Annotated in this window: 393 protein-coding genes, 4 tRNA genes, 1 other RNA gene, 3 pseudogenes and 3 riboswitches (1 of these 404 only partly in view); of the genes and pseudogenes, 206 read left to right on the forward strand and 195 right to left on the reverse strand. The window is 71.8% G+C overall.

Features of this window, described 5'->3' with window-relative positions:
* The 5 genes from CP975_RS08995 to CP975_RS09015 form a co-directional block, all read right to left on the reverse strand.
* On the reverse strand, nt 1–1,513 hold the 5' portion of the coding sequence (locus CP975_RS08995) for a Na+/H+ antiporter (protein WP_055528657.1). The gene continues 74 nt to the left of window position 1, outside the view; the window shows 1,513 of its 1,587 coding nt (coding positions 1–1,513); the start codon lies at nt 1,511–1,513; its stop codon lies beyond the left edge, outside the window.
* A gap of 71 nt (nt 1,514–1,584) precedes the next feature.
* Nucleotides 1,585–2,052 carry a GNAT family N-acetyltransferase gene (locus CP975_RS09000; RefSeq protein ID WP_055528656.1) on the reverse strand — a complete coding sequence of 156 codons (468 nt, stop codon included), beginning with the start codon at nt 2,050–2,052 and terminating at the stop codon, nt 1,585–1,587.
* Complete coding sequence (locus CP975_RS09005; protein WP_030783904.1) at nt 2,049–2,990, reverse strand: RluA family pseudouridine synthase; 942 nt, start codon at nt 2,988–2,990, stop codon at nt 2,049–2,051. The genes CP975_RS09000 and CP975_RS09005 overlap by 4 nt, the downstream gene beginning before the upstream one ends.
* Nucleotides 2,991–3,052: 62 nt before the next feature.
* Nucleotides 3,053–3,646, reverse strand: a complete 594-nt coding sequence (lspA, locus tag CP975_RS09010) for a signal peptidase II (RefSeq protein WP_030783896.1) — start codon at nt 3,644–3,646, stop codon at nt 3,053–3,055.
* A gap of 78 nt (nt 3,647–3,724) precedes the next feature.
* Nucleotides 3,725–4,960: a TraR/DksA family transcriptional regulator gene (locus CP975_RS09015; RefSeq protein WP_055528655.1), complete on the reverse strand. Its 1,236-nt coding sequence runs from the start codon at nt 4,958–4,960 to the stop codon at nt 3,725–3,727.
* Nucleotides 4,961–5,553: 593 nt separating this feature from the next.
* Between CP975_RS09015 and ileS the strand changes: the two genes are divergently transcribed.
* Complete coding sequence (gene ileS / locus CP975_RS09025; RefSeq protein WP_150476738.1) at nt 5,554–8,700, forward strand: isoleucine--tRNA ligase; 3,147 nt, start codon at nt 5,554–5,556, stop codon at nt 8,698–8,700.
* 171 nt (nt 8,701–8,871) lie between these two features.
* Here the strand turns inward: ileS and CP975_RS09030 are convergent, their stop codons facing one another.
* The 16 genes from CP975_RS09030 to rsmH form a co-directional block, all read right to left on the reverse strand.
* Entirely contained in the window at nt 8,872–9,978 is a 1,107-nt protein-coding gene (locus CP975_RS09030; protein WP_030783887.1) for a DivIVA domain-containing protein, read from the reverse strand.
* A gap of 55 nt (nt 9,979–10,033) precedes the next feature.
* A complete protein-coding gene (locus CP975_RS09035; RefSeq protein ID WP_055528652.1) occupies nt 10,034–10,318 on the reverse strand; it encodes a YggT family protein in 285 nt (94 codons plus the stop codon).
* A gap of 81 nt (nt 10,319–10,399) precedes the next feature.
* The gene (locus CP975_RS09040; protein ID WP_030783880.1) at nt 10,400–11,026 is read right to left on the reverse strand and encodes a cell division protein SepF; all 627 of its coding nucleotides are present in this window, start codon (nt 11,024–11,026) and stop codon (nt 10,400–10,402) included.
* Between the two features lie 124 nt (nt 11,027–11,150).
* Nucleotides 11,151–11,870, reverse strand: a complete 720-nt coding sequence (locus CP975_RS09045; RefSeq protein ID WP_030783878.1) for a YggS family pyridoxal phosphate-dependent enzyme — start codon at nt 11,868–11,870, stop codon at nt 11,151–11,153.
* A 6-nt stretch (nt 11,871–11,876) separates the two neighbouring features.
* The gene (gene pgeF / locus CP975_RS09050) at nt 11,877–12,587 is read right to left on the reverse strand and encodes a peptidoglycan editing factor PgeF (RefSeq protein WP_167532676.1); all 711 of its coding nucleotides are present in this window, start codon (nt 12,585–12,587) and stop codon (nt 11,877–11,879) included.
* 37 nt (nt 12,588–12,624) lie between these two features.
* Nucleotides 12,625–13,872: a cell division protein FtsZ gene (ftsZ, locus tag CP975_RS09055; RefSeq protein WP_055528650.1), complete on the reverse strand. Its 1,248-nt coding sequence runs from the start codon at nt 13,870–13,872 to the stop codon at nt 12,625–12,627.
* A gap of 275 nt (nt 13,873–14,147) precedes the next feature.
* On the reverse strand, nt 14,148–14,939 hold the full coding sequence (locus CP975_RS09065; protein ID WP_055528671.1) for a cell division protein FtsQ/DivIB: 792 nt from the start codon (nt 14,937–14,939) through the stop codon (nt 14,148–14,150).
* A gap of 14 nt (nt 14,940–14,953) precedes the next feature.
* Nucleotides 14,954–16,048 (reverse strand): undecaprenyldiphospho-muramoylpentapeptide beta-N-acetylglucosaminyltransferase, encoded by a 1,095-nt coding sequence (gene murG / locus CP975_RS09070; RefSeq protein ID WP_055528648.1) that lies wholly within the window; start codon nt 16,046–16,048, stop codon nt 14,954–14,956.
* Nucleotides 16,049–16,054: 6 nt separating this feature from the next.
* Nucleotides 16,055–17,365: a putative lipid II flippase FtsW gene (gene ftsW / locus CP975_RS09075; protein WP_055528647.1), complete on the reverse strand. Its 1,311-nt coding sequence runs from the start codon at nt 17,363–17,365 to the stop codon at nt 16,055–16,057.
* Nucleotides 17,366–17,413: 48 nt separating this feature from the next.
* Nucleotides 17,414–18,838 carry a UDP-N-acetylmuramoyl-L-alanine--D-glutamate ligase gene (gene murD, locus CP975_RS09080; RefSeq protein ID WP_246201439.1) on the reverse strand — a complete coding sequence of 475 codons (1,425 nt, stop codon included), beginning with the start codon at nt 18,836–18,838 and terminating at the stop codon, nt 17,414–17,416.
* Nucleotides 18,835–19,905: a phospho-N-acetylmuramoyl-pentapeptide-transferase gene (gene mraY / locus CP975_RS09085; protein WP_030783859.1), complete on the reverse strand. Its 1,071-nt coding sequence runs from the start codon at nt 19,903–19,905 to the stop codon at nt 18,835–18,837. The genes murD and mraY overlap by 4 nt, the downstream gene beginning before the upstream one ends.
* On the reverse strand, nt 19,902–21,317 hold the full coding sequence (locus CP975_RS09090) for a UDP-N-acetylmuramoyl-tripeptide--D-alanyl-D-alanine ligase (RefSeq protein WP_055528645.1): 1,416 nt from the start codon (nt 21,315–21,317) through the stop codon (nt 19,902–19,904). The genes mraY and CP975_RS09090 overlap by 4 nt, the downstream gene beginning before the upstream one ends.
* A 4-nt stretch (nt 21,318–21,321) precedes the next feature.
* Nucleotides 21,322–22,983 (reverse strand): UDP-N-acetylmuramoyl-L-alanyl-D-glutamate--2,6-diaminopimelate ligase, encoded by a 1,662-nt coding sequence (locus tag CP975_RS09095; RefSeq protein ID WP_150476739.1) that lies wholly within the window; start codon nt 22,981–22,983, stop codon nt 21,322–21,324.
* Nucleotides 22,984–23,002: 19 nt separating this feature from the next.
* Nucleotides 23,003–24,955, reverse strand: coding sequence for a peptidoglycan D,D-transpeptidase FtsI family protein (locus CP975_RS09100; RefSeq protein ID WP_150476740.1), 1,953 nt, complete (start codon nt 24,953–24,955; stop codon nt 23,003–23,005).
* 6 nt (nt 24,956–24,961) lie between these two features.
* A complete protein-coding gene (ftsL, locus tag CP975_RS09105; protein WP_150476741.1) occupies nt 24,962–25,597 on the reverse strand; it encodes a cell division protein FtsL in 636 nt (211 codons plus the stop codon).
* 70 nt (nt 25,598–25,667) lie between these two features.
* Entirely contained in the window at nt 25,668–26,627 is a 960-nt protein-coding gene (gene rsmH / locus CP975_RS09110) for a 16S rRNA (cytosine(1402)-N(4))-methyltransferase RsmH (RefSeq protein ID WP_150476742.1), read from the reverse strand.
* Nucleotides 26,628–26,983: 356 nt separating this feature from the next.
* On the opposite strand from rsmH, the gene CP975_RS09115 reads away from it, so the two are divergent.
* From CP975_RS09115 to CP975_RS09130, 4 genes are all read left to right on the forward strand, one after another.
* The gene (locus tag CP975_RS09115; RefSeq protein WP_150476743.1) at nt 26,984–27,604 is read left to right on the forward strand and encodes a beta-class carbonic anhydrase; all 621 of its coding nucleotides are present in this window, start codon (nt 26,984–26,986) and stop codon (nt 27,602–27,604) included.
* Between the two features lie 221 nt (nt 27,605–27,825).
* Complete coding sequence (locus CP975_RS09120; RefSeq protein WP_055534049.1) at nt 27,826–28,845, forward strand: AAA family ATPase; 1,020 nt, start codon at nt 27,826–27,828, stop codon at nt 28,843–28,845.
* Nucleotides 28,845–30,212 (forward strand): DUF58 domain-containing protein, encoded by a 1,368-nt coding sequence (locus tag CP975_RS09125; protein ID WP_055534047.1) that lies wholly within the window; start codon nt 28,845–28,847, stop codon nt 30,210–30,212. Before CP975_RS09120 ends, CP975_RS09125 begins: the two co-directional genes overlap by 1 nt.
* Nucleotides 30,213–30,279: 67 nt before the next feature.
* Nucleotides 30,280–32,712, forward strand: a complete 2,433-nt coding sequence (locus tag CP975_RS09130) for a transglutaminase TgpA family protein (protein ID WP_055534045.1) — start codon at nt 30,280–30,282, stop codon at nt 32,710–32,712.
* A gap of 119 nt (nt 32,713–32,831) precedes the next feature.
* Here the strand turns inward: CP975_RS09130 and CP975_RS09135 are convergent, their stop codons facing one another.
* The 3 genes from CP975_RS09135 to CP975_RS09145 all read right to left on the reverse strand — a co-directional run bounded on the left by CP975_RS09135 (nt 32,832) and on the right by CP975_RS09145 (nt 35,004).
* The gene (locus CP975_RS09135; RefSeq protein WP_055534043.1) at nt 32,832–33,245 is read right to left on the reverse strand and encodes a DUF3040 domain-containing protein; all 414 of its coding nucleotides are present in this window, start codon (nt 33,243–33,245) and stop codon (nt 32,832–32,834) included.
* Nucleotides 33,246–33,521: 276 nt separating this feature from the next.
* Nucleotides 33,522–34,358 (reverse strand): class I SAM-dependent methyltransferase, encoded by an 837-nt coding sequence (locus CP975_RS09140; protein WP_055534041.1) that lies wholly within the window; start codon nt 34,356–34,358, stop codon nt 33,522–33,524.
* A gap of 97 nt (nt 34,359–34,455) precedes the next feature.
* Nucleotides 34,456–35,004 (reverse strand): SAV_6107 family HEPN domain-containing protein, encoded by a 549-nt coding sequence (locus tag CP975_RS09145; protein ID WP_055534040.1) that lies wholly within the window; start codon nt 35,002–35,004, stop codon nt 34,456–34,458.
* A gap of 159 nt (nt 35,005–35,163) precedes the next feature.
* On the opposite strand from CP975_RS09145, the gene CP975_RS09150 reads away from it, so the two are divergent.
* The 5 genes from CP975_RS09150 to CP975_RS09170 all read left to right on the forward strand — a co-directional run bounded on the left by CP975_RS09150 (nt 35,164) and on the right by CP975_RS09170 (nt 41,232).
* Nucleotides 35,164–35,961 carry an ATP-binding cassette domain-containing protein gene (locus tag CP975_RS09150; protein ID WP_246201440.1) on the forward strand — a complete coding sequence of 266 codons (798 nt, stop codon included), beginning with the start codon at nt 35,164–35,166 and terminating at the stop codon, nt 35,959–35,961.
* A complete protein-coding gene (locus CP975_RS09155) occupies nt 35,933–38,017 on the forward strand; it encodes a YhgE/Pip family protein (RefSeq protein WP_055534038.1) in 2,085 nt (694 codons plus the stop codon). The genes CP975_RS09150 and CP975_RS09155 overlap by 29 nt, the downstream gene beginning before the upstream one ends.
* Nucleotides 38,018–38,064: 47 nt before the next feature.
* Complete coding sequence (locus CP975_RS09160) at nt 38,065–38,685, forward strand: TetR/AcrR family transcriptional regulator (protein WP_055534036.1); 621 nt, start codon at nt 38,065–38,067, stop codon at nt 38,683–38,685.
* 373 nt (nt 38,686–39,058) lie between these two features.
* On the forward strand, nt 39,059–39,673 hold the full coding sequence (locus CP975_RS09165) for a DUF4126 domain-containing protein (protein WP_150476744.1): 615 nt from the start codon (nt 39,059–39,061) through the stop codon (nt 39,671–39,673).
* A 59-nt stretch (nt 39,674–39,732) separates the two neighbouring features.
* Nucleotides 39,733–41,232, forward strand: coding sequence for a phytoene desaturase family protein (locus tag CP975_RS09170; RefSeq protein WP_055536322.1), 1,500 nt, complete (start codon nt 39,733–39,735; stop codon nt 41,230–41,232).
* Nucleotides 41,233–41,248: 16 nt separating this feature from the next.
* Here the strand turns inward: CP975_RS09170 and CP975_RS09175 are convergent, their stop codons facing one another.
* The 5 genes from CP975_RS09175 to CP975_RS09195 all read right to left on the reverse strand — a co-directional run bounded on the left by CP975_RS09175 (nt 41,249) and on the right by CP975_RS09195 (nt 45,782).
* Nucleotides 41,249–42,094: a hypothetical protein gene (locus tag CP975_RS09175; RefSeq protein WP_055536321.1), complete on the reverse strand. Its 846-nt coding sequence runs from the start codon at nt 42,092–42,094 to the stop codon at nt 41,249–41,251.
* A gap of 52 nt (nt 42,095–42,146) precedes the next feature.
* Nucleotides 42,147–43,064 carry a methylenetetrahydrofolate reductase [NAD(P)H] gene (metF, locus tag CP975_RS09180; protein WP_055536320.1) on the reverse strand — a complete coding sequence of 306 codons (918 nt, stop codon included), beginning with the start codon at nt 43,062–43,064 and terminating at the stop codon, nt 42,147–42,149.
* Nucleotides 43,065–43,245: 181 nt separating this feature from the next.
* Entirely contained in the window at nt 43,246–43,914 is a 669-nt protein-coding gene (gene thiE / locus CP975_RS09185; RefSeq protein WP_055536319.1) for a thiamine phosphate synthase, read from the reverse strand.
* A gap of 93 nt (nt 43,915–44,007) precedes the next feature.
* The gene (locus CP975_RS09190) at nt 44,008–44,373 is read right to left on the reverse strand and encodes an Rv2175c family DNA-binding protein (RefSeq protein WP_030783794.1); all 366 of its coding nucleotides are present in this window, start codon (nt 44,371–44,373) and stop codon (nt 44,008–44,010) included.
* 158 nt (nt 44,374–44,531) lie between these two features.
* Entirely contained in the window at nt 44,532–45,782 is a 1,251-nt protein-coding gene (locus CP975_RS09195) for an NAD(P)/FAD-dependent oxidoreductase (RefSeq protein WP_055536318.1), read from the reverse strand.
* A gap of 53 nt (nt 45,783–45,835) precedes the next feature.
* A riboswitch (TPP riboswitch) is annotated at nt 45,836–45,948 on the forward strand.
* On the opposite strand from CP975_RS09195, the gene thiO reads away from it, so the two are divergent.
* The 6 genes from thiO to CP975_RS09225 all read left to right on the forward strand — a co-directional run bounded on the left by thiO (nt 45,946) and on the right by CP975_RS09225 (nt 51,968).
* Entirely contained in the window at nt 45,946–47,181 is a 1,236-nt protein-coding gene (gene thiO / locus CP975_RS09200; RefSeq protein WP_150476745.1) for a glycine oxidase ThiO, read from the forward strand. It overlaps the preceding riboswitch by 3 nt.
* On the forward strand, nt 47,178–47,402 hold the full coding sequence (gene thiS, locus CP975_RS09205; RefSeq protein ID WP_055527395.1) for a sulfur carrier protein ThiS: 225 nt from the start codon (nt 47,178–47,180) through the stop codon (nt 47,400–47,402). The genes thiO and thiS overlap by 4 nt, the downstream gene beginning before the upstream one ends.
* 7 nt (nt 47,403–47,409) lie before the next feature.
* Nucleotides 47,410–48,204, forward strand: coding sequence for a thiazole synthase (locus tag CP975_RS09210; RefSeq protein WP_055527394.1), 795 nt, complete (start codon nt 47,410–47,412; stop codon nt 48,202–48,204).
* 120 nt (nt 48,205–48,324) lie between these two features.
* Complete coding sequence (pknB, locus tag CP975_RS09215) at nt 48,325–50,283, forward strand: Stk1 family PASTA domain-containing Ser/Thr kinase (protein WP_055527392.1); 1,959 nt, start codon at nt 48,325–48,327, stop codon at nt 50,281–50,283.
* Between the two features lie 149 nt (nt 50,284–50,432).
* Nucleotides 50,433–51,311, forward strand: a complete 879-nt coding sequence (locus CP975_RS09220; RefSeq protein ID WP_150477828.1) for a deoxyribonuclease IV — start codon at nt 50,433–50,435, stop codon at nt 51,309–51,311.
* Between the two features lie 78 nt (nt 51,312–51,389).
* A complete protein-coding gene (locus CP975_RS09225) occupies nt 51,390–51,968 on the forward strand; it encodes a DUF4396 domain-containing protein (RefSeq protein ID WP_055527390.1) in 579 nt (192 codons plus the stop codon).
* Between the two features lie 29 nt (nt 51,969–51,997).
* Here CP975_RS09225 and CP975_RS09230 read toward each other — a convergent pair whose 3' ends face one another.
* A complete protein-coding gene (locus tag CP975_RS09230; protein ID WP_055527389.1) occupies nt 51,998–52,630 on the reverse strand; it encodes a sulfite oxidase-like oxidoreductase in 633 nt (210 codons plus the stop codon).
* A gap of 165 nt (nt 52,631–52,795) precedes the next feature.
* Between CP975_RS09230 and bfr the strand changes: the two genes are divergently transcribed.
* Nucleotides 52,796–53,275 carry a bacterioferritin gene (bfr, locus tag CP975_RS09235; RefSeq protein WP_055527388.1) on the forward strand — a complete coding sequence of 160 codons (480 nt, stop codon included), beginning with the start codon at nt 52,796–52,798 and terminating at the stop codon, nt 53,273–53,275.
* On the opposite strand, the gene CP975_RS09240 is transcribed toward bfr, so the two are convergent.
* From CP975_RS09240 to CP975_RS09250, 3 genes are all read right to left on the reverse strand, one after another.
* On the reverse strand, nt 53,272–53,517 hold the full coding sequence (locus tag CP975_RS09240) for a (2Fe-2S)-binding protein (protein ID WP_150476746.1): 246 nt from the start codon (nt 53,515–53,517) through the stop codon (nt 53,272–53,274). The two genes, bfr and CP975_RS09240, sit on opposite strands and share 4 nt — an antisense overlap.
* Before the next feature lie 169 nt (nt 53,518–53,686).
* Complete coding sequence (locus CP975_RS09245; RefSeq protein ID WP_055527384.1) at nt 53,687–55,039, reverse strand: class II 3-deoxy-7-phosphoheptulonate synthase; 1,353 nt, start codon at nt 55,037–55,039, stop codon at nt 53,687–53,689.
* A gap of 35 nt (nt 55,040–55,074) precedes the next feature.
* Nucleotides 55,075–56,004: an SRPBCC family protein gene (locus tag CP975_RS09250; protein WP_055527382.1), complete on the reverse strand. Its 930-nt coding sequence runs from the start codon at nt 56,002–56,004 to the stop codon at nt 55,075–55,077.
* A gap of 45 nt (nt 56,005–56,049) precedes the next feature.
* Here CP975_RS09250 and CP975_RS09255 point away from each other — a divergent pair, with 45 nt between their 5' ends.
* The 3 genes from CP975_RS09255 to CP975_RS09265 all read left to right on the forward strand — a co-directional run bounded on the left by CP975_RS09255 (nt 56,050) and on the right by CP975_RS09265 (nt 58,742).
* A complete protein-coding gene (locus CP975_RS09255; protein WP_055527381.1) occupies nt 56,050–56,643 on the forward strand; it encodes a TetR/AcrR family transcriptional regulator in 594 nt (197 codons plus the stop codon).
* A 10-nt stretch (nt 56,644–56,653) separates the two neighbouring features.
* A complete protein-coding gene (locus tag CP975_RS36580; RefSeq protein WP_106977022.1) occupies nt 56,654–56,713 on the forward strand; it encodes a trp operon leader peptide in 60 nt (19 codons plus the stop codon).
* Nucleotides 56,714–56,819: 106 nt separating this feature from the next.
* Nucleotides 56,820–58,742, forward strand: coding sequence for an anthranilate synthase family protein (locus tag CP975_RS09265; protein ID WP_055527379.1), 1,923 nt, complete (start codon nt 56,820–56,822; stop codon nt 58,740–58,742).
* Here the strand turns inward: CP975_RS09265 and CP975_RS09270 are convergent.
* The 5 genes from CP975_RS09270 to CP975_RS09290 form a co-directional block, all read right to left on the reverse strand.
* The gene (locus CP975_RS09270; protein ID WP_055527378.1) at nt 58,685–59,689 is read right to left on the reverse strand and encodes a 2-hydroxyacid dehydrogenase; all 1,005 of its coding nucleotides are present in this window, start codon (nt 59,687–59,689) and stop codon (nt 58,685–58,687) included. The two genes, CP975_RS09265 and CP975_RS09270, sit on opposite strands and share 58 nt — an antisense overlap.
* Before the next feature lie 131 nt (nt 59,690–59,820).
* Nucleotides 59,821–60,858, reverse strand: a complete 1,038-nt coding sequence (locus tag CP975_RS09275; RefSeq protein WP_055527377.1) for a 6-phosphofructokinase — start codon at nt 60,856–60,858, stop codon at nt 59,821–59,823.
* 134 nt (nt 60,859–60,992) lie between these two features.
* A complete protein-coding gene (locus CP975_RS09280; protein ID WP_055527376.1) occupies nt 60,993–61,751 on the reverse strand; it encodes a response regulator in 759 nt (252 codons plus the stop codon).
* A complete protein-coding gene (gene macS / locus CP975_RS09285; RefSeq protein WP_055527398.1) occupies nt 61,748–62,995 on the reverse strand; it encodes a MacS family sensor histidine kinase in 1,248 nt (415 codons plus the stop codon). Before macS ends, CP975_RS09280 begins: the two co-directional genes overlap by 4 nt.
* A gap of 39 nt (nt 62,996–63,034) precedes the next feature.
* Nucleotides 63,035–63,796: a lysophospholipid acyltransferase family protein gene (locus CP975_RS09290; RefSeq protein WP_055527374.1), complete on the reverse strand. Its 762-nt coding sequence runs from the start codon at nt 63,794–63,796 to the stop codon at nt 63,035–63,037.
* 210 nt (nt 63,797–64,006) lie between these two features.
* Here CP975_RS09290 and CP975_RS09295 point away from each other — a divergent pair, with 210 nt between their 5' ends.
* On the forward strand, nt 64,007–64,786 hold the full coding sequence (locus CP975_RS09295) for an alpha/beta hydrolase (protein WP_055527372.1): 780 nt from the start codon (nt 64,007–64,009) through the stop codon (nt 64,784–64,786).
* Nucleotides 64,779–65,468 (forward strand): hypothetical protein, encoded by a 690-nt coding sequence (locus CP975_RS09300; protein ID WP_055527370.1) that lies wholly within the window; start codon nt 64,779–64,781, stop codon nt 65,466–65,468. The genes CP975_RS09295 and CP975_RS09300 overlap by 8 nt, the downstream gene beginning before the upstream one ends.
* 54 nt (nt 65,469–65,522) lie before the next feature.
* Here CP975_RS09300 and CP975_RS09305 read toward each other — a convergent pair whose 3' ends face one another.
* The 6 genes from CP975_RS09305 to CP975_RS09330 all read right to left on the reverse strand — a co-directional run bounded on the left by CP975_RS09305 (nt 65,523) and on the right by CP975_RS09330 (nt 70,404).
* Nucleotides 65,523–66,287 carry an endonuclease/exonuclease/phosphatase family protein gene (locus CP975_RS09305; protein WP_055527368.1) on the reverse strand — a complete coding sequence of 255 codons (765 nt, stop codon included), beginning with the start codon at nt 66,285–66,287 and terminating at the stop codon, nt 65,523–65,525.
* Nucleotides 66,288–66,408: 121 nt separating this feature from the next.
* Nucleotides 66,409–67,362: an ROK family glucokinase gene (locus tag CP975_RS09310; protein ID WP_030783713.1), complete on the reverse strand. Its 954-nt coding sequence runs from the start codon at nt 67,360–67,362 to the stop codon at nt 66,409–66,411.
* 53 nt (nt 67,363–67,415) lie between these two features.
* A complete protein-coding gene (locus tag CP975_RS09315) occupies nt 67,416–67,880 on the reverse strand; it encodes a DUF5304 domain-containing protein (RefSeq protein ID WP_055527366.1) in 465 nt (154 codons plus the stop codon).
* A gap of 34 nt (nt 67,881–67,914) precedes the next feature.
* Nucleotides 67,915–69,075 carry an ArsA family ATPase gene (locus CP975_RS09320; RefSeq protein WP_055527364.1) on the reverse strand — a complete coding sequence of 387 codons (1,161 nt, stop codon included), beginning with the start codon at nt 69,073–69,075 and terminating at the stop codon, nt 67,915–67,917.
* Between the two features lie 50 nt (nt 69,076–69,125).
* Nucleotides 69,126–69,566, reverse strand: a complete 441-nt coding sequence (locus tag CP975_RS09325) for an SRPBCC family protein (RefSeq protein ID WP_055527363.1) — start codon at nt 69,564–69,566, stop codon at nt 69,126–69,128.
* Nucleotides 69,567–69,633: 67 nt separating this feature from the next.
* Nucleotides 69,634–70,404: a metallophosphoesterase family protein gene (locus CP975_RS09330; protein ID WP_055527397.1), complete on the reverse strand. Its 771-nt coding sequence runs from the start codon at nt 70,402–70,404 to the stop codon at nt 69,634–69,636.
* Nucleotides 70,405–70,701: 297 nt separating this feature from the next.
* Between CP975_RS09330 and CP975_RS09335 the strand changes: the two genes are divergently transcribed.
* Nucleotides 70,702–72,498: an AMP-dependent synthetase/ligase gene (locus CP975_RS09335; protein WP_055527361.1), complete on the forward strand. Its 1,797-nt coding sequence runs from the start codon at nt 70,702–70,704 to the stop codon at nt 72,496–72,498.
* A gap of 214 nt (nt 72,499–72,712) precedes the next feature.
* On the opposite strand, the gene CP975_RS09340 is transcribed toward CP975_RS09335, so the two are convergent.
* On the reverse strand, nt 72,713–73,855 hold the full coding sequence (locus CP975_RS09340) for a glycosyltransferase family 4 protein (RefSeq protein ID WP_055527359.1): 1,143 nt from the start codon (nt 73,853–73,855) through the stop codon (nt 72,713–72,715).
* A gap of 146 nt (nt 73,856–74,001) precedes the next feature.
* On the opposite strand from CP975_RS09340, the gene CP975_RS09345 reads away from it, so the two are divergent.
* Nucleotides 74,002–75,240, forward strand: coding sequence for a glycosyltransferase family 87 protein (locus tag CP975_RS09345; protein ID WP_150476747.1), 1,239 nt, complete (start codon nt 74,002–74,004; stop codon nt 75,238–75,240).
* Here the strand turns inward: CP975_RS09345 and CP975_RS09350 are convergent.
* The 5 genes from CP975_RS09350 to CP975_RS09370 all read right to left on the reverse strand — a co-directional run bounded on the left by CP975_RS09350 (nt 75,197) and on the right by CP975_RS09370 (nt 80,651).
* Nucleotides 75,197–76,399: a hypothetical protein gene (locus tag CP975_RS09350; RefSeq protein WP_199782870.1), complete on the reverse strand. Its 1,203-nt coding sequence runs from the start codon at nt 76,397–76,399 to the stop codon at nt 75,197–75,199. The two genes, CP975_RS09345 and CP975_RS09350, sit on opposite strands and share 44 nt — an antisense overlap.
* Before the next feature lie 47 nt (nt 76,400–76,446).
* Nucleotides 76,447–77,478 (reverse strand): C40 family peptidase, encoded by a 1,032-nt coding sequence (locus CP975_RS09355; protein WP_055527354.1) that lies wholly within the window; start codon nt 77,476–77,478, stop codon nt 76,447–76,449.
* A gap of 209 nt (nt 77,479–77,687) precedes the next feature.
* The gene (locus CP975_RS09360; RefSeq protein WP_150476748.1) at nt 77,688–78,734 is read right to left on the reverse strand and encodes a C40 family peptidase; all 1,047 of its coding nucleotides are present in this window, start codon (nt 78,732–78,734) and stop codon (nt 77,688–77,690) included.
* A 293-nt stretch (nt 78,735–79,027) separates the two neighbouring features.
* A complete protein-coding gene (locus tag CP975_RS09365) occupies nt 79,028–80,377 on the reverse strand; it encodes an NYN domain-containing protein (protein ID WP_055527352.1) in 1,350 nt (449 codons plus the stop codon).
* A gap of 34 nt (nt 80,378–80,411) precedes the next feature.
* The gene (locus tag CP975_RS09370) at nt 80,412–80,651 is read right to left on the reverse strand and encodes a hypothetical protein (protein ID WP_055527351.1); all 240 of its coding nucleotides are present in this window, start codon (nt 80,649–80,651) and stop codon (nt 80,412–80,414) included.
* Between the two features lie 157 nt (nt 80,652–80,808).
* Here CP975_RS09370 and CP975_RS09375 point away from each other — a divergent pair, with 157 nt between their 5' ends.
* The gene (locus tag CP975_RS09375; RefSeq protein WP_055527349.1) at nt 80,809–81,543 is read left to right on the forward strand and encodes a rhomboid family intramembrane serine protease; all 735 of its coding nucleotides are present in this window, start codon (nt 80,809–80,811) and stop codon (nt 81,541–81,543) included.
* Nucleotides 81,540–81,821, forward strand: a complete 282-nt coding sequence (locus CP975_RS09380; protein ID WP_030787022.1) for an Lrp/AsnC family transcriptional regulator — start codon at nt 81,540–81,542, stop codon at nt 81,819–81,821. Before CP975_RS09375 ends, CP975_RS09380 begins: the two co-directional genes overlap by 4 nt.
* A gap of 47 nt (nt 81,822–81,868) precedes the next feature.
* Here the strand turns inward: CP975_RS09380 and CP975_RS09385 are convergent, their stop codons facing one another.
* The 6 genes from CP975_RS09385 to ctaE all read right to left on the reverse strand — a co-directional run bounded on the left by CP975_RS09385 (nt 81,869) and on the right by ctaE (nt 89,063).
* Nucleotides 81,869–83,251 carry an aminotransferase class V-fold PLP-dependent enzyme gene (locus tag CP975_RS09385; RefSeq protein ID WP_055527347.1) on the reverse strand — a complete coding sequence of 461 codons (1,383 nt, stop codon included), beginning with the start codon at nt 83,249–83,251 and terminating at the stop codon, nt 81,869–81,871.
* Between the two features lie 186 nt (nt 83,252–83,437).
* Nucleotides 83,438–83,555: riboswitch (SAM riboswitch) on the reverse strand.
* A 100-nt stretch (nt 83,556–83,655) separates the two neighbouring features.
* Nucleotides 83,656–84,720 carry an anthranilate phosphoribosyltransferase gene (gene trpD / locus CP975_RS09390; protein ID WP_055527343.1) on the reverse strand — a complete coding sequence of 355 codons (1,065 nt, stop codon included), beginning with the start codon at nt 84,718–84,720 and terminating at the stop codon, nt 83,656–83,658.
* A 152-nt stretch (nt 84,721–84,872) separates the two neighbouring features.
* Nucleotides 84,873–86,492 carry a cytochrome bc1 complex cytochrome b subunit gene (gene qcrB, locus CP975_RS09395; protein ID WP_055527342.1) on the reverse strand — a complete coding sequence of 540 codons (1,620 nt, stop codon included), beginning with the start codon at nt 86,490–86,492 and terminating at the stop codon, nt 84,873–84,875.
* A 4-nt stretch (nt 86,493–86,496) separates the two neighbouring features.
* Nucleotides 86,497–87,558 carry a cytochrome bc1 complex Rieske iron-sulfur subunit gene (gene qcrA / locus CP975_RS09400; protein WP_055527340.1) on the reverse strand — a complete coding sequence of 354 codons (1,062 nt, stop codon included), beginning with the start codon at nt 87,556–87,558 and terminating at the stop codon, nt 86,497–86,499.
* Nucleotides 87,555–88,364 (reverse strand): cytochrome bc1 complex diheme cytochrome c subunit, encoded by an 810-nt coding sequence (gene qcrC / locus CP975_RS09405; RefSeq protein ID WP_030787007.1) that lies wholly within the window; start codon nt 88,362–88,364, stop codon nt 87,555–87,557. Before qcrC ends, qcrA begins: the two co-directional genes overlap by 4 nt.
* Before the next feature lie 78 nt (nt 88,365–88,442).
* Nucleotides 88,443–89,063, reverse strand: a complete 621-nt coding sequence (gene ctaE, locus CP975_RS09410; RefSeq protein ID WP_030787003.1) for an aa3-type cytochrome oxidase subunit III — start codon at nt 89,061–89,063, stop codon at nt 88,443–88,445.
* 200 nt (nt 89,064–89,263) lie between these two features.
* On the opposite strand from ctaE, the gene CP975_RS09415 reads away from it, so the two are divergent.
* Nucleotides 89,264–89,665 (forward strand): hypothetical protein, encoded by a 402-nt coding sequence (locus tag CP975_RS09415; RefSeq protein WP_055527339.1) that lies wholly within the window; start codon nt 89,264–89,266, stop codon nt 89,663–89,665.
* Nucleotides 89,666–89,738: 73 nt separating this feature from the next.
* Here the strand turns inward: CP975_RS09415 and CP975_RS09420 are convergent, their stop codons facing one another.
* The 4 genes from CP975_RS09420 to ctaC form a co-directional block, all read right to left on the reverse strand.
* Complete coding sequence (locus tag CP975_RS09420) at nt 89,739–90,986, reverse strand: L,D-transpeptidase (RefSeq protein ID WP_055527396.1); 1,248 nt, start codon at nt 90,984–90,986, stop codon at nt 89,739–89,741.
* Between the two features lie 135 nt (nt 90,987–91,121).
* A complete protein-coding gene (locus tag CP975_RS09425; protein WP_030786995.1) occupies nt 91,122–91,520 on the reverse strand; it encodes a cytochrome c oxidase subunit 4 in 399 nt (132 codons plus the stop codon).
* On the reverse strand, nt 91,517–93,256 hold the full coding sequence (gene ctaD, locus CP975_RS09430) for an aa3-type cytochrome oxidase subunit I (protein WP_030786992.1): 1,740 nt from the start codon (nt 93,254–93,256) through the stop codon (nt 91,517–91,519). The genes CP975_RS09425 and ctaD overlap by 4 nt, the downstream gene beginning before the upstream one ends.
* Nucleotides 93,253–94,215 (reverse strand): aa3-type cytochrome oxidase subunit II, encoded by a 963-nt coding sequence (ctaC, locus tag CP975_RS09435; protein WP_030786989.1) that lies wholly within the window; start codon nt 94,213–94,215, stop codon nt 93,253–93,255. The genes ctaD and ctaC overlap by 4 nt, the downstream gene beginning before the upstream one ends.
* A 326-nt stretch (nt 94,216–94,541) precedes the next feature.
* Between ctaC and CP975_RS09440 the strand changes: the two genes are divergently transcribed.
* Complete coding sequence (locus CP975_RS09440; RefSeq protein ID WP_150476749.1) at nt 94,542–95,921, forward strand: cysteine desulfurase/sulfurtransferase TusA family protein; 1,380 nt, start codon at nt 94,542–94,544, stop codon at nt 95,919–95,921.
* Between the two features lie 3 nt (nt 95,922–95,924).
* Here the strand turns inward: CP975_RS09440 and CP975_RS09445 are convergent, their stop codons facing one another.
* Nucleotides 95,925–96,899, reverse strand: coding sequence for a carbohydrate kinase family protein (locus tag CP975_RS09445; RefSeq protein WP_055528414.1), 975 nt, complete (start codon nt 96,897–96,899; stop codon nt 95,925–95,927).
* A 162-nt stretch (nt 96,900–97,061) separates the two neighbouring features.
* On the opposite strand from CP975_RS09445, the gene CP975_RS09450 reads away from it, so the two are divergent.
* Together CP975_RS09450 and CP975_RS09455 are read left to right on the forward strand one after the other, a co-directional pair.
* Nucleotides 97,062–97,271 carry a hypothetical protein gene (locus CP975_RS09450; RefSeq protein WP_055528413.1) on the forward strand — a complete coding sequence of 70 codons (210 nt, stop codon included), beginning with the start codon at nt 97,062–97,064 and terminating at the stop codon, nt 97,269–97,271.
* 149 nt (nt 97,272–97,420) lie between these two features.
* Nucleotides 97,421–98,959, forward strand: coding sequence for a hypothetical protein (locus CP975_RS09455; RefSeq protein ID WP_055528412.1), 1,539 nt, complete (start codon nt 97,421–97,423; stop codon nt 98,957–98,959).
* A 118-nt stretch (nt 98,960–99,077) separates the two neighbouring features.
* On the opposite strand, the gene CP975_RS09460 is transcribed toward CP975_RS09455, so the two are convergent.
* On the reverse strand, nt 99,078–99,434 hold the full coding sequence (locus CP975_RS09460) for a HesB/IscA family protein (protein WP_030786960.1): 357 nt from the start codon (nt 99,432–99,434) through the stop codon (nt 99,078–99,080).
* A gap of 247 nt (nt 99,435–99,681) precedes the next feature.
* On the opposite strand from CP975_RS09460, the gene nadA reads away from it, so the two are divergent.
* Nucleotides 99,682–100,899 carry a quinolinate synthase NadA gene (gene nadA, locus CP975_RS09470; RefSeq protein ID WP_425474235.1) on the forward strand — a complete coding sequence of 406 codons (1,218 nt, stop codon included), beginning with the start codon at nt 99,682–99,684 and terminating at the stop codon, nt 100,897–100,899.
* 82 nt (nt 100,900–100,981) lie between these two features.
* Here nadA and CP975_RS09475 read toward each other — a convergent pair whose 3' ends face one another.
* The 5 genes from CP975_RS09475 to CP975_RS09495 form a co-directional block, all read right to left on the reverse strand.
* Complete coding sequence (locus tag CP975_RS09475; protein ID WP_055528411.1) at nt 100,982–104,131, reverse strand: efflux RND transporter permease subunit; 3,150 nt, start codon at nt 104,129–104,131, stop codon at nt 100,982–100,984.
* 205 nt (nt 104,132–104,336) lie between these two features.
* Nucleotides 104,337–105,017: a response regulator gene (locus CP975_RS09480; protein ID WP_055528409.1), complete on the reverse strand. Its 681-nt coding sequence runs from the start codon at nt 105,015–105,017 to the stop codon at nt 104,337–104,339.
* Nucleotides 105,014–106,279, reverse strand: a complete 1,266-nt coding sequence (locus tag CP975_RS09485; RefSeq protein ID WP_055528408.1) for a sensor histidine kinase — start codon at nt 106,277–106,279, stop codon at nt 105,014–105,016. Before CP975_RS09485 ends, CP975_RS09480 begins: the two co-directional genes overlap by 4 nt.
* 51 nt (nt 106,280–106,330) lie before the next feature.
* On the reverse strand, nt 106,331–106,609 hold the full coding sequence (gene pspAA / locus CP975_RS09490) for a PspA-associated protein PspAA (protein ID WP_055528406.1): 279 nt from the start codon (nt 106,607–106,609) through the stop codon (nt 106,331–106,333).
* Between the two features lie 46 nt (nt 106,610–106,655).
* Nucleotides 106,656–107,453 carry a PspA/IM30 family protein gene (locus CP975_RS09495; protein ID WP_055528405.1) on the reverse strand — a complete coding sequence of 266 codons (798 nt, stop codon included), beginning with the start codon at nt 107,451–107,453 and terminating at the stop codon, nt 106,656–106,658.
* Nucleotides 107,454–107,744: 291 nt separating this feature from the next.
* On the opposite strand from CP975_RS09495, the gene CP975_RS09500 reads away from it, so the two are divergent.
* Nucleotides 107,745–108,371, forward strand: a complete 627-nt coding sequence (locus CP975_RS09500; RefSeq protein ID WP_150476751.1) for a DUF3043 domain-containing protein — start codon at nt 107,745–107,747, stop codon at nt 108,369–108,371.
* Nucleotides 108,372–108,445: 74 nt separating this feature from the next.
* Nucleotides 108,446–109,153: a class I SAM-dependent methyltransferase gene (locus CP975_RS09505; protein WP_030786938.1), complete on the forward strand. Its 708-nt coding sequence runs from the start codon at nt 108,446–108,448 to the stop codon at nt 109,151–109,153.
* 88 nt (nt 109,154–109,241) lie between these two features.
* Here the strand turns inward: CP975_RS09505 and CP975_RS09510 are convergent, their stop codons facing one another.
* On the reverse strand, nt 109,242–109,466 hold the full coding sequence (locus CP975_RS09510; RefSeq protein WP_055528403.1) for a hypothetical protein: 225 nt from the start codon (nt 109,464–109,466) through the stop codon (nt 109,242–109,244).
* A 111-nt stretch (nt 109,467–109,577) separates the two neighbouring features.
* Between CP975_RS09510 and CP975_RS09515 the strand changes: the two genes are divergently transcribed.
* Nucleotides 109,578–110,831 carry a bifunctional adenosylcobinamide kinase/adenosylcobinamide-phosphate guanylyltransferase gene (locus tag CP975_RS09515; protein WP_055528401.1) on the forward strand — a complete coding sequence of 418 codons (1,254 nt, stop codon included), beginning with the start codon at nt 109,578–109,580 and terminating at the stop codon, nt 110,829–110,831.
* Between the two features lie 25 nt (nt 110,832–110,856).
* On the opposite strand, the gene CP975_RS09520 is transcribed toward CP975_RS09515, so the two are convergent.
* Nucleotides 110,857–111,921, reverse strand: coding sequence for a class I SAM-dependent methyltransferase (locus CP975_RS09520; RefSeq protein ID WP_150476752.1), 1,065 nt, complete (start codon nt 111,919–111,921; stop codon nt 110,857–110,859).
* A 175-nt stretch (nt 111,922–112,096) separates the two neighbouring features.
* Between CP975_RS09520 and cobT the strand changes: the two genes are divergently transcribed.
* Genes cobT through CP975_RS35395 form a run of 3 tightly spaced genes read left to right on the forward strand, consistent with a single transcriptional unit; the run spans nt 112,097 to nt 115,784 of the window.
* Nucleotides 112,097–113,206 carry a nicotinate-nucleotide--dimethylbenzimidazole phosphoribosyltransferase gene (gene cobT, locus CP975_RS09525; RefSeq protein WP_055528400.1) on the forward strand — a complete coding sequence of 370 codons (1,110 nt, stop codon included), beginning with the start codon at nt 112,097–112,099 and terminating at the stop codon, nt 113,204–113,206.
* A 53-nt stretch (nt 113,207–113,259) separates the two neighbouring features.
* A complete protein-coding gene (locus tag CP975_RS09530; RefSeq protein ID WP_055528399.1) occupies nt 113,260–115,050 on the forward strand; it encodes a phosphatidylglycerol lysyltransferase domain-containing protein in 1,791 nt (596 codons plus the stop codon).
* On the forward strand, nt 115,047–115,784 hold the full coding sequence (locus CP975_RS35395; RefSeq protein ID WP_055528398.1) for a hypothetical protein: 738 nt from the start codon (nt 115,047–115,049) through the stop codon (nt 115,782–115,784). The genes CP975_RS09530 and CP975_RS35395 overlap by 4 nt, the downstream gene beginning before the upstream one ends.
* On the opposite strand, the gene CP975_RS09540 is transcribed toward CP975_RS35395, so the two are convergent.
* Nucleotides 115,703–116,488: a hypothetical protein gene (locus tag CP975_RS09540; RefSeq protein WP_055528416.1), complete on the reverse strand. Its 786-nt coding sequence runs from the start codon at nt 116,486–116,488 to the stop codon at nt 115,703–115,705. The two genes, CP975_RS35395 and CP975_RS09540, sit on opposite strands and share 82 nt — an antisense overlap.
* Before the next feature lie 87 nt (nt 116,489–116,575).
* On the opposite strand from CP975_RS09540, the gene CP975_RS09545 reads away from it, so the two are divergent.
* From CP975_RS09545 to CP975_RS09575, 7 genes are all read left to right on the forward strand, one after another.
* Nucleotides 116,576–117,358: an adenosylcobinamide-GDP ribazoletransferase gene (locus CP975_RS09545; protein ID WP_055528397.1), complete on the forward strand. Its 783-nt coding sequence runs from the start codon at nt 116,576–116,578 to the stop codon at nt 117,356–117,358.
* A 147-nt stretch (nt 117,359–117,505) separates the two neighbouring features.
* Nucleotides 117,506–119,053, forward strand: a complete 1,548-nt coding sequence (locus CP975_RS09550) for a leucyl aminopeptidase (protein WP_055528396.1) — start codon at nt 117,506–117,508, stop codon at nt 119,051–119,053.
* A gap of 296 nt (nt 119,054–119,349) precedes the next feature.
* Nucleotides 119,350–120,738, forward strand: coding sequence for a dihydrolipoyl dehydrogenase (lpdA, locus tag CP975_RS09555; RefSeq protein WP_055528395.1), 1,389 nt, complete (start codon nt 119,350–119,352; stop codon nt 120,736–120,738).
* A gap of 63 nt (nt 120,739–120,801) precedes the next feature.
* Entirely contained in the window at nt 120,802–122,565 is a 1,764-nt protein-coding gene (gene sucB / locus CP975_RS09560) for a 2-oxoglutarate dehydrogenase, E2 component, dihydrolipoamide succinyltransferase (RefSeq protein WP_150476753.1), read from the forward strand.
* A 139-nt stretch (nt 122,566–122,704) separates the two neighbouring features.
* A complete protein-coding gene (locus CP975_RS09565; protein ID WP_055533433.1) occupies nt 122,705–123,328 on the forward strand; it encodes a GntR family transcriptional regulator in 624 nt (207 codons plus the stop codon).
* A gap of 301 nt (nt 123,329–123,629) precedes the next feature.
* Entirely contained in the window at nt 123,630–126,335 is a 2,706-nt protein-coding gene (aceE, locus tag CP975_RS09570) for a pyruvate dehydrogenase (acetyl-transferring), homodimeric type (protein WP_055533434.1), read from the forward strand.
* 81 nt (nt 126,336–126,416) lie between these two features.
* Nucleotides 126,417–127,388, forward strand: coding sequence for a helix-turn-helix transcriptional regulator (locus tag CP975_RS09575; protein WP_055533435.1), 972 nt, complete (start codon nt 126,417–126,419; stop codon nt 127,386–127,388).
* Here CP975_RS09575 and CP975_RS09580 read toward each other — a convergent pair.
* A complete protein-coding gene (locus CP975_RS09580; protein WP_199783114.1) occupies nt 127,379–128,329 on the reverse strand; it encodes an SDR family oxidoreductase in 951 nt (316 codons plus the stop codon). The genes CP975_RS09575 and CP975_RS09580 overlap by 10 nt on opposite strands.
* 141 nt (nt 128,330–128,470) lie before the next feature.
* On the opposite strand from CP975_RS09580, the gene CP975_RS09585 reads away from it, so the two are divergent.
* Entirely contained in the window at nt 128,471–128,992 is a 522-nt protein-coding gene (locus CP975_RS09585; protein WP_030786900.1) for a DUF4240 domain-containing protein, read from the forward strand.
* A 38-nt stretch (nt 128,993–129,030) separates the two neighbouring features.
* On the opposite strand, the gene CP975_RS09590 is transcribed toward CP975_RS09585, so the two are convergent.
* Both CP975_RS09590 and CP975_RS09595 read right to left on the reverse strand, forming a co-directional pair.
* Complete coding sequence (locus CP975_RS09590; RefSeq protein ID WP_055533436.1) at nt 129,031–130,182, reverse strand: PP2C family protein-serine/threonine phosphatase; 1,152 nt, start codon at nt 130,180–130,182, stop codon at nt 129,031–129,033.
* Between the two features lie 105 nt (nt 130,183–130,287).
* Nucleotides 130,288–130,776, reverse strand: coding sequence for a GNAT family N-acetyltransferase (locus tag CP975_RS09595; protein WP_055533438.1), 489 nt, complete (start codon nt 130,774–130,776; stop codon nt 130,288–130,290).
* A gap of 108 nt (nt 130,777–130,884) precedes the next feature.
* Between CP975_RS09595 and CP975_RS09600 the strand changes: the two genes are divergently transcribed.
* Nucleotides 130,885–131,811: a TIGR01777 family oxidoreductase gene (locus CP975_RS09600; protein WP_055533441.1), complete on the forward strand. Its 927-nt coding sequence runs from the start codon at nt 130,885–130,887 to the stop codon at nt 131,809–131,811.
* Nucleotides 131,812–132,043: 232 nt separating this feature from the next.
* The gene (locus CP975_RS09605) at nt 132,044–133,399 is read left to right on the forward strand and encodes an NAD(P)/FAD-dependent oxidoreductase (protein WP_150476754.1); all 1,356 of its coding nucleotides are present in this window, start codon (nt 132,044–132,046) and stop codon (nt 133,397–133,399) included.
* Between the two features lie 132 nt (nt 133,400–133,531).
* Here CP975_RS09605 and CP975_RS09610 read toward each other — a convergent pair whose 3' ends face one another.
* Complete coding sequence (locus CP975_RS09610; RefSeq protein WP_055536210.1) at nt 133,532–134,977, reverse strand: NsdA family TPR-like regulatory protein; 1,446 nt, start codon at nt 134,975–134,977, stop codon at nt 133,532–133,534.
* Between the two features lie 217 nt (nt 134,978–135,194).
* Between CP975_RS09610 and lipB the strand changes: the two genes are divergently transcribed.
* From lipB to CP975_RS09630, 4 genes are all read left to right on the forward strand, one after another.
* The gene (lipB, locus tag CP975_RS09615) at nt 135,195–135,992 is read left to right on the forward strand and encodes a lipoyl(octanoyl) transferase LipB (RefSeq protein WP_055536211.1); all 798 of its coding nucleotides are present in this window, start codon (nt 135,195–135,197) and stop codon (nt 135,990–135,992) included.
* Between the two features lie 203 nt (nt 135,993–136,195).
* Nucleotides 136,196–137,161, forward strand: coding sequence for a lipoyl synthase (locus tag CP975_RS09620; protein WP_055536212.1), 966 nt, complete (start codon nt 136,196–136,198; stop codon nt 137,159–137,161).
* 376 nt (nt 137,162–137,537) lie between these two features.
* On the forward strand, nt 137,538–137,741 hold the full coding sequence (locus tag CP975_RS09625) for an SCO2195 family GlnR-regulated protein (protein WP_030786878.1): 204 nt from the start codon (nt 137,538–137,540) through the stop codon (nt 137,739–137,741).
* Nucleotides 137,742–137,771: 30 nt separating this feature from the next.
* Nucleotides 137,772–138,479, forward strand: coding sequence for a DUF4191 domain-containing protein (locus CP975_RS09630; protein WP_055536213.1), 708 nt, complete (start codon nt 137,772–137,774; stop codon nt 138,477–138,479).
* Nucleotides 138,480–138,580: 101 nt separating this feature from the next.
* On the opposite strand, the gene CP975_RS09635 is transcribed toward CP975_RS09630, so the two are convergent.
* A complete protein-coding gene (locus CP975_RS09635) occupies nt 138,581–139,048 on the reverse strand; it encodes an RDD family protein (protein WP_055535646.1) in 468 nt (155 codons plus the stop codon).
* 258 nt (nt 139,049–139,306) lie between these two features.
* Here CP975_RS09635 and glnA point away from each other — a divergent pair, with 258 nt between their 5' ends.
* Nucleotides 139,307–140,716, forward strand: coding sequence for a type I glutamate--ammonia ligase (glnA, locus tag CP975_RS09640; protein ID WP_030786871.1), 1,410 nt, complete (start codon nt 139,307–139,309; stop codon nt 140,714–140,716).
* A gap of 597 nt (nt 140,717–141,313) precedes the next feature.
* Here the strand turns inward: glnA and CP975_RS09645 are convergent.
* From CP975_RS09645 to CP975_RS09670, 6 genes are all read right to left on the reverse strand, one after another.
* On the reverse strand, nt 141,314–142,150 hold the full coding sequence (locus tag CP975_RS09645; protein ID WP_055535650.1) for a metallophosphoesterase: 837 nt from the start codon (nt 142,148–142,150) through the stop codon (nt 141,314–141,316).
* 100 nt (nt 142,151–142,250) lie between these two features.
* On the reverse strand, nt 142,251–143,075 hold the full coding sequence (locus CP975_RS09650) for an ABC transporter ATP-binding protein (protein WP_246201441.1): 825 nt from the start codon (nt 143,073–143,075) through the stop codon (nt 142,251–142,253).
* Nucleotides 143,072–144,094, reverse strand: a complete 1,023-nt coding sequence (locus CP975_RS09655) for a FecCD family ABC transporter permease (protein ID WP_150476755.1) — start codon at nt 144,092–144,094, stop codon at nt 143,072–143,074. The genes CP975_RS09650 and CP975_RS09655 overlap by 4 nt, the downstream gene beginning before the upstream one ends.
* A gap of 2 nt (nt 144,095–144,096) precedes the next feature.
* Nucleotides 144,097–145,083, reverse strand: a complete 987-nt coding sequence (locus CP975_RS09660; protein ID WP_150477833.1) for an ABC transporter substrate-binding protein — start codon at nt 145,081–145,083, stop codon at nt 144,097–144,099.
* Between the two features lie 123 nt (nt 145,084–145,206).
* Nucleotides 145,207–145,391, reverse strand: a riboswitch (cobalamin riboswitch).
* 7 nt (nt 145,392–145,398) lie between these two features.
* A complete protein-coding gene (locus CP975_RS09665) occupies nt 145,399–145,884 on the reverse strand; it encodes a VOC family protein (RefSeq protein ID WP_150476756.1) in 486 nt (161 codons plus the stop codon).
* The gene (locus tag CP975_RS09670; RefSeq protein WP_246201442.1) at nt 145,881–146,747 is read right to left on the reverse strand and encodes an AraC family transcriptional regulator; all 867 of its coding nucleotides are present in this window, start codon (nt 146,745–146,747) and stop codon (nt 145,881–145,883) included. The genes CP975_RS09665 and CP975_RS09670 overlap by 4 nt, the downstream gene beginning before the upstream one ends.
* Nucleotides 146,748–146,952: 205 nt before the next feature.
* Here CP975_RS09670 and CP975_RS09675 point away from each other — a divergent pair, with 205 nt between their 5' ends.
* Complete coding sequence (locus tag CP975_RS09675) at nt 146,953–148,137, forward strand: HAD family hydrolase (RefSeq protein WP_199783297.1); 1,185 nt, start codon at nt 146,953–146,955, stop codon at nt 148,135–148,137.
* A gap of 25 nt (nt 148,138–148,162) precedes the next feature.
* On the opposite strand, the gene CP975_RS09680 is transcribed toward CP975_RS09675, so the two are convergent.
* On the reverse strand, nt 148,163–149,170 hold the full coding sequence (locus tag CP975_RS09680; protein ID WP_150476758.1) for an alpha/beta hydrolase family protein: 1,008 nt from the start codon (nt 149,168–149,170) through the stop codon (nt 148,163–148,165).
* Nucleotides 149,171–149,269: 99 nt separating this feature from the next.
* Complete coding sequence (locus tag CP975_RS09685; RefSeq protein ID WP_425474236.1) at nt 149,270–149,566, reverse strand: hypothetical protein; 297 nt, start codon at nt 149,564–149,566, stop codon at nt 149,270–149,272.
* Nucleotides 149,567–149,733: 167 nt separating this feature from the next.
* On the opposite strand from CP975_RS09685, the gene CP975_RS09690 reads away from it, so the two are divergent.
* From CP975_RS09690 to CP975_RS09705, 4 genes are all read left to right on the forward strand, one after another.
* The gene (locus tag CP975_RS09690) at nt 149,734–150,102 is read left to right on the forward strand and encodes an arsenate reductase family protein (RefSeq protein WP_055532070.1); all 369 of its coding nucleotides are present in this window, start codon (nt 149,734–149,736) and stop codon (nt 150,100–150,102) included.
* A 200-nt stretch (nt 150,103–150,302) separates the two neighbouring features.
* Complete coding sequence (glnII, locus tag CP975_RS09695; RefSeq protein WP_055532062.1) at nt 150,303–151,340, forward strand: glutamine synthetase; 1,038 nt, start codon at nt 150,303–150,305, stop codon at nt 151,338–151,340.
* A gap of 295 nt (nt 151,341–151,635) precedes the next feature.
* Complete coding sequence (locus tag CP975_RS09700) at nt 151,636–152,211, forward strand: winged helix-turn-helix domain-containing protein (RefSeq protein ID WP_055532064.1); 576 nt, start codon at nt 151,636–151,638, stop codon at nt 152,209–152,211.
* 69 nt (nt 152,212–152,280) lie between these two features.
* Nucleotides 152,281–153,267 carry an NAD-dependent epimerase/dehydratase family protein gene (locus CP975_RS09705; RefSeq protein ID WP_055532065.1) on the forward strand — a complete coding sequence of 329 codons (987 nt, stop codon included), beginning with the start codon at nt 152,281–152,283 and terminating at the stop codon, nt 153,265–153,267.
* A gap of 61 nt (nt 153,268–153,328) precedes the next feature.
* Here the strand turns inward: CP975_RS09705 and CP975_RS09710 are convergent, their stop codons facing one another.
* Nucleotides 153,329–155,512 carry an MMPL family transporter gene (locus CP975_RS09710; RefSeq protein ID WP_199783063.1) on the reverse strand — a complete coding sequence of 728 codons (2,184 nt, stop codon included), beginning with the start codon at nt 155,510–155,512 and terminating at the stop codon, nt 153,329–153,331.
* 249 nt (nt 155,513–155,761) lie between these two features.
* Between CP975_RS09710 and CP975_RS09715 the strand changes: the two genes are divergently transcribed.
* From CP975_RS09715 to CP975_RS09725, 3 genes are read left to right on the forward strand one after another with little or no spacing between them, the layout of a single operon-like run.
* Nucleotides 155,762–157,042: a sensor histidine kinase gene (locus CP975_RS09715; RefSeq protein WP_055532067.1), complete on the forward strand. Its 1,281-nt coding sequence runs from the start codon at nt 155,762–155,764 to the stop codon at nt 157,040–157,042.
* Nucleotides 157,027–157,677, forward strand: coding sequence for a LuxR C-terminal-related transcriptional regulator (locus tag CP975_RS09720; protein ID WP_055532068.1), 651 nt, complete (start codon nt 157,027–157,029; stop codon nt 157,675–157,677). The genes CP975_RS09715 and CP975_RS09720 overlap by 16 nt, the downstream gene beginning before the upstream one ends.
* Before the next feature lie 32 nt (nt 157,678–157,709).
* Nucleotides 157,710–159,119, forward strand: coding sequence for a DUF1996 domain-containing protein (locus CP975_RS09725; protein ID WP_150476759.1), 1,410 nt, complete (start codon nt 157,710–157,712; stop codon nt 159,117–159,119).
* 37 nt (nt 159,120–159,156) lie between these two features.
* On the opposite strand, the gene CP975_RS09730 is transcribed toward CP975_RS09725, so the two are convergent.
* Nucleotides 159,157–159,621 (reverse strand): hypothetical protein, encoded by a 465-nt coding sequence (locus CP975_RS09730; RefSeq protein WP_342787930.1) that lies wholly within the window; start codon nt 159,619–159,621, stop codon nt 159,157–159,159.
* A 111-nt stretch (nt 159,622–159,732) separates the two neighbouring features.
* Between CP975_RS09730 and CP975_RS09735 the strand changes: the two genes are divergently transcribed.
* From CP975_RS09735 to CP975_RS09765, 7 genes are read left to right on the forward strand one after another with little or no spacing between them, the layout of a single operon-like run.
* Entirely contained in the window at nt 159,733–162,855 is a 3,123-nt protein-coding gene (locus tag CP975_RS09735) for an alpha-N-acetylglucosaminidase (protein ID WP_150476760.1), read from the forward strand.
* Nucleotides 162,856–162,895: 40 nt separating this feature from the next.
* Nucleotides 162,896–163,399, forward strand: a complete 504-nt coding sequence (locus CP975_RS09740; protein WP_199783065.1) for a tetratricopeptide repeat protein — start codon at nt 162,896–162,898, stop codon at nt 163,397–163,399.
* Nucleotides 163,400–163,446: 47 nt separating this feature from the next.
* Nucleotides 163,447–165,357: a hypothetical protein gene (locus CP975_RS09745; protein WP_055532195.1), complete on the forward strand. Its 1,911-nt coding sequence runs from the start codon at nt 163,447–163,449 to the stop codon at nt 165,355–165,357.
* A gap of 54 nt (nt 165,358–165,411) precedes the next feature.
* A complete protein-coding gene (locus CP975_RS09750; protein ID WP_055532162.1) occupies nt 165,412–166,314 on the forward strand; it encodes a metal-dependent hydrolase in 903 nt (300 codons plus the stop codon).
* A gap of 1 nt (nt 166,315) precedes the next feature.
* On the forward strand, nt 166,316–167,383 hold the full coding sequence (locus CP975_RS09755; protein ID WP_055532164.1) for a PDR/VanB family oxidoreductase: 1,068 nt from the start codon (nt 166,316–166,318) through the stop codon (nt 167,381–167,383).
* 56 nt (nt 167,384–167,439) lie between these two features.
* Nucleotides 167,440–168,162: a TetR/AcrR family transcriptional regulator gene (locus CP975_RS09760; protein ID WP_150476761.1), complete on the forward strand. Its 723-nt coding sequence runs from the start codon at nt 167,440–167,442 to the stop codon at nt 168,160–168,162.
* Entirely contained in the window at nt 168,159–168,683 is a 525-nt protein-coding gene (locus CP975_RS09765) for a GNAT family N-acetyltransferase (RefSeq protein ID WP_055532168.1), read from the forward strand. Before CP975_RS09760 ends, CP975_RS09765 begins: the two co-directional genes overlap by 4 nt.
* Here CP975_RS09765 and CP975_RS09770 read toward each other — a convergent pair.
* Together CP975_RS09770 and pulA are read right to left on the reverse strand one after the other, a co-directional pair.
* Nucleotides 168,680–170,314, reverse strand: coding sequence for a fused response regulator/phosphatase (locus tag CP975_RS09770; RefSeq protein ID WP_055532170.1), 1,635 nt, complete (start codon nt 170,312–170,314; stop codon nt 168,680–168,682). The genes CP975_RS09765 and CP975_RS09770 overlap by 4 nt on opposite strands.
* Before the next feature lie 66 nt (nt 170,315–170,380).
* Nucleotides 170,381–173,005, reverse strand: a pseudogene (gene pulA, locus CP975_RS09775) (pullulanase-type alpha-1,6-glucosidase); the annotation flags it as partial.
* 368 nt (nt 173,006–173,373) lie between these two features.
* Between pulA and CP975_RS09780 the strand changes: the two are divergent.
* The 6 genes from CP975_RS09780 (at nt 173,374) to CP975_RS09805 (ending at nt 180,255) form a co-directional block, all read left to right on the forward strand.
* Nucleotides 173,374–174,669 (forward strand): extracellular solute-binding protein, encoded by a 1,296-nt coding sequence (locus tag CP975_RS09780; protein WP_055532172.1) that lies wholly within the window; start codon nt 173,374–173,376, stop codon nt 174,667–174,669.
* Between the two features lie 62 nt (nt 174,670–174,731).
* The gene (locus CP975_RS09785; protein ID WP_051819795.1) at nt 174,732–175,610 is read left to right on the forward strand and encodes a carbohydrate ABC transporter permease; all 879 of its coding nucleotides are present in this window, start codon (nt 174,732–174,734) and stop codon (nt 175,608–175,610) included.
* Between the two features lie 14 nt (nt 175,611–175,624).
* Entirely contained in the window at nt 175,625–176,536 is a 912-nt protein-coding gene (locus tag CP975_RS09790; RefSeq protein WP_055532180.1) for a sugar ABC transporter permease, read from the forward strand.
* 43 nt (nt 176,537–176,579) lie between these two features.
* Complete coding sequence (locus CP975_RS09795; RefSeq protein ID WP_055532182.1) at nt 176,580–178,232, forward strand: glycoside hydrolase family 13 protein; 1,653 nt, start codon at nt 176,580–176,582, stop codon at nt 178,230–178,232.
* 25 nt (nt 178,233–178,257) lie between these two features.
* Nucleotides 178,258–179,283: a LacI family DNA-binding transcriptional regulator gene (locus CP975_RS09800; RefSeq protein WP_281292820.1), complete on the forward strand. Its 1,026-nt coding sequence runs from the start codon at nt 178,258–178,260 to the stop codon at nt 179,281–179,283.
* Nucleotides 179,284–179,388: 105 nt separating this feature from the next.
* Nucleotides 179,389–180,255, forward strand: a complete 867-nt coding sequence (locus CP975_RS09805) for a phosphatase PAP2 family protein (RefSeq protein ID WP_055532184.1) — start codon at nt 179,389–179,391, stop codon at nt 180,253–180,255.
* Here the strand turns inward: CP975_RS09805 and CP975_RS09810 are convergent.
* Nucleotides 180,243–183,245: a bifunctional [glutamine synthetase] adenylyltransferase/[glutamine synthetase]-adenylyl-L-tyrosine phosphorylase gene (locus CP975_RS09810; protein ID WP_055532186.1), complete on the reverse strand. Its 3,003-nt coding sequence runs from the start codon at nt 183,243–183,245 to the stop codon at nt 180,243–180,245. The genes CP975_RS09805 and CP975_RS09810 overlap by 13 nt on opposite strands.
* A 98-nt stretch (nt 183,246–183,343) precedes the next feature.
* Here CP975_RS09810 and CP975_RS09815 point away from each other — a divergent pair, with 98 nt between their 5' ends.
* Complete coding sequence (locus CP975_RS09815) at nt 183,344–183,781, forward strand: VOC family protein (protein ID WP_055532188.1); 438 nt, start codon at nt 183,344–183,346, stop codon at nt 183,779–183,781.
* Between the two features lie 28 nt (nt 183,782–183,809).
* On the opposite strand, the gene CP975_RS09820 is transcribed toward CP975_RS09815, so the two are convergent.
* The 4 genes from CP975_RS09820 to CP975_RS09835 form a co-directional block, all read right to left on the reverse strand.
* Nucleotides 183,810–184,577, reverse strand: a complete 768-nt coding sequence (locus CP975_RS09820) for a helix-turn-helix domain-containing protein (protein WP_150476764.1) — start codon at nt 184,575–184,577, stop codon at nt 183,810–183,812.
* A 12-nt stretch (nt 184,578–184,589) separates the two neighbouring features.
* Nucleotides 184,590–184,862 (reverse strand): hypothetical protein, encoded by a 273-nt coding sequence (locus CP975_RS09825; RefSeq protein ID WP_055532191.1) that lies wholly within the window; start codon nt 184,860–184,862, stop codon nt 184,590–184,592.
* A gap of 223 nt (nt 184,863–185,085) precedes the next feature.
* On the reverse strand, nt 185,086–186,447 hold the full coding sequence (locus CP975_RS09830; protein WP_030786766.1) for a glutamine synthetase family protein: 1,362 nt from the start codon (nt 186,445–186,447) through the stop codon (nt 185,086–185,088).
* Nucleotides 186,448–186,631: 184 nt separating this feature from the next.
* Nucleotides 186,632–187,603 carry a hydroxyacid dehydrogenase gene (locus tag CP975_RS09835; RefSeq protein ID WP_055532196.1) on the reverse strand — a complete coding sequence of 324 codons (972 nt, stop codon included), beginning with the start codon at nt 187,601–187,603 and terminating at the stop codon, nt 186,632–186,634.
* 377 nt (nt 187,604–187,980) lie between these two features.
* Here CP975_RS09835 and CP975_RS09840 point away from each other — a divergent pair, with 377 nt between their 5' ends.
* The 4 genes from CP975_RS09840 (at nt 187,981) to CP975_RS09855 (ending at nt 192,572) form a co-directional block, all read left to right on the forward strand.
* Nucleotides 187,981–188,835, forward strand: coding sequence for an ABC transporter permease (locus tag CP975_RS09840; RefSeq protein ID WP_055532192.1), 855 nt, complete (start codon nt 187,981–187,983; stop codon nt 188,833–188,835).
* 29 nt (nt 188,836–188,864) lie between these two features.
* The gene (locus CP975_RS09845; RefSeq protein ID WP_150477836.1) at nt 188,865–189,728 is read left to right on the forward strand and encodes a carbohydrate ABC transporter permease; all 864 of its coding nucleotides are present in this window, start codon (nt 188,865–188,867) and stop codon (nt 189,726–189,728) included.
* A gap of 32 nt (nt 189,729–189,760) precedes the next feature.
* Nucleotides 189,761–191,413, forward strand: coding sequence for an extracellular solute-binding protein (locus CP975_RS09850; protein WP_342787931.1), 1,653 nt, complete (start codon nt 189,761–189,763; stop codon nt 191,411–191,413).
* A gap of 76 nt (nt 191,414–191,489) precedes the next feature.
* On the forward strand, nt 191,490–192,572 hold the full coding sequence (locus CP975_RS09855; RefSeq protein WP_150476765.1) for a LacI family DNA-binding transcriptional regulator: 1,083 nt from the start codon (nt 191,490–191,492) through the stop codon (nt 192,570–192,572).
* A gap of 450 nt (nt 192,573–193,022) precedes the next feature.
* Here the strand turns inward: CP975_RS09855 and CP975_RS09860 are convergent, their stop codons facing one another.
* The 3 genes from CP975_RS09860 to gadC are packed head-to-tail and all read right to left on the reverse strand — an operon-like array spanning nt 193,023 to nt 196,085.
* Complete coding sequence (locus CP975_RS09860) at nt 193,023–193,829, reverse strand: alpha/beta fold hydrolase (protein WP_150477837.1); 807 nt, start codon at nt 193,827–193,829, stop codon at nt 193,023–193,025.
* Entirely contained in the window at nt 193,826–194,575 is a 750-nt protein-coding gene (locus tag CP975_RS09865) for a DUF998 domain-containing protein (RefSeq protein ID WP_150476766.1), read from the reverse strand. Before CP975_RS09865 ends, CP975_RS09860 begins: the two co-directional genes overlap by 4 nt.
* Before the next feature lie 43 nt (nt 194,576–194,618).
* Nucleotides 194,619–196,085 (reverse strand): glutamate/gamma-aminobutyrate antiporter GadC, encoded by a 1,467-nt coding sequence (gadC, locus tag CP975_RS09870; protein ID WP_055532723.1) that lies wholly within the window; start codon nt 196,083–196,085, stop codon nt 194,619–194,621.
* 70 nt (nt 196,086–196,155) lie between these two features.
* Here gadC and CP975_RS09875 point away from each other — a divergent pair, with 70 nt between their 5' ends.
* The 3 genes from CP975_RS09875 to CP975_RS09885 all read left to right on the forward strand — a co-directional run bounded on the left by CP975_RS09875 (nt 196,156) and on the right by CP975_RS09885 (nt 200,518).
* Nucleotides 196,156–196,824 carry a hypothetical protein gene (locus tag CP975_RS09875; RefSeq protein WP_055532721.1) on the forward strand — a complete coding sequence of 223 codons (669 nt, stop codon included), beginning with the start codon at nt 196,156–196,158 and terminating at the stop codon, nt 196,822–196,824.
* Between the two features lie 260 nt (nt 196,825–197,084).
* Nucleotides 197,085–198,659 (forward strand): multicopper oxidase family protein, encoded by a 1,575-nt coding sequence (locus CP975_RS09880; RefSeq protein WP_055532725.1) that lies wholly within the window; start codon nt 197,085–197,087, stop codon nt 198,657–198,659.
* Nucleotides 198,660–198,757: 98 nt separating this feature from the next.
* Nucleotides 198,758–200,518 carry an NAD+ synthase gene (locus tag CP975_RS09885; protein ID WP_055532719.1) on the forward strand — a complete coding sequence of 587 codons (1,761 nt, stop codon included), beginning with the start codon at nt 198,758–198,760 and terminating at the stop codon, nt 200,516–200,518.
* An 834-nt stretch (nt 200,519–201,352) separates the two neighbouring features.
* On the opposite strand, the gene CP975_RS09890 is transcribed toward CP975_RS09885, so the two are convergent.
* The 4 genes from CP975_RS09890 to CP975_RS09905 form a co-directional block, all read right to left on the reverse strand.
* Complete coding sequence (locus CP975_RS09890) at nt 201,353–202,588, reverse strand: MFS transporter (RefSeq protein ID WP_150476768.1); 1,236 nt, start codon at nt 202,586–202,588, stop codon at nt 201,353–201,355.
* Between the two features lie 170 nt (nt 202,589–202,758).
* Nucleotides 202,759–203,787, reverse strand: coding sequence for an endonuclease/exonuclease/phosphatase family protein (locus tag CP975_RS09895; RefSeq protein WP_055529164.1), 1,029 nt, complete (start codon nt 203,785–203,787; stop codon nt 202,759–202,761).
* Between the two features lie 259 nt (nt 203,788–204,046).
* Nucleotides 204,047–204,646 (reverse strand): TetR/AcrR family transcriptional regulator, encoded by a 600-nt coding sequence (locus CP975_RS09900; protein WP_055529162.1) that lies wholly within the window; start codon nt 204,644–204,646, stop codon nt 204,047–204,049.
* 86 nt (nt 204,647–204,732) lie between these two features.
* A complete protein-coding gene (locus CP975_RS09905) occupies nt 204,733–206,328 on the reverse strand; it encodes an MFS transporter (RefSeq protein ID WP_150476769.1) in 1,596 nt (531 codons plus the stop codon).
* Nucleotides 206,329–206,512: 184 nt separating this feature from the next.
* Between CP975_RS09905 and panB the strand changes: the two genes are divergently transcribed.
* The 3 genes from panB to CP975_RS09920 all read left to right on the forward strand — a co-directional run bounded on the left by panB (nt 206,513) and on the right by CP975_RS09920 (nt 209,419).
* Nucleotides 206,513–207,394 carry a 3-methyl-2-oxobutanoate hydroxymethyltransferase gene (gene panB / locus CP975_RS09910; RefSeq protein WP_055529158.1) on the forward strand — a complete coding sequence of 294 codons (882 nt, stop codon included), beginning with the start codon at nt 206,513–206,515 and terminating at the stop codon, nt 207,392–207,394.
* 178 nt (nt 207,395–207,572) lie between these two features.
* Complete coding sequence (locus CP975_RS09915) at nt 207,573–208,592, forward strand: ATP-binding cassette domain-containing protein (protein ID WP_055529156.1); 1,020 nt, start codon at nt 207,573–207,575, stop codon at nt 208,590–208,592.
* Nucleotides 208,589–209,419, forward strand: coding sequence for an ABC transporter permease (locus CP975_RS09920; RefSeq protein WP_055529154.1), 831 nt, complete (start codon nt 208,589–208,591; stop codon nt 209,417–209,419). The genes CP975_RS09915 and CP975_RS09920 overlap by 4 nt, the downstream gene beginning before the upstream one ends.
* A gap of 27 nt (nt 209,420–209,446) precedes the next feature.
* On the opposite strand, the gene CP975_RS09925 is transcribed toward CP975_RS09920, so the two are convergent.
* Nucleotides 209,447–212,770 carry an AfsR/SARP family transcriptional regulator gene (locus CP975_RS09925; protein WP_150476770.1) on the reverse strand — a complete coding sequence of 1,108 codons (3,324 nt, stop codon included), beginning with the start codon at nt 212,768–212,770 and terminating at the stop codon, nt 209,447–209,449.
* Between the two features lie 159 nt (nt 212,771–212,929).
* On the opposite strand from CP975_RS09925, the gene CP975_RS09930 reads away from it, so the two are divergent.
* Nucleotides 212,930–213,733: a site-2 protease family protein gene (locus tag CP975_RS09930; protein WP_055528094.1), complete on the forward strand. Its 804-nt coding sequence runs from the start codon at nt 212,930–212,932 to the stop codon at nt 213,731–213,733.
* Here the strand turns inward: CP975_RS09930 and CP975_RS09935 are convergent.
* From CP975_RS09935 to CP975_RS09945, 3 genes are read right to left on the reverse strand one after another with little or no spacing between them, the layout of a single operon-like run.
* Nucleotides 213,723–213,998, reverse strand: coding sequence for a hypothetical protein (locus CP975_RS09935; protein ID WP_246201443.1), 276 nt, complete (start codon nt 213,996–213,998; stop codon nt 213,723–213,725). The two genes, CP975_RS09930 and CP975_RS09935, sit on opposite strands and share 11 nt — an antisense overlap.
* A 13-nt stretch (nt 213,999–214,011) precedes the next feature.
* The gene (gene npdG, locus CP975_RS09940; RefSeq protein WP_030780520.1) at nt 214,012–214,728 is read right to left on the reverse strand and encodes an NADPH-dependent F420 reductase; all 717 of its coding nucleotides are present in this window, start codon (nt 214,726–214,728) and stop codon (nt 214,012–214,014) included.
* A 20-nt stretch (nt 214,729–214,748) separates the two neighbouring features.
* Nucleotides 214,749–215,843, reverse strand: a complete 1,095-nt coding sequence (locus tag CP975_RS09945) for a sialidase family protein (protein WP_055528098.1) — start codon at nt 215,841–215,843, stop codon at nt 214,749–214,751.
* A gap of 79 nt (nt 215,844–215,922) precedes the next feature.
* Here CP975_RS09945 and CP975_RS09950 point away from each other — a divergent pair, with 79 nt between their 5' ends.
* Together CP975_RS09950 and CP975_RS09955 are read left to right on the forward strand one after the other, a co-directional pair.
* Nucleotides 215,923–216,552 carry a hypothetical protein gene (locus CP975_RS09950; RefSeq protein ID WP_055528100.1) on the forward strand — a complete coding sequence of 210 codons (630 nt, stop codon included), beginning with the start codon at nt 215,923–215,925 and terminating at the stop codon, nt 216,550–216,552.
* A gap of 69 nt (nt 216,553–216,621) precedes the next feature.
* A complete protein-coding gene (locus tag CP975_RS09955; RefSeq protein WP_070321152.1) occupies nt 216,622–217,899 on the forward strand; it encodes an MFS transporter in 1,278 nt (425 codons plus the stop codon).
* A 46-nt stretch (nt 217,900–217,945) separates the two neighbouring features.
* On the opposite strand, the gene CP975_RS09960 is transcribed toward CP975_RS09955, so the two are convergent.
* Together CP975_RS09960 and CP975_RS09965 are read right to left on the reverse strand one after the other, a co-directional pair.
* Nucleotides 217,946–219,019, reverse strand: a complete 1,074-nt coding sequence (locus CP975_RS09960; protein ID WP_150476771.1) for an RICIN domain-containing protein — start codon at nt 219,017–219,019, stop codon at nt 217,946–217,948.
* Between the two features lie 185 nt (nt 219,020–219,204).
* Nucleotides 219,205–219,432, reverse strand: coding sequence for a hypothetical protein (locus CP975_RS09965; protein WP_055528102.1), 228 nt, complete (start codon nt 219,430–219,432; stop codon nt 219,205–219,207).
* Between the two features lie 61 nt (nt 219,433–219,493).
* Here CP975_RS09965 and map point away from each other — a divergent pair, with 61 nt between their 5' ends.
* The gene (gene map / locus CP975_RS09970) at nt 219,494–220,351 is read left to right on the forward strand and encodes a type I methionyl aminopeptidase (RefSeq protein ID WP_055528104.1); all 858 of its coding nucleotides are present in this window, start codon (nt 219,494–219,496) and stop codon (nt 220,349–220,351) included.
* 169 nt (nt 220,352–220,520) lie between these two features.
* Nucleotides 220,521–221,189, forward strand: a complete 669-nt coding sequence (locus CP975_RS09975) for a biliverdin-producing heme oxygenase (protein WP_055528105.1) — start codon at nt 220,521–220,523, stop codon at nt 221,187–221,189.
* Here the strand turns inward: CP975_RS09975 and CP975_RS09980 are convergent.
* Genes CP975_RS09980 through CP975_RS09990 form a run of 3 tightly spaced genes read right to left on the reverse strand, consistent with a single transcriptional unit; the run spans nt 221,153 to nt 224,967 of the window.
* Nucleotides 221,153–221,890, reverse strand: a complete 738-nt coding sequence (locus tag CP975_RS09980) for a PhzF family phenazine biosynthesis protein (RefSeq protein ID WP_150476772.1) — start codon at nt 221,888–221,890, stop codon at nt 221,153–221,155. The two genes, CP975_RS09975 and CP975_RS09980, sit on opposite strands and share 37 nt — an antisense overlap.
* Before the next feature lie 15 nt (nt 221,891–221,905).
* Complete coding sequence (locus tag CP975_RS09985; RefSeq protein ID WP_055528106.1) at nt 221,906–223,417, reverse strand: HtaA domain-containing protein; 1,512 nt, start codon at nt 223,415–223,417, stop codon at nt 221,906–221,908.
* Nucleotides 223,418–223,473: 56 nt separating this feature from the next.
* Complete coding sequence (locus CP975_RS09990) at nt 223,474–224,967, reverse strand: HtaA domain-containing protein (protein ID WP_055528107.1); 1,494 nt, start codon at nt 224,965–224,967, stop codon at nt 223,474–223,476.
* 92 nt (nt 224,968–225,059) lie between these two features.
* On the opposite strand from CP975_RS09990, the gene CP975_RS09995 reads away from it, so the two are divergent.
* From CP975_RS09995 to CP975_RS10025, 7 genes are all read left to right on the forward strand, one after another.
* A complete protein-coding gene (locus tag CP975_RS09995) occupies nt 225,060–226,091 on the forward strand; it encodes a heme/hemin ABC transporter substrate-binding protein (protein ID WP_055528108.1) in 1,032 nt (343 codons plus the stop codon).
* A gap of 38 nt (nt 226,092–226,129) precedes the next feature.
* Nucleotides 226,130–227,185 carry a FecCD family ABC transporter permease gene (locus CP975_RS10000; RefSeq protein WP_055528128.1) on the forward strand — a complete coding sequence of 352 codons (1,056 nt, stop codon included), beginning with the start codon at nt 226,130–226,132 and terminating at the stop codon, nt 227,183–227,185.
* Nucleotides 227,185–228,087, forward strand: coding sequence for a heme ABC transporter ATP-binding protein (locus CP975_RS10005; RefSeq protein WP_425474314.1), 903 nt, complete (start codon nt 227,185–227,187; stop codon nt 228,085–228,087). The genes CP975_RS10000 and CP975_RS10005 overlap by 1 nt, the downstream gene beginning before the upstream one ends.
* Before the next feature lie 76 nt (nt 228,088–228,163).
* Nucleotides 228,164–229,327 (forward strand): iron uptake system protein EfeO, encoded by a 1,164-nt coding sequence (efeO, locus tag CP975_RS10010; protein ID WP_055528110.1) that lies wholly within the window; start codon nt 228,164–228,166, stop codon nt 229,325–229,327.
* Nucleotides 229,328–229,341: 14 nt separating this feature from the next.
* Nucleotides 229,342–230,589, forward strand: a complete 1,248-nt coding sequence (efeB, locus tag CP975_RS10015) for an iron uptake transporter deferrochelatase/peroxidase subunit (protein ID WP_055528111.1) — start codon at nt 229,342–229,344, stop codon at nt 230,587–230,589.
* Nucleotides 230,590–230,592: 3 nt separating this feature from the next.
* Nucleotides 230,593–231,441 (forward strand): iron uptake transporter permease EfeU, encoded by an 849-nt coding sequence (gene efeU / locus CP975_RS10020; RefSeq protein ID WP_055528112.1) that lies wholly within the window; start codon nt 230,593–230,595, stop codon nt 231,439–231,441.
* 37 nt (nt 231,442–231,478) lie between these two features.
* Nucleotides 231,479–232,480: an SCO2278 family lipoprotein gene (locus CP975_RS10025; protein ID WP_055528113.1), complete on the forward strand. Its 1,002-nt coding sequence runs from the start codon at nt 231,479–231,481 to the stop codon at nt 232,478–232,480.
* 21 nt (nt 232,481–232,501) lie between these two features.
* On the opposite strand, the gene CP975_RS10030 is transcribed toward CP975_RS10025, so the two are convergent.
* Nucleotides 232,502–233,227: a bifunctional DNA primase/polymerase gene (locus CP975_RS10030; protein WP_055528114.1), complete on the reverse strand. Its 726-nt coding sequence runs from the start codon at nt 233,225–233,227 to the stop codon at nt 232,502–232,504.
* Between the two features lie 175 nt (nt 233,228–233,402).
* On the opposite strand from CP975_RS10030, the gene CP975_RS10035 reads away from it, so the two are divergent.
* Nucleotides 233,403–234,251, forward strand: coding sequence for a glycerophosphodiester phosphodiesterase (locus CP975_RS10035; RefSeq protein ID WP_055528115.1), 849 nt, complete (start codon nt 233,403–233,405; stop codon nt 234,249–234,251).
* A 21-nt stretch (nt 234,252–234,272) separates the two neighbouring features.
* Here the strand turns inward: CP975_RS10035 and CP975_RS10040 are convergent, their stop codons facing one another.
* Complete coding sequence (locus tag CP975_RS10040; RefSeq protein ID WP_055528117.1) at nt 234,273–234,917, reverse strand: TetR/AcrR family transcriptional regulator; 645 nt, start codon at nt 234,915–234,917, stop codon at nt 234,273–234,275.
* Between the two features lie 120 nt (nt 234,918–235,037).
* Here CP975_RS10040 and CP975_RS10045 point away from each other — a divergent pair, with 120 nt between their 5' ends.
* Together CP975_RS10045 and ddaH are read left to right on the forward strand one after the other, a co-directional pair.
* Nucleotides 235,038–235,220 (forward strand): DUF6243 family protein, encoded by a 183-nt coding sequence (locus tag CP975_RS10045; RefSeq protein ID WP_055528118.1) that lies wholly within the window; start codon nt 235,038–235,040, stop codon nt 235,218–235,220.
* Between the two features lie 155 nt (nt 235,221–235,375).
* Nucleotides 235,376–236,209, forward strand: coding sequence for a dimethylargininase (gene ddaH / locus CP975_RS10050; RefSeq protein WP_342787934.1), 834 nt, complete (start codon nt 235,376–235,378; stop codon nt 236,207–236,209).
* A 16-nt stretch (nt 236,210–236,225) separates the two neighbouring features.
* Here ddaH and CP975_RS10055 read toward each other — a convergent pair whose 3' ends face one another.
* A complete protein-coding gene (locus CP975_RS10055; RefSeq protein ID WP_055528120.1) occupies nt 236,226–238,187 on the reverse strand; it encodes a glycoside hydrolase in 1,962 nt (653 codons plus the stop codon).
* 194 nt (nt 238,188–238,381) lie between these two features.
* On the opposite strand from CP975_RS10055, the gene CP975_RS10060 reads away from it, so the two are divergent.
* Complete coding sequence (locus CP975_RS10060; protein ID WP_246201444.1) at nt 238,382–238,882, forward strand: hypothetical protein; 501 nt, start codon at nt 238,382–238,384, stop codon at nt 238,880–238,882.
* A 1-nt stretch (nt 238,883) separates the two neighbouring features.
* Here CP975_RS10060 and CP975_RS10065 read toward each other — a convergent pair whose 3' ends face one another.
* The 3 genes from CP975_RS10065 to CP975_RS10075 form a co-directional block, all read right to left on the reverse strand.
* Nucleotides 238,884–239,891, reverse strand: coding sequence for a small ribosomal subunit Rsm22 family protein (locus tag CP975_RS10065; RefSeq protein ID WP_055528122.1), 1,008 nt, complete (start codon nt 239,889–239,891; stop codon nt 238,884–238,886).
* A 179-nt stretch (nt 239,892–240,070) separates the two neighbouring features.
* Nucleotides 240,071–241,246, reverse strand: a complete 1,176-nt coding sequence (locus CP975_RS10070) for a serine hydrolase domain-containing protein (RefSeq protein ID WP_055528124.1) — start codon at nt 241,244–241,246, stop codon at nt 240,071–240,073.
* Nucleotides 241,201–242,490: a Bcr/CflA family multidrug efflux MFS transporter gene (locus CP975_RS10075; protein ID WP_055528125.1), complete on the reverse strand. Its 1,290-nt coding sequence runs from the start codon at nt 242,488–242,490 to the stop codon at nt 241,201–241,203. The genes CP975_RS10070 and CP975_RS10075 overlap by 46 nt, the downstream gene beginning before the upstream one ends.
* 157 nt (nt 242,491–242,647) lie before the next feature.
* Here CP975_RS10075 and CP975_RS10080 point away from each other — a divergent pair, with 157 nt between their 5' ends.
* Together CP975_RS10080 and CP975_RS35710 are read left to right on the forward strand one after the other, a co-directional pair.
* Nucleotides 242,648–243,967, forward strand: a complete 1,320-nt coding sequence (locus tag CP975_RS10080; RefSeq protein ID WP_055528126.1) for a ricin-type beta-trefoil lectin domain protein — start codon at nt 242,648–242,650, stop codon at nt 243,965–243,967.
* 156 nt (nt 243,968–244,123) lie between these two features.
* Nucleotides 244,124–245,224: pseudogene (locus CP975_RS35710) on the forward strand (glycosyltransferase family 4 protein); the annotation flags it as partial.
* 1,019 nt (nt 245,225–246,243) lie between these two features.
* Here the strand turns inward: CP975_RS35710 and CP975_RS35400 are convergent.
* Nucleotides 246,244–247,878, reverse strand: a complete 1,635-nt coding sequence (locus CP975_RS35400) for an alkaline phosphatase D family protein (protein WP_150476776.1) — start codon at nt 247,876–247,878, stop codon at nt 246,244–246,246.
* 409 nt (nt 247,879–248,287) lie between these two features.
* Between CP975_RS35400 and CP975_RS10095 the strand changes: the two genes are divergently transcribed.
* Entirely contained in the window at nt 248,288–249,061 is a 774-nt protein-coding gene (locus CP975_RS10095) for an SDR family oxidoreductase (protein ID WP_150477841.1), read from the forward strand.
* A gap of 139 nt (nt 249,062–249,200) precedes the next feature.
* Complete coding sequence (locus CP975_RS10100) at nt 249,201–249,671, forward strand: lamin tail domain-containing protein (RefSeq protein ID WP_055536303.1); 471 nt, start codon at nt 249,201–249,203, stop codon at nt 249,669–249,671.
* 3 nt (nt 249,672–249,674) lie between these two features.
* Here the strand turns inward: CP975_RS10100 and CP975_RS10105 are convergent, their stop codons facing one another.
* Complete coding sequence (locus CP975_RS10105; protein WP_055536298.1) at nt 249,675–250,001, reverse strand: hypothetical protein; 327 nt, start codon at nt 249,999–250,001, stop codon at nt 249,675–249,677.
* A 174-nt stretch (nt 250,002–250,175) separates the two neighbouring features.
* On the opposite strand from CP975_RS10105, the gene CP975_RS10110 reads away from it, so the two are divergent.
* From CP975_RS10110 to CP975_RS10120, 3 genes are all read left to right on the forward strand, one after another.
* Nucleotides 250,176–250,721 (forward strand): DoxX family protein, encoded by a 546-nt coding sequence (locus CP975_RS10110; protein ID WP_055536299.1) that lies wholly within the window; start codon nt 250,176–250,178, stop codon nt 250,719–250,721.
* A gap of 112 nt (nt 250,722–250,833) precedes the next feature.
* Entirely contained in the window at nt 250,834–251,637 is an 804-nt protein-coding gene (locus CP975_RS10115; protein ID WP_055536300.1) for an SAM-dependent methyltransferase, read from the forward strand.
* Nucleotides 251,638–251,697: 60 nt separating this feature from the next.
* Nucleotides 251,698–252,240, forward strand: a complete 543-nt coding sequence (locus tag CP975_RS10120; RefSeq protein WP_055536301.1) for an MOSC domain-containing protein — start codon at nt 251,698–251,700, stop codon at nt 252,238–252,240.
* A 70-nt stretch (nt 252,241–252,310) separates the two neighbouring features.
* On the opposite strand, the gene CP975_RS10125 is transcribed toward CP975_RS10120, so the two are convergent.
* Nucleotides 252,311–252,817: a MarR family winged helix-turn-helix transcriptional regulator gene (locus tag CP975_RS10125; protein WP_150476777.1), complete on the reverse strand. Its 507-nt coding sequence runs from the start codon at nt 252,815–252,817 to the stop codon at nt 252,311–252,313.
* A 160-nt stretch (nt 252,818–252,977) separates the two neighbouring features.
* Between CP975_RS10125 and CP975_RS10130 the strand changes: the two genes are divergently transcribed.
* Together CP975_RS10130 and CP975_RS10135 are read left to right on the forward strand one after the other, a co-directional pair.
* Nucleotides 252,978–253,571: a malonic semialdehyde reductase gene (locus CP975_RS10130; RefSeq protein ID WP_150476778.1), complete on the forward strand. Its 594-nt coding sequence runs from the start codon at nt 252,978–252,980 to the stop codon at nt 253,569–253,571.
* A gap of 75 nt (nt 253,572–253,646) precedes the next feature.
* The gene (locus tag CP975_RS10135; protein ID WP_055535897.1) at nt 253,647–254,891 is read left to right on the forward strand and encodes an MFS transporter; all 1,245 of its coding nucleotides are present in this window, start codon (nt 253,647–253,649) and stop codon (nt 254,889–254,891) included.
* Here CP975_RS10135 and CP975_RS10140 read toward each other — a convergent pair.
* The 5 genes from CP975_RS10140 to CP975_RS10160 form a co-directional block, all read right to left on the reverse strand.
* On the reverse strand, nt 254,879–255,832 hold the full coding sequence (locus CP975_RS10140) for an aminoglycoside phosphotransferase family protein (protein WP_055535895.1): 954 nt from the start codon (nt 255,830–255,832) through the stop codon (nt 254,879–254,881). The two genes, CP975_RS10135 and CP975_RS10140, sit on opposite strands and share 13 nt — an antisense overlap.
* Nucleotides 255,833–255,924: 92 nt before the next feature.
* Nucleotides 255,925–256,482, reverse strand: a complete 558-nt coding sequence (locus CP975_RS10145; RefSeq protein ID WP_246201445.1) for a hypothetical protein — start codon at nt 256,480–256,482, stop codon at nt 255,925–255,927.
* 168 nt (nt 256,483–256,650) lie between these two features.
* Nucleotides 256,651–264,138 (reverse strand): non-ribosomal peptide synthetase, encoded by a 7,488-nt coding sequence (locus CP975_RS10150; RefSeq protein ID WP_150476779.1) that lies wholly within the window; start codon nt 264,136–264,138, stop codon nt 256,651–256,653.
* A complete protein-coding gene (locus CP975_RS10155; protein ID WP_150476780.1) occupies nt 264,135–267,602 on the reverse strand; it encodes a type I polyketide synthase in 3,468 nt (1,155 codons plus the stop codon). The genes CP975_RS10150 and CP975_RS10155 overlap by 4 nt, the downstream gene beginning before the upstream one ends.
* Nucleotides 267,599–268,951 carry an MFS transporter gene (locus CP975_RS10160; RefSeq protein WP_150476781.1) on the reverse strand — a complete coding sequence of 451 codons (1,353 nt, stop codon included), beginning with the start codon at nt 268,949–268,951 and terminating at the stop codon, nt 267,599–267,601. The genes CP975_RS10155 and CP975_RS10160 overlap by 4 nt, the downstream gene beginning before the upstream one ends.
* Nucleotides 268,952–269,208: 257 nt before the next feature.
* Between CP975_RS10160 and CP975_RS10165 the strand changes: the two genes are divergently transcribed.
* The 12 genes from CP975_RS10165 to CP975_RS10220 all read left to right on the forward strand — a co-directional run bounded on the left by CP975_RS10165 (nt 269,209) and on the right by CP975_RS10220 (nt 282,634).
* Complete coding sequence (locus CP975_RS10165) at nt 269,209–269,448, forward strand: response regulator transcription factor (protein WP_055533960.1); 240 nt, start codon at nt 269,209–269,211, stop codon at nt 269,446–269,448.
* Between the two features lie 66 nt (nt 269,449–269,514).
* Nucleotides 269,515–270,120, forward strand: coding sequence for a GNAT family N-acetyltransferase (locus CP975_RS10170; protein WP_150476783.1), 606 nt, complete (start codon nt 269,515–269,517; stop codon nt 270,118–270,120).
* A 195-nt stretch (nt 270,121–270,315) separates the two neighbouring features.
* Nucleotides 270,316–270,645, forward strand: a complete 330-nt coding sequence (locus tag CP975_RS10175; protein ID WP_055532072.1) for a hypothetical protein — start codon at nt 270,316–270,318, stop codon at nt 270,643–270,645.
* 45 nt (nt 270,646–270,690) lie between these two features.
* Complete coding sequence (locus CP975_RS10180) at nt 270,691–271,002, forward strand: pore-forming ESAT-6 family protein (protein ID WP_030780634.1); 312 nt, start codon at nt 270,691–270,693, stop codon at nt 271,000–271,002.
* A 60-nt stretch (nt 271,003–271,062) separates the two neighbouring features.
* Entirely contained in the window at nt 271,063–271,464 is a 402-nt protein-coding gene (locus CP975_RS10185; RefSeq protein WP_070321242.1) for a DUF6507 family protein, read from the forward strand.
* A 104-nt stretch (nt 271,465–271,568) separates the two neighbouring features.
* Nucleotides 271,569–273,581 carry a hypothetical protein gene (locus CP975_RS10190; protein ID WP_150476785.1) on the forward strand — a complete coding sequence of 671 codons (2,013 nt, stop codon included), beginning with the start codon at nt 271,569–271,571 and terminating at the stop codon, nt 273,579–273,581.
* Nucleotides 273,582–273,642: 61 nt separating this feature from the next.
* Nucleotides 273,643–274,215 (forward strand): pentapeptide repeat-containing protein, encoded by a 573-nt coding sequence (locus CP975_RS10195; RefSeq protein WP_246201446.1) that lies wholly within the window; start codon nt 273,643–273,645, stop codon nt 274,213–274,215.
* Nucleotides 274,216–274,328: 113 nt separating this feature from the next.
* On the forward strand, nt 274,329–274,649 hold the full coding sequence (locus tag CP975_RS35715; RefSeq protein WP_150476787.1) for a hypothetical protein: 321 nt from the start codon (nt 274,329–274,331) through the stop codon (nt 274,647–274,649).
* 31 nt (nt 274,650–274,680) lie between these two features.
* Complete coding sequence (gene eccD / locus CP975_RS10205) at nt 274,681–276,045, forward strand: type VII secretion integral membrane protein EccD (RefSeq protein ID WP_055527806.1); 1,365 nt, start codon at nt 274,681–274,683, stop codon at nt 276,043–276,045.
* Nucleotides 276,046–276,054: 9 nt separating this feature from the next.
* Nucleotides 276,055–277,167 carry a CpaE/TadZ family protein gene (locus CP975_RS10210; RefSeq protein ID WP_055527808.1) on the forward strand — a complete coding sequence of 371 codons (1,113 nt, stop codon included), beginning with the start codon at nt 276,055–276,057 and terminating at the stop codon, nt 277,165–277,167.
* Nucleotides 277,164–281,183 (forward strand): type VII secretion protein EccCb, encoded by a 4,020-nt coding sequence (gene eccCb, locus CP975_RS10215; protein WP_150476788.1) that lies wholly within the window; start codon nt 277,164–277,166, stop codon nt 281,181–281,183. Before CP975_RS10210 ends, eccCb begins: the two co-directional genes overlap by 4 nt.
* Nucleotides 281,180–282,634 (forward strand): DUF6177 family protein, encoded by a 1,455-nt coding sequence (locus CP975_RS10220; protein ID WP_208835552.1) that lies wholly within the window; start codon nt 281,180–281,182, stop codon nt 282,632–282,634. The genes eccCb and CP975_RS10220 overlap by 4 nt, the downstream gene beginning before the upstream one ends.
* A 133-nt stretch (nt 282,635–282,767) precedes the next feature.
* Here the strand turns inward: CP975_RS10220 and rnpB are convergent.
* Both rnpB and CP975_RS10230 read right to left on the reverse strand, forming a co-directional pair.
* Nucleotides 282,768–283,180: RNase P RNA component class A (gene rnpB, locus CP975_RS10225), an RNA gene on the reverse strand.
* 72 nt (nt 283,181–283,252) lie between these two features.
* Entirely contained in the window at nt 283,253–284,695 is a 1,443-nt protein-coding gene (locus CP975_RS10230) for an RNB domain-containing ribonuclease (protein ID WP_055533966.1), read from the reverse strand.
* 139 nt (nt 284,696–284,834) lie between these two features.
* Between CP975_RS10230 and yaaA the strand changes: the two genes are divergently transcribed.
* Together yaaA and eda are read left to right on the forward strand one after the other, a co-directional pair.
* A complete protein-coding gene (gene yaaA, locus CP975_RS10235; RefSeq protein ID WP_055533968.1) occupies nt 284,835–285,635 on the forward strand; it encodes a peroxide stress protein YaaA in 801 nt (266 codons plus the stop codon).
* A gap of 75 nt (nt 285,636–285,710) precedes the next feature.
* On the forward strand, nt 285,711–286,352 hold the full coding sequence (gene eda, locus CP975_RS10240; protein ID WP_150476789.1) for a bifunctional 4-hydroxy-2-oxoglutarate aldolase/2-dehydro-3-deoxy-phosphogluconate aldolase: 642 nt from the start codon (nt 285,711–285,713) through the stop codon (nt 286,350–286,352).
* Here eda and CP975_RS10245 read toward each other — a convergent pair.
* From CP975_RS10245 to CP975_RS10260, 4 genes are all read right to left on the reverse strand, one after another.
* Complete coding sequence (locus tag CP975_RS10245) at nt 286,338–287,642, reverse strand: bifunctional RNase H/acid phosphatase (RefSeq protein ID WP_055533970.1); 1,305 nt, start codon at nt 287,640–287,642, stop codon at nt 286,338–286,340. The two genes, eda and CP975_RS10245, sit on opposite strands and share 15 nt — an antisense overlap.
* 11 nt (nt 287,643–287,653) lie before the next feature.
* Nucleotides 287,654–288,397 (reverse strand): zinc ribbon domain-containing protein, encoded by a 744-nt coding sequence (locus tag CP975_RS10250; protein WP_199783138.1) that lies wholly within the window; start codon nt 288,395–288,397, stop codon nt 287,654–287,656.
* Nucleotides 288,394–289,245, reverse strand: a complete 852-nt coding sequence (locus tag CP975_RS10255; protein ID WP_055533972.1) for a Nif3-like dinuclear metal center hexameric protein — start codon at nt 289,243–289,245, stop codon at nt 288,394–288,396. Before CP975_RS10255 ends, CP975_RS10250 begins: the two co-directional genes overlap by 4 nt.
* Before the next feature lie 172 nt (nt 289,246–289,417).
* The gene (locus CP975_RS10260) at nt 289,418–290,419 is read right to left on the reverse strand and encodes an ABC transporter substrate-binding protein (RefSeq protein ID WP_246201447.1); all 1,002 of its coding nucleotides are present in this window, start codon (nt 290,417–290,419) and stop codon (nt 289,418–289,420) included.
* 316 nt (nt 290,420–290,735) lie between these two features.
* On the opposite strand from CP975_RS10260, the gene CP975_RS10265 reads away from it, so the two are divergent.
* A complete protein-coding gene (locus CP975_RS10265; protein WP_246201448.1) occupies nt 290,736–291,794 on the forward strand; it encodes a hypothetical protein in 1,059 nt (352 codons plus the stop codon).
* A gap of 46 nt (nt 291,795–291,840) precedes the next feature.
* Nucleotides 291,841–292,011 carry a hypothetical protein gene (locus CP975_RS34985; RefSeq protein WP_167532678.1) on the forward strand — a complete coding sequence of 57 codons (171 nt, stop codon included), beginning with the start codon at nt 291,841–291,843 and terminating at the stop codon, nt 292,009–292,011.
* A gap of 133 nt (nt 292,012–292,144) precedes the next feature.
* On the opposite strand, the gene CP975_RS10270 is transcribed toward CP975_RS34985, so the two are convergent.
* The 4 genes from CP975_RS10270 to CP975_RS34990 all read right to left on the reverse strand — a co-directional run bounded on the left by CP975_RS10270 (nt 292,145) and on the right by CP975_RS34990 (nt 295,729).
* Nucleotides 292,145–293,086, reverse strand: coding sequence for a 3-oxoacyl-ACP reductase (locus CP975_RS10270; RefSeq protein WP_150476791.1), 942 nt, complete (start codon nt 293,084–293,086; stop codon nt 292,145–292,147).
* Nucleotides 293,087–293,115: 29 nt separating this feature from the next.
* Nucleotides 293,116–294,192 carry a Zn-dependent alcohol dehydrogenase gene (locus CP975_RS10275; RefSeq protein ID WP_055535903.1) on the reverse strand — a complete coding sequence of 359 codons (1,077 nt, stop codon included), beginning with the start codon at nt 294,190–294,192 and terminating at the stop codon, nt 293,116–293,118.
* 94 nt (nt 294,193–294,286) lie between these two features.
* The gene (locus CP975_RS10280; RefSeq protein WP_055535901.1) at nt 294,287–295,141 is read right to left on the reverse strand and encodes a MaoC/PaaZ C-terminal domain-containing protein; all 855 of its coding nucleotides are present in this window, start codon (nt 295,139–295,141) and stop codon (nt 294,287–294,289) included.
* Nucleotides 295,142–295,579: 438 nt separating this feature from the next.
* Nucleotides 295,580–295,729, reverse strand: a complete 150-nt coding sequence (locus tag CP975_RS34990; RefSeq protein WP_167532679.1) for a hypothetical protein — start codon at nt 295,727–295,729, stop codon at nt 295,580–295,582.
* A 602-nt stretch (nt 295,730–296,331) separates the two neighbouring features.
* On the opposite strand from CP975_RS34990, the gene CP975_RS10285 reads away from it, so the two are divergent.
* Complete coding sequence (locus tag CP975_RS10285; RefSeq protein WP_208835554.1) at nt 296,332–296,973, forward strand: response regulator transcription factor; 642 nt, start codon at nt 296,332–296,334, stop codon at nt 296,971–296,973.
* Between the two features lie 11 nt (nt 296,974–296,984).
* On the opposite strand, the gene CP975_RS10290 is transcribed toward CP975_RS10285, so the two are convergent.
* Nucleotides 296,985–298,427, reverse strand: a complete 1,443-nt coding sequence (locus CP975_RS10290) for an MFS transporter (protein WP_055535114.1) — start codon at nt 298,425–298,427, stop codon at nt 296,985–296,987.
* 149 nt (nt 298,428–298,576) lie between these two features.
* Nucleotides 298,577–299,779, reverse strand: coding sequence for a lipid-transfer protein (locus tag CP975_RS10295; protein WP_055535107.1), 1,203 nt, complete (start codon nt 299,777–299,779; stop codon nt 298,577–298,579).
* A gap of 284 nt (nt 299,780–300,063) precedes the next feature.
* Here CP975_RS10295 and CP975_RS10300 point away from each other — a divergent pair, with 284 nt between their 5' ends.
* The 5 genes from CP975_RS10300 (at nt 300,064) to CP975_RS10320 (ending at nt 305,785) form a co-directional block, all read left to right on the forward strand.
* Nucleotides 300,064–301,806, forward strand: a complete 1,743-nt coding sequence (locus tag CP975_RS10300) for an MFS transporter (protein WP_055535110.1) — start codon at nt 300,064–300,066, stop codon at nt 301,804–301,806.
* Between the two features lie 92 nt (nt 301,807–301,898).
* Nucleotides 301,899–302,561, forward strand: a complete 663-nt coding sequence (locus tag CP975_RS10305; protein ID WP_055535112.1) for a class I SAM-dependent methyltransferase — start codon at nt 301,899–301,901, stop codon at nt 302,559–302,561.
* Between the two features lie 22 nt (nt 302,562–302,583).
* Nucleotides 302,584–303,612: an N-acetylmuramoyl-L-alanine amidase gene (locus CP975_RS10310; protein ID WP_150476792.1), complete on the forward strand. Its 1,029-nt coding sequence runs from the start codon at nt 302,584–302,586 to the stop codon at nt 303,610–303,612.
* A 182-nt stretch (nt 303,613–303,794) separates the two neighbouring features.
* Nucleotides 303,795–304,667 (forward strand): hypothetical protein, encoded by an 873-nt coding sequence (locus CP975_RS10315; protein ID WP_055529928.1) that lies wholly within the window; start codon nt 303,795–303,797, stop codon nt 304,665–304,667.
* Between the two features lie 107 nt (nt 304,668–304,774).
* The gene (locus CP975_RS10320; RefSeq protein WP_055529926.1) at nt 304,775–305,785 is read left to right on the forward strand and encodes an LLM class F420-dependent oxidoreductase; all 1,011 of its coding nucleotides are present in this window, start codon (nt 304,775–304,777) and stop codon (nt 305,783–305,785) included.
* Between the two features lie 7 nt (nt 305,786–305,792).
* On the opposite strand, the gene CP975_RS10325 is transcribed toward CP975_RS10320, so the two are convergent.
* Nucleotides 305,793–306,341, reverse strand: coding sequence for a hypothetical protein (locus CP975_RS10325; protein ID WP_055529924.1), 549 nt, complete (start codon nt 306,339–306,341; stop codon nt 305,793–305,795).
* A gap of 118 nt (nt 306,342–306,459) precedes the next feature.
* Here CP975_RS10325 and CP975_RS10330 point away from each other — a divergent pair, with 118 nt between their 5' ends.
* Entirely contained in the window at nt 306,460–306,753 is a 294-nt protein-coding gene (locus tag CP975_RS10330) for a hypothetical protein (RefSeq protein ID WP_030777776.1), read from the forward strand.
* A gap of 108 nt (nt 306,754–306,861) precedes the next feature.
* Here the strand turns inward: CP975_RS10330 and CP975_RS10335 are convergent, their stop codons facing one another.
* Genes CP975_RS10335 through CP975_RS10345 form a run of 3 tightly spaced genes read right to left on the reverse strand, consistent with a single transcriptional unit; the run spans nt 306,862 to nt 310,057 of the window.
* A complete protein-coding gene (locus tag CP975_RS10335; protein WP_055529922.1) occupies nt 306,862–307,935 on the reverse strand; it encodes a prenyltransferase/squalene oxidase repeat-containing protein in 1,074 nt (357 codons plus the stop codon).
* Nucleotides 307,932–308,693, reverse strand: a complete 762-nt coding sequence (locus tag CP975_RS10340) for a class I SAM-dependent methyltransferase (RefSeq protein WP_055529920.1) — start codon at nt 308,691–308,693, stop codon at nt 307,932–307,934. Before CP975_RS10340 ends, CP975_RS10335 begins: the two co-directional genes overlap by 4 nt.
* Entirely contained in the window at nt 308,693–310,057 is a 1,365-nt protein-coding gene (locus CP975_RS10345; RefSeq protein WP_055529918.1) for a glycosyltransferase family 4 protein, read from the reverse strand. The genes CP975_RS10340 and CP975_RS10345 overlap by 1 nt, the downstream gene beginning before the upstream one ends.
* A gap of 202 nt (nt 310,058–310,259) precedes the next feature.
* On the opposite strand from CP975_RS10345, the gene CP975_RS10350 reads away from it, so the two are divergent.
* Nucleotides 310,260–310,880, forward strand: coding sequence for a TetR family transcriptional regulator (locus tag CP975_RS10350; RefSeq protein WP_055529916.1), 621 nt, complete (start codon nt 310,260–310,262; stop codon nt 310,878–310,880).
* 12 nt (nt 310,881–310,892) lie between these two features.
* On the opposite strand, the gene CP975_RS10355 is transcribed toward CP975_RS10350, so the two are convergent.
* Both CP975_RS10355 and CP975_RS10360 read right to left on the reverse strand, forming a co-directional pair.
* The gene (locus tag CP975_RS10355) at nt 310,893–311,126 is read right to left on the reverse strand and encodes a ferredoxin (RefSeq protein WP_055529914.1); all 234 of its coding nucleotides are present in this window, start codon (nt 311,124–311,126) and stop codon (nt 310,893–310,895) included.
* A complete protein-coding gene (locus tag CP975_RS10360; protein WP_055529912.1) occupies nt 311,126–312,592 on the reverse strand; it encodes an aldehyde dehydrogenase in 1,467 nt (488 codons plus the stop codon). The genes CP975_RS10355 and CP975_RS10360 overlap by 1 nt, the downstream gene beginning before the upstream one ends.
* Before the next feature lie 196 nt (nt 312,593–312,788).
* Here CP975_RS10360 and CP975_RS10365 point away from each other — a divergent pair, with 196 nt between their 5' ends.
* From CP975_RS10365 to CP975_RS10395, 7 genes are all read left to right on the forward strand, one after another.
* Nucleotides 312,789–313,844 (forward strand): Strvi_7410 family MBL fold metallo-hydrolase, encoded by a 1,056-nt coding sequence (locus CP975_RS10365; RefSeq protein WP_055529909.1) that lies wholly within the window; start codon nt 312,789–312,791, stop codon nt 313,842–313,844.
* Nucleotides 313,845–314,143: 299 nt separating this feature from the next.
* Nucleotides 314,144–315,403 (forward strand): SCO2321 family membrane protein, encoded by a 1,260-nt coding sequence (locus CP975_RS10370; protein ID WP_055529907.1) that lies wholly within the window; start codon nt 314,144–314,146, stop codon nt 315,401–315,403.
* Nucleotides 315,400–316,083, forward strand: coding sequence for an SCO2322 family protein (locus CP975_RS10375; protein ID WP_425474237.1), 684 nt, complete (start codon nt 315,400–315,402; stop codon nt 316,081–316,083). The genes CP975_RS10370 and CP975_RS10375 overlap by 4 nt, the downstream gene beginning before the upstream one ends.
* Before the next feature lie 26 nt (nt 316,084–316,109).
* The gene (locus tag CP975_RS10380; RefSeq protein WP_055529903.1) at nt 316,110–317,285 is read left to right on the forward strand and encodes an energy-coupling factor transporter transmembrane component T; all 1,176 of its coding nucleotides are present in this window, start codon (nt 316,110–316,112) and stop codon (nt 317,283–317,285) included.
* Nucleotides 317,282–318,982, forward strand: coding sequence for an ABC transporter ATP-binding protein (locus CP975_RS10385; protein WP_055529901.1), 1,701 nt, complete (start codon nt 317,282–317,284; stop codon nt 318,980–318,982). Before CP975_RS10380 ends, CP975_RS10385 begins: the two co-directional genes overlap by 4 nt.
* Nucleotides 318,979–319,827 carry an ECF transporter S component gene (locus CP975_RS10390; protein WP_246201449.1) on the forward strand — a complete coding sequence of 283 codons (849 nt, stop codon included), beginning with the start codon at nt 318,979–318,981 and terminating at the stop codon, nt 319,825–319,827. The genes CP975_RS10385 and CP975_RS10390 overlap by 4 nt, the downstream gene beginning before the upstream one ends.
* A gap of 337 nt (nt 319,828–320,164) precedes the next feature.
* Complete coding sequence (locus tag CP975_RS10395; protein WP_246201450.1) at nt 320,165–320,620, forward strand: aggregation-promoting factor C-terminal-like domain-containing protein; 456 nt, start codon at nt 320,165–320,167, stop codon at nt 320,618–320,620.
* A 188-nt stretch (nt 320,621–320,808) separates the two neighbouring features.
* Here CP975_RS10395 and CP975_RS10400 read toward each other — a convergent pair whose 3' ends face one another.
* On the reverse strand, nt 320,809–321,978 hold the full coding sequence (locus CP975_RS10400; RefSeq protein WP_055534563.1) for a steroid 3-ketoacyl-CoA thiolase: 1,170 nt from the start codon (nt 321,976–321,978) through the stop codon (nt 320,809–320,811).
* Nucleotides 321,979–322,231: 253 nt separating this feature from the next.
* Between CP975_RS10400 and CP975_RS10405 the strand changes: the two genes are divergently transcribed.
* Both CP975_RS10405 and CP975_RS10410 read left to right on the forward strand, forming a co-directional pair.
* Nucleotides 322,232–323,476 (forward strand): cytochrome P450, encoded by a 1,245-nt coding sequence (locus CP975_RS10405; protein WP_055534564.1) that lies wholly within the window; start codon nt 322,232–322,234, stop codon nt 323,474–323,476.
* A 118-nt stretch (nt 323,477–323,594) separates the two neighbouring features.
* The gene (locus CP975_RS10410; protein WP_167532804.1) at nt 323,595–325,199 is read left to right on the forward strand and encodes a hypothetical protein; all 1,605 of its coding nucleotides are present in this window, start codon (nt 323,595–323,597) and stop codon (nt 325,197–325,199) included.
* Here the strand turns inward: CP975_RS10410 and CP975_RS10415 are convergent.
* Nucleotides 325,153–327,258 (reverse strand): bifunctional glycosyltransferase 87/phosphatase PAP2 family protein, encoded by a 2,106-nt coding sequence (locus CP975_RS10415; protein ID WP_055534574.1) that lies wholly within the window; start codon nt 327,256–327,258, stop codon nt 325,153–325,155. The two genes, CP975_RS10410 and CP975_RS10415, sit on opposite strands and share 47 nt — an antisense overlap.
* A gap of 391 nt (nt 327,259–327,649) precedes the next feature.
* Here CP975_RS10415 and proP point away from each other — a divergent pair, with 391 nt between their 5' ends.
* Nucleotides 327,650–329,158 (forward strand): glycine betaine/L-proline transporter ProP, encoded by a 1,509-nt coding sequence (gene proP / locus CP975_RS10420; protein ID WP_246201454.1) that lies wholly within the window; start codon nt 327,650–327,652, stop codon nt 329,156–329,158.
* Between the two features lie 190 nt (nt 329,159–329,348).
* Here the strand turns inward: proP and CP975_RS10425 are convergent, their stop codons facing one another.
* On the reverse strand, nt 329,349–330,557 hold the full coding sequence (locus tag CP975_RS10425) for a serpin family protein (protein ID WP_425474238.1): 1,209 nt from the start codon (nt 330,555–330,557) through the stop codon (nt 329,349–329,351).
* Between the two features lie 125 nt (nt 330,558–330,682).
* Between CP975_RS10425 and CP975_RS10430 the strand changes: the two genes are divergently transcribed.
* On the forward strand, nt 330,683–331,360 hold the full coding sequence (locus CP975_RS10430; protein ID WP_150476795.1) for an O-methyltransferase: 678 nt from the start codon (nt 330,683–330,685) through the stop codon (nt 331,358–331,360).
* A 43-nt stretch (nt 331,361–331,403) separates the two neighbouring features.
* On the opposite strand, the gene CP975_RS10435 is transcribed toward CP975_RS10430, so the two are convergent.
* Nucleotides 331,404–331,796, reverse strand: a complete 393-nt coding sequence (locus tag CP975_RS10435) for an FHA domain-containing protein (RefSeq protein ID WP_055536267.1) — start codon at nt 331,794–331,796, stop codon at nt 331,404–331,406.
* Nucleotides 331,797–331,988: 192 nt separating this feature from the next.
* Between CP975_RS10435 and CP975_RS10440 the strand changes: the two genes are divergently transcribed.
* The 4 genes from CP975_RS10440 (at nt 331,989) to CP975_RS10455 (ending at nt 333,969) form a co-directional block, all read left to right on the forward strand.
* Complete coding sequence (locus CP975_RS10440) at nt 331,989–332,633, forward strand: hypothetical protein (protein WP_055536266.1); 645 nt, start codon at nt 331,989–331,991, stop codon at nt 332,631–332,633.
* Nucleotides 332,626–333,000, forward strand: coding sequence for a hypothetical protein (locus tag CP975_RS10445; RefSeq protein WP_055536265.1), 375 nt, complete (start codon nt 332,626–332,628; stop codon nt 332,998–333,000). The genes CP975_RS10440 and CP975_RS10445 overlap by 8 nt, the downstream gene beginning before the upstream one ends.
* 31 nt (nt 333,001–333,031) lie before the next feature.
* Nucleotides 333,032–333,358, forward strand: a complete 327-nt coding sequence (locus CP975_RS10450; RefSeq protein ID WP_055536264.1) for an antibiotic biosynthesis monooxygenase family protein — start codon at nt 333,032–333,034, stop codon at nt 333,356–333,358.
* 71 nt (nt 333,359–333,429) lie between these two features.
* Nucleotides 333,430–333,969 (forward strand): GNAT family N-acetyltransferase, encoded by a 540-nt coding sequence (locus tag CP975_RS10455; protein ID WP_055536263.1) that lies wholly within the window; start codon nt 333,430–333,432, stop codon nt 333,967–333,969.
* A gap of 2 nt (nt 333,970–333,971) precedes the next feature.
* On the opposite strand, the gene CP975_RS10460 is transcribed toward CP975_RS10455, so the two are convergent.
* On the reverse strand, nt 333,972–336,038 hold the full coding sequence (locus tag CP975_RS10460; RefSeq protein WP_150476796.1) for an MFS transporter: 2,067 nt from the start codon (nt 336,036–336,038) through the stop codon (nt 333,972–333,974).
* A gap of 149 nt (nt 336,039–336,187) precedes the next feature.
* Between CP975_RS10460 and CP975_RS10465 the strand changes: the two genes are divergently transcribed.
* Together CP975_RS10465 and CP975_RS10470 are read left to right on the forward strand one after the other, a co-directional pair.
* Entirely contained in the window at nt 336,188–337,150 is a 963-nt protein-coding gene (locus tag CP975_RS10465) for a peptidoglycan-binding domain-containing protein (protein ID WP_150476797.1), read from the forward strand.
* 41 nt (nt 337,151–337,191) lie between these two features.
* Nucleotides 337,192–338,520, forward strand: a complete 1,329-nt coding sequence (locus CP975_RS10470) for an APC family permease (protein ID WP_055529850.1) — start codon at nt 337,192–337,194, stop codon at nt 338,518–338,520.
* Nucleotides 338,521–338,850: 330 nt separating this feature from the next.
* Here the strand turns inward: CP975_RS10470 and CP975_RS10475 are convergent, their stop codons facing one another.
* Together CP975_RS10475 and CP975_RS10480 are read right to left on the reverse strand one after the other, a co-directional pair.
* Nucleotides 338,851–339,525 carry an HAD family hydrolase gene (locus CP975_RS10475; RefSeq protein ID WP_150476798.1) on the reverse strand — a complete coding sequence of 225 codons (675 nt, stop codon included), beginning with the start codon at nt 339,523–339,525 and terminating at the stop codon, nt 338,851–338,853.
* Nucleotides 339,526–339,715: 190 nt separating this feature from the next.
* Nucleotides 339,716–340,294: a TMEM165/GDT1 family protein gene (locus tag CP975_RS10480; RefSeq protein ID WP_150476799.1), complete on the reverse strand. Its 579-nt coding sequence runs from the start codon at nt 340,292–340,294 to the stop codon at nt 339,716–339,718.
* Nucleotides 340,295–340,757: 463 nt separating this feature from the next.
* On the opposite strand from CP975_RS10480, the gene CP975_RS10485 reads away from it, so the two are divergent.
* The 4 genes from CP975_RS10485 (at nt 340,758) to CP975_RS10500 (ending at nt 345,839) form a co-directional block, all read left to right on the forward strand.
* Nucleotides 340,758–341,423 (forward strand): HNH endonuclease family protein, encoded by a 666-nt coding sequence (locus tag CP975_RS10485; RefSeq protein ID WP_150476800.1) that lies wholly within the window; start codon nt 340,758–340,760, stop codon nt 341,421–341,423.
* A 112-nt stretch (nt 341,424–341,535) separates the two neighbouring features.
* A complete protein-coding gene (locus tag CP975_RS10490) occupies nt 341,536–343,194 on the forward strand; it encodes an alkaline phosphatase D family protein (RefSeq protein WP_055535922.1) in 1,659 nt (552 codons plus the stop codon).
* Nucleotides 343,195–343,404: 210 nt separating this feature from the next.
* Nucleotides 343,405–345,336: an FAD/NAD(P)-binding protein gene (locus CP975_RS10495; RefSeq protein ID WP_246201456.1), complete on the forward strand. Its 1,932-nt coding sequence runs from the start codon at nt 343,405–343,407 to the stop codon at nt 345,334–345,336.
* Between the two features lie 50 nt (nt 345,337–345,386).
* Nucleotides 345,387–345,839, forward strand: a complete 453-nt coding sequence (locus CP975_RS10500) for a DoxX family protein (RefSeq protein WP_055535921.1) — start codon at nt 345,387–345,389, stop codon at nt 345,837–345,839.
* A 92-nt stretch (nt 345,840–345,931) separates the two neighbouring features.
* On the opposite strand, the gene CP975_RS10505 is transcribed toward CP975_RS10500, so the two are convergent.
* A complete protein-coding gene (locus CP975_RS10505; protein WP_246201457.1) occupies nt 345,932–346,480 on the reverse strand; it encodes a superoxide dismutase family protein in 549 nt (182 codons plus the stop codon).
* A 245-nt stretch (nt 346,481–346,725) separates the two neighbouring features.
* Between CP975_RS10505 and CP975_RS10510 the strand changes: the two genes are divergently transcribed.
* The gene (locus tag CP975_RS10510; protein ID WP_055535919.1) at nt 346,726–347,334 is read left to right on the forward strand and encodes a DedA family protein; all 609 of its coding nucleotides are present in this window, start codon (nt 346,726–346,728) and stop codon (nt 347,332–347,334) included.
* A 35-nt stretch (nt 347,335–347,369) separates the two neighbouring features.
* Here the strand turns inward: CP975_RS10510 and CP975_RS10515 are convergent, their stop codons facing one another.
* A complete protein-coding gene (locus CP975_RS10515) occupies nt 347,370–347,591 on the reverse strand; it encodes a DUF2277 domain-containing protein (RefSeq protein WP_055535918.1) in 222 nt (73 codons plus the stop codon).
* A gap of 267 nt (nt 347,592–347,858) precedes the next feature.
* Here CP975_RS10515 and CP975_RS10520 point away from each other — a divergent pair, with 267 nt between their 5' ends.
* Nucleotides 347,859–348,152 carry a hypothetical protein gene (locus CP975_RS10520; protein WP_055535917.1) on the forward strand — a complete coding sequence of 98 codons (294 nt, stop codon included), beginning with the start codon at nt 347,859–347,861 and terminating at the stop codon, nt 348,150–348,152.
* A 90-nt stretch (nt 348,153–348,242) separates the two neighbouring features.
* Here the strand turns inward: CP975_RS10520 and CP975_RS10525 are convergent.
* A tRNA-Val gene (locus tag CP975_RS10525) sits at nt 348,243–348,314 on the reverse strand.
* A 190-nt stretch (nt 348,315–348,504) separates the two neighbouring features.
* Here CP975_RS10525 and CP975_RS10530 point away from each other — a divergent pair.
* Nucleotides 348,505–349,968, forward strand: coding sequence for a coiled-coil domain-containing protein (locus CP975_RS10530; protein WP_425474240.1), 1,464 nt, complete (start codon nt 348,505–348,507; stop codon nt 349,966–349,968).
* Nucleotides 349,969–350,119: 151 nt separating this feature from the next.
* Here the strand turns inward: CP975_RS10530 and CP975_RS10535 are convergent, their stop codons facing one another.
* The 4 genes from CP975_RS10535 to CP975_RS10550 are packed head-to-tail and all read right to left on the reverse strand — an operon-like array spanning nt 350,120 to nt 354,809.
* On the reverse strand, nt 350,120–350,338 hold the full coding sequence (locus tag CP975_RS10535) for an FmdB family zinc ribbon protein (RefSeq protein ID WP_150476803.1): 219 nt from the start codon (nt 350,336–350,338) through the stop codon (nt 350,120–350,122).
* 9 nt (nt 350,339–350,347) lie between these two features.
* Nucleotides 350,348–351,157 (reverse strand): HAD family hydrolase, encoded by an 810-nt coding sequence (locus CP975_RS10540; RefSeq protein WP_055536387.1) that lies wholly within the window; start codon nt 351,155–351,157, stop codon nt 350,348–350,350.
* Nucleotides 351,154–353,616, reverse strand: coding sequence for a phosphoribosyltransferase (locus CP975_RS10545; RefSeq protein WP_425474241.1), 2,463 nt, complete (start codon nt 353,614–353,616; stop codon nt 351,154–351,156). Before CP975_RS10545 ends, CP975_RS10540 begins: the two co-directional genes overlap by 4 nt.
* A gap of 14 nt (nt 353,617–353,630) precedes the next feature.
* Nucleotides 353,631–354,809 carry an HpcH/HpaI aldolase/citrate lyase family protein gene (locus CP975_RS10550; protein ID WP_150476804.1) on the reverse strand — a complete coding sequence of 393 codons (1,179 nt, stop codon included), beginning with the start codon at nt 354,807–354,809 and terminating at the stop codon, nt 353,631–353,633.
* A 265-nt stretch (nt 354,810–355,074) separates the two neighbouring features.
* Between CP975_RS10550 and CP975_RS10555 the strand changes: the two genes are divergently transcribed.
* The gene (locus tag CP975_RS10555; protein ID WP_150476805.1) at nt 355,075–356,031 is read left to right on the forward strand and encodes a TerD family protein; all 957 of its coding nucleotides are present in this window, start codon (nt 355,075–355,077) and stop codon (nt 356,029–356,031) included.
* Nucleotides 356,032–356,083: 52 nt separating this feature from the next.
* Here CP975_RS10555 and CP975_RS10560 read toward each other — a convergent pair whose 3' ends face one another.
* The 6 genes from CP975_RS10560 to CP975_RS10585 all read right to left on the reverse strand — a co-directional run bounded on the left by CP975_RS10560 (nt 356,084) and on the right by CP975_RS10585 (nt 360,705).
* The gene (locus CP975_RS10560) at nt 356,084–356,824 is read right to left on the reverse strand and encodes a TerD family protein (protein WP_150476806.1); all 741 of its coding nucleotides are present in this window, start codon (nt 356,822–356,824) and stop codon (nt 356,084–356,086) included.
* A gap of 158 nt (nt 356,825–356,982) precedes the next feature.
* Nucleotides 356,983–358,128 carry a DUF475 domain-containing protein gene (locus CP975_RS10565; RefSeq protein WP_055534541.1) on the reverse strand — a complete coding sequence of 382 codons (1,146 nt, stop codon included), beginning with the start codon at nt 358,126–358,128 and terminating at the stop codon, nt 356,983–356,985.
* Nucleotides 358,129–358,192: 64 nt separating this feature from the next.
* Complete coding sequence (locus tag CP975_RS10570) at nt 358,193–358,768, reverse strand: TerD family protein (protein WP_055534542.1); 576 nt, start codon at nt 358,766–358,768, stop codon at nt 358,193–358,195.
* Nucleotides 358,769–358,910: 142 nt separating this feature from the next.
* Complete coding sequence (locus tag CP975_RS10575) at nt 358,911–359,486, reverse strand: TerD family protein (protein WP_055534543.1); 576 nt, start codon at nt 359,484–359,486, stop codon at nt 358,911–358,913.
* 115 nt (nt 359,487–359,601) lie between these two features.
* Entirely contained in the window at nt 359,602–360,069 is a 468-nt protein-coding gene (locus CP975_RS10580) for a peroxiredoxin (RefSeq protein WP_055534544.1), read from the reverse strand.
* Nucleotides 360,070–360,273: 204 nt separating this feature from the next.
* Nucleotides 360,274–360,705, reverse strand: a complete 432-nt coding sequence (locus CP975_RS10585) for a DUF3052 domain-containing protein (protein WP_030777894.1) — start codon at nt 360,703–360,705, stop codon at nt 360,274–360,276.
* A 367-nt stretch (nt 360,706–361,072) separates the two neighbouring features.
* Here CP975_RS10585 and aceE (CP975_RS10590) point away from each other — a divergent pair, with 367 nt between their 5' ends.
* Both aceE (CP975_RS10590) and CP975_RS10595 read left to right on the forward strand, forming a co-directional pair.
* On the forward strand, nt 361,073–363,805 hold the full coding sequence (gene aceE / locus CP975_RS10590; protein ID WP_055534545.1) for a pyruvate dehydrogenase (acetyl-transferring), homodimeric type: 2,733 nt from the start codon (nt 361,073–361,075) through the stop codon (nt 363,803–363,805).
* A gap of 127 nt (nt 363,806–363,932) precedes the next feature.
* Entirely contained in the window at nt 363,933–364,748 is an 816-nt protein-coding gene (locus CP975_RS10595; RefSeq protein WP_055534546.1) for a potassium channel family protein, read from the forward strand.
* Between the two features lie 129 nt (nt 364,749–364,877).
* Here CP975_RS10595 and CP975_RS35720 read toward each other — a convergent pair.
* Both CP975_RS35720 and CP975_RS10605 read right to left on the reverse strand, forming a co-directional pair.
* Nucleotides 364,878–364,958: pseudogene (locus CP975_RS35720) on the reverse strand (small hydrophobic protein); the annotation flags it as partial.
* Nucleotides 364,959–365,029: 71 nt separating this feature from the next.
* Nucleotides 365,030–365,413, reverse strand: a complete 384-nt coding sequence (locus CP975_RS10605; protein WP_055534548.1) for a peptidase inhibitor family I36 protein — start codon at nt 365,411–365,413, stop codon at nt 365,030–365,032.
* 404 nt (nt 365,414–365,817) lie between these two features.
* Here CP975_RS10605 and CP975_RS10610 point away from each other — a divergent pair, with 404 nt between their 5' ends.
* From CP975_RS10610 to CP975_RS10635, 6 genes are all read left to right on the forward strand, one after another.
* Nucleotides 365,818–367,038 carry an alpha/beta hydrolase gene (locus CP975_RS10610; RefSeq protein ID WP_055534550.1) on the forward strand — a complete coding sequence of 407 codons (1,221 nt, stop codon included), beginning with the start codon at nt 365,818–365,820 and terminating at the stop codon, nt 367,036–367,038.
* Between the two features lie 66 nt (nt 367,039–367,104).
* Complete coding sequence (locus CP975_RS10615; protein WP_199783154.1) at nt 367,105–367,980, forward strand: DUF4429 domain-containing protein; 876 nt, start codon at nt 367,105–367,107, stop codon at nt 367,978–367,980.
* 112 nt (nt 367,981–368,092) lie between these two features.
* Nucleotides 368,093–369,457: a sensor histidine kinase gene (locus CP975_RS10620; RefSeq protein ID WP_246201459.1), complete on the forward strand. Its 1,365-nt coding sequence runs from the start codon at nt 368,093–368,095 to the stop codon at nt 369,455–369,457.
* Nucleotides 369,454–370,131, forward strand: a complete 678-nt coding sequence (locus tag CP975_RS10625; protein WP_055534554.1) for a response regulator — start codon at nt 369,454–369,456, stop codon at nt 370,129–370,131. The genes CP975_RS10620 and CP975_RS10625 overlap by 4 nt, the downstream gene beginning before the upstream one ends.
* A gap of 146 nt (nt 370,132–370,277) precedes the next feature.
* The gene (locus tag CP975_RS10630) at nt 370,278–371,441 is read left to right on the forward strand and encodes an alpha/beta hydrolase (protein ID WP_055534556.1); all 1,164 of its coding nucleotides are present in this window, start codon (nt 370,278–370,280) and stop codon (nt 371,439–371,441) included.
* Entirely contained in the window at nt 371,438–372,664 is a 1,227-nt protein-coding gene (locus CP975_RS10635; RefSeq protein WP_055534558.1) for an acyltransferase family protein, read from the forward strand. Before CP975_RS10630 ends, CP975_RS10635 begins: the two co-directional genes overlap by 4 nt.
* Nucleotides 372,665–372,896: 232 nt before the next feature.
* Here the strand turns inward: CP975_RS10635 and CP975_RS10640 are convergent, their stop codons facing one another.
* Both CP975_RS10640 and CP975_RS10645 read right to left on the reverse strand, forming a co-directional pair.
* The gene (locus CP975_RS10640) at nt 372,897–373,925 is read right to left on the reverse strand and encodes an aldo/keto reductase (RefSeq protein ID WP_055534559.1); all 1,029 of its coding nucleotides are present in this window, start codon (nt 373,923–373,925) and stop codon (nt 372,897–372,899) included.
* 6 nt (nt 373,926–373,931) lie between these two features.
* Complete coding sequence (locus CP975_RS10645; RefSeq protein ID WP_055534560.1) at nt 373,932–374,405, reverse strand: MerR family transcriptional regulator; 474 nt, start codon at nt 374,403–374,405, stop codon at nt 373,932–373,934.
* Nucleotides 374,406–374,545: 140 nt separating this feature from the next.
* On the opposite strand from CP975_RS10645, the gene CP975_RS10650 reads away from it, so the two are divergent.
* Nucleotides 374,546–375,367 (forward strand): serine hydrolase domain-containing protein, encoded by an 822-nt coding sequence (locus tag CP975_RS10650; RefSeq protein ID WP_055534561.1) that lies wholly within the window; start codon nt 374,546–374,548, stop codon nt 375,365–375,367.
* Nucleotides 375,368–375,445: 78 nt separating this feature from the next.
* Here CP975_RS10650 and CP975_RS10655 read toward each other — a convergent pair whose 3' ends face one another.
* The gene (locus tag CP975_RS10655; protein WP_150476807.1) at nt 375,446–376,189 is read right to left on the reverse strand and encodes a pirin family protein; all 744 of its coding nucleotides are present in this window, start codon (nt 376,187–376,189) and stop codon (nt 375,446–375,448) included.
* A 221-nt stretch (nt 376,190–376,410) separates the two neighbouring features.
* On the opposite strand from CP975_RS10655, the gene CP975_RS10660 reads away from it, so the two are divergent.
* The 5 genes from CP975_RS10660 to fabF all read left to right on the forward strand — a co-directional run bounded on the left by CP975_RS10660 (nt 376,411) and on the right by fabF (nt 381,311).
* Complete coding sequence (locus CP975_RS10660) at nt 376,411–377,628, forward strand: PucR family transcriptional regulator (RefSeq protein ID WP_055531559.1); 1,218 nt, start codon at nt 376,411–376,413, stop codon at nt 377,626–377,628.
* Nucleotides 377,629–377,718: 90 nt separating this feature from the next.
* Nucleotides 377,719–378,630 carry an ACP S-malonyltransferase gene (locus tag CP975_RS10665; protein ID WP_055531555.1) on the forward strand — a complete coding sequence of 304 codons (912 nt, stop codon included), beginning with the start codon at nt 377,719–377,721 and terminating at the stop codon, nt 378,628–378,630.
* Between the two features lie 28 nt (nt 378,631–378,658).
* The gene (locus CP975_RS10670; RefSeq protein ID WP_055531553.1) at nt 378,659–379,660 is read left to right on the forward strand and encodes a ketoacyl-ACP synthase III; all 1,002 of its coding nucleotides are present in this window, start codon (nt 378,659–378,661) and stop codon (nt 379,658–379,660) included.
* A 69-nt stretch (nt 379,661–379,729) separates the two neighbouring features.
* On the forward strand, nt 379,730–379,978 hold the full coding sequence (locus CP975_RS10675) for an acyl carrier protein (protein ID WP_055531551.1): 249 nt from the start codon (nt 379,730–379,732) through the stop codon (nt 379,976–379,978).
* Nucleotides 379,979–380,048: 70 nt separating this feature from the next.
* Entirely contained in the window at nt 380,049–381,311 is a 1,263-nt protein-coding gene (gene fabF / locus CP975_RS10680; RefSeq protein WP_055531548.1) for a beta-ketoacyl-ACP synthase II, read from the forward strand.
* Nucleotides 381,312–381,381: 70 nt separating this feature from the next.
* Here the strand turns inward: fabF and CP975_RS10685 are convergent, their stop codons facing one another.
* Nucleotides 381,382–381,876, reverse strand: a complete 495-nt coding sequence (locus tag CP975_RS10685; RefSeq protein ID WP_030777937.1) for a DUF3145 domain-containing protein — start codon at nt 381,874–381,876, stop codon at nt 381,382–381,384.
* A 341-nt stretch (nt 381,877–382,217) separates the two neighbouring features.
* On the opposite strand from CP975_RS10685, the gene CP975_RS10690 reads away from it, so the two are divergent.
* A complete protein-coding gene (locus CP975_RS10690; RefSeq protein ID WP_150476808.1) occupies nt 382,218–383,123 on the forward strand; it encodes an SGNH/GDSL hydrolase family protein in 906 nt (301 codons plus the stop codon).
* 20 nt (nt 383,124–383,143) lie between these two features.
* Here CP975_RS10690 and CP975_RS10695 read toward each other — a convergent pair whose 3' ends face one another.
* The gene (locus CP975_RS10695) at nt 383,144–385,633 is read right to left on the reverse strand and encodes a beta-glucosidase H (RefSeq protein WP_055530309.1); all 2,490 of its coding nucleotides are present in this window, start codon (nt 385,631–385,633) and stop codon (nt 383,144–383,146) included.
* Between the two features lie 198 nt (nt 385,634–385,831).
* Here CP975_RS10695 and CP975_RS10700 point away from each other — a divergent pair, with 198 nt between their 5' ends.
* A complete protein-coding gene (locus CP975_RS10700) occupies nt 385,832–386,416 on the forward strand; it encodes a TetR/AcrR family transcriptional regulator (protein ID WP_055530310.1) in 585 nt (194 codons plus the stop codon).
* A 9-nt stretch (nt 386,417–386,425) separates the two neighbouring features.
* Here CP975_RS10700 and CP975_RS10705 read toward each other — a convergent pair whose 3' ends face one another.
* A complete protein-coding gene (locus CP975_RS10705; protein ID WP_246201460.1) occupies nt 386,426–387,658 on the reverse strand; it encodes an agmatine deiminase family protein in 1,233 nt (410 codons plus the stop codon).
* A gap of 93 nt (nt 387,659–387,751) precedes the next feature.
* Here CP975_RS10705 and CP975_RS10710 point away from each other — a divergent pair, with 93 nt between their 5' ends.
* Together CP975_RS10710 and CP975_RS10715 are read left to right on the forward strand one after the other, a co-directional pair.
* Nucleotides 387,752–388,327, forward strand: a complete 576-nt coding sequence (locus CP975_RS10710; protein WP_055530311.1) for a TetR/AcrR family transcriptional regulator — start codon at nt 387,752–387,754, stop codon at nt 388,325–388,327.
* 128 nt (nt 388,328–388,455) lie between these two features.
* Complete coding sequence (locus CP975_RS10715) at nt 388,456–389,346, forward strand: aminoglycoside phosphotransferase family protein (RefSeq protein ID WP_055530331.1); 891 nt, start codon at nt 388,456–388,458, stop codon at nt 389,344–389,346.
* Here the strand turns inward: CP975_RS10715 and CP975_RS10720 are convergent.
* Nucleotides 389,312–389,965 carry a TetR/AcrR family transcriptional regulator gene (locus tag CP975_RS10720; protein WP_070321191.1) on the reverse strand — a complete coding sequence of 218 codons (654 nt, stop codon included), beginning with the start codon at nt 389,963–389,965 and terminating at the stop codon, nt 389,312–389,314. The genes CP975_RS10715 and CP975_RS10720 overlap by 35 nt on opposite strands.
* A gap of 181 nt (nt 389,966–390,146) precedes the next feature.
* On the opposite strand from CP975_RS10720, the gene CP975_RS10725 reads away from it, so the two are divergent.
* Both CP975_RS10725 and CP975_RS10730 read left to right on the forward strand, forming a co-directional pair.
* Entirely contained in the window at nt 390,147–390,383 is a 237-nt protein-coding gene (locus tag CP975_RS10725) for a hypothetical protein (RefSeq protein ID WP_055530312.1), read from the forward strand.
* A gap of 77 nt (nt 390,384–390,460) precedes the next feature.
* Nucleotides 390,461–391,750, forward strand: coding sequence for a pyroglutamyl-peptidase I (locus tag CP975_RS10730; RefSeq protein WP_150476809.1), 1,290 nt, complete (start codon nt 390,461–390,463; stop codon nt 391,748–391,750).
* Here CP975_RS10730 and CP975_RS10735 read toward each other — a convergent pair.
* Nucleotides 391,708–392,523 (reverse strand): EI24 domain-containing protein, encoded by an 816-nt coding sequence (locus CP975_RS10735; RefSeq protein ID WP_055530316.1) that lies wholly within the window; start codon nt 392,521–392,523, stop codon nt 391,708–391,710. The genes CP975_RS10730 and CP975_RS10735 overlap by 43 nt on opposite strands.
* Nucleotides 392,524–392,661: 138 nt before the next feature.
* On the opposite strand from CP975_RS10735, the gene CP975_RS10740 reads away from it, so the two are divergent.
* The gene (locus tag CP975_RS10740) at nt 392,662–395,247 is read left to right on the forward strand and encodes a M14 family zinc carboxypeptidase (protein ID WP_055530319.1); all 2,586 of its coding nucleotides are present in this window, start codon (nt 392,662–392,664) and stop codon (nt 395,245–395,247) included.
* A gap of 86 nt (nt 395,248–395,333) precedes the next feature.
* On the opposite strand, the gene CP975_RS10745 is transcribed toward CP975_RS10740, so the two are convergent.
* Nucleotides 395,334–395,762, reverse strand: coding sequence for an organic hydroperoxide resistance protein (locus tag CP975_RS10745; RefSeq protein ID WP_055530320.1), 429 nt, complete (start codon nt 395,760–395,762; stop codon nt 395,334–395,336).
* Between the two features lie 124 nt (nt 395,763–395,886).
* Nucleotides 395,887–396,918: an NADP-dependent oxidoreductase gene (locus CP975_RS10750; protein WP_055530323.1), complete on the reverse strand. Its 1,032-nt coding sequence runs from the start codon at nt 396,916–396,918 to the stop codon at nt 395,887–395,889.
* Nucleotides 396,919–397,092: 174 nt separating this feature from the next.
* On the opposite strand from CP975_RS10750, the gene CP975_RS10755 reads away from it, so the two are divergent.
* Together CP975_RS10755 and CP975_RS10760 are read left to right on the forward strand one after the other, a co-directional pair.
* Nucleotides 397,093–397,545, forward strand: coding sequence for a MarR family winged helix-turn-helix transcriptional regulator (locus CP975_RS10755; protein ID WP_055530325.1), 453 nt, complete (start codon nt 397,093–397,095; stop codon nt 397,543–397,545).
* Nucleotides 397,546–397,762: 217 nt separating this feature from the next.
* Entirely contained in the window at nt 397,763–398,299 is a 537-nt protein-coding gene (locus CP975_RS10760; RefSeq protein WP_150476810.1) for a DUF4232 domain-containing protein, read from the forward strand.
* 21 nt (nt 398,300–398,320) lie between these two features.
* Here the strand turns inward: CP975_RS10760 and CP975_RS34995 are convergent, their stop codons facing one another.
* Nucleotides 398,321–399,100, reverse strand: coding sequence for an SCO2400 family protein (locus tag CP975_RS34995; RefSeq protein WP_167532632.1), 780 nt, complete (start codon nt 399,098–399,100; stop codon nt 398,321–398,323).
* Between the two features lie 121 nt (nt 399,101–399,221).
* Here CP975_RS34995 and CP975_RS10775 point away from each other — a divergent pair, with 121 nt between their 5' ends.
* Nucleotides 399,222–400,088, forward strand: coding sequence for a YwqG family protein (locus CP975_RS10775; protein ID WP_150476813.1), 867 nt, complete (start codon nt 399,222–399,224; stop codon nt 400,086–400,088).
* 722 nt (nt 400,089–400,810) lie between these two features.
* Here CP975_RS10775 and CP975_RS10780 read toward each other — a convergent pair.
* Both CP975_RS10780 and CP975_RS35000 read right to left on the reverse strand, forming a co-directional pair.
* Entirely contained in the window at nt 400,811–402,040 is a 1,230-nt protein-coding gene (locus CP975_RS10780; RefSeq protein ID WP_055535990.1) for a PucR-like N-terminal domain-containing protein, read from the reverse strand.
* A gap of 129 nt (nt 402,041–402,169) precedes the next feature.
* The gene (locus tag CP975_RS35000; protein ID WP_167532680.1) at nt 402,170–402,322 is read right to left on the reverse strand and encodes a hypothetical protein; all 153 of its coding nucleotides are present in this window, start codon (nt 402,320–402,322) and stop codon (nt 402,170–402,172) included.
* Nucleotides 402,323–402,550: 228 nt separating this feature from the next.
* Here CP975_RS35000 and pgfA point away from each other — a divergent pair, with 228 nt between their 5' ends.
* The 10 genes from pgfA to CP975_RS10830 all read left to right on the forward strand — a co-directional run bounded on the left by pgfA (nt 402,551) and on the right by CP975_RS10830 (nt 414,812).
* Entirely contained in the window at nt 402,551–403,603 is a 1,053-nt protein-coding gene (gene pgfA / locus CP975_RS10785) for a cell envelope lipid trafficking protein PgfA (RefSeq protein ID WP_055535988.1), read from the forward strand.
* 266 nt (nt 403,604–403,869) lie between these two features.
* The gene (locus CP975_RS10790; protein WP_055535989.1) at nt 403,870–405,078 is read left to right on the forward strand and encodes a glycosyltransferase family 4 protein; all 1,209 of its coding nucleotides are present in this window, start codon (nt 403,870–403,872) and stop codon (nt 405,076–405,078) included.
* On the forward strand, nt 405,075–405,803 hold the full coding sequence (locus CP975_RS10795) for a class I SAM-dependent methyltransferase (RefSeq protein ID WP_246201462.1): 729 nt from the start codon (nt 405,075–405,077) through the stop codon (nt 405,801–405,803). Before CP975_RS10790 ends, CP975_RS10795 begins: the two co-directional genes overlap by 4 nt.
* The gene (locus CP975_RS10800) at nt 405,800–410,086 is read left to right on the forward strand and encodes an alpha-(1->3)-arabinofuranosyltransferase (protein ID WP_150476814.1); all 4,287 of its coding nucleotides are present in this window, start codon (nt 405,800–405,802) and stop codon (nt 410,084–410,086) included. Before CP975_RS10795 ends, CP975_RS10800 begins: the two co-directional genes overlap by 4 nt.
* Nucleotides 410,083–411,513 carry a condensation protein gene (locus CP975_RS10805; protein ID WP_150476815.1) on the forward strand — a complete coding sequence of 477 codons (1,431 nt, stop codon included), beginning with the start codon at nt 410,083–410,085 and terminating at the stop codon, nt 411,511–411,513. The genes CP975_RS10800 and CP975_RS10805 overlap by 4 nt, the downstream gene beginning before the upstream one ends.
* Nucleotides 411,510–412,247 carry a class I SAM-dependent methyltransferase gene (locus CP975_RS10810; protein WP_030793610.1) on the forward strand — a complete coding sequence of 246 codons (738 nt, stop codon included), beginning with the start codon at nt 411,510–411,512 and terminating at the stop codon, nt 412,245–412,247. Before CP975_RS10805 ends, CP975_RS10810 begins: the two co-directional genes overlap by 4 nt.
* A 17-nt stretch (nt 412,248–412,264) precedes the next feature.
* Nucleotides 412,265–413,173 (forward strand): hypothetical protein, encoded by a 909-nt coding sequence (locus CP975_RS10815; RefSeq protein WP_055528914.1) that lies wholly within the window; start codon nt 412,265–412,267, stop codon nt 413,171–413,173.
* Nucleotides 413,170–413,397, forward strand: a complete 228-nt coding sequence (locus CP975_RS10820) for a Trm112 family protein (protein WP_055528901.1) — start codon at nt 413,170–413,172, stop codon at nt 413,395–413,397. The genes CP975_RS10815 and CP975_RS10820 overlap by 4 nt, the downstream gene beginning before the upstream one ends.
* 13 nt (nt 413,398–413,410) lie before the next feature.
* Nucleotides 413,411–414,214, forward strand: coding sequence for an FkbM family methyltransferase (locus CP975_RS10825; protein ID WP_055528902.1), 804 nt, complete (start codon nt 413,411–413,413; stop codon nt 414,212–414,214).
* Complete coding sequence (locus CP975_RS10830; protein ID WP_055528903.1) at nt 414,195–414,812, forward strand: hypothetical protein; 618 nt, start codon at nt 414,195–414,197, stop codon at nt 414,810–414,812. The genes CP975_RS10825 and CP975_RS10830 overlap by 20 nt, the downstream gene beginning before the upstream one ends.
* On the opposite strand, the gene CP975_RS10835 is transcribed toward CP975_RS10830, so the two are convergent.
* A complete protein-coding gene (locus CP975_RS10835; RefSeq protein WP_055528905.1) occupies nt 414,796–415,674 on the reverse strand; it encodes an ATP-grasp domain-containing protein in 879 nt (292 codons plus the stop codon). The genes CP975_RS10830 and CP975_RS10835 overlap by 17 nt on opposite strands.
* A 180-nt stretch (nt 415,675–415,854) precedes the next feature.
* On the opposite strand from CP975_RS10835, the gene CP975_RS10840 reads away from it, so the two are divergent.
* The 3 genes from CP975_RS10840 (at nt 415,855) to CP975_RS10850 (ending at nt 418,528) form a co-directional block, all read left to right on the forward strand.
* Nucleotides 415,855–416,760, forward strand: coding sequence for a LysR family transcriptional regulator (locus tag CP975_RS10840; RefSeq protein ID WP_055528906.1), 906 nt, complete (start codon nt 415,855–415,857; stop codon nt 416,758–416,760).
* Between the two features lie 113 nt (nt 416,761–416,873).
* The gene (locus CP975_RS10845) at nt 416,874–417,443 is read left to right on the forward strand and encodes a cysteine dioxygenase family protein (RefSeq protein ID WP_055528907.1); all 570 of its coding nucleotides are present in this window, start codon (nt 416,874–416,876) and stop codon (nt 417,441–417,443) included.
* Entirely contained in the window at nt 417,443–418,528 is a 1,086-nt protein-coding gene (locus tag CP975_RS10850) for a YeiH family protein (protein ID WP_055528908.1), read from the forward strand. The genes CP975_RS10845 and CP975_RS10850 overlap by 1 nt, the downstream gene beginning before the upstream one ends.
* Nucleotides 418,529–418,630: 102 nt before the next feature.
* Here CP975_RS10850 and CP975_RS10855 read toward each other — a convergent pair whose 3' ends face one another.
* Nucleotides 418,631–419,869: an acyltransferase family protein gene (locus tag CP975_RS10855; protein ID WP_150476817.1), complete on the reverse strand. Its 1,239-nt coding sequence runs from the start codon at nt 419,867–419,869 to the stop codon at nt 418,631–418,633.
* Nucleotides 419,866–422,277 (reverse strand): glycosyltransferase, encoded by a 2,412-nt coding sequence (locus CP975_RS10860; RefSeq protein WP_246201463.1) that lies wholly within the window; start codon nt 422,275–422,277, stop codon nt 419,866–419,868. The genes CP975_RS10855 and CP975_RS10860 overlap by 4 nt, the downstream gene beginning before the upstream one ends.
* A gap of 192 nt (nt 422,278–422,469) precedes the next feature.
* On the opposite strand from CP975_RS10860, the gene CP975_RS10865 reads away from it, so the two are divergent.
* Nucleotides 422,470–423,966 (forward strand): acyl-CoA synthetase, encoded by a 1,497-nt coding sequence (locus tag CP975_RS10865; protein WP_425474242.1) that lies wholly within the window; start codon nt 422,470–422,472, stop codon nt 423,964–423,966.
* Nucleotides 423,967–423,998: 32 nt separating this feature from the next.
* On the opposite strand, the gene CP975_RS10870 is transcribed toward CP975_RS10865, so the two are convergent.
* Complete coding sequence (locus CP975_RS10870) at nt 423,999–427,694, reverse strand: S8 family serine peptidase (RefSeq protein ID WP_150476818.1); 3,696 nt, start codon at nt 427,692–427,694, stop codon at nt 423,999–424,001.
* A gap of 292 nt (nt 427,695–427,986) precedes the next feature.
* On the opposite strand from CP975_RS10870, the gene CP975_RS10875 reads away from it, so the two are divergent.
* Complete coding sequence (locus CP975_RS10875) at nt 427,987–429,024, forward strand: rod shape-determining protein (RefSeq protein ID WP_055536473.1); 1,038 nt, start codon at nt 427,987–427,989, stop codon at nt 429,022–429,024.
* Between the two features lie 52 nt (nt 429,025–429,076).
* Nucleotides 429,077–430,984 (forward strand): GAF domain-containing protein, encoded by a 1,908-nt coding sequence (locus CP975_RS10880; protein WP_150476819.1) that lies wholly within the window; start codon nt 429,077–429,079, stop codon nt 430,982–430,984.
* Nucleotides 430,985–431,027: 43 nt separating this feature from the next.
* Here the strand turns inward: CP975_RS10880 and CP975_RS10885 are convergent, their stop codons facing one another.
* The 3 genes from CP975_RS10885 to CP975_RS10895 form a co-directional block, all read right to left on the reverse strand.
* Entirely contained in the window at nt 431,028–433,010 is a 1,983-nt protein-coding gene (locus tag CP975_RS10885; RefSeq protein WP_150476820.1) for an ABC transporter permease, read from the reverse strand.
* Nucleotides 433,011–433,174: 164 nt separating this feature from the next.
* Nucleotides 433,175–433,981, reverse strand: a complete 807-nt coding sequence (modA, locus tag CP975_RS10890) for a molybdate ABC transporter substrate-binding protein (protein WP_055527578.1) — start codon at nt 433,979–433,981, stop codon at nt 433,175–433,177.
* Between the two features lie 15 nt (nt 433,982–433,996).
* Complete coding sequence (locus CP975_RS10895; RefSeq protein ID WP_030794085.1) at nt 433,997–434,395, reverse strand: TOBE domain-containing protein; 399 nt, start codon at nt 434,393–434,395, stop codon at nt 433,997–433,999.
* Nucleotides 434,396–434,514: 119 nt separating this feature from the next.
* On the opposite strand from CP975_RS10895, the gene CP975_RS10900 reads away from it, so the two are divergent.
* From CP975_RS10900 to CP975_RS10910, 3 genes are all read left to right on the forward strand, one after another.
* Nucleotides 434,515–435,588, forward strand: a complete 1,074-nt coding sequence (locus CP975_RS10900) for a YihY/virulence factor BrkB family protein (RefSeq protein ID WP_246201465.1) — start codon at nt 434,515–434,517, stop codon at nt 435,586–435,588.
* Nucleotides 435,589–435,873: 285 nt separating this feature from the next.
* Nucleotides 435,874–436,413 (forward strand): sensor histidine kinase, encoded by a 540-nt coding sequence (locus tag CP975_RS10905; RefSeq protein ID WP_055527585.1) that lies wholly within the window; start codon nt 435,874–435,876, stop codon nt 436,411–436,413.
* Complete coding sequence (locus CP975_RS10910) at nt 436,410–437,078, forward strand: response regulator (RefSeq protein WP_055527590.1); 669 nt, start codon at nt 436,410–436,412, stop codon at nt 437,076–437,078. Before CP975_RS10905 ends, CP975_RS10910 begins: the two co-directional genes overlap by 4 nt.
* Nucleotides 437,079–437,107: 29 nt before the next feature.
* Here CP975_RS10910 and CP975_RS10915 read toward each other — a convergent pair whose 3' ends face one another.
* Genes CP975_RS10915 through CP975_RS10955 form a run of 9 tightly spaced genes read right to left on the reverse strand, consistent with a single transcriptional unit; the run spans nt 437,108 to nt 449,155 of the window.
* Complete coding sequence (locus CP975_RS10915) at nt 437,108–438,343, reverse strand: ATP-grasp domain-containing protein (RefSeq protein WP_055527592.1); 1,236 nt, start codon at nt 438,341–438,343, stop codon at nt 437,108–437,110.
* Between the two features lie 4 nt (nt 438,344–438,347).
* Nucleotides 438,348–438,845, reverse strand: coding sequence for a flavin reductase family protein (locus CP975_RS10920; RefSeq protein WP_055527594.1), 498 nt, complete (start codon nt 438,843–438,845; stop codon nt 438,348–438,350).
* The gene (locus CP975_RS10925; protein ID WP_055527596.1) at nt 438,842–440,194 is read right to left on the reverse strand and encodes an LLM class flavin-dependent oxidoreductase; all 1,353 of its coding nucleotides are present in this window, start codon (nt 440,192–440,194) and stop codon (nt 438,842–438,844) included. The genes CP975_RS10920 and CP975_RS10925 overlap by 4 nt, the downstream gene beginning before the upstream one ends.
* A gap of 38 nt (nt 440,195–440,232) precedes the next feature.
* On the reverse strand, nt 440,233–441,192 hold the full coding sequence (locus CP975_RS10930; protein ID WP_055527598.1) for a D-2-hydroxyacid dehydrogenase family protein: 960 nt from the start codon (nt 441,190–441,192) through the stop codon (nt 440,233–440,235).
* Between the two features lies 1 nt (nt 441,193).
* Complete coding sequence (locus tag CP975_RS10935; RefSeq protein ID WP_055527600.1) at nt 441,194–442,201, reverse strand: dipeptide epimerase; 1,008 nt, start codon at nt 442,199–442,201, stop codon at nt 441,194–441,196.
* Nucleotides 442,198–443,580 (reverse strand): DUF6025 family protein, encoded by a 1,383-nt coding sequence (locus CP975_RS10940; protein WP_055527601.1) that lies wholly within the window; start codon nt 443,578–443,580, stop codon nt 442,198–442,200. Before CP975_RS10940 ends, CP975_RS10935 begins: the two co-directional genes overlap by 4 nt.
* Nucleotides 443,577–446,129: an aconitate hydratase AcnA gene (gene acnA / locus CP975_RS10945; protein ID WP_055527602.1), complete on the reverse strand. Its 2,553-nt coding sequence runs from the start codon at nt 446,127–446,129 to the stop codon at nt 443,577–443,579. Before acnA ends, CP975_RS10940 begins: the two co-directional genes overlap by 4 nt.
* Entirely contained in the window at nt 446,126–447,523 is a 1,398-nt protein-coding gene (locus CP975_RS10950) for a citrate/2-methylcitrate synthase (RefSeq protein WP_055527604.1), read from the reverse strand. Before CP975_RS10950 ends, acnA begins: the two co-directional genes overlap by 4 nt.
* Before the next feature lie 57 nt (nt 447,524–447,580).
* Nucleotides 447,581–449,155, reverse strand: a complete 1,575-nt coding sequence (locus CP975_RS10955; RefSeq protein WP_055527606.1) for an amino acid adenylation domain-containing protein — start codon at nt 449,153–449,155, stop codon at nt 447,581–447,583.
* A 260-nt stretch (nt 449,156–449,415) separates the two neighbouring features.
* On the opposite strand from CP975_RS10955, the gene CP975_RS10960 reads away from it, so the two are divergent.
* Nucleotides 449,416–450,654, forward strand: a complete 1,239-nt coding sequence (locus CP975_RS10960; RefSeq protein ID WP_055527608.1) for an MFS transporter — start codon at nt 449,416–449,418, stop codon at nt 450,652–450,654.
* Nucleotides 450,655–450,687: 33 nt separating this feature from the next.
* On the opposite strand, the gene CP975_RS10965 is transcribed toward CP975_RS10960, so the two are convergent.
* The 3 genes from CP975_RS10965 to CP975_RS10975 form a co-directional block, all read right to left on the reverse strand.
* A tRNA-Ile gene (locus CP975_RS10965) sits at nt 450,688–450,764 on the reverse strand.
* A 176-nt stretch (nt 450,765–450,940) separates the two neighbouring features.
* Nucleotides 450,941–451,013, reverse strand: a tRNA-Asn gene (locus CP975_RS10970).
* Nucleotides 451,014–451,018: 5 nt separating this feature from the next.
* Nucleotides 451,019–451,091 (reverse strand) — tRNA-Asn (locus tag CP975_RS10975).
* 161 nt (nt 451,092–451,252) lie between these two features.
* Here CP975_RS10975 and CP975_RS10980 point away from each other — a divergent pair.
* The 4 genes from CP975_RS10980 (at nt 451,253) to CP975_RS10995 (ending at nt 456,923) form a co-directional block, all read left to right on the forward strand.
* A complete protein-coding gene (locus CP975_RS10980) occupies nt 451,253–451,555 on the forward strand; it encodes a YtxH domain-containing protein (RefSeq protein WP_055527610.1) in 303 nt (100 codons plus the stop codon).
* Between the two features lie 102 nt (nt 451,556–451,657).
* Nucleotides 451,658–453,085, forward strand: coding sequence for an FGGY family carbohydrate kinase (locus CP975_RS10985; RefSeq protein WP_055527611.1), 1,428 nt, complete (start codon nt 451,658–451,660; stop codon nt 453,083–453,085).
* A 185-nt stretch (nt 453,086–453,270) separates the two neighbouring features.
* Nucleotides 453,271–455,004 (forward strand): ABC transporter ATP-binding protein, encoded by a 1,734-nt coding sequence (locus CP975_RS10990; protein ID WP_055527613.1) that lies wholly within the window; start codon nt 453,271–453,273, stop codon nt 455,002–455,004.
* Entirely contained in the window at nt 455,004–456,923 is a 1,920-nt protein-coding gene (locus tag CP975_RS10995) for an ABC transporter ATP-binding protein (protein WP_055527614.1), read from the forward strand. The genes CP975_RS10990 and CP975_RS10995 overlap by 1 nt, the downstream gene beginning before the upstream one ends.
* Before the next feature lie 13 nt (nt 456,924–456,936).
* Here the strand turns inward: CP975_RS10995 and CP975_RS11000 are convergent, their stop codons facing one another.
* Nucleotides 456,937–458,274, reverse strand: coding sequence for an RNA polymerase sigma factor (locus CP975_RS11000; protein WP_055527616.1), 1,338 nt, complete (start codon nt 458,272–458,274; stop codon nt 456,937–456,939).
* Nucleotides 458,275–458,300: the final 26 nt, after the last annotated feature.

Below are 458,300 nucleotides of genomic sequence, written 5' to 3' on the forward strand. Positions count from 1 at the left end.
GCGCCGCGAGGACCTCATGGCGCGCGGCCGACATCATCTCGCGCTGGATGCGCTGGACGGCCTTCATCCGGTCCACGCGCTTGGCGTACCGCTCGCGCCGCTCCTCGTCGACCACGTCCGGGCTGATCCTGGCCCCGATGTCGAACGCGCCGCGCAGCAGCCGCTCGGAGACCTCCTCCGGAAGCTCCTCGACCGCCTCGATCTCCTTGAGGCGGCGCTTGGCGGCCTTGGCGGCGCGTACGGCGAGCGCCCGCTCCAGCTCCCGCTCCGCGTCGGTGTCGGCGCGCACCCCGAGCTTCCGCACCAGCCAGGGCAGCGTGAGTCCCTGAACGACCAGCGTCGCCATGATCACGCAGAACGCGATGAAGATGATCTCGTCACGGGCCGGGAACGGAGCCCCGTCGTCGGTCTTGAGCGGGATGGCGAGCGCGAGCGCCACGGAGGCCACGCCGCGCATACCGGCCCACCACATGACGACGGTCTCGCGCCAGGTCGTCGGGATCTCCTCGTCGTAGTCCCGGCGCTTGTGCAGCCGCTTGGCGAGCCAGGTCGCGGGCAGCAGCCACAGCAGCCGCCCGCCGACGACGACGCCGACGACCGCCGCGCCCCAGCCGAACATCTCCCACTCACGGCCGCTCGCGATGCCGAACACGTTGTGCAGTTCGAGACCGATGAGCCCGAAGGCGGCGCCGGTCACCAGGGTGTCGACGATCTGCCAGAAGGTCTGCCCGGTGATGCGCCCGAGCACGTCGTCGGCGTCGACCGCGTTCTCCGCGAGGTAGAGCGCGGTGGTGAGGACGGCGAGCACACCGGAGCCGAGGAGTTCCTCGGCCAGCACATAGCTGACGAACGGCACGAGCAGCGTCAGGCCGGTCTGGAGGATGGCGTCGCCGAGCAGCCCCATCAGCTTGTTCGTCAGCCAGCCGAGCGCGAGCCCGACGAGCACGGCCACCACGGCGGAGAGCACCAGACGGCCCGCGGCGGACGGCCAGGAGAAGGTGCCGCTCACCGCCGCCGCGATCGCCACGTGGTAGAGCACGATCGCCGTGACGTCGTTGAAGAGCCCCTCGCCCTCCAGGATCGACACGAGTCTGCGGGGCAGCCCGAGCGAGCCCGCCACGGCGGTCGCGGCGACCGGGTCCGGCGGCGCGACGAGCGCCCCGAGCGCCACGGCCGCGGCGATCGGCAGCCCGGGGACGATGGCGTTGGCCATCGCGGCGACCGCCGCCGTCGTCACGAACACCAGTGCTACGGCGAGCAGGAAGATGGGCCGCCGGTTGGCCGCGAACTGCCGCCACGACGTGCGCTGCACGGACGCGTAGAGCAGCGGCGGCAGCACCAGCGGAAGGATGTAGTCCGGCGGGATCTCGACATTGGGCACGAACGGCAGCAGGGCCATGCCGATCCCCGCGAGCGTCATCAGGACGGGCGCGGGCAGCCCGAGCCGGTCCCCCAACGGCACCGTGACCACGGCCCCCAGCAACAAGACGAGCAGCAGCGCCAGTTGATCCACGGTGCGCCCTCCGGGCGGTCGAGACTTCAACGATCAAGACTCAACCCTGCCACGCGGCGGCGCTCACCGCGTCAGTGCAGCGCCTTGCGCATCGCCTGATGCGGAATCCCGGCGTCCGGGAACTCCGGGCCGTACGCCTCGTACCCCAGGCGTTCGTAGAAGCCCAGGGCGTGCGTCTGGGCGTGCAGGTCGACGGCCGTCAGGCCACGCGCGCGTGCCGCGTCCTCTATGGCCCGGACCAGGGCCGCCCCGACGCCCGCGCCGCGGGCCGCCCCCGTCACCGCGAGCCGGCCGAGCGCGCCCACGCCGGCGTCCCCGCCGTTCTTGGCGGCCGCCGCGGCGCCGGTCAGGAGCCGGCCCGTGCCCAGCGGCACGCCGTCCTCGCGCACGGCCAGGACGTGCACCGCCCCGGCGTCGTACGCGTCGTACTCAAGCTCTTCGGGCACCTGCTGCTCGGCCACGAAGACGTCCTTGCGGACCGCGAAACAGGCCGCGAGGTCCTCCGGGTCCCGCGCGACCCGGATCGTCACACCGGTCACGCGCTCTCCGCCCGCACCCGGTCGAGCGCCTGCTGGAGGTCCTCGGGGTACTGGCTCTCGAACTCCACCCACTGTCCGTCGCCCGGGTGCTCGAAGCCGAGCCGGACCGCGTGCAGCCACTGGCGCGTCAGGCCGAGGCGCTTGCCGAGCGTCGGGTCCGCGCCGTACGTCAGGTCGCCCACGCAGGGGTGCCGGTGGGCCGCCATGTGGACGCGGATCTGGTGGGTGCGCCCCGTCTCCAGCTTGATGTCGAGCAGGGAGGCGGCCCGGAAGGCCTCGATGAGGTCGTAGTGCGTGACGGAGGGCTTGCCCTCGGCCGTGACCGCCCACTTGTAGTCGTGGTTCGGGTGGCGGCCGATGGGGGCGTCGATCGTGCCGCTCATCGGGTCGGGGTGGCCCTGCACCAGCGCGTTGTAGCGCTTGTCGACCGTGCGCTCCTTGAACTGGCGCTTCAGCGAGGTGTACGCACGCTCGGACTTGGCGACCACCATCAGGCCGGAGGTGCCGACGTCCAGGCGGTGCACGATGCCCTGGCGCTCGGCGGCACCGGAGGTCGAGATGCGGTAACCGGCGGCGGCGAGGCCGCCGATCACGGTCGTCCCGGTCCAGCCCGGGCTCGGGTGCGCGGCGACGCCGACCGGCTTGACGATCACGACGATGTCGTCGTCGTCATGCACGATCTCCATGCCCTCGACGGGCTCGGCCACGATCTGCACCGGAGCGGGCGCCTGCGGCATCTCCACTTCCAGCCAGGCGCCGCCGTGCACCCGCTCGGATTTGCCGACCACCGAGCCGTCGACCGAGACCTTCCCCGCCGCGGCGAGCTCGGCGGCCTTCGTGCGGGAGAAACCGAACATGCGAGAGATGGCGGCGTCGACGCGCTCGCCCTCCAGGCCGTCCGGCACGGGCAGGGTACGGATCTCGGGAATCGTGCTCACCCATTGAGTATGCAGGAGCCCACCGACACTCCCCGACCACAGGTCTCCTGCCGGGCCCGGCCTCAGTCCTTGTGGACCGTGCCGTCCGGGTCGAGCCCCTTGAAGGACAGCAGCACGATCAGGATGCCGCCGCAGACGATCGCCGAGTCCGCGAGGTTGAAGACCGCGAAGCCCTTGGGAGCGATGAAGTCGACCACCGCGCCCTCGAAGACGCCGGGCGCGCGGAAGATCCGGTCGGTGAGATTGCCGAGCGCGCCGCCGAGGAGCAGGCCGAGCGCGATCGCCCACGGCAGGCTGTAGAGCTTGCGGGCGAGCCGGGCGATCACCACGATGACCGCCGCGGCGATGCACGTGAAGATGATCGTGAAGGCCTCGCCGAACCCGAACGCGGCGCCCGCGTTGCGGATCGCGTTGAAGCGGAGCCACTCGCCGAAGACCTCGATCGCGTCGTGATGCTCCAGCTTCGCGACCACGATCATCTTGCTGACCAGGTCGAAGGCGTACGCGACGGCGGCCACGGCGAACAGCACGGCGATCTTGCGCCTGCCCTTGGGCCGCTGCTCGTCCTCGCCCACGACGTCGCCGGGCCGCTCCGGCTCGCCCCCGACCGCCTCAGGGTTCTCCGGCGTACCGATGATGCGCTCCGCCTCTGCCACGTGAGTCCCTCAACCTAGGTACCTGACTGGGGACGAGGGTACGGCACACACGTACGGGCCCAGGCGTCCAGGCCGCGCTCAGGAGCGTCGTTCCTGCTTCTGCTTGCACTCCACGCACAGGGTCGCGCGCGGGAAGGCCTGCATCCGCGCCTTGCCGATCGGATTCCCGCAGTTCTCACAGAGGCCGTACGTCCCCGCGTCGAGGCGTTCCAGGGCGCGCTCGGTCTGGAGGAGCATCTCGCGCGCGTTGGCGGCCAGCGCCATCTCGTGCTCGCGCGTGATGTTCTTCGTACCGGTGTCCGCGTCGTCGTCGCCCGCCCCGTCACCGGAGTCCCGCATCAGCCCCGCCAGGGCCTCCTCGGAGGACGAGATCTCGCTGCCGAGGCGCAGCGCCTCGCTCTGTAGCTCCGTACGGGCCTCCTCGACCTCTGCCGGAGTCCAGGGGTCCTCACCCGGCCGGACCGCCAGCTCACCGGGTTCCGCCGCGGCGGCACGCGCCTTGGGCACCGCCGTCGGCTGCGCCGCTGCGGTCGCCGTGCCCGGAGTCTTCTTCGCAACCACTGTCGTGGCTCCCGTCGTCTCCGCGGCCTCAGCCGCATCTTCGGCCGCGGTCGCGACCGTCTCGTTGTCCGTACCCTGCGTGCCCTGCGTGCCCTGCCCTGCCGCGCTCTCCGCGTCCGCCTTCTTGGCGGCGCGCTTCGAGGCGGCACTCTTCTTTGCGGTGCTCTTCTTTGCGGTGCTCTTCTCGGGGGCCGTGCTCTCCCCGACCGCGTTCTCCCTTGCGGCGCCCTCCTCGGCGTCGCTTTCCTTGGCGGCCCTCTCCTTGGCAGCGCTCTCAGGGCCCGCCTGGGGCGCCCCCTCGTGCTCCGCCTCGTGAGCGGCCTTCTCCTTCGACGCGGCCTTGTGGGGCGCCGCCTTCTTGGACGCGGTCTTCTTCGCCGGCGCCTGCTCAGCCGCGGTCGCCTTCTTGGCAACGGCCTTCTTCGCGACGGCCTTTTTCGCCGCGGCCTTCTTCGCCGGGGCCTTCTTCGCGGGAACCTCCCCCACCGGAGCCTCGGAGCCCTCCGGTGACGCGGCCGCCCCCGCCCGCACCGGCTCCCCCATCACGGCCTTCTTCGCCACCGCCTTCTTCGCGGCGACCTTCTTCGCGACCGCCTTCTTCACCGCAGCCTTCTTGGCGGCGGCCTTCTTCGCCACCGTCTTCTTCACCGCGGTCTTCTCCCCCGCCGCCTTCCCCTCTGCTTCGGACGCCGCCCCCGCGCCGGTGGATCTGCCGGACGCCGACTGCTGTACGGCGGTCTTCTTCGCCACCATGGCCGCGGCCCCTTCACATATTGTGATCTTGCACGCGAATCGTGCTGGGACGATAAATCGACTCCAGGCTCGCGGCAACGGGGCACGCCGCCCGATTCGCCCGCCCCGCGGCTCCCGCACGGCGAGTCTGCAAGCGTTGTGCCCAACTCCCTGCCGGGTAATCCGCCGGCCGACGCGCGCGGCGGATCCGCTCACCCCGCCTCTCGCCATTCGGGTCACTCCCCGCCCCGCCCCGGCGGCCACCGGGAGTCCCGGAAAACCGGTCGGCCGTCCCACCCCGGGCGCCGTACACTGGGCGGCAGCGAGAAGCGTGGATGGGGACGAGTAGCGGCGTACGCAGCCATGAGCGACCCGGGGACGGTGAGAGCCCGGGGGCGAGCGCGACGTGAAGATCACCCCGGAGCCGCCGGAAGAAAGCCGAAGCCTCAAGCACAGGCGAGTAGACCCGGTATCGCGACCCCAATGAGGGGGCTCACCGGCACGGACCCCGTTCCGGAGAGCCAAGGAGGGTGGTACCGCGGGAGCGCGCCGCACCAGGCGCACACGGCTCTCGTCCCTCCGACGGAACGCAGCACATCCGCCGGAGGAGCTCGTTGAATACGCCGCCGCAGTACCGCCAGGTGCCCGCCCAGGTCGACCTGCCCGCCCTTGAGCACGCCGTGCTCGACTTCTGGCGCGAGCAGAAGATCTTCGCCAAGAGCCTCGACCAGTCCGAGGGCCGCCCCGAATGGGTGTTCTACGAGGGCCCGCCCACCGCCAACGGCATGCCGGGCGCCCACCACATCGAGGCCCGCGTCTTCAAGGACGTCTTCCCGCGCTTCCGCACCATGCGGGGCTACCACGTGGCCCGCAAGGCCGGCTGGGACTGCCACGGCCTCCCCGTGGAGCTGGCGGTCGAGAAGGAGCTGGGGTTCAACGGCAAGAAGGACATCGAGGCGTTCGGCATCTCCGAGTTCAACGCCAAGTGCCGCGAGTCCGTCACCCGCCACACCGACGCCTTCGCCGAGCTGACGACCCGCATGGGCTACTGGGTCGACCTCGACGACGCGTACCGCACGATGGACCCCGAGTACGTCGACTCCGTCTGGTGGTCCCTCAAGGAGATCTTCAACAAGGACCTCCTCGTCCAGGACCACCGCGTCGCCCCCTGGTGTCCCCGCTGCGGCACGGGCCTCTCGGACCACGAGCTGGCGCAGGGCTACGAGACGGTCGTCGACCCGTCCGTCTACGTCCGCTTCCCGCTCACCTCCGGCCCCCTCGCGGGCGAGGCCGCCCTCCTGGTCTGGACGACGACGCCCTGGACCCTCGTCTCCAACACCGCCGTCGCCGCGCACCCCGACGTCACCTACGTCGTCGCGACGAACGGCACGGAGAAGCTGGTCGTGGCCCAGCCGCTCGTCGAGAAGGCCCTCGGCGAGGAGTGGACGGTGACCGGTGAGACCTTCACCGGCGCCGAGATGGAGCGCTGGACCTACCAACGCCCCTTCGACCTCGTCGAGTTCCCGGCACCCGCGCACTACGTCGTGAACGCCGAGTACGTGACGACGGAGGACGGCACCGGTCTCGTCCACCAGTCCCCCGCCTTCGGTGAGGACGACCTCAAGGTCTGCCGCGCCTACGGCCTCCCGGTCGTGAACCCGGTCCGCCCCGACGGCACCTTCGAAGAGGACCTTCCGCTCGTGGGCGGTGTCTTCTTCAAGAAGGCCGACGAAAGCCTCACCAAGGACCTCGAAGACCGCGGCCTGCTCTTCAAGCACATCGCGTACGAGCACAGCTACCCGCACTGCTGGCGCTGCCACACGGCACTGCTCTACTACGCGCAGCCGTCCTGGTACATCCGCACCACGGCCCTCAAGGACCGTCTCCTCCAGGAGAACGAGAAGACCAACTGGTTCCCGGACTCGGTCAAGCACGGCCGCTTCGGCGACTGGCTGAACAACAACGTCGACTGGGCGCTCTCCCGCAACCGCTACTGGGGCACCCCGCTGCCCATCTGGCGCTGTGAGGAGGACCACCTCACCTGCGTCGGCTCACGCGCGGAGCTGTCCGACCTGACCGGCACCGACCAGTCGGACCTGGACCCGCACCGCCCCTTCATCGACGAGATCACCTTCACGTGCCCCCAGGAGGGCTGCGCCGCCACGGCCACGCGCGTGCCCGAGGTCATCGACGCCTGGTACGACTCGGGCTCGATGCCGTTCGCGCAGTGGGGCTACCCGTACAAGAACAAGGAACTCTTCGAGAGCCGCTACCCCGCGCAGTTCATCTCGGAGGCCATCGACCAGACCCGCGGCTGGTTCTACACGCTCATGGCCGTGGGCACCCTGGTCTTCGACAAGTCGTCCTACGAGAACGTGGTCTGCCTCGGCCACATCCTCGCCGAGGACGGCCGCAAGATGTCCAAGCACCTGGGCAACATCCTCCAGCCCATCCCGCTCATGGACCAGCACGGCGCCGACGCGGTGCGCTGGTTCATGGCCGCCGGCGGCTCCCCGTGGGCGGCGCGCCGCGTGGGCCACGGCACCATCCAGGAAGTCGTCCGCAAGACCCTCCTCACGTACTGGAACACGGTCGCCTTCCAGGCCCTGTACGCCCGTACGTCGAAGTGGGCCCCCAGCGACGCCGACCCGGCGCCCGCGGACCGCCCGCTCCTGGACCGCTGGCTGCTCAGCGAGCTGCACGCACTGACCGACCAGGTCACGCAGGCCCTGGAGGGCTACGACACCCAGCGCGCCGGCAAACTCCTGTCCGTCTTCGTCGACAACCTCTCCAACTGGTACGTACGCCGCTCGCGCCGCCGCTTCTGGCAGGGCGACAAGGCGGCCCTGCGCACCCTGCACGAGGTCGTCGAGACGGTCACGCGCCTGATGGCCCCGCTGACGCCGTTCATCACCGAGCGCGTCTGGCAGGACCTAATCGCCCCGGTCACCCCGGACGCCCCGGAGTCGGTCCACCTCTCCTCCTGGCCCGAAGCCGATCTGTCGATGATCGACCCGGAGCTGTCCCGGCAGATGGTCCTCGTACGTCGCCTGGTGGAGCTGGGCCGTGCCACGCGCGCGGAGTCGGGCGTCAAGACGCGTCAGCCGCTGTCCCGCGCGCTCATCGCGGCGACCGGCTTCGAGTCGCTCAACCCCGAGCTGCACACCCAGATCACCGAGGAGCTGAACGTCTCCTCGCTGGCGTCGCTCTCCGAGGTCGGCGGCTCGCTGGTCGACACCACCGCCAAGGCGAACTTCCGCGCCCTCGGCAAGCGCTTCGGCAAGGGTGTCCAGGCGGTCGCCAAGGCCGTCGCCGACGCCGACGCGGCCGCGCTGTCCCTGGCCCTGCGCGAGGGGACGGCCTCCGTCGAGGTCGACGGCGAGACGGTGACACTCGCCCCGGACGAGGTCATCATCACGGAGACCCCGCGCGAGGGCTGGTCGGTGGCGTCCGACTCCGGTGCCACGGTCGCCCTTGACCTGGAGATCACGGAGGAGCTGCGCCGGGCGGGCCTGGCCCGTGACGCGATCCGCCTGATCCAGGAAGCCCGCAAGAACAGCGGCCTGGACGTCGCGGACCGGATCGCCCTGTGCTGGACCTCCACGGACCCAGAGGTGACCACGGCCCTCTCCGAGCACGCCGGGCTCATCTCCGACGAGGTCCTCGCCACCGCCTACACGGAGGGTGACGCGGACGACACCTTCGGGCAGCCGTTCACCGACGACTCCCTGAAGCTGACGTTCCGCCTCCGCAAGGCGTAACGCTCGTACGAAGGCCCGGTTCCGCCAGATCTCTCTGGCGGAACCGGGCCTTCGGCGTCTGCACCCCACCTCCAGGGAGCCGCACACCGCCCGCACAAAAGGGCCGGGCCCCCAGAAACTCTGGGGGCCCGGCCCTGAACGCTGCCGACGCCTAAGGCGTGATCGCGCCCGTCAGTTGTCGTCCTCGTCGATGAGGAAGCCACGCATCGGCGACGGAGCCTGCTGCATCGGCTGCTGGCCCTGCGGCCGCACCGGCGCCATCGGCTGGGTCATCGCCGGGGACATCTGCTGCTGGCCGCCGTAGGACGGGCCGCTGCCCGGCTGGTTTCCGCCACCCATCGACTGGTTGCCGCCGTAGGACGGGGCACCGGCGCCGGCCGGGGCCATCGACGGCGCCGGGGACGGCGGCAGCGAGGCGGTGGCCGGAGTGCGCGGCGGGGCCAGCGAGTCGTCGGCCTGGGTCTCCAGCTGGCGCAGCTGCGACTCCAGGTAGGACTTCAGACGCGTGCGGTACTCGCGCTCGAAGCCGCGCAGGTCCTCGACCTTGCGCTCCAGCGTGGCGCGGGCGGACTCCAGGGAGCCCATCGCGACGCGGTGCTTCTCCTGCGCGTCCCGCTCCAGGGCGTCGGCCTTGGCACGGGCGTCACGCTCGAGACCCTCGGCGCGCGAACGGGCCTCGCCGACGATCTTGTTGGCCTCGGAACGGGCCTCCGCGATCGCCTGGTCGGCGGTCTGCTGCGCGAGGGACAGCACGCGAGCGGCGCTGTCGCCACCGGGGCCCTGACCGGGCTGCGGCATCTGCGGACCGTGGCCACCCATGGGACCGCCCATGGGGCCGCCCATGGGACCCTGACCCATCGGGCCGGGACCCTGCGGACCGCCCTGCTGGCCATGTCCCTGACCGTGGCCGCTGGGACCTGCGGGCAGCTGCGGAGCGCCACCGGGCAGCTGCGGCGGGCCACCCATCGGGCCACCCATCTGCTGCTGCGGCGGGACCGGCTGCGGACCCGATATAGCGGCGGGCACGGGGGCGCCGGGACCGCGCTGGTCCTGCGGGCCGTCGGGACCCTTGCGCATACCGCCCTGCTGCTGGTTCTGAGCAGCGGCGCGGGTGGCGGCGGCCAGCTTGGCGCGCAGGTCCTCGTTCTCGCGGAGCAGGCGGGTCAGTTCGGCTTCGACCTCATCGAGGAAGGCATCGACCTCGTCCTCGTCATAGCCTTCTCGGAGGCGGACGGTCGTGAACTGCTTGTTCCGCACGTCCTCGGGGGTCAACGGCATCTCTTCACCTCAACGTAGTCGTCGGCATTCGGCAAGAACGTAGTTGACATCGCGCTCACAGCCGGCTCACGACGGAGATCAGGATGTAGACGATGATCATCAGCACGAAGAAGGACAAGTCGAGCGCCACGCCCCCGAGACGCAGCGGCGGAATGAACCGCCGCAGAAGCTTGAGCGGTGGATCAGTGACAGTGTAGGTGGCCTCCAGAACGACCACCATCGCCTTGCCGGGTTGCCATGAGCGGGCGAACTGGAAGACGTAGTCCATGACCAACCGGAAGATCAGCACGATGAGGAAGCACATCAGCGCGATGTAAAGCACCTGCAAGACCACGCTCATGTTCGCGCTTCCCTCTCCCCTGATACTCGTACTGCGTCGTTCCGATACTGCGTCTAAGGCAACTACTTCATCTACTGCGTCTCAGCTCTGGTTGAAGAACCCGCCCTCTGCGATGCGAGCCTTGTCCTCCGCCGTTACATCGACGTTAGCAGGCGACAACAGGAACACCTTCTGCGTCACTCGCTCAATGCTGCCATGCAGCCCGAAGACCAGACCGGCGGCAAAGTCGACAAGTCGCTTCGCGTCGGTGTCGTCCATCTCGGTCAGATTCATGATCACCGGAGTGCCCTCGCGGAAGTGTTCCCCGATGGTACGGGCCTCGTTGTAGGTCCGCGGGTGCAATGTGGTGATGCGGTAGGGCTCCCGCTCGGACACGACCTTGGGCATGATCACCGGTGCGTTCTTCTCCAGGCTCTGGCGTTCAGGTGTGATGGATGCCACGGGGGCGATTCGTGCCGGACGTCCGGATTCCGCGGCCAGCGAAGCGGAATGGGCCGCCGGTTCACGGGGGGCGGGTGGCTGCACCACTCGTACCGATTCGTCCCGTTGGGACTGATGGGACTGGTGCGGCGGTTCGTGCCGCCTGCGGTCGCGCTCGGGTTCCGGCTCGGGTTCGAACTCGTCATCGGGGTCGAACCCCGGACCGTCGTACCCGTCGTCCTCCACGAGGCCGAGGTAGACCGCCATCTTGCGCATCGCGCCGGCCATGCTCTGAGTCCTCCGCTCTGTGGTGGATCGGCTGTCGTCACCAACTGCCCGCGATCCACGAGGTATCCCCGCCCAACAGCGAGAATGACCATATTTTCTGCTGTGGTCCGACTTCTTGGCGACGTTACCCGAGCCCGGGTCGGACTCCGAGTACCGCCGTACCGACGCGCACATGTGTCGCCCCGGCCGCAACGGCCTGTTCGAGGTCCGCACTCATCCCTGCTGACACCATGTTCGCAGCCGGATGAGTCGCGCGCATGAGGGTTGCGAATTCCATCAACCGCTCGAACGCCGCCTGTTGCCGTCCCGCGTACGGTCCGGTGAGCGGGGCCACGGTCATCAGACCGTCGAGCCGCAGCCCGGGCGCCCCGGCGACGAGGTCGGCCAACTCTTCGATTCCGCCCGGGCCCACGCCGCCGCGCTCCCCCCGGCCGTTCTCCTCGGCGTCGAGCGCGACCTGGATCAGGCAGCCCAGCTCCCGCTCCGCGCGCACCGCGGCCGTCGAGAGGGCCGTGACGAGCTTGGGCCGGTCCACGGACTGCACCAGATCGGCATAACTGACCACGGAACGGACCTTGTTGGTCTGCAACTGACCGACAAAGTGCCAGGTGAGGGGGAGATCCGCGCACGCGGCGGCCTTAGGTGCCGCGTCCTGGTCGCGGTTCTCCGCGACGTGGCGCACGCCGAGTTCCGACAGGATGCGCACATCGCTCGCCGGATAGGTCTTGGTGACCACGATCAGGGTCACTTCTTCCCGCTTGCGCCCGGCCGCGTCGCAGGCGGCGGCGATGCGCTCCTCGACCTTCGAGAGATTCGCCGCGAGTTCGGTCCTACGGTCCGTCATGCGTTATCAGTCCAGCCAGACATAGCCCGCGAGGCGACCGGTCGTGCGGTCGCGGCGGTACGAGAAGTGGTCAGCGGATTCCAGCGTGCACACCGGCGACTGCTCCCGGTCGCGCACCCCGAGCCGCTCCAGCTGTGCGTGCACCCCCGCGGTCACGTCGACCGCCGGCGTACCCCAGCTCGTCTCGGCGTACGCCGCGGGCTCGACGGCGGCCACGTCGTCGCGCATCGCCCCCGGCACTTCGTAACAACGCCCGCAGACGGCGGGACCGGTGCGGGCGGTGATGCGCCCCGGCTCCGCGCCGAGCTTCACCATGGCCTCGACGGCGGCAGGAACGACGCCCGCCACCATCCCGGGGCGCCCGGCGTGCGCCGCCGCCACGACCCCGGCGGCCGGATCGGCGAGCAGGACGGGCGTGCAGTCGGCGGTCAGTACGGCGAGGGCGAGGCCCCTGCGGGCGGTCACCACCGCGTCGACGGAAGGGATCTCGGCCCCGGCGCCCCAGGGCCCGTCGACCACGGCGACATCGCGGCCGTGCACCTGGTTCATCCAGACGACCCGGGCGGGGTCGACGCCGAGGGACGTGGCGGCCAGCGTCCGGTTCTCCCGGACGGCGTCGGCGTCGTCGCCGACCGCGCCGCCGAGATTCAGCTCCTCGTACGGAACGGCGCTCACCCCGCCCCACCTGTCGGTGAAGGCGAAGTGCGCGCCGCTCACGGTGCTGTGCTTGCTTATCACTTCGAGAGGTCCGGTATCACTTCAAGAAGTCCGGCACGTCCAGCTCTTCGGCCTGGCTGTCCTGGTACGGACGGGCCGGCGGGACCTGCGGCGGGGTCGCGGACGTGGACGGGGCCTCGCTCGCCGGGGCCGCCTCGGCGGGCTCCGGGGTCGAGGGCTCGTCACGCGTCGTGACGCTGCCGAGGCCGCTGAAGGCCGGGCGGGACGGTTCGGCGGGACGCGAGGGCCCGGCCGGGGGCGGCGTCGGCTCGTCCCGCTTGGCGGCGGATCCGGAGCCGGCGGCCGAGCCGAGGACGGTGTCCCGCTTGGACGGCGGCTGCCCGCCGTCGAAGCCGGCCGCGATGACGGTGACTCTGACCTCGTCGCCGAGCGCGTCGTCGATGACCGCGCCGAAGATGATGTTGGCCTCGGGGTGCGCGGCCTCGCTGACCAGCTGGGCCGCTTCGTTGATCTCGAAGAGGCCGAGGTCCGAGCCGCCGGAGATGGAGAGCAGCACACCGCGGGCGCCGTCGATGGACGCCTCCAGGAGCGGCGAGGAGATCGCCATCTCGGCCGCCGCCACCGCACGGTCGTCGCCGCGGGCCGAGCCGATGCCCATGAGCGCCGAACCGGCCTCGGACATGACCGACTTGACGTCGGCGAAGTCGAGGTTGATCAGGCCGGGCGTGGTGATGAGGTCGGTGATGCCCTGGACACCGGAGAGCAGGACCTGGTCCGCCGACTTGAAGGCGTCGAGGACGGAGACCTGGCGGTCCGAGATGGACAGCAGTCGGTCGTTGGGGATGACGATGAGGGTGTCGACCTCTTCGCGCAGCTCCGCGATGCCGTCCTCGGCCTGGTTGGCGCGGCGGCGGCCCTCGAAGGTGAACGGCCGGGTGACCACGCCGATGGTGAGGGCGCCGAGCGAGCGCGCGATGTTGGCGACGACGGGTGCGCCGCCGGTGCCGGTGCCACCGCCCTCGCCGGCGGTGACGAAGACCATGTCGGCCCCCTTGAGGACCTCCTCGATCTCCTCGCGGTGGTCCTCTGCGGCCTTGCGGCCGACGGCCGGGTTGGCGCCGGCGCCGAGGCCGCGGGTGAGTTCACGGCCGACGTCGAGCTTGACGTCGGCGTCGCTCATCAACAGGGCTTGCGCGTCGGTGTTGATGGCGATGAACTCGACGCCCTTGAGACCGACCTCGATCATCCGGTTGATGGCATTGACACCACCGCCGCCGACACCGATGACTTTGATGACTGCGAGGTAGTTCTGCGGTGCTGCCACGTCGAAGGCCTCTCGCCTCGAGTTACGTGTCGCCGCATCGCATCGATGCGAAGCGGCGACTGATGCCGAATGGGACGGTCCGAACGCCGACCCGAACCCTAACGCTGAAGTTTAGGGTTACCAGTGTGTCTGTTCCCTGGACTCTTCCGAACAGGACACTAAGTCGACAAGTGGCGCACGTTCAACGAACACGCCGAACCTCCCGTTTTTCTTTTCACCCTATGTGATCAGCCGTAGCGATGCCGAACCAGGGTGCTGGCCTGCACAGATACGCGTCAACTCCCAGATGACGCAGGGGCCGTGGGGACGCTCACATCGAAGTGCCGTGCCTCAGGGGCCGCTTTCATCAGCGCGGTGAGGGTAGTGGCTTTCGTACGCCCCTTCTCGCCACTGCCCCAGACGACCGTACGGCCATGGCTCAACTCCAGCGAGATGGAGTCGTACGAGCGGACCTTGACGCTCCGAGTATCCCGGGCGACGGCTTCGGGCAGGTCACCGGCGACCCGCACCGCTTCCCGCAGCAGCCGGTCGGTGCCGAAGCGGCGCAGGCTGGCCGCCCCGCTCTCCTGATCCGGCGTCAATTCGAGCCGCGGGATACCCTTGGGCGCGTGCTCGACCGTGGCGAATCGCACTCCCTCGGCGTCCACTTCGACGAACTTTTCGCCCTTTTCGATGAGGAGAACCGGCTTGCGTTCCGTCACTTTGAGCCCGATTCCGTGCGGCCATGACCGGACGGCCTCAACCGAGGCAATTCGGGGCAATTTCGAGCGCAGTCGGCTCTCAAGAGCGTCCGTGTCGACCGAAATCAGCGGTGCCCCGAGGGGGGCCTCCGCCGCTTCGACGACCGCTTGAGGCGTCAGTATCCGGGTGCCGGAGGCCTGCACGCTCTCCAGGCGCAGCCACGGCGAGCCGTAGAGCACCCAGCCGCCCCCGGCCGCGAGGAGCGCGGCGAGGACCAGGCCCAGGATCAGGGCGCGGGAACGCGGCAGCCCGGCGCGGCGGGTGCGCTGCGGGCGGGGCGGGCCGGACTTCTTCTGCTGCCGTTCGGCGGTGGTCGGTCCGGCCACGGTCCCCTGCCTTCTCACGCGTTGCGGCGTGACGCAATCGCCTCGTACACCATGCCGACGAGCAGCTCGTCGGCGTCCCTGCGGCCGAACTCCGAGGCGGCGCGGGACATCTCGTACAACCGGTGCGGATCCGCCAGGACGGGCAGGACGTTGCCCTGGACCCACTCGGGCGTCAGTTCCGCGTCGTCGACCAGCAGTCCACCGCCCGCCTTGACCACCGGCTGGGCGTTCAGCCGCTGTTCGCCGTTGCCGATCGGCAGCGGGACGTAGGCGGCGGGGAGCCCGACGGCGGAGAGTTCGGCGACGGTCATCGCGCCCGCGCGGCAGAGCATCATGTCGGCAGCGGCGTACGCGAGGTCCATCCGGTCCACGTACGGTACCGGGATGTACGGGGGCATTCCCGGCATCTGCTGCACATGCGGCAATTCGTTCTTGGGTCCGACCGCGTGCAGGATCTGGATGCCCGCGCGCTGGAGCACCGGCGCGACCTGCTGGACCACCTCGTTGAGCCGCCGGGCGCCCTGGGAGCCGCCGGAGACCAGCAGCGTCGGCAGGTTGGGGTCGAGGCCGAAGGCGGCGCGCGCCTCCGGGCGGACCCGGGCCCGGTCGAGCGTGGCGATCGTGTGGCGCAGCGGGATGCCGATGTAGCGGGAGTTGCGCAGCTTGCTGTCGGGGGTGGCGACGGCCACCCCGTGGGCGTACCGCGAACCGATCTTGTTGGCGAGTCCGGGGCGCGCGTTGGCCTCGTGCACGACGATCGGCACCCCGGCCCGCTTGGCCGCGAGATAGCCGGGCAGGGCGACGTAGCCGCCGAAGCCGACGACACAGTCCGCCTTGGTGCGCTCCAGGATCTGCTCGGCCGCCTTGATGGTGCCGCGCAGCCGCCCCGGGACGGTGATCAGTTCAGGGGTGGGCTTGCGTGGCAGCGGGACGGCCGGGATCAGCGCGAGTTCGTAGCCCCGCTCGGGTACGAGCCGGGTCTCGAGTCCGCGCTCCGTGCCCAGGGCCGTGATGCCCACGGTCGGGTCCTGCCTCCGCAGGGCGTCCGCGAGGGCGAGCGCGGGCTCGATGTGGCCGGCGGTCCCCCCACCGGCGAGTACGACATGCACCGAAATTCACCGCTCTCCGGACGAACGCGCCTTGGCGCGCCGTCGCATCGTGTTCCATCTCACCCGAGGTTGCCGCATGGCCAGGGCCGCCTTCGCAGCGGGGTCCGATCGCGCGAAGGCGATGAGGAGCCCGATGGCGAACATGGTCGGCAGCAGGGCCGAACCCCCGTAGGAGAACAGCGGGAGCGGGACTCCGGCGATCGGCAGCAGACCGAGCACCGCACCGACATTGATCACGGCCTGGGCCGTGATCCAGGTGGTCACGCCTCCCGCGGCATACCTCACGAAGGGGTCCTCCGTGCGTCCGGCCACGCGGATACCCGCATAGCCTAGAGCCGCGAAGAGGGCGAGCACCGACAGTGTCCCCGCCAGACCGAGTTCCTCCCCGGTGATGGCGAAGATGAAGTCGGTGTGCGGTTCCGGCAGTTGACCCCATTTTTCCACACTGGCGCCCAGTCCGGAACCGAAGAATCCGCCGGAGGCCAGGGCGTAGATGCCGTGTACGGCCTGCCAGCACTGGTCGCCGGGGCCCGGATCGGTGGCGCCGATGCAGGCGAGCCTCGCCATGCGGTTGGGGCTCGTCTTGATGAGGATCACACCGAGCAGGGCCGCGATGCCGAGCACGCCCGCGAAGAGCCGGGTGGGCGCGCCGGCGAGCCACAGCAGGCCGAAGAGGATCGCGGTGAGAATGATCGCGGTGCCCATGTCGCCGCCGAGCATGATGAGCCCGAGCAGCATGAAGGCGACCGGGACGAGCGGCACCAGCATGTGTTTCCACTGGGTCAGAAGCCGCTTGTCGTGTTTACGGGCGAGCAGATCGGCGCCCCACAGGACCAGGGCGAGCTTGCCGAACTCGCTGGGCTGGAGCTGGAACGGACCGCCCAGGTAGATCCAGTTCTGGTTGCCGTTGACGCTGCGCCCTATCCCCGGGATCTGGACGAGGACCATGAGGAAGACGGTCACCGCGAGCATCGGGTAGGCGAGCGCCCGGTGGAGTTTGACGGGCATCCGCATCGCGAGGAGCAGCAGGACCGTGCCGAGCACGGCGGCGACGAACTGCTTGCGGAAGAAGTACGAGGCGGGCAGGTCCAGCTGGAGCGCCTGGATCATCGACGCGGAGTAGACCATCACGAGGCCGAGCACGGTGATCAGCAGGCTGCTGCCGAAGATCAGGTAATACGCCGTGAGCGGCCGGTCCCAGGCCTTGCGGACCCTGGTGCGCAGCCGCCGCAGTCCGCTCTCGCCCGGAGGGTGGGAGGTACCTCTGGCGCGTACCGGAGCCGGTCGTCTGGGGACCCGCACGGAAGACCTGGCCACGTTCCCCTCCCAAGGGTGTGCCCGGCGCCTGCCGGGCGGAAGACCCGGTCAGGCGCGCGTGGAGCCGAGTTCGCGGACGGCGTCCGCGAAGGCTTCCCCACGCTTGTTGTAGTTGGTGAACATGTCCATCGACGCACAGGCCGGGGCCATCAGCACGGTGTCCCCCGGCTGAGCCAGCTCCGCCGCCCGCCGTACCGCCTCGGACATCGCCCCAGTGTCGGTCCGGTCGAGGTCGACGACCGGGACCTCGGGGGCGTGTCGCGCGAGGGCTTCACGGATCAGCGCGCGGTCGGCGCCGATGAGGACGACGCCGCGCAGCCGCTTGGCGGCACCCGTGACGAGTTCGTCGAAGGTGGCGCCCTTGGCGAGTCCGCCGGCGATCCAGACGATCGACTCGTACGCCGCCAACGAGGCCTGTGCCGCGTGGGTGTTGGTGGCCTTGGAGTCGTCGATGTAGGCGACCTCGGCGACCTCGGCGACGTGCTCGATGCGGTGGGCGTCCGGGCGGAAGGCGCGCAGGCCGTCGCGTACGGCCGTCGCCGGGACCCCGAAGGCGCGCGCGAGGGCCGCCGCGGCCAGCGCGTTGGCGATGTTGTGCGGCGCGGGCGGCTTGACGTCGGAGATCTCGGCGAGCTCCTGGGCCTGCTTCTGGCGGTCCGGCACGAACGCACGGTCGACCAGGATGCCGTCCACGACGCCCAGTTGCGAGGGCGCGGGCGCGTTCAGCGTGAAACCGATGGCGCGGCAGCCCTCTTCCACGTCGGCCTCGCGGACCAGTTCCTCGGTCGCCCCGTCGGCCACGTTGTAGACGCAGGCGATGTGGTTGCCCTCGTAGATACGTCCCTTGTCGGCGGCGTACGCCTCCATGGAGCCGTGCCAGTCGAGGTGGTCGGGCGCGAGGTTCAGGACCGCCGCGGAGTGGGCGCGCAGGGAGGGCGCCCAGTGCAGCTGGTACGAGGACAGTTCGACGGCCAGTACGTCGTACGCGTCGTCGCCTTCCAGGACGACGTCCACGATCGGGGTGCCGATGTTGCCGACGGCCACCGTGCGCAGGCCCGCCGCCTCCAGGATCGAGGCGAGCATCTGCGTGGTCGTGGTCTTGCCGTTGGTGCCGGTGATGGCGAGCCAGGGCGCCGCGTCGGGCCCGCGCAGCCGCCAGGCGACCTCCACGTCGCCGATGACGTCCACGCCCGCCTCCGCGGCCGCCGCGAACAGCGGCGACGACGGCTTCCAGCCGGGCGAGGTGACGACGAGGTCCGTGCCGGGCGGCAGGCTCGAAGCGTCTCCCAGGCGTACGGCGATGCCCTCGCCCCGGAGCGAGGCGGCGCGTTCCTCGTGCGCCGCTCCGGAGCCGCCGTCCACCACGGTCACCGACGCGCCGAGGCCGGCCAGGGCGCGGGCGGCGCTGATGCCGCTCACGCCGAGACCGGCGACGGTGATGCTCTTGCCCTGCCAGTCGTGCGCAGTGGTCACTTTTCGGCTGCCCATCCCGCGTAGAAGAGACCGAGGCCGACGATCACGCACATGCCCTGGATGATCCAGAAGCGGACCACCACAAGGACCTCGGACCACCCCTTGAGTTCGAAGTGGTGCTGGAGTGGCGCCATGCGGAAGACGCGCTTGCCGGTCAGCTTGAACGAGCCGACCTGGATGACGACCGACATGGTGATCATCACGAAGAGGCCGCCGAGCAGCGCGAGGAGCAGCTCCGTGCGGGAGCAGATCGCGAGGCCCGCGAGCGCGCCGCCGAGGGCGAGCGAACCGGTGTCACCCATGAAGATCTTGGCGGGCGAGGTGTTCCACCACAGGAAGCCGAAGCAGGCACCCATCAGGGCGGACGCCACGACCGCGAGGTCGAGCGGGTCTCTGACCTCGAAGCACGCCTGGGGGTTGGTCAGCGTCGTCGCGTTGGCGCAGGACTCCTGGTACTGCCAGACACCGATGAAGGTGTACGCGCCGAAGACCATCACGGAGGCGCCGGTGGCGAGGCCGTCCAGACCGTCCGTGAGGTTCACGCCGTTCGACATCGCGAGGATCATGAACAGCGCCCACACCACGAACAGGACCGGGCCGATCGACCAGCCGAAGTCCGTGACGAACGACAGCTTGGTGGAGGCCGGCGTCTGGTTGCGGTTGTCCGGCCAGTTCAGCGCGAGCACGGCGAAGCCGATGCCGACGATCAGCTGGCCGGCCATCTTCGCCTTGGCGCGCAGACCGAGCGAACGCTGCTTGACGATCTTGATGTAGTCGTCGAGGAAGCCGACGAGGCCCATGCCCGCCATCAGGAAGAGCACCAGCAGACCGGAGAGCGTGGTCTCCGTGCCCGTGATGATCTTCGTGAGGAAGTAGGCGATGAGCGTGGCCAGGATGAACGCGATGCCACCCATGGTCGGCGTACCGCGCTTGCTGTGGTGCTCGCGCGGGCCGTCGTCCCGGATGAACTGGCCGTAACCCTTGCGGGCCAGGAGTTTGATCAGCAGCGGGGTGCCGACCAGGGTCAGGAAGAGCCCGATCACACCCGCGAAGAGGATCTGCCTCATCGGCCGGAGACCTGCCCCTCAGAAGACACCGCGGCGTCGTCGAGCAGCGCCGTGGCGACCCGCTCGAGACCGACCGATCTGGACGCCTTCACCAGTACGACGTCTCCCGCGCGCAGCTCGCTGCGCAGCAGGTCGATCGCCGCCTGTGCGTCGGACACGTGCACCGACTCCTCACCCCACGAACCCTCGTTGTATGCGCCCAGTTGGAGCCAGGACGCTTCCCTGCCCCCGACTGCCACGAGCTTGCTCACGTTGAGCCGGACGGCAAGGCGTCCGACCGCGTCGTGCTCGGTGAGACTCTCGTCCCCCAGCTCGGCCATCTGACCGAGCACCGCCCACGTCCTGCGCCCCTTGCCCATGGCCGCGAGCGCGCGCAGAGCGGCTCGCATGGACTCGGGGTTCGCGTTGTAGGCGTCGTTGACGACCGTCACACCGTCCGGGCGCTCGGTGACCTCCATCCGCCAGCGGGACAGCGTGCCCGCCTCGGAGAGCGCGAGGGCGATCTCGTCGACGGACATGCCCAGCTCATGGGCGACGGCGGCCGCGGCAAGCGCGTTCGACACGTGGTGCTCACCGTACAGCCGCAAGGTCACGTCGCTGCACCCGGAGGGTGTGTGCAGCGTAAAAGCAGGCTGTCCGTTCTTCGTGAGACGGACATTCTCGGCACGTACGTCGGCGTCCTCGGCCTCTCCGAAGAGCAGCACGCGCGCCTTCGTACGCGACGCCATGGCGCGTACGAGCGGGTCGTCGGCGTTGAGGACCGCGGCGCCGTCCTCGGGCAGCGCCTCGACCAGCTCGCCCTTCGCTTGTGCGATCTGCTCGCGGCCGCCGAACTCGCCGATGTGGGCGGTGCCGACGTTCAGGACGAGGCCGATCTTCGGCGGCGTGAGCCCGGCGAGGTACCGGATATGGCCGATTCCGCGCGCCCCCATCTCCAGGACGAGGAACCTCGTGTCGTCGGTGGCGCTGAGCGCGGTCAGCGGCAGGCCGATCTCGTTGTTGAGGGAGCCCGGCGTGAAGACCGTGGGCGCCTTGCGGCGCAGCACCTGGGCGAGCAGGTCCTTGGAGCTGGTCTTGCCGACCGAGCCGGTCAGTGCCACCAACGTGGCGCCGAGGCGCTCGACGACGTGCCGTGCAAGGGCGCCGAGCGCCGCCTGTACGTCGTCGACGACGATGGCGGGCACCCCGACGGGCCGCGACGCGAGGACGGCCGCGGCACCCGCCGCGACGACGTCCGCCGCGTAGTCGTGGCCGTCGACGCGCTCGCCGACGAAGGCGACGAAGAGGCTGCCGGGCTCCACCTCACGGGAGTCCCGGACGACGGGTCCGGTGACCTGGATGGCCGGATCCGGTATGTCGTACGTCTGCCCGCCGACGACGGTGGCGATCTCGGCGAGGGAGAGGGCGATCACAACTTCATCCCTGGGTTTGCTGGATAGCTTCGCGAAGCACCTGGCGGTCGTCGAAGGGACGCACCACCCCGGCGATGTCCTGTCCCTGCTCGTGGCCCTTGCCCGCGACCAGGACGGTGTCGCCCGGTTCCGCGCGGACGACGGCCGCGCGGATGGCGGCGGCACGGTCCTCGAACACGGCGACGTCGCCGCGCTCGTGGATCGGCACCTCGGCGGCGCCGGCGAGCATCGTGGCGAGGATCGCGAGGGGGTCCTCGCCACGGGGGTTGTCGGAGGTCAGTACGGCGGTGTCGGCGAGGCGGGCCGCGGCCGCGCCCATCGGCATCCGCTTGGTCTTGTCGCGGTCGCCGCCGCAGCCGAGCACGATGTGCAGCTTGCCCTCGGTGACCTTGCGCAGCGCGCGCAGGACCGATTCGACGGCGTCCGTCTTGTGGGCGTAGTCGACGACCGCGAGGTAGGGCTGGCCCGCGTCGACGCGCTCCAGGCGGCCCGGCACACCGGGCACCGCGGCGATGCCGTCGGCGGCCTGCTGCGGGTCGATGCCCGCGGCGGCCAGCGAGACGATCGCGGCGAGGGTGTTGGCGACGTTGAAGGGCCCGGCCAGCGGCGACTTGGCGGTGATCCGCTCGCCCTTGGGGCCGACGGCGACGAACGTCGAGTCGAGCGGCCCGACCACGACGTCCTCGGCGCGCCAGTCGGCGTCCGGGTGCCCCTCGGCGGAGAAGGTGATGACGGGCACCTCGGACTCGGTGATGAGCCGACGCCCGTACTCGTCGTCGAAGTTGACCACGCCGAGCCGCGAGCGCCGCTTGGTGAACAGCTGCGCCTTGGCCTGGAAGTAGTCCTCCATGCCGGAGTGGAACTCCATGTGCTCCGGGCTGAGGTTGTTGAAGACGGCGACGTCGAAGACGCAGCCGTCCACCCGCCCGAGCACCAGGGCGTGGCTGGAGACCTCCATGGCGACCGCCTCGACGCCGCGCTCGCGCATCACCGCGAACAGGGCCTGGAGGTCGGTGGCTTCGGGGGTCGTGCGTTCCGACTTGATGCGCGTCTCGCCGATGCGCATCTCGACCGTGCCGATGAGGCCGGTCGCGCGCAGGCCCTTGAGGCCGCCCTCGACGAGGTACGCGGTCGTGGTCTTGCCGGACGTGCCGGTGATGCCGATCTGTAGGAGGTCGCGGCCCGGGTGGCCGTAGACCGTCGCCGCGAGTTCGCCCATCTCGTCGCGCGGGCTTTCGACGACCAGGACCGGGAGGCCGGTCGCGGCCGCGCGCTCGGCGCCGGTCGGGTCGGTGAGGATCGCCGCGGCGCCGAGGTCGGCGGCCTGCGCGACGAAGTCGGCGCCGTGCATCCGGGCGCCGGGCAGCGCGGCGTAGATGTCACCGGGGCGCACCGCGCGGGAGTCGTGCGTGATGCCCGTGATCTCCGTGCTGGCCGCGTCTGCCTCGACCGCGACGTCCAGCTGGCCCGCGAGCTCCGTCAGTGAGGCCGCGAAGACCTGTTCCGGCCGCGGCGGTCCCGGATATGTCACGGGAGCGCCCTTCTGGGTGGTTTGGGACTGATCAGCGTGTGGCACGGCGGTGAGCGTACCGGGCGTACCCCTCTCGGGGCGAAGCGGGCGGTGTGGCGAGGGGTGGTTCCCCGGGCCGGGGGTGATCGTTGTCACGGGCGGTTCCTGGTCGGTCTCAGGGCTCGAAGGTCACGGGGAGGCGGGCCGGGCCGCTTCCCGTGGGCGGGACTTGGAGGGTCTTCAGGGCGAACTCCATCACTTCCTTGTAGATGGGTCCGCAGATCTGACCGCCGAAGTAGCTGCCCTTGGTGGCGTTCTGGATCGCGCAGTAGACCGTGACACGCGGCTTGTCTGCGGGCGCGAAGCCGGCGAAGGACGAGGTGTAGCCCTTGTAACGGCCGGTCGCGGGATCGACCCGGTTGGCCGTACCGGTCTTGCCGGCGACGCGGTAGCCGGGAATGCGGGCCTTGGTGCCGGTGCCCTCCTCGTCGTCGACCACGGATTCGAGCATCTGCGAGACGGTCTTGGCCGTCCTGTCGCTCACCACCCGGGTCTTCTTGGGCTTCGGCGCGGGCGTGAAGCGGCCGTCGGGGCCCTTCGCGCCGCGGACCAGGGTGGGCTCGACGCGTACGCCGCCGTTGGCGATCGTCGAGTAGACCGAGGTGGCCTGCATGGCGTTGATCGAGACGCCCTGGCCGAACGGGATCGTGAACTGCTGCGAGGTGGACCACTTGGCTGCGGGCGCGAGGATGCCGGACGTCTCGCCCGGGAAGCCGAGCCCGGTCTCCTTGCCGAGGCCGAACTTGCGCAGGTACGAATAGAGGACCTTGTTGGCCTCCTGCTGCGTCCTGCCCAGCTGTCCGGTGGCGAGGATCGTGCCGATGTTCGAGGACTTGGCGAGCACGCCGTTGAGCGTCAGGTGCCAGGTGGGGTGGTCGATGTCGTCCTGGAAGAGGCGGTCGCCGCGGTGCAGGCGGTTGGGCACCGTGACGTGGGTGCCGGGGGTGGCCACGTTCTCCTCGAGGACCGCCGCCATCGACATGACCTTGGCGGTGGAGCCGGGCTCGAAGGCGTCCTGAAGCGCGGCGTTGCCGAGCGCCGCGCCGTTGGCCTTCGAGAGGTCGTTCGGGTCGAAGCCGGGGGCGTTGGCCATCGCGAGGACCTCGCCGGTCCTGGTGTCCTGCACTATCACGTAGCCGCGGTCGGCCTTGGACTTCCTGACCTGCTCGGTGATGGCGTTCTGCGCGGCCCACTGGATGTCGCGGTCGATGGTGAGTTCGACGTCGGAGCCGGGCACGGCGGGCGTCTCCGTGGAGCCCGCGGTCGGTACCTGACGGCCGCCGGACTGGGCGTAGCGGATCTTGCCGTCCTCGCCCGCCAGCTGCTTGTCGAGCTGCCGTTCGAGGCCGCCGCCGCCCTCGCCGTCGGCGTTGACCCAGCCCAGTATCCCGGCGGCCAGATCGTGGTTCGGGTAGACCCGCTTGCTGCTCGGGTCCGCGAGGACGCCGGCCAGGACGTTCGGGGAGCCGGGGTCGACGCTCGCCTTCTCGGCGAGCGCGCCGCGCAAGTCTTTGATCTGCTTCCACACCTGGGGGGTCTGGCGGCGCGCGAGCAGGACGTAGCGCGTGTTCGGCTTCTTGAGCTTCTTGGTCAGCTCGGCGACGTCCTTGTCGAGGATGGGGGCCAGGAGCGCCGCCGCCTGCTCGGGGGCGTCCTTGGTCCTCGCCTCCTTCGGCGTGAACAGCGTGGGGTCCGCCGTGATGTCGTACGCGTCCACACTGGCGGCCAGTTCGACGCCGCCGCGGTCGGTGATGCGCCCGCGCTCGGCGGCCAGGGTGTGCGTGAAGTAGCGGTTCTTCTCGGCCTTGGCCGCGTACACGTCCGCGTCCACCGCCTGCACCTGGAGCAGCCGCACGACGAAGGCCAGCATCACCAGCGTCAGGCCCAGACTGACCATGCGAAGGCGCGGGCGGGGGCTGCCCAGGCGGATGGTGCGGGGCTTGGCCTTCGCGGCGGGGCGACGGGTGGCGGGGCGGCGTCCCGCGGCTGCCGGGCGGCGGGGCGCGCCGGGGCGCGCGGGCCTCGCGGGCCCTGGCACCCGGCGCCGCGGGGGTTCCCTGTCGGACACTTAACGTCACCTGCCGGAGGTCGTCGTGGGGCCGGGGTTCGTGGGCTCGGGGTTCGTGGGCTGGGGGGCCGCGGTGCGCGCGGCGGTGGGCGCCGGGGCGGAGGGCCGGGCCGAGAGGGAGGCCTGGACGGAGGGCCGGGCCGGGGCGGAGGCCTGCGCCGGGAGGGAAGCCTGGGCGGAGGCCTCGGCCGGGGACCGGACCGGGATCGGGACGGAGGCCGCGGGAGACGCCACCTCTTGGGGGCGCGGCGCGGACGGGCGCAGCGCCGAGGGGCGGGCGGGAGCGGCGCCGGGCACGCCGCGCACGCTCCCGTCGGGGTTCAGGAAGGCGGGATCGCCGCCGGGGACCATGCCGAGTTCGTCGGCGCGCCGCTTGAGGGCGTCGGGGGCCGAGTAGCTGTCCACGTCGCGCTGGAGCTGCTGCTCCTCCTCGGTGAGGTCCTTCGTCTCCTTCTTCAGCTCGCTCACCTGGAACGAGCCTTCGTTGAGGGAGGAGTTCAGGATGAGCAGCGTGATCAGTCCGCCGCCGAGGAGCAGGACCACCAGGAGGACGAAGGGCGTGCGCGCGGCCTGGTTGGGGCCCTGCGGAAGCAGTCGCGCGAGGCGGGCGGCCCTCCCCCGCAGCTCGGGCTTCTTGCTCATGGAGCCTCCTCGCGGACTCAGCTCGGCGGACGTAAGCTCACGGGCCTCTCGGTGTTCCGGGGGCCCGGCCTCAGCCGACGTCCTCCCGGACACGCTGGGCGCCCCGCAGTCGCGCCGGGGCCGCCCTGCGGTTCTCGGCGACCTCTTCCTCCGTGGGCAGTTCGGCGCCGCGGGTCAGGAGCTTGAGGCGCGGCTGGTAGCGCTCGGGGACGATGGGCAGGCCGGGCGGCGCGGTGTTGGTGGCGCCTGCCGCGAACACCTGCTTGACCAGGCGGTCTTCGAGCGAGTGATACGACAGGACGGCGATCCGGCCACCGACTGCGAGCGCCTTCACCGCGGCCGGGATCGCCCGCTCCAGGACGCTCAGTTCGCCGTTGACCTCGATGCGCAGGGCCTGGAAGGTGCGCTTGGCGGGGTTGCCGCCGGTGCGCTTGGCGGCCTGCGGCAGGGAGTCGCGGATGAGTTCGACGAGCCGCGCGCTGTTGCTGAACGGCTCCTTCTCGCGCTCGCGCACGACGGCGCTCACGATGCGCTTGGCCTGCTTCTCCTCGCCGTACTGGCGCAGGATCCGCACCAGTTCGCCGGGCGCGTACGTGTTGAGGACCTCGGCGGCGCTGATGCCGGTCGTCTGGTCCATGCGCATGTCCAGGGGCGCGTCCTGGGCGTACGCGAAGCCGCGGTCGGCCTCGTCGAGCTGCATGGAGGAGACGCCGAGGTCGAACAGGACGCCCTGGACGCGCGGGACGTCCAGGCGGTCGAGGACCTCGGGGAGTTCGTCGTAGACGGCGTGCACCAGGGTGGCCCGGTCGCCGTAGGGAGCGAGTCGCTCGCCGGACAGGCGCAGCGCTTCCTTGTCGCGGTCCAGGGCGATGAGGCGGGCCGCGGGGAAGGTCGCCAGGAGGGCCTCGCTGTGGCCGCCGAGGCCGAGGGTGCAGTCGACGACGACCGCGCCGGGCTCGGCGAGAGCGGGGGCCAACATGTCCAGGCACCGCTGGAGCATCACCGGGACGTGTCGGCTGTTGTCGGTCAAGGGGCCCTCTCAGGTCCGGCGCGGCGTTCGTACGCACTGCCGGGTCCCCGCCCGCTCCGGGAAGGGGAATGGCCTGCCGGCGCCGGGGAAGTGGCGTCAGCCGACCGGGAGCGGGAGGAGGCCGAGCCGTACGTACGCGCCGCGCACGTGGGGATTCAGGGAATCTCCGGGATGTGCGGTCCAGTGGGGAGCAGGTCACGTCTCCCGCTTCGCGTCACTTTAGTCCACGGTGTCGCCCGGTCAATCAACCGGCCTGCGCGTCGCGGACGGGTCGGGAACGGAGTCGTGAATCGGGCGAAGTCACCCATTCGGCCGCGCCCTCCGCAGCCCTGTGGTTTACCTCACAACAAGAGTCTTTGACGTTCTTTGTCCCCTCCCACAGCGGGCCGAGTCGATCAATGACCACTAACGTCTTCCCCATGTCGACTTCCGCATCCCCCTCGGGCCACAGCCCCGCAGAGCCGATCGGCGACATAGCCGTCGGCACGGTCACCGACCGCCTGGTCGCAGCGAACGAGCGGTACGCCGCCGGCTTCACCGATCCGGGCATGGACGCCCGCCCCGTGGGGCGCGTCGCCATCGTGGCCTGTATGGACGCCCGTCTCGACCTGCACGGCGCGCTCGGTCTGAACCTGGGCGACTGCCACACCATCCGCAACGCGGGCGGCGTGGTCACCGACGACGTGATCCGCTCCCTGACCATCAGCCAGCGCGCGCTCGGCACCCGCAGCGTGGTCCTCATCCACCACACCGGTTGCGGCCTGGAGTCCCTCACCGAGGAGTTCCGGCAGGACCTGGAGAACGAGGTCGGGCAGCGGCCGACGTGGGCGGTGGAGTCCTTCCGCGACGTCGAGCAGGACGTACGTCAGTCGATACAGCGCGTGCGGACCTCGCCGTTCCTGCTGCACACGGACGACATCCGCGGATTCGTGTTCGACGTGAAGACGGGTCTGCTGCGGGAGATCGACCCTGCGTGACTAACAAAAGGTCGTAAGGCCCTACAAATCGCCGCCAGTTATCCACAGGCGAGTGACACGACCCGTCATGCCCAACAACAATGCGGGGGTGACACCACGCGGAACCATCACGCGTGGTGTCGGTGAATTCGGGGTGGCCCGGGCCGCGCACACGATGAGCGGCCCGGAATTGGGGTATCCCTGCTCCTTCGCGAGCTTGGGTAAGGGCCGAGGAGGGCCGGGTGACGACGTATGACGATCGAGCGAGCCTCACAGATCTGACCACGACAGCGGAGCGTGTCCGCAGGTCGGTGGAGGGTGTGATCGAGGGCAAGCCGGAGGTCGTACGGCTCTCGCTGACCGTGCTCCTCGCCGAGGGGCACCTGCTCATCGAGGATGTGCCGGGCGTGGGCAAGACCATGCTCGCCAAGGCGCTCGCACGGTCCATCGACTGCTCGGTGCGCCGGATCCAGTTCACGCCCGACCTGCTGCCCTCGGACATCACCGGTGTGTCCATCTTCGACCAGCAGCGCAGGGACTTCGAGTTCAAGCCTGGCGCGATCTTCGCGCAGATCGTGATCGGCGACGAGATCAACCGCGCCTCTCCGAAGACGCAGTCCGCGCTCCTGGAGTCCATGGAGGAGCGTCAGGTCACCATCGACGGGCAGACGTACGAACTGCCCAGCCCGTTCATGGTGGTGGCCACGCAGAACCCCGTGGAGATGGAGGGGACCTATCCCCTGCCCGAGGCGCAGCGCGACCGTTTCATGGCGCGCGTCTCGATCGGCTATCCGGGCCCTGAGGCCGAGTTGCAGATGCTCGACGTGCACGGCGGTGTCTCGCCCCTGGACGACCTCCAGCCGGTGGCGCACGCGCACGACATCGTGAAGCTCATCGACGCGGTCCGCACGGTCCACGTCGCCGAGAGCGTGCGGCGGTACGCGGTCGACCTCGTCGCCGCGACGCGCAACCACCCGGACCTCAGACTCGGGGCCTCCCCGCGCGCGACGCTGCATCTGCTGCGCGCCGCCAAGGCCTCCGCGGCGCTCAGCGGCCGGGAGTTCGCCCTCCCGGACGACGTGCAGGCCCTGGCCGTAGCGGTCCTCGCGCACCGCCTGCTGCCCACCGCACAGGCCCAGCTGAACAGGCGTACGGCCGAATCGGTCGTCCTCGAAATCCTCCACCACACCCCGGTCCCCGCCGCCGCCCAGCCGGGCGGCGGCTTCTTCGACCAGCAGCCGCCCGGCACGCGGAGGCTGTGATGGCAGCCGGGGGGAGGCCGGCGGGCCCCGCCGAGGACGGCAGGGGCGGGGTGCGCACGGCTCTCGCGGGCCTGACCACCCGCGGGCGTTCCTTCCTCGCGGCCGGCGTCGCCGCCGCCGTCTGTGCCTACGTCCTCGGCCAGAGTGACCTGCTGCGCGTCGGGCTGCTGCTCGCCGTGCTGCCGCTGGTCTGCGCCGCCGTCCTCTTCCGAACCCGCTACCGCGTCGCGGGCAGCCGCAGGCTCTCCCCCTCGCGCGTGCCGGCCGGTTCGGAGGCCCGCGTGCACCTGCGCATGGACAACGTCTCGCGGCTGCCCACGGGCCTGCTGATGCTCCAGGACCGGGTGCCGTACGTCCTCGGGCCCCGGCCCCGCTTCGTGCTCGACCGCGTCGAGGCGGGCGGGCGCCGCGAGGTGTCCTACCGCGTCCGCTCCGACCTGCGCGGCCGCTACCCGCTGGGTCCGCTGCAACTGCGCCTCGCGGACCCCTTCGGGATGTGCGAACTGACCCGCTCCTTCTCGACGTACGACACCCTGACGGTCATCCCGCGCGTGGAGTCGCTGCCGCCGGTGCGGCTCACGGGCGAGGCCAAAGGGTACGGCGACGGGCGCAACCGCTCCCTCGCGCTCGCCGGTGAGGACGACGTCATCCCGCGCGGGTACCGCCACGGCGACGATCTGCGCCGGGTGCACTGGCGCTCCACCGCGCGCTACGGCGAGCTGATGGTGCGCCGCGAGGAGCAGCCGCAGCGGGCCCGCTGCACGGTGCTCCTGGACACCCGGGGCGCCGGCTTCCGGGGCGCGGGCCCCGACTCGGCGTTCGAGTGGGCGGTGTCGGGCGCCGCGTCCACGCTGGTGCACATGCTCGAACGGGGCTTCTCGGTAAGACTGTTGACCGACACCGGCACCTCCGTGCCGGGCGAGGGCTCCGACGGCTTCGCGGGCGCGAGCCAGGAGTCGGCGGACGCGGCCGGGCTGATGATGGACACCCTCGCGGTGATCGACCACTCCGCCGAGGCGGGGCTCTCTCGCGCGTACGACGTGCTGCGCGGTGGCAACGAAGGCCTCCTCGTCGCCTTCCTCGGCGACCTCGACGAGGCGCAGGCGGCGGTGGCCGCCAAGATGCGCCAGCGCAGCGGCTCCGCGGTCGCCTTCGTCCTGGACAGCGCGGCCTGGGCGCTGGGGCCCGGCGGTGTGCCGTCCGGCGCCGGTGACGCGCGGGTGCGGATGCTGCGCGAGGCGGGCTGGACCGCCCTCCCCGTGCTCCCGGGGGCGAGCCTGACGGAGCTGTGGCGCCAGGCCGACCACGCGCGCACGAGCGCGGGCCCCGCGCCCGCCGCGGGGACGACGACCGGGGGCTGGGCATGACGACCGGGGCTGGGCACGAGGGCCGGGGGCCGCACATGCGGACGCGTACGACAGTGGGGGGACGGTCATGAGTGGACGCGCGCGGCTCGCGCTGTGTGCCACCGCGGCGACGCTGATGGCCTCGGGCGCGCTGCTGCCGCTGGTCGATCCGGCGACGTGGTTCCTCCAGGCGGTGATCCTGCTGGCGGTGCAGAGCGGGGCGGGCGCGCTGGCCCGGCGGGTGCCGCTGGCCAGGGTGCTCACGGTGGCGGTGCAGGCGCTGGTGTCGCTGCTGCTGCTCACCCTGGTCTTCGCCCGCGAGCAGGCCGTCGCGGGGATCCTGCCGGGACCCGAGGTGTTCCGTCGCTTCGGCATGCTCCTCGAAGCGGGCGGCGACGACGTCGGGCGGTACGCGATCCCGGCGCCGCTCAGCGACGGCATCAGGCTGATGCTGGTCGGCGGGGTCCTGGTGATCGGCCTCGCGGTGGACGCGCTGGCGGTGACGTTCCGTACGGCGGCGCCCGCGGGGCTGCCGCTGCTCGCGCTGTACTCGGTCGCGGCGGGGCTCTCCGGTGACGGCGCCGGATGGCTGTGGTTCCTGCTCGCCGCCGCCGGGTATCTGCTGCTGCTCCTCGCGGAGGGGCGGGACCGGATCTCCGCGTGGGGCCGGGTGTTCGGCGGCGCGGCGCGCGCTCCGGGGCGGGTCTCCGGAGGCCTGGAGAGCAACACCGGAGCGATCGCCCCGGTCCGCACGGGGCGGCGCATCGGCGCCCTCGCCCTGGGCATCGCCCTCGTGGTGCCGCTCGCGCTGCCGGCTCTGGACGGCGGCCTCCTGGGCGGCTCCGGCGGCCCTGGTGGAAGCGGCTCGGGCGGCGGCGGGACGATCTCCGCCGTGAACCCCCTGGTCGCGCTCCAGGACAGTCTGAACCAGCCGGAGGACCGCGAGGTCCTCTCGTACCGCACGAACGCCGAGCGCACCGACGAGCTGTACCTGCGGATCGTCTCGCTCGACCAGTTCGACGGCACCACGTGGAAGACCACCGTCCGGCGCATCGAGGACGTGCCGTCCCCCCTGCCGGACCCCCGGGGGCTGTTCCCCGAGGTCCGCAGGACCGAGGTCCGGACGACCATCTCGGCCGCCGACGGCTACGCGCAGAACTGGCTGCCCATGCCCTTCCCCGCCAGCCAGGTCGAGATCGACGGCCGCTGGCGGTACGAGCCGGTGGGCCGCGCGCTCGTCGGTGACCGGGGGCAGACCACGCGCGGCGCCGAGTACCAGGTCAGGAGCCTGGTCGTGGAGCCCACGGCCGAGCAGCTGGCGAACGCGTCCTCGCCCCCCTCGGACCTGCGGCGCGAGTTCACGAAGGTGCCGGACTCCCTGCCGGGAATGGTCGCGGACACCGCGCGCCAGGTCACCAAGGGCGCCTCGAACCCGTACGAGCAGGCGGTCAAGCTCCAGGACTACTTCGCCTCGGACGGCGGCTTCACGTACAACACGCAGGTGCGGGCGGGCAGTGGTCCTGCCGCGATCGAGAAGTTCCTGAAGCAGAAGGAGGGCTTCTGCGTCCACTTCTCCTTCGCGATGGCCTCCATGGCGCGCACGCTGGGCATACCGGCGCGTGTCGCGGTGGGCTTCACGCCGGGCTCCGCGCGGGCCGACGGCTCCATGTCGGTCGGGCTGCGCGACGCCCACGCCTGGCCCGAGCTGTACTTCGAGGGGGTGGGCTGGACCCGTTTCGAACCGACCCCGAGCCGCGGTTCGGTGCCCGAGTACACCCGCTCGGACGTCCCCTCCGATGACGCGAGCGACCCGGACAGCCCCGCGCCGTCCCGCGCGGCGGAGCCGTCCACGGCGCCCTCGGCGTCCGACAGCTGCCCGCCCGACATGAGGAAGCAGGGCGGCTGCGAGAGCGCCGCCCCGCAGATCGCGGCCGGTTCGGGCGGCGACGGACCGCCCGTCGGGACGATCGTCCTGGTGGCCCTGGCGGCGCTGCTCGTCATCACGGTTCCGCTGCTGCCCCTGCTGTGGCGGACCCGCGTCCGGACGGCGCGACTGGGTTCCGGCGGCCGTACGCCCTCGGACACCGCCGCGCGGACCCTCGCGGCCTGGCGGGAGGTGACGGATACGGCCTGGGACCACGGCATTGAGCCGGACGAGTCACAGACGCCCCGGAAGGCCGCCGCGCGGATCGTCCGCATCGGGCAGCTGCCCGCGGGGCCCGCTGAGGCGGTCCACCGGGTGGCGACCTCGGTGGAACAGGTGCTCTACGCTCCGGACCCGCGGCTTCCCGTGGCGGGGCTCTCCGATGACGTACGGCGCGTACGGGAGGGGCTGCACGCCTCGTCGACCCGTTCCGCCCGGCTGCGGGCGGCACTCGCGCCGCGTTCGGCCGCACGGGTGGTGTGGGCGGTCTCGGACCGCTGGACGGCGTTCAGCGCACGCTGGAGCGAGCGGGTCGCGAAGCGGTGGACGGCACTGACGCGGAGGCTGCCGCGAAGGGCTTCGCAGCAGGAGGGATGAGGTGCGGGGGTCCCCCTGTGGGCCCCCGCCGCCGAGACACACGTGAGGGGTGACCGCCGAGCCGGCGGTCACCCCTCACACACGCTCACATCTGTTGGGTCAGCCTTGCGGGGCCGAACTCACTGACCACCCTGCTGTTCGTCGCGGCGGCGCTGCCACCGCTGCTCGATGCGGTCCATGACGGAACGGCGCTGTCGCGTCTGCCGACGGGCCTGGGGCCCGCCCTGCGCCGCGGCCGCGCCCGAGGGCTGTTCACCCGGCTTCGGCGCCTTGCGCCAACCGGTGACGGCGAGCACCGCGCAGCCCAGCATGACGAGGAATCCCACCACGCTGATCCAGATCTGCTGGGCGACCATTCCGGCCATGAGAAGGGCGATACCCACCAGGAAGCCGACGACCGCTTGGTAGACCCGCTTCCGGGTGTACGTACGCAGCCCGCTTCCCTCAAGCGCTGTCGCGAACTTGGGATCTTCGGCGTACAGCGCTCGCTCCATCTGCTCGAGCATGCGCTGCTCGTGCTCCGAGAGCGGCACGGAGTCCTCCTCATCGTGCAGTCGCCGGGGGCGACCGGGGGTCCCCTTCAGGATAGGCAGGGAATCGCCCCCGTGAAACCCGCCCCTCTGCGCCAACTTCGCCAAACCGGACCTTCACATCGCTCCGGCTCACTGAAGCGTGCATTCCCCAGTGGCCGAACCGTCATGCAGGACGGTGTCCCTCGATCATACGGCGCCTGTAGCCCGTTCGGGGGGCCTGTGGCGTACTCCATCTGCGGCTGCGTCGCTGATCAGCAGGGCAGCCCCGGCCGCATCTCAGGCCTCGGTGGTACCGCGCGCCTCACCGAGTACGTGCAGCTGGGTGGCCACCGAGTGGAAGGCGGGCAGCTCGGCGGCGGCGGCCTCCAGCTGGAGGAGGGCCTCCATGGCGCCCGGCTCGGTGTCCACCAGGACGCCGGGGACCAGGTCGGCGAAGACCCGCACGCCGTGCACCGCGTCCACGCGCACGCCCGCGGCCTCCACCAGCTCGGTGAGCTGCTCGGCGGTGAAGCGGCGCGGCACGGGGTCGCCCGCGCCCCAGCGGCCCGCCGGGTCGGTGAGCGCCGCCTGGGCCTCCTTGAAGTGCCCGGCGAGGGCGCGCGCCAGCACGGCTCCGCCGAGGCCCGCGCCGAGCAGGCTGAGCACTCCGGAGGGCCGCAGCGCGTCGACGGCCAGGCGGACGCCTTCGGCGGGGTCGTCCACGTACTCCAGGACGCCGTGGCACAGAACGGCGTCGAAGCCGCCGCGCTCGACCACGTCGAAGAGGCCGAGCACATCGCCCTGGACTCCGCGCACCCGCTCGGCGACGCCGGCCTCGGCGGCCCTGCGCTCCAGTGCGAACAGGGCGTTCGGGCTGGGGTCAACGACCGTGACCCGGTGGCCCAGTCCGGCGACGGGCACCGCGAAGTTGCCGCTGCCGCCTCCGGTGTCGAGCACGTCGAGTGCGGTGCGCGACTCCCGGGCGGTGACCTCCGCGCGGCGGTCGAGGGCGTCCTTCAGGACGTCCCAGACCACGGCGGTACGCAGAGACGCACGGGGGCGGGAGGGGTCGGAGCGCACCGACGCCGCGTGAGGGCGGTGGTGGGAGACGGGCGGGCGCATCGGGTCCGACACGGCAGTTGACTCCTCGGCGCGTGGGGTTGCGATCAACCCCACCTTATTGCCTGCCGTGCGGTGCCCCGGTCACCCGTCCCGCGGGCGCACGCGCCGGTCAGCCCGCGTCCGGCCGCTCCTCTCCGCGGTCCGGCCGCTCCTGCCTCGCCTGGGGCAGAACGGGCTGGAGCACCAGCATCCGCTCGACCAGGCGCAGGAACATCGCCACGTCACGGAGCAGGTCGTCGGCGTCGCGGGCGGTGGCGGCGCCCTGGATGCCCGCCTCCGCGCGGGCCCGGCGGGCGGCGCCGGAGGCGAACAGGGCGCTCCATTCGGTCAGTTCGGGGGCTATCTCGGGGAGGACTTCCCAGGCGCTGCGGATGCGCTGCCTGCGGCGCGGGCTCGTCTCGGGGCGGCCGCGCGCGGCCAGCACGGCGGCGGCGGTGCGCAGGGCGGCGAGGTGGGCGGTGGCGTAGCGCTCGTTCGGAGTGTCCAGGCGGGCGGCCTCGTCGATTCCGGCGCGGGCCTGGGCGAGCAGTTCGAGGGCGGCGGGCGGGGCGGTCGCGCGGCGCAGGACGGGGTGGACATCGCTCGCCGGGCCGGTCAGTGAGGGCGCGGGGCGCACGGCGCGGTGCCGGTGTGCGGCTGCTGCGGAAGTGCTGGCCATGACGAACCTCCTGTCGTCTGTGACGGCGCGGTGGCCGTATGTGCCCATCGTGGAGTACCCCACTGACAATCGGCCTTGACCTGCTCCTTTGCCCCGGGCGGGGGTGCAGGCTTACTTTTGTACTGACCAGTCAGTTCAAAAGAAGGGTCTGGGGGGACTGTGGACGATCCGACCGACGGCGTGCACGCGGCCGCCGTCACCGCCGAGGGCCTCGGCCTCGAAGGGCCGCGCGGCTGGGCGTTCCGCGGCATCGACATCGACGCGCAGCCCGGGTCACTGATCGCGCTGGAGGGCCCCTCGGGCTCGGGCCGTACGTGTCTCCTGCTCGCTCTCACGGGACGTATGCGCGCCACCGAGGGGCACGCGCGCGTGGGGCGCTTCCGGCTGCCCAAGCAACTGGCCGCGGTGCGCCGGATCAGCGGGCTCGGGCCGGTGCCCGGCGTCACCGACCTCGACCCGGCCCTGACCGTCGCCGAGCACCTGCACGAACGGGCGCTCCTGGAGCGGCGGTTCGGCGGCCCGTTGCGGGGGCTTCTGCGCCCGCGCGCCGAGCGCAGGAACGAGACGCGGCTGCGCGTCGACACCGCGCTGACCGCCGCGGGCCTCGACATGGAGTCGCTGCCCAAGGGGCGGCGGACGTCCGTACGCGATCTGGAGCGGCTCGAAGCCCTGCGCCTGTCCATAGCCCTCGCGTTGATCGGCCGGCCGCGCGTACTCGGCGTCGACGACACCGACCTCAAGCTCTCGGACGCCGAACGGGCCGAGGCCTGGGACCTGTTGAAGTCCATCACCGAGAACGGGACGACCGTCGTGGCGGTGTGCAGCGAGGCGCCCGAGGGCGCGGTCGTGGTGCGCACCCGCGCCCAGGAGACGGACAGCGCCACCGAGCCGGAACGGCACGGCACCGACGACGACAAGGAGACGGCGGATGCGCTCCCCGAAGCTGGCCGCGCTTGAGCTGAGGCGCTTCGGCAGGGGGAAGCTGCCGCGCCTCGCGCTGGTCGCGCTCCTGCTGCTGCCCCTGCTGTACGGCGCGTTGTACCTGTGCTCCTTCTGGGATCCGTACGGCCGTCTCGACCGCATCCCCGTGGCGCTGGTCAACGAGGACGACGGCGCCACCGCGCAGGGCAAGAAGCTGGAGGCGGGCGACTCCATCGTCGAGCGGCTGCGTGACAGCAAGACCTTCGAGTGGCACGAGGTGACGGACGCCGAGGCCCGCGAGGGCGTCGAGGACGGGACGTACTACCTGTCGCTGACGATGCCGTCGGACTTCAGCAAGCGCATCGCGTCGAGTTCGGGGGACTCTCCGGAGACGGGCGCTCTGCGGGTGCGTACGAACGACGCCAACAACTACATCGTCGGGCAGATCTCGCGGACGGTCTTCTCCGAGGTGCGCAGGGCGGCGTCCACCAAGGCCTCGCGCTCCTTCCTCGACAAGATCTTCATCTCGTTCTCCGACATCCACGACGAGACCCAGAAGGCCGCCGAGGGCGCCGACAAGCTCGACGGCGGCATCGGCAAGGCGAAGAAGGGGTCCAAGGACCTCGTGAACGGCCTGGGGAACGCCAAGAAGGGCAGCGGTGACCTGGCCGCGGGCATCAAGAAGCTCCACAAGGGCGCGGGTGACATCAAGAGCGGTTCGAGGCGGGTCGCGGACGGTACGCACAAGCTCGCCGGAAAGGTCAACGGCACCGCCGACAAGGGGCGGCCCTTCCTGAAGGACAACGGCAAGACGATCGGTGACACGGCCCAGTTGGTCGCCGACTCCTCCAAGGCGATGCGCCGCAACCTCGACGACTGGGTCAAGCACGCCCCCGGGGCCGCCAGGGGGGCCAAGGAGGGCTCCAGGATCATCGGCGGCTTCTACACGAAGCACTGCGAGACGGCTCCGGTGCCCGACCCCGGCTGCGCCGAGTTCAAGAAGGTCAAGAAGGCCGCCGAGAACGTGTCGACCATCGCCGACGACATGAACACGGTGATCAAGGACCAGCGCAGCGACGCCGAGAAGCTCGACAAGCACCTGGCCGCGCTCCAGAAGAAGTCGCAGGCGCTCGCCGACCGTGCCCCGCACCTCGACGAGGACCTGGAGAAGGCCGTCACCCAGATCAACGACCTCGACAAGGGCGCGGGCAAGGTGGCCGACGGCGCCAGGAAGCTGCACACGGGCCTCGGCGACGCCAAGACCGGGGCGAAGGACCTCGACGCGGGCATCGGCAAGCTGGAGACGGGCGCGAGCGACCTCAAGAGCGGTCTGTTCAAGCTGGCCGACGGCTCGGCGAAGCTGTCCGGCGGGCTGCACGACGGCGTCAAGAAGATCCCCGACTACGGCAAGAAGGACCGTGACGAGCGCACCGACGTCATGGCCGACCCCGTACAGCTCGCCTCGCGGTCGATGCACAATGCGCCCAACTACGGCACGGGCTTCGCGCCCTACTTCATCCCGCTGTCCCTCTGGGTCGGCGCGATGGTGGCGTACATGCTGATCCAACCGCTCAACCGGCGCGCGCTCGCCGCGGGCGCCTCCGCGTGGCGCATCGCGCTGGCCGGCTGGCTGCCGGTGGCGGCCCTCGGCGTACTCCAGACGGCGGCCCTCATGTCCGTGCTGCACTGGGGCCTCGGCCTCCAGATGGCCAGGGCGGCCGGCACCATCGGCTTCCTCTGCCTGGTCACGGCGTGCTTCGCGGCCATCGTGCAGTGGCTCAACGCCCGCTTCGGAGCGGCCGGGCGGATCCTCGTCCTCGCCGCGCTCATGCTCCAGCTGACGTCGGCGGGCGGCACCTACCCCGTACAGACGAGCCCCGGCTTCTTCGGCGCGATCCACCCCTTCCTGCCGATGAGCCACGTGGTCGACGCTCTCCGTAGGCTGATCACGGGCGGCGGCCTCGGCCCCGTCTGGCAGGCGTGCGCGGTCCTGACGGCGTTCACGCTGGGCGCCCTCGCGCTCACCGCGCTCTCCGCGCACCGCAAGCAGGTGTGGACCATGGACCGACTGCACCCGGAGCTGAGCCTGTGAGTGCGGCACTGCCGGGGAGCCCGGCGAGACCTGTGAGAATCAGGACCATGGACAGCAGTGCAGGCAGCACCCGCCGCGAGGCCACCCGGCAGAAGCTCTACGAGGCGGCCGTCACCCTCATCGCGGAGCAGGGTTTCTCCGCCACGACGGTTGACGAGATCGCCGAGCGGGCCGGGGTCGCGAAGGGCACCGTCTACTACAACTTCGCGAGCAAATCGGTCCTCTTCGAAGAGCTGCTGCGGCACGGCGTCGGCCTGTTGACCGCCTCCCTGAAGGAGGCGGCCGAGCAGACGGACAAGAGCGGCGGCAGCAAGGTCGACGCCCTCGACGCGATGATCAGGGCCGGTCTCGTCTTCATCAACCGCTACCCCGCCTTCACCCAGCTGTACGTGGCCGAGCTGTGGCGCACCAACCGGGCCTGGCAGTCCACGCTCCTGGTCGTCAGGCAGCAGGCCGTCGCCGTGGTCGAGGACGTGCTGCGCGGCGGCGTCGAGAACGGCGAGCTGGCCGACGAGATCGACATCCCGCTGACGGCCGCCGCGCTCGTCGGCATGGTGCTGGTGGCGGCCCTCGACTGGCAGGCCTTCCAGCCGGAGCGCTCCCTCGACGATGTGCACGCGGCGCTGTCGCGGCTGTTGCAGGGCCGGGTCAGCGGCACGCGCGCGTAGCGGCCCGGCAGCTCGTACGAGAGCGTGTACGACAGCGCCGGTCCGGTGCCCCCTGTCTCTCAGGCGGCACCGGACCGGCGCTTTCCTCGTGTCCCCCCGAACCCCCGTTCGGCCCCCCGTATGGTCTCCCCCGAGTCACCCCCGTACCTCGCTCCCGCCTCACGGCGGAAGGAGCGGCCAAGGGCCCGGCGCCGTTCCGCCGCCCCGTGTCGGCGGTACCGGCACCGTGCCCTTCTCCGTGCCCCACACTCTTCCGTCTCCGCAGGTGGAGGCCCATCCGCGCGCGTACTCATCTCAGCGTCTAGGTACAAGTACTCACGCATGCGCACGGGACCCCAGGCCGCCTGGCCCCGGACTGGTTACGATCACGTCCGTGTCCGTACTCCCCCTGGTGTTCACCAGCGGCTGGGCGAGCGGGATCAACGCGTACGCCGTTGTCCTGCTGCTCGGCGTCTTCGGCGCGACCGGGATCAGTGACGAGGTCCCTGAGGCGCTTCAGCGGCCGGACGTGCTGATCGCCGCCGGTGTGCTCTTCGTCTGTGAGGCCGTCGCCGACAAGATCCCGTACGTCGACTCGGTCTGGGACTCGGTGCACACCGTGATCCGGCCGGTGTCCGGGGCCGTGGTGGGGGCGCTCCTCGCGGGGCAGAGCGGTTCCCTGTCGGACCTCGCCGCGGGGGCCGTCGGCGGATCGACGGCGCTGGCGAGCCACGCGGTGAAGGCCGGGACGCGGATGGCGGTCAACACCTCGCCCGAACCGTTCAGCAACGTCGTGATGAGCACGGCCGAGGACCTCGGTGTCGGCGGGCTCATCTCCTTCGCGATGTTCTATCCGGAGGCCGCCGCGATCATCGCGGCGGTGCTCCTGCTGCTCGGCCTGTTCGTGCTGGTCTTCCTCGTCTCGCGCATCCGGCGGTTCCTGCGGCGCAGGGCGCAGCGGCGCGAGGAGAGGCGGCTCGCGGCCCGGACGGGGCCGCCGCCGCCCTGAGAGCCGGTGTGCACGGGGCCGCGGCGTGACTGTCAGTGGTGGCCGATAAAGTCCCTGGCATGGCACGGATTGTGGTGATCGGCGCCGGGATGGGCGCCATGACGGCCGCCGCCCGGCTGGCCGTCGCGGGCCACCGGGTGGTGGTGTACGAACGCGGGCGGACGTACGGCGGTTCGCTCGGCGTGGTCGAGCGGGACGGCTTCGTCTTCGACACCGGCCCTAGCCTGCTCCAGCTCCCCGCGGTCTACCGGGACGTGTTCGTCAAGACCGGCAAGGAGTCCCTGGAGCAGTGCGTCCAGCTCTCCCAGGTGGAGCCCGCCGTGCGCCATGTCTTCGCCGACGGCACCACGACCGACCTGCCGAACGCCTCGCGCGCGGGCGTCGGCGAGGCCCTGGACGCGGCGCTCGGCAGCGGCGCGGGCGCTCGCTGGGCGGCGTTCATGAACCGCGCGCGGGAGACGTGGGACCGCACCCGCCGCCCGCTCCTGGAAGAGCCCCTGTATCCGAACTGGCAGGTGCTCGGCGCCCGCGAGCCGTACCCCGCGGTGCCCCACAAGCGCCTGCTGCGCCGCGAGCGCCGGGCCGCCACGCTCAGTGAGATCGGCGGGCTGGAGCTGGGCGGCGACGCCCGGCTGCTCGCGCTCCTGGAGCAGTTCGCCCTCGCGCAGGGCCTCGACCCCCGGACGGCCCCGGCGAGCGCGGCCGTCCTGCCGTACATGGAGCAGACCTTCGGCACCTGGTCGGTGCGGGGCGGTCTGCGCGCGCTGGCCACGGCGGTGTACGAGCGGTGCCTGGCCCGCCGGGTCGAGTTCGTGTTCGACGCGGCGGTGGTCCGGATCGTCGAGAAGGACGGCCGGGCGGCGGGCGTGGAGCTAGCGGACGGCCGGACGGCCGACGCGGACTTCGTGGTCGCCGGTGTGGCCCCCACGGCCCTGGACGCGATGCTGTCCGGTGTGAACATACGGGCGGAGGGTGACGCCCCCGCGCGCTCCGGGCTCCCCAGCCGCCTGACGGTCCTCCTGGCCCTGTCGGGCGCCCGCCCCGAGGGCACTGCGCACCGGACCGTGCTGCACTCGGCCGACCGCCTCGACGAGCTCGACCGCCTCTTCGGAGAGCGGCCCGGACTCCCCGCCTCCCCCACCGTCACGGTCCTGCGCCCCGATGACCCGGACGTCACGCCCGACGGGGCGCACGAGGCCGTGACGCTCACGGTGACGGTGCCCGCGCACCTGGAGGTGAGCCCGGCCGACGTGGAGCGGGTCATGTCCCGCGCGGAGTCGGTGATCCCCGGGCTGCGCGAGCGCCTCCTGTGGCACGAGGTGCGCACGCCCGCGGACGTCGCGGAGGCCACCGGCGCCGACGGCGGCTCGGTCCCCGTCCCGGCGCTCGCCGCGGCCGGCGGAAAGCTCCTGCACCCGGCGAACAGCACCCGCCTGCCGGGCCTGTTCGCGGTCGGCGGCTGGTCGCACCCCGGCGGCGGGCTGCCCCACGCGGGTATGTCGGGCGCGCTGGTCGCGGGGCTGATCGTCGAGGGCCCGGAGTTCCGCGGCTCGCAGTGACGGCCTCCGGAGAGGCTCAGTAGCGGTACTGCTGCCCGTTGTGACCGGAGTGCCCCTGGCCGTCGGCGGGCCCGTCCTGGTACGGGTACGGCTGCTCCTGCGGGAGTTCACCGCCGTAGGGCTCGTCGGTGGTGCGCTGGTGCGGCACCCAGACGCCGCCGGGCGGGGTGTCGTTGTACACCTCGCCGAGCCCGCCGTAGGTGTCGCCGCCGTACGGTGCGTACTGCTGCTGGTCGCCGTAGGCGTCGTAGCCCTGCCCGGCGCCGTAGGTCTGCGTGCCCACGTACGGGTCGGAGTACGCGGCGTACTGCTGGTGCCCGGTCTCGTCGTAGCCGTAGCTCTGCTGGTCGTAGCCGGTGTAGGCCGCGGTGTCGTAGCCCTGGCCGTCGCCCTGGTGGGCGTCGCCAGCAGTCGGCGGGGCGTACGCCGTGTCGGTGTACACACCGTACTGCCCGGTGTCGTCGGGCAGCGGCTCCGGTTCGTAGATCCCGGGGTCGTGCGAGGGCGGCGGCGGGGCCTGCTCGTACTCCAGGCCGGAGACCTCGAGCGTCGGTTCCTTCCCCGCCGCGGACCGGGACGGCTTCTTGCGGCGCTTGCTGAGCCCCGGCTTCCCGCCGAGCGCCCAGCCGGTGGAGAAGCCCCGGCGGAACGACAGCGTCACGTACGTCTGGCCCGTGGCGAAGGCGATGGCGCCGGCCCCGATGACCCACACCGACGGCATCAGCACGCCGACGACGACCCCGAGGAAGCCCACGAAGGCCAGCAGGCGCCAGCGCAGCCTGGCCTTGTACTGCAACAGCACCTCGCCGAGCAGCCACAGCGCGACGAATCCGAACGCGATGTAGAGGACCGTCCAGCCCACGTACGCCCCTCTCCCCTACGGCCGCCGCCCGCGGACACGGGGGTACGGCCGTTCAAGCCTGTCGGTGCAGGCCCAGATTCTCGTAGATTTCCAGCGTCGCCGTGGAGTTGTTGAGCGTGATGAAGTGCAATCCCGGCACGCCTTCGGCCAGCAATCGCGCGCAGAACTCCGTCGCGAACTCGATGCCAATGGAGCGTACAGCGGCTGGATCGTCTTTGACCGCGAGGATCCTGTCTTTGAGCCCGGCCGGGACCACGGCGTTGCTGAGCTGGGGCAGCCGGTCGAGCTGGCGGACGTTGGTGACCGGCATCATCTCGGGGATGATCGGCGTCTCGCAGCCCGCCGCCGCGACGCGGTCGCGCAACCGCAGGTACTCGGCCGGATCGAAGAACATCTGTGTGATCGCGTAGTCCGCGCCGGCCCGGCACTTGTCGATGAAGTGCCGGGTGTCCGACTCCCAGTCGGGCGAGCGCGGATGCATCGCGGGGAAGGCGGCCACGCCCACGCAGAAGTCGCCGGACTCCTTGATCAGCTCGACCAGCTCGGCGGCGTAGGTGAGGCCTTCGGGGTGCGCGACCCAGTCGCCGAGCGGGTCGCCCGGCGGGTCGCCGCGGACCGCGAGCATGTTCCGGATCCCGGCGTCCGCGTACTGCCCGATGATGTTGCGCAGCTCGGCCACGGAGTGATCGACCGCGGTCAGGTGCGCGACGGGCGTGAGGGTGGTGTCGACGACGATCTGCTGGGTCTCCTTGACCGTGCCGGTGCGCGTCGAACCGCCCGCTCCGTAGGTCACCGAGACGAAGTCCGGGGCGACCGCCTCGACCCGGCGCAGCGCGTTCCACAGATTCCGCTCGCCCTTCGGGGTCTTCGGCGCGGAGAACTCGAACGAGTACGTCGTCTTGCCGGTCGCGAGCATGTCGCGCACGGTGCGTGCGCGGTCAGTCCTGGTGGAAGCTGTGCCTAGGGCCATACGGGCAGGTTAGCCAGGCCACGGCGGTCGCCCAACCGGACCTTGGGCTTTCGCCGCATTTGCCGGTTTCTTGTCCACGGATCGGACATTGTTCGGACCCTGCTCGGCCGCCGCTCGGACACCGCTCGACCGCCGCTCGACCGCCGTCGCGGCATCGCTCGCAGCCCCCTCGCACCGCGGCTCAGTCGGCCGTGCGCAGCCGCTTCGCGAAGTCCGCGGCGGCGGCGCCCGGGTCGTCGGCCTCGGTGATCGCCCGCACGACGACCACGCGCCGCGCGCCCGCTTCGAGCACCTGGTCGAGGTTGCCCGCGTCGATGCCGCCGATGGCGAACCAGGGGCGGTCCGTGCCGAGCCCGGCCGTGTAACGGACCAGGTCCAGGCCCGGGGCGTGGCGGCCCGGCTTGGTGGGCGTGGGCCAGCAGGGGCCCGTGCAGAAGTAGTCCACGCCCTCCTGGGCGGCGGCCGCGGCGGCCTCGGACTCGGCGTGCGTGGAGCGGCCGATCAACACGCCGCCGCCGCTGTCGCCGCTGCCGAGGATGGCGCGGGCCGCGGGGACCGGCAGGTCGCCCTGGCCGAGGTGCAGCACGTCGGCGCCGATGGCGTGCGCGATGTCCGCGCGGTCGTTCACCGCGAAGAGCTTGCCGTGGCGCCGGGCGGCGTCGGCGAAGACCTGGAGGTGTTCCAGCTCCTCGCCGGCCTCCATGCCCTTGTCGCGCAGCTGCACGATGTCGACGCCGCCCGCGAGGACGGCGTCGAGGAATTCGGGGAGGTCTCCCTGGCGCTTGCGGGCGTCCACGCACAGGTAGAGCCGGGCGTCGGCGAGCTGGGCGCGCGGATGGTCGGCGGCCATGGAGAAGTCCCCCCGGTCTCGATGGGCGTGCGGGCCGCGCGTCACGCGGCCCGCACCCCGAACGGTGTTTTCAGTCAGACGACGAACGCCTGCTCAGACGGCGAGCGCCTGGGCGCGGCGCTTCACCTCCGTGCCGCGATTCTCGCTCAGTGCCTGCGCGGGGGTGCCGGGCAGGGTCGGGTCGGGGGTGAAGAGCCACTCGATCATCTCTTCGTCGGAGAAGCCGTCGTCCCTCAGGAGCGTCAAGGTGCCGACGAGGCCCTTGACGACCTTGTCGCCGTCGATGAAGGCGGCGGGCACCTGGAGCGTCCGGTTCTCACCACGGCGTACGGCGATCAGCTGGCCCTCCTTGACCAGCTGGCGCACGCGCGTGACCTCGACATCGAGCATTTCCGCGATGTCGGGGAGGTGGAGCCAGGCGGGGACGAGAGCGTCTGTCTTTGCGTCAATCTCGGTCACCGTCCCAGGGTATCTCTGGCCGGGGGCCTGGGCGTCTGTGCCGGTCCGCGGGTCGTCCTGGGCCGGTCCGCGGGTCGTCCTGGGCCGGTCCGCGGGTCGTCGTGGGCCGGTCGCGGAGTTCCCCGCGCCCCTTGCGGGGCGCTCCTGGCAGGGGCGTCCTACAGTGCCGCCTTCTTGAGCGGGACCGAGGGGTCCGCCGCCAGGGCCGGGTCCAGGCGGGTGGCCGATTCGATCAGTTTGCGGCCCTGGGCCAGGTCCCTCGGGCGGCCCACCGCGAGGACCGCCACCAGGACACCCTCCCGCAGCCAGCACACCGACCACGCCACGCCGGTGGGGTCGCCCCGCCACACCAGGTCGTCGTCCGGCGCGTGATGGCCCGCGTACTGCACGAAGCGGCCGAACTGCTCCGACCAGAAGTACGGCACGGGGTCGTACACCGCGGGGGTGTCGCCGATGATGTTCGCCGCCACCGTGCGCGGGCCCTGGAGGGCGTTGTCCCAGTGGTGGACGAGCAGGCGTTCGCCGTACCTCCCCGAAGGGAAGGAGGCGCAGTCGCCGACCGCGTAGACGTCGGGCACTGAAGCGCGCAGGTGGTCGTCGGCCACCACTTCCCGGTGGGCTCCGAGTTCGATGCCGGAGCCGGTCAGCCAGGCTGTCGCGGGGCGAGCGCCGATGCCGACGACGACCGCGCCGGCGGGCAGCCGGGTCCCGTCGGCCAGGACCACCGCGCCCGGCTCGACGTGCTCCACGCGCGCGTGGGTACGCAAGTCGGCTCCGGAGTCCGCGTACCAGCTCGCCATGGGGGCGGCGACCGCTTCGGGGAGCGCCCCGGCCAGTGGGCGGCCCGCGGCCTCGACCACGGTGACGGCACAGCCCGCCTCACGCGCGGCCGTGGCGAACTCGGCGCCGATCCAGCCCGCCCCCACGACCACGATGTCGTGCTGCTCGGCGAGCACCGGCCGCAGCCGCGCGGCATCGTCCAGGGTGCGCAGGAGATGGACCCCGGGAACGCCTTCGGTACCCGGCAGCCGGATCGGTTCGGCGCCGGTCGCGAGGACCAGGACGTCGTACGCGACCGGGCCGTCGGCCGTGTCCAGCTCGTGGTCGGCGGGGCGCACCCCGGCGACCTCGCGGCCCAGGGTCAGGCCGATGCCGAGCGCCTCGAAGTCGATGTCGAACGCGGAGCCCTCCGCCTTGCCGAGCAGCACCGCCTTGGACAGCGGTGGTCTGTCGTACGGCTGGTGGGGCTCCGCGCCGATCAGGGTGACCGTGCCTACGAAACCCTGCTCGCGCAGCGCCACGGCGGTCTGTACCCCGGCCATCCCGGCGCCGACGACGACGACGTGCCGCTCGCCCTGCCGCTCCGCCTGCCCGCCCTGCCGTCCGCTCTGCCTCTGCTGCTCGCTCACCCGATCACTGTAGGGCTACTGCCGCCCGGGGCGACGGGCTAGGGTGGCCGGTGCAGAGCACTCGCGGGAGCCCGGACGCACCGGGCTGAGAGGGAGGCTGGACGGCCTCCGACCGTACGAACCTGATCCGGGTCATGCCGGCGAAGGGAGGGGCTGGACGCCCATGCAGCCATGTACACCACCGGCGGAAGCGAAGACTCCGACGGACGTCCTCGTCGTAGGGGGCGGGATCATCGGCCTGGTCACGGCCTGGCGGACCGCGCAGCGCGGGCTCTCGGTCGCCGTCGTGGACCCCGAGCCCGGCGGCGGCGCCGCGCAGGTCGCGGCGGGCATGCTGGCCGCCGTCACGGAGCTGCATCACGGCGAGCAGACGCTGCTCGGGCTCAACCTCGCGTCCGCGCGGCGCTATCCGGACTTCGCGGCCGAGCTGGCCGAGGCGAGCGGCCGTGATGTCGGTGAGACCGGTGATGCCGGCGGGCTCGGTTATCGCGCGTGCGGCACGCTCGCCGTCGCGCTCGACTCCGACGACCGCGCCCACCTGCGCGAACTGCACGCCCTCCAGCGCCGCTCCGGTCTTGAGTCGGAGTGGCTGAGCGGCCGCGAGTGCCGTCGTCTGGAGCCGATGCTCGCGCCGGGTGTGCGCGGCGGGCTCCGGGTCGACGGCGACCACCAGATCGACCCGCGCAGGCTCGCGGCGGCGCTCCTGGTGGCCTGCGAGCGGGCGGGCGTGGCCTTCCACCGCGCGTGGGCCGAGCGGCTCTCGGTGGTACGGGGCCGGGCCCGTGGCGTGGTCCTCGCGGACGGCACGGAGCTGCACGCGGCTCAGGTGGTGCTGGCGGCGGGCAGCCTCAGCGGGCGCCTCGCGGGCGTCCCCGACGACGTCCTGCCGCCCGTACGGCCGGTGAAGGGGCAGGTGCTGCGGCTGCGGGTGCCGAAGCCGTACGCGCCGTTCCTGAGCCGTACCGTGCGCGCGGTCGTACGCGGCAGCCACGTCTACCTCGTGCCCCGCGAGAACGGCGAACTCGTCGTCGGGGCCACCAGCGAGGAGCTGGGCTGGGACACCACGGTCACCGCGGGCGGCGTCTACGAACTCCTGCGCGACGCCCACGAACTCGTACCCGGCATCACGGAACTGCCGCTGACCGAGACCCGCGCGGGTCTGCGCCCCGGCTCGCCGGACAACGCGCCGTTGCTCGGCCCGACGCGGCTGCCCGGCCTCCAGCTGGCCACCGGGCACTACCGCAACGGCGTCCTGCTGACGCCCCTGACGGGCGACGTCATGGCGCACTGCCTGACCACCGGTGAACTGCCCGACGAGGCGCGCCCGTTCACGCCCGCGCGCTTCACCGCCCCGCCGCACCCCATCCCCGCGCAGTCCTTCACGGAGCAACCCGCATGAGTACGCCTTTCACCGCTTCTCTCTCCGTCTCCGTCAATGGAGAAGTACGAGAGGTGGCCTCGGGCACGACGCTCGACGCCCTCGTCGCCACCCTCACCGCGGCGCCCTCCGGGGTGGCCGCCGCCCTCAACGAAACCGTCGTCCCGCGCGCGCAGTGGTCCCGTACGGAACTGGCCGCGGGCGACCGCGTCGAAGTACTCACCGCCGTCCAGGGAGGCTGATCAGGCCATGGCAGACGACCCCTTCGCCCTCGGCGGGCTCACGCTCTCCTCGCGCCTGATCATGGGCACGGGCGGGGCGCCCAGCCTCGACGTCCTGGAGCGTTCCCTGATCGCGTCCGGCACGGAGCTGACCACGGTCGCGATGCGCCGCCTCGACCCGGGCGTGCAGGGCTCGGTGCTCTCCGTACTGGACCGGCTCGGCATCCGCGTCCTGCCGAACACGGCGGGCTGTTTCACCGCGGGCGAGGCCGTCCTCACCGCCCGTCTCGCGCGCGAGGCGCTCGGTACGGACCTGGTGAAGCTGGAGGTGATCGCGGACGAGCGCACGCTGCTGCCCGATCCGATCGAGCTGTTGGACGCCGCCGAGACCCTGGTCGACGACGGATTCACGGTCCTTCCGTACACGAACGACGACCCGGTGCTCGCGCGGAAGCTGGAGGACGTGGGCTGCGCGGCGGTCATGCCGCTCGGCTCCCCCATCGGCTCCGGGCTCGGCATCCGCAACCCGCACAACTTCCAGCTGATCGTGGAGCACGCGCGCGTGCCGGTGATCCTGGACGCGGGCGCGGGCACGGCGTCCGACGCCGCGCTCGCGATGGAGCTGGGGTGCGCGGGTGTGATGCTCGCGTCGGCCGTGACGCGGGCGCAGGAGCCGGTCCTGATGGCGGAGGCCATGCGGCACGGCGTCGAGGCGGGGCGCCTGGCGTACCGGGCCGGGCGGATCCCGCGGCGGCACTTCGCGGAGGCGTCTTCTCCTGCGGAGGGCATGGCCAGGCTCGATCCGGAGCGGCCCGCGTTCTGAGGGGCCGTACGGGAGGCTGCGCGCGGGCGGGGGCTCCGCCTGTCACAGCTCGGCTTCAGTCCCGCCCTGAATTCACCCGGGCGGGATGGGCTGTCGGTGCCGGCTCGTAGACTCCCCTGCGTGGACACGACCCTTCAGGACCCCCTCGTCGGGCAGCTGCTCGACAGCCGATACCGGATCGAGGGGCGCATCGCGGTCGGCGGGATGGCCACGGTCTACCGGGCCGTGGACACCCGCCTCGACCGCGTGCTCGCGCTCAAGGTGATGCACCCCACGCTGGCGGCGGACGCCTCCTTCGTGGACCGCTTCATCCGCGAGGCCAAATCGGTCGCCCGCCTCTCCCATCCGAACGTGGTCGGCGTCTTCGACCAGGGCACCGACGGTTCGTACGTCTATCTGGCGATGGAGTACGTCGCGGGCTGCACCCTGCGCGACGTCCTGCGCGAGCGCGGCGCGCTCCAGCCGCGGGCCGCGCTCGACATCCTGGAGCCGGTCCTCGCCGCGCTCGGTGCCGCGCACCGCGCCGGGTTCGTGCACCGCGACATGAAGCCGGAGAACGTCCTCATAGGGGACGACGGCCGGGTCAAGGTCGCCGACTTCGGGCTCGTCCGCGCGGTGGACACCGTCACGAACACGACCGGCACCGTCCTCGGGACCGTCTCCTACCTCGCCCCCGAGCAGATCGAGCACGGCACGGCGGACACCCGCGTGGACGTGTACGCGTGCGGGGTCGTGCTCTACGAAATGCTGACCGGCGCCAAGCCGCACTCCGGGGACTCCCCCGCCCAGGTGCTCTACCAACACCTCAACGAAGACGTGCCGCCCCCGTCGGCGGCCGTCCCCGGGCTCGCCTTCGAGCTCGACGAGCTGGTGGCCTGCGCCACCGCCCGCACCCCCGACGTCCGGCCGTACGACGCGGTGGCCCTCCTCTCCCGGCTCAGGGAGGCACGGTCCGCGCTCAGCGAGGAGCAGCTGGACGCGGTGCCGCCGCAGGCCCGCACGACGGGGCACGACAACGCCGAGGACCGCACCAGCGTCATCCCGCGCGCGGCGCGCTCCGTACAGCTTCCGCTGCCCGCCGAGGGTGATCAGGGCGGGCCGGACGGCCAGGACCCGCTGAACCGCACCAGTGTCCTGACGACGCCGCCGCCCGCGCCTCCCGCGCGGGCCCGGTCCGGGCGCGGCCGCTTCGACCCGCGCCGCCGCACGCTGGTGGTGGTCGCCGCGGTGCTGCTGGCCCTCGGCCTCGGCGCGGGCGTCTGGTACATCAACTCCGGCCAGTTCACAAAGGTCCCGCCGCTGCTCGCGAAGACCGAGGCCCAGGCGAAGCAGCGCCTTGAGGACGCCGGGCTCGAGGTGAAGGACGTCAAGCGCGCCTACAGCGACACCGACAAGCGCGGCACGGTCATGGACAGCGACCCGGCGGCGGGTGCGCGCATCCGGCAGAACGGCCAGGTGACGCTGACCGTCTCGCGCGGCCCGGAGACCGTGAAGGTGCCGGACGTCAAGAACATTCCGCTGGCCACGGCGAAGAAGGAGCTGAAGAACTCCGGTCTCGCCCCCGGCATGGTCAGCAAGGCCTTCAGCGACGCCGTCAAGAAGGGGTCCGTGATCAGCACGGACCCGCGGGCCGGGTTCACCCGCAAGGCGGGCTCCGCCGTCGCGCTGGTCGTCAGCAAGGGCCGCGAGGTCAAGGTCCCGGACGTGGTCGGCGAGTCCGCGGCGGACGCCACCGCCGATCTGGAGGAGGCCGGGCTCAGGGCCGAGATCGTCTCGAAGCGCGTCCACTCCGACGAGGACAAGGGCGATGTCGCCAGGCAGTCCCCCGGGGAGGGCAGGCCCCTCGCCGAGGGCGACACGGTCAAGCTGACGATCTCCAAGGGCCCGCCGATGGTCGAGGTCCCGGACGTGACCGGCATGGACGTCGACGACGCCGTGAAGGAGCTGGAGGCCGCGGGCTTCGAGGTGGACAAGGACCGCGGTCTGCTCGGCCTCTTCGGGGACACGGTGAAGGACCAGTCGGTGGACGGTGGCGACGAGGCCCCCGAGGGGTCGACGATCACCATCGAGATCCGCTGAGACCCCGCGGGCTCGGGGGTGGGGCAGCTGCCCCACCCCGGACCTCCACAGGCCCGGCCCGTGATGACCAATCCCACCCCGCTCCGGTGCCCGTCCGCCCCCGCGCCCGTGCCACCCTTGACGGTGTGAGCAGCAACAAGTCCCCCCTCATGGCGTCCCTGGGCGCCGCCTCCCGTAACCCCGTCGGCGGTCATGTCCCCGTCGCGGGCGGCCTTGCCTCCGTGGGTCTGTCCTACGCGCGCGATCTCGGCGCGGAGGCCGTCCAGGTCTTCGTCGCCAACCCGCGGGGCTGGGCGACCCCGCCCGGCAATCCGAAGCAGGACGAGGCGTTCCGCGCGACCTGCGCGGCCGAGGGCATCCCGGCGTACGTCCACGCGCCCTACCTCATCAACTTCGGCTCGCACACCGAGGCCACCGCCGAGAAGTCCGTGGACTCCCTGCGGCACTCGCTGCGCCGGGGCCGCGAGATCGGCGCGCTCGGGGTCGTCGTACACACGGGTTCGGCGACGGGCGGACGGGACCGCGAGGTCGCCCTCAAGCAGGTGCGCGAGCTGGTGCTGCCCCTGCTCGACGAGCTGACGCACGACGACGACCCGTACCTGCTCCTGGAGTCCACCGCCGGTCAGGGCGCCTCCCTGTGCTCCCGCACCTGGGACTTCGGTCCGTACTTCGAGGCGCTGGACTCCCACCCCAAGCTGGGCGTCTGCCTGGACACCTGCCACATCTTCGCCGCGGGGCACGACCTGACGGGCCCGAGCGGCATGAAGCAGACCCTGGACCTCCTCGTGGACACGGTCGGCGAGGGCCGCCTGAAGCTCGTGCACGCCAATGACTCCAAGGACGTCGTCGGCGCCCACAAGGACCGTCACGAGAACATCGGCACCGGCCACATCGGCGAGGACCCCTTCCGCGAGCTGATGCTCCACCCCGCGACCGAGGGCGTGCCGCTGATCATCGAGACGCCCGGCGGCAAGGAGGGGCACGCGGCGGACGTGGCGCGGCTGAAGGGGCTCAGGAGCAGCTGGTAAACACTTGAAGAGTACCCCCAGGGGGTATACGGTTCCTGTCGAGCGGCAGGAACCGCTATCCGACGTTGGGGGCTACTCATGCAGCACGACACACACGCCGAGCACACACACCACGGGCACGGCGAGGAGCACGGCCACAGCCAGAGCCACGGCCACAGCCACCACGGTCACAGCCACCACGGGCACGACCACGGCACCGGCCCCGGCGTCGCCCCCGGCAAGGTCAGCTGGCGCATGGCCGCCCAGGCCACCCTGCACTGCCTCACCGGCTGCGCCATCGGCGAGGTGCTCGGCATGGTCATCGGCACGGCGCTCGGCTGGGGCAACGTACCGACGATGGCCCTCGCGATCGCCCTGGCGTTCACCTTCGGATACGCCCTCACCCTGCGCGGCATCCTCAAGGCGGGCGTCGACTTCAAGACGGCGTTCCGCGTCGCGCTCGCCGCCGACACCCTCTCCATCGCCGTGATGGAGCTGATCGACAACGGCGTGATCGCGCTGTGGCCGGGCGGCATGGACGCGCACCTGGGCGACCTGATGTTCTGGTGGATCCTCGCCCTCGCCCTGGCGGCCGCGTTCGTGATCACCACGCCGGTGAACAAGTGGATGATCGGCCGCGGCAAGGGCCACGCTGTGGTGCATCAGTACCGCCACTGACCAGCGGCGACGCAGCGGCGCGCGTGGACCTAGAGCTCGGGGCCGTCCCCGGGCTCTTCCTGGTAGGAGTAGCGCTGCTCGCGCCAGGGGTCGCCGACGTTGTGATAGCCGCGCTCCTCCCAGAAGCCGCGGCGGTCGGCGGTCATGTACTCGACGCCGCGGACCCACTTGGGGCCCTTCCAGGCGTACAGATGGGGCACCACGAGCCGCAGCGGGAAACCGTGCTCCGCGGTGAGCAGTTCGCCGCCCTTGTGGGTGGCGAAGATCGTGCCCTCGGCGGCGAAGTCGGCCATCCGCAGGTTCGAGCTGAAGCCGTACTCCGCCCAGACCATGACGTGCGTGGCGTCGTCGGCGGGCGGCGCGAGGTCCAGGATCGTACGGGCCGTCACGCCTCCCCACTCGGCGCCCAGCATGCTGAACTTCGTGACACAGTGCAGGTCGCCGACGACCGTGGCGTACGGCAGGGCCGAGAACTCCTCGTGGGTCCAGCAGTGCTTCTCGCCGTCCGCGGTGGCCCCGAAGACCCTGAACTCCCAGCGCTCCGGGCGGAACTTCGGCACCGGGCCGTAGTGCGTGACCGGCCAGCCGCGCTGCAACCGCTGACCCGGCGGAAGCTCCGGCTCCGCTGCCTGTCGAGATGCGCGTTCCGCCGGCTGACCCATGACTCCATCCTGACAGACCGTGGACGGTGGACGTGACCAGACGAAGTCTGACAGATACGGATTCGGGCAACTCCTACTAAGCGTGCACTTACTGGACGGCTTCCGAACGCCGGTGCAAAGATGCGCGCTACCTGCCCAGTTACCCGTGTGGAAGGAGCCTCTGCGATGCAGGGCGACCCCGAGGTCATCGAATTTCTCAACGAGCAGCTGACCGCCGAGCTGACGGCGATCAACCAGTACTTCCTGCACGCCAAGATGCAGGAGAACTTCGGCTGGACGAAGCTCGCCAAGTACACCCGCGCAGAGTCGTTCGACGAGATGAAGCACGCGGAGGTGCTGACCGACCGGATCCTCTTCCTCGACGGCCTGCCCAACTACCAGCGGCTCTTCCACGTCCGGGTGGGCCAGACGGTCACCGAGATGTTCCAGGCGGACCGGCAGGTCGAGGTGGAGGCGATCGACCGCCTCAAGCGCGGGATCGAGGTGATGCGGGCCAAGGGCGACATCACGTCGGCCAACATCTTCGAGTCGATCCTCGCGGACGAGGAGCACCACATCGACTATCTCGACACCCAGCTGGAACTGGTCGAGAAGCTGGGTGAGCCGCTGTACCTCGCGCAGCTCATCGAGCAGCCCGAGAGCTAGGCGGCCTGCTGGGCGGGCTCGTCCAGACCGGAGAGCACCGGCTCCCCCTGGTCGGCCAGCTCGCGCCGCGGGCACGCGCCCCGGCCGAGCAGCGCCTGGATGCGGCGTACGCACGAACCACAGTCCGTGCCCGCCTTGCAGGCCGAGGCTATCTGGCGGGGGGTGCAGGCACCGTCCTCCGCGTGCTTCTTCACCTGCGCCTCGGTGACCCCGAAGCAGTTGCAGACGTACACGCGGCTCACCTCCCGGAGGGGGACGGACGGACAGGACTCATCGGTAGCGCCGTCCCGATTGATCGGTGAGGCTAACCTAACCTTACCCACGACTCCGGGCACGCAAAAGCCCCCGATACGCCGGTGGGGCGCGGATCACATGGATCCGCGCCCCACACGTACGTACAGCCTTGAGGGGCTACTGGTCGCGGTACATCTCCGCCACCAGGAACGCGAGGTCCAGGGACTGGCTGCGGTTGAGCCGCGGGTCGCAGGCCGTCTCGTAGCGCTGGTGGAGGTCGTCGACGAAGATCTCGTCGCCGCCGCCCACGCACTCGGTGACGTCGTCACCGGTCAGCTCGACGTGGATGCCGCCCGGGTGGGTGCCGAGGGCCTTGTGGACCTCGAAGAAGCCCTTGACCTCGTCGAGCACGTCGTCGAAGCGGCGGGTCTTGTGACCGGAGGCCGCCTCGTAGGTGTTGCCGTGCATCGGGTCGGTGATCCAGGCGACGGTCGCGCCGGACGCGGTGACCTTCTCGACCAGCTCGGGCAGCTTGTCGCGGACCTTGTCGGCGCCCATGCGGACGATGAAGGTCAGCCGGCCGGGCTCGCGGTCGGGGTCGAGGCGCTCGATGTACTGGAGCGCCTCCTCGGCCGTGGTGGTCGGGCCGAGCTTGACGCCGATGGGGTTGCGCACCTGGGAGGCGAACTCGATGTGCGCGCCGTCCAGTTGACGGGTGCGCTCGCCGATCCAGACCATGTGGCCCGAGGTGTCGTACAGCCGGCCGGTGCGGGAGTCGACGCGGGTCAGCGCCGACTCGTAGTCGAGCAGCAGCGCCTCGTGGGAGGCGTAGAACTCGACGGTCTTGAACTCCTCCGGGTCGGTGCCGCAGGCCCGCATGAAGTTGAGCGCGTTGTCGATCTCGCGGGCCAGCTGCTCGTACCGCTGGCCGGAGGGGGACGACTTCACGAAGTCCTGGTTCCAGGCGTGCACCTGGCGCAGGTCGGCGTAGCCGCCGGTGGTGAAGGCGCGGACCAGGTTGAGCGTGGAGGCGGAGGCGTTGTACATCCGCTTCAGGCGCTCGGGGTCCGGGATCCGGGCCTCTTCGGTGAAGGCGAAGCCGTTGACGGAGTCGCCCCGGTAGGTCGGGAGCGTCACGCCGTCGCGGGTCTCGGTCGGCTTGGAGCGCGGCTTGGAGTACTGCCCCGCGATGCGGCCCACCTTCACGACGGGCACGGACGCCGCGTACGTGAGGACGGCGCCCATCTGGAGCAGGGTCTTCAGCTTGTTGCGGATGTGGTCGGCCGACACGGCGTCGAAGGCCTCGGCGCAGTCGCCGCCCTGGAGCAGGAACGCCTCTCCCTTGGCGACAGAGGCCAGTCGGGCGCGCAGCTGGTCGCACTCGCCCGCGAAGACGAGCGGGGGATACGACTCGAGGTCCGCGATCACATCGCGCAGAGCCTCGGCATCGGGGTACTCGGGCTGCTGCGCCGCGGGCAGGTTTCGCCAGGTGTTGCCACCGGTAGCGGTGGTCTTAGCGTTCACGGTCACCTCGTCAACATTACGGGGTCGGGCGCGCCGTCCATTCACCCGCTCACCAAGTGAGACGGAGCAGACACGGGCGAGCGGCCCCGCCGCGCGGCCCGCTCGCCCGCGCTCGGCGCCGCGAGGGCGAGCCCGCGGTGGGCGCGGCGGAGCATCATGCGGGCCATGAAGGGGTGGGCGAGCCTGACCGCGCTCCAGTAGAGCCGCGCACGCCGGTTGTCCGCCCGCACGGCCGTGCTCAGCGTGACGTGCCGCTCGTCGACCAGGATCGAGGCGCGGGCGGTCAGGCCCGCCGTGTTCACGTCCATCAGCAGTTCGCCTCCCTCGCGCGCGATGACCGGGAAGGCGTCGCGCAGGATGCCGGTCCACGCCTCGGGGTCCCGGGGCAGCCCAGGGAACATGTCCATGCGGTACGCGTCCTGGTATCCGGGCCGTTCCATCGAGGCGTGGAGCAGACGGGCCTCCGGCGGGACCTCGACGGTCCGGGGCCTGCTCCACCAGAGGCGGTGGAGCAGGCGCAGCCAGGGCGACCAGCGGACGGGGCGGGCGCAGCCGCCCGCCACCGCGCGCTCGATGTTGTCGAACAGTTCTTCCATCATCGAGTCGTGGGCCGGGCGGATCGCCGTCGGCCACAGGAGCCGGTCCACACCGCGCCAGCGCGTCTCCAGGACGTGCCGGACCCGGCAGCGGCCCTCGGCCAGCGGCTCGACGGTCAGCTCGTGGAAGCCCTCGCCGGGCGGGGTGAAGGCGAAGCGGACGCGGCGGCCCGGTTCGTAGGCCGCGACCTCGTACCGGATCGGGCCGTGGCCGCCGGTCGCGCCCACGCCGAGAGGGCGATCGAAGATCATCGGCTCCCAGGCCGGAGTGGGGAAGATCGGGTCGTCCTCGGCGGACAGCCGGTCGAGCAGCGCCCCGACCGCCTCCGCCGAAGCCTCGACGACCCGCTCGTGTTCGTTGCGCACGACTCCCATGCCGCACCTCCATACGCTGGCGTATGGTTAACCGTACGGTACCGTATGGTCATGGCGCAACGGCAGCGGAAGAAGACCCCGGCGAAACCCCGGCTGTCCGCCGACGACTGGGCGGACGCCGCGCTCACGGCGATCGGCGAGGGCGGCCTCGCGGCCGTCGCCGTGGAGCCCCTCGCCGTGCGTCTCGGCACCACCAAGGGCAGCTTCTACTGGCACTTCGCGGGCCGCGACGCGCTCATCGAGGCCGCTCTGGACCGGTGGGCGAAGCTCCACACCGAAGGGGTGATCACCCAGGTGGAGGCCGAGCCGGACCCACGCAAGCGGATCCGGCTGCTCTTCGCCGAGGCGATCACCACCGCCACGTCCGGCTCGCTGGAGGTCTCCCTGCTCGCGACCGCCGGGCACCCGCAGGTCGCCGCGGCCCTGCGGAAGGTGACTGAGCGCCGCGTGGCGTACGTCGCCGAGCTGTTCGCGCGGCTCGGCTTCCCCGAGGCGGAGGCGCGCCGACGCGGCCTGCTCGCGTACAGCGTCTATCTGGGCCACACCCAGCTCGGCCACGCGGTGCCCTCGGTGCTGCCGGGCGAGGACGAACTCGGCGCCTACATCGACGACGGCCTGGATCTCCTGATGATGCGCTAAGGTGCCGGACATGCACGCGCAGACGACGACTCGTAACTGGTGGTGGCCCGCTCATCCGGCGGCCCACTGACTGCGCGTACGCAAGACTCGCGAAAGGCCGCCCGAGGGGCGGCCTTCTGTGTTTCCCGGACTCCCGGGCGCGGCCGTTCCTCTCCGAGTGAGAAGGAACAGAACCGATGCAGCCCACCGTCCTCGCCGACCTCCTGTCCGACGACCGCCCGTTCGCCCTGCTGCGCCGCCGCACACCCGGCCGCGACCACGACACGGTCGAGGTCCTCATCGGCCCCACGGGTACCTACGACCGGCTGGCGGACATCCCCGACGGCCTGGCGCTCGTGCCCTTCCGGCAGCTCGGGGAGCGCGGCTTCGACGTCCGCGACGACGGCACGCCGCTGACCGTCCTCACCCCCGAGGAGAGTCACGAACTCCCGCTCGACGCGGCCCTGTCGGCGCTGCCCGCGCACCAGGTGCGGGTCCGCGGCGGCGCCTTCGACGTGGACGACACGGCGTACGCGGACATCGTGGGGCGCGTCCTGCGCGAGGAGATCGGGCGGGGCGAGGGCGCCAACTTCGTCATCCGCCGTACGTACGAGGGTGAGATCCCGGAGTTCGGCAGAGCGGACGCCCTGGCGCTCTTCCGGCGGCTCCTGGCGGGCGAGCGGGGCGCGTACTGGACGTACGTCGTGCACACCGGCGACCGGACGCTCGTGGGGGCGAGCCCCGAGGTGCATGTGCGGATGTCCGGCGGGACGGTCGTCATGAACCCCATCAGCGGCACGTACCGCTACCCGGCCGGCGGGCCGACCCCCGACGGGCTGCTCGCCTTCCTCGCCGACGGCAAGGAGACCGAGGAGCTGTCGATGGTCGTCGACGAGGAGCTGAAGATGATGTGCACCGTCGGCGACATGGGCGGTGTCGTGGTCGGGCCGCGCCTGAAGGAGATGGCCCATCTCGCGCACACCGAGTACGAGTTGCGCGGCAAGTCGTCGCTCGACGTGCGCGAGGTCCTGAAGGAGACCATGTTCGCGGCGACCGTCACCGGGTCGCCGGTGCAGAACGCCTGCCGGGTCATCGAGCGGCACGAGACCGGCGGACGGGGCTACTACGCCGGCGCCCTCGCGCTCATCGGCAGGTCCGCGGGGAGTGGTGGGCGGGAAGGGGGCGTCGGCGCACAGACCCTGGACTCCCCCATCCTGATCCGCACCGCCGACATCTCCGCCTCCGGGAGGCTTCGGGTGCCGGTCGGCGCGACGCTCGTGCGCGGCTCGGACCCGGCGGGCGAAGTCGCGGAGACCCATGCGAAGGCGGCGGGGGTGCTCGCCGCGCTGGGGGTGCGCCCCGGACGCCCGCGCGAGGAGGGCGCGCGGCCCGCCCTCGCCGACGATCCACGCGTGCGTGCGGCACTGGACGGGCGGCGGGACCGCCTCGCGCCGTTCTGGCTGCGGATGCAGGAACCGGCCCGCGAGCTGACCGGGCACGCGCTCGTCGTGGACGGCGAGGACACGTTCACGGCGATGCTCGCGCACGTCCTGCGCTCCCTGGGCCTCGCGGTGTCGGTGCGGCGGTACGACGAGACGGGGCTGCGGGAGGCGGTGCGCGCGCACCGGGGGCCCGTCGTGCTCGGCCCGGGCCCCGGGGACCCGTCCGACCTCACCGACCCGAAGATGCGGTTCCTGCGCTCGCTGACGGCGGAGGTGCTCCGGGGCCACGAGTACGGCGTGCTCGGCGTCTGCCTCGGGCACGAGCTGATCGCGGCCGAGCTGGGCCTGGAGATCGTACGGAAGGACGTGCCGTACCAGGGCGCGCAGATCGACGTCGACCTGTTCGGGCGAGCCGAGACCGTCGGGTTCTACAACAGCTTCGTGGCGCGCTGCGACGACGAGGCGGCGGCGGAGCTGGCCGCGCACGCCGTGGAGGTCAGCAGGGACCGGACGAACGGGGAGGTCCACGCGGTGCGCGGGTCCTCCTTCGCGGGCGTGCAGTTCCATCCGGAGTCGGTGCTGACGCTGCGCGGGACCGCGATCGTGCGGGAACTGCTCGGTCAGATCCTGGCCGCGGCCGGGACGAGGACGTTCTCGGAGCGGCGGCCCTCCGTGTAGTCCAGGACGTTGCGCAGGGTGGTGTCGATGATCTGGCCGACCGCGTCCGCGGTGTAGTAGGCCTGGTGGGAGGTGACCACCACGTTCGGGAACGTCACGAGGCGGGCCAGGGTGTCGTCCTCGACGACCTCCAGGGACTTGTCGAGGAAGAACAGGCCCGCCTCGGCCTCGTACACGTCCAGGCCGACGCCCGTGAAACGCCCGGCGCGCAGCTCCGCCACGAGGGCCTCGGTGTCGATCAGCCCGCCGCGGCTGGAGTTCACCAGGATCGCGTCGTCCTTCATCGTCCGCAGCGCGGCGGCGCCGACGATGTGCTGGGTCGAGGGGAGCAGCGGCACGTGCAGGCTGATCAGGTCGGCCTCGGCGAAGAGCTGCTCCTTCTCCACGTACGTCATGCCCAGCTCGACGCAGGCGGGGTTCCGCACGGCGTCCCAGCCGAGCAGCTCCATGCCGAAGCCGTGCGCGATCCGGGTGAACGCCTCACCGATCTTGCCGGTGCCGAGCACGCCGACGGTGCGGCCGCGCAGATCGCGGCCCATCAGGCCGTCGAGGCGGAAGTCGAAGTCGCGGGTGCGGTTGCTCGCGCGGACGATGCGGCGGTTGACGGCCATCGCGAGGGTCCAGGCGAACTCGGCCACGGAGTACGGCGAGTAGTACGAGACGCGGGCGACGGTCAGGCCGAGGCGCTCGGCGACCTGGAGGTCGATGTTGTTGAACCCGGTGGAACGCTGGGCGATCATCTGCGTGCCACCGGCGGCGAGGGTTTGCAGCACGTGGTTGTCCAGGGTCGCGTTGACGCTGGAGGAGATGATCTCGTAACCCGCGGCGATGGGGGCGGTGTCCTCGTTCAGGAAGACGTCGAGACAGCGGACGTCGTGGTGTCCCTCGAAGGCCTTCTCGATCAGCGGGCGCTCGTCGGACTGCACGCCGAATGCGAGGATCTCCATGGCGTGAGTCTATGTACCGCCTCCCGGGACGGCACCCGGAGCTTTGGCCGGGGCCGTCCCTCGTGCGACTCCATCCGCGGGCCTTCGTGGGCTGGTCGCGCAGTTCCCCGCGCCCCTTCGGGGCGCTCTGCTCAGCCGAAGAAGACGCCGACCTCCGTGTACAGCGCCGGGTCCACCGTCTTCAGTTTGGCCGTCGCCTCCGCGATCGGGACGCGGACGATGTCCGTGCCCTTGAGCGCGACCATCTTGCCGAAGTCGCCGTCGCGCACGGCCTCGATCGCGTGCAGGCCGAAGCGGGTGGCGAGCCAGCGGTCGAAGGCGCTCGGGGTGCCGCCGCGCTGGACGTGCCCGAGGACCGTAGTGCGCGCCTCCTTGCCGGTGCGCCCCTCGATCTCCTTGGCGAGCCACTCGCCGACCCCGGAGAGGCGGACGTGCCCGAAGGAGTCCTGCGTACCGTCCTTGAGGACCATCTCGCCGTCCTTGGGCATCGCCCCTTCCGCGACGACGACGATCGGGGCGTACGACGCCTTGAAGCGCGAGGTCACCCACGCGCAGACCTGGTCGACGTCGAAGCGCTGCTCGGGGATGAGGATGACGTTGGCGCCGCCCGCGAGGCCCGAGTGCAGGGCGATCCAGCCCGCGTGCCGGCCCATGACCTCGACGACGAGAACACGCATGTGGGACTCGGCGGTGGTGTGCAGCCGGTCGATCGCCTCGGTCGCGATGCCGACCGCCGTGTCGAAGCCGAAGGTGTAGTCGGTGGCGGAGAGGTCGTTGTCGATGGTCTTCGGAACGCCGACGACCGGGACGCCGTACTCGTCGGTGAGGCGCGCGGCGACACCGAGCGTGTCCTCTCCGCCGATCGCGATCAGGGAGTCGACCTCGTACTTGGCGAGGTTCTCCTTGATGCGGCGCACGCCGTTCTCCGCCTTGAACGGGTTGGTGCGCGAGGAGCCGAGGATGGTGCCGCCGCGCGGCAGGATGCCGCGGACCGCCGGGATGTCGAGCGGGACGGTGTCGCCCTCCAGCGGACCGCGCCAGCCGTCCCGGAAGCCGACGAAGCCGTAGTCGTACTCCTGAACGCCCTTGCGGACGATGCCCCGGATGACGGCGTTGAGCCCGGGGCAGTCGCCGCCCCCGGTCAGTACGCCGATTTTCTTGGCCCCCATGGAGGAGTCCCTTCGCCTCAGTGACCTGACGCGAGTCACGCTAATGGTGATCCAGGTCACTCAGGGACGGGGTGGACGGTCAATTCCTCTGCCACGCTGGGGAGTTGATCACGAGCGTTCACTCTTACGAGGGGTCACGCGTCGTCGGCCTTGTCGGCCTTGTCGGCCTTGTCGATGCCTCGCTCTATCGCGTACCGCACCAGCTCCACCCTGTTGTGCAACTGGAGCTTGCCCAGGGTGTTCTGGACGTGGTTCTGCACGGTGCGGTGGGAGATGACCAGGCGCTCGGCGATCTGCTTGTAGCTCAGGCCCTTGGCGACCAGGCGCAGGACCTCCGTCTCGCGGTCGGTGAGCCGCGGCGCCTTGGAATCCTCCGGGGTGCCCGCGGCGGGCTCGGTGGCCAGGCGGCGGTACTCGCCGAGGACCAGGCCCGCGAGGCCCGGCGTGAAGACCGCGTCGCCGACGGCCGTGCGGCGCACCGCGTCGACCAGCTCTTCCGTGGACGCCGACTTCAGGAGATAGCCGGTGGCGCCGGACTTGACCGCCTCCAGGACGTCGGCGTGCTCGCCGCTCGCGGAGAGGACGAGGACGCGCAGCGCGGGGTTGGCGGCGACCAGTTCCTTGCAGACCTGGACGCCGGGCTTCAGCGGGAGGTTCAGATCCAGGACCAGGACGTCGGGGGCGGCGGCCTGCGCGCGGCGGACGGCCTGCTCGCCGTCCCCCGCCGTGGCGACCACGTCGAGACCGGCCTCGGCGAGGTCACGGGCGACGGCGTCCCGCCACATGGGGTGGTCGTCGACGACCATGACCTTGACGGGGACCGCTCCCCCGCCGGTGTCCGTGGCCGGTTCCCGCGGATCCGCCTGCCGGTCCAGCTGACTCTGCTCGCTCATCGTGTCCTTCCTGCCTTCCCCCGTGTGTCCCGCGCCGCTTCGCGCGGGACTTTCAGTTCCACTTCCGTGCCCTGGCCCGGCACCGAGATCAGCTCGGCCGTGCCCCCGATCTCCCGCAGCCGCCCCCTGATCGACAGGGCGACGCCGAGACGCCCCTCCCCCTCGGCCTCGGCGAGGCGGCCCTCCGGGATGCCGGGCCCGTCGTCCCTGACCGTGACGATCACCGCGCCCGGCTCGTCCTCGACCAGGATCCAGGCGTGCGCCTCGGGTCCGGCATGTCTGCGGACATTGTCCAGTGCGGCACTGACAGCGGCCGCCAGTTCCCTCGCGGCGGGCGGCGCGAGGAGCACCGGGGCCCCCGGCTCGGAGAGCGTCACCTTCGACCCGGCGTGCCGGGCGAGGAGCGGGCGCAGATCGCGGGGCACCGAGCCGTCGGCGTCGTACTCCTCGTCCGGTTCCTCGACGGCACGTACGAGCGCGCCCTGCGAGGCGTCCTCCGAGACGTGCGAGGCGGGCACCAGCCCCCCGGCGACCAGGGTGCGCAGCGCCACCTCCTGCTCGCCCGCGAGCCGGCCCAGCTCCGCCGCCTCGCCGCCGATGGCGGTGCCGCGCCGCTGCACCATGGCGAGGACCTGGAGGACGCTGTCGTGGATGTCACGGGCGAGGCGTTCGCGTTCGCGTGTCGCGGCCTCGATCTCCAGGGCGCGGGCGAGGGTGCGCTCGGAGGCGCGGGCCACCTCGACGACGTATCCGATGGCGATGGAGGCGATGCAGACGAGCAGGACGTTGTGGACGGTGTCGCGGCTGAACGCGCCGCGCTGCACCACGTTGGCGACGCCCACCAGCAGGGACGCGAAGGCCGCCCAGCGCCAGCCGCCCTTGATGGCGTAGGCGAGGACGGCCCCGGCGGTCCATATGGAGGGCAGCGTCGGGCCGCCGTCGAGGATCCGCTGGTGCGAGTAGGCCAGCGGCGTGAGCAGGATGCCGGCGATGGCCACGGTCAGGTCGATGACGAGGAACCGCTTGGTGCAGCTCGCGGCGTTCGCCACGCGGGGCAGCGTGCCGATCGTCCAGGCGGCGAGCACGACGAAGTAGGCGATGGCCACCCAGGGGTGGTCGAGCTTCTCGTGCGCCGCCGCGAACAGCCCGATCGCGTACAGCATCGTCAGGACGCGGTAGCCGACGAGCGCGCGCCAGAGCGGCTGCTCGACCGACATCCGCATGACTCTCTCGCGCTTGGCCATGTCCCCCACCGCCGTCTTCCCGCCCCTGAACGGACGCGGCTAGGAGCCGGTCCGTTCCTTGTCCCCCGACGTGTCCCCCGCCTTCTCCGCCGCCTTCTCGGCCGCCTTTTCGAGCGCCTTGGCGGCCTTCGCGGCCTCGGTGATCTGGCGCTTCGCGGCCGTCGCGTACATGTCGACGTACTCCTGGCCGGAGAGCTTCATGATCTCGTACATGACCTCGTCGGTCAGCGCCCGCAGCACGAAGCGGTCCTGCTCCATGCCCTGGTAGCGGCGGAAGTCGAGCGGCTTGCCGATGCGGATGCCGGGGCGCATCAGCTTCGGCATCACCTTGCCGGGCGGCTGGATCTTCTCCGTGTCGATCATGGCCACGGGGAGCACCGGCGCACCGGTGGCGAGCGCCACGCGCGCGAGGCCGCCCGGTTTACCGCGGTAAAGGCGTCCGTCGGGCGAGCGCGTGCCCTCGGGGTAGATGCCGAACAGCTCGCCGCGCTCCAGGACCTCGATGCCGCTCTTGATGGCCGCCTCACCCGCGCCGCGCCCTCCGGAGCGGTCCACGGGAAGCTGGCCGACGCCCTTGAAGAAGGCGGCGGTGAGCTTGCCCTTCACACCGGGCGAGGTGAAGTACTCCGCCTTGGCGATGAAGGTCACCTTGCGGTCGAGGACCGCGGGGAGGAAGAAGGAGTCCGAGAAGGAGAGGTGGTTGCTCGCCAAAATCGCGGGGCCCTCGGCGGGGACGTTCTCAAGGCCCTCCACCCAGGGCCTGAAGCCGAGCTTCAGCGGCCCTCCGATGGCAACCTTCATTGCGCCGTAGATCAAACCGAGTGCCTCCTGTTTCTGTGGATCAGACCTTAACCCGGGGTACGGCCAATGGGCCCGACGACCCTGGTCGGTGTCAGTCCGGTCGCGTACGGTGAAGTACTCCTCTCCACTCCTCGCAAGCTGTCACCCCCTTTTTTCACACCCCCCTTGCCCCATCAGCCCCGTTGTCACATCTCACGAAGGAGACCGAAGGTGCCGGTCCTCCCCGGAGCCGAGCCGTTCCGCCACGAAGGCGGCGAGGTCGGCGTCCTGCTCTGCCACGGCTTCACCGGATCCCCGCAGTCGCTGCGCCCCTGGGCCGAGTATCTGGCGGAGCGCGGCCTGACCGTCTCGCTGCCGCTCCTTCCCGGGCACGGCACCCGCTGGGAGGACATGCAGGCCACCGGCTGGCAGGACTGGTACGCGGAGGTGGAGCGCGAGCTGCGCGGCCTCCTGGAGCGGTGCACGCGGGTCTTCGTCTTCGGCCTCTCGATGGGCGGCACGCTCACGCTCCGCCTCGCGGCGAAGCACGGCGACGCCATCAGCGGCATCGTCCTGGTCAACCCGGCGAACAAGCTGCACGGCCTGTCCCCCTACGCGCTGCCGGTCGCCCGGCACTTCGTACGGACGACGAAGGGCATCGCCAGCGACATCGCCAAGCCCGGCTCGGTGGAGATCGGCTACGACCGGGTGCCCCTGCACTCCGCGCACTCCATGCGCGTCTTCTTCCGCATGGTCGACGGGGAACTGCCGCAGGTGACCCAGCCGTTGCTGCTGCTCCACAGCCCGCGCGACCACGTGGTGCCGCCCGCCGACTCGGCCCGCGTCCTCAGCCGCGTCTCGTCCAGGGACGTCACGGAGATCCTGCTGGAACAGAGCTACCACGTGGCGACGTTGGACCACGACGCGGACCGGATTTTCGAGGAGAGCTACGCGTTCATCGGCCGGCTCGCCCCCAGCGTCGGTAAGGAAGGGACGGCCACCGGTGGCTGAGCACGAGGCGGACCGCGACGAGAGCCGCGACGAGAGCCGCGAGCCCGAGAAGAACCGCGAGCCCGACAAGGGCGCCGAGAAGAGCGCCGAGAAGAACAAGGTGCCCGGCGACGACGGGCTGCCGCTGGACGAGGACGCCGCTTGGCAGGCGATCGTCGCGGGGTACGGCGAGGAGCCCGCGGATCCGCCGGGCGCGAAGCCCTTCAAGTCGGTCGAGGACCTGGCGCTTCTGGAGCCCGAGAGCAACGGCCCGGCGGGCGCCGCCCCCACGCAGGACGGCCCCGCGAAAGACGCCCCCGACGCCGAGTCCGGCCCGGGACCCGGCGCCGACAAGCCGCTCGGCAGCTCCGTCTCCTTCGCTCCCGGCGTCGGCGGACCGCGCGACTACACCGCCCCGGAGCCCTCCGAGGACGACTTCGACGCGGACGACGAGGGGCACTTCGTGCCTCCGGAGCCGCCGGGGCTGCCCGAGGCGGACGTGACGGCCAAGTTCGCCTGGCTCGCGGTGCTCGGCGGCCCGCTCCTCATCCTGCTCGCGGTGCTGTTCGGCTGGCAGATGACGTGGTGGCTGACCACGCTCGGCCTCGGCGGCTTCCTGGGCGGCTTCGCCACGCTCGTCATGCGGATGAACAGCGGTGACGAGGACGAGGACGACGACCCGGGACGCGGCGCCGTCGTCTGAGCCTCACCGCTCCACGAGCCTCACCACAGCACGAGCCTCACCACAGCACGAGCCTCACCGCGCGGCGGGAACCTTGAGGGCGGCCAGGACCGGCAGATGGTCCGTGGCCGCCCTCAGGTCCTCCTCCGTCACTCCGGGCAGCCCCAACGGCACACCGCAGCCGAGCACTTCGACGCCCGGCGTGGCGAAGAGCGCGTCGATGCGCTGGTGCGGATCTCCGGGCGTCGAGGTGTTCTCGCCGCCCCAGGGCCGCGCCACCCAGCAGTCCTGGAGCGCGGCGGCCAGCCTTTTGAACGTACGGCCGCCAGGACGCTCATTGAGGTCGCCGCCCGCGACCGCGTGCTCCACGCCGAGCCCGGCGAGCCGCTCCAGCAGCATCCCGCCCTGCGCGTACCGCTCGTCGGATTGCAGGCTCAGGTGACAGCTCAGGACGCCGAGCCGGGCGCCCCCGAAACGGACGACCGCCGTCGCGAAGCCGCGCCGGTGCAGCCCCGGGGTGAGGGGCAGCAGCACGTCCTCGGTGCTCTCCACGGTCGCCCGGAGCGAGCAGAGCAGCGCGGGTCCGGACGCGGTGCCGCCCCCGGAGAGGATCACCAGGTCGGCCGCGCGCGCGAGACGGGCCAGCTTCTTGCGCCAGCGGAAGAACCGCGGCGCCTCCTGGACCAGGACGAGGTCGGGGGCGCAGGCGGCGATGACCCGGGCGAGCGCGTCGGTGTCGTCGCGCATCGAGCGGATGTTGTAGCTGAGCACCCGGACGACGGCGGAACCGTCGGATTCGGTGCGCGAGTTGGGGAGCGAGGAGGTCGAACTCGTCGGCATGGCGATCAAGATACGCGAACGCGGGACGGCGATACGCGAACGCCGGCCGGGCTGGGGAGATCCAGTCCGGCCGGCGTTCGAGGACGAGCGCAGCGCGATCGACGGCGCTAGGAGCGCGGGGTCACATGACCGGGTCGGGCTCCCGTGCCAGGTCCGCCGCGCCGACCAGACCCGCCTTGTTGCCCAGCTGGGCGGCGATGACCTGGGCCTCGGGGCGCCAGGCGGCGCCGACGAGCCAGCGCTTGAAGGACTTGCGGATCGGGTCGAGGACCAGCTCGCCCTCGTCCGAGAGGCCGCCGCCGACGATGAACGCCGACGGGTCGAAGAGCGACGCCAGGTCGGCGAGGCCGGCGCCCGCCCAGCGGGCCAGCTCGCGGTAGGAGTCGATGGCGACGGCGTCGCCCTGCCGCGCGGCCATCGAGATGTGCTTGCCCTCGATGCCGTCGGGGGTGCCGTCACCCAGCGAGAGGAGGTACTCCGCGTTCTCGGGTGTCGCGTTGGCCCGCTGGCGGGCGTAGCGCACGAGGGCGCGCCCGGAGGCGTACTGCTCCCAGCAGCCCTGGCTGCCGCAGCCGCAGAGCAGCCCGTCCGGGACCATCCGGATGTGGCCGAACTCGGCGGCCACGCCGAAGTGGCCGCGGCGCAGCTTGTTGCCGATGATGATGCCGCCGCCGAGGCCGGTGCCGAGCGTGATGCAGATGACGTTGCGGTGGCCCTTGCCGCCGCCGAACCTGTACTCGCCCCAGGCGGCCGCGTTGGCGTCGTTCTCCACGACGACCGGCAGACCGACGCGCCTTTCGACCTCGTCCTTGAGCGGCTCCTGCCGCCAGTCGATGTTCGGCGCGAAGTAGACCGTGGAGCGCTGGCGGTTGACGTAACCGGCGGCGCCGATGCCCACGCCGACGATCTCGTGTCCGGCCCGCGCGCCTTCCACGGCGGAGGCGATCGCGTCGACGATGGCCTCGGACGTTCCGGGGGTCGGCACCTTGAAGGTCGAGAGGATGTTGCCGTCCTCGTCGACCACTCCGGCCGCGATCTTGGTGCCGCCGATGTCGACGCCGATGGTGAGTCCCATGAATCCCTCAGTTCGATCGAACCCCGCTAGGGCCACCGTACCCGAGGGGGGGGTCAGTCGAGATCTATGTGTTCCCCGGGTGCGGGGCCGTCGTCCTTGCGGTCGGGGCCGGGTGCGGGGGTGCCCGGGGTGTCGCCGCGGGTCCAGCGGCCCTCCTGGCCGCGGGCCGCCGAGCGGTAGGCGGCGAGCAGCTCGGAGCCTGCGGCGGCGAGGTGGTCGAAGACGTCGGGGTTGCGCTCGATGACCGGCTCGACCGCGGCCTTCGCCTGCTGGACGACCTGCTTCACGGTCTGCTCGACGACGCCCTGGCCGACCGCGCCGAGCAGTGGTGCCTGGAGCCCGGAGAGCTTCTCGGAGACGGCGTCGACGAGCTTGCGCAGCTCCTCGGCGGCCGTGCCGGGCTGCGGCCCGTACTGGGCGCGGCGGCGGGCCTGTTCCGCCGCGAGGTCCTCGGCGCACGCCTGCTCCCAGGCGTCGGCGTCGGCTTCGGGGGCTTCGCGCCCGGTGGCATCGCTCATACCACTCGACGTTACCCGAATGGGGGTACCCCGTTCACCGTCCTTGCGGCCACAGGTCCGGGTCGGGCGCGAACCGCACTCTCAGCTCGCCCTCGCGCAGCCCGGCCCCGGCGACCGTGCAGCGGCGCAGCGCGGACGGCAGGGTGACGATGCGGCGGTGGGCCCCGGCGGTGACGACGAGCTCGTCACCGCGCCGGATCAGGCCGAGCTGCTCGCGTACGGCGCCGGGGAGCGGGATGTGCCAGACGTACGCGTGTCCGTCCTCGTCGGCGGGCGCCCGGGTGACGGGCCACTCGATGGGATCGGAGGCGGCGGTGGGGGCGGGCACGCGCAGGGCGGTGAGGTCGTCGGCGCCGCGCGGGTCGTGGCCGAGGTGGCGGACCCTGCCGACCTGCTCGTACGTGGCGTCCCACTCGTCCAGCGTCTTGTGCTGCTGCGCGCAGAGCGCCGCCAGCCAGGTGTCCGTGGAGGCATCGGGCAGGACGCGGTTGGCGATCAGGAGGTCGGTGCGCAGGCCCTGGAGGGCGAGGCCGGTGGCGGTGGCGGCGACGGCGTCGGCGCCCGCGGGGCCCGGCTCGGCGACCAGGCGCACGGTGGTGGTGGGGGCCTCGACCACGGCCTGGGCGGCGGCGAGTTCGGCTTCCCCGCGGGCGGCGGTCTCGTACATCCAGGCGGCGGGCATCGGGACGCCGGCGAGGCGGCCGAGCATGGGGCGCAGCGCGCGGGCGGCCTGCCGCTCGGGCGGCAGGAGCCTGCGCAGATAGCGGCGCAGCTGCTCGGGCAGGGCGAGGAGCGCGAGGGCTTCGGGGGCGGGCGGCAGGTCGACGACCACGGTGTCGTGGGCTCCCTCGCCCGCGGCGTCGCGCAGGGCGCGCAGCAGGGCCAGTTCGACGCTGCCGGGCAGCGGGGTCAGCTCCTCGCCGTCGAGCCGCTCGGCGCCGAGCAGGTCGAGGGCGGAGGCGGCGCGTTCCTGGAGGGCGAGCAGGTCGTCCCGGAAGCGGTCGGCGGGCGCCAGGTGCCGCACGGTGAGCCCGGGGTGCGCGTCCGTGCCGCCGAGCACCGCGCGCAGGGTGTCGGTGCGGTCGGCGCCGATCACCAGCGTGCGGTGTCCTGAGCGCGCGGCGGCGAGCGCCGTGGCGGCGGCGACGGTGGTCCGTCCGGAGCCGCCGGGGCCGGTGACGAGGAGGGTGCGCATAACGCTGAACCGTACGTCAACGGCGCTCCCGCGCCGCGGGAGGCGTCAGCTCACGCCTCCCTGGACTCCACCCGCTTCTTCAGTCCCGCCAGGGCCCGGTCGATGATGACCTTCTCGGCCTTGCGCTTGATCATGCCGAGCATGGGGATCTTGACGTCCACGATCAGCTTGTAGGTGACCTCGGTGCCGGAGGCCGTGGGCTTCAGGAGGTAGGAGCCGTCCAGGGAGCGCAGCATCTGGGACTTGACGAGGGTCCAGCTGACTTCGTTGTCCCCGGTCCAGGTGTAGCCGAGCGTCTGGTCGTCCTTGATCGCGCCCGCGTCCATGACCAGGCGGACCTCCTTGGCGCGGCCCTGCTCGTCGGTGGCGAGGACCTCGGCCTCCTTCACCTCTCCGGTCCAGTCCGGGTAGCGAGCGAAGTCGGCGATCACTCCCATGACCTCGGCCGGGGCCGCCTCGATCGTGATGCTCGAGCTGGTGTGTTCCGCCATCGCTGTGGCTCCTCCAGATGCGGTCCGGTGCGGCTCTACCGCGTGAAGGCTACCGCGCGCCACGGAGTCACCACTCCAGGGCCCAGGGTCTGCCGGACCCGGCGAAGTGGCCCACGTTCACGCACTCCGTCGCGCCGACGCGCATGCGCCGGACCAGGGGCTGGTGGACGTGGCCGAAGAGCGCGTACTTCGGGCGTGTGGAGCGGATCGCGTCGAGCAGGGCCCGGCTGCCGCGCTCGAAGCGGCGGGCGACGGTGTCGTAGAGGAGTTCGGGGACGTCCGGGGGGATGTGGGTGCACAGGACGTCGACCTCGCCGACCGCCTCGATCTTGGCGGCGTACTCCTCGTCGCTGATCTCGTACGGCGTACGCATCGGGGTGCGCAGGCCCCCGCCGACGAAGCCGAAGACGCGTCCGCCGATCTCGACGCGCTCGCCGTCGAGGACGGTGGTGCCGGGCCCGGCGTATTCAGGCCACAAGGCCGGCATGTCGACGTTGCCGTAGGTGGCGTACGTGGGGGTGGGGAAGGCGGCGAAGAGTTCCGCGTACTGCTTGCGGACCGCGCTCTCGACCGCAGGGCCGCGGTCGACGCCCGCCCACAGCCGCCTGCCGAACTCCCTGGCCTCCTCGAAGCGGCGGGCGGTGCGCAGCTCCACCAGCCTGGTCGCGTTCGCCGCGCCGAAGAGGTCGGGGAAGATGCCACGCGCGTGGTCGGCGTAGTCGAGGAAGAGCACGAGGTCGCCGAGGCAGACGAGCGCGTCGGCGCCGTCCCCCGCGCGGGCGAGGTCCGCCGCGTTGCCGTGCACGTCACTGACCACGTTGACCCGGAAAGCTGGCATGCCGATCACCCTAGGACGGGTGTCCGGCGGGCGGTAGGGGCGGGGGCGGCGGCCGGACCTGCGGTTACTTCCGAGTCGGGAAGGCGGTGGCGTACTGTGCGGTTCAGACCAACGGCGACGTGTGACGCACCGAACATCTGGGGCCGCCCCCCTACCGAACAAGCCATACCGATGGGTAACGTCCGGGCAGTCCAGTAGTGCTCAGCCCCCACTCGACTGAGCGCCTGCCCGATCTTGGACCGCACCGTCGCAGCACACAACGTCGTGGCGCCGGCGCCCTATGTAGGAGCAGCAGTCTTGCGCGAGTTCAGCCTTCCGGCCCTGTACGAGGTCCCTGCGGACGGCAATCTGACCGACATCGTCCGTAGAAATGCCGCGCAGCACCCGGATGTCGCCGTCATCGGCCGCAAGGTCGACGGCAGCTGGCAGGACGTAGACGCCAAGACCTTCCTCGCGGAGGTGCGCGCCACCGCCAAGGGTCTGGTCGCCGCCGGTGTGCGGCCCGGCGACCGCGTCGGCCTGATGTCCCGTACGCGCTACGAATGGACGCTTCTCGACTTCGCCATCTGGAGCGCGGGCGCGGTGACCGTGCCGGTGTACGAGACGAGTTCGGCCGAGCAGATCCAGTGGATCCTCGGCGACTCCGGTGCCGTCGCCTGCCTCGTCGAACTGGACGCGCACGCCGCCGCCGTGGAGTCCGTACGCGACCGGCTGCCCGCCCTCGCGCACGTCTGGCAGATCGACAAGGGCGGCGTCGAGGAGCTGAAGAGCGCGGGCGCCGAGGTCACGGACCAGACCCTCGACGAGCGCTGCGCGGCCGCCGGCGCCGACGACCCGGCCACCATCGTCTACACCTCGGGCACCACGGGCCGCCCCAAGGGCTGTGTGCTGACCCACCGCAGCTTCTTCGCGGAGTGCGGCAACGTGGTGGAGCGCCTCAAGCCCCTCTTCCGCACGGGTGAGTGCTCGGTCCTGCTCTTCCTGCCCGTCGCCCACGTCTTCGGACGGCTGGTCGAGGTCGCCGCGCTGATGGCGCCGATCAAGCTGGGCCACGCGCCGGACGTCAAGAACCTCACGGACGAACTCGCCTCCTTCCGGCCGACCATGATCCTGGGCGTTCCGCGCGTCTTCGAGAAGGTCTACAACTCGGCGCGCGCCAAGGCGCAGGCCGAGGGCAAGGGCAAGATCTTCGACAAGGCCGCGGACACGGCGATCGCGTACAGCCGCGCGCTCGACACGTCCTCGGGTCCCTCTCTCGGCCTGCGGATCAAGTACAAGATCTTCGACAAGCTGGTCTACAGCAAGCTGCGCGCGGTCCTCGGCGGCCGCGGCGAGTACGCGATCTCCGGCGGCGCCCCGCTCGGCGAGCGCCTCGGCCACTTCTTCCGCGGCATCGGCTTCACGGTCCTGGAGGGCTACGGCCTGACCGAGTCCTGCGCGGCCACCGCCTTCAACCCCTGGGACCGCCAGAAGATCGGCACGGTCGGCCAGCCGCTGCCCGGCTCCGTCGTGCGCATCGCGGACGACGGCGAGGTCCTGCTCCACGGCGAGCACCTGTTCTCGCGCTACTGGAACAACGAGGGCGCCACCGAGGAGGCCCTCGCCGACGGCTGGTTCCACACCGGCGACATCGGCACCCTCGACGAGGACGGCTATCTGCGCATCACCGGCCGCAAGAAGGAGATCATCGTCACCGCCGGCGGCAAGAACGTGGCCCCGGCCGTGATCGAGGACCGTATCCGCGCACACGCGCTGGTCGCCGAGTGCATGGTCGTCGGCGACGGCCGCCCCTTCGTGGGGGCACTCGTCACGGTCGACGACGAGTTCCTCGGCCGCTGGGCCGCCGAGCACGGCAAGCCCGCGGGGTCGACGGCGTCCTCCCTGCGTGACGACGCGGATCTGCTCGCGGCGATCCAGAGCGCGGTGGACGACGGCAACGCGGCGGTCTCCAAGGCGGAGTCCGTACGGAAGTTCCGTGTGCTGTCCTCGCAGTTCACGGAGGAGTCCGGGCATCTGACGCCGTCGCTGAAGCTGAAGCGGAATGTGGTGGCGAAGGATTACGCGGACGAGATCGAGGCGATTTACCGCGGGTAGCGTCGGTGGGGCCGCCCACTCGCCGTGGGGGGCCTTGCTCGTCTCGCGACTGCCGGTCTCGTCGTGGTTGCTCGCGCAGTTCCCCGCGCCCCTGAAGCAGGGGCTCCGCCCCGCTTCCCATAAAAGCGGGCGCAGCCCGGCTTTTAGGGGCGCGGGGAACTGCGCGAGGACCCCATGACGGCCGGCAGGTGGGCGAGAACCCCCGGTCGCGGCGCTAAAGCAGCTCCCGGAGCCTCTCCGCCAGGAGGTCCCAGCGCCACCTCTCCTCAACCCAAAGGCGCCCCCGCCCGCCCATGCGCTGCCGCAACTCCGCGTCCGCGAGCAACGCGGTGATCCGATCCGCCGCCTCCTCCGGGGCGCCGCCCCGCACGACCCAGCCCGTCTCCCCGTCGAGGACCGCGTCCGGCGCGCCCCCGGAGTCCCCTGCGACCACGGGCAGCCCCGTCGCCGACGCCTCCAGGTAGACGATCCCGAGGCCCTCCACGTCCAGGCCCCCGCGCCGCGTCCGGCACGGCATCGCGAAGACGTCCCCCGCGCCGTAGTGCGCGGGCAGCTCCTCCCACGGCACCGACCCGGTGAAACGGACGGAGCCCGCGACGCCGGTCTCGGCGGCCAGCTTGCGGAGGTCGTTCTCGTAGGGTCCGCCTCCGACCACCAGAAGCACCGCCTCCGGCTCGGAGGCGAGAATCCTCGGCATGGCGAGGATCAACGTGTCCTGGCCCTTGCGCGGCACCAGCCGCGAGACGCACACGACGACAGGGCGGTCGGCAAGGCCGAGCCGCGCCCGCACCGCATCGCCGCCCGACCCCGGGTGGAACGTCTTCTCGTCGACCCCGGGCGGCAGTTGGACCATCCGGCCGGCCGCCGCGGGCGACAGCGCCGCCGCGATCCGGGAGCGCGTGTACTCCCCGAGATAGGTGACGGTGTCCGTCGACTCGCCGATCCTGCGCAGCAGTTGGCGCGAGGCGGGCAGCTGGGCCCAGCCGGCCTCGTGCCCGTGCGTCGTGGCCACGAGCCGCTTCGCCCCCGCCCTCCGCAGCGCGGGCGCCATGAGTCCGAGCGGCGCCGCCGCCCCGAACCACACCGACGTACAGCCGTGTTCGCGCAGGAGCGAGACGGCGCGGCGGGTGACGCGCGGGGTCGGGAGCAGCATCGTCGTGGGGTCGCGTACGACCTCGAAGGGCTGCTCGGCGTCGAAGGCCGCGGTGGCCTCGGCGCCCTCGCGGCCGCGCTTCCAGGTGGAGGCGTAGACGACGAGCTGCTCGGGGTCCAGGCGCAGCGCCATGTTGTGCAGGAACGCCTGGATGCCACCGGGCCTGGGCGGGAAGTCGTTCGTGACGATCAGGGTCTTGTGCATCGCGCCTGACAGTACCGAAAACCGCCGATCGCGCCGAAAGCGGCCGACCGTACCGATCGGCCCCGCCTCTTCGCCCTCGCCCGGCCCCGCCCGGCATCATGACACCCCGAATCGCAATGAAATGCACAAATGGGGGCGAGGCACGCATGGCATGCATCCTGACCGTCTGGGTCCTGACCAGGACCGTTCTGCTGCTCTGCGTCCTCCATGTGCTCACCGCCCCGGGACCGGACGTCACCAGCGACGTCTCCGTCATCTACCAGGGCTGGTACGAGGTCCTGCGCACGGGCACCTTCCCGCTCGACGACGTCACCTGGCAGTACCCGCCCGCGGCGGCCCTCGCGGTCCTCTCCCCCGCCCTCCTGCCCTTCCTCGACTACGCCTCCGCCTTCTTCGTCCTCGCCCTCCTCGCCGACGCGGCGGTCTCCGGGCTGCTGCTGTACGCGGGGCGGCGCCCCGGCAAGTCGGTGCGCGGCCTGTGGGTGTGGATCGTGGGCGTGCCCCTGCTCGGCCCGACCGTGTACGCCCGCTACGACGTGCTGGTGACCGCCGTCGCGGTCGCGGCGCTGCTCGCGGGGGCCCGGCATCCGCGCACCATGGGGGCGCTCGCCGGGTTCGGGGCGCTGCTGAAGGTGTGGCCCGTGCTGCTGCTCGTGGGGGTGGCTCGCGGGCGGGCGGCCCTGCGGTCCTGGGCCGCGGCGGCGGGCGCGGCCCTCGGTGTCACGCTGGCGTTCCTCGTGGCGATGCCGGGCGCGCTCGCGTTCCTCACCTTCCAGCGCGACCGCGGCACGGAGGTGGAGTCCCTCGGCGCCCTGGTCTTCCACGTGGGGCGGCACCTCGGCTGGCGGGGTGAGGTGCGGCTCAACTACGGCTCGGTGGAGTTCCTCGGCCCCGGCGTCCCGCTGGTGAGCACGGCGGCGCAGGTGCTGTCCGCGGCGGCCTGCTGCTGGCTCCTGGCGTGGCGGCTGCGCGCGCGGGCCCGGTCGGCGAGCACGCTCGCGGACGCCGCCTTCGTGGCCGTGCTGCTCTTCACCGCGACGAGCAGGGTGATCAGCCCCCAGTACATGCTGTGGCTGGTCGGTGTCGCCGCCGTCTGCCTGGCGTTCCGCACGAGCCGCATGGAGCTGCCGGCCCGCCTGGTCCTCGCGGCCACGTTCGTGACGTTCCTGGAGTTCCCCGTGTGGTTCTCGCACGTGGTGGCCAGCGACCCGCTGGGCGTGGCGCTACTGCTCGTACGCAATGGCCTGCTGGTCGCGGCGGCCCTGCTGGCCTGCCGGAACCTGTGGCGGCAGACCGTGTCCGAGCCGCGCGGCCGGGCGGGGCGGCCGGTGCCCGAGCAGCTCAGCCAAGCTCCGAGCGCAGATACGTACGCCAGCGCGCCGTGAAGTCCTCGGGCGTCGTGCCCAGGACGTCGCGCAGGGCGTCCTCGACCGCGCCCGCCCGCTCGTCGTGGGCGCCGACGGCCCGGTAGAAGTCCGTCAGCCTCCGCTCGCCCCACCGGTCCGCGATCATCCGGCAGGCCAGCCACGCGCCCTCGTACGACTCGGCGAGCCGCGCGGACTCCCGGCCGAAGCCGAAGTCCCCGTCCTTCGGGAGCGCGTCCGGCAGCTCTCCGCGCCGTACCGCCCGCCGCAGTTCGGGGGCGGCCTGCGGCGCGGTACGCCCCGTGCCGCGGTAGCCCACCCAGTCCGCGAAGCCCTCGGAGAGCCAGAGCGGGGTGGCCGGTGACGTCTGCGCGCGGGTCGCCACATGGGCCGTCTCGTGGGTCAGGACGACCTGCTTGCCGAAGTTGCCGAGGACGCCGTACGCCTCGGGGTTGACGATGATCCGGTCCGCGGGGGCCCGCCCGGAGCCGCCCGCCTCGCCCGTGGTGACCGCCGCGATCCCCCGGTAGCCGGCGGCGGGCGCCCCGAGGAGGCCCGCCATGCCCTTCAGGGACCGGGGCACGACCACGACGACCTTCCCCGGCCACTCCCCCGGCCAGGCCGCCCGCACCGCGGGCACCGCCCGGTCGGCGAGAGCGCGGTAGCCGCGCAGCTCCTGGACGCTTCGCCCGACGCCGAGGACGAGGCTGTGGCCGCCCCGCACCGCCCGCACCCTCCCCTGGTCCCACAGCTGCTCACCGGCGTTCTCCGCGGGCCGCTCGGAGGTGACGTACCAGCGCCCGCCGTGCCGTTCCAGGGAGAGGGTGCGCTCGGCGATGAGCGGGGCGCGGTCGTGGCCCTCGACGCGGTAGCGGAGTTCGGCGTCCGCCGTGGCCCGGGAGCCGTCGCGGTCGAGGTGGTTCAGGCGGTACTCCCAGGCGGCCAGCGGGATGCCGCGGACGTTCGCGAAGAGATCCGCCGCGCCGGCCGCCGCCCGCTCGGTCCGTTCGTACGCCTTCTCGTCCCCGTCGAGGACGGCGTGCGCCCGGCGTTCGAGGAGCCTGCGCACCTCACCCGCGGCGGAGTCCGGGACCGGGTCGCCGCCGCAGCCGGCGAGCACGGCGAGGCAGAGCGCGAGACACAGCGCCACCACCCACGACCCACGCCTGTGACCAGCCACCACCTGCCCGATCGTACGGGGCGGTGGCGACCGGGCTCCGGTCGGAGTCAGACGCGTGTGACGGAGGAGACCGGCATCATGCCGACGGGGTCGTAGCGGACCGGCGCACCGGGGTAGGGGGCGTGCACCACCTGGCCGTTGCCCATGTACATCCCGATGTGGCTGGCGTCGTCGCGGTAGGTGACGAGGTCGCCGGGCTGCGCCTGGGCCAGGGGCACCTGCCGCCCGGCGTACCGCTGGGCCTGCGAGGTGCGGGGCAGACCGACGCCCGCCTGGGCGTACGACCACTGCATGAGGCCCGAGCAGTCGAACCCGGAGGGCCCGTTGGCGCCCCACACGTAGGGGCGGCCGATCGCGGACCTGGCGGCGGCGATGGCGGCGGCGGCCCGCGAGGAGGACGGGGCACCGCCGAGTTCGGGCAGCTCGGCGCGTCCGGCACCGGAGCGCGACGACCTGTCGTACGCCTCGCGCTCCTCGCTCGGCAGGGAGTTGAGCAGCCGTCTCGCCTGGGCCAGCTTGTTCTCGACGAGGCGCTTGTGGCGGGCGACGACGGCGCGGCTCTTCTCCAGCTCGGCGAGCTTGCGCCCGGCCTCGGTGCGCTGCTGCGCGAGGCCGCGCTGGGCCTGCCGCAGGTCGGTGAGCTGCCCCGCCTGCCGGGTGCTGACCCGGTCCAGGGCGGTGGCCTTGTCGAGGTAGCCCTCCGGGTCGGAGGAGAGCATCAGCTGGAGGGTGGGGTCGATGCCGCCCTCGCGGTACTGCGCTCCGGCGAGCGCGCCGAGTGCGCCGCGCATCTGGTTGATCCGCTCCTGGCCCCGCGCGATGCTGTCCCGGGCCCGCTCGACCTGCGCGCGCAGCTTGTCCGCGCGCTCATCGGCCTTGTTGTACGCCTCGGTCGCCTGCTCGGCCTGTTCGTACAGCCGGTCCACCGTGGCCCGGGTGTCGGACGGCTTGTCCTGCGGCGCGGCGCCCGCGGGCACGGCGGCGAGGGCGGCGGCCGCGGTGGCCGCCGCCGCCGAGAGGACGGTGACGCGCGTGCTCCGGTCGAGGCCGGGCTCTGCGGGACGGCGATGGGACCCCACGGGTAGCCGCTCTCCCTTCCGCTGACGGACCCCCAGGTCTCCGGGGGAATGCGCGCCGACAGTAGCCGTGCGACTGCGTGGCGGCCAACGACCCGCGGGGGTGCGGACAGCCCGACGCCCCGCTTCAGACGCAGGTCATCAGCGGGGCGCGGGGTCAGCGGCGGTTGCCGGAATTCGCCCGTTCGGACGGTGCGGCAAGCGTGCTGACGTCAGCTGACGCGGACGCCGAACTGGAAGTCGCCGAGGTACTCCATGGACTCGTAGCGCACCACGGCGCCCGGCTTCGGGGCGTGCAGCACCTGGCCGTTGCCCGCGTAGAGGCCGACGTGCGCGAGGTTGTTGAAGAACACCAGGTCGCCGGGCTTCAGTTCGCCGCGGCCGAGCCTCGTGCCGTCGTTCTGCTGCGTGTACGTGGTCCGGGTGATCGAGACACCGGCCTGCGCGTACGCCCACTGGGTGAGCCCGGAGCAGTCGTAGGAGTTGGGGCCGGTGCCGCCGGAGACGTACGGCTTGCCCGTCTGGGTGGCGGCGGCGCTCAGGGCGGCGGCGCCGCGGCCGGAGGCGGGGGTCTCCTTGCCGAGGTCCGCGGGCTTGTCGGCGGCGCGGTCGGCGGCACGGCTCGCGCGCTGCTTCTCCTTGGCGGCCAGGTCCGACTTCTCCTTGGCCGTCAGCGTGTTGAGGAGCTTCTGCGCCTCGCCGAGCTTGGCCTGGACTTCCCGCTTCTTCTTGCCGAGTTCCGTGCGGGTGTCCGCGAGGTCGTCGAGCTTGCCCGCGGCCTCCTTGCGCTGCTGCGCGAGGTCCCGCTGCTTCTTCTGGATCTTCTTGAGCGAGTCGACCTGCTGGCTGCTCAGCTGGTCCAGGGTGGACGCCTTGTCGAGGTAGTCGTCCGGGTCGGAGGAGAGGAAGAGCTGGAGGGAGGGGTCGATGCCGCCGGAGCGGTACTGGGCGCTCGCCATCGAACCGAGGCCGTCGCGCAGGTCGTTCAGCTCTTCCTGGCCGCTGGCGACCTTGTCCTGGAGAGCGCCGATCTGCTTCTCCAGCTTCTCCTGCTTCTCCTTGGCCCCGTTGTACTTGTCGGTGGCCCGTTCCGCGTCTTCGTAGAGCTTGTCGACCTTGGACTTGACCTCGTCCTTGCCCGGCTTCGGCGCGGCCTGGGCGGCACCCTGCGAGGTGAGGGCCACGGCAGCGGCGGCGGTCGCGGTGAGCACGGTCACGCGAGTGCGGCTCGGCTGCTTGGGTCGACGGTGGGACGCCACGCGGGCGGCTCCTTCTTCCTCCAGCCGCCTACCGAGACGCGGCGGGCGGGTACCACCGCCGCCACCCCGGATGGGTGATCAACCGAGCGGGGGTTCGAGGGGTGACCCTAGTGACCTTCTTGTGATCAGTTCAAATCTCATCAGCAAAAAATCGGTCGCGAAGCGCATTCTTTACCGATAACGCACAGCCAGTAATGAACTTCTGGCGCTAGGTCACACGAGGTGACGCCCAATTCGGGCATAGAGCCCAGGAGTTACTTGACACTCCTTAGCCCCGCGAAAGCCGCGCCGGGTCAGCCCCGCGAGAGCCGCTTCAGAAGCACCGCCGAAGCCACCGGCCGCGCCCCCGCCTTGGCGATCCCGTCAGCCACCTCGCGGTCGGTCGAGACGACGACCACGGGCCTGCCCGGCGGCTCCGCGCGCACCAGCTGACGGATCAGCTCATCGGCGGTCACACCCGGCTTGGAGAAGAGCACCCGCACCCCGCGCGGCGGCGCGAGCAGCACCGGAGCGGCCAGCTCCGCCCCGTCGAAGACGCAGGTGACCTCGGCCCCCGACTGGAGGGCGAGCTGCGAGAGCGAGCCGAGCAGCCGCAGCCGCTGCTTCTCCAGGGGCATGGTCGGATAGCCGGTCTTGGTGACGTTGTAGCCGTCGACGACGAGATGGGCCTGCGGCAGGGCCAGCAACTGGTCCAGGATCGCCGGGTCGTTCTCGGAGAGCGCGCGGGCGGCGATGTCCTTGGGCGACATCCGGCCGGGCTCGACGGCGTCGACGGTCTCCGCGGGCCGTACCGAAACGGGCGGCAGGGCCAGTTCGCGCCGCAGCCCCTGGGCCGACTCCAGGACCGTGTCGAGCAGCAGTCGCAGCCGCATGTCCTCGACGCTGCGTCCCTCGCGCGCCGCCCTGCGGCTGGCCTCCAGAGCGGCCTCGGTCTCGCCGAGCCGCGCCTTGAGCCGGCGCGCCTCGCTCTCAGCGGCGGAGAGCTGGGCCTGCCCCTCGGCGCGGACCGCCTCGGTCTCGGCGGTGGCCTTGCGCAGTGCCGCCTCCCCGCGCTTGACGTCGCTGAGCGCCCCGCGCAGCTTGCGGTGCATCGATTCGGCTTCCCTGCGCGCCGATTCCAGCTCCGCGCGCAGCCGCTCGGTCTCCGCCTTGGTCTGCCCGCGCGCGGCGGCCAGCTCCTCGCGCAGCCGGTCCAGCTCGGCCCTGGTCTCCTCGTCGGCGCGCTCGGCGTCGGCGCGCTGAGCCTCCTCGCCGGCGGCGGTTACGAGCTTCACCCAACCGGGGGGGCGCAGCACATAGGCCGCGGCGGCCACGTCCAGGGGGTCGGCGGCCGGGGGCGGGGAGCCGGCGGCCAGGGCGCCGGCCAGCTCGGGCTGCGCCTCCCTGAGGCGTTCGCCGATGCGCTGGCGGAAGAGGGTGTCGCCCTCCAGCGCCGCCGCCATGGCGTTGCCCGCGAACTTCGCGCGCCGGGTGGGCGTGAAGCGGGCGTACTGCCGCAGCTGGGCGGGCAATTCGGCCAGGGTCAGCCCGCCGAAGCCGTCCGAGACGATCTGTACGACCCTTCGGCGCACCCCGTCGGGCAGCGGACGGTCGAGCACCTCAGCGGTGCCGTCGTCCGGCTCCCCGCCTGCGCTCTCCACCATCCGTCACCCCACTAGCTGTGCGGGCCCCGCTCCCTCAGGAGTCGGTGCCCGGCCTGTCGACGAGTTCCACCTGATCCACCGCGTTGCACCAGCGGCAGCGCACCGACTCGATGGTCTCACTGACCACCTCGCGTTCTTCGATGTTCGACTCACCGGCCAGGTCGAGATGCACATACTCGACGACCTTCGACGTCCGGGTCACGTCGAAACGCGTGAGATTGCCGCAGAGTGTGCAGCGCCACCGGGTGGTGTCCGTCGGCAGGGGAACCGTCATCGTGGCTGTTCGCTTTCGTCGGTGGCCGTGGTACGTACGCGGTTTTCCGTGGTGCGCATTGCCCGTAACCCTAAGGCCTGTAAGGGGCGCCATGCGGCGGCGTCCGTCGCGGCATGGCGGTCTGTACGAGTACCGTCCGTTACGTCATGCTCTGTCCATGATCAAAGCATGGGGTCCGAAGGCGGCCCGGCTGCTCAGGGGCCGGTCCGCCCCGGTGACGTACGGACTGATCGCCGTCTGCTGTCTGGTCTTCGTGATCTCGCCGGTCTCCGGGTTCAATCCCGCCTACGGCACCGGCGACCGGCTGCTCGCCGCGCAACAGGCCTACTTCGAGCGCTGGGGCGTGGTGCCCGCCGAGCTGTTCAGCGGCGTCCCGCGCGCCGCGCTCGGCCCGTTCACCGCGCTGTTCGTGCACGGCAGCTGGGTGCATCTGCTGGGGAACATGCTGTTCCTGTACGTCTTCGGGGCGATGGTCGAGGAACGGATGGGGCACCTCCCGTACGCGCTCTTCTACGTCAGCTGCGGGTATCTCGCCCTCCTCGCCTACGCCGCGGCGCACGCGGGGTCCGGTCAGACGCTCGTCGGGGCCTCGGGGGCGATCTCCGCCGTCCTCGGCGCCTTCCTCTATCTCTTCCCGAAGGCACGCGTCACCAGCCTCTTCCCGTTCCTCTTCTTCCTGCCGCTGCGCTTTCCCGCATGGGTGGTGCTGCCGTTCTGGGTGACGCTCCAGTGGCTGGCGGCGGGGCAGGGCGGCAAGGGGACGGGGGTGGCGTATCTGGCACACCTGGTGGGCTTCTCGCTCGGGTTCCTCTACGCCTGGGGATGGTCTGTACGGAGGACTAGAGTGAAGGCCACAGCAGTACCGGCCATCGAGGGAGACAGCCAGCCGTGATCACCGCGATCGTGCTCATCAAGACCAGCGTGGACCGGATTCCGGAGATCGCCGAGTCGATCGCCGCGCTCGACTCGGTCAGCGAGGTCTTCTCCGTGACCGGCACCTACGACCTGATCGCGATGGTCCGCGTGCCGCGCCACGACGACCTCGCGGACGTCATCCCGGGGAAGATCAGCAAGATCCCCGGCGTGGAGGCGACCGACACGCATGTCGCGTTCCGCACGTACTCGCAGCACGACCTTGAGGCGGCGTTCGCGATCGGCCTCGACTCGTAGCCGCGCGGACTCCATGAGGGTCCGCGACCGGCTACGGCTGCCCGGGGTCAGACGGCGGCGTCGGTGTCCGGCACGCAACGCCCGTCCTCGGTGCGGTAGTTCCAGCGCGCGCCGTCCGCCACCAGCTCCTTGACGGCGCGTACGAAACGCTCGACGTGCTCGTCGGGGGTGCCCGCGCCGAAGCTCACGCGGATCGCGTTGAGCGACTTCTCGCCGGGCGCGGCCTCAGGGGCGCCGCACTCGCCGGGCTCGTCGGACTCGCCGCCGAGCAGGGTGCGCACGAGCGGGTGGGCGCAGAACAGGCCGTCGCGTACGCCGATGCCGTACTCGGCGGAGAGCGCCGCCGCGAAGTGCGAGCTGTTCCAGCCGTCCACGACGAAGGAGATGACGCCCACGCGCGGCGCGTCGTCGCCGAACAGCGAGAGCACCCGGACGGCGGGCACCTCGGCGAGCCCCTCGCGCACCGTGCGGATCAGGTGCCGCTCGCGGGCCACCAGCTCGTCGAAGCCGGCCTCGGTGAGCGCCTTGCAGGCGGAGGCGATGGAGTAGACGCCGATGACGTTCGGCGAACCGGCCTCGTGCCGGGCCGCGGTGTCGTGCCACTCGACGTCCACGCCGCCGCCTGCTTCCTTGGGGCGTCGCGCCACCTTCCGCGAGGCACCGCCGCCCGCGAGGTAGGGCTCGGCCGCGCGCAGCCAGTCGGAGCGGCCCGCGAGGACGCCCGAGCCGAAGGGCGCGTACAGCTTGTGCCCGGAGAAGGCGACCCAGTCGACGTCCAACTCCCGTACGGAGACGGGGTGGTGGGGGGCGAGCTGCGCGGCGTCGAGCACGATCCGGGCGCCGTGGGCGTGCGCGGCGGCGGCCAGCTCGCGCACCGGCCACAGCTCACCGGTGACGTTGGAGGCGCCGGTGACGCAGACCAGGGCCGGCCCGTGGGGATCGCGGTCGGCCAGGGCGCGCTCCAGGGTCCGGACGGCCTCGCCGGGGGTGCGCGGCGCGTTGAGGTAGGTGACGCGGGCGTCCCGCCACGGCAGCAGCGAGGCGTGGTGCTCGGTCTCGAAGACGAAGACCTGGCAGTCGGCGGGCAGGGCGGCTGCCAGCAGGTTCAGCGAGTCGGTGGTGGAGCGGGTGAAGACGACCTGGTCGTCCTCGCGGCAGTCGAGGAACTCGGCGACGGTGGTACGGGAGTTCTCGAAGAGGTCGGTCGACAGCTGCGAGAGGTACCCGGCACCGCGGTGCACGCTGCCGTAGTACGGCGCGTACGCGGCCACGTCGTCCCACACCCGCTGGAGCGCCGGTGCGCTCGCCGCGTAGTCGAGCGCGGCGTACGTCACCTCGCCGCCGGTGACCAGCGGCACGGTGACGTCCCGGCCGAGGACGGCCAGCGGGGCGCAGACGGACGAATCGGCGGCGACGGCGGAAACAGACATGGCGAACTCCCGTGAGAGGCAGGCGAATTCACCGCGCCGGAGCTGCGTCGGAGCTGCATCAGACTTGCGTCGACGGCGCGGGAGAAGAGTGGAGAAGGGTGTGCGGAGGCGGGGCGTAGAAGCCCTGTCACATTCGCTTGCTCACGAGACTGCTCCCTTGAGGACCAGGACCCCAGGGTTGCGAGGGGTCCGCGCTTGCCATACGCCTTGCTGCGTACGACCTGGTCTTCACCCGGGGCACCCCGCCACGGACGGAGGGTTGCCGGACAGCGGGCCGGGGCCGTAGTCGCTGTCACTCATGACCTGTCCAGCATCCTGCCACACGATCTTCGACGCGCAAGGCGCAGTCCAGAATCCGGACTGCGCCTTGCGTCACACGGGTGAGCGGGAAACGGGCGGGAGGGTCAGCGGTTGCTGGCCGCCACCCACCGTTCCAGGGCCTTCTTCGCGGCCCCGGAGTCGATCCCCCTGGCCGCCTTCTCCATGCCGGCGCGGATCTGCTCCACCAGGGGCGCGTCGGTCGGTTCGAGGGCGACCAGCGCCGCCGCCGAGTTCAGCAGCACGGCGTCCCGCACCGGCCCCCTCTCGCCGTCGAGCAGCCGCAGGGCGACCTCCGCGTTGTACGAGGCGTCCGCGCCGCGCAGCGCCTCGACGGGCACCAGGTCGATGCCGACGTCACGGGGGTCGAAGGCCTCCTCGCGCACCGCTCCGTCCCGCACGACCCACACCCGTGAGGTGGCCGTCGTCGTCAGCTCGTCGAGCCCGTCGTCACCGCGGAAGACCAGCGCCGACGAGCCGCGCTCGGCGAGCACCCCGGCGACGATCGGCGCGACGCGCGCGTCGGCGACCCCGGTGGCCTGGGCCCGCACCTTGGCGGGGTTGGTGAGCGGACCGAGGAAGTTGAAGGTCGTGCGGATCCCCAGCTCCCTGCGGGCGGGGGCCACATGGCGCAGCGCCGGATGGAACTTCACCGCGAAGCAGAACGTGATGCCCGCTTCCTCGGCCACCTCGACGACCCGCTGCGGCGAGAGGTCCAGGTTGACGCCGAGCTTCTCCAGTACGTCGGAGGCGCCGGACGCGCTGGAGGCGGCGCGGTTGCCGTGCTTGACGACCTTCGCGCCCGTGCCCGCGACGACGATCGCGGACATGGTCGAGATGTTGACGGTCTTCGCGCCGTCGCCGCCCGTGCCGACGATGTCGACGCTGGGCCCCGGCACGTCGATGACCCGGGCGTGCGCGTACATGGCGCGTACGAGACCGGAGATCTCCTCGACGGTCTCCCCCTTGGCCCGCAGCGCGACCGCGAACCCGGCGATCTGCGCGTCGGTGGCCTCTCCGCGCATGATGCGGTCCATGGCCCAGGCCGTGTCGTCGGCGCTCTGGTCGCGCCCGTCGAGCAGGCCGTTCAGCACGTCGGGCCAGGAACGGCCCGCCGCGGTAGTGCCTCCTGCGGGGGTCACAGCGCTCATGGCCGCTCCTGGTGTTCGTCCGTCGGACAGGGAAGAGAGGAACCCGACACGTCGGGTGGGTCCACCCTATCCAGCCGCCGGGACGGCAAAGAGCCCCGTCCATGAACTGGACGGGGCTCTCGCCGTGGCGATCTGGTCAGACCTTCAGGCGATCAGTGGTGGCCGTGGCCGCTGGTGATCTCCTTGTACTCCTCGGCGGTGGGCTTGGGGATCTGGTTGTCCTCCCCGTAGTAGCCCTTGGAGAGCTTGGCCCGGAGCTTCTGCGTACCGGACACCTTGCGCTCGACACCGTTCTCGTCGACCGTCGGGCCGATCTCGACCGGCGCGTACTGCTCGTGCGCGGTGAGCGTGTGCAGCTGCCCCTGGTCGAGCGGCTCGTGGACCTCGATGAACTCACCGTGCGGCAGGCGCTTGATGATGCCCGACTCGCGGCCGTGCAGCACCTTGTCCTTGTCGCGGCGCTGGAGACCCAGGCAGATCCGCTTGGTGACGATGAAGGCGATGACCGGTCCGGCGAAGAAGAAGATCCGGACGAACCAGGTGATCGCGTTCAGCGACAGGTGGAAGTGCGTGGCCCACAGGTCGTTACCACCACCGATGAGCATGACCATGTACGCGGTGATCCAGGCGACACCGAAGGCCGTACGGGTCGGGGCGTTGCGCGGGCGGTCCAGGATGTGGTGCTCGCGCTTGTCCCCGGTGACCCAGGACTCGATGAACGGGTAGACCGCGATCGCCGCGAGGACCAGCGGGAAGATGACCAGCGGGATGAAGACGCCCAGGACGAGCGTGTGACCCCAGAGGTTGATCTCCCAGCCCGGCATGACACGGATCAGGCCCTCGGCGAAGCCCATGTACCAGTCGGGCTGGGCGCCGGTCGACACCTGGTCCGGGCGGTACGGGCCGATGGCCCAGATCGGGTTGATCGAGGCGATCGCCGAGATGGCCGCGATGACACCGAAGACCAGGAAGAAGAAGCCTCCGGCCTTGGCCATGTACACGGGCAGCAGCGGCATGCCGACGACGTTCTTGTTGCTCTTGCCGGGGCCCGCGAACTGCGTGTGCTTGTGGTAGAAGACCAGGATCAGGTGCGCCACCATCAGGCCGAGCATGATGCCGGGCAGCAGCAGGATGTGGACCGAGTAGAACCGGGCCACGAAGTCGCCGCCGGGGAACTCGCCGCCGAACAGGAACATCGACAGGTACGTGCCGACGACCGGGACGGACAGGATCGCACCCTGCATGAAGCGGACACCGGTGCCGGAGAGCAGGTCGTCCGGGAGCGAGTAACCGGTGAAGCCGGTGAACATGCCGAGGACGAACAGCAGGAAGCCGAACAGCCAGTTGACCTCACGCGGCTTGCGGAAGGCGCCCGTGAAGAACACGCGCATCATGTGCACGAACATGCCGGCGAGGAAGATCAGCGCCGCCCAGTGGTGGATCTGCCGGATCAGCAGACCACCGCGCACATCGAAGGAGATGTGCATGGTCGAGTTGAACGCCTCGGACATCAGCTGTCCCTGGAGCGGGACGTAGCTGCCGTGGTACTCCACCTCGTTCATCGACGGGTGGAAGAACAGCGTCAGGTACACACCCGTGAGGATGATGATGATGAAGCTGTACATGCAGATCTCGCCGAGCATGAAGGACCAGTGGTCCGGGAAGATCTTGCGCATGTTGGCCTTGGCCAGGGAGTAGATCCCAAGACGGCCGTCGGCCCAGTCGGCCACCCGCTCGCCGGCGGGTGCCTTCTTCTTGTTGTCGCTGCTCATCAGGTCAGCCCCTCTCGAAGAAGGCAGGACCGACGGGCTCTTCGAAGTCGCCGAGCGCCTCGAGGTAGCCCTCCTCGTTCACACCGATGCGCAGCTGCGGCAGGGCGTGACCAGCGGGGCCGAAGATCACTCGGGCACCGTCGGAGAGGTCGAAGGTGGACTGGTGGCACGGGCAGAGGACGTGGTGCGTCTGCTGCTCGTACAGGGAGATCGGGCAGCCCACGTGGGTGCAGATCTTGGAGTACGCGACGACGCCCTCGTGCGACCACTCCAGCTCGCGCTTGTCCTTGATGTTCTCCGGCTGGATCCGGACGATCATCAGGGCGGCCTTGGCGATCTGGGTCTGGAAGTCGTGGTCGTGCTCCGACATGCCCTCGGGCATGGCGAACGTCAGCGAACCGACCTGCACGTCCGAGGGGCGCAGCGGCTCGTGCGTGTTCATGTTGACGAGCTTCTTGCCCTTGGCCCACTTGGTGTGCCGGAGCTTGTCCTCGGGCAGCGGACCGAGGTCGCGCAGGAGGACGACGCCGGAGAGCGGAACCAGGGCGAGCGCGCCGAACATCGTGTTGCGGATCAGCTTGCGCCGACCGAACTGCGACTCCTCGGCACCGGCCTTGAAGTCGGCCATGACCTTGGCCTTGACCTCGGGCTCGGCCTCGATCGGGTGACGCTCGTCGGCGACCTCCACGTCGGACATCAGGGTGCGGGCCCAGTGGACCGCGCCCGCGCCGATGCAGAAGAGCGCCAGGCCGAGGGTGAGCCCCAGGGCGAAGTTCAGACCGCTGATGTGCCCGATCGGCCAGACGTAGATGCTCTTGTCCGCCGGGATGGTGACGAACGAGGCGATGAAGCCGACCGTGGCGAGCATGGACAGCGTGAACATGAACGCGATCGCACGCTCGGAGCGCTTCGCGGCCCGCTCGTCGATGTCCTGGATGCGGTGCTGGTGGGGCGGAAGGCCCGGGTCGGCGAACGGGTTCTCGTCCGCGACCGCGACCGAACCGTGCTCGGGCTCGGTCACCTGCTTGCTGGGCAGGTTCTCTTCTGGAATCTCTTGGCTACTCATGACTTCTTGGCCTTTGCGGTCCGAGCGGCGACCCACACGGCGACCGCGATCAGCGAGCCGAGACCGAAGATCCAGCCGAAGAGGCCTTCACTGACCGGGCCCAGTCCACCCAGCTTGAGACCCCCAGGGCTCTGGGTCTTCTCGCCGTTGACCGCGTCGAGGTACGCGATGATCTCCTTCTTCTCCTTCTCCGGCATCGTCGTGTCGGGGAAGGACGGCATGTTCTGCGGGCCGGTCTGCATGGCCTCGTAGATGTGCTTCGGAGAGACACCTTCGAGCGACGGCGCGAACTTGCCGTGCGTCAGCGCGCCACCTTCACCGGTGAAGTTGTGGCACTGGGCGCAGTTGGTGCGGAACAGCTCGCCACCCTTGGCGATGTCCGCCCCGTCCGGGCTGTACTGCTTCTCGGTGGGGACCGAGGGACCGGCACCCAGCGACGAGATGTACGCCGCCAGCTGGTCGATCTGGGCCTGGTTGTAGATGACCTTCTTCTTGGGCGCCTGGGCGCCCTGCTGCTGGAGCGGCATGCGCCCGGTGCCGACCTGGAAGTCGACCGCCGCGGCGCCCACGCCCACCAGGCTCGGACCGTCGGAGGAGCCCTGACCGCCGGTTCCGTGGCAGCTGGAGCAGCCCACGGCGTAGAGCTTCTTGCCCTCGTCGATGGCGAGGGACTGGGCGGTTTCGTCGGCTTGCGCCTTGTCCGCCGGCGCGAACGCGGCGTACAGCCCCCCGGTGGCCGCCAGCGCGAGGAGTAGGACGACGACCGCCGCCAGCGGATGGCGTCGTCGTGCGGAGAGCTTTTTCACGGATTACCCCGGTGTCAGGATCTTCTGCGTCGATGCTTCTGGAATGTGTCGGTACGTCGCGTGAGCGACCCCCGCCGATTACTTGATCATGTAGATCGTGGCGAAGAGGCCGATCCAGACCACATCGACGAAGTGCCAGTAGTAGGACACGACGATGGCTGCGGTCGCCTGTTCATGGGTGAACTTCCTGGCCGCGTAGGTGCGGCCGAGGACCAGCAGGAAGGCGATCAGGCCGCCTGTCACATGCAGTCCGTGGAAGCCGGTGGTCAGGTAGAAGACCGAGCCGTACGGGTCGGAGGAGAGCGAGAGCCCGTCCTTCTTGACCAGCTCGGTGTACTCGTACACCTGACCGCCGATGAAGATCGCACCCATGATGAAGGTGACGATGAACCACATCCGGAGCTTCTTCACGTCGCCACGCTCAGCGGCGAAGACGCCGAGCTGACACGTGAGGGAGGAGAGCACCAGGATGGTGGTGTTCGTCGCCGAGAACGGGAAGTTAAGGGCCGAGGCCATTTCCTTCCAGTGATCAGGACCTGTCACCGATCGCAGGGTGAAGTACATCGCGAAGAGGGCCGCGAAGAACATCAGCTCGGAACTCAGCCAGATGATGGTTCCGACGCTGGTGAGGTTCGGTCGATTGACCGGCGGGTGCGCGTGCCCGGTATCTACTGTCGTTGCTGTCGCCACGACCGACATTATGTCGGTCGCTTATCCCGCCCTCACCCCGGGGGGTGCCGTTCGGAGTGTCTGCGGGGTGTGTCCTGCCCGTATGGCCCATCGGAGGCCTGTCCGAAGCGCTGTTGACGGGGTGTCGGGAGGAGTAGCATCCGCGCATCGGTTCCCGATCCCATGACGGCACAGCTCAGCTCAGCCCAGCTCGATGATCTGGAGGAACAATGCAGCCGACCGCAACGGTGCTGGTCTACAGCGACAACGCGAGCACCCGCGAGCAAGTCCGGTTGGCCACCGGGCGCAGGCCGGCGACGGACGTTCCCGAGGTCGAGTTCATCGAGTGCGCCACGCTGCCCGCCGTGCTCAAGCACCTGGACCAGGGCGGCGTCGACGCCTGTGTGCTCGACGGCGAGGCGAAGCCCGCGGGCGGCATGGGGGTGTGCCGGCAGATCAAGGACGAGATCTTCCAGGCGCCGCCCGTGCTGCTGCTCATCGGGCGCCCTCAGGACGCCTGGCTGGCCACCTGGAGCCGCGCGGAAGCGGCGGTGACCCTTCCGGTCGAGCCGGTCGAGTTCGCGGACGCGCTGGCCGCTCTGCTGCGCAGCAGGCGGGCCGTGGAGGCCTGACGGAGCCCCGCTCGCTCGGTGAAGGGTCTCACGCCTCGGCGTGGGGCCCTCTGTGCTGTCCGCTGCGCCGCCGTCAGACCTGCGGGCGCAGTCGGGCCGCGTCGGCCGCCGAGGGGCCTTCCTTGGTGCCGGCGAGCAGCGCGCTGCCCTTGCGCCAGTTCTGCCAGCTCATGTTCCAGTCGCCGAGGCCGTTGCCGAACGTCGGCATGTCCTCGCCGTAGCTGTTGACGACCTTCACGAGGTCGCCCTGCCGCACGGTCTCGTAGAACCAGGCGGCGTTCCCCGTGCTCATGCCGGTGCAGCCGTGGCTGGTGTTGGCGTTGCCCTGGGAGCCGGTCGACCAGGGCGCGGCGTGCACGTACTCACCGGAGTCGGTGACCCGCGTCGCGTAGTAGACCTGCTTGTCGTAGAAGTCCGACGCGCCGATGCTGGCGCTGGTCATGCGTACGGAGTACTCCTTGCCGAGCACGACCTTGACGCCGTTGCGGGTGGAGTAGCCGGGTTTGCCCGTGGTCACCGGGATCGAGTTGATCTGCTCGCCGTTGCGGTAGACCGTCATCCAGTGGGACGAGGCGTCCGTCACGGCCTCGATCCGGTCCCCGGTGGTGAACTTCAGCGGCTTGGTCTCGGTGCCCCACAGCCGGTCGCCCACCTTGATGCCTTCGAGGTTGCTGGAGACGTTGATGGTGGCGTGGGTGGGCCAGTACTCCTTGGGGCGGTAGTGCAGCGTCTCGCTGTCCACCCAGTGCCAGGCGCCCTCGACCGCGGGCACCGATCTGACCTTCAGGGCGCGTTCGACGGTGGCCCTGGCCTCCTTGTCCTTCACCGGGGTGCTGAGCGTGGCCGTGACGGGCTGTCCGACGCCGTACTTGCCCGCCTCGGGGCCGAAGGTGACGTGCAGTCGCTTCTTCTCGGCGGGGACCTCGGTGTCGAAGGTCAGCACCTTGCGGCCTGGTGAGCCCTCGTCGTCCTCGGTGCTCACCCGGACCGTGTACTGGGCGCCGGCCGCCAGCGGCGCGGTGCTGTGCCAGCGGGCACCGTCGGCGGAGAGCTCGCCCGCCACGTACCGCCCCAGCGCGTCGGTGGCCGTGACGTCGGTGATACGTCCGTCCTTGCCCTGGGCGGTCACTTCCAGGGGCTTGTCCGGGTCCGCCTTCTTGCTGCCCGCAGGGCTGTTGAAGGCGATCTGCCCGGCCGCGTCGTACGGCTTCGCCGAGAGCGGGTGGCCGTCGGAGCTGCCGCACGCCGTGGCCCCCGCACCGAGGGCGGCCACCAGCGTCGTGCAGCTCAGTACCGTGCGAATTCGCGGTGAGTGGCTCATGAACACACGGTATGGAGGTTCATTCTGTCCGGCGCGGTGAGTGACCCGTCCGGGGGTCAAGCACGACACGCCGAGAGGCCCGGACACTCCGTCAGGAGCGCCCGGGCCTCTCGGCGCGGTGTCGGAACTACAGACTCACTGGGTCTGGTTCTCGCCGCGGTAGTACTCGAAGACCCAGCCCCACAGGCCGATGAGCAGGAGGGGGGCCGAGAAGTACAGCAGCCACCAGCCGATGGCGATGCTCATGAAGGCGAGCGCGCCACCGACGGCGAGGGAGAGCGGCTGCCAGCTGTGCGGGCTGAAGAAGCCCACCTCGCCGGCCTCGTCCGCGACGTCGGCCTCCTTGTTGTCCTGTGCGGAGGCGTCGACCCGCCGGGCCGTGAAGGCCAGGTAGTAGCCGATCATGATGCACAGGCCGAAGGCCAGGAAGAGCGCCGTGGTGCCGGCGGGCTCCTTCGACCACACGCCATAGACGATCGCCATGGCGAGGACGAAGACGCTCAGCCAGATGAACATCTTGCCCTGGATCTTCACTTCGCGGCCTCCTTGTCGCCACCGAACATCTTGGTGTCCTTCTGCCCGGCGTTCTCGAGCTGGCCGAGCGCGGCGATGTCCGGGTGGTGCAGGTCGAAGGCCGGCGATTCACTGCGGATGCGCGGCAGCGTGAGGAAGTTGTGCCGCGGCGGCGGGCAGGACGTCGCCCACTCCAGCGAACGGCCGTAGCCCCACGGGTCGTCGACCTCGATCTTCTTGCCGTACTTGGCCGTCTTCCAGATGTTGTAGAAGAACGGCAGGATCGACAGGCCGAGCAGGAACGAGCAGATCGTCGAGATCGTGTTCAGCGCGGTGAAGCCGTCGGCGTGCAGGTAGTCCGCGTACCGGCGCGGCATGCCCTCGGCGCCCAGCCAGTGCTGGACCAGGAACGTGCCGTGGAAGCCCACGAAGAGCGTCCAGAACGTGATCTTGCCGAGGCGCTCGTCCAGCATCTTGCCGGTGAACTTCGGCCACCAGAAGTGGAAGCCGGAGAACATCGCGAAGACCACGGTGCCGAAGACGACGTAGTGGAAGTGCGCGACCACGAAGTACGAGTCCGAGACGTGGAAGTCCATCGGCGGCGAGGCCAGGATGACGCCCGTCAGACCACCGAAGGTGAAGGTGATCAGGAAGCCGACGGCCCACAGCATCGGGGTCTCGAAACTCAAGGACCCCTTCCACATCGTGCCGATCCAGTTGAAGAACTTCACACCGGTTGGCACGGCGATGAGGAATGTCATGAACGAGAAGAACGGTAGGAGCACGCCGCCTGTCACGTACATGTGGTGCGCCCACACCGTCACGGAGAGACCCGCGATGGCGATCGTCGCGCCGATCAGGCCCATGTAGCCGAACATCGGCTTGCGGGAGAAGACCGGGATGACCTCGGAAATGATTCCGAAGAATGGCAGCGCGATGATGTACACCTCTGGATGGCCGAAGAACCAGAAGAGGTGTTGCCAGAGCAATGCGCCGCCATTGGCCGCGTCGAAGATATGGGCACCGAATTTGCGGTCCGCCTCCAGGGCGAACAGCGCGGCGGCCAGAACCGGGAAGGCGAGCAGCACCAGCACCGCGGTCAGCAGCACGTTCCACACGAAGATCGGCATGCGGAACATGGTCATGCCGGGCGCGCGCATGCAGATGATCGTGGTGATGAAGTTGACCGAGCCGAGGATCGTGCCGAAGCCGGAGAAGGCCAGACCCATGATCCACATGTCGGCGCCGATGCCCGGGGACCGGACGGCGTCCGAGAGCGGGCTGTAGGCGAACCAGCCGAAGTCGGCCGCGCCGTTCGGCGTGAGGAAACCGCCGACCGCGATGAGCGAGCCGAACAGGTAGAGCCAGTAGGCGAACATGTTCAGCCGCGGGAAGGCGACGTCGGGCGCGCCGATCTGGAGCGGCATGATCCAGTTCGCGAAACCGGCGAACAGCGGCGTCGCGAACATCAGCAGCATGATCGTGCCGTGCATCGTGAACGCCTGGTTGAACTGCTCGTTCGACATGATCTGCGTACCCGGGCGGGCGAGTTCGGCGCGCATGAAGAGCGCCATCACTCCGCCGATGCAGAAGAACGCGAACGACGTGACCAGATAGAGCGTGCCGATCGTCTTGTGGTCAGTGGTGGTCAGCCACTTGATGACGACGTTTCCCGGCTGCTTGCGCCTGACCGGCAGCTCGTTCTCGTACGAGTCTTCTGCTGCCGCGGCACCCTGGGGTTCGTTGAGGATGCTCACAGGTTGTTCGTCTCCCGGTTCTTCTCGTGGGGCGTCTGCTCGATGCCGGCCGGGATGTAACCGGTCTGGTTCTTCTTCGCCAGGTCCTCGAGGTGCTGCTTGTAGCGCTCGGGGGAGACGACCTTGACGTTGAAGAGCATCCGGGAGTGGTCGACGCCGCACAGCTCGGCGCACTTGCCCATGAAGGTGCCCTCCTTGTTCGGAGTCACCTCGAAGGCGTTGGTGTGGCCCGGGATGACGTCCTGCTTCATCAGGAACGGCACCACCCAGAAGGAGTGGATGACGTCACGCGAAGTCAGTACGAAGCGGACCTTCTCGCCCTTGGGGAGCCAGAGGGTCGGACCGGGGTTGCCGTTCTGGGGGTTCCGGTCGCCGGGCGTGCCGACCTCGTAGACGCCGTTGGCCTTGGCCGGGAAGTCCTCGCGGAACCTCTCCGGGATGGCCTCCAGGTCCTTGGAGGTCCTGGCGTTCTCCTTGCCGGCGCCCCGGACGTTCTCGACGTAGTTGAAGCCCCAGCTCCACTGGTAGCCGACCACGTTGATGGTGTGGGCCGGCTTGTCCTCGAGCTTCAGGAGCTTGGACTCGTCACGTGCCGTGAAGTAGAAGAGCACCGAGACGATGATGAGGGGGACGACCGTGTACAGCGCCTCGATGGGCATGTTGTACCGGGTCTGAAGAGGTACTTCCACCTTGGTGCGGCTGCGCCGGTGGAAGATGACGCTCCACAGGATCAGACCCCAGACCAGCACGCCCGTGGCGAGCGCTGCCGCCCACGAGCCCTGCCAGAGGGAGAGAATCCGCGGAGCCTCTTCCGTTACCGGGGTGGGCATTCCAAGGCGGGGGAAATCCTTGTATGTGCAACCGGTGGCGGTCGCCAGGATCAGGCCCGCAGTCAGCACCTGCGGCAGCTTCCGCCGCATCGGGCGCCGCGACGAGCGGTCGGAGCCGTTGGGACTCACGTAGCGCCTTCCCGAGAGTCTCGCCCGCGCGGTCGGCTGCGGCCTCCACGCTGGTCGGTCGCCGCCCTGCGTCGGGCAGGGGTTTGGATGTTTATGCGGACCAAACCCTACTGGACGCATTTTGGGGTCGCGCGGGGAGGGTGCCTAACGCGCCGCGGGTCACTCCGAAGGGTGGGGTGGGCGCCCCTTGCCGCTTTCTGACGGGGGGTCGGGGCGCCTACGGGGGTGGTGGAATCTGTCGGTCCGCGGGTGCGGGCCCGGTGGGGGCTGGGCGCGCAGTTCCCCGCGCCCCTTCGGGGCGCTCCTGAGGGGGCTAGCGTGGATGCGTGCCCTATTTCGATGCTGCCTCCTCCGCTCCCCTTCATCCCGTTGCCCGGCAGGCCCTGGTGGCCTCGCTCGACGAGGGGTGGGCCGATCCTGCTCGGCTCTATCGGGAGGGGCGGCGGGCCCGGTTGCTGCTCGACGCGGCGCGGGAGGCCGCCGCCGATGCCGTGGGGTGCCGGGCCGACGAGCTGGTCTTCACCCCGTCCGGCACCCGCGCCGTGCACGCGGGGATCGCGGGCGCGCTCGCCGGGCGCCGCCGCGCCGGACGCCACCTGATCGTGTCAGCGGCCGAACACTCGTCGGTGCTCCATTCGGCTGCGGCCCACGAGGCCGGGGGCGGGACCGTGACCGAGGTGCCGGTGGACCGGGGCGGGGCGGCCGACCCGGAGGCGTACGCCGCGGCGCTCCGGGAGGACACCGCGCTCGCCTGTCTCCAGTCCGCCAACCACGAGGTGGGCACCGAGCAGCCGGTGGCCGAGGTGGCGGCCGCCTGCCGTGCGGCGGGGGTGCCGCTCCTCGTGGACGCGGCGCAGTCGCTGCCGTGGGGGCCGGTCGACGGGGACTGGTCGCTGCTCACCGGAAGTGCCCACAAGTGGGGTGGCCCGGCGGGCGTCGGGCTTCTCGTCGTACGCAAAGGGGTCCGCTTCGCCGCGCAAGGGCCCGTCGACGAGCGGGAGTCCGGGCGTGCCGCCGGGTTCGAGAACATTCCGGCGATCGTCGCGGCGGCGGCCTCGCTGCGTGCGGTGCGGGCCGAGGCCGCGCGGGAAGGAGCACGGCTGCGGGAGCTGACCGAGCGGATCAGGGCGCGGGTGCCGGGGTGCGTGCCGGACGTGGAGGTGGTGGGCGATCCGGTGCGGCGGCTTCCGCACCTCGTCACCTTCTCCTGTCTCTATGTCGACGGGGAGACGCTGCTGCACGAGCTGGACCGGGCGGGCTTCTCCGTGTCGTCGGGGTCGTCGTGCACCAGTTCGACGCTGACCCCGAGCCATGTCCTCAAGGCGATGGGCGTGCTGAGTGAGGGGAACGTCCGGGTCTCGCTGCCGGTCGGCACGGAGGCCGCCGAGGTGGAGCGGTTCCTCGACGTGCTGCCCGGCGCGGTCCGCGAGGTGCGGGAGAAGCTGGGCGCCCCGGTCGCGGCCGAGGCGCGCGCGGAAGGGGATTCGCTCGTCCTCGACGCGGTCGGCAAGCGGTGCCCGATCCCCGTCATCGAGCTGGCGAAGGTCATCGGGCACGTCCCGGTCGGCGGGACGGTGACCGTCCTCGCGGACGACGAGGCGGCACGCCTCGACATCCCGGCGTGGTGCGAGATGCGCGGTCAGGAGTACGTGGGTGAGCGGCCGGCGGACCACGGCTCGGCCTATGTGGTCCGCCGGAGCTCGTGACCGCTAGACGAGGTGCGTACGGACCTCGTTGGCGGCCTCGTGGCCGTACGCCTTGGTGAAGCGGTCCATGAAGTTGCTGCGCTGGAGCTCGTACTCCTGCGTGCCGACGGTCTCGATGACGAGGGTGGCGAGCATGCAGCCCACCTGCGCGGCGCGCTCGTGGGAGACGCCCCAGGCGAGGCCGGACAGGAAACCCGCGCGGAACGCGTCGCCGACGCCGGTCGGCTCGACCTTCGCCTCCTCCTCCGGGACGCCGACCTCGATCGGGTCCTGGCCGACGGACTCGATGCGCACGCCGTTGGCGCCGAGGGTGGTCACGCGGTGTCCGACGCGGGAGAGGATCTCGGCGTCGGTCCAGCCGGTCTTGGACTCGATGAGGCCCTTCTCGTACTCGTTGGAGAAGAGGTACGTGGCGCCGTCCAGGAGGGTGCGGATCTCGTCGCCATCCATGCGGGCGATCTGCTGCGAGAAGTCCGCGGCGAAGGGGATCTCGCGGGTGCGGCACTCCTCGGTGTGCCGGAGCATCGCCTCGGGGTCGTCGGCGCCGATCAGGACGAGGTCGAGCCCGCCCACGCGGTCGGCGACGGTCTTCAGTTCGATGAGGCGGGCCTCGCTCATCGCGCCCGTGTAGAAGGAGCCGATCTGGTTGTGGTCGGCGTCCGTGGTGCAGACGAAGCGGGCGGTGTGCAGGGTCTCGGAGATCCGCACCGAGGCGGTGTCCACGCCGTGCCGGTCGAGCCAGGCGCGGTACTCGTCGAAGTCGGAGCCGGCGGCGCCGACCAGGATCGGGTGGGTGCCGAGCTGGCCCATGCCGAAGGTGATGTTGGCGGCCACGCCTCCCCTGCGGACGTCGAGGGCGTCGACCAGGAAGGAGAGGGAGACCGTGTGCAGCTGATCGGCGACCAGCTGGTCGGCGAAGCGGCCGGGGAAGGTCATCAGGTGGTCGGTGGCGATGGAGCCGGTGACTGCGATACGCACGGCTGGGTGCTCCTGTGGAGGAGAGGCGAGGGGTTGACAGTTCACGTTACCGGGTCGAACACCCGCACCTGAAGAGGCAAAACTACCCGATAGTAGGGCTTTGTTCCTCGACGGTCACATGCTTACCGTGCCGTTATGACCCTTATCTCGAAGGATGTCGCCATGAAGCGCCCCGCCAGGCTCTCCGCCGAGGGCCCGGAGTCGCCGGAGACCATGGCGAGCCTGCGCGGCGACTGCGCCCGCATGGCTCCGCACTGGGCGGCGCCCGCCAAGGCCGCCGCCGCCCCCGTGCCGCCGTCCCTGATCCACGGCGTCACCGTGCCGTCCTCCTCCGCCCGGCTCATCGACGGGATGTCCGAGTACGGCGACTGAGGGAGACTGACCGCGGGCGCGGGCGCGCGTCGAGGGAACCGTGCGCTCCCCCGCTGCGTCCCATCGCCGTCCCCCGCAAAGGGGACCTGGGATACGACGAAGCCCGCCTGTGGGTTTCCAGGGACAGCAGCAGTCGAAGGAGCGATGCGGTGAGCACCGAGCGATCCGTTCATGAGGCGGCCGAGCCGCAGCGACGGCGAGCCCGCCTCGCCGTCGCCTCGGTCGCGGCCACCGTGCTGTTGGTCGGCGGCGGGGGCGCGTACTTCGCCGCGACCGCGGCCGGCGGTGGCGGCGGCAGGGGCGGCGACGGGGCCCCGGCGGGAGACGGCGGCGATCCGCCGCCGCTCGCGCTGGACGGCTACCCGGGCGGCGACCGGCAGGGCGAGGACACCGGCAAGGGCGCGGGCGGCACGGACGGCACGAGCGGTATCGCGCCGGGCGAGCCCGACCCGAGCGGCGCCACGTACAAGGCGACCGGCAAGCTGCCCGAGGGCCCGGCGTCGGCCTCCGTCTACCACGCACGCGGCGAGGTCACCCGTGGCGAGGTCACCGCGCTGGCCAAGGCGCTCGGCCTCTCCGGGACGCCGACGTCACGGGACGGCGCCTGGCGGGTGGACGAGGGCAAGGACGGTTCGGGTCCCTCGCTCCAGGTGACCAAGCAGGCGCCCGGCACCTGGACGTACGCCAGGCACGGCGTGGGCGGCACGGACAACTGCCCCAAGGGCAAGCCCTGTTCGAGCACCTCCACCGCGCCGAACGGCGACGCGGACGACGCCGTGGGCGAGAAGGCGGCCAAGGAGGCGGCGGCGCCGCTCCTCAAGGCGCTCGGCCAGGACGACGCGAAGCTGGACGCCCGCCAGCTCATGGGCGCCGTACGCGTGGTGAACGCCGACCCGAAGGTGGACGGCCTGCCGACCTACGGCTGGTCGACCGGCATCCAGGTCGGCTCGGACGGCCAAGTGGTGGGCGGCAGCGGCCAGTTGAAGGCGCCGGACAAGGGCGCCAGGTATCCGGTGATCAGCGCCGGAAAGACCCTGGACCGGCTGAATTCGACCGGCGGCAGGGGCGTCGGCGTCGGCGGCTGCGCGACCCCGGTGCCGCACGTCGACGACAGCACGAGGACTGAGGGCGGCAGTACGAGGACGGGGACAAAGGGCGGCGGCGATGCGAAGCAGGCGCCCTGTGAGCCGTCCGCCGAGGCCCCGAAGCCGCGGACGGTGGCCGTCAGCGGCGCCACGTTCGGGCTCGCGACGCACTTCGTGGGCGGCAAGCAGACCCTCGTACCCTCCTGGCTGTTCGAAGTGACGCCGGAGGGGGCGCGGGACACCTTCACGGTGACGCACCCGGCCGTCGCCCCCAAGTACCTGACCTCACCGAGCACTCCGGGCACGCCCACGCCCACCGAGAAGCCGGAGAAGCCCCGCGGCGAGGGTTCGGTGCCCATCGAGTCCTACAGCGCCGACGGGAAGAAACTGACGGTGCACTTCTGGGGCGGGGTGTGCAGCGAGTACTCCGCGTCCGCGCGCGAGGACGGCGACCGCGTGACGGTGACCGTCACGGAGACCAAGCAGAAGGACAAGGTCTGCGTCATGGTGGCCAAGAGGCTCTCGGAGACGGTCACCCTGGACAAGCCGCTGGGTGACCGCGAGGTCGTGGACGCCAGTGGCGGGACGGTGAAGCGGAAGTAGCGGACGCAGCGGAAGTAGCGACCGGGCGTACAAACACGACGGCGGCGGTTCCCCGAACTCTCGGGGAACCGCCGCCGTCGTACGCGTGGGCCTACAGGCTTACGTGCACCTAACAGACTTAGCTGAAGGAGTCGCCACAGGCGCAGGAGCCGGTGGCGTTCGGGTTGTCGATCGTGAAGCCCTGCTTCTCGATGGTGTCGACGAAGTCGATGGAGGCGCCGCCCAGGTAGGGAGCGCTCATCCGGTCGGTGACGACCTTCACGCCGTCGAAGTCCTTGACGACGTCGCCGTCGAGCGTGCGCTCGTCGAAGAACAGCTGGTAGCGCAGGCCCGAACAGCCGCCGGGCTGGACGGCCACGCGCAGCGCCAGGTCGTCCCGGCCTTCCTGCTCCAGCAGGCCCTTCACCTTGGCCGCGGCGGCGTCCGACAGGAGGATGCCGTCGCTCACGGTGGTGGTCTCGTCCGATACGGACATCTGCTTCTCTCCCGGGTTGTACGGAGACTGCTTGCCGACGGTTGCAACCGGCGGGGCCGCGGATTCATTCCGGGCCGAGCGCTTACGTCTTACCCCTTCATGCTCGCACATGGTTTTCCGTGCGGCGCCGGGCCGTGGCGTCCGCGAATTCGTCACATCGACACTATGGCCATCGTCAAACTGACGTGAAGCGGTTATGATAGATAGCGTCAATTAGACGAAAAGGCTCGTCTGCTGAAAAGAAAGGGTGCGTGTCGTGACCACCGCCCAGTCCCCCGTGGACCTCGTTGACCTTGAGGTTCAGCCCACGCCGCTCGCCCTGCTGCTGCTCGGCCGCGAGGCCGACCCCAAGAGCGAGCGTGGCGTGGAGTGCCCCGGTGACCTGCCGTCCCCCTCCGACCCGGATCTGGTGGAGCGTGCCCGGGCCGCCAAGGAGAAGCTCGGGGACAAGGTCTTCGTGCTCGGCCACCACTACCAGCGCGACGAGGTCATCCAGTTCGCGGATGTGACCGGTGACTCCTTCAAGCTGGCGCGCGACGCCGCCGCACGGCCCGACGCCGAGTACATCGTCTTCTGCGGTGTGCACTTCATGGCCGAGTCCGCCGACATCCTGACCACCGACGACCAGAAGGTCGTGCTCCCCGACCTGGCCGCCGGCTGCTCGATGGCCGACATGGCCACCGCCGAACAGGTCGCCGAGTGCTGGGACGTGCTGACCGAGGCGGGCATCGCCGAGCAGGTCGTCCCCGTCTCGTACATGAACTCCTCGGCCGACATCAAGGCGTTCACCGGCAAGCACGGCGGCACGATCTGCACGTCGTCGAACGCCAAGCGCGCGCTGGAGTGGGCCTTCGAGCAGGGCGGGACCGGCGCGACGAAGGTCCTCTTCCTGCCCGACCAGCACCTGGGCCGCAACACCGCCGTGCGCGACATGGGCTTCTCGCTCGACGACTGCGTGGTCTACAACCCGCACAAGCCGAACGGCGGCCTGACCGTCGAGCAGCTGCGCGACGCGAAGATGATCCTGTGGCGCGGGCACTGCTCGGTGCACGGCCGCTTCTCGCTGGAGTCGGTCGAGGACGTGCGCGCGCGGATACCGGGTGTGAACGTCCTGGTGCACCCGGAGTGCAAGCACGAGGTCGTGGCCGCCGCCGACTACGTGGGCTCTACCGAGCACATCATCAAGACCCTGGAGGCGGCGCCCGCCGGCTCGAAGTGGGCCATCGGCACGGAGCTGAACCTCGTACGCCGTCTGGCGAACCGCTTCGCCGCCGAGGGCAAGGAGATCGTCTTCCTCGACAAGACGGTCTGCTTCTGCTCGACCATGAACCGCATCGACCTGCCGCACCTGGTCTGGACGCTGGAGTCGCTGGCCGAGGGCAACCTCGTCAACCAGATCGAGGTGGACCGCGAGACCGAGCAGTTCGCGAAGCTGGCGCTGGAGCGGATGCTGGCGCTTCCGTAGCCTCGTAGGGCATGTGTAAGGGGCGCCCGCCATTGGCGGGCGCCCCTTACGACCTTTCAGGTGGTGCGGGTCGGGCCTGCGGTCAGACCTGCGCGGCCGGCTCCGGGGCGTTCGAGTCGGTGCCCTGCGGCGGGATCCCCGCCTTCTTCGCCCGCTTCGCCTCGCGCTTGGCGCGCCTGCGCTCCTTGCGCAGCTCCACCATCGCGTAGAGCGTCGGTACGAGCAGCAGGGTGAGCAGCGTCGACGTGATCAGTCCGCCTATCACCACCACGGCGAGCGGCTGGGCGATGAAGCCGCCCTGGCCCGTGATGCCGAGGGCCATCGGGAGCAGCGCGAAGATCGTCGCCAGGGCCGTCATGAGGATGGGCCGCAGACGGTGGCGGCCGCCCTCGATGACCGCCTCGACCGTGCCGTAACCCTGCCTGCGGTACTGGTTGATGAGGTCGATCAGCACGATCGCGTTGGTGACGACGATGCCGATGAGCATCAGCATGCCGATCATCGCGGGGACGCCCATCGGGGTGTCCGTGGCGATCAGCAGGCCGATCGCGCCCGTCGCCGCGAACGGGATGGAGACCAGCAGGATCAGCGGCTGGATCAGCGAGCGGAACGTGGCGACCAGCAGCATGAAGACGATCGCGATCGCCGCCAGCATCGCCAGACCCAGCGAGGCGAACGCCTCGTCCTGGTCCTCGGAGACGCCGCCGATCGAGGCCGTGGCCCCGGCGGGGAGCTTCAGCGCGTCCAGCTTCTTGGTGAGGTCCGCGCTGACCGCGCCCGTGTTGTCGCCAGTCGGCTTCGCGGTGATCGTCGCGGCGCGCGCGCCGTCGATGCGGGTCATCGAGACCGGGCTGTCGGCCAGCTCGACGTCGGCGATGGCGCCGAGCTTCACGCCGGGGCCGAGCGGCAGCTTCTTCAGCTCGTCCAGCGTCTTCGCCGGCTTCGCGGACTTGATCACGATGTCGCGTTCGGTGTCGTCCAGGACGGCCTTGCCGCTGGTGGTGCCGCGTACTGCCTGGGTGACGGCCTGGCCGAGGGTCGTCGCGTCGAACCCGGCTTCGGCCGTGCTGGCATTGGCCTTGACCGAGATCCTCGGGATGCTCTGCGCCAGGTCGCTCTGCACGTCGGTGACGTCGTCGAGCTTCGCGACCTCGTCGCGCACCTGGTCGGACGCCTTGCGCAGCACCTCGCTGTCGGCGGCCTTCACCACGACGCTCAGGTCCTGGTTGCCGAAGCCGTCACCGGCGGCGACGGTGGTCCTGCCGATGCCGGAGAGCTTGCCCAGCTCCTTCTCGACCAGGTCCTGCGTCTCTTCGTACGACGCCTTGTCCTTGAGGGTGAGGGTGTACGAGGCCTGGTTGGTGTCCGTGCCTCCGCCGAAGGCGGCCAGGAAACCGGAGGAGCCGATCGTGACCTGGTAGTCCTTGATCTCGTCGATGCCGGACAGCATCTTCTCGATCTTCTTCGCCGAGGCGTCGGACGCGGCGAGGCTGGTGCCGGGCTTCAACTCCTGCTTGATGCTGAGGACTTCCTGCTCGCCCTGGTCGAAGAAGTTGGTCTTCAGCAGGGGTGTCATGCCGAACGTGCCGACCAGGATGACGATCGCGATGCCGACGCTGGTGAACCGGCGGCGGGTCGCGAAGCGCAGCACCGGGACGTAGGTCCGCTGGAGCCTGCTGCGGCTCTCCTTCTCCTCGGCCTTGCGGCGGGCCTCCTCCGGGTCGACCCCGCGGATCGCCTTGGGGGGACGCAGGAACCAGTACGAGAGGACCGGCACGACGGTGAGCGAGACGAGCAGCGAGGCGAGGAGCGCCGCCGCGATCGTCAGCGAGAACGCCCCGAACAGCTCGCCCACCATGCCGCCGACCAGGCCGATCGGCACGAAGACGGCGACCGTGGTGAGCGTCGAGGACGTCACCGCGCCGGCGACCTCGCGCACGGCCCTGAGGATCGCCTGCTCGCGCTCCTCGCCGTAGCCGAGGTGGCGCTTGATGTTCTCCAGGACCACGATGGAGTCGTCGACGACACGGCCGATGGCGATGGTCAGCGCGCCCAGTGTGAGCAGGTTGAGCGACAGGTCGCGGGTCCACAGGACGATCAGGGCGAGGACCACCGACAGCGGGATGGAGACCGCCGTGACCAGCGTCGAGCGGAGCGACGCCAGGAAGACCAGGATGACGATGACCGCGAAGACCAGGCCGAGCGCGCCCTCGGTGGTGAGGCCTTCGATGGACTTGGAGACGGCCGGGCCCTGGTCGCTCGCGACCGTGAGGTCGGCGCCGGAACCGAGGTCCTCGCGCAGGTCGGGGAGCTTGTCCTTGACCGCGTCCGAGATGGCGACGGCGCTGCCGTCCTGGTCCATGGTGACGGCGACGGCCAGGCTGGGCTCGCCGTTCGTGCGTGTGATGGAGGCCGCGGTGGACGGCTCCTGCTTCACCGCGGCGACATCGCCGAGGCGCACCGGCTTGCCGGGCCGCTTGCCTGCGTCGGCCTCGGGCGTGACCCTCAGGTCCTCGATCTGCCGGAGCGAGGTGAAGCCGCCGCCGACCTGGACGGTGCGGTTCTTGCCGCCCTCGTCGAAGGAGCCGGCGGGGAGCGTGGCGCCGCCCGCCTGGAGCGCCTTGCCGAGCGCGGCCGGGGTCAGGCCCGCCTTCGTCAGCTTCTTGTCGTCGGGGGTGACGTTGACCTGGAGGTCGCGCACGCCGTCGACGGTGACCTGGCCGACGCCGTCGATGTCCTTCAGGGACGGCACGACGGTGCGGTCGAGCTGGTCGGCGAGGGCCTGCTGGTCCTTGTCGGAGGTGACGGAGAGGACGACGGTCGGGATGTCGTCGGTGGAGCCGGCGACGACCTGCGGGTCGACGTCGTCGGGGAGTTCGGCCCGGGCGCGGTTCACGGCCTGCTGGACGTCGGCGACGAGCTGCTCGGAGCCGTCTCCGTAGTCGAACTGGGCCATGATCACGGCGTTGCCCTCGCTCGCCGTGGAGGTGATGCCGGTGATGCCGTCGACCGTGTCGATGCTGTTCTCGAGCGGCTCGACGACCTGCTTCTCGACCACATCGGGGGACGCGCCCTGGTAGGGGGCGATCACGGACACCATGGGTAATTCGATGGTGGGCAGCAGCTGCTGTTTGAGCTGCGGGATAGCGATCGCTCCGAAGACGAGCGCGATGATCGACATCAGTCCGATCAGCGCCCGTTGGGCGAGGCTGAACCTGGACAGCCAGGACATGGAGGTCTCTCTCTGTGGCGTGAGCGGCGGGGAGCAGTCCTGGGCCGGACCCGGAGCCAGGCCGGACTGGCCGGGGAATTGGGGGTCCCCGGCAAGCGGTGGTGCGCCCCTCTCACCCTGAGCCATGCGCGAGGCACGACGCCTCACTCTCAGGACCATTTCCTTATGCCGCCCATACTGCGGGTGCAGTACGCCGCCCCCGACGTCACTCCACCCGTGGACGTACCAGGCCCGACTCGTAGGCTATGACGACGAGTTGGGCCCTGTCGCGGGCACCGAGCTTCGCCATCGCGCGGTTCACATGGGTCTTCACGGTGAGCGGGCTGACCTCAAGGTGCTCGGCGATCTCGTCGTTCGAGTAACCGCCCGCGACCTGGACCAGCACTTCGCGTTCCCGGCTGGTGAGCGCGTCGAGCCGCTCGCCGCGCAGCGGGGTCTCGCCGTCCGAACCCTCGCCCTGTGCCAGGAACTTGGCGATCAGCCCCTTGGTCGCCACCGGGGAGAGCAGCGCCTCGCCCGCCGCCGCGATGCGGATGGCGCCGAGCAGTTCGTCGGGCTCGGCGCCCTTGCCGAGGAATCCGGAGGCGCCGGCGCGCAGCGACTGCACCACGTACTCGTCGACCTCGAAGGTCGTCAGCATCACCACGCGTACGTGGGTCAGGGCGGGGTCGGCGCTGATCATACGGGTGGCCGCAAGGCCGTCCGTGCCGGGCATGCGGATGTCCATCAGGACCACGTCGGGGCGCTCGGAGGCGGCGAGCCGCACCGCCTCCGCGCCGTCGGACGCCTCGCCGACGACCTCCATGTCGGGTTCGGAGTCGACGAGCACCCTGAACGCGCTGCGCAGCAACGCCTGGTCGTCGGCGAGCAGTACGCGGATCGTCACGCAGTCCCTCCCTTTGCCGTGGTGACGGGGGCGACGGGCAGGATCGCATGGACGCGGAACCCGCCGCCGTAGCGGGGCCCCGCGGAGCAGTTGCCGCCGAGGGCCGTGACGCGCTCGCGCATGCCGAGCAGGCCGTGGCCGCCGCCGTCGGTGTTGCGCTGCCCTTCTACGTCGCCGCCCTCGCCGCCCTCGCCCTCGCCGCTCTCGCCGTGGCCCGGTCCGCCGTCGATGACGGTGACCTCGACGTTCGGACCGACGCGGACGACGCTGACCTCGGCCCTGGCATGTCGTCCCGCGTGCTTCTGCACGTTGGTGAGGGCTTCCTGGATGACCCTGAACGCGGCGAGGTCGACGGCCGCGGGCAGCTCCAGGCCGACCTGGCCGAGGGCGACCTCCACGGGCAGGCCCGCGTTGCGGAAGGTCTCGACGAGTTCGTCGAGCCGGTGCAGGCCGGGCGCGGGTTCGGTGGGCGCCTCGGGGTCGCCGGTCTGGCGCAACAGGCCGACGGTGGCGCGGAGTTCGTTGAGCGCGGAGCGGCTGGCGTCGCGTACGTGCGAGAGGGCTTCCTTCGCCTGGTCGGGCCGCTTGTCCATGACGTGCGCGGCGACGCCCGCCTGCACGTTGACCAGGGCGATGTGGTGGGCGACCACGTCGTGCAGGTCGCGGGCGATGCGCAGCCGTTCCTCGGCGACGCGGCGCCTGGCCTCTTCCTCGCGGGTCCGCTCGGCCCGCTCGGCGCGCTCCCTTATGGCGTCCACGAAGGCGCGGCGGCTGCGCACCGCGTCGCCCGCGGCGGCGGCCATGCCGGTCCAGGCGAAGATGCCGAGGTTCTCCTGGGCGTACCAGGGCAGGGGGCCCGAGAGCATCGCGACGCCGGTGAGGCCCGCGATGGTGACCAGGCCGATCCGCCAGGTCGTGGAGCGGTCGGTGGTGGCGGCAACGGTGAACAGGGCGATGACCGCACACAGCACGACGGGCGCGCGGGGGTCGCCCGTGAGCAGTTCGGTGATGGCGGCGGCGCAGGTGACGGCGAGTACGCACCAGGGGGCGCGGCGGCGCGCGACCAGGGCGAGGGCGCCGAGCGCCATCAGGAGCAGGCTCGGGGCGTCGGAGGTGCGGGTGCCCCAGGTGGGGCCGTGCTCCCCGTAGGGCTCGGCGAAGGAGCCGATGACCATGCAGACGAGGACGACGGCGGCCAGCGCCGCGTCCACCGCCAGCGGGTGTGCTCGGGCCCAGCAGCGGCCTCTACCTAGCGTGGTCACTTCCCGCTCTTCTGTCTGGTTTTTTCCTGCGGGGCCGCTGGGGCCTGCCGCTCAGCCCGGGATCAAGCCGTCGTCGCTCAGCATCTCCCGGACCTCGTCCAGGGTCGCGTCCGGGGCGGGGAGGATCAGCTGCGAGGGTTCCAGGGCGTCGTCCGGGAGGGGGTCGCCCAGCTCCCGGACCTTGTCGAGGAGCGCGTGGAGCGTGCGCCGGAAGCCGGCCGCGTCGCCGCTCTCCATCTCGGTGAGCAGCTCGTCGTCCAGCTTGTTCAGCTCGGCGAAGTGGCTGTCGGCCAGCTTCACCTGCCCCTCCCCCATGATCCGTACGATCATGTCGCCCTCCTCGGACGTGAGCGGTACCCGTGTGCCGCGTACGGCGTCACTGCTTGTCGAGGCGCGGGGTGTCCTGCGGCTGCTGCTGCGCCTGGGGCCGGCCCTGGCCGCCCTCGATCGCCTGCTGCCCACCGCCGGAGCCTCCGGCCAGCTCCGCCTTCATGCGCTGCAACTCCAGCTCTACATCAGTACCACCGGAGAGGCGATCCAGCTCGGACTGGATGTCGTCCTTGGCGAGACCGGAGGAGTCGTCGAGGGCACCGGAGGCGAGCAGTTCGTCGATCGCGCCGGCCCGCGCCTGGAGCTGCGCGGTCTTGTCCTCGGCGCGCTGGATCGCCATGCCGACGTCGCCCATCTCCTCCGAGATGCCGGAGAAGGCCTCGCCGATGCGGGTCTGCGCCTGCGCGGCGGTGTACGTGGCCTTGATCGTCTCCTTCTTCGTCCGGAAGGCGTCGACCTTGGCCTGGAGGCGCTGGGCCGCGAGGGTGAGCTTCTCCTCCTCGCCCTGGAGCGTCTGGTGCTGCGTCTCCAGGTCGGTCACCTGCTGCTGGAGCGCGGCCCGGCGGGAGAGTGCTTCGCGGGCGAGGTCCTCACGGCCGAGGGCGAGGGCCTTGCGGCCCTGGTCCTCAAGGGTGGAGGACTGCTTGTTGAGCTGGGCCAGCTGTAGTTCGAGGCGCTTGCGGGAGGTTGCCACGTCGGCGACGCCGCGGCGGACCTTCTGGAGCAGCTCCAGCTGTTTCTGGTAGGAGTAATCGAGGGTTTCGCGCGGGTCCTCGGCCCGGTCAAGGGCTTTGTTCGCCTTCGCGCGGAAGATCATCCCCATACGCTTCATGACACCGCTCATGGGCTTCGCGCGCCCCCTTCTGACGGACTTCCAGCTCCAGGTACTGCTCAGAACCCACAGTACGGGCCCTGCATCCATTACCGCACTGTTCGCGTGCGGATGCGCTCATCCCCAAGGACGACTGCGTACGGCGCTGATCCGGCGTAAGGAGTAGGTGCACCCCTGTGAGCCGGTCCCGGCCACCGGCGGCGCCCCGCCGCGAACCGGCTGGATACCGCCTGCTACGTCCCCTTAGGCACGTAAATCAAGACGCCCGGTGTTGCCGGATCGTTCCCCGTGACGCTGGGGTCCATGCGCTCGCACCCCGTACCCTTGGATTTTGTGTTCCGTAGCCGATCCAAGGAAGAGAAGGCCCCGGCCGCGCAGGCGCCGGTGACCGACTCCAAGCAGCCCCGTGACCCGCAGGCCCCCAAGGGCCGCCCCACCCCCAAGCGCGCCCTGGCACAGTCGCAGCGCCGCAGCGTGACCAATACGCCGACGACGCGCAAGGAGGCGGCGAAGCGGCAGCGTGACGAGCGCCGCGCCCAGATGGCGAAGCAGCGCGAGGCGCTGGCCAGCGGTGACGAGCGGTTCCTGCCCGCTCGTGACAAGGGCCCCGTGCGCAAGTTCGCTCGCGACTTCGTCGACTCGCGCTTTTGCATCGCGGAGTTCTTCCTGCCGCTCGCGGTGATCATCCTCGTCCTGAGCATGGTCCGCGTGCCCCAGTTGCAGAACGTCGCGCTGCTGCTCTGGCTCTTCGTGATCGTGCTGATCATCGTGGACTCCGTCGTCACCGCGTTCCGCCTGAAGAAGCGCCTCGCCGAGCGGTTCCCGGGCGAGAGCAGGAAGGGCGCCGTCGCCTACGCCCTGATGCGCACGCTCCAGATGCGCCGGCTGAGGCTGCCGAAGCCGCAGGTCAAGCGCGGAGAGCGGCCCTGAGCGGATTCACCGGCGGGGCCACCGCCTGGCTGGCGAAGCTGGGCGGTCTGCGCAACGCCGTACGCCAGGAGCTGGTGGCCCGCCAGCTCGACGAGCAGATAGCCGCGCGCTTCCCCGTGGGGCAGCGGCTGCGGGTGCTCGACGTCGGGATGGGCCAGGGCACGCAGGCCCTGCGGCTCGCCCGCGCCGGGCACAAGGTGACGGGGATCGAGCAGGACTCCGCGATGATCGCCGCCGCGCGCGAGGCGCTCGCCGAGGAGCCCGAGGGCATCCGGGGCCGGGTGCGCATCGTCGAGGGCGACGGCCACCAGACCGGGGTGCACTTCCTGCCGGGCAGCTTCGACGTCGTGCTCTGCCACGGCGTCCTGATGTACTCCGACGAGCCCGACGCCCTGCTGGCGGGTCTTGCCCGGATGCTGGCCCCCGGCGGTCTGCTGTCGCTGCTCGTACGCAACGCGGACGCGCTGGCCATGCGGCCGGGTCTCGGCGGCGACTGGAGCGGCGCGCTGGCCGCCTTCGACTCCGTCACCTACCGCAACCGCCTGGGTCTGGACGTACGGGCCGACCGGCTCGACGCCCTGTCGGCGACGCTCGCGGGCATCGCCGCGCCGCTCCAGGTCTGGTACGGCGTACGGATCTTCACGGACACCGTCGGTGACGGGACGCCGCTCCCCCCGGAGGGGGAACTCGAAGCGCTGCTGGCCGCCGAGGAGCGGGCCGGGCGCACCGACCCCTATCGGCGGGTCGCCGCCTTGCTGCATCTGTGCGGGGTGCGGGACTAGGCGGGGTGCGGGACGAGAACCTGTGCACGGTATGGCAGGAGGCGGCGGCCGGGGTCCGGCCGCCGCCTCCTGCCATACCGTGTGCCGGTCAGGCCTGTGCGTCCTCCGCGTCCGCGTGCAGGCTCATCGGGCCGTAGATCTTGTTCGTGTCCTCGAAGAGGCTCACCTGGTCGGCGCCGCCGTCGGCCAGCGACTTCCAGTACTCGCCGACCCAGGACTCGGCGTCCCCCTGCGTGGTGAACTCCTCGGGCTGCACCGCGGGCTGGACCTCTGTCCCGTCCGCCTTCTCGAACCGCCACGTCCATGCCGCCATGTCAGCCTCCCGAAGGTCCCGTGGCGGCATCAGAGCCGCCTGAATCCTCTTGAATCCGCTTGAAGCGTAGCCGGGCGCGCGGCGTCGGACCCGACGCGGGAGGATCTTCGTGTGGAACTGACTCTGCTCGGCACCGGCGCCCCCGAGGGACTGCCCCTTCCCGACTGCCCCTGCGCGGCCTGCGCGACCGCCCTCGGTGACGCGGCGCGGGCCGCCACCGCGCTCCTGGTGGACGGCGTCCTGCTGCTCGACCTCACCCCGGGCGCCGCCTTCGCGGCCGCGCGCGCGGGGCACTCGCTCGGCGGTGTGCGCCAGGTCCTGCTCTCCCATCCGCACGACGGGCCCGCCGTGGAGGTCCCCGCCGGACTTCCGCAGCCGGTACGGGGTGCCGACGGACGGGAGTTGACGCTTCTGACCGGTCACCGGGTGCGCGCGGTGGCGCTGGACTCGCCCGGCTCCGGTTACGAGGTGACCGGGCCGGACGGGGAGCGGCTGCTGTATCTGCCGCCCGGCGGAGCGCCCGCGGGACTCTCGGGGCTCACGGGACTCACGGGGTTCACGGAGGGGAACGGCTTCGGCGAGGCGAACGGCGGGCGTGCCGCGTACGAGATGGTCGTCGCCGATGTCATCGGGCGGCCCGACGCGCTCGCCCGGCTGCGCGCGGCCGGGGCCGTCGGGCCCACCACGGACGTGATCGCCGTCCACATCGGCCACGAGGTGCCGCAGGGCGGTGAGCTGAGGCGCCGTCTGGCGGCGGCGGGCGCGCGGGCCGTGCCGGACGGGACAACGCTCGTCGTCGGTGCCTATGAGGACGTGCCGGACGTGCCTCGCCGCACCCTCGTGCTCGGCGGCGCCCGCTCGGGCAAGTCGGTGGAGGCCGAGCGGCGCCTTGAGGCCTTTCCGGAGGTGCTGTACGTCGCGACGGGCGGGACGAGGAGCGGTGACACGGAGTGGGCGGACCGGGTGAGCCTGCACCGCGAGCGGCGCCCCGGCTCGTGGCGGACGGCGGAGACCTGCGATCTGGTGCCGCTGCTCGCGCAGGACGGGCCGCCGCTGCTCATCGACTGTCTGTCGCTGTGGCTGACCCACGTCATGGACGAGGTGAACGCCTGGGACGACGCCGAGTGGGCGGGCGGCGGCGAGCGGGAGCTGCGGGGGCGGGTCGCCGGGCTCGCGGAGGCGGTGCGCGCGACCCGGCGCACGGTCGTCGCCGTGTCGAACGAGGTCGGCTCGGGCATCGTGCCCGCGACCGCCTCGGGTCGCCGCTACCGTGACGAACTGGGCCGTCTGAACGCGGCGTTCGCCGCCGAGTGCGAGCACGTCCTGCTGGTCGTGGCGGGCCAGGCGCTGGCGCTGCGCGGCTGACCCCGCCCTCTTCGCTCCGCGTGCGTCAGTCGCCCTCGCCCCTGCGCGCCACGATCCGGTAGGTGTTGGAGAAGCCGGTGCGGGTGAGCAGCGGGGCCAGGATCCTGTCCAGGGCGTGGGCGAGGGCCAGCGCCGGCACGGCGGCCCACCACGCGGCCCGCCGGAGCTTCAGCCGGAGCGGGGGCGCGGGTCTGGCCCGCCAGGGGACGTCGCCCTTGGGGAGGCAGCGGTTGAGGAGGAGGGCCAGCGCCCCGCTCAGGTCCGCCGGTACGTGCGCCGCGCGGCGCTCGACGCCGACGACAGTGAAGCCGAGGTTCTCCAGTTCCACGCGGAGGTTGGCGAGCGGCACGAAGTGCAGCTGCCGGGGCTGGGAGTACGACGGCCACCACTTGCCGAGCAGCCGGGCGTAGCGGCAGCCGAGGTCGGTGGCCTCGATCATCAGATGGCCGCCGGGACGCAGGACGGTTTTCGCGGCCCTCAGTTCGGCGCGCGGATCGGGGCTTCGCTCCAGCTGGTGGAAGAGGCTCAGGGCGTCGTAGCGGCCGGCGAGGGCGTCCGCGAGGCCGGTGAGGGTGCCGCGGTGCCCCTCCTCGATGCGGCCGCCGCGTACGGCCTTGATGACGCCCCGGCCCGGGTCGAGGCCGTCGAAGGACGTGTACGGGAGGACCTGTTTGGCCAGGGCCGGGAAGCGGGCCCGCCCCGTGCCGACGTCCAGCCAGCACTCGGGTTCGTCGAACTCGCGCAGGGCGCGGGCGCGGGCGAGGTGGCGCCGGTCGGTGGAGGGGGCGCCGAAGAGCGCGTCCGCCGCCTTGCCGCCGAGGCCTTCGCGGATGTCCCTGCGGTAGAAGTCCAGGCCTTCGGGGGTGAGGCGGGGGTTCTGGAAGGAGTGGGCGCAGTTGCCGCACTGGTCGAGCGTGAAGGCGCCCGGCTTGTGCTGGACCAGGTCGGCGGTGCGCAGCCGGATCCGCAGCCGCGGGGAGCCGCACCAGGGGCAGTCGGTGCGGCGGGGTTCGTGGAACCGCGCTGTTCCGCCGGCGAGGGCGGCGAGGTAGGCGGGGCGTCGTTCGGCGATCCGCTGGGCGACGTCCAAGGTGGTACTCCTGAAGTCGGTTTTGACGCGATCAGTCCGGCAATGACGTTATGTGCCCAATGCGGTACATGTCGTAACCGCTCTTCGGGCCGGTCCACCGGGCGCCGACTTGACGGATGCGCGGCCCCGGGGCCGTTCGAACACCGGCGCCGCCGCTGCCGGTACTGTTCGGCGAATGAGCTCGCTGAATCTCGACGACTTCACCGACCTGATCGAGCGGCCCGCCGGCGGGGTGCGCCGCGGCGCCGAGGAGCGCAGGGCGCGGCAGATCCTGCCGCCCGGATCCCTGGGCCGCCTCGACGAGCTGGGCGAGTGGCTGTCGGCGGCCCAGTCCGCGGTGCCGGTCCGGTCGGTCGAGCGGCCGCGCGTGGTGCTGTTCGCGGGCGACCACGGAGTCGCCGAGCTGGGCGTCTCGGCGCGGCCCGCGGGGGGCGCCGCCGCTCTCGTGCGTTCCGTGCTGGCCGGCGAGAGCCCGGTGGCCGTGCTCGCGCGGCGCATGGACGTGCCCGTGCGGATCGTCGACATGGCGCTCGACTGCGACCCCGCCGAGCTGCCCGCCGAGGTCGCGGGGCACCGGGTGCGGCGCGGGTCGGGACGTATCGACATCGAGGACGCGCTGAGCGCCGAGGAGGCCGAGCGCGCGGTGCGCGCGGGCATGGCCGTCGCCGACGAGGAGGCGGACTCCGGCACCGATCTGGTCGTGCTCGGCGATGTGAGCGTCGGCGGCACGACGCCCGCCGCGACGCTGATCGCCGCGCTCTGCGGCACCGACGCGTCCGTGGTGACCGGGCGGGGCGGCGAGGCCATCGACGACCTGGCGTGGATGCGCAAGTGCGCGGCGGTGCGGGACGCGCTGCGGCGGGCCCGGCCGGTGCTCGGCGACCAGCTGGAGCTGCTCGCGGCGGTGGGCGGGGCCGATCTGGCCGCGATGACCGGGTTCCTGTTGCAGTGCGCGGTGCGGCGTACGCCGGTGATCCTCGACGGCGTCGTGGCGTCGGCGGCGGCGCTGGTGGCCCAGCGGGTGGCCTTCCGGGCGCCCGACTGGTGGCTCGCGGGGCACGACAGCGGGGAGCCCGCGCAGGCCAAGGCGCTGGACCGGATGGCCTTGGAGCCGCTCCTGAACCACGGGGTCAAGGTCGGCGAGGGCGCCGGGGCGCTGCTGGCCCTGCCGCTCGTGCGGGCCGCCGCGGCCCTGTCGGCGGAGCTGCCGGAGCGGGCCGCGGCCGCGGAGGCGCAGCCCGAGGAGTCTGTGGGCGAGCAGTCGGCCGAGCAGCCGGCCGAGTAGCCGACCGGCGGCGGGCGTTGGCCGCGGCGATCTTGCCCATATGATCCCTTTTCATGGGAGATGAGCAGGTCGTCGCCGGGCGACAGAAGCCCCGCACCGTCACACAGCGCCGCGCCGCCGGTTTCACCGTCTGGTACCTCCGCGCCGTCACGTTCATCAACTTCCTCAGCGCGGTCTGGGTCTCCCTCGGCCAGGACCTGCGGCAGCACAACACGGAGAACTACTTCACCCCGTACCTGCTGACCGCGGGCTTCGCCTCCGGGGCGTTCACGATGTTCCTGGCGATCACCATGCGGCGCCGCAAGCGGGCCGCGTGGATCCTCAACCTCGTACTCAGCGGGCTCTTCCTTGTGCTCTTCGCCTTCGCGATGGTCTTCCCCGAGATCCGCCGGTACGCGCAGAACTGGATCTCCCTCGTCCTGACCGCCGCCTTCGTCGCGGCGCTGGTCGTCGGCCGCCGCGAGTTCTACGCCAAGGGCGACCGCTCCAACCCGAAGCTCGCCTCGGCCGTCGCGGTCGGCGGGCTCCTGGTGACCTCGCTGATCGCGGCGCTGCTCGTCACCGTCACCAACCGCGCCCACGACGACTACCGCTCCGGCTTCCTGGACCGCTGGCGCTACGGCACCCTGCGGCTGATCTCGCTGGCCGCCGACGACCGGCGCTTCGAGGGCATCACCACGCCCGGCTGGGTCAACGTCTCCATCAACGTCCTGAGCGCGCTGCTGCTCTGCGCCGTCCTGTACGCGGCGTTCCGCTCCCGCAAGGCCGTCGACCCGCTCACCGAGGAGGACGAGGAGCGGCTGCGGGCGCTGCTCGGCCGGCACGGCGAGCGCGACTCGCTCGGCTACTTCTCGCTGCGCCGCGAGAAGAGCGTCGTCTGGTCCCCGACCGGCAAGGCGGCGGTCGCCTACCGCGTCGTCAGCGGGGTCTCGCTGGCCTCCGGCGACCCGATCGGCGACCCGGAGGCCTGGCCCGGGGCGATCGAGCCGTGGCTCGCCGAGGCCCGCGAGCACGGCTGGATCCCCGCCGTGATGGGCGCGAGCGAGGAGGCGGGCACGATCTACGCCCGGCACGGCCTGGACGCCCTGGAGCTGGGCGACGAGGCGATCGTGGAGGTCGCGGCCCGGGGTGAGGCCTCCAAAGAGCACTTCACCCTTGAGGGGCGGGCCATGCGTACCGTCCGCCAGGCGTACAACCGCGTCAAGCGCGCCGGGTACACGGTCCGCGTCCGCCGTCACGAGGACATCCCGGCCGACGAGATGGCGGCCCTCCTGGAACGCGCCGACGACTGGCGCGACGGGGCCACCGAGCGCGGCTTCTCCATGGCGCTCGGGCGGCTCGGCGACCCCGCCGACGGCCGGTGCGTGATGGTCGAATGCACGGACGCCGAGGGCCGGTTGCGGGCGCTGCTCTCCTTCGTGCCGTGGGGGCCGAGCGGGCTCTCCCTGGATCTGATGCGGCGCGACCGCGACTCCGAGAACGGCCTGATGGAGTTCATGGTCATCGAACTCCTCCAGCACGCCCCCGAGATCAAGATCACTCAGGTGTCGCTGAACTTCGCGATGTTCCGGTCGGTCTTCGAACGTGGCTCGCGGCTCGGCGCGGGCCCGGTCCTTCGCCTGTGGCGGTCGCTGCTCAGCTTCTTCTCCCGGTGGTGGCAGATCGAGTCCCTCTACCGCGCCAACGCCAAGTACCGGCCGATCTGGGAACCCCGCTTCCTCCTCTTCGAGAAGAGCGGTGACCTGCCGCGTATCGGTGTCGCCGCCGCCCGCGCGGAGGGCTTCCTCGAAGCGCCGGGACTGCCGAAGTGGCTGCACCGCAAACATCTGGAGTCGAGACGATGAGCACCCTGGCCCGCTGGGCCCGCGCCGAGTGGGGAGCGATTTTCTCCGCCGTGCGCGACGGACTCGTCGCCCGGCGGTGGCGGGCGGTGCCGCTGACGCTGACGGCGGTCTGCCTCACCGCGCTCCTCCAGTACGCGCAGAACCGGCCCTGGGGCTACCAGTTCGTCCAGAACATCGGCTGCGTGCGCGCCGATGACCCGCTCTGGCTGGCCCTGCTGCGCACCCCGCTCTCCCTCTTCGTGCCCGCCCTCGACCTGCCCGTGTGGGGCGCGCTCGTACAGATCCTGATCGTGTTCGGGATCGCGGAGATCTGCCTGGGCTGGTGGCGGACGCTCCTCATCGGATACGCGGCCACCCTCGCCGGCACGCTCTACGCGCGCGTGGGCATCGAGTGGGGCCCCGGCAACCCCTTCGGGCTGCCCGCCTCCGACGCGCTGGTCGTCGACACCGGCCCGTCGGCCGCCGTGGTGGGCCTCGCGGTGTACGTGTGCTGGCGCTACCGCGCGTACTTCACGGCGGCGCTGGTGACCGTCCTGATGGTCGTCGAGGTGATCGTCAAGAACAACCTCGCGGGCAAGGAGCACCTGGCCGCTATCGCCGCCGTGCTCGTGCTGTGCGCGATCCGGGCGGTACGTCGCCGTCGCCGTCACCGTCACCGCGGTGGGGAGAGACGCTCCGGGGGGTCCGGTTCCGAGGGCGAGGGGCCCGGCGTGAAGCCGCCGATCCAGTCCTGAAGCCTGCGGCGCGGGCCCGACCAGCGGCGGTCGTGGTGGAAGGCCCGCAGACCCGCACGCGCGCGTGCCCGGTGCCGGTTGCGGTAGAACCGGCGCGCCCACGCCGATCCGGGCCGGGCGAGACGGACCGCGCCGACCAGGGCGACGAACGGGACGACCATGCCGATCAGGGCGGTCCGCAGCTTGCCCTTGAGGAGCGCGATCACGGCGAACGCGCAGTTGATGCCGATGTTCAGGGCGAACAGCGCGCGGTTCTGCCGCTCGTCGGGCGTCAGATCGCTGACCCCGAGCGGCGTGAAGCCGGTGAGCACGAGCACCACCAGGGCGGCCGTGAGCATGACGACCTCCACGCTCTTGCGGCCCTCCTCGGTCCAGTAGACGTCGTCGAGGTGCAGGATCAGCGCGAACTCGTCGAGCACGAGGCCGGCGCCGATCCCGAAGATGACCGCGGCGTACAGCGGCCCGGCGCCGTGCCGCCCGGCGGCCACCGCCCAGAAGCCGCCGACCAGCATCAGGAAGATCCCCGGCACGACGTGGTGGATATGCACCTCGCCCGAACTGATGTTCCGGAAGGGACCTCTGCCCGCCCTGATGAGGCGCGTGATCGTCCGGGTGACCAGGAACGACCCCACGAAGGAGAGCAGCGCGAGCAGCAGCGGCAGCTTCCCGGGCTCGACGATGTTCCGGTACCACCAGTCGTTCACGCGGCCCACCAGTCCTTCATGCGGCCATCCTCTGTCCCCCGCGAGCGTTCCGCAGGGCGGGGCGTGCCGCCGGGGTAGCCTTCCGCGGTGCCCAGAACCTCCCCCGCCGACGGCATACGTTTCGCCTTCGGCACCCTCACCGCGCTCCCCGTCAGGGTCACCCGCTGGGACCGCGAAGCCGCACGCGGCGGCATGCAGTGCGCCCCCCTCGCCGGTCTGGTGGTGGGCCTGTGCGCGGCAGGTGCCGGCGGCGTCCTGACGGCGCTCGGCGCGGGCCCCCTCCTCGCCGCCACCGCGACCGCCGCGGCCCCGGCCGCGCTCACCCGCGGCCTGCACCTGGACGGCCTCGCGGACACCGCCGACGGCCTCGGCAGCGCCAAGCCCGCCGAGGACGCGCTGCGCATCATGAAGCAGTCCGACATCGGCCCCTTCGGCGTCATCACCCTGCTCTTCGTCCTGCTCGCCCAGGTCGCCGTGCTCTTCCAGCTGTACGAGAGGTCGTGGACGGAAGGCGCGGTCGGCGCCGTCGTCTCGGCCACCGCCGCCCGTCTCGCGCTCACCCTGGCCGCCCGCGCCGGGGTGCCCCCCGCCCGCCCCGAAGGGCTCGGCGCGGCGGTCGCCGGGGTCGTCCCGCGCGGCCGGGCGCTGCTCGTCACGGCGCTCGTCGTGTGCGGGGCCGCTGCGGCGGGCGCGCCACTCGGGGCGTCCGGCGTGGTGCGGGCCGCGGCCGCCGTCGTCCTCGCGCTCGGCGCCGCGGAGGTGCTGCTCCGGCACTGCGTACGGCGGTTCGGCGGGGTCACCGGGGACGTCTTCGGCGGTCTCGCGGAGACGGCGGCGACCGCCGCTCTCGTGGTGCTCGCACTCGGCTGACGCTCAGGTCAGCCGAAACCCCGGCGTTTCACGACACCCCTCGCGCACACACAGTGAGGCGCACCGCAGCGCTCACGGGCGTAGGCTCGCGACGGGCTCACCACCCCGCAGCCCGTCGAAACCCCACCGAAAGAGGACCTCACCACCGTGACTGCTCTGACTCTCAGCACCGCCGCCGCGACCGGCCTGCGTGCCGACGCGATCGTCGTCGGTGTCGCGAAGGGCTCTGGCTCCAAGGGGGCTCTGGTCGTCGCCCCCGGCGCCGAGTCCGTGGACAAGGCGTACGACGGCAAGCTCGCGTCCGTCCTGGAGACCCTCGGCGCCTCGGGCGGCGAGGGCGAGGTGACGAAGCTGCCCGCGCCCTCGGGTGTCAAGGCACCGGTCGTCGTCGCGGTCGGCCTCGGCGAGGTCCCGGAGAAGGACGAGACGTACGGCACGGACGCGCTGCGCCGTGCCGCGGGTGTCGCCGCGCGCGCCCTGACCGGCACGAAGAAGGCCGCATTCGCGCTGCCCGTGGAGGACGCGGACGACATCTGCGCCCTCGGTGAGGGCGCGCTGCTCGGCGCGTACTCCTTCGTCGCGTACAAGGACCAGGGCGACGCCAAGGACGCGAAGAAGAACGACAAGAACGCCAAGGCGCCGCTCGCCGAGGTCGTCCTGCTCGGCGGCAAGCCCCGCGACAAGGTGTACAAGGCCGCGCTGGAGCGCGCCACCACCGTCGGCGAGGAGCTGAACCGCGCCCGCGACCTCGTCAACACCCCGCCGAACGACCTCGACCCCGAGGCCTTCGCGGCGGTCGCCACCGCGGCCGCCAAGGAGCACGGCATCAAGATCCAGGTGCTCGACGAGAAGGCGCTCGTCAAGGGCGGCTTCGGCGGCATCCTCGGCGTCGGCGCGGGCTCGGACGCCCCGCCGCGCCTGGTGAAGCTCTCGTACACGCACTCCAAGGCGAAGAAGCACCTCGCCTTCGTCGGCAAGGGCATCACGTACGACTCGGGCGGCATCTCGCTGAAGCCCGCCGGTCACAACGAGACCATGAAGTGCGACATGGCCGGTGCCGCGGCCGTCTTCGCCGCCGTCGTCGCCGCCGCGCGCCTCGGCCTCGAGGTGAACGTCACCGGCTGGCTGGCACTGGCCGAGAACATGCCGTCCGGCTCCGCCACCCGCCCCGGCGACGTCCTGCGCATGTACGGCGGCAAGACCGTCGAGGTCCTGAACACCGACGCCGAGGGCCGTCTCGTCCTGGCCGACGCGATCACCAAGGCCTCGGAGGAGAAGCCCGACGCGATCGTCGACGTGGCGACCCTGACCGGCGCCATGATGGTGGCGCTCGGCAACCGCACCTTCGGCATCATGGCCAACGACGACGCCTTCCGTACGTCGGTCCACGAGATCGCCGAGGAGGTCGGCGAGCCGTCCTGGCCGATGCCGCTCCCCGCCGACATGCGCAAGGGCATGGACTCCCCCACCGCCGACATGGCCAACATCGGCGAACGGATGGGCGGCGGCCTGGTGGCCGGCCTCTTCCTCCAGGAGTTCGTCGGCGAGGGCATCATCTGGGCGCACCTGGACGTCGCGGGCCCGGCCTACCACGAGGGCGCTCCGTTCGGCTACACCCCCAAGGGCGGCACCGGCACCGCGGTCCGCACCCTGGTCCGTCTCGCGGAGCGCACCGCCGCGGGCGACCTGGGCTGATTCGCGTACGTCGTCTCGGGGCCCCGGACGTTCCCCGCGTCCGGGGCCCCGAATGATTTCGCCCTCGACGAAATCCGTACATTCGTACGTAGCAGAACCGCTGGAGACGGCCGATCGGCCGTCTCACAGCCCGGCCCGGCGTCCCGTCTCCCGTCGACAAGTGCGAAGATGGGTTCTCGGCAGGACAGGGCCCCACCAAAGGGCCGAAACAAGAGCGGCCGAATACCAGCCGACCGACCGGTCGTCCCCCGCGCAACGGGGTCCGGCGTACGGCGCACATGCATGGAGGACGTGACGTGGCGAACGACGCCAGCACCGTTTTCGACCTAGTGATCCTCGGCGGCGGTAGCGGCGGTTACGCCGCGGCCCTGCGCGGAGCGCAGCTGGGCCTGGACGTCGCACTGATCGAGAAGAACAAGCTCGGCGGCACCTGCCTGCACAACGGCTGCATCCCCACGAAGGCGCTGCTGCACGCCGGCGAGATCGCCGACCAGGCGCGCGAGGCCGACCAGTTCGGTGTGAAGGCCACCTTCGAGGGCATCGACATGGCGGCCGTCCACAAGTACAAGGACGACGTGATCTCGGGCCTCTACAAGGGCCTCCAGGGTCTCGTGGCCTCCCGCAAGGTGACGTACATCGAGGGTGAGGGCAAGCTCTCCTCGCCGACTTCGGTGGATGTGAACGGTCAGCGCGTCCAGGGCCGCCACGTGCTCCTCGCGACCGGCTCCGTGCCGAAGTCGCTGCCGGGCCTGGAGATCGACGGCAACCGCATCATCTCCTCGGACCACGGGCTGACCCTGGACCGCGTCCCGAAGTCCGCGATCATCCTGGGCGGCGGCGTCATCGGCGTCGAGTTCGCCTCCGCGTGGAAGTCCTTCGGGGCCGACGTCACGGTCATCGAGGGCCTCAAGCACCTCGTGCCGGTCGAGGACGAGAACAGCTCCAAGCTTCTTGAGCGCGCGTTCCGCAAGCGCGGCATCAAGTTCAACCTCGGCACCTTCTTCGAGAAGGCGGAGTACACGCAGGACGGCGTCCGCGTGACCCTCGCCGACGGCAAGACCTTCGAGGCCGAGGTCCTCCTGGTCGCCATCGGCCGCGGCCCGGTCTCGCAGGGCCTCGGTTACGAGGAGCAGGGCGTCGCCATGGACCGCGGCTACGTCCTCGTCGACGAGTACATGCAGACCAACGTCCCGACCATCTCGGCCGTGGGCGACCTGGTGCCGACCCTCCAGCTCGCGCACGTCGGCTTCGCCGAGGGCATGCTGGTGGCGGAGCGCCTGGCCGGACTCAAGCCGGTCCCGGTCGACTACGACGGCGTGCCCCGGGTGACCTACTGCCACCCCGAGGTCGCCTCCGTGGGCATCACCGAGGCCAAGGCCAAGGAGATCTACGGCGCGGACAAGGTCGTCGCCCTCAAGTACAACCTCGCGGGCAACGGCAAGAGCAAGATCCTCAAGACCGCGGGCGAGATCAAGCTCGTCCAGGTCAAGGACGGTGCCGTGGTCGGCGTCCACATGGTCGGCGACCGCATGGGCGAGCAGGTCGGCGAAGCCCAGCTGATCTACAACTGGGAAGCGCTGCCGGCCGAGGTCGCCCAGCTCATCCACGCCCACCCGACGCAGAACGAGGCGCTCGGCGAGGCCCACCTGGCCCTGGCGGGCAAGCCGCTGCACTCCCACGACTGACCTTCGGTCACTCGGGCGCGACGACCAGACTTTCCGCAATTTTCGTAAGGAGCAACTGAAACCATGGCGGTTTCCGTATCCCTTCCGGCGCTCGGCGAGAGCGTCACCGAGGGCACTGTCACCCGTTGGCTGAAGGCCGAGGGCGAGCGCGTCGAGGCCGACGAGCCGCTGCTCGAGGTCTCGACCGACAAGGTCGACACCGAGATCCCCTCCCCGGCCGCCGGCATCCTGGCGTCCATCAAGGTCGCCGAGGACGAGACCGTCGAGGTCGGCGCCGAGCTGGCTGTCATCGACGACGGCTCGGGCGACGCGGGCGGCTCCTCCGCCCCGGCGCAGGAGGAGGCCCCGGCCGCCCCCGCGCAGGAGGAGGCCCCGAAGCAGGAGGAGGCTCCCCAGCAGCAGGCCCCGGCCCAGTCCGGCGGCGCCGCCGAGGGCACCGAGGTCACCCTGCCCGCGCTCGGCGAGTCCGTCACCGAGGGCACCGTCACCCGTTGGCTGAAGGAGGTCGGCGAGGAGGTCGCGGCCGACGAGCCCCTCCTCGAGGTCTCGACGGACAAGGTCGACACCGAGATCCCCTCGCCCGTCTCGGGCGTTCTCCTGGAGATCGTCGTCGGCGAGGACGAGACCGCCGAGGTGGGCGCCAAGCTCGCCGTCGTCGGTGCGCCCGGTGCCGCCCCGGCCGCGAAGCAGGAGGAGGCCCCGGCCGCCCCCGCGCAGCAGGAGGCCCCGAAGCAGGAGGCCCCCAAGCAGGAGGCCGCCCCGGCTCCCGCGCAGCCCGCCGCGCAGGCGCCCGCCGCCCCGGCCCAGCCCGCGGCTCAGGCCCCGGCTCCGGCCCAGCCCGCGGCCCCGGCCCAGCCGGCCCCCGCCGCGCCCGCCGCCCCGGCGCAGTCCACCCCGGCCGACGACGGCGCCTACGTGACCCCGCTGGTCCGTAAGCTCGCGTCCGAGAACGGCGTGAACCTCTCCGAGGTCAAGGGCACCGGCGTCGGCGGCCGTATCCGCAAGCAGGACGTCATCGCCGCCGCCGAGGCCAAGAAGTCGGCCCCCGCGCCGGCCGCCGCCGCCCCGGCCGCCTCGAAGGCCCCGGCCCTGGAGGCCTCCCCCCTCCGCGGCCAGACGGTCAAGATGACCCGCATGCGCAAGGTCATCGGCGACAACATGATGAAGGCCCTGCACTCGCAGGCCCAGCTGACCTCGGTCGTCGAGGTCGACATCACCAAGCTGATGAAGCTGCGCGCCAAGGCGAAGGACTCCTTCGCGGCTCGCGAGGGCGTCAAGCTCTCCCCGATGCCGTTCTTCGTCAAGGCCGCCGCCCAGGCGCTGAAGGCCCACCCGGTCATCAACGCCCGGATCAACGACGACGAAGGCACCATCACGTACTTCGACTCGGAGAACATCGGCATCGCCGTGGACGCCGAGAAGGGTCTGATGACGCCGGTCATCAAGGGCGCGGGCGACCTGAACATCGCCGGCATCTCGAAGAAGACCGCCGAGCTGGCCGGCAAGGCCCGTGGCGGTGGCCTCACCCCGGACGACATGTCCGGCGCCACCTTCACGATCTCCAACACCGGTTCGCGCGGCGCCCTGTTCGACACGGTCATCGTGCCGCCGAACCAGGCCGCCATCCTCGGCATCGGCGCCACCGTCAAGCGTCCGGTCGTCATCAACCACCCCGACCTCGGCGAGACCATCGCCGTGCGGGACATGACGTACCTGTCGCTCTCCTACGACCACCGTCTGGTGGACGGCGCCGACGCCGCCCGCTACCTGACCGCGGTCAAGGCGATCCTGGAGGCCGGCGAGTTCGAGGTCGAGCTCGGCCTGTAGGCACAGCGCCCCGTGCGTCTGTAACACTCGTCTCATCAGCGCGTACGCCCTCGTCCGGAGTCCTCCGGGCGGGGGCGTCGCCGTATTGTCTAGGGGTCACACGCCCTTGGGGTCCGCAGCCCCTGCCGGAGGAGCTCTCATGACCGCGCCCGTCGTTCACTCGCTGCGCGAACAGATCCGCGAGCACATCGTGGAGGGGATCGTCAGCGGGCGCTGGAAGCCGGGCGAGCGCATCGTGGAGCGGCGGATCGCCGTGGAGCTGGAGGTCTCCCAGACCCCGGTGCGGGAGGCGCTGCGCGAGCTGGAGACGCTGCGGCTGATCGAGTCCGCGCCCAACAAGGGCGTACGCGTACGGAACTTGACGGCGGCGGACCTGGAGGAGAGCTACCCGGTGCGGGCGGGTCTTGAGGCGATCGCCGCGGAGCTGGCGGCGGAGCGGCTGGCCGAGGACTGCTCGGCGCTCGAACCGCACGTCGCCGCCCTCTACGAGGCGGACCAGGCGTCCGACGGCACCGGGCAGGTGCGGCACACCGTCGCCTTCCACCGTGAGCTGGTGCGGGCCGCCGACAACTCCGTCCTCCTGCACACCTGGGAGGGTCTCGGCATCGAGGTCTTCACCGCGCTGTCCATCCGCTGGCTGGGCACGGTCCAGCAGTCGTACGCGGAGGAGCACGAGGCCCTCGTCTCGGCGTTCCGGCGGCGTGATCCCGCCATTGCGGAGCTGGTGAAGGCGCACGTGCTGGGCTGCGCGCCGCGGGCCTGAGGCTGTGCTCATCCGTGGGCGCCGCCCCGCAGACGTGTTCCCACCTGCGTAAACCCTTCAAATCGAAGGCACCGCGTGCCCGCTTTACTGGCACCGGATGCCGACTTTCGCGATCTGGGGAAGTTTTTCGCTCAACGCTTTGATCGATCATCGATCACGGGCTTACAGTCATCGATGGCCCTGTGGCGGAGCCACACCAACGATTCCGCACCAGAGCCTCACGCCCTGTCCTGCCAAAGACACCGGGCACCCCCACCCCTTACCGAACAGGGGACCCCCTCCGACTCAGGAAGGCGGCGCAATGACCGACCCCTCCGCAATCCAGCCGAGCGAGCTCGACCAGCTCCCGGACCGCGACCCCGAGGAGACCGCCGAATGGCAGGCCTCTCTGGACGCCGTTACTCAGGCGGCCGGGCCGCACCGTGCCGCGTACCTGATGCGCCGCACGCTGGAGCGCGCCGAGGGCGCGGGCCTGGCGCTGCCGAAGCTCCTCGAGACCGACTACGTCAACACCATCCCCACCTCCGCCGAGCCGTCCATCGACGGTGACGAGGAGATGGAGCGGAAGATCACCGCGTGGAACCGCTGGAACGCGGCCGCGATGGTCACCCGCGGCGCCAAGCACGGCGTCGGCGGCCACATAGCGACCTTCGCGTCCGCGGCCTGGCTGTACGAGACCGGCTTCAACCACTTCTTCAAGGGCAAGGAGTCCGGCGAGGCCGCGGGCTCCGGCGACCAGCTCTACATCCAGGGCCACGCCTCCCCCGGCATCTACGCCCGCGCCTTCCTCGACGGTCGGCTGAACGAGACGCAGCTCGACAACTTCCGGCAGGAGGCGGGCGGCAACGGCCTGCCCTCCTACCCGCACCCGCGCCGCCTCCCCTGGCTGTGGGAGTTCCCGACGGTGTCGATGGGCCTCGGCCCGCTCTCCGCGATCTACCAGGCGCGCTTCAACCGCTACCTGACCAACCGCGGCATCAAGGACGTCTCCTCCTCGCACGTGTGGGCGTTCCTCGGTGACGGCGAGATGGACGAGCCCGAGTCGACGGCGGCCCTCGCACTGGCCGCGCGTGAGGGCCTCGACAACCTCACGTACGTCATCAACTGCAACCTCCAGCGCCTCGACGGCCCCGTCCGCGCCAACTTCCGCGTGGTGCAGGAGCTGGAGGCCCAGTTCCGCGGCGCCGGCTGGAACGTCATCAAGGTCCTGTGGGGCAACGCCTGGGACGAGCTGTTCCAGCTCGACACCACGGGCGCCCTGGTCCGCCGTCTGCGCGAGGTGCCGGACGCGCAGTTCCAGACGTACGCGACGCGCGACGCCGCCTACATCCGCGAGCACTTCTTCGGCGCCGAGCCCGCCCTCGTCGAGCTGGGCAAGCTGCTCACGGACGACAAGATCAGTGAGTGCTTCCACCTCTCGCGCGGCGGCCACGAGGCCCGCAAGGTGTACGCCGCCTACCGCGCGGCGCTCACCCACAAGGGCGCGCCGACCGTGATCCTCGCGCAGACGGTCAAGGGCTTCACCCTCGGCAAGGGCTTCGAGTCCAAGAACGCCAACCACCAGATGAAGAAGCTGACGGTGGACGAGTTCAAGGACATGCGCGACCTGCTGGGTCTGCCGATCCCGGACAGCGCGTTCGTCGACGGCCAGGTGCCCTACGGCCACCCCGGCGCCGACTCCCCCGAGGTCCGCTACCTCCAGGAGCGCCGCGCGGCCCTCGGCGGCCCGGCCCCGGCCCGCCGCACCCAGCCGCTGGCCCCGCTGCCCGCCGCCGCGGACAAGACGTTCGCGTCCTTCGACAAGGGCTCCGGCTCGCAGTCCGTGGCGACGACCATGGCGTTCGTACGCCTGGTGAAGGACCTCGTACGCGACAAGGAGACCGGCAAGCGCTGGGTGCCGATCGTCCCCGACGAGGCGCGCACCTTCGGCATGGAGAGCCTCTTCCCGTCGCTGGGCATCTACTCCCCCAAGGGCCAGACGTACGAGCCGGTCGACCGCGACCAGCTGATGTACTACAAGGAGGCCAAGGACGGCCAGATCCTCAACGAGGGGATCACCGAGGCCGGTTCCATGGCGGACTTCATCGCCGCGTCCACGTCGTACGCGACGCACGGCGAAGCGATGATCCCCTTCTACATCTTCTACTCGATGTTCGGCTGGCAGCGCACCGCCGACCAGATGTGGCAGCTCGGCGACCAGCTCGGCCGCGGCTTCCTCGTGGGCGCCACGGCCGGTCGTACGACGCTGACGGGCGAGGGCCTCCAGCACGCCGACGGCCACTCGCCGGTGATCGCCGCGACCAACCCGGCCGCGCTGACGTACGACCCGGCGTTCGCGTACGAGATCGCGGCGATCGTCAAGGACGGCCTGCGCCGTATGTACGGCGAGGCGGCCCCCGGCGAGGACCCGAACGTCTTCTACTACCTCACCGTCTACAACGAGCCGATGCCGCAGCCCGCCAAGCCCGCGGGCGTCGACGAGGGCATCCTGCGCGGCCTCTACCGCTTCAACACGGCGGAGTCGGCGGGCCTGGCGCCCGCGGCCGACGCCGCGCGCATCCAGCTGCTCGGCTCCGGCACGGCCATCCACTGGACCCTCGCCGCGCAGAAGATGCTCGCCGAGGAGTGGGGCGTGGCCGCGGACGTGTGGTCCGCGACGTCCTGGACCGAGCTGCGGCGTGACGCCCTGGAGGCGGACGAGGCGCTGCTGCGCGGCGAGGAGCGCATTCCCTTCGTGCGCCAGGCGCTCGAAGGCGCTCAGGGTCCCGTGCTCGCCGTCTCCGACTACATGCGTCAGGTCCCCGACCAGATCGCCCAGTGGGTCGAGCAGGACTACTCCTCGCTCGGCGCGGACGGCTTCGGCCTCTCCGACACGCGGGACGCGGCGCGCCGCCACTTCGGCGTCGACGCGGAGTCGATCGTCGTCGCGGCGTTGGCCCGGCTCGCCGCGCGGGGTGAGGTTCCCGCCTCGGCGGTGAAGGAGGCTCGGGCCAAGTACGGCCTGTAGGCAACCGGTACGTCGCGTCGGTGCGGGTCCCTGCCTGGGCGGGGGCCCACACCTGTGTGTGCGTGACGGCATCATGGGGCCATGCGCGCTGCCCGCCTCATCAAGATGGTGCTTCTGCTCCAGTCACGGCCCTCCATGACCGCCGCCGAGCTGGCGGCCGAGCTGGAGGTCTCCGAGCGCACCATCACGAGGGACGCGCAGGCCCTGTCGGAGGCGGGCGTCCCCGTCTACGCCGACCGCGGCCGGACCGGCGGCTACCGCCTCATCGGCGGCTACCGCACCCGCCTGACGGGCCTGGGCCGCAGCGAGGCGGAGGCCCTGTTCCTGTCCGGGGTGCCGGGCGCGCTGCGCGAGATGGGTCTGGAGGACGCCGCGTCGGCGGCCCGCCTGAAGGTGTCGGCGGCGCTCATGCCCTCCCTGAGGGACGCCTCGCAGAACGCCTCGCAGCGCTTCCACCTGGACGCCCCGGGATGGTTCAAGGAGACGCCCGCGCCGGAGCTGCTGCCGGCCGTCGCGGACGCGGTGTGGGACGACCGCCGGGTCACCGCCCGCTACCGCCGCCAGGAGGCCGAGGTGGAGCGGGAGTTGGAGCCGTACGGGCTCGTACTCAAGGCGGGCGTCTGGTACTTGTGCGCGCGGGTGCCCGACTCCGGGGCGCACCGGGTGTACCGCATCGACCGGTTCACCGCGGTCGCCGCCGGTGAGGAACGCTTCGTACGCGATGAGGAGTTCGACCTGCCGGCCTTCTGGGAGGAGCGGGCGGCGCAGTTCGCGCGGGCGATCCTGCGGGCGGAGGTCGTCGTGCGGCTCACCGAGGCAGGGGTGAGGCAACTGCCGTACGCCACCGACCGGGCGGTCGCGCGCGAGGCGATGGAGACGGCGGGCGCGCCCGACGCGGCGGGCCGGGTGACGGTCACTCTGCCGGTGGAGAACGAGGACGTGGCGTACACCCAGCTCATGGCGCTGGGCCCGGAGGCCGAGGTCCTGGAGCCCGCCGGGCTGCGCCGCCGCTTCGCGGACGCGGCGGCGCGCTCGGCGGCGCTCTACCGGTAGCCGGTGACGTCCGCTGTCCTGCTCTCCTGGTCGACCTCCGTGAGGTAACGCCAGGCGTCGGGCGCCGAGCCGTCCACGTCCGTGAAGCCGTACTCCTTGGCGAGGCCGCCGCTGGAGAGCGACTTGCCGTTGTGGCGCGCCACTGCGGGGTCGGTGGCGAGGGCGACGAGCGCGCGGCCCACGAAGGCGGGCGTCTCGGAGATCGCGAAGTGCGGGTTCTGCTCGCAGCCCGCGCGCCAGTTCTCCTCCGTCACCTTGAAGTAGGTGTCGAGCATGGCCTCGGAGCGCAGCCAGCCGGGGGTGAGGCAGAGCGCCGTACAGCCGTACTCCTCGACCTCCTCGGCGAGGTCGCGTGCCATGCGCAGCGGGGCCGCTTTGGCGAGGTCGTAGTAGAAGGGCTTGCGGTAGTTCGGGCCGTTGTACTCGGCCGTGCCGTCGGTGACCTCGACGACCAGGCCGCCGGGGTTCCTGACGAGGAGCGGCAGCGCGTACCGGCTGGTGATGATGTGGGTCTCGACGCCGAGGCGCAGGACGCGCAGCCCCTTGTCGAGGTCGTGCTCCCACATCTTCTTGTCCCACTGGACGTGGATGTCGCCGCCCCAGATGTCGTTGACGAGGATGTCGAGGCGGCCCCGCTCGCGGTCGATCCGTCCGACGAGCGCCTCGACCTGGGCCGGCTCCAGGTGGTCGGTGGGGACGGCGACGCCCTTGCCGCCCGCCGCGTCGACCAGTTCGGCGGTCTCCTCGATGGTCTCGGTGGTCCGGCCGGTCTCACTGGTGTGCGCGCGGGTGGTCCGCCCCGTCACGTAGACGGTGGCCCCGGCGCGGCCCAGTTCGACGGCCATGGCGCGGCCCGCGCCCCGGGTGGCGCCCGCGACGAGGGCGGTCTTCCCCTGGAGGGGCCGTGTCGTTTCGCTCACCTGCTGTGTGGTGTGGGTCATGTTCGTGAGGTTTCCAGCAAAAGGCGACAACCTCTGTCGGTTTTGTCGGTTCGTTCAGGGCGTGTGCGTCATAACGAGACAGCCGCATTCCGGCGCACTCCGCGTGCGCCCCCACCCCCCAGGACCGATGCTGGACCCGTGATGGACGAGACGGAGTTCTGGGAGATCGTGGACAGTACCCGCGAGGCCGCCGGTGGCGACCCCGAGGACCACGCCGAGCTGCTCGTCGAGAGACTGCTCCAGTCCGACCCGGACGCCGTCCTCGACTTCGCCCGCCATTTCGAGGCCCGCTACAACCGCGCCTACCGCTGGGACCTGTGGGGCGCCGCCTGGGTGCTGCTCGGCGGCGCGAGCGACGACGCCTTCGACTACTTCCGGTGCTGGCTGATCGGCCAGGGCCGGGAGGTCTTCGAGGGCGCGGTGCACGATCCCGACGCGCTCGCCGACCTCCTCGACGACTTCGACGAGGAGCTTGACGGCGACGGGGAGGAACTCGGTTACGCCGCCGACGAGGCGTACGAGCAGCTCACCGGCCTGGTCGCACCCGACCTCGGCATCCTGCCCGCCCCGCCGGAACCGGAGGGTACGCCGGTCGACTTCGAGGACGACGCGGTGATGGCGCAGCTCTATCCGAAGCTGTGGAGCCGTTTCATGGCCGACTGAGGCCCTCCTTCCCGGGCCGGCTGTGCTCGGGGTGCGGATCAGGGCTGCTCAGGGGTTGCCCGGGACCGCTCCGGCTCGCACGGTCCCGGTGCGAACACCATCATCGTCACGTCGTCCCGCACCATCCCCGCATGGCGCACGACGTCGGCCCACACCCGCTCCGTGAGGCCCGCCGGGTCGTCCAGGACCGCCGGGTCGGCCTTGACCATCTCGGTGAGCCGGCCGGCCAGGGGGTAGAACGTGCCGGACGCGTCCCGCGCCTCGCTCACCCCGTCGGTGAGGCCGAGCAGCCGGTCCCCGGCGAGCAGCGGCACCGTCAGCTGTTCGGGCGGGGCCAGACCCGCGATGCCGAGGCCGAGCGGGGGGCCCGACGCCACCGCGAGCTCGGTGATCTCGGGGCCGCGCAGCAGCAGCGGCGGCGGATGGCCGCAGGAGACGACGCGTACGACGCAGGAGTCGTCGGGGAATTCGAGGAGTACGGCGGTGGCGAACAGTTCGGCGTGCTCGTCGCCTTCGGAGTCCACGACGAGCCTGCGGTCGAGGCGGGCCGCGACGCCCTCCAGGTCGGGCTGGTCGAGGACCGCCTCGCGGAAGGCGCCGAGCAGCGCGGCGACCGTGCCGACGGCCGCGAGCCCGTGGCCCTGCACATCGCCGATCAGGGCCCGTACGACGCCCGGTCCCCTGCGTACGTCGAAGAAGTCGCCGCCGACCAGCGACTCGTGCTGCGCCGCCTGGTACAGGCCCGCGCACCGCACCCGGCCGACCCGTTCCGGCAGCGGCGGCAGGACCGCGAACTGGGCCGCTTCGGCGACCGTGCGGACCGTGACCAGCTGGGCCTCGCGGCGACTGCGTACCCATGCGAAGACCACGCTGAGCAGCGCGATGAAGGTGATCGTCAGCTCGTCGCTGCTGCCGGCGTGGCCGAGTCCGAAGTCCGGCAGGGAGAGCAGCGCGACCACGACACCGCCGAGCAAGGCGGTGGCGGCGGGCCCGTACGACAGCGCGGCCAGCGGCGGGACGGCCGCGACCAGGAAGGTCAGGTCGAGCGACTTCGGGGTCATCAGCTGGACGAGGACGATCACCACGAGCAGCAGCGGCGGGGGCCAGCGGACCCACGGGGGAGGCGGCGTGCCGCGCAGCAGCCAGTCGCGCTCCTCCGCGTCACGCCGTCTGGCCGCAGCCCTGATCATCTCTTCACGCTCCTACGCGCGCGGGGACATCGCACGCCGGGCCGGTCCGTCGGGTGCGGGGCCCCGCAGGCCCGGGGTTGCCGGTGGGGCTGTCGGAGGGGCCTGTCAGAGGGGGCGGCCCATGAGGATGTCGTCGACGTACTCGCCGTTCAGCAGGAACTCTCCGGGCAGTACGCCCTCGATCACGAAGCCCTCGGTCTCGTAGAGCTTGCGGGCCGGGGTGTTGTGCCCGAGGACCCGCAGCGTGATGCGGAGCGCGCCCCGGCGGCGAGCCTCGTCCATGGCCGCCCTCATCAGCCGTCGGCCGACCCCCTGGCCGCGCGCCTCCTCGGCGACGGCGAAGCCCTGGATCTGGCGTACGTGCGCGTTGACGCGCAGCGGGGTGGGGAAACCGAGCTTCACATAGCCGACGAGCCGCCCGTCCGACTCGGCGACGAGGTGGTCGCGGGGGCCGAAGCGGTCGTTGAAGAAGGGCTCGTAGGGAGGCTCGGGGCGGGGCTGGACCGCGTGCAGCGTGGACCACGTGGCGCGGTCGAGCCGGGCGAGGGCGTCGTCGTCCTCGGGCAGCGCGGTGCGTATGTGCAGGTCCGTCATGGCGCCACTGTACGGCGACCGCGTGGAGCCCCCGGATCGTTTCGCCGGCGGGCGACGTCCTCGCGGCGTGCCGGCCCCCGTCTCCGCGTTCCGGGGCAGGATGGGTCCATGGAACCCACGCAGCCGAAGCGTTCCCCGCAGCCCTCCCGGGTGGCCGTCGCCGGTGCCTCCGGGCTCATCGGCACGGCGCTCGCGCGCTCCCTCGCCGAGGACGGCCACGAGGTCGTCCGGCTGGTGCGGCGGGCGCCCCGCGCCCCGGGGGAGGTGCGCTGGGACCCCAAGAAGGGGTACGTCGACACGGCCGGGCTCGCGGGCTGCTCCGCGGTCGTCAACCTCGCGGGCGCGGGCATCGGCGACCACCGCTGGACGGACGCCTACAAGCGGGAACTGCGCGACAGCCGCGTCCTCGGCACCGCCGCGCTGGCCGCCGCGGCCGCCTCGCTCGACGAACCGCCGCGCGTGTTCCTGAACGCCAGTGCGATCGGCTACTACGGGGACACCGGTCGGCGGGCCGTGGACGAGAGCGCCCCCGCGGGCGAGGGCTTCCTGCCGTCCCTGTGCGTGGAGTGGGAGGCGGCGACCGCTGCCGCCGAAGAGGCGGGCATCCGCACGGTCATCGCCCGCAACGGCCTCGTGGTGGGCCGCGAGGGCGGCGCCTGGGGCCGCCTCTTCCCGCTCTTCAAGGCGGGGCTCGGCGGCCGCCTCGGCGACGGCAGGCAGTACTGGAGCTACATCTCCCTGCACGACGAGGTGGCCGCGCTGCGCCATCTCCTGGACACGGAGACGTTGTCGGGCCCGTTCAACCTCACGGCACCCGACCCGCTCACCAATCGCGAGGTGACGGCCGCGATGGGCCGGGTCCTGAAGCGGCCGACGCTCCTGACGGCCCCCGCGCCCGCGCTGCGGGTGGTGCTCGGGGAGATGGCGGGCGATGTCCTCGGCAGCCAGCGGGTGCTGCCGAGGCGCCTCCTGGAGTCCGGCTTCGCCTTCGCCTTCCCCGGCATCGAGGAGTCGATCCGGGCGGCGTTGAGGTAAGCGGAGCCGCGCCGAGGGACAAGGCGAGGGATAAGCCGAGGGGCAAGGCGCGTTGTCGACAGAAGCCTGCTGATCGAATCTGTTCGCGTGCGACCGTTGTGCGACCGTGCCCTGTCCATGCGCGACTGTCATTGACCGGAAGCGCTCCTACCCTCGTGCCGAACTCGGGGATTCCGGCGCCCCGTCGGGGGCATCAGCTCCCCACCAGCCGCGCGACCTCTGGGAGGGGCACGTGCTAGAGCCTGCGCACCATGCGGATGTCGTCATCGTGGGGGCCGGGGCCGCGGGGCTCTCGGCCGCACATCGGCTGACCAGCGCCGGTGTAACGACCGTTGTCCTGGAAGCCGCTCCTTACGTCGGCGGCCGGATGTCGACCGAGAAGGTCGACGGGTTCCGGCTCGACAGGATCGGGCAGTTGCTGACCACCTCGTATCCGGAACTGCGCCGCACCCCGGGCCTCGACTCGCTCGTCCTGCGTCCCTTCGCGCCCGGCCTGCTGGTGCACAGCGACGGCCGCCACCACCGGGCGGCGGAGCCCGTGCCCGGACGGAGCGCGAGGGGCGCACTCACCGCAGCGCGCGCCCTCGCGAGCGCCCCCCGGGTGCCGCGGGCCGCGCGGGCCACCCCCGGCCCGGCCTCCCGCCCCGCGCCCCTCGGCGGCCCCCTCGACCAGGCCCGGCTCGGCGCCGCGCTCGCCCGCCTCGCGACGACCCCCGTGGAGCGGTTGCTCGCCCGCCCCGAACTTCCCGCGGCGCGCGCCCTGTCCGCGCGCGGGCTGCCCTCCCGCACCATCGACGGCTTTCTGCGTCCCCTGCTCTCCGCACTGCTCTGCGACCCCGGCCTCACCACCTCCAGCCGGTGCGCGGACCTCGCCCTGCACGCCTTCGCGCGCGGCCGGCTCTGCGTGGCGGAAGGCGGCGCCGAGGTCCTGCCCGAACTGCTCGCCGCCTCGCTGCCGCCGGGCACGGTCCGCACAGGCGTCCGTGCCACGGCGGTCTCCACCACGTCCGTCACCACCGCCGAGCACGGCGAGATCGCCTGCCGCGCCGTGCTCCTCGCCACCGACGCCCGCGCCGCCGCCCAGCTCCTCCCCGGCCTGCGGGTGCCGCCCTTCCACGAGCTGACGGTGTTCCACCACACCGCCCCCGAGCCCCCGCTGGACGGGCCCGCGCTGCTTCTGGACGCCGACCGCGCGGGCCCCGTCGCCCATACGACCGTGATGAGCCGGGTCGACCCGTCCCGCGCCCCCGCCGGCCGCGTCCTCGTCTCCTCGACCGTGCTGGGCCCGCCGCCGGACGAGCGGACCGTCCGCGCGCACCTCTCCACGCTGTACGGCACACCGACCGACCGCTGGGAACTCCTCGCCGTCCACCACACCCGCGAGGCCGTGCCCGCGATGCCGCCGCCTCACGACCCGCGCCGCCCCGTGCGCCTGCTCTCCGGGCTCTACGTCTGCGGGGACCACCGGGACACCAGCACCGTGCAGGGCGCGCTGCACTCGGGGCGGCGGGCGGCGCACGCCGTGCTCGCGGACTTCGGGATCGCCGCCCCGGAGTGCGCCCAGGAGTCACTCCCGGCCGCGGCCTGAGCCCGGCCCCGGACCCGGCCTGGCCCCGCCCGGCGTCGGCCCGGAGGGCACGGGCCCACCGGGCTCTCGACCAGCTCCCCCGGAAACCCCCGCGCCCCCCACGCGGGGGTTTCTCCCCTCGCGAGCCACCGGTCACCCCAGCGCGGCGACCTTGTCGCGGTACCCGCGGACCGGTGCCGCGTCCCGGTACGGTTCCAGGCGGCGCTCGAATTCGCGTACGTACTCGTGGGCGCGGGCCGACCGCATCTCGCCCGCCGCCTGTGCCGCCTCCGCGCCCAGCTGGCAGGCCTGTTCCAGCTCGCCGAGGCCGAGCCGCGCCGTGGCGAGCACCACCCGGCTGAAGAGGCGGCTGCGCGCGAACGCGGGGGCGCGCAGTTGCAGGGAGCGCTCGGCGTGCTGGGCGGCGACGCGGTACTGCTGGAGGTCGCGGTAGCAGTGCCCCAGCTCGTCCGCCAGCTGCGCCTCGTCGAAGAACCGCGCCCAGTAGGGCACTTCGTCCCCCGGCCGCGCCGCTTCGAGTGCGCGTTCGGCCCGCTGGAGCGAGGCGGTGCAGGCCCGCGCCTCACCGAGCACCCCGTGCCCGCGCGCCTCCGCGGCGTACAGCAGGGACTGCACGACGGGCGGCGCCGAGGAGCCGACGCCCTGCTGGGCGACCCGCGCGAGCTGGACGGCCTCGCGCCCGTGCCCGAGATAGACGGCCTGGCGGCTCATGGTGACCAGGACGTAGGAGCCGTACGCCCGGTCGCCCGCCGCCTGCGAGAGACGCAGCGCCTGTACGTAGTACCGCTGGGCGAGCCCGTGGGCCGCGATGTCGTACGACGTCCAGCCCGCGAGCCGGGTCAGGTCGGCGGCGGCCGCGAAGAGGCGCCGCCCGGCCTGCTCGCCGTAGGTGCCGCGCAGCATCGGCTCGGCCTCGTGTTCCAGATAGCGCACGAGGGCCTGCCGGGCGTGCCCGCCCCCGTAGGCGTTGTCGAGGGCGCGGAACAGCTCGCCGACGGAGCGCAGGGCCGCGATGTCGCCGTTGGTGACGCGCTGCCCGGGGCTCCGGTCGGACTCTCTGCGCTGGCGGGGCACGGCGGGCCGGCCCTGGGCGGGCACGCGCGCGTGCCCGGGGTCGGTCTCGCCGCGCCCGACGCGCTCGTCGGCCCGGCCGATCAGCCAGTCCCTGCTGGGCACGACGAGCCCGGCGGGGGTGAAGGCGATCTTCCGTAGCTCCGCGTGGCTGCCGGAGTCCTTGCGCCACAGGCCGCCGACGATGTCGACGGCCTCCTCGGGGGTGGCCGCGAATTCGAGCCCGGCGTACACCGGGGCGCACGCGTCGAGGCCGAGGTCCTGGGCGGACAGGCGCCGTCCGAGCCTCCTGGTGAAGACCTCGGCGATCAGCGCGGGCGTGGTGCCTCTGGGCTGCTGGCCGCGCAGCCATCGGGTCACGGATGTCTTGTCGTAGCGCAGGTCGAGACCGTGCTCGAGACCGAGCTGGTCGACGCGGCGGGCGAGGCCCGCATTGGAGAATCCGGCTTCCGAGATGAGCGCGGCTAGCTGGCGGTTGGGAGTGCGCTGCGGGGGTCGTTCCGTCATCGGCTGTGCGGTCTCCTGCCTTCCGGGCCTGCCTTTGAGCAGCCCTTATGGCCTCGTGAACGGCGCGAATGTAACGGCCATCACAGCCCGCGGATGCACCTTCCCCCGGTGTTCATCCGATCGTGTGAGGAACCGGGCCGGGGTTGCCCGGCCGGTGGGCCCGTACAGTGGCTGGGGCGCGATATGTGCACGGTGAACGTTCAGGGAGGCACCTGCCGTGAGTGAGTTTCGGTTCGTCCGAATGGGCTTCGGTCCCGACGCCGTGGAGTACCGGGAGGCGTGGGACGAGCAGCGCCGTGTCCATGCCGCCCGCTTCGCCGACGAGGTCCCGGACACCTGCCTGCTCCTTGAGCACCCGCCGGTGTACACGGCGGGCCGCCGCACCGCGGACAGCGAGCGCCCGCTGGACGGCACGCCCGTCGTCGACGTGGACCGCGGGGGCAAGATCACCTGGCATGGCCCGGGCCAGCTCGTGGGCTATCCGATCCAGAAGCTGCCGCGTCCGGTGGACGTCGTAGCACATGTGCGGCGCCTGGAGGAGGCTCTTATCCGTACGTGTGCGGACTTCGGCCTCCCGACCTCACGCGTCGAGGGCCGCAGCGGCGTCTGGGTCCTCGGCGACCCCGTGGAGCGGCGCCCGGCGCTCGGCGGCCTCTCCCTGGACTTCGACCCGCGCCTGACGGACGACGAGTTCGACGCCCGGTTCAACGGTCCGGAGTACGCGCCGTCCAACGCGGGCCAGCGCCGCGAGGACCGCAAGATCGCCGCGATCGGCATCCGGGTCGCCAAGGGCGTGACGATGCACGGCTTCGCGCTGAACGTGAACCCGGACAACACCTGGTTCGACCGGATCATCCCGTGCGGCATCCGCGACGCGGGCGTCACCTCGCTCTCGTACGAACTGGACCGCGAGGTCACCATCGCCGACGTGCTGCCCGTCGCCGAGCGGCATCTGCGGGACGTCCTGGAGAACGCGGAACTCAAGCCGCGCGTCGTCGAGAAGACGGCCGTCTGAGAGCAGGTCCGGGCAGCCGTCCGGGCAGCCGGTACGGGCAGCCGGTACGGGCAGCCGGTACGGGCAGCCGGTCGGCTCGGGGAATGAACCCCGTTGGCCAGAGGTTGGCCGGAAGTAAGCCCAACGACATCACGGGCGTACCCTGGTGTGCGCCGAAGAATCGAAGCTACGCCAGCTAATACGCCAGCTAACAGGGAGCCGATGTGTCCGCAGTCGCACCCGACGGACGCAAGATGCTGCGCCTGGAGGTCCGGAACGCCCAGACCCCCATCGAGCGCAAGCCCGAGTGGATCAAGACCCGGGCGAAGATGGGCCCCGAGTACAACGCCCTACAGAAGCTCGTGAAGAGCGAGGGCCTGCACACGGTCTGCCAGGAGGCGGGCTGTCCGAACATCTACGAGTGCTGGGAAGACCGCGAGGCCACGTTCCTCATCGGCGGCGACCAGTGCACGCGGCGCTGTGACTTCTGCCAGATCGACACCGGCAAGCCGCAGGCCCTCGACCGCGACGAGCCGCGCCGCGTCGGCGAGTCCGTCGTCACGATGGACCTGAACTACGCCACGATCACCGGCGTCGCCCGCGACGACCTGGAGGACGGCGGCGCCTGGCTGTACGCGGAGACCGTGCGCCAGATCCACGCGATGACGGCGGACCGCGCGGAGGGCCAGACCAAGGTCGAGCTGCTCATCCCCGACTTCAACGCCGACCCCGACCAGCTGGCCGAGGTCTTCTCCTCCCGCCCCGAGGTCCTCGGGCACAACGTGGAGACCGTGCCGCGCATCTTCAAGCGGATCCGCCCCGGCTTCCGCTTCGAGCGTTCGCTGGAGGTCATCACCCGCGCGCGGGAGGCCGGCCTGGTCACCAAGTCGAACCTCATCCTCGGCATGGGCGAGGAGCGCGAGGAGATCAGCGAGGCGCTGCACGCGCTGCACGACGCGGGCTGCGAGCTGATCACGATCACGCAGTACCTGCGCCCGACCCCGCGGCACCACCCCGTGGAGCGCTGGGCCAAGCCCGCGGAGTTCGTGGAGCTGAAGGAGGAGGCCGAGGAGATCGGTTTCTCCGGCGTCATGTCGGGCCCGCTGGTCCGCTCCTCGTACCGCGCGGGCCGGCTGTACCAGATGGCGATCGAGAAGCGCGGGGCGTACGTGGCCTCGCAGGCGGTGTGACGCGAGCCCGTGCGTGAGGCAGGCACATGGGCGACGCGGGCACATGCCGGAGAGGCGCCGGGTGCGCGCCGGGCGCGTGGGCGCTGTGTGAATCCGCGCACAAGTAGCTACTGACTAGTAAAACCCGCAACGACGCGGCCCGTACGATCCCCGCAGGTGACGGGGGCGTACGGGCCGCGTCAGTGTTTTTGGGGCGGGTTGGGGCGGGGCGTCAAGGTTTCATCGGGGTTTGACCGGTCGGTCACGCCCTGGTAACACCAATCAGTGACCCTGTAATTACCGCACGTACAGCCTTACCCACAGCATTGCCCAGCCTTAGCCCCAGCCTTGTCCCCAGCCGCTCATCCCCCGAGCCGCTCCCCAGGAGGGCCCCATCATGCAGGCCGCGCCCGTACGCGCCACCGCCATCCCGTCCGTCACCGACGCCCTGCGCGCGGTCGAGTCGCTCTTGATGAGCGGCGGCCAGCGCACCGCACGCCGCAACGCCTGGACTTCCGTGCTGGAGGACCGGCGCCGCGCCAAGGACCGGGGCGAGGCGCTGCGCGTATTCGAAGAGGGCATGGCGACCCGTACGTCGTAGCCGCCTCCCGGGCCACGTAGACTTCACGACATGGCGAGGAAGGAATCCACCGCGGCGGATACGGCCGCGGAGCCAGGGCGACTCAAGCAGATCGCTCTGACCTACAAGATGACCCGACGGGCCGACTCCAAAATCGGTCTCATCATCGCGGCTGTGGGAATCGTCACCTTTGGCGTGTTCCTCGCGATCGGCTTCTTGATCGGTCACCCGGTCTATCTGGGCATTCTCGGCTTCCTGCTCGCCTTCCTCGCGATGGCGATCGTCTTCGGACGCAGGGCCGAGCGTGCCGCCTTCGGGCAGATGGAGGGCCAGCCCGGCGCGGCGGCCGCGGTGCTCGACAAGATCGGCCGCGGCTGGACGACGACCCCCGCGATCGCGATGAACCGCAGCCAGGACGTGGTGCACCGCACCGTCGGGAAGGCCGGCATCGTCCTGGTGGCCGAGGGCAACCCGAACCGCGTGAAGGGCCTGCTGGCCGCCGAGAAGAAGAAGATGGCGCGGATCGTGGCGGATGTTCCCGTGCACGACGTCATCGTCGGCACCACCGAGGGCACGGTCTCCCTGAAGAAGCTGCGCACGACGCTTCTGAAGCTGCCGCGTGTCCTCACGGGTCCGCAGGTCACGGCGACGAATGACCGCTTGCGGGCAATGGGGGACCTTATGTCCAATATGCCCCTCCCTAAGGGCCCGATGCCCAAGGGCATGCGGATGCCGCGCGGCGGCCCGAAGACGAAGTAGTCCGCTCTGCTTCTCCCTACGACGATGAGGGCCCCGGAACCGATCGGTTCCGGGGCCCTCATCGTCGTTGCCCTTGCCAGGTCCCTGGACTTGCCAGGTCCCTAGACCCGGACCTGCACGGCGCGGGCGAGGCGGTCGTGGAGGCCGCGGCCGTCGCGGTCCCAGATCAGGGCGGGGATGGCGACGCACAGCAGGACGCTGCGGGCCAGGACCCAGCCCAGGCCGAGCCGGCCGCCGCGCTCGGCGACGACGCGCAGCCGGAAGAGGGCCTTGCCGGGCGTGCAGCCGACCGTGCCGACGGTGAGCACGCTCATGACGAAGAAGATGCCGAGGGCCCAGTTGCCCATCGCCTGCTGGTCACCGCGAGCGAACAGGCCGTATGCGATCACCATGCACAGACCCCAGTCCACGGCGATCGCGCCGATGCGGCGGCCCGGGCGCGCGATCGAGCCCGGCCCCTCCTCCGGCAGGCCGAGCTGCTCGCCCCGGTACCCGAAGTCGACACCGGCGTCCTCCGCGGCAGCGCGCGGTCCGGACAGCCACGATCCGATTGCTTGCCTGTTGTCCACCCGTCCACGGTACTGCGCCCGGTTTCGTACGGGTGCGGGCGGGTCAGATGTACGAGGGTGCGCGCGGGGCTGCCGGGGCGGCCGGGGGCGGCAGCGACCGCTCGCCACCGCCGGGCCGGTTAACTTCGGCGAAACAAATGGGTCATGCTTGAGAAATCCCCCGTCCCTATGGTCGGGTCCCAGCGTGTGCCACCGCACTGGCCGCACCACGAGCTGCAACCCCGTCCCGCCTCGGGCGGGAGTAGGAGGAGTTGGATGTTGTTCCAGAACGCCGACGACGCAAAGAAGTTCCTCGCGGACGAGGACGTCAAGTTCGTCGATGTCCGCTTCTGTGACCTGCCGGGTGTGATGCAGCACTTCACGATCCCGGCGGCGGCGTTCGACCCGGACGAGGAGCTGGCCTTCGACGGTTCGTCGATCCGCGGCTTCCAGGCCATCCACGAGTCCGACATGGCGCTGCGCGCCGACCTGTCGACGGCCCGCGTGGACCCCTTCCGCCGCGACAAGACCGTCAACATCAACTTCTTCATCCACGACCCGATCACGGGCGAGCAGTACAGCCGTGACCCGCGGAACGTCGCGAAGAAGGCGGAGGCGTACCTGGCCTCCACCGGCATCGCGGACACGGCCTACTTCGGCCCCGAGGCCGAGTTCTACGTCTTCGACAACGTCCGCTTCCAGACGTCGGCGAACGAGAGCTTCTACCACATCGACTCCGAGGCGGGCGCCTGGAACACCGGTGCGGTCGAGAACAACCGCGGCTACAAGGTCCGCTACAAGGGCGGTTACTTCCCCGCCCCGCCGGTCGACCACTTCGCGGACCTGCGCGCCGAGATCTCCCTCGAACTCGACAAGAACGGCCTCCAGGTCGAGCGCCAGCACCACGAGGTGGGCACGGCGGGCCAGGCCGAGATCAACTACAAGTTCAACACGCTGCTGGCCGCGGCCGACGACCTGATGCTCTTCAAGTACATCGTGAAGAACGTCGCCTGGCGCAACGGCAAGACCGCGACGTTCATGCCGAAGCCGATCTTCGGTGACAACGGCTCGGGCATGCACGTCCACCAGTCGCTGTGGTCCGGCGGCAACCCGCTCTTCTACGACGAGCAGGGCTACGCGGGCCTCTCGGACACCGCGCGCTACTACATCGGCGGCATCCTCAAGCACGCCCCGTCGCTGCTGGCGTTCACCAACCCGACGGTGAACTCCTACCACCGCCTGGTCCCCGGCTTCGAGGCCCCGGTCAACCTGGTCTACTCGCAGCGCAACCGCTCCGCGGCGATGCGCATCCCGATCACGGGCTCGAACCCGAAGGCCAAGCGCGTCGAGTTCCGCGCGCCGGACCCGTCCTCGAACCCGTACCTGGCCTTCTCCGCGCTCCTCCTGGCGGGCCTCGACGGCGTCAAGAACAAGATCGAGCCGGCCGAGCCGATCGACAAGGACCTCTACGAGCTGGCCCCCGAGGAGCACGCGGGCGTCCCCCAGGTCCCGACCTCCCTCCCCGCGGTCCTCGACGCCCTGGAGGCGGACAACGAGTACCTCCAGGCGGGCGGCGTCTTCACGTCGGACCTGATCGAGACGTGGATCGACTACAAGCGGACGAACGAGATCGCGCCGATTCAGCTGCGGCCGCATCCGCATGAGTTCGAGCTGTACTTCGACATCTAAACCACCCCGGCCAGTCTCTGGCCCGATGGCAGGTTCACCAGTGGGGGCCGTTACCCGGATCCGGGTAGCGGCCCCCACTGGTTTGACCATCCCGATTGTGACGACACGTCGACGCAGCGCCACGAAGATCCCTACGACGTCGGTCGTCAGCGCGGGGCAAACTCGGTGACCGGCAGCCCGTACCCTCGATGGCGCGGCTGGGGCCCGGGGAGTTGTCCGTGGCGGTGGGGCCCGCCTCTCGTGCCACCTGGCGGGCTCTCGGTGACGGCTCCTACACGCACAACACCGTGTTGGCCGTCGGGCGGCCCGGGTTCGTGATCGGGAGTCTGGTCGGTTCGGTGCTGGGCAGTGCCGCGCGTCGGCGGCAGCGGCCGCGGATGCCCGGCCGCGGTGGGTGCCCGAGGGGCGTGGAGAGGTGACGGTCACCGACCGGCGGGCCTATTTCGGGCATCCGGAGAGTTGGCTGGATCTCGAATGGGGTGGTCTCGACGCGGTGGACATCTTCCAGTGCTCTTACCGGGACAGGTTCGACGGGTTGGGGCGGGGTCTGCCGGGCATACGGGCGTACTTGCCCGGCGGTGCGCTGAGTCCCGGCGCTCAGGCGTCCGGCATCTCGTCGAGCGGCACCGGACGGTAGTGCGTCGTCAGGCGGCCCGTGTCGTCCAGGACGTGGAAAGCGAGCGCCGGGGGCAGGTGCCGGTGGATGTGGTGGGTCGGGTCGGTCTGGGGTTCCCAGGGGAGGCGCAGGGTCGAGACCACGCCGGGGGCCACCAGGAGCGGGCGGTTCGCGAACGTCGTCGCCGCGGGGGTGTGCGCGTGGCCCGCCAGGAATGCCGTGATGTTGGGGTGGCGGGACGTCAGTTCGGCCAGGCGGGACTCGTCGAACTGGCGGATCTCGTCGACGTACGGCGTGTGCAGGGGCACGGGCGGGTGGTGGAAGGCGATCAGGACGGGCTGGGTGGGGCGGGTGTCGGCCAGGAGGTCGGACAGCCATGTCAGTGTCTCGTCCGACAGGCTGCCGTGGTCCTCGCCGGGGACCGAGGTGTCGCACAGGGCCAGCGTGAAGTGGTCTGTCGTGTACGACTGGTTGACCGGGGCGGTCCGCGGCGGTTCGCCCAGCAAGTGCTCGCGGTACGCGGCGCGCTCGTCGTGGTTTCCGGGGCAGGTCAGCAGCGGGTGGCGGGAGGTGAGGAGCTTGCGGGCCTCCTCGTACTCCGAGGGGGTGGCGTGGTCGGCTATGTCGCCCGTGACGATCACGGCGTCCAGGTCGTACGGGAGGTCGTTCAGGTACCGCATGACCGTGCGGGTGCGCTCGGCGCTGCGGCCCGCGTCCTCCGCGCCGGTGTCTATGTGGGTGTCGCTCAGGTGGGCGATCACGGCGACGGGGGTTGCGGGGCCGGTTGTCGGGAGTGGCGAAGGTTTCGGGGTCTGCATCGGGGCGGGGCTCCTTGGTCGGTGATCTTTCGTTGAACCTAGAGCGCCGCAGGTGTGTGCGTTAAGAGCCAGTGGCCCAGCCCTGGACTGGTTCGCGCGTTCAGCTCCGCAGGAACCGCACCGACGGGGCCGGCGGGCGGCCGTCCGTGCCCCTCTCGCCTGGGGTCACCAGCGCCCGTACGCCGTAGACCTCGGCGATCAGTTTCTCCGTGATCACTTCGGCCGGCGTGCCCGCCGCGTACGCCGTGCCCTCCTTCAGGATCAGCACGTGGTCGCAGTACATCGCCGCCAGGTTGAGGTCGTGCAGGGCGATGACGCTGGTGACGGGGAGGTCGGCGACCAGGGAGAGGAGGTCCAGCTGGTGCTGGATGTCCAGGTGGTTGGTGGGCTCGTCCAGGAGGAGTTCGCGGGGTTCCTGGGCCAGGGCGCGGGCGATCTGGACGCGTTGGCGTTCGCCGCCGGACAACGTGTGCCAGGACTGGGTGGCGCGCTCGGTGAGGCCGGTGCGTTCCAGGGCCTCGCGTACGGCGTGCTCGTCGTGGGACGTGGGGGCCGACCATGCGCGGCGGTGCGGGATGCGACCCAGGCGTACGACGTCTCGTACGGTCAACTCCGCTTGTGTGGACGCGTGTTGGTCGACCACCGCGATACGGCGTGCCACCGCGCGGCGCGGTGTGTCGGGGAGCGGGCGGCCGTCCAGGGTGACCACCCCGGAGGCGGGGGCGAGGACGCCCGCGAGTAGGCGCAGGAGCGTGGACTTGCCGGAGCCGTTGGGGCCGAGGAGGCCTACGGTGGCGCCGGGTGGCGGGGCGAGACTGACACCGTCGACGACGAGCCGCCCACCGGCCTCACGGGCGACGCGCTCGGCACGCAGGCCGCGCTCGGCAGGCGGTCCGCCCTCGACACGCAGCCCTCGCTCGGTCACGTCGTTCCCCTCCGCGTCCGGTACAGCACCAGCACGAACGCCGGTACGCCGATGAGTGAGGTCACCACGCCCACCGGGACCTCCTGCGGGTCCAGGGCCGTGCGGGCCAGGGTGTCCACCCAGATCAGGAAGACCGCCCCGGCCAGTGCTGTGACCGGGAGGAGGCGGGTGTGGCCGGAGCCGACGAGGGCGCGGGCCGCGTGGGGCAGGACCAGGCCCACGAAGCCGATGGCGCCCGCCGAGCTGACCAGGGCCGCCGTCAGCAGTGCCGTCACGCAGAGCAGGACGAGCCGGGTGCGGGCGACCCGTACGCCCAGTGTTGCCGCCGCTTCCTGGCCGAAGGCGAACGCGTCGAGCGTACGGGCGTGGCCGAGGCACACGGTCAGTGTCACCGCGAGGACCGCGGCGCACAGCCATACGTCCGTCCAGCCCGCCCCGCTGAGCGAGCCGAGCAGCCAGAACAGCACGCCCCTGGCGGTCTCCGCGTCGCCCGCCGTGAGGATCACGAAGGAGGTCAGGGCGGAGAAGAGCTGCATCGCGGCCACGCCCGACAGCACGACCCGGTCCGTCGTGTCGCCGAGCGTGTGGCTCAGGAGCAGGACGAGGGCGAAGGAGAGGAGCGCGCCCACGAAGGCCCCCGCCGAGACCGACAGCGCTCCCCCGCCCACGCCGAGGACGAGGACCGCGACGGCCCCGGTGGACGCCCCGGACGACACCCCGAGCACGAAGGGGTCGGCGAGGGGGTTGCGGAGCAGCGACTGCATGACCGCGCCGCAGACCGCGAGGCCCGCGCCGCACACCGCGGCGAGCAGGGTGCGGGGCATCCGCAGGTTCCAGACGATGCCGTCCCTGATGGGGGTGAGCCGCGCCTCGCCCCAGCCGAGGTGCGCGGCGAGCGCCGAGAACACGTCGGGGACCGAGATGTCGGCGGGGCCGATGGTGACGGCGACCGCCACGGAGAGCAGGAGCGCGGCGCACGCGGCCAGCCACAGCAGCGCCTGCCGGGCGGGGGCGGCCACGCTCACCTGGCGAGCCCGAACTTCCGCAGCCCGGCGGCCACTTGCTCGATGCCGTCGACCGTGCGGATCGTGGGGTTCATGGCCTGACCGCTGAGGAGAACGTAGCGCTTCTTCCGCACGGCGGTCAGGTTCTTGGTCGCGGGGTTGGACTCCAGGAACTTGATCTTCGCCGCGGCGCTCTCGGCGGACTGCGACCTGCGGGTGAGGTCGCCGATGACGAGGACGTCGGGGTCGCGGTCGGCGACGGTCTCCCAGTTGATCTGGGGCCACTCCTCGCGGGTGTCGTCGAAGACGTTCTTCGCGCCGAGTTCGCGGGTGATGATGCCGGGGGCGCCGCAGCAGCCCGCCATGTACGGGGCGTCGGAGTTGGCGAACCAGTACAGGAGGGTCGTGTCGGAGGCCTTGATGTCCTTCGTGGCCTTCGTGACGCGGTCCTTCAGGTCGGCGACGAGCCTCTCGCCGCGCTTCTCGACGTCGAACACCTTCGCCAGGTCCCGCACCTCGCCGTAGACGGTGTCCATGGTGAGGGTCTTGACGCGCTTGCCGTCGCCGCCGCCGTCGTTGTCCTTGCCCGCGCAGTCGGTGGGCGAGACGTAGACGGGCACGCCGAGTTCGGTGAACTTCGTACGGTCGGCGACGCCGCCCTTGCCGACGGTGTAGAGGAAGGAGGCGCTGACGAAGTCCGGTTCCTTGGCGAGGACCTTCTCCAGGGAGGGGTAGCGGTCGGCGAGCCGCTCCACCTTGGCGTTGTCCTTCTCCAGGTTCTTCAGGACCGGGTCGGTCCAGGTGCCCGTGCCGACCATGCGGTCGGCGAGGCCGAGGGAGAGGAGGATCTCCGTGGAGCCCTGGTCGAGCGAGACCGCGCGCCGGGGCGGGGCGGCGACCTTCGCCTCCTTGCCGCAGGAGGCGACCGTGACCGGATAGCCGTCGGCGCTCTTGCCCGACGGGTTCGACGCGGAACCGTCGCCGCACGCGGTGAGCGCGAGCATGGCGGCCGTCAGAGTTCCGGCACAGCGCAGGGCGGTTGTACGGGCTTTCGAGGACACGCGATCCCTTGAGTCTCACGGCTCATACGCGGAGCCTGGTCTGCGGCACAACCTCCGCCGCCCGGTGTGCGGGCGGAGGCGCCAGCAGGTCTTCGGACTCGGGATCGGCCGGACGGGGCGCCTTCCCAGGTGTCGGCAGACACCCAGTGGCCGTGGCCCCGCCCGTCCCCCTCACCGCTGCGCGTCAGTTCCGGATTTCCACCGGATTCCCTGACCCAGGTATGGGTTTGACTGGCTTGCGCAAGTTATCACGCGCCTTCAAGAGGCGGCTCCGGGCCTGGGGTCGCCCCGGTAGGTGCCGAAGAACCAGCGATTTCCCTCGGGGTCCGCGATGCCGAACTCGCGACTGCCGTACGGCTTGTCCTCGATCTCGTTGACGATCTTCACGCCGGCCCCGGTGAGGCGGGCGTACAGGGAGTCCACCTGGTCGGTGACGACATAGGCGCCGGAGGTGCCCGGCTTCCCGCACTCCTCGCCGGGCGCGTCAGGGTCGTAGGAGCCGAGCATGATGCCGCCGCCCTCGGGCCAGTCCAGCTGGGCGTGGGCGACGCGGCCACCGTCCTCGTAGACGGCCGTGCGCAGGAAGCCGACGGTGTCGACGAGGAAGTCGATCAGTGCGGGGGCGTCCTGGGCCTGGAGGGCCGGCCAGATGGCGGGAGCGGGGGTGTGGAGCTGCTGCTCCGCGTCGTGGTGCCGCTCTGAGTCGTGGTGCTGCTTCGCTGTGGTGTCGGGTGTGGTGTTCATGTCTCCCACTCTTCGCCTCCTCCATGCGCCCCGGCTTGGATATTCCGGCACTCCTCGGCCAGCCACCGGGTGGGGCTCGCCTCTGTGTACTGCTGGAAGTCCCGTACGAGGTGGGAGTGGTCGTAGTAGCCGGTGTCGGCGGCGACCCGGGCGAGGTCGGGCGGGCCGCCCGCCGCGACGGCCCGGACCACCGCCGCCTTGGCGTGCTGGAAGCGCATGAGGCGTGCGGCCTGCTTGGGGCTCAGCCCGGTCTCGGCACGGAAGAGGGCGGTCAGGCGGCGTTCGCTGAGCGCCACGTGCCGGGACAGGCCGCCGAGGGTGCCCGCGCCGCGGTGCCGGGCCAGCCACGCCCAGGCCTCGGCGACCTCGGGGCGTACGGAGCCGGCGGCGCTGTCGGTGGCGGCGCGCTGCCGCAGGTAGCCGGAGAGGAGGGCGAAACGGTCCTCCCAGCGGTCCAGCTCGCACAGTCTTTCGCGCACCTCGGCGGCGCGGTCACCGAACACGTCCGTGCCGCCCGTGACGAGCTGCCCGGTCAGCGCGGCCGCGGGCAGGCCGAGGAGAGTGCGGGCGGCAAGCGGGTGCACGGCGAGCTGGATGCCCGCCTGGCGCTCGGCCTGGACGACGTACGCGGGGCTCTGGTGCAGGCCGCCCACGATGATGTCGGTGCGGACCGCGTCCGTGCCGGTCGCCTGGCCGGGGGTGCGGCCGCTGGCGATGGGCCCGTCGAGCGAGAAGATCACCGTCAGATACGGCGAGGGCAGGCCCCGGTGCAGGGCGGGCCGCCGGTCCGCGGTGCGGTAGCCGACCGCGGACACGATGCCCTCCAGGCGGGGGGCGGCTCGGACGAACTCGGAGGAGCCCACGTCTTCCAGTATGCGTGTACGTATGCGACTGCGCGGGGGTGGATTCGCCACCCGGCGTCCCCCTCCGCTACCCCCTCTCCCCCGCCGCATGCACCCCGCCCCCGGTGACTTCGATCATGGGAAACGGCCGTCCCGCCGCTTAGCATTGCGCGCCGCTCCGGACGGGGCCGCGCATCGCTCTCAGAAACGGCGGGACAAGGCGCACATGGCAGACACGGCAGACACGGCAGACACGCCAAGCACGACAGGTACGGCACGCACGGCAGTACGACGGAAGAACAAGCTGGCCGTCACCGGCGTCGCGGGGGCGCTCGCCGCGGCCGTGCTCGCGGGCGGCGCGCTGTGGCCGACGAGCGAGGCCACGGCGGCGGACACCTCCGCCGCCACCGCCCGCGAGCTGTCGCACTGGCCGAAGCCGGTCGCGAAGAAGCTCGGCGAGGTCATCGCGGCGAACGACCACAAGGGCGCGTACGCCGTGTTCGACGCGGACAACACGACGTACCGCAACGACCTGGAGGAGTCGCTGCTGCCCTTCCTGGAGATGAAGGGCGTCCTGACCCGCGCGACCATGGACCCCTCCCTGAAGACCATCCCCTTCAAGGACACGGCCACCCACAAGGAGAGCCTCTACAGCTACTACAACCGGCTCTGCGAGGTGGACGACCAGGTCTGTTACCCCTGGGCCGCGCAGATCTTCTCCGGTTACACGCTGAAGGAGCTGAAGAGGTACGTCGATGAACTTCTCGCGTACAAGAAGCCGATCCCCGCGGAGTACTACGAGGCCGGGAAGCTCACGAAGACGCAGGTGAAGCCGCCCGAGTTCTCCAACGGCATGCGCCAGCTCCACAAGACGCTGCGTGCGCACGGCATCGAGGTGTACGTCGTCAGCGCGGCCAGCGAGGATCTGGTCCGCATGGTCCTCGCCGACCCGAAGTACGGCTACGGCGTGAAGCCGCAGAACGTCATCGGCGTCTCCATGCTGCTCAAGGACCGAGAGACCGGCGAGGTGACCAGTTCCCGCAAGGAGATCGCCGAGGGCCGCTTCGGCGAGAGGGACCGGGCGAAGCTCGCCGGGCGCGAGCTGACGCCGAAGCTGTGGGCGCCGCTGACCTGGTACGAGGGCAAGCCCGCGGCGATCAGCACGTACATCGACGAGTGGCGGAAGCCCATCCTCGTGGCCGGTGACACCCCGGTCAGCGACGGCCCGATGCTGTTCCACTCGGCGGATGTGGAGCACGGCGGCGTACGGGTCTGGGTCAACCGCAAGGACGCGTACATGAAGCAGCTCGACGGGATGAAGAGGAAGAACGCGCAGCGGCAGCGCGAGCTGGGCCAGAAGGTGACGGCCGACAAGCGGTGGCTGACGGTGACGCCGGGCCAGATCGGCTGATCACCGGCGGTCACTCAGCGCTCAATCAGCTGTCCATCGGTGGCCAATCGGTGGACGTCCAGGCCGCCACCTGCTTGGCGAGCGCGCCGCCCGCCTTCGTCCACGCGAAGTGGTCGAGGCGGGCGCCCGCCTCCCGCTCGGTGTAGTGACGCCGGGTGAGGCGGGCCCGGGGGATCTTGCCGAGCAGGTGGTCGAGGGCGGCGGCGGGGGCGAACGTGTCGCGCTCGACGGAGACCGCGAGCACCGGCAACTCCAGTGCGGCGAGGGCCGTTTCGTAGTCGCGTGCGGACCCCTTGGCGGTGTAGCGGCCCGTACGGCCCTGCCGCGCCCAGTCCCGCATGACGCTCTTGGGCTGGTCGCCGCCGAAGCCGAGCCGGGCGCCGGGCCACCGGCCGAGCACGGTCGACGTCGCGGCGATCAGCAGCTGGCCGAGGAGCAGGGCGGGGCCGCGCAGGGGGCCGTACGCGCGGAACCAGACGGATCCTGTGGCGACGAGCACCACGCCGTCGACCCCGGGTCCGGGGACGGGGCCCGGGACGGGGGCGGGGCCGGGAGCGGCGGTCAATGCCGCGTGTATCAGGCCCAGTTGGCCGCCGAGGCTGTGGCCGAGGAGGTACAGGGGCGGCTCGGGGCCCAGCTCGGCGCGGACGACCGCGAGGACGGCGGGGAGGTCCTCCTCGACGATCGCGCGGTAGCCGTGGTCGCGCGTCCCGCGGCGGCCGGCGCGCGGGGTCGCCTCGCCCTGGCCGCGCAGGTCGGCGGTGAGCACGGTCAGGCCCTCGCCGTGCAGCCGGTGGGCGAAGCGGCGGTAGAAGCGGGCGGGGGTGCCCATCGCCGGGACGATGAGCACCGCGGGTGCCGGGGGCGGGCCGGGGGCCGGTCCCGAGCCGGACGGGAGGAAGCGTTCCGGCGCGGGGGCGCGCAGGGCACGCACCGGAACGCGGGCGCCGTCCGGGAGTTCGACGGTCACCAGGAGCGGCAGGTCGGCGAGGGCTTCCGGCTGGTTCGGGCCGACGGTTTCCGGCTGGGTCATGGGGCACAGCATGCCTCGTCGCACGCGTGTGCGCACGGCCCCACGCCGAAACGGGGCCGCGGCGGCCAACTCCCGCCACGGGCCCCGCACTTGAGTGGCCTAGCGGCTGTAGCGCATCAGCGCGCGCACCATGTGGCAGGTGATGTCGGAGGGCGGGTGGATCCCGACCTCCTCCGCCATGCTCCTTATCCTGCTGTTCGTCGCCTGGTTCGGCAGAAAGACGCCCGAGTCGAGAAGGGCGATCGCGAGGCGCATGGCCTTCAGGCGGCGGTTGTGGTTGACGTACCACTCGCGCGGGCGCCCGGCGGGCAGCACCTTCTTCGCCAGTGGTGTGTACGGCAGATCGATGAGTACGGGTTGGGAAACGCGCTTCGTCGTCAGTGCGGCAGCGGGCACGGGCATCCTCCTGTCGCGGTCGGGACCCCCCGTCGGGCGCCCTCGAACACTACGCTGATTCTACTGCGCGCCACTGACAATCGCCGCTGGCCAGACGGGCTTTCGGGTGTTCGAATAGGGTCGCGCCGCACGGCCTGGTGCGGGTGGTTCGGAGGTAGCGTGTGGGCATGGAGATCTGGATCAACCCCGCCTGTTCGAAGTGCCGCGGCGCCCTCTCGCTGCTCGACGCGGAGGGTGCCGACTACACCGTGCGCCGCTACCTCGACGACGTACCGACCGAGGACGAGATCCGTGCCGTGCTCGACCGCCTCGGCCTCGAACCGTGGGACATCACCAGGACGCAGGAGCAGGCCGCCAAGGACCTGAACCTGAAGGACCGCGAGGCCTGGCCGCGCGACGCCTCCGGGCGCGACCGCTGGGTGAGGGCCCTCGCCGAGCACCCGAAGCTGATCCAGCGCCCCATCATCACCGCGGACGACGGCACGGCGGTGGTGGCGAGGACCGAGGAGGCGGTGCGGGACGCGCTGGCACGCTGATGTCCAAAGGCGTATACGGAACGGTCCTCGCCCGACGAGCGCTGCTCCTGGACACCGCCGCAACCCGCACTCTGGTAACACGGGGTTCACACAAGAGCAACGGTCGGGAAATCGCCGGTTGCCAGGCTGCCGCTCATCACCACGGCACCGCAGCACCCGCACGTTCTGCGCCGTACCGAGCGTCTAAGGATGAGGCACCCGTGACCTTCAAGGCTGAGTACATCTGGATCGACGGCACCGCGCCGACCGCCAAGCTCCGTTCCAAGACGAAGATCCTGACGGACGACGCGAAGGGCGCCGAGCTGCCGCTGTGGGGCTTCGACGGATCCAGCACGAACCAGGCCGAGGGTCACGCCTCCGACCGCGTGCTCAAGCCGGTCTTCACCTGCCCGGACCCGATCCGCGGCGGCGACAGCACCGGTGACGTACTCGTCCTGTGCGAGGTCCTCAACACGGACATGACGCCGCACGAGTCCAACACGCGCGCCGAGCTGGCCGAGGTCGAGGCCCGCTTCGCCGCGCAGGAGCCGATCTTCGGCATCGAGCAGGAGTACACCTTCTTCGAGGGCGACCGCCCGCTCGGCTTCCCCGTCGGCGGCTTCCCCGCGGCGCAGGGCGGCTACTACTGCGGCGTCGGCTCGGACGAGATCTTCGGCCGTGACGTCGTCGAGGCGCACCTGGAGAACTGCCTCAAGGCGGGTCTCGGCATCTCCGGCATCAACGCCGAGGTCATGCCGGGCCAGTGGGAGTTCCAGGTCGGCCCGCTCGCCCCGCTGGAGGTCTCCGACCAGCTGTGGGTGGCCCGCTGGCTGCTCTACCGCACCGCCGAGGACTTCAAGGTCTCCGCGACCCTCGACCCGAAGCCGGTCAAGGGCGACTGGAACGGCGCGGGCGCGCACACCAACTTCTCCACGAAGGCGATGCGCGAGGGCTACGACGCGATCATCACCGCCTGCGAGTCGCTCGGCGAGGGCTCCAAGCCGATGGACCACGTCAAGAACTACGGCGCGGGCATCGACGACCGCCTCACCGGCCTGCACGAAACGGCCCCGTGGAACGAGTACAGCTACGGCGTCTCCGACCGCGGCGCCTCGGTCCGCATCCCCTGGCAGGTCGAGAAGGACCGCAAGGGCTACATCGAGGACCGCCGCCCGAACGCGAACGTCGACCCGTACGTCGTGACGCGCCTCCTCGTCGACACGTGCTGCGCCGCCCTGGAGAAGGCCGGCCAGGTCTGATCCCGCGATGACCGCCACGGACGTGGGCGCCCGCCGGTACCGGTGGGCGCCCACGTCGTCATCTGATTCAATGGGGGGCATGGGCAGCCACCAGAACACCTCGACGGGTCGTGACGACCTCGAGCCCTTCTGGCCCTCCCGTCAGCACCACGACTTCGACCGGGTGTGTTGCCGCGCGATGAACGCGCGGGCCCTCTAAAGCCGTTCACCCCGGCCTTCGCCCGACGCGCACGACGTAACGACGTACGTCTCGTTCTCGACGACTCCTTATCTCGCGCGAAAGAGCTGACTCCCCATGGCGAACTCCCGTACCTTCACCGCCACTGCCTCCGCCTCCGCCTCCGCCTCCCCCGCAGCCTCCGCCGCCCGTGGACGCCTGCGGGCCGTCGCCCCGGACGAGGTGGTGCACATCCCCGACTTCCTGCCGCCGGGCGCCACTTGGCTGCCCGCGCCCCAGCACACCCTGCCGGCCCTGCCGGGCCGGCCGCCGATGGTCGGTTACCTCGTCCTCGTACCGGCCGGGCAGGAGCCCGTCGCCGCCGATCCCGGGCTGCCCGAGGCGCCGCCCGCGCCCGCCACCGGCCCGGTCAGGGTCGACGCCGTGCGGCGTGCCGCCGAGGTCGACGGGCGGCCCCTCGACCTCACGTACCTGGAGTTCGAGCTGCTCGCGCACCTCGTCGCGCATCCCCACCGGGTGCACACCCGGGGCCAGTTGGTGACCACGGTGTGGGGGTACGGCCACGTCGGCGACGGTCGCACCGTGGACGTCCACATCGCGCGGCTGCGGCGCAAGCTCGGCGGCGAGCACCGCAGGACCATCCAGACCGTGCGGCGGGTGGGATACAAGTACGTGCCGCCGGCATCTCGCTGAGCACCGCCGCCCTCTGCTGGAAGCAGAATGCGTTCCCCTCCCCCCTGTCACCAGGGCAGAGTCACCCGCATGAGACTTCTGATGCTGGGTGGTACTGAGTTCGTGGGCCGCGCCGCCACCGAGGCGGCGCTCGCCCGGGGCTGGGAGGTGACCGTCTTCCACCGCGGCCGCCACCCCGCGCCCGAGGGGGCCCGGGTCATCCACGGCGACCGCACGGCCGAGGGAGGCCTCGCGGGGCTCGCCGACGGCGAGTGGGACGTGGTGGTCGACACCTGGTCGGCCGCGCCGCACGTCGTACGGGACGCGGCGCGGCTGCTCGCCGGGCGGGCCGGGCGGTACGTGTACGTGTCCAGCGGTTCCGTGTACCGCTACCCCGGGGAGGCGGGCTCGGACGAGAGCTTCCCCGTGGTGGACGGTGACCCCGACGCGGACGCGACGGCGTACGCGGAGGACAAGCGGGGCGGCGAGCTGGCCGCTATAGCCGAGTTCGGCGCCGAGCGGACCGTGCTCGCGCGGGCGGGGCTGATCCTCGGCCCCTACGAGAACATCGGCCGGCTGCCGTGGTGGCTGAACCGGGTCGCGCGCGGCGGGCCGGTGCTGGCCCCCGGCCCCCGCGACTCGGAGATCCAGTACGTGGATGTGCGGGACCTCGCGGAGTGGGTCCTCGACGCGGCCGTGGCGGCACTGCACGGCGCGTACAACCTGGTCAGCCCCATGGGGCAGTTCACGATGGGGGAGCTGCTCGACGCGTGCGTGGAGGTGGCGGGCCGGGACGCGACGCTGCGCTGGACGGCGCCCGAAGCGGTGCTGGAGGCGGGCATCGAGCAGTGGATGGAGCTGCCGGTGTGGCTGGCGCCCGGGGAGCTGCACGACACGATGCACCGCACCTCCTCGCGGAAGGCGATCGAGGCGGGGCTCAAGGCCCGGCCCGTCGCCGAGACGGTGCGTGACACCTGGACGTGGCTCCAGTCCATCGGCGGGACCCCGCCGCAGCGGCCGGACCGCCCCGTCGTCGGGCTCGCCCCCGAGAAGGAGGCGAAGGCGCTCGGCCTGTGACGTGATGGTGGCCCCGGCGCCGTGCAGGGCGCCGGGGCCACTCACGTGTGCCGGTGCTCAGTCAACGCCCGCTCGGTACCGGGGCGTTGTACGGGTCACCGCGGAGTGGGGCGGTGGGTCCCTCCTCCGCGTGGGAGATCCGCGGGAGCCACTTCAGGTAGCGCGGCGTGTGCCAGTTGCGCTCCCCCAGCAGCACCATCACGGACGGCAGAAGGATCATGCGGACCACCGTGGCGTCGAGCAGGACCGCCACGCCGAGGCCCACGCCCATCTGCTGCATGTCCTGCATGGACAGCGTGCCGAAGACCGCGAAGACCGCCACCATGATCACGGCCGCGCCCGTCACCGCGCCCGCCGTGCGCGTGACGCCCTCACGGATCGCCGAGCGGTTGTCCATGCCCCGGTCCCGGGACTCGCGGATCCGGGAGACCACGAACACGTGGTAGTCCATCGACAGGCCGAAGAGGACGACGAGGACGAACAGCGGCATCCAGTTCTCGATCGCGCCGACCCGCTCCGAGCCGATCAGCTCCGCGCCCCAGCCGTGCTGGAAGACGGCGGTCATGACGCCGTACGCCGCACCCACGGAGAGCAGGTTCAGGGCGATCGACGTCACCGCGACCACCACCGAGCGGAAGCTGAGGAGCATCAGCAGGAACGTCACGGCGGTGATGAAGGCGAAGACGGGCACGATGCCCCTGCCGAGCTGATCGCTGAAGTCCTCCGACGAGGCCAGGTCACCGCCGACGTACGCCGTCGCGTCCACCCCGTCGAACGCCGCGGGCACCGTGCTGTCGCGCAGCTCGCCCAGCGCCTCCTTGGCCTCGGCGCCGGTGCCGTCGCCCGGCAACGGCACCTCGACCTCGGCGACGCCCGCCGCCTTGTGGACGGTGAGTTCGGCGCCGGCCCCGGCCTTCTCCGTCAGGGCGTCGAGGGCGTCCCGCACCGGCGGCGCGTCGATGTCGTCCGCCGCGACGACCACGCGGGCCGGGGCGGGGCCGCCGGGGAACTCCTCGGTGATCTTCTTGTACGAGATGGAGAGCGGGGCGTCGGAGCCGAACTGCTTCTCCAGGCCCAGCTGTTCGGTCTTCATGCCGAGCGCGGGGGCAGCCAGCGCGAGGAGCAGCACGGTGGCGCCGACGGCGAAGAACTTCGGGCGGGCGAGGACGGGGCGCAGCAGCCTGCCCGCGACGCCACCGCTCGTCCCGCTCGTGGAGCGGCGGTTCAGGAACGGGACGCGGCCCGCGTCGACCCGGTCGCCGAGCCCGGCGAGCAGCGCCGGCAAGACCGTGACGGAGCCGAGCATCGCCACGCACACCACCAGGATCGTGGCGACGGCGAAGCCCTTGAAGAGGAGCAGGCCGGACAGGAACATGCCCGCCATCGCGACCATCACCGTCAGGCCCGAGACGAGGACGGCCCGCCCGCTGGTGGCGGCGGCGATCCGCAGCGCGGTGTCCGCGTCGCGTCCGGCCGCCCGCTCGTCCCGCTCGCGGCGCAGATAGAACAGGCAGTAGTCGACGCCGACCGCGAGGCCCATCAGGAACATCACGGAGTACGTCGTCTCGAACAGGTGCAGCTGGTGGCTGGCGAGGGAGAGCAGTCCGAAGGCCGCCACGCACGCCGTGAGCGCGAGGCCGACCGGGAGCAGCGCGGCGACCACCGCGCCGAAGGCGACCAGGAGGATACCGAGGGCGAGCGGCACCGCGGTGAACTCGGCCCGCTTCAGGTCATCGGCGAGCAGGTCGGACAGGTGTTTCTCGGAGCTGGCTTCGCCGAACTGATGGATCGCGATGCCGTCGGCGGCGCCCTTGCGCCCGGCCTCGGCCACGGCGTCGAGGACCGGCTGGACGCGGTCGGCCGCCTCGTCCGACGGCCCCTTGATCTCGAAGCGGAGCAACGCGTCCTTGCCGTCCTGCGAGGGCAGCGGCTTCTGGAGACCGGTCACGTCACCGGTCACCCTCAGCGCCTTGGACAGGTCGGCCGCCGCGTCGCGCCAGCCGTCGGGGGTCCGCGCGGTGACCATGACGAGTTCGCCCGCGGGTTCGTCGACGCCGGCGTCCTTCAGGATCGCGGCGGCCCGGCCCGAGTCGCCGACCCCCATCTCGTCGTCGGACGCGGTGACCATGCCGCCGGCCCCGCCGAGGACCGTGGCGAGGACCACGAGAACCAGCCAGCCGAGTACGGCCGTCTTGCGGTGGTGTGCGCTCCACACCCCGAGTCGTGCCGCGAGGTTGTGCCTCATGGCGTTCCGCCCCCATCAGTTCGCGTAAGTAAGCGTCGGATAAGACGGGACTCACGCTAGGAACCGGCGGCTACGCGACCCAGCCGCCGGGCCCCCCTCCGCGGGAGGCGGAAGGCGAGGTCCGGGGGTGTCGTCAGGTACACCCCCGCTCGGGTGGAGGACCCCATGACCTGGGCACGCGCCACGGGCGAGACTGTGAGGGTGCCGGACGCGCACGAACGCGCACGGCCGCCGTGCTTGTCGAGAGGGATGGATGCCATGACGAGGCTGAAGGACGCAGTGATCGCGGGGGCCCGGGGCCTCTATCTGGCGATCGTCTCGTTGGTGGGCTCGATCGTCCTCTTCGTGTTCTCGGTCGTCTCGATCGCGTTCCTCCTGCTGGGGGTCGGCTTCCTCACCACCCCGGTCGTCCTGACGGGCGTACGCAAGTACGCCGACGCGCACCGCGCACGAGCCGACGAATGGTCCGGCGTGCGGATCGCGTCGCCCTACCGCCCCTTCCCCGCCGGGATGCGGCGCGGCCTCACCGGGCAGGTCGAGCGCTGCTCACTGATGCTGAAGGACACGGCGACCTGGCGCGACCTCCAGTGGCTCCTGGTGAACATGACCGCGGGTTTCGTCGTCGCGATTCTCGCGCCCGCGCTGCTGCTGTACATGCTGTACGGCTGGGTGCTCGCCCTCGGCGTGTGGGAGCCCATCCACAACGCGGGCGGCGGCGAGTGGTACGCCTGGATCCACGTCACCTCGCAGTCCACCGCGAACCAGGCGGCGGCGCTCGGGGTGGGCTTCTTCCTGCTGGGCGTGCTCGTCAACACCTCCCTCGTACGCTCCCACTTCCTCCTCGCCCGTGCGTTCCTCGCGCCGACCTCGGCCATGCGGGAGCGCCAACTGGCCGAGCGCGTGGACCGGTTGACCGAGACGCGGCACGACGCCGTGGACAACTCCGCCGCCGAGCTGCGCCGTATCGAGCGCGATCTGCACGACGGCGCGCAGGCCCGTCTGGTGGCCATGGGCATGGATCTCGGCACGGTCGAGGCGCTCATCGAGACCGACCCGGCCAGGGCCAAGCAGCTGCTCGCCAAGGCGCGGCACGACTCCGGTGAGGCGCTGACCGAGCTGCGCGACCTGGTGCGCGGCATCCACCCGCCGGTACTCGCCGAGCGCGGACTCGGGGACGCGGTGAAGGCTCTCGCCCTGCGGATGCCGGTCCCCGCCGAGGTCGACGTGGAGCTGCCGGGCCGGGTCGAGGCGCCGGTCGAGTCGGCGGCGTACTTCGCGGTGAGCGAGTCGCTGACGAACGCGATCAAGCACGCGGGCGCCGACCGCATCTGGGTGGACGTGCACCACGCTGACGGCATGCTGCGCATCGCGGTCACCGACAACGGCAAGGGCGGCGCCGTTCTCGGGGCGGGCTCCGGGCTGAGCGGGATCGAACGCCGACTCGGTACATTCGACGGCGTACTGGCCGTCAGCAGCCCCGCGGGCGGTCCGACCATGGTGACCATGGAGATCCCTTGCGCGTTGTTCTAGCCGAAGACCTCTTCCTGCTGCGCGACGGTCTGGTGCGGATGCTGGAGGCATTCGACTTCGAGATCGCGGCGGCCGTGGAGAGCGGGCCCGAACTCACGAAGGCCCTAGCCGAGTTGCGGCCGGACGTCGCGGTCGTCGACGTCCGGCTTCCGCCGTCCCACACGGACGAGGGCCTGCAATGCGCGCTGGCCGCCCGCCGCGCCCGGCCGGGGCTGCCCGTGCTCGTCCTCTCGCAGCACGTGGAGCAGTTGTACGCGCGTGAGCTGCTCGCCGACGGGACCGGGGGCGTCGGGTATCTCCTGAAGGACCGGGTCTTCGACGCCGCGCAGTTCGTCGACGCGGTCCGCAGGGTCGCGGCGGGCGGCACCGCGATGGACCCGCAGGTGATCCAGCAGCTGCTCTCCCGGCGCTCCAGCGACCAGCCGCTCGGCGCGCTCACCCCGCGCGAGCGCGAGGTACTCGAACTCATGGCGCAGGGCCGGTCGAACGCGGCGATCGCGTCCCAGCTCGTGGTCACCGAGCGGGCGATCGCCAAGCACACGTCGAACATCTTCGGGAAACTCGGCCTTCCGGTCTCCGACGACGACAATCGGCGCGTGCTCGCCGTGCTGGCCTATCTGGACCAGGGGCGCTGAACACGCCGGGCCGCTGATGCGTATGTAGCCCCATGGGACGCACATCACGAAAACGATCAAAGCTCGCGCGGCGCCTGGTCGCCGTGTCAGCGGCTGTAGTCATGGGCGGCGGCGGTCTGATCGCCGTGAACGTCTACGCGAACGCCGGGGAGGGCGCCGACCAGCCCCCTCCGCAGGCGTCCGGCCTGCCTGTCTCGACCATCAGCTGTCCTGATGTGGCGAATCGCCTGTCGGACGTTCCCCGGGGCGCGCGCGGCGAGGTCGACGACCGGCTCGCGGAACTCGACAGTCAGATCACTCGGGCGTACGACCAGCTCGGCGCGGCGCGGGACAAGGAGTCCGTACTCGATCCGCTGGAGGAGCGGCGTCAGGGCACGCTCGGCGAGATCGCGGACGCCATGGACCGGGCGGGGCAACGGCCCGAGCGCCTCGACAGCATGGCGCCCTGCACCCTGCGCGCCGTCGACGCCCCCGCCCAGCAAGGGCAGCAGGGGCAGCAGGGGCAGCAGGGGCAACAAGGCGAGCAAGGCCAACAGGGGCAGGGCCAGGGTGGCAATGGCCCCCAGGCCAACGACTTCGTCGAGATCGAGTCCGTGCAGCCCAACGTCAACCGCCCCGGCAACCGGCGCGGCGCCTCCCGAGGCACCTTCACCACGGAGTGCGGGCGCAACGAGAACGGCAAGTTCAATCCCGACAACGTCATCGTCGCGCCCGGCGTGAGCAACGGCGCTCACCATATGCACGATTACGTGGGCAATCAGGCGACGGACGCCTTCTCCGACGACGACGACCTCGCGAACGGCGGGACCAGCTGCCGGAACCAGGGAGACAAGTCGACGTACTACTGGCCCGTCCTGCGGCTTCAGAACGGCGAGAACGAGGCCGACGCCCAGGCGGACGGCGGCGGAAAGGACCAGAACGTCGGCGAGATCCAGACGCCGTCGTCGGTGACGCTGAAATTCGTCGGGAATCCGCGGAGCAAGGTCGTCGCGATGCCGCGCTTCCTGCGCATCATCACCGGTGACGCCAAGGCGTTCACGAATGGCGACGTCAACGCCAACGCCTCGTGGAGCTGCACCGGGTTCGAGGACCGCCGGCTGAAGGACAAGTATCCGATCTGCCCCGAGGGCAGCAAGGTCGTGCGGAGGTTCGACTTCCAGAGCTGCTGGGACGGGCGGAACACCGACAGCGCCAACCACCGCACCCATGTCGCGTTCGCCGATCAGCGGACGGGCGCCTGCCCCCAGGGCTTCCGGGCCATCCCGCAGCTGGTGCAGCGCGTGGTGTACGACGTGCCGCCGGGACCCGGCTTCGCCGTCGACTCGTTCCCCGAGCAGCTGCACAAGCCCGTCACCGACCACGGTGACTTCATCAACGTCTTCGACGAGCGGCTGATGCGGCGCGTCGCGGACTGCATCAACTCGGGGCAGCGCTGCACCTGACGCCGCCGCCTGCCCCCGTCCCCATCCTCCCCCCGCCTCACCCCCCGCGGTGACCGTGGTGGCCCCCGCCGTGCTTCCCCGCGGCGTCCACCACGGTCCCGCCCAGCCGTTGCCGCAGCGCCGAGATGTCGGCGGGGCCGCCGACCGCGACCCAGCTGCCGCCGACGAGGTACGTACCGCCGTAGTCGTCCGCCTCGTCGAGCCATTCGGCCTGGCCACGGGCGTTTGTAAAGGTTACGAGGACGTAGCGCCGGGAACCGTTCTCACAGGTGGCCTGGCGCAGGTCGGCCGCGTCCGTCTGGATCTCGGCCCTGCACTTCGCCTTGGCCGCCAGCTGCTCCAGGCTGCCGCTCGCCGTGCTCGGTGTGCCGTCATCCCCCGAGCCGCACCCCACCACCGCGCCGCAGCCCGCCATCGCGAGCAGGAGGCCCACGCCCCTGCCCGAGAGCACACCCCGCACCGCGCCCCGTAGCACGCTCCGTGCCGCCTGCACTGCCTTCATCGTCACACCCGTCACTTCCGGCGAGCCGAACTCGCCTGTCTCGTATGCACCTTTGAGGAGAGTCGGCCACGCGGCTACCGTGCGCCGCAGCCTTCACCTCAGGGGGTACACATGTCCGAACCGTCCCGACGTTCCGTACTCAACGCCGCCGGCGCCCTCGGGCTCGGCGCCGCCGCGGGCGGGGTCCCGCTGTCGGCCCACGCCACCGAGGGGCCCGCGCAGGCCCCGGCCTTCGATACGGATTCCGCGCGCTCGGCACTCAACAGACTCCTCCCGCGTCACGCGGAGCAGTTCCGGCTCAGACTCCGCCCCGCACCCGGACGCGAGGACCGCTTCCGGGTCACCGGGGCGACCGGGCGGATCGAGGTGTCCGGCACGACGCCGGGTGTGCTGCTCACCGGCGTCCACTGGTATCTGAAGTACGTCTGCGGCACCCACATCACCTGGAACGGCAGCCAGTCGGTCCTGCCGCGCAGGCTGCCCGCCCCCGCGCGGCCGCTGGAGCGGTCCACCTCGCTGCCGCACCGGTTCGCCCTGAACGACACCAACGACGGGTACACCGCGCCGTACGCCGACTGGACGTACTGGGAGCGGATGATCGACGTACTCGCCCTGCACGGATGCAACGAAGTCCTGGTGGTGGCGGGAGCCGAGGCCGTCTATCACCGGGTCCTGAAGGAGTTCGGCTACTCCGACGCCGAGGCCAGGGCGTGGCTGCCCGCGCCCTCGCACCAGCCGTGGTGGCTGCTCCAGAACCTCTCCGGGTACGGAGGACCACTGAGCGAGCACCTCATATCCGACCGCGCCGAGTTGGGGCGCAGGATCTGCGACCGGCTGCGCTCACTCGGCATCGCGCCCGTACTGCCCGGCTACTACGGACACGTCCCCGACGGCTTCGTCGAGCGCAACGGCGGGGACGCGCGGGTGATCCCCCAGGGCATCTGGCACGGCTTCCAGCGGCCCGACTGGCTGGACCCCCGCACCACGGCCTTCGCGAGGGTCGCCGCCTCCTTCTACCGCCACCAGGAACAACTCCTCGGTCCCGCCGACCTGTTCAAGATGGACCTGCTGCACGAGGGCGGCACCCCCGGTGACGTGCCCGTGCCCGCCGCCGCCCGGGGCGTGGAGGCCGCCTTGCGCGCCGCGCGGCCCGGCGCGACCTGGGTGATCCTCGGCTGGGAGGCCAATCCGCTGCCCGCGCTGCTCGACGCCGTCGACAAGAAGCGGATGCTGATCGTCGACGGCGTCTCGGACCGGTACACGAGCGTCACCGACCGCGAGAAGGACTGGGGCGGCACGCCCTACGCCTTCGGCACCATCCCCAACTTCGGCGGGCGCACGACGATCGGCGCCCGCACCCACCTGTGGAACGAGAAGTTCTTCGCCTGGCGCGACAAGGCGGGCAGCGCGCTGGTGGGGACCGCCTTCATGCCGGAGGCCACCGACCGGGACCCGGCCGCCTTCGAGCTGTTCTCCGAACTGGCCTGGGTCGAGGGCCCTTTGGACCGGGCCTCGTGGTTCTCCTCGTACGCGGACTTCCGCTACGGCGGGCGTGACCGGGACGCGCGGGCCGCCTGGCGGGCGCTGCACGACACCGCCTACCGGCACACCGCCGTGGAGCGCAGCGACCCCCACGACTCCCTGTTCGCCGCCCGCCCCGACCTCGCGGCGAACCGCGCCGCCGAGTACGCGCCGCGCGCCCTGACCTACGACCCGGCCCGCTTCGACGCCGCGCTCACCGGGCTGCTCGGCGTGGCGGGCGCGCTGCGGAGCAGCGCCGCCTACCGGTACGACCTGGTGGACGTGGCCCGCCAGGCACTCGCGCACCGCGGCCGCCAGCTCCTGCCGCAGCTGCGGACGGCGTACCGGCGCGAGGACCAGGAGGCATTCCGTGCCCTCTCGACGCTGTGGCTGCGGCTGATGCGGCTCTCGGACGAGGTCACCGGAACCCACACCGCCTTCCTCCTCGGCCCCTGGATCGAGGCCGCCCGGCGGATGGGGACGACCGACGCCGAGCGCGCCGAGTTCGAGCGGACCGCCAAGGTGCTGATCACCGTGTGGGGCGGGCGTGCCACGGCCGACGGCGGCAGGCTCCACGAGTACGGCAACCGCGAGTGGCACGGGCTGATGAGCGACTTCTACGTGCCCCGGTGGCAGCGGTGGCTCGACGAGCTGGCGGACGCGCTGGCCGCGGGACGCGAGCCGAAGCCGGTCGACTGGTTCGCCGTGGAGGAGCCCTGGACGCGGGAGCGCGAGGACTATCCGCTGCGGCCGGTCGGCGATCCGTACCGCATCGCCTCACGGGTGCGCGGCATCCTCGCGCGGGCGCCCTACCAGGGGTCCGTGGAGGTCACCGCGGAGCCGCCCGCCTTCCCGCCGGGCGGCCACGCGCGCGTGACGGCCGCCTTCCGCAACGTCAACGGGCTGCGCGCCACCGGCCGCGTCGACTTCGCGTTGACCGGCATCGAGGCGGAGCCCACCGGACCGGTGTCCCTGCCGCGGGTCGCCCCCGCGGGCACCGGCAAGGTCACCTGGCGGGCCAGTGCGCCGGACACGCCCCTGGACCGGCCGCTGCGTCCGCTGCCGTACGAGATCGCCGTGCGGTACGGGCCGGCGGGCGAGCGGCGGGTGCGGCACGTCCACGAAGGCACCCTGTTCGAGGCGGCGCCGGTGAGCGGTGACTGGCGGACGTACTCCGGCAACGCCGCCGTATTCGGGGAGCTGGACGGGCGGTACGCGATCGACGGGGGCGGGGCCGACCTGTGGAAGGGCACCGCCGAGTTCGGCACGCTCTACCGGGCGGGGGCGCTGCGCGACGGCGTCTCGGTGACGGTACGGGTCGACGCGCAGGCGCCCACGGGGCCCTGGGCGCGGGCGGGCATCATCGCCCGCGACGCGCTGGCCACGCCGGGCTCGCGGGGGTTCGTGAACCTCGCCGTCACCCCGGCCAACGGCGTCGTGCTCTCGTACGACAGCAATGGTGACGGCACGCTGGACACGTACAAGAGGATCATGGGTGTCAAGGCGCCTGTGCTGCTGCGCCTGGCGCGTGCCGGGGGCTCCTTCACGGGCGCCTGTTCCACGGACGGCGGCGACACCTGGCGGACGGTGGCGACGGTGGCCGTGCCGGGCGCGGCCGCCGCACAGGACGTGGGGATGTTCATGAGCGCGACGAACGGGGGCGACGAGGGGCGCGGGACGGCCGAGTTCAGCGGATGGACGGTGACGTCGTAAAGGTGTGTTCTGTGGGGCACGTGTGTGCGAAGGTGAGGTCATGAACGCGGACTGGGAACAGCGGGTGGCCGAGGTCTGGAACTCCTTCGAGGCGTACGAGGAGGACCGCGCCGCGGAGTTCCGCGCGCTGATCGACGAGTTGGCCGCGGAGCTGCCCGAGGGCGACCCCCTCGGCCTCTTCGAGCGGGCCTGCGCCTTCGACTCCACCGGGTACTCCGACCGGGCCGTGCCGCTGTACCAGGAAGCCCTGGACCGCGGTCTCGGCGGCTCCCACAAGCAGCGCGCCGTCATCCAACTCGCCAGCTCGCTGCGGAACGTGGGCCGCGCGGAGGAGGGCGTCGCGCTGCTCACACCGGAACTGGTCGGGCCGTCGAACGAGCTGGACGACGCCGTCCGGTCCGTCCTGGCGCTGTGTCTGGCGGACCTCGGCCGTGAGCGCGAGGGGCTCGCCCTGGTACTCGGCGCCCTCGCTCCCCATCTGCCCCGCTACCAGCGCTCGATGGCCCATTACGCCCGCGCCCTCGTGGAGCCCGTGCCCTCTTGAGGTGACCAACCGACGATTCGCTCGTTCTGCTGAACGTGTCGTCGAATGTGCAGTCTCAGCCTTCGCAGTCCCCGAGCGCCAGCGGCCCCGCCCCCGTCCTCGACGTGGAGCAGGCCGAGGCCGCCCTCGTCGAGCACTATCCGCGGCTCGTCCGGCTGGCCTATCTGGTGCTGCCACCGAGCCTCGGCCGCAACCGCCGGGTCCTGACCGCGCACGCCCTCACGCAGCGCGCCCTGCCACGCGGCCGCACGTCGGGCGCCTCGGCGGCCATCCCCGCGCAGCAGGGCGGCGCACACCTGCGGGATCCCGGATACGCGTACGTACGTCTCCGGGTCCTGCGCGGCGCCCTCGACGCCGGGCTGCCGCTGACCTGGAAGGCCCTGCCCAGGCGGGCGCAGCTGCCCCCGCTGCTGCCCCAGGTCCGGGGGCTGCGGCTCTTCCCGCGCTCGGGCGGCGCCGACGAACTCGCCCTCGACCAGAGCCTGGCCAAGCTGTCGGGCGCCGCCCGCGCCGCCTACGTCCTGCGCGGCCTGGAGGGCCTCGACGACTCCGGGGTGCGCTCGGTGCTGACGGCCGCCGGGTGCGACGACGCGGACGACGCCCTCGAAGAGGCCGACGAGGTCGAGGCGCGCTACGCCCTGCTCGCCTCCCCCGAGTTCGACCCCTGCTCCCTCCAGGCCAGGCCGACCGACCTGATGCGGCGCAGGCAGCACATGAAGGCCGCCGGAGTCGCGGCCCTCGCCACACTCGTGTGCGGGGCGCTCCTCGGCCTGCCCGGCGAGGGCTGGGGGCCCGACGGCGCCGCCGCTCCCCCGTACGCGCGCAACCCCGCCGCTCAAGCCGCGCTCGATCCGGGGCAGTTGACGGTGGCCACGGCCAGCGCGTGGAAACGTTCCGCCCGCACCGACTTCTCCGTGTGGCCCGCGCGCGGCAACCTCGTCGGCGACAGGGATCTGCTGCGCCGCGCCCTCGCCGTCTGGGCCAGGCCCGGTGAGACCGTCCAGGTGTCGGCCACCCCCGGCACGCCCTCGGGGGCGCCCCCCGGGCCCGCCCAGCTGCTCTTCGCGGGCGAGGTCGACGCCGCGCGCGTCGTCCTGTTCCACGACGGTCTGCGCATCGTGCGCTACGCCGAGCCGAAGGAGGGCACGAGCGGCGCCGCGCTGGACTTCGCGCGCGTGGACGGCGCGAGCGGCCCCGAGGCGAGCGCCGTCGTCGTCAACCGCACGGACGGCAACATCCGCTATCTGACGGCGCCGTGGGTCAAGGCCGCCGCGGTCCGCGACCTGCTGAAGCCCGCGGGAAAGGCGGCCCCGCTGCACCGTGACAAGGACGGCGTCACCGACCCGTTCGCCGGCCCCGCGCCGACCGGGCGGTGCACCTCCTGGAACGCGCTGCGGCTGCGCGACGACACCGGCGTGGTGGGGACCTCGACCGACCTCGGCGAGCTGACCCCCGCCCGGCTGACCGCGGGCCGCCCCGAGGCGCCGCGCGAGGCCGGGCCCGCGGACTGGGCGAAGTCCGCCTGCTCCCTCGCGTCGGTGCGCTCCCACGGCGTGCGGTCCGTGAACGCCTGGGCGTACGCCCGGCAGACCCTACCCGAGGCCAACGGCGCCGCCCAGTGGGTCTGCACGCGGGCCGAGACCTGGCGGGGCGGCGGCAGCCGGTCCTTCGCCCAGTTCGAGACGGCCGGCGGGCCCGCGGGCGCCGTGGCCGCCAAGGCCGAGGACACCCCCGCGTGCGGCGCCCGCGACCCCAAGGTCCTCGCGGGCGTCCTGTGGAAGTCCCAGGGCGGCAACTGGTACCTCCTGGGCGCGGGCAGCAAGGACGTCGCGTCCCTCACCACGTCCGCCGGCGACCGGGTCCAGGGCAACGTCATCGCGGTCAGGACGGAGCGCACCGCCCGCGCGCGCCTGAGCGGCACCCTGGCGGACGGCACGAAGGTGTCGACGCTGCGCTAGATTCCCTTCGCGCACCCCTGTACCACCCGGCCTACCCATCAGTACATTGACGCCATGTCTAACACGGCGTCCGAGCGAATACCGCTCAAGGCTCGCAACGTCTCCTTCTCCTGGGAGGACACCCCGCTCCACTGGCTCCCGGGCGACCCGTTCACCACGCACACCATCAACGTGCTGCATCTGCTGCTGCCCGCCGGCGAGCGCTGGTTCGTGCACGTCTACAAGCAGGTCCTGCCGTACATCAAGGACGAGCGGCTGCGCGAGGACGTCATCGGGTTCATCGGCCAGGAGGCGATGCACGCGCAGGCACACGACGAGGTCCTGCCGCACCTCAAGGAGCGGGGCCTCGACCCGACGCCGTACACCGCGCAGGTCGACTGGCTCTTCGAGAAGCTGCTCGGGGACCGGACCCTGCCACCGGGCAGGGCGCGCCACTGGTGGCTGATGGAGCGCGTCGCGATGATCGCCGCCATCGAGCACTACACCGCCTTCCTCGGCAACTGGATCCTCAACGCCGAGGAGCTGGACCGCAGGGGCGCCGACCCGACCATGCTGGACCTGCTGCGCTGGCACGGCGCCGAGGAGGTCGAGCACCGCTCCGTGGCCTTCGAGCTGTTCATGCACGTCGACGGCGGCTACCGGCGCCGCGCGCGGACCTGGGCGACCGCCTTCACCGCCCTGGTCTTCCTCTGGCAGCGCGGGGCGCGGTTCTTCATGGCGAACGACCCTACGCTCGTCCACGGCAGGGCGAGCCTGAGGGACCTCCACCGCAGCGGGCGGGCGGGCACGCTGCCGACGGCCGGCGACATGATCCGCTCCATCCCGCGCTATCTGAGCCGCGGCTACCACCCCTCCCAGGAGGGCAGCACCGAACAGGCCGTGGCCTACCTCGCCTCCTCACCGGCCGCCACCGCGGCCGAGAAGGCCGCCGCCCACCGGTCGAACGGGGGCGTCTGACATGCCCCGCGTCCGCACCCTCGCCCTCGTCGCGGGCGGTGCCGTGCTCGCCCGGCGGGCACTGCGCCGCCGCATCGCGTCCTCCCCGCTGTGGCCGCTGCCCGCCCTGGAGGAGCCGGTCTCGGGGCGGCCGCGCTCCCGGGCGCTGCGGCTGCGCGTCGCACGGCACGAGCGGGTCGCCGAAGGCGTCGTCCAACTCCGTCTGGAGGGCACGGGCTTGCCGCCGTGGACGCCGGGCGCCCACCTCGACCTGGTCCTCCCCTCGGGGCTCGTACGGCAGTACTCGCTCTGCGGCGACCCCGAGGACTCCTCCTCGTACACCGTCGCGACCCGGCTGATCACCGCCGAGCAGGGCGGCAGGGGCGGCTCGCGCGAGGTGCACGAGCTGCGCGAGGGCACCGAGGTCGAGGTGCGGGGGCCGCGCAACCGCTTCCCGCTCGCCACCGCCCCGTCGTACGCCTTCGTGGCCGGGGGCATCGGGATCACCCCGATCCTGCCGATGCTGCGGGCCGTCGAGGCCTCGGGGGTGCCGTGGCGGCTGCTGTACGCAGGGCGTTCGTGCGCCACGATGCCGTTCCTCGACGAGGTCGAGAAGCTCGGCGCGGGGCGTGCGGGGCGGGTCACCGTCGCCGCCGAGGACGCGGACGGGCTGCCGGACGTGGCGGCTTTCCTCAGCGGGGCGGCCGAGGGCGCCGCCGTCCACGTATGCGGGCCGGAAGGGCTGATGGAGGCGGTCACCGCCGCGCTGCCCGCCGGGTGTTCGCTGCATCTGGAGCGGTTCTCGCCCCGCCTCTCCACCGAGGGCGACGCCGCCTTCGAGGTCGAGCTGCGGCGCAGCGGGCGCACGGTGGCGGTCGCCGCGGACAGCACGGTGCTTGCCGCGGTCCGCGCCGAGCTGCCGGACACGGCGTACTCCTGCGAGCAGGGTTTCTGCGGAACGTGCCAACAGCGCGTCCTGGAAGGGGAGATAGACCACCGCGACGAGTTGCTCACGGACGCCGAGCGGGCCGCCTCCATGCTCATCTGCGTCTCGCGGGCGCACGGCGAGCGGCTGGTGCTCGATCTGTGAAGTCCCGTGGCGCACCGGCCCGTCGAGAGGCCGGATCTGCTCGGTAAGGTGTTCGTATGACAACCGGGGTGCGCCGCAGGATGGGCGTCGAGGAGCGTCGGCAGCAGTTGATCGGGGTCGCGCTCGACCTCTTCAGCCACCGCTCGCCCGACGACGTCTCCATCGACGAGATAGCAGCGGCCGCGGGCATCTCGCGCCCGCTGGTCTACCACTACTTCCCCGGCAAACTCAGCCTGTACGAGGCGGCGTTGCGGCGAGCGGCCGAGGACCTCGCCGAGCGGTTCGTGGAGCCGCGCGAGGGGCCGCTCGGGGCCCGGCTGCTGCGGGTGATGGGCCGCTTCCTGTCCTTCGTCGACGAGCACGGGCCCGGTTTCTCCGCGCTGATGCGGGGCGGCCCCGCTGTCTCCGCGGGCGGCGCGTGCTCGGTGGAGACGGCGTCGGCCTCGGCGACGAACGCGCTGATCGACTCGGTGCGGCAGGCGGCGTACGACCAGATCCTCGCGCACCTCGGGGTCACCGAACCGCCCGCGCGGCTGGAGCTGGTGGTGCGGTCGTGGATCTCCCTCGCCGAGTCCACGGCGCTGCTCTGGCTGGACGGGCGCCGCATCCCGCGCGCGGAGCTTGAGCTGCAACTGGTGCACGACTTCGCGGCGCTCACCGCGGTGAGCGCCGCGTACGACGAGGAGATGGCGGAGCTGCTGCGCGGCATCCTGGCCACGGAGCCGGCCGACGGTCCGTTCGCCGAGCTGATCGGCCGGCTGATGGAGCTGGCGCGGTGACGGCCCTGTTGACCGTGCGCGGTGCGCGCGAGGGCGACGTGGCGACCCTCACCGGCCTCTACGACGGCGCGGCCCGCTGGATGCGGGAGCGCGGCATCGACCAGTGGAAGCCGGGCGACAAGGACGAGCGGCACTTCCGGCGGCTGATCACCTCAGGTGTGGAGGAGGTGTGGCTCGCCCAGGAAGGGGGCGAGGTCGTCGGGGCGTACGAGATCTGGTGGGACGACGAGGCCGCCTGGGGCGTGACCGAGCCGGTCGCGGGCTATGTGCACCGGCTGATGGTGCGGCGCGGGGCGCGGCCGGGGACGGGTCGGGCGATGCTCGCACGGGCCGAGCGGCGCATCGCCGAGGCGGGGCGCGAGCTGGCCCGGCTGGACTGTGTTTCGGCCAATCCGCGGCTGCGCGTCTACTACGAGGACGCCGGATACACGGTCGTCGGGGAGCTGCCGGGGAAGGCCGCCGCGGACGGGAGCACGTACGGCGTGACCCTTCTGGAGAAGCGGCTCACCGGGGTGGGCTAGCGGTTTCCCGTCAGGCCGAGGACGAGGAGTGCGATGTCGTCGTCCCTGTCGTGGCCGAAGCAGGCGAGCAGGGTGTCGCAGAGGGACGTGACGCCCCCCGGCGCGTTGGCGGCGGCGGTGCGCAGCTGCTCCATGGAGACCGCGAGGTCGACGCCGCGGGTCTCGATGAGGCCGTCGGTGACCATGAGGAGCCGGTCGGTGGGGCGCAGCAGCACTTCGGTCGGCTTGGGTCTGTCGAGGCCGAGGCCGAGCAGCGGGCCGCACGCCTCCAGGTAGGTGGCGACGCCCGAGTCGCTGACGATGAGCGGCGGGATGTGCCCGGCGTTCGAGACGCGGGTGCGCCCGGTGGCGGGGTCGACGACCGCCAGGCAGAGGGTGGCCGTCACGTCGGGGTGGTAGCGCTGGAGCATCTTGTCGAGGCGGTGGGCGAGCACCCGGGGGTCGGATTCGTCGACGCAGTAGGCGCGCAGGGCGTGCCGGACCTCGACCATCACGGTGGCGGCGCCGAGGGAGTGGCCGACGACGTCGCCGATGGCGGTGAGGACGCCCGCGGAGGTGGGCAGCGCGGCGTAGAAGTCGCCGCCGATCTCCGTGTCGCTGGAGGCGGGTTCGTAGCGCACGACGACTTCGGTGCCGGGCACCTGGGGCACGTGCGCGGGCAGGAAGCTGCGCTGGAGGGTGAGGGCGATGTGACGTTCCATCTCGTACATGAGCAGGCGCTCCGCGGCCAGCGCGGTGGCGTGGGCGAGCCGCCCCACGAGCCGTCCGGTGTCCGGCGAGGTCCCTTGGGCGTACGAGGGCGTGGCGAGGCAGACGGGCGCGCAGCCCTCGCGGCTGCGGGCCAGGGCGAGCCGGGCGCCCTCGGGGCCTCCGGTGCCGCCGGGCGGCTCGGGCTGGAAGAAGCCGGGCGGCCACAGCGGGGCGGGTGCGAAGGTGCTGCGTACGCCGACGTGGCCCGACATGATGCGCAGGACGAGGCGCGCCACCGCATCGTGCGCGCCGTCGTCGGGCAGGGAGGCGCTCGCCCTGCGCCGGGACAGGCCGCGGTGCATCGCGCCGTCGTCACCGAGGATGAACGCGGCGGCGGGGCCGTGGGTGAGGCGGTCGGTGCCCGCGGCGGCGGCGTCGGCCAGCTCGCGCGGGCAGCGGGCGGACTGCACGTCGAGGATGGTCTCGGCGAGCCGTGTCAGATGCCCGGCCTGCGCTTCGGCGTCGCTGCGGTGGCGGGCGCCGCGGGCGACGGCCCGGACGACGGCCTGGATCTCCTCCGGTTCCGCGGGCACCGTCAGATAGGCCTCGCCGCCCGCGTCGAGGCCGCGGCACCGGTCGGCGGGGGCGACGCGGGCCGCCGAGAAGTGCACGACGGGCACGAGGGCGGTCTGGGGTGACTCCTTGAGGCGGCGGCACAGCTCGAAGCCGCTCATGTCGGGCAGGCCCACGTCGATGAGCGCCACGTCGGGCAGGTCGCCCGCGCGGTGGCGCGCGTCGAGCTCGACGAGGGCTTCGCCCGCGCTGGCGGCGAGGATGACGCGATGGCCGTCCCGGCGCAGGACAGCGCCCAGCGCGTATCGACTGGCGGCCGTGTCGTCGACCACCAGGATCGTGGTGTCTGCCTTGCCGTTGGCGCTCAAGCGGGCCCCTCAGGGGCAGGTCGATGGGGCAGGCCTCCCGCGGGCCTGCCCGACCAAGTTAGCGCCCTAACGCGCGCTTCGGGAGAAGACCGCGACGGTCCGACCGGGAACGGTGAAGATCCCGGAACTCGACTCATACGATGCGGATTTCACGCTACGATCTGCGCCTTTCGCCTGAACGGGGTGCAGTCGGTACTTGATTCCCGCCGCGTCCCGGACCTGCTGCTCGCGGGTCTCGGGGGTGGCGTTGAACACCACGACGAGGTCGTCGGCGCGCAGGGTGATGACGCCGGGCGTCTCGGCGCGGCCCGACAGGGGGAAGGAGAGCGTCCGCTGCACCTGGTCGGCGGTGCGCTGCCCGAACGCCGGTTCGGTCGTACGGATCCTCAGCAGATCCCGGTACGCCGCCGAGGTCGCCTCGATGTCGCGGCAGCCGACGCCGACGGACGTCAACAGGGGCTTTCCGTAAGCCCATTTGGACTTGTTGTCGGCGGCCGGGGGCAGGCCGCGCCCGAAGCCGTTGCCGTCGCGGCAGTCCCAGTGCAGGGCGTTGAACCAGTCGCCGCTGTCGTAGGAGTTGCGGTCCAGGGACTTGGAGCGCAGCCGGTCGGTGCCCGCCTGGGAGAGGGCGGGGCCCTGGGAGAGCGCCGCGGTCGCCATCGCGAGGACCTGCATGCGCGAACGGTCGGCGGGGGTCATGGACGGGGGCAGTTTGAAGGCGAGGGCGTCGAAGAGGGTTTCGTTGTCGTGCGCGTCGGCGTAGGCCAGGGCGTCGCCGGGGGCGGCCGCGTAGCCCGCGGGCGCGCCGTTGTAGTCGACGTCGGAGCCCTTGACGCGGCGGCCCGCGGAGTCGGTGAAGGTGTAGTCGGCGAGGTTGCCGGTGAGGCCGACCTTGATCAGGTCCTGGTAGTGCAGGAGCCGGGCCTTCTGCTCGGCCGGGGTGCCGTTGGCCTCTGAGGGGTTGGGGTCGGTGTACAGACCGCTGGCGAAGCCCTGGGCGCCGGGGTCGTCGTCGAAGGGGCCGCCGCCGCGCACCGCGTCGCGGGCCCGGTCGGAGAAGGTGGCGATGCCGGTACCGGCCATGTTCTTCTGGGTGGCCTGGACGAAGCGGGCGTCGTCGGCGGCCTCGCCGAAGTCCCAGCCCTCGCCGTAGAGGATGATCCGCTTGCCGTCGACGCCGTCCTTCTCGGGCGTGAGCGCGTCCAGGGCCGCGCGGACGGCGAGGATGTTGGCCTTGGGGTGGTGGCCCATCAGGTCGAAACGGAAGCCGTCGACCTTGTACTGCCTGGCCCAGGTGACCAGGGAGTCGACGACGAGCTTGCCCATCATGGCGTTCTCGGGCGCGGTGTTCGCGCAGCAGGTGGAGGTCGCGACGGTGCCGTCGGCGAGGAGGCGGTGGTAGTAGCCGGGCACGATCCTGTCGAGTACGGACTTGGGGTCCTGGCCGCTCGCCGCCGTGTGGTTGTAGACGACGTCCATGACGACGCGCAGCCCGTCGCGGTTGAGCGCCTGGACCATCTCCCGGAACTCGACGGTGCGCCGGGTCCCGTCGGGGTCGGTGGCGTACGACCCCTCGGGCACCGTGTAGTGGAAGGGGTCGTAGCCCCAGTTGTAGGCGTCGTCGGCGGCGAAGGAGGCCACGCACTCCTGCTGCTTGTCGGAGTCGGCGGCGAAGGAGGCGAGGTCGCAGGCGGGGCGCTGCTGGTCGGCCCTGCGCTCGGGGACGGTCGCGATGTCGAAGGCGGGCAGGAGATGGACGTACGACGTTCCGGCCCGCGCGAGCTTCCTCAGGTGCCGTGAGCCCTTGCTGCGGGTGCCGGTGAAGGCGCGGTAGGTGCCGCGGTGGCGGGCCTTCGCGGTGCGGTCGGTGGCGGAGAAGTCCCGGATGTGCAGTTCCTGGATCTGCGCGTTCCGCAGCGGTACGGCCTTCGGCTTCTTCAGGGACGCCCAGCCCTCGGGCGCGAGCCGCTTGGCGCCGAGGTCGACCGCGATGCTGCGGGTGGAGTCGGCGGTCAGGGCGAGCGAGTAGGGGTCGGTGACCTTGTTGGTGACGACCGCGCGGGCGCTCGGGGACCAGACCTTGACGGCGAAGCGGTAGTTCTCGCCGCTCCAGCGGCCGGGTCCGGTGGCGGACCAGACGCCGCTCGCGCCGTCGCGCCGCATCGGCAGGTGCTCGCCGCCGAGTTCGAGGGCGACGGACTGGGCGGTGGGGGCCCACACGGAGAGGGTGACCCTGCCCTCACGGAAGACCGGGCCGAGCGCGGCCTTCGTGGCGCGGGCGGCGTAGAGGTCGTCGAGGACGCCCTGGGTCTGGACACCGGTGGCGGTGGCGAGGGTGCCGTCGGACTCGTGCCGGGTGAGGATCACCTGGCCGGTGAGGTCCTCGGCGGTGTGCTCGCGGTCGCGGGGGACGACTTCGTACGCCGCGTACCGCGCGAGGTGCGGGAACTTGGCGCGCTGGGCGGCGGAGAGGCCGCCGGGGACCTTGCGGAGGGCCGACTCCCGTCCGGTGCCGGTGAGTTCGCCGTCCTCGACGGCGAGCTTCCCGTCCTGGTCGGAGACGAGCCGGGTGGTGGTGCCCGCGGCCCCGCCGTCGTCCTTGACGGCGACGGTGGTGCGGTCGATCCACTGGGCCGTCGACTTCGTCAGGTCGAGGGGGCCGGTGTCGGGGGGCGGTGCCGCCCCGGCCGGTATCGCGGTACAGAGGGCCGCGACGAGCGCGAGGACGGTGCCGGTTGCCGCGACATTGCGGCGCCTGAGCTGGTTTGCCATGACGGGGGAACGTACCGTCGGTGCTGGCTTGCAGCAAGAGCTTGCAGTGAAGGCCTGCGAGATCCGACAAGTGCGGATCGTTGTGGGCCGGTCGCGCAGTTCCCCGCGCCCCTGGCGGGGCGTCACACGACGCCCCGTCGGCCCTGTACCCCACCCTCCCGAAGAAGAAGCCAGAAAGTGCCCTGCAAAGTCTTCCGCAAAGCCTTGCAAGACTGTTAACTTCCTGCCAGCCCGGCAGCCGTCGATGGGACGGACGGCCCAGCGGGTCCATCCCTCAGGAGTTCACTATGCGACGTGGCATATCGATCGCCGCCGCGGTCTGCGCCCTTGCGCTCACCGCCACCGCCTGCGGCAGCGACGACGACGAAGGCTCGAACGGCAAGGCGAAGGACGCCAAGGACATCTCGGGCTCCCTCACCTACTGGGACACCTCGGACGCCACGACCGAGGCGCCGGTCTACAAGAAGCTGATCGCCGACTTCGAGGACAAGTACCCGAAGATCGACGTCAACTACGAGAACATCGAGTTCGCGTCCATCGAGCAGAAGTTCAAGTCGGCCGCGAAGACCGGCAAGGGCGCCCCCGACGTGATGCGCGCCGACGTCGGCCTCATCCCCGAGTACGCCTCGCTGCACTACATCGCCCCGCTGGACGGCACCCTCGCCCTCAAGGGCGGCACGGAGGACTTCACCGAGGGCCCGCTGAACACCACGAAGTACCAGGGCAAGACGTACGGCGTCCCGTCGGTCACCGACACCCTCGGGATCCTCTACAACAAGAAGCTCTTCAAGAAGGCGGGCGTCGAGAAGGCGCCCACCACCTGGGACGAGTTCATCGAGACGTCGAAGACCATCAAGAAGAAGACCGGCGTCGAGGGCACCTACCTCAACCCCGACTCCTACTTCCTGCTGCCCTTCCTCTACGGCGAGGGCACCGACCTCGCCGACACGAGGACGAAGAAGATCACGATCAACTCGCCGGAGGCCGTCAAGGCCGTCACCACGGCGAAGAAGGTCTACGACCAGGCGTCCGCGAAGGTCGACTTCGCCAACGCCTACGACAACATGCAGACCTCGTTCAAGAACGGCGAGGTCGCCATGCTCATCCAGGGCCCCTGGTCGGTCACCGACGACCTGTCGGGCAAGGCCTTCAAGGGCGACGAGGGCAACCTCGGCTTCGCCCCGGTCCCGGCCGGCTCCACCGGCAAGCCGCAGGCCCCCACCGGCGGCCACGACCTCACCGTCTACCAGGGCTCGAAGAACCTGGACGCCGCCTACCTCTTCACCCAGTTCATGACCTCGTCGAAGAGCCAGCAGAAGATCGCCGCCGAGACCGCGACGCTGCCGACCCGCGAGTCCGCGTACACCCCCGAGGTGACCAAGGACGCCCGCATCAAGGGCTTCCACCCGATCATGAAGTCCGCGCGGCCGCGCGTGGCGCTCCCCCAGGTCGGCAGCCTCTTCACCCCGCTGGTGCAGCAGTACACCAAGATCCTCCAGGGTGACGTCTCCGTGAAGTCCGGCCTCGACGCCGCCGCCAAGGACTTCAAGAAGCTGCTCCCCGGCTACACCATCAGCAGCTGAGGCAGGCACAGTTGATCACCGCGCTTCGCCACTCCTGGCAGAAGTACTGGTACGCGTGGGCGATGGTGGCTCCGGTCGTCATCGTCCTCGCCGTACTGGTCCTGTATCCGCTGGGCTACGGCTTCTACCTCTCGCTCACCAACGCCAACGAGGCGAACGTGGCGCGGGACATCGGGGCCTTCCACGCCCCCGCGACGTACGAGATGGTCGGGCTCGACAACTACTGGTCGATCCTCTCGGGCGCGGACGGCGACTTCTATCCGCGCCTGACCTGGACGATCGTATGGACCGTGTCCTGCGTCGCCCTGCACATCGCGATCGGCATGGGCCTCGCGCTCCTGCTCAACCGCAAGATGCGCGCCAAGCTGCTCTACCGCGCCCTGCTCATCCTGCCGTGGGCGGTCCCCGCCTTCGTCGGCGTCTTCGCCTGGCGCCTGATGCTCAACTCGCAGTACGGCGTCTTCAACGAGATGATCACGGCCGTCGGTCTGCCCGCCCAGAACTGGCTGGCGACGCCGTTCGCCCAGAAGGTCGCCGTGATCATGGTGAACGTCTGGATCGGCGTCCCCTTCAACATGGTGGCGCTCCTCGGCGGACTCCAGTCCATCCCCAAGGAGCTGTACGAGGCCTCGGAGATGGACGGCGCCTCCCCCTGGCAGCGCTTCGTGAACGTCACGCTGCCCGGCCTGCGCCCGGTCACCAACACCGTGGTGCTGCTCGGCTGCATCTGGACGTTCAACATGTTCGCGGTGATCTATCTGCTGCTCGGCCAGAACACCACCGGTGAGGCGGACATCCTCGTGACCTTCGCCTTCCGCAAGGCGTTCACCGGAGTGTCCGACTACTCCGGCGCAGCCACCTACGGAATCGTGATCCTCGCCCTCCTCCTCGCCTTCTCGACCTTCTACCGCCGCCGCCAGCTCAAGACCGAGCAGGCCTGAGGGGGCCCGTCACCATGACCTCAGCAACCACCCACTCCCCGGCCACCACCGGGGCCCTCGCCAAGACCCCGGCGCGGCCGCGGGCGAAGAAGGTCCGGGGCCGCGAGGAGCGCTCGACGCTCGCCTCCGTCGCGCTGCACGGCACGCTGATCCTGGCGAGCCTGGTCGCCTCGTTCCCCGTCGTGTGGATCGTCTTCATCTCGCTGGGCCCGAAGACGGCCTGGCAGAGCCCGGGCGAGGTGCTCGGCAACCTGAGCCTCGACAACTACGCCAAGGTCCTCACCGACACCGACTTCCCGCAGTGGTTCGGCGCCTCGGTGATCGTCGCGGGCGGCACCACCCTGCTCGGCGTCTTCCTCGCGGCGACCGCGGGCTACGCGGTCTCCCGGATGCGGTTCCCCGGCCACCGGCAGCTGATGTGGAGCTTCCTGGTCACCCAGATGTTCCCGATGGCCGTCCTGATCGTGCCGCTCTACGAACTCCTGGCCCGCTTCGACCTGATCGACAACTACCTGGGGCTCATCCTCACGTACGCGACGACCGCGGTCCCCTTCTGCGCCTGGATGATGAAGGGCTACTTCGACACCATCCCGCACGAGATCGACGAGGCGGGGCGCGTCGACGGCCTCACCCCCTTCGGCACCTTCTGGCGGCTCATCGTGCCGCTCGCCAAGCCGGGCCTCGCGGTGACGGCGTTCTACAGCTTCCTCACCGCGTGGGGCGAGGTCGCCTACGCCTCCCAGTTCATGGGAGCGGACCATTACACCCTCGCCGTAGGAATCCGTACCTTCGCCACCGAATCACGCGCAGACTGGGCCATGATGACCGCCGCCTCGGTGATCATCCTGATTCCGGCCACGCTCGTCTTCCTCGTGGTCCAGCGCAATCTGGTGTCGGGCCTGACGGCCGGCGGCACCAAGTCCTGACCCGCCACCATCCCGGCCACTCCCCGCACTCCTAAGGGACTTCATGACCCAGCACGTCACCGCCGCGCCCGCCCTCACCGACTCCGTGCCCACCAGGGAGTGGTGGCGGGACGCGGTCATCTACCAGGTCTACCCGCGCAGCTTCGCCGACGGGAACGGCGACGGCATGGGTGATCTGCCCGGCATCACGGCCCGCCTGCCGCACCTGCGCGACCTGGGCGTGGACGCCGTCTGGCTCTCCCCCTTCTACGCCTCCCCGCAGGCCGACGCCGGTTACGACGTGGCGGACTACCGCGCCGTGGACCCCATGTTCGGCACCCTCACCGACGCCGACGACCTCGTACGCGAAGCGCACTCGCTGGGTCTGCGCGTCATCGTCGACGTGGTGCCCAACCACTGCTCCGACCAGCACGAGTGGTTCAAGCAGGCGCTGCGCGAGGGCCCCGGATCACCGCTGCGCGACCGCTTCCACTTCCGCCCCGGAAAGGGCACCGAGGGCGAACTGCCGCCCAACGACTGGGAGTCCATCTTCGGCGGCCCCGCCTGGACCCGCGTCGAGGACGGCTCCTGGTACCTCCACCTCTTCGCGCCCGAGCAGCCCGACTTCAACTGGGACCACCCGGCGGTCAAGGACGAGTTCCGCTCCATCCTGCGCTTCTGGCTCGACCTCGGCATCGACGGCTTCCGCATCGACGTGGCACACGGCCTGGTCAAGGCGGCGGGCCTGCCGGACATCGGCCACGAGGAGCAGGTCAAGCTGCTCGGCAGCCAGGCCGTGCCCTACTTCGACCAGGACGGCGTGCACGAGATCTACCGCGACTGGCGCAAGATCCTCGCGGAGTACACCCGCGAGGACGGCACCGAGCGCATCGCCGTCGCCGAGGCGTGGACCCCGACCGTCGAGCGCAGCGCCCTGTACCTGCGCCCCGACGAGCTGCACCAGGCCTTCAACTTCGAGTACCTGACCACCGACTGGGACGCCGAGGCGCTGCGCGGCGTCATCGACCGCTCCCTCGCCGCGATGAACTCCGTGGACGCCCCCGCCACCTGGGTGCTCTCCAACCACGACGTCGTACGCCACTCGACCCGCTTCGCCGACGGTGACGAGGCCCGCGGGCTGCGCCGGGCGCGGGCGGCCACGCTGCTGATGCTGGCGCTGCCCGGCTCCGCGTACATCTACCAGGGCGAGGAGCTGGGCCTGCCCGAGGTCACCGACCTGCCGGACGAGGTGCGCCAGGATCCGGCGTTCTTCCGCTCCACCGGGCAGGACGGCACGCGCGACGGCTGCCGGGTGCCGCTGCCCTGGTCCGGGGAGCGGGCGCCGTTCGGCTTCGGCCCGGCCGAGGGCGGCCCGAGCTGGCTGCCGCAGCCGGAGTCCTGGAAGGACCTCACGGTGGAGGCGCAGACCGGCGACCCGACCTCGACGCTGGAGTTCTACCGCACCGCGCTCGCCGTGCGCCACGAGCACCCGGCGCTCGGCGCGGGCCGCGGCGTCGAGTGGCTGGACTCCCCCGAGGGCGTGCTGGCGTTCCGCCGGGTCAGCGCGGCGGGCACCTTCGTGTGCACCGTGAACCTCACCTCCGGCCCCGCCACCCTCCCCACCCCCGGCACCCTGCTCCTCGCGAGCGCGGATGTCGCCACGGGTGCCGACGAGACCGTACTGCCCGCGGATTCAACGGTCTGGTGGGCAGCCTGAGATGCGACCGGTACAGTCCAATCCTGTGACCGCACGGCTAGCCGACATCGCAGCCCAGGCGGGGGTCAGCGAAGCGACAGTAAGCCGCGTGCTCAACGGCAAGCCGGGCGTCGCGGCGGCCACCCGCCAATCCGTGCTCGCCGCGCTCGACGTGCTCGGCTACGAGCGCCCGGTGCGGCTGCGCCGGCACAGCGCGGGCCTGGTCGGGCTGATCACGCCGGAGCTGGAGAACCCGATATTCCCCGCACTCGCGCAGGTCATCGGGCAGGCCCTGACCCGGCAGGGGTACACACCGGTCCTCGCCACCCAGACCCCGGGGGGCTCCACCGAGGACGAGCTGACCGAGATGCTGGTGGACCGCGGGGTCTCCGGGATCATCTTCGTCTCGGGCCTGCACGCGGACACCTCGGCCGACATGCAGCGCTACGAACAGCTGCGGGCCCAGGGCGTGCCGTTCGTCCTGGTGGACGGCTTCTCGCCGAAGGTGCGGGCGCCGTTCATCTCGCCGGACGACCGCGCGGCGATGCGCCTCGCGGTCACGCACCTGGTCTCCCTCGGCCATACGCGCATCGGGCTGGCCCTCGGCCCCAAGCGGTTCGTGCCCGTGCAGCGGAAGATCGAGGGTTTCGTACGCACGATGCAGGACCGGTTCGGCCTCTCGCCCGAGGAGATCGAGGCGGACCTCGTCCAGCACTCCCTCTACACCCTGGAGGGCGACCAGGCCGCCGCGGCGGCGCTGATGGACCGCGGCTGCACGGCGATAGCGTGCGCCAGCGACATGATGGCGCTCGGGGCGATACGGGCGGCCCGCCAGCGCGGCCTGGAGGTGCCGGACGACGTCTCGGTGGTCGGCTTCGACGACTCCCCGCTGATCGCCTTCACCGACCCGCCCCTGACCACGGTCCGCAAGCCGGTGCCCGCGATGGGTCAGGCGGCGGTGCGCACCCTCCTGGAGGAGATCGGCGGGACCCCCGCCCCGCAGAGCGAATTCGTCTTCATGCCGGAGCTGGTGGTTCGCGGTTCAACCGCCTCGGCGCCCAGGCGCCCCTAGGGGAACGTCCGTATCGCGGACTCGTCCTTCCGGTGTAGAGAATGCGGTCCTGACCCGACCAGGGGATGATCGGTCGGGGGCGGGGATCTGGCAGACTCTGTGCCTATGGGTGAGACGATCGTGACGACACTTGAGGGCCGGCAGGCCCCCGCTGATTCACCCATCGCGGACGAGGAGCATGTCCGCAATGGGCGCAATCCGCTGCGTCGTCTGCGCGTTCCCCGCCGTCCGCGGCTGTGGTTCGAGATCCTCCTGATCGCGGTCAGTTACTGGACGTACTCGCTGATCCGCAACGCCGTGCCGGAGCAGAAGGCGCAGGCCCTGCGCAACGCCGACTGGATCTGGCGCGTCGAGCAGGACCTCGGGGTCGCCGTCGAGAAGAGCGTCAACCACGCCGTGGACTCGGTGACATGGCTCATCGTCGGCATGAACTACTACTACGCGACGCTGCACTTCGTGGTGACGCTCGGTGTCCTCGTCTGGCTGTTCCGGTGGCATCCGGGGCGGTACGCGGCCACGCGCCTCGTCCTCTTCGCGACGACCGCGGTGGCCCTGGTCGGCTACTACCTGTATCCACTGGCGCCGCCCCGCCTGATGAACGGCACGACCTTCATCGACACGGTCCTGGTCCACCACACGTGGGGTTCGATGGCCTCCGGTGACCTGAAGAACATGTCGAACCAGTACGCGGCGATGCCGTCGATGCACATCGGCTGGTCCCTGTGGTGCGGCCTGACGATCTTCGCCCTGGCCTCGGTGCCGTGGGCGAAGGTGCTCGGTCTGCTCTACCCCGTGACGACACTCGTGGTGATCGTCGCGACGGCCAACCACTTCTGGCTGGACGCGGTCGGCGGCATGATCTGCCTGGCCTTCGGCTTCGCGGTGGCCCGGCTCTGGTACGGGGCGCAGCCGTACGCGCTGCCGCGCGAGGTGGCGACGGCCCGCAGGACTCCCGGGGCCTACGCCCCGTAGAACCGCTCCTCCACCACCGCCCGCGCCCTGCGCGTGATCCGCCGGTAGTCGTCCAGCATGTCGCCGACGTGCCCCGCGTCGTAGCCCAGGTACCGCCCCACCGCGGCCAGCTCCCGTCCCCCGGAGGGGAACGTGTCGCCCGCCCGGCCGCGTACCAGCATCACCGCGTTGCGCACGCGCGTCGCGAGGACCCACGCCTCGTCGAGGATCGCCGCGTCCTGGGTCGGGACCAGGCCCGCCGCGCAGGCCGCCGCGAGGGCCTCGCGGGTGCGGGTCGTGCGCAGGCCCGGTTCGGCCCAGCCGTGCTCCAGCTGGAGGAGCTGAACGGTCCACTCGACGTCGGAGAGGCCGCCCCGGCCCAGCTTGGCGTGCAGGGTGGGGTCGGCGCCGCGCGGCATCCGCTCCGCCTCCATACGGGCCTTGAGGCGGCGGATCTCGCGGATCGCGTCGTCGCCGAGGCCCTCGGCGGGGTAGCGCAGGGGGTCCACCAGGTCGATGAAGGCGCGGCCCAGTTCCTCGTCGCCCGCGACCGGCTCGGCGCGCAGCAGCGCCTGGGACTCCCAGACCAGGGACCAGCGGCGGTAGTAGGCCTCGTACGACCCGAGGGTGCGCACCAGCGGGCCGCTCCTGCCCTCCGGGCGCAGGTCCGCGTCGATGGCCAGCGGCGGGTCGGCGGAGGGGAGTTGGAGGAGGCGCCGCATCTCCGCGACCACCTTCGCCGCGGCCTTCGCCGCCTCCTGCTCGTCGGCGCCCTCGCGGGGCTCGTGGACGAACAGGACGTCCGCGTCCGAGCCGTAGGCCAGCTCGTGGCCGCCGAAACGGCCCATGCCGATCACGGCGAAGCGGGTCGGGAGCGTGTCGCCCCAGCCGTCGCGGACGACCGCGCGCAGGGTGCCCGCGATCGTGGCGGCGGTGAGGTCGGAGATCGCGTCGCCCACCCGGTCCACCAGCGCGCCCGGGTCGGCCTCGGCGGGGCTGTCCTCCGTGCCGTACGAGCCGATGATGTCCCCGGCGGCGGTGCGGAACAGTTCCCGGCGGCGCACGCCGCGCGCCGCCGTCACCGCCTGTTCGGCGCCGTCCGCGCGGCGCACCGCCGCGAGGATCTCCTGCTCCAGGTGGGCGCGGCCGCGCGGCACCAGACCCCGCTCGTCGCCGAGCAGGGCGACCGCCTCGGGGGCGCGCAGGAGGAGGTCGGGGGCGAGCCGGCCGGCGGAGAGGACGCGGGCGAGGTTCTCGGCCGCGGCTCCCTCGTCGCGCAGCAGCCGCAGGTACCAGGGGGTCTTGCCGAGCGCGTCGGAGACCTTGCGGAAGTTCAGCAGGCCCGCGTCGGGGTCCGCGGAGTCCGCGAACCAGCCGAGCAGGACGGGCAGCAGCGTGCGCTGGATGGCCGCCTTGCGGGAGACCCCGGACGCCAGCGCCTCCAGGTGCCTGAGCGCGGCGCTCGGGTCCGCGTAGCCGAGCGCGATGAGCCGCTCGCGGGCCGCCTCCGTACTCAACCGTGCCTCACCCGGGGCGAGTTGGGCGACGGCGTCGAGCAGCGGCCGGTAGAACAGCTTCTCGTGCAGTCGGCGCACGACGGACGTGTGCCGCTTCCAGGCGCGGCTCAGTTCGGTGATCGGCTCCGTGCGCATGCCCAGGGAGCGGCCGATGCGGCGCAGGTCCGCGTCGTCCTCGGGCACCAGGTGGGTGCGGCGCAGCTTGTACAGCTGGATGCGGTGTTCCAGGGAGCGCAGGAAGCGGTACGCGTCATCGAGCTGGGCCGCGTCCACCCGGCCCACGTAGCCGCCGGCGCCGAGCGCGTGCAGGGCGGCGAGGGTCGAGCCGCTGCGGATCGAGGCGTCACTGCGGCCGTGCACCAGCTGAAGCATCTGGACGGCGAACTCGACGTCCCGGAGCCCGCCGGGGCCGAGCTTCAGCTCCCGGTCGACCTCCCCCGCCGGGATGTTCTCGACGACCCTGCGGCGCATCTTCTGCACGTCGGGCACGAAGTTCTCGCGCTCGGCGGCGTGCCAGACCAGGGGCGCGAGCGTGGTGACGTACTCCTCGCCGAGCGCGAGGTCCCCCGCGACCGGGCGGGCCTTGAGCAGAGCCTGGAACTCCCAGGTCTTCGCCCAGCGCTGGTAGTACGCGAGGTGGCTGGAGAGGGTCCGCACCAGCGGGCCGTTCCTGCCCTCGGGGCGGAGGTTGGCGTCGACGGGCCAGATGGTGCCCTCGATGTTCGTCTCGGAACAGATCCGCATCATGTGCGAGGCGAGCCGGGTCGCGGCGCGCAGCGCCTTGTCCTCGTCGGCGGCGTCGGTGCCTTCGGCGGGCTCGGCGACGAAGATGACGTCGACGTCGGAGACGTAGTTCAGCTCGTGGCCGCCGCACTTGCCCATCGCGATGACCGCGAGCCTGCACCGGGCGGCGTCGCCGGGGGCCTCGGCGCGGGCCATGGCGAGGGCCGCGCGCAGCGTCGCCGTCGCGAGGTCCGCCAGCTCGGCCGCGGCCTCGGCGACGTCGGTGGTGCCGCACACGTCACGCGCGGCGATGGCCAGCAGGCAGCGGCGGTAGGCGACGCGCAGCGAGACGGGGTCGGTGGCGTTGGCCAGGCCGCGCTCGAAGTCCGCCACGCCGGGGTGCAGGTCGGCCGACTCGTACGTGGCGAGGGCCCGCCAGTCGCGGGGGTGCCGGGCGAGGTGGTCGGCGAGCGCCTCGGACGCGCCCATCACCCCGAGCAGGCGGTCGCGCAGCGGCTTGGCGGTGACGAGGGTGTCCAGCAGTTCGCGCCGGCCGTTCTCGTCCTCCTGCGCCTCCACGAGGCGTACGAGGCCGAGGAGTGCGAGATCGGGGTCGGCGGTGGCGCCCAGCGCGTCCAGGAGCAGCGGGTCGGAGCGGACGGCGCTCAGCTCCGGGGCGTCGAGGAGGCGCTCGGCGGCGGACGGGTCGGTGAAACCGTGCCGCAGCAGCCGCGTGAAGGTACTGCTCCTACGCCCTTGCGGCACCGTCATGGTCTCGCGCCTCCGTTCGATCACTCCTGGCCCGAGCCTACGGCCTCGCCGTCGCGTTCCGCCCGCGTGACCCCGCTCCAGCTGATGTACTGCGAGGCATGGAATACACCCTCGAAGTGATCCCGCTGCCCGTGAGCGACATCGACAGATCGATGGAGTTCTACCGCGACAAGCTCGGGTTCCATGTCGACATCGACACGGAGGTCATGCCTGGCATGCGCATCGTCCAGCTGACCCCGCCCGGGTCGGGCTGTTCCATCGCCCTTGGCGACGCCATCTGGGAGACGATGGTGGACGGCCGGAGGCCGGCCCCCGGCTCCTACCAGGGCCTCCAGCTGTGCGTCGCCGACGCGAAGGCCGCGCATGCCGAGCTGGTGGCGCGCGGTCTCGACGTCACCGAGCCGGTGCAGCACGCGCCGCAGGACGGTGGCACGTTCATGTACTTCAAGGACCCCGATGGGAACGGGTGGGCCATCCAGGAGTACCGGGTGCGGGCGTCCACGCCTTTGCGGGAGGCGATCGTCCGTGTCCTGTAAGGGGCGCGGCCTATGACGCGGCCGCGCCCTATGTCCGGGTCGGGCGCGCGGCTTCCCCCGTGCGCTGCTTCCACGACCCCGCGAGGGCGGCGTGCGGGTAAGGGAGAAATCGGGGATGCGTGACGGAGCCGCCCATGGAGCTGGACGCGTTCTTGTCCCGGGCACGTCGGCGGCTGGGCGCCGACGCTTCGTGCAGGCGCGCCAGACGGGTTCCTTGGCGTTCCACGTCCAGACGTCGCCGGGCGCGACGCCAGGCACCGCGCCAGCGCTCCACCTCGACGCCGTCGGTCACATCGCATACCCGCAGAAACGCCATGAGCTGCGCGAGGTCGAGCATGGACCTGCCCGCCAGCATCCGCAGGACCGTGCTGTGCGGCAGCTCTCCGTGCTGACCGGCCCGGCGTTCCATCTCGTCGACGGGGATCGCCCCGGCCTTGTAGTAGAGCTCCTGGAGCGCGTGGTTCAAGCCGTCACGGTCGTACACCCGGTCAGGCCTCGGCACACCCGCCCCCGGATTCCTCCGCCGATGCTCGGCGTAGCGAGCGGCCTGCCACAGCCGCCGCGCCTCACCGGCCGGCGCCCCGCAGGCCCGGGCGTACGCCTCCACGACCAGGAGACGGGGAATCCGATGCCCGCTCGCGGCCCGGGAGAAGGTGGGGGCGGAGAAGGCGTGCCCGGACCTCTTCACCATGTCCCGGTGGGTCAGGCCTGCCGTTCGGCGTAGTGTACGCAGCCACTGCGCAAGCCGCTCCAGGTCCGGGTCGGAGCTGGGGATCGGCCGCTCTGGACGTGCCATGACCGGCCTCGGTCACAGTCCATCGGCCGCGCTCGGAGCGCGGCGGGCCAGCTGGGCGCCGATGAGACCGCAGGTCGCCAGGACCTCGGCCACGACGACGACGGGCATGTCGGTGAGCGCCAGCGCGGCGCCCAGCAGCAGGACCACGATGACGATGACGGTCCGGTGGCCGTCCGGGCGGGCGGGGGGCTGGGTTGCGACGCAGGCCGGATGCCTTGGCGAGTGCATGAGGTACCTCTGGTTCTCGACGGTCCAACTGGGCGCCGGGAGGCGTCCGTTGCCCATGGTGGCACCAGATCCCGAGGCCCTCGCGGCGTTGATGCACCGCCGCCCCACTCGCACCGCTCCCCCGCGCTTCAGCCGCGCTCGACGCCGCTCACCGGCACGGTTCTACCTGCACGGACGGAGCGCGCCCGAACATGCGTACCGTTCGGCGGAGCCGGTTGATGCAGCCACAACCCTCGTGACCAGAAAAATTGGTACTCCCCGGGGACACCGGGGAGCCGCCTCACAGCACCGGCAGGTTCTTCCGCAGCTCGAAGGCCGTGACCTCGGAGCGGTACTCCTCCCACTCCTGCTTCTTGTTGCGGAGGAAGAAGTCGTACACGTGCTCGCCGAGCGTCTCGGCGACCAGTTCCGACTTCTCCATCAGTGCGATCGCCTCGCCGAGGTTCTGCGGCAGCGGCTCGATGCCCATCGCGCGCCGCTCGGCGTCGGAGAGGGCCCACACGTCGTCGTCGGCGCCCGGCGGAAGCTCGTATCCCTCCTCGATGCCCTTGAGGCCGGCCGCGAGCAGTACCGCGTACGTCAGGTACGGGTTCGCGCCCGAGTCGATCGAGCGGACCTCGACGCGCGCCGAGCCCGTCTTGCCCGGCTTGTACATCGGCACGCGGATCAGGGCCGAGCGGTTGTTGTGGCCCCAGCAGATGTACGAGGGTGCCTCGCCGCCCGCGCCCGCCGTGCGCTCGGAGCCGCCCCAGATGCGCTTGTAGGAGTTCACCCACTGGTTGGTGACCGCCGAGATCTCCGCGGCGTGCCGCAGAAGGCCCGCGATGAAGGAGCGGCCGACCTTGGAGAGCTGGTACTCGGCGCCCGACTCGTAGAACGCGTTGCGGTCGCCCTCGAAGAGGGAGAGGTGCGTGTGCATGCCCGAGCCGGGGTGCTCGGAGAAGGGCTTCGGCATGAAGGTGGCCTGGACGCCCTGTTCGAGCGCGACCTGCTTCATGACCAGGCGGAACGTCATGATGTTGTCGGCCGTGGAGAGCGCGTCCGCGTAGCGGAGGTCGATCTCCTGCTGGCCGGGGGCGCCCTCGTGGTGGCTGAACTCGACCGAGATGCCCATGGATTCGAGCATCGTGATGGCCTGGCGGCGGAAGTCCATGCCGACGTTCTGCGGGGTGTGGTCGAAGTAGCCGGAATTGTCGGCGGGCGTCGGCCGTGAGCCGTCGAGCGGCTTGTCCTTCAGGAGGAAGAACTCGATCTCGGGGTGGGTGTAGAAGGTGAAACCGAGGTCGGAGGTCTTGGCGAGGGCCCGCTTCAGGACGTAGCGGGGGTCGGCGAAGGACGGGGAGCCGTCCGGCATCAGGATGTCGCAGAACATACGGGCGGTACCGGGGGCCTCCGCGCGCCAGGGCAGCACCTGGAACGTCGACGGGTCCGGCTTGGCGATCATGTCTGACTCGTACACCCGGGCGAATCCTTCGATCGCCGAGCCGTCGAAGCCGATGCCCTCGTCGAACGCCTGCTCCAGTTCGGCCGGGGCCACGGCCACCGACTTCAGGAAGCCGAGGACGTCCGTGAACCACAGGCGTACGAACCGGATGTCGCGCTCCTCCAACGTACGGAGCACGAATTCCTGCTGCTTGTCCATCTTCCGCTTCCACCCATCCTTGCTGGTCAGGCCGCCTGCTCCCGCGCCACGGGACGGCTCGGGCACACGAGCATCCCATCACCCGGTTTCGAACGCGTTGCGGACGGCGCGTGCCCCTCTGTGCCCATAGTGCCTGCTGATCGGCTCCTCTGTAACAGCGGGCCGCTCGCTCCGTGAGGAAGCTTCAGGCCAGGCGGGGCAGGTCCCGCGCGTGGAGGCGGCCGCACAGGGGCGCTCCGGACACGTACCGCTCGACCTCGGCGACCGCGTACTCCCCGAGCCGCCGCACCTCGCTCCCCTGCGCCCCCGCGATGTGCGGGGTGACCAGCACGTTGGGGAGGCCGAGGAGCGTATGCCCCGCCGGCAGCGGCTCGGGGTCCGTGACGTCCAGGAACGCGTCGAGGCGGCCCGCCGCGCACTCCCGGGCCAGCGCCTCCGTGTCCACCAGCGCCCCCCGTGCCGTGTTGATGACGGCCCCGCCGTCCGGGATCAGCTTCAGCATGGCCTCGCCGAGGAGGCCGATCGTCTCCGGAAGTTGGGGCGCGTGGACGGTGACGATGCCGCTGCGCGCACACAGTTCGGGGAGGCCGACCGGTTCCGCGCCGAGCGCCCTCGCCCCGGCGGGCGTCACATAGGGGTCCGTGAGCAGCACCTCGTACCCCGCGTCGGACGCGCGGAGGGCCGCGATGACCCGTCGGCCGATGCGGGACGCCCCGATGACCCCGACGGTGCGCGCGTCGGCCCCGGTGCGCTCGGCGAACGGCGGCCACCCGGCCGCGTACCCGGCGGCCGTCCGCAGCGCCCCCTTCGCCGCGAACGTGATCGCCGCGACCGTGAACGCCACCACCGGTCCCGCGTTGGCGTCCGCCGCCGAGGAGACGACGATGTCCCGCTCCCACACCGCCTCGGTCACGAGCTGCTTGACCGAGCCCGCCGCGTGCACGACCGCCCGCAGGCGGGGTGCGAAGGCGAGGACTTCGGGTGTCAGCGGGGGGCACTCCCAGCCCGTGACCAGGATCTCCGTCCCGGCGAGTACCGCGCGGGACTCCGGGGTGGTGAGGGGGCCGGACAGGACCGTGGGCGCCAGACTCACGCACGCGGTGAGCCGCTCGCGCAGATCCGGCACGAGGACCCGGTCCGCGACCTCGGCGCCCATCGCCAGGGCCGCGGCCGGCCGACCGCCGGCTCGCTCCGCCTGCTCGGCCCGTTCCGTCCGCTCCGCCTGCTCTGCCACGCGTGACCGTCCCTCGTAGAAACCGGTTACCCCCCAGCACCCGGAGGCTAGGACCAACTCGGGAAGAGGGTCAAGAGATCTCCTGGCAAAGGGGGTTGACCGAGCACAGTAACCGCTTTAGATTCCGGGCACCTTATTCCGACGACGGAGGGGTTGCCGTGCCGACGGTGACGAGAAGCCGGGCGGAATCCGAGGCGGTGAGGCCGCCCGGCAGGCACGATATCGGGTCAAGCGGCGGGAAATCAGGCCATGGCGAGCGCTGGAAGCGGTTACAGCGCACCCGCTTCCTGGTCCTGCTCATGGTCCCGGGGCTCGCGTACTTCCTGGTCTTCCACTACGGCGCCTTCATCGCCAACGCGGTGGCCTTCAAGGAGTACGTCCCCTTCGACGGCCTCTGGGCCAGCCCCTGGGTCGGCACCGCGAACTTCGAGCGGATGTTCGGCGACCCGGACTTCTGGCACGCCATGTGGAACACGCTGTTCATCGCCGTGCTCCAGCTCGTCTTCTTCTTCCCGGCACCCCTCGCCCTCGCCCTGCTCCTGCACAGCCTGACCTCGGACCTGCTGCGCCGCCTCACACAGTCGGTGATCTATCTGCCGCACTTCCTGTCGTGGGTCGTCGTGGTCGCCCTCTTCCAGCAAGTGCTCGGTGACACAGGCCTGTTGAACACGACGCTGAGCGACGCCGGGCTGCACACCGTCGACATCATCGGCAATCCGGACGCGTACAAGCCGCTGGTCGTGATCGAGGTGATCTGGAAGGACGCCGGGTGGGGAACGATCATCTTCCTCGCCGCGCTCATGCAGGTCGACGAGCAGCTGTACGAGGCGTCGGCCATCGACGGCGCCGGGCCCTGGCGGCGCTTCTGGCACGTCACGCTGCCCAGCATCCGGCCCATCATCATCCTGCTGCTGATCATGCGGCTCGGCGACATCCTCTCCGTCGGTTTCGAACAGATGCTGCTGCAACGGCAGTCGGTCGGCCCGGAGGTCGGCGAGGTCCTCGACACCTTCGTCTTCTGGCAGGGCATCGTCGGCGGCGACACCGGATACGCGGCGGCCGCCGGCCTGTTCAAGGGCGTCGTCGGCGCGGCCCTCGTCTTCACCGCCAACCGGGTCGCCCACCGGCTCGGCGAGCAGGGGGTCTACAAGTGAGCGCCCGTCATGTCACCAGGCCTGCCTGGATGGAGAAGCCCCGGTTCGCCACGAAGGCCGCCAAGGCCGTCGCGGTGGTGGTCGTGCTCGGGCTCGTCCTGATCCCCTTCCTCGTCATCGTCTCGACCTCGCTCGCCTCCAACCGGGAGGTCGTGGACAACGGCGGCTGGGTGCTGTGGCCGAGCGATCCGACGCTGCGCGCCTACCGGACCATCCTCGACGGCGGCATCGTCACCAAGGCGCTCGGCGTGAGCGTCGGCCTCACCGTCGCGGGGACGCTCCTCTCCCTCGCGTGCACCACCTTCCTCGCCTATGCCCTCGCCCGCCCCGGCGTCTTCGGCGGCAGGCCGGTCCTGCTGCTCATCCTCTTCACGTTCCTCTTCCCGCCCGGCATGATCCCCGCGTTCCTGCTGGTCAAGGGCGTGGGAATGATGGATACGTATGCGGCGCTCATCGCCCCCGTCCTCATCAACGTCTTCAATCTGATCGTGCTGCGCGGCTTCTTCCAGGGCATACCGGAGGAGCTGTACGAGGCAGCCCGGCTCGATGGGGCGGGTGACTGGCACATCCTGTGGCGGATCGTGCTCCCGCTCTCCAAGGCGGCCCTCGCCGTGGTCTCCCTCTTCTACGCCGTCAGCTACTGGAACGCGTGGTTCCATGCCTCGATCTACATGGAGTCGGACCACTGGCCGCTCTCCCAGGTCCTTCGTACGTACGTCATCGGCGGCTCCCAGATCGCCGACACCGGGCTGAGCGAGGCCGGCCAGGTCTCCGCCCCGCAGACGACCCAGATGGCCGTCCTGGTGATCGCCACCGTGCCGATCCTGCTCGTCTACCCCTTCCTCCAGAGGTACTTCACCAAGGGCGTGCTCACCGGCGCCATCAAGAGCTGACCCCAACTCGTCGTACAGAAGGGCTCATTCACGTGTCCGGATCCTCGATGTCGCGGCGCACCCTGCTCCGCTCCATAGCCGTCGGCGGCGCCGCCCTGGCCGCCCCGTCCGTCCTCACCGCCTGCTCGACCGGCTCCAGCGGCGGCGGCAGCGTCTCCAACGCGGGCAAGAAGGCGGTCCCCTGGCCCGCGTACAAGCCCGCCGAGGGGCCCGCTCCCGATCTGGCGCCGAGCGCCGAGGGTGTGCAGGCCGGATACACGAAGTATCCCGGGAAGCTCGTCCGGGCGACGGCCGAGAAGCCGGGCAACGGCAAGCAGAAGATCAGGGTCATGACCATCACCTACGGCACCCCGCCGAAGCCGGTCGGCCGGAACGAGTACTGGCAGGCGGTGAACGAGGCGCTGGGCGTGGAGATCGAGTTCACCGTCGTGCCCGACGCGGACTTCCGCGCCAAGATGTCCACGCTGATGTCGGGCGACGACCTGCCCGACATGATCAACTTCGGTGGCGGGTACGTCCTTCCGCGCGAATCCCAGTTCGTGAGGTCGCGGTGCGCCGACCTGAGCGACCACCTGTCGGGCGACGCCGTCAAGGACTACCCGAACCTCGCCAACATCCCCACGTACGCCTGGGAGGGCATGGGCCGCATCGCCGGGCGCATCTACGGACTGCCCGTCGAGCGCGCCAAGGTGCAGGGCGCGATGTTCATCAACCGTGAGGCCTTCGACAAGGCCGGATACCGGCCCGGCATGTCCGCGTCCGACTTCCGTGCGATGGCCGGGGACGCCTCACGGGGCAAGAAGTACGCGCTCGGCGCCTCCACGGTGGGCTTCTTCGGCTACCTCTACCACGCCATGTGGCACGGCGCGCCCAACCAGTGGCGGATCAAGGACGGCAAGGTCACCGACATGTACGGGACCGACGCGTTCAAGGCCGCGCTGGAGTACATGGCCGGGCTGCGCCGGGACGGCTCGTACAACCCCGACGCCACCTCGATCTCCCAGGTCGACCTGAAGACCCAGTTCTACAACGGGACCGTCCGCTCCATGACGGACGGCTGGGGCGCCGTCATCTCCAACGCCCAGGGCATCAAGGACGAGTTCACCCTGGACGTCGCCGAGCCCTACGCGGTCGACGGCGTCACCCCCGTCTACCAGCAGAACCGCGGCTGCTTCGGCTACACCGTCATCAAGAAGGCCGCCAAGGAACGCGTCGAGCTGATGCTGCGCGTACTGAACTGGCTCGCCTCGCCGTTCGGATCGAAGGAGTACGAGCTGACGCACTACGGAGTCGAGGGCACCCACTTCCGGTACGACAAGTCGGGCGACCCGGTCGCCACCGAGCTGGGCCTTGTCGACTCGCGCACCAACCTGCCCTTCCCCTACCTCATGGACGCCCCGCAGCCGCTGTACTACGCCGGTTTCCCCGACCTGACCGAGCGGCTGCACGCCTGGCAGAGGAAGGTCGTGCCGATGCTGGTGCCCGACGACCACTGGGGCCTGATGTCGGACACGTACAACCGGCAGAGCGCCACGATGGACCAGATCATCACGGACGGCGTCACCGCGGTCGTCGCCGGGCGCAAGAAGCTCTCCGACTGGGACGGCATCTACAAGAAGTGGCGGTCCCAGGGCGGCGAGCGGTCCGCCGAGGAGTTCCTCAAGGAGTACGAGGCCGCGCACTGAACCGGGGCCGGGCGCGGGATGATGGGCCCCGGTGTGCCGGGCGGGTGCCGGGCGGGTGCTAGGCGAGGGAGAGACAGTGGGCGAGCGGGTCACCATCCGTGATGTGGCCGCGCGCGCGGGGGTGTCGGTGGCGACCGTCTCGCGGGTCCTCGCGGGCAACTACCCGACGTCGACGGCGTCGCGCGCCAAGGTGCTGCGGGCGGTCAAGGACCTGGACTACGTCGCCAACGCGCACGCGCGCGCGTTGGCGGGCGCCGGGCGCAAGACGATCGCGGTGCTCATGTACGACGTGGTCGGCGCGTTCTACGCGCAGGTCGCGCAGGGCGTGGAGATGGAGGCCGCCCAGCACGGCCGCCTCACCCTCGTCTCGTCGACCGGCAGCGATCCCGCCCGCGAGCTGGCCCTGGTCCAGATGATGCGCGAGCAGGCCGCGGAGGCCGTGGTGCTCGTGGGCGGCGTCACGCAGGACGACGAGTACCGGCAGCGGATGGCCCGCTACGCGGAGGTCCTCGCGGCGGCGGGCTCCCGGCTCGTCCTGTGCGGCCGGCCCGCCCCGGCGCCCGACGTGCCCGCGTTGGTCGTCGAGTACGACAACGAAGCGGGCGCCCACGCCGTGACCAGCCACCTCCTGGGCGCCGGACACCGGCGTATCGCGCTCCTCGGCTACCAGCCGGGCAACACGACCGGCGAGGACCGCCTGGCCGGCTACCTCCGGGCGCTCGCCGACCACGGGGTGCCGCGCGCCGACGCCGTCCTGCACGGGGTCGGCTTCGGGCAGAACCACGGTTACCGCGCGATGCGGGACCTGCTCGACGCGGCGGACGGGAAGCCGGAGTTCACCGCGGTCTTCGCGGGGGACGACCGGGCGGCCGCGGCGGCGGTCATCGCGTTGCGGGAGTACGGGTTGCGGGTGCCGGAGGACATGTCGGTCGTCGGCTACAACGACGACCCCGTGGCCGGGGACATCACGCCCGGCCTCACGACCGTGCACATCCCCGCCGAGGAGATGGGCCGCACGGCGGTCCGCCGCGCCCTCTCCGGCGCGTCGGGCACGGGCCAGGAACGGCATGTCCTGGGCACGCACATAGTCATCCGCCACAGCGTCCGGCCCCTTCGGGGGGGTTCTGCGGCGGCGGGGGCCGGGGGTGCGCTCGACTGACGCCGGGGGTGGGGGCCGGCTGACGTCGGGAGTGGGGGCCGGCTGGGGCCGACGGTTTGTCAGCTTGCGGCCGGTGGGCCTTTCGAGCCGCCGCTTCGCGGCGATGTCTCCCACCCACCCACCCGTTCACCCCGCATCGGCAGGGACCGTAGGGGCAGCCCGTCACCCGCCAACCGGAAGCAGTCCGCCCGCCCTCACGGCTCCCTCTCGGTGCGAGGTAAACGGATGGGTGGGCGGAAAACGCCCGACGCGACGCGAAGGGACAAGACGGCCCGCCACCCGACCACCGGGAACAAGACCAACACCCCTGCGACCCCGCACCACGCGGGGTAAACGGGCGGGTGGGCGGGAAATATCCGGCGCGACGCGGCGGGACAGGACACCACACCGCCCGCCTCCCGGGGAACAGGGCAACCATCCCTACCTGCCCGGCGCGGGGAGTACCCCGCCCTACCACCCCCGGCGAGCCCCCGCGAGGACCGCCCCCGCCACCGCCACCGGAAGATCCCGCATCACCAGATGCCCCGAGGGCCGCGCCACGCGAAAGGCCCCGCCAAGGCCCGCGGCCAGTTCCCGCTGGCGTCCGAGCCACTTCCCCGAGCCACCCGCGTACGCCGCGAGCACGACCACAGGCGCCCCGCCAGAAAGCGGCACGGCCCGCCGCAGCCCCGCCAGCTCCACCGCCACGTCCCCATACGTCGCGTACTCCATGAGCGCCGCCCGCCACACCCGCCCCGCCCCGTACACCCCCGCCCACGGCGTGGGCGCCGCCAGTCTCCGCAGCGCGGGACCGACGGCCCGCGGCACCCCCGCCGCGCACAGAATCGCCCCGCACGCGCGCGTGCCCGCCACCCTCACCCCGCGCGGCACCCGCACCCGGGGCCTCTCCTCGACACTGGAGTCGACGAGGACGAGCCCTTCCGTGCGCTCGGGATACAGCCGCGCGAACGCCTCCGCGTGGAACCCGGCGAGCGAGTGCCCGACCACCGTGACCCGCTCCCCGCCGAGACCGACTCCCTCCAGCACCCGCAGGATCCGCTCCGCCTCGCCCCGCAACGTGGGCGCCACGCGCGCGTGCCCGCTGAGCCCGAGCCCGGGGCGGTCGAAACGGACGACGGTCCGGTGCGGCGCGAGCAGTGCCACCACCGGATCCCAGTCGAACCAGCCGAGCCCCAGCCCGGCGCTCAGCACGCACACCGGCCCGCTCCCCGTCACCTCGACGTGGTGCGGCACTCCCCCGATGCGTACGAAGGTCATCCGCGCCGCGCGGACGACGACGAGGCGGACGACGACGCGGCAGTCGTCACCGACCACGCGAGAATCACCGCCCAGACCGCGATGAACAGCACCTGGAGCCGCTGCCCGACCCCGAGCGCCCACGTCCCGCGCCCCGCCTCGAACGCGGCGACGGACGCCAGCGTCCACGCCGTGGCGGCCAGTTCGAGGACGACGAGGGCCGGGCCGGTGCGCGCGAGAGCGGGCCACGCGGCGGTACCGCGCCGCGCGGCGACCGTGAGCAGCACCATGCCGAGCAGCGCCCCGCCGACCGCGAGGCCGCTGGTGAAGGTGTGCGCGGAGTGCGTCCAGGGGAGGTCGCCCGCCGCCTCCCGCGCGGCGCACCCGGCGTCGGCGGTGGGCGCGCAGCTCAGCGCCAGCCGCGAGTCGGCCGCCGTGGCCGCCCCGAACAGCGCCAGCCCGGCCCACCCCGCCACGGCCCATCTCCGGCGCGGCAGCCACGCCAGCGCGCCCACCGCGCCCGCGAGGACGAAGAGCCCCGCCAGGAGGTCCGCGGTGCGGAAGAACGTCCCGTACGGCTGGTCCTTGGCGGCGAGTTCACTGACGTACACCTGGAGGGGTGAGAGGCCGGTCGGCAGGAAGGCCTCAAGGGTCCACGTCGTGTACAGGAGCGCGCCGAGCGACAGCAGGACCGCGAGGGAGGCCGCGCGCCCGGCGCCGGGTTTTCGGGGGCCGCTGCCCCGCGGACGGGTCGGCTGTGGAGGCATGGAGGCGGCCGCCGTCGTCGAGGGTGGGCTCGCGGGGCACACGCTAGGCAGCCGATCGTGACGGCCGGTGATCAGGATGGATCCATCCCGGTTTGCGGAACTTCAGGAAGGCCGCGGGTGCCAGCACGCCGAGGACGAGGAGACCCCCGCCGACGATCAGCAGATAGCGCCACAGCGGGCCCTTGCCGAACTGGTCGGGCGGTACGAAGCCGATGGCGAGCGCGAGGACCGACGCGACGAACCCGACGCCCGCGACGAGGGTCACCGCGGGGACCACGAAGCCGCGCTCCACCCGCGGCTGGGACTTCCGCAGCCGCACGACGGCCACGAACATCAGCAGATACGCGATGAGGTAGATCTGCACAGTGATGACGGAGAACATCCAGTAGGCGCTCGACACGTCGTCACTGAAGGCGTAGAGAACGCCGATCAGGGTGGTGATGGCGCCCTGGGCCACCATGATGTTCCGCGGGACGCCCGCCTTGTTGAACTTCTGCAGGAAGGGCGGCAGATAGCCCTCCTGGCGGGAGAGCGTCACGAGCCCCTTGGCGGGCCCCGCGAGCCAGGTGAGCATGCCGCCGAGCGCGGCCATGACGAGCATGATGCCGACGACCTTCGTCATCCAGCCGATGTGGAAGTGGTCGAAGAACGCCTGGAAGGCCTGCATCAGACCGGCGGTGAGGCTGAGTTGTCCGGACGGCATGACCCAGCTGATGGCCAGGGCCGGAAGGATGAAGATCAGCAGGACGAGGCCGGTGGCGAGGAAGATCGACCGCGGGTACTCGGCCCGGGGATGGCGCAGTGACGACACGTGGACGCCGTTCATCTCCATGCCCGCGTAGGAGAGGAAGTTGTTGACGATGAGAACCAGGCTGGCGAGGCCGGTCCACGGGGGGAGCCAGTGGTCGGTGCTCATCGGCGCGGCGGACGCGTTGCCCTGCCCCAGGAAGACGACGCCGAGGACGACGAGTACGACACCGGGGACGAGGGTGCCGATGATCAGCCCCAGGGAGGAGAGGCCGGCCACGGTCTTGGTGCCCCGGCACGTGACCCAGACGCCCGTCCAGTAGATGACGACGATGACGATCGCTACGTAGAGGCCGTTTTCGGCGAGGCTGGGGTGGATGACGTACGCGAAGGTCGAGGCGACGTAGGCGAGCAGGCTCGGGTAGTACGCGATGGTCATGGCGAACTGGCACCACACGGCGACGAACCCGAGCGGCTTGCCGAGCGCCTCGCTCACCCAGCGGTAGATGCCGCCGGACCACCCGGAGGCGAGTTCGGCGCCGACGAGGGCGGTCGGGAGCAGGAAGACCACGGCCGGCAGGAGGTAGAGGAAGACTGCCGCGAGCCCGTAGATGGCCATCGACGGCGAGGGCCGGAGGCTGGCCACGGACGCGGTGGTCATGAGGGCGAGCGTCACCCAGGAGATGAACTGACGGGGGATCGCGGGGTCCGGCTCCGGGAGGGTACCGGCACCGTTCTGCTCCGGTTCGTCCGTAATCGTCATGCGCTCATGATCGTCGCAGTGGCGACGGCCCGCATGTCGCCGGATACCCGGCGGGGGTAGGGTTCGCGTCATGGCGAGGACACGGAACCGCACGGGCTACGGGCAGTTGCTGCTGCTCGCCGCGCTGCTGTTCGGGATCGTCGCCATGCATACGTTGGGGCATCCCCTGGGCGGTCATGGGGGTGGTGGGGCCGGTGCCGGGTCCGCCGGCCCCGGTGGGGAGCGTCAGGTGCACCGCGTCGAGGCCGGCGTGCTCGGGGCGCACGGGGCACGTGGCGACCTCGACAGGCGCCCCGAGTCCCCTGCCGGGCACGCGCCGCCTTCCGGCGGGCATGACGTCCTCGCCGGGAGCGACGTGGGTGTCGGACATGCGGCGCGCGCCGAGCGCGCGACCCGCGCGGGGTACGAAGCCGGTGCCGGGCATGCCGTACGGGCCGGGCACGAAACCCGTACCGACCCGGTGACGGAGTCCGCGTCAGATCCGCATCGCGGTGTCGGCATGGGCACGGGTACAGGCATGGACACGGGTACGGGCACGGGTACGGGCATGGATCCGCTGTCCGTGTGCCTCGCCGTGCTGGCCGCCTTCACGCTCGTGCTGCTGGTGCGCGCAGGCCTGTTGCGGCCGGGCGGGACGCTCGTTCCGGGCCCTGCGGCCGGGCTCCTTCCGGGTGCCCCGCGGCCCGAGGCGCCGCCGCCCCGCGTCCAGCTCTCCCGCCTGTCGGTGCTGCGGATCTAGGCCCGCGCCCGGCTGCTTCGCGCTGCCCGGAAACTCGTGGCGTTCCGATGGGAACGCGCGGGGCGCCGCGCGGTGTGTCACAAGCAGCGGACGCGCCCATTCGTACGCACCACCACGACGAGGTGTCACCCACCATGCGCAACGGAACCCCGCGCACCACCCCTTCGACCCCGCTCGCCCTCCCTACCCCACCGCTCGCACCCTCCACCCCACGGCGGCGCTCCCTGCTCGGCGCCGCGGTCGCCGTCGCCGGGGCGGGCATGCTGACGGCCTGTTCCGGCTCGGGCCCGGACGGCCACGGCGGGGGTCATGGAGGCGGCGGCGCTTCCGGCCCCGAGGGCTATGTCGACCCGGCGGGCCCCGAGGTCGCGGCCGCCGAGAAGAAGCGGGGCCGCGGCGGCCGGGTCCGCAAAGTGAGGCTGACGGCGAGGGAGACCCGGCTCGACCTCGGCGGCCCCACCGTCCGGACGTGGGCGTACGGGGATGAGCTGCCCGGCAAGGAAGTCCGCGTCACCGCGGGCGACACCCTCGCCCTCACCCTCGCCAACCACCTCCCCCGGGCCACCTCCCTGCACTGGCACGGCGTCGCCTTGCGCAACGACATGGACGGCGTCCCCGGCCTCACCCAGCGGGACATCAGGCCCGGGGCCGACTTCACCTACCGGTTCGCGGTGCCGGACCCGGGGACGTACTGGTTCCATCCGCACTCCGGCACCCAGCAGGACCGCGGGTTGTACGCCCCCTTGATCGTCGAGGACCCGAAGGAGCCGCTGAAGTACGACAAGGAGTGGGTGGTCGTCCTCGACGACTGGGTCGACGGCGTGGACGGCTCCACGCCGGACGACGTGCTCGCGGAGCTGAGCAAGGGCATGGCCGGCCACGACACGGGCGGCCACGACATGGGTGGCAACGACACGGGCGGCCATGACACAGGCGGCCATGACATGTCGAATATGTCGCATGCGGCGGCACGGACCGCGCCCACGCCGGGGCCGACCGCCCCCTCCCGGGTGATGATGGGCGCCAAGAGCGACCTGCTCGGGGGCGACGCGGGAGACGTCGCGTACCCGTACTACCTGATCAACGGCCGTACGCCGAAGGCGCCCTCCCAGTTCCGCGCCCGCCCCGGCGACCGCGTCCGCCTGCGCCTCATCAACGCCGGGGGCGACACGGCCTTCCGCGTCGCGCTCGGCGGACACGAGATGACGGTGACGCACACGGACGGCTTCCCCGTGGAGCACGCGAGGACGGACGCGCTGCTGCTCGGCATGGGCGAGCGGTACGACGTCCTGGTCACCGCCGGGGACGGCGTCTTCCCGCTGACCGCGGTGGCCGAGGGCAAGAAGGCGGTGGCCCTCGCGGTGCTGCGCACGGGCGGCGGGGCCGCGCCGTCCGCGTCGGCCCGGCCCAAGGAGCTGAAGGGCCGCCTCCTGACGGCGGACAAACTACGGGCGGCCGAGCCCGTCGCCCTGGCCGCCCGCGAGCCGGACCGCACCATCAGGCTGCGACTGACAGGTGGCATGGCCAAGTACGACTGGGCCTTCGACAAGAAGCCCTACTCCCCCGGCCGGCGCCATCCGCTGCGCGCGGGCGAGCGGGTCCGCCTGGTCTTCGCCAACTCCACCTCGATGTGGCACCCCGTGCACCTCCACGGGCACACCTTCGCCCTGGCGAACGTGGCGAACGGCCCCCGCAAGGACACCGCGGTCGTCCTGCCGAACGGCACGCTGACCGTGGACTTCGACGCGGACAACCCCGGCCTGTGGATGGTCCACTGCCACAACGTCTACCACTCGGAGGCGGGAATGATGACGGTGCTCGGCTACCGCGCGTGACGGCGGCGCCCGGCGGGCGGCAGGGGTGACTCCCGGACCACCGGTCCTGCCCTCGGCCCGCCGGGCATCGCGTCGCTCTGACGATTACACTGGGGCGCGTGCCTCAACTACGTCTCGCCCTGAACCAGATCGACTCGACCGTCGGCGATCTCGCCGGGAACGCCGAGGCGATCGTCCACTGGACCCGGCACTCCGCCGAGCAGGGGGCGCACCTCGTCGCGTTCCCCGAGATGGCGCTGACCGGATACCCCGTCGAGGACCTCGCCCTGCGGTCGTCCTTCGTCCACGCCTCGCGGGACGCGCTGCACGCGCTCGCCGCCCGGCTGAAGGACGAGGGCTTCGGCGAGCTGCCGGTCGTCGTCGGCTACCTCGACCGCACCGAGGAGGCCAAGCCGCGCTTCGGCCAGCCCGCGGGCGCGCCGCGCAACGCCGCCGCCGTGCTGCACGGCGGCGAGGTCGCGCTGACCTTCTCCAAGCACCACCTTCCCAACTACGGCGTCTTCGACGAGTTCCGCTACTTCGTGCCGGGTGAGACCCTGCCGATCGTGCGGGTGCACGGCGTCGACGTCGCCCTCGCCATCTGCGAGGACCTCTGGCAGGACGGCGGCCGCGTCCCGGCGACCCGCAGTGCGGGGGCGGGCATGCTGCTCTCCATCAACGCGTCGCCGTACGAGCAGAACAAGGACGACCAGCGGCTCGAACTGGTCCGCAAGCGCGCCCAGGAAGCCGGCTGCACCACCGCCTACCTCGCGATGATCGGCGGCCAGGACGAGCTGGTCTTCGACGGTGACTCGATCGTCGTCGACAAGGACGGCGAAGTCATCGCGCGCGCCCCGCAGTTCGCGGAGGGCTGTGTCGTCCTGGACCTCGAACTGCCCGCCGCCGCGCCCGTGCCGCCGTCCGGCGTCGTGGACGACGGGCTGCGCATCGAGCACATCACGGTCTCCGAGGAGCCGCTGCCCGCGTACGAGGCGGAGCTTTCCGGTGGGTACGCCGAGCGTCTCGACGACGACGAGGAGGTGTACTCGGCGCTGGTCGTGGGCCTGCGGGCGTACGCCGCCAAGAACGGCTTCAGCAGCGTTCTGATCGGGCTCTCCGGGGGCATCGACTCGGCGCTCACGGCCGCCATCGCCTGCGACGCGCTGGGCGCGCGGAACGTGTATGGGGTCGCCATGCCGTCCCGCTACTCGTCCGAGCACTCCATCAGCGACGCGGAGGAGCTGGCGCGGCGCACCGGGCTCAACTTCCGTACCGTGTCGATCGCCCCGATGTTCGACGCGTACATGGGTTCGCTCGGTCTCACCGGGCTGGCGGAGGAGAACCTCCAGTCGCGGCTGCGCGGCACGATGCTGATGGCGATCTCCAACCAGGAGGGGCACATCGTGCTCGCGCCGGGCAACAAGTCCGAGCTGGCGGTGGGCTACTCCACGCTGTACGGCGACTCGGTCGGCGCCTACGGCCCCATCAAGGACGTCTACAAGACGGCGATCTTCCGGCTCGCGCGGTGGCGCAACCGGGCGGCGCAGGAGCGCGGGCAGACGCCGCCGATCCCGGAGAACTCCATCAGCAAGCCGCCGAGCGCGGAGCTGCGCCCCGACCAGGTCGACACGGACTCGCTCCCCGACTACCCCGTCCTGGACGGGATCCTCGAACTCTACGTGGACCGGGACCAGGGGGCCGACGCGATCGTCGCCGCGGGCTTCGACCGGGAACTGGTCACGAAGACGCTGCGGATGGTGGACACGGCGGAGTACAAGCGGCGGCAGTACCCGCCGGGTACGAAGATCTCCGCGAAGGGGTTCGGGAAGGACCGACGGCTGCCGATCACCAACCGCTGGCGCGAAACCGCCTCCGGCTGAGGCAAACCCCACCCCCTCGCCCCGACCCCGGCTCCCTCCCATCGCCGGGCCCCGGGCTTCCGGCCGCCCCCGCCCCCGCCCCGGCCGACCCGCGACCCGCCTCCGCCGCCGGCCTGCTTCGGCTGTTCTCGGGGGGGGGCTCCGCGGGCCCTGGGGCTCGGCTCCGGTGAGCCAGGGCCCTGGTGCGGCCCCCGGAGCGGACCCTGTGGGCGCGTTCCGTAAGGGCGGATCCTATGAGCGCGGTTGCGGGGGGGGGCGCTAGCGAGCAAATGAGCGCAGCTGCGGCGGGGAAGGCCCCATGGACGCTGGCTCCCGGGGGGCAGACCCTGTGGGCGCAGCCCCGAAGCAAAGCCTGTGGGCGCTGTCGCAGGGGGCGGGCCCTGTGGGCGCTGTCCCAGGGGGCGGGCCCTGTGGGCGCTGTCCCAGGGGGCGGGCCCTGTGCGCGCGGCCCCGGGGGGCGGGCCCTGCACGCGCGGCCCGGAGGGTGGGCCCTAAGCGCCGCTTCGCGGCGATGTCTCCCACCCACCCACCCGTTCACCCCGCGACGATCAACCACCCCCACGGCATCCCCCACCAGTCGCCGATTATCCCGCGCCGCCAACCCGCCGCCCCCATGCCCCCACCCGAAGCGGCGCACCACACGGACACCCCACCCCTACGGTCCCGCCCGATGCGGGCAAACGGGCGGGTGGGTGGGAGACATCCGGCGCGAAGCGGCGGGGCAGGGGATGACGCCGGGCAAACGGGCGGGCGGGTGGGAGAGGGCCGGGGCCGCGCCAGGCTGCCCCAGCGGCGACAAAGGCACCCCGCACCCAAGCCGGCCCCCCGCAAGCCTCACCCCCGCGACGCCTCCCGCGACACCGCAGCCCCCTCCCTTGAGGCCGAGGCCACCACCCGCGCGCCCCCAGGCGTGGACGCCGGCGCCGCCCCGCGGTCGACCAGATACGCCGCCCCGGCCACCGCGAGGCCGAGCACCGCAAGCACCGCCCCGGTCACCGCGGGAGACGTCACCCCGAAGCCGGCCGCCAGGGCGAGGCCCCCGATCCAGGCGCCGCCCGCGTTGGCGAGGTTGAACGCCGCCTGGTTCGCGGAGGAGGCCAGCGACGGAGCCGCCGACGCCTTCTCCATGACCATCAGCTGCAACGGCGACCCCGTGGTGAACGCCGCCATGCCGAGCAGCGTGACCGCGAGCGCCGCGCTCCATCCGGCGCTCATGAGGAGCGGGAAGAGCGCGAGGACGACGGCCAGCGCGGTGAGCCCGCCGAAGAGCGTCCCCCGCAGGGAGTGGTCCGCGAGCCGCCCGCCGAGGAGGTTGCCCGCGGTGGCGCCCACACCGAACAGCGCCAGGAGGAGCGTCACGCTGGACTCGGCGTAGCCCGCCGCGTCCGTCAGCATCGGCGTGATGTAGCTGTACGCCGCGAAGAGCGCGCCGAAGCCCGCGATGGTCGTACCGAGTGCCAGCCACACCGGGACGCTGCCGAGCGCCCGCAGCTCCCCGCGCAGGCCGACCGCGTCGCCATGGCCGTGGTCGGCGGGGACCAGGAGGGCGAGCGCGGCGATGGCGGCGAGCCCGATCGCGCTCACCGCGAGGAACGTGGCGCGCCAGCCCAGTTGCTGTCCCATGGCCGTGGCGACCGGCACGCCGACGATGTTGGCGACGGTCAGGCCGAGGAACATCAGGGAGACCGAGCGGGCCTTGCGCTCGGGGGCGACGAGCCCGGTGGCGACGACCGCGCCGACGCCGAAGAACGCGCCGTGCGGCAGCCCGCTCAGGAAGCGGGCGGCCAGGAGCGAGGTGTTGTCGGGTGCCACGGCGGACAAGGCGTTGCCGACGACGAACAGCATCATCAGGCCGATCAGGACGCGGCGGCGCGGCAGCTTCGCGGTGACGGCGGCGAGCAGCGGGGCGCCGATGACGACGCCGAGCGCGTACGCGGAGACGAGGTGTCCGGCGGTCGGGATGGATATGTGCAGGTCGTCGGCGACGTTGGGCAGCAGGCCCATCATCACGAACTCGGTCGTGCCGATGCCGAAGGCGCCCACGGCGAGGGCGAGCAGGGCCAGGGGCATGAAGAAGTACCTTCCACGGAAGCTGGGGGGCGGGCCGGGCGCCGGGCAAGGCCGGCGGCGGGCCGGGGGGCGAGGGGGAATCCGTAAGTTTACGTACGGAACAAAGTCTCGCGTACCCAGTATTCCGTGAGGTCAAAAACGAGCGACGCGGACGTAACAGGGAGACGTCGTTACGAGGAGAGGTCGACCCTCGCCGCGATCGGCAGATGGTCACTGCTCGTCTCCGGAAGCGTCCAGGACGAGACCGGCTCGACGCCCTTGACCATGATCTGGTCGATCCGGGCCATCGGGAACGACGCGGGCCAGGTGAAGCCGAAGCCGTTGCCCGCCGCGCCCTGCGTGGAGCGCATCTGGGAGGTGACGGCGTTCAGGGCGCGGTCGTTCATCGTGCCGTTGAGGTCGCCGAGCAGGACGACCTTGTCGAGCCGCTCGTCGGCGATGGCCTCGCCGAGCGCGTCGGCGCTGTTGTCGCGCTGGTTGGCGGTGAAGCCCGCGTCGAGCTTGACGCGTACCGACGGCAGGTGCGCGACGTAGACGGCGACGTCGCCCTTGGGGGTGTTGACCGTGGTGCGCATCGCGCGGGTCCAGCCCAGCTTGATGTCGACGGGCCTGGTACCGGAGAGCGGGTACTTGCTCCACAGGCCGACGGTGCCCTCCACCGAGTGGTACTTGTACAGGCCCGACAGCGCCTTCTCGTACGTGGGCACGGCGTCCGCGGTGAGTTCTTCCAGGGCGATGACGTCGGCACCGGACGAGGCGACGTCCCGGGCGGTGCCGGTCGGGTCGGTGTTGTCGGCGTTGACGTTGTGCGTGGCGACGGTGAGGTCGCCGCCCGTGCCCGACTTGTCGCTGATCAGGCCACCGAACGAGTTGAGCCAGATGATCGCGGGGAGGAGCAGGGCGATCAGCGCGGTGGCGGACTTGCGGACCACGGCGATGACGAGCAGCACCGGGACGAGGAGGCCGAGCCACGGCAGGAACGTCTCGGTCAGGCTGCCGAGGTTGCCGACGTTGTTCGGGATCTGCGCGTGGAAGAGCATCACCAGGGCGATGAGGACCGCGGCCCCCGCGGTGACCAGCCCGCGCCGCCAGATGGCCGGATCGCCGCGCCAGCCGTCCAGCAGGCGTCGGAACCGGGACCCCGGACGCTCGGGTCCCGAGCCGCCGCTGCCCGTTTCCGTCATATACGCCTGCGCCATGCCTTCGTCGCCTCACTGCTGCCGTACACACCGTCGGTCCGCCCTGGAAACCCTAGGCGATGATCGGTGTCGTCCCTGCCGTCCACGACGGCCGTACAGGCACCAGGACGATCGGGGCGGCGCGGCAGGTTCCTGAACAGGGCTCGGGAGCCGTGGCTGTGACGAAACGCGCATACTCGCGCGGGGCGCGGGCCGCGTCAGGGCACCGGCCGCGCCCTCCGGCCCGCTCAGGGCACCGGCCGCGGCCCTTTCGGCAGGTTCAGGAGGCCGGCCGCAGCCCCTCCAGCACGGTGTCGACGATCCGTTCGGCGAGGTCGTCGTCGAGCCGCGCGTGGGGCCGCATGATCGTGCGGACCAGCATCGGGCCGACGAGCAGGTCGTTGGCCATCTCGATGTCGACGTCCGCGCGCAGCTCGCCGCCCGCGACGCCCCGCCGCAGCACCTCGCAGGTGAGGCGGCGGCGGGGCTCGACGACGGTGGCGTGGTACGCCTCCCACAGCTTGGGCAGCGCCTTCATCTGCGCGAAGACGTTGTGCAGCAGGGCCGAGGAACGCATGTTCAGACCGCGTCTGCGCAGCCCCTCCAGGAGGCAGACGAGGTCGTCGCGCATCGAGGTGCCCGGCAGTTCGGGGTCGGCCTCCTCGAAGACGCGCAGGACGTCGACGAAGAGGGCTTCCTTGCCGTCCCAGCGCCGGTAGATGGTGGCCTTGCCGACGCCCGCGGTCCTGGCGATCCGCTCGATGGACAGGTCGGCGAGTGGCACGCCGTCCTCCAGGAGCCGCACCACGCCCTCGATGATGGCCTGCTCCACGGCCTCGCTCCGGGGTCGCCCCCGGCCGCCCTTGGCGGTGTGGACCACGTCTTCTCCGCTCTCTCCGCGTCTGCTGCCGGGCCGATTCTCCCCCAGCGGCCGCCCCGCTCCCCCGCGGTGCCCGTACCGGGCCCTCAGTGCCGGGCCGTGCCCACCGGTTCGGCCTCCTTCTCCTGGGTGCCGGTCTCCGGCGGCGTGCGCCCCGGCAGGAACAGGAAGACGACCAGCGAGCCGATCACGGCGACGCCCGCGCCCCACAGGGCCGTGACGTGCATGGCGTGCAGGAACGAGTCGTTGGCCGCGGTCACCAGGGGCTCGCCGCGGGGTCCGAGCTTCGCCGCGGCGCCCAGGGTCGCCTCGATGGACTCCCCCGCGGTGTGCCGGGCCCCCTCGGGGAGCAGCGTCAGCTTGTCCTCGACGCCGGTGCGGTACGCCGTCGACAGCACCGAGCCGAGGACCGCGATGCCGAGCGCGCCGCCGACCTGCCGGAAGGTGTTGCTGAGCGCGGAGGCGGAGCCGGCCTTCTCGCGCGGCAGGGCCTGCATGATCACGACGCTGGTGGGCGTCATGATGTGCGCCATACCGGTGCCCATCAGGAAGAAGATGACCTCCAGGATCCAGATCGGCGTATCGGCGTCGAGGGTCGTGAAGGACGCCAGCGTCGCCATCACCAGGAGCAGGCCGCCGGTGCACACGGCCCGTACGCCGAAGCGGTCGACGACCAGCCGGGCGCGCGGCGCGAAGATGAGCTGCGCCGCGGCCAGCGGCAGCATCAGCAGGCCGGTCTGCAAGGGCGAGTAGCCCCGCACGCTCTGGGTGTAGAACACCGAGAAGAAGGTCACGCCCATCAGCGCGAAGAAGACGAGCGCGATGGCGCTGATCGCCGCCGAGAAGACGCGGTTCTTGAAGTACGAGATGTCGACGGACGGGTGGTCGCAGCGCTTCTCGTACAGCACGAACGCGACGAGGACGGCGAGGCCCGCGAGGACGGTGCCGAGGACGGCGGGATCGGTGAAGTCGGCGAGCTGGCCGCCCTTGATGATGCCGTAGACGAGCAGGACGAGGCCGACGACGGACAGCACGACGCCGACGAGGTCGATGCGCCCGGGCCTGGGGTCGCGCGAGTCGGGCACGAGCCAGATCATCAGGGCGACCGCGATGATCACTATCGGTACGTTGATGAGGAAGACCGAGCCCCACCAGAAGTGGTCGAGGAGCACACCGCCGGTGATCGGGCCGATGGCGATGGCGAGGCCGACGCCGCCCGCCCAGATGCCGATGGCCTTGGGCTGCTCCTCGCGTTCGAAGACGTTCATCAGGACGGCGAGCGTGGCGGGCATCACGAAGGCCGCGCCGAGGCCCATCACCGCGCGGAACACGATGAGCTGGACGGGCGAGCCGGACTGCGCGGCGAGCGCCGACCCGATGCCGAAGACGACGAGCCCCGCGATCAGGACCTTCTTGCGGCCGAGCCGGTCGCCGAGCAGGCCCGCGGTGAAGAGCAGGCCCGCGAAGACGAGGGTGTAGGAGTTGATCGCCCACTCCAACTCGCCCTGGGTCGCGCCGAGTCCGGTCGGTTCCGGGGTGGAGATCGTCTTGATGGCGACGTTCAGGATCGAATTGTCGAGTACGACGATCAGCAGGCTCAGCATCAGGACGCCGAGGATCGCCCAGCGGCGCCGGTGCACGGCTTCCGGTATGCGGGGTGGGGTGGGTATGGCGGTTGACATGCGGACCAGCGTAGGGCCTTTTCAATACGGGACCGTCTCGTATTGAAAAGACTTTACCGAAGCCGGGCCCCTCCGGACGGATTACCCGTGGACGCACTAGCCCCGAGGCGGCACGTGGTGCCACCATGGAGGTGATCCGGGGACGCCGTCAGGGCGCCTCGAGATGACAGAAGGAGCCGTTGCGATGACGCAGCTCTCGGCTGCCCAGAAGAGCGCCGACGCCCCGCGAAGCCCCGACAGCAGCAAGGCGCTGTACGGCGGCAAGGGCACGCGACGCATCACCGTGCGTGACATCACCGCCGCCAAGGAGCGCGGCGAGAAGTGGCCGATGCTCACCGCCTACGACGCGATGACCGCGTCCGTCTTCGACGAGGCGGGCATTCCCGTCATGCTCGTCGGCGACTCGGCGGGCAATTGCCACCTCGGGTACGAGACGACCGTGCCCGTCACCCTCGACGAGATGACCATGCTGTCCGCCGCGGTCGTGCGGGGCACCAGCCGCGCCCTGATCGTCGGCGACCTGCCGTTCGGCTCCTACCAGGAAGGGCCCGTGCAGGCACTGCGCTCGGCGACCCGCCTGGTGAAGGAGGCGGGCGTCGGCGCGGTCAAGCTGGAGGGCGGCGAACGCTCGCTCGCCCAGACCGAACTGCTCGTCCAGTCCGGCATCCCCGTCATGTCCCACCTCGGCCTGACCCCGCAGTCCGTGAACACCATGGGCTACCGCGTCCAGGGCCGCGGCGAGGAAGCGGCCCACCGGCTGCTGAACGACGCCAAGGCGGCGCAGGACGCGGGCGCGTTCGCGGTGGTCCTCGAGCTGGTCCCCGCGGATCTGGCCGCCGAGGTCACCCGCTCCCTGCACATCCCGACCGTCGGGATCGGCGCGGGCGCCGAGTGCGACGCGCAGGTCCTCGTCTGGACGGACATGCTGGGCCTCACGGGCGGCAAGATGCCCCGCTTCGTCAAGCAGTACGCGGACCTGCGGGGCGTGATGGCCGGCGCGGCCAAGGCGTTCGCGCAGGACGTGGTGGGCGGGGCGTTCCCCGCGGAGGAGCACTCCGTTCGGTAGGCCTCACCCGGCGTATTCCGGTAGGCCTCACCCGGCGTATGAACCATCGCGGCACCATGGCAGCCCGTCGACCGTCCCCCGTCGGCGGGCTGCTTCTTCTCGCCCCGCCCAGGGCGGGGCGACCGCCCTGTCGGTGGGATGTCGGCGCTTTGTCGGTGCCACCTGACACCTTGTACCCATGACGCGAATCAACAAGAACCCCGACGGCGCAGGGAGCGCGGTCACCGTAAGGGGACTGGTCAAGCACTACGGCGAGACCAAGGCACTGGACGGCGTGGACCTGGACGTACGCGAAGGCACCGTCCTCGGCGTGCTCGGGCCCAACGGCGCCGGCAAGACCACCCTCGTACGCTGCCTGTCCACCCTCGTCACCCCGGACGCGGGCTCGGCCCTCGTCGCCGGGTACGACGTGGTCCGCCAGCCCCGCCAGCTCCGCCGCGTGATCGGCCTCACCGGCCAGTACGCCGCGGTGGACGAGAAGCTCTCGGGCCGCGAGAACCTGTACATGATCGGCCGCCTGCTCGACCTGACCCGCAAGGAGGCCAGGTCCCGGGCGGACGGCCTGCTGGAGCGGTTCTCCCTCACCGAGGCGGCCGCCCGCCCGGCGAAGACGTACTCCGGTGGCATGCGCCGCCGCCTCGACCTGGCGGCGTCGATGATCGGCAGCCCGGCCGTCCTCTATCTGGACGAGCCGACGACGGGCCTCGACCCCCGCACCCGTAACGAGGTGTGGGCCGAGGTCAAGCGGATGGTCGGCGACGGCGTCACCGTGCTGCTCACCACCCAGTACATGGAGGAGGCCGAGCAGCTGGCCTCCGAGCTGACCGTCATCGACCGCGGCAAGGTCATCGCGAGCGGCGGCATCGACGAGCTGAAGGCGAAGGTCGGCGGCCGCACGCTGCGGGTCCGCCCGGCCGACCCGCTGGAGCTGCGCCCGCTGGCGAACGCCCTGGACGACCTGGGCCTCACCGGCCTCGCCACCTCGACGGTGGACGTCGAGACGGGCGCGGTCCTGGTGCCGATCCTCAGCGACGAACAGCTGACGGCCGTGGTCGGCGCGGTCACCGCACGGGGCATAACGATCGGCTCCATAGCCACCGAACTGCCCAGCCTGGACGAGGTGTTCCTCTCCATCACCGGCCAGAAGGCCAGCGCCCCGCAGGACGCCCGCCCCGAACTCGAGGAGGTTGCCGTATGAGCACCACCACTCTCACGCCGCCCCTCGCCAAGGGGCAGACGGACGACGCCCGCATCAGCCTGCGCGGCCATGTGCGGCACACCAGTGCGCTGGTCCGCCGCAATCTGCTGTGGATCCGCCAGGACCCGGAGTCGATGTTCGACGCGGTCCTGATGCCGATCGTGTTCACGCTCCTGTTCGTGTACGTCTTCGGCGGCTCGATCGGGCAGGCGCTCGGCGGCGGTCAGGATCAGTACGTGCAGTACGTGGTGCCGGGCATGATGGCGATGATGAGCATGAACATCGCCATGGCTGTCGGCACCGGCTTCAACCAGGACTTCCAGAACGGCATCATGGACCGCTTCCGGACCCTGCCGATCGGCCAGGGCTCGGTGCTCTTCGCCAAGGTCGTGGTGGAGCTGATGCGGCTCCTCATCGCGACGACGATCATGATGGTCGTCGGTGTGCTGGTGGGCTTCGACATCACGAACTGGCTCGGTCTGTTCGCCGCCGTCGGTCTCTCCGCGCTCTTCGGCACCTCCATCATGTGGATCTTCCTGGTCCTCGGCGTCTCGATGAAGAGCGCCCAGTCCGTGCAGGCGATGGGCTTCCTGGTCCTGATGCCGCTCCAGTTCGGCTCGTCGATCTTCGCGCCGACGAAGTCCATGCCGGGCTGGCTCCAGGGCTTCACCGACTACAACCCGCTCTCCTCGCTCGCGGACTCCGCGCGCGGCCTGATGGTCGGCGGCCCCGTCGCGCACGACGTGTGGGTGACGGTCGGCTGGTCGGCGCTGATCACCCTGGTGATGGCACCGATCGCGATCCACAAGTTCCGCACCAAGAGCTGACCAGCGGATTCCTACGGCGCACGGGGTTCATACGGTGCACAGGGCGGCGGCCTCGTCGAGGGTGAGGCCGCCGCCCTCGGCGTACGCGCCCTCGTACGCCTCGGCGCCGAGCGCGGCACGGGCGAGCCGGGCGGCCCCCTCGGAGATGTCCCGTTCCGTCGCGTTCGGGAAGTGGCCCGCCGGCTGCTCCCGGTCGGCCACCGCGAGCAGCCGGGCGGCGTCCCCCGCGCGGCTGCCGCCGTCGAGTTCCGCCAGCGCGCGGGCCGCGATCCGCAGCTGTACGGCGACGCCCTGGGGCGCGATCATCCGCGACAGCGGGGCACGGGCCTCCTCGATGGCGGCGCGGGCCACGGTGACGCCCTGCGCGTACCGGCCGCCCAGGGTGTCGAGCCAGGCCTGGAGGCCCAGTACGAAGCTGTCGAAGACCGTGTAGCCCACCACGGTGAACTCCTCGCGCAGCCGCCGGATGTGCTCGTGCCCCTCGTCGACGCGGCCGGTGCGGCCGAGCACGCCGACGAGGAAGAGCCGGGCGGCGGGCACGGCCTCCCCCGTGTGCGCGCGGCCGCTGTTCGCCAGGACGTCGCGGAGAATCGTCTCTCCCCGCTCGAAGGTGTCCGGCGACTCCGTGAGGACCGAGCCGAGGCGGGCCTTGAGCACGGCCGCCTGGCTCTGGGCGCCGAGCTGTTCGGCGTAGGTGATGGCGGCCTCGAAGTCCTCGGCCGCGAGGGAGAACTCCCCGCGCCGCTCGCGTGACTCGCCGCGCGCGGCGAGCGCCTCCGCGATGCCCCAGGCGTCCCCGATCCTTTCGAAGCCCCGCAGCGCCTCGTCGGCGTCCTCGCGTGCCTCGCCCGCCCAGTCGGTGTGGTTGATGAGGATGTTGGCGCGCAGTTGCAGGGCGGAGGCCAGTTCCCAGGCGTAGCCGAGTTCGCGGCAGGTGTCGACGGTCCCGTCGAGGGTGGCGCGCAGCAGCTCCGCGTCGCCGCCGAGCATCACGGCGAAGAACCAGAGGCTGCCCGGTGTGCGGCAGGTCTGCGGCAGGCCGGGGCGGTAGGCGGCCCGGATGCCCCGCAGCCGCTCCTCGGCCTCCTCGGTGCGCCACGCGTCCATGTCCATGTCCATGCAGGCGAGGTCGAGCAGGCGCACCCCGCGGCGAGCCTCAGCGAGGACCTCGGGCCGCATCGGCGGGGGCTCGGCCGTGCACGGCTCGTACAGCGGGGGTGCGGGGGTGACGGGCGGGGCGAAGGGGTCGGGGCCGAGGCTCATGACGTCGCGGGCCCAGTTGCGGGTCTCCAGGCGCAGGCCGCGGATCTCCCAGAACCAGCACAGGGACAGGACCAGGCAGAGCGCTTCCTGCTCGTCGCGCGCGGCCACGGCGTGCCGCAGGGCGGTGCGCAGGTTCTCGTACTCGACTTCGAGGCGCTCGACGGCGGCGAGCTGGCCGCGCCCGCGCAGTTCGGGGTCGGTGGTCCTCGCGACCTCGCGGTAGTGCACGAGGTGCACGCGCTCGGCGCCGGCCCGGTCACCCGCCTCGTCGAGGCGTTCGCCCGCGTACTCGGCGACGGTTTCGAGCAGCCGGTAGCGCATGCCCGCCCCGGCCACGGGTGAGGGGGCGGCGACGACGAGGGACTTGTCGACGAGTGAGCCGAGCACGTCGGCGACGTCGTACGAACTGTCCTCGCCCGCGCAGACCGCTTCCGCCGCCGCGAGGTCGCAGCCGCCCGCGAAGACGGAGAGCCGCCGCAGGACGGCGCGTTCGGGTTCGTCGAGCAGGTCCCAGGACCAGTCGACGACGGCCCGCAGGGTCTGCTGGCGGGGCAGTACCGTGCGGGCGCCGCTGGTGAGCAGCCGGAAGCGGTCGTCCAGGCGGTCGGCTATCTGGCGCGGGGTGAGCATCCGCAGGCGGGCCGCGGCCAGTTCGATGGCGAGCGGCAGGCCGTCGAGGCGCCGGCAGATCTCGGCCGCGGCGGCGGGGTCGTCCTCGACGGTGAAGCCCGCTCTCGCGGCGGCCCCGCGTTCGGCGAGCAGGCGCACCGCGACCGGCTCCGGCAGCGGCTCGACGGGGCGCGTCAACTCGCCCGGTATGCCGAGGGGTTCACGGCTGGTGGCGAGGACGGCGAGGCCGGGGCAGCGGGCGAGGAGTTCGTCGGCGAGGCGGGCCGCGGCCGCCACGACGTGCTCGCAGTTGTCGAGGATGACCAGCATGCGGCGCCCGGCGCAGTGCTCGACGAGACGGAGGACGGGGTCCTCGCCGTGCCGCTCCGACATGACGCGCATCTCTTCGGCGCCGGCGCCGCGCAGCACGGTCTCGCGGGCGCCGAGCGCCGTGAGTACGGCCTCGGGCACGTCGTCGGGGTCCTCCACGGGGGCGAGTTCGGCCAGCCACACTCCGTCCGCGAAGCCCGTGCCGACGCTCTCGGCGGCCTCCTGCGAGAGGCGTGTCTTGCCGGCGCCGCCGGGTCCGAGCAGCGTGACGAGCCGGGCCCGCGCGAGGTCGCCCCGCAGGGCCTCGATGTCGGCCTCGCGTCCGACGAAGGAGGTGAGGCGGGCGCGGAGGTTGCCGGGCACGCGCGGCGCGGGTCGGGCCGGCGGCGCCACGGGTCCGGCCGGTGGCGGTACCGGCTCGGCCGGTGGTGGCACGCGCAGCAACTCCTCGTGCAGGGCGCGAAGTTCGGCCCCCGGGTCGACCCCGAGCCGGTCCGCGATCCCGCGTCGTACGCCTTCGTAGGCGGCGAGTGCCTCCGCCGGGCGGCCGGCGTCCCGCAACGCGCGCAGGCGCAGGGCCTGGAGCGGTTCGTCGAGGGGGTGGGTGCCGCAGAGCGCGGTGAGTTCGGGCAGGGCCTGTTCCGCCTGGCCGAGGGCGAGGGCCGCGGTGAGCCTGGCGCGGCGGGCGTCGTGGCGGCGGGCCTGCCAGCGGGCGGCGTCCGCGGTGCGGCCCGGCAGGTCGGCGAGGGCTTCGCCGCGCCACAGGGCGAGCGCGTCGTCGAGCAGGGCGGCCGCCTTGGCCGGGTCGCCGTCGGCGAGGACGCGGCCGCCCTCGCCGGTCAGCCGGTCGAAGCGGAACAGGTCCACGTCGTCGGGGCTCGCGTCCAGCCGGTAGCCGCCGTCCGCCGAGACGACGGCGTCCGCGCCGAGGGCTCTGCGGAGCCGGCCGACCAGGGCCTGGAGGGCACCGGCGGCGTCGGCGGGCGGTTCGGCGCCCCATACGTCGTCGACCAGGGCGGGTACGGGTACCGCGCGTCCCGCGCGGAGGGCGAGTGCCGCCAGCAGGGCGCGCAGGCGCGCGCCGCCCACCGGGACGGGGGTTCCGTCGGGGCGGGCGGCCCGGGTCGGGCCAAGGACGCGGTAACGCACCGGCCCATTGTCCCTGCTTGTGCCGCGGACGCCGCGCCGCGTTCACGGCGCCGCTCCCCGAACCACCCCAAAACCGGCGGGCCCACGTCGGACGTTTCCGGCATACGACCGCTACGGTCTGGGCACGTTCCCCGTACGAGACCCCAGGAGCCCCGCCCCATGACCACCGCGCAACTCCGCAGCAGCGACCGGCGGATCAGTCCCGTCTTCCTCGGGATCGCCGCCGTCACGGCGGTATCCGGCTGGGCCACCTGGACCGGCTTCGCGAGCTTCCCCGGGCTCGCCGTGTTCCTGTTCGTGACGGCCGCCTGGATCGTCTCGCTCTGCCTGCACGAGTACGCGCACGCGCGCACGGCCCTGCACGGCGGCGACATCTCGATCGGCGCGAAGGGCTACTTGACGCTGAACCCGCTCAAGTACACGCACGCACTGCTCAGCGTCGTGCTGCCCGTGCTGTTCGTGATCATGGGCGGGATCGGCCTGCCGGGCGGCGCGGTCTTCATCGAGCGGGGCCGGATCCGGGGCCGCTGGCGGCACAGCCTGATCTCGGCGGCGGGCCCACTGACGAACGCGCTGTTCGCGGTGGTCTGCACGGCGCCGTTCTGGCTGGACGCCCTCGACGGCGTGCCGGACGCGTTCCGCTACGCGCTCGCGTTCCTCGCCCTGCTCCAGGTGACGGCGGCGATCCTGAACTTTTTGCCGATCCCGGGCCTGGACGGCTACGGCGTGATCGAGCCCTGGCTGTCGCACGGGATCCGCCGCCAGGTGGAGCCGTTCGCGCCGTTCGGGCTGCTCGCGGTCTTCGCCGTGCTCTGGATCCCGGAGGTCAACCACACGTTCTTCGACGCGGTCGACGCGGTCCTGCGCGGTCTCGGCGTCAACGACTGGGACACCTACTGGGGCCAGGAGCTGTACCGCTTCTGGGAGGGCACGCAGGACGTCCCGCGGCCGGTCAGTCCGTAGATCCGGCGGCGTGGGCCGCGTCCCGCCGGAGCTTCGCGCGCCGCAGGTAGAACCACGCCATGTTCGACGAGAGGCCCGCGAGCAGCACCCATACGACGCCGAGCCAGCTGCCCTGCGTGAAGGAGAGCACGGCGGCGACGACGGCGAGCGCGCAGACCACGAGGGCGTACAGAGCGAGGCGGGGCATGGGGGTCGGCTCCTGTCGGGATGAAGCGGGTGATGCGTCGGCGACGCGTCGGTGACGTGCCCGTCCAGTGTCCCCCATGCCCGCCCGCGCCCTACACGTCGGTGACCCGCAGCCCCGCGTGCGCCTTGTAGCGGCGGTTGACGGAGATCAGGTTGGCGACCAGGGACTCGACCTGGTGGGCGTTGCGCAGGCGTCCGGCGAAGACGCCGCGCATGCCGGGGACGCGGGCGGCGAGCGCCTGCACCACGTCCGTGTCGGCGCGGCTCTCGCCGAGGACCATGACGTCGGTGTCGATCTCCTCGATGGCGGGGTCCTGGAGCAGCACGGCCGACAGGTGGTGGAAGGCGGCGGTGACGCGGGAGTCCGGCAGGAGGGCGGCGGCCTGCTCGGCGGCGCTGCCCTCCTCGGGCTTGAGGGCGTAGGCGCCCTTCTTGTCGAAGCCGAGCGGGTTGACGCAGTCGATGACGAGCTTGCCGCTCAGTTCCTCGCGCAGGGCTTCGAGGGTCTTGCCGTGGCCGTCCCACGGCACGGCGACGATCACGATGTCGCTGCGCCGCGCGCACTCCGCGTTCTCGGCGCCCTCGACGCCGAGGCCAAGATCGTCGGCGGCGGCCCGCGCCCGCTCGGCCGCGCGGGAGCCGATGATCACCTTCTGGCCCGCGCGGGCGAGGCGGTAGGCGAGGCCGCGTCCCTGGTCGCCGGTGCCGCCGAGGACGCCGACGACGAGCCCGGACACGTCGGGCAGCTCCCAGGGGTCCTTGGCCGGGGCCTTGGCGGGGGCGTTCTGCGCACTGTCTGTAGAGGTCATGGGCTGACCCTACTCACCGGTCACAGGCGGTCAGGTGAGTTCACCAGTTCGGACACCGGGATCCGCCGGAACGTGATCGTCTCGTACGCGCTGAAGTCCCCCGTCTCGTAGAGCAGCCCGACGCACCGCTCGTCGAGGCGTACGAGATCGGAGTAGGCCGCCGGGAGGCCGTCGACGGTGTGGGCGGCCTCCCAGGTGGTGCCGCCGTCGGTGGAGCGGCGCACGGTCATCAGGGCGCGGAATCCGGGGTCGGCGGGACCGGAGAAGAGGAGCACGTCGGGGTCGCGCAGCTGGAGGACGCTGCCCTCGACGACGGGGCCGGTGAGGGACGCCTGCGGGCGGAAGGGTTTGACGAGGCTGCGGCCGCCGTCGCGGGAGTGGGCGTCGGCGCGGTTGCCGGGGGCCGGGGAGTCGTTGCGGGTGTTGAAGTACAGGCGGCCGTCGGGGAGTTCGGCGGCGGTGGTCTCGTTGACGTTGATGTAGCCGTTGGTGTTGTCGTCGATGTAGCCGATGCGCCAGGTGGCGCCGGAGTCGTCGCTGAGCAGGCAGTGACCGCCGTTGTACTTGCCCTCGGTGCCGTTGTCCGTGCCGGTCGGGGGCAGGGAGTGGTTGGCGGGGACGACGACGCGGCCGCCGGTCAGCTGGATGGCGTGTCCGGGCGTGGTCGCGTACCAGCGCCAGCTCGCCCTCTTCACCTGGGCGGTGATCTCGCGCGGGGCGGACCAGGTGAGGCCGTCGTCGTCGCTGTGCTGCACCCAGACGCGCCGTCCGGCGGCCGCGGAGACCTTGCCGCGGCGGATGGCGTCCTCGGTGGCCGCGGCGGCGTTCCTGACGTGGACGAGCAGGATGCGGCCGGTGGCCAGGACGACGGGGGCGGGGTTGCCCGCGAGGTCGGCGCCGTTCTTGCCGACGGCCTGGAGGGGGCCCCAGGTGCGGCCGCCGTCGGCGGAGCGCTTGAGGACGATGTCGATGTTGCCGAAGTCCTCCGAGGAGCCGACACGGCCCTCGCAGAACGCGAGGACGGTGCCGGAGGTGGTGGTGACGACCGCCGGTATGCGGAAGCTCGCGTATCCCTCGCGGCCGGCGCGGAAGGGAACAGACGTCTCATAAGTCATCCACCGCTTTTCCCCACCCCGGGGGAATTCCCGGTGAACTCCGGGTCACGACTGGCCCGTTCGGGCAGGATGCGACGCCATGGACGCCGTACGGGTCGCGCTGCTGCGCGAGGTGCTCGCGGGGACGGAGTGGCTCGGCGCCACGCGCCGCTTCGCGGGGACGCTGCGCTCGTCCGTGGTGCCGCACGGCGGCGGGCTGCTCCTGGTGGGCACGCGGGCGTACGAACCCTGGCACCTGGCCGCGCACCTGGTGGACGAGGCGGCCTGGTCGGGCACGCCCGAGCTGACGCCGACGCTCGTACGCCACCGGGTGCTCGGCTCGGATCCCGCGCATCTGTCGGCCGGGCTCGGCCGGATCGAGGCCGCGCGGCGCGGCGAGACGCTGCTGGTCGTGGCGCCGGACGCACCGGACGCGGAGTTGCTCACACGTGTGCACGACGCGCGGCGGGCGGGGGCGACCGTGCTCGCGCTCGGCTCCGGGGACCGGGACCTGAGCGCCCTGGCGCACGAGGCGCTGGCCGTCCCCGGGGCAGCGGGCGGGCCGGAGGGTTCCACGGGCGCCGATCTCGACCTGGACACCGTGCAGCACTTGGTGAGCGCGGCGGCCGGGGAGAACGCACTGCCGGTGGCGCGGGGCCGCCGGCGCTTCCGCGACCGCCTCTCGCGCCTCGCCGACCAGTTGACGTCGCCGCCGCCGACGCGGTGGTGAGCGCGGGCGGTTCCGTCGTCCGGTAAATCGGTTGCCCGGGGCGCCGCTCGCCGCTGAGCATGGCTTCTCGTGCCTCTCTCCGCGATACTGCCCGACCTCTCACCCTGGCGCTCCACCCGGGACTTCCGGCTGCTGTGGGTGCAGGGGCTCGTCACGAACTTCGGCACCTTCATGGCGCTGGTCGCCCTGCCGTTGCAGATCAAGGAGCTGACGGACTCGCCGGTCGCCGTCGGAGCGATGGGGGCGGTCGAGCTGGTGCCGCTGATCGTCTTCGGGCTGTACGGCGGGGCGCTCGCCGACGCCGTGGACCGGCGCAAGGTGATCCTCCTGACCGAGGCGGCGCTGGGCCTGCTGGCCGTGATCCTCCTGGTCAACGCGCTGCTGCCGGCGCCGCTGCTGTGGCCGCTGTACGTCGTGGCGGCGGGCGTCGCGGCGCTGTCCGGGCTCCAGCGGCCCGCGCTCGACTCGCTGCTCGCGCGGATCGTGCCGCACGAGCAGCTGACGGCCGCCGCCGCGCTGAACTCGTTCCGCTGGAACGTGGGCGCGATCGCGGGCCCCTCCCTCGCGGGCCTGGTCGTCGCCTACGCCGGGCACGCGTCCGCGTACGCGGTGACGGTCGTCGGCTTCGCCGTCTCGGTCCTGCTGTGCACCCGGCTCTCGCCCGCGCCCGCCGCGCACGACGCGCGGAAGCCGTCGCTGAAGGGCCTCGCGGAGGGCGCGCGGTACGCGTGGTCGCGGCCGGTCCTGCTGGGGACGTACGCCATCGACATGGCGGCGATGTTCTTCGCCTTCCCGAACACGGTCTTCCCGTTCCTCGCGGACGAGCTGGACGCACAGTGGGCGCTCGGTCTGATGTACGCGGCGGGGGCGGTCGGCTCGCTGCTGCTGAGCCTCACCAGTGGGTGGACGTCGCGGGTGCGGCGGCACGGGCTGCTCGTGGTGTTCGGGGCGGCCGGGTGGGGGCTCGCGATCACGGCGGCGGGCTGGTTCTCGAACGTGTGGGTGGTGCTGGGGTGCCTGGCGCTCGCGGGCGCGGGGGACATGCTGAGCGGGCTCGGCCGCTCCACCATCTGGAACCAGACGATCCCCGACGAGCTGCGGGGGCGGCTCGCGGGGATCGAGGTCCTGTCCTACAGCGTCGGGCCGCAGCTGGGTCAGGTCCGCGCGGGCGCGGCGGCGGGCTGGACCGGGACGCGGTCCGCCATCTGGTCCGGAGGCCTCGCCTGCGTGGCGTCGGTCGCCGTCCTCGCGGCGGTGCTGCCTAGGCTCATCTCGTACGACGCCCGGACGGACGCCGACGCGAAACTCCGCCGCGAGCGGACCCTCACGGAGCCGTCCACCCCGTGAGCCCGGGCCGGGCCCGGTGCCCGGGGCGCCCAGTTCGCGGCTCGTGTCACTCCGCGTCTATGAAGAAGACCTGGTCCGTGCGGTCGGCGGTGCACGGTTCCTGTTTGGCCGCGGCACCCTCGGTCGTGGCGCTGTTGGTGATGCCCACGCAGAACTTCCGTTCGGGTGTGTAGAGCGTGTGGATCCGATAGGTGTTGGGCACCGGCGTCTCGACCGCTTCGATGTAGAAGGCGTTGGCCCCCGCGCAGTCGGTCGTGGTCTCCAGCAAGTCGGGCACCGTGCTGATGGGGAACACCATGAGGCAGCGGATCCCCGCCTGCGTGCTGTGCCACTGGATCTTGAAAAGGCCGTTGCCCTGGGGGATCAGATAGGTGCGCGGCGTCGTGGCCTGCCCGCACGAGCGCTGTACGGCGACCGGGACGCTCAGGATGCCGGCGCGCCCCTCCGTCAGGCACTTGTCGGGCGCGCCGGCCGGGCGGAGCTTGACCCAGCCCTCCTGGAGGCCTCGGAAGGTGCCCTGCGTGAAGTTCGCGCCCGGCTGCTTGTCACAGGTCCACTGGCGCAGCGCCGTGCCGTCCGCGGTGGCGGAGCCGGTGACCTCCAGGCACTTGCGCGGGCTCGCCGTCATCGGCTGGATCAGCGCGGCGTCGCCGTGGTTCTCGAACAGGAAGCTCATGCCGGGCCGGTCACCGCAGTCCGCCTGCACGATCGCGGCGCCGCTGTCGGCGCTGGAGTTCTCCACCGCCATGCACTTGCCGCTGAGGCCGCTGACGATGTGCACCGCCCCGCTGTGGGCGGAGGACTCCTTCAAGTACCACAGCGCCCCCTCACGCCCGGCGCAGCGCCGCTGCTTGACGCGCTCGCCGCTCTCCTGGGTGGCGACCTCCAGGCACATGCCGGTGTGGGTCGCGGCGATGTTGATCCGCTGGCTCAAAGCGGCGGCCGCGGCCTCGGCCGACCGGCCGCCGAACGGCAGCAGGGCCGAGGCCAGCGCCAGGACGAGGGCCAGGACGAACATCGGGACAAGGGCCGGGGCACGGCTCGTGACGAGGGCCGGGGCGTGGGTCGGGGCGTGGGTCGGGGCGGCCGGGTGCGGACGGGATAAACGGAACCTCAGCATGGAGCTCTCCATCCCTGGGGGATCGAGCCCGCGCGGTGGGCCGGGCTCGGTGGGCCCGGCCCACCGCGGACGCGGGCGTGGCGGCGCCAGATGCTGCCCGCTCCTGCTGATGCCGGGCTGACGCGGGCCGCGACGCCGCCGCCCGCGTCGCGGCCTGCCCGCCGAGCCCGGCAGGCCCCGGACGCCTACTCCTCGTCGCTCCGGGTGACCGAGTCATGCCACCGGGGGTCGTTCTCCCACTGGAGATTCCGCTCCGCGGCCGTCCTCATCGCCTGCTCCGCCTCCACCCGCGAGGCGTAGGGGCCCATCCGGTCCTTGCCGGGACAGTCGGGGCCCTCCTCCACCTTCTGGTGCTCCAGGCAGTAGTACCACTCCCCCGGCTTGCCGGCCGTCCGCTTCTTGAACAGTGCCATCTCCCGCTCCTCTCATTCCTGACGCCATGGTGCCCCGAGACGGCTGGCTAGACTCGCTGGCATGTCTGGCCAGTCACTGCTCGTCCCAGGGGAGCTCTCCCCCGTCCGTTCCGTACCCGGCAACATCCGGCGCCCGGAGTACGTGGGGAAACCCGCCCCCACCCCGTATACGGGGCCGGAGGTGCAGACCCCCGAGACCATCGAGCTGATGCGCACCGCGGGCCGCATCGCCGCCCGCGCCATGGAAGAGGCCGCGAAGCACATCGCGCCCGGTGTGACCACCGATGAGCTGGACCGCGTCGCGCACGAGTACATGTGCGACCACGGCGCCTACCCCTCCACGCTGGGCTACCGCGGCTTCCCGAAGTCGCTGTGCAGCTCGGTCAACGAGGTCATCTGCCACGGGATCCCGGACTCCACCGTCCTGAACGACGGCGACATCATCAACCTCGACGTCACGGCGTACATCGGCGGCGTGCACGGCGACAACAACGCCACCTACCTCGTCGGCGACGTCGACGAGGAGTCCAAGCTGCTCGTCGAGCGGACCCGCGAATCGCTCAACCGCGCCATCAAGGCCGTCAAGCCCGGCCGCCAGATCAACATCATCGGCCGCGTCATCGAGTCGTACGCCAAGCGCTTCGGCTACGGCGTCGTGCGTGACTTCACCGGTCACGGCATCAACACGTCCTTCCACTCGGGCCTGATCGTCCCCCACTACGACAGCCCGCACGCGACGACCACCATCCAGCCCGGCATGACGTTCACGATCGAGCCGATGCTGACGCTCGGCACGCACGAGTACGACATGTGGGAGGACGGCTGGACCGTCGTCACCAAGGACCGGAAGCGGACCGCGCAGTTCGAGCACACTCTGGTGGTGACGGAGACCGGGGCGGAGATCCTCACGCTGCCCTGAGGTCCGGCGGGGGTTCCAGCGATGGTTGCTTGATCCGGGAACGGGTAGCGTTTTTACCGACAGGGCGTCGGGAACCAGTTGACTTAGGTAAGCCTAAGTTGCCATGATCTCCACACGGTCGCACTGGTTCCCGCCGTCCCGTCCCCCCGGCTCCCCCTGGAGGCCCCGCATGGACACGCCGCGCACGCCGTTCTCGACGGTCATCCGCACCGCGTCGCACGAGCAGCACACCGAGGCCGAGACCTCGACCTTCATGAGCGACCTGCTCGGCGGCAAGCTCGGCGTCGACGCCTACACGCGCTACACGGAACAGCTGTGGTTCGTCTACCGCGCCCTGGAGGACGGAGCCGAGGCGCTGGCCGCCGATCCGGTCGCGGGACCGTTCATCCAGCCCGAACTGCTGCGCGTGCGCGAGCTGGAGCGCGACCTCGCCCACCTGCGGGGCGCCGACTGGCGCGCGGGCCTCACCCCGCTGCCCGCCACGGCGGCGTACGCGGCACGGGTCGAGGAGTGCGCGCGCACCTGGCCCGGCGGCTATGTCGCCCACCACTACACCCGCTACCTCGGCGACCTCTCCGGTGGCCAGATCATCCGCGGCAAGGCCGAGCTGACCTGGGGCTTCGCACGCAAGGGCGATGGCGTGCGGTTCTACGTGTTCGAGGAGATCCCGAACCCGGCCGCCTTCAAGCGGGGGTACCGCGAACTGCTCGACGGCATCGACGCGGTCGTCACGGACGAGCTGGAGCGCAAGCGGATCGTGGACGAGTGCAAGCGCGCTTTCGCTTTGAATACGGCCGTCTTTCAGGAGCTCGGGCAGGAGTTCCCGCTGAGCGCGTGAGCGAGCCGTACCCTCCCGCCCACCTCGATCGCGCCGCCCGGGCCCGGCGCCGTCAGGATCTGTGAGCCGCGGCCCTGCGTGATGTTGAGGGCGCGGCCCAGTTCGTGGCTGAGCAGCAGTGCCGCCGCGCCCGTCGCCTCGTCCTCGGTGATGCCGTCGTCCCGGCCGGGGAACGCCCTCGCCCGGATCCGCCCCGCGGCCTCGTCCTCCCACGCCCAGGCGTAGATCCACTCCCCCGGCGGCGGCACGTCGAGGGCGTCCACCTCCGCCGCCGTCCCGTACCGCCGCAGCGTCCTCGGCTGCGCCCACCGCGCGTACGCCGTGATCCAGCTGAACTCGCCGTCGTGGCGGGCCCGGACCACCCCGGCGGGCGTGACCAGTTCCGGCACGTCGAGCAGCCAGGCCGTGCCGACGCAGGGGTGCCCGGCGAAGGGGAGGCGCAGCGTCGGGGTGTAGATGTCGATGACGCCCCGCTCGGGGTCGTCGACGAACACCGTCTCGCTGAAGCCGAGCTTCGCCGCGAGAGCCTGCCGGTCCTGCCGCGCGCGCATACGGCCCCCGTCGCGCACGACACCGAGTTCGTTGCCGTGCCGGCCGTCGGGCCCGCAGAAGACACGTACGACGTCGAAGGGCCCGGACCCGTCGTGGCCGTACGGGCCGGATACCTCGAATGCGCCTGCCGCGCCGAGTGGTTCAGTCACCCCGGCATTGAAGCATCACACCGCTCCGGTGCCCCGCGTGCGCCGTGCGGTGTACACCGCTCCCGCGCCCGCCGCCACGGCCGCGCCTGCCACGCCGAGCAGCGCGGCCGAGGGGGCATCGGCGCCGGTGGCCGCCAGCGAGCCGGCGTCGCCGAGCGCACCGCCGACCGAGCCGCCGCCCACGGAACCGGACCCGGCGGCACCGGTGCCGCCCCCCGCCCCATCGCTGAACTGGCCGCCCCCGGAGGGAAGTTCCGCGCCCTCGGAGAAGGACAGGGCGACCGTCACCGGGTCGAGCTTCTGGCCCGGCTTGTAGATGGAGCCGACCGCGCCGTTGGCGAACTGCTTCGCGCCGGCCGCCGTGAAGGCCGCGGGGACCTTGTCGAGGCGCACGACATCGTTCTTGGCCTTGTACGAGGCCTTGGAGAGGTCGAGGGTCGCGAACTTCACGTTGTTGTTGGTGCCCTTGGGCGTGGTGACGTCGACGAGGAGGGTGCCCTTGGCACCGTTCGCCCGCACCTTGAAGTCGCTGAACCTCATGTCGATGCCGTGTGCCTTGTACGCGAAGCGGACGCTGCCGCCGAAGGAGGCTTCGATCTTCTTGGCGTCGGAGTCCACATCCGCCTTGGCGTGGGGGAAGGTGTAACCACCGGGGACCTTCTTGGCGCCGCCCGCGACGGTCACTTTGCCGCCGCTGGAGATATAGGCGCGGAAGCTCTTCTTCAAGCCCCAGGAGAGCCTGCCGTCGACGGCTTCGCCCGCGACCTGCCCCGGTCCGGGCGTGCCCGGCGTGCCGGTGGGCGTGGCGGTCGGCTTCGGGGTCTTGGTGGGCTTCTCGGTCGGCTTGTCGGTGGGCTTTTCCGTGGGCTTCTCGGTCGGCTTGTCGGTCGGCTTCTCGGGGAGCGGGGCGCCCGCCTTCACCGTGAGCGTGGCCGGGTCGAGCTTGTCGCCTTCCTTGTACATGTCGTTGAACGCCTTGGCGCCGGCCGCCGTCAGCGTCGCCGGGATGTCCTTGAGGACCATCGCGCCGCCCTCGCCCTGGCCGGGCCTGATCCCGGTCATGTCGAGACGGGCGAGGTCGATGTCGTTCTGGGTGGCGCCGTTGAGGGTGACGTCGGCCTGGATGGCGCCGGCGTCGCCCCCGGTGCGCACCTTCACGTCGGCGATCCTGATGTCGAAGCGGTGGGCGGTGGAGACGAAGCGGACGCGGCCCTTGAACGCGGTCTCGGTAGCGTGGGTGCCGGTGTCGTACGCCCCTGTGCCGCCGGTGTAGGTGAACACCCCGTTGCCCGGCGCCTGCTTGGCGCCGCCCGTCGCCTCGATCTTGCCCATGGCGATGCCCGTGACGTACTTACGGAAGCTCTCCTTCACGCCCCAGTCCAGCGTTCCGTCCTTCAGCTCCAGCCTGGGCGGTGCCGCCGCCCCGCTGTCGGCGGCCGTCGCCGGGAGGGCGAGGGCGGTCGCGCCGAGCGTGACGACGGTGGCGACGGCTGCCGCGAGGGTTATGGGGCGAGGGGTAGCGGCCATGATCAGGTTTCTCCTTGGGAGAGAGGGGTGTGAGGGGTGAGGGAGAAAGAAAGACGTCAGGAGTCCGAGGTGCCGGAGGCCTCAGGGGCGTCCGCCCCGCGCCTCTTGCGTACGACGCCGAAGCCGACCGCCGCCGCGAGCAGCACCGCCACGCCCGCGCCCACGCCGATCGGCACGGCGTTCGAGGAGTCGGAAGAGGCCGGGGAGGCGTTCACCGCCTTCTCCGTCTTCCGCTCGGAGCGCTCGGAGCCCCCGGCCCGCGCGGCCCGCTCGGACTGCGGGGCGGGCGATGAGCCGAGGTCCGGCAGCGCGGGCAGCTTCGCGTCGGCGTCGACCGCCACGGCCAGGGAGAGCGGGTCCATGGCGGAGCCCGCCTTGTACATACCGCCGAAGGCCTTGGCACCGTCGGCGGTGAGCTTCGTAGGCACCTCGGTCAGTGAGACGAGACCGCCCTTCGGCTTCAACTGCCTCTCCGGGGCAGGAAAGGTGATGAGAGGGGCGTTCCGCAAGGTGGCGCCCCGGTCGCCCTTGCTGTCGACGTCTGCCGAGAGCGTGCCCTTGCCGTCCTTCACCTCCACGGCCACCTTGCTCAGCGCGAGGTCGAGGCCGTGCTTCCCGGTGAAGCGGACGGCCCCGGCGAAGTCCGCGTCCAGCTTCTGCTTCTTCGCGTCGTACGAGCCCTCGCCCTGGGGGAAGCGGAAGAGCGCACCCCCGTCCTTGGCGCCGCCGGTCAGCTTCCAGCGGCCCTTGGCGATGGAGCCGGTGACGTACTCGCGGAAGGTGCGGCGCACGCCCCAGTCGACGGCGGCGTCCTCGATGCGGCCCGCCTCCGTCTTCCCACCGGACGGCGCCGACCGCTCCGAGCGCTTCGGTGAGGGCTCGCCCGGCGCCCCGGACCCGGACTTCGCGGCGAGGTCCGTCGACAGGCTCACCGGGTCGAGCGCGGTACCCGCCGCGTAGTACCCGGCGAAGGCCTTCGCGCCCTGCGAAGTGAGCTTCGCGGGAAGGTTGTTGAGGGCGATGGGGCCGGTGCCGCCCGTCATGTCGATGCCGCTGACATCGAGCGAGGCGAGCGGCACCTGCGCGGCTGATGCGACCTCGCCACTGCCCTTCCGCTTGCTGACCATGTCGGCGTAGAGCGTGCCGGAACCGCCCGTGACCTTCACCGTGGGGCGGCTGATCGTCAGGTCGAGTTCGTACGCGCCACCCTTCTTGTGTCCGGTGAACCGCACGCCCCCGGAGAACCCCGCGTTGAAGTTCCCGCTGTCCGGGTCGTACGTGCCCTCAGCCGAGTGGAAGCGGAACTGGCTGCCGCCGACCGTCGCCGCCCCGCCCTGGAGCGTCGATCCGCCCCGGGCGATGGGTCCGGTGACGTAGCTCTGGAAGGAGGACTTGATACCCCAGTCGAGCCGTCCGCCCCGGACCGTGCGGTCCTCGGCGTGCGCGGCGGCGGCCGGGAGCAGCACCCCGACGAGCGTGGTGAGTACGGCCACCGTTCCGGCGCGGGTGGCGAGGGCACGCCTTCGCGCCGGCCACAGGGATGACGGCATGGGGAGACCCCCTCCAGCTCTGGCTAATAAGGTAAGGCTAACCTAAACTACAAAGCCTCAACAGCACGACAGGACGGTGGATTTCGGTGCGTATGCCGCGCTCACTCCGTATCACCGGCGTCTGGGCCGCCGCGCTCGCCCTCGGCCTGACCGGGTGCGGGACCCCCGGCGGCGGCACCGACGCGCAGCCCCGGAAGGCACAGGCGCACGCCGCCGCGCCCGACCGCGTGGAGGCGCTGAAGACACCTCCCGAGGCGAGACTCCCCGCCACCGTCACCTCGGCCGACGGCCACAAGGTGACGGTGAAGGACACCAGCCGCATCGTGCCGCTCACCGGCAGCCTCAACGAGATCGTCTTCACCCTCGGCCTCGGCGAGCGCGTCGTCGCCCGCGACATCACCGCCACCTTCGAACAGGCGAAGAGGCTGCCGGTGGTGACACGTGCGCACGACGTCTCGGCGGAGAGCGTCCTCTCGCTCAGGCCGACCGTCGTCCTCGCCGACACCACCACAGGACCCGCCGAGGCCATCGACCAGATCCGCGACGCGGGCGTCCCCCTCGTCGTGTTCGACCCGGCGAAGGGCCTGGAGGACGTGGGCCCCCGGATCGAGGCGGTGGCCAAGGCGCTGGGGGCCGAGAAGGCGGGCGCCGAGCTGACGGAACGTACGGAGAAGCGGATCGCGGCGGCGCGCAAGGGCGTCCCCGCCGGGGCACGCGCGAAAAGCGCGAAGAACACGAGGAAGCCGCGGGTCGCCTTCCTCTACCTGCGCGGCTCCGCCTCCGTCTATCTGCTCGGCGGCCGTGAGTCCGGGGCCAGTTCACTCCTGGAAGCGGCGGGCGCGGTCGACGCGGGCAAGGAGTCGGGGCTGACGAAGGACTTCACGGCGATCACCAGCGAGGCGCTGGCCAAGGCCGCGCCCGACGCGATCCTCGTGATGACGAAGGGCCTGGAGTCGGTGGACGGCGTCGACGGGCTGCTGAAGGTCCCGGGCGTCGCCGAGACCCCGGCCGGTCTGGACCGCCGCGTCGTCTCCGTCGACGACGGCGTGCTCCTCAACTACGGGCCGCGCACCGACCAGGTACTCACGTCCCTGGTGGAGCAGCTTCATGGGGACACCGAGTGAGCCTGCTGACCGAACAACCCGGGGGCCGGGCCGCCTCGGTGGACGCCGAAGAGACGCCCCGCACCCGGCGCGGCGCGACCCTCCCGCTGACCGTCGGGCTCGTCGCCGTACTCGTATTGCTCTGTCTGCTCTCGGCGGGCATCGGCGCGTACGGCATTCCCCTCGGGGACGTCATCGCCTCGGTCCAGCACCGGACCGGGCTCGGCGGGGCCCCGCTCGACCGGGTCGGCGAGAGCGTGCTGTGGAACGTGCGGCTGCCGCGTGTGGTGCTCGCGCTGCTCGTCGGCGCCTCGCTGGGGTGCGCGGGCGCGCTGATGCAGGGCGTGTTCGGCAATCCGCTCGCCGAGCCCGGCGTCATCGGGATCTCCTCGGGCGCGGCGGTCGGCGCGGTCGCCTCCATCGCGCTCGGCCTGAGCTTCCTCGGGAACTGGACCGTCACCGTCTGCGCGTTCGTCGCCGGGCTCGCGACCGTCCTGCTCGTGTACGTGATGTCGCGCGAGGGCGGCCGTACGGAGGTCGTCACGCTGATCCTCACCGGCATCGCCGTGAACGCCTTCGCGGGGGCGCTGATCGGTCTGTGCCTCTTCTTCGCCGACAACGCGCAGCTCAGCCAGATCACCTTCTGGCAGCTGGGCTCGCTCGCGCAGGCGACCTGGCCGAAGGTGCTCGCCGTGCTGCCGTGCGCGCTGCTCGGCCTCGCCGTCGCGCCCTTCTCCGCGCGGAAGCTGGACCTGCTCGCGCTCGGCGAGCGGCCCGCCCGGCATCTGGGCGTGGACGTGGAGCGGCTGCGCCTCATGCTGGTACTGGTCGTGGCGCTGCTGACCGCGGCCGCCGTGGCCGTCGCCGGGATCGTCACCTTCGTGGGGCTGCTCGTGCCGCATCTGCTGCGGATGGCCGCGGGTCCCGGGCACCGCTTCCTGGTCCCCGGCAGCGCGCTCGGCGGGGCGCTTGTGCTGGTGGCGGCCGACCTGGCGGCGCGCACGACGGCGGCGCCCGCCGAGCTGCCGCTGGGGGTGCTCACCGCACTCTTCGGCAGCCCGTTCTTCTTCTGGCTGCTGCGCAGGACCCGGCGCAGGCAAGGGGGTTGGGCGTGATCGGGCGGCTGGGCAGGAGGCTTTTCGCGGGGCGCGAGCGTGTGCTGCCGGAGCGGGGCGCGGCCGGTGACGTGCTCGCCGAGGCCGAGGAGGTGCGGGTGCGGCTCGGCGGGCGCGAGGTCCTCGCCGGGGTGTCGGTGGCCGCCCGCGCGGGTGAGGTGCTGGCTCTGGTGGGGCCCAACGGAGCGGGGAAATCGACGCTGCTCGCCGCGCTCGCCGCGGATCTGCCCGCCGACGCTGGGGTCGTGCGCGTCGGCGGGCGCCCGGCGGCCGACTGGTCCGCGCCCGAACTCGCCCTGCGCCGGGCGGTGCTGCCGCAGTCCGCCGCGCTGTCCTTCCCCTTCGTGGTGGAGGACGTCGTACGGATGGGCCGGGCGCCGTGGGCCGGGACGCGTCTGGCGGACGACGACGACCGGGTGGTGCGCGAGGCGATGGCGGCCACGGAGGTGGGCGAGTTCGCCGGGCGGCCCTTCTCGGCGCTCAGCGGCGGCGAGCGGGCGCGGGTCGCGCTGGCCCGCGTCCTCGCCCAGCGCGCCCCGCTGCTGCTGCTCGACGAGCCGACCGCCGCGCTCGACCTGCGCCACCAGGAGCTGGTCCTCGGGATCTGCCGGGAGCGGGCCGCCGCCGGTGACGCGGTCGTGGTGGTGCTGCACGACCTGGGGCTCGCGGCGGCGTACGCGGACCGGGTCGCGGTGCTGCGGGGCGGGGTCCTCGCCGCGGAGGGCGCTCCCGGTGACGTATTCGAGGAGGAACTGCTCTCGGAGGTGTACCGGCAGCCGGTGGAGGTCTTCCCGCATCCGCGCACCGGTGCCCCGGTCGTCGCTCCGCGCCGGGCAGGTCTGGCCCCGCATGAGAGCGGAATCACGGAACGGGTGGGTATCTCCGAGGTAAGGGTCGGTTAAGTTAGGTCCGCCTCACTGGGATGCGGTGGGGCTCGATGTCTGTCAGTGACCCGTCTTGGAGCCCTCTATGCGACCCGTGCGACCTGCCCGCCTGTCCGTCGTCACCGCCGTCGCCACCGCGGCGGCCCTGACCGCCGTCACGGGCTGCACGGAGAAGAGCGACGCGAAGGGCGGCGCGAACAGCGTCAGCGTGACCGCCACCGACGACAAGTGCGAGGTCTCCAAGAAGGAGCTGTCCGCCGGGCACGTCGAGCTGGCGATCGAGAACAAGGGCTCCAAGGTCACCGAGGTCTACATCCTCTTCCCCGACGACCGCATCGTCAGCGAGCGCGAGAACATCGGCCCGGGCACGAAGCAGAGGCTCACCGCCGAGGTGAGGGCCGGGTCGTACGAGATCGCCTGCAAGCCCGGCATGAAGGGCGACGGCATCCGTCAGAAGATCACCGTGACCGGCGGCGGCAAGACCGCGAAGCGCGACCCCCGCCTGGACAAGGCCGTCGCCGCCTACCGCGCCTACACCCAGGCGCAGGCCGACGAGACCCTGCCGAAGGCGAAGGTCTTCACCGACGCCGTGCGTAAGGGCGACCTGGCGGCCGCGAAGAAGGCGTACGCCGACTCCCGCATCGGTTGGGAGCGCACCGAGCCGGTCGCCGAGTCCTTCGGTGACATCGACCCGAAGGTCGACGTCCGCGAGGACGGCCTGGAGGAGGGCCAGGACCTGGAGAAGGACTGGACGGGCTGGCACCGTCTGGAGCGGGCCCTGTGGCAGGACAAGAAGATCGGCAAGCGGGAGAAGGAACTGGCCACCCTTCTCGACAAGGACCTGCTGGACTGGCAGAAGCGCGTCGGCAAGGCCGTGATCACCCCGACCTCCATGGCCAACGGCGCCAAGGAACTCCTCGACGAGGTCGCCACCGGCAAGGTGACCGGCGAGGAGGAGCGCTACTCCCACACCGACCTCGTCGACTTCAAGGCCAACGTCGAGGGCGCGGAGAAGTCGTACGAGCTGCTCAAGCCCGTGGCCGCCGAGAACGACCCGAAGCTCACCGAGGAACTCGACAAGCAGTTCGCGGCCCTGGACAAGCTCCTGGAGAAGTACCGCGAGGGCGGCAAGGACTCCTACGACTTCGTCTCGTACGACAAGGTCGGCAAGGCGGACCGCAAGGAGCTGCAAGACGGGGTGAACGCGCTCGCGGAGCCGCTGTCGAAGCTGGCCGCGGCCGTAGTGAAGTCCAAGTAGCGCGAGGGGGAACGATGGCTGAGGACAACACCCGTCCGCCGTCCCGGCGTTCGCTGCTCGGCTGGGGCGGCGCCGGGCTCGCGCTCGGCGCGGCCGCGGCGGGCGGCGCGGTGGCGATGACCCGCTCCGGTGACGAGGCGGTGCCCGCCGGTGACGCGGGGGCGGCCGTCCCCTTCCACGGCGCGCACCAGGCCGGCATCGCGACCGCGGTCCAGGACCGGCTGCACTTCGCGGCGTTCGACGTGCGGACGGACGACCGCGAGGAGTTCGTCCAGCTCCTCAAGGACTGGACGAGGGCCGCCGCGCGGATGACTGCGGGGCACACGGTCGGCGAGGGCGCCCACGGCGGGCTCGCCGAGGCGCCGCCGGACGACACCGGTGAGGCGCTCGGACTCAAGCCGTCCCGGCTGACGCTGACGATCGGCTTCGGGCCCTCCCTCTTCGAGCGGTTCGACCTGTCCGGCCGGCGCCCGAAGGCCCTGGTCGACCTCCCCAAGTTCCCCGGCGACAACCTCGACAAGGCGCGCAGCGGCGGCGACCTGTGCGTGCAGGCCTGCGCGGACGACCCGCAGGTCGCCGTGCATGCCATCCGCAACCTCGCCCGCATCGGCTTCGGGAAGGTCGCCGTGCGCTGGTCGCAGCTCGGTTTCGGCAAGACCTCCTCCACGACGCCGGACGCGCAGACCCCGCGTAACCTCTTCGGTTTCAAGGACGGCACGCGCAATGTCTCCGGGCAGGACACCTCGGCGCTCGCGCAGCACGTGTGGGTCGGTGAGAAGGACGGGCCGGACTGGATGGCGGGCGGCTCCTACCTCGTGGCGCGGCGCATCCGCATGAACATCGAGACGTGGGACCGCACCTCGCTCGGCGAGCAGGAGGACGTGTTCGGCCGCGACAAGGGCGAGGGCGCCCCGGTCGGCAAGGCCAAGGAGCACGACGAGCCGTTCCTGAAGGCGATGAAGCCCGACGCGCACGTGCGGCTCGCGCACCCCGACGCCAACGACGGGGCGACGCTCCTGCGCCGCGGCTACTCCTTCACGGACGGCACCGACGGCCTCGGCCGCCTGGACGCGGGGCTGTTCTTCCTCGCCTACCAGCGGGACGTGCGCACCGGTTTCATCCCGGTCCAGCGCAATCTGGCGCGCTCGGACGCGCTCAACGAATACATCCAGCACGTGGGTTCCGCGGTCTTCGCGGTTCCGCCGGGCGTCCGCGACAAGGACGACTGGTGGGGCAGGGGCCTGTTCACCGGGGAGGCGTAGCCGATGTTCGGCAACTATCTGATCGGCCTGCGCGAGGGCCTGGAGGCCAGCCTGGTCGTCTGCATCCTCATCGCCTACCTGGTGAAGACGGAGCGGCGGGACGCGCTCGTACCCATCTGGACCGGTATCGGCGTCGCGGTGGCGCTCGCGCTCGGCTTCGGCTGCGCGCTGACCTTCGGCTCGCAGGAGCTGACGTTCCAGGCGCAGGAGGCGCTCGGCGGCACGCTGTCGATCGTCGCCGTGGCGCTGGTGACGTGGATGGTCTTCTGGATGCGGCGCACGGCACGGCACTTGAGGGCGGAGCTGCACGGCAAGCTGGACTCCGCGCTCCGGATGGGCACGGCCGCGCTGGTGGCGACCGCGTTCCTCGCGGTGGGCCGGGAGGGCCTGGAGACGGCCCTGTTCGTGTGGGCGTCGGTGCGGGCCTCCGGCGACGGTTCGCACGGGCCGCTGCTCGGCGTGCTCCTCGGGCTGCTCACGGCGGTCGTGCTCGGCTGGCTGTTCTACAAGGGCGCGGTCCGCATCAATCTCGCGAAGTTCTTCACGTGGACCGGCGCGATGCTCGTCGTCGTGGCGGCGGGCGTCCTCGCGTACGGCGTGCACGACCTCCAGGAGGCGGAGTTCGTCGGCGGGCTCCAGGACAAGGCGTTCGACATCAGCGCGACGGTCCCGCCGGACAGTTGGTACGGCACGCTCCTGAAGGGCGTCTTCAACTTCCAGCCGGATCCGACGGTTCTCCAGGTCGTGGTCTGGCTGCTGTATCTGATCCCGACGCTGGTGTTCTTCTTCGCCCCCGCGCGGTCGGCGGCCAAGCCCCCCACCGGGGCCGAGGCGGCCGTGCGGCCCCGGTAGGGTTCGGGCCCGGGAAGGGCGTAGGTGAAGGGACCCCATGAGTAAGGTGCGCAGGCTTCGCGGTGTCCGCCGTCCGGCCGCGGCGGCGGCGACGGTGACCGCCCTGTCGGTGACGGCGACCGGTTGCGTGACGGTGCACGGCGAGCGGGAGGTCGTCCCCACGGCGACGAAGGCCGAGGCCGCCGGGGCGCTGAAGGACTTCCTGGCCGCCTACAACAAGGCGGAGAAGACGTACGACCCGGCCGCGGACGCCGCCCGCGTCACCGGTCCGCTGGGCGCCATCAACCAGGCGGGCCTGAAGTCGCGGCAGATCCAGCACCCGAACGGCAACCCGGGGGCGACGCCCCTGAAGCTCACGGACGTCACGTACTCGATCCCGAGGAAGGCCGGCTGGCCGCGCTGGTTCGTGGCCGACACCAGGGCCAACCGGACGGTCGGCGGCCGCAAGGACGTGCGCTGGCTGTGGGTCTTCACCAAGGGCGGCAAGGACCAGCTGTGGCAGGCGTCCTATCTGAACCTCGTGGCGGCCGGCAAGGTGCCCGAGCTGAAGAAGGACAAGGACGGCTGGGCGGTGCCCGTGGAGGCCGGGGCGGCGAATCTGGCCGTGGCTCCCAAGGACCTGGGCAAGACGTACACGACGTTCCTGAAGTCGGGCGGCGACGCGTTCGCGCCGGGCGACCACACGACGAAGTGGAAGGCGATCCGCGACCGGAACACCAAACGGCTCGGGGTGGGCGTGCGGTACCTGGACTACCCGATGCACTCCGGCGCGTTCGCCCCCGTGGGGCTGCGTACCAAGGACGGCGGGGCGATGGTCTTCTTCGCCACGCACCACTACGAGAACCAGACGGCCGCCAAGGGGGTCGACCTCAATCTCGACGCGGACGTGAAGGCCCTGCTGAAGGGCGAGGCGAACCAGTCGGTGACGCTGGAGCGCGTCTCGAACCAGGTGGTCCTGGACCCGGCCGAGCCGGACGGCGGGAAGGTCACGTTCCTCGGCCGCATCCAGGGGCTCACCGGCGCGAAGGGCGAGCAGTAGCGCGCCCTCCGGTACCGGCGCTCAGCCCCGCAGCGGCCAGGCGGCGATGTCCTGCTGCGGCTCCCCCGCGACCCGCGCGCATTCGTCGGTGAGCGTCTCCAGGAGTGTCAGCGGGTCCGGCAGCGGGTGCTCGGGGCCGCGCACCCAGCGCACGCCCTGGTCACCGGGGAGCTTGGCGGGCGGCACCAGGACGTACGAACCGCGGCAGTGCCAGCGCAGGCCGGGGTGCTCGTCCATCGTCTCGGGGTGGCAGTCCAGCTCGCAGGGCCACCACTCGTCCTCGTCCTCGGGGGTGCCGCGGGTGGCGGTGTAGAAGAGCATCCGGTCGTCGCCCGACTCGGCGACGGGGCCGACGTCGATGCCCGCCTCCAGGAGCCGCCGCAGGGCCTCGCGCCCGGCGTCCATCGGCACGTCGAGGACGTCGTGGACCATGCCGGTCGCGGTGATGAAGTTCGCCTGGGGCTGGTGGCGGGCCCAGCGCTCGATCTGACCGCGGTCGGTCGTGGACTGCGTCTGCCAGGCGAAGGAGACGGGGTGCCGTGCGGGGGTGGGGCAGCCGATGCGGTCGCAGGAACATCGGTACCCCGAGGGATACGCGGCCGGGGCGAGCGGCAGGCCGGCGCCCGCGGCGGCCAGCAGCAGGTCCTCCCGGGCCCGGTCATCGGCCGTCGTGTCCTTGGGACGCCGGCGAAGCCACTGGGAAATCCTGCCCTGCCCGCCGGACCGGCTGCCGAACTCCGCGCCCATCTAGCCCCTCACCTCGCCGTTGTGCCGAAAGCATGACCCATGGTCCCACCATCCTGCGCTTCGGGGGGCCGGAGCCCACATCCGGGGTGGCCGGGGTGATGCCAGCCACTGGCGGTTATCACGCCCTATCGCCCACTAAGTGGTGAATTACCCTTTACCCCCCTACGGTGTCGCCATGGTCATTACGACTGCGCTGACAGGCCTCACGGCGCTGACCCTCACGGCACCGAGCGGCTACCTCGCCCCGATCGAGTGGGGCCGCGTGCCCCTGACCCTGGACGCGCTTCCCCGTGTCGTCTACACCGCGCACCGCGGCGGCGCCCTGGAGGTCCCGGAGAACAGCATGGCCGGGCTGCTCACGGCGTACGAGCGCGGCACCGCCCAGGTCATCGACTTCGACACGCGGATACTGCGCGACGGCACCCTGGTGGTGATGCACGACAAGACGCTGGACCGCACCACGTACGCGACGGGTCCTGTGCACCTCCTCGACCGGTACCAGTGGCACGGCGTCCTGGTGCGGCCGGACGCCTCACTGCCCGGCCGGTGGCGTCCGGAGCGGGCGCCGACGGTGGAGGAGGTCCTCGACCGGTTCGGCGGACGCATCATGCTGATGCTGGAGGCCAAGGATCCGCGGAGCGTCGGCAAGCTCGCCGGGATGATCCGCGCCCGCGGCCTGACCCGCTCGGTCTTCGTCAACACCAACACGCCCTCGGTCGCGCGCCGCGCCCACGAGCTGGGCCTGCTCGCGCAGCTGTGGCGCTCCAAGGAGCAGATGCGCACCGACCGGCCCGAGCAGTGGACGTCGTACGTGGACGTCCTGGACGTGGACTACAAGGCGCGCGACAGCGATCTGCGGCGCGCGGTGAACTCGGGTGTCCCGCGGGTGTGGGCGCACACGGTGACCACGGCGAAGCAGCGCGACCGGGTGCTGCGGCTCGGCTGCAACGGCGTCATCACGGATACTCCGGGCCTCCTGGCGCGTACGCCGGTAGCGCCCGCGGGGCCGGCCGGGCGCGCATAGCGGGGTCGGCCGACCGCCGGGTCAGGAGGCCGCGGGGCGCGGGGTGATGCCGTAGAGGGCGTACTCGACGAGTTTGTCCGCGTAGGCGTGGGTCAGGGGGCCCGAGCGCATCAGCCAGCGCTGGGCGAGCGGGCTCGCCCACAGCTCCAGGGCGATGCGGGGGTCGACGTCCGGCAGGACGTGGCCCGCGTCCTGGGCCTGGCGCACGCGCTTCACGAAGAGCTGGAGCTGCGGTTCGAGGAGTTTCTCCACGAACTCCTCGCCCAGCTCGGGGTTGAGCAGGCCCTCGGCGGCGAGCGCGCGGTAGGGAGCGTCGTACTTGGCGTCGTTGAACTCGTCGACGGTGGCCCGCATCACGAACTTGAGGTCGGCCTCCAGGTCCCCGGAGTTCGTGATCTCGGTCTGGATCTCGCCCCGGCCCGCGTTCTCGCTCGCGGCCCTGGCCGCCTGTTCGCCGAGGTCGAGGAAGGCGTCGAGCAGGACGGCGCCCTTGGACGACCACCAGCGGTAGATCGTCTGCTTGCCGACGCCGGCGCGGGCCGCGATGGCCTCGATCGTCAGCTTGGCGTAGCCGACCTCTCCGACGAGGGCGAGGGCGGCGTCGTAGATCGCGCGGCGCGAGCGTTCGCTGCGGCGCGTGGAGTCCGGGGCGGTTTTCTGGGCCATGCCTTCGAATGTAGCAGCGGCCGAACCGAGACGTACCGTCTTGACAATACGCAGCGTCTCGCCCAAAGTAGACCTCGAAGCGAGACGCGGCGTCTCGCTCATTCGATGGAGGTGGGCCACATGACCCGAGGCGGATCCGGAAACATGCTGGGCGTCGGCGGCACCCGCAGCAACCTCTCCCGCAAGACGCTGCGCGGCGCCGGCCGCGGTGGACGTGTCGGCGGCGGGCTCAGCCCCCAGGAGCAGAAGCGCGAGCTGGTGCGCAGGCTGCGGGAGGGCCGCGAGGCGCACGGTCGGTCGTAGAGCGCGCAACCACCCGTTCGGTGCACTGCGCGAAGGCTCCTCACACCGCACTATGGGCAGCAACTGCCCCACGGGGGGCGGCAACTGCCGCACCATAGGCAGCGGCTGGCCCACACGGGGCAGCACACGACCCTGCGGTACGTGAGGAGCCTTCTTTGTCCCGTTTTCCTCGCTCTCCTCGGCGCGCCACACCCCGGCGCTATCTGATGTGCCCACCGGCACACTTCAAGGTCACGTACTCCATCAACCCCTGGATGGACCCCGGCAAGCCGGTCGACGTCCCGCTCGCCGTCGCCCAGTGGGAGGACCTGCGCGACCGCTACCGCTCGCTCGGCCACACCGTCGAGGAGCTGACCCCCCGGCCCGGACTGCCGGACATGGTCTTCGCCGCGAACGGCGCGACCGTCGTGGAGGGGCGGGTGCTCGGCGCGCGCTTCGCCTACCGCGAGCGCGAGGAGGAGGCCGCGGCCCACCTGGAGTGGTTCCGCGCGCACGGCTTCACCGAGATCCACGAGCCCGTCCACATCAACGAGGGCGAGGGCGACTTCGCCGTCACCTCCTCCTACGTCCTGGCCGGTCGCGGCTTCCGGGCCAGCCCGCTCTCCCACGGCGAGGCGCAGGAGTTCTTCGGCCGCCCGGTGATCGGGCTCGACCTCATCGACCCCCGCTACTACCACCTGGACACCGCGCTCGCCGTCCTGGACGACGCGGCGGACGAGGTCATGTACTACCCGCCCGCCTTCTCGCCCGGCAGCCGGGCGGTCCTGCGGAGCCTGTTCCCCGACGCGGTGATCGCCGAGGAGCCCGACGCCGAGGCGCTCGGGCTCAACGCCGTCTCCGACGGGCTCCACGTGCTGCTCCCCCAGGCCGCGCTCGGGCTCTTCGAGCCGCTGCGGGCGCGCGGCTACGAACCCATCGGAATGGACCTGAGCGAGCTGCTCAAGGGCGGCGGCAGCGTGAAGTGCTGCACGCAGGAGCTGCGGGCCTAGCCGGTCCGCTACGGGCCTAGCCGGTCACCTTCGCCGGGCAGAGCCGGCGCGGGGCGTCGTCGCCCTTGAGGCGGGCGTCGACGCAGCCGCCCGGCAGGCCCTTGTACGCCTTGGTGCCGAAGTTGGCCGTCACGGTCAGCGTCCCTTCGCCGAAGACCGTGCGCTGGACGGTGCGGTCCTTGGACAACTGGCGGAAGCCGGTGAGCTGTTCGGTGCCGGCCGCCTTGTGCAGGGGGGAGAAGTACTTCTGGAGCGCGGCCAGTTCGGCGCCGTGCTTCTTCAGCGAGGGGCCGTCCAGGACGTAGTTGAGGGGGGTGTTGTAGAGCATCGCGAGCAGGGCGCGGGTGGTCTTCTGGCCCGGCAGCTTCTCGTACGAGAGTTCCCAGCGCTCGGTGTTGACCAGCGAGCCGTGCAGGGCGGTCTCGTAGAGCGGGACGCGGTAGCGGGGGTCGTACATCGCCTTGGCCAGGCCGGCGGGGAGGTCCACCGGCTTGAAGAAGACCCCGGGGGCGCCCTCGGGGTAGTAGCCGCCCCACTTCTCGCGGTCCCTCTGGAGCTTCCACAGGCCGTCGGCGACCGGCGTCGCGCCGCCGTGGTCGAAGGCCAGCGTCCTGTTCGCCCACGCCTGCGCGGTCTCCGAGCCGAGGACGAGCCCCCGGGCCGCGATGCGCCGCATCCGCGCGAGGCGGTGCTCGCGGTCCTCGGCCTTGGTCATCCGGTGGCCCTTGCCGTGGTCGCGGAAGAGTTCGCCGGTGGCGTCGACGTCGAGGAAGTAGCTGTCGGCGCCGTTGGCGACCATCCCGCGGGTGCGGTCCGCCAGGTAGTGGTGGCGGGGCTCGGCCCGCTCGAAGGCCCGCGAGCTGAGGTAGCAGCCGCGTCCGCCGAAGCCCGTCACCGGCTTGCCCTTGGCGTCGCGGACGCAGAAGTCCGGGTAGACGGTGCCGGGCCAGGCGGAGTTCGGGGCGTCGGCGGTCCTCGGGTCCTGGCCGTTGGCGAAGGAGTCGTAGGGGCCGATGAGGTACCCGGCCCCCTTGGCGGCGCTCACCGCCGCCCTGTCCGGGTAGGGCTCGCCGTCGTAGCCGAGCCACATCCGGTCCACTCCCAGCTCGCGCAGCCGCTCGACGCCGCCGGCCTTGCGGGCGTCGCCCCAGGTGTAGGCGTGGAAGGCGCCGAGCAGTCGGCCGGTGGCGGGGTTGTTCGCGATCTTCCGCTTCAGGCTGCCGAGTTGACCGCGTTCGGCGAGGTAGGAGCGGTAGTCGGCGGCCGGCGCGACCGGGTTCCCGTCGGTCAGGGCGAAGGTGACGGAGTAGTCGCGGGTGCCGTCGCCGCCGTCGAAGGCGTGCTCGGCGGTGGCGCGCAGCCGGCCGCCGGGGGCGGTGAAGCCGAGGGTCGTGCCGATGTCGGTCGGGGTGAGATAGCTGACTCCTGTGCGCCTGCCGAGGGAGTAGCCCCACAGCGGCAGGGTCAGCTCCGCGCCGACGTCGAGGGTGCTGCCCCCGAGGCCGCCCTCACCGGTGGTCCAGAAGGCGTCCTTGACGGGGATGTCCAGGCCTTCCCCGCGCGGGAGCTGGAGGGCCGAGGCGGCGGCGTCGGTGCCGGTGACGGGCCAGCTGACGGCGGTGTCGCGGTGCGCCTTCAGGCTCAGCGAGAGGCGTCCGTGGTCGGTGCCGGCGGTGACGTCGATGCCGCGCTCGGGGTAGCTCCAACGGACCCTCCCCTTGCCGGTACGCGTCACGGGGCCCGGCCGGCCGAGGTCGGTGGCGGAGGCGTCGGAGAGGGTGAGGTCGCGGCCGTCGCGGGTGTGGGCGCGTACGGCGAGGGAGGCGGTGTCGACCACGGCCGTGCCGCCGTCGACGGCCAGTTCGACCTGCTTGCCGTGTACGGGCTCGGCCTCGGCGGTGAAGGCGTAGGCGCTCGCTCCGGCCGCGGCAAGGACCAGGGCGATGGAGAGAGTGAGCGAACCGATCTTGGTTGTCATGGGGATGTGAATAGTCACATCGTCTAAGAAGGTTGTAAGAAGCGCGTCAACTCCACTTAACGAGGGTCCTCGTGGTACCAATACGGGCGCGTGGGAACAGACAGACGGTTCCCACGCGACGCACCACGACAACCAAACAGTCGGGCCCACACCCGGGCCCAGGGGGAAGAAGAGGTATCAGCGCAGTGAATCGCATGCGCACGTCCGTCGCGGTCCTGGCCACCGCAGGGGCACTCACCGCGGGTCAGCTCGGTACGGCGGGGGCCGCGTCCGCGTCGGTGAAGCCGGAGCCGAAGGCCGCGTCGGCCGCTCCGAGCGCCGCTCCGCGCAGCTCCGGCTGCCCGATCGACATCGTCTACACCTCCCGTTTCCAGATCGACCGGAACGGCTGGGTGACCAACGGTGGCCTGTACTTCGGGCTGAAGAACAAGAGCACCAAGAGCTTCAAGAAGGTCAGCTTCACGGTGACCAACGTCAAGAACATCCGCTTCGGCAGGGCCACGCCCAAGGGCGGCAAGGTCACCCACAAGACGTCGAAGACCGTCACGGTCTACGACAAGAGCCTCGCGGGCAAGGCCAAGCTCGGCGTCAAGGTGCGTACGCACCTGCTGAACACGCGGAGCTACAAGGTGAAGTTCTCCGTGCGCGGCAACGGCTGGAACTGCGCCGTGGACCAGGGCACCTGGGGCGCCTGAGTCACTCCTGCGACTCGGACCGGGGCGGCCACCGGTCGCCCCAGTCCGTGTCGCGGGCCGCGCGGTAGAGGGGGCCGTGGCGCTTGGTCACGGTCTCCCTGCGCAGCCGCCGCTCCTCGGCCCCGCACAGGTCGAGGAGCACCTGGCCCTTGCGGATCTGGGGGCGGCGCACCACCCGGTTCGGCGGCGGGACCGGGTCGAAGCGGGTCGCCGCGACGTAACTGAACTTCTCGTCCTCGTACGCCAGTGAGCCGCCCTTGACCTGGCGGTGCAGGGACGACCTGCTGACGCGTGCTGAGAAGTGGCACCAGTCCGTGCCCGGTTCGATGGGGCAGGCCGCGCTGTGCGGGCAGGGGGCCGCGACCCGGTATCCGGCGGCGATGAGCTGGTCGCGTGCCTCGATGACGCGCGCGTAGCCGTCCGGGGTGCCCGGTTCGACGACGACGACGGCCTGCGTGGCCGCGTGCGCCGCGGCGTCGACGACCGAGCGGCGGTCGGCGTCGGTCAGCTCCTTGAGGACGTACGAGATGGTGACCAGCTCGGCGCTTTCGACGGTGAGCGAGGCACCGATGCGTTCGCGCTGCCAGCGCGTGGCGGCCAACCGGGGTTCCTCCGCCGCCAGTTCCCGTCCCAGTTGCAGGGCGGGCTCGGCCCAGTCCAGGACCGTGACAGGACGCTCGCCCCGCCAGGTCGCGGCGGCCGCCCAGACGGCGGCGCCGGTCCCGCCGCCGACGTCCACGTGGCTGCCGGGCACCCAGCCCTCGGGGGCCGCGTCCGCGAGGGCCTCCAGCGCGGAGCGCACCGCCTCGAAGGTGGCGGGCATGCGGTAGGCCGCGTAGGCGGCGACGTCCGCGCGGTCCCGCAGGATGGGGGCGCCGGTCGGGGTCTTCCCCCGGTAGTTCTCGATCAGCCGCGCCACGGCCTGCGAGGCCTGCGAGGGCGGCACGCCGTCCAGCGCCCTCGCGAGGGCGCCGCTCAGCTTTTCCCCCGGGGATGTCAGCTCGTTCACCCACTGATCCTACGGGGGCGGGGGGCGGCCTCGTCTGCCTACCGCTGCCGTCCTGCCGGGTGCGGCTCGCCTTCGGCTGGTCGCGCAGTTCCCCGCGCCCCTTCGGGGCTCGACCCCGGGCCGGGCCCCGTCAGGGGCGCGGGGAACTGCGCGAGCAACCACGACGCGCCCGCGCGAGGTCAGCTGTCCTGGGCCGCCCTGGCCAGCCTCGTGGCCGCCGAGGCCCTTGGGGTGCTGTCCCCGGGCCTACGCCGGGGGTGCACCACGTTGGCCAGCAGGATCAGGAACGTATCCGTGGCCGGGTCGAGGACGAGCGACGTCCCCGTGAAGCCGGTGTGGCCCGCCGCGCCCCGCCCCGCCAGCTCTCCCATGAACCACGGCTGGTCGATGCCGAAGCCGAGCCCGGAGCCGGTGAACATCAGCTCGACGAAGTCGGGGCCGAGGATGCGGGCCCGCCCGTACGAGCCCCCGCACAGCAGTGTGCGGCAGAACACCGCCAGGTCGCGGGCGGTGGAGAAGAGGCCCGCGTGCCCGGCCACGCCACCGAGCGCCCAGGCGTTCTCGTCGTGGACGACCCCCCGCAGCATCCCGCGGTCCACCTTCGCCCAGGGCCTGCGCTGGTCCTCCGTCGCGGCGGCGTCCGCCCGCGGCCCGAAGCCGGTGTCGGCCATGCCGAGCGGCCGGGTGATGCCCTCGCGGACGAGGACGTCCAGGGGCTGTCCGGTCAGGCGCTCCAGGATGTGCTGGAGGAGCAGCATGTTCAGGTCGGAGTAGACGTACTCGCCGGGTTCGGTGACCGGCGCCTCGGCGCGCAGGGCGGCGATCCGGGAGGCGTGGTCCGGACAGTCGTACAGCGGGAGTTCGGGCCGCAGCCCCGAGGTGTGCGTGAGGAGCTGCCGCACCGTGACGCCGTGCTCGGCGGCGGCCCGGAACTCGGGGATGTACGCCCCGGCGAGCGCGTCGATGCCGAGCGTGCCCCGCTCCAGCTGCTGCACGGCCGCGACGGTCGTGAAGAGCTTGGTGAGCGAGGCCAGGTCGAAGGGCGTGTCCGTGCGCATCGGCACGCGCCACTCTCGGGGCAGCTCGACGCCGGTGTCGCCGCGGGCGTCGTACGAGGCGTACCGCACCGCCCAGCCCGCGGCCTCCTCGGCGGCGATCACCGGGCCGCGGCCCACGAGCACCACGGCGCCCGCGCACCAAGGACGCGGACCGCGCGGCAGCTCGCGCACCTCGGCGACGAGACGGTCGATCTCGTCCGGGTCGAGGCCCGCGCGGTCGGGGGTGCCGGTGCGCAGCAGCCGTGGTGCGCTCAGTGGTCCGCCTCCTCCGTGGGCGCGTGCCGCCAGGGGCGGCACAGTCCCACGAAGCACGCGAGGGCCGCCAGCGCGCAGACCAGTTGGACGACGGCCATCGGGACGGCGGTGTCCTCGCCCGCGATGCCGACGAGCGGCGAGACGAGCGCGCCGATGAGGAAGGAGGAGGTGCCGAGCAGCGCGGAGGCGGAACCGGCGGCGTGCGGGGCGCGGGTGAGGGCGAGGGACTGGGTGTTGGGCATGGCCAGGCCCATCGCCGACATCAGGACGAAGAGTCCGGCGGCGACGGGGACGAGGCCGACCTCGCCGAAGACACCGGAGGTCATGAGCAGGAGCGCCAGCGCGGCGACGGTGATGATCGTCAGACCACTGGCGAGCGCCTTGTTGAGGCTGACGCGGCCGACGAGGACCTTGCCGTTGATCTGGCCGACGATGATCAGGCCGACGGAGTTGACGCCGAAGAGGACGCTGAAGGTCTGCGGGGACGCGCCGTAGATCTCCTGGACCACGAAGGACGACGCGGAGATGTACGCGAACAGCGCCGCGAAAGCGAAACCGCCCGCGATCACATAGCCGGTGAAGACACGGTCGGTGAGGAGCGACCTCATGGTGCGCAGCGCGGCGACGGTGCCCCCGCTGTGCCGCTTCTCGGGGGCGAGGGTCTCGGGCAGGAACCGCCACACCAGGAGGGTCAGCGCGATACCGACGCCCGTGAGGACGGCGAAGATGCCGCGCCAGTCCGTGAAGCGCAGGACCTGGCCGCCGATGAGGGGCGCGACGACCGGGGCGACGCCCGAGATCAGCATCAGGGTGGAGAAGAAGCGGGCCATCTCCACGCCGTCGTACAGGTCGCGGACGACCGCGCGGGCGATGACGATGCCGGCCGCGCCCGCGAGGCCCTGGAGCAGGCGGAAGCCGATGAGGAGTTCCGCGGTGGGGGCGAAGGCGCAGGTCGCGGTGGCGAGGACGAAGACGAGCAGGCCGATGAGGAGCGGGCGGCGGCGTCCCCACTTGTCGCTCATCGGGCCGACGACGAGCTGGCCGAGGGCCATGCCCGTCAGACAGGCGGTGAGGGTCAGCTGGACGGTCGCGGCCGGGGCGTGCAGGGCGTCGGTGACCTGCGGCAGGGCCGGGAGGTACATGTCCATGGAGAGCGGGGCGACGGCGGTGAGGCCGCCGAGTACCAGGGTGACGAGGGCCCCGGTGCGGCGGAGGGCGGCGGAGCTTTCCGGTCCCGCCGCCTTCGGTATCTCGTGCTCTTCTGTTGTCTGCCCGCGCTCAGGCATGCCGCCCCTCTCGGTGGTCCGTTCCGCCGTCCATGGTCGCAGCTCCGAATGGGTGACGATCCGAAGTCCCACTCGTTTGGCTCATCGCCGGGCAGATCTTACGGGCCCCGGCTTCGCGCGAGAAGCGGAGTTACGTGCCATTCGCAGCTACACGTGGGTGCTGTCCGTCCTCGTCGGACTCGCCACCCTGGCATTCACCGCGCCCGCGCCGGACGATTCGCCCGGCGGCGCAAAGTGCCGTGCCACGACGCTGGTCGGAGTGGCGCACCAGGATGACGACCTCTTGTTCATCAATCCGGCGATTTCCGAGGACTTCGAAAAGGGGAACTGCGTCCGCGTCGTGTACGTGACCGCGGGCGATGCCCATCTGGAATGGGCGGGAGGGTATGCGGTCCGCCGCGAAATGGGCGTGCAGCAGGCGTACAGCGCTCTCGCCGGGGTGCCGATGCGGCCGGGGGAACCCAGCCCCTGGGAGTCCGCGCCCGTGCGGGCCGGGGGGCGAACCCTGCACGGCGTCCGCTGGGGCGGCGGGCCGCTGGGGCCGGACATCCGGTTGGTATTCCTGCGGCTGCCCGACGGCGGCTGGCGCGAGGAATCGTCGCGCCGCGACAGCTTGCTGGCCCTTTTCCGGTGGAGGGTTCACTCCCTCACCGCCGTGGACGGCTCCGCCCGTTATACGGAACGGGACCTGGTCGCCACCTTGACCGCCCTCATCAAGCGTTTTCGGCCCGATACCGTACGCACGCAGGATTACGCGAACACCTCCCTACGGTCCTCCGGCAAGGAATGGGCCGACCACAGCGATCACGCGATCACCGCCCGCTATTTTCGCCTGGCGACTCTCCGCGCCCGGCTGGAATCGGGACACCCTATCCGGCTGACGGGATACGAGGGGTACGGAAATATCATGCGCCCACCCAATGTCGATTCCGTCCGGACCGCCCACAAGGCGGCCATTTTCGAGCATTACTACATTCATGACGAGAGGCGGGTGGAGCACTGCCCCGGGCATTACTGCGAACCCGTCAGGAAGCCGGCGGAGCATTACGCGCGATGGCTGGAGCGAAGCTATCCGCGCCGGACGCCCGACCCCCGCCCCGGCACCGTCGTCTCCTGGCTGGGCGCCACGGATTCCGGATTCACCGACCCCGACCTGTGTCTGACCCGGGACGGCGGTGAGCTGCGCACCGCCCCTTGCACCGGCGCTCTCCGGCAGCGGTGGCGCCTCGCGGACGGCGTGCTGCGGACCGAGCGGACGGGTGAGGGCCGACGCTGCGTCCGGGCCGAGGGCCGGGCCGTCGTCCTCGCGCCCTGCTCCGCCGCACCGGCCTGGTGGACGGTCACGCGGCGAGGACAGCTGCGTACCGCGGGCGGCTGCCTGACGCAGGACGATCCGCTGCGGCCGCGGCCCCGGCTGCGGATGGCCGCCTGCACCGCAAAAGATCCGGGGCAACGCTGGTTCACGCAATTCTCTTGATGTCCGGCGCCGTGAAGTCCTGGTAGGTCAACGCGGCTACCGCCCGTTCACCGTACGGGGTAGCCATCGCGCCCCGAGGCGTGTGCTCACCGGGAAATCCCGCACGGCGTGGAAAAGTGGCCTTCCCTGACGAATTGCCGATCCGGACAAGGCACAATGAAAATTACCTTTCTGCTACAGAACGCATATGGAATCGGTGGCACCGTCCGCGCCACTTTCAATTCCGCCGGTGCCCTCGCCGAGCGCCATGACGTTGAAATTGTCAGCGTCTGGCGGACGCACGACAGGCCCACCCTGCCGCTCAGCAGAAAGGTCCGGCTGCGCCCCCTGATCGACAAGCGCCCGCACGCGCCGCGAGGCGACCTCGACCACAAGCTGCTGGGCGAGCCGACCGCGCTGGTGCCGCGCGTCGAGGCGGCAGGCGCCGGTTTCGACGCGCTCACCGATCAGCGGGTGGCCCGGTTCCTCGGCCGTACGGACGCCGACGTGGTGGTGGCCACCAGGCCGGGCCTGGTGGTCTACCTGGCCGAGTTCGGCCGCGGCCACTATCTGCGGATCGGCCAGGAGCACCGGGTCTACGGCACCCACGAGCCCGGCATCCGCGCCGCCCAGGACGCGGCCATCGCCTCCCTGGACGCGCACACCACCGTCACGGAGGCGGACGCCGTCGTGCACCGCCGAGAGCTCGCGTCGACGGGCACCCCGATCGTGTCCGTCCCCAACGCCTCGCCGCTGCCCGGCGTCGGCCCGTCGGACGGCGCGGCCCCGCTGGTCATCGCCGGTGGGCGGCTCATCCCGGTGAAGCGGTACGGCCTCCTCGTGGACGCGTTCGCCACCGTGGCCGCCGCGCACCCGGGGTGGAAGCTGCGGATCTACGGACGTGGCCCCAAGCACGCCGCGCTGCGGGCCCGCATCGACGAACTCGGCCTGAGCGACCACGTGTTCCTGATGGGCGCCACCCCCTCCCTCGCCACCGAATGGGCCAAGGGGGCGATCGCCGCCGTCACCTCCCGCGAGGAGTCGTTCGGCATGACCATCGTGGAGGCCATGCAGTGCGGCACCCCCGTGGTCGCCACCGACTGCCCCCACGGGCCCGCCGAGATCATCCGGGACGGCGAGGACGGGCTGCTCGTACGCTCGGGCGACAGCGCCGCCGTCGCCCGGGGCCTCATCAGGCTCATCGAGGACACGGACCTGCGCCGCTCCATGGGCGCCGCCGCCCGCCGCAACGCCGAGCGGTACGCCCCGGAGCACATCGCCCGGCGCTATGAGGAGCTGATCGCCGACCTGCGCGCCTCCTCCCCGCCCGCCCCGGTCCCGCTCGGCCTGCGGATGGCGGCCGGTGCGCGTCGCGCCGGGGCCGCGACCCGCCGAGCGCTGGGCCGGACCGTGCGTACGGCCGGACGCGGGCGCTCGGCGAGCCTCGGGGCGCTGCGTCCTAAGGCAGCCTGCTCGGTGGACGCCGCGGGTGATCTCGTCGTACGCCTCGACCGCGCCGGCCTGCCGGGCGGCGCGTTCACGCTGACCGCGACCCGGCGGGGCTCCGCGGGCCGGGGCGAGGATCTGCTCGCGGTTCCCCTGCGCCCGCCCGAGAGCGACGAGGCGCCCTGGACGGCCGTGCTGGAACGCCGCGCGCACCGGCTCGCCGAGGGCCGCTGGGACTTCCACGTCGTGCGGACGGACGACGGCGTACGGCGCCGGGTCGCGTCGTCGACCGTCGAGCAACGCGACCTGCTGGGCCTGAAAGCCCTGCCGGGAGCGCCCTTTCGCTGGTGGATTCCCTATACGACCGTCAAGAACAACCTGTCCCTGCGGACGTGGCGCCGCCCCGCGCACGCCGAAGCCCACACGCTGGCCACCGGCCCGGCGTCGTGCTCGGTGGAAGGCACGCTGTACGGCGCGGAGTTCGCCGAGGGGCAGCGGCCCCGCCTGCTCGCCGTGCCGCGCCGCGATCCGTCCGCCGCCTTCGAGGCCGACGTGACGACCAGTGGAGCGGACCGTTTCCGCTTCCGCCTGCCGTACGCCCGGGTGCTGGACGCCGGTGACGGGGAACCGGAGACCTGGGATCTGGCGCTGCGGCTGTCTCCCGGGGGTGAGCCGGTCCGGGTGGGGCGCGTCATCGGCGACGTCGTCGACCGCAAGCGGACCGATGTGTATCCGGCCGCCCAGGCGCCCGGCGGCCGGGCCGGTGCCACCGCCTCCGTGCGCCCCTTCTTCACCGCGGAGAACGACCTGGCGCTGGCGTTCAGGACGTCGGACGCCGCCGCGGACGGCGCCTACGCGGGCCGCAGCCCCGGGTCGCCGGACTCCGTCACGAAGGACGCCGCGGTCCTGATGGGGGCACCCGGCGTGGTGACCGCCGACACCGTCTTGAAGTCGGCCCGCGCCTCCTCGCGGCCGAGCCCGACCGTCACGTAGCCGCGCCGCCCGTTGTAGAACTTCAGGTGCGGGTTGGCCTTGGTGTACGTCTCCCAGTTGGCCGGCTTGTCCGCGCCGTCCTTGCCGCTCGCGATGGACGTCGCGACGATCTCCGTGCCCACGGTCTTGGAGGAGGGGTCGTCGAAGTCGGCCTTGATGTCGAAGGCGTAGCCGACGTGGACGTCGCCGGTGAGGACCATGAGGTTGTCGAGGCCCGCCGCCCTCGCGCCCGCGAGGACCCGCTTGCGGGAGGCGCGGTAGCCGTCCCAGGCGTCCATGGAGAGCTTGGCCCGCGCGGTGAGGTCCAGCTTGCGCTGGGAGAAGGTGACCTGCTGCGGGACCACGTTCCACAGGGCGCGCGAGCGGCGCCAGCCGTCGAGGAGCCAGCGCTCCTGGGTGGCGCCGGTGATGGTGCGCGCCGGGTCGTCCGTCTCGGGGCCGGGGGCGTGCGCCTTGTCGCCGTACGCCTGGTCGGAGCGGTACTGCCGGGTGTCGAGGATGTCGAACTGGGCGAGGCGGCCCCAGATGAGGCGCCGGTAGAGCTGTGCGTCGGGGCCCTTCGGCAGCTGCGGGCGGCGCAGCGGCAGGTTCTCCCAGTACGCGCGGTAGGCGGCGGCGCGGCGCAGCAGGAACTCCGCGGGCGGGTTGCCGTTCTCGTCGATGTCGTCGGCGTAGTTGTTCTCGGTCTCGTGGTCGTCCCAGGTGACGACGAAGGGGTGCGCGGCGTGGGCGGCGCGCAGGTCGGGGTCGGACTTGTAGAGGGCGTAGCGCAGGCGGTAGTCCTCCAGGGTCTGGGTCTCCTTGTTGTAGTGCGCGGGCAGCGTCCGGTCGGTGTATTTACGGGCGCCGCCGGCCGAGTCGACCGCGTACTCGTAGAGGTAGTCGCCGAGGTGGAAGACGACGTCGACGTCGTCCTGCGCGAGGTGCTTGTACGCGGTGAAGTAGCCGTCGTGGTACGCCTGGCAGGAGACCGCGGCGAGGGTCAGGGACCCGGGGCGGCTGCCCGGCGCGGGTGCGGTGCGGGTGCGGCCGGTGCCGCTGGTCCACTGGCCCGCGCGGAAGCGGAAGTAGTAGCGGCGGCCCGCCTCCAGGTGGTCCACCTCGACGTGCACGGTGTGGTTGAACTCGGGGTGCGCGGTGGTGACGCCTCGTCTGGCTATGCGCCGGAAGCGGGTGTCGTGGGCGAGTTCCCAGTGGACGGTGACGCGCTCCTTGGGCAGGCCGCCGCCCGGCTCGTAGGGGGCGGGGGCGAGCCGGGTCCACAGCAGCACCGAGGAGGGCAGCGGGTCACCTGAGGCGACGCCGAGCGTGAAGGGGTCGTCCTTGATGCGACGGGCGTCCAGCTCGGCGGCGCCCGCGACGCCCGCGGTGGGCAGGTTGGTGGCGAAGGCGAGCGCGGCGGCGGCGCCGGTGGTGGTGAGGAAGCGACGGCGCGCCAAGTGCTGTGCGGCGGCCCGGAGTTCGGGTGCGTACTGCTGGCCTGCGGGTGTCATGTGGCCCTCCCCTGACGACTGCTGTCAGGGGCATGTAAGTGGCGGGGGACGACCTGCGCCTGTCGCGTACACAACAGCCGCATGGCGGGCGGATGATGTCCGCGTGGCCGGCCCTCCCGTACGCTGCGGGGCCATGAACGCTGAGCGAACTTCCTCAAGGAATGAGTCGGAGACCGCGGTGGGGGCTGCGGGGGCCGCTGCCGCGGGGGGCTGCGCGGGGGACGGCGTTGAGGAGACCGCCGCAGACGCCGCCGCGGGCAGTGCCGAGGAGACCGCCGCGGGCGCCACCACGGGCAGCGGCGTGGAGACCGCCCCCGGCAGCGCCGCGGAGGCCGTCGTCGGGGGTGACGCGAGGGCCGCCGTGGTCGCCGCGGCGGAGAGTGTCGTGGAGACGGCCGCGGAAAACGTCGTGGAGGCCGCCGCGCAGGCCGACCCCAGGGTCGCCGTGGTGACCGGGGCCGGGTCGGGGATCGGCAGGGCCGTCGCCCTCGAACTGCTCGCCGCCGACTGGTCGGTGGCGCTCGCGGGCCGCCGCGTGGAGGCACTGGAGGAGACGGCCTCCCTCGCCCGCGCGAAGGACGGCGCCGCCTTGTGCGTACGTACCGACGTGACGCGCCCCGAAGACGTGGCCGCCCTCTTCGACGCCGCGCGCGCCCGCTTCGGGCGGCTGGACCTGCTCTTCAACAACGCCGGCACGTTCGGCCCCGGCGGCGTCCCCGTCGAGGAGCTTTCCTACGAGGCCTGGCGCAGTGTCGTCGACACCAACCTCAACGGCGCGTTCCTGTGCGCGCAGGCCGCGTTCCGGCAGATGAAGGAGCAGGACCCGCAGGGCGGCCGGATCATCAACAACGGGTCGATCTCGGCACATACGCCGCGCCCGAACTCGGCGGCGTACACGGCGACGAAGCACGCCCTGACGGGCCTGACCAAGTCACTCTCCCTGGACGGACGTCCGTACCGCATCGCCGTCGGGCAGATCGACATCGGCAACGCCGCGACCGACATGACCGAGCGCATGCAGTCCGGGATCCTCCAGGCCAACGGGCAGTTGGCGAACGAGCCGGTGATGGCCGTGGCGGACGTGGCGCGCACGGTGCGGCACATGGCGGAGCTGCCGCTGGAGGCGAACGTGCAGTTCGCGACGGTGATGGCGACCAACATGCCCTACATCGGGCGGGGTTGAGGGGCGGGCGAGGCGGGGAGCACTGCTGAAGCGGGTGCGGGATCTCCCCAAGCGGAATCGGAGGTACCGCCTCAATGCGGGCGCGTGCACCCCGTATGCTCGGCTCCTCTCCACGATAACTTCACACTTGGAGCACTCCTTGCGCATACGCACCATGGCCCCCGCGGCGCTCGCCGCCACCGCCCTCTCGGTGTCCCTGCTCGCCGCCGCGCCCGCCTCCGCGGCGACCGCGCGCCACCAGGGCGGGCTGCACCTCGGCTTCATCCAGTACGACAGCCCGGGCCGTGACACCCGCTCGAACTCCTCGCTGAACGCGGAGTGGGTGAACATCCACAACGGCACGCGGTCCGCGATCCAGCTCAAGGGCTACAAGCTCAAGGACAACACCGGCTACACGTACACCTTCGGCAGCTACAACATCGGCGCCGGCAAGACCGTCAAGGTCCGCACGGGCCAGGGCACGAACGCCTCCGGCGTGCGCTACTGGGGCCAGGGCAACTACGTCTGGAACAACACCGACGACAAGGCCCGCCTGATCAAGCCGAGCGGGTCGCTCCAGGACTCCTGCTCCTGGACCCGGAGCGACAACGGGACCAAGAACTGCCACTGACCGTCAGGCCTGGCCCGTTTCGAAGCGGGTGATCCTGCCCGCTTCGTCCACCGTGAAGCGCCACTTGGTACGCATCTCGCCCCACGTGTCGTTGCGGTACGTGACGAGCAGCGTGCGGCCACCGTCCGACTCCGACTCGATGTCCATGTGTCCGTTGGAGGAGAAGACCTCGCGTTCGGTCCAGTCGGTGATGTCCCGGTCGGTGCCGTCGTCGGACATGGTCGCGCCGGGGGCGAGGAGCGCCTCGAAGGCGGCCTTGTCGTGGGCGTTCACGGCGGTGACGAAGGCGCGGACGGCCGGGTCGCCGAGGCGGTTTACCTGAATGCTCATGGGCCTACGCTCACACCGCCCCGCCCGCCGCGCCACCGGGCGGGCGCGGGGCCCTCACCCGTACGGCGGCGCGGGTCGGGTGCCCGGCGCCGGTCCGTCGGACGGTGGGAGAGCAGTCACCCCCCGACGACCGTGCCGGCCCACCGGCCCGGACCCACCGACTTGGGAGCCCTCATGACCTGTTCGTGCCTGGACCGACGTGACCTCGGGCTGCTGCTTCTGCGCGTGGGCACCGGCGGTGTGCTCGCCGCGCACGGCGCCCAGAAGCTGTTCGGCTGGTTCGGCGGGGGCGGACTCCAGGGCACGGGCGCCTGGATGGAGTCCATCGGATACGTGCCCGGCAAGGTGAACGCCTTGGTCGCGGGGCTCGCAGAGGCGGGCGGCGGCACGCTGCTCGCCCTCGGTCTCGCGACCCCGGCGGCCGGTTCGGCGGCGGCGGGCGCGATGGCGGGGGCCTCGGCCGTGCACACACCGAACGGCTTCTTCAGCCAGGGCGGCGGTTACGAGTATCCGGCGTTCCTCGGCATGGTCAGCGCGGCGCTCGCCGTCACGGGCCCCGGCCGCTACTCCGCCGACCACGCGCTCGGCCACTCCCTCAACCGCGCCTGGATGGTGCCGGCCGCGCTCGCCGGGACGGCGGTGGGTGTGCTGGCGACGCTGGGGGCCAGGAACAAGAACGTGCGGCAGCGGGACGAGGACGCCTCGTCCGAGGAGGAGTGACAGCGAGCGATCGGACAGCGGATCGGACACGGTGTCCACGCGCCCCAGAGCACTCTTCGGGGAGCGGAAAACGCTGTCCAGGAGGGCGATTGGCGGGCTAAGGTCGCCCGCCATGACCACTGACCCTGCCATGATCACTGACTCCGCCGTGACCACTGACAACGACCTTCCGCCGCGCCTCACCCACCTCGCCTTCCACAGCCCTCTCTCCGAGGCCCGCGCGGGGCGCCTCGTCGAGCGGCTCGCGGCGACCGGCCCCCGCACGGTTCTCGACATCGGCTGCGGCTGGGGCGAGTTGTTGCTCCGCATACTCCGAGCCGCCCCTGGGGCCGCCGGTGTCGGCGTGGACATCAACGCCGAGGACCTGGCGCGCGGGCGTGCCGCCGCCAGGGAACTCGGCCTCGACGACCGGGTCGTCTTCGCGGAGGAGTCGGCGAGGGGCGTCACGCGCGACCCTGCCGACGTCGTGCTCTGCCTCGGTTCGAGCCAGGCGCTCAGCGCCGCCGAGCCGCCCCTCGCGACGGTCGAGGCGCTGCGGGCGCTGCGCGGGCTGGTGAATTCCGGCGGCCGGGTAGTGCTCGGCGAGGGCTTCTGGCAGCGCACGCCCACCGCGGACGAGCTGGCCGGGATGTGGCCGGGCGCCCGTGCCGACGAGTATCTGTCGCTCGGCGGCCTGGTGGACGCGGCGATCGAGGCGGGGTTCCGGCCGCTGTGGGTGGAGACGGCGAGCGAGGAGGAGTGGGAGGAGTTCGAGTCGGGCTACCGCAGTGACGTCGAGGAGTGGCTCGCCACGCACCCGGACCATCCGTCGGCGGCCGAGACGCGCGAGCGGGTCGACACCCAGCGCGACTCGTGGCTGCGCGGTTATCGCACGGTGCTCGGACTCGCGTATCTGACCTTGATTCCGGTCGGTTGAGGTCCCTGGGGCCGAGGCCCGGTTCGGTCCCGGTCGGCCGAGGCGGGTTAGGGTCACCACATGGGTGCGAAGGTTACGGCGGTCAGCGGCAACCCCACGTACTCCTTCAGCAAGCCGAACCGCGAGAGCGTCACGCTGCTCGCGGGGCTCGGCGTCGAGGGGGACGTGCACGCCGGGGAGAAGGTCAAGCACCGCTTCCGCATGCGGCAGAACCCCGACCAGCCGAATCTCCGTCAGGTCCACCTCATCCACGAAGAGCTGTTCGAGGAACTGGCGGCGGACGGCTTCGCGGTGGCACCGGGTGAGCTGGGCGAGAACATCACCACGCGCGGCGTCGCCCTCCTCGGCCTGCCCACGGGCACGCTGCTGCGCATCGGCGGGTCCGCCGTCGTGGAGATCACGGGGCTGCGCAATCCGTGCCGCCAGATCGACGGCTTCCGGGCCGGGCTCATGAAGAAGCTCGTCGGGCGCGATGCCGACGGCGCCGTCGCCCACAAGGCGGGCGTCATGAGCGTGGTCCTCCAGGGCGGCGAGATCCGCCCCGGCGACGCGATCGAGGTCGTCCTGCCGGACGGCCCGCACCGCCCGCTGAAGACCGTCTGAGCCCACGTCCGCCCCTCGCGGGCGCGAACGTGGGCGGGGGCGGGGGCGGGGGCGGGGGCGTGGGCGCGTACTACTTGATGGTGGTGTCCCCGAGGGCCTCAAGGACCCGCCGGAGACTGTCCCCGGCCGCGCCGACCAGCTCGCGGTCCACGTCGGCGAGCAGCAGTTCGTAGTTGGCCAGGTGGTCGGCGAAGACGGCCCTGGTGACCTCGTGCCCGCGTTCGGTGAGGCGGATCTTGACGCTGCGCCGGTCCTCCGTGTCGCGTACGCGTTCCACCAGGCCCTTGGCTTCCATCTTGTCGATGCGGTTGGTGATCGTGCCGGACGACACCATGGACGCCTTGAGGAATGTGCCGGCGGTCAGGGCGTAGGGCGGCCCCGAGCGCTGGAGCGTGGTGAGGACGTCGAACTCACCGACGTCCAGGCCGTGCCGGCCGGCGATGGACTTGACCGACTTGTCGACCACGAGGGCCAGTCGCTGGATGCGGCCGAAGAGCTGCACGGGCCACAGGCCCTCCTCCAGGTCGGGTCGCTCCTTGGCCCACTGACCGATGATCGCGTCCACGGCGTCGCTCATCGCTGCCACTCCCCTCGATACAGACTCTCTCAGTAGAGACTCTACCAGTACTGGCTCTCCCAGTATTAGTTCTCTTAGTTTCGAGATACTTGACTCTGGGATAGTCGGATGCTTTTATCTCACTATCGAGATTGTCGAGCCTGAACGACAGGAGCACACCATGTCCGAGCTGTCCCTCCACCCCGCCGCCCAGGACCTCCTCTTCCGCGAGGCCCGCACCGCCAACACCTTCACCGACGAGCCGGTGACCGACGCGCAGCTCCAGGCGGTCTACGACCTGGTCAAGTACGCCCCCACCGCGTACAACCAGTCGCCGCTGCGCGTGGTCCTCGTCCGGTCCGCCGACGCCCGCGAGCGGCTGGGGAGCCTCATGGCCGAGGGCAACCGGCCCAAGACACTGTCGGCCCCGCTGGTCGCGATCCTCGCCGCCGACAACGAATTCCACGAGGAACTCCCCTCGCTGCTCCCGCACTTCCCGCAGGCCAAGGACCTCTTCTTCGCCGACCGCGCGGTCCGGGAGGAGTCCGCGCTGGTCAACGGAGTGCTCCAGGCGGCCTACTTCATACTCGGCGTGCGCGCGGCGGGGCTGGCCGCGGGGCCCATGACCGGATTCGACTTCCCGGGTGTGCAGAAGGAGTTCCTCGACGACGACCACACGCCGCTGATGGTCGTGAACATCGGCCGTCCGGGTCCGGACGCCTGGTACCCCCGTTCGCCGCGGCTCACCTACGACCAGGTCGTCACCACGGTCTGACCAGGCCCCGCCCTCGTCCGAGCCTCTCGTCCGGACCCCTCGCCCGTATCCCTCGCGCCGACGGAGCCGCCCAGCATGTCCGCACCCACGCAAACCCGCCCGAGCCCCGAGTTGCTCCCCCACGCCGCCACACGGCCGGCGCGCCACGTCCCGGCTCTCTGGCTGGCGTTACTGGCCACCCCGGTCGCCGCGAGCGCCAACAGTCCCGTACTGATCCTCCCCGACATGGCGGGCTCGCTCGGCGTCCGCACCGCGACCGCGACCTGGCTCGTCACCGTCTTCGCCTGGGCCATGGCCGTCGGCACGCCGCTGATGGCGGCGCTGCTGCGCCGCCGCGGCCTGGGGAGCACGCTCAAGCTGAGTGCCGCCCTGATCGTGACCGGCACCGCGGTCCTCGCCGCGGCGCCCTGGCTGCCCCTGGCCATGGCGGGCCGGGCGGCACAGGCCGCGGGCGGTGCGGGTCTGGTCACGGCGGCGATGAGCCTGGCGGGCTCGGTCCGCCGGATGGGCGTGATCACCGCGGGCTTCGGCACGTTCGGGGCGGTCGGCCCGCTGCTCGGCTCGGCGATCGCGGGCACCGCCTCCTGGCGGATGTCCCTGGCCGTCGGCGCGCTCGCCCTCCTCGCCCTGCCCGCGGTCGTACGCCGCGCCGATCTGTCCGCACCTCGGCGCGGCACGCCCTTCGACGGCCGGGGCGCCGCCCTGCTGGTCCTGATGGCGACGGCTCTGGTGCTCATCCCGCGCTACCCGCTCCCGACGGTGGCCGCCGCACTGGCGATGGCCGTCCCGCTGGCCCTGCACATCCGCGCCCACCCCACCGGCTTCGTACCGGCGTCACTGCTGCGGACCCGCGCGTTCGTCCTCTGTGCCGCGCTCGCCTGCACCTTGGCGACGTCGTACTTCACCCTTCTGTTCACCGTTCCGCAGCTGCTGGGCGAGCGCACGGGCTGGTCGGCCGCCACGATCGGCACCGGCCAGCTGGCCGCCCTCCTCACCGGCTCGGCGCTCTCCATGGCACTGGCCGCGGCCTCGGCCCGGATGACCCGCCGCCGGGTCCTGACCATCCTGCTCACCGTCGGCGCCATCGCCCCGCTCACCGCCGCCCTGACCCCCTGGGCGCCCCTGCTCCTGCTGGTCGCGACGCTGGCCGTCCTCGCCACCAGCGCGGGCCAGGCGACGCTCATGGTGTACGCGACCAAGGGCACGCCCGACGCCCAACGCCCCACCGCCATCGGCCTGTTCAACCTCTGCTACCAGCTCGGCGGAGCCTTCGGCCCGGCGATCGCCGCCGTCGTCGCGCTCGGCGGTCAGAGCTCCTGACCGAACCACGCCTCGGCGAGCGCGTCGAGCGACGGCTCGGGCGGGGAGGGCAGTTCCCGCAGGTACCAGGGAAGGTTGCTGTACACGTGGAGCAGGGTGTACGCGAGGAGTTGGCGCGGATCGTACGTCGTTCCGTACGCCTTCATGAAGCGGGGCAGGAGGCCCGGTTCGGCCCGGGTGACGAAGAGTCCTACGCCCACGAAGTCGTACGCCGGGTCGCCGATCATGGCCGGCTCGAAGTCGAAGAGGCCGGTGAGGCGCCAGTCGTCCGCGGGGTCGACGATCAGGTGCTGGCGCATGAACTCGGTGTGCAGGAGGGCGCGTCGGGACCCGGCGGCGGCTCCGGTGGCGGCGTCGGCGGGGAGGGTCACGGAGTCCAGGAACGCGGGGATCTGCTCCAGCCAGCTCTCGGGCAGTCCGCACGTCCGCTGGCGGTCCACGGCCCCGGCGCGCTGCCCGGCGAGGAAGACGTCCCAGTCTGCGGGCCCGAGGGCGTCGGCGAGCGGCTCGGGGTCCAGGGCGTGCAGCGCGGCGAGGGCCTGGGCCGCGTCGGTGATGATCCGCTCCCGGGCGGTGGGAGGGATGTCCGGCCAGGCGGTGGCGAGGCCCGTGCCGGGCAGGCGGGACATCAGGACGTAGCGCCAGCCGTTCTCGTACGTTCCGAAGTCGTGCACCTGCGGGGTGGGGACGGGGAGCCTGCCCTGGACGTGGCTCAGGACGCGGGCTTCGGTGATACCGTCCTGGGCGGCCGCCGCGGGGAAGAGCTTCAGCACGTGCCGGTCGCCGACCGAATAGACGGGCTGGGACCCTTCGGGATAGCGGATAAGCGGGGCTCCCGCGAGGCCGAGCCGTGCGCACAGGTCCTCGGCGCCGGGCCGCATGACCGTTTCGTCCGGGACGATACGGTCCCATTCCTCGTCCGTACTCACCTCGGGCAGCATGACCCGCACCGTAGTGTCCGGCGGAGGCCGCCGCGACCGGGTTTTTCCGCGGCGCGCGGGCGGCCCCGCCCTCAAGTCCCTCCCGTGTCGCGTCAGAAGACGAACGGCCCCGGCGACTGCGCCGAGGTGGCGGCGCAGGTCACGGTGATGCCGAGGACGACGATCCTCAGGGACTTCCCTTCGAGGCTGTCGCCCGCGGTGACGGTTCCGGTGAGCGGTCCCGTGGAGACGACGCCGCCCGCGGGGATCGCCGGGTTGGAGTTGCCGGTGAACTCCGTGGTGCCGGTGCCGTTCTTGGTGAGGGTCAGGGTCGAGCTGACGGAGCCCGCGCCGAGGTCGATGGGGGCCGAGATCGCGGAGGTGGACACCTCGATGGTCGCGGCGGTGCCGTCCTGGGCGGCGGTGAGCGTGGCCGTTCCGGACCCGTACGAACCGCAGTCGAACGAGACGGTGGCGGTCCGCGGCTTTACGGCGGCGGTCCGCGGCACGGCGGCCGCCGCGGGGGCCGTCGCGAGGGTGCCGAGGGCGAGGGCGGCGGTCGCGGTGGCGGTGACGGTGGCGGCCAGGAGGGAGCCGGCGCCTCTGCCGGGTTTGCTGGGTTTGCTGGGCGTGCTGGACCTGACGGGGGTGCCGGATATGCCATGTCGCATGGGGGGGCCTGCCTTCGTGGGGTCAGGGGTGGGGGGCGGCCCTGCCCGACGGCACCCCTTTTGACGGTCCGTCAGCCTGCGGGGCCGTCGCCCATTGAGGCACAGCCCACCGGAGGTGACAAGGCGGCCCCCCATGATTATTGACATGTCACGTCCAAATTCGGCCGCTCAGTCCTCACCCTCCCCCGCGTCGGTTCCGGGGACGGCGACGACCTCGGCCAGGAGATCGACGTACGCGCTGGTCCACGCCTCGACCGTGGCGCGGTCCCACAGGTCGGTCGAGTACTCCAGGTAGCCCGAGAGGATGTCGCCGGTGGGGATCAGACCGAAGTTGAACTCGGAGCGCGCGCCGGGCACCGCGAGGTCCTCCACCGCCGTGGTCACGCCCGGCAGTTCGATGTCCGTCTCCAGCGAGCTCTGATACTGGAAGCCGAGCGTCAGCCGGTCCGGGACCTCGGTGCCGAGCACCTCCCGCAGCTCCCGCGCCACCGCCCGGATCGGCGCGGCGTGGTCGATGGCACCGACCGTATCGCGCGCCACCTGATCCACCAGCGCACCGAACGACCCGGTGCCGCCGCCGCGGATCCGCAGCGTGAAGGACGACACCGTGCAGGCCGCGAGCGCCTCGAACTCCCGCCGCTCGCGGTTGGCGTAGGAGATGCCGAGCAGGATGTCCGGCTCGCCCGTCACCTTCGCGACGAGGCGGGCCAGGGCCGCCGCCGTCACCACGAAGGGCGTCGTGCGGTGCCTGCGCGCCAGCGCCTCCACGCCGGCCCGTACGGCACGCTCCACGGTGAACAGCACCACGTCACCCTCGCCGCTCAGCTCTGCGGGGCGGGGCCGGTCCAGCGGCAGCGACACGTCGAAGGGGGCGCCCTCCAGCTGCCGCGCCCAGTAGTCGACCAGGCGGCCGCCGTCCTGGGTGCGGCTCCGCTCGCGCTGCCAACGTGCGTACTCACTCGGCTGCGGCACGGACTCCGACAGGCCGTGCGGCTCTCCGGCGGCCTCCGCCCGGTAGAGCGCGGCCAGTTCGCGCAGCAGGACGCTGACCGACCAGCCGTCGCAGGCCGAGTGGTGCAGGACGAACACCAGCGCCCAGCGGTCGCGGCCGTAGCGCAACAGCCGAAGCACGGGGGCGAGTTCGGCCTCGATGTCGAACGGCACGGCGGCGGTCTCCGCGGCCAGACGCTCGGCCTCGGCAGCGGCCTCGTCCGCCGAGCCGGTGCGCGCGACCAGATCCTCCTCGGGCAGCTCGACCGGCCGGGGGCGCAGCGCCTCCTGCCACCACTCGCCCGTCACCCCGTCCTTCACGAGGCGGGTGCGCAACGCCTCGTGCCGGGCCACCAGTTGGGTCAGCGCCGCACGCAGGGCGGGTACGTCGAGGGCTCCCGTGAAGGTGAGGCGCATCGCCACGTTGTAGATCTGAGGGCGGGGGTGGGTCAGATGCCGGGTGATGAAGGCGTCCTGCTGAGCGGTGACGGGGGCTCGGTCGAGTACGTCAGCCGTACCCCCGTTCCCGATAACGCTCCCGCCTACGTGCCCGTTCCCGCCCGCGCTCCCCTTCTCGTGCCGCGAGAGGAACGCCGCCATCGCGCGCAGCGTCGGCTCCTCGTAGAAGCGGGCGACGGGGTACTCGACGCCGAACTCCTCCCGGACACTGTTGGCCAGTCTGACGGCGGTGAGGGAGTGGCCGCCCAGCTCGAAGAAGGAGGCATCGGGACCGACCGCCGCCGCCTCGATGTCGAACTCCTCGGCCCACAGCTGACGCACGCGCGCCTCGACGTCCCGCCGCGCGGCGGGGGCGGACGCCGGGGCTGGGGCGGCGGACGGCGCCCGGTGGAGTGCCGGTGTGGTGGCGCCGGCCGGTGCCGCCGTGATCGAAGGGGCGGGAAGCGCCGCCCGGTCCAGTTTTCCGTTGGCGGACAGGGGGAGTCCGGGCAGCACGGACCAGGCGCGGGGCACCAGGTGGTCGGGGAGGCGCGCCGCCAGTTCCGTTGCCAGGCGGTCGGCCAGCTCCTGGTGGCTATTCGGGGCTGCCGCCGTCGCGGGTACGACAGCGGGTACGACATAGGCGGCGAGGCGGGCCTCGTCCCGCTGGTCGCGGTGGGTCAGGACGACCGCCTCGGCGACCTCCGCCAGGCCGTTGAGGATGTGCGAGACCTCTTCGGGCTCGACGCGGTAGCCGCGTATCTTCACCTGGTCGTCCGAGCGGCCCCGGAACTCCAGGGCCCCCGTCTCCCCCCAGCACACCAGGTCACCCGTGCGGTACAGCCGCTCCGCGCCGCCCAGCGGGTCGCGGACGAAGCGTTCCGCGGTCAGGTCGGGGCGGCCCAGATAACCGGTGGCCACCCCCGGGCCGCCCACGTACAGCTCCCCCACTTCCCCGGCGGGCACCTCGCGGCCCCCCGCGTCGAGCACCCGCAGGGTGACGTTGTCGACCGGGCGGCCGATCGGGATAGGGGCCCCGGAGGCGGTGGCGGCGGTGGTGGCGGTGGTGGCGGCGGGCTCCACCGTGTGGACCGTGCAGAGCACCGTCACCTCGGTGGGGCCGTACACGTTCACCGTCTCGTACGGGGCGCCGGGGCGCGGCCGGGTGCGCAGGACGTCGCCGCCCAGGAGCAGGTGCCGCAGCGGCGGCTGCCGGTCGTCGGGCAGGGCGAGGACGGCCTCGCCGAGGGCGGTCGGCAGGATGGAGAAGGTGATGGCGTGGTCCGCGTACCAGCGGGCCAGCGCCGCGGGATCCTTGCGGACCGTCTCGTCGGCGACGACGACCGTGGCGCCCGCGGCCAGCGCGGGCCAGATCTCCAGCACGGCGGCGTCGAAGCTCTGCCCGCACACGGCCGCGCTGCGGTCGTCCGCGGTGAACCCGAAGCGTTCGTGGTGCCACTGGCACAAGTCCACGACGGCCCGGTGCGGGACGGTCACGCCCTTGGGGGTGCCCGTGCTGCCCGAGGTGTAGATCGCCAGGCAGAGGGACTCGGGGCCGGGAGCGGCCCCGGGCGGTGCGTCCACGGACGCGGACGGCGCGGCGTCCACGTCCACCACGGCGGCTCCGTCCGGTGGCGTCGGCCGCTCGTCCGCCCGGCCCTCGCCGTTCACCACGAGGATCCCGGCACCGCTCTCCGCGAGGATCGCCTCGGCCCGGGCCCGGCCCTGCCCGGGGTCCAACGGCACATAGCCGAGGCCCGCCTTGAGGGCGGCCAGCATGGCGACGATCAGATCGGCGCCACGCGGCAGCCACAGGGCGACGGGGGCGCCGCCCTGCGCCTCGGCACGCCCGCGGTCGCGCTCGCGCAGGACGGCCGCGAGCCGCTCGGCGCGCTCGTCCAGCTCCCGGTACGTCAAGGTCTGCTCGCCGCTGATCACGGCGGTCCGGTCGGGCGCCGCCTCGGCCCACCGGGACGCCAGGGCGTGGACGGTGCTGCGGGTCCGCTGCCGGGTGCGCCCGCGCCGCCATGCCTCGGGCACCGCGCTCCCGGCCCCCACCGCCTCCGCGAGGACCTCACGGAACGTCCCGAAGAGGGCGTCGACCGTCCCCTCGTCGAACAGGTCGGTGTTGTACTCCAGGTGGCAGCGGATGCCGTCCGGCTGGTCGGTGAAGTACACGCTGAGGTCGGTCAGCGCCTTGTCGGGGCCCGAGTCGAGCGGGGTCGCCCGCACCCCGGGCAGCTCGAAGCGGAAGGGATCATCGGTCTCGAACTCGGCCAGCGTCTGGAAGACGGGCGTGCGGTCCAGCGCCCGCGCGGGCACCAGCTCCCGGACGACCGCCTCGAAGGGCACGTCGGCATGGTCGTACGCGTCGAGGGCGACCGTGCGCACCCGGTCGAGGAGCGCGCCGAAGTCCGGGTCCCCGGAGAGGTCGAGGCGCAGCGCCAGGGTGTTCACGAAGAAGCCGACGACGTCCTCGTAGGGGGGCGTGCGGTCGGACATGGGGGTGCCGATGACGAGGTCGTCCTGGCCGGTGACGCGGCGCAGCGCGGCCGCGTATCCGGCGAGCAGCGTCATGAAGAGCGTGCTGCGCCGCTCGCGGCTGAACTTCCGTACCGCCGCGGAGAGTTCAGGGGTGAGCGTACGGAACAGGGCGCGGCCGTTCGACGTCATCACGGCGGGCCTCGGCCGGTCCGTGGGCAGGTCCAGGACCGGCAGGTCGCCGTCGAGCACCTTCTTCCAGTACGCGAGGTCCTCCGCGGCCTTCGGGTCGCCGAGGGAGTCGAGCTGGCGGCGGGCGTGGTCGGCGTACGTGCGGTCGAGGGCGGGGAGGCCGGCCGCCGGGGCCCCGGTGGTCTCCGCGCGGTAGAGGGCTGACACGTCGCGGGCGAGGACGGCGGCCGACGCCGCGTCCATCACGATGTGGTGCAGGGACAGGACGAGGACGTGCCGCTCGGTGCCGAGCCGGACCAGGCGGGTGACGAACAGGGGGCCGTCCGTCAGGTCGAAGCGGCGCTCACTCTCCGCCTTGAGGGTGGCGGCGACCGTGTCGCTCCCGGGGGCCGTCGTCCCGTCGACGACCGCGAAGTCCACCTCGCCGGGCGGCCGGGCGAACTGCCGCGCTTCTCCCGCCACTTCGCGGAAGACCGTGCGCAGCTGCTCGTGCCGCGCGGTGAGCGCGCACAGGGCGGACCGCAGCGCCTCGACGTCCAGCGGGCCGTCGAGCTGGATGGCCTTGACCTCGTTGTACGCGGTGCGGCCGGGCAGCATCCGCTCCAGGAACCAGATCCGCTGCTGGCCGGGTGACAGGGGTGCGCCGGCATCGGTCTCGGGGGCGGCCGGGGTGGGCGTGGGTGTCACCGTGGGCGTGGGCGTCGGCGTCGGCGTCGGCGTCGGCGTCGGCGTCGCGCAGGATCGGCGCAGCGCGTCGAGGTGGACCAGGCCGGCGCGCATCGCGGACGGCTCCACGCCGAAGTCGACCAGGGCGACCACCTCGTCGGCGCCCGCGGCACGCACCTCGTCCACGACGGGCCGCACGCTCCCGGGACTGCCGATGAGGGCGCGCTGGTCGCAGTAGCGGTCGTAGGCGCGGCGGAACACCACGTCCAGGTCGTCCTCCGTCATCGCCGACAGGTCGACCTGGTGCCCCAGGCTGTTGGCGACGCCGCCGAAGAGCGAAAGGGAGGCCCGCATGTACCGGGACAGCGGGTCCCGGGCCTCGGCGCGCGCCGCCTCGTGGTCCTCGGCGAGGTAGGTGTGCAGGAGCACGGCGACGTGCCCGGCGTCGGGGTCCAGGCCGTGCTCGGCGCGCGTACGGCGGTAGAGCGCGATGTTCTCCCGGAGCTGGTCGACGCCCTGCGTCATGAGGTTGGTGACGATGCCGAGGTCGTGGCGGGCGGCCAGCTGGTACGAGGCCGGGTTGCCGACCACGGCCGTGTACATGGGCGGGGCGTCCTGGACGGGTCGCGGGAACAGGCGCAGGTCGCTCTCGCCGTCACCTGTGGTGCGGCGCACGGCGTCGCCGCGCCACAACTGCCTCACCTGTGCGACCTGTTCGTACATCGACTCCTTGTGGGAGCCGAAGCGCTCGGGGAAGAAGACGAAGTCGTTGGCGTGCCAGCCGCTGGCGCAGCCGATGCCGACGCGGCCCCCGGAGAGGTTGTCGACCATCGACCACTCCTCGGCGACGCGGATGGGGTCGTGCAGCGGGAGGACGACGGACCCCGCGTTGATGCGGATGCGGTCGGTCTCGCGGGCGAGCGCGGCGGCGAGGACGACCGGGTTGGGGAAGAGGCCGCCGAAGGAGTGGAAGTGCCGCTCGGGGATCCACAGCGAGTGGAAGCCGTTGCGGTCGGCGAAGCGGGCGGTCTCCAGGAGGTGGTCGTACTTGCCGTGCCGTGGGGAGCGCTCGTCCTGCGGATAGTCGCCGAAGAAGTAGACGCCGAAGTCGAGGGGGCGACTCGGTCGCCGTTCCTTCACCTCGGCGCGGGAGGCGGGGGCCGCGGGTTCCGTGCGAGAGGCGGTGGCCACGGGTTCAGTGCGGGAGGCGCTGGCCGCGGCGGTGCCGTTCCAGGCGATGACCTGGGGCTTCGGCCTCGGCTTCGGCTCGGGCCGCGGATTCGGTACGGCGGCGACGGGTGCCGCCTTCGGATTCGGCTTCGGCTTCGGCTTCGGCTTCGTACGGAAGAAGCCCGCGTCGCGCAGCTCGCGCAGGGATCCCTTCACCGCGTCGACGATGAACTCGACGTCACCGTCGGTGTGTTCGGTGGAGAGGAAGAAGTTGCGCCACTCCCACACGTGGACGCCGCGCAGCATCAGGTGGTGGTAGAGCAGCTCCATGTCCGCGCGGTGCTCGAACCGGAACATCGAGCCGAAGTGGCTCATGCTCAGCGCGAACTCCTCCGCCTCGAAAAAGGCGTTGAGCGTGGCCGCCAGCTCGTCCGTGCGCGCGTTCAGCCGCTCCTGGAGGCGCGGGCTGTGCTCCTTCAGGTGGGCGAGTACGGCGCGGGCGGCGACCATCGAGACCGGGTGCTGGATGTACGTACCGCCGAAGAACGTGGTGTCGGCCTCGGGGTAACTGTCGTCCCCGTAGCTCCAGTACCCGCCGTCGATGCCGTCCATGATGTCGGCCCGCCCCGCGATGGCCCCGATCGGGAAACCGCCGCCGAGCAGCTTGCCGTAGGTCGCCAGGTCGGGGGTGACGCCGTAGAGGTCCTGGGCGCCGCGCGGCGCGGGGCGGAAGCCGGTCAGCATCTCGTCGAAGAGCAGCACGATGCCGTGCCGTCGCGTGACCTCGCGCAGGCGGCGCACGAACTCGGCCGGCCGCAGTGAGGGATGCCGGCTCTGCACCGGCTCGACGACGACCGCCGCGATGTCGCCCGCCTGCGCCTCGATGACGGCGAGGCTCTCCTCGCCGCCGTACGGCAGGACGAGCAGGTCGGCGACGGCGTTGTGCGGGACGCCCGCGGACATCGGGACGGTGGTCAGGCCCTCGCCGCCGGTGCGCGGGGAGCGGCCGAGGACGTTGTCGTTGTGGCCGTGGTAGGCGCCCTCGAAGGTGATGATCTTGGAGCGGCCCGTGGCGGCGCGGGCGAGGCGGATAGCGGCGGAGTTCGCCTCGGTGCCGGAGTTCGCGAAGGCGACCCGCTCCATGCCGGTCAGCTCGGCGAGGAGTTCGGCCGCCTCGCCGGTCTCCACGTTGCGGGGCCCGAGCTGGATGCCGCGCGACAGGTGCTCGCGGACCGCTTCGGACACGAAGGCGGGCTCGTGGCCGAAGAGCAGCACGCCGAAGCCCATGGTGATGTCGACGTAACGGTTGCCGTCGACGTCCTCCAGCCAGGACCCCTGCGCCCTGCGGCCCGCGATGGGGTACAGCATCTCCTTCGTGCCGCTGCGGAAGCCGACCGCGGCCCGGCTGTCGGCGAGCACCCGGCGGTAGCGCTGGGTGATCCGCTTCGAGGTGGGCGTCTTGGCGGTGTAACGGCGTACGAGGTCGTCCAGGTGGGCCCGCTGGGACTCCGGGGAGCCGCCGCGGACCATGCCGGAGGCGCGGGGCACCTCCAGGCGGGGGCCGTGCTGGGCGGGACGGGGCGCGGGCGGCTCCTCTTCGGCGGACCGCGCCGCGTCCGCCGAGGTGCCCATCTGCTGGGCGATGCGTCGCGACAGCTCGGCCATCGCGGCGAGGTCCTGGTCGACGGCGGCGGAGACGGACCCGTGGGGCGCGCTCATCGGTTGTCCCCCGGGGCGCGGGTGGCCTGGGCGGTCTGGGCTGTCTGCGCTGCCAGCAACTGGGAGAGCTGACCCATCAGTTGGAGCTGCATCTGGGAGAGCTGGTGGACCTGGCGTACGAGGTCATCGACTTCGCGGCGGGTGGCGTACTCGGCGGCCGGGGTGGGAGGGGTGGCCGGGGCGACCGGGGCGGGGGCGGCGATTGGGGTGGGGTCGGGGTACGTCGGCGCGGGGTCGCGGAACGTCGGCGCGGGCGCTGGGGCCGGTGTCACGGCGGGCGTGACCGGCTCGGGCACGGCGGGCGTGGGGGCGGGTGCAGGGGCGGGTACCGGAGTGGGAGCAGGCGCGACGGCCGTCACGGAAGCCGCGTACGGCGCCCCGCCCTCCATGTTCCCCATCTTCCCTACGATGATCAGCGCGAGCCCCTTCGCCGAGCCCGCCTCCTCGAAGAGCTCCCGCATCGACACCTTGACGCGGTGCTCCTCCTCCAACTCCCGCAGTACGCCGATCATTTGCAGCGAGTCCGCGCCGAGGTCGAAGAAGGAAGCGTCCTCCGCTATCTCACTCGTGTCGTAGCTGAGGTGCTTCGCGGTGACCTTGATGATGTGCTGGAGTACGCGCTCGACCGCTGCCTCGTCCTGTGCCACTTCGGCTGCCACTTCGGCCCCATCCCTTGCCGGTTGTGCGGGCCGGGGAAGGTGGTTCTCCGGCCCTGTCCAGTAGTCCTTGTGCTGGAATCGGTAGCCGGGCAGGGGGATCCTGCGGCCTGCCCCGCCCATGAAAGCCCGCCAGTCGACCGGCGCCCCGGCCCCGTAGAGGCCCGCCGCCGCGTCCCAGAGCGGTTCGAGTCCCGCGCCGCGCCGCAGCGTCGGGTGGACCGCCCGGTTAGGCAGCGCGCGCCGCGCATGCCCGCTGAGCGTGCTGTGCGGGCCCAGCTCCAAAACCGTGCCCGCGTAGGCGTGCGAGGTGCCGAGTTCCCGCAGGGCGTCGGCGAATCGCACCGGCTCACGCGCCTGTCGTACGAAATAGTCGGCATCCGGGGTCCAGCCGGGTGGCCGGGTGCGACCGTCGAGACCGCTGACGAACGGCACCTCGCACGGCGTGAAGTCCACCTCGGCGCACAGGTCGCGCAGCCCGTCGAGGGCGGGGTCGAGCAGCGCGGTGTGGAAGGCGTGCCGCACCGCGAGCCGCCGCGCCGGGATCCCGCGTCCGGCCAGCAGGGACACGAGGGTTTCCACGGCCGCGTCGGGGCCTCCGAGTACCTGGCTGCGCGGGCCGTTGGTGACGGCCAGCTCCACGCCGGGCACCTCGGCGGCCAGCTCAAGCGCCGTGCTCAGCTCGACCGGGACCGCGAGCATCCCGCCGGGCGCGCAGAGGCGGCGCATCAGCGCACCGCGCCGGGCCGTCAGGCGCAACCCGTCCGCGAGGGAGAGCGCCCCGGCCGCGTGCAGCGCCGCGTACTCCCCGACGCTGTGTCCGGCGACCACGCCCGGCGTGATCCCGGCCGTCTTCCACAGGCGGACGAGCGCGCTCTGCAACGCGAAGAGCGCGGGCTGCGCCACGTCGGTGGGCCAGTCCTGCTCGGCTCCTGGTTCGCGTTCCGGGTCGTGTGCCGTTTCGTGTTCCGGTCCGTGTGTCGGTTCGTGTTCCGCGCCGAGCAGCGGGGCGAGGAGGCTGTCGCCGCCGGTGAGTGCCGCGTACTGCCGCTCGCAGGCGTCCAGGACCTCGCGTACGACGGGGAAACGCTCGTGGAGCAGGCGTGCCGTGCCCCGGTGGAGGGCACCCTGGCCTGCGAAGAGGAACCCGGTGCCGAGCCCGTCCGTAGCGGCGGCGCCCGGCTTCGGGTCCGCGAGCCAGGCGTCGAGCCCGGCCGTGAGCGCGGCGACCGTGTCGCCCCGTACGGCGAGGCGGCGCCTGCGGTGCGCGCGGCCGAGCGCCAGCGTCGTCACGAGGTCCGCCGGGTGCGTGTCGGGGTGGGCGCGCAGGTGGTCGCGGAGGGCGAGGGCGTTGTCGGCGAGCGCGGCCTCGGTGTGGCCCGCGACGACCAGGACGCCGGGCGGCGGCAGTGCGCCGGCGGGGCGGGGCGCGGGTTCTGGGGCCTCTTCCAGGACGACGTGGACGTTGGTGCCGCCGACGCCGAACGAACTGACGCAGGCCCGGCGCGGTGTGGCGCCCCGCGGCCAGGGGCGCGGCGAGTCGGGGATGTAGAAGGGACTGGCCGCGAGGTCGAGGGCGGGGTTGGGACGGCGGAAGTTGGCCATCGGCGGGATGACTTGGTGCCGCAGCACGAGCAGCGCCTTGACGAGGCTCGCCAGGCCCGAACACACGTCGAGGTGACCGATGTTGGCCTTGACCGAGCCGAGCGCGCAGTAGCCGGTGCGGTCGGTGTCGGCACGGAACGCGGCGGTGGCGCCCTCGAACTCGATCGGGTCGCCCTTGAACGTGCCGGTGCCGTGCGTCTCCAGATAGCCGACGGTGCCCGCGTCGACCCCGGCCCGCTCCAGGGCGCGGCGGATGGCGCGGCGCTGGCCGTCGGCGCTGGGCGCGGTGAACGCCCGCTTGTCGGACCCGTCGTTGTTGACCCCCCAGCCGCGGATGACACCGTGGATGTGGTCGCCGTCCGCGACGGCGCGGTCGAGGCGCTTGAGCACGACGGCCGCGACGCCCGTACCGCCGACGGTGCCGTCCGCGTCGGCGTCGAAGGGCCGCAGATAGCCGCTCTTGGAGAGGATGGAGCCCTTGACGTACTGGTAGCCGAGGATCTGCGGCACGTGGAGGGCGGTGGCGCCCGCCACGGCGATGTCGCACTCGCCGAGGGCCACGGCCTGCGCGGCGAGAGTCACGGCCAGCAGCGAACTGGAGCACGCCGTCTGGACGTTGACGGCCGGACCGGTCAGGCCGAGGCGGTACGACGCGCGGTTGGCGGTGAAGTCCGTGAAGTTGCCGACGGTGACCTGGAGACCGGCGACCCAGTCCGCGACGCCGTCCGGCAGGACGTTGTTCTGGAGGTAGGTCTGGAAGGTGTAGAGGTGGTACCCGGTGCTGGCGTAGACACCTATTCCATAGCGCCCGCCGCCCCCTCGCCCCCCTTGCCCCTCTTCCTCGTCGTCTCCGTCCTCCCAGCCCGCGTATCCGGCGTTCTCCAGGGCGTGGTGCACGCACTCCAGGAAGAGCCGCTGCTGGGGGTCGGTGATGCGGGCCTCGTTCGCGCTCATCCCGAAGAAGGCCGGGTCGAACCCCGCGATGTCCTCCAGGGCGCCGCTCGCCCCGACGAACTCCCCGGACCGGTACTGCTCCTCGGGCACGCCGGCGGCGGCCAGTTCGGCGTCGGTGAAGCGGCGGACGCGGTCGGCGCCGGTGCGGATCGTGTGCCAGAACTCCTCGGGGGTGTCGGCGCCGGGCAGCCGGAAGGACATGCCTACGACGGCGATAGCGTCGCGCGCAACAGGGGGAGGGGCGGTCATCGGGCCTCACTTTCGACGGACGGCCCGGCTGGAGGAGCCGCGCCCTCGGCGGACGGTCCGGCCGTAGGAGCCGCACCGTCGGCGGCCGACGCCCCCGCTGCCGGCACCGCCCCGCCACCCGTACGCCCGTACCGCACCAGCACCACGAACATCCCGAGACAGAGCGCGATCGCCAACCCGTGAAGCAGGCCCACTACTTGGAGGGGTGTGAAGCGGTCGAGGAGCGCGCCGCTGACCAGCATCCCCAGCCCGAAGCCGGTGTTCTCGACGGAGGCGGACAGGCCGAAGAGCCGGCCGCGCTGTTCGTCGGGGGCGGCCTGGAGCCGGCTGACGTAGGCGATCTCGGTGAGCCCGTCGGCCATGCCCGCCACCAGCGCGGCCGCGACGGCGACGCCCGTGGGCAGCCCGGCGAAGACCACGATGAAGGCGGCCGACATCACGCAGGCCCCGATCGCGAAGGCCCGCTCCCCCGGCCCCTGCCGCCCGTCGCGTCCGGTCCAGCGCCCGCAGATCTGCTGCATGACGATGTTGCCGATGGCCCACGTGGCCCAGAACTGGCTGACGAACGTCGCCGGATGGGACGGATCGAGGGCGCTGGAGTAGACGGGCAGGGCCACATTGTGCGAGGACGACCCGAGGCCGTCGGCGGCCCTGACGGCGATCATGACGGCCAGTACGGGCGCGGCGCGCAGCAGAATCAGAGAGCCGAGGTTCTTGGCCTTGCCTTCCCCCGAAGCACCCCTCTGCTTGCCCTCCGGAACTTGCGCACCCCGCGCCGCGCTCGCGACCTTCTCGGCCCTGGTGCGAATGGGCAGGGACATCAGCACGCTCGCCGAGACCGCGAAGGAGGCGGCGTCGAGGGAAATGGCGGCGACGTATCCCAGCTGCGCGACCACGACGCCCGCCGAGGCGAACCCGGCGATCATGGCGAGCGAACGCCCCGTGGCGAGCAGCGAGTTGGCGCGCACGCGCAGCTCAGGGCCGACGATCTCGGGGATGCTGCTGCGCAGGGCGACCCCCGAGAGGGTCGAGCAGAACCCGGTGACGACAGCGAGTACGTACAAAAGCCCCGCACGTCCGCCCGCGGGAGCTATCAGCAGCGCTACCATGGCGACGCACTGCGTGAGATCGGCGCCGACCATCAACCTCTTACGGTCGTACGCCGAGACCAGCCGTCCGCTCACAAAGCCGGATACGACGCTGGTCATCAGACGTACGGCCATGAAGAGCCCGGCGGCCAGGGCGCTGTCGGTCACCTCGTAGATGAAGACGTTCAGGGCGACCAGGTTCAGGTAACTGCCGTAGGCCGAAACGCCGTTACCCACGACGAGCAGGCGAAAGTGCCTCAACGTTCCCCCTGGTCCGCCTCAGTGCTGCCACTCACCCGGTCGTGCACGGCTGCGCTCAGCCGAGACCGCTTCACACTCACTCGCTCCGAAGCGCGCCTAAAGTCACCCGAGTTGGTGACTTGACAGGATCAGCAGCCCTCGGTATGGCAGGGTCTTCACCAGACGGGCAAGGATTCCTTTCTGTTTCCGCACGGCCGTGGTTAGATCAAGTCGCGGTCACAGCCCCGAAGATGTCGCCCGTCCCTCCCGGAGGGAAGATGCCTGTAACCAGCCGCCCGCAGAGCGCTCCGGCGCTGTCCCACAGGGAGCGTCAGGTGCTGGCCCACATCGCGGAGGGCCTCTCCCACAAGCAGGTGGCGCGGCGTCTCGGCATCAGCGTGCACACGGTGAGCACGTACTTGCGCCGCATCCGAAGCAAGCGGACGGCGCCGACGGTGGCGCATCTGATCCGCCTGAGCATGGCGGAGGACGTCGCCGCGCCGGCCGGAAAACCTTGAGCCTCGCAGGGCCTGAGCCTCGTAGGGCTTGAGTCTCCCCGGACGGGAGGGCCGAGAATGACGAGCATGAACCCACCCCACCCCTCCGTCGTACTGAAGTCATCCGTCGTACTGAAGGCGGACGCGACCCCCGCCACCCCGGCCCTCACCCTCCGCCCCTGGCGGGAGCAGGACGTCACCGCACTGGTCGAGGCACATCGGGGCGCGCCTCCCGCCCTCCCCGCGGCGGCCCCCACCGTGGAGAACGAGGCGGACGGCAGGCAGTGGATCCGCGCACAACAGGAGGGGTGGGCCACGGGCACCCGGTACGCCTTCGCCGTACTGGAGGCCGGGCCCGACGGCTCCGAGGGCGCGCTGCTGGGCCACGTGGCCCTCAAGGACGCGGCGCCCGGCAGGCCCTCGGCCGAGGTCGGCTACTGGACGGCGGTCCGGGCCCGCGGCCGAGGCATCGCACCCCGCGCCCTGGAGACCCTGACCACCTGGGCCTTCACCACCTTCGGCCCCACGGGCCTGACCCACCTGGAACTCCTCCACCAGGTGACCAACCCGGCCTCCTGCCGTGTCGCCGAGAAGACGGCCTACACCTTCACCGAGACCCTCCCGCCCTGGCCCCCCATGTACCCGGCCGAGGGCCACCGCCATGTGCGCCATGCCGCCACCTCGGCACGGTAAGCGGAACGCCGTAGGGGACGCCGTCGGGTCGTGGGCGGAATCACGCCACGCCGCATCCAACCGCGTTGCGCCTGCAACGCTTGATGGGACAGGATGTTCGATACGCTACGGGGCGTGAGGGGCGTATGCGTCTGCTGTGACGGCAGTTTGCTCGCGGCGCGCACCACACAATCGGGGATGCACAGGGGTGGGCTTGTGAAGTTCGACATGGGAGACACGACTCTCGCGGTGCTCGGGAAGAACACCGCGGGATCCAGCGACGACCTCGGGACGTTGATCGGCCTCCTGGTCCAGGCGGCCGAGCCGCTGGAGGGCAAGTTCAACGGAGCGGGCAAGGCGACCTTCGACTCGTTCAAGCTGCGTGCGGACGAGATCACCGCGGATCTGAACGGGGCGCTCTCCTCGATTCTGGGTGGGCAGGCCGGCATGGACACCGCGTTCGGCTCGGGTGATCAGGAGCAGTCGGACAACGCCCACCAGAACATGGGCGCGGCGAACTTCGACGGCGCCCGCTTCGCCGGCTGATCCGGCCACACCACACCGAACTTTCCTACGCAGAGGGACTTCAGCATGGCTGGAAACCAGAACCGCCGCTCTTACGACACCGCCGCGTCGTCCGACGTTCAGGGCGGTTTGCAGATCATCATCGGCCAGCTGGAGCGGGTGCTCGGCGACCGCGACCGCGCGGTGAAGGCCGCGATGGCCGATTACCAGGCCGACGGTGTGTCAGACGACTACCACGGCAAGGAAGTCCGCTGGAACAAGGCCGCCAACGAGGTGCGGGACATCATTCGTCTCGTGCGCACCACGCTGGAGCAGAACGACGGCACCGCCCAGTCGACGCTCGCGCGGGCGCGGGCCGCGGTCGCCAACATCGGCTGACCGGCTGCCGCGGCGGGTCGGCACGGATACGGGGTCACGGGGCGGAAGCAGGGGGTTGGCATGCCTGAATGGGATATCGAGCCGGGCGGGGTGAGCGACGTCCTGTCACGGGTGAACGACGTACTGGGCGCCTTGGATCGGCACGTCGGTGGGTACGGCGAAGACCTGGGAGGCGCCGCGAAGTCGGCCGGGGCCCTCGTATCGGGAGGAGCCTCCGAAGGGGGACAGAGCCCGGTCACGGGTCTGGTCGCCTCGGCGCTCGTCGAGTTCGTCGAAGGCACCGCGAAGGAAGTGCAGTTCATCGGCGCCAGGGCAGCCAAGTCGGTCACCGGCGCGATGGTGGCCACCGCTGCCTACGAGACGGGCGACCTGGAGATCGCGGCCGAGGTGCAGCGCTCCGCCTCCAGTGTCATCGATCCGCTCCGGGAGTGGTCGACTCCCCCCACGGGGGGCTCCCTGTGATCAGTGCGGCGGACGTCCCTCACTTCACGGGTGATCTCGAACAGTTGGAGCAGCACACCTCCGGACTGCGGAGTCATGCCGGCGCCCTGCGTGAGGCGGGCAGCATGGCGCACAGCAGGTTCCAGGGGCTCGGGGCCTTCTACCGGGCGCCCGAGGCGGAAGATCTGTTCGCCTCCACGGCGCCGGTGCGGGATCGGGCGGACCTGTTCGCCTCGAAGGTCGAGACGGTCGCCCAGGCGCTGGACGAGTACGCCGTCGCGGTCAGGCCCGTCATCAAGCGCCTTGACCGACTGCGGGGCCAGGTGGCCGACTTCGTTTCGGGTCTGAAGACCGATGACGGCGAGATCGACGCCGAGTGGACCCAGGACCAGGACAAGATCGACCAGCACGCGGCCCTCTGGGTCGAGATCGCCGAGGCCCAGGCCGCCTTCAGCAAAGCCGAGATCACCGCCAACAACAAGATCACGGCGCTGGTGGACGGCACTCAGTACGTCGCACAGGGCTACGAGGGCACCTTGGTCCCGCTCGGTGCGCGGGTTTATGGCTACACCGCCGAAGCGCTCAAGCACGCCGACAAGCTGCCCTGGGGCACCCCGGAGGCCAGGACCTACGACAAGTGGGACTTCTCCCACCATGTCGAGGAGGCCGGCGTCAGCGTCAAGGACAACCTCGTCGGCGCCGTCACCGGATTCGTTGACCTCGTCAGTCCGGGCGCGGACGGCGCCGCGGCCCGCAAGGGGCTGTACATGTCGGCCCTCGGCCTGGAGTCCTACCTCTTCGACCCGTTGAACAGGCAGGACTCGCCCTGGAAGGAACAGGCCGCCGAGGGCCGCCCATACGCCAAGGCCTTCGCCAAGTCCATGGTCGGCTGGGACGACTGGGAAGAACACCCGGGCAAGGCCACGGGCACCGTCATCTTCAACAGCCTCACCTTCGCCTCCGGACCGCTGGCCGCCGTCGCGAGAATCGCCAAGGGCGGCGCCGTCGCCAAAACGGCCGGCACCCTGGCCAAGGTCGGCGAAGCCCTCGACCCTCTCAGCGCGACGGCCAAGACCGTCGGCGCCACCACCCGGGCCATACCCAAGATCGCGGACGTCACCGCCCGCGCCCGCGCGGGATTCGCCGACATCCCGGGCGCCGGGTCCACCAGCAGCGTATGGCGCATCTCCGCCACCACCGAACTCCACCTCACCGACGGCAAGTTCGCCATCATCAAGGACGGCGCCCCCGACACCACCCCGGCCCCCATCGAACGCCCCGCCCACGAACGCGTCCCCTCCGTCGGGACGTCACGCGAGCATCAACTGGCGGGGGTGGGGGCGCGGGCGCCCGAAGCTACCGCCGATGCGAGCGAGAACTTGCCGCCGCGGGCCGACCGTGACACGCCTGCCAGAGGTGGCGGCAGCAATGCCGGGGGTGAGAGGGCCGGCGGGACGGGAGGCGGCTCCTATGAGCCGTGGAGCGCCACGGACGCCCACCATGATCAGGCAGGGAAGTCCACCGGCCCACAATCCGGTGAGCATCGACAGATATTTGATCGCGACGCCAACGGGACGGGTTCAGGGGTCCCGTACGACTCATCGGCAGGGCTGCCGCCTGCTCAGCGCACGAATGAACCACTTCCGGAACTCACGCCTCAGGAGAGGGCGCAGCACTGGAGTCACCTTGAAGAGGTCGAAATGCGCAGTCCTGGCGATTTCGACCACCTCCAGCGGGATCCGGACAAGAACGGCGGGATCTCCGAGCCATCAAAGGACGAAGCCCGGGTGGGCCTGGATCTTCGTGACCAGAAACGGCTCCCCGACGACCTCCAGCGTCCGACTGAGGCTGACCGTGGCGAGTTCTATTCGCCCAGTACCGGGAGGTACTACGACATCAAGGGAGTCCACTCCGACTGGCCTCCGTTCAACAATGTGCGCGACAAATCCAGACCTTTCAAGGGCGCCTATGACCCGGCCAACAATGGGCGATGGGTCAAGAAGTTGGCAGAGCAGATCGTCGAGAAACAGCGCATTGTTATCCTAGATGTACGGAACGCGAACCAAGCGGCGATCGACGACCTAAAGTCCATCGTCCAAAAGAACGGCTGGGAAGACGATGTCATTTGGTACCCCTGAAATGTGGGTCCCCCGCACCCTCCCGCCAGACGCGCAGGCTGCGTCGCGACTTCGGGAATGGATGGAGGGAGGGGGCAAGGGAGGCCTCGACATCATCGGCCTCGATCTGAGCGATGCGGATCTGTCCGGCGGCGATTTCTCCGAGTCGTGGTTCACCGATGCGAAGCTGATCAACACCAAGCTGATCGGCGCCGATCTGTACCGTTCGGATGCGGAAGGCGCGGATTTCACCAGTGCCGATCTGACCAGAGCATCGCTTGTTCGCGTCAACTTCGACGACTCCTTCCTTCGTGAAGCGAAACTCGATGAAGCGAACCTTGTCAAGGCATCGCTCTGCGACGTCGACGCGTCAGGCGCTTCATTTCGCGGCACACGCTTCATGGGTGCCTCACTGCTTGACGTCAATCTCAGGGGCGCTGACTTGTCTGGTGCAGTCCTTCAAGAAAACTCTTTCAAGGTGACGTTGGATAACAACACGAAACTTCGAGGACTCTCAGGAACCCTCTTCGGTCCGGTCCAGCTGATTGACCTGGGTGTCACGCGCGAACTCGGTGGCGCTGACTTGGAGCAGTGGCTCCGAGCGAGAGGTGGCGACATTTGTGTGCTCTCAAGTCGCGGACGCGAACGACCGTGACGCCTGTGTCGTTCCCTCATGAACCGGGGAGAGGCTCTGGTTCGGCCGGATGTATCCGACGCCTGCCCCTCTCGTACGAGCATTGGCAACCAGCGAAATAGAAGCGGACAACTGTGGCAGCCCAGGATTACGACAGCCAGTTGCTGGAGTCCGTGTCGGTGCGGCGTCGGCGGCTGCGGGATGCCCTTGTCTTCGGTGCGCAGCGGCAGCGGCGCTCGGTGGACGAGCGGGTGGGGAAGGTGTTCGCCGGAGTGGTGATCGCAGCGGTGTTGTGTGCCGGGTGCGTGGGATGGTCGTTTATTTCGCATCGGCTTATCGGGAAGAGTCCCTATAGCTCTTCGGTGCCTTCTCCCTCACCGTCCTCACCCTCCTCACCGTCCGCCCCGTCCCCTTCGCCCTCCACGGCACCTTCTTCAACACCTTCTTCTCGATGATAGGTTCGAACGCGTGATATCTGCGGGGCCGATGAGCCGCACGAGCGGTACGAGTCGTACGGCCCTGAGCCGGGTCACTCTGGTTGGGGAGCGGCGGCGGGTGGACCTCGTCCTGCCGTCCCGGGAACCGGTCGGGCTACTCCTTCCGGAAGTGCTGCGACTCCTCGACGACCACGCCGCCGCCCGGCCAATGCTGCGGCATCTGGTCACCGCGGACGGTTCGGCCCTGGCACACGACAGCACGCTGGAGTCCGCGCGGATACCGGACGGCGCCGTGCTGCGGCTGGTGCGGGCCGAGGACGCGCCCTCGGCGCCGGTTGTGCACGACGTCACCGATGAGGCCGCCGATGATCTGGGCGGGCGGGCCTGGCGTTGGCAGCCCTCGGCTCGGCGGGTGGTGGCGGGGCTCGCGACCGTGGTCTGGGCCCTTGCCGCCGGGGTGTTGGCGCGTGGGGAGTTCGAACTGGCCGCAGCGGGCCGCGCCTTGGTGGGCGTCGCCGCCCTGGCAGGCGTCGCCGGGGCCCTGTTGGGGCGCATGAAGCGGCGGGCGCTCTCCGCCACGCTGATCGTCTGTGCCGGAACTGTCGGAGCCCTCGGAGCCTGGACGCTGGCCGACGCGAACGACTGGTCCGGCGCCGCGCGGCTGGCAGGCGTGGTGCTGGCCGCGACGCTGACGCTGCTGTTCCTCGGGTGGTTCTCCCCACTGGGGCGGGGCGCGTTGATCGGGGCGGTAGCCGCTCTCGGTTGCCTCGTCCTGTGGGAGACGTCCCTCGCTTTGCAGGGCGGTGCCCGCATGGCAACCGAGCAGACCCGCACGGGCTCCCTGCTCGCCGTCGTCTCTCTGGTGGTGCTCGGAGTACTGCCGCGACTAGCGCTGATGGCCTCCGGCCTTTCGGGGCTCGACGACCAGCGCTCGAGCGGGTCTTCGGTGAGCCGGTACCGGGTGGACACCGCCCTGACCGCCACCCACCGTGGGCTGGCCATCGCCACCGTGGTGTCGGCCGTCTCCGCGGCCGCCGCAGGAGTGATGACGCTCAGTGCGCCGACCGTGTGGACCTGGCTGCTTGCCGCGGTCACCGCGGTGGTGCTCGCGCTGCGGGCACGGGCCTTCCCGCTGGTCGCCGAGGTGGTCGCGCTGGTCGCCGCCGCGGCGGTCGTCGTCGTCGCGCTGGTCGTGGTGTGGCTGGAGCGTTCCCCTGCCGCCGGGCCGCTGGCCGTGCTCGTCGTACTCGCCCTGACTTCGCTCGTGGTGCTCGCGGTTCAGCCGCCCGAGCATGTGCGGGTGCGGCTCCGTCGTGCCGGGGATCTCGTGGAGTCCGTGGGCGTCATCGCGTTGCTGCCGCTCGTCATCGGGGTGTTCGGTGTGTACGGCCGTCTGCTCGACACCTTCGCGTAGGGGGTCGGCATGGCTCACGAAGACGACTGGCAGCGGAACGTGTTGAGGGAACTGGGGGCGAGTGGCGCTCCCGGAGCCGAACCCCCCGCCGCATTCCGCCGGACGGATGGCGAACCTGCTGTGGAGCCACGGCAGGCTCCTCGGGCGACGGGTCCCGCCCACCCCGTACGCACCGGCGCCCGCGACCCTCGTATCCCGCTGGCCACCCCGGAGTCCGTCCCCACGGTCGATCCACGTCTGGCCCGCGCCCTCGGAAGCCCGCAGCACGGTGATTCCGCGGTCCGGCGAACCGGGCGTTCATTGCGCAAGCTGACCGCGTCGGTGGGACAGGAGGTCGCCGAGCAGACCCGGCTCGCCCGCGAAGTGCAGCAGCCGGTGACCACGGGGCGGGTTATCGCGGTGACCTCCATCCGCGGCGGGGTCGGCAAGTCCACCGTCTCCGCGGTGCTCGCCCGTACCTTCAACCACTACCGGCACGACCCCGTCCTCGCCCTGGAGGCCGACGCCGCGCTCGGCACCCTCCCGGTCCGGCTCGGCGCCGAGTCCGTGCGCTGGTCCTGCGCGGACCTCGCCCCGATCCTCGACCCGGCCATGCGGCTCACCGACGTCACCGGCTATCTGGTCCCCGTGGCCGACGGCGGCTGGCTGCTGCCCGCGAGCCAGGGCAGGGTCGGCGCCCCGCTGGACGTCCCCACCTACCGCACGGTCACCCTCGCGCTGCGCCGCTACTTCGCCGTCACGGTGGTCGACTGCGAGACCCTGCCCGGCGAAGTGGCCCGCACCGCGATGGACACCGCCCACGCCCGGGTGGTGGTGGCCCCGATGACCGCCGAGGGCGTGGGTGGCACCCGCGTCGTCCTGGACTGGCTGGCCCAGCTGCCGCACTCGGCCCTGGCCACCACAGTGGTCGCACTGTCCGCCGCCTCCCCCGATACGACGCTCGACCTGAAGGCAGCCGCCGCACATCTGCGGGAGACCGGGGCGGCCGTCGTCGCCCTGCCCTACGACCGTCACCTGGCCCAGGGAGGCCCCATCCACACCGGCATGCTCGCTCAGCACTCCCGCGAGGCCTCCGTGCGGCTGGCCGCGGAGACGATGGAGCGGGCGGTGCGGGTGCGATGACCCAGCATCTCGTCCACCGCCCGGCCCGCTCCACCCGGCCGCCCCAGCCGACCGGGCAGCGCACCATCGAGCCGCCGCCGAACCTGCCCGAGGGCAAGATGGGCAATGCCGCCACCGCGCTCCTTCCCATGGCCGGTGTCATGGGATCGGTGGTGATGATGACCGTCATCCGCAACAGCCAGTTCGCCGCCGTCGGCGCGATCGTCCTCGTCCTCGCGCTGCTCGGGGCGGTGGCTCTGTTCGTTTCGCAGCGCGGGAAGGCCCAGCGCACCCGGCGCACGCAGCGCGAGCGGTATCTGGAGTACGTCGAGGAGCAGCGCGAGGAACTGGCAGCGGCGGAGCGGGAGGCGCGCGACCGGGCGCGGCTGCTGAACCCGCCGCCCCTCGCCCTGTACGACCTGGTGCGCGATCCCGCCCGGCTGTGGGAGCGGCGCCGCCTCGACGCGGACTTCCTTCGGGTGCGGCTCGGCACCGGCGACGTACCCGTCCAGGCGCTCGTCATCGGGCAGAACTCCACCACCAGCGTCCTCACCCCGCCCGACCCGTTCATGCTGAACGAGGCACGGGCGTTGCAGCACCGGTTCACCACCGCCACCGACTTCCCGCTGACCGCGCCGCTGGACCGGGCGGGCAATGTCAGCGTCGTCGGTGACCGTGAGGGCGTACTGCGGGTGGCGCGGGCCCTGCTGATACAGACCGCCGTGACGCACGCCCCCGACGACGTGGCGATCGCCCTGGCGGTTCCGGGTGAGCGCCTCGGAGAGTGGGAGTGGGCGAAGTGGCTCCCCCACGTCCTGGACGTACTGGAGAGCGACGGCCCCGTCCCGGCACGGCGGATTGCGCCGAGCCTGGCGGCGCTGGCCCGCCGCTGCGCCCATGACCTGCGGCGCCGTGCCTCGTATGCCGCGGAGGTGCGGCGCGGCCTGTCCGACAGGGACGCCCTGCGGATGTCCGACCGGCTCCTGGTCGTCAGCGACGAGTACGGACGGAACGCGGCCGAACTCCCCCGCCCCGACAGTGCGGTGGGCCTGCCCGCCATGGGCGTGACCGTGCTGCACCTGCTGGAGCAACAGATCCACGAACCGGACGAAGTCGGCGTACGCATCACGGTCGACGGTGATCAGGTCACCGTCGAGGACCTGCGTGCCCCCGGCATCCTGCCCGGCCGCGGCACCGTGGACGCCGTGAGCATCGCGGTCGCCGAAGGCCTGGCACGCCTGCAGGCCCCGCTGCGGCTGTCGGCCGAGTCGGCCTCCGACGAGGGTGCGCCGATCTCCGGCCCCGTGGACTTCCCCCAGCTCCTCGGCGTCGACGACCCCGCCGCCCTCGACGTGGAACGACTGTGGGCGCCACGCGGCGAACGCGACTTCCTGCGTGTCCCCATCGGCCTCGACGACCGTCACGAACCGGTCCTGCTGGACCTCAAGGAGTCCTCCGAGCTGGGCATGGGCCCGCACGGGTTGTGCGTGGGCGCCACCGGCTCCGGCAAGAGCGAACTCCTGCGCACCCTGATCCTGGCCCTCACCGCCACCCACTCCCCCGAGGACCTCGCGCTCGTCCTGGTGGACTACAAGGGCGGCGCCACTTTCGCCCCCTTCACCGAACTCCCGCACGTCGCGGGGGTCATCACGAACCTGGAGAACAGCAGCGGGCTCGTCGAGCGCGTCCACACCAGCCTCGCCGGCGAGGTAAAACGCCGCCAGCAGGTCCTCAAGGACGCCGGGAACGTCGCCGACATCGGCCACTACGCCGCCCTGCGCGGCAAACGCCCCGAACTCGGTCTAGAGGCCCTGCCCCATCTGTTCGTCGTCATCGACGAGTTCGGTGAACTCCTCACCGCCAAGCCCGACTTCATCGACCTGTTCCTCTCCATCGGCCGCATCGGCCGTTCCATCGGCGTACACCTGCTGCTCGCCAGCCAGCGCATCGAGTCGGGCAAACTCAAGGGCCTGGAGACCTACCTCTCCTACCGGCTCGGCCTGCGCACCTTCTCCGCCGACGAGTCCCGTACCGTCCTGGACACGGTGGACGCCTTCCAGCTGCCTCCGCTGCCCGGCTTCGGCTACCTCAAGGTCGACACCTCCACCTACGAACGCTTCAAGGCCGGATACGTGTCCGGCGCCCACCGCGGCCCCGCTCTCCACGACCGGTCCGCGGACGAACCGCTCGCCTGGCCCTACCCCGCCTTCAACACGGAACGGGACCCCGAGACCGACGCACCGCTGGAACCCGCGACGCGCGAGCGCGAGACCGGCCCCACCGTCCTGTCGATGATGGTCGGCCAGCTGACCGGCGCCGCGCCCCCGGTGCGCCGCATCTGGCTGCCCCCGCTGCCTGACGCCCTCACCCTCGACCAGGCCGCCGGGCCCGTCCGGGCCTCCGCCCACGGCCTGCACCTGGCCCAGCACAGCGCTCCGATGTGCGTCCCCCTCGGGCTCCTGGACGATCCCGCCCAGCAGTGGCAGGCCCCCTGGCACCTGGACCTGACCGTCGCCGGCGGGCACACCGCCGTCATCGGCGGCCCCCAGTCCGGCAAGACGACCCTGCTCCGCACCCTGGCCCTCTCGCTGGCCCTGACCCACACCCCGGCCGACGTCGCCGTGTACGGTCTCGACCTGGTGGGCGGCGGACTCTCCGCGCTGTCCGGGCTGCCGCACGTCGGTGGCATCGCGGGCCGCGCCGACCACGAGCGCGCTGCCCGCACCGTCGCCGAGGTCCGCGCTCAGCTCGCCGCCCGGGAGGAACTCTTCCGCGCCCACGGCATCGACTCCGTGGACCAGCTCCGGGCGCTGCGCTCCCAGGGCGGCCTCACCGAACTCAGTTCCACCGACATCGTCCTGCTCATCGACGGATTCGGCGCGCTGCGCGACGAGTTCGCCGACCTCGACGACACCGTCGCCGACCTCCTCAAGCGCGGCAGCGGCTACGGCATCCATGTCGTGGCCGGAATGCTGCGCTGGAACGACGTACGCATCGCCACCCAGTCCATGTTCGGAAGCCGTGTCGAACTGCGCCTCAACGACCCCTCCGACTCCTCCATCGACCGCAAGCTCTCCGAGACGCTCTCCCCCGACACCCCGGGCCGGGCCCTGACCGACGGCAAGCTCTTCGCGCAGGTGGCGCTGCCCCGCATCGACGGCCTGGCCACCACCGGAGACATCGCCTCCGCGCTCGAACAGGTCGCCCGCACCGCTCGGGCCACCTGGCACGGTGAACTCGCCGCCCCTGTACGCGTGTTGCCCACCCGCCTGCCCGCCGCCCAGCTGCCCTCCGCCGCCGCCGAACCGACCCGCATACCGCTCGGCGTGGACCAGGACGCCCTCGCCCCCGCCTTCCTGGACCTCTTCGGAACCGACCAGCACCTGCTGATCCTCGGCGACAACGAATGCGGCAAGACCAACCTGCTGAAACTCATCTCCCGGCAGCTCGTCGACCGCCACACCGACAAGGACCTCGTCTTCGGCGTCTTCGACCCCCGCCGCGGCCTGCGCGGCCACATCCCCGAGCCCTACCGCGGCGGATACGCCCACAACGCCAAGCTCGCCGCAGCCCTCGCCACCGGCATCGCGGGCGAACTCGAAAAGCGGCTGCCCGAGACCGCCGATCCGGACACGCTCGCCGACGGGCCCGCCTTCACCGGGCCCCACATCGTGATCCTCGTCGACGACTACGACATCCTCACCACCGCGGGCCAGCAACCCCTCGCCGCGTTCCTGCCCTACATCTCCTCGGCCCAGGACATCGGCCTGCACTTCATCGTGACCCGACGCGTCGCCGGGGCCTCCCGCGCCCTGTACGACCCGTTCCTGAGCACCCTGCGCGAAACCGGCGCCACCGCCCTGCTCATGACCGGCGACCGCACGGAAGGCCAGCTCTTCCCGGGGCTGTACGCCTCGACCCAACCGCCCGGTCGCGGCACCCTCGTCCGCCGCGGACGCCGCCACCAACTCATCCAGACCGCCTTGACGGCAGAGCCGGACCGAGCACCGGAATCGGAAGAAGCAGAGCGCCCGTGACCAAGGACCTCATCACCCTCACCCCCGACATGCCCAGTGTCGACACCATCCTCGCGGGCCTCTTCGCGGGCGGTCCCGACCTGGGCGTCAGCACCGTGGCGCAAGGCCCCGTCGTCCAGCTCCACGCACCCGACGGTCACCCGCTGGTCTCGATCGAAGCGCCTCAGCTGGTCCACGTCCCCGGCGAGGCCGAGCGCCTCCTGGGCAGTCAAGTACCACTGCTCCAGGGTCCGTTCTGGTGGACGGAAGCCCGTGCCACCACCGCCGTCCCCGAAGCGGCACGGCTGGCCGGCTCCTTCGCGGGACGCGTGGCCGCCGCCCTCGGCGGCACCGTCTGGCCCCCCGACGCCGCCCACACCAACGTCGTCCCCCTCACCACCGACACCACCACGCTCCCGGCCCCAGCCGCCACCTCGGCCCCGGCCCTGGATCTCGTCACCGACCAGGCCGCCGTGGTCATGCAGGACCGCCCCGTCGTCGCCATGACGACCTGGCTCACCGAAGCCGTGCGCACCGCCGCCGAGACCGACCGCGCCCTCCAACTCCTCACCCCACCCCATACCCGCCTCACCCTCCCCGCTCGCGACGTCCTGCGCGCCCACCCCAACCGCTGGGTCGTACAGGACCCCGACTGCGGCTACTACGACGGCCTCGGCGGGGCCCAACTCCACTGGAAGGACGGCGCTTTCACCCCCGTACGGGACGAGGACGGCAACGCCCGTCGCGCCCCCGCCTTCCAACCCGCCTCCACCGGCACCGGCACCGGCATGGGTGAACGCCAGCTCACCCTCTCCCTGCACACCACGCACCCCGCCACCGAGGACCTCACCCTCGGACACGCCCTCGAAGCCGCCTTCCACCACCTCACCGGCAGGCCGCCCGTCGGCTGGAACACCGCCGAGCCCATCGCCCTCCCCTGGTCCACCCGCCAGCTGACCGACCTCGCCCGTAATCGCGCCCCGAAACCCACCTGGCTCGCCGTCATCGGCCACCCCGACCGCCCGGCCATCGCCACCCTCCGCATCACCCGCACCCCCGCGGGTGTCGAGGAACACGCCACCCTCACCCTCGGCCACGCGTCCGGCGAAAGACCGCCTCTGGACGCCGTCGCGCCCCTCGCCGAAACCCTCGCCGCCGAGCACAACCTCACGTCCATGCTCACCACGCTCCGCACCGCCCGCCGCGACCTGACCGTCCCACCGCATTTCGAGCCGCTCCCGAGCCCCCTCACCTTCACGCTCGGCCCTCACGCCGTACACGACATCGGCCTCGCCCACGCCGGCCGTCCGCCGCTGGCCCTGCGCCCCGTCCCCCTCGGCCCGGCCACGCGTCCCGCGCTGCATTACCCCCTCGGCGACGGCGCCGACCCCACAGCCTGGACCACGTTCCAGCAGCTCAGCGCTCACCTCAAGAGCGCCCCCGAAGCGAGCGGGCGCCCTTCTGATCGGTAGTCCGGAGGCGAGCATCCATCCGCTGGGCGTGGGGTGCTACCCGGCGGCGTGGATGTGGTTGGCCGCCGCGGCGGCCAAGCCCGGCAAAAAGGGCCTCTGACCAGCGTTCTCCCTGGCCAGAAGCCCTAAGCGACAGACGAGCCCAGCTGTACGCCGGGTTCTGTTCCCCGGGACCTCGCGGTCGTCGGGGTGACGGCCATCCATCTAGGGCCGGCATTGCTGCCGGCCTCGTGCGGTCTACCCGCGGACTCGGGCGGGCAGCCCTCGATCGTCCGCGCAGAGACGCCGCACTTGCGTGCGACCTCTCCTTTTGACCTTGCTCCGGGTGGGGTTTACCTAGCCGCCTGAGTCACCTCAGGCGCTGGTGGTCTCTTACACCACCGTTTCACCCTTACCCGGCACCGAAGCGCCGGGCGGTCTGTTTTCTGTGGCACTGTCCCGCGGGTCACCCCGGGTGGCCGTTAGCCACCACCCTGCCCTGTGGAGCCCGGACGTTCCTCGGGAAGGCCCCCGAGGGGATCTTCACGCGGCCGCCCGCTGCGCTCGTCTGTCGTGCGGACCATGTTACCCGTCGGGCCCCGGGGCCCGACGACAGTGGTGCTTGACCAGCCCGCAGTCTCACGCCGACGTGAACTGAACCTTCGCCGTCCCCGGGTCCGCCCGCGTGAGGCGGACCCGCAGCCGCTCCCCCAGGGGCAGGTGCGCCGGGCCGCCCTCGATGCGGGCCACGATCGCGGGGTCGGTCAACTGCACGGTGCCGACGGTCGGTTCGCGGTCCTTCACGTCCACCACCACCGCGTCGAAGACCTCGCCGACGCGGTCCTTGAGCAGCGCGGCCTCGACGATGTCCACGCACTCCCGCTCCACGGTGTTGGCGCGCCGGGCACCGTCCGCCATCTCCTTGGGCAGGTTGGCCAGGGCGGCGAGCACCCACTGCGGGATCCCGGCGCCGGCGCAGGCCGCGAGGCACAGCTCGGAGGCGTAGCGGTCGACGAGGCGGCGCAGGGGGGCCGTGCAGTGGGCGTAGGGGGCGGCCACGGCGGCGTGCAGGGTGAGGTCGGGGATATCGCCGCCGCTGAACGCCGTGTAGCCCGCGCCGCGCAGCAGCGTCGTGCACTCCTGGAGGAAGGCGGCGTGGTGCGACTGCCGGGGGTCGAGGGAGCGTACGAGTTGCGCGTACGGGACGTGGTGCGGCCAGTCGATGTGCAGCGCCTCGGCGGTGCGGCGCAGGCGGCCGACGGCGCCGTCGGGGGCGGTCGGCAGGGTGCGCAGGATGCCCGTACCCGAGTCGATCATGAGTTGGGCGGCGGCCATGCCGGTCAGCAGGGAGATCTGGGCGTTCCAGCCGTCGGCGGGCAGAGGGGCGCGGTAGGCGAGTTCGTACGTGCCGTCGCGCTCGACGATCTCCTGTTCGGGGACGTTGAGGGAGATGCCGCCGCGCTCGACCTCCAGCCGCTCGCGCAGCGTGCCGATCTCCCGCAGGAGCGCGGCCGACTCCTCCGCCGTGCCGTCGTCGATGGCGCGCTGCACGCTCTCGTAGTCCAGCTTCGCCCGGCTGCGTACGAGGGCGCGGTGCACGTCGGCGCGTTCGGTACGGCCGTCCTCGTCGAGGTCGAGCGTCCACAGGACGGCCGGGCAGGTCTGGCCCGGCAGCAGGCTCGCGGCGCCCTCGCTCAGGGCCGTGGGGTGCAGCGGGACCTTCTCGTCGGGGAAGTAGAGGGTGGTGACGCGGCGGTGCGCCTCGGCGTCGACCGTGCCGCCGGGCGTGACGTACGCGGCGACGTCAGCGATCGCGTACCGCACCCGGAAGCCGCCGCCCTCGCGCCGCGCCAGGTGCATGGCCTGGTCCAGGTCGACGGAGGTGGGCGGGTCGATCGTGAAGAAGGGGACGTCCGTGGCGTCGCGGTCCGGGAGCCGGGGGGAGGCGGCGGCCCGCTCCGCCTCGGCGAGCACGTCGGCCGGGAAGGCGCCGGGCACGTCGAGTGTCGTACGCAGTTCACGCAGCGCGGCCCGCAACGGAGCCTCCGCTGCGCCGGTCACATGGAGGTGGCGGCGAGGCATGCCCCCGAGCGTAGGGCGCCGGGTACGGCTCGGCACCCTTTGGCGCCGCCCCGCCCCGTGGGCTCGGCGGCCGCTCCCGCCCCCGTAACCTTTTCACAGGGGCCGCACCCCTCCCTCGTACCGCCAAAGGAGTCCGATCGTGCTCGTCCTGCTGCCGCCGTCCGAAGGCAAGGCCTCGTCCGGGCGGGGTGCCCCGCTCAAGCCCGAGAGCCTGTCGCTGCCGGGGCTCGCCGAGGCGCGGCGGGCGGTGCTCGACGAGCTGGTCGAGCTGTGCGCCGCCGACGAGGAGAAGGCGCGGGACGTGCTCGGGCTGAGCGAGGGGCTGCGCGGCGAGGTCGCCAAGAACACCGAGCTGCGCACGGCGGGCGCGCGGCCGGCCGGGGAGATCTACACGGGTGTGCTGTACGACGCCCTGGACCTGGCCTCGCTGGACGCCGCCGCCAAGCGCCGCGCCGCACGCTCGCTGCTCGTCTTCTCCGGGCTGTGGGGCGCCGTCGGCGTCAGCGACAGGATCCCCTCCTACCGCTGCTCGATGGGTGTGAAGCTGCCGGGCCTCGGCGCGCTCGGCGCGTACTGGCGTACGCCGATGACCTCCGTCATGCCGGAGGCCGCGGGCGACGGGCTCGTGCTGGACCTGCGGTCGTCGGCGTACGCGGCGGCGTGGAAGCCGAAGGGCGAGGTGGCCGAGCGGACGGCGACCGTACGGGTGCTGCACGCGCAGCTGGTCGACGGGGTCGAGAAGCGGTCCGTGGTCTCGCACTTCAACAAGGCCACGAAGGGGCGGATCGTACGGTCCCTGCTGGTGACGGGCGCTCATCCGAAGGACCCCGCCGAACTGGTCGAGGCCCTGCGGGACCTGGGCCACGCGGTGGAGGCGGAGCCTCCCACGAAGCCGGGGAAGCCGTGGGCGCTGGATGTGGTGGTGCGGGAGATCCATTGAGAACCTGAGATCGCCTCGTTGCAGCATGCGCAACGCCCTTTGCGCATGCTGTCGGTGCCGGGGCAGGATTCCTCCATGCCCCCTGTGAGCCCCTCCGCGCCCTCCGTTCTCGATCTCGCGCCCGTGGTGCCCGTGGTCGTCGTCGATGAGCTGAAGGACGCCGTGCCCATGGCTCGGGCCCTGGTGGCCGGGGGGCTGCCCGCTATCGAGGTGACCTTGCGGACGCCCGTCGCGCTCGATGCCATTCGGGCCATCGCCGCGGAGGTGCCGGGCGCGGTCGTCGGGGCTGGGACCGTCATCTCTCCGCGGAACGTCGCCGACTCCGTGGACGCCGGCGCCCGCTTCCTCGTCAGCCCGGGGTGGACGGACTCGCTGCTCGCGGCCATGGAGGGAGCGGGAGTGCCGTTCCTGCCCGGGGTCTCGACGGCCTCGGAGGTCGTGGCGCTGCTCGAACGCGGCGTCAGCGAGATGAAGTTCTTCCCTGCCGAGGCCGCAGGCGGCACCGCCTATCTGAAGTCCCTCGGGGGGCCGCTCCCCCAGGCCCGCTTCTGTCCCACCGGCGGGATCACCTCCGGGACCGCGTCGGCGTATCTCGCCCTGAAGAACGTCGGCTGCGTCGGCGGGAGTTGGATGCTTCCCGCCGACGCCGTCGCCGCCAAGGACTGGGCCCGCGTGGAGTCCCTGGCGCGCGAGGCGGTGGCGCTAGCGCAGGTGTGAGGTGTCGTTCAGGAGGCGCAGCGAGGCGTTGCCGTCGCGGTAGTAGGCCACCGCGGACACCGAGGCCGCCGCGAGTTCCATGCGGAACAGGGATTCCGGCGGCGCCCCGAGCGCGAGGCGTACCAGCGTCTTGATGGGCGTGACGTGCGTGACGAGCAGGACCGTACGGCCCGCGTACGCCGCGGTCAGCCGGTCGCGCGTGGCCGCCACCCTGCGGGAGACCGCCGCGAACGACTCACCGCCCGGCGGCGCCGCATCCGGCGAGGCCAGCCAGGCGGTCAGCTCCTCGGGGTGCCGCTCGCGCACCTCGCCGAAGGTCAGCCCCTCCCAGGCCCCGAAGTCCGTTTCGCGCAGGCCCTCTTCGAGGTGGACGTCGAGTCCGAGGCGGGCGGCGACGGCGTACGCGGTCTCCTGGCAGCGCTTGAGCGGCGAGGAGACGATCGCCTGGATCGTGCCGCGCGCGGCGAAGGCGGCCGCGGCGCGCTCGGCCTGCTCGCGCCCCACCTCGGAGAGGGACGGATCGGTTCCGCCGCTCCCGGAGAACCGCTTCTCGGGCGTCAGGGCGGTCTCGCCGTGCCGCAGGAGTACGAAGGTGGCGGGCGCCCCGAGATCGGCGGGCACGGCCCAGCCGACGGGCGGCGTCCGCGCTCCGGTACTGGCCGCGCCGCCGGCCGCACTGCTCGCCGCGCGACGGTCGGCCGTCTCACCGGCCTCGGAGGTTCCAAAGGCGCCGCCACCCGGCGCTCCGGCCAACGCCGCCCTGGCCCTCGCCGCGCCCGCCGCCGCGTCGCCGGGCGGGCCCGAGGGCTCCCGGACGGCCGCCGAGCGCGCGGCCCGCGTGTCGAGGTCCGCGGTCGACGCCGAGGGCGACCACGCCAGGCCCCGCTTGCCCGCGTCCATCGCCTCGTTCGCGAGCCGGTCCGCGTGCTTGTTCTTCTCGCGCGGGATCCACTCGTACGTGACCTGGGACGCGGGGAAGACCCGCGCCGCCTCCGCCGCGAGCGGCTTCATGTCGGGGTGCTTGATCTTCCAGCGGCCCGACATCTGCTCGACGACGAGCTTGGAGTCCATGCGGACGTGGACGGAGGCCGCCGGGTCCAGCTGGTGCGCCGCCTTCAGTCCGGCCACCAGGCCCTTGTACTCCGCGACGTTGTTCGTCGCGACGCCGATGTACTCCGCGGCCTCCATCAGGGTCTCCCCCGTGGCCGCGTCGATGACCACCGAGCCGTAGCCCGCGGGCCCCGGGTTGCCCCGGGAACCGCCATCGGCCTCGACGATGAACTCCCGCACGGACAAGGCTCCTAGAGGCCGGACTCGGACGTGCGGACCAGGATGCGACGGCAGTTCTCGCACCGCAGGACGGTGTCCGGGGAGGCCGCCTTCACTTCGTTGACCTCGGTGATGTTGAGCTCCAGGCGGCAGCCCTCGCAGCGCCGCTGGTAGAGCTTGGCCGCGCCGACGCCGCCCTGCTGCCCGCGGAGCTTGTCGTAGAGCTTGAGGAGGTCGGCCGGGATCGAACCCGCCACGATCTCGCGCTCCTTGGTGGCCTTCGCGGCCTCTCCGTCCAGCTCCTCGAACGCGGCGTCCCTGCGGCCCGTCGCGTCGTCGATGCGCGACTGGATCGAGGAGACGCGCTCGGTCAGCTCGGCCACCCGCTCCTGCGCGGCCTCGCGGCGCTCCATGACCTCCAGGACGACGTCCTCCAGGTCGGCCTGACGCCTGGCGAGGGAGGCGATCTCCTTCTGGAGGTTCTCCAGGTCCTTGGGGGAGGTGACCGCGCCGGAGTCCAGGCGCTGCTGGTCGCGGGCCGCGCGCTGGCGGACCTGGTCGACGTCCTGCTCCGCCTTGGTCTGCTCGCGGGCGCAGTCGCTCTCCTCGGTCGTCGAGGCGACGAGCAGGTCGCGCTGCTGCGTGAGGTCCTTGGTCAGCGACTCGATCTCGGCGTGCTCCGGCAGGGAGTTCTTCTTGTGCGCGAGCTGCTGGAGGCGGGTGTCCAGGGCCTGGACATCGAGCAGGCGGATCTGGTCGGCGGGCGCGGCGTTCAGTTGGGGGCTCCTGTTGAGTCGGTGGTCGAGGCCGCGTGGGCGGTCCAGGGGTCGGTGACCGTGCGCGAGACGTGGACGCGAAGGCCCCATCCGCTGCGGTCGGAGATCTCGTCGAGCTGGGCTGCGGCCAGCTCGCACCACGGCCACTCGGTGGCCCAGTGGGCGGCGTCGAGCAGCGCCAGCGGTGTGCGTTCGCGGGCCTCGGACGCCGGGTGGTGGCGCAGGTCCGCGGTGAGGAAGGCGTCCACGCCCGCGGCGCGTACGTCGTCGAAGAGGCTGTCGCCCGAGCCGCCGCTCACCGCGACGGTGCGGATGAGCGCGTCCGGGTCGCCCGCAACGCGGATGCCCTGCGCGGTGGCGGGCAGCCGCTTCGCCGCGCGCTCGGCCAGCTCGGCGAGGGTCAGGGGGTGTTCCAGCTCGCAGATCCTGCCGAGGCCGCGACGGCCCCGCGGGTCGGCGGGGTCCGGCACGAGGGGGCGTACGACACGGAGGTCGAGGGCGCCCGCGAGCGCGTCGGAGACGCCCGGGTCGGCGCGGTCGGCGTTGGTGTGCGCGACGTGCAGCGCGATGTCGTTCTTGATCAGGTCGTGGACGACCCGGCCCTTGAAGGTGGACGCCGCGACCGTCGTCGTACCGCGCAGGTAGAGCGGGTGGTGGGTGACCAGGAGCTGGGCGCCGATGCGCACCGCCTCGTCGGCGATCTCCTGGACCGGGTCGACGGCGATGAGGACCCGGGACACCTCCGCGTCGGGGTCTCCGCAGACCGTGCCGACCGCGTCCCAGCTCTCGGCCAGACCGGCGGGCCACAGGGCGTCGAGGGCGGCGATGACTTCAGACAGACGGGGCACGGGGAAAGGCTACCTTCCCGCTGCGCTCGGCTCGGCGTGCGTTACTTGCCGTTGCCGGGCGGCTACGGAACGTCCCCTAGCGTCTGCTTCCGCGGCTCTCCTGTGGTTGCTCGCGCAGTTCCCCGCGCCCCTTACGGGGCGCTCCTGCGGGGCGGCTCTTACGGCGCGGCTCTTACGGGGCGAGGTGGATCTTGAGGTCGGTCAGGACCTTGTTCGCCGCCGTCACGCCGAGACCCAGGTACCAGGTCTCGTCCGGCACGTCCTTCGCGTGCCCCTTCTTCACCGCGCCGAGCTTCTTCCACAGGGGGTTCTTCTCGGCCTCGGAGCGGCCGGTCTTCTCCGCGTCGCCGTAGACGCCGGTGAAGATCCAGTCGGCGTCGGCCTGGTCGATCTTCTCGGGGCTGATCTCGGTGGCGAGGTCGTTGACCTGCTGGTTCTTCGGGCGCGGGAGGCCCGCGTCGTCGAGGATCGTGCCGATGAAGGAGGCCCTGGCGTACAGGCGGATGCGGTCCGGCATGTAGCGGAGCATCGTGATGGTCGGCTTCTTGCCGCCGTCGCCCGCGGCGATCTCCTCGCCCAGCGCCTTCGCCCTCTTCTCGTACGCGGCGAGCTTCTTCTTGGCCGTGGCGGTCCTGTCGAGCGCGGCCGCGTTGAGGAGGTAGTTCTCCTTCCACGTGAAGCCGGGGCGGATGGAGAAGACCGTCGGGGCGATCTTGGAGAGCTGCGGGTAGAGCTTGGCGGCGCGCAGCTCGCTGCCGAGGATCAGGTCCGGCTCGAGGTTCGCGATGGCTTCCAGGTTGAGGGAGTTGATCGTGCCGACGTTCTTGGGGGTGCCGGCCTCCTTCTTCAGGTAGCCGGGGATGCCGTCGTCGCCCTCGGTGGGGGCGTAGCCGACGGGCTTCACGCCGAGGGAGACGACGTTGTCGAGTTCGCCGACGTCCAGGACGACGACCCGCTGGGGCCGCTTCTTCAGCTCGGTCTTGCCGCGGGCGTGCGTGAGGGTGCGGGGGAACTCGCCCTGCTTCGCCGGCGTGCCCATCCTCGCCGTCTGCTCGGCGGCCTTGGCGAAGTCGTCGCCGCCCTGGGCCACGGCCTTGCTGTCGCTGCCGTTGTCGGACTTCGCCGAGCCGTCGTCGCCCGACCCGCAGGCCGCGAGAGTGAGCGCGGCGGTCACGGCGAGGGCTGCCGCGGCGGTCCGGGCGGATCGAGGGGACCGCCGGGCGGATCGAGGGGACAGCTGGGCGGATCGAGGGGACAGCTGGGCGGATCGAGGGAGCAGGGGCATCGGGACTCCAAGAGGGTGCGCGCCGCTCGGATCCAGCCGAGCTTAGGTTCGCCTAACTTTAAGCAGGGCCTCCTCGCCCAGCACACCCGGCCCCGCACCCTCAGGCGAACCAGGACATCTCCACCCTTCTGTGTGAAGTGGACAGCCACACATCCCCCGCCAGCGCGTACGAAAACTAGCTTCGGGGCCGGAGGTGACACCGACGATGACAGCGGCAACGATCACGGTGGACGGTTCCTACGCGGCCCGGCTCGCACGGCGGGGCGAGTCCTGGTTTCCCGAGCGCTGGACGCTGGACTCCCCCGAGCCCTACGTGGTGCCGCTCGCCGGCCACCAGCCGGAGGAGCCCGGCACCGAAGTGCTGCCGATGACCGATGGGCGCGTCCTCATCCACCGCCTGGTGGACGGACGGCACACCTTCGCGCTGCTCTACCCCACAGGCCCGGACACCGGTGAGATCCCGCTGGGCGCAGTGGAGTGCGAGGGCGAGCTGAGCCTGCTGCCGCCGGCGCCGGACGGGACCCGCGCCTACGCCCTCGCGGTCGGCGCCCGCTCGACGGACGTATGGCTGGTGGCGGGCGGTTCCTTCGGGCCCGAGCACCTCGCCGAGGTGCCGGGGCGCTGCTCGGGCGGGGTCTGGCTGGACCGCACGGGCCGGTTGCTGGCGCTCGACCGGGAGTCCGACGGCTGCGTCAAGACGGTGGCGGTCGACCTGGAACGCGACGGCGAGGTCTCGCCGCTGCTCCAGATCACGGAGGAGAGCGACGACCGGCTGCTGCTCGCCGACACGGACAGCGGCCTGCTCCTCATCCGCTCGAACGCGCCGGGCCACGACCGGCTCGGCTGGGGCGTGCTCGGCGGCACCCGGCCCGTCCGCTTCCCCGAGTCGCTGCGACTCGCGGACTGCGCTGTCACGCCGTTCGCGATCCAGCCGGGGCAGACGCTGCTCCCGGAGGGCTGCGCGGTGGCGCTGCGGATCGACGGCGCGGCGGGCACCTGGCTCGGCGTCTGGCGGCCCGCCGAGCGCCGCATGCGTCAACTTCGCGCACCCGAGGGCTGGTTGGCCGGTTCCGGCCGCTGGACAAAGGACGGCGTACTGCAACTCCCGTACGTGACGGGCACGATGCCCTGCGGTGTCGCGCGGGTGCCGGCGCCCGCGCAGGGGCCGGTGGAGCCGCCGCGCATCAAGCAGCCGCCGCCCTCTGTGGCCCGCCCCGTGCCGTTGCAGCAGGCACCCCTCACCGGGCGGGTGGCGGCCGGTTAGACTCGCCCGGCTGTACGAAGGATCTTCTTACGGGGTGAGTAAAGAGATGTCGACCGAGACCAGTACGGAGACGCGGTGGGACACCGAGCCGCGCCAAGCGGCGGCCGCGAACGCGACCGCGCGGACCGGTGCCGGTAGGCACCGGGGCCCGGTGGCCGAGCACGACGAGGCCACGACTCCGCGGGGGCGCCACCGCAAGCACACGTCGGACGCCTGACACGGGCTCGACGGGCACAGCGCCTGAAGAGAAGTCCCGCCCACATGCCGCCAAAAGCGGCGCGTGGGCGGGACTTTTTTGCCCCCCCCCGACCGCCCTGCCCGTCCTGCCTGTCCCGCCCGTCCTGTGCGCCCTACCCCCGCTTCAGGCCGAGCACCTCGGACGCCGCGAACGTCTCTCCGGGTGGCCGGTCCGCATAGTACGGCGAGATCAGCTCATCCAGTTCTTCGAAGGTGAACGCCTCCTTCGCCGAGTCGAACTTCGCCGCGACCTTGGGACGTTCGACGACCGCGACCATGCCGCCGTGCACGACGAGCAGCTGGCCGTTGACGTTCGCGGCCGCGGACGAGGCCAAGTAGCCGACCAGGGGCGAGACGTGTTCGGGCGCCAGCGGGTCCAGGTGGCCGTCGGCCGGTTCCTGGAAGCCCTGGAAGACGTCCTCGGTCATCCGCGTCCGCGCGCGCGGGCAGATCGCGTTGGCCGTCACGCCGTACTTGGCGAGCGCCAGCGCCGTCGACGTCGTCAGGCCGACGATGCCGCCCTTCGCCGCCGCGTAGTTGGGCTGGCCCGCGGACCCGGCGAGGAAGGCCTCCGAGGAGGTGTTGACGATCCGCCCGTATACGGGCCCGCCCGCCGCCTTGGAGCGCTCACGCCAGTGGGCGGCCGCGAAGTGGGTCGTGTTGAAGTGGCCCTTGAGGTGGACGTGGATGACCGAGTCCCACTCGCTCTCGCTCATCGAGAAGATCATCCGGTCCCGCAGGATGCCCGCGTTGTTGACCAGGATGTCGAGCTTTCCGTACGTGTCGATCGCCAACCGCACCAGCGCGCGGGCCCGCTCGTGGTCGGCGACGTCCCCGGTGTGGGCGATGGCCTGTCCGCCCGCGGCCCGGATCTCGGCGGCGACCTCCTCCGCGGGCGCCGCCGACGCCTCCCCGGAGCCGTCGCGGCCCGGCTGCCCGAAGTCGTTGACGACGACGCTCGCGCCGAGCCGCGCCAGTTCCAGGGCCTCGGCGCGGCCGAGCCCGCGGCCCGCGCCGGTGACGATCGCCGAGCGGCCCTCCAGTGGCAGTGACATCAGTGTCCTCCCGGATCTCCTACGGCCCCTCAGATCTCGATGCACGTACGCAGGGCGGTTCCGGTGCGCATCTGCTCCAGTGCCTCGTTGATCTCACCGAGCCGCACCCGGTGCGTGATCATGTTCTCCAGGTCGATGCGGCCCGCCCGCCAGAGCGCGATGGTCCTCTCGTACGAACGGAGGACGTCGCCCCCGCCGTACATGGACGGCAGGATCCGCTTCTCGTCGAAGAACAGCTCGAACATGTTGAGCTGGAGGTGGTCGTCCATGGCGCCCGCGCCGACCACGCACAGCGTGCCGCCGCGCCGTGTCATCTCGTACGCCGTGCGGGCCGTGGCGGACTTGCCGACGACCTCGAAGACGTAGTCGAAGCCCTCGCCCGCGGTGATCCGCTGCTTGGCGTCGGCCAGTCCGTCGGGGGCGACGGCCTCCGTCGCGCCGAACCGCAGCGCCGCCTCGCGGCGTGAGGCGACCGGGTCGACGGCGACGATCTGCGCCGCGCCCCTGAGCCGGGCGCCCTGGATCGCGGAGATGCCGACGCCGCCGCAGCCGATGACGGCGACCGACGAACCGGCCGTCACATCAGCGGTGTTGATCGCCGCGCCGAGACCCGTCGTCACCCCGCAGCCGATGAGGGCCGCGATGTCGAAGGGCACCTCGTCGGGGATCGGCACGGCGCACCCGGCGTCGACGACGACCTCCTCGGTGAAGGTGCCCGTGCCCGCGAAACCGAAGACGTCACCGCCCGCGCGCCGGAAGTTGGGGGTGCCCGCGTTCAGGAAACCGGCGAGGCAGAGCTGGGTCTGGCCGCGCTTGCAGGCCGGGCAGGCCCCGCACGCGGGCAGCCAGCAGATCAGCACCCGGTCGCCCCGCGCGACGCCGGTCACGCCGTCGCCGACGTCGATGATCTCGCCGGCGCCCTCGTGGCCCGGGACGAAGGGGGCGGGCTGCGGCAGCACGCCGTTCATCGCGGAGACGTCGGAGTGGCACAGGCCGGTGGCCCGGACCCGGATCTTCACCTTGCCGGGGCCAAAACCCATCGCCTCGATGTCGTCGAGGACTTCGAGCTTGTCCTGGCCCGTCTCGTGCAGTACGGCTGCGCGCATGGCGGTACGGCTCCTCTCGGCGTACGGATCGACGTACGCGTCGACATAGGAAGCGGGCGGGATTCGGGCCCTCCGGGAGCGGTCCGAAGGCGGCTCAGACGTGTTCGACGACGGTGTCGGCGAGGACCGGCGCGTCGTCCCGCTCGACCGCCGTGACGGTGGCCTGGACGCGGCCCTCGCCGCGCCACATGCGGATGCGGAGGGTCTCGCCGGGGAAGACGACCCCGACGAAGCGCGTGCCGTAGCTCCGCACCCGGGAGACATCGCCGCCGAGCTGGGTGTCGACGATGGCCTTGAGGACCATCCCGTAGGTGCACAGGCCGTGCAGGATCGGCCTGTCGAAGCCGGCGAGCGCGGCGAACTCGGGGTCGGCGTGCAGGGGGTTCCAGTCGCCGGAGAGGCGGTAGAGCAGCGCCTGGTCCCCGCGGACGGGGCGCTCCGTCTCCAGGTCGGGGTCGCCCTCGGGGGCGGGCAGGCGGGTGGAGGGGCCGCGGTCGCCGCCGAACCCGCCTTCGCCGCGTACGAAGATCTGGGCGTCGCTCGTCCACAGCGGACCCTCGTCGTCGGTGACCTCGGAGCGCAGGACGAGGATCGCCGCCTTGCCCTTGTCGTACACCGCGGCGACCTTCGAGGTGTTGAGGGCCTTGCCCTTGACGGGGATGGGGCGGTGCAGGGTGATGGTCTGGCCGCCGTGCAGGACCGCGGCGAGGTCCACCTCGATGCCGGGGGCCGAGAGCCCGCCGACCACTCCCATGGCCGCACCCGCGACGGTGGCGAAGCTGGGCAGGACGTGCAGCCTGGACTCCAGCGTGTAGCGCAGCTCGGCGGGGTCGGTGGCGGGCAGTCCCGCGCCGAGGCCGAGGTGGTAGAGCTGGACGTCCTTGTGGTCCCAGGCGATCTCGGTGGACCGGGGCTCGGCGGCGACGGCCTTCTCGGCGTCAATGGGCATGGGCTGGCAGCTCCTTGGGCTCCTGGTCCGGCGGCGGAAGACCTCGGTGCGGCCGTCCGCACCGTCGACCGCACCGAGGTCGCGACAGGGCCGTTCTAGAACGCGTTCCAGTCCGGCGTCCCATGTATAGCCGAGCCCCGGGGAGTTGTGAAGGCTCCTGACAGGACGTCAGGTCTGCCGGTGATGACGACCCGATCACGGTGGCCGTGTCCGAACGTTGGGCGGCCCGCATGACACTCATACGGTCGCGAAATCACTACACCGCAGCAAGGTTCGGCACCGTCGGGAGGGCCCACATCCCCTTCCTGCCCATGTCACTGAAGGACCCGGCGAAGGCATGGAAAGGGGCCGCCCCCTACCTGAAGTTGATGGCATCAAGCCCTGCGCTCCGGGTGTGGGCGCGGTACGCAGTCGAACGGAAGCCGTTGAGGATCCTGCTCAGACTTTGTCGTCGCGCTCGTATTCCATGTTCGCGTCACCCGAGTCGTCTGTGTTGTTGTCCTCGTTGTTCTGCTCGTCCTGGTCCTCACCGGTGACGACCTTCTTGGCCTGCTCGGCAGCCTTGCCAATTCCGTCTTCGATGCCCATGACAGCGCTCCTCCTCTGGGGCTAAGTGGACGCTTCCAGGCTGATACAGGCACCTGAGGCGCGCACGGGCACGTCATAGCTGTTAGCCCATTCGAGAGCGCCATAGGCAAGAGGGTGCGGGATGGTGGTGCACGGTGCGGCTGGCTCGCCCTCGCGGAGCCCGCTTCCCGTGGCCGTGGCGAGAGCTGCCACCAGCCACCCGGGGACCCGCTGAATGGTCAAGTGCAGCCCGTCGCGGCGGAGTTCGAGTTGCGGAGTCGGCCGGTGATCCAGCTTGGGTGTCCCCGGGGGTGTCCTTCCTGGCCAGAGGCTTGCGCCACGCCCTCCAAAGCTCAGGAAGAGCTCACATCAATCATGCGGAAGTCCTTGACAGGGGTGCGGCTCGGCACGCTCCCCGCCCTTGTTGGAGGTACCCATGCCCCGCAGACCCCGCCCCCCCCTCCCTCAGCCCCCGGCTGCCCGGAACCAACCGCCCCGGTGGCCGTCCGGTACATACGGAGCGACAGCGGCCCCGGAACGGCCCCCTTCGCGTGCCCTGAACACGCGCACCGGGTGGGGCTTTCCGCTGCGCTGACCAGCAACTATGCCCGTACTCTCCGTACATGGACGAGATGCCGCAGGACTACCGCCCTGTACGATCTGTACGAGTTCTCCTCGCCGAGGACCAGGGCATGACGCGGGGCGCGCTCGCCCTGCTGCTCGGGATGGAGCCGGACATCGAGGTCGTCGCGCAGGCCGGCGCGGGCGACGAGATCGTGGCCGCGGCCCTGACCCACCGTCCCGACGTGGCGCTGCTCGACGTCGAACTGCCCGGCCGCAGCGGCCTGGACGTCGCCGCCGACCTGCGCGAGGAGTGCCCCGACTGCCGGGTCCTCATCCTCACCACCTCCGGCAGGCCCGGCTACCTGCGCCGTGCCATGGAGGCGGGCGCGGTCGGCTTCCTGGTCAAGGACGGGCCCGTCGAGGAGCTTGCCGAGGCGGTCCGGCGGGCGCTGCGGGGCGAGACGGTGATCGACCCCGCGCTCGCCGCGTCCGCGCCGAGCGCGGGGCCGAGCCCCCTGACCGGCCGCGAGGCGGACGTCCTCAAGGCCTCCGTGGACGGTGCCACGGTCGCCGACATCGCGGGCAGGCTGCGTCTGTCGGAGTCGGCCGTGCGGAACTGCCTGTCCGCCGCGATCGGCAAGACGGGGACGCGGAACCGGATGGAGGCGGTGCGGGAGGCACGGCAGCAGGGCTGGCTGTGACCCGCTCCCCCTCAATCCTGGGCGGAGACCCGCTGCCGCGGCATCCACAGGAGCAGCACCACCACACCCGCCAGCAGGATGAACCCGCTCGTGCGGAACGCCATCGCGTAGCCGTCGGTCAGCGCCTGCCGTGACGTCGAGCCGTCCATCCGCGCCGCCGCCACCGTGGAGAGCACCGCGAGGCCGAGCGCGCCGCCCATCGTGCGGGAGGTGTTGACCAGGCCCGAGACGAGCCCGGCGTCTCCGGGCTGCGCGCCCGACGTGGCGAGCGAGGCGAGCGGGGTCGTGGCGAGGCCCGCGCCGAACATCATCACGATGCCGGGCAGCATGATCGTGGTGACGTACGCCCCGTCGACCGTCATCGTCGACTGCCAGCCGAAGCCCGCAGCGGCCACCACGATGCCGAGTACGGAGACGTTCTTCGCGCCGAGCACCGGCATCACGCGCGGCGCCAGCATCGAGCCGAGGACGATGGTGAGGGAGGACGGTATGAGGGCGAGGCCCGCCTTCAGCGGGGAGTAGCCGAGGACGTTCTGGGCGTACAGCGTCATGAACATCCACATGGCGAACATGCCGCCGCCGCACACGAACATCGCGGCGTTCGCGGCCGACACCGAACGCACCTTGAACAGCTTCAGCGGCATCAGCGGCACCCTCGTGCGCGCCTCCACCACGAGGAAGGCCGCGAGCAGCGCCAGCCCGGCCGCGAGCGGCACCAGGGTCGCGGCCGCCGTCCAGCCCTTCTCCTCGGTCTGCACGATCCCGTACGCGAGGGTGGCGAGCCCGGCCGTGACGAGGACCGCGCCCGGCACGTCGAGGCGGCGCGCCTGCCCCGCCCTGCTCTCGGTCAGCCAGGCCACGCCCGCGAAGATCACCAGGGCGCCGATCGGTACGTTGATGAGGAGCACCCAGCGCCAGGAGAGCAGGTCGGTGAGGGCGCCGCCGACCAGGCCGCCCGCCGCGCCGCCGCCCGCGCCGACCGCGGACCAGATGCCGATCGCCCGTATCCGCGCCGGGCCTTCCGGCACCGCCGAGGTGAGGATCGTCAGCGTCGAGGGCGCGAGGACCGCGGCGCCGAGGCCCTGGACGGCCCGCGCCGCGAGGAGCTGCCACTCGGCCTGCGCGAGCCCGCCGCCGAGCGAGGCCGCGGTGAAGAGGCCGAGCCCGAGCAGGAACATCCGCTTGCGCCCGAAGAGGTCGCCCGCGCGGCCGCCGAGCAGCATGAACCCGGCGAAGGCGATGGAGTAGGCGTTGACGACCCACTGCAGTCCGATGGCGCTCATGCCGAGGTCGGACCGCATCGACGGCAGCGCGGTGTTCACCACCGAGACGTCGAGGACGACCAGGAACTGGCCGGCGCAGGCGGTCAGGAGGACCGCCCACACCGGTATGGATTTCTTCGGCGGGGCGGTGGTGGAGTCGGGGGTGTAAGCGGTGGAGGGCGTCTGGACCATGACGGGCATCCTCTCAAGCGGAACTCGAAAGGTGCATCGGGAATTCGCTCCCCCTGTCCTCGTCCGGCAGACCTAGGTCGAACAGCCCGTAATCCGGACACTCCGTAAGTCGGACACCCCGTGAGCGGAGGCGTGGGCGTCCCGCTCCGCTACCCGCGAAGGAGCGTCACCACCGCCGCTCCACCCAGTCCGATGTTGTGCGCGAGGCCCACCCCGGCCCCCTCGACCTGCCGCGCTCCCGCCTCGCCGCGCAGCTGCCAGGTCAGTTCCGCGATCTGCGCGATGCCGGTCGCACCGAGCGGGTGTCCCTTGGAGATGAGGCCGCCGGAGGGGTTCACCACCCAGCGGCCGCCGTACGTCGTCGCGCCGCTCTCGACGAGCTTGCCGGACTCGCCGGGCGCGCACATGCCGAGCGCCTCGTACGTCAGGAGTTCGTTGATGGAGAAGCAGTCGTGCAGCTCGACGACGTCCACATCCTCGATGCCGAGCCCCGACCGCTCGTACGCCCGGCGCGCCGCCTCCCGCGACATCGGCACGCCGACCGCGTCGACGCACGATCCGGAGGCGAAGGACTCATCGGTGTCCGTGGCCATGGCCTGGGCCACGATCTCCACGGCCCGCGCCGCGAGGCCGTGCCGCTCCACGAACCGCTCGGAGACCACGACCGCCGCCGCCGAGCCGTCCGACGTCGGGGAGCACTGGAGCTTGGTGAGCGGGCGGTGGACCGTCCTGGCCGCGAGGATCTCGTCGACCGTGTACGCGTCCTGGAACTGGGCGTACGGGTTGTTCACCGAGTGCCGGTGGTTCTTGGCGCCGACCGCCGCGAGCTGTGCCTCGGTCGTGCCGTACTTCTCCATGTGCTCGCGCGCCGCGTTGCCGAAGATCTGCGCGGTGGGCGGGGTCGTCTCGAAGCCGTGCCGCGCGGCCATGATCCCGTAGTGGCGGGCCACGGGAGACACCGCGAAGTCACCCGTGCCACCGCCCCGGCCCCCACCGACGCCCCCCAGCGAGCCGCGCGCCATCTTCTCGAAGCCGAGCGCCAGCACGCAGTCGCTCAGGCCGCCCTCGACGAACTGCCGCGCCATCATCAGCGCGGTCGCGCCGGTCGCGCAGTTGTTGTTGACGTTGTAGACGGGGACGCCGGTCAGGCCCAGTTCGTAGACGGCGCGCTGCCCGGCCGCCGAGGCCTGGAAGCAGTAGCCGACGGGCACCTGCTCGACCTGGTCGTACGAGATCCCGGCGTCCTCAAGGGCCTTGCCGCCCGCCTCCTTCGCCATGTCCCAGTACTGCCACTCCCGCGTCTCGGGCTTCTCGAACCTGGTCATTCCGACGCCGACGACATAGCTCCTCATGACGCGCCCACCCCTTACCCCTCCACGCCGGTGGCAACTGCCGGGACCGCGTCAGAGTAGAACGTGTTCCACTCTGACGGTAGGTCAGATACCGGCCGAGTCGGGGCGCCCTCGGCGGCGGGCGCCCATCGGGAGTGATGTGCGGGTCAATAGAGGGTCAAGGCTTCCCCTCGTACGACATCCGTCGGAATAGTCGCCCCGGGAAACCGGTTCGAGCTACACGTACCCCTGCCGACCACCCGCGCTCCCGCCGAGCCCGAGTTCCGCCCCGGAGGCCCCACGCAATGTCGATGACGACGACCCATCCACGCGGCATACGCGGAGTCGTCCCCGTACTCGCCTTCTCCGGCATCGTCGTCGCGGTGATGCAGACCCTGCTCGTGCCGGTCATCAAGGACCTGCCGGCCCTGCTGGACACCGCGCCCTCGAACGCCACCTGGGTCATGACATCGACCCTGCTCGCCGGTGCCGTCTCCACGCCGATCATGGGCCGCCTCGGTGACCTCTTCGGCAAGCGCAGGATGCTGCTCGCCAGCCTCGCCGTCATGGTCGTCGGATCGCTGATCTGCGGTTTCACCGACAATCTGCTGGTGATGATCGCGGGCCGCGCGCTCCAGGGCTTCGCCATGGGCGCCATCCCGCTCGGCATCGGGCTCATGCGCGACCAGCTGCCCCGCGAGAAGCTCGGCTCCGCGATGGCCCTGATGAGTTCCTCCATCGGCGTCGGCGGCGGACTCGCGCTGCCGCTCGCCGCGCTCACCGCGCAACACGCCGACTGGCACGCCCTGTTCTTCGGCGCGGCGGGCCTCGGCGTCCTCGCGATGGCGCTCACCGTCGTCTTCGTACCGGAGAGCCCGATGCGCGCCCAGGGCACCTTCGACGTGCTCGGCGCGATCGGCCTCTCCGCGGGACTCGTGCTCTTCCTGCTGCCGATCACCAAGGGCAGCGACTGGGGCTGGACCTCGGGCACCACGCTCGGCCTGTTCGCCGCCGCGGCCGTCGTCCTGGTCCTGTGGGGCGTGATGGAGCTGCGCGTGCAGGCGCCGCTGGTGGACCTGCGCACCACGGCCCGCCGCTCGGTGCTCTTCACCAACCTCGCCTCGATCATGGTCGGCGTCGCCTTCTACGCCGTCTCGCTCGTCCTGCCGCAGCTGCTCCAGCTGCCGTCCGCCACCGGTTACGGCCTCGGCCAGTCCATGGTCGTCGCGGGTCTGTGCGTGATGCCGCTCGGCCTGACGATGATGTTCACCGCCCCCGTCTACGCCCGGCTCTCGGCGAAGTACGGCCCGAAGACCACCCTCATCCTCGGCATGCTGATCATCGCGATCGGCTACGGCGCGGGCCTCGGCCTGATGAGCGCCGCCTGGCAGACCATCGTGATCTCGGTGGTTCTCGGCGCGGGCATCGGCCTCGCCTACTCCTCGCTGCCCGCGCTCATCATCGGCTCGGTCGACCCGTCCGAGACGGGGGCGGCCAACGGCCTCAACACCCTGATGCGCTCCATCGGCACCTCGGTGTCGTCCGCGGTGATCGGCATGGTCCTCGCCAACACCGCGGACCACGTCGGCGGCGTCGCCGTGCCCACCATGCACGGCTTCCGCGTCTCCTTCCTGATCGCCACGGGCGCGGTCGCCATCGGCCTGCTCTTCGCCCTGCTGCTGCCCTCCGCGCGCCGCTCCACCACCACGCAGCTGCGCGCCAGCAGCGAGGAGGACGCCAACCTGGAGCGCGCGACCCGGGCCCTCGCGGCCTTCCGGGGGCGCGTGCACAGCGCGGACGGCGCCCCGCTGGCCCGCGCGAAGGTGACGCTGATCGACCATCGCGGCAAGCAGGCGGGCGCGGCCCTCACCGACGACGAGGGCCGCTACGCCCTCGCCGTCCCGGCCGGCGGCTCCTACGTCCTCGCGGCCACCGCGGCGGGCCACGCGCCGCGCGCCTCGGCGGCGGCCCACCACGGGGACGAGCGGCCGGTCCAGGTCGACCTGGCCCTGTCGGGCTCGCCCGACGGCAGCGACGTACCGGCCTGACGCCCCGGCCTCCCACGCCACCCCCGTCACTCCAGTGGCGGGGGTGGCGTGCATCATGGGCGCCCATACCTGCGTACGACCTGGAGGAACCCATGGCCGCCGAGCCCAAGACCGAGCCCCGGCCGGAGATTCTCGCCGCGTTCGAGGCCGCCGAGGGCTTCATGCCGCGCGGTGAGGGTCTCGCGCTGTACGCGGCGGCGACCCGGGCCGCCGCGCTCGGCCTGCCGCTCCTGGAGGTCGGCACCTACTGCGGGCGCTCCACGATCCTGCTCGCCGACGCGGCCCGGCAGGCCGGGGTCAGCGCGATCACCGTCGACCACCACCGCGGCAGCGAGGAGCAGCAGCCCGGCTGGGAGTACCACGACCCCCGAACGGTCGATCCCGAGGTCGGTCTGATGGACACGCTCCCCGCCTTCCGCCGCACCCTGCACCGCGCGGGTCTGGAGGAGCACGTGATCGCGGTCGTCGGCCGCTCGCCGCAGGTGGCGAAGGTGTGGGGCGGGTCGCTCGGCCTGGTCTTCATCGACGGGGGCCACACGGACGAACACGCCACCGCCGACTACGAGGGCTGGGCGCCGCACGTCGCCGAGGGCGGGCTGCTCGTCATCCACGACGTGTTCCCCGACCCGGTCGACATCATGACCGGCCAGGCGCCGTACCGCGTCTATCTCAGGGCCCTGGCGTCCGGTGCGTTCACCGAGGTCTCGGCGGTGGACTCGCTGCGCGTGCTGCGGCGAACGGGAGCGGGGATCTGACCTCGCCTATAGGCTCGCCCTCGTGTCGTACGTAGGTCCGGAATTCGATCCCTCCCAGCCGCCGCCCAGGCGCGGGCTCGGCCGTCCGCTGACGGTGATGGTGGCCGCGCTGGTGCCGACCTGTCTGGCGGGCTGGCTCGTCTATCAGTCGACCAGCGGCCCCGACGGCGGCGAAGCGGCGAGATCCCTGCCGTCGTCCCCGAGCGCGTCCGCCGAACGGACCACGCCCTCCGAGGCCGGTCCGCCCTCCCCCTCGGCATCGGGTGAGGGGAAGGACGGCGACAAGGACGGCAAGGGCGACAAGAAGGGCGGGGGCGGGAAGGGCGACGACAACGATTCGAGTACGAAGCCGTCGGTCCCCGACCCCGCCCCGGACGGCCCCCTCAAGGGCAAGGTCGTCGTCGTCGACCCCGGCCACAACCCGGGCAACTTCCAGCACGCCACCGAGATCAACCGCAAGGTCGACATCGGGACGAACCACAAGGAGTGCGACACCACCGGCACGTCGACCAACGACGGCTACACCGAGGCGAAGTTCACTCTGGACGTCGCCCGCAAGCTGCGCACGCTGCTCCTCCAGCAGGGCGCCACGGTCAAGTTCACCCAGGACGGCGACCGGCCCTGGGGCCCGTGCGTGGACGAGCGCGCCCGAATCGGCAACGAAGCCCGCGCGGACGCGGTGGTCTCCATCCACGCGGACGGCTCGGGCGCGGGCAACCGCGGCTACCACGTGATCCTGCCCGCGAAGGTGAAGGGCGGCGCCGCGGACACCTCCGCGATCGTCGCCCCCTCCAAGGAGCTGGGCGAGCGCATCGCGGGAGCCTTCGTGAGCGCGACCGGCAGCGCCCCCTCCAACTACGTCGGCGGCGGCACCGGCCTGGACACCCGCAGCGACCTCGGCGGCCTCAATCTGTCCACCGTTCCCAAGGTGTTCATCGAGTGCGGCAACATGCGGGACGCGAAGGACGCGGCGCTCCTGAAGAGCGGCGAGTGGCGGCAGAAGGCGGCGCAGGGCATTTCCAACGGAATCGGAGGATTCCTGCGGGGCTAGCGCGTGAACGTCCTCGAACTAACACGTGCACGTCTTTATCCCGAGCAGACACCCCCTGTGTACGGACGATATTGTCCTCCCTACGATGAGGGGCCACCCCCGCGCTTCGCGCACCGCGACACGAACGCGACTACGGCGACAGCGACGCCTCCACTGACGAGACGACTGACGAAGGACCTGAAGTGAATTTCCGCTCCCTCACTCGAGGCGACGGCGTGGTGATCGGAGCAGCGGTGTTGCTCTTCATCGCCTCGTTCCTCAATACGCTGGACCCCGACGGCGGCGACAGTGACAAGCTGCCCAACGCCTGGGAAAACGGCAACCTGCTGATCAGTGTGTATCTGCTGGGCATCATCGGTGCGGCGCTCATCGTCGTGGGCCGCGCGATGCCGCAGCAGCGGAAGGTCGCGGGTCTCGACCTCGGCCAGCTCGGTGTGGCGTTCACCATCGCCTCCGCACTCAGCTCGCTCGGCGCGATCTTCGACACCGACCAGTCGTACGGCTTCCTGATCGATCTCGTCGGTGCCGGTGTCGGCAACAGCGAGTCCCCCGACGCCGGTGTCGGCCTCATCCTCGGCCTGATCGGCGCGCTCGTGCTCGCCGCCGCCGCGGTGGCCACGCAGCTCGTCCCGGCCCTGAAGGCCCCGCTCATGGGCGCCCCGCGTCCGGCCGCCCCGCAGCCCTACGGCGGACAGCCGCAGGGTGGTTACGGCTACCCGGGCGCCGGTGCGGGCCAGCCGCAGCCGGGCGCTCCCTACGGCGGCCAGCCCGGTCAGCCGCAGGGGCAGTCCTTCGGCGGCCAGCCGCAGCCGCAGGGCGGGCAGACCCCGCCGCCCGCGCAGGCGCAGGCGTCCGGCGACTTCTCGCCGTTCTGGTTCGCCGTGCCGGTGCCGCGTCCGCTGTACGCGGAGGACGGCTCGCCCACGCCGATCGCCGAGCTGGCGCCCGGTACCTGGTACCTGGCCGTCGAGCAGCGCGGCCAGAGCCTGGTGGCCCAGACGCAGGACGGCCGTCGCGGCGTCCTTCAGGACACCACGGGGATCCAGCGAGGCTGACCCCTCAGGCACTTCGCGGCCCCTCGCCCTTCCAGGCGGGGGGCCGTTGTCGTACAGTCCCGACGGCCAGCTGACGTACCGTCAGGCTTTCTGCACCGGGAGGACGTATGCGGCTCGGGCTCGCACTCGGCTACTGGGGGCGCGGCCCCGACCCCGGGCACGTCGCCCTCGCCCAGGAGGCCGAGCGGCTCGGCTACGACTCGGTGTGGACCGCCGAGGCCTGGGGGTCGGACGCCTTCACCCCGCTGACCTGGATCGCGGCCCGGACCTCGCGGATCGGGCTCGGCACGGCCGTGGCGCAGATGGCGGCGCGCTCCCCGGTCACCACGGCCATGCACGCGCTCACGCTCGACCACCTGTCCGGCGGCCGGATGATGCTCGGCCTCGGTCTGTCCGGACCGCAGGTGGTGGAGGGCTGGTACGGGCGGCCGTTCCCGAAGTCGCCGCTGACCGCGACGCGGGAGTACGTCGAGGTGATCCGCCAAGTGCTGCGCCGCGAGGGCCCGGTGGAACTGGACGGCCGCTTCCACACCCACCCCTACCGGGGCGCGGACGGCACCGGACTCGGCAAGGCGCTCAAGCCGATCACCCACCCGCTCCGCGCCGACCTGCCCGTCCTGCTCGGCGCGGAGGGGCCCAAGAACATCGCGCAGACGGCCCGGATCGCGGACGGCTGGCTGCCGCTGTACTGGTCGCCGACGCGGACGGACGTATACGAGGCATCGCTCACCGACGCCCCCGAGCGCTTCCTGGTCGCGCCCATGGTCCGGGCCAGGGTCTGCGACGACGTCACCGAGGGCCTGCTGCCCGTCAAGGCCATGCTCGGCTTCTACATCGGCGGCATGGGGCACTCCACCCGCAACTTCCACGCCGACCTGATGGCCCGCATGGGATACGAGGAGGAGGCCCGGCGCGTCCAGGAACTGTTCCTCGCGGGGCGCGGGGAGGACGCCGTGCGCGCCGTCCCCGACGCCTTCGCGGACGAGATCTCCCTGGTGGGGCCCCGCGCACGGATCGCGGAGCGCCTTGAGCTGTGGCGCGCGGGCCCGGTCACGGACCTCCTGGTACTGGCCCCGGACCCGCACACCCTGCGCATCCTGGCCGACCTCAACTCCTAGGCGGCGCCTAGCCCTTGCTCAGCTCCCCGGCCGACGGCACCTTGTCCTTGACCTCGGCGCCCGCGCCCTTGCCCGCGTCCTTCACGGAGTTGATGACGCCGTCGAAGGAGTTGACGATGGAGTCCGTCGACTCGCCCTTGCGGAGCTTGGACGGCAGGTCCTTCAGGGCGTCGATGCCGGCCGTCAGCGGGGCCACCGCCTTGGCGAGGGCCGGGTCGCCCTGCGCGTTCTTCGTCGCCGCCTTCAGCCTGTTGTACGTGAACGCTCCCGCGAGGCCCGCCTTGACGAGGGCGAGGGTCCGGCCGTCCGCGCCCTTCTTGAACTTGCCCGCGCGGAACGGCTTCACGATCCACTGGTAGGTAGCCCCCGCGGCAAGGCCCGCGTTGGCGACGAACCGGGTCTTGGCGAACTTCTGCTTCTCGGCGCTGCTGGTGGCCGAGGGCGCGGCCGCCCTGGTGTCCTTGTCGTCGCTGCCGCAGGCCGTCCCGCCGACGAGCAGGGTGCAGCACAGGGCGAGGGACACTCCGGCACGGCGGACGGGTACGGGGCTTGGCACGGCAGCGGCCTCCAGAGGTGAGCGGTCCTCCAGGCAGCCTCACCCCGGGCGCGGGGCGCCGCCAGCGGGGCGGACCCGAACGGGTTTCGAACGGGGCACGCCCCGGTACCCGGCCACCATGTCTCCCACGCGGCACTCCCACGGCAGCACAGCGGCACGGGTCATCGCGCTCGTCGCCGACATCATGGCCGCCATACTCGGCCTGTGGATCCTGATGTACCTGCTGGACGCGAACCGCGCCAACGACCTCGTCCAGTTCATCCACGACGTGGCCCGCTGGTTGGCCGGCTGGTCGCACGACCTGTTCACCTTCGACGAGAAGTGGGCCAGGGTCGTCGCGGGCTACGGCCTCGCGGCGGTCGTGTATCTCCTGGTAGGCCACGCGATAGCGGGCCGCCTACGCCGCTACTGAGCAACGCCCCAAAGGAAGCGCCCCGAGGGGAAGCGTCCCGAAGGGGCGCGGGGAACTGCGCGCCCAGCCCCATCCGGCCCGCAGGTGAACCCCCACCCCGGCGGAGCGTCACCCGCAGCAAGACGGATCGAGCCCCCGCGGCAGCCGCTCGCCGGAGAAGACCGCGCAGGTCGCCTCGTCGCCGCCGAGCGCAGCCACGGCCAGCAGCAGCGACCCCGCCGTCCAGGTGGTCAGCTCCTCGGGCCAGATCGCCTTGTCGTCGAAGACGTAACCCGTCCAGTACAGGCCGCTCTTCGGGTCGCGCAGGTGCTGGATGGACTGGAGGATCTTCAGGGCGTGGTCCGACTCGCCCAGCACCCACAGGGCAAGGGCGAGTTCGGCGCTTTCTCCGCCGGTGACCCAGGGGTTCGGGTCGACACAGCGCACGCCGAGGTCCGGCACCACGAAGCGCTCCCAGCCCTCCTCCATGCGGGCCTTGGCCTCCTCGCCGGTCAGCGCGCCGCCCAGGACCGGGTAGTACCAGTCCATCGAGTAGCGGCCCTTGTCGAGGAAGCGCTCGGGGTGGCGGCGGATCGCGTGCGCGAGGGCGCCGGCCGCCAGCTCCCAGTCGGGCTGCGGCTCCTCGCGCTGCTCGGCGACGGCCAGGGCGCAGCGCAGCGCCTGGTGGATCGAGGAGGAGCCGGTGAGCAGGGCGTCGGTGACGGGGGTGCCGTCGGCCTCGCGCTTCCAGCCGATCTGCCCGCCGGGCTGCTGGAGCCCGAGGACGAACTCGACGGCGGCGACCACGACGGGCCACATACGGTCGAGGAACGCCTCGTCGCCGGTCGCGAGGTAGTGGTGCCAGACGCCGACCGCGATGTAGGCGCAGAAGTTGGTCTCGCGGCCGTGGTCGGTGACGTCGTGCGGGTCGCCGTCGGCGTACGCCGCGTACCAGGAGCCGTCCGGGTTCTGGTGGCGGGCCAGCCAGTCGTAGGCGCGCTCGGCCGCCGCGTGCTCGCCCGCCGCGTCCAGGGCCATGGCGGCCTCGGTGTGGTCCCAGGGGTCGAGATGGTGGCCGCGGAACCACGGGATGGCGCCGTCCTCGCGCTGGACGGCGAGGATGCCCCGTACGGTCGCCGTCGCCTGATCGGCCGTCAGGACGCCGGGCAGGACGAGGTGTTCGGTACGCTCCGGGCTCGTCACTTGGCGGCCACCGCGGCGGCGTCGGCACCGGCCGCGGCCTTGGGGAGGTGCGGCTTGGTCGCGTACGCCACGAAGCTCTTGCCGACGACGGGGTTGAGGAGCTGCTCGGCCAGCCGGGTCGCGAGGGGCTTCTTCATGATGTCCCAGACGAGGAGCTTGTGGTACGCGCGCACCGGCAGCGCCTTGTCGTTGTCGACGCCGAAGGCGCACTTCAGCCACCAGTACGGGGCGTGCAGCGCGTGGGCGTGGTGCGTGCCGTACGGCTTGAGGCCCGACTCCCGCATCCTGGCGAGGAGTTCGTCGGCCTTGTAGATGCGGATGTGGCCGCCCTCGACCTCGTGGTAGGCGTCGGAGAGGGCCCAGCAGACCTTCTCCGGGCCGTAGCGCGGGACGGTCACCGCGATGCGCCCGCCCGGCTTGAGCACCCGCACCATCTCGGCGAGGACGCCCTTGTCGTCGGGGATGTGCTCCATGACCTCGGAGATGATCACCACGTCGAACGACTCGTCGGGGAAGGGGAGGTTGAGCGCGTCGCCCTCCATGGCGGTGGCCGTCGCCCCCGCCGGTGCCTCGCCCGCCTCCTTCATCGCGGCGAACCACTTGGCGACCTCGCGGATCTCCTCGGCGTTCTGGTCGAGGGCCACCACCTGGGCGCCGCGCCGGTAGCACTCGAAGGCGTGCCGGCCCGCGCCGCACCCCAGATCGAGGACGCGGTCGCCCGCGGCGAGCGGGAAGCGGGTGAAGTCGACGGTCAGCATCAGCGAGGGCTCCCGGAGTACGTCGGAGTGGCCGCGGGGCGGCCGGGGTTCGTGGCGGCGGGGCGGCTCATGGCCTGGCGGTAGCGTTCCGCGGTTCCCTTGGCGGCCTGCGCCCAGGTGAACTTCCTCAGCACCCGCTCACGGCCGGCGTGGCCGAGGCGGGCCCGCAGCTCGCGGTCGCCGAGCAGCCGCTTGAGGCCGAGCGCCAGCGCGCCCGCGTCGCCCGGGGGCACCGCGAGGCAGGTCTCGCCGTCGGGGCCCGCGACCTCCGGGATGGCTCCGCCGGTGGTGGCGAGGAGCGGCGTGCCGGTGGCCATCGCCTCCGCGGCGGGCAGGGAGAACCCTTCGTACAGCGAGGGGACGCAGGCGATCTGCGCCGAGCGGACGAGGTCGACCAGCTCGGCGTCGGTGATGCCCTTGACGAACTCGACGCAGCCTTCGAGGCCGTAGCGCTCGATGGCCTGCGCGACGGGCCCGTCCTCGGCGGGCTTGCCGACGACGACGAGATGGGCGCCGGGGTGCTCGGTGCGCACCTTGGCCAGCGCCTCGACGAGGTGGACCAGGCCCTTGAGCGGTACGTCGGCGCTGGACGTCGTCACGATCCGGCCCGGCACCTCGGGCACGGCGGGGTCCGGCGAGAAGAGGCCGGTGTCGGCGCCGATGTGGACTACGTCGATGCGGTCCTCGCGCACCCCGAGGTGGTCGATGATCTCCTGGCGGGATGTGCCGGAGACGGTCAGGACCGACGGGAGACGGCGCGCCACGCGCTTTTGCATGCGCGTGAACGCGTACCAGCGGCGGACGGACATGCGGCGCTTGAAGTCGGGCGCGGCGTCCAGCTCCAGGCGCCGGTCGACGGTGATGGGGTGGTGGATCGTGGTGACCAGGGGGGCGCCGAGGTCGCCCAACAGGCCGTACCCGAGCGTCTGGTTGTCGTGGATGACGTCGAACTCGCCGCGCCGCGCCCGCAGATGGCGCCGGGCGCGCAGGCTGAACGTGGCGGGCTCCGGGAAGCCTCCGGTCCACATGGTCGCCACTTCGAGGGCGTCGACCCAGTCGCGGAACTCGTCGCGCCGGGGGGTGCGGAAGGGATCGGGCGAGCGGTAGAGGTCCAGGCTCGGCAGCTCGGTGAGCCTGAGGCCCTCCAGGCCCTCGCCCTCGTCGAGTACGGGGTAGGGCTGGGCGCCGATCACCTCGACGCTGTGGCCGAGCCGGGCCAGCTCGCGCGAGAGATGCCGGACGTAGACGCCCTGTCCCCCGCAGAACGGGTTCCCTTTGTACGTGAGGAGGGCGATGCGCAACGGACGGTCGCCGTCGGCGTCGGCGCCCTTCCGGGGGCCCGCCTCCATGGCCTCAGCGGTCACTCTCGGCCCCCTTCTCCGTGCAGTTGTCCGCGAGGTTACGCCGGGACGGTAATCTAGAACAAGTTACAGACTTGATCGCTGGACGAGCTTTGAATCTACCGGCAGGTAGGCGAGGTGTAGGGCCCGGATCAGGTGATTCGCGCCACGACGGGCTCCCTGCCATGCTGTGCGATCGCGCGAGGCGTTTCGGAGGGGCATCTACATGACAGCGGAAGCCAAGGCGGCGAGCCCTGCGACGCCGGCCCTCACCGAGCGTCAGGAGGCGCGCCGCCGCCGCATCCTGCACGCCAGCGCGCAACTGGCCAGCCGGGGCGGTTTCGACGCGGTGCAGATGCGCGAGGTCGCCGAGGCGGCGGGCGTGGCCCTCGGCACCCTCTACCGCTACTTCCCCTCCAAGGTCCATCTGCTGGTGGCGACCATGCAGGACCAGCTCCAGCACATGCATACGACGATCCGCAAGCGCCCCCCGGCCGGCGAGACGGCCGCCGAGCGGGTCGCCGAGACGCTGATGCGGGCCTTCCGTGCCCTCCAGCGCGAGCCGCACCTGGCGGACGCGATGGTGCGGGCCCTGACCTTCGCCGACCGCTCGGTGAGCCCCGAGGTCGACACGGTCTCGCGCCTGACGACGGCGATCATCCTGGACGCGATCGGCCTGGAGCAGCCGCCGAGCGCGCGCCAGCTCTCCGCGGTGCGGGTCATCGAGCACACCTGGCACTCGGCGCTGATCACCTGGCTCTCGGGGCGGGCCTCGATCGCCCAGGTGAAGATCGACATCGAGACGGTGTGCCGCCTCATCGACCTGACGGCCGAGCCTCGCGGGTAGCCTCGCGCCGGGTCAGTCCTCCGGCGGGAAGACGACCTCCCCGCTGTCGGCGAGCGTGATGGTGATCGCCTCGACCGGGCAGCCCTCGGCGGCCTCCAGGATTTGCTCGTCGGCGTCGCGCTCGGGGGTGGTGGGGTGGGACTGCCGGGCGGCGTCCAGAGCGAAGCCGCCGGGCGCGGTGACCACGCACATCCCCGAGCCGATGCAGACCGACCGGTCGACCTCGACGTGCCAGCGGTCGCCCATCAGGCACCGCTCCCCTCATAGCCGGCCGGCAGGTGGATCATCTTGTGCTCGAAGTACTCGCCGTACCCCTCGGGCCCGAACTCCCGCCCCAGGCCCGAGTTCTTGTAGCCGCCGAAGGGCCCGAGCATGTCGAGGCTGAAGGTGTTCACGGAGTACGTTCCCGTGCGCACGCGGCGCGCGATGTCGATGCCGCGCTCGACGTCGGCGGTCCAGACGCTGCCGCTGAGTCCGTAGTCGGAGTCGTTGGCGATCTTCACCGCCTCGCTCTCGTCGCCGTACGGCAGCAGGCAGACGACGGGCCCGAAGATCTCCTCGCGGGCGACGCGCATCGCGTTGTCGACGCCGCCGAGGAGGGTCGGCTCGACATACCAGCCCTGGTCGAGTCCGGGCGGGCGGCCGCCGCCCGCGAGGATCTTGGCACCCTCCTCCTGACCGATGCGGATGTAGTCGAGGGAGCGCTGCTGCTGGCGCTTCGCGACGAGCGGGCCGAGTTCGGTGGCGGGGTCGAGGGGGTCGCCGATCTTCAGCGCGCGGGCCGCAGCGGAGAAGGCCTCGGCGAACTCCTCGTAACGGGTGCGCGGCACGAGGATGCGGGTCTGGGCCACGCACGCCTGACCGTTGATCATCCAGGCGAACGGCACGATCCCGGCGACCGCGCTCGCCGCGTCGGCGTCGGGCAGGACCACCGCGGCGGACTTGCCGCCCAGCTCCAGGGTGACGCGGGTGAGGTTGCGGGCCGCGACCTCCATGACGCGCTTGCCCGCGGCGACGGATCCGGTGAAGGAGACCTTGTCGACGCCGGGGTGGCCGACCAGGTACTCGCTGACCTCGCGGTCGGCGGAGATGATCGAGAGCACGCCCTCCGGGAGGCCCGCCTCCGCGGCGATCTCCGCGAGGACGTAGGCGTCGAGCGGCGCTTCGGGCGAGGTCTTCAGGACGACCGGGCAGCCGGCGAGCAGCGCGGGGGCGAGCTTGGCGGCGGCGGTGAACTGCGGGACGTTCCAGGGGACGACGGCCGCGACGACGCCCATCGGCTCGCGGCGGACGAGGAGTTTCCCGAGGATTCCGTCGCGGCTCTCCTCGTAGCAGAAGTCGCGGGCGACCGTGAGCGCCGCGTCCCAGACCATCATCGCGGCGAGGGCCTGCACCATCACGCTGGAGGTGTACGGGGTGCCGTTCTCGGAGCTGATGACGCGGGCGATCTCCTCGTGGCGTACCGCGAAGCCGTCCTTGATCCTGGTGACGACCTCGATCCGCTCGTCCAGCGTCATCCGGGGCCAGGGGCCCTCGTCGAACGCCTTGCGCGCGGCGGCGACGGCGCGGTCCACGTCGGCGGGGGCCGCGTGCGGCACGCGGGCGAAGACCTGCCCGGTGTGCGGGGAGACGACGTCGATGACGCCCTTGCCCAGCGGGTCCACCAACTCCCCGCCGATGAACAGCTGTCCGTGTTCCACGAGCTCCGTCATGGCTGACTGCCTCCTGCGGGGCGCTTCCCGACACTGCCTGACCCTGCCTGACACTGTTTCAGAACTGATACCAGTTCTAGTTGGCGGAGTCCACGGGCCGGACGGACAACTCGTCGCCCGGCCAGTAGACTTGGGCGACTATTGGAACTAGTTCTAGTTATAGTGGCGGCACCCGGCGACGAGAGACGAGGCCTCCATGACCCCGCGGACGACCGAACCGCCGGTGATCGAGCACGGCGGGGGCGTCTGGAGCATCAAGGTCCCGATCCCCGACAACCCCCTCGGCTTCACGCTCGTCCACCTCCTGGACACCGACGCCGGGCCCGTCCTCGTCGACACCGGCTGGGACGACCCGGCGTCCTGGGCCACGCTGACCGCCGGGCTCGCCACGTGCGGCGTCGCGGTCGAGGACGTGCACGGCGTGGTCATCACGCACCACCACCCCGACCACCACGGCCTGTCCGCGAAGGTCCGCGAGGCGTCCGGGGCGTGGCTCGCGATGCACGAGGCGGACGCCGCCGTGGTGCGCCGCACCCGCGCCCAGCCTCCCGAGCGCTGGTACGGCTACCTGGCCGCGAAGCTCACCGCCGCGGGCGCCCCCGCCGAGCACGTCGCCCCGCTGGTCCGCGCCAGGGACGAGGGCCGGCCCCGCACGCTGCCCGGCCTCGACCCGGCCCTGCCCGACCGCGCGATCACCCCGGGCGAACTCCTCGGCCTGCCGGGCCGCCGCCTGCGCGCGGTCTGGACGCCCGGCCACACCCCCGGCCACGTCTGCCTGCACCTGGAGGAGGACCACCCGGCGGGCCTGCGGGGCAACGGCCGCCTCTTCTCCGGCGACCACCTCCTGCCCGGCATCACCCCGCACATCGGCCTGCACGAGGACCCCGAGGACGACACGGTCACCGACCCCCTCGGCGACTATCTCGACTCCCTCGAACGGGTCGGCCGCCTGGCCCCGGCCGAGGTGCTGCCCGCCCACCAGCGCGCGTTCACCGACGCCCCCGCCCGCGTCCGCGAACTCCTGGCCCACCACGAGGAACGCCTGACCGGCCTGCTCACCCTCCTCGCCGAACCCCTCACCCCGTGGCGGCTCGCCGAGCGCATGGAGTGGAACCGCCCCTGGGCCGAGATCCCCTACGGCTCACGCAACATCGCGGTCTCGGAGGCGGAGGCCCACGTGCGGCGCCTGGTGAAGCTGGGGCGGGCGGAGGCGGTGCCGGGCAGTGATCCGGTGACGTACGTGGCGGTGTGAAGGGGGCCGGTAGAGTGGCCGGGTCGTCCTCACGTCCGCGCAGGGGGAAGCCGGTGCGAATCCGGCACTGACCCTTCCCCAAGCTCTCGGCTTCGCTCGAGCAGGGGAGGCCCCATTCCGTGTACCGCGTCCAGCGGTGAGCCGGAATGCCCGGCGCGGAGCGTGACCGGCTCGCTTCATCGGGGCCCCCGATGAGCGGCACCGTCGAGGTATACGGAGCCGGAGCCGCCCGGAAGCCGTGCCCGCGCGCACGGTCCGTGCCGCCCCGCTCCCCGCAGGGAGAGGCAACCCGCCGCATCATGAACGTTCGCCGCAGCGCAGCGGTCCTGGCCGCCGTCGCCGTGTTCGGCTCGGCCGCCGCACCGGCCGCCTTCGCGGACGACGCCTCGCCGTCGCCCTCGAAAGCGCTCCCCTCGGGCCTGTACGGCAAGTCCGACCCCAAGTTCGACGGCGTCTTCCGGCAGTCGTACGCCCTGCTCGCCCAGGACACCGTGGGTGTGAAGCCCGCGGACAAGGCCGTTGCCTGGCTGACCGGGCAGCAGTGCGCGAGCGGCGGCTTCGCGGCCTACCGCGCCGACGCGGGCAAGCCGTGCGACTCCAAGACGATGGTCGACAGCAACTCCACCGCCGCCGCCGTGCAGGCCCTCGCCGCGCTCGGCGGCGAGGACAAGAGCCTCGGCAAGACGGTCGAGAAGAGCGTGGCCTGGCTGAAGTCCGTCCAGAACAAGGACGGCGGCTGGGGCTACAACCCGGGCCTGCCCACCGACGCCAACTCCACCGGCATCGTGGTCGGCGCGCTCGTCGCCGCCGGCGAGAACCCCGCGAGCGTGAAGTCGCGGGACGGCAAGTCCGCCTACGACGCGCTGCCGAAGCTCGCCATGGACTGCGGCAAGGGCGGCGGCGCCTTCGGCCTCGCCGCCGCCAAGTCCAAGAAGCTCAGCCCGAACGCGGACGCCACCGCGGCCGGTGTCCTCGGCAGCCTCGGCAAGGGCCTGGTGGTGGCCCCCGCCAAGAAGGCGGACGACTCCGCCCCCAAGTGCGCGAAGCCGGACACCGCCTCGCAGGCCGCGAGCAACGGCACGGGCTACCTCCTGGACGTCCTCGGTGAGAACGACGGCCACCTGATGTCCGCGATGCCGGGCGCCAAGGACCAGCCGGACCTCGGCAACACCGCCGACGCCGTGCTCGCGCTGGCCGCCGCCGGGCAGCGCGACCAGGCCGAGAAGTCCGCCCAGTGGCTCGCGGAGAACTCCGCGAAGTGGGCGAAGGAGTCGGGTCCCGCCGCCTACGCCCAGCTGGTCCTCGCCGCCCACGCCGCGGGCATGGACCCGCGGGACTTCGGCGGCGCCGACCTCGTCGAGCAGCTGGGCGCCCAGGGGCCACCCGCGAAGACGTCCTCCGAGTCCTCGTCGGAGTCGGCCTCCGACTCCGACGAGAAGAAGGACGAAGACGGGGGCGCCGGCGGCACCAACATCTGGTGGATCATCGGCGTCGGCATGGTCGCGGGCATCGGCATCGGCTTCCTCTACAGCGCCAACCGCAAGAAGCAGCAGCCGTGACGCGGGGCCGGACGCGTCTGGTGCCCTCGCGCGCGTGGCGCGGGCGCATGGCGGTCGCGGCGTTCGTCGCCGCCCTGCTCGGCGTCCTCGCCGCCGCGCCCTCCCAGGCCGCCGGCTACCGCTACTGGTCGTTCTGGGACCGGGACGGCGACACCTGGACGTACGCCAGTCAGGGGCCCGGCACCGCCCGGCCCGAGGACGGTGACGTGCAGGGGTTCCGCTTCTCGGTCTCCGAGAACTCGAAGGAGGCCGCCAAGCCGCGCGGCCCCGCGGACTTCAAGAAGATCTGCGCGAGCACCCCCGCCGAGGACGGCCGCAAGCGGGTCGGCCTCGTCATCGACTTCGGGCTGCCGAAGGACGCGCCCCACGACGAGAACCCGCCCGCGCCGCGGACGGCCTGCGCCCAGGTCGCCGAGGACGCCACCAGCGCGGACGCGCTCGCCTCCGTCGCGAAGCCGCTGCGCTACGACAGCAAGGCGCTGCTGTGCGCCATCGACGGCTACCCGAGGTCGGGCTGCGGCGAGCAGGTCTCCCACGACAGCCTGAACACCGAGCGGCAGCCGGAGGCGGACGGGGGCGAGGGCGACCGCGGGCCCTCCGTCGGTCTGATCGCGGGCGCCGTCGCCGTCGCGCTGCTCGGCGGGGCCGCGTTCTGGCAGGCCCGGCGCCGCCGCGGCTGACGCGGCCCCCGGACACGGACAGCACGATGACGAACCACGGCAGCGGCACGCGCGGCCTCCTGCGGCGCCGCCTCGCCCCCGAGGCGCACCGGAGCAACGCCCTGCACCCGGGCGCCTGGTGGGTATGGGCCATCGGGCTCGGCACCGCGGCGTCCCGGACGACCAACCCGCTGCTGATCGGGCTGCTGATCGGCGTCGCGGGCTATGTCGTGGCGGCCCGGCGGACCTCGGCCCCCTGGGCGAAGTCGTACGGCGCGTTCGTGAAGCTGGGGCTTGTCGTCATCGGCATCCGGCTGGTCTTCGCGATCGTCCTCGGCTCGCCGATCCCGGGTACGCACGTCCTCGTGACGCTGCCCGAGGTGCCGCTGCCCGACTGGGCCAAGGGCGTGCGGATCGGCGGGCGGGTCACGGCGGAGGGCATGGTCTTCGCGCTCTACGACGGGATCAGGCTGGCGGGCCTGCTGATCTGCATCGGCGCCGCGAACGCCCTCGCCAGCCCGTCCCGGCTGCTCAAGTCGCTGCCGGGCGCGCTGTACGAGGTGGGGGTCGCCGTCGTCGTGGCGATGACCTTCGCGCCGAACCTCATCGGGGACGTGCGGCGGCTGCGGGCAGCGCGGCGCCTGCGCGGGCGGCCGGACAGCGGAGTGCGCGGGCTGCTCCAGGTGGGTCTTCCGGTCCTGGAAGGTGCCCTTGAGCGGTCGGTCGCGCTGGCCGCCGCGATGGACGCGCGCGGCTTCGGGCGCACCGCCGCCGTCCCCGCGGGCGTGCGCAGGCTCACCGCCGTGCTGACGCTGGGCGGGCTGATGGGCGTATGCGTGGGCACGTACGGACTGCTCACCGCGCAGGGTGCCGCCTACGGGCTGCCTCTGCTCGGCGCCGGGCTGCTGGCCGCACTGGCGGGGCTCCGGCTCGGCGGGCGCCGCGCCGTGCGCACCCGCTACCGCCCCGACGCGTGGGGCGTGCGCGCCTGGCTGGTCGCCGGCTCGGGCCTGGCGGTCGCTGGCCTGACGATCTGGTCCGCGTCGTACGACATGCAGGCGCTGCACCCCGGCGTCGTACCGCTGGTGGCCCCGACCCTGCCCCTGTGGCCCGCGGCGGCGGCCCTGCTCGGCCTGCTTCCGGCTTTCGTGGCGCCGGTGCCCACGGGGGAGCAGGCGCCCTCGACCCCCGTACCCCCCGTACCTCCCGAGGAGACCTCATGATCCGCTTCGAGGATGTCTCGGTGACGTACGAGGGGGGTGCCGCGCCCACCGTGCGAGGGGTCGATCTCACCGTCCCGGAAGGCGAGTTGGTGCTGCTCGTCGGCCCTTCCGGGGTCGGTAAGTCGACACTGCTCGGCACGGTCAGCGGGCTCGTGCCGCACTTCACCGGTGGCACCCTGCGCGGCCGCGTCACCGTGGCGGGCCGCGACACCCGTACGCACAAGCCCCGGGAGCTCGCCGACGTCGTCGGGACCGTGGGCCAGGACCCGCTCGCGCACTTCGTGACGGACACGGTCGAGGACGAGCTGGCCTACGGCATGGAGTCGCTCGGCCTCGCCCCCGGCGTGATGCGCAGGCGGGTCGAGGAGACCCTGGACCTGCTCGGCCTCGCCGAGCTGCGCGACCGGCCCATCGCCACCCTCTCCGGAGGGCAGCGCCAGCGCGTCGCCATCGGCTCGGTCCTCACCCCGCACCCCCGGGTCCTCGTCCTCGACGAGCCGACCTCCGCACTCGACCCGGCCGCCGCCGAAGAGGTCCTCGCCGTGCTCCAGCGGCTCGTCCACGACCTCGGCACGACCGTCCTGATGGCCGAGCACCGCCTTGAGCGGGTCGTGCAGTACGCGGATCAGGTACTGCTGCTCGCCGCGCCGGGCGAGCCGCCGGTGCTCGGCGACCCGGCCGCGCTGATGGCCCGCTCCCCCGTATATCCCCCGGTCGTCGCGCTCGGCCGGCTCGCGGGCTGGTCGCCGCTGCCGCTGACCGTGCGGGACGCGCGGCGCAGGGCGGGCCCGCTGCGGGACCGGCTCGCCGGGACGGAACCGCGCCAGGAGGCGACGGCCGTACGCACCGCGGAGCGGGCGGCCCCCGCCCGCCGGCCCTGGCTGCGCAAGGGACGTACGCCCGACCAGGCACCCCGGACACACCAGCCACCCGCGGCGGCCGTCGAACGCCTGGCCGTGCGGCGCGGCCGGGTCGAGGCGCTGCGCCGCGTCGACCTCACCGTCACCTCCGGCGAGACCGTCGCCCTGATGGGCCGCAACGGCGCCGGCAAGTCCACGCTGCTGTCCACGCTGGTCGGCCTCCTCGAACCCACATCGGGCAGCGTCCGCGTCGGCGGCGCCGTCCCCCACCGCACGGCCCCCCGCGAGCTGATCCGGCACGTCGGCCTGGTCCCGCAGGAACCACGTGACCTGCTGTACGCGGACACGGTGGCCGCCGAGTGCGCCGCCGCCGACCACGACGCGGGCGCCGGGCCCGGGACGTGCCGGGCGCTGGTGAGCGAGCTGCTGCCCGGCATCGCGGACGACACGCACCCCCGGGACCTCTCCGAGGGCCAGCGTCTGGCGCTGGCCCTGGCGATCGTGCTGGCCGCGCGCCCGCCGCTGCTCCTCCTGGACGAGCCGACCCGCGGCCTGGACTACTCGGCCAAGGCCCGCCTGGTCACGATCCTGCGGGGCCTGGCCGCCGAGGGGCACGCGATCGTGCTGGCCACGCATGACGTGGAGCTGGCCGCCGAGATCGCCCACCGGGTGGTGATCCTCGCGGACGGCGAGGTCGTCGCGGACGGCCCGACCCCGCAGGTCGTGGTGTCGTCACCGGCCTTCGCGCCGCAGGTCACGAAGATCCTGGCGCCGCGGGAGTGGCTGACGGTGGCGCAGGTGCGCGAGGCGCTCGGCGCGGCGGAGGGAGCGTCGTGAACCCCGCCGGAGAGCGCGCGGTGGGCACCGCCCGGCGGGCCCGCCCCATTCGCCTGGGGCCCCGCTCGATCGCCGCGCTCGCGCTGGTCAGCGCGGTGGGTGTGGTCGCCTTCGGGTGGCCGCTGCTGTCCAGCGGGGGTTCGGGGTTCGCCGAGCACGCGCAGGACGCGCCGTGGCTGTTCGCGGCGCTGCTGCCGCTGCTGCTCGCCGTGGTCGTGGCGACCGTCGCGGACGTCGGCCTGGACGCGAAGGCGATCGCCATGCTCGGGGTGCTGGCCGCCGCGGGCGCCGCGCTGCGCCCGCTGGGCGCGGGCACGGCGGGCATCGAGCCGATGTTCTTCCTGATGGTGCTGAGCGGGCGGGTGCTCGGGCCCGGCTTCGGATTCGTGCTCGGGGCGGTGTCGATGTTCGCGTCGGCGCTGCTCACCGGGGGCGTCGGCCCCTGGATGCCGTTCCAGATGCTGTCGATGGGCTGGGTGTGCATGGGGGCGGGGCTGCTTCCGGGGGCCGACACTCTGCGGGGGCGCCGCGAGCTGTGGCTGCTCGCGGCCTATGGGGCGGTCTCCGCCGTCCTGTACGGCACGGCCATGAACCTCCAGGGCTGGCCCTACCTGGGCGGGATGGCCACCGGCGTCTCCTTCCAGCCGGGCGACCCCCTCGCGGAGAACCTCGGCCGCTTCATCGCGTACTGCCTGGCCACCTCGCTCGGCTGGGACCTGCCGCGGGCCGTCGTCACGGTCCTGCTGAGCCTGACGCTCGGGCCCGCCGTTCTGAAGGCGCTGCGCCGGGCCACACGGCGGGCGGCTTTCGAGGCGCCGGTCACATTCGAGGCGCCCAAGCCGTAAGGGGCTCCGCGCTCTGCGTGACATCGAGGCCTCGTATCCGTGAGGCGGCCCACAGGACCTTGGTCCTCTACTAGGCGGGCCCGTAGACCGGATCTCTTGATGTACATGCATCAATCACCGCGCTGACCTGGGGATTGAGAGCCGGATCACAGACGGGACATTCGACTCAGGTGCGACTTCCACTAGTAAAAGGGGTCATTGCGGCGGCGTCCTGAGCCTGTTTCTCTGGATGAGTCGCAGGGCGCCGACGTCCCCTCGGGAACTCGGCGCCTCCGCATGTCCCCCACGTTCCACGGCACGCACCGCGACAGCCCCGCCCCCCACCGGAAGGTCCTCTGTGTCCGCCTCGCTCATCCGCCGCATCGCTTCCCCGAAGAAGACCCTCGCCGGCGGCCTCGTCGCCGCTGCCGCCACCGGCATGGTCTTCGCCGCGGCCCCGGCCCAGGCAGCCACCCCGACCACCGCGAAGGCCACCGCCCCGGCCGCCGCTCCCGCCGCCGCCCCGACCTCCGCCAAGGCGATCGCCAAGGCGAAGATCTCGGACCCCGCGCAGTTCGCCGCGTTCGACAAGATCGTCTCGCACGAGAGCGGCTGGGACGTCAACGCGACGAACTCCTCCTCCGGCGCCTACGGCCTGGTCCAGGCGCTGCCCGGCTCGAAGATGGCCTCGGCGGGCGCCGACTGGAAGACCAACCCGGAGACCCAGATCGAGTGGGGCCTGAAGTACATGAACGAGCGCTACGGCAGCCCTGTCGGCGCGTGGAACCACTGGCAGGCCAACGGCTGGTACTGAGTCTGGCGGGGCGCCCTTAGCGGGCTTGTATCGCACCGCCAGATCGCCTCACCGTCAGATCACCGGCTTCGCCGAGTTCGTCCTCAAACGCCGGACGGGCTGAGATGCCAGCGCCGCGCGGGCTGAATGCCAAGCGCCGGACGGGCTGGATATCCAGCCCGCCCGGCGTTTGTGGTTCCAGCGGCTTTCTACAGGCGCTGGATGATCGTCGCCGTCGCCACCGCGCCGCCCGCGCACATCGTCACCAGCGCGAACTCCTTGTCCCTGCGCTCCAGCTCGTGCAGGGCCGTCGTGATGAGGCGTGCCCCGGTGGCCCCCACCGGGTGGCCCAGCGCGATCGCGCCCCCGTTCACGTTCACCTTCTCCAGGTCCTGCTCGAAGACCTGCGCCCAGCTCAGCACCACCGAGGCGAACGCCTCGTTGATCTCGACGATGTCGATGTCCTTCAGGGACATGCCCGCCTTGCCTAACACCGCGTGCGTCGCGTCGATCGGCCCGTCGAGGTGGAAGTGCGGGTCGGCGCCGACCAGCGCCTGCGCCACGATCCGCGCCCGCGGCCTCAGCTTCAGCGCCCGCGCCATGCGCTTGGACGCCCACATGAGGGCCGCCGCGCCGTCCGAGATCTGCGAGGAGTTGCCGGCCGTGTGCACGGCGGTCGGCATGACGGGCTTGAGCCCGCCGAGCGCCTCCATCGTCGTGTCGCGCAGCCCCTCGTCCCGGTCGACGAGCCGCCACATGCCCTGCCCAGCCGCCTGCTCCTCCTCCGTCGTGGGCACCTGGACGGCGAACGTCTCGCGCTTGAAGCGCTCCTCGGACCAGGCGGTGGCCGCCCTCTCCTGCGAGATGAGGCCGAGCGAGTCCACGTTCTCGCGGGTGAGGCCGCGCTTGCGGGCGATGCGCTCGGCGGCCTCGAACTGGTTGGGCAGATCGACGTTCCACTCGTCGGGGAAGGGCTTGCCCGGACCATGCTTGGAGCCGGATCCGAGCGGCACTCGTGACATCGCCTCGACCCCGCAGCTGATGCCGACGTCGATGACCCCGGCCGCGACCATGTTGGCGACCATGTGGCTCGCCTGCTGCGAGGAGCCGCACTGGCAGTCCACGGTCGTCGCCGCCGTCTCGTACGGAAGCCCCATGGTGAGCCACGCCGTGCGCGCGGGGTTCATCGACTGCTCCCCCGCGTGGGTCACCGTGCCGCCGACGATCTGCTCGACGCAGTCGGCGTGGATGCCGGTGCGTCCGAGGAGTTCGCGGTAGGTCTCCCCGAGCAGATAGGCGGGGTGGAGGTTGGCGAGCGCGCCCGCGCGCTTGCCGATGGGGGTGCGTACGGCTTCGACGATGACAGGTTCCGCGGCCATGGGGCTGGTCCTCTCCGTCCATGTCCCGCGAGCCGTCCCGGCGCCTCGCGGGAGGAACTAGTACGCGTTCTAGTTCTGTTCTGCAGTCTGCTGAGCGGGACCCCGGCGCCGCAAGGGTCGTGCACGCACCTTGCGCGGGGCGCGCGCCCAACCGCCCCCTCCATGGGCCTTGCCTCTTGTAGAACCCGTTACTACCTTGCCTGCCAAGCCTGCTGACGGCACGTCAGAACTCAGCTCACGCCAGGAGTTGCCGATGCCCTGTCCAGCGCTGCCCGACGGGTTCGACTTCACCGACCCGGACCTGCTTCAAGACCGCGTGCCCCTCCCGGAGTTCGCACAGCTGCGGCAGACGGAACCGGTGCGCTGGATCGCCCAGCGGCCGCGCGTCTCCGGTTTCGACGACGCGGGATACTGGGCCGTCACACGGCACGAGGACGTCAAGTACGTCTCCACACACCCGGAGTTGTACTCCTCCAACCTCAACACCGCGGTCATCCGCTTCAACGAGTCGATCAGCCGCGACCAGATCGAGGTCCAGAAGCTGATCATGCTCAACATGGACCCGCCCGAGCACACCCGGGTCCGGCAGATCGTGCAGCGCGGCTTCACGCCCCGCGCCATCCGCTCGCTGGAACAGGCCCTGCGCGAGCGCGCCCGCTCCATCGTCACGACGGCGCTGGAGCAGGCGGGCCCCGACGGCGCCTTCGACTTCGTCACGAACGTCGCCGTCGAACTGCCGCTCCAGGCCATCGCCGAGCTGATCGGGGTTCCGCAGGAGGACCGCTCCAAGATCTTCGACTGGTCCAACAAGATGGCGGGGTACGACGATCCGGAGTACGCCATCACCGAGGAGATCGGCGCCGAGGCGGCACTGGAGATCGTCAGTTACGCGATGAACCTCGCCGCGGCCCGCAAGGAGTGCCCGGCCAAGGACATCGTCAGCCGGCTCGTGGCGGCGGAGGACGAGGGCAACCTCTCGGGGGACGAGTTCGGCTTCTTCGTGATCCTGCTGGCGGTGGCCGGAAACGAGACGACCCGCAACGCCATCACCCACGGCATGCACGCCTTCCTCACCCATCCGGACCAATGGGAGCTGTACAAACGCGAACGTCCCGACACGACGGCGGAGGAGATCGTGCGCTGGGCGACCCCGGTCGTCTCCTTCCAGCGCACCGCGACGCGGGACACGGAGCTGGGCGGCGCCCGGATCAGGCGGGGCGACCGCGTCGGCATCTTCTACTCCTCCGCCAACCACGACCCCGAAGTCTTCGACGACCCGGGCGCCTTCGACATCACCCGCGACCCCAACCCGCACCTCGGATTCGGCGGCGGCGGCCCCCACTTCTGCCTCGGCAAGTCCCTCGCGGTCCTGGAGATCAACCTCATCTTCCACGCGATCGCCGACGCCATGCCGGGCCTGCGGCTGGCGGCCGACCCGCGCAGGCTCCGTTCGGCCTGGCTCAACGGCGTCAAGGAACTCCAGGTCAGCACCCGCTGACCCGCCGGCCTTCTTTACGGAACCAACGTCTACGTTGCGCGCCGCGTCTGGAGAGGTGAACCTTGCCTCTCCAAGACTCCGAACGGAAACGGTGGCCGTGGTCTCTGCCGAGTTCTCGATCGCCCCGTCCGGCAGCGCGCCCACCGAGCGGAAGTCCTCCTTCCGGGCGTTTTGCCGACGGCACCGCGTACCGCTGCTCGCCACCGCCCCCACCCTTCCCCTGTACGCGGTGTGGGCGGCGTTCCTCGCGACGGGCGGCGGCGACCTCGCCGCGCAGGAGGCCTGGGCGCGGTTCGCCTCCGAGCACGGGACGGCGGCGTACAGCCTGTTCTGGTACGGCGGCATGCACACCGCCAACTACAGCCTGATCTCGCCCTATCTGATGGCCGCGGTCGGAGTGAGGACCGTGACGGTGCTCTCCGGGGTCGCGGGCGCCTGTCTGGTGGCCGCGCTCGTCGAGCGCACCGGCATCCGCAAGCCCCTGTGGCCCGCCGTGCTCGCCTCGCTCGGCGTGTGGTGCAACGTCGCGTCGGGGCGTACGACGTTCGCGCTCGGCATCGCCTTCGCCTTCGCCGCCTGTCTGGCGCTCGTGCGGGAGCGGCGGCGCGTCGGCCTCGCCGTGGTCTGCGCGGCGCTCGCCACCATGGGATCGCCGGTCGCCGGCCTCTTCCTGCTGGTCGCGGGCGCGGGCTACTTCTTCGTACGCGACTGGACGCACGCCGCCGCGCTGATCGCGCCGCCCGTCCTCGTCGTGGCGGCCACGACGGTGCTCTTCCCGTTCACCGGCGAGCACTTGATGCCCTTCGACCGGATCTTCCCGCCCGTCGTGGTCAGCCTGGTGCTGATCCTCGCGGGCCCCCGCGAGTGGCGTGTACTGCGCTGGGGCGCGGGCGTCTACGCGGTCGGGACCGTGCTCACGTATCTCATCCCCTCCCCGATCGGCACCAACGTCGAGCGCCTCGCCGAGCTGGTCGGGCCCGCCGCGCTGCTCGCGGCGCTGCTCGCGACGGGGCGCGACCGGGCGCGGCGGATCGCGCTGACGGTGGCGCTGGTGCTCTGCTCCGGCTGGGTCGTGCAGAAGACCGTCGACGACCTCGTCGTGTCCACGAAGGTGCCCAAGTGGGCGGTCGACACCCATGGCGTGGTGCGCGAGCTGGAGAGCCTGGGCGCCGACCGCACCCGCGTCGAGGTCGTCCCGGCCCGCAACCACCGCGAGGCCACCGCCCTCGCCCCCTACGTGAACATGGCGCGCGGCTGGAACCGTCAGCTCGACATCGAGCGCGGCCGCCTCTTCTACGACGGGACGTTCTCGGCGGCCACCTACCGCGCCTGGCTGGACCGGTGGGCCGTGGGATACGTCGTGCTGCCCTCGGGCAAGCCGGACGGGTTCGCGCAGGACGAGGCGGAGCTGGTGGCGAGCGGCCCCGAGTGGCTGGAGCCGGTGTGGAAGGACGCCAACTGGCGGATCTTCCGGGTGAAGAACCCGGTGCCGCTGGTGTCTGAGCCCGCGTCCGTCGTGCGCGCCACGGGCTCAGACGTGGTGGTGCGCGTCCCGCGGCGGGGCTCGGTGACCGTGCGCCTGGTGTACTCGCCGTGGCTCCGGGCCGAGGGGGCCTGCCTGAAGCAGGACGGCGAGTACACCCGGCTCTCGGTGCCCGGCCCCGGCACCTACCGGATCAGCTCGGGGTACCGTCCTTCGCCGAGTGCTTCGACGTGTGGGTGAGGGGCGGCGCCCCGGCGGCTTCGGTGGCCGTGGGGGCCTTCAGGGGCCTGCTCACGCGGGACCCCGTGAGCAGGTAGGTGAGGCCGAAGCCCGCCCCGACCACGGCCGCGCCGCCCGCCGCGTCGAGCACCCAGTGGTTGCCGGTGCCGACGATCGCGCAGAGCGTGAGGAACGGATGCAGCAGGCCGAGCGCCTTCATCCACCCCTTGGGCGCGACGACCAGGACGACCAGGCCGCACCACAGGGACCAGCCGAAGTGCAGCGAGGGCATCGCCGCGTACTGGTTGGTGAGGTCGGTCAGCGTGCCGTAGTTCGGCTTGCTGAAGTCCTGCACGCCGTGCACCGTGTCGACGAACCCGAGGTCCGGCATCAGGCGCGGCGGGGCGAGCGGGTAGGCCCAGAAGCCGACGAGGGCGAGGACGGTCGCGAAGCCGAGCGCGGAGCGCGCCCAGCGGTACTCGGCGGGGCGGCGCGCGTAGAGGACGGCGAGGACGCTCAGCGGCACCACGAAGTGGAACGACGTGTAGTAGAAGTTGAAGAAGTCCTCCAGCCAACCGGTCCGTGCCGTCAGGTGGTTGAACCAGTGCTCCACGTCGATGCGCAGGAACTTCTCGATCGCGTGGATCTGTTCGCCGTGCTGCTCGGCCGTGGCCCGGCCCCCGGAGATGGTGCCACCGGTCGCGGCGAGCCTGACCTGCTGGTACGCGGAGTAGCCGACGCGGATCAGGAGGAGTTCCAGCAGGAGGTTCGGGCGGGTCAGCACGCGCCGCCAGAACGGCAGCAGCGGCACCCGGCTCCAGCGGGCCGGGGCGGGAGCGGCGTAGTCGGTGGGGATCGGGTGCTCGTACTGCGGGTGCGCGCGGAGGAGGAACGGTACGGCGACGGCGGCGGCGAGGGCGGTGATCAGCACGACGTTGTCGCGGACCGGTTCGGTGACCGGCATGTGCGGCAGCATCATCGTGGCGGGCAGCGTCGACATGAGGACGACGGCCACCGGCCACACGTACCGGTCCGACCGGCGCTTGCCGACCCTGCCGACCACCGCGAAGAGCACCCACAGGAGCTGGTGCTGCCAGGTCGTCGGCGAGACCGCGACCGCCACGCAGCCGGTGATCGCGGTGGCGAGGAGCAGCTGCCCGTCCTTGGCGTAGCGCACGGCGCGGCGCAGGCCGAGGAGGGCGACGGCGGCGCTCAGGAGCAGGAAGAGACCTGTCTCCAGGGGCCCTTCGAGACCGAGGCGCAGGAGCATGCCGTGCAGGGACTGGTTGGCGTTGGCGTCCGGGCTCGCGCCGAGACCCGCTCCCGCGAGGTGGTGGACCCAGTACGTCGATGAGTCGTGCGGCATCGCGGCCCAGGCGAGGACCGTGCAGGCGGCGAAGGAGACGCCGGTGGACGCGGCGGCCTTCTTGCGGCCGGTGAACCACAGGAGGCCGGCGAAGAGCAGCATGGTCGGTTGCAGCGCGGCGCCGATGCCGATCAGGAGGCCGCTCGGACGCTCGCCGCGCACGGCGAAGAGGCCGAGCAGGACGAGGAGGACCGGGATGATGCTGGTCTGGCCGAGGTGAAGGGTGTTGCGCACCGGCAGCGACAGGATCAGCAGGCTGATCGCCACGGGGGCGGCGAGCAGCGAGGTGCGCCGGGAGACGGGCCGGGGGAGGGCGCGGGCGGCGATCAGGCCCAGGACGACGACGAGGCCGAGGGTGCCGAAGGTCCAGGCCCAGCCGAGGGCCTGCTCTCCCGAGCGGGCGAGCGGTTTGAGGACGAGGCCCGCGAAGGGCGGTCCCGTGAAGGGCGGTCCCGTGAAGGGCGGTCCCGTGAACCTGTCCGCGTCATAGAGGGAGCCGTTGACGTGCAGTACGCCGTTCGGCCCGAGCCAGGTCTCCAGGTCGGTGAGGCGCTCGCCCTCGGGGGTGCGCAGGACGACGGCCACCTGCCGGATCGCCAGGACCGCGGCGATCAGCCAGAGGACGGCGCGGGCCGCTCCGATCCGCGTCCCGGGTCCGTCGGCCTGCCCCGCGCCCACGGCATCGCCGGATCCGCTGTGCTCCACGTTCGCCACGCCCCGTCGGACCTCCCGCCCGATCGTCATGTGCGGCCCTGTCTGTGCGGGGCCCGGTTGCGGCGGCCCGGTCGTGGGCCCGGATGCGGCCCGGAGGGGTCGCGCCCCGCTGAGAGGGACGCACGCAACCGCCTCTTCACCTGACGGTCACACCGCTTTCTATCGGCTTTTATCGGCCGTATCCAACCCGAAACCGGCCGAAATCCCCTCGGCAGCGCGAGCGGCCGTCTCAGCGCGAGGGTCCGCGCAGGCCGACGGGGCGCGGTTCCCGGCCCGGGCCGCGACATAGATCACAAGTGCGGCTTGTCCCTCCCGCCACAGGAAATGCCGTTTGACCTGGATAACCGCCCTTTCGGTGCGCTATGCGGTCAACCGGGCACCGAACGTAATGATGGCTGATGCACCTAAGGTCGCTTTTCGGGCTGCCCCGGTCTCCGTGGGCGGCTCCGTCCTTGTCGTCGACCGAAAGCGGGCGAGCGAACCCTTGCCGAGCGCCACATCCGTCGCACTCCGGAAGCCCGAGCCCGCACGGGGGCCCCGTCCCCGGCCCCAGCACGCGGCCGCCCCGGACGGCCCCGCGGGCGCCACCGTCATCGACCCCGCGATGGTCAAGCGCGCGGTGAAGGCGGCCGCCCTCGGCAACGCGATGGAGTGGTTCGACTTCGGCGTCTACAGCTATATCGCCGTGACGCTGGGCAAGGTCTTCTTCCCCTCGGGCAACCCCACGGCCCAGCTGCTCTCCACCTTCGGCGCCTTCGCCGCGGCCTTCCTGATCCGCCCGCTGGGCGGCATGGTCTTCGGCCCGCTCGGCGACCGCGTCGGCCGCCAGAAGATCCTCGCCCTCACCATGATCATGATGGCGGCGGGCACGTTCGCGATCGGCCTGATCCCCTCCTACGCGACCATCGGCGTCTGGGCCCCGGTACTGCTCCTGCTGGCCCGGCTCGTGCAGGGCTTCTCCACCGGCGGTGAGTACGCAGGGGCCTCCACGTTCATCGCGGAGTACTCCCCCGACAAGAGGCGGGGCTTTTTCGGCAGCTGGCTGGAGTTCGGCACGCTGGCGGGCTACATCGGCGGCGCGGGCCTGGTGACGCTGATGACGGCCATGATGTCGTCGCAGGACCTGGTCTCCTGGGGCTGGCGCATCCCCTTCCTGATCGCGGGCCCGATGGGTCTGATCGGCCTGTATCTGCGGATGCGGCTGGAGGAGACCCCGGCGTTCGCCGCGGAGCTGGAGAAGGCCCACAAGGACGAGCAGACCCGCGCGAAGGTCCGGCTGCGCGACATGGTCACCGGGCAGTGGAAGGCGCTCCTCCTCTGCATGGGCCTGGTCCTGGTCTTCAACGTCACCGACTACATGCTGCTCTCGTACATGCCGAGCTATCTGACGAGCGAGCTGAAGTACGACGAGACGCACGGGCTGCTCGTCATCCTGGCCGTCATGGCGCTGATGATGTGCGCCCAGCCGTTCGTCGGCGCGCTCACGGACCGGGTGGGCCGCCGTCCGGTGATCGCCACGGGCTGCGCGGGCTTCCTCCTCCTCTCCGTCCCCGCCCTCCTCCTGATCCGCGAGGGGTCCCTCTGGGCGATCGGCCTGGGTCTCGGGGCGCTCGGCCTGCTCCTGGTCTGCTTCACGGCGTCGATGCCGGCGACCCTCCCCGCGCTCTTCCCCACGAAGGTCCGCTACGGCTCGCTCTCCATCGGCTTCAACATCTCCGTGTCGGTCTTCGGCGGCACGACACCGCTGGTGGTGACGGCGCTGATCGGGGCGACGGGCGACAAGATGATGCCCGCGTATTACATGATGGCGGCGGCGGTCGTGGGCGGCGTCGCGGTCTGGTACCTGACGGAATCTGCGGGCAGGCCACTGCCTGGGTCTCCGGCGGCGGTGGAGCGGTAAATCGCCGGCTGCGCCTCGCTCGTCCTCAAACGCCGGACGGGCTGAATCCTTCCGCCCCGGGGTCGACATGCGGCCGTCGGCCCTGGGATTCAATCGCCGGGGACCTGAGATCTCAGCCCCTCCGGCGATCGAGGAGCGGGGTCCGGGGCAGAGCCCCGGGACCGAGCCCCGCCCCGGCGCAGGCCGGCCGCTAACCGCCGGAGGGAGCCCCCGCCTGCCACGCGGCGAACACCGGGACCGCCCCGGAGCCATCCAGCACCACCACCCCGAACGGCCGCTCAAAGGCAACCCGCTCAACCCGCCGTAGGCGCCCCGAGCCCGGCCGCATCGGCACCGCCGTGACCGACGCCGCCTCCACCCCCTCCTCCGCGATCCTCACGACCGCCTCCTGAACGACCTGCGATATCGCGAGCCGTTCCGGCGACATTCCGGAGAAGTCCGCCGCGTCGCTCATCGCCCGCCGCACCCCGAGCGCGGCCAGCTGCCCCGTCGCGTCGACGCGCGTACGGAGCGAGAGACGGGGCAGGGCCATCGAGACCAGCTCGGCATCAAGAGGCGAGCACCGCTCACGCGGCGCCCAGCCGAGCGGCAGCACCGCGGCGGGCCCCGCCCCCGGCTCCCCGAGGACGAAGCGGACCCGCACCGGAGGCCGCCCGCCGCGCGAGACGCACCGCATCTCCACGACCCGCGCACCCCTGGCGCCGCCGCTCCCCGCACCCCCGCCGCCGTCCACCGCCCAGGCGTCCCCGAGCGCGACCGTCCGCCGCATCGTCGGCACCCGGTGGACGACGCCCGCCGCGTCCGTGAAGTCGGCGTCCCGCGTGGCGGCCCCCTCGAAGGGGTCCTCCCAACGGGCCTTCAGCGCCAGGGCGTTGACCAGCAGGAGCAGCGTGTCCGGCCCGACGGACACCGGGAGGCGCTCGATCATGCCGCCCGTGACCTCCCGCACCCACGCGTCGACGCCCGCGGAGTCCACTGATACCACTGAGTCCACCGAATCCGGGGAGTTCATGGACCCGAAGCCGATGTCCGGCAACGCCTCCCGATACTCCCGGCGCACGGCGACCCGGCTCCACACGCGCGTGGCGACACCCAGCGCGTCCGTCTCCGCGAGGGCCCGCGCCCCGTCCGTCACGACGCGCGCCGCGTCCACCCCCGCGACTCCGAGCAGCCCCCGCAACTCCTCGGCGGTCTCCGCCCTCGCGCCGACCGCGACGGCGGACAGGGCGAGCCACATCCCCGCGGGCGAACACACGAAGCCGTCCGAGCCGCCGGCCCCCTCGCCCTCTTCACCCTGCCCTCCCAGCCCCTCCATCCGCGACAGCCACCGCTCGGCGAACCCGCGGACCACCGCCCCGGGCCACGCCCGCTCCACTCCGTGCCCCACCCCGTACCCCACGCCCGACCCCCGCCACCAGAGCCCTGATCCTCACTAAGTATGCGAGCCCCCACTGACAATCGACCCCCGCCCGGCTAAGCTCCTTAGCGAAACTAACTAGGCAGTCGAAGGGACCGAACTCCCCTATGAGCCAGCAGCAGTGGAACTCAGTCGACGACTACTTCACCGACCTCCTCGCCCCGGCCGACGAGGCCCTCGCCGCCGCCCTGCGCGACAGCGACGCGGCCGGCCTGCCGCGGATCAGCGTCTCCCCGAACCAGGGCAAGCTCCTCCAGCTCCTCGCACGGACGCAGGGCGCCCGCCGCATCCTGGAGATCGGCACGCTCGGCGGCTACAGCACGATCTGGCTGGCCCGCGCCCTGCCCGCCGACGGCCGCCTCATCACCCTGGAGTACAAGCAGGAGCACGCCGAGGTGGCCCGCGGCAACCTCGCCCGCGCCGGGCTCGACAAGCTCACCGAGGTCCGCGTCGGCCCCGCTCTCGACTCGCTCGCCGCGCTCGGCGCCGAACACGCCGAGAACCCCGCGCCCTTCGACCTCGTCTTCATCGACGCCGACAAGGTCAACAACCCGCACTACGTGGAGTGGTCGCTCAAGCTCACCCGCCCCGGCAGCCTCATCGTCCTCGACAACGTCGTACGCGGCGGCGCCGTCACCGACGCCGCCGACCCGGACCCGAGCGTGCGCGGCACCCGCGCCGCGCTCGACCTCATGGCACGCCACCCCGAGCTGGAGGCGACGGCAATCCAGACGGTGGGCACCAAGGGCTACGACGGCTTCGCGCTGGCCCGCGTACGGGACTGACGGCGCACACGCGTACGGGGCCGTCGGCACGCACGACCGGGGCTCAACCCTCGTGATAGAACCCCACGTTCACGCTCCGCGGCCCCGACCTGTCCTGGATGACCACCTCGCCCGAGCCGCCCCGGCCCAGCGGCGCCGCCCCTCCGTACGCGAGGGAGAGCGCCGCGCCTTCGGACACCACCCGCACCTGCGAGGCGGGGTCGGGGTTCGAGCCGCGCAGCCAGGTCACGGACCAGGCCCCGTCGGGTCCGCAGCGGAACTCCAGGTGCGTACGGGACACGAACAGCCAGTCGTCGGGCGTCACCAGACGGCAGACGCTCGCGTCGCGCCCCACCCGCAGCACCGCACCCGGCTCGCTCGGCGCGTCGGCCATGAGCATGCCCGCGGTCGCGCCCGCATCCGCCCCGGACACCGAGGCCATCGTCAGCTCCAGCACGTATGTACGCTCCTTCAACTCGGCGCGGCGCGAGCGTGGTTGGTCATCGCGCGCTGCGGCATCCTAAGGCCACCTCGGGGCGTACGCACCGCGTTTGACCGCCCGCTTCCTGGCAACTCGCTCCGGGGACAGGTGCGGGGCGGCACGCCGCGCCCCGCACCGTGAGGCCCATCCCCGGGAAGGCACCCATCCATGTCCACAGTCATGATCATCGTTCTGATCGTGGTCGTCGTCGTCCTCGCCGCGGGCGCGTTCGCCGTACTGAACCGCAAGCGACTGAACGCGGGCGGCGGCCACAGCCTGAAGCGGCGCTTCGGCCCCGAGTACGACCGCGCGGTCGCCCGGCACGACGGCGACACGAAAGCGGCCGAACGCGACCTTGAGGAGCGTGTGAAGCGGCACGGCTCCCTGCGTCCGCGGCCGTTGGAGCCCGCGGCACGTGAGCAGTACTCCGCCCGCTGGAACCTCGCCCAGGAGCGCTTCGTCGACTCTCCGCGCGAGGCCGTGGCCGACGCGGACCGGCTCATCGCCGAGCTGGCGGGCGCGCGGGGCTTCCCCGACGCCGGCCACTACGAGGACCAGCTGGACGCGCTCTCCGTGCACCACGCCGCCCACGTCCACGGCTACCGCAGGGTCCATCGCGCCGCGCTCGACACGACGGGCGCCGAGGAGAGCAGGACCGGCACCGAGGAGATGCGCGAGGCCATGATCGAGGCACGGGCCCTCTTCGACGACCTGGTCGCCGACCAGCACGACCACTCCACCGCGCGCTCCGGCAAGCACACGTCCGGCAAGCGTTCGACCGGCATCACCCGAAGGGGAGTCCAGCATGGCTGACACGACGCTGTTCCCGCCCGAGGAGCGCGACAAGCTGACGTTGCGCCTCCAGAACGCCGTCAACGGCTTCGTCGACGGCCCGCGCGGCGCGGTCGAGGAGGTCGACCACGTCCTGGAGGACGCCATCGCCCGCCTCACCGACACCCTGGCCGAACGCCGCCGGGTCCTGCGCTCGTCCTGGCAGACGACGCCGGCCCGCACCACACCGGAGGGCGGCACGCCCCCGGCCGCGGGGATGGCACCGGGCGGCGCCCTGGCCACCGAGGGCGCCCCCGTCGCCCCCGAGGCCTCGGCCACCGACACCGAACAGCTCCGCCTGGCCCTGCGCGACTACCGCGAGACGGCCGAGCGCCTGCTGCGGCTCTGAGCGCCGTCGAGCCGTACGGCAGGATGGCCGCATGAGCATCGTGAAGATCAACGCACTCACCGTTCCCGAGGAACAGCGCGAGATCCTGGAGAAGCGCTTCGCGTCCCGCGCGGGCGCGGTGGAGAACTCCGACGGCTTCGAGTGGTTCGAGCTGCTGCGCCCCATCGAGGGCACCGACCAGTACCTCGTCTACACCCGCTGGCGCGACGAGGCCTCCTTCCAGGCATGGATGGAGGGCCCCATGAAGGCCGCGCACCAGGGTGGCGGCGAGGGCGGCGGCGAGCGGCCGAAGCCCGCCGCTTCCGGGTCCACGGTCTGGTCCTTCGAGGTCGTCCAGCAGGCCGCGCCCAAGAGCTGACCCGGGCCGTACCGGCGCCCCGCGAGCAATTCGCTTGCGGGGCGCCGCTCTTGTGTCCCGAGAATGGCGGCATGACCGAAGCTCCCGCCCGCGCCGCCACCCGCCCCGCCGCCTGGATCATCGCCCCCGAGGCGTACGACTCGGCCGTGGCCGCCGCGCTCTGGCGCGCGTACTACACCGAGGTCAGCGACCGCTGGTACCTGCTGCACGAGGGCAGGACCACCGACCCCGACGAGCTGGAGCGCGAGATCGCCGCGGAGAGCGGCGCCGACCTCGCGCCGCCGCACGGGGTGCTGCTCGTCGCACGGTACGGGGACGAGCCCGGCGGCACGGCGGGCGTACGGCTGCTGGATCCTGCGACCGCCGAGCTGAAGCGCGTGTTCGTACGTGAGGACCTGCGCGGCAAGGGCGGCGCCCCGGTGCTGCTGGCCGCCGCCGAGGACGCGGCCCGCGCGCTCGGCGCCGAGCGGCTCGTCCTCGACACCCGCACCGACCTGGTGGAGGCCCGCGCGCTGTACACGCGGCACGGTTACGAGGAGATCGAGCCCTACGCCGAAAGCGCGTACGCCGAGCACTGGTACGGCAAGAGGCTGGCCCCGGCCGAGGCCTGACCTCATACCGCCCGCAGCCGCGGCGCCCCGTCGTGCGGCCGCTCCGACTCCGACCCGCACAGCTCGCCGCTCAACTCCTCGACCAGCTGGGACAGGTCGGTCGGGCGCTGCGGGCCCCACCAGTCGCCGAGCAGTTCGGACAGGGACTCCTCACGGGCCTTGGCGAGCTTCCTCGCGACCTCGCGGCCGCTGTCCGTCAGGAACATCTCCAGGCCCTGCCGTTCGGCGAGGCGCCGCTCCTCCACCTGGCGGGCCGCCGCGGTGATGACGGTCAGCGGCACGGTGGTGCGCTCGGCGAGCACGGCGGGTTCGACGGATCCGTGCCGGGCGATGCGCAGCAGCAGCCAGCTCGCGGCGGGCAGCAGGTCGTAGCCCGCCCGCGCGGTGATCTTCTCGTAGATCGCCCGGCGGCCCTCCCTGGTGCCGAGGACCGAGAGTGCCCGCGCCACCTCGTCGTAGGAGGAGCGTTCGACGGGGTTGCTGGCCAGTGTCTGTGTCTGGTCGGGCGCGGTGACCGAGCCGCGCAGCTTGTCCTCGCGCAGGAACCAGGCGAGGACGAAGGCGAGGAGCGCGACCGGCGCCGCGTACAGGAAGACGTCCGTGATCGACGAGGCGTACGCGTGCAGGGCGCTGGGCCGCAGGTCGGCGGGGAGGCGCGCGATGCCGCGCGGGTCCGCCTCCAGGGTGGTGACGCTCAGCCTCGGCGGCAGCTGCCGCCCGGCGAGGGCGTCGGTCAGCTTGTCGCCGAGCCGGTTGGTGAAGATCGTGCCGAAGATCGCGACACCGAAGGAGGCGCCGATCGAGCGGAAGAACGTCGCGCCGGAGGTGGCGACGCCCAGGTCCTCGTAGCCGACCGCGTTCTGCACGATGAGCACCAGCACCTGCATGACCAGACCGAGGCCCAGGCCGAAGACGAAGAAGTACGCGCTCATCTCGCCCGTGGAGCTGTGCTCGTCGAGCTGGTGGAGGAGGAGCAGGCCGAGCGTGGTGACGGCCGTGCCCGCGACGGGGAAGACCTTCCAGCGGCCGGTGCGGCTGACGATCTGCCCGGACGCGGTCGTCGACAGGAGCATGCCGGCCACCATCGGCAGCATGTGCACGCCCGACATGGTGGGTGAGACGCCCTGGACGACCTGGAGGAACGTCGGCAGATAGGTCATCGCCCCGAACATCGCGAAGCCCACGATGAAGCTGATGACCGCGGAGAGCGTGAAGGTGCGGACGCGGAACAGTTTCAGCGGGATCACCGGTTCGGCGGCCTTGCGCTCCACGGCCACGAAGGCGGCGGCGAGGACCACGCCGAGCACCGCGAGGCCGATGATCTGCGGCGAGCCCCAGTCCCAGGTGGTGCCGCCGAGCGAGGCGACGAGGACGAGGCAGGTGGCGACGGACGCGATGAGGAAGGTGCCGAGGTAGTCGATGGTGTGCTTGGTGTCGCGCACCGGGATGTGCAGGGTGGTGGCGATGACGAGGAGCGCGATCACGCCGATGGGCAGGTTGACGTAGAAGACCCAGCGCCAGCTGAGGTGCTCGGTGAAGAGGCCGCCGAGCAGCGGTCCGAGGACGCTGGTCGCGCCGAACACCGCGCCGAACAGGCCCTGGTACTTGCCGCGTTCGCGCGGCGACACGAGGTCGCCGACGATCGCCATGGACAGCACCATGAGGCCGCCGCCGCCGAGTCCCTGCAACGCCCGGAAGCCGATGAGCTGCGGCATGTTCTGCGCCATTCCGCACAGCGCCGAGCCGACCAGGAAGATCACGATCGCGGTCAGGAAGAGCTTCTTTCGGCCGTATTGGTCGCCGAGCTTTCCCCAGAGCGGGGTCGCGGCCGTCGCGGCGAGCATGTACGCGGTGACGACCCACGACAGGTGGTCCATGCCGCCCAGCTCGCTGACGATCGTCGGCAGGGCGGTCGAGACGATGGTCTGGTCGAGGGCCGCGAGCAGCATGCCGAGGAGCAGCGCGCCGATGGAGACCAGCACGCCGCCCGGCGGATGCCCGTTCGCTCCCTGACCGTGCGCGGGGTCGGGGCCCGGCCCCGAGGGGCGGGCACTGACGTCCTGCGTCATGGGCACCTCCTGGGAGTGCGGGGTCCGCCTGTGGCTGAGGGTGCTCCCTCTCCATCGTGGTCCGTGTGACCGGTTATGGCCTGTTGAGGCGAGGCTCTGCATAATCGCTGGAGTTCTCGGGCGGGCGGGGCACGGGAGGGGGCGCGGCGATGACCGGACAGGACGGGCTGCGGTGCCCCCGCTGCGGCGTGCCGCGCGCGCCGGGCACCGCCCCGGAGTGCGACTGCGCCCGCCACACGGCGGACGCGGCCCACCGGACGCGCCGCGCGGAGGCGGCAGCGGCGGAGGACTTCGACCCGCTGCGGATACGTCCGTACGTCTCGCTGCCGGATCCGGATGCGGGGGCCACGAACAGGGACCCGGCCCCCGCGCCACCTGCCCCCCGCCCGGCCTCCGCGCCCGGTCCAGGCCGATCCGGCGGGGCCGCTGCGACAGGGGCAAAGACCCCACCGGACCAGGCAGCGGACGGCACCGCCGCCTACGCCCCCACCCCGCACACGCGGCGGGCCCGTACGCGCCGGTATCTCCTGCTCGGCGGCGGGGCCGGCGCCGTCGCTCTCGTCGTCGGCGGTGTCGTGTTCGCTTCCGGGCTGTTCTCCTCGGCCGGCGACCGGCCGGAGCGGGGCCGGGCGCTGCCGGGCGGTGCCCCCGCGTCCGCCTCCGCGGGCCCGGCGGAACCCGCACCGCCCACGGTGAAACCGTCCGCCTCCGCCACCCGCACCCCCTCCACCGCGCCCCGCCGCGCCGCCGCCCCGCCCGCGCCCACCCGCTCGACGGCCCCGCCGTCGTCCTCGCCCTCGTCGCGGCCGTCGTCACCGCCGTCGACGGCACGTGCCACGGGCTCGGTGGGCGCGGAGCCGTCCCGGACACCCCCCGGACCGTCCGCCCCCGCGGTCCTCCGCGAGGGCGACGAGGGCCCCGCGGTCGCGGAACTCCAGGGCCGCCTGGCCCAGCTCCACCTGTACACGGGCGAGCGGGACGGCACGTACAGCCGTGCCGTCACCGTCGCGGTCCTGCGCTATCAGTGGGCGCGCGACCTGACCTCCGACCCCCCGGGAGCGTACGGCCGCCAGACGCGACGCAGCCTGGAGTCGGAGACCGAGGAGCCGTAAGTCCCGTGGTCGGGGGCGCCGCACCGGGTATACGGCTCTGCGTGAAAGATCACCGCACCACCCCGCAGGCAGCAGCAGGACCCACGGCGCTCAAGAAGGCCCTGACCACCCCGCTCCTGTACTTCTTCATCCTCGGAGACGTCCTGGGCGCGGGCGTGTACGTCCTGGTGGGCCAGGTCGCGGCCGACTCCGGAGGCGCCGTATGGGTGCCGCTGGTCGTGGCGCTCTGCCTGGCGCTGCTGACGGCCGCCTCGTACGCCGAACTGGTGACGAAGTACCCGCGCGCGGGCGGCGCGTCCCACTACGCGACCCTGGCGTACGGGCCCTTCGCGGGGTTCCTCGCCGGGTTCTGCATGCTCGCCGCGGGCATCGTGTCGGTCGCGGCGCTGGCGCGCGGCTTCGCCGGCGACTACCTGACCGAGTTCGTCACGCTCCCGGTGGTCCTGGTCGTCATCGTCTTCCTCGCCGCCCTCGCGCTGCTGAACGCGCGCGGCATCAGGGAGTCGACGCGGGCCAACGCGGTCGCCACGGTCGTCGAGGTGAGCGGCCTCCTGCTCGTGATCGGGCTCGGCCTGTGGATCGTGCTGCGCGGGGACGGCGACCTGGGGCGGCTGACGGAGCTGGGCACCGACAGCCACGGGCCCGCGGCGGCCGTGCTGAGCGGGGCGGTGCTCGCCTACTACTCGTTCGTCGGCTTCGAGACGTCCGTGAACGTGGCCGAGGAGACCCGTGACCCGCGCCGCTCCTACCCGAGGGCGCTCTTCGGCGCCCTGGTGACGGCGGGAGCGGTGTACGCGCTGGTGGGGGCCGCCGCGGCGGCGGCCGTGCCGACCGGGACGCTGGCCGGGTCCAGCGGGCCGCTGCTCGAAGTGGTGCGGGAGGCGGGCGGTGTCCCCACGGAGCTGTTCAGCGCCGTCGCGCTGGTGGCGGTCGCCAACGGCGCGCTGCTCACCGGCATCATGTCGTCGCGCCTCGCGTACGGCATGGCACGGGACGGCCTGCTGCCGGGGTTCCTGACGAAGGTGCTGCCGGTGCGGCGCACGCCGTGGGCCTCGATCGCCGCCACGACGGCACTGTCGCTGCTGCTCGCACTGACCGGCGACGTGGCCACGCTCGCCTCGACGCTGGTCCTGCTCCTGCTGGTGGTCTTCTTCCTCGTCAACACGGCGGCCCTCGTCCTGCGCCGCGACACGCCCGCCCGGGACCACTTCCGGGCGCCGACGGCGGTGCCGGTCCTCGGCGCGGCGTCCTGCGTCGCGCTCGCGACTCAGATCGAGGGCGAGGTGTGGGCGAGGGGCCTGATCGTGCTGGCGGCGGGCGCGGTGTGCGGGGCCGTGGCGGCGGCACGGATGCGGCACCGCCGTGACTGAGCCACGGCGGGCGGCGCCGCAGTGGCGGCACGGGACCCACTGCGGCGCCGCAGTGGTGGCACGGGACGCGCGCACGCCTCCACGGCCGGCACGTGCGGTGCGACCCCACGGCCCGCACGTGCGGTGCCGGTGGTGACGGCACGGGTGGGCCGCCGCGCGCAGCACGGGACGCGGCGCCGCAGTGGCGGCACGGATACGCCGCGACCGAGCCCCGGCGCCCCCGCAGCCCGGTCACACCACCTCGGCAGGTTCAGCCGAGCGCCGACCGAACCGGCAGAACCTCAGCCAGACGCCGGCCAAACCGGCGGAACCTCAGTTAGACGCCGAACCTCAGCCGAACGTCAGCCGGAACTCCCCGCCCCCCGCATCGGCGATCCGTACCCCCGTCAGGTCGTCGACGTGCACGGTCGGTCCCAGGGCGGCGGCTCGCGCGCCGACGCCCACCACGCGCATACCGGCTGCCCGGCCTGCGAGGATGCCCGCCTCCGAGTCCTCGAAGACCAGGCAGTCCGCCGGGTCGAAGCCGAGTTCCGCCGCCCCCTTGAGGAACCCCTCGGGGTCCGGCTTGCTCGCGCCGACGCTCTCGGCGGTCACCCGCACATCCGGCAGGCCGAGCCCCGCCGCGGCCATCCGCCCGGTGGACAGCGGCACGTCGGCGGACGTCACGAGCGCGTGCGGCAGCCGGAGTCCGGCGAGCGCGGCCATGAAGGCGGGCGCGCCGGGTATCGGTACGACGCCCTCCATGTCGGCGGTCTCCGCGGCGAGCATCTCGCGGTTCTCCGCGTAGTTCTCCGCCATGGGCCGCTCCGGCAGCAGCACCGCCATGGACGCGTACCCCTGGCGTCCGTGGACGACCTTGATGACCTCGTCGAAGTCGAGCCCGTGCCGGTCGGCCCAGCGCCGCCAGCAGCGCTCCACGACGGCGTCCGAGTTCACGAGGGTGCCGTCCATGTCGAGGAGGACGGCCCGGGCGGTCAGAACAGAGTCGGCGGTCGTGGCCGTCATCGACGTACTCCAGAGCGCAGAGGAAGACCCCGCAACGGAGGAAGGTCCCGCAACGGGAAGATCAAGGCGGCCCCGCCCGCCGGTCAGGGAGTACGGGCGGAGCCACTTTGTTCCTGCACGGTACAAAACGAGGGCGCCAAAAGCCAACGCCGCAGGTCAGACCGGTCAAGCCCGCCAAAAAGGACTGACGTCACGCAATCGCCTCGTAGAGGCTCCACACACCGAGCCCCAGCATCAGCAGCGCCGCGATCTTCGTGATGAGTGCCAGCGGAACCCTCTTCATCAGCGCCTTTCCGCCGACGATGCCGAGCCCGGCGACCGCCCACAGCGCGAGCACGGCGCCGAGGCCGACGGAGAGCGGGTCGTCGTAGCGGGCGGCCAGGTTCGCCGTCATGATCTGCGTCAGATCGCCGAACTCGGCGACCAGGATGAGCATGAAGCCCGCCCCCGACACCTTCCAGAAGCTCTGGTCCTCGGGCTGCCTGACCTCTTCCTCCTCGCCGCCGCCCTTCAGGAGCAGCATCGCGGCGCCGCCGAGGAAGAGGACACCGGTCAGCGCGTGGACCAGTTGCTGCGGCAGCAGGGTCAGGACGCTGCCCGCCGCGACAGCGAGCACCACATGGACGGCGAAGGCCGCCGCGACGCCCGCGAAGACGTACGAGGCGCGGTAGCGCGTGCCGAGGACGAGTCCGGCCAGGGCCGTCTTGTCCGGCAGCTCGGCAAGGAAGACGACGCCGAAGACGAGCGCCATCACGCTGATGCTGATCAAGGGTTCCTCAATCGGTCGGGGCCGCCCCACCGAGAGTGTTCCACCGCTTCGCGCACGACACCTCGGCATGGCAGCGCACACGGACGCGTACGGGCGTACGCGTCGGGTCACTGCTTGCCGAAGGTCTCGCTGGCCTGCCCCACAGGGCCTGCCTCCGGGCGCCGGCTCAGACGAGCTGAGCAGTATGTCGACGGTCCGGCGAAGAGCTACTCCCCTTCTGCGCCGCCCATCGTACGGGACGGCGCACGGCCCGCGGCCAGGGCCTTTCGGCCCGCGCCGGAGTGACGTGGATCACTCGAAAGCAACTGCCGCCCCGCTCAATGCGCCTGACGCCGCGCCAGAACTATTGAATTGTGCACCTCATTGACGCGACCCTGTCATCACACGCACATCCACCCGCAACCCCACCACCCGAGCATGACCGCCCCACCGGTCAACTTCCCCCCACTCCAAGGGAGTTCGCATGTCCGCTGTCTACGCGCGTCACCACACGGCCCCGAAGCGGCGCCTTGCCGCCCTCGGCGGCGCCGCCCTGCTGGCCTGCGCGGCCGTCCTCACCACCGGCACCCCCGCCCAGGCCGCCCCCCCGGCCCCGGTCGACGCCGCCACCGCCCGCACCTACCTCGGCGAACTCACCGTCAGGGCCGAGGGCTCGTCCGACGGCTACAGCCGCGCCAAGTTCCCGCACTGGAGCACCCAGTCCGGCGCATGCAACACCCGCGAGGTCGTCCTCAAGCGCGACGGCACGAACGTCCAGCAGGACGCCAGTTGCGCTGCCGTCTCCGGAACGTGGAAGTCCCCCTACGACGGGGGCACCTGGACCGCCGCGTCCGACGTCGACATCGACCACGTCGTACCGCTCTCCGAGGCCTGGAGGTCCGGAGCCAGCGGCTGGACCACCGAGCGGCGCCAAGGCTTCGCCAACGACCTGTCCCAGCCCCAGCTGATCGCCGTCACCGACAACGTCAACCAGGCCAAGGGCGACAAGGACCCCGCCGAGTGGATGCCGCCCACCGGCTCCTACCACTGCTTCTACGCCCGGATGTGGGTGGACGTGAAGCACCACTACAAGCTCACGGTGAACGCCGAGGAGAAGAGCGCGCTGACCTCGGTCCTCAACGGCTGCTGACCGGCCGCCGACGGCCGACGGCCGCGGGACTCCGGACGCGGACAGCCCGGAACCACCCCGCCCGCCTCCGTCGTTCCGTACCGTACGGGGCGACGGAGGAGGGTGATCACCTGTGGCACGGCTGCGGCTCGGTCCACTGCTGAGGTACGTCGACGGCTCCACGGCGACGGTCTGGGTCGAGGCCGACCGGCCCTGCACCGCCGAGGTGCGGTGCGCGGACGGCGCGCACGGCTCGGCACGCACCTTCCAGATCGCCGGGCACCACTACGCCCTGATCCCGGTCACGGGCCTGACGCCGGGCACCGAGACGGCGTACGAGGTACGGCTCGGGACGGGCACGGGCGAGCGGGAGCCGGGCACGGTCTGGCCCCTGCCCGGCTCCCGCTTCCCCGCGAGCACCATCCGCACGCCCGCCGGGGACGGCGCCGACGAGCTGCGCGTCACCTTCGGATCCTGCCGCTGGGCCGCGCCGCCGCCCGGCGAGGACGACCCCGTGGGGCCCGACGCCCTGGACACGCTCGCCGCCCGCATCGCCGCGGACCCGGCCGCGCGCCCCGACGTCCTGCTCCTCCTGGGCGACCAGGTGTACGCGGACCAGACCTCGAAGGCGACCCGGCGCTGGCTCGCGGCCCGCCGGGACCTCTCGGAGCCCCCGGGCGCCCAGGTCGCCGACTACGAGGAGTACACGCACCTCTATGACGAGTCCTGGCTCGACCCCGAGGTGCGCTGGCTGCTGTCCACCGTGCCCAGCTGCATGATCTTCGACGACCACGACGTCATCGACGACTGGAACACCAGCGCGGCCTGGCTCGCCGAGATGCGGGCCACGCCCTGGTGGCGCGAGCGGGTCCTGAGCGGACTGATGTCGTACTGGGTCCATCAGCACCTGGGCAATCTGCCGCCAGGGGAACTGGCGACCGACGCCGTCTACGCCGCCGTGCGCGCCACGCCCGACGGCACGGACGCGCTGCGCGCCTTCGCCGCCACGGCCGACGCGGACCCGGGCTCGGCGCGCTGGAGCTACCGGCGGGACTTCGGGCGCGTACGCCTGTTGATGGTCGACACCCGGGCGGCGCGCGTCCTCGCGGAGGGGGAGCGCGCCATGCTCGACCCGGCCGAGGCGCGCTGGCTGCGCGAGCAGATGGCCGACGGGGCGGGCGGCTTCGACCACCTCCTCATCGGCTCGTCGCTGCCGTGGCTGCTGCCGCACCTCATCCATGACGCCGAGGGGTGGAACGCCGCGCTGTGCCGCGGCGAGCGGGGCGCCCGCTGGGCCCGCTTCGGCGAGAAGCTGCGCAGACGCTCGGACCTGGAGCACTGGTCGGCCTTTCCGACGTCCTTCGAGGCGCTCACCGAGCTGATCGCGGAGGCAGGTTCGGGCGACGGCGCCCCGGCGACGGTGTGCGTGCTCTCCGGAGACGTCCACCACGCCTATGTCGCCGAGCCGAGCTGGCCCGGCGGCACCGGCCCCGCCGCCCGCGTCCTCCAGCTGACCTGCTCCCCCGTCCACAACTCCATCCCCCGGTCGATAAAGCTCGGCTTCCGCTTCGGCTGGAGCCGCGCGGGCCGCGCCCTCGGCCGCCGCTTCGCACGCCACGGCGGAGTGACCCAGGCGGGCATCGACTGGCGCAGGACGGGCGGCCCCTGGTTCGGCAACCAGCTCATGACGCTCACGCTGCGCGGCCGCTCGGCCCGGCTCCGCCTCGACCAGGCGACGGCGGTGCGCGGCGGCGTACGCCTGGAAACGGCGGAGGAGCGGAGCCTGTCCTAGGCGGACGGGAGCGGCGCCTGCCGCAGGCGGACGTGACACACCCCACACCCGCATATGGATCCTTCGGCCAGGGTTCGGCATCCGGGGTTCCGGCGGCATGATGAGGCGGACCGTCCGCTTCCAGCGTTCGGTCCGCTTCTCTATGCCCCGGGAGTCACGCTTTTGTCCGCATCTCTGCCCGCGCCGCGCCCCTCCGCGTCGCGACCGACCGTGCCGGACGCGACAGCTCTCGCCCTGGTCGGCGCGGGCCCCCGCGGCACCAGCGTGCTCGAACGGCTCTGCGCGTCGGCGGGCGAACTCCTCGCCCCGGGGGCCCGGCTGACGGTGCATGTCGTCGACCCCGCGCCGCCGGGCGCCGGGCACGTCTGGCGGACGGCGCAGCCGGGCGGGCTCCTGATGAACACCGTCGCCTCGCAGGTGACCCTGTTCACGGACGAGAGCGTCGACTGCTCGGGGCCGATCCGGCCGGGCCCGAGCCTGTACGAATGGGCGGCCGACGGCCGGGAGCCGGGGCTCGGGCCCGACGACTACCCGACCCGCGCCTGCTACGGGCGCTACCTGGAGTGGGCCTTCGCCGAGGTGGTGCGCACCGCGCCCGGCTCCGTCCGCGTACGGGTGCACGCGGCGCGCGCCCTGCGGCTGGACGAGACGGCGGACGGCCACCAGACCCTCGTACTGGACAACGGCCTGGAGCTGAACGGGCTTTCGGCCGTCGTCCTGGCGCAAGGACATCTGCCGGCGCGCGCCGACCGCGAGGAGCGGCGCCTGGCCGAGCACGCCGCGCTGTACGGCCTGCGCCACTTCCCGCCCGCCAACCCCGCCGACCTGGACCTGACGGCGATCGCCCCCGGCGAGCCCGTGCTGCTGCGCGGTCTCGGCCTCAACTTCTTCGACCACATGGCACTGTTGAGCGGCGGCCGCGGCGGCCGGTACCTGCGGGCGCCGGACGGCACCCTGCGCTACGAGCCCTCGGGCCACGAGCCGCGGCTGTACGCGGGATCGCGGCGCGGCGTCCCGTACCAGGCGCGCGGGGACAACGCGAAGGGCCCCTACGGACGGCACGCGCCCGCGGTCCTCACCGACGACGTCATAGCCCGCTTCCGCAAGCGCGCGGACAGCGGCGACGCCCCCGACTTCCTCGACGAGATATGGCCACTGGTCGCGAAGGAGGTGGAGACGGTCTACTACACGGCGCTGCTCGCCGCGCGAGACGGCCGCCGGGCCCGCCCGGAGGACTTCCGGGAGAGCTTTCTCGCCACCACCCACCGGAGCCCCCAAGAGGCCGCGCTGCTCGACGAGTCGGGCATCGCGGAGGCCGACCGCTGGTCCTGGGACCGCCTCTCGCGCCCGCACCCCGCCCGCGCCTTCGCCTCCCCGCGCGCGCACCGCGCCTGGCTCCTCGGCCGGCTGCGCGAGGACGCCGCGCAGGCCGCGCTCGGCAATGTCGCGGGCCCGCTGAAGGCCGCGCTCGACGTGCTGCGCGACCTGCGCAACGAACTGCGCAGGATCGTCGACCACGGCGGCCTCCCCGGCACCTCGCGCCGCACCCACCTCGACCGCTGGTACACCCCTCTCAACGCCTTCCTCTCGATCGGCCCGCCGCGCCGGCGCATCGAGGAGATGGCCGCGCTGATCGAGGCGGGCGTCCTCGACGTACTCGGCCCGCGGCTGACCGTGCGCCTCGAAGGCGGGGCGTTCCTCGCGCACTCCCCGGACGTGCCGGGTTCCGATGTGCGCGTCACCACACTGATCGAGGCCCGGCTGCCCGAGCCGGATCTGCGCCGCACGGCGGACGACCTGCTCGGGCGGCTCCTCGAAACCGGCGGGTGCCGCCCCCATGTCATCGACGGTTACGAAACCGGAGGTCTGGACGTAACACGGCGCCCGTATCGTCTGATCGACCGTCAAGGCCGGGCGCACCCACGGCGGTTCGCGTTCGGCGTGCCCACGGAGGGTGTGCACTGGGTGACGGCCGCGGGGGCCCGGCCGGGCGTCGACTCGGTCACGCTGTCGGATGCCGACGCGGTGGCGCGGGCGGCGCTGCGCGTGACCGCCGGGAGCGGGGCGGAGCCGTCGACGGCGGAAACGGAACCAAGGACTGACCGAATGTTGAACTTGCAAGCACTAATTAGGTACCCCTAATCTTGGGCCTCCGCTCGGTTACCGTCCCCAAACCGGAGGAGTCCTCCACCATGACTGGACGTCTCAACGCCGCCCAGCCCTACGCCATCGGCCTGTTCCGCATAGTGATCGGGCTGCTCTTCGCCTGCCACGGCGCCGCCTCGCTCTTCGGAGTCCTCGGCGGCGCGGGCGGCGACGGCAGCACCATCGACGCCGGAACCTGGCCCGGCTGGTACGCGGCCGTGATCCAGCTCGTCGGCGGTGGCCTCGTCCTGCTCGGCCTCGGCACCCGCGCCGCCGCGTTCATCGCGTCCGGCTCGATGGCCTACGCCTACTTCAAGGTCCACCAGCCGGAGGCCCTGTGGCCCATCGAGAACGGCGGCGAGGCCTCGGCGATCTTCTGCTGGGCGATGCTGCTCCTCGTCTTCACCGGGTCCGGCGCGTTCGGCCTCGACCGGTTCTTCGCCTCGCGCGGCGCGGGCGAGGGCGACAAGGCCTCTGAGCCCGCGCAGGTCGCGGCCTGACCGCTCGCACGGCATCCGGCGGCGCCCTCCCTCTCGTACGTACGGGACGGAGGGCGCCGCCCTTTCCTCCCCCACGGCTCGGTCGGCACCGCCTACGGCTTGAACGGCACCGTGAAGCACCCGAGCCGGTCGCCCGCGCCGCCCTGCTCGCGGTGCAGGACCACGGAAGCGGCCTCGCCCTGCCTGAACCCCCAGCGGTGGTGCGCACGCGCCGACCCGGAGCCGTCCGCCCTGGCGGTGAAGTCCAGCCACACCTCGTTCCTGGGGTTGAGATAGGCCGGGTTCCTGGACGGCTGCACCGGGTCCACGCGGTGCTGGTAGTGGCCGCCCGCGGCCTCCGGGTCGGCGCCGCACGGCTTCCGGTGCACGTGGGCGCCGTACGCGTGTCCCGGCTTCAGGCCCTTGACCCGCATCGTCACGGTCGTCCCGCCTTCGCCGGTGTGCTGTGCGACCTCGATCCAGGCGCCCGCGGGCACCAGCCTCATGTCGTACGTCACCGCGGGCGAGGGGACGAAGGCGGTGGGCGGCGCGAACCGCGCCCGCTCCCGCACCTCGCGGCAATCCGCCCCGTCGCCGGTCGCGCCACCACCGGCGGTCAGCACCGCCGCCGCCACGGCACCGGCCCACATCCCTGCCACCATCGCGCACTCCTGTCCCATGGCCCCCTTGTTCTGCCTTCTGCCTCCTCGTTCGTACGGGACTTAGGGGACGTACGCCGCGTCGGAGGCGGCAGCCGGGTGAACGTCATGTGAGCACGACATAAGCCCCCCGTTGATCTACGCCTTGGCGCGCGGCGTACGCTGTACAGCTGTCATCAGGCCGCCCCTGCCGTACCCCGCGACACAGCGGCAACGCGCTGCCGATCGGGGATTCAGGGGGAGTTGCGTTGCTTGAGAGTGTGGGGGTGCTGACCGGCAGCCCATGGATCTACGCGGTCGTGGCCCTGTCCGTCCTGTTCGACGTCTTCGTCCCGGTGCTGCCGAGCGGCGTCCTCGTCATCATGTCGGCCACCGCCGCGGCGGCCGCGGGCACGGGGCGCGTGCCGCACAACGTCCCGGACATCCTGCTGCTGACCCTCAGCGCCGCCACCGCGTCCGTGCTCGGCGACATGGCGGCCTTCCGCCTGGCCTGGCGGGGCGGCGCACGCCTGGACCGCGCCATCGCCCGCTCCCGGCGGCTGACCACCGCCCAGGAACGGCTGGGCGCGGCGCTCTCCCGGGGCGGCGGCGCCCTCGTCGTCATCGCGCGCTTCGCCCCGGCGGGCCGCTCGGTCGTCTCGCTCGGCGCGGGCGCGGCGCATCGCAAGCTGCGCGAGTTCCTGCCGTGGTCCGCGCTGGCGGGCCTGGCCTGGGCGGGCTACAGCGTCGCGCTCGGCTACTTCGGCGGCCAGTGGCTCGGCGCGACGTGGCTGGCCACGGGCGTCTCGCTGCTGGCGCTGTTCGCGGCGGGCGGGGTGGCGGCCTACTTGGTGCGCCACCCCCGAGCGACGGCCTGACGCCCGCTGCACGCTCCACACCCCGGCACGGGCGCTCAGGAGGCGCGCGCCCCACGCACCTCAAGGTGGTCCAGCAACTCCGCGGTCGCCTCGGCCACGGCGTCGACGGCCCGCTCGAAGACCTCGCGGTTGTGCGCGGCGGGCGCCCGGAACCCGGAGACCTTGCGCACGTACTGAAGCGCGGCGGCCCGGATCTCCTCCTCGCCGGCCTCCTCGGGAATGGCGGGCGGACGCAGCGTCTTGATGCTTCGGCACATACCTCCAGCTTGCCACCGGGGTCCGGGGTGTGTCAGCGGGGCCGACGGGCCCCGGATTCCGCACGTCCGGCGTCTGTTGAGCCACGCCGGACACACTCGGGTAACCGCCACAGGTCCCACGACCCTTACGGCGGAGATACGGGCGCATATACGGTCCGCAGCACCGGACGACTGGGCCCCCGCAAGCCATTGACAGCCGGGGAGGGCGGGCGTTGACTCGCCCCTAGCAACCCCGGGCCGGCCCTGACGGGCCACGGAGGTGCAGCCATGAACATCCTGATCGTCGTCGCCGTCCTGGCCCTCATCGGCCTGGGCTTCGACCAGCCCCTGCTCTGGCTGGCCGCGGCGGCACTCGTCTTCTACCTGGTGCGCTTCTACGAGGGCGGCACCACGACCACGAAGAGCAGTCCGGGCGCTCCGGGATCCGGCGGCGCGACCGGCGGTGGAGGCGGTGGAGGTGGCGGCTACCCCAAGACCTACCGCGACTTCCGCCTCCGCAAGGAACGCCAGGAGCGCTGGGACCGCAGGTACCGCAGGACACATCCGGGTTCGGGCCGCTGACCGGAGCCGAGCCCCTAAAAGACTCCCAACCGATCGCGGCGGAACCCCTCACCGATCAAGGCAAGGGGCTCCGCCGCTGGTCGGACCCGGTGGGCGCGGACGGTTTCGAACCGCCGACATCCTCCTTGTAAGGGAGGCGCTCTACCCCTGAGCTACGCGCCCGGGAACGAGTGGACAGCCTACCTTGCCGCAGGCAGTGCCTCGCAAACCCGTCGCGGAAGACCGTGACGGTCACGGCAAAGGGCGCGAAGTCACCGTGCGGCGCCGCGAACCGACCGGCCCGTGTGTTCGTCTCCAACCGGTGGGAGAATGTGACACCGGGCAGGGCTGATGACAGCACGGGAGAGGGATAGTGACGGCGACACCTTGGCAGCCGTACACACCGGACACAGCGGGGAGTGGGAGCACGGGCGCGGCAGACACGGCGCGGGTGGCGGGCGTGGCCGGTGGGACGAGCTCGCCCCGTGGAACCGCGCGTCGCGGCCGGCCCGGCCAAGGCCTGCGTGACGTCCTCGCCCTCGTCCTCCTCCCCCTGCCGCTGCTCGCCGTCACCGTCCCCGCCGCGTTCGCGGGCGGCGGCACGCGCCGGTGGTTCGGGGGCCGCGGCGAGAGCGTGCGTGCCGAGGCGCAGGCCGCGAAGGACGCCGCTGCCGCCGCCTTCTACGAACTGGACACCGCCCAGCGCGATCTGCGGATCTCCATCGAGACCATCACCGCCGTCGATGCCTCGCCCGCGGCCCAGCGCGCCGTGACCGACTTCGAGGCGCTCGGGCAGCGCATCGACGAGGTCAGCCACCAGTACATCAGCGCGGTCGACGCCCACGACCTCGACCGGGACGACCTCGACGCGTCGGTCGCGGGCCACGCCAGGACCGAGCTGACGCGGGCCAAGGACGAGTTGGGCAAGGTCAAGGCGGACCTGGAGCGCTTCCGGCAGGGGCTCGGCCCGCTGCTCGACAAGGCGGAGACCCAGCTCGCCCGCCTCGCCCCCGCCGTCGAGCGCGCCCGCCAGACGCTGCTCGCCGCGAGCAACGCCCTCGATTCCGTACGAGCGGCCGGGCTGAAGGCCGACGACCTCGCCGCCCGCCTCGCCGCTCTCGGTCCGGAGCTGACCAAGCTGAACCAGGGCGCGGGCCGGCACGGCGTGCCGGAGACCCTGCAACGCGCCGACCGCGTGCTGCGCGACGCCGAGGCCGTGCGCGCCGAGGCCGAGCGGCTGCCCGAGCGGGCCGCCGAGATCGACCGGCGCCTCGTCTCGCTGCGCACCCGCGCGCAGGCCCTGACCACGCGCAGCGGTCAGGTCGACCCGATCCTGAGCGAGCTGCGGCGCCGCTTCACCCTCGCCTGCTGGCAGGACCTCCAGCGCGTGCCCGACGAGGCCGCGCGGAGCGTCCGGCAGGCCGAGACCAAGCTCCGAGAGGCCCAGCAGGCCCGCGAGGCACAGCGCTGGCCGGACGCCACCTCGCTGCTCTCGACGGTCCGCGCGCTGCTCAACTCCACGGACGAGGCCGTATCCGCCGCCGGCGACCGCCTCCAGCGGCTCAACGCCGTGGCGAAGGACCCGCAGGGGGAGATCGAACGCACCCGCTTCGCGATCCGTGACGCACAGCGCCTCGCGATGGCGGGCCGCCAGACCCCCGAGCCGCGCCACGCCCGCCCGCTGGACGACTCGGTGGCCCGCCTGGACCGCGCGGTGGCCTCCCTGGAGGGCCGCCACCCTGACTACTGGCACTTCCTGACCGAGACCGAGGCGGTCCGCTCAACGGTGGCGGGAGTCGTCACGCGGATCCGCGAGGAGCGGGGCCAGGGGGCCTGACACCGCTTCCGCCCGGGGGCGCGCCCGCGCGCCCGTCGAGGCGGGGGCCAGGGGAAGCGCCTCCGTCAGGGGCGCGGGGAACTGCGCGACCAGTCACAACACCCCCGCAGAGCCCCTTCAGCCCCACCCCCCACGGCGAACGACCCCACCCTCAGCCGCAGCAACCCCCACCACAGCAACCGCCCCCGCCACCCCCGCCAGGCGCAGACGGAGCCGCGGAAGCCGCCCCGCCGACCGCCACGGTCGACAGCAACTTCACCGTGTCCTCATGCCCGACAGGGCACATCGCGGGGTCGCCGGACTCGGCCATCGGCCGGCTCAGCTCGAAGGTGTCACCACAGGACCGGCACCGGTATTCGTATCGAGGCATACGCACAGGCTAGGGCCTGACCCCCGCCGCGAGGAACGCCCGCAGAATCTCCTCACCCGCCGCGATCCCCCGCTCCTCCAGCACCGTGAGGCCCGGCGCCGCGAAGCCGGTGTCGGCCAGCTCCCCGTGCCCGGGGCGCCACGCGCGGTCCCCGGCGAGCAGCAGATCGGCGTCGAGCAGCGAGTCGCCCGCCGTGAGGATCTCCTCCGCGTCGACGCGCCGTGCGACCTCCCGTACCGCCGCGCTCTTGGTGAGCGGCTGCGGAACCGCGTAGATCTTGCGCCCCTGGAGCGAGACCGTCCAGCCGCGCCCCCGCGCCCACTCGCCGAGTTCCTTCACCCAGCCGTCGGGCAGCAGCGAGCGCTCGACGACCAGATACGCGAAGAGGTCCTCGGCGACGCGCTCCTTGAGCAGCCAGGCCGGGTCGGCGGTGCGCAGGAGGTGGGCGCGGACCTCGTCGAGCGAGGCGCACTCGTCGGCGAGGCGCCGGGCCACCCGCCGCTGCCAGTCGCGGTCGGAGACGCCGTCGACGAGCAGGTGCCCGCCGTTGGCGCAGATCGCGAACTCCGGTGCGGGGCCCGGGAGACGGATACGTCCGTACTGCTCGCGGGTGCGCGTCGTGGTCGGTACGAAGACCGCGGCGCGGCCCAGCTCGTCGAGGAGGCCCGCCGCGGCCTCGGTGACGTACGACAGCGGCAGGCCCTGGTACACCTCGACGCAGAGCAGGCGCGGCGCCTCGGCGTCGGGCATGGTCAGGCCGAGGGCCGCAGCGGAGTAGATGAGCGTGCGGTCGAGGTCGCTTGCGACGAGCCGGGTCACTGGGAAGCCACCGCCTTGCCGTCCGCGCCGGTCGCGCCGCGCGTGTACTTGGGGTGGATCAACCCGACGCAGCTGTAGGGCAGTTCGCCGACCTCCTCGACGGGGACGCCCCGCTGTTCGGCGAGCAGCCGTATGTGGTCGAGGTCCGCCCCCGCTCCGGCACGGGCCAGGATCTTCCAGGGGACGCGGCGCAGCAGCACCCGCGTGGTCTCGCCGACGCCCGGCTTGACGAGGTTCACGTCGTGGATCCCGTACTCCTCGCTGATCCGCTCCACGGCGGCCCAGCCCTCCCATGTCGGTGCCCGATCGGCGGAAAGAGCCTCCTTGACCTGGGCGTCCACCGCGTCGGCGACCTCGTCGAAGCGGGCCACGACCGCGTCGACGAAGTGGCCGGACACATCGGCGCCGGCCAGCTCGCGGTAGAACTTCGCGCCGTGGTAGTCGTCCGCGCCGACCAGGTCGGAGCGCAGCACGGTACGCGAAATCAGCCCGGACACCGTGGAGTTGAGGCACGCGGAGGGGATGAGGAAGTCCTCGCGGGTGCCGTAGGTGCGCACGCACGAGCCGGGGTCGGCCAGCACCGCGATCTCCGGACGGAAGCCCACCGGGCCGCCGCTCTTCTCGAACTCCCTCACGGCGTCCGCGAGTTCCCGGGTGATCGCGCCCTTGCCTGTCCAGCCGTCGACGAAGACGATGTCGGCGGGGTCGTGGTGGGCGGCGAGCCAGCGCAGGGCGTTGGCGTCGATGCCGCGGCCGCGCACGATCGACACGGCGTAGTGCGGCAGGTCGAGGCCGTGCCGGTGGGCGGCCCAGCGGCGCATCAGGACGCCGACGGGCGTGCCGGCGCGGGCCAGTGACACCAGGACGGGACGCGGCGGCCTCTCGGCGAGGACGACGTCGGTGACGGTGCCGACGGCCTGGGCGATGCGGGCGGCGGAGGTGTCGAGCGCGGCACGGAACAGCTCCTGGTACCGCTCGCTCGGCTGGTACTCGACCGGCAGCGACTCGGCGTAGTGCGCGCCCCCGCTCTGTATCGCCTCCTCGCGCTCCTCCGTGGGTGCTTCGAGGCTCACGTCGGAGAGGTCCTGGAGCAGCCAGCCGACGTCTTCGGGCGCATACGAGGAGAAGGCGGGGCCACGGAGCGGCTCGGGGAGCATGGAGGGCCTTTCGGAGGCGTCCCGCGGGGGGACGTATGAGGGCACGACCGCCAGCAGCACCTGCCCGGCGTGCGCGGAGAGCTGGGCCAACAGGCCGTCGGCGGCGTGCAGTTGCGGCGTATCCGCCACGGAGTCCACCACGACGACGACCGCGTCGAAGTCCCCGCCCGCGACGTTGTACGCGAACCGGGGCCCCTCCCCGTCGGCGGGCGCGTCGTGCGCGGGGAAGACGAGGCGGGTGCGTATCGCGTAACCGGGGTCGTCCACGGCGAGCACGGGCGAGCGGGTCGTGGTGGAGTACCGCACCTCCGCGCCGGTCCGCCGCCCCAGCTCCCGTTCCAGCTCGACGCCGAGCACCAGCGGCGCGTACATCAGTTCCTCGAACCCGAGGACGAGTACGCGGCGCGCGTCTGCGGGAAGGGCCTTCGCGATCCGCTCGGCCATCCCGGGCAGCGCGCCGCGCAGGCGCTCGCGGTGCGCGGGCGTGAAGCCGTGCCGTCCTCCGTCGGGTATCCCGGCCGGCCAGCCCAGCTCGACGCGCGTGAGCGTGCCGCGCTCTCCGCGCGGCTCCGCGGCGGGGTCCGTGTCGTGCTCGGCGACCAGGCGCTGCCCCTTCTCCAGGACGCCGTCGGGCAGCCGTACCGTCCCGGACGCCATGGCGATCAGGTCGACGCGGGCGCCGATCCCACGGGCGAAGGCGGCCAGCCGGCCCCGGTCGTCCGGCGAGCGCATGTCGACCAGCGCCACGATGACGTACCGCTCGCGCGGGAAGCGCTCGTGCAGGGCGCGGATGGTGTTCAGGACCGTGTTGCCGGTGGAGAACTCGTCGTCGACGAGGACCAGCGGGCCGTCCCCGGCCAGCAGTCGCGGGTCCTCAGGCAGCAGCAGATGCGAACTGGCGTGCGAGTGCGATTCCTCGAAGCCACCCGCGCGCTCGACGCCCTCGACGGGGCGGCGGGTGGAGTGCAGATAGGGCGCGAGGCCGACGCCGTCGGCGACCGCGTGACCGAGGCCGGTCGCGGTCTCCGCGTAGCCGAGTACGACGGCGTGCCGCGCCTCGTCGTCGCCGAGCAGGTTCCGCACCCGGACGCCGAGGCCGTGCCCGGCCCCGTACACGACCGAGGGGTGCTGCGGCACGTGCTTGCCGAGCACGTTCGACACCAGGAGGTGCGCCCGCCTGGGGTTGCGGCGCAGCGCGAGGCCGAGCAGGCCGGGCAGCGCCTCGTCGCCGTCGAGCCCGACCCCGAGCCGCTCGGCGACCCAGCTCCCCGACCACACCGCGTCTTGTCTCACGTACGTCATGTTCCTTACGTTCATCAGCCGGGCAACCCGGCGGTGAGCAGTTCCACGAAGCCGACGTCGGCCCTGGCGACGCCGAAGACCTCGGCGCGCCTGAGGGTCCGCTCGGCCCAGGCACGGTGCGGCTTCACCTCGTTCATCTTGTTCGTGTACGAGGAGCGCAGCACCCCGCCGCCACCCCGGTCGGGGCGCAGGATGTCCTCGGCGTCGCTGAACTCCTCGTGGCTGACGACCGACAGGGCGTGCACGGGCAGGACGTGCGAGGGGTGGATGCAGGTCTTGCCGAGCAGGCCGTTGGCGCGGTCCAGCTCGATCTCGCGGAGCAGACCGTCCATGTCGTGCTCGATCAGGGCCTGCCGCAGCTCCTCGGCCCGGCCCTCCAGGAAGGGGCTGCGGCGCAGCTGCGGCTTGAACATGCGCTCCTGGACGCGGAAGTACTCCCACACGGGCCCGGTCACGGTGAATCCCGTGCCGTCGGCCCTGCCCAGCATGTTCACCACGTCCGCGATGACGGAGGCCACGATCTGCACGTCGTACGCGGTCATGTCCGGCGGTCTGCGCAGTCCGTACGCCGAGCAGAAGTCGGTGACACCCAGGCGCAGCGCGAGCACCCGGTCGCGGTACTTGTCGACAGTGCGGGCGATCCCGGCGAGGGTCTCACCGCGGCTCTCCAGGTGCAGCAGCTCGGGCGACTCCAGGACGGGCATGACGAAGAGCCGCCGCCCGCCGGTCGCGCCGCCCGCCTCCGCCTCCGCGGCCGCGATCGCCTCAAGGAAGGGAACGCCCCGCTCCTCGGTGAATTTGGGCAGTACGAATCCGGACAACAGTCGAAGGCTCGGCCCGAGCCTTCGGGTCAGGTCGGGGATCTGCTCGGCGGCGCGCACCCGGATGAAGAGCAGCGGGGGCTCCACACCCCGTTCCGCCAGGTCGGCGAAGTGCCGGACCAGGTTCTCCTCGGCGTCGGCCACCTCGGAGTCGTCGATGGAATCCTCCAGGCAGACCACCATGGAGGTCACACCGCGGCCGGCCTGCTTCAGGATGTCGTCGGCGAGACGCGGGCGGGTGGCCGGGCTGTAGAGCGTGGCCCCCAGGGCGGACGCGAGCAGGTGGGGCGGGGAGTCCGCGGTGAAGGCACACGGCTCCCGGTGGAAGAGACGCTGCCGCACCTCTGGGGCGACGTGCCCGAAATGACGCATGAGATTCCCCTGTTATCGCCGTTATCGCCGTTATCGCCTGTTTCATCGACATGGGCCGTTGTGATGTGGCCGGTAATAGTACGTAGAGACGGGTGCCGGGGGTTCCCTCCGGGCATGAACTTCAGGTAACCCGGCCATGTCGCACTCGCTCACCACACAACCGTCGCACGCTCGCAGCACCCGCAGGTCAGGGGCCTGCCGACGCGGCCGGGACCTTGCGCCCCCCGCGTTGTCCGGCCCGTGCGGGGGAAGGCAGGATGACCGCATGACGCACGCGATGTTGAAGGGGTCCAACGTCCCTCTGGAAGCCCCGGCGGTCCGCGCCGTGCTGCGCTGGACCCCCGGTCAGGGCGTCCCCGACGTCGACGCGTCGGCGCTGCTCCTCGGCGGCGACGGCCGGGTCCGCTCGGACGAGGACTTCGTCTTCTACAACCAGCCGCGCCATCCGGGCGGCACGGTCTGGCGGCTCGGCAAGAAGCGGGTCGCCGAGGGCCTGACCGACACGATCCAGACAGATCTCGCCGGGATGGAGGGCGCGGTGGACCGTGTCCTCCTGGTGGCGTCGGCGGAGGGCGTCGCCTTTGAGCACGTGCCGTCGCTGCGGATCCTGCTCCACGACGCCACGGTCGCCGACGGTGAGCCGCTCGCCTACTTCGACATCACTCCGCAGACCGGCGAGGAGACGGCGCTGATCTGCGGGGAGCTGTACCGCCGCGGCGAGGGCTGGAAGTTCCGGGCGCTCGGCGAGGGGTACACCAACGGCCTGGAGGGGCTCGCCTCCGACTTCGGGATCTCCGTGGACGACACGGATTCCGCGGTACCCGAACCCGCGCCCCAGACCTCCGTGCCCCCTTCCTCGGCGTCCTTCCCGCTGCCGCCCCAGCAGCCCGCGCCACAGCCCCAGTCCCAGCCGTCCATGGCGCAGCCCTCCATGGCACGGCCGCAGCCGTCCGTGGCCCAGCCACTGCCGCAGCCGTCGATGGTCCAGCCCGCCCCGCAGCCGCACCCGCAGCCCGCGTACGGCTACCCGCCCGAGCCGCCCCGGCATCCCGCGCCCCAGCCCTCGTACGGCTACCCTCCGGCGGCGCCCACCCAGCCCCGGCCGATCGGCGGCCCGCCGCCGGTCGCCCAGCCCTCGTACGGCTATCCGCAGCCGGTGACCCCGATGCCGGACCCGAACTTCCGGCTGCCTCCGCAGGGGCCGCAGTTCCTGCCCCGCTGAGGGCGCGCCGGGGGACCCGGGGCCGGCCGGGGCGCCGGGTGGGGCCACGGGCTCAGCCCACCTTGGTCTTGTAGCCCCGGCCCCATTGCAGTCCCCAGCCGTACAGCCGGTCGAGCTCCGCCTGGAAGCCGTAGACGAACTTCACCTCGCGGCGCACCATCAGCTCGCCCTTGACGTTCTCGATGGAGACCACCGCGCACGAGCGGGCCTGCGGCTGGCGCTCGTCCAGGTCGATCTCGATCCTCGGCCCGTTGCTGGGGTAGAGCGTGACCTTGGCGTGTGTGCGGTCGAAGGCCGGGGTCTGGTCGTAGATGTACGCGAAGACCAGCAGCCGCTTGATGGACTCGCGGTGGTCGAGGTTGACGTAGATCGTCTCCCCGGAGGGCGAGCCGAACCGGTCGTCGCCGCTCAGCTTCACGTACGGCGGCGCGTTGAGGCTTCCGAAGAAGCTCCCCAGCGGCTGCACGACGCCCTTGGTGCCGTCCATCAGCTCGTACAGGCAGCCGATGTCGAGGTCCACATTGACCACGCCCTGGGTGTGCGCCTGCACGACGTCGGGCTGGAACAGCTTGAGCGGGTGCCGCAGCAGGCCGGCACCGCCCCGCTGCTTGCCGATGAGGTCGGACGTCCGCATCTGCCAGGACAGGTTGACGCGCAGATTGCCGGTGGCCGCGCCCTGCTTACTGAGCGAGACCGTCGGGTTGCGCTTGGTCAGTTCGATGGAGTTGGTCGCGGCGCTGCCCGATTCGAAGTCCATCGAACGCCCACGCCACAGACCGTCCCAGAAGGACATGCCGCCCCCAAGTGTCCCTTGTGCCCCGCACGAATACCGACGGGGCGGCCATGAGGAAACCTCCTCGACGGCCGCCCCGCACAGAGCGTTCCTCACCCTGGCCGCCGTCACACTCCGGAGTACGGAATCGGACAGTGCGGCGAGGGAATCAGTCAGCGTCAGACCCCGGACGAGACCTCGCTCTTCTCTCCGGAACTGCCTTGCCCCTCGGCCGCCGCGAGCCGCTTGTTGCGGAGCACGGACGAGAAGAACGACCAGGCGATCAGGATGACGCCGACGCTGCCGGTGATGACCTCGTGGATCTCGTACTGGATGGTGACGAGGAGGATCACGGCGAGGGCGCCGATCGCGTAGTGCGCGCCGTGCTCCAGGTAGACGTAGTCGTCGAGGGTGCCCTGGCGGACCAGGTACACGGTGAGCGACCGGACGTACATGGCGCCGATGCCGAGGCCGAGCGCCATCAGGACGATGTCGTTGGTGACCGCGAAGGCGCCGATGACGCCGTCGAAGGAGAAGGACGCGTCCAGGACCTCAAGGTAGAGGAACATGAAGAACGCGGCCTTGCCCGCCATCACGACGGCGGGCACCTTCTTGCCGCTCTTCCTGGCCTCTTCCTCGGCCTCGTGCTCGCGCTCCTCCTCTTCCTCCAGCTTGTTCTCGAAGTAACCGGAGAGACCGCCCACCACCAGATAGGTGATGAGTCCGGCGATACCGGAGATCAGGACGGTCTGCGCCTTGTCCACATGGACGCCGCCGTGCTGGTGGGCGTTGGTCGCGAAGGTCATCGCGGTGATCATGAGCACGACGAGGGCGATGCAGACCGACAGCATGTCGACCTTGCCGAGCTTGGCGAGCGGGCGCTCGATCCAGCCCAGCCACTTGATGTCACGGTCCTCGAAGATGAAGTCGAGGAAGATCATCAACAGGAACATGCCACCGAAGGCGGCGATCGACGGGTGCGCGTCGGTGACCAGCTGCTGGTACCGGTCCTTGTCGTTGAGCGCGAGGCGCACCGCCTCGATCGGGCCGGTCTTGGCACTGATGGCCACGATGACGACGGGGAAGACCAGCCGCATACCGAAGACCGCGATCAGCACACCGATGGTGAGGAAGATCTTCTGCCAGAAGGCACTCATCTTCTTCAGGATTCCGGCGTTGACCACCGCGTTGTCGAAGGACAGCGAGATCTCGAGGATGGACAGGATCGCCACGACGCCGAACCCGGTCCACCCCCCGTAGAGCACCGCCGCGACCAGGCCGAGCGCGGTAACCGCGAACGACCAGCCGAAGGTTTTCAGAATCACTGGTTAACCAATCGTGTGTGTACGGGCTCCCGTTTAGCGGTCTCCCCCGCGCCGGTCCCCGGCTTTACGAAACATTGACCCCGAAGTCTAGAGCGATACCTCGCAGGCCCGACGCGTACCCCTGCCCGACGGCACGGAACTTCCACTCGCCTCCGTACCGGTACACCTCGCCGAAGATCATGGCGGTCTCCGTGGAGGCGTCCTCGCTCAGGTCGTAGCGCGCCAGCTCCTGCCCGTCCGCCTGGTTCACCACGCGGATGAAGGCGTTGCTGACCTGCCCGAACGCCTGCCCGCGATGGTCCGCGTCATGAATGGAGACAGGAAATATGATCTTGTCGCAGTTGGCCGGCACCTTGGAGAGGTCGACCAGGAGCGACTCGTCGTCGCCGTCACCCTCACCGGTCAGGTTGTCGCCGGTGTGTTCGACGGAGCCGTCGGGGCTCTTCAGGTTGTTGTAGAAGACGAACCACTCGTCGCCGAGGACCCTGCCCGCGCTGCACAGCAGCGCGCTGGCGTCGAGGTCGAAGGGGGCGCCGGTGGTGGAGCGCGCGTCCCAGCCGAGGCCGACAAGGATCTGGGTGAGGTTCGGTGCGGCCTTGGAGAGGGAGACATTGCCTCCCTTGGCGAGTGTGACGCCCATATTCGTGGTCCTCCCCGAGGTGACGAGAGCGGCAGTGCCCGTGGTGCCCCCAAGGTGACGGGGGCACACGGTGATGAGCACGTCCGGCGCCGCACCTGGTGCGTGTGCGGCGCCGGACGACAAGGCGGAGGGGCTGCTCGGCTCAGACGTTGACGCCGAAGTCCTGCGCGATACCGCGCAGACCCGAGGCATACCCCTGGCCGACCGCGCGGAACTTCCACTCGGCGCCGTGGCGGTACAGCTCGCCGAAGACCATGGCGGTCTCCGTCGAGGCGTCCTCGGAGAGGTCGTAACGCGCGATCTCCGCGCCGCCCGCCTGGTTCACGACGCGGATGAACGCGTTTCGGACCTGGCCGAACGACTGCTGGCGCGTCTCGGCGTCGTAGATGGAGACCGGGAACACGATCTTCTCGACGTCCGCGGGCACGGTCGCCAGGTCGACCTTGATCACCTCGTCGTCGCCCTCGCCCTCACCGGTGGTGTTGTCACCGGTGTGCTCGACGGAGCCGTCGGGGCTCTTCAGGTTGTTGAAGAACACGAAGTTCTGGTCGCTGGTGACCTTGCCCTCCGCGTTCGTCAGGATCGCACTGGCGTCGAGGTCGAAGTCCGTACCGGTGGTGGTGCGGACGTCCCAGCCGAGGCCGACCAGAACCGCGGTCAGGCCAGGCGCCTCCTTGCTCAGCGATACGTTGCCGCCCTTGCTGAGGCTGACTCCCACGAGTCCTCCCAATTGGTGTCCAGGGGCGGGGAGCCCCAAGCGTTGCGTTGCCATCGGATCAACGAGTGGATCCTAGTGACCGGTTCCCGGCCGCCACATGCTCTGCGGCTCGGAATCACAGGGTGTCGAGCGCCCGGACGTACTCGTTCAGGTCACGCGCGTCGGGCAGGCCGTTGACAACGCTCCAGCGCACGACGCCCTCCTTGTCGATGATGAAGGTGCCACGCACCGCGCAGCCCTTCTCCTCGTCGAAGACGCCGTACGCGCGCGAGACCTCGCCGTGCGGCCAGAAATCGGAGAGCAGCGGGTACTCCAGGCCCTCCTGCTCGGCGAAGACGCGCAGGGTGTGGATGGAGTCGTTGGAGACGGCGAGCAGCTGGGTGTCGTCGTTGACGAACTTCGGCAGCTCGTCGCGGAGCGCGCACAGCTCACCGGTGCAGACGCCGGTGAACGCGAACGGGTAGAAGAGCAGCACCACGTTCTTCTCGCCCCGGAAGTCGGAGAGCTTCAAGGAGCGGCCGTGGTTGTCCTTCAGCTCGAACTCCGGAGCCTTGGTACCGGTCGCGATTCCAGCGAGCGCCATGAGCGGGCATCCCTTCGACGGGGCCCCCGGATGGGGCCGATCGGGTGACACCCCACCCTACGTCCGTCGATCTACGCCCCCGCGTCCGTCTGTCCACGCCCTGTCGAAACCGGCCGCACGCGCGTGAGGCCCTCGCCGACGGATGGTCGTCGGTGAGGGCCTCACGGCTGTCTCTGCTGGGGTCGCGGCTCGGCGCGCGCGTGGCTAGCGCTTCTTGGCGGCCGCCTTTGGCGTGACCAGGCGGGTACCGCTCCAGTCCTTGCCGGCGTTCGTGCTCTTGGTCTGGGACAGGCCCGCGGTGGTGGCCGCCTCACCGATGTCGCTCGGCTCGACGTAGCCGTCACGACCGGTCTTCGGAGTCAGCAGCAGGATCTGGCCGCCCTCCTCCATGTACGCGATGGCATCCACCAGCGCATCAGTAAGGTCCCCGTCGTCCTCACGGAACCAGAGCACCACGGCATCAGCCACGTCGTCGTAGTCCTCGTCGACGAGCTCTGTGCCAGTGGCCTCCTCGATGGCCTCGCGGAGCTCCTGGTCGACGTCGTCGTCGTAGCCGATCTCCTGGACCACCTGGTCGGGCTGGAAACCAAGCCTTACGGCAAGGTTCGTCTCCGCGTGGTCCGCGGTCGCGCTCACGGATTGCCTCCTGATCATGTTTTTCGGGAATGCCTTCAGCCACGCGCGTGCGCGGGGCGTTGGCCGTAGTCCACACGGGCGGGACGGATCGCGCAAGTACCCGGCCGCCGAGACCGCCGAAACGGTGACGTTCCCGGCCGTGTCGCCGCAACTGCCGCCTCATCCGTACGGTGCCGAACGGCTCTGCGAAGCGGTTAAGCAGGATGGGCGTATCGTTGCGATTTGGTCGAGCCTACCCCAGGGACGCCGGGGGAACGCCTCGGTTACCTATCGGTAGAGATGACGTTCGCGTCCGTCGGGTACACGATGGGGAGCGGTGCACGGCCAGGCAGAACCCAGGTGAAAGCCCCAACAGCGAAGGAACAGCGTGGCTTCCGGATCCGATCGCAACCCGATCATCATTGGCGGCCTGCCGAGCCAGGTCCCGGACTTCGATCCCGAAGAGACCCAGGAGTGGCTGGACTCCCTCGATGCCGCGGTCGACGAACGCGGCCGTGAGCGGGCCCGCTACCTGATGCTCCGACTGATCGAGCGCGCCCGCGAAAAGCGCGTGGCCGTTCCCGAAATGCGCAGTACGGATTACGTCAACACGATCGCCACCAAGGACGAGCCGTTCTTCCCCGGCAACGAGGAAATCGAACGCAAGGTCCTGAACGCGACCCGCTGGAACGCCGCGGTAATGGTCTCGCGCGCCCAGCGCCCCGGCATCGGCGTCGGCGGCCACATCGCCACCTTCGCCTCCTCCGCGTCCCTCTACGACGTGGGCTTCAACCACTTCTTCCGCGGCAAGGACGAGGGCGACGGCGGCGACCAGATCTTCTTCCAGGGGCACGCGTCCCCCGGTATCTACGCCCGCGCCTTCCTCCTGGACCGGCTCTCCGAGCAGCAGCTCGACGCTTTCCGGCAGGAGAAGTCCAAGGCGCCCCACGGCCTCTCCTCCTATCCGCACCCCCGGCTGATGCCGGACTTCTGGGAGTTCCCGACCGTCTCCATGGGCCTCGGCCCGCTCGGCGCGATCTACCAGGCGCGGATGAACCGCTACATGGAGGCGCGCGGCATCGCCGACACCTCCAAGTCGCACGTCTGGGCCTACCTCGGCGACGGCGAGATGGACGAGCCCGAGTCGCTCGGCCAGCTCTCCATCGCCGCCCGCGAGGGCCTGGACAACCTCACCTTCGTCGTCAACTGCAACCTCCAGCGCCTCGACGGCCCGGTGCGCGGCAACGGCAAGATCATCCAGGAGCTGGAGTCGCAGTTCCGCGGCGCCGGCTGGAACGTCATCAAGCTCGTCTGGGACCGCAGCTGGGACCCGCTGCTCGCCCAGGACCGGGACGGCATCCTGGTCAACAAGCTGAACACCACCCCCGACGGCCAGTTCCAGACGTACGCGACCGAGACCGGCGCCTACATCCGCGAGCACTTCTTCGGCGACGACCACCGCCTGCGCGCCATGGTCGAGAACATGACCGACGAGCAGATCCTGCACCTGGGCCGCGGCGGTCACGACCACAAGAAGGTCTACGCGGCCTACGCTGCGGCCAAGGCCCACAAGGGCCAGCCGACGGTGATCCTCGCCCAGACGGTCAAGGGCTGGACCCTCGGCCCGAACTTCGAGGGCCGCAACGCCACGCATCAGATGAAGAAGCTGACGGTCGACGACCTGAAGCGCTTCCGCGACCGTCTGCACATCCCGATCACGGACAAGCAGCTGGAGAGCGGCGCCCCGCCGTACTACCACCCGGGCCGGGACTCGGAAGAGATCCAGTACATGCACGACCGCCGCCAGGGCCTCGGCGGCTACGTCCCGACCCGCGTCGTGCGCGCGAAGCCCCTCCAGCTTCCCGAGGACAAGGCGTACGCGGCCGCGAAGAAGGGCTCGGGTCAGCAGTCGATCGCCACCACCATGGCGTTCGTCCGCATCCTGAAGGACCTCATGCGGGACAAGGAGATCGGCAAGCGCTTCGTGCTGATCGCCCCCGACGAGTACCGCACTTTCGGCATGGACGCCTTCTTCCCGAGCGCGAAGATCTACAACCCGCTCGGCCAGCAGTACGAGGCCGTGGACCGCGAACTCCTCCTCGCGTACAAGGAGTCCCCCACGGGTCAGATGCTGCACGACGGCATCTCCGAGGCGGGCTGCACGGCGTCCCTCATCGCCGCCGGTTCGGCCTACGCCACCCACGGGGAGCCTCTGATCCCCGTGTACGTCTTCTATTCGATGTTCGGTTTCCAGCGCACCGGCGACCAGTTCTGGCAGATGGCCGACCAGCTGGCGCGCGGTTTCGTCCTCGGCGCGACCGCCGGCCGCACGACGCTGACCGGCGAGGGCCTCCAGCACGCCGACGGCCACTCGCAACTGCTCGCCTCGACCAACCCGGGCTGTGTCGCCTACGACCCGGCCTTCGGTTACGAGATCGCGCACATCGTCAAGGACGGCCTGCGCCGGATGTACGGCGCCGACAGCGAGGACGTCTTCTACTACCTCACCGTCTACAACGAGCCGATCCAGCACCCGGCCGAGCCGGACAACGTGGACGTCGAGGGCATCCTCAAGGGCATCTACCGCTTCAAGTCGGGCGAGCAGGGCGCCATCCCCGCCCAGATCATCGCCTCCGGTGTCGCGGTCCCGTGGGCGGTCGAGGCCCAGCAGATCCTCGCCTCGGAGTGGAACGTGAAGGCGGACGTCTGGTCGGCGACCTCCTGGAACGAGCTGCGCCGCGAGGCCGTGGACGTGGAGCGCCACAACCTCCTGCACCCCGAGGAGGAGCAGCGCGTCCCGTACGTGACGCAGAAGCTGTCCGGCGCCGAGGGCCCGTTCGTGGCCGTCTCCGACTGGATGCGGAGCGTCCCCGACCAGATCTCCCGCTGGGTGCCCGGCACCTACCAGTCGCTCGGCGCGGACGGCTTCGGCTTCGCCGACACGCGTGGCGCGGCCCGCCGGTTCTTCCACATCGACGCCCAGTCGATCGTGGTCGGCGTGCTGACCGAGCTGGCCCGCGAGGGGAAGGTCGACCGCTCCGTCCTGAAGCAGGCGATCGACCGCTACCAGCTCCTCGACGTCACGGCGGCCGACCCCGGTGCGGCCGGGGGCGACGCATAGCCCTGACGTAAGAGACACATCGTCCCGACATCAGCGCACGCGTTGCCCTGATGTCGGCTCGTGTCTCATCCGGAGGGCGGCGGGTCCATGGGACCCGTCGCCCTCCGGCGTTTCCTACGATGCGCCCATGAAGGAACAACCGGCGCAGAGCCGCTGGGAACGCCGCACCCAACGTCCGCTCCTCACCCTCGCAGTGGCGTTCGCCCTCGCCTACGCTGTGCCGATCGTCATGCCCGACGCGAGCCGGACCGTGACGAGAGCCTGCACAATCGTGGAGTGGATCGTCTGGGGCGCTTTCGCCCTGGATTACCTCGTACGTCTCCTCCTCTCCGATCGTCGCGGGCAGTTCGTCCGCACTCAGTGGCTCGATCTGTGCGCTGTGATCCTTCCGATGATTCAGCCGTTGCGGCTGCTGCGGCTCGTCTCCACGCTGATGCTCGTCGGCCGGCGCGCCCGCATGGCTCCGCAGATCACGCTGACGACATATGTCGTGGGGTCGGTGGTGGGTCTGTTGATGTTCGGCTCATTGGCGGTTCTCTCCGTGGAGCGGGATTCACCGAACGGGAACATCAAGTCGCTCGGTGACGCGGTGTGGTGGTCCTTCACCACGATGACGACGGTCGGCTACGGCGATCACGCTCCGACGACGGGGCTCGGCAGGGTGCTCGCGGTCGGGTTGATGCTGTCGGGCATCGCGCTCCTCGGTGTGGTCACCGCGAACATCGCGGCGTGGTTCATCTCGCGCTTCGAGAAGGACGATGTCGAGGAGCGGCGCCAGACGGCCGCGATCGAGGCGTTGACGGCCGAGGTGAGGGCGCTGCGGGCGCAGGTGACGGCTCTGTCGGGGCCGGGTTCGGCCTCGGTGGGCGTGGTGCCCGGCCCCACGTCCGCCGAGGCCGCCGCCCGAGGGACGGAAGCACTCGGCGGGACGGGGATGCCCTGAGCCGGGGTGGGTCGCCCCTCAGCTCGGAGCGTGCCGTTTATCGCGTTCGCCCCGGCTGTCCATATGAGCCAGAAGAACTGGCCATATGAGCCCGAGGAACTACTCATATGAGCCCGACGACTCGGGTATCGCGCGGTCCGGCCCGCTCCGCGACCACGTACGGCCGCGTGAGCGGGGGTACTTGCGCGTCATGCGTCCAAAGCCCGCCATCATCTGCTCCTTGACCTAGCCGACCGGTTCGGGGCCGGCCGGTTCGGGCTCGAATCCACGAGTACCCCCATTCAGCTTTCCCAGACCTTGAAAGCCCGTACGCGATATGGGGATTCGGGCGCCCATGTGCCGCTGCCCGGGTAGGTGTTGAACTCGCCGGTCTCGGCGCACTTCGCGGATTGGTACGTGGTGACGGGCCGGCCTGTTCGGTTGGCGAGAGCCTGCGCGCTGCCCCCCTCCGGCAGCGCGATACAGCTCTCGATGTCGATATTGGCCAATTCGTACGTGTGGCGAGCACCCTTGAACTGCTTCTTCTCCCAGAGGCATAGCTCACCGGGCCCGCATCCGCCGGACGTCGGTGGAGCCGCGGCCACGGTGTGCGTGGGTGAGAGGATCACCGCGATGAGTGCGGCGATCGCGGCGGCCGTGATGGTCGTGGGCATGGTCGTACGCATGTGCTTCAACCCCCGTGTCGTATGGCTGAGTTGTCCGCGTCGTGCGGAGCTCCTGCATGAACTCTGGACCGTCCGACCGCGCCATCGGAAGGGGTACGAATGTGCGTCACCCGGATAGGCGAAAGCCCCCCGGAATGCCCCTGAGGGGCTTTCCCTGACTTTGGTCGTCACCCGGCGACCGGCCCTCACCGAAGGCGGCGTAATCAACACAATTCGCTCCCACCCTGAGCGACAATGCAGCCACGGTGGGTCACGTTCGGGCCTCGCGCCGCACACGTGTTCCACCTACAGAGCGTGACGACATACACAAGACGCGCCCGCTGTGCCTCAATTGCCCCTACGGAAACGTGATCCGCGTCACGCGATGCACGGTATGCGTCAGGGTTCTCCTAGGGTGTTCCGCAGTGACTTCCTTCGACTCATCCCCTCAACTCAACGCCTGGCGCGCTCTGCTTGCGCTGGCCGTCGTGTTCGTCATGCTGGCGACCACGGGCTGGACCGCCGTACGCAACAACGCGGGCGAATCGTCGCCTCTCGAGGCCGCGCTCTCCGCCTGGGAGCGGGGGAACATCGACGGGCACGCGCTGCCCGACCCCGATGCTCCCGCCGCTCGGCTCACCCACTTCTTCGCCTCGCTCGACAAGCAGCAGCGCGACCGGCTCGCCCGCCGCTATCCCCTCGCGGTCGGCAACATGAACGGCGCGCCCACCGAGCTGCGTTATCGCGCGAACCGCATCGCCCTGGCACAGGCCCGCAAGATCGAGCGGGAACGCATGCACGACGAACGCCTCTCCCCAGTGGGGCAGCAGGAGGCCGAGCGCAGAATGAAGCGCTTCGGGGTCATGATGCGACCGGAGCGCCAGGTCCTCGCCTTCGACCCCATGGGTGCCGGGCGCATGGCAGAGGTCTTCGGAGACCTCGACAAGGCCCGCCGCGTCTCCGTCGTGGTGCCCGGCGTCGACACCAATGTGCTGACCTTCGAGCGGACGTTCCGCAAGTACTCGGCGCCGGTGGGCATGGCGAAGGCGCTGTACCGCGAGGAGCGCTCCGTGAACCCACGCGCGCGTACCGCCGTGATCGCCTGGGCCGACTACACCGCGCCCGCGGGGATCGGCGTGGACGCGGCCACGTCCATGCGCGCCGAGAGCGGCGCCGTGCGGCTCGACTCCATGGTGCGAGCGCTCCCCGGGCGTTCCCCGGTCGCGCTGTACTGCCACAGCTACGGTTCCGTGGTGTGCGGTGTAGCCGCGCGGACGCTGCCCCGGCGGGTCACCGACATCGCGGTCGCGGGAAGCCCCGGCATGCGCGCCGACCGGGCGTCGCAGTTGGGTACGACGGCTCGGATCTGGGCCGCACGGGACAGCGACGACTGGATTCAAGATGTGCCGTACATGGAGGTGGGCGGGCTCGGCCATGGTGCCGACCCGGTGTCCGGCGGCTTCGGCGCGCGCGTGCTCTCGGCTGCGGGCGCCACGGGGCACACCGGCTATTTCGAGCCGGGCACGGAGAGCCTGCGCAACTTCGCCGAGATCGGCACCGGCGCGTACCACGGAGTGCGGTGCGCGAGTGCGGATGACGCCTGCCGGAAGAACATTTCCGGCGAGGCGGCGGCCCGACGCGCGTAGAAATCAACGAAACAGCGGCCCGCCGCAGGAGGGACGGAGAGGCGTGTGCCGCCTACGATAAGCCGCATGGGTGATGTACTGGCCGGATTTCACGCCGCCTGGGAGTTCGAGTCCGACTCCGTGCTCATCCGCTTCGAACGGGGAATCCGCACGCCGAGGCTCTACCAAGCGCTCGGTGAACGGCGTATCCCGCATGAGGCGATCGCAGCGGTGACACTCTCTCCCGGCAAACGCGGGACCGTCGTTCTGCATGCCGTGCCAAGACCGGGCGCCGATCCTCTGATGGAGGCGGCGGCGGGCCAGCTGAAGGACGGCTGCGACCCGTACCGCTTGGTGCTGCCCGCGGAGCGGGAGACGCTCGCCGAGTACTACGCGGATGAGCTGCGGGCACAGATCACAAGGGACGACGGCGGCCCTACCGACCGCTATCTGGTGGCCGCCCCCGAGGCGCCGCTGCAGTTCAAGGCATACGACGGCAAGGCCTCCTTCGACGGCAAGCTGGTGTCCTTCCGGTGGTTCTGGACGGGCGCCTCGTCGGCGAAGTGGAAGGCCGGTGACCAGAGCTTCCCCGTCTCGGACCTGAGCGGCATCGAATGGCGTTCGCCGGAGGTCTTCGAGGGCCACCTGCGGCTCCTGCGCCGAGAGACTCCCGTGGCGCAGCCCGCGCAGGCCGACCAGGATCCGGCAGCCGTGGTCTTCGGGCTCGGATACGGGCCGGTCCACGAGTCATTGCCGTTCGCCGCGTCGGTCCTCGCAGCGGTACGTGCCAGCGGCCCCGCACTGACGTCCGACGGTGTCGGCGCCACGTCGGCACCGGCCGTCCGGCGCGACCCGGCGGACATCGCGGACCGCATCCGGCACCTGGGGGACCTGCACCAGGCGGGCCTGCTCACGGACGACGAGTTCACGGCGAAGAAGGCCGAGCTGCTGGCGGAGCTGTGATCCGCGCCGCCGAGGGGCCTGCGGAGGGGCCGGTGATACCTGGGTATGAGGTGAGGTCCGGCTCCCCGGTATGACGTCGCGACGGGGGCTTCGTGCCTACGCTGATCAGGCCATGAGCAGCGCGAAGACACCCCCTGACCAAGAGCCCCGCCGCCCGGCCTCCGAGCCGGGGGGCCGCGGGGCCGGCCTCCGGCGCGCGACCGCGGCGGTCGTGGACGGCCTGCGGACGGCGGGGGCCTCGCTCTCGACACCCGCGGGCTCGACCGAGCCGCTGCTGGCGGACGCCCCCAAACGCTGGGTTCGGATGCTGCCCCACCTGCTCGCACTGGGCTTCGTCATCGTCCTCATCCCGGTCACCGTCCAGGTGCTGACGAATGACTACGGGGTGGGTGGCGGCCTGGCGGGGGCTCTGGGAGTGGCCCAGTCCGCGCCTCTGTTCCTCGCGGTCACCCGGCCGTTGCCCGCGTGGTGGATCGTCATCGTCGCGGACGTCATCGGCGCGATCGCCACGATGACCGCGGATCCCGGCCGCCTCGCCCCCTGGACCCCCATGATCATCGTGGGGTATCTGGTGCTCTGCTGTGCGCTGTCCCTGCGGGAGAGCCGCCGCACCCTCCTCGGGGTCTGGCTGGTCACGGTGGTCGCCGGGCTGGTGCTCGGGGCGTTCCGCGGCGAAGGGAGCCAGGACACCGGCGTGCTGCTGATCGTGCTGAGCGGGGCCGTACTGCTGCTCGGCGCGCTGCTGCGCGAGCGCGGGGACGCCCGGCGCAGGCTCGTCGAGCAGGAGACGATCAGCGAGACAGAGCGCTCCCAGCGCACCCTGCTGGAGGAACGGGCCCGTATCGCCCGCGAGTTGCACGACGTCGTCGCCCATCACATGTCGGTGATCACAGTCCAGGCCGACTCCGCGCCCTACCGACTCGACGGCCTCCCCGACGCCGCGCGCGAGGAGTTCGGGAGCATAGCGGCGAGCGCCCGGGAGTCCCTCACCGAGATGCGGCGGCTGCTCGCCGTGCTGCGCAGCGAGGGTGTGCCCGGCGAGCGGGCACCACAGCCCGGTCTCGACCGGCTGCCGCACCTGGTGGAGGCCACGGTGCGGGCGGGCATACCGATCGACCTGTCACGCCCCGAGCTGGCGATCCTCACCCAGCTGGCCGAGGTGTCACCGGCCGTGGATCTGTCCGCCTACCGCATCGTCCAGGAGGCCCTGTCGAACGTGATGCGTCACGCACCCGGGGCACGGACCAGGATCACGGTCAGTCTGGACGACAACCATCTTTTGATCCTCGTGGTCAACGGCCCGTCCACGGAGCCGCCCGCCCCGCTGGAGAGCAGCGGTACGGGCCACGGGCTTGTGGGCATGCGCGAGCGCGTACGGTTGGTCGGCGGCACGGTCGATGCCGGGCCGCTGCCCGACGGCGGCTTCCGCGTGGCCGCCCGACTCCCCCTGCTCCCGAAGGACTCCGCCACCGCATGACCATTCGCGTGATCATCGTCGACGACCAGGCCATGGTGCGGGCGGGGTTCGCCGCCCTGCTGGCGGCGCAGAGCGACATCGACGTCGTGGGTGAGGCGCCGGACGGCAGGAAGGGCGTCGAGGTCAGCCGCACCACGCACCCCGACGTGGTCCTCATGGACGTCCGCATGCCGGAGATGGACGGACTCGCCGCGGCCCGCGCCCTGTTGGACCCGCCGCGGGGAGTGGTGCACCTGCCGAAGGTGCTCATGCTCACCACCTTCGACGCGGACGATTACGTATACGAGGCGCTGCGCATCGGTGCTTCCGGCTTCCTGCTCAAGGATGCGCCGCCTGCCGATCTGATCTCGGCCGTCCGCGTCGTGGCGTCCGGCGAGGCGCTGCTCGCCCCGTCGGTGACGCGTCGCCTGATCGCGGAGTTCGCGAAGCAGCGCCCCGCACCGCGCAAGGACCAGTCCCTTCGGCTGAACGGCCTCACGCCGCGTGAGACCGAGGTACTGGTCCTGATCGCGCGCGGCCTGTCCAACCAGGAGATCGCCGAGCGCCTGGTCCTTGCCGAGCAGACGGTGAAGACCCACATCGGACGTGTGCTCAACAAGTTGGACCTGCGGGACCGCGCCCAGGCCGTGATCTTCGCCTATGAGTCGGGGCTGGTCACGCCCGGCGGGCAGTAGGCCACCCCCTACCTCGGTATCACCACCGCATACCCCGGTAGCACCTGAGAGTTGGCTCCGCGGTGTGACGTGCGGCGACACACCTTCTTCCTACCTTTCGCTTCGTCAGGCCACAGCGCGCCACGAAGCGGGGAGGGAGACCGGCCATGCGGCTTCGGTCATGGAAGGTACGGAGCAAGAGGGCGCTGGTCGCCGCCGCGCTCACGACGACGGTCGTGGCCGGCACGGCGGGCTGGACCACCGGCAATGAGCAGCAGCCGCTCACGGGCCCACCACCGGGCACGAGTTCCTGGCGCGCGGACGATGGTCTGGGGGTGCGCCTGCCGGACCCCGCGACCGCCTCTCCCGCTCGCGTGGCCGAGTTCTTCGACGCGCTGAGCGACACCCGACGCCACGAGCTGATGGAGCGACATCCCTCGGTCGTCGGCAATCTCGACGGAGCCCCGACTACTCTTCGATACGAGGCCAACTCGCGCTTTCTGCGCGCCGAGCGAGCACGCGAGCGTGCCCGATCGACCGACCCCGACCTCACCGCGCAGGAACGCGAACGCGCCCGCGCCTTGGTCGTCCGCTACGGCGAGCTGCTCTCCCCAGGCCGCCACATACTCGCCTTCGACCCAAGAGGCCGAGGGCAAGTCGCCGAAGTCTACGGCGACTTGGAGCGGGCCGAACACGTATCCGTGGTGGTGCCGGGCTCCGACATCGACCTGAGCACCTTCGACCGCGCCAAGGACAAGTACGGCACGCCCGCCGGGATGGGCCGCTCCCTCTACGCGGCGGCCGGCGACCGCACCGCCGTGGTGGCCTGGGTGGGATACACCACGCCGGTCGGCCTCGGCACCGACGCCGCCACCGGCCGGCTCGCCGAGGCAGGGGCCCCACGCCTCGCGCGCTTCACGCAGGGTCTGACGGCGTCCGGTGCCCCGCGGCCCGCCGTGTTCTGCCACAGCTACGGCTCGGTGGTGTGCGGCCTGGCCGCTCCGCGACTCGCCGCGACCGACCTGGTGGTGCTCGGCTCCCCCGGTATGCGGGCGGACAGCGTGGCCGACCTGAACACCGGCGCGCGGGTCTGGGCCGCCCGGGACGACAGCGACTGGATCGGCAAGGTGCCGAACGTCGAGCTGTTCGGGCTCGGCCACGGCGAGGATCCGACCGCACCCGGCTTCGGAGCCCGGCGCGTCCCGGCCGAGCAAGCAAAGGGCCACACCGGCTACTTCGCCCCGGGCACGGACTCCCTGCGGGCCTTCGCCCGTATCGCGGGCGGGGGCGACTCCACCGACGGCACCCGAACCATCGGAGCACGCACATGAGCCTCCCCGCCCTGAGCGGACTGCGCCGCGCGGCGTCCGCCATCGACAGCAGGACACCGCCCCACCGCGACCGGGCCATAGACGGGCTGCGCGCCCTGGCGCTGCTCGCCGTGCCGACCGGGCACTGGCTCCTGGGCGGCTTCACCGTCGACGACGAAGGCGCGCTGCGCAACGCGAGCCCGCTGGCCTCGTTCGGATTCTTCGCACCGGTCAGCTGGGTGCTCCAGATGCTGGGCATCTTCTTCCTCGTGGGCGGCTACGCCTCCACGCTGTCGTACCGCAGGGCGGTGGCACGCGGTGAGTCGACCGGTGGCTGGCTGCGCGGGCGCGTCGCTCGGCTCGGGCGACCGGTCCTCGGGGTCACGGCGGTCTGGGCCGCGCTGATCCCGGTGCTGTACGGACTGGGGGTGCCGGGCACGACACTGCGCACGGCGTCCACCCTGGTCATCCAGCCCCTGTGGTTCGTGGGCGTCTACATGGCGATCACGGCGCTCACCCCCTGGTGCATACGCGCGGCGGAGCGGCTGGGGGCCTGGTCCGCGGTGCCGTTGCTGGGGGCGGTCGCCGTCGTCGACTTTCTGCGCTACGGCCCCTTCGCACACGCCATGCCCTCCTGGCTTTCCCTGCTGAATCTGCTGCCGGGTTGGCTGTTCGCCTACCAACTGGGCGTTTCCTGGGGCGAGAAGAGGCTGGGAAAGCGTGGGGCCTGGCTGTTGCTCGTCGGGGGCTCGGCTCTGTTCTCCGCGCTGCTCCTCGCCTTCCACTATCCGGTGTCGATGGTCGGCATCCCCGGCGAGGCCCGGACGAACTCACATCCGCCGTCCCTGCTGGTCCTCGCCCTCGCCGCCGTGCAGAGTGGCGCGGCGGTCCTGTTGCGGGACCGCATCGGCCGACTGCTGCGCAGGCCGGGACTGTGGGCGCCGGTCGTCGTGGTCAACCTGTCGGCGATGACGATCCTGTGCTGGCACCAGACGGCACTGCTCGCCGCGGCGGTGCCCGGCTCGTTCCTCGGCGCGGTGCCGGGGCTGACGATGAGCCCCGACACGTTGGGCTGGATAGCCGCGCGGCTCGCCTGGCTTCCGCTCATCGCGGCGCTGCTGGTGCTGATAGGCCGCTACGCCCGGGGCTTCGAAACCCCGTGGAAGCGCGCGAGCCACGCGCGACGGGCCCTCGCCGGACTCCTGGCGGCCGGATTCGCGGTCTTCGCCCTGGGTCTCGCGTGAAGGGCGGGAGCCGTGTGAAAGGTCCCACGTGAAGGGCCGGGGCGTCACCGGGTGCCGGGCCCCGCTGAGCACCCCGCCTGGGAGTAGCCAGGCCAGAGGCCCGAAAAGGCACCCGGACCCGGCCGGACCCGGCCAGAGCCCCACCCAGGGCCCCGCCCGCGGCCGGGCCGGAGCCCCACCCAGAGCTTGGCTCACGGCCCGGCCGGGGGCCCGGCCAGCGGACCCGGCCTGGCTACTCCCGGCCCGCCGAGGTGAAGGTCATGTCGGCATAACGGTCGCCCGCGACGTCGGCGGCGATCGGGTCGAGCAGGGCGAGTTCCTCGTCGGAGAGGGTGATGCGGGTGGCCGCGGTGTTCTCCTCGACGCGGACGCGCTTGCGGGTGCCGGGGATCGGGACGACAGGCAGCCCGTGGACCGCGGACTGCTGCTGCACCCACGCCAGGGCGACCTGGCCGAGGCTCGCGCCATGGGCTTCGGCGACCGTGCGGACGGGGGCCAGGAGGGCTGCGTTGGCGGTGGCGTTGGCACCCGTGAAGCGGGGCTGCTGGCGGCGGAAGTCGTCCTCGCCCAGCTCCTTGTCGGCGTTGACGAACGCGCCGGTGAGGAAGCCACGGCCGAGCGGGGAGTAGGGCACGAGCGCCACGCCGAGCGCGGCGGCCGCGGGGACCACGCCCCGCTCGATGTCGCGGCTGAAGAGCGACCACTCGGACTGGAGGGCGGCGATGGGGTGGACGGCGTGGGCGGCACGCAGTTCGTCGCCGGTGACCTCGCTCAGGCCGAGGTGCTTGACCTTGCCCTCGGTGACGAGGTCGGCCATCGCGCCGACCGCCTCCTCGATGGGAACGTCCGGGTCGCGGCGGTGCATGTAGTAGAGGTCGATGGCGTCGGTGCCGAGACGGCGCAGGCTGGCTTCGACGCTGGATCGGATGTAGGAGGGAGAGTTGTCGATACGCCGCTTCGTCGGATTGTCCGGGTCGATGGCCAGGGCGAACTTGGTGGCGAGGACGATCTCGTCACGGTGCGCCTTGAGGAAAGGAGCGAGGAACTTCTCGTTCTCGCCCATGGCGTAGACGTCGGCGGTGTCGTAGAGGGTCACGCCCAGTTCGAGGGCGCGGTCCAGGGTGGCGCGGGCCTCCTCGGCGTCGGTCGGGCCGTAGGCGAAGCTCATGCCCATGCAGCCGAGGCCCTGGACACCGACCTCGGGGCCGTGGGTGCCGAGCCGGGCCGCGGCGATCTCGCCGTACGTGTTCTCAACCGTCATCAGTGTTCAGAGCCTCTCCGACGCCTTGCGGGCGCCCGCGTATGTGTCGATCTTGTAGTCGAGGACGGCGAGGGTGTCCTGGAGCTCCGCGATGCGGGTACGGACGTCGTGCCGGGTCCGCTCCAGGAGTTCCTGGCGCTCGGTGAAGGTGTGCTCGCCTTCGCGCACCAGTTCCGCGTATCGGACCATGTCCGCCACGGGCATCCCGGTCAAACGGAGCTTGCCGACGAAGGCGAGCCAGTTCAGGTCACGGTTGCGGTAGCGGCGTTGGCCCGTGTGGGAGCGGTCGATGTGGGGCATCAGGCCGATCCGCTCGTACCAGCGCAGGGTGTACGCGGTGAGGCCGGTGAAGGCGGCGACCTCGCTGATCGTGTAGTGGTCCTGACCGTCCGGGCGCGGGGGCCCGGACGGTACCGAGTCGCAGCGGGCGGACCCGGGTGCGAGGCGGGGTGGGGCGGGCGTGGTCTCCATCACCGTCATGTTCCACACGCTATGACCTTGGAGTGCGCTCCAAGCAAGTGGATTAGGGGGGCCAAGTGGATTAGGGGTGCAGTCACCGGCGACAGTCACTGGCGTCCTCCACCCGAAGTCACTGATGGTTCCAGGGAGGAATTAGGCTCGTGGGCATGCAGAGCTTGGCGATGATCGAGACCTGGCCGGTTCCCACGGCTGCCGCCGCTGTCGTCCGCGCGGACGGGACTGTCGTCGGGGCGCATGGGCCGACGGACCGGCGCTTCGCCCTCGCCTCGGTCACCAAGCCGCTCGCGGCGTACGCGGTGCTGGTCGCCTACGAAGAGGGAGCGGTCGAGCTGGACGAGCCCGCCGGTCCCGAAGGGTCGACGGTTCGGCATCTGCTCGCGCACACCAGTGGGCTCGCCTTCGACGAGCACCGGGTGACGTCGGCGCCGGGGACGCGGCGGCTGTACTCCAACGCGGGGTTCGAAGTTCTCGGTGATCACATCGCCAAGGCGACGGACATTCCGTTCGCGGAGTATCTGCGGCAGGCGGTGCTGGAGCCGCTCGGGATGACCGCCACCGCGCTGGAGGGGGGCGGTTCGCCCGCCAAGGACGCGGTGTCCACGGTCGACGACCTCGTCAAGTTCGCCGCGGAGGTGCAGGCGCCTCGGCTGCTGGACGCGCGGACGGTGGCGGCGGCGATGACGGTGACGTATCCGGGGCTGAAGGGCGTGCTGCCGGGATACGGGCATCAGAATCCCAACGACTGGGGGCTCGGATTCGAGATCCGGGACTCCAAGGTGCCGCACTGGACGGGGAGTTCGTCTTCGCCGCGGACGTTCGGGCACTTCGGGCAGGCCGGGACGTTCCTGTGGATCGACCCGGACGCCGGGGCGGCTTGTGTGGCCCTCACCGACCGACCCTTCGGGCCCTGGGCCGTGGAGGTCTGGCCGCCCTTCACCGACGCGGTGCTCGCGGAGCTGTGAAGGGACGGCTGCCCACTCGGCACGCGGGGCTGTGAAGAGAACGGCTGCCCGCTCGGCACGCGGAGCCGTGAAGGACGGCTACCCGCTCGACATCTCCCACACCAGCAGCTCGACCGCCGCCACGCCCTCCCCCGCTGTGGTCTCCCCCGCCGTGGCCGCCGCGCCCTCCACGACCTCCCCCTCCGCGGCCTCCCCCGCGATGGCCACGACCTCCAGGTCCCGGTCTGTCTCGCCCGTGACCCGCGCCGCGTCGCCCGCGCTCAAGCGCTCGTCCCCCAGCCGTACTTCGCCGCGCACCACGTGGAGGTAGGTGAACGGGGCGTCCGGTAGGGCGGTGCGTTCGTTCGGGGCCAGGCGTCGGATGTGGAGCAGGGCCCCCGCCCCGGGGATCTCGTACGGGGTGGAGTCGGCGATTCCGTGGACGACCGTGTAGGCGGGGTCGCCGCCCGGGGAGAGCGGGGCGAGCCACATCTGGACGAAGACGAGAGGGGCGTCGCCGTCGTTGCGTTCCACGTGGCGGACGCCGCCCGCCGAGGACAGGTGCTGGACATCGCCCGGGCGGACCAGGGATGCGTGGCCCGTCGAGTCGCGGTGGGTGAGTTCACCCTCGACGACCCAGGTGACGATCTCGGTGTGGCTGTGCGGGTGTTCGTCGAAGCCCGCGCCGGGCGCGAGGCGCTCTTCGTTGCAGGCCAGGATCGCGCCGAAGCGGAGGTTGTCGGGGTCGTAGTGGGGCCCGAAGGAGAAGGCGTGGAAGGACTCGATGCCGTCCGCCGCCTCCCCGCCGCGGTACCGGTCGCCGGAGCGCCGTACGTCTATCACGCCTCCACGTTAGGGCCTGTCCGGCGGGCTGGGGAGCGGGGTCCTGTGCATGTCTCGGGACGCGGGGCGGAGGGGGCAGAAGGCGGCCGTCGCCCCGGGCGCGGCCCGATCCACGGGGTCGGCCCTGGCCCCGGCACCGCATGTCCCCGCCCCGATAAGGCAGTCTTGTCCCCGTGCCCGAACCCTCAGCGAACGAAGCCCACCAGGAGTCCCAGCCGGGTATCCCGCCCGGGTCCCACCCGGAGCCAGGAGCCGGGCCCCGGCAGGACCGCCGCACCCCTCACGCGCACACCGCGACCCTGAAGCGCCTGGAGAAGTCGTCAGGGAGCCTCGCGGCGCAGGCCATCGCACGCATGGACGAGACGCTGTCCTGGTACCGGGCGATGCCGCCGGAGAACCGCTCCTGGATCGGTCTGGTGGCGCAGGCCGGTATCGCCGCGTTCACCGAGTGGTTCCGGCATCCGGACGCCCCCCAGGCCATCTCCACGGACGTCTTCGGGACCGCCCCCCGCGAGCTGACCAGGGCGATCACCCTGCGGCAGACCGTGGAGATGGTGCGTACAACGATCGAGGTGATGGAGTCGGCGATCGACGAGGTCGCTGCTCCGGGAGACGAATCCGTCCTCCGTGAGGCGCTGCTCGTCTACGCCCGTGAGATCGCCTTCGCCACCGCGCAGGTGTACGCGCAGGCCGCCGAGGCACGCGGTGCCTGGGATGCCCGCCTCGAATCGCTCGTGGTGAACGCGGTGCTCTCCGGTGAGGCCGACGAGGGGGCCGTCAGCAGGGCGGCCGCGCTCGGCTGGAACTCCCCCGAGCACGTCTGCGTGGTCCTCGGTACGGCGCCGGACGGCGACAGCGAGTTGACCGTCGAGGCCATCCGGCGGGCCGCCCGGCACGCGAAGCTCCAGGTCCTGACCGGTGTCCTCGGCACCCGGCTGGTCGTCATCGCGGGCGGCAACAACAATCCGATGGCCGTGGCCAAGGCACTGATCGGGCCGTACGCCGCCGGGCCGGTGGTGGCGGGGCCGATCGTGCCCGACCTGCTGGCGGCCACCCGTTCCGCGCAGGCCGCGGCGGCCGGGCTCAAGGCGAGTGCCGCCTGGCAGGACGCTCCGCGGCCCGTCCTCGCGGACGATCTGCTGCCCGAGCGCGCCATGGCAGGGGATCCGGCCGCCCGCGATCAGCTGGTGGAGGAGATCTACAGACCGTTGGAGGAGGCGGGCTCCGCGCTCCTGGAGACGCTGAGCGTCTATCTGGAGCAGGCGAGCAGCCTCGAAGGCGCCGCCCGGATGCTCTTCGTGCACCCCAACACCGTGCGCTACCGGCTTCGACGTGTGACTGACGTCACCGGTTGGTCGCCCTCCGACGTGCGCTCCGCGTTCACGCTCCGGATCGCGCTGATCCTGGGGCGTCTGGCCGACGGGGATCTCCAGTCGTAGGGCTTTTGTCGGGCCCCTACAATTCCCCCAGCCGTTCTTCGTCCCTGTCCCCACGGGCGGCTTACGCCGTCGACAAGAGAGAGTGTGAGAGTGCTCGTACTCGTCGCTCCCGGCCAAGGCGCTCAGTCGCCCGGCTTCCTGACTCCCTGGCTCGACCTCCCCGGCGCCGCAGACCGCCTCGGCGCCTGGTCGGACGCCATCGGGCTCGACCTCGCCCACTACGGCACGCGAGGGGACGCGGACGAGATCCGCGACACCGCCGTGGCGCAGCCGCTGCTCGTGGCGGCCGGACTGCTGTCCGCCGCGGCACTCGGTGACATCGCGCCGGGCGCGGTCGCCGGGCACAGCGTGGGTGAGATCACGGCCGCCGCGTACGCGGGGGTGCTCACCGACGACGACGCCCTGCGCCTCGTACGCAAGCGTGGGCTCGCCATGGCCGAGGCCGCCGCGGTCACGGAGACCGGTATGGCGGCGCTGCTCGGCGGCGACCCCGAGGTCACCGTCCCGCACCTGGAGAAGCTCGGCCTGACCCCGGCCAACGTGAACGGCGCGGGCCAGATCGTGGCCGCCGGCACCAAGGACCAGCTCGCCGCTCTGGAGGCCGACAAGCCGGAGGGCGTGCGCAAGGTCGTAACCCTCAAGGTCGCGGGCGCCTTCCACACGCACCACATGGCTCCCGCGGTGGCGCAGCTGGAGGAGGCCGCCGGCGGTCTCGCCCTCTCCGACCCGCGGTTCACCTACGTCTCGAACCGCGACGGCAAGGCCGTGGCCACCGGCGCCGAGGTGATCGAGCGCTTGGTCGGCCAGGTCGCCAACCCGGTCCGCTGGGACCTGTGCATGGAGACGTTCCGTGAGATGGGCGTCACCGCGCTGATCGAGGTGTGCCCCGGCGGCACGCTGACCGGCCTGGCCAAGCGCGCGCTGAAGGGCGTCCAGACGCTCGCGGTGAAGACCCCCGATGATCTCGACGCGGCTCGCGCGCTCGTCGCCGAGCATTCCTGAGCCGACGACAGACAAGGAGCCGTAGCGCATGTCGAAGATCAAGCCCAGTCAGGGCGCCCCGTACGCGCGGATCATGGGCGTCGGCGGCTACCGGCCCACCCGTGTCGTGCCGAACGAGGTGATCCTGGAGACGATCGACTCGTCCGACGAGTGGATCCGTTCCCGCTCGGGCATCGCCACCCGTCACTGGGCCTCCGACGAGGAGACCGTGGCCGCGATGTCGATCGAGGCGGCGGGCAAGGCGATCGCCGACGCGGGCATCACGCCCGAGCAGATCGGCGGCGTGATCGTCTCGACGGTCTCGCACTTCAAGCAGACCCCGGCCATCGCGACCGAGATCGCGGACAAGATCGGCGCGGGCAAGCCCGCCGCGTTCGACATCTCCGCGGGCTGCGCCGGCTTCGGTTACGGTCTGACGCTGGCCAGGGGTATGGTCACCGACGGCTCGGCGGAGTACGTCCTGGTCATCGGCGTGGAGCGGCTGAGCGACCTCACCGACCTGACCGACCGCGCGACGGCGTTCCTGTTCGGTGACGGTGCCGGTGCCGTGGTCGTCGGCCCCTCCAAGGAGCCGAGGATCGGTCCGACGGTCTGGGGCTCGGAGGGCGACAAGGCCGAGACGATCAAGCAGACCGAGTCCTGGGAGGCGTACCGCAACGGCGCCCCCGACAAGTTCCCTGCCATTACGCAGGAAGGCCAGGCGGTGTTCCGCTGGGCCGTGTTCGAGATGGCGAAGGTCGCCCAGCAGGCGCTGGACGCGGCCGGAATCACCGCGGACGACCTGGATGTCTTCATTCCGCATCAGGCCAACGAGCGGATCATCGACTCGATGGTGAAGACTCTGAAACTGCCGGAACACGTCACGGTCGCCCGTGACGTGCGCACCACCGGTAACACCTCGGCCGCCTCGATCCCGCTCGCGATGGAGCGGCTTCTGGCGACCGGCGAGGCGAAGAGCGGCGACACCGCGCTCGTCATCGGCTTCGGGGCGGGTCTCGTGTACGCCGCCACGGTCGTTACCCTCCCCTAGGCATCACGTCCGGATCACCCGGTCCGGGAACATGCCACCCCCTCTGGATACATACGAAGGAGCGCCAACATGGCCGCCACTCAGGAAGAGATCGTCGCCGGTCTCGCGGAGATCGTGAACGAGATCGCCGGCATCCCGGTCGAGGACGTCCAGCTGGACAAGTCCTTCACCGACGACCTGGACGTCGACTCGCTGTCCATGGTCGAGGTCGTCGTCGCCGCCGAAGAGCGCTTCGACGTCAAGATCCCGGACGACGACGTCAAGAACCTCAAGACGGTCGGCGACGCGACCAAGTACATCCTGGAGCACCAGGCCTGATCAGGCCTTTGCTCAGTCGCCACCCGGCGGTGGCGCCGCTGATCCCCTCAACACCGTGGAGAAATTTCCTGTGAACTCGACCAATCGCACCGTGGTCGTCACCGGTATCGGCGCAACCACACCGCTGGGTGGCGACGCAGCATCGACGTGGGAGGGCCTGCTCGCGGGCCGCTCCGGCGTCAGCACGCTGGAACAGGACTGGGCAGCCGAGCTGCCGGTCCGTATCGCCGGTCAGATCGCCGTGGAGCCGGGCGAGGTCATTCCCCGCCCGCAGGCGCGCAAGCTGGACCGTTCGGCGCAGTTCGCGCTGATCGCGGCCAAGGAGGCCTGGGCCGACGCGGGCTACACCGCGAAGGCGGGCGAGGACACGTCCGTGGACCCGCACCGCCTCGGCGCGGTCATCGCCTCCGGCATCGGCGGCGTAACCACGCTTCTGGACCAGTACGACGTGCTGAAGGAGAAGGGCGTACGCCGCGTCTCCCCGCACACCGTGCCGATGCTGATGCCCAACTCCCCGGCGGCCAACGTCGGCATCGAGCTGGGCGCCCACGCGGGCGTCCACACCCCGGTGTCGGCCTGCGCCTCGGGCGCGGAGGCCATCGGCTACGCGGTCGAGATGATCCGCACCGGCCGCGCCGACGTGGTCGTCGCGGGCGGCACGGAGGCGGCGATCCACCCGCTGCCGATCGTCGCGTTCGGCAACATGATGGCGATGTCCAAGAACAACGACGACCCGCAGGGTGCCTCGCGTCCCTACGACGCGGACCGCAACGGCTTCGTGCTCGGCGAGGGCGCCGGTGTGATCGTCCTGGAGTCCGAGGAGCACGCCAAGGCCCGCGGCGCGAAGATCTACGCGGAGGCCGTCGGCCAGGGCATCTCGGCCGACGCGCACCACATCACGCAGCCCGAGCCGTCCGGCAACGGCATCGCCGCGGCCCTGCAGAACCTGATCGACACGACGGACCTCAAGCCGGCCGAGATCGTGCACGTGAACGCGCACGCCACCTCGACCCCGCAGGGTGACGTCGCCGAGATCAAGGCGCTGCGCAAGGCGTTCGGCGACGACGTCGACCACATGGCGATCGCCAGCACCAAGTCGATGACGGGTCACCTGCTCGGTGGCGCGGGCGGCGTGGAGACCGTGGCCACGGTCCTCGCGCTCAAGCACCGCATCGCCCCGCCGACGATCAACATCGAGAACCTCGACCCCGAGGTCGACGCTGACGTCATCCGCGACGAGGCCCGCCCGCTGCCCGAGGGCCGCATCGCGGCGCTGAACGACTCGTTCGGCTTCGGCGGCCACAACGTGGTCCTGGCGTTCCGGAGCGTCTGACCCGGTCGTACGTACCCGAAGGGGCCCCCACCATGCGGTGGGGGCCCCTTCGGGTTACCCGGACGAGGTATCAGACGACCTGGTGCAGCCAGCGCACCGGCGCGCCCTCGCCCGCGTACCGGAAGGGTTCCAGTTCGTCGTCCCAGGGCTTGCCGAGGAGCTTCGCCAGCTCGGCCTCCAGGTCGCTCTCGCCGCGCTGCGAGCGGGCGAGGGCGGCGCGCAGGCGGTCCTCGGGGATGAGGATGTCGCCGTGGAGGCCGGTGACGGCGTGGAAGATGCCGAGGTCGGGCGTGGCGCTGTACCGCTCGCCCTCGGCGCTCGGGCACGGCTCGGCCGTGACCTCGAAGCGCAGCAGGGACCAGCCGCGCAGGGCGGAGGCGAGCTTGGAGGCGGTGCCCACCGAGCCCTTCCAGGAGAATTCGGATCTCCAGGTGCCCGGCGCGGCGGGCTGCCTGATCCAGTCGAGGCTCACACGCGCGCCGAGTACGCCCGCGACGGCCCACTCGACGTGTGGGCACAGCGCGCGCGGAGCGGAGTGCACGTACAGAACTCCACGTGTCGTCACCGGGACCTCCAGTGTGGGTCGAGGTTCGCCTTCCCCAGCGGCCTCGCGCCCGTGCCGAGCAATTTTCCCCAAAGGGTAGAGAAACCTGGGAAAAGGGGACAGATGTGACGTGATGTAATTTAGCGGAACCACAGCAGCGGGGCGTCACCGGGTGGATCACCCGCCTGTCGCCGCCGTGACAGCGGTGGCCTGGCGGCTACGGGGCGAGGCTACCGTGCGGCAGGGCAAGGAGGGTGACGTACCGTCGGTCCCGGGGCCGGGAAACTCCGACCTTTCACCCGGCGGGGCGCAACCCCGGCCGCGCGCACGACGCCACGTTGAACGACAGAGGGGACCAGGGGATGCGGAACCGCAGGCACCGCTCGCGCACCGTCGCAGCTCTCGCGGCGGCGGCCTTCCTCGGAACCGCGTCGCTGACGGCGTGTGACGCACAGGGGGGCAACTCCTCGGCCCCCGGCCCCTCCGCGCACAGCAAGCCGTCCCCCAGGCCCACCCCCGCCTGGGACACCACGCCCCGCTCGCTGGTGGCGATCGGCGACTCCATCACCCGCGGCTTCGACGCCTGCTCGGTCCTCTCCGACTGCCCGGAGGCTTCGTGGGCGACCGGCACGGACGCCGAGGTGCGGAGCCTCGCGACCCGGCTGCTCGGGAAGCGGGCCGCCTCGCACAGCTGGAACCACGCGAAGACCGGCGCCCGGGTGGCGGATCTGACCGGACAGGTCGAGCGGGCCGTCGTGGAGCGCCCCGAGCTGGTGACGGTGATGGTGGGCGCCAACGACGCATGCCGTTCGACGCCCGCCGCGATGACGCCGGTCGCACGGTTCCGCGCGGACTTCCAGGCGGCGATGCGCACGCTGCGCCGCTCGCTGCCGAGGGCGCAGGTGTACGTGTCGTCGGTGCCGGATCTGAAGCGGCTCTGGTCGCAGGGGCGCACGAACGCGCTGGGCAAGCAGGTGTGGAAGCTGGGCATCTGCTCGGCCATGCTGGCCGACCCGGACGATCTGGGCGCCGAGGCGTCCGAGCGGCGGGAGTCGGTGCAGGACCGCGTGGTGGCGTACAACGACGTGCTCGAAGAGGTGTGCGAGAAGGATCGGCGGTGCCGGTACGACGGCGGGGCGGTGTTCGACTATCGCTTCGACGGCGACCAGTTGAGCCACTGGGACTGGTTCCACCCCAGCAAGAACGGCCAGGCGCGGCTGGCCGAGCTGGCCTACCGGCAGGTGACCGCGCGCAAGCCTCCGGCCTAGGCCGGAGGGCACCCCCTCCGTCACCGCGCCCCTTGCGGGGCGGTCCTGAGCACCCTGGTCAAGCGCAGGTCCGCGACCGAGCGGCCCGCCTGGACCTCGTAGGAACCCGCCTGGTAAGCCCACGAGTTGGATACCTCGTCCCAGATCTCGAAGGCCCGGCGCGGGAGTTCCACGGTGGCCCGGACGCTCTCGTCCGGCGCCGCCTCGACGGTCGCGAAGCCCGCGAGCCAGCGGGCCGGGCGGGCGGGGTCGGGCTCGGTGGGGGCCAGGTAGAGCTGGACGACCTCACGGCCCGTGCGACACCCGGAGTTTCGGACGCGGACCGTGGCCGTCGTGCCCTCTACCGTGAGCGACTCGTACGTCCAGTCGGTGTAGCCGAGGCCGTGGCCGAACGCGTACGAGGGCGTGGCACCCACCCTCTCCCAGGCGCGGTAGCCGATGAACACGCCCTCCCGGTAAGCGAGTTCGGCGTTGCTCGGGGTGACTTCCGTGACGGGGGCGGCGGCGAGGTCCCCCCAGGTGGTGGGGAGTCGGCCGCCCGGCTCCTCGGCGCCGAGTAGGACGTCGGCGAGGGCGGCGCCGCCCTCCTGGCCGGGGAACCAGCCGAGCAGGACCGCGGCGACGTCGTCGCGCCACGGCAGCTCCACCGGGGCACCGGAGTTGACGACGACCACGGTGCGGGGGTTGGCGGCGGCCACCGCGCGGACCAGGTCGTCCTGGCGGCCCGGCAGCCTCAGGTCCCGGCGGTCGAAGCCCTCGGACTCGACGCGCTCGGTGGTGGCGACGACCACGACGGCGGTGTCGGCGTCGCGCGCCGCCTCGACGGCCTCGGACATCAGTTCGTCGTCGGCGCGTCGCGGGCCGAGGTGGACGAGGGAGAACAGGACGCCGGGCAGCGGAGCAGCGGCCTTCCTTTCGAGCCGGTGGAGCAGGGATACCTCGACGGGCTCGCCCTCGGTGAGGGCCACCGTGCCGCGTTCGACCGGGGAGCCGAAGAACGCCTCGAACGGATCGGCCCCGGCGTCCGCGCGCTGCACTCCGTCGAAGAGGACCCGGCCGCCGACCGTGAGCGTGAAGCCGCCGAGGCCGCGCGTGCCGAAGGAGTGCTCGCCGCTCTCGCGCGGTGTGAACGTGCCGACGACCTCGACGCTCGCCATGGCCTCGTGGGTGACGCCTTCGGGCAGGTCGTCGCCGATCCACTGGACCTGGCCGGACGGCAGGCCGCCCTCGCCGAGGACGGTGCCCTTGACGTCCCGGCAGCGGGCGCACAGCTCGAACCCCTTGTCGGCGGGGGCGAGTTCGTCGCTCGGGTCGGCCCCGACGGCGTAGGTGAGGGCGCCCTCGGGCAGGGCGGCGGCCAGGCCGTCGAGCGGGGAGACGACACGGGCGGGGAAGACGGTGGCGGAGCCGCCGCCGAGGACGCGGGCGTCGCGGGCGGCGGCGCCGATCAGGGCGATCCTGCCGGCGGAGCGGCTGAGCGGCAGGGTCTGGTTGTCGTTGCGTACGAGGACGAAGGAGCGGCGGGCGATCTCGCGGGCCAGGGCCGCGCCGTCGATCTCGGCGGGGGCCTCCGTCACGACCGGCTCGGCGCCTTCGAGCACGCCGACACGCGCGGCGAGGCGCAGGACGTTGCGGACGGCCTCGTCGACCGCCCCCTCCTCGGCCTCCCCCGCGCGGACGGAGGCGGCGAGCGGCTCGCCGTACACGGTGCGGGGTCCCGGCATGGCGACGTCGAGGCCGCCCTCGAGGGCGCCGGTGGTGGAGCGGGCGGCCATCCAGTCGGAGACGTTGCAGCCGTCGAAGCCCCATTCGCCGCGCAGGACCTCGTTCACGAGGTAGCGGTGTTCGGTCATCGTCACGCCGTTGACCTGGTTGTACGCGGTCATGATGCCCCAGGGGTGGGCGCCCGCGACGATCGCCTCGAAGGGCGCGAGGTACAGCTCGCGCAGGGCGCGTGCGCCGATCCTGTTGTCGACGGTGAAGCGTTCGGTCTCGGCGTCGTTGGCGACGAAGTGCTTGACGGTCGTGCCGACGCCGCCGGACTGCACGCCCTGGACGTAACCGGTGCCGATCACGCCCGTCAGATACGGGTCCTCGCTGTACGCCTCGAAGTGGCGGCCGCCCAGCGGGGTGCGGTGGAGGTTGACGGTCGGCGCGAGCAGCACGTGCACGCCCTTGCGGCGGGCCTCCTGCGCGAGGAGCGCCCCGGCGCGGCGTGCCAGGTCCTGGTCCCAGGTGGCGGCGAGGGCGGTCGGGGAGGGCAGTGCGATGGACGGGTCGTCGGCGGTCCAGCGGGTGCCGCGCACGCCGATCGGGCCGTCGGACATGACCAGGGGCTTCAGGCCGATCTCCGGCAGGGCGTGCAGGGACCACATGTCACGGCCGCCGAGCAGGCGGGCCTTGGCGTCCGGGCCGAGCTTGCCGAGCGCGGCCTCGACGGCCGCCTCCCGCGCCCGGTCCGCGTCCGTGGTCTCGGTGTCGGTGGCCTCGGTGGGCTTGCGTGCCGCCATGGCGGTGCCTCCTCGTTGAGTCCGGGCCGGCCGGTACGCGCCGGCTGCCCCATCCTGCATCGCCTACCTGTTGATCGGTAGGTTTCGTGATGCGGGCGTTATATGAAGATGTCGTACGGTCCTTCGAGCGGGGCCGGAAGTCCCGCGGGCGGGCCACGGGCGCGGGGCCCGAGGGGAAGCCGAGGGAGAGGTGCGGACATGGCGGCGGGCAGGGCGAGGCCCAGGGGCGAGGAGCGGCGCGCGGAGATCCTCCGGGCCGCCCTGGAGGTGATCGCCGAGCGCGGTTACCGGGGCGCGAGCCTCGGGGCGGTCGCCGAGCGGGTCGGGCTCACCCAGCAGGGCCTGCTGCACTACTTCCCCACCAAGGAGGCGCTGCTGGTGGCCGTCCTGGAGGCCCGCGACCAGTGGGACGCGGTGCCGCACGGCGAGTGGCGGCTCGACCTGCTCGGCTCGCTGGTGGAGTACAACGCGATGCGGCCCGGCATCGTGCAGACCTTCTCCGCGCTGCTCGGCGAGAGCGTGACGGACGGGCATCCGGCACGCCCCTTCTTCACCGGGCGGTACGAGGCGGTGCGCGCGAGCTTCGCGGCGGTGCTGCGCGCCGAGTACGGGGAGCGGCTGCCGGGCGGGCTCACCCCCGAGGCGGTGGCCCCGCTGATGGTGGCGGTGATGGACGGCTTGCAGTACCAGTGGCTGCTCGATCCCGAGTCGGTGGACATGCCGGGGGCGTTCAGGGCCTTCCTCGCGCTCCTGGGCGCCGGCCCCGGTCAGCACCTCGATTGACACCTCGCCTCATGGCGCCTTCGGCAGCTGCTGGGTCGCGCAGTGGATGCCGCCGCCTCCCTCGCCGAGCGCGTTCACCGGGAGCTGGGTGACCTCGCGCCCCGGATACAGCTCCCGGACGATCGAGGCGGCGCCGCTGTCGGCCTTCCTGTCGCCGAAGCGGGGCATGATCACGGCGTCGTTCGCCACGTAGTAATTGACGTAGCTCGCGAGGAAGTCGGGGCCTCGGCGGCCGATGTGCGTCGGTTCGGGGAGGGAGACCAGGTCGAGGGATCCGCCCCGGGCGTCCTTCGCTTCGGACAGAGCCTCGCGGGCCTGCCGGTACACCTTCGTCCAGACGTCGTCGGGGGCCGTCGGTGCGGGGGTGCTCATGACCACCACGCCCGGTTCGGCGAAGCGGGCCAGGGAGTCGATGTGGTAGTCCGTGATGTCCTCGCCCCTGACGCCGTCCACCCAGAGGACCTGGGTGACGCCGAACAGCGGCTTGAGCGCGCGCTCGATGTCGTCGCGGGACTTGCCGGGGTTGCGGTTGTCGTTGACCAGTGAGCTCTCGGTCGCGAGCAGCGTGCCCGCCCCGTCGACCTCGATCGCGCCTCCCTCGCCGACGATCGGCGCCCGCACGCGAGGGACGCGCAGGCCGGACAGGATCCGGCGGGCGACCTCGCTGTCGCGGGCGTGTTCCTGCTTGCCGCCCCAGCCGTTGAAGTTGAGGTCGACGCCCGCGACGCCGTCGGGGCCGAGCACGAAGCTCGGGCCCGTGTCCCGCATCCACAGGTCGTCCACCGGCACCGGCAGGATCTCCACGCCCGAGCCGCAGGCCCGGCGGGCCGCCTTCGCGTCCCGCTCGTCCGCGAGGAGCGTCACCGGTTCGAACTCCGCGATCGTCCGGGCGATCCGCGCGATGTCCTCCCGTACGGCATGGGCGTACGACTTCCAGACGCGCCGGCTCGGCCAGGACATGTACGTCAGCTCGTGCGGGGCCGCCTCGTCCGGCATGCGGCGGTCGCCGCCGGGCTCCGCCGCCGCGGGTCCGGTACGGTCCGGCGCGGGGCCGCGGCCGTCCGGTCCGCCGCCGCAGGCGCTCAGTGCCACCGTGCCGAGGGCCGCGAGGGCACCTGCCCCGAGGGCCCGCCGCCCGGGCAGCCCGCTTCCGCTGCCCGCGCTGCCGCTCGCCGCCGCCGTCCCCGTTGCGGTGCTCGATGCCCCGCTCGATGCCCTGCTCGATGTCATTCCGGATGCCATGACGGATCTCCTGACTGAAAATTTAGTCAGTTCGAGCGTAAGGCATCATCGAGGCCGGACCCAGTCGTTTTCCCCAGGCAGTGGAGCAGCGCGATGCCGGACAGGCCCACCCAGATCCTCGAAGCCGCCGCCCGGCTGATCGCCCGGCGCGGAGTGCGCGGGCTGCGCGTGGAGGAGGTCTCCGCCGAGGCCGGGGTGTCGACCGCGCTGATCTACTACCACTTCAAGGACCGCGCCGGGCTGCTCCGCCGCACCCTGGCATTCATCAGCCGCCGCGCCGTCCGCTACACCGACGCCGCCCTCAAGAACTCCACCGACCCCCGCACCCGGCTCACGGACCTGCTGCTCCTCGAACTCCAGGACACCCCGCGCGTACGGGAGAACAGCGCGGCCTGGGGCGAGCTGCGCGCCAGCGCCGTCTTCGATCCCGACCTGCGGGAGCAGCTGACCGTCGCCACCGAGGAGTGGGCCGACGACCTCGCCCACCTCATCCGGCAGGCGCGGGCCGCCGGGCAAGCCGCGGCCGACGTCGACCCGCGGGCCGCGGCCGAACGGCTCACCGCTCTGGTCGAGGGCGTCAGCGAACGGTGGATGAGCGGCACGACGACCCTCGACCGCGCGCACGAACTGCTGCGCGGGGCCGTCGCCGTGGAGCTGGGGCGGCCCTGAGCCCCGGCCAATTCGGTTGACCATGTGACCTCCGGGCGCTTCCATTCGGAACCGGACCCGTGAAGGGACGCCATGAGCAGCCGAGGGGACGCCGTGAGCAGCGGAGTGAGCGAGTGAGCGCCGACAAGATGCACGCCGACGAGGCCGATATCGACGAGGCGCTCGTCGGCCGTCTGGTCGCCGCGCAGTTCCCGGCCTGGGCCGGGCTCACCGTGCGGCGGGTGGGCTCAGCGGGGACGTCCAACGTCATGTACCGGCTCGGCCGGGACATGGTCGTACGCCTCCCCCGGCTCGCGGGGTCGGCCGAGGACGTGGAGCGGGAGCACCGCTGGCTGCCCCGGCTCGCGGCGGTGCTGCCCGTCGCGATCCCCGTGCCGGTCGCCCAGGGCGCGCCGGGCGAGGGCTACCCCTACGCCTGGTCCGTCTTCCGCTGGCTGGACGGGGCGACGCCCGACCCGGGACGGCCCCTCGCCGAGCCCGGCCTGTTCGCCAAGGACGTCGCGGAGTTCCTGATCGCCTTGCGCGAGGCCGACCCGGCGGGGGCACCCGCCGCCTACCGCGGCGGGCCGCTGGCCGAGCGCGACGGCTCCACCCGTGAGGTGATCGCCGGGCTGCGCGGTCTCGTGGACGCCGGGGCCGCGGCCGCCGTGTGGGACGCCGCCCTGCGCGCGCCCGCCTGGCAGGGGCCCGCCGTGTGGGTGCACGGGGATCTCCAGCCGGGCAACGTCCTCGTCGACCGCGGCCGCCTCAGCGCGGTCATCGACTTCGAGTGCATGGGTGTGGGCGACCCCGCCGTCGACCTGATCTCCGCGTGGTACTTGATGGACGCCGAGGCCCACAAGGCCTTCCGCGCCGCGCTCGGTCCGGGCACGGACGACGCGATGTGGGCGCGCGGGCGGGGCTGGGCCCTCACCATCGCCCTCAACGAACTCCGGTACTACCGCGAGACGAACCCGGTGATGGCGGACATCGCACGCCGCGTTCTCAGCCGGCTGACCGAGGGACGGACGGGGAGCTGACCGGCTCGGACTCAAGCTCGGGCGGCGGCCCGAGCCCCGCCGCATAGCGTCTCAGCGCGCCCGTCGCGGACTCCGGAGTCTGATGGCCCACCAGCACCTGCCCGGTGAGACCCTCCGCCATGGCGAGGAGGGCGCGGGCCTCGGCCGTGGGGTTCAGGGAGGCGTGGAACTCCCCGGTGGACATTCCGTAGTCGAGGAGCCAGACGAGGAGTTCGTGCAGCTTCGCGTACGTCTCGCGGAGCACCGCGGCCAGGGGCTCGCTCACCGCCGCGTGGGCGACGAAAGCACCCCAGACCTGCGCCTCCGCCCTGTCCTGCGGCTCGACGAGCGCGAGCGCCGACAGGGTGCGGTCCAGGAGCGTCGCGGCCGAACGGGGCGTGCCGGAGGCCTCGATGCGGGCCCGCGCCCGCTCACCGACCCGCGCCGAGATGTCCTCAAGGGCGAAGAGCAGCATCTCGTCCTTGGTGCGGAAACAGCGCTGGACCGCCCCCATGGACACGCTCGCCTCGGCGGCGACGTCGCGCAGGCTGACGGCCTCCATCCCGGAGCGGGCGATCAGCGTGCGGACCGCTTCGGCGATGCGGCGGCGCCGGTCCTCGTAGTCGACCTGCTTGGGCACGGGCGGGCCTCCAGTTTTTCGATGCGGTTGCATCATATCTCGTTACGGGGCATCATCGAGGCACGTTCTGATGCGACCGCATCGGAAAAGAGCGAACGGTCCCGCAAGTGCACTGGCGTACCGAGTACCGGCGTACCGAGTACCGGCGTACCGATGGGACCGTGTTCGGGGAGACACATTCATGGCAACGCGCACCAAGAAGCCCTCCGAGGGCCTGCTGCCCCTCTTCGGCCTCATCCTGCTCGTACAGGGCTTCGGCTCCGCGATCACGGAAGCCGCCTGGAACACCAGCTTCGGCGTCTCGGCCCTGCTGCGGGAGGCGAACGCCCCGGCGTGGGCGGATCTGGCGGTCGGCGTGCTCGGCTGCGTCCTGCTCGCGATGGCGGCACGCCGCCGATTCACCCGAGGCCAGGCGTAGCGCTCGCCCCGTCCGTCCCGCGATACTTCCGCCATCCCACCGGTTACGGAAGGACTCGCGTGCGTTCCCGCTCTCAAGTGCTGTCTCGACTCGGCGCCCTCGGCGTCGTCGCCCTGCTCGCCGGACCCCTCGTCCCGGCCCCCGCCTCCGCCGCCCCGGCCCCCGGTGAGCGCGCCGCCACCGTCGAGGAGCGGCGGCTGGACCGCGCCGCTCCCCAGGAGATCCTGCGGCGCAGCGGATTCGACTCCGTGGCCCCGGAGTTGGCGCGCGCTCTCGACAAGGCCCGCTCCTACGACCAGGCCCGCCGTCTCGTCGTACGGGAGGGCAGGGAGCTGTGGTGCCGGGCCGTTGACCGGGCGCAGGGGCGCGGGCCCGCGGGAGGGGACCTGAGCCGGGACGACGACCGGCCGCTGTACTGGGCCCGGCTGGGGATGGCGCGGGAGCTGAGGCAGTGGGAGCCGAAACGATTCTCCCTCGGGGAGGAGCGGCGCGCCCGGCTCATAGCCGCGCTGGAGAGGGCGTCGCGGGGACAGGACGCCGTACGTTTCGCCAAGGGGTCCCGCGCCCAGGGCCACACCGCGCAGGGTCAGGCCGGGAAGCACCCCGCCAAGCGGATCCTCGTCACCGGCTTCGACCCCTTCACCCTCGACCGGGACGTCCGCATCAGCAATCCGTCGGGCGCCACCGCGCTGGCCCTGGACGGCACGACCATCCAGACCGCCGACGGGCCCGCCCGCGTCGAGGCCGTCACTTTCCCCGTCCGGTGGCAGGACTTCACCGACGGGGCCGTCGAGCGGGCGTTGCGCCCGCATCTGTCGCGGGTCGACCTCTTCACCACCATCAGCCAGGGGCGAGTGGGCCGTTTCGACATCGAGCGGACCAACGGGGCCTGGCGCGGCGGCTTCCCCGACAACGACAACGTCTCCAGGACGGAGACCGTCCCGGTGAGCGATCCGGCCTCACAGCCCCAGTGGACGTCGACGACCCTCCCGTACAAGGAGATCGCGGACGCCGCCACGGGCCGCTTCCCCGTCTACGACAACACGTCCGTGACGGAGATCCCGGCGGGCGGCACCGAGCCCGTGGTCAGGCCCGACGGGCCGACCGAGGGGTCGAGGGCCCGCGCGGGAGGCGGCGGGGACTATCTGTCCAACGAGATCGCCTACCGGGCGACGCTGCTGCGGGACCGGCTCGGGCTGCACGACCGGCTGCCCGGCGGCCATGTGCACACGCCCGTCCTGCGGTTCGGCGCGGGCAACACCGATCCGGCGACGGGCGCCGTCACCGATCCCGAGTTCGTGCGGAACCGGCTCGACATCATCGCTCAGGTGAGGGGCATTCTGCGCGTGGCCGCGTCCGAGTCCTGACCCGCGCCCGCCGAGGCGCCGTCGTCCTCCGAGCCGTTCTCGCCCAGCAGGTCCCGAGCCATCAGCGTCGCGCCCGCGACCGCGCCCGGCATCAGGAACACCGCGACGAACGGCACCAGGAAGACGACGGCGAGGGGCGTCCCGAAGCCCCACGCGAGCTGCTTGCGCGAGCGCAACAGGGCGAGCCGTTCGCGCAGTTCGACGCCGCGCCGCTGGAGAGCGACCGCGGTCAGCTCCTCGACCAGGAAGAAGCCGGTGACGCAGAAGCCGATCACGGGGACGACGGTCTGGCCGACCACCGGGATGAAGCCGAGCCCGAAGAGCAGGACGCCCCAGAGCAGCGCGCGCACGACGACGCGCAGGCTGTCCCGCGCGGAGATCCACAGTTCGCGCCAGAGCGGGAGCCCCGACTCGGGGGCGTGTCCCGACTCGGCGATGTCCACCTTCTCGGACAACGACTCGTAGAACGGCTGCCCGATCAGCAGCGTCACCGCGGTGAAGGTGAGGACGGAGAGCAGCAGCGCGAGGCCGAAGAGCAGCACCGTCAGGAAGCCGCGGAAGTAGCCGCGCCACGGCGATGCCCAGTCGTCGGCGAAGGGCGTGGCCCAGCCGACGGCGTCGGAGCCCCAGAGCGCGAGTGCGACGAGCGCCCCCGCGTACAGGACGAGGGTGATGAGACCGGGCAACAGGCTCACCCCGTACTGCTTGCCGTGCTGGGCGACCCAGCGCTGCCCCTTCATCAAGTAGCCGAAGCCCACACCGAGATCACGCATGCGGCACACCCTAGCCGCAGGTGAGGGGCGGTTTGCGGGCTCCCGCGTGCCAGGACTGTCACAGCCCTCTCGAATACCCCCTTGTTGTGCAGGAGTTGAACCGTGTAAGACCTCGCTTACCGATCAACGGAGGTACGCATGGGTATATCCCGGCCATCCGGACCCGTTCTGCTCACCACCGCCGCCACGGCCGGCGCGCTGGTCCTCACCGCGCTCGTCCCGGGCAGCGCGACCGCCGACCCGACACCGCGCCCGGTCACCCGCGAGGGTTCGCCGCTCGGCGACGGCCGGGCGGCCATGACCCCGGAAGCCGCTGCCGAGCGCGCCCTCGGCAGCGCGCCGGCCCCGGAGCTCACGGATGAGAGGGGCCGCGGCTATCCGCGCGAGCGGAAGCTCACCGCGCCTCCGGAGAACTCCGCCGACAAGTCGATAAAGCTGGGGCTCACGCCGTACCACGGCATCGCCCCGAAGCTGAACGAACTCCAGCGCGTCGGCGACCGCGTGAGCGTGGAGATCGCGGGCCGTTCCGCGGGCGGGCACCAGCTCTACCTCGTGACGGTCACGGCCCCCGAGTCCGCGCCCGAGGCCGCCCGGCAGGAGCGGATGCGCGAGCGCATCGAGAACGCCCCCTCGGCCGCCGCGAAGGACAAGGCGATCAGGGCCTCGTACAAGACGCCCGTCTTCATCAACAACAACATCCACGGCAACGAGTGGGAGGGCACCGACGCCGCCCTGAAGCTCATCGAGAAGCTGGCGAAGGCGAAGGACAAGAAGAGCCGGTCCCTGCTCGCGCACAACCGCCTCTACTTCAACATCACCGCCAATCCCGACGGCCGTATCGCCGGAACCCGCGCCAACGCGGCCGGCTTCGACCTCAACCGCGACTTCATCACCGCCTCCCAGCCCGAGGCCCGCGCGGTCCGCGAGATCGCCGTCGCCAAGCAGCCGGCCGTGATGATCGATCTGCACGGCTATGTGAACGGCACGCTGATCGAGCCGACCACTCCCCCGCACGGCGAGAACTACGAGTACGACCTCTTCCTCAAGAACTCCTACGCCAACGCCCTCGGCATGGAGGCCGCCGTCAACGGCCTCGGCTACACGGAGGAGAAGGACGGCGTGAAGCCCGCCGTCATCCCCTTCCGCGACCAGGAGGAGGGCTGGGACGACTGGCCGCCCATCTTCACCCCGCAGTACCTGCCGTTCCACGGCGCGGTGGCCACGCACACCATCGAGTTCCCGATGCAGGTGAACAACGCGGCGTACGAGAGGGAGCCGGTGGCGGAGCTGCGGCGCAGGGCGGCCGTCAACGTCGACATCGCGGGCGCGGCCATGCGCGCGAGCGTCGACTACGCCGACCGGCACCGGACCTCGCTCATCGCCGACCAGATCGAGGTCTTCCGGCGGGGCGCGACGGGCGCGAAGCAGGTCCCGGTGTCTAAGGAGACGGTGCCGGGCGTGCCCGGGATCGGGCCCGAGGATGTGTACACGACCACGTTCCCGCGCGCGTACGTGATTCCGGCGGGCGGGCGCGGCCAGCGGTCGGCGACGGCGGCGGCGCGGCTCGTTGACCACCTGCTCACCAACGACGTACGCGTCGAGCGCGCGGGCCACCGCTTCCGGCTGGGCGGGACGACGTATCCGAAGGGTTCGTACGTCGTCGACATGCACCAGCCCAAACGGGGTCTGGCCAATGTGATGCTGGCCGACGGACGAGACATCAGCGGCAAGGTGTCGGCCATGTACGACATCTCCGGGTGGAGCCTCGGGCGGCTGTGGGGCGCGAGCGTCGCCTCCGTGAAGAAGGGCGACCTCGACCGTGTCCGGGCGCGTGAAGTGCGGGCCGCCTCCCGGGTCGGCCATGTGGCGCCGCGCGGCGATCTGCGGCTGCGGCTCGACGACCCGCGGGAGATCGCGGCCGTCAACTTCCTGCTGGCTGAGGGTGTTTCGGTACGCCGCGACCGGGACGGAAGCGCGATCGTGCCGTCGTCCGCGCGCCGGACGGCGGCGGTGGCCGCGCGGAGGTACGACGTCGAGTTCGACGCCACGAAGGCCGAGGGCGGCGCCGCGCTGCACCGTACGCGCGTCGCGGCTGCGGTCACGCCGGGCGAACTGTTCGCGCTGCGGGAGATGAACTTCGACGTGACGCCCGTGTCGACGGCCGTGCTCAACGCGGGCTTCGACTGGAGGAGGACGGACGCGCTCTTCGTGTCGGCGGGGCTCGACCACGACAAGCTGAACGCGACGGCGAGGGCCGGCCTCGACCGGTTCCTGACCGAGGGCGGCGGGCTCGTCGGCCGTGGCGCGGCGGGCGCCGCGCTGAACGCCGACGCCGGGCTGCTCGCCGTGAAGCCGGTGGAGGGCAACGGCGACGCCAACGGCGTGGTGCGCGTGGCCAACAGGGGCGGCACGGTCACCGGCGGCGCCCCGGCCCACAGCTTCGTCTACTCCCCGATGTGGTTCACCGGCCTCGGCTCCGGCGTGCGCGTGGAGCAGAGGTACGGGAGCGGCGACCTCCTGGTCTCCGGGCACTGGCGGGCCGTGGAGGACGGCACCGGGGGCCCCTCGGCCGCCGCGGGCCGGCCTTGTGTCGTCAGCGGGACTGCTCGGGGCGCGGGCGTGGTCCTGTTCGGCACCGAGCCACTGTTCCGCGACCATCCGAAGGGGGCGTTCCCGCAGGTAGGGCGGGCCCTGCTGAGCGTCGACCGGAGGCATTCCGTCTGACCGGCGAAGGGCCGCACCCCTGCTTCGGGGTGCGGCCCTCATGTGCGTACGTACGTTACGGGCGTACGGCCCGGGCCTCCGAGCGGTCAGGCGACCGCCAGCTCGACCTTGATGTTGCCGCGCGTGGCGTTCGAGTAGGGGCACACCTGGTGGGCCTTCTCGACCAGCGACCGCGCGGTGGCCGCGTCCACGTTCGGGATGGAGGCGGTGATCGCGACCTCCAGGCCGAAGCCGCCCGACTCGTTCTGGCCTATGCCGACCTGGGCGGTCACGGTCGAGCCGGAGATGTCGGCGTTCTCCTTGCGGGCGACCACGCCGAGGGCGCCCTGGAAGCAGGCGCTGTAGCCGGCGGCGAACAGTTGCTCGGGGTTGGTGCCCGCGCCGCTGCCGCCCATCTCCCTCGGGGGGTTCACCACGACGTCGAGCTTGCCGTCGTCGCTGGCCACACGGCCGTCGCGGCCGTTCTCCGCGGTGGCGGTGGCGGTGTACTTGACGTCGATCTTCTGGATGGACATAAGAGCCAATTCCTCCTGAGACGTGCCACGGTGCGCGCCCACACCGCGGCCAAGTGGAATCAGGTTATCGGATGCCGGAAGACCAAGGGGGGTGCCCTGTCCGGGCCGGGTCGGGACGGGCACCTCAGACGAGGGAGACGATCATCTTTCCGGTGTTCTCGCCGCGGAGCATGCCGAGGAAGGCCTCCACGCCGTTCTCGACGCCCTCGACGACCGTCTCGCGGTGCTTGAGTTCACCGGAGCGGATCCAGGCGCCGACCTCGCGGACGAACTGCGGCTGGAGCGCGTTGTGGTCCTGCACGAGCATGCCCTGGATGCGCAGCCGCTTGCCGATGACCAGGGCGAGGTTGCGCGGAGCCGGGGTCGGCTCCTTCTCGTTGTAGCTGGCGATCATGCCGCAGACGGTGATGCGGCCGTGCACGTTCAGGCGGCTGATGGCGGCTTCCAGGTGCTCGCCGCCGACGTTGTCGAAGTAGACGTCGATGCCGTCGGGGGCGGCTTCCTTGAGCTGCTCGGCGACCGGCTTGTCGTCCTTGTAGTTGAAGGCCGCGTCGAAGCCGTACTCCTCGACGAGCAGCTTCACCTTGTCGTCCGACCCCGCCGAGCCGATGACGCGCGAGGCACCCTTCAGCTTGGCGATCTGGCCGACCTGGCTGCCGACGGCACCCGCCGCGCCTGAGACGAAGACCGCGTCACCCTCCTTGAAGGAGGCCACTTCGAGCAGCCCGGCGTAGGCGGTCATGCCCGGCATGCCGAGCACACCGAGGTAGGCGGAGAGCGGCGCGGCCTGGGCATCGACCTTGGTGGCGTGCCGGGCGGGCACGGAGGCGTACTCGCGCCAGCCCGCGAAGTGCAGCACGTGGTCGCCCACCGCGAAGCCCTCGGCGTTGGAGGCGACGACCTCGCCGACCGCGCCGCCCTCCATGGGCTGGTCGAGCTGGAACGGCGGGACGTACGACTTCACGTCGTTCATCCGGCCCCGCATGTACGGGTCCACCGAGAAGTGGAGGTTGCGGACCAGGACGCGGCCCTCGGCGGGGGCGGTGACGGGGGCCTCGCGCAGCGCGAAGTCCTCCGGAACCGGCCAGCCGTCGGGGCGGCGGACCAGGTGCCACTCACGGCTGACGGAGGGGAGCTGCTCGGGGGTGACGGACATGGGGCGTCCTCCTCTTGCTTACGTACGGGGTTCTGGCCGTTGCTTGCCTGCGGGGGGCTGAGCGCGGGCCGCGCGGCCCGCTGGGCCCGCCGGGCCGGAAAAATGCTTCAGTTGATGAAACAACCATGCTCCTGGATATTTCATGATGTCAAGTAACCGGGTAGCCTGGTCATCATGGCCACGAGTAGCTCGCGTACCCCTTCACCTCGCGCCGACCCGCTGACGCTCCAGGTCGTCGAGCTGATCGGCGCTGTCGTGGGGCGCTACCACGAGGAGTACGAGGAGGCGGCGGCCGAGCACTCGCTGACCGGTGCGCAGGCGCGCGTCCTGGGGCTGCTCTTCATCGAACCTATGCCCATGCGCCGCATCGCGCAGAAGCTGAAGTGCGAGCCGTCGAACATCACGGGCATCGTCGACCGGCTGGAGGCCCGCGGCCTCGTCGAGCGGCGGCCCGACCCCGCCGACCGGCGCGTGAAGCTCGCGGCGCCGACCGCCGAGGGCGCGGACGTGGCCCGCGGGCTGCGCGACTCCCTGAACTTCGCGCGCGAGCCGCTGGCGGAGCTGTCCCACGAGGAGCGGCTCTCACTGCGGGACCTGCTGCGGAGGATGCTGGGCGAGGAGGCGTAGCAGGAAGCGGGGTGCGGCCGGTACGGCCGGGGGCGACCGCCCGTCGTTCCGGAAGCGCATTCCAGGGCGTGAGTGTTTGTGCTGGTCAGCGGGTGTTCCAGCGTTCCAGTGTCCCGTGTCGGCGGCCCGTTGTGGCGGGCGGGACGGGTCGCGGCGGACGCTGTGGCCGTCCGAGCAGCCCGCCGGACGACCACTCTTTGCACTCTTGGAGTTCTCGATGCGCTCGCGTCTCGCCGCCCGTTCCACCCGCCTCGTCCTGACCACCGTCGCCGCCGCGGCCCTCACCGCCACCGCGACCGGCGCCGCCCTCGCCGCCGTGGGCGGCCAGAGCACGGCCCATGCCGTCGAGCAGGCCTGCGGAACCAACGATCTGACCTTCAAGATCACCGAGAAGACGCAGGCCGGCGGGTATCTCCTCGTGACCGCCAAGGCCAGGCCCGGCATCACCTGCTACCTGGACGGAACCACCCCCTCCGCGTCCTTCGGATCCTCCGCGGACTCGGAGGTCACCCCCGCCGAGCAGGGCATGACCGAGAACGTCAAGCTCTCCGGTTCCGCCGCCGCCTACGCCGGCATCAACCCCAAGACCACCGACGACGACTACGGCATCGAATTCGAGCAGCTCTTCCTCGCCGTCGCCGGTGACGAGGACAACACCGTCACCCTCCGCCTGCCCAGCCCCACCCTGATCGACAAGCCGGTCTCCACCAACTGGCACGCGAACCCCGCGGACGCCGTTCCCTTCTCCAGCTGACCCGCGCCGACCGGCTCCGCGTCACCTGCACCACCACAGGAAGCGGTCGCACGTCTCGGTCGGCTCCGGTTCGGGGGTGGGCCGCGGGTTCTCCGAGGTCGGCGGGGGCTGGGTGGGGGCGGGAGTGCCAGGGGTACCGGCCGGGGCGTCGGGGGCGTCGGGGGCGTCCGGCGAGGAGGGGGCCGGCCCGTCCGCGGTCTCTTCGCGCTCCCGCCCTTCCCGCGCCGCCGCCCTCTCCTCCTTCCCCTTCGCCCTCTCCCTGTCCTTCTCCCTCTCTCGCTCCTTCTTCGCCTTGTCCTTCTTCTCCTCGTCGTCCTCGCCCTTCGTGGCGGACGGCGAGTCGGAGGTGCCCGTCGCGTCCGCCGCCGGTAGGGCGTCGCCCGGGGCCGCGGACCGGCTCGGGGCCGGGCCGGTCCCGTCGTCCGGGGCGGACGCGGCGGTGGGGTCCCCCAAGCCCAAGGGCCCCTCGGCGCCCAGCTCGGCCAGGCTCAGGCCGCCCGCCGCGAGCGCGAGGCCGGCGGTGGCGAGCAGGAGCTTGCGGCGCCTGCGCCGGTGCGCCCTGCGGCCGCGTTCCCCGCGTCCGCCTTCCTTGCGTCCGCTCTCCGTGCGACTGCTTTCCTTGCGGCGGGCGCGGCTGCGGGGCCGCCGTGCCTCCTCGTCGTACGGGTCCTCGCTGCCGCCCGGTTCCCCGCGCGCGGCGACGGCCCGCCCGTACTCCCGGCAGGATTCGGCCGGGGTTCCGCACCCCGGGCAGGCGAGGGCGCCGTTGAGGTGCCTGCGGCACGGGTGGCAGTAGTCCATGAGGCATGGAGGCTAGGTGGCAGGCCGTCGGCAGCGGAAGCCGCCGCTGTGAAAGTTGTGTGCGGAATCAATAACTCCGGGCGCGGCGGCGTTGTCAGTGGCAGGAGGCATGATCGGTGGCATGACGCAGAACTCCTCCGGCGTGCTGCACGCCCTCGCCCATGAGCACCTTCCCTCCGACGTGGCCGAGCGGTGGCTCGGGCTGCTGCGGCCCGGCATCCGGCTCGCCCCGGCGGGTGGAGACGAGGCGGTGGTGGGGCAGTTGGGCGGGGAGCCCAGGCTTCCGGATGACGTGGAGTGGCCGGAGTGGGAGGGGCACGGACCGCTGTCGTTCGTCGCCTCGGTGGACTGCGCGGCGCTGCCCGCGGAGGTGCTCGACGTGCCGTTCCCCGCGGCGGGGACGCTCGCCTTCTTCTACTTCGACGGCCAACTGGACGACGGGGACGCCGTGGTGGACGTGGACGACGTCCCGTCGAGGGCGGGGGCTCGCGTGCTGTACGTGCCTGCGGGAGTACAGGTCACCGCGCGGGACACGCCGGAGGAGCTGGACGCCTACCCCCATGTCCCGCTGGCCGCGCGGGTGGAGCTCACGGTGACCGAGCCGACGCATCCGCAGGTCCAGCGAGTCTTCGCGCCCGGCGCGCAGCCCTTTCAGAATTACGAACACCCCTTGTGCGCCGACGCGTTCGTCGAGGCCCTCTGGGAGTGCGACGCCGAGGCGGGCCACCAGCTCGGCGGTACGCCGCAGTCGGTACAGGGACCTGTCGAGCTGGAGGTGGCCAGGGCGGCGCTGGGGCAGGGGCTGGACTGGCACGACCCCCGGCTCATCGACGAGATGGACGAGTGGGTGCTGCTCGCGCAGTTCGACACGGACGAGGCGGCGGACATGATGTGGGGCGACGACGGCTGCCTCTACTGGCTCATACGCCCGGCCGACCTGGCGGAACTCCGCTTCGACCGGGCGCTGTTCACCTGGCAGTGCTGCTGAGCGGTCCGCGCGGCGGGGCTCGTGACGGGCCCGCCTGACGATGCGGCTGACCGGCTCGCCCCCGGCGGGGCTACTGACGGGCCCGCCCGGCGGCGCTCCTCACCGGCCCGCCCGACAGTACTGCTGAGCGGTCCGCCCGACGGTGCCGCCGCCCCCACCCGACGATGCCGCTGACCGGTCCCGGTACCGCTGAACCCGCCCGGCAGTGCTGCTGAGCGGTCCGCGCGGCGGCGCTCCTGACTGGCCCGCCCGGCAGTGCTGCTGAACGGCCGCGCGGCGGCCCGCCCGACCGGCCCGCCCGACGACGCCGCTGAGCGGTCCGTCCGACGGTGCCGCTGAGCGGTCCGGCTGTACTGCTGAGCAGCCCGCCCCGCGGCACTCCTGACCGGCCGCCCGACGAGGCCGCTGACTGGCCTGCCCGACGATGCCGCCGCCCCCGCCCGGCAGTACTGCTGACCGGACCACCCGGCGGCGCTCCCGACCGGCCCGCCCGGCGAAGCCGCTGACCGGCCACGCCCGGCGGCGTCGTCGGGCGTGGCCGGGCGGTGGCTCGGGCTGATGCGGGCCGGGGTCCGGCGTGCCCCGGCGGGCAAAGACGCGGCGGTGGCTCGGGCTGGTGTGGGTCGCGGTCCGGTGCGCCCCTGGGGGCAAAGACGCGGCGGGGGGCGGACCGTTGGGCGGGGAGCCCCTGCTCGGTCCGTCCGGCGGAGCCCTCGGCTGGGTTAGACCCGGCCCAGCAGGCCCCTCAATCGTCGTGCCCGCAATACCAGTTCCAGCTCGAAGCGGCGGTCCGGGTCGTCGATCTCGTCGCCCCACAGCTCCCTGATCTGGCGCAGGCGGTAGCGGACCGTCTGGGGGTGGACGCCGAGGCGGGCCGCCACCTCGGGGGCGCCGCCGCGGGTCTCCAGCCAGGCGAGGAGGGTCTCGGCGAGGCGGCGGCCGTGGGCGGGGCCGCAGTGGTTCAGCGGGGCCAGGCAGCGACGGGCGAGGTCCTCGATCAGCTCCTCGGGCTGGAGGAGCACCAGGGCCTCGGTGTGCTCGGTGCAGTGCAGGACCTCACCGGAGGGCAGCAGGCCGCGCTCCATGAGCCGCACCGCCGCCTCCGCCCAGCGCAGCGACTTCGCGGCGTCGGCGAGCGGCACGGGCGGGCCGATGGCGCCCGACCAGCCGGTCATGGCGCGGCGCAGCAGTTCGGGGCGCCCGGCGGCCTCGGGGTCGGGCACGACCATGCGGGGCTGCTCGGCCTCCATGTCGAGCAGGACGCCCTCCCCGACGGCGGGCGCCACGGCCTCCGGCGCGGGGCGCAGCAGGACGCCCACGGCGACGCGGTCCGGCAGCTGCCAGCCGACCCGGGCGGCCCGCTCCCCGAGGGCGTTGCCGAAGGGCGCCGGGCCGGAGCCGGTACCGGGTGCCGTGCCGCCGCCACCGGTGGATTCGGCGCGCCGCTCCGACAGCAGCAGCTCCATCAGCTTGCGTTGCAGCCGCAGCCGCTCGCCCGCCTCCCGTGCGGCGGCCTCGGCGTATCCGCGTACGGACTGGTCGACCAGGCCGTCCAGGTACTCGAAGCCCGACTCGGCGAGTTCGTACATGGCCGGGGGCGGGATCTCGATCTGCTGGCCGATCTCGGCGAGGCGGCGCCAGGCGAGGCGTACGCCGAGACGGTAGATCGCCTGGAGCGAGTCGAGGCTGCGGCCGTGCAGGCCCTCCCCGCGCCCGAATTCCTGGAAGACCTCCAGGTGGTAGCGGGGCCGCCCTTCCTGGGACGCCAGCTGCTGGACGAAGCCTTCGAGGGCGCGGCGTATGCCGACCAGCGCCATGGGCTCACCCGAGTCGTCCAGGACGACGGGCAGCCCGGGGTACTCGGCCCGGATCTCGCGCAGGATGTCCTGGGCGAGGGAGGGCACCTCCTCCAGGGCGAGCGCGGCGAAGCGCCGCACCTGCCGGGGCGGCACGTCCCGCCAGGCCGAGCGCCCGGACGCGGAGCCCTGGCCCCCGGCGGGAGCGCCCGCGGCGGGAGCGCCCCCGGGGGTAGCGGCCCCGGCGGCTTCGGCGGGCTGGATGTCGGTCGCGGCCACGGTGGCTCACTGACCCCGCGACGGTGTGTCGTAGTGGACCAGCGGCGTGTTGGGCTGGTCCGGCGTGGCGTCGAGGAGCGCGACGATGCCGAGGGCGGCGCCCACGGCGAGCAGCGCCCCGGCGGCGACGGTGAGTGATGCGGCGAGCAGTCGGTGCATGGCGAGGGCCAGCCTCTCTGTCGGAGGTCGTCCCCACCCTGGGCACGCAGGCGGCCATGACCACGCGGTGTCGGTCATGAATGTCCTGGTCGCACAGTCCCGGCCGGCCCCGTCCGGCAAGGGCCCAGTCTCTGCATCCATTGACACCTAGTCAAGGGTCGGCCTACGGTCCCCGCCCATACATACGGCTCGGTAACACTTCTCCCGCCCATAGCCCAGGAGTGCCCCATGCGCCGCACCACCTCGCCATTTTCCCTGGTCATTCTCGGTCTTGGCGCGTTTCTTCTGGTCCTGGCCCCGATGCTGGCCTGGTACGTGGAACCACGCGCCAAAAGAACACCGACCGATATCGATACGATCACCGTCTTCAAGGGCAAAGGAAGCTATTTCGACACCGCGAAGGTCAAGACGGTTCACGACAAGAACCTCACCATCACCCGCCAGGTGCGCGGCGACGTCGCCGACAGCGAGGAGAGCGGACGGGCCGTCTGGGACGTGTCGACGTCCGTCGACCCGGACAAATCGCTGCCCGCGGCCGACCCGCACGACTCGCTCCAGTGGACGGTGGAACGCTGGGTCACCGACCGGAGGACGAACAAGCCGGTGCACTGCTGCGGCGAGCAGCCGCGGTTCGAGGGCGAGGCCTACCTGAAGTTCCCCTTCGACGTGGAGAAGCGCTCCTACCGCTGGTGGGACAACACGCTCGGGGCGACCGTGCCGCTCACGTACCGGGGCACCAAGAAGATCCAGGGGTACGAGGGCTACCGCTTCACGGCGACGGTCGAGGCCACCAAGACCGGCACGCGCCAGGTGCCGGGCCGGCTGGTCGGCCAGCCGAAGAAGAGCCAGGTCATCGCGGATGAGTTCTACGCCAACCACGGCATCGAGCTGGTCGTCGACCAGCGCACGGGCCGGATCATCTACGCGGCGATCGGCCCCCGCAAGACGCTGCGCGCGCCGGGCTCCGACAAGGACGCGACGCTGCTGCTGGAGAGCAAGCGCATCGGCTTCACCACGGCGACGCAGAAGGCCCAGGTGAAGCTCGCCAAGGACGACAGCGACCGGCTGAAGCTGGTCGGCGAGACCCTTCCGGTGGCCGCAGGCGCGCTGGGCGCGGCGCTCGCCGTGACCGGGATCGTCCTGGTCGTACGAGGGCGCAGGAACGACGGGGCGGACGGCCCCGGTGGGCGTGACGGACACGACGGACACGACGGACCGGCGGAACCGGGAAGTCCGAATCCTGAACAGTCCCGAAGCGCCCTGCACCCCAGCACGATGTGATGAGGCGTCAGCTCGAAATGGCGCGGAAATTGTCACCTCGGTGAGTAGACCCCGGGTAACGGGCAGCGAAAACTAACCACCCCCACCCGAGCACAGTCCCCGCACCACCCCCGCACAGACCGGGCACAGCACCTTCGCAAGGCGACCCCACCGCCTCGCCGCCCGGCCCGTCGCACCCCGCAGTACCCCCGCAGCACCCCAGCAAGACCGTCCTGCCCGCCCGGACACCCCCACAGTTCCGCACCCTGAGACGAGTTGGAGCACGCATGCCCCAGCACGTACCGTCCTCGCTGCGCGCGGCCGCCCCGCGGCACGCGCAGCGACTGCCGGCGCCTCCCCCACAGCCGCGCCGGATCGTTTTTCTCGCCCACCGCGACCTGGACAACCCGGCCGCGGGCGGCTCCGAACTGCTCGTCGACCGGCTCGCCGACGGGCTCAGCAAACTGGGCCACCAGGTCACGCTGCTGTGCGGCGGCCCCGCGGCCTACCGCGACTACCGCGTGGTGTCCGCGGGCGGCGACCTCGGTCACTACCTGCGGGCCCGGTCCGCGTTCACCCGGCAGGTCGGCGACTGCGATCTGCTGGTGGAGGTCTGCAACGGCATGCCGTACCTGGCGCCGCTGTGGCACCGCGGGCCGACGCTGTGCCTGGTCAACCACGTCCACACCGATCTGTGGGGGATGCGCTTCCAAGGCGCGCTCGCCCCCGCGGCCCGGCTCGGCCGGAAGCTCGAACACTGGGCCCTGTCCGGGGCGCAGCGCGGCAACCTCCTGGTGGCCGTCTCGCCGTCGACGGCCACCGCGCTGCGGGCGATCGGGGTGGAGCGCGAGCGCATCCGGATCGTGCACAACGGCGTCGAGGAGCCGGGCCCGCTGCACGCCCGCTCCGACGAGCCGCTGTTCCTGGCGATGGGACGTCTGGTCGAGTACAAGCGGATCGATCTGCTCCTGCGCCTGTGGGAGCGGGTCAGGCCCGTTACGGGCGGCCGTCTCGTGATCGTGGGCGACGGCCCCGAGCGGCAGCGCCTGGAACAGCTCGCCGGTCCCGGTGTGGAGTTCCGGGGCCATGTCTCCGAGGCGGAGAAGCATCGGCTGCTCTGCGAGGCCTGGATGCTGCTGCATCCGTCGGCCGTGGAGGGCTGGGGCCTGGTCATCACCGAGGCGGCGACGCGTTCGACGCCCTCGGTCGGCTTCGACGTCCCCGGTGTCCGTGACTCCATAGAGGACGGCGTGACCGGTCTGCTCGCACGCGGCGAGTCCTCCTTCGCCGCCGCCTGGTGCACGCTGGCGCTCAGCGCCGAGCGCCGCAGGGCGCTCGGCAAGGCCGCCGGCGAGCGGGCCACCCAGTTCCGCTGGGGCAACACCGTGCGGCAGTTCCAGGCCGTGGCGGCCGAGGCGGTCGCCGCCCACCACGCGCCCGCCGGGCCGCCCGCCCATGCGCCCGCCGGGCCCCCGACCGCACAGGGGACTTCGTGAAAGACCCGTCCCTGCGTCGCTCCGCCACGCTCTTCCGCGCCTTCATGCGCGAACAGCAGGAGCCGGAGCGCTGCTACACCCTCCTCGCCAAGGACGCCGCCGACCAGGTGGAGGCGTACGTCAAGGTGAAGGACCGCGTCGTCCTCGACATCGGCGGCGGCGGCGGTTACTTCACCGAGGAGTTCCGCCGGCGCGGCGCGCAGAGTTATCTCTTCGAGCCCGATCTCACGGAGATGACGGCGTCGGGCACCAAGCCCCCCGAGGGCTCGGTGCTCGCCGACGGCTATCTGCTGCCGCTGGCCGACGAGGTCGCCGACGTCACGTTCTCCTCGAACGTCCTGGAGCACGTCGACGACCCGCAGACGTTCCTGAGCGAGATGGTCCGGGTCACCAGGCCCGGCGGTCTCATCTACGTCTCGTTCACCAACTGGCTCTCCCCCTGGGGCGGTCACGAGTGGGCGCCCTGGCACTACCTGGGCGCCGACCGGGCCCGCGCCCGCTATGAAAGACGTACCGGAAAAGCCGCGAAACACACGCTCGGCGAGAACCTCTTCGCACATCACGTCGGAACGACCCTGCGCCAGGTGCGGGGCCGTTCCGACGTGGACGTGGTGTCGGCACGTTCGCGCTACTGGCCTTTCCTGGCCGGGGCGATCACCAAGGTGCCGGGTGTGCGCGAGTTCGCGACCTGGAACCTCCTTCTCATTCTCAGGCGGTGTCCATGACCACGGTCCAGGCCCCACCCCCGGCCTCCGTGCGGCCCACGACCGACGCCCCTGAACCCTCGCGGGGGCCGCGCTCGCGGCGCTGGCTGCTGGGGTTCTGGGCCGTGGTGTTCGTGCTGTTCCTCGCGGTGAAGCCGGGGCGGATGACGTTCGACACCAAGCTCGGTGTCACCGTCGACCCCTGGCAGTTCCTCTCCGACCTCGGCCAGCTCTGGCACGACCGCGGCGGCTTCGGCGGGATCCAGGACCAGTACGTCGGGTACGCGTTCCCGATGCTGCCGTTCTACGGCCTGGCGGATCTCGTACGGCTGCCGGTCTGGTTCGCCGAGCGGCTGTGGCTCTCGCTGATCGTGGCGGTGGCCTTCTGGGGCGCCCTGCGCCTCGCCGAACGCCTGGGCATCGGCAGCCGGCACAGCAGGCTGCTCGGCGCGGTGGTCTACGCGCTGTGGCCCACCTTCACGGTGGTCGTCGGCTCCACGTCGGCCGCGGCGCTGCCCGGCGCGTTCCTGCCGTGGGTGCTGCTGCCGCTGACCAACGAGCGGATCAGCGCGCGCCTCGCCGCCTGCCGCTCGGCGCTGATCATCCCCTTCATGGGCGGCGTGAACGCGGCGGCGACCCTCGCCTCGCTGCTCCCGGTCGCCCTCTTCCTCCTCTCGCGCCCGAACGGCCCGCGCAAGCGGAAGCTGATCACCTGGTGGGTGCCGGGCGTCATCCTCGCCACCGCCTGGTGGATCGTGCCGCTGCTGATGCTCGGCATCCACGGCGAGAACTTCCTCCCGTACGTGGAGAACTCCGCCACCACCACCGGCACCATGTCGGCGACCGAGACGCTGCGCGGCGCCGGTAACTGGGTGGCGTACCTCAACTTCGGCGAGGCGTGGCTGCCGGCCGGCTGGACGGTGGCGACGGCCGTCGTGACCGTCGTCTGCTCGGCGCTCGCCGCCGCCCTCGGACTCGCGGGGCTCGCCCGGCGCGATCTGCCCGAGCGGCGCTGGCTGGTCCTGACCGTCCTCTCGGTCGTCCTGATCACGCTGGCCGGGTACGGAGGCGCGTTCGGCGCGCCCTTCCACGAGACCGTCCAGTCCTGGCTGAACGGCGGGCTCGTCCCCTTCCGCAACATCTACAAGTTCCAGACGGGTCTCGCGCTCGCGCTGGCCTTCGGCCTGATGCACGTGGCGGGCGTCGCCGCGCAGGCGCGCGGGGCCCGGCCGGTGCGCGGGAGACGGTACGCGCCGCTGATAGCCGCGGTGCTGGTGCTGCCCGGTCTGGCCTGGCCGTACCTCAACGGCTCGATCCTCCAGCCCGGTTCGTTCCAGAAGCTGCCCACGTACTGGCAGACGACGGCGAACTGGCTGGAGAAGTACTCCCCCGACTCCCGTGCCCTCGTCGTCCCGGCGACCGCGCACGGCATCTACACCTGGGGCTCCCCCATCGACCAGCCCCTCGACGTGCTCGCCGAGTCGCGCTGGGCGCAGCGCGACTACGTGCCGTTCGGCACGCCGGGCAACCGCCGCGCGATGGACGCGGTCGAGCAGGCGCTGATGACCGGCGGCGAAGTGCCGGGCCTGTCCGACTACCTGACCCGCGCCGGGCTCTACTACGTCGTCGTACGCAACGACCTCGACCCGGACCAGGTCGGCCACGTCCCGACCTCGACGGTCAAGCGCACCCTGGAGGAGTCCGGCTTCAGCCGTGTCACCGGCTTCGGGCCCAAGACCACCGGCGGCACGATCCCCGACGACACGCCGCTCCAGGTGGAGGGCCTCTACCCGCGCGATCGCGCCGTGGAGATCTACGCCCCCGGCGAGGACGCCGAGCGCCCCGGCCAGGCCGGTCTGAAGCCCGTGTCCAACACGGCGGTCGTCAGCGGAGGCCCCGAGTCTTTGCTGCCGCTCTCCGCCGACCCCTCGATGCGGGACCGCCCGGCGGTCCTGACCGGCGACAACCACCCGGGCGTCGGGACCCCCGGCCTCCAGGCGGTCGGTGACGGGCTGCGCCGCGCCGACACCCGGTTCGGCCTGGTCAACTCCAATACGTCGTACACCTACGGCCCCGACGAGCGGAACGCGCCCGACGCGGTCCAGGACCCCGGCAAGAAGCCGCACCAGATCCTGCCGACCGACGGCGTCGAGCACCAGACGACGGCGGAGCTGCGCGGCGCCAAGTCGGTGTCGGCCTCCTCCTACGGCAACTGGCTCTTCCACCTGCCGCAGTACGACCCGGTGAACGCCTTCGACGGCGACCCGGCCACGGCCTGGGCCGAGGGCGGTTCCGGCGGCGCGGACGGCGAGTGGATCAAGGCCGACTTCAACTCCGAGATCACCGTCCCCTCCTCCTTCCGCATCACCCCGCTGCCGCAGGACGGCGTGCGGGCCGCGCCCACCCGGGTGCGCGTGGAGACCGAGCGGGGCAGTGTCACCAGCTCCCTCCAGCCCGACGGCACACCGCAGCGCGTCAAGGCCCGCGCGGGCGCCACCGACTGGATCAAGATCACGATCGTGGACACGCAGGAGGCACGCCCCGGTCTGACGGGCGCGGGCTTCTCGGAGATCACCCTCCCCGAGGTGCGCGTCACCAAGCTCCTCCAGCTGCCGAAGGACGCCGAGAAGGCGTCCGGCGCCGAGGCGACGACGTACTCGCTGCACCGCTCCTCGGACCCGAACGCCCTCTCGCCGGTCAACGCCGAGGCGGGCCTGCACCGCCGCTTCACGACCACGGGCTCCGGTGAGTACGAGGTGAAGGCGAGCGCGGTGGCCGTGCCGGGCAGCGCGCTGGACGAGCTGCTCTACAAGGTGGCTCCCGAGCAGAAGCAGCAGATCATCGCCACGGCCGACTCCACGGCCAGGCTCGGCAGGGGTCTGTCGCCGCGCAACCTCACCGACGGCGACCTGACCACGGCGTGGATCGCGGGCACCGACAACCGTCCGGTGGTCCGCCTCAAGTGGCCGGACAAGAAGCCGGTGGGCGAGATCGTGCTGCCCGCCGCGGGCGGTCTGTCCACCCGCCCCGAGAAGATCGAGATCAGCTCGCCGGACGGCGCGGCGACCGCGAGCGTCGACGAGAACGGCATCGCGCGCTTCACTCCGATCACCACGGACCAGCTGGACATCACCATCACCAAGACGGCGCCGCTGACGGTCCACAACCCGGTGGCGGACGACAACCTCCAGCTGCCGGTGGGCCTCACCGAGGTCTACGTCCCGGCCCTCGACGAGTACCGCACGCCGCAGCCCGACGCGTCGGAGCGCTTCTCCCTGCCCTGTGGCCAGGGCCCGGCGATGTCGATCGACGGCGAGCTGTACGAGACGAGCGCCAAGGGCAAGGTCCGTGACCTCACCGAGCGCAGGCCGGTCGAGATCAGCCTGTGCCAGCGCGGTGCGAAGGACACGGCGGTACGCCTGGACGCGGGAGCGCACAGCGTCGAGACCGGGGACGCGGGTCCGCTCGCCGTCATGGACGCCTCGCTCACCCGGGGCACTCCCGGCGAGCTGGACAGGACAGCCCGTGAGCTGAAGATCAAGGACTGGCTCGGCGACCGCCGCGAGGTGAGCGTCGGTGCGGGAGCGGCCTCGTACCTGACGACGTACGAGAACGTGAACGACGGCTGGAAGGCGACCCTCAACGGCAAGGAGCTGACCTCGCTGCGGCTCGACGGCTGGCAGCAGGGCTGGCTCGTGCCCAAGGGCGAGGGCGGCACGGTGAAGCTCAGCTACGAGCCGTCGCAGACGTACGAGATCGGGCTGATCCTGGCCGGTGTCGGCGTCCTCGCGCTGGTCGGGCTGGTCCTCGTCCGGCGCCGCGAGCCCAACACGGACGCGCTGACCCCGGCGCCTCCCGCCCCGGGTCCGATCCTCGGCACGGTGGCGCTGACGCTGGTGGCCGTGGTCATCGCGGGCCCGTTCGCCCTGCTCGTCCCCGCCCTCGCGCTGCTGGCCTGGTGGCGGCACGCGCTCCTGGTGCCGATCGCGTTCGCGGCGATGGCGGGCGCGGGCGTCGCGGCGGCGATCGGCGCCGGGGAAGCCGTCGGCGCCGAGCGGGGCGCCTTCGGTCCGGTGGCCCAACTCCTCGCGCTCATCGCGCTGTTCGCGGCGCTGGTGACCGTGCGGGAGCGTTCCGCACGGGCGGAGACCGCCGATACGTTGGTGTACGGGCCGGGCGGCGGTGCCGCTCCGGGGCAGCCGGCGTATCCCCCGGCGCCGCCCGGGGCCGGCCCCACGGTCTCGGCCCGGGGCCCCGAGGCGGGGCAGGCGCCGCCCACGACCGGAGAAGGCACGCAGCGATGACCGCACTGGAACACCCGGCACGGCGTGCGGACGGCCCCGGCCGGCCGCCCGCGCGCGTGCCGTTCCCCGTCGTCGACGAGGTCTCCCGGCACTGCCTCCAGGAGGAGGAGCCGGAGACCGTGCACATCGAGGTGCACCTGCCGGGCACCCCGGACCCGGCCCGGCTGCGGGCCGCGTTCCACGAGGCCCTGCGCCGCCACCCCCGCATCCTGATGCGGGAGGCGCGGGGCCCGTGGTACCGCCGCCGCTACGAGTGGGAACTGACCGCGGACGCCGACGCGGAGGTGGTGACGTTCCCGGCCCCGGAGCGGGACGCCCTCAAGCGGGCCCGCGAAAGAGCACTCGCCGAGGCGCCGCCCCTCACGTCCTCGCCGCCGATCCGCCTGGAGGTGGTGTCGGCCGGGTCCGACGCCGCCTCCGGGCGGGGTGAGGACACGCCCGAGGACCCGCCCGCCGACGGGGACGCCCCCGTCGGCCCCGGCACCGTCCTGTTCCTGACCATCAACCACACCGCCCTCGACGGCCCCGCCTGCCTCCGCGTGCTCGCGACCGCCGCCGAGATCTACGGGGGACGGGACAACTCCCCCGCCGCGCCGCCCACCCGTACGCCGGACACCGCCGGAGCCGTCCCCCAGCCCCCGGCAGACGCGCCCTCCGGGTGGGCGCCCCCGGCCCGGGTGGCGAAGGGGTCGCCCGAGCCCTCCCCGGGCAACGGCATGCTGGTCGCGGAGCTGCCCGTGCCGCGGCGCCCCAAGGGGTCGCCGTTCACCGTGAACGACCAGCTCATGGTGGCGACCGCGCTGATGATCGCCCACTGGAACCGCGAACACGGCGACCGGCCGCGCCCCTTGCGCATCACGATGCCGGTGGACGACCGGCCCCGCGACGCGACCATGCCGATCGGCAACGGCACGCGGTTGGTCGAAGTTCCGTTCGCGGCCGGCGAGTTGGCCCACCGCGACTGGACTCCGGACGCGATCCGCGATCTGCTGCGCCGCACCTCCGACCGCACCCGCGCCCTCAAGGCCCTGGCCCGGCCCCAACTGGGCCACGGCGCGGCCCTGTTGACCGCGCCGGTGCTCCCGGTGACCCTCAGGGCGGCCGTCACGCGCGGCCTGCGCCGCGCCGCCGCGCCCTGGACGTCGACCACGCTCCTGAGCAACATCGGCCGCATCCCGTACGCCCTGGACTTCGGCGACGCGGGCCGCGCGCACGCCGTGTGGTTCTCCGCCCCGGCCCGCCTGCCGCGCGGCCTCACCGTGACCACCGCGTCCACGGCGGGCCGCCTGCACCTCGCCCTGCGCTGGTCGAAGACGCTGCTGAGCCACGGGGACGGGGCCCACCTGCGGGACCTGTTCGAGCACTATCTGCACGCCACGGAACACACGGAACACACCGAGACCGAGGAGAGGGGGCGGGCCCAGTGACCACCACGACCGACAAGCCCCCGGCCGGGCTCCGCGACTTCTACGAGAACCCGGCCGTCCCGGTGGCGTCCGGCGACGCCCGCAGCCTGCGCCAGGCCCGCATCCTCGCCGACGCCCTCGGCCCCGCCACGGCCGGCGCCGCCACGGTCCTCGACATCGGCTGCGGCGACGGCTCCGCCGCCGCGACCGCGGCACCGCTCCTGGCGGGCCACCGCGTCATCGGCGTCGACTGGTCGCAGGACGCCCTCAAGCGCGCCCACGCCCACCTGCCCTACGTCGTACGCGGTGAACTCACCGACGGCGGGCTGCCGTTCGCCGACAAGACGGCCGACGCCGTGCTGTTCAGCGAGGTCATCGAGCACCTGGTGGACCCGGACAGCGCGCTGGACGAGCTGAGAAGGGTCCTCAGGCCTGGGGGGCACCTCATGCTGTCCACCCCCAACCTCGCGGCCTGGTACAACCGCGGCCTGCTCCTCGCCGGGGTGCAGCCGGTCTTCTCCGAGGTGAGCCTGCGCGGCATCCACGGCCGCCCCGGCAAGGAGGTCGTGGGCCACCTGCGGCTCTACACCGCCCGCGCCCTGCGGGAGTTCGTCGCGGCGAGCGGCTTCACGGTCGTAGGCCTGTCAGGTGCGCCCTTCCACGGCGTGCCGCGCCCGCTGCGGGCCCTGGACCGGCTCGCCTGCGCCGTGCCGAGCGCCTCCTCCATCCTGCTGCTGCACGCCCGAAGGACTTGAGTCCCATGTGGTGGGGTGTGGCCGCGGCGCTGCTCGCGAACGTGCTCTACAGCACCGGGTTCGTCCTGGAGAAGCGGGCGCTGAGCGCCATGCCGTCGGTCAGCGTCCGCAACCCCGCGCGGCTGCTGCGGCTGGTGCTCGGCAGCCCGCTGTGGATCGGCGGCTCGCTCGCCCTCGCGGCGGGCTTCGGCGCCCAGCTCGCGGTGTACCGGACGCTGCCGATCGCCGCCGCGCAGGGCATCTTCGTCTCGGGCCTCGTCCTTCTTCTGCTGCTGTCCTCGGTCCTGCTCGGCGAGCAAACCTCGGGCCGTGAGCGGTACGCGGTCGCCGCGATCCTGCTCGCGCTGCTCATGGTCGTGCTGTCGCTGAACGAGCAGAACGACACGGTGAGCCGCGGCGCGCCCGTGCCGCTGGTCCTCACGGTCTGTCTGCCGTCGCTCGCCGCGGGCGTCTGGCTGTACAGCGCCGCCGAGCGCCGGGCCAAGCACCGCCATCGCCTGCCGTCGGCCGGCGTCGAGTACGGCGTCGCCGTGGGCCTGCTGTACGGCGTGAGTTCGCTGGCCATCAAGGGCGTCTCCAGCCATCTGACGACCCAGGGCATCGGCGGTGCGCTGGTGGACCTGCTGCGCTCGCCGTACCCGTATCTGCTCCTGTTCACCGGTGCGTTCGGCCTGGTCATGTCGCAGGCCGCGCTCCAGCGCTGCCGGGCCTCGCTGATCGTTCCCGTGTGTACGACGGTGACCGCCCTGTTCACCGCGGTGCTCGGGACGCTGGCGTTCGGCGAGGCGCTGCCGGACGAGCCGGTGCGCCTCGCGCTGCGCATCGCGGGCACCGTGCTCGCCGTGTCCGTACTGCTCGCCATGCCGAAGCACGACGGACCGTCACCCCGATCCACCCCACCCCCCAAGGAGTTGACAAGCGGATGAACCCCGACGACCCGCTGCTGAGGATCCTCGCCTGCCCGCTCGACAAGGGCCCGCTGCACCTGCTCGCCCCGGCGGACCCCCTCGTCCCGGACGAGGCGCTCTACAACCCGCGCCTGCGCCGCCGCTACCCGGTCATCGACGGCATCCCGCAGCTGCTGCCCTCCTCCGGCGAGCAGGTCCCGGAGGACGAGCACGAGCAGCTGCTCAAGCGGATATCCCCGTGACGGGGGGCCGCCGATGACGCTCGCCGCGCGCCTCGCGCCCTATGTCCCCGACCGCCTCATCGCCTCGCTGGCCCGGCTGGTCTATCCGCGCTTCGAACCGGAGCTGGCCCGGCTCGCCGACCTCTGCCCGCCGGGCTGCGCCACCGCCGTGGACGTCGGCGGCTGGTACGGCCCCTGGTCGCGCCGCCTCGCCTCGCGCGCGCGCCGCGTGGTGACCGTCGAACCGGTGCCGCACCTGGCCCGGCTGCTCGACGCCAGCACCCCCGGCAACGTCCGCGTCATCCAGGCCGCGGCCACCGACCGGCCCGGCACGGCCCGGCTCTGGCTGCCGCACGGGGACAACGGCGAGCGGGGCGTGTCGTCCCTGATCCGCCGCGACATCCACGCCACCGCCGTCGACGTGCCGTGCCTGACGCTGGACGGGCTCGGGCTGCGGGACGTCCACTTCGTCAAGATCGACGTGGACGGCAACGAGCTGCCGGTGCTGCGCGGCGCGCGGGAGCTGATCACCCGCGACCATCCGGCGATCTTCATCGAGCTGGAGTCCCGCATCCAGCCGATCGCCCCGATCGTGGACCTCCTCACCCGCCACCACGGCTACCGGGGCTGGGTGCTGCCGCACGACACCTGGCTGCCGCTCGCCGCCTTCGACCTGGAGGCGCACCAGCGCGCCACCTCGTACGTCGTCTCGCAGGGGCTGCTGCGCCGGGTCCTCACGCCCCGGCGCCCCCGGTACGTCAACTCGGTGCTGTTCCTTCCGGAAGGCCGCCGCCCCGGGGCGCCCGTGGTGCGCGACGATGGAGCACATGCCCGCTAGCCCTTCCGCCGCCCCGTTCACCCCGCTGGACTTCCAGCTGGTGCTGCTGCGCCGCATGGCCGACCACAACGCCGACCTGGTGGAGGACGCCCGCCGTGCGCTGGGCGCCTCCCTCGCTCAGATGCGGGAGGCCAACCGCCGGTGGCAGGCGATGACCCGCGGCGCGCGCTCCCGGGGCGCCGCGGCGCGCTACCGCTCCGTCCTCGGCGCCCCCGAGTCGACCACCCGCCGGACGATCGGCGACCTGGAGTGCGAGGCGCTGGCCTGGCCGGTGCCGCTCTGGCCGGACCTGCGCTTCGAGGTGCTGCTCGCGCCGAACGGGGCCGTGTGGAACGAGTGGCTGGTGCGCGCGCCGGGGGCCGGTGGCCCCGCACTCCGTACGCTCGACGACCTCGCCCCCTGGTCGTGCACGGTCGACGAGGCGGCGCGCGCCTTCGCCCCGGCGAGGCCCATGGAGGGGACGGCGCCGACCCGGTGGCGGCTCGCGTTCACCGCGCCGGACGCGGCCGGGCAACGGCGGAGCTGTGTCGCGGAGTTCACATGGGGACTGCTGCAACGGGTCTCGCTCGGGTACTCCGGAGCTATGCCGCCGCCTTGAGGATCAGCTCCGTGACGCGACTCAGGGAGTCGGAGCCGGGGTGCACGGCGAAGAAGAGGTTGGGCTCGACGAGTTCCAGTTCCATGACGAGCGGGCCGCCCTCGGGGCCGTCCACGAGGTCCACGCGCGCGTAGAGCAGTTCGGGCGAGCCGGGTATGGCCGCCAACGCCCGCTCGGCGACGTCGAGTTCCGCCTCGGTCGGCCGCCAGGGGCGCAGGTCGGGGTGGGGCATCTTGACGGCGTCGTAGGCCGTGCCCGGTTCGAGCACCGCACCCTTCTGCACGGCGTGCAGGAACTGTCCGCCGAAGTAGACGAGGGCGCGCTCGCCGGTGACGTCGATGTGCCGCAGATAGGGCTGCACCATGGCGGTGAACCCCTCCTCGTGCATGCGCTCGATCTGGGCGAGGGCGGCGGTACGCTCGTCGGCGCGATAGCGGGCGGCGTACCGCGCCCCTGCCCCGGAGGACGGCTTGACCACGAACTCACTCTCCGCGTAAGGCAGTTCGGGGCTCGTGCCGGGCGGGCAGTAGGACGTCGGCACGGTGGGGACGCCCGCGGCGGCCAGCTCGCCCAGATACCGCTTGTCGGTGTTCCAGCGCACGACGTCCGCCGGGTTGGCGAGCCGCGTGAGGCGGGCGCACCGCTCGGCCCACGCCACGTACTCGACGGTGCGCCAGCTGTAGTCCCACGTGGACCGGATCACGGCGAGGTCGAACCCGGCCCAGTCGACGTCCCGGTCGTCCCAGCCGACCACGTGGACGTCGGCTCCCGCCGCGCCGAGGGCCCGCGCCAGGACCGGCAGGTCGTGGTCGTACTCCGGCTGCGGCCGACGGGTGACCAGGGCTATGCGGGGGCTGAGCACGGGGGCTCCTCTTCGTACACGGCGGGGGCTCCTCTTCGAACACGGTCGGGTCCGGCCGGGGCCGGTCGGGCCCCCGCAGGCTAACAACCACCGCGGGACCGGCCCGGAGGGCGACGAGGTGATCCCGGGCCCCGCTCCCGCCCATGTTCGGTCCTCCCAACATCTGCTTATGATTTGGCGGTGTTCGATTCACGGCACATCAAGACGTTTTACGAAGTGGTCCGGGCCGGGTCCTACTCGGCGGCCGCCCGCTCCCTCGGCTATACGCAGCCCGCGATCACCCAGCAGATGAAGGCGCTGGAGCGGTCCGTCGGCACGCCGCTGTTCACCAGGGTCGGCCGGCGCATGCGGCTGACGGAGGCCGGGGAGGCGCTGTCGCGGCACGCCGGGATCATCCTGGACGACATCTCCGCCGCCCAGCAGCAGATGAACGCGATCACGCGGCTGCGGTCGGGGCGCGTGCGGGTCTGCGCCTTTCCGAGCGCCAACGCCACGCTCATCCCGGAGTCCCTGGCCCGCCTCGCCTCGGGGCATCCGGGGGTGCGCGTCGAACTCCTCGAGGACGAGCCGCCGGAGTCGCTGCGGCGCGTGGTGCGCGGCGAGTGCGACATCACGCTCGCCTTCACCTACCCCGGCCTGCACGAAGAGGTGCCCGACGAGCTGGCGGAGATTCCGCTGATGGAGGATCAGCTGACCGTGCTGCTGCCGACCGGGCACCCCATGGCACGTCGGCGTTCGGTCAAGCTCGCCGAGCTGGCGGAGGAGCGGTGGATCGCCGGCTGCCCGCGCTGCCGCGCCAACTTCCTGCACGAGTGCGCCGAGTTGGGCTTCGCGCCCGACATCGCCTTCACCACCGACGACAACCTGGTGGTGCAGAGCCTGGTCGCCGAAGGGCTCGGCATCGCGATGATGCCGGGGCTCGTCCTGAACTTCCTGTGCCACCGCAAGGTGACCGGCCGCGCCCTGGATCCCGCCTCGCGGCGCCAGGTCTCGGCGTACGTGCTCAAGGACCATCTGCGCATCCCGGCCACCGCCCTCGTCCTGGACGAGCTGAGGACCGTGGCGGCCAACCGCGTCGGCTGCTGAGCCCGTCCGCCCCGGAGCCGCCCGCTCCGCTCCGGGATCCATAAGCAGAAGTTTCGGGGTGGCCAAAGAACTGTCGTTGGACGTGATGGATCACTCGGCGCGACGCTGCCCGTATGACCACGCCGACCACGCACCGGGCCGCCCGGACCACAGAGCGCCTCGACACCCTCGTCGCCGACGTGCGCGAGGCCGTCGGGCGCGGCCTGCCCCCCGACCTGACCGCGTACCTGGTCGGCGAGCGGCTCGCGCCCCATCTCGGCGCCGCCGACCTACTCACCGACGAGCAGTGCGAGGGCGACCCCGAGCGTTACCGTCAGCACGTCCTGCACGCCGAGCACGACGGCAGCTTCTCGATCGTGGCGCTGGTCTGGCTGCCGGGGCAGCGCACCTCGGTCCACGACCACGTCTCATGGTGCGTCACCGGCGTACACGAGGGCGAGGAGCACGAGCGCCGCTACCGCCTGGTGCCCGCCACCGAGACCGGCGGCACGGCCCGCCTCGTCGCCACGGACGACGTCGTCAATCCGCGGGGCGCGGTCTGCGGCTTCGCACCGCCCGGCGACATCCACCGGGTGTGGAACGCCTGTACCTCACGCGCGATATCGATCCACATCTACGGGGCCGACATAGCCCGCCTGGGCAGCAGCGTCCGCCGGGTGTACGAGTTCCCGGCCGACCGGTGATGGCACTCCTCGGCGAGCGCCCCAAGTCCCGTATCAGGCACACGACTTCCCCGGTCGCGCGACCGCCCGGCAAGCTTCCCGGGCTCGCGCTCGGCGCCGCCGGGGTCGGCGCGGCCTGGGGCGTCCACCAGCTGGTGCCCGGCATCCCGATGCTCACCGCCGCCGTGGTCCTCGGCATCGCCGCGGCACATCTGCCCGGCGCCGCCCACCACTTCGTACGCGGCCCCGGCAAGGCGGGCCTGACGTTCGCGGCCAAGCGGCTGATGCGCGTCGGCGTCGTACTGCTCGGCCTGAAGCTGGGCCTGGACGACGTGCTCGGGCTCGGCTGGGCGTCGGTCGTGATGGTGCTCGGCGTGGTCGCCGTCACCTTCTTCGGCACCTGGTGGCTGGGCCGCCGCATGGGCCTGCGCGGGGACCAGCCGCTGCTCATCGCCACCGGCTACTCCATCTGCGGCGCGTCAGCGATCGGGGCGGTCAGCGAGGTCTCCGAGAGCGACGAGCGGGACACCGCCACCTCGGTTGCCCTGGTGACGCTGTGCGGGACGCTCGCGATCGCCGTACTCCCTCTGCTCCAGCACCCGTTGGGGCTCACCGACGCGGAGTTCGGGCGCTGGGTCGGGGCGAGCGTGCACGACGTGGGGCAGGTCGTGGCGACCGCGCAGACGGCCGGTTCCGGGGCGCTCGGCGACGCGGTCCTGGTCAAGCTGATGCGGGTGGCGCTGCTCGCGCCGCTCGTCGCGGCCGTCGCCCTGTCGGTGCGGGCGCGGTCGAGGGCGAGCGCCGCCCGGCGCGCCGAGGGCACCGGGCGGACCGCGGGCGCCAAGCGTCCGCCGCTCGTGCCGCTCTTCGTCGTCGGATTCCTCGCCATGGTCGCCCTGCGCACCACCGGATGGCTGCCGGGCGGCGTGCTCGACCTCGCGCAGACGTCGCAGGAACTCCTGCTGGCCGCCGCCCTGTTCGGCCTCGGCAGCGCGGTCGACCTGCCGTCCCTGACCCGCACGGGCGGCCGGGTCGCGGCGCTCGGCCTCGCGTCGTGGGGTGTGATCGCGGGGATCTCGTACGTGGGTGTGGTCCTGACGTACTGAACGCGGCACGCGCGACCAGTCCGAGCTGGACGTCCTCAAGGAGCGGCCGGCCCGGGGCCTCGCTGGGCCTGCGAGGCCCCGGGCCAGGGCTGGAGCCGCTGTTCAGCGGGTCGCCGCGGGCTCCGGGTAGAACTCCCGTGCCGCCCCCTTGCCGTCCTTCGCCCTGCCGAGCAGGCTCGCGGGGTACTCCACCAGCCAGTAGCTCGCCGTCCCGGCCGCCAGCGCCACGACGACCACCGCGAGGGCGGCCACCGGGAAGCCGGCCCGCGACGACGGCAGCAGGCCCGCGGCGGCGAGCTGGAGCATCACCGGCTCGTGCCAGATGTAGACGCTGTAGCTGATGAGCCCCACGCCCGTGGCCCAGCGGCTCGTCAACGCCCCCCGCCGCACCGCCGGTTCCGGCCCGGCCCGCCGCACGTGCAGCGTCGCGTACAGCAGCGCGAACCACAGCGCGGAGGCGATCGGATGGTAGAAGGTGTGCGCGAGGTTCTCCGGGTCGGAGGAGTACGACAGGGCGTACAGGCCGCCGAGTGCGGCGGCGGTCAGGGCCGCCGCCCATCGGGGCCCCAGCCTGCCCCGCTCCCCGCCGAGCGCCGTCAGCAGCACCGCGAGGCCCATCCCGGCCGCGAAGCCGCCGAAGCGGGCCTGCGGTCCGAAGTACACCGGCCAGACGGTGTACGGGACTTCGAGGACGTAACGCGCGTACGAGATCCACGCGAGCGGCGCCGCGAAGAGCACCGCGCACCCCGCCGCGCACAGGGCCACCCGTGCCCGGCGCGTCCGCAGCCCGCGGCAGGCGCGCACGGCGAGCGGGCCGAGCGCGATCAGCGTCAGGTAGAAGGCGACCTCCAGGGACAGCGACCAGCTCGGGCCGAGCGTGTAGAAGATCCGCTCGCGGTCGAGGACGTGCGTGAACGTCAGGTGTTCGACCAGGTCGCGCCAGTCCCCCGGCAGCGTCGGATTGCGCGTCGACCAGACCACCAGGACCGCCAGGAAGTACAGCGGCAGGATGCGGACCGCCCGCCGGAAGAGGAAGACCCGGCCCGGCCTGACCGCGCCCTCCTCCCCGTCGATGGCCGCGCGGGCGTAGGACAGCGTGAGCAGGTACGCCGACATCACGAAGAAGAGGTCGATCACTTCGAGGGAGAGCAGCGCCCCGAGGTAGGGGTTGTCGACGGGTGGGTGCGAGCCCGCCGCGTCGTAGGTGTGGTACTGCTGCCAGACGTGGAAGACGACCGTGCTGAGCGCGGCGAACCCGCGCAGGCCCTGGAGTTCGAGGGCCCGGCCGCGGGTGCGCGGCGCCTTCACCTCGGGAGGCGGCGCGGTGATCGGCGAGGTCACGAACCGACCTCCGCCCCGGCCGGCCCGGCGCTCGCGGCGGCCCTCGGTGTCACCCGCCACTGCCGGTCGCCGAGCACCTCCTTCAGATGCGCGGCCCTGGCCACCATGTTCTTGAAGTGCGTGTAGAAGAACGTCGACACGAGCAGATAGCGCCAGAACCAGCTCTTGCGGCGGCGCAGTTCGGGAACGGCGAGCCGCCACGCGAACCCCGCCTGCACCAGGCCCGCCGACAGCGTCACGGCCGCCGCGACGAGACACACCGGCACCGCCCAGTCGAGACGGTCCGCGCCGCCCGCGCGGACGGCGGCGTGCAGCAGGATCGGCAGGATCTGGAGCGTCAGCCACGGCTGGACCTCGCGCCAGCCGAGCAGCACGAACAGGCCCGTTTTCTGGCGGGGCGTGAACACGGGCGAGCGCAGGCCCCGCCAGAGGTGTTTGAGCGAGACCTGGAGCCAGCCCTGCGCCCACCGCGAGCGCTGGTTCCACAGGGGCCGCAGCATGGTCGGGGCCAGTTCGCGCGAGATGAGCGTGCGGTCCATGGCGATCCGCGCGCCCTCGTCGAGGGCCCGCATCGTGGAGTCGATGTCCTCGGTCAGCATCGAGCCGTGCATCCGCGTCCGGGCGAGCAGGTCGGTGCGCCAGAAGCCGTTGGAGCCACCGAAGACCCCGAAGCCGTAGAGCCGGGTGCGGCCGGGGTGGCTGACCGCGTAGATCGCCTCGAACTCGACGCCGACCAGCCGGGCGACCCAGGAGCTGTCGCCGTTGCGTATGACGCAGTGCCCCTGGACGACGTCGTAGCCGTGGGACAGCCAGTCCCAGGCGTGCCGGAACGCGTCGGGCGCCGGGTGGTGGTCGGCGTCGAAGATGCCGACGAACTCGCCGCGCACCCGGGTCACGGCCGCGTTGAGGTTCTGCGCCTTGGACGTGCTGCCGGCCACCGGGAGCAGGACGAGGCGCGGGTCACGGCGCGCGATCTCGCGCAGCGTCTCCTCGACGGGCAGCGGGTGCGGGGTGTTGTAGGCGAGGACGATCTCCAGCTCGTTCGGGTAGTCCAGGCGCAGGAACGACTCGACGGTGTCGACGATCGTGGCCGCCTCGTTCGGCAGGTACGCCGCGATGACCGCGCTCGCCACCGGGTAGGGCCGCGCGGGCCCGGCGGGCCGCGGCTTCGCGTCGAGCGAGAAGAGGCATTCGAGGACGATCAGCAGGGCCGACGTCACGAGGCCCGCGACCACCACCCAGTAGGCGACCGCCGCCGCGTCCCAGCCCATGGCGTACGCCTGTTGGTAGCAGAGGAACGGCACGCCCACGCCGAGCGCGAGCATCAGGACCGGCGAGAGCAGCGGAGTCACCGCGCGGAGCAGGGCGCGCGGGCCGCGGCGGGCGCGCCGGTGGCTGTGCGCGGCGGCGGTCCGCATCCACGGTTCGTAGCGCACCGGGCGCAGATCGCGGTGGCGCAGCGCCTCCTCGGCGGCGTCCCGCGCCTGCTCGGCGGCCTGCCCGCTCGCGCCCGTGCCGGTGCGGGCGGGCAGCGGGGTCCAGCCGACGGCCGGGGTGAGCCGTACGTTCTCGTCGGCGACGACGAAGCGGGTCCCGGCCACGGAGGCGGCGAACTGCCGCAGGCTCGCGGTGGCGCCCTCCTCGTCGACGCCCGGCATCAGGACGAGCAGGCGCCCCTCGTCGTCCCAGCCGAGCCGCCCGCAGACGCTGCCGAGCGGCTCCGCGACCTGGGCGAGGCGCTCCGCGATCTCGCGCCGCACGCGGGGTCCGAGCCGTGTCTCCAGGGCCTCGGCCTCGGCGACGTGGACCACGGCGAGGACGCCGCCGCGCCGGGCGGCGGCCGGGCGCTGGAGTTCACGGTCCAGCTCGGCCATGAAGTGCGGCGCCGAGTACAGGCCCGTACGGGGGTCGAGGAGCAGTTGTTCGACGGGGACGGGCACCCGGTGCAGCTTGGCCGCTATGCGGGCCGACAGCTCGTCCGGGTCGAAGGCCTGCGGTACGCAGTCGTCGGCGCCGTGCCGCAGCAGTTCGGCGGCCGTCGCGGGAGCGCGGGCCCCGGTGACCATGAGCAGCGGGAGCGCCTGGCCCGCCGGGTCGGCGCGGACTTCTCTGATGACCTCGCGGCCCTGCCTGCGCCCGTCGGGGCCGTCGTCCAGGGCGACGATCGCGTCGGGCGTGGTCTGCCTGACCTGGCGGCGTACGTCGCCGGGGACGGCATGCGTGACCGCGTGGCCGGTCAGGCGCAGGGTCCGGGTGAGCTGTTCGCGGCCGGGGCCGGGAGCGCCGACCGCGAGAATGTGGGGAGCGGCCGGCGGGGCGGGATCGGGGATGGTGGTGGACTGGTGCGGTATGAGCACTTGAGCGGGGGCGTCGCGGCGCCCCAGGAGATCGGGCATGGAGTCGGACATGAAGGTGGTCCCATCCTGTTCGGATTGTGGGGGGAGGACCGGAAACTCGGGCCAATAGGCCACTTCAGCCTCAGTGATCACTGTGACGCCGCACCTTCAGCGGCGTAACGCTCTCATTACGCGCCGGTGCAGAGACCGCGCACGACTGCACACGGCCCGCACAGAACGACCGGACTTCGAGGAGTACGACACGTGGATCCCCTCTTCCCGACCCTGACCGACGCGACGCTGAACGACCCGGCCCCGGCCGCCCCGCGCGCGGGGGCCTTCGACGAGGCCCTGCGGTTCGGCGAGCGCTCGCTGACGTACGGCGAACTCGCGGCCGCGTCCGGCGCGTTGGCGGCGCGTCTGAGCGGCGCGCACCGCGTCGCCGTCTGGGCCACGCCCTCCCTGGAAACCGCCGTGGGCGTGGTCGCCGCGCTGCTCGCCGGGGTGCCGGCCGTCCCGCTCAACCCGAAGTCGGGCGGCGGCGAGCTGGCGCACATCGTGGCGGACAGCGCGCCGTCGCTGGTCCTGGCCGAGCCGGGCGTCGAACTGCCGCCCGCACTGACCGACTTGACGCGGCTCGACGTCGTCATGGACGTACGAGAGCCGGCGGCGGGCCCGCGGCCCGCGGTGACCGAGCCGGACTCCCCCGAGGCCCCCGCCCTGATCGTCTACACCTCCGGCACCACGGGCCCGCCCAAGGGTGCCGTCCTGCCGCGCCGCGCGATCGCCACCACCCTGGACGCCCTCGCGGACGCCTGGGAGTGGACCGCCGACGACGTCCTCGTGCACGGCCTGCCGCTGTTCCACGTGCACGGCCTGATCCTCGGCACGCTGGGCCCGCTGCGGCGCGGCGGCTCGGTGCGCCACCTCGGCCGCTTCAGCACCGAGGGTGTGGCGCGCGAGCTGGGGGCCGGGGCGACCATGCTGTTCGGGGTGCCGACGATGTACCACCGGATCGCCGAAGCCCTGCCCGCCGACCCGGAGTTGGCGAAGGCGCTGGCCGGGGCGCGGCTCCTGGTGTCCGGCTCGGCCGCGCTGCCGGTCCACGACCACGAGCGCATCGCGGCCGCGACGGGGCGCCGCGTCATCGAGCGGTACGGCATGACGGAGACGCTCATGAACACCAGCGTCCGCGCGGACGGCGAGCCGCGCGCGGGTGCGGTCGGGGTGCCGCTGCCGGGTGTGGAGCTGCGCCTGGTCGACGAGGCGGGCGAGCCGGTCCCGGCGGACGATCCCGAGGCGGTCGGCGAGATCCAGGTGCGCGGCCCGAACCTCTTCACGGGGTATCTGAACCGCCCCGACGCGACCGCCGCGGCCTTCGCGCCGGGCGGCTGGTTCCGCACCGGCGACATGGCGCTGCGGGACCCCGACGGCTACGTGCGGATCGTCGGCCGCAAGGCCACCGACCTCATCAAGAGCGGCGGCTACAAGATCGGCGCGGGCGAGATCGAGAACGCGCTCCTGGAACACGCGGGGGTGCGGGAGGCCGCGGTCACCGGGGAGCCGGACCCCGACCTCGGGGAGCGGATCGTGGCGTGGATCGTCCCCGCGGACCCCCGGAACCAGCCGTCCGCGCAGGAGTTGGCGTCCCACGTCGCCGACCGGCTGGCCCCGCACAAGCGACCTCGGGTCGTGCGCTACCTGGACGCGCTGCCGCGCAACGACATGGGGAAGATCATGAAGCGGGCTCTGCCGCGCTGACGTTCGCCCCCTAGGGCGTGTCCCGGGGCCACCTACCTCACCCCCACGGCCCGCACGATCTCCTGGGAGACCGCCCCGCCCCGGTCATCGCTCACCGAGGCCCGCAGCGAGAGGGAGGTGGCGCCGCGCGGCACCTCCAACCGCCCCTCCCAGGAGGCCTTCCCGCCGTCCCGGTCCAGTGCGACGTCACGCCATGACTTCCCCTCGTCGTACGACACGGACAGCTTTCCGCCGCCAAGGGCCCCCGGGCCCACCGCCCCCTTGACGTACTCGGCGAAGATCCCCACCGGGATCGTACGCCCGCCGGGCACCTCGCCCGAGAGGGACGTGTCGATGTCGAAGCCGAGGTTGAGCAGCGGCAGGAAGGTCTTCCTGTCCGCGGGTGTCTCCTTCGACCTGAAGGTCCACTCGGAGTGCCCCCTCGTCGCGAGCCGCCACCGCCCGGGGTCGAGCGTGGTGTCGGTGACGACCTTGTACGTGCGCTCCGCGGGGTCCGCGCCCCACACGTACACCCCGGAACCCTCACGCCGGTCGATGCTGACGCCGTCCACGAAGACCTCGCTGACCTGCGTCATCGACGTTTCGTTCCACACATCGCCGAAGCCGGTGTGGTCGGGGCCCGAGTCGCCCCAGCCGGGCACGTTGAACTCCAGGGTGTCGCCGCGGCGCGTCTGGCCCCAGCCGAGGCCGGTGCCGAGCCAGGGGTGCAGCACCGGCTTGAACCAGTTCAGGCCGGTCCGCTCGCCGCCCTTGTAGGAGACGAGGCCGCTGCGCTGCTCCAGGGCGTTCGGCCCGGTGGTCACCGACTCGTGCCAGAGGCGCCCGGCGCCTGTGGAGACGTACTCCGTCCGCCGCGCCGGGTAGTGCGCCTTCTCCTGGAAACCGATGCCGGTCGGGAAGGTGCCGGTGACGGAGTAGCGGTACTCGCTGCCCGCGGTGGGCCTCACGGCGTGGAACTGGGTGTCGAGTACGGCGAGTTCACGCTTGGCCGGCCGGTAGGTGAGGTCGTGCGGCACGGCGCCCTCGTACCCCTTGGACAGGTCGTAGATGTAGGGGCTGCCGGCCGTGCCGATGCTCTCGATCCTCTTGCCCGCCTCGGCCGCCGCGATGAGCCTGGCCCCGTCGGCGGCGTCGACGCCGGCGATCTGGAGCGGCCGGTCCGTGTTGTCGTCGGTGCCGAACCAGGCGTTGAGCCGCCCTGGCTGGCTGTCCGTCACGAACAGTGCGCTCGCCCCCGCGTCCTGCGCCGCCTGGCCGAGCCGCGCCGGACTGACCGCGCCCGTGCGGCGTACGACGACGGCCTTGCCCCGTACGTCCTTGCCCTCGTACGCGGCCGGGGTGCCGTCGGCCGCGTACACCAGCGCCCACTTCCTCCGCCCCTCGGCGACGGTCCCGCCGGGCTGGGCGACGGCCTCGCGCAGGCCCTTGACGTCCACGAGGGGCTTGCCGAGCCGCCAGACCGTGCGGTATTCGAAGCTGCCCTCGGTGACCTGGGCGGTCGGGGCGGCGAAGACGCTGTCGTACTTCACGGGCACCTGGACGGCCTCTTGCAGCTCGGCGCCGCCGCCCTTCCTGTCGTACTCCATCAACAGTTGCCGGTTCTCCGTGCGCCGCTCGACCTCGGCCCTCACTTGCCGCAACTTTCTTCCGTCCAGGATCACTTCGCGGTCCCGGTCGAGGCGGATCTGCGGGTCGGCGAGGAATCCGAGGCCGAGCGAGTCCTCGCCCCCGGCGCCGCGCACGTCGAGGAAGGAGGTCAGGGCGTACGTCCCCGGATTCAGGCGGAGCTTCAGGGTGCCGGAGTCGCCGACGGCGGCCGGGAACGGATCGGCCCCCTCGGCGAGCCGCTGCACCACGAGATCGGCCGGGGCCGCAGCGCCGTCGCGATCCTTGACGCGCACGGTGAGCGTGTACCGCTCCTCCTCCTTGACCAGGCCGAACGCGGTGTGCGCGACCCGCTCGCCCCCGGCGCTCGCGACGACCGCGCCGCTGGTGTTCCCGACGGACGCCTTCGTGCCGTCGCCGGTGACGGTGGTCGATGCGGTGCCGTGCGCAGGGACGGTGAGGGTGGTGTCGCCGAGCACGACGACCCCGTCGGCGCCGCCCCGGACAGCAAGGCTCAACTTCACGTCGGTATCGCCTGAGTTGGCGTACGTGACCGTCCTCCTGACCGGCTCATCGCGGTCGTACGGCCAGTCGTGGAAGCCGAGGTCGACGCTGCCGCTCGCGGTGATCACTGCGTCGACGGCATCGGGCACACTGACCCTCCCGGCCCCCAACTCATAGGCACTGTCGGTGAGTTGCCGGGAAGTGGACATCAGGGCGTCCTTGAGCCGGGCGCCGGTCCAGTCGGGGTGCTTCTCGGCGAGCAGGGCGGCCACACCCGCGACGTGCGGGGTCGCCATCGACGTACCGCTCATCTCGGTGTAGAAGCCCTCGCCGCCGGTGAGCCCGGAGCGGGCCGCGAGGATGTCGACACCGGGCGCCGACAGATCGGGCTTGAGGGCGTGGTCGCCGTGGCGCGGGCCCCGGCCGGTGAAGGGGGCGGCCTGGTCGCGGGAGTCGACGGCGCCGACGGTCAGCGCGGAGTCGGCGGCGCCGGGTGAGCCGATGGACGAGGGCGCGCCGGTGTTCCCGGCCGCGACGACGAAGAGGGCGCCGGTCTCCTTGGAGAGGGCGTTCACGGCGGTGGCCATCGGGTCGGTGCCGTCGCTCGGCTCCTGCGAACCGAGGCTCATGGACACGACCTCGGCGCCGACGTCCTCGGCCGCCCACTCCATGCCGGCGATGACCTGCGACTCGCTCCCGAAGCCCTCGTCGCCGAGCACCTTGCCCACGGCCAGGGAGGCGCCGGGCGCGACGCCCCTCTCCTTGTTGCCGTCGGAGGCGGCGCCGCTGCCGCCGACGGTGGAGGCCACGTGGGTGCCGTGCCCGTTGCGGTCGGCGACCTCCTCCCCCGGGATGAAGCTCCTGCTCTGTGCGACGCGGCCCTTGAGATCCGGGTGCGCCCCGTCGACCCCGGAGTCGAGGACGGCGACCTTCACCCCTTTCCCCGTCAGGCCGGCCGCCCAGGCCCTCGGCGTGCCTATCTGTTCGTTGCTCCGCGCCATATCGGCCTCGACGCGCCCGTCGAGCCAGACCTTGTCGATGCCGGACGCCTCGTCGCGCAGGGCCCTCCACAGGGCGCCGGGCTTCTCGGCGGTCACGGCGAGGCCCGCGACACTCGGCAGCGCCCGCACCTTCTCGGCACCGCGGGGCACCGCACGGTCCCGGCCCCGGACGCCCCGCTCATACGTGACGATGAGCGGAAGCCGCGCCCCGTCGCGACCGCCGATCCCCTGCCGGATCAGCTCGCCGACATCGAACAGCCGCCGGTCGAGCACTCCGGAGCGCAGATACGGCCGCGCCTCGTCCGGTACGACGGTGAGGCGCCCGCCCGCCGTCCGGCTCCGCACGGCCCCGCTCGCGCCCGGGGGCCGTGCGACGGTGACGGTCCGTCTGCCGCCGGGGAGCCGGGTGACGGTGACCTGGTCGCCGGTGATCAGGGTGACGGTGTGGGAGGCGGGGGCGATGGCGGCGGGGGTGACGGCAGCGGGGGCGATAGCAGCGGGGCCGCTCGCTGCGGGGTTCTCGCCGGCGGTGGCGCCCGGCCCGGCGGGAAGCAGGGCGGACACGAGACCGACGGCACCAACGAGCGCGGCTCTTCGCCGCGCGGAGGCTCTGCTCATGAGGCTCCCTCTCTTCGTCGGACCCGGGCGGGGGTGGTGCCCGAGTGCTGGGAAGAGTGTCAGGGGCCTTCCAGGAAAGGGGAGTTGGCGGTGACTGGCGGAAAGCCGCCAGATCGACTGCCCGCCGAGCGGCCCGCCTCCGCGGGGGCGGGGCCCCGAAACCACCCATCCAGCCGCACCCCACCCGGCTCATCCCAGCGCGCGCGGCGAACCCGGCCCCCCGCACGATGCGAGGGAGAAGGGACCGCCGACCGACGGTCCATATCGGTCTGCGCTCTCGGGAGGACCTGCCATGACCGTCAGTCTGGAGCAGCTGCGCCGCTGCCACATCGCCGTCGACCTCGGCGCCGCGCGGACCCGCGTGTTCGTGAAGGGCGCGGGCCTCGTCGTGGACGAGCCGAGCGCCGCCGCGGTGAACACGAGGACCGGCGCGCTCATCGCGGTGGGCCAGTTCGCCGAGCAGATGACGGGCCGTACGCCTGGCTACATCCGCGTCGTCCGCCCCGTCTCCGGCGGCACCGTAGTCGACATCGAGATGGCTCAGCGGATGCTGCGGCACCTGCTCGGTGAGAAGCTCCGCCGCACCCTGCGCCGCAAGCCGCGGCTGCGCGCCGCCGCCTGCACCCCGCACGACGCGGACCCCCTCGCCCAGCGCGCGGCGGTCGAGACGATGGTCGGGCTCGGCGCCCGCCGAGTCGAACTGGTGGACACCCTCATCGCGGCGGCCGTCGGCTGCGGGCTCCCCGTGGAGCGCCCCGAGGCGACGATGATCCTGGTCTGCGGCGCCGCCACGACGCAGGTCGCGGTGCTCTCCATGGGCTCGATCGTGACGGCCGAACGCATTCCCGTGGGCGGCGAGGCCATCGACCACGCGATCGTGCAGCACCTGCGCCACCAGCACGAGCTGATGCTGCCCTCCCAGTCCGTACGCCCCCTCCAGCTCGCCCTGAGCGGCAACGGCCTCACCCCGCACGGCCCGGAGTCCACGGAGATCCACGGCAGGGACGTCGCGACGGGCCTGGCCCGCTCGGTCCACGTGGACACCGCCGCCGTACGCGACGCGATCCACACCCCGCTCACCGCCGTGCTCGACGGCATCGGCAAGGTGCTGCGCGACTGTCCGCCGGATCTGGTCGCGGACCTCGCGGACCGCGGAATCATGATGGTGGGCGGCAGCGCACGGCTGCCGGGGCTCGACCAGATGCTGCGGGACGCGACGGGAATGCCCGTACAAATCGTGGAAAGACCTGATGTGTGCGCCGTCCTGGGACTCGGTGCGATGCTGGAGGGCAAGATCCAGCCGCTGGTCCTGGACCCACTGTCCGGCTGACCGGCTGACCGGCAGCGGAGCCCGACACCGCGACACGGAGTGCGAGAGCGAGATGCCCGACGGAGCGGACGCGCCACTGCCTTCCGTGCCGCTGCTCGAGGCGGTCCTCGGCGTCGGCACGGATCTCGAACTGCGGACGACGCTCCAGCACATCGTGGACAGCGCGGCGCGGCTGACGGGGGCGGGGTACGCCACGCTCGGCGTCCGCTCCCCCGTCCACGAGGGGCCGGCCGAGATGTTCGTGGCGGGCGGCGGCACGCCGCCGGCCCGCGCCGCGGCGGACGACGAGGTCCTGCGCGTACCGATCCACGTCCATGACGAGGCGTTCGGTGACCTGCTGCTCGCCGACCGCGCGGAGGGGCCGTTCACCGACGAGGACCGGCAGCTCCTGAAGGTCCTGGCGAGCCAGGCGGGCATCGCGATCGGCAACGCCCGCCTGTTCGAGGCGGCCCGGCAGCGGGAGCGCTGGATCGAGGGAGCCGCGGCGGTGACCACGGCGCTGCTGACGGGTGAGGCGGCGGCGGACGCGCTGATGACGGTCGCGGACCGGGCGAGAATCCTCGCGGGCGCGGCGGCGGGGGTGATCCTCCAGCCCACGGAGGCGGGCGGCATGCGCATCGTCGCCGCCTCGACGGACGGCGCTCCCCACGGCTGGGGCGCCTCGGCGGGCCCCTCCGGGGGCACGGCCGGTTCCAGCGGGACGGCCGAGACCTCCTGGCCCTCGGGACTACCCGGGCCGTCCGGACCGCCCGCGGGGTCCGGGCCGCCCGTCGGGTCCGCGACGGCCGAAGCGCCCCCTGCGGCAGAGACGACCGAGACGACCGAGCCCTCCCGACCCTCAGGGCCACCCGGACCACCCGGACCACCCGGACCGCCCGCGGGGTCCGAGCCGCCCGTGGAGTCCGCGACGGCCGAAACGCCCCACGCGGCAGAGACGGCCGAGACGACCGAGCCCTCCCGACCCTCAGGGCCACCCGGGCCACCCGTCGGGTCCGCGACGACCGAAGCGCCCCCCGCAGCAGAGACGTCAGAAGCAGCGGAGACGGGCGGGCCGCCCGAACCCCCCGGGAGGGAGGCCCCCGCCACCCCCCAAGAGCCCTCTCCCTCCAACCACAACGACCTCATCGGCACCACCATCGAGCCCGGCAGCGCGGTCCTCACCCAACTGCTCGGCGGAGAGCCCGTGTTCATCGAGGACTCCGCTACCGACCCGCGGATGACGACGCACGTACGGGCCCGCTTCGGACCCAGCATGATGCTGCCGCTCCAGGCCGGAGGGCGGCTCATCGGGACGCTCGCGCTGCCGCGCCGTCGCGGCGCGCCCAGCTACACCGCCGCCGAACGGCTGCTCGCCACCCAGTTCGCCTCGCAGGCCGCCCTCGCCCTCGTACTGGCCGACGCCCAGCAGAGCCGGGAGCGCCTCGCGGTCTTCGAGGACCGCGACCGTATCGCCCGCGACCTGCACGACCTCGTCGTCCAACGCCTCTTCGCGACCGGCATGATGCTGGAGTCGACCCGGCGCAAGGCCGGCTCCCGGAAGGTGGAGGCCACGCTCGACCAGGCGGTCGACGAACTGGAGTCCACCATCCAGGAGGTCCGCACGGCCATCTTCGCCCTCCAGCAGCCGCCCGCCGACGCCCCCACGACCTTCCGCGGCAAGGTCCTCCGCGAGACGGCGGGCGCCGCCGCGGTCCTCGGCATCCAGCCGTCCGTGCACTTCGGCGGCGCCGTGGACACCCGGATCACGGACCCGGCGGCGACACACCTCCTGGCCGCCCTGCGCCGGGCCCTGGCCGCCGCGTCACGCCGGACCGGGGTCACGCGCGTCGACGTGGCGGTGGACGCGCGGGCGACCCTTCCCGACGGCCGGGAGGGCGTGCGTCTGACGGTGTACGACGACGGAGCCACGGACAGCGTGGAAGCGGGCACGACGGTGACCTGGCAGGCCCCCCTCCAGTAGCCAGTGGCCAGTTAGCCAGAAGCCTCAGGTAGCCAGCGGGGGCTCAGAGCGCCACCACCGAGACCTCCGTGGCCTTCACGCTCGTCCACACCTCGGCGCCGTCCACGATCCCCAGCTCCACCGCGGCCTGCGGAGTGATCTCGGCGATCAGATCCGGCGCCTCGGCCGAAACGATCAGGACCCGCAGCCTGCTCCCGGCGGTCGTCACCTCCCGTACCGTCCCCCGCCACACGTTGCGCGGGCTCCCCTCCGGCCTCTCGCGGTGTACGGACACCGCCTCCGGCGCGATCACCGCCAGCGCCCGCGTGCCCGGCGCGGGCGGGTCGGCGACGACCAGCCGTCCCTGCCCCGCCAGGACGAGCGTGCCGTCCGCGCCGGCCGTCCCCGGCCAGGCGTTGCGGCCGAGCATCCGCGCCACCCACGGCGACCGGGGATGCCGGGTGACCTCGGCGGGCGGCGCGTCCTGCAACGTACGCCCCTCGTCGAGTACGAGGACCCGGTCCGCCAGCGACACCGCCTCCACGGGGTCGTGCGTGACGAGCAGGCACACCCCGCCGAAGCCGTCGAGATGGCGCCGCAGGGTGTGGCGGACCTGCGCGCGGGTGGTCTGGTCGAGGGCGGCGAGCGGCTCGTCGAGAAGCAGCATCCGGGGCCGGGCCGCGAGCGCCCGTGCCAGCGCGACCCGCTGGGCCTGCCCGCCGGACAGCTGGCCGGGCCTGCGGTGCGCGAGGTGGCCGACGCCGAGCCGGTCGAGCCAGGCCCGCGCCTCCCGGCGGGCCCGCGCCCGCCGGACGCCCTGCGCCCGCAACCCGTACGCGGTGTTGCCGAGCGCGCTCAGATGCGGGAAGAGCGCGCCCTCCTGGGGTACCCAGGCGACCCCGCGGCGGTGCGGCGGCAGCGCGGTGACGTCCTGGTCACCGAGCCGCAGCCGGGCCTGGGCGCGGGGCGTCAGGCCGAGGAGGGCGCGCAGCAGCGTGGTCTTGCCGGCTCCGTTGGGCCCGACGACGGCGATGGTGGTGCCGGGCGGGGCGTCGAGGGTCAGCTGGTTGTGGCCGGTGACATCGGCGTGCAGGGCCCACTCCTCCTGCGGGGCGGGGTCCTTGACGAGCGGCTCGGGCGTACCCGGGGCCGCCGTCCCGTCCCCCGCGACCGCCCCATCCCCCGCCACCGAGCCGTCCCCCGGCCCGCCCGCAGCGCCCGCGGTCTTCACGGACGCCCCGGCCGACCACCGCCCCCGCAGCCCCACCAGCACGGCCATGGCGATGGCGAGCAGCAGCAGCGACAGCGAGGTCGCGGCCTCGGGTGAGTCCTGGAGCAGCAGATACACCTGGAGCGGCAGGGTCTGCGTGGTCCCGGGAAGATTGCCCGCGAAGGTGATCGTCGCGCCGAACTCCCCCAGCGCCCGCGCCCAGGTCAGCGCGGCCCCCGCGACCAGACCGGGGGCGACCATCGGCATGGTGACGGTGAGGAACACCCGTACGGGAGAAGCCCCCAGGGACGCCGCCGTCTCCTCGAAGCCGGGCCGCAGCCCGCCCAGCGCGCCCTCCAGACTGATCACGAGGAACGGCATCGACACGAACGTCGCCGCGACCACCGCGCCGGACGTGTGGAACGGCAGCACGATCCCGAAGGTGCTCTCCAGCCAGGGCCCGAGCAGCCCGCGCCGCCCGAAGCCGAGCAGGAGCGCGACGCCGCCGACGGTCGGCGGCAGCACCATCGGCAACAGCACGAGGGACCGTACGAACGCCTTCCCGGGGAAGTCCACCCGCGCGAGCAGCCAGGCCAGTGGCACCCCGAGCAGCAGGGAGAGCCCGAGCGCCCAGAACGACACGAGCATGGAAAGCCTCAGAGCCTCGGTCACGCCGGGCGCGGACAGATGACCGCCCAGCTCGCCCCACTCGGTACGGGCGAGGATGCCGATGAGCGGCATCAGCAGGAACGCGATCGCGAGCAGCGCGGGCAGCCCGAGGACGACGGGCGTCCGGGGGCGGCCCGGGGCGCGGGGGCGAAGGCGGAGGCGGCTCATCGGCGGTCCTGGGGTCGGTGGTGGTGACGCGTACGACCGTGGCACGGCGAGCCGCGAAGGCGTACGACCGTGACACGGAACCCCGCCCGTGCGACGCGTACGACCGGGCGCCCGTGGCGGGGAGGCGTCGGGCGCCCGGAAGTTGCAGGCCGCGGGCGTGCCCGCTACGGCTTCTGGAAGCCCGCGTCCCGAAGGATCTTCTGCGCCTTCGGCGTGCTGAGCCACTTCACGAACTCCGCCGCGGCCTTCCCGTGCTCGGAGCCCTTGAGCGTCGCCGCCGGATAGGAGGCCACGGCGTTCTGCGCGTCGGGGATCGCGACGGCGTCGACCTTGCCGGGCGCGGTCGCGGCGTCCGTCCGGTAGACGAGACCGGCGTCGGCCTCGCCGAGTTCCACCTTGCTCAGCACGGAACGGACGTTCGCCTCCTTCGAGACGGGCTTCACCTCGACGTGCTGCCGGTCCAGGACCTGCTTGCTGTAGCGCCCGACCGGAACCGTGTCGTCCGCGAGAACCACCTTCAACTCGCTGTCGCCGAGGTCCCTCAGCCCCTTGATCCCCTCCGGGTTGCCCTCCCGGGTGGCAATCACGAGCCGGTTCCTGGCGATCACGGTGGGCGTCCCGGTCTCCGCCTTGAGCCCGTCCATGGTCCTGGTGTCGGCGGTGACGAGCACATCGGCGGGCGCCCCCTGCTTGACCTGCGCGGCCAGCTCCTGCGACCCGGCGGCCGAGACCGTCAGCCTCGTGCCCGGGTGGCCCCTCTCGTACGCCTTCTCGGCGGTGGCGAAGACATCGGTGAGGGAGGAGGCGGCGAGGACGGTGAGGTTCACGTCCTTGCCGCCGCCGTCCTTCTTGCCCTCGCCGCCGTCGTCACCGCCGCCACACGCGGTGGCGAACGGGACGAGCAGCGCGGCGGTCACGACCGCGGCGGCACCACGGCGGACCGAGGCGGGGACGGGGGACTTCGGGAACATGGCGGGGCTCCTGGCTCAGGCGCGGTCGATGTGCACGCTCGTGGACTTCACCCGGGCGGTGGCCTGCATGCCGACCTCCAGGCCGAGTTCCTCCACCGCCTCACGGGTCAGCAGCGAGACGAGGCGGTGCGGGCCCGCCTGGATCTCCACCTGGGCGGCCACGTCACCGAGCTTCACGGCGGTGACAATGCCGGGAAAGGCGTTGCGGGCGGAGGTGTACGGCACGTCCTCCTCGCCCGCGTCGCCGCTCCGCGCGACCTCGACGGAGAAGGCGGCCAGGTCTCGTCCGTCGATGAGCCGGCGCCCGCCCTCGTCGCGGTGCGTGGCGACGCGTCCCGCGTCCGCCCAGCGGCGGGCGGTGTCGGGACTGACCCCGAGCAGACGCGCGGCCTGCCCAATCGTGTAGGACTGCATGTGCGACAAGATAGGCGTGTTTGCCTCGCATCTGAAATATTTGATGGAAATCTCCATGGCAGATGCGGGCCCCCATGGAGGAACCGCCAAGACCCGACCGGTGCGCTGCTGACAGGCATATGTCGGCCCAGCCGGCCAACTCGCCCCGCATGGCACTCTTCGGCAAGCACAAGCACGAACGTGAGCACGACGACCAGGACCGCGACCGCGACACCGATCCGGGCCCCGGCCCCGAGGTCGAGGCGGCGGCCCCCGACGAACCCACCGAGCTGCCCGCCCGCTCCTGGTGGTCGGTCCTGCGCCGCACCGGCAAGGAGTTCATGGACGACGACCTGCCCGACCGGGCCGCGGCCCTGACCTACTACGGCGTGCTGTCGCTCTTCCCCGCGCTGCTCGTCCTGGTCTCGGTCCTCGGCGTGATCGGCAAGTCGGCCACCGACTCGGTCCTCGGCAACCTGGAGAAGCTGGCGCCGGGCCCGGTCCGCGACCTGCTGAGCGACGCCGTACGGCAGCTGGAGGGCAGCGGGAGCACCAGCGGTGTGGTGGCGATCGGGGGTCTGCTGCTGGCGGTATGGTCGGCGTCCGGTTATGTGGGGGCCTTCATCCGCGCCTCGAACGCCGTCTACGACCTCCCCGAGGGCCGCCCGGTGTGGAAGCTGACACCCCTGCGGATCGCGCTGACCCTGGCCCTGATGGTCCTGCTGGCCGCCAGCGCGCTGCTCGTGGTCTTCACGGGCCCGATCGCCGAGCGCGCGGGCGACGCCATCGGCGTGGGCGACGAGGCGCTCACCGCCTGGTCCCTCGTGAAGTGGCCGGTGCTGCTGGTCATCGTCATGTCGATGATCGCCCTGCTCTTCTGGCGGGCCCCGAACGTCCACGGCCCGGGCTTCCGCTGGCTGAGCCCCGGCAGCGTGCTCGCGGTACTCCTGTGGCTGGTGGCCTCCGCGGGCTTCGCGCTGTACGTCGCGGGTTTCGCCTCGTACAACAAGACGTACGGCACCCTGGCGGGCGTCGTGATCTTCCTCGTCTGGCTCTGGCTGTCGAACCTGGCCATCCTGCTCGGCCTGGAATTCGACGCGGAACTCGCCCGCCAGCGCGCGATCGCCGGCGGCATGCCCCCCGAGGAGGAGCCGTACGTGGAGCCCCGCGACACCCGCACGTGGCCCGACTCCCGCCCCGACCCGGCGTCCTGACTGTGCGTCAGGCGCGGCGCCCGGCGCCCTCACGACCACCGGGCGCGCATTGTGACCATGTTTCAGCTGTAATCACCCGCAAGCAAAAAGAGGCCAAAATCTCTCTTTACTGAAAGAACCTTGTTGCCCTGCCGACCATCGGGATAAATGATCCTCCGGGAGGCGGGGCGCAGAAGGAATCGGGGGGCGATGACCAATCAAGTACCGATGCTGGCCGATCCGGTACAGCCGACACGGGATGCACAGAGACACCGGCGCCGCAACGCGCTCCACACCCTCTTAGGAATGCTCGAACTCGCCCGACACGACCGTCCGCCCTTCGCCATGGACCCGGTTCACGAACCGTTGGTGCGGGCGCTGCTGGTGGGCAAGACCGTGGCCGCCGCCCGACTCGGCGTCCACCTCTCCCTCAGCACCTCCTCACACCTTCGCGGAGGCATGGAGCACCCGGAGGACCTGGTGACGGTCCTGGGCAACTTGATCGACAACGCCCAGGACGCCGTCCTCGCCCACCGCCCGACGGCGATGCGGGGAAGGCCCCTGATCGAGGTCGATCTCCGTGAGCGAGCCGCCGTCACCGAAGTACGGGTGACGGACAACGGCCCCGGCGTTCCGCCGGCCGCACGCGAGTGGATCTTCACCGAAGGCGCCTCCACCAAACAGCGCGAGGCCGGCCATCGAGGCCTGGGCCTGGCCATGGTCTCCGAGGTGCTGTCCCAGCGAGGCGGCAGCATCTCGGTCGCCGAACGCGCCGGTGGCGGCGCCGAGTTCACGGCGCATCTCCCCCGTGCGTCGGCACGGGCCGACGCGTGGAGCCAGTCATGATCGACACCTTGGTCGTGGACGATGACTTCCATGTAGCGGAGATCAACGCACGGTACGTCTCGCGTATCCCCGGTTTCCGCGTGGTGAGGCAGGTGCACGACGCGGCCTCGGCTCTCGCCGCGGTGCGCGACGGCGGCATCGACCTCGTACTTCTCGACCACTACATGCCGGGTGAGGACGGGCTGGCTCTCACGCGTCGGCTGCGTCTCCAGCGCACCGACGTGGACGTGATCATGGTGACGGCCGATGACCGGCCGGCCACCGTCCAGGAGGCGCTCCGCGCCGGGGTGCTCCAGTACATCCTCAAGCCGTTCACGTTCGCCGGTCTGCGCCGGAAACTGGAGGCGTACGCGCGGCTGCGCACCGCCCTCGACACCACGGATCTGAACCAGGACGACATCGACCGCGTGCTCGGGACGCTGCGCGCCTGTTCGCCCTCCGACGCCATGCCGAAAGGGTTCGCGGAGCAGACCGCCGAGCTCATCCGGCAGGTCGTCGCACGGGCCCCCGCGCCCGTGTCCGCCCAGGAGGTGTCGGAGGCCGCCCGGGTGAGCCGTTCCACGGCCCAGAGGTACCTCAAGTTCCTCCAGGAGCGGGGGCAGTTGCACCTCACGCTCAGGTACGGGGCCGGCGGCCGACCGGAGCACCACTACTCCACCCGGTGAGATGACCGCTGCCGTGCCGCGGCGGGACACTATTCCCACCGCGCGTTCGCGTACCACCACTGCGCCAACTCGTCCTGGTACGCCCGGATCTCCTCCGGGCTGCCCGCCGTGACCAGCGCGTCGGCGGCCGCCTGCGTGAGATGCTCGACACCGCGTCCCACGGCGCCCGGCGGGAACCGTACGGACAGCTCCGCCGCCGGCACCGGGCAGGGCTGCTCCGGTGGCGCGAACGCTCCCCGGCCGGGCGGGAAGAGGATCCAGCTGGACAGCTCCGCCGGGGGCGCCGGTTGCGTGCGCACGGTGAGGGCGCTGCCGCACTGGGCCCTGACCCCCTCCTTGGCCAGATGCACACCGAAGATCCGTTCGTAGGCCTCGGCTACCAGCGCCCCGCCGGACCGGCTGGCGATCTCGCAGAGCACCGGGTCCCCGTCGCTCCCGATCCACGCTTCCAGGTGGAAGGCCAGCGGCAGCCCGGCCGACGGCAGCGCGGCGATCAGGTCGTGGCCGAGTCGTGTGATCGCTCCGAAGCGGGGATCGTCCGCCCCGAGCATGACGCTGCTCATGTGGGAGTGGTCCCGCAGGCGTTGGGCGATGCCTTCGGTGTTGTACACGGACGGCCAGGCGTGGAGGACACGTCCGTCCTGCATCATTCCGTCCAGATGCAGGAAGTCGCCGTGCACGAAGGTCTCCACCATCCACTGCCCCGGCACGAACGGCACGTCGGTGTCGCGCTGCCGGGCGAGGAAGGAGGCGATGTCCTGCGGGGCACGCAAGATGAAGACGCCTTCCGAGCCTGCTCCGAACCGGGGCTTGACCACGGCCGGGAAACCCTCCAGGTCGAGGAAGTCCAGCAGGTCCGCCGGGCTGTCGACCGGTGCGAAGCCGGGGACCCGGATCCCGGCGTCGCGGGCGATGCGCTTCATGACGACCTTGTCCCGGTACGCCGTCGCCGAAGCGACGTCCTGCCCGGGCAGGGCGAGCCTGCCCCGCAGCCGGGCCGCCCGCAGGATGTCGCTCTCGCTCGTGCTGGCGATCAGGTCGACGCCGTACTCACGCGCGGCCGCCTCCGCGACGTGCTCGGTGGCCCACGCGTGGTAGTCGTCCACCAGGCGATGCATCGGGAAGTGCTCGCGGAGGATGTCCTCCGCGCCCTGCACGGCCTTCGGGGTGGTGACGAGGACGACGCCGTCCGCGGTGTCGTCCAGCCACTCGTGCAACGGGCGGCTGGTGAGCGGCTGACGGGAGAAGAGAAGAGCCTTGGGCATCAGTTCAGATCCTTGACGCAGTCGTGTCGGCAACCGGCCGCAGTCCTCCGTGGACGTGGACGAGCCCGGCTCCGGGCTCGCCCTCCCGTACGTGCTCGACGGCGGCCAGCACCAGATGGTGGTCGCCGGCCCGGACGACCTGGCGAGGAGCGCACACCAGCCAGCCCAGACAGCCGTCGAGCAGGGGTACGCCGTGCGGGCCCGTGTGCCACACGGTGGGCGGGGCGAACCGGTCGGCTCCACGGGTCGCGAACCGCTGGGCCAGCTCGGCCTGATGGGCCCCGAGCAACTGCACCCCGAACCAGTCGGCGTTCCGTATCAGCGTCCAGGTGCTGGAGGTCTCGGCCAGCGCGAAGGACACCAGGGCCGGGCGGGCGCTGACCGACGTGAACGAGGTGATGGTCACGCCCGCGGGCCCGGTTTCGCCCACCGCGGTGAGCACGGCCACCCCGGAGGCGTGGGTGCGCAGCACCGAGCGCAGGGCCGGCGGTTCGACGGTCACAGTGCCGCCGTCGTGGTGGTGGTGAACGGCGGGCGGGGCAGGCCGAGGTGGTCGCGGAGCGTGGTGCCCTCGTACTCGGTGCGCGTCAGCCCACGCCGCCGCAGTTCGGGCACCAGGAGGTCGACGATGGCGTCCAGGCCGCCGGGGTGGTAGTCGGGCATGATGTTGAAGCCGTCGGCGGCCTCGTTGACGAACCAGTCCTCCAGCTCGTCCGCGATGGACTCCGGTGTTCCGAGCAGGAAGCGGTGGCCCCGGCCCGCGGCTACGGACAGATACAGCTCGCGGATGGTGAGCCCTTCCCTGCGGGCCTTCTCGTAGAGAAGCTGCTGCTTGCTCGTGGAGCCCTCCGTCGCCGGAAGCTCCGGCAACGGGCCGTCCAACGGGTAGCCGGATATGTCGACCATGCCGAGCTGATACGAGAGCATGCCGAGTCCGACGACCGGGTCGACCAGGTCCTGGAGCGTGGCGTACTTGTCCTCGGCCTCGGCCCGGGTCCTGCCGACGACGACGAACGCGCCGGGCAGGACCTTGACCTGGTCCGGGTCGCGTCCGTGGTCGGCTACCTGCTTCTTCAGTCCCCGGTAGTAGGCCTGGGCGCCTTCGCGTGTCTGCTGCACGGTGAAGACGACCTCGGCCCAGCGAGCGGCGAAGTCCTGTCCGTCGGGGGACGAGCCGGCCTGCACGATCACGGGGTGCCCCTGGGGCGGGCGGGCGACGTTCAGCGGTCCACGCACCTGGAAGTGCTCGCCCTTGTGCCCCAGGACGTGCAGCTTCGCCGGGTCGAAGAAGCGTCCGCCCTCCTTGTCGTACAGAAAGGCATCGTCCTCCCAGCTGTCCCACAGGCCGGTGACGACCTCCATGAACTCGTGCGCCCGGCGGTAGCGAGCGGCGTGGGGCAGCTGGTGGTCGAGGTTGAAGTTGCGGGCCTCCGCGTCCGTGGCCGAGGTGACCACGTTCCACCCGGACCGGCCGGCGCTGAGGTGGTCGAGCGAGGCGAACTGGCGGGCCACGGTGAACGGTTCGTTGTAGCTCGTCGACGCGGTGGCCGTGAGACCGATGTGCGTGGTGTGCACCGCGAGCGCGGACAGCAGGGTCAGCGGTTCGAAGTGCACCATGCGCCCCTGCCTGCTCAGCTCGTCGGCGTCCCGGTACTTGGTGCGTACTCCCGCTCCGTCGGAGAGGAACACCATGTCGAAGCGGCCGCGCTCGGCCGTCCGCACGAGTGAGCGGTAGAAGTCGAAGTCGAGTCCGCCGTCGGGGCGGGCGTCGGGGTGCCGCCAGGCGGCGACATGATGCCCGGGAGCGGGCAGGAAGGCACCCAGTTTCATCATGCGGCGTTGCGAACTCACGTTGTTTCTCCCAGGAAGAGCTGAGATACGGCCTTGGTTCAGTCGAGTCGGCGGACAGGACCGCCCGCCAGGTATGCCTGGATGTCCTCCACCGCCTGGCTGTAGTACGTGGCGTAGTTGCTCTGCGAGACATAGCCGAGGTGCGGGGTGGCGAGCAGGCGGGGCGCCGTACGCAGCGGGTGGTCGGCGGGGAGGGGTTCCACGTCGAAGACATCGACACCGGCGCCCGCGATCCGGCCCTCGTGCAGGGCGGCGAGCAGGGCGTCCTGGTCGACGATCGCCGCACGCGACGTGTTGATCAGGTAGGCGGTGGGCTTGAGGAGCTTCAGCTCGGCGGCCCCGACGAGGCCGCGGGTGCGCTCGCCGAGTGCCAGGTGGATGGAGACGAAGTCGGCCGTGCCGAGCAGTTCCTCCTTGCTCGACGCGAGTTCGACGCCGCACTCGACGGCCCGTTCCTCGGTGAGGTTCTGGCTCCAGGCGCACACCCGCATGCCGAACGCGAGTCCCACCTGGGCGACACGGCTTCCGATCTTCCCGAGGCCGAGCAGGCCGAGGGTGCGTCCGTGCAGATCGGCGCCGACACTGGACTGCCAGGGGCCGCCGTCGCGGAGCGCGACGGACTCCCCGACGACGTTCCGGGCCAGTCCGAGCAGCAGTGCCCAGGTCAGCTCCACCGGCGGCGTGGAGGAGCTGGCGGTGCCGCACACCGTGACACCGGCCCGCCGGGCGGCTTCGAAGTCGATGACGGAGTTGCGCATGCCGGAGGCCACGAGCAGCTTCAGCCGGGGCAGCCGCTCCAGCAGCGTCGCCGGGAAGGGCACCCGCTCGCGCAGCGTCACCACGATGTCGAAGTCGGCTAGCCGCTCGGCCAGCCGGTCGTCGTCGGTGAGGTGGTCGGCGAACGAGACGATCTCCACCCGGTCCTGGACCGGGCCCCAGTCGGCCGCGTCGAGCGCGGCGTTCTGGAAGTCGTCGAGTACGGCACAGCGCAGTCGCATGTCACTCTTCTCCGTCGTTCATCTGGTTCGCGGTGACACCCAGCCCCGGGCCCGGCGGCAGGGTCACCACACCGGCGGTCACGTCCGCGCCGGTGAAGGGATCATCGACCAGACCCACATGGCCGTCCAGGTCGAGATGGTCGGCGAGCCCCGCGAGTTGGGCCATGGCGGTCACCCCGAGCGAGCTCTCCAGCTTGCAGCCGAGCATGACGGCGAGCCCGGCGCGCCGGGCCAGGTCGATGGTCTCCCGGGCCGCGAGCAGGCCGCCGCACTTGACGAGCTTGATGTTGATGCCGGCCACCTGGCCGCGCAGACGCTGTACGTCGTCGGGTCCGTGGCAGTCCTCGTCCGCGTAGACGGGCAGTGGCGCGCGGTCGCTCACGTACCGCAGGGCGTCCACCTCACCCGGTGGCACGGGCTGTTCGAGCATCTCCACGCCGTACCGGCCCAGTTCGTGGGCGACCCGCACCGCCTGCTCGGGTTCCCAGGAACCGTTGCCGTCGACCCTGATCCGACCGTCGTACACCGAGCGCAGTACGCGGACGCGGCTCCCGTCGTCGTCCGGCGTGTACTTCAGTTTCAGCACCGGCCAGTGCGCGAGGGAGCGGCCCGCCGCGGCGAGTTCGCCGTCGGTGCAGGCCCCGATGGAGACGGCCGTCGGCGGGACGGGCAGCCCGGCCAGGCCGAGGAGGTGGTGCAGCGGTTGTCCGCAGGCCTTGCCGAGCAGATCGTGCAGGGCCATGTCGACCGCGGACCGGGCCGCCGGCTCGATGCCCTCCGCCGTCAGCAGCCCCATCACTCGCCGGAGTTCGTACGGCGTCGCGGCGGCCCGGAGCACCTCGGCGCAGGCATCGACGGCGTCCGGGTCGGCGCCGCGCGCGGTGCCGTGGCCCGTCAGTCCTCGCCAGCCCACTTCGACCACGCTCTGCCGCACCTGCGTGGTGACCCCCGCGTTGCTGACGAAGGGCCGTGCCAGGTGCACCGAGACGACGCGGTGGTGGAGCCTCATCCGTAGGCCTCCTCGAAGGCGGCCACGGCGGCGCAGGCCTGACGGAAGGTGATGTCGCGGAACCCGTCCGGTTCCACCGGGACGGCGGGTGAGCGCGGGGTGCCGTCGGCGGGTACTCCGCTGCCGCCGCGGAATCGGCCCCGCAGGTACGGGGAGAGGCGTTCGCCGTGCCGTGCCAGCCAGCCCAGCGTGGCCTCGTAGGCGTCGTCCGGACCCACCGCGCGCAGGCTCGCCAGCAGGCCCTCCATGAGTTCCGTGTCGGCGGGCGAGGTGCTGGGCGGGCACAGCATGAAGGCCTGGGCGGGCAGCAGGACGAACGCCAACGGACGTGCCTCGTCGAAGTGGTGGACCAGGGGCGAGGCGATGGCGCGCAGCGAGCGGACGGTGGAGCGACGGGTCAGGTAGCCACCGCGCCGGGGCGGGCAGCCGGCCATGGCGCGGGCGCCCCAGTGGAGGTGGGTGATGAAAGGACTCTCGGCCGCCTTTCCCGCGCCCTCGGGGTGGTGGGTGTCCAGGAGGCCGAACAGGACATTGGTCAGCGGCAGCGACATCACCGGCAGCACGGGCGGCAGCTCGCCCAGCCGGGCGAAGAACGCGGCCGGTTCGACCAGCGCCCGGACCAGCTCCATCACCGCCTCGGCGAGCGCGCGGGCGGAGGGGAAGCGGTGCCCGTCCAGCACGTACGCCGAACCGTCACGGATGACATCACAGCGGCCGACCGTGCCGTCGGGCCGTGCGGCCTGGCTGATCAGCTCGGACAGCCGGGTGCCCTGCTTGGCCGTGCGGTCCGCCTGTTCGATCAGCAGGGTGAGCATGTCGGTCACCAGCCGGTCGTTCTCGACGAGGACGTCCGCCCATTGCCGGAAGCGGAATTCCGGGATCTGGCGCATGCGCCGCCAGTGCAGGTCGACGAGCGGCACCAGTCCGCCGTCGGCTTCCGCCTGGACCACGGGACAGAACAGCGGGCGGTCGCGGTCCCGGCGGACGAATGCGGTCCCGTCCCAGGTGCGCAGGGTGAGCACGTCGCGTCGGCCGTGCCGGATCAGTGAGCCCGGCTGGTAGGCCTCGTCCCCGCCCTCCGTCTCGGCCTCGGTCCGCGTGAACCCGTAGATCAACGGATAGCCGTACCCGGCGCGACAGATCGCGGTGTTGAAATCCATGGGTCCGGACCGCCCGAGTGCGATGTCCTCCCAGTTGCCGAGGTGGCCGGTGCGGGGCGGCACCAGGTCCGTGTGCCGGTGCAGCAGGTCCACCAGTGTGCCGATCCGCACGTCGTGGGTGCCCGTGTGCACGGGGACGAAGGCTTTGTCACCGGAGGCCAGCGCGTCCGCGTGGGCGGCGTGCGCCAGGCCGAGTTCGTCGAGGACGGGCCGGTTCACGGGGCATCACTCGCGCCCAGCCGCGTCAGCAGATGCGGCAGCATGCCGCCCGCCAGCAGGACGTCCCACTCACCCGCCGAGCGCACGTCGGCTCGTACGGTGAAGGAGCGGCCGTCGGCCACGACCTCGGCACGGCCTGTCTCGCGCACGTGGTCGAGGCCCAGGTCGAACGTCTCGTGTCCGGTCAGGCCGATGTCGCGCCAGCCGCGCCCTTCGGGCAGCAGCAGGGGGAGGATGCCCATCGCGCAGAGATTGGCGCGGTGGATGCGCTCGAAGCTTTCCGCCACCACGGCACGCACGCCCAGCAGCCACGGCCCCTTGGCGGCCCAGTCACGCGACGAACCCATGCCGTAGGAGCGTCCGGCCAGCACGATCAGCGGGGTACCCGCGTCCGTGTAGCGGCGTGCGGCCTCGTACACGGGCAGGCGCACCCCGCTCGGCAGGTGGAGCGTGTCGCCGCCCGAGGGGCCCTCCGCGAGGAGGTGGTTGGTCAGCCGCGGGTTGCTGAAGGTGCCCCGGGCCATCACTTCGTGGTTGCCGCGCCGCGAGCCGTAGGAGTTGAAGGCTCGCACCCCTCTCTCCTTGAGGAAGCGGCCTGCCGGGGAGTCGGCGGAGATGGCGCCCACCGGCGATATGTGGTCGGTGCTGACGTCGTCCCCGAGGGCGAGCAGCGCCCGTGCGCCGGTGAGCGGGCCCCGGAGGGGGCGGGCCGCGTCGGCGTACGTGGGGGGCCGGATGTAGGTGGAGCCCGGATCCCAGGAGAAGGCGTCGGTGTCCGAGGCGGTCACGGCGTCCCAGCCGGGCTGTGGCCCCGGCGCGTCGGTGAAGACGTCGGGCGTGACGAACTCGGCCTCAAGCGCCTGCAGTTCGGCGTCGGTAGGCCACAGGTCGGCCAGGAAGACGGGGCGCAGGTCCGGACCGGTACCCAGCGGCTCGCGCGCCGGGTCGGCGCGGACGTGGCCCATCAGTGCCAGGGCGACGACGAGGGCGGGTGAGGCCAGGTAGCCGGCACGGACCTGAGCGTGCACCCTGGCTTCGAAGTTGCGATTGCCGCTCAGGACGGCCGCAACGGTCAGGCCCGCCCGGTCGACGGCCCGGCCGACTCCCTCGTTGAGCGGTCCGCTGCCGCCGTTGCACGTCATGCAGCCGTATCCGACGAGGTGGAAGCCGAGCTTCTCCAAGTCGGCGAGCAACCCCGCGTCCTTGAGGTACCGGGTCACCGCCCTGGAGCCGGGAGCCAGACTGGTCTTGACGTGCGCGGGTACGGAAAGCCCCAGCTGGACCGCCCGGCGGGCGAGCAGGCCTGCCGCGAGCATCGCCTTCGGGTTGGACGTGCTGGTGCAGGACGTGATGGACGCGATGACGAGGTCGCCGTCGGTGACACCGCTGTCCGAGCGCGGGGTCCCGGGGGACAACGCGGCGAAGGAGGTGGCCAGTTCGGACAGCGAGATGCGCTGGTCGGGGCGGCTGGGGCCGGCGAGGTTCGGCCCGACCCGCGACAGATCGAACTCGATCACGCGGCTGAAGCCGGGCTCTTTGTCCTCCCTCCACAGTCGCTGGTGCCTGTAGTACGCGGCCACGAGCGCCACGTCGGCAGCGTGGCGGCCCGTGCGCAGCAGGTAGTCCAGGGTCTCCTCGTCCACGGGGAAGAACGCGGACATCGCCCCGTACTCGGGGGCCATGTTGGCGATCGTGCACCGGTCGGGCGCCGAGAGCGCACCGGCCGACGGGCCGGTGAATTCGAGCATGAGGCCCCGGACGTTCTCCTGACGCAGTTGTTCGGTGAGCGCGAGAACCACATCCGTGGGTGTGGTGCCGGGGGGCGCGGTGCCGGTGAGCCGGACCCCGACGACGGGCGGGATGCGGAGGGGCTGGGCGAGTCCCAGGATCAGGGACTCCGCCTCCAGGCCGCCGACACCCCAGCCGAGCACGCCGAGCCCGTTGACCATGGTGGTGTGGCTGTCGGTGCCGATCACCGTGTCGGGGAAGAGCAGGTCGCCGGGACCGCGGGCGACGACGGTCGCGAGCTGCTCCAGATTGACCTGGTGGACGATGCCCCGGCCCGGCGGGATGACCCGCAGCCCGTCGAAGGCGCCTTCGGCCCACTTCAGGAACGCGTACCGCTCCCGGTTGCGGTCCAGCTCCAGCGCCTCGTTGCGGACGATCGCGTCGGGCCTGCCCGCGAAGTCGGTCTGGACGGAATGGTCCACGACCACGTCCACGGGCAGCGCCGGGTTGATGCGGCCGGGTACAGCGGCTCGGTCCCGCAGTGCGGCGAGATCGACGAGCAGCGGGATTCCCGTGTAGTCCTGTACGAGGATCCGGGCGGGCTGGAACACCATCTCGACGTCGGGGTCCTCCCCCGCCGCCAGCCGCTTCCCCAGCGTGGCCGCGGTCGCGGGGTCGCCCGAGCGCAGCAGGGACTCCAGCAGGACGCGCCCGCTGTACGGAACGGCTCCCAGGTCGAACCCGCGGTTCGCGGCGAACGCGGGCAGGTCGTACAACTCGACGCGCCGGCCCTCCAGGTGTGTGGTGCTGACGGCCGTCATCGAACCCGCACCTCCGCGGCCGCGGCTCCCGGGTGGGTGAGCCCCGTCGGCCCGACGTAGTCGAGGAGGGGCCGGATGAGCACGTTGTTGGCCTGCTGTTCCAGCGCCTGGGCCACCCAGCCCGCGGTGCGTCCCACGACGAACAGCGGCACGGCCAGGTCGTCGGGCAGTCCGAGGAGGCGGTAGGCGAGGCCGGCGTACAGATCGACGTTGGGGGCGAGGCCGTGCCGGCTGTACGGGCGCATCGCCTCGGCGACGGCGTCAAGGATGGCGAGGCCGTCGCGGTCGTCGCGCTCCTGGCTCAGTTCCACGACGGTGGCGCGCAGATGACGCACGCGAGGGTCCTCGGTGCGGTAGACGCGATGACCGAACCCCATGACCGGTTCTCCCCGGCCGCGCAGGTCGGCCACGTACTGCTCGGCCCGTTCGGGCGACCCCACCTCGTCGATGATCCGGACCACGCGTTCGGCGGCGCCGCCGTGGACCGAGCCGGCGAAGGTGGCGATGGCGGCGGTGAACGCGGCCGTCATCCCTGCCCGGGAACCGGTCGCGACGCGCGCGGCGAACGCCGACGCGTTGGAGCTGTGGTCGGCGTGGACGATGAAACCCTTGTTCATGAAGCGCACGGCCGCCTCGCTCGGCGGTTCGCCGAGCAGTGCGCTCAGGAAGGCGTGCGCGTAGGAGTTCTCCTCGGTGGAGAAGACCGGCTCACGCCCGCTGCGGTAGGCGTGATGGGCGGCGACGAGCATGGGCACCTGGGCGATCAGCGCGATCCCGGTGTCGCGGGCCTGCTCGTACGTCTCGTCGAGGGAGACGGCACGCCTCGGCGCGAACGCGCCGAGGGCTGACACACAGGTGCGCAGGGCCTCCATCGGGTGCGCGTGAGCGAGCGACCTGGAGAGCGCGAGCACCTGGTCCGGTAGGCACCGCGCGGCACGCAGTTCCTTCTCGAAGGCGGCCAGGGCTGACTCATCGGGAAGTTCGCCGTGCACGAGCAGGTGGGCGACCTCTTCGAAGGAGGCGTACTCGGCCAGGTCGTGGATGCTGTAGCCGCGGTACTCCAGAGTGCCCGCCACTCCGTCGATCCGCGTGATGGTGGTCTCGTCGAAGCTGACGCCGTCGAGCCCGCGTCTCACGGTGCGGGGCGGGGCCGCGGCGGGGTGTGCGGCGGGCTGCCGCTGGCCTTCCACGAAGTCACGTATCGCGGCCACGGACCGTAAGGAGAGGGTGAGTTCGTCATCGATCGTCACGCCGTACTCGCTCTCCAGCGCCACCATCAGCGAGACATGACCGAGTGAGTCCCACTCCCTGATCGACTGGTATTCCAGCGTGTCGGTGATCCGGTCTTCGGCCAGGCCCAGGGTATGGGCGATGAGGGCGTCGACACTGCGCATGGGGTTCCCTCCTGCGGTACACGGGTGGGGGCGGGGTTCGTCAAACGGCCGGGGAGGTCAGCGGGAGCCGTCGGCCCGGTCGGCCAGGAACCGGCGCAGGGCGGCGCGGTCCACCTTGCCGTTGGAGTTGACGGGCATCTCCTCGATGACGTGAACGGCCTTCGGGACCATGTAGGCGGGCAGCTCCCGCGCGCAGGCGTCGCTCAGGGCCCGCGGATCGTCGACGCCGACCACCACCGCGGTGATCGTCCCCGCGTCCGGCCACACCAGGGCCACGGCCTCCAGAGCCCCTGCCCTGCGCGCCGCCGCCTCGATCTCGCCCAGTTCGACCCGGTGGCCGCCCACCTTGACCTGCTGGTCGTTGCGGCCGAGGCAGACGTACTGGCCGTCGATGTGCCGCACGAGGTCGCCGGTGCGGTAGTACGACCTGCCGTCCCGCTCGAAGTACCGCTGGGCCGTCAGCTCCGGAGCACGCCAGTAGCCGGGGGTGGTCTGTGGGCCCGCGACGCAGAGTTCGCCCGCCTCGCCGTCCGCGACCTCGTTGTCGTCCTCGTCCACGACGAGGGCGTCGAGCCCGGGGTGGGGCCTCCCGATGGGCACGTTGTCGTGCACGCACTCGGCGGGGCTCGTGGCCGGGTCCCAGCGATAGGCGGTGCAGGCGATGGTCAGTTCCGTCGGCCCGTACAGGTTCTCCACGACGGAATGCGGCGCCGCCGCCTGCCATGCCTCGGCGGTGGCCCTGGGCAGCGACTCGCCGCAGAACAGACTCCAGCGCAGGGTCGGCATCGTCCCCGGCAGCAATGCGCCGCGCTTGCGCAGGACGGCCGCGACCGACGGCACGGAGAACCAGACCGTGATGCCGTTGCGCTCCACGTACTTGGAGGGCGCGAGCAGCTCGATGGGGTCCATGGCACAGACTCGGGCGCCGTGCTCCCACGCCATGAACAGGTCGAAGACCGACAGGTCGAAGGTCTGGTCGAAGGTCTGGGTGAGCCGGTCGTCGGCCGTCAGGCGGTAGCGGTCCTGGTGGGCGTCCAGGAAGGCGCGCACGTTGGCGTGTGTGACGGGCACCCCTTTGGGCACACCCGTACTGCCCGAGGTGAACAGCAGATACGCGGGGTCGTCCGGTGCCGGCTCGGGAAGTTCCGCCAGAGGGGCGAAGGCGGCGAGATCGGCGGCGTCCAGCACCCGGTGTCCGTGCAGTGCGGGAACGTCCGCGCGCGGCGTCTCGGGCAGCACGATGACGGGCCGGGACGCCACGGAGCCGAGGATTTCCGGGAGTTGGGGCGCGGAGGCGGCATCGACGAGGACGGCGTCGACGTCGGCGCGCTCCAGCATGGTGCGGGTCCGGGACAGCGGGAACTTCCGGTTCAACGGCACGAAGGCGGCGCCTGCGAAGAGCGCGGCCGCCACGCCCAGATAGGAGACCTGGCTGCGCGCGGCGAACACCCCGACCCTCCGGGGCCGCCCGCCGGTCGTCTCGACGAGTGCCGCCGCCCAGCGTCGCGCGGTGGCGGTGAACTCCTCGTACGTGTAGGTACGGCGTCCCAGGGTGAGCGCGACATTGCCCGGGCGCGTACTCGCCTGCTCAAGCAGTCCGGCGCCCAGGCGTCGGGTGAGTGCTGTGGTCATGTCCGTCCGAACTCGGTTGGCGGGAGGTCCGGCCGAACATAGCCCGGCTCGCTACCGGACAGCCCCTCGTGGGAGCACTTCCTCCAAAGCGAGCAAATCCCTTTCTGCCAAGGGTTTTCCCCCACCTCAGCCGGGCCCTCCGAGCCCTCGGCCGTGCCGAGCGCCGTGGGTTTTACGGGATCTACTCCCTTCCCCGTCAGAACCACGCGGCGGTGAAGGGGTCATCTAGCCTCTCGTGAGCCACAGCGAGGAGCCCGTGTATGAAGTCCCTCCTGCCTCCACCGGGCCCGACCCGGCTGCTCACCGTCATCACGATGGTGATGTCGCTGGGCCAGGGGCTGTGGATGGCGCTCAGTTCGATCTACGCGGTCACGATGCTGCACCTGACCCCCGGCCAGCTCGGCATCAGTGTGAGCGTCGCCGCGGCGATCGTCCTGCTGTGCAGCATCCCTCTGGGTCACCTCGCCGACCGGGCAGGTCCCCGCACCGTGCAGATGTGGTCCTTCCTGGCCCTGGCCGCCCTGACCGCGGCGCTGCTGCTCGCGACCGACTTCTGGGCCTACCTCGTCATCGTCGCCGCCCAGGGCGTCGCCTACAGATCCGGCCGGAGCGCCCGCAAGGCGATGATCGCCGGACTGGTCCCCGCCGCGGGACGCGTGAAGGTGCTCGCCCAGGTGCGCGCGGCTTCCAACGCGAGCATCTCCGTCGGTGCCTGCCTCGCCGGTCTCGTCCTGGCGGTGGGCTCACGCGGGGCGTACCAGAGCGCGGTCCTCTTCATCACCGTCACCTTCCTGCTCACGGGACTGCTCACCGCGAAGGAACCGCCCGTCCCACCGGTCCCGGCGTCTGCGGGTACCGCGCTCGCCGTACTGCGCGACGTACCGTTCCTGTCGTTCGCCGCGCTGGACGGGCTGCTGACCACCCACACCGTCCTCCTGGACGTCATCCTGCCGTTGTGGGTGCTCCAGCACACGGGCGCGCCGCGCTGGATGAGCGCGGCCATCCTCCTGGTCAACACCATCCTGGTGGTGGCCGTCCAGAGCCGCGCCGCACGGGGCGCCGACTCCCCCGCGGCGGCCGCGCGCGCCAGCTTCCAGGGTGCCGGCTGCGTCGCGGCCGCCTGCCTGCTCTTCGCCCTGAGCGACGGAACCGCGATGGTCGCGACCTGTGTGCTCCTCGTGGTCGGCGCTGTCGCCCACGCCCTCGGCGAGGTACGTCAGGCGGCCGGCAGCTGGGGCATCGCCTTCGACCTCGCCCCGGATCACGCTCAGGGCCAGTACCAAGCCACTCACGCCATGGGCCAGGACGTGGGCAAGCTCGTCGCGCCCGCGGCGTTCACCTGGCTGGTGCTCGAACACGGGGCCCTGGGATGGGTGGTGCTCGCGGCGGTCTTCGCGCTCCTCGGAGCGGCGATCTCTCCGGTGGTCACCCTTGCCGTCCGGGCTCGATCTCGTGGCGTGTCGCTGCAAAGAGAGCGACCGCCGCAGGCGCACAGTTGACGCAGGTGGAATCGTTCCTGCGCCCTGACGCCGTGGTGGGGCGGGTGGGACTCGAACCCACGGCCGACGGATTATGAGTCCGCTGCTCTAACCGGCTGAGCTACCGCCCCTAACGGCGCGTCGCGCACATTTGTGCGCGCCGTCTGCCGCAGCATAGCCGCTCATACGATCTCCTGCTTCGGATGGTCGGCAACGCTCGACGATGAGGACCACAGGGCTGCCCGCGTGGTTCCACCGGGCACGAAAAAGGACCCCGGAGAGATCTCACAGGGGTCCTTCCTCACAGCTCTCCCGACTGGACTCGAACCAGTAACCTGCCGGTTAACAGCCGGCTGCTCTGCCAATTGAGCTACAGGAGACCGAGCTCCCCCGACTGGACTCGAACCAGTAACCTGCCGGTTAACAGCCGGCTGCTCTGCCAATTGAGCTACAGGGGATCGTCTCGTTTGCATCGAACGCACCTAGCTGGGAACTCTCCGGGCGGCGGGCGCTCGCTGCGACACATACATTAGCGCAAGCAGGGGGGTGCTCCGCCAATCGGTATCCCTCAGCCGATCAGTAGGCGAGTGGCAGACGAGGCAAGGGAAGGGTGGCAGCCATGCGGTACCGGCTCACATTCGTGGCGGGACTGGCCCTCGGGTACGTACTCGGGACCCGGGCCGGACGCGAGCGCTACGAGAAGCTGAAGAAGTCCGCCCGTGAGATCGCGCAGAACCCGGCCGTGCGCAACACCGTCGAGTCGGCGGGCCAGCAGGGACGCGAGGTGGCGGGCAAGGCCTTCCACACGGTGTCCGAGAAGGTCGGGGACAAGATGCCCGACTCGGTGGCCGACCGGGTGCGGTCGCTGCGCGAGCGGGGGCAGGGGCCCGGCGAGGACGACTGGGGCACGACCAACACATAGCCGTCGGCTCGTAGCGGTCACGGGTCACGGGTCACGGGTCACGAGTCACGAGTAGCGAACACAGGTACGGGACACGTCCCGCGGTGCGGCAGAATTCCTTGCATGGGGATAGTCGCAGGGTTGGACAGTTCGCCCGATTTCACGCGCATTGTGGTCTGTGACACGGACACGGGCGCCGTACTCAAGCAGGGTTATGCCCCGCATCCGCTGGAGAGCGCCGAGGGCGGCGGACGGCCGGCCGACGTCGATCCACAGGCCTGGCTGCTCTCCCTCGGCGAGGCGGCGGGGGGCGGACTGCTCGAAGGCGTGCAGGCCATCGGCGTCTCCGCCCAGCAGAACGCCCTCGTGCCGCTCGACAGCCACGGCAACACCGTGCGGCCCGCGCTCGTCGGCAACGACCGGCGGGCGCAGGTGGCCGCGGTCGACCTGATCGACGCCCTCGGCGGCCGCGAGGCCTGGGCGCAGGCCGTGGGGTGCGTGCCGCAGTCCGCGCAGCCGGTGACGAAGCTCCGCTGGCTGGCGAGGACCGAACCGGAGGCCGCCCGGCACGTGGCCGCCCTGATGCAGGCCCCCGACTGGCTCGTGTGGCAGCTCCTCGGCCGTCCCGCGCGGCGTACGACCGACCGCGGCGGGGCCTCCGGCACCGGCTACTGGTCGGCGGCGACCGGCTCGTACCGCCCCGACCTGGTCGAGATGGCCCTCGGGCACCAGGCGATGCTGCCCGAGGTGATCGGGCCCGCCGAGCCCGCGGGGACGACGCCCGAGGGGCTGCTCATATCCGCGGGGACCGGCGAGACGATGGCCGCCGCCTTCGGGCTCGGGGTGCGGCAGGGCGACGCCGTGGTCTCGCTCGGGGCCTCCGGGTCGGTGATGGCGGTGCACCACGAGGCGCTGGCCGACCCCTACGGGATGATCACCTCGCTCGCGGACGCCACGGGCCTGCACCTGCCGGTGGTGCACACGATGAACGCCGTGCGGGTGCTGCGCGGCACCGCCGAGATGCTGGGCGTCGCGGATCTGGAGGAGCTGTCCGCGCTCGCGATGAAGTCGACGCCGGGGGCGCACGGCCTCGTACTCCTGCCCTATCTGGAGGGCGAGAAGACGCCCAGCCTGCCGCACGCCGCGGGGACGCTGACCGGGCTGCGGCGCGAGTCGATGAAGCCCGAGCATCTGGCGCGGGCCGCGTTCGAGGGCATGCTCTGCGGGCTCGGGGACGCGCTGGACGTGCTGCGCGGGCGGGGTGTCGAGGTGCGGCGGGTGTTCCTGCTGGGCGCCGCCGCCGAGCTGCCCGCCGTGCAGGCGGCGGCCCCGATGCTCTTCGGTACGCAGGTCGTGGTGCCGCAGCCCGCGGACTACGCGGCGATCGGTGCCGCGCGCCAGGCCGCGTGGGCGCTGACCGGTCAACTGCCGCTCTGGCAGGGGGCCGCGGCGCAGGTCTTCGAGGCGGGCGAGGAGCTGGCGGTGGGTCAGGCGGTGCGGCAGCAGTACGCGACGGTGCGGGAGCAGTCGCACCCCGGGGCGTTCTCCTGAGCCTCTCCGGCTCCTGAGCCCCGCCGGAGCAGGGCTCCGCAATTCTTGAGTGAGCCCACTTCTTTACCCGGGCTTATTTTTGACTCAGTCATGGGTTAATCGCTTGCACCCCGAGGGGGCGGGTGTCGCAGGATAGGTGGCGTCCTCGCCAACTTGCCGACACCCGACTCCTCGAGAGACCGAGCGTGCTCATACGACTCCTGCGGACGCACCTGCGCCCGTACAAGAAACCGATCGCCCTGCTGGTACTCCTACAGTTCCTCCAGACCTGCGCCTCGCTCTATCTGCCCACCCTGAACGCCGACATCATCGACAACGGTGTCGTGGACGGGGACACGGGCTACATCCTGACCTTCGGCGGCATCATGATCGCCGTCACCGTCGTGCAGATGGCCTGCAACATCGGCGCCGTCTTCTACGGGGCGCGGACCGCCGCCGCGCTCGGACGGGACGTGCGGGCAGCCGTCTTCGACCGTGTGCAGTCCTTCTCGGCACGCGAGGTGGGCCAGTTCGGCGCCTCCTCGCTGATCACGCGGACCACCAATGACGTCCAGCAGGTGCAGATGCTGGTCCTCATGTCGTTCACGCTGATGGTGACCGCGCCCATCATGTGCGTGGGCGGCATCGTGATGGCGCTCGGCCTGGACGTGCCGCTCTCCGGTGTCCTGGTCGCCGTCGTGCCCGTGCTCGGCGTCAGTGTGAGCGTGATCGTGCGGCGGCTGCGGCCGCTGTTCCGCACCATGCAGGTGCGGCTCGACACCGTGAACCGGGTACTGCGCGAGCAGATCACCGGCAACCGCGTCATCCGCGCCTTCGTCCGTGACGCGTACGAGAAGGAGCGGTTCCGCGAGGCGAACGCCGATCTGACCGACGTATCGCTCGGGACCGGCAAGCTGCTCGCGCTGATGTTCCCGATCGTGATGACCGTCGTGAACATCTCCTCGGTCGCGGTGGTGTGGTTCGGCGCGCACCGCATCGACGACGGCGGCATGGAGATCGGCGCGCTCACCGCGTTCCTCGCCTATCTGATGCAGATCGTGATGTCCGTGATGATGGCCACCTTCATGTTCATGATGGTGCCGCGCGCGGAGGTCTGCGCCGAGCGCATCGAGGAGGTCCTGGACACCGAGAGCAGTGTGGTGCCCCCGACCGCCCCGGTCCGCGAGCTGCGCAGCCACGGGCACCTGGAGGTCCGGGGCGCGGGTTTCCGCTACCCCGGCGCCGAGGAGCCCGTCCTGAAGGGCGTCGACCTGCTCGCCAGGCCCGGTGAGACGACCGCCGTGATCGGGTCCACCGGCAGCGGCAAGTCGACGCTGCTCAGCCTCGTACCGCGACTGATCGACGCGACGGAGGGCCAGGTCCTGGTCGGCGGCGTGGACGTGGGCACGATCGACCCCGCGCTGCTCGCCAGGACGGTGAGCCTCGTCCCGCAGAAGCCGTACCTCTTCGCCGGCACCGTCGCGAGCAACCTTCGCTACGGCAACCCGGACGCGACGGACGAGGAGCTGTGGCACGCCCTTGAGGTCGCCCAGGCCAAGGAGTTCGTCGAGGGTCTCGACGAGGGGCTCGGCGCGCCCATCTCGCAGGGCGGCACGAACGTATCCGGTGGTCAGCGCCAGCGCCTGGCCATCGCACGCACGCTGGTGCAGCGCCCGGAGATCTACCTCTTCGACGACTCGTTCTCCGCGCTCGACTACGCCACGGACGCGGCGCTGCGCGGCGCCCTGTCCCGTGAGACCGCCGAGGCGACCGTGGTCATCGTCGCCCAGCGCGTGTCCACCATCCGCGACGCCGACCGCATCCTCGTGCTCGACGAGGGCCGGGTGGTGGGCGCCGGACGGCACCACGAGCTGATGGAGAGCAATGAGACCTACCGGGAGATCGTCCTCTCCCAGCTGACGGAAGCGGAGGCCGCGTAATGGCTGGTCCTGGCGGACCGATGATGGGCCCCGACTCCCGGTCGATGGACTTCAAGGGCTCCGGCAAGCGGCTGCTCGCGCAGTTCAGGCCGGAACGGATCACGATGTACGGGATGCTCGCGGCCGGGATCCTGAGCGTCGCGCTCTCCGTCCTCGGCCCGAAGATCCTCGGTAAGGCGACCGACCTGCTCTTCGCGGGCATCGTCGGCCGTGACATGCCGGACGGCCTGACGAAGGAACAGGTCATCGAGGGGATGCGCGACAGGGGCGACGGCAGCAAGGCCGACATGCTCACCGGCGTCGACTTCACGCCCGGCGAGGGCATCGACTTCGGGGCGATGGGCGAGGTCCTGCTGCTCGCGCTCGGCACGTTCCTGGCGGCGGGCCTGCTGATGGCGGTCGCCACCCGGCTGTCCAACCGCGCCATCAACAACACCGTCTTCCGGATGCGCGGCGACGTCCAGGAGAAGCTGTCTCGCCTTCCGCTGTCGTACTTCGACAAGCGGCAGCGCGGCGAGGTGCTGAGCCGGGCCACGAACGACATCGACAACATCAACCAGACGTTGCAGCAGACGATGGGCCAGCTCATCAACTCGCTGCTGACGATCATCGGCGTCCTGGTGATGATGTTCTGGGTGTCGCCGCTGCTCGCGCTGGTGGCGCTGATCACCGTGCCGCTGTCGTTCCTCGTGGCGACGAAGGTCGGCAAGCGGTCGCAGCCCCAGTTCGTGCAGCAGTGGAAGTCCACCGGCAAGCTGAACGCGCACATCGAGGAGATGTACACCGGTCACGCGCTCGTGAAGGTGTTCGGCCGGCAGGAGGAGTCGGCGAAGGCGTTCGCCGAGCAGAACGAGCAGCTGTACGAGGCCGGGTTCAAGGCGCAGTTCAACAGCGGTGTCATGCAGCCGCTGATGTTCTTCATGTCCAACCTCAACTACGTGCTCGTGGCCGTCGTCGGTGGTCTGCGGGTCGCGTCCGGGGCGCTGTCCATCGGTGATGTGCAGGCCTTCATCCAGTACTCGCGGCAGTTCTCGATGCCGCTCACGCAGGTCGCCTCGATGGCGAACCTCGTACAGTCGGGCGTCGCCTCGGCCGAGCGGATCTTCGAGATCCTCGACGCGGAGGAGCAGGAGGCCGACCCGGTCCCCGGCGAGCGGCCGGCGAAGCTGACCGGGCGGGTCGAGATGGAGCACGTGTCCTTCCGCTACACCGAGGACAAGCCGCTCATCGAGGACCTGTCCCTGGTCGTGGACCCGGGCCACACGGTCGCCATCGTGGGGCCGACCGGTGCGGGCAAGACGACGCTGGTGAACCTCCTGATGCGGTTCTACGAGGTGACGGGCGGGCGCATCACCCTGGACGGGGTCGACATCGCCAGGATGTCGCGGGACGAGCTGCGGACCGGCGTCGGCATGGTCCTCCAGGACACCTGGCTGTTCGGCGGCACCATCGCGGAGAACATCGCGTACGGCGCCGCGAAGGACGTCACGCGCGAGGAGGTCGAGGAGGCGGCGCGGGCCGCGCACGTGGACCGCTTCGTGCGGACGCTGCCCGACGGGTACGACACTGTGATCGACGACGACGGCACCGGCGTGAGCGCGGGCGAGAAGCAGCTCATCACCATCGCGCGGGCGTTCCTGTCGGATCCGGTGATCCTGGTGCTCGACGAGGCGACCAGTTCGGTCGACACGCGCACGGAGGTGCTCATCCAGAAGGCGATGGCCCGCCTCGCTCACGGGCGCACGTCGTTCGTCATCGCGCACCGGCTGTCCACGATCCGGGACGCGGACACCATTCTGGTGATGGAGAACGGTGCGATCGTCGAGCAGGGTACGCATGACGCCTTGCTGGCGGCCGGTGGGGCGTATGCGCGGTTGTACGCCGCTCAGTTCGCGGAGGCGGTGGCGGAGGTCGACTGAGCGCCGCCGGGGCTCAGTCCAGGTAGCCCCTCAGCTGGTCCGCGAACGCGTGGTCGCGGAGTTTGTTGAGGGTCTTGGACTCGATCTGGCGGATGCGTTCGCGGGTGACGCCGAAGATGCGCCCTATCTCCTCCAGGGTGCGGGGGCGGCCGTCCGCCAGGCCGTAGCGCAGCTGTACGACCTTGCGTTCGCGTTCGCCGAGTGTGGACAGGACGGCCTCCAGGTGCTCGCGGAGCAGCAGGAACGCGGCCGACTCCACGGGTGAGGCCGCGTCGCCGTCCTCGATGAGGTCGCCGAGCGCGACATCGTCCTCCTCGCCGACCGGGGCGTGCAGCGAGACCGGTTCCTGCGCCAGGCGCAGCACTTCGCTGACGCGCTCGGGGGCGAGGTCCAGCTGGGCGGCGACTTCCTCGGGCGTGGGTTCGTATCCGCGCTCCTGGAGCATGCGGCGCTGGACGCGGACGACGCGGTTGATCAGCTCCACGACGTGCACGGGTACGCGGATCGTGCGGGCCTGGTCCGCGAGGGCGCGGGACATGGCCTGGCGGATCCACCAGGTCGCGTACGTCGAGAACTTGTAGCCCCGGGCGTAGTCGAACTTCTCGACCGCCCTGATCAGGCCGAGGTTCCCCTCCTGGACGAGGTCGAGCATGGTGAGCCCGCGGCCCACATAGCGCTTGGCCACGGAGACGACCAGCCGGAGGTTGGCCTCGATGAGGCGGCGCTTGGCCATCCGGCCCATGACGACCAGCTTGTCGAGGTCCAGGGCGAGTTGGGAGTCCAGGTCGGGGGTGTTGCCCAGCTTCTCCTCGGCGAAGAGGCCCGCCTCCACGCCGCGGGCCAGCTCCACCTCCTCCGCCGCGGTCAGCAGGGGGATCCGCCCGATCTCGCGCAGGTACTGGCGGAACAGATCGGAGGACGGGCCGCCGGTGTCGGCGCGGCTCCGGGGGGCCGGGAGGTCGAGGGTCTCCGGTTCGAGGGCTTCCGGTTCGGGGGCCTCGGAGGGGCCGGGCTCCTCGGCGAGGCCGGGTTCCTCGGCGAGGGCGGGCTCCTCGGCGAGGGCGGGCTCCTCGGCTTCGATGGTCTCCGGGTGCCGGGAGGCGCGGCTCTGCGGGGGGACCGCCTCCAGGACGTCCGTTTCCGCTTCCGCTTCGGGGCGCGCGCCGGTGTCGGTCTGGGTGAGGGTCTGGGTCTGCACGGGGGCGACCTCCAGGGTGATCGCTGCTGAGGCGTGCGGCAACGGGAGAGAGACGACGGCCTCGCCGCTGTCCGTCCCGGACACGATGGGTGGAACGTCGGGGGTGTCGGGCCCGCTGTCTGCGGGCCGGCCGCGCTCCGAGGACTCAGGCACCGGAACCCAGTGTGGGGTACGACACA

The organism is Streptomyces alboniger (genome assembly GCF_008704395.1).
Classification (GTDB): Bacteria; Actinomycetota; Actinomycetes; order Streptomycetales; family Streptomycetaceae; genus Streptomyces; species Streptomyces alboniger.

What these genes read in the sequence shown, in the direction of transcription:
- CP975_RS10870 (WP_150476818.1), bottom strand. Translation starts at nt 427,694, where the DNA reads ATGAGCAGAGCCTCCGCGCGGCGAAGAGCCGCGCTCGTTGGTGCCGTC.
- CP975_RS10265 (WP_246201448.1), top strand. Translation starts at nt 290,736, where the DNA reads ATGACAGCGGCAACGATCACGGTGGACGGTTCCTACGCGGCCCGGCTC.
- CP975_RS10520 (WP_055535917.1), top strand. Translation starts at nt 347,859, where the DNA reads ATGAACATCCTGATCGTCGTCGCCGTCCTGGCCCTCATCGGCCTGGGC.
- CP975_RS09725 (WP_150476759.1), top strand. Translation starts at nt 157,710, where the DNA reads ATGGGACGCACATCACGAAAACGATCAAAGCTCGCGCGGCGCCTGGTC.
- CP975_RS10140 (WP_055535895.1), bottom strand. Translation starts at nt 255,832, where the DNA reads ATGCTGCCCGAGGTGAGTACGGACGAGGAATGGGACCGTATCGTCCCG.
- trpD (WP_055527343.1), bottom strand. Translation starts at nt 84,720, where the DNA reads ATGAGCGCTGTGACCCCCGCAGGAGGCACTACCGCGGCGGGCCGTTCC.
- CP975_RS09345 (WP_150476747.1), top strand. Translation starts at nt 74,002, where the DNA reads ATGGCATGCATCCTGACCGTCTGGGTCCTGACCAGGACCGTTCTGCTG.
- CP975_RS09760 (WP_150476761.1), top strand. Translation starts at nt 167,440, where the DNA reads ATGACAACCGGGGTGCGCCGCAGGATGGGCGTCGAGGAGCGTCGGCAG.
- CP975_RS10775 (WP_150476813.1), top strand. Translation starts at nt 399,222, where the DNA reads ATGACGCAGAACTCCTCCGGCGTGCTGCACGCCCTCGCCCATGAGCAC.
- CP975_RS09780 (WP_055532172.1), top strand. Translation starts at nt 173,374, where the DNA reads ATGCGACGTGGCATATCGATCGCCGCCGCGGTCTGCGCCCTTGCGCTC.
- CP975_RS09675 (WP_199783297.1), top strand. Translation starts at nt 146,953, where the DNA reads ATGGCAGACACGGCAGACACGGCAGACACGCCAAGCACGACAGGTACG.
- CP975_RS09700 (WP_055532064.1), top strand. Translation starts at nt 151,636, where the DNA reads ATGGCGAACTCCCGTACCTTCACCGCCACTGCCTCCGCCTCCGCCTCC.
- CP975_RS10550 (WP_150476804.1), bottom strand. Translation starts at nt 354,809, where the DNA reads ATGCGTCATTTCGGGCACGTCGCCCCAGAGGTGCGGCAGCGTCTCTTC.
- CP975_RS10465 (WP_150476797.1), top strand. Translation starts at nt 336,188, where the DNA reads ATGACCGGACAGGACGGGCTGCGGTGCCCCCGCTGCGGCGTGCCGCGC.
- CP975_RS09325 (WP_055527363.1), bottom strand. Translation starts at nt 69,566, where the DNA reads ATGGCGGAACACACCAGCTCGAGCATCACGATCGAGGCGGCCCCGGCC.
- CP975_RS10715 (WP_055530331.1), top strand. Translation starts at nt 388,456, where the DNA reads ATGCACGCCGACGAGGCCGATATCGACGAGGCGCTCGTCGGCCGTCTG.
- CP975_RS09875 (WP_055532721.1), top strand. Translation starts at nt 196,156, where the DNA reads ATGGCGAGGACACGGAACCGCACGGGCTACGGGCAGTTGCTGCTGCTC.
- CP975_RS09255 (WP_055527381.1), top strand. Translation starts at nt 56,050, where the DNA reads ATGGTCATGGCGCAACGGCAGCGGAAGAAGACCCCGGCGAAACCCCGG.
- CP975_RS10950 (WP_055527604.1), bottom strand. Translation starts at nt 447,523, where the DNA reads ATGCGCAGTGTCGACGCCCTCATCGCCCATACCCTGGGCCTGGCCGAA.
- CP975_RS09895 (WP_055529164.1), bottom strand. Translation starts at nt 203,787, where the DNA reads ATGGCGCAGGCGTATATGACGGAAACGGGCAGCGGCGGCTCGGGACCC.
- CP975_RS09975 (WP_055528105.1), top strand. Translation starts at nt 220,521, where the DNA reads ATGGACACGCCGCGCACGCCGTTCTCGACGGTCATCCGCACCGCGTCG.
- CP975_RS09030 (WP_030783887.1), bottom strand. Translation starts at nt 9,978, where the DNA reads ATGCCGTTGACCCCCGAGGACGTGCGGAACAAGCAGTTCACGACCGTC.
- CP975_RS10055 (WP_055528120.1), bottom strand. Translation starts at nt 238,187, where the DNA reads ATGACAACCAAGATCGGTTCGCTCACTCTCTCCATCGCCCTGGTCCTT.
- proP (WP_246201454.1), top strand. Translation starts at nt 327,650, where the DNA reads ATGGCTGATGCACCTAAGGTCGCTTTTCGGGCTGCCCCGGTCTCCGTG.
- CP975_RS09305 (WP_055527368.1), bottom strand. Translation starts at nt 66,287, where the DNA reads ATGCCGACGAGTTCGACCTCCTCGCTCCCCAACTCGCGCACCGAATCC.
- CP975_RS09880 (WP_055532725.1), top strand. Translation starts at nt 197,085, where the DNA reads ATGCTGACGGCCTGTTCCGGCTCGGGCCCGGACGGCCACGGCGGGGGT.
- CP975_RS10270 (WP_150476791.1), bottom strand. Translation starts at nt 293,086, where the DNA reads ATGTCACTGCCACTGGAGGGCCGCTCGGCGATCGTCACCGGCGCGGGC.
- CP975_RS09575 (WP_055533435.1), top strand. Translation starts at nt 126,417, where the DNA reads ATGCGCGCTGCCCGCCTCATCAAGATGGTGCTTCTGCTCCAGTCACGG.
- CP975_RS09155 (WP_055534038.1), top strand. Translation starts at nt 35,933, where the DNA reads ATGCGCTCCCCGAAGCTGGCCGCGCTTGAGCTGAGGCGCTTCGGCAGG.
- CP975_RS10595 (WP_055534546.1), top strand. Translation starts at nt 363,933, where the DNA reads ATGAAGGAACAACCGGCGCAGAGCCGCTGGGAACGCCGCACCCAACGT.
- CP975_RS09315 (WP_055527366.1), bottom strand. Translation starts at nt 67,880, where the DNA reads ATGAGCGATGCCACCGGGCGCGAAGCCCCCGAAGCCGACGCCGACGCC.
- CP975_RS09965 (WP_055528102.1), bottom strand. Translation starts at nt 219,432, where the DNA reads ATGGCACTGTTCAAGAAGCGGACGGCCGGCAAGCCGGGGGAGTGGTAC.
- CP975_RS09045 (WP_030783878.1), bottom strand. Translation starts at nt 11,870, where the DNA reads ATGACGGACCGTAGGACCGAACTCGCGGCGAATCTCTCGAAGGTCGAG.
- CP975_RS09905 (WP_150476769.1), bottom strand. Translation starts at nt 206,328, where the DNA reads ATGTCAACCGCCATACCCACCCCACCCCGCATACCGGAAGCCGTGCAC.
- CP975_RS09730 (WP_342787930.1), bottom strand. Translation starts at nt 159,621, where the DNA reads ATGAAGGCAGTGCAGGCGGCACGGAGCGTGCTACGGGGCGCGGTGCGG.
- CP975_RS10505 (WP_246201457.1), bottom strand. Translation starts at nt 346,480, where the DNA reads ATGGTGGCAGGGATGTGGGCCGGTGCCGTGGCGGCGGCGGTGCTGACC.
- CP975_RS10995 (WP_055527614.1), top strand. Translation starts at nt 455,004, where the DNA reads ATGGCTGGTCCTGGCGGACCGATGATGGGCCCCGACTCCCGGTCGATG.
- CP975_RS10190 (WP_150476785.1), top strand. Translation starts at nt 271,569, where the DNA reads ATGGCGCACAGCAGGTTCCAGGGGCTCGGGGCCTTCTACCGGGCGCCC.
- CP975_RS09810 (WP_055532186.1), bottom strand. Translation starts at nt 183,245, where the DNA reads ATGACGGTGCCGCAAGGGCGTAGGAGCAGTACCTTCACGCGGCTGCTG.
- CP975_RS10060 (WP_246201444.1), top strand. Translation starts at nt 238,382, where the DNA reads ATGCGCACGTCCGTCGCGGTCCTGGCCACCGCAGGGGCACTCACCGCG.
- CP975_RS10405 (WP_055534564.1), top strand. Translation starts at nt 322,232, where the DNA reads ATGCCCTGTCCAGCGCTGCCCGACGGGTTCGACTTCACCGACCCGGAC.
- CP975_RS09510 (WP_055528403.1), bottom strand. Translation starts at nt 109,466, where the DNA reads ATGGCGGCATGGACGTGGCGGTTCGAGAAGGCGGACGGGACAGAGGTC.
- CP975_RS09415 (WP_055527339.1), top strand. Translation starts at nt 89,264, where the DNA reads ATGCAGCCGACCGCAACGGTGCTGGTCTACAGCGACAACGCGAGCACC.
- CP975_RS10210 (WP_055527808.1), top strand. Translation starts at nt 276,055, where the DNA reads ATGGCTCACGAAGACGACTGGCAGCGGAACGTGTTGAGGGAACTGGGG.
- CP975_RS10825 (WP_055528902.1), top strand. Translation starts at nt 413,411, where the DNA reads ATGACGCTCGCCGCGCGCCTCGCGCCCTATGTCCCCGACCGCCTCATC.
- CP975_RS09145 (WP_055534040.1), bottom strand. Translation starts at nt 35,004, where the DNA reads ATGGCCAGCACTTCCGCAGCAGCCGCACACCGGCACCGCGCCGTGCGC.
- CP975_RS09220 (WP_150477828.1), top strand. Translation starts at nt 50,433, where the DNA reads ATGGCGTCCCTGGGCGCCGCCTCCCGTAACCCCGTCGGCGGTCATGTC.
- CP975_RS10710 (WP_055530311.1), top strand. Translation starts at nt 387,752, where the DNA reads ATGCCGGACAGGCCCACCCAGATCCTCGAAGCCGCCGCCCGGCTGATC.
- CP975_RS10455 (WP_055536263.1), top strand. Translation starts at nt 333,430, where the DNA reads ATGACCGAAGCTCCCGCCCGCGCCGCCACCCGCCCCGCCGCCTGGATC.
- CP975_RS10630 (WP_055534556.1), top strand. Translation starts at nt 370,278, where the DNA reads ATGCGGCTTCGGTCATGGAAGGTACGGAGCAAGAGGGCGCTGGTCGCC.
- CP975_RS35400 (WP_150476776.1), bottom strand. Translation starts at nt 247,878, where the DNA reads ATGACACCCGCAGGCCAGCAGTACGCACCCGAACTCCGGGCCGCCGCA.
- CP975_RS10670 (WP_055531553.1), top strand. Translation starts at nt 378,659, where the DNA reads ATGTCGAAGATCAAGCCCAGTCAGGGCGCCCCGTACGCGCGGATCATG.
- CP975_RS09785 (WP_051819795.1), top strand. Translation starts at nt 174,732, where the DNA reads ATGGTGGCTCCGGTCGTCATCGTCCTCGCCGTACTGGTCCTGTATCCG.
- CP975_RS10125 (WP_150476777.1), bottom strand. Translation starts at nt 252,817, where the DNA reads ATGAGCGACGCCGTGGACGCGATCATCGGTCAGTGGGCCAAGGAGCGA.
- CP975_RS10640 (WP_055534559.1), bottom strand. Translation starts at nt 373,925, where the DNA reads ATGACGGTTGAGAACACGTACGGCGAGATCGCCGCGGCCCGGCTCGGC.
- eccCb (WP_150476788.1), top strand. Translation starts at nt 277,164, where the DNA reads ATGACCCAGCATCTCGTCCACCGCCCGGCCCGCTCCACCCGGCCGCCC.
- CP975_RS10180 (WP_030780634.1), top strand. Translation starts at nt 270,691, where the DNA reads ATGGCTGGAAACCAGAACCGCCGCTCTTACGACACCGCCGCGTCGTCC.
- CP975_RS10365 (WP_055529909.1), top strand. Translation starts at nt 312,789, where the DNA reads ATGACCCCGCGGACGACCGAACCGCCGGTGATCGAGCACGGCGGGGGC.
- CP975_RS10185 (WP_070321242.1), top strand. Translation starts at nt 271,063, where the DNA reads ATGCCTGAATGGGATATCGAGCCGGGCGGGGTGAGCGACGTCCTGTCA.
- CP975_RS09420 (WP_055527396.1), bottom strand. Translation starts at nt 90,986, where the DNA reads ATGAGCCACTCACCGCGAATTCGCACGGTACTGAGCTGCACGACGCTG.
- CP975_RS10960 (WP_055527608.1), top strand. Translation starts at nt 449,416, where the DNA reads ATGAAGTCCCTCCTGCCTCCACCGGGCCCGACCCGGCTGCTCACCGTC.
- CP975_RS10450 (WP_055536264.1), top strand. Translation starts at nt 333,032, where the DNA reads ATGAGCATCGTGAAGATCAACGCACTCACCGTTCCCGAGGAACAGCGC.
- CP975_RS10750 (WP_055530323.1), bottom strand. Translation starts at nt 396,918, where the DNA reads ATGTCCGTCACCCCCGAGCAGCTCCCCTCCGTCAGCCGTGAGTGGCAC.
- CP975_RS10875 (WP_055536473.1), top strand. Translation starts at nt 427,987, where the DNA reads ATGACCGTCAGTCTGGAGCAGCTGCGCCGCTGCCACATCGCCGTCGAC.
- cobT (WP_055528400.1), top strand. Translation starts at nt 112,097, where the DNA reads ATGAGCTCGCTGAATCTCGACGACTTCACCGACCTGATCGAGCGGCCC.
- CP975_RS09595 (WP_055533438.1), bottom strand. Translation starts at nt 130,776, where the DNA reads ATGACGGACCTGCACATACGCACCGCGCTGCCCGAGGACGACGACGCC.
- CP975_RS10560 (WP_150476806.1), bottom strand. Translation starts at nt 356,824, where the DNA reads ATGTCCTTCTGGGACGGTCTGTGGCGTGGGCGTTCGATGGACTTCGAA.
- CP975_RS10400 (WP_055534563.1), bottom strand. Translation starts at nt 321,978, where the DNA reads ATGGCCGCGGAACCTGTCATCGTCGAAGCCGTACGCACCCCCATCGGC.
- CP975_RS09835 (WP_055532196.1), bottom strand. Translation starts at nt 187,603, where the DNA reads ATGGGCGCCGAGGTCGCGGACCGGGTCCTCGTGCCGGATCTGCGCGAG.
- CP975_RS09130 (WP_055534045.1), top strand. Translation starts at nt 30,280, where the DNA reads ATGAGTGGACGCGCGCGGCTCGCGCTGTGTGCCACCGCGGCGACGCTG.
- CP975_RS09860 (WP_150477837.1), bottom strand. Translation starts at nt 193,829, where the DNA reads ATGACCTTCGTACGCATCGGGGGAGTGCCGCACCACGTCGAGGTGACG.
- CP975_RS10035 (WP_055528115.1), top strand. Translation starts at nt 233,403, where the DNA reads ATGGTCATTACGACTGCGCTGACAGGCCTCACGGCGCTGACCCTCACG.
- CP975_RS10135 (WP_055535897.1), top strand. Translation starts at nt 253,647, where the DNA reads ATGTCCGCACCCACGCAAACCCGCCCGAGCCCCGAGTTGCTCCCCCAC.
- CP975_RS09015 (WP_055528655.1), bottom strand. Translation starts at nt 4,960, where the DNA reads ATGGTGGCGAAGAAGACCGCCGTACAGCAGTCGGCGTCCGGCAGATCC.
- CP975_RS09385 (WP_055527347.1), bottom strand. Translation starts at nt 83,251, where the DNA reads ATGTCTGTTTCCGCCGTCGCCGCCGATTCGTCCGTCTGCGCCCCGCTG.
- CP975_RS10485 (WP_150476800.1), top strand. Translation starts at nt 340,758, where the DNA reads ATGTCCGCTGTCTACGCGCGTCACCACACGGCCCCGAAGCGGCGCCTT.
- CP975_RS10280 (WP_055535901.1), bottom strand. Translation starts at nt 295,141, where the DNA reads ATGCCCATTGACGCCGAGAAGGCCGTCGCCGCCGAGCCCCGGTCCACC.
- CP975_RS09680 (WP_150476758.1), bottom strand. Translation starts at nt 149,170, where the DNA reads ATGACCCAGCCGGAAACCGTCGGCCCGAACCAGCCGGAAGCCCTCGCC.
- CP975_RS10885 (WP_150476820.1), bottom strand. Translation starts at nt 433,010, where the DNA reads ATGAGCCGCCTCCGCCTTCGCCCCCGCGCCCCGGGCCGCCCCCGGACG.
- CP975_RS09660 (WP_150477833.1), bottom strand. Translation starts at nt 145,083, where the DNA reads ATGCTCGCGCTCACCGCGTGCGGCGACGGTTCCGCGTCGAACCCGTCG.
- CP975_RS10645 (WP_055534560.1), bottom strand. Translation starts at nt 374,405, where the DNA reads ATGACGGTGATGGAGACCACGCCCGCCCCACCCCGCCTCGCACCCGGG.
- CP975_RS34995 (WP_167532632.1), bottom strand. Translation starts at nt 399,100, where the DNA reads ATGGACTACTGCCACCCGTGCCGCAGGCACCTCAACGGCGCCCTCGCC.
- CP975_RS10935 (WP_055527600.1), bottom strand. Translation starts at nt 442,201, where the DNA reads ATGAGGCTCCACCACCGCGTCGTCTCGGTGCACCTGGCACGGCCCTTC.
- gadC (WP_055532723.1), bottom strand. Translation starts at nt 196,085, where the DNA reads ATGACGATTACGGACGAACCGGAGCAGAACGGTGCCGGTACCCTCCCG.
- mraY (WP_030783859.1), bottom strand. Translation starts at nt 19,905, where the DNA reads ATGAGGCAGATCCTCTTCGCGGGTGTGATCGGGCTCTTCCTGACCCTG.
- CP975_RS10285 (WP_208835554.1), top strand. Translation starts at nt 296,332, where the DNA reads ATGGACGAGATGCCGCAGGACTACCGCCCTGTACGATCTGTACGAGTT.
- CP975_RS09270 (WP_055527378.1), bottom strand. Translation starts at nt 59,689, where the DNA reads ATGGAGATCCTCGCATTCGGCGTGCAGTCCGACGAGCGCCCGCTGATC.
- CP975_RS09750 (WP_055532162.1), top strand. Translation starts at nt 165,412, where the DNA reads ATGTCTAACACGGCGTCCGAGCGAATACCGCTCAAGGCTCGCAACGTC.
- CP975_RS10760 (WP_150476810.1), top strand. Translation starts at nt 397,763, where the DNA reads ATGCGCTCGCGTCTCGCCGCCCGTTCCACCCGCCTCGTCCTGACCACC.
- efeU (WP_055528112.1), top strand. Translation starts at nt 230,593, where the DNA reads ATGTTCGGCAACTATCTGATCGGCCTGCGCGAGGGCCTGGAGGCCAGC.
- CP975_RS09370 (WP_055527351.1), bottom strand. Translation starts at nt 80,651, where the DNA reads ATGACGGTTCCCCTGCCGACGGACACCACCCGGTGGCGCTGCACACTC.
- CP975_RS09280 (WP_055527376.1), bottom strand. Translation starts at nt 61,751, where the DNA reads ATGAGCGAGCAGAGTCAGCTGGACCGGCAGGCGGATCCGCGGGAACCG.
- CP975_RS10735 (WP_055530316.1), bottom strand. Translation starts at nt 392,523, where the DNA reads ATGCGTGATCTCGGTGTGGGCTTCGGCTACTTGATGAAGGGGCAGCGC.
- CP975_RS10145 (WP_246201445.1), bottom strand. Translation starts at nt 256,482, where the DNA reads ATGCGACATGGCATATCCGGCACCCCCGTCAGGTCCAGCACGCCCAGC.
- CP975_RS09580 (WP_199783114.1), bottom strand. Translation starts at nt 128,329, where the DNA reads ATGACCCACACCACACAGCAGGTGAGCGAAACGACACGGCCCCTCCAG.
- CP975_RS09930 (WP_055528094.1), top strand. Translation starts at nt 212,930, where the DNA reads ATGACCACCGCGCAACTCCGCAGCAGCGACCGGCGGATCAGTCCCGTC.
- CP975_RS10295 (WP_055535107.1), bottom strand. Translation starts at nt 299,779, where the DNA reads ATGAGGAGCTATGTCGTCGGCGTCGGAATGACCAGGTTCGAGAAGCCC.
- CP975_RS10440 (WP_055536266.1), top strand. Translation starts at nt 331,989, where the DNA reads ATGTCCACAGTCATGATCATCGTTCTGATCGTGGTCGTCGTCGTCCTC.
- metF (WP_055536320.1), bottom strand. Translation starts at nt 43,064, where the DNA reads ATGGCCCTAGGCACAGCTTCCACCAGGACTGACCGCGCACGCACCGTG.
- CP975_RS09815 (WP_055532188.1), top strand. Translation starts at nt 183,344, where the DNA reads ATGGAATACACCCTCGAAGTGATCCCGCTGCCCGTGAGCGACATCGAC.
- CP975_RS09950 (WP_055528100.1), top strand. Translation starts at nt 215,923, where the DNA reads ATGGACGCCGTACGGGTCGCGCTGCTGCGCGAGGTGCTCGCGGGGACG.
- CP975_RS09990 (WP_055528107.1), bottom strand. Translation starts at nt 224,967, where the DNA reads ATGCCGTCATCCCTGTGGCCGGCGCGAAGGCGTGCCCTCGCCACCCGC.
- CP975_RS09665 (WP_150476756.1), bottom strand. Translation starts at nt 145,884, where the DNA reads ATGAACACCACACCCGACACCACAGCGAAGCAGCACCACGACTCAGAG.
- pspAA (WP_055528406.1), bottom strand. Translation starts at nt 106,609, where the DNA reads ATGATCGTACGGATCATGGGGGAGGGGCAGGTGAAGCTGGCCGACAGC.
- CP975_RS09890 (WP_150476768.1), bottom strand. Translation starts at nt 202,588, where the DNA reads ATGCCCCTGGCCCTGCTCGCCCTCGCCGTGGGCGCCTTCGGCATCGGC.
- CP975_RS10895 (WP_030794085.1), bottom strand. Translation starts at nt 434,395, where the DNA reads ATGCAGTCCTACACGATTGGGCAGGCCGCGCGTCTGCTCGGGGTCAGT.
- CP975_RS09275 (WP_055527377.1), bottom strand. Translation starts at nt 60,858, where the DNA reads ATGGGGGCCAAGAAAATCGGCGTACTGACCGGGGGCGGCGACTGCCCC.
- qcrA (WP_055527340.1), bottom strand. Translation starts at nt 87,558, where the DNA reads ATGAGTAGCCAAGAGATTCCAGAAGAGAACCTGCCCAGCAAGCAGGTG.
- CP975_RS10740 (WP_055530319.1), top strand. Translation starts at nt 392,662, where the DNA reads ATGGGTATATCCCGGCCATCCGGACCCGTTCTGCTCACCACCGCCGCC.
- CP975_RS09310 (WP_030783713.1), bottom strand. Translation starts at nt 67,362, where the DNA reads ATGGGACTCACCATCGGCGTCGACATCGGCGGCACCAAGATCGCGGCC.
- CP975_RS10040 (WP_055528117.1), bottom strand. Translation starts at nt 234,917, where the DNA reads ATGGCCCAGAAAACCGCCCCGGACTCCACGCGCCGCAGCGAACGCTCG.
- CP975_RS10860 (WP_246201463.1), bottom strand. Translation starts at nt 422,277, where the DNA reads ATGTCCGACTCCATGCCCGATCTCCTGGGGCGCCGCGACGCCCCCGCT.
- CP975_RS09920 (WP_055529154.1), top strand. Translation starts at nt 208,589, where the DNA reads ATGAGCACCACCACTCTCACGCCGCCCCTCGCCAAGGGGCAGACGGAC.
- CP975_RS09495 (WP_055528405.1), bottom strand. Translation starts at nt 107,453, where the DNA reads ATGAGCGGTGTCATGAAGCGTATGGGGATGATCTTCCGCGCGAAGGCG.
- qcrB (WP_055527342.1), bottom strand. Translation starts at nt 86,492, where the DNA reads ATGAGCAGCGACAACAAGAAGAAGGCACCCGCCGGCGAGCGGGTGGCC.
- CP975_RS10330 (WP_030777776.1), top strand. Translation starts at nt 306,460, where the DNA reads ATGTCTCCCACGCGGCACTCCCACGGCAGCACAGCGGCACGGGTCATC.
- bfr (WP_055527388.1), top strand. Translation starts at nt 52,796, where the DNA reads ATGCAGGGCGACCCCGAGGTCATCGAATTTCTCAACGAGCAGCTGACC.
- CP975_RS10195 (WP_246201446.1), top strand. Translation starts at nt 273,643, where the DNA reads ATGGAGGGAGGGGGCAAGGGAGGCCTCGACATCATCGGCCTCGATCTG.
- CP975_RS10130 (WP_150476778.1), top strand. Translation starts at nt 252,978, where the DNA reads ATGTCCGAGCTGTCCCTCCACCCCGCCGCCCAGGACCTCCTCTTCCGC.
- CP975_RS10930 (WP_055527598.1), bottom strand. Translation starts at nt 441,192, where the DNA reads ATGCGACTGCGCTGTGCCGTACTCGACGACTTCCAGAACGCCGCGCTC.
- CP975_RS10805 (WP_150476815.1), top strand. Translation starts at nt 410,083, where the DNA reads ATGACCGCACTGGAACACCCGGCACGGCGTGCGGACGGCCCCGGCCGG.
- CP975_RS09590 (WP_055533436.1), bottom strand. Translation starts at nt 130,182, where the DNA reads ATGATCAGGGCTGCGGCCAGACGGCGTGACGCGGAGGAGCGCGACTGG.
- CP975_RS10150 (WP_150476779.1), bottom strand. Translation starts at nt 264,138, where the DNA reads ATGAGCGCGCCCCACGGGTCCGTCTCCGCCGCCGTCGACCAGGACCTC.
- CP975_RS09820 (WP_150476764.1), bottom strand. Translation starts at nt 184,577, where the DNA reads ATGGCACGTCCAGAGCGGCCGATCCCCAGCTCCGACCCGGACCTGGAG.
- macS (WP_055527398.1), bottom strand. Translation starts at nt 62,995, where the DNA reads ATGGCCAAGCGCGAGAGAGTCATGCGGATGTCGGTCGAGCAGCCGCTC.
- CP975_RS10695 (WP_055530309.1), bottom strand. Translation starts at nt 385,633, where the DNA reads ATGGCGGCACGCAAGCCCACCGAGGCCACCGACACCGAGACCACGGAC.
- CP975_RS09375 (WP_055527349.1), top strand. Translation starts at nt 80,809, where the DNA reads ATGATCAAAGCATGGGGTCCGAAGGCGGCCCGGCTGCTCAGGGGCCGG.
- thiO (WP_150476745.1), top strand. Translation starts at nt 45,946, where the DNA reads ATGCAGCCATGTACACCACCGGCGGAAGCGAAGACTCCGACGGACGTC.
- CP975_RS10985 (WP_055527611.1), top strand. Translation starts at nt 451,658, where the DNA reads ATGGGGATAGTCGCAGGGTTGGACAGTTCGCCCGATTTCACGCGCATT.
- CP975_RS09320 (WP_055527364.1), bottom strand. Translation starts at nt 69,075, where the DNA reads ATGCGCACCCTCCTCGTCACCGGCCCCGGCGGCTCCGGACGGACCACC.
- CP975_RS09160 (WP_055534036.1), top strand. Translation starts at nt 38,065, where the DNA reads ATGGACAGCAGTGCAGGCAGCACCCGCCGCGAGGCCACCCGGCAGAAG.
- npdG (WP_030780520.1), bottom strand. Translation starts at nt 214,728, where the DNA reads ATGACCTCTACAGACAGTGCGCAGAACGCCCCCGCCAAGGCCCCGGCC.
- CP975_RS09865 (WP_150476766.1), bottom strand. Translation starts at nt 194,575, where the DNA reads ATGCCTCCACAGCCGACCCGTCCGCGGGGCAGCGGCCCCCGAAAACCC.
- CP975_RS10025 (WP_055528113.1), top strand. Translation starts at nt 231,479, where the DNA reads ATGAGTAAGGTGCGCAGGCTTCGCGGTGTCCGCCGTCCGGCCGCGGCG.
- CP975_RS35395 (WP_055528398.1), top strand. Translation starts at nt 115,047, where the DNA reads ATGAGCACCCTGGCCCGCTGGGCCCGCGCCGAGTGGGGAGCGATTTTC.
- CP975_RS09290 (WP_055527374.1), bottom strand. Translation starts at nt 63,796, where the DNA reads ATGAAGGTTGCCATCGGAGGGCCGCTGAAGCTCGGCTTCAGGCCCTGG.
- CP975_RS09340 (WP_055527359.1), bottom strand. Translation starts at nt 73,855, where the DNA reads ATGCACAAGACCCTGATCGTCACGAACGACTTCCCGCCCAGGCCCGGT.
- CP975_RS10370 (WP_055529907.1), top strand. Translation starts at nt 314,144, where the DNA reads ATGAACGTTCGCCGCAGCGCAGCGGTCCTGGCCGCCGTCGCCGTGTTC.
- CP975_RS10625 (WP_055534554.1), top strand. Translation starts at nt 369,454, where the DNA reads ATGACCATTCGCGTGATCATCGTCGACGACCAGGCCATGGTGCGGGCG.
- CP975_RS10905 (WP_055527585.1), top strand. Translation starts at nt 435,874, where the DNA reads ATGCTCGAACTCGCCCGACACGACCGTCCGCCCTTCGCCATGGACCCG.
- CP975_RS09715 (WP_055532067.1), top strand. Translation starts at nt 155,762, where the DNA reads ATGGATGCCATGACGAGGCTGAAGGACGCAGTGATCGCGGGGGCCCGG.
- CP975_RS09830 (WP_030786766.1), bottom strand. Translation starts at nt 186,447, where the DNA reads ATGGACAAGCAGCAGGAATTCGTGCTCCGTACGTTGGAGGAGCGCGAC.
- CP975_RS09960 (WP_150476771.1), bottom strand. Translation starts at nt 219,019, where the DNA reads ATGCTGAGGTTCCGTTTATCCCGTCCGCACCCGGCCGCCCCGACCCAC.
- CP975_RS10850 (WP_055528908.1), top strand. Translation starts at nt 417,443, where the DNA reads ATGGCACTCCTCGGCGAGCGCCCCAAGTCCCGTATCAGGCACACGACT.
- CP975_RS10515 (WP_055535918.1), bottom strand. Translation starts at nt 347,591, where the DNA reads ATGTGCCGAAGCATCAAGACGCTGCGTCCGCCCGCCATTCCCGAGGAG.
- CP975_RS10030 (WP_055528114.1), bottom strand. Translation starts at nt 233,227, where the DNA reads ATGGGCGCGGAGTTCGGCAGCCGGTCCGGCGGGCAGGGCAGGATTTCC.
- thiE (WP_055536319.1), bottom strand. Translation starts at nt 43,914, where the DNA reads ATGGCCGCCGACCATCCGCGCGCCCAGCTCGCCGACGCCCGGCTCTAC.
- CP975_RS09600 (WP_055533441.1), top strand. Translation starts at nt 130,885, where the DNA reads ATGGAACCCACGCAGCCGAAGCGTTCCCCGCAGCCCTCCCGGGTGGCC.
- CP975_RS10790 (WP_055535989.1), top strand. Translation starts at nt 403,870, where the DNA reads ATGCCCCAGCACGTACCGTCCTCGCTGCGCGCGGCCGCCCCGCGGCAC.
- ftsL (WP_150476741.1), bottom strand. Translation starts at nt 25,597, where the DNA reads ATGAGCAAGAAGCCCGAGCTGCGGGGGAGGGCCGCCCGCCTCGCGCGA.
- CP975_RS10360 (WP_055529912.1), bottom strand. Translation starts at nt 312,592, where the DNA reads ATGACGGAGCTCGTGGAACACGGACAGCTGTTCATCGGCGGGGAGTTG.
- CP975_RS09795 (WP_055532182.1), top strand. Translation starts at nt 176,580, where the DNA reads ATGACCCAGCACGTCACCGCCGCGCCCGCCCTCACCGACTCCGTGCCC.
- CP975_RS09630 (WP_055536213.1), top strand. Translation starts at nt 137,772, where the DNA reads ATGGCGAGGAAGGAATCCACCGCGGCGGATACGGCCGCGGAGCCAGGG.
- CP975_RS10320 (WP_055529926.1), top strand. Translation starts at nt 304,775, where the DNA reads ATGCGGCTCGGGCTCGCACTCGGCTACTGGGGGCGCGGCCCCGACCCC.
- CP975_RS10275 (WP_055535903.1), bottom strand. Translation starts at nt 294,192, where the DNA reads ATGCGCGCAGCCGTACTGCACGAGACGGGCCAGGACAAGCTCGAAGTC.
- CP975_RS10110 (WP_055536299.1), top strand. Translation starts at nt 250,176, where the DNA reads ATGACCTGTTCGTGCCTGGACCGACGTGACCTCGGGCTGCTGCTTCTG.
- CP975_RS10120 (WP_055536301.1), top strand. Translation starts at nt 251,698, where the DNA reads ATGGGTGCGAAGGTTACGGCGGTCAGCGGCAACCCCACGTACTCCTTC.
- pgfA (WP_055535988.1), top strand. Translation starts at nt 402,551, where the DNA reads ATGCGCCGCACCACCTCGCCATTTTCCCTGGTCATTCTCGGTCTTGGC.
- CP975_RS09230 (WP_055527389.1), bottom strand. Translation starts at nt 52,630, where the DNA reads ATGGGTCAGCCGGCGGAACGCGCATCTCGACAGGCAGCGGAGCCGGAG.
- CP975_RS10460 (WP_150476796.1), bottom strand. Translation starts at nt 336,038, where the DNA reads ATGACGCAGGACGTCAGTGCCCGCCCCTCGGGGCCGGGCCCCGACCCC.
- CP975_RS09735 (WP_150476760.1), top strand. Translation starts at nt 159,733, where the DNA reads ATGTCCGAACCGTCCCGACGTTCCGTACTCAACGCCGCCGGCGCCCTC.
- CP975_RS10620 (WP_246201459.1), top strand. Translation starts at nt 368,093, where the DNA reads ATGAGCAGCGCGAAGACACCCCCTGACCAAGAGCCCCGCCGCCCGGCC.
- CP975_RS10500 (WP_055535921.1), top strand. Translation starts at nt 345,387, where the DNA reads ATGACTGGACGTCTCAACGCCGCCCAGCCCTACGCCATCGGCCTGTTC.
- CP975_RS10915 (WP_055527592.1), bottom strand. Translation starts at nt 438,343, where the DNA reads ATGCCCAAGGCTCTTCTCTTCTCCCGTCAGCCGCTCACCAGCCGCCCG.
- efeB (WP_055528111.1), top strand. Translation starts at nt 229,342, where the DNA reads ATGGCTGAGGACAACACCCGTCCGCCGTCCCGGCGTTCGCTGCTCGGC.
- CP975_RS10605 (WP_055534548.1), bottom strand. Translation starts at nt 365,413, where the DNA reads ATGCGTACGACCATGCCCACGACCATCACGGCCGCCGCGATCGCCGCA.
- CP975_RS09170 (WP_055536322.1), top strand. Translation starts at nt 39,733, where the DNA reads ATGGCACGGATTGTGGTGATCGGCGCCGGGATGGGCGCCATGACGGCC.
- CP975_RS10570 (WP_055534542.1), bottom strand. Translation starts at nt 358,768, where the DNA reads ATGGGCGTCACACTCGCCAAGGGAGGCAATGTCTCCCTCTCCAAGGCC.
- CP975_RS09985 (WP_055528106.1), bottom strand. Translation starts at nt 223,417, where the DNA reads ATGGCCGCTACCCCTCGCCCCATAACCCTCGCGGCAGCCGTCGCCACC.
- CP975_RS10115 (WP_055536300.1), top strand. Translation starts at nt 250,834, where the DNA reads ATGACCACTGACCCTGCCATGATCACTGACTCCGCCGTGACCACTGAC.
- CP975_RS09250 (WP_055527382.1), bottom strand. Translation starts at nt 56,004, where the DNA reads ATGGGAGTCGTGCGCAACGAACACGAGCGGGTCGTCGAGGCTTCGGCG.
- CP975_RS09565 (WP_055533433.1), top strand. Translation starts at nt 122,705, where the DNA reads ATGACCGCGCCCGTCGTTCACTCGCTGCGCGAACAGATCCGCGAGCAC.
- CP975_RS09845 (WP_150477836.1), top strand. Translation starts at nt 188,865, where the DNA reads ATGGAGAAGCCCCGGTTCGCCACGAAGGCCGCCAAGGCCGTCGCGGTG.
- CP975_RS09945 (WP_055528098.1), bottom strand. Translation starts at nt 215,843, where the DNA reads ATGACTTATGAGACGTCTGTTCCCTTCCGCGCCGGCCGCGAGGGATAC.
- CP975_RS10300 (WP_055535110.1), top strand. Translation starts at nt 300,064, where the DNA reads ATGTCGATGACGACGACCCATCCACGCGGCATACGCGGAGTCGTCCCC.
- aceE (WP_055533434.1), top strand. Translation starts at nt 123,630, where the DNA reads ATGACCGACCCCTCCGCAATCCAGCCGAGCGAGCTCGACCAGCTCCCG.
- CP975_RS09740 (WP_199783065.1), top strand. Translation starts at nt 162,896, where the DNA reads ATGAACGCGGACTGGGAACAGCGGGTGGCCGAGGTCTGGAACTCCTTC.
- CP975_RS09265 (WP_055527379.1), top strand. Translation starts at nt 56,820, where the DNA reads ATGCAGCCCACCGTCCTCGCCGACCTCCTGTCCGACGACCGCCCGTTC.
- CP975_RS10350 (WP_055529916.1), top strand. Translation starts at nt 310,260, where the DNA reads ATGACAGCGGAAGCCAAGGCGGCGAGCCCTGCGACGCCGGCCCTCACC.
- ctaE (WP_030787003.1), bottom strand. Translation starts at nt 89,063, where the DNA reads ATGTCGGTCGTGGCGACAGCAACGACAGTAGATACCGGGCACGCGCAC.
- CP975_RS09755 (WP_055532164.1), top strand. Translation starts at nt 166,316, where the DNA reads ATGCCCCGCGTCCGCACCCTCGCCCTCGTCGCGGGCGGTGCCGTGCTC.
- CP975_RS09125 (WP_055534047.1), top strand. Translation starts at nt 28,845, where the DNA reads ATGGCAGCCGGGGGGAGGCCGGCGGGCCCCGCCGAGGACGGCAGGGGC.
- CP975_RS10755 (WP_055530325.1), top strand. Translation starts at nt 397,093, where the DNA reads ATGGCCACGAGTAGCTCGCGTACCCCTTCACCTCGCGCCGACCCGCTG.
- thiS (WP_055527395.1), top strand. Translation starts at nt 47,178, where the DNA reads ATGAGTACGCCTTTCACCGCTTCTCTCTCCGTCTCCGTCAATGGAGAA.
- CP975_RS09825 (WP_055532191.1), bottom strand. Translation starts at nt 184,862, where the DNA reads ATGGGCAACGGACGCCTCCCGGCGCCCAGTTGGACCGTCGAGAACCAG.
- CP975_RS09330 (WP_055527397.1), bottom strand. Translation starts at nt 70,404, where the DNA reads ATGCCAGCTTTCCGGGTCAACGTGGTCAGTGACGTGCACGGCAACGCG.
- CP975_RS09460 (WP_030786960.1), bottom strand. Translation starts at nt 99,434, where the DNA reads ATGTCCGTATCGGACGAGACCACCACCGTGAGCGACGGCATCCTCCTG.
- CP975_RS10305 (WP_055535112.1), top strand. Translation starts at nt 301,899, where the DNA reads ATGGCCGCCGAGCCCAAGACCGAGCCCCGGCCGGAGATTCTCGCCGCG.
- CP975_RS10705 (WP_246201460.1), bottom strand. Translation starts at nt 387,658, where the DNA reads ATGGCATCCGGAATGACATCGAGCAGGGCATCGAGCGGGGCATCGAGC.
- CP975_RS10340 (WP_055529920.1), bottom strand. Translation starts at nt 308,693, where the DNA reads ATGCTGACCGTCGACTTCACCCGCTTCCCGCTCGCCGCGGGCGACCGC.
- CP975_RS09365 (WP_055527352.1), bottom strand. Translation starts at nt 80,377, where the DNA reads ATGGTGGAGAGCGCAGGCGGGGAGCCGGACGACGGCACCGCTGAGGTG.
- CP975_RS09935 (WP_246201443.1), bottom strand. Translation starts at nt 213,998, where the DNA reads ATGGGGGACACTGGACGGGCACGTCACCGACGCGTCGCCGACGCATCA.
- CP975_RS10955 (WP_055527606.1), bottom strand. Translation starts at nt 449,155, where the DNA reads ATGACCACAGCACTCACCCGACGCCTGGGCGCCGGACTGCTTGAGCAG.
- CP975_RS09035 (WP_055528652.1), bottom strand. Translation starts at nt 10,318, where the DNA reads ATGAGCGTGGTCTTGCAGGTGCTTTACATCGCGCTGATGTGCTTCCTC.
- CP975_RS34990 (WP_167532679.1), bottom strand. Translation starts at nt 295,729, where the DNA reads ATGGGCATCGAAGACGGAATTGGCAAGGCTGCCGAGCAGGCCAAGAAG.
- CP975_RS10535 (WP_150476803.1), bottom strand. Translation starts at nt 350,338, where the DNA reads ATGCCTCGATACGAATACCGGTGCCGGTCCTGTGGTGACACCTTCGAG.
- CP975_RS09585 (WP_030786900.1), top strand. Translation starts at nt 128,471, where the DNA reads ATGGACGAGACGGAGTTCTGGGAGATCGTGGACAGTACCCGCGAGGCC.
- CP975_RS09450 (WP_055528413.1), top strand. Translation starts at nt 97,062, where the DNA reads ATGAAGCGCCCCGCCAGGCTCTCCGCCGAGGGCCCGGAGTCGCCGGAG.
- CP975_RS09625 (WP_030786878.1), top strand. Translation starts at nt 137,538, where the DNA reads ATGCAGGCCGCGCCCGTACGCGCCACCGCCATCCCGTCCGTCACCGAC.
- CP975_RS10700 (WP_055530310.1), top strand. Translation starts at nt 385,832, where the DNA reads ATGGCGGCGGGCAGGGCGAGGCCCAGGGGCGAGGAGCGGCGCGCGGAG.
- eccD (WP_055527806.1), top strand. Translation starts at nt 274,681, where the DNA reads ATGAGCCGCACGAGCGGTACGAGTCGTACGGCCCTGAGCCGGGTCACT.
- CP975_RS09610 (WP_055536210.1), bottom strand. Translation starts at nt 134,977, where the DNA reads ATGACGGAACGACCCCCGCAGCGCACTCCCAACCGCCAGCTAGCCGCG.
- CP975_RS10170 (WP_150476783.1), top strand. Translation starts at nt 269,515, where the DNA reads ATGAACCCACCCCACCCCTCCGTCGTACTGAAGTCATCCGTCGTACTG.
- CP975_RS09690 (WP_055532070.1), top strand. Translation starts at nt 149,734, where the DNA reads ATGGAGATCTGGATCAACCCCGCCTGTTCGAAGTGCCGCGGCGCCCTC.
- CP975_RS09915 (WP_055529156.1), top strand. Translation starts at nt 207,573, where the DNA reads ATGACGCGAATCAACAAGAACCCCGACGGCGCAGGGAGCGCGGTCACC.
- CP975_RS10230 (WP_055533966.1), bottom strand. Translation starts at nt 284,695, where the DNA reads ATGCCTCGCCGCCACCTCCATGTGACCGGCGCAGCGGAGGCTCCGTTG.
- CP975_RS09790 (WP_055532180.1), top strand. Translation starts at nt 175,625, where the DNA reads ATGACCTCAGCAACCACCCACTCCCCGGCCACCACCGGGGCCCTCGCC.
- CP975_RS10075 (WP_055528125.1), bottom strand. Translation starts at nt 242,490, where the DNA reads ATGCCTGAGCGCGGGCAGACAACAGAAGAGCACGAGATACCGAAGGCG.
- CP975_RS10880 (WP_150476819.1), top strand. Translation starts at nt 429,077, where the DNA reads ATGCCCGACGGAGCGGACGCGCCACTGCCTTCCGTGCCGCTGCTCGAG.
- CP975_RS09710 (WP_199783063.1), bottom strand. Translation starts at nt 155,512, where the DNA reads ATGAGGCACAACCTCGCGGCACGACTCGGGGTGTGGAGCGCACACCAC.
- CP975_RS10845 (WP_055528907.1), top strand. Translation starts at nt 416,874, where the DNA reads ATGACCACGCCGACCACGCACCGGGCCGCCCGGACCACAGAGCGCCTC.
- CP975_RS10430 (WP_150476795.1), top strand. Translation starts at nt 330,683, where the DNA reads ATGAGCCAGCAGCAGTGGAACTCAGTCGACGACTACTTCACCGACCTC.
- CP975_RS10580 (WP_055534544.1), bottom strand. Translation starts at nt 360,069, where the DNA reads ATGGCGCTCGCTGGAATCGCGACCGGTACCAAGGCTCCGGAGTTCGAG.
- CP975_RS09225 (WP_055527390.1), top strand. Translation starts at nt 51,390, where the DNA reads ATGCAGCACGACACACACGCCGAGCACACACACCACGGGCACGGCGAG.
- sucB (WP_150476753.1), top strand. Translation starts at nt 120,802, where the DNA reads ATGGCGGTTTCCGTATCCCTTCCGGCGCTCGGCGAGAGCGTCACCGAG.
- CP975_RS10380 (WP_055529903.1), top strand. Translation starts at nt 316,110, where the DNA reads ATGACGAACCACGGCAGCGGCACGCGCGGCCTCCTGCGGCGCCGCCTC.
- CP975_RS09705 (WP_055532065.1), top strand. Translation starts at nt 152,281, where the DNA reads ATGAGACTTCTGATGCTGGGTGGTACTGAGTTCGTGGGCCGCGCCGCC.
- CP975_RS10045 (WP_055528118.1), top strand. Translation starts at nt 235,038, where the DNA reads ATGACCCGAGGCGGATCCGGAAACATGCTGGGCGTCGGCGGCACCCGC.
- CP975_RS35000 (WP_167532680.1), bottom strand. Translation starts at nt 402,322, where the DNA reads ATGCACCGACTGCTCGCCGCATCACTCACCGTCGCCGCCGGGGCGCTG.
- CP975_RS10910 (WP_055527590.1), top strand. Translation starts at nt 436,410, where the DNA reads ATGATCGACACCTTGGTCGTGGACGATGACTTCCATGTAGCGGAGATC.
- modA (WP_055527578.1), bottom strand. Translation starts at nt 433,981, where the DNA reads ATGTTCCCGAAGTCCCCCGTCCCCGCCTCGGTCCGCCGTGGTGCCGCC.
- CP975_RS10155 (WP_150476780.1), bottom strand. Translation starts at nt 267,602, where the DNA reads ATGACCGCCCCTCCCCCTGTTGCGCGCGACGCTATCGCCGTCGTAGGC.
- CP975_RS09500 (WP_150476751.1), top strand. Translation starts at nt 107,745, where the DNA reads ATGCGCTCGCACCCCGTACCCTTGGATTTTGTGTTCCGTAGCCGATCC.
- CP975_RS10615 (WP_199783154.1), top strand. Translation starts at nt 367,105, where the DNA reads ATGGGTGATGTACTGGCCGGATTTCACGCCGCCTGGGAGTTCGAGTCC.
- CP975_RS10385 (WP_055529901.1), top strand. Translation starts at nt 317,282, where the DNA reads ATGATCCGCTTCGAGGATGTCTCGGTGACGTACGAGGGGGGTGCCGCG.
- CP975_RS10745 (WP_055530320.1), bottom strand. Translation starts at nt 395,762, where the DNA reads ATGTCCATCCAGAAGATCGACGTCAAGTACACCGCCACCGCCACCGCG.
- acnA (WP_055527602.1), bottom strand. Translation starts at nt 446,129, where the DNA reads ATGACGGCCGTCAGCACCACACACCTGGAGGGCCGGCGCGTCGAGTTG.
- CP975_RS10900 (WP_246201465.1), top strand. Translation starts at nt 434,515, where the DNA reads ATGTCGGCCCAGCCGGCCAACTCGCCCCGCATGGCACTCTTCGGCAAG.
- CP975_RS10690 (WP_150476808.1), top strand. Translation starts at nt 382,218, where the DNA reads ATGCGGAACCGCAGGCACCGCTCGCGCACCGTCGCAGCTCTCGCGGCG.
- CP975_RS09475 (WP_055528411.1), bottom strand. Translation starts at nt 104,131, where the DNA reads ATGTCCTGGCTGTCCAGGTTCAGCCTCGCCCAACGGGCGCTGATCGGA.
- CP975_RS09530 (WP_055528399.1), top strand. Translation starts at nt 113,260, where the DNA reads ATGGGAGATGAGCAGGTCGTCGCCGGGCGACAGAAGCCCCGCACCGTC.
- CP975_RS10830 (WP_055528903.1), top strand. Translation starts at nt 414,195, where the DNA reads ATGGAGCACATGCCCGCTAGCCCTTCCGCCGCCCCGTTCACCCCGCTG.
- CP975_RS10545 (WP_425474241.1), bottom strand. Translation starts at nt 353,616, where the DNA reads ATGACGTACGTGAGACAAGACGCGGTGTGGTCGGGGAGCTGGGTCGCC.
- eda (WP_150476789.1), top strand. Translation starts at nt 285,711, where the DNA reads ATGCCCCCTGTGAGCCCCTCCGCGCCCTCCGTTCTCGATCTCGCGCCC.
- map (WP_055528104.1), top strand. Translation starts at nt 219,494, where the DNA reads ATGTCTGGCCAGTCACTGCTCGTCCCAGGGGAGCTCTCCCCCGTCCGT.
- CP975_RS10355 (WP_055529914.1), bottom strand. Translation starts at nt 311,126, where the DNA reads ATGGGCGACCGCTGGCACGTCGAGGTCGACCGGTCGGTCTGCATCGGC.
- CP975_RS10675 (WP_055531551.1), top strand. Translation starts at nt 379,730, where the DNA reads ATGGCCGCCACTCAGGAAGAGATCGTCGCCGGTCTCGCGGAGATCGTG.
- CP975_RS09995 (WP_055528108.1), top strand. Translation starts at nt 225,060, where the DNA reads ATGCCGCGCTCACTCCGTATCACCGGCGTCTGGGCCGCCGCGCTCGCC.
- CP975_RS09210 (WP_055527394.1), top strand. Translation starts at nt 47,410, where the DNA reads ATGGCAGACGACCCCTTCGCCCTCGGCGGGCTCACGCTCTCCTCGCGC.
- CP975_RS09840 (WP_055532192.1), top strand. Translation starts at nt 187,981, where the DNA reads ATGGTCCCGGGGCTCGCGTACTTCCTGGTCTTCCACTACGGCGCCTTC.
- CP975_RS10980 (WP_055527610.1), top strand. Translation starts at nt 451,253, where the DNA reads ATGCGGTACCGGCTCACATTCGTGGCGGGACTGGCCCTCGGGTACGTA.
- CP975_RS10725 (WP_055530312.1), top strand. Translation starts at nt 390,147, where the DNA reads ATGGCAACGCGCACCAAGAAGCCCTCCGAGGGCCTGCTGCCCCTCTTC.
- CP975_RS09805 (WP_055532184.1), top strand. Translation starts at nt 179,389, where the DNA reads ATGGGTGAGACGATCGTGACGACACTTGAGGGCCGGCAGGCCCCCGCT.
- CP975_RS10165 (WP_055533960.1), top strand. Translation starts at nt 269,209, where the DNA reads ATGCCTGTAACCAGCCGCCCGCAGAGCGCTCCGGCGCTGTCCCACAGG.
- CP975_RS34985 (WP_167532678.1), top strand. Translation starts at nt 291,841, where the DNA reads ATGTCGACCGAGACCAGTACGGAGACGCGGTGGGACACCGAGCCGCGC.
- CP975_RS10555 (WP_150476805.1), top strand. Translation starts at nt 355,075, where the DNA reads ATGACGCACGCGATGTTGAAGGGGTCCAACGTCCCTCTGGAAGCCCCG.
- CP975_RS10105 (WP_055536298.1), bottom strand. Translation starts at nt 250,001, where the DNA reads ATGAGCATTCAGGTAAACCGCCTCGGCGACCCGGCCGTCCGCGCCTTC.
- CP975_RS10475 (WP_150476798.1), bottom strand. Translation starts at nt 339,525, where the DNA reads ATGACGGCCACGACCGCCGACTCTGTTCTGACCGCCCGGGCCGTCCTC.
- CP975_RS10290 (WP_055535114.1), bottom strand. Translation starts at nt 298,427, where the DNA reads ATGGTCCAGACGCCCTCCACCGCTTACACCCCCGACTCCACCACCGCC.
- CP975_RS09645 (WP_055535650.1), bottom strand. Translation starts at nt 142,150, where the DNA reads ATGCAGACCCCGAAACCTTCGCCACTCCCGACAACCGGCCCCGCAACC.
- CP975_RS10445 (WP_055536265.1), top strand. Translation starts at nt 332,626, where the DNA reads ATGGCTGACACGACGCTGTTCCCGCCCGAGGAGCGCGACAAGCTGACG.
- CP975_RS09040 (WP_030783880.1), bottom strand. Translation starts at nt 11,026, where the DNA reads ATGGCCGGCGCGATGCGCAAGATGGCGGTCTACCTCGGCCTCGTGGAG.
- CP975_RS10800 (WP_150476814.1), top strand. Translation starts at nt 405,800, where the DNA reads ATGACCACGGTCCAGGCCCCACCCCCGGCCTCCGTGCGGCCCACGACC.
- panB (WP_055529158.1), top strand. Translation starts at nt 206,513, where the DNA reads ATGACGCAGCTCTCGGCTGCCCAGAAGAGCGCCGACGCCCCGCGAAGC.
- CP975_RS10635 (WP_055534558.1), top strand. Translation starts at nt 371,438, where the DNA reads ATGAGCCTCCCCGCCCTGAGCGGACTGCGCCGCGCGGCGTCCGCCATC.
- CP975_RS10820 (WP_055528901.1), top strand. Translation starts at nt 413,170, where the DNA reads ATGAACCCCGACGACCCGCTGCTGAGGATCCTCGCCTGCCCGCTCGAC.